419 protein-coding genes, 3 pseudogenes and 1 riboswitch (2 of these 423 cut by a window edge) are annotated in these 456,926 nt (G+C 71.2%); of the genes and pseudogenes, 221 read left to right on the top strand and 201 right to left on the bottom strand.

Annotated features, from left to right (window positions below; translation table 11 throughout):
- On the bottom strand, nt 1–366 hold the beginning of the coding sequence (locus KOI35_RS12110) for a sensor histidine kinase (protein WP_215786687.1). 825 nt of this gene lie to the left of the window's left edge; 366 of the gene's 1,191 nt are visible here — the first part of the coding sequence; it begins with the start codon at nt 364–366; the stop codon falls past the left edge of the window.
- 149 nt (nt 367–515) lie between these two features.
- Between KOI35_RS12110 and KOI35_RS12115 the strand changes: the two genes are divergently transcribed.
- The 3 genes from KOI35_RS12115 to KOI35_RS48880 all read left to right on the top strand — a co-directional run bounded on the left by KOI35_RS12115 (nt 516) and on the right by KOI35_RS48880 (nt 6,197).
- A complete protein-coding gene (locus KOI35_RS12115) occupies nt 516–1,268 on the top strand; it encodes an ABC transporter ATP-binding protein (RefSeq protein ID WP_215786689.1) in 753 nt (250 codons plus the stop codon).
- Complete coding sequence (locus KOI35_RS12120) at nt 1,265–3,799, top strand: FtsX-like permease family protein (RefSeq protein WP_215786690.1); 2,535 nt, start codon at nt 1,265–1,267, stop codon at nt 3,797–3,799. Before KOI35_RS12115 ends, KOI35_RS12120 begins: the two co-directional genes overlap by 4 nt.
- Before the next feature lie 193 nt (nt 3,800–3,992).
- Complete coding sequence (locus tag KOI35_RS48880) at nt 3,993–6,197, top strand: N-acetylmuramoyl-L-alanine amidase (RefSeq protein ID WP_215786694.1); 2,205 nt, start codon at nt 3,993–3,995, stop codon at nt 6,195–6,197.
- 5 nt (nt 6,198–6,202) lie between these two features.
- Here KOI35_RS48880 and KOI35_RS12130 read toward each other — a convergent pair whose 3' ends face one another.
- Genes KOI35_RS12130 through KOI35_RS12165 form a run of 8 tightly spaced genes read right to left on the bottom strand, consistent with a single transcriptional unit; the run spans nt 6,203 to nt 16,546 of the window.
- The gene (locus tag KOI35_RS12130) at nt 6,203–8,197 is read right to left on the bottom strand and encodes a response regulator (protein WP_215786696.1); all 1,995 of its coding nucleotides are present in this window, start codon (nt 8,195–8,197) and stop codon (nt 6,203–6,205) included.
- Nucleotides 8,194–9,258 (bottom strand): chemotaxis-specific protein-glutamate methyltransferase CheB, encoded by a 1,065-nt coding sequence (gene cheB / locus KOI35_RS12135; RefSeq protein ID WP_215786698.1) that lies wholly within the window; start codon nt 9,256–9,258, stop codon nt 8,194–8,196. The genes KOI35_RS12130 and cheB overlap by 4 nt, the downstream gene beginning before the upstream one ends.
- The gene (locus KOI35_RS12140) at nt 9,258–11,384 is read right to left on the bottom strand and encodes a hybrid sensor histidine kinase/response regulator (RefSeq protein ID WP_215786700.1); all 2,127 of its coding nucleotides are present in this window, start codon (nt 11,382–11,384) and stop codon (nt 9,258–9,260) included. The genes cheB and KOI35_RS12140 overlap by 1 nt, the downstream gene beginning before the upstream one ends.
- A 1-nt stretch (nt 11,385) precedes the next feature.
- A complete protein-coding gene (locus KOI35_RS12145; RefSeq protein ID WP_246613031.1) occupies nt 11,386–12,858 on the bottom strand; it encodes a methyl-accepting chemotaxis protein in 1,473 nt (490 codons plus the stop codon).
- Nucleotides 12,855–13,409, bottom strand: coding sequence for a chemotaxis protein CheW (locus KOI35_RS12150; RefSeq protein ID WP_215786702.1), 555 nt, complete (start codon nt 13,407–13,409; stop codon nt 12,855–12,857). The genes KOI35_RS12145 and KOI35_RS12150 overlap by 4 nt, the downstream gene beginning before the upstream one ends.
- Complete coding sequence (locus tag KOI35_RS12155) at nt 13,406–14,827, bottom strand: CheR family methyltransferase (protein ID WP_215786704.1); 1,422 nt, start codon at nt 14,825–14,827, stop codon at nt 13,406–13,408. Before KOI35_RS12155 ends, KOI35_RS12150 begins: the two co-directional genes overlap by 4 nt.
- Before the next feature lie 5 nt (nt 14,828–14,832).
- Entirely contained in the window at nt 14,833–15,327 is a 495-nt protein-coding gene (locus tag KOI35_RS12160; protein WP_215786706.1) for a chemotaxis protein CheW, read from the bottom strand.
- Between the two features lie 55 nt (nt 15,328–15,382).
- The gene (locus tag KOI35_RS12165) at nt 15,383–16,546 is read right to left on the bottom strand and encodes an acyltransferase family protein (RefSeq protein ID WP_215786708.1); all 1,164 of its coding nucleotides are present in this window, start codon (nt 16,544–16,546) and stop codon (nt 15,383–15,385) included.
- A gap of 296 nt (nt 16,547–16,842) precedes the next feature.
- On the opposite strand from KOI35_RS12165, the gene KOI35_RS12170 reads away from it, so the two are divergent.
- Both KOI35_RS12170 and KOI35_RS12175 read left to right on the top strand, forming a co-directional pair.
- On the top strand, nt 16,843–17,781 hold the full coding sequence (locus KOI35_RS12170; RefSeq protein ID WP_215786710.1) for a CAP domain-containing protein: 939 nt from the start codon (nt 16,843–16,845) through the stop codon (nt 17,779–17,781).
- 240 nt (nt 17,782–18,021) lie between these two features.
- Nucleotides 18,022–18,768 (top strand): L,D-transpeptidase family protein, encoded by a 747-nt coding sequence (locus KOI35_RS12175; protein WP_438870598.1) that lies wholly within the window; start codon nt 18,022–18,024, stop codon nt 18,766–18,768.
- Between the two features lie 28 nt (nt 18,769–18,796).
- Here the strand turns inward: KOI35_RS12175 and KOI35_RS12180 are convergent, their stop codons facing one another.
- Nucleotides 18,797–18,970, bottom strand: coding sequence for a hypothetical protein (locus tag KOI35_RS12180; RefSeq protein ID WP_215786712.1), 174 nt, complete (start codon nt 18,968–18,970; stop codon nt 18,797–18,799).
- Nucleotides 18,971–19,034: 64 nt separating this feature from the next.
- On the opposite strand from KOI35_RS12180, the gene KOI35_RS12185 reads away from it, so the two are divergent.
- From KOI35_RS12185 to KOI35_RS12205, 5 genes are all read left to right on the top strand, one after another.
- A complete protein-coding gene (locus tag KOI35_RS12185) occupies nt 19,035–20,357 on the top strand; it encodes an efflux RND transporter periplasmic adaptor subunit (protein ID WP_308120922.1) in 1,323 nt (440 codons plus the stop codon).
- The gene (locus KOI35_RS12190) at nt 20,354–21,046 is read left to right on the top strand and encodes an ABC transporter ATP-binding protein (RefSeq protein ID WP_215786716.1); all 693 of its coding nucleotides are present in this window, start codon (nt 20,354–20,356) and stop codon (nt 21,044–21,046) included. Before KOI35_RS12185 ends, KOI35_RS12190 begins: the two co-directional genes overlap by 4 nt.
- Nucleotides 21,043–22,227 (top strand): ABC transporter permease, encoded by a 1,185-nt coding sequence (locus tag KOI35_RS12195; protein ID WP_215786718.1) that lies wholly within the window; start codon nt 21,043–21,045, stop codon nt 22,225–22,227. Before KOI35_RS12190 ends, KOI35_RS12195 begins: the two co-directional genes overlap by 4 nt.
- Nucleotides 22,224–23,126 (top strand): EamA family transporter, encoded by a 903-nt coding sequence (locus KOI35_RS12200; RefSeq protein ID WP_215786719.1) that lies wholly within the window; start codon nt 22,224–22,226, stop codon nt 23,124–23,126. Before KOI35_RS12195 ends, KOI35_RS12200 begins: the two co-directional genes overlap by 4 nt.
- A 195-nt stretch (nt 23,127–23,321) precedes the next feature.
- The gene (locus KOI35_RS12205) at nt 23,322–24,353 is read left to right on the top strand and encodes a GGDEF domain-containing protein (RefSeq protein WP_215786722.1); all 1,032 of its coding nucleotides are present in this window, start codon (nt 23,322–23,324) and stop codon (nt 24,351–24,353) included.
- Here KOI35_RS12205 and KOI35_RS12210 read toward each other — a convergent pair.
- Nucleotides 24,337–30,681 carry a hypothetical protein gene (locus KOI35_RS12210; protein ID WP_215786724.1) on the bottom strand — a complete coding sequence of 2,115 codons (6,345 nt, stop codon included), beginning with the start codon at nt 30,679–30,681 and terminating at the stop codon, nt 24,337–24,339. The genes KOI35_RS12205 and KOI35_RS12210 overlap by 17 nt on opposite strands.
- A 684-nt stretch (nt 30,682–31,365) precedes the next feature.
- Between KOI35_RS12210 and KOI35_RS12215 the strand changes: the two genes are divergently transcribed.
- Both KOI35_RS12215 and KOI35_RS12220 read left to right on the top strand, forming a co-directional pair.
- The gene (locus KOI35_RS12215) at nt 31,366–32,292 is read left to right on the top strand and encodes a pirin family protein (protein ID WP_215786726.1); all 927 of its coding nucleotides are present in this window, start codon (nt 31,366–31,368) and stop codon (nt 32,290–32,292) included.
- A gap of 360 nt (nt 32,293–32,652) precedes the next feature.
- Nucleotides 32,653–33,090, top strand: coding sequence for a hypothetical protein (locus KOI35_RS12220; RefSeq protein WP_215786728.1), 438 nt, complete (start codon nt 32,653–32,655; stop codon nt 33,088–33,090).
- Nucleotides 33,091–33,215: 125 nt separating this feature from the next.
- On the opposite strand, the gene KOI35_RS12225 is transcribed toward KOI35_RS12220, so the two are convergent.
- The 4 genes from KOI35_RS12225 to KOI35_RS12240 all read right to left on the bottom strand — a co-directional run bounded on the left by KOI35_RS12225 (nt 33,216) and on the right by KOI35_RS12240 (nt 37,906).
- Nucleotides 33,216–33,620, bottom strand: a complete 405-nt coding sequence (locus KOI35_RS12225) for a pyridoxamine 5'-phosphate oxidase family protein (protein ID WP_215786730.1) — start codon at nt 33,618–33,620, stop codon at nt 33,216–33,218.
- A 23-nt stretch (nt 33,621–33,643) separates the two neighbouring features.
- Nucleotides 33,644–35,056: a DUF2252 domain-containing protein gene (locus tag KOI35_RS12230; protein WP_215786732.1), complete on the bottom strand. Its 1,413-nt coding sequence runs from the start codon at nt 35,054–35,056 to the stop codon at nt 33,644–33,646.
- 100 nt (nt 35,057–35,156) lie between these two features.
- On the bottom strand, nt 35,157–36,380 hold the full coding sequence (locus tag KOI35_RS12235; protein WP_215786734.1) for a DUF1501 domain-containing protein: 1,224 nt from the start codon (nt 36,378–36,380) through the stop codon (nt 35,157–35,159).
- A 5-nt stretch (nt 36,381–36,385) separates the two neighbouring features.
- Nucleotides 36,386–37,906, bottom strand: coding sequence for a DUF1800 domain-containing protein (locus KOI35_RS12240; protein ID WP_215786736.1), 1,521 nt, complete (start codon nt 37,904–37,906; stop codon nt 36,386–36,388).
- Nucleotides 37,907–38,021: 115 nt separating this feature from the next.
- On the opposite strand from KOI35_RS12240, the gene KOI35_RS12245 reads away from it, so the two are divergent.
- The 3 genes from KOI35_RS12245 (at nt 38,022) to KOI35_RS12255 (ending at nt 42,347) form a co-directional block, all read left to right on the top strand.
- Entirely contained in the window at nt 38,022–39,065 is a 1,044-nt protein-coding gene (locus KOI35_RS12245; protein WP_215786738.1) for an ROK family protein, read from the top strand.
- Nucleotides 39,066–39,102: 37 nt separating this feature from the next.
- Nucleotides 39,103–40,260, top strand: coding sequence for an MFS transporter (locus KOI35_RS12250; protein WP_215786740.1), 1,158 nt, complete (start codon nt 39,103–39,105; stop codon nt 40,258–40,260).
- 110 nt (nt 40,261–40,370) lie between these two features.
- On the top strand, nt 40,371–42,347 hold the full coding sequence (locus tag KOI35_RS12255) for a PPC domain-containing protein (protein ID WP_215786742.1): 1,977 nt from the start codon (nt 40,371–40,373) through the stop codon (nt 42,345–42,347).
- Between the two features lie 143 nt (nt 42,348–42,490).
- Here KOI35_RS12255 and KOI35_RS12260 read toward each other — a convergent pair whose 3' ends face one another.
- A complete protein-coding gene (locus KOI35_RS12260; RefSeq protein ID WP_215786745.1) occupies nt 42,491–42,823 on the bottom strand; it encodes an STAS domain-containing protein in 333 nt (110 codons plus the stop codon).
- Nucleotides 42,824–42,974: 151 nt separating this feature from the next.
- Between KOI35_RS12260 and KOI35_RS12265 the strand changes: the two genes are divergently transcribed.
- On the top strand, nt 42,975–43,445 hold the full coding sequence (locus KOI35_RS12265; RefSeq protein WP_215786747.1) for a peroxiredoxin: 471 nt from the start codon (nt 42,975–42,977) through the stop codon (nt 43,443–43,445).
- 3 nt (nt 43,446–43,448) lie between these two features.
- Here the strand turns inward: KOI35_RS12265 and zwf are convergent, their stop codons facing one another.
- Entirely contained in the window at nt 43,449–44,942 is a 1,494-nt protein-coding gene (gene zwf, locus KOI35_RS12270) for a glucose-6-phosphate dehydrogenase (protein WP_215786751.1), read from the bottom strand.
- A gap of 155 nt (nt 44,943–45,097) precedes the next feature.
- On the opposite strand from zwf, the gene KOI35_RS12275 reads away from it, so the two are divergent.
- On the top strand, nt 45,098–46,036 hold the full coding sequence (locus tag KOI35_RS12275; protein WP_215786753.1) for a DHH family phosphoesterase: 939 nt from the start codon (nt 45,098–45,100) through the stop codon (nt 46,034–46,036).
- A 211-nt stretch (nt 46,037–46,247) separates the two neighbouring features.
- Here the strand turns inward: KOI35_RS12275 and KOI35_RS12280 are convergent, their stop codons facing one another.
- The gene (locus tag KOI35_RS12280; protein ID WP_215786754.1) at nt 46,248–47,084 is read right to left on the bottom strand and encodes a DUF1775 domain-containing protein; all 837 of its coding nucleotides are present in this window, start codon (nt 47,082–47,084) and stop codon (nt 46,248–46,250) included.
- A 70-nt stretch (nt 47,085–47,154) separates the two neighbouring features.
- Between KOI35_RS12280 and KOI35_RS12285 the strand changes: the two genes are divergently transcribed.
- The 4 genes from KOI35_RS12285 to KOI35_RS12300 all read left to right on the top strand — a co-directional run bounded on the left by KOI35_RS12285 (nt 47,155) and on the right by KOI35_RS12300 (nt 50,706).
- Nucleotides 47,155–47,367, top strand: coding sequence for an RNA-binding S4 domain-containing protein (locus KOI35_RS12285; RefSeq protein WP_215786756.1), 213 nt, complete (start codon nt 47,155–47,157; stop codon nt 47,365–47,367).
- Between the two features lie 161 nt (nt 47,368–47,528).
- The gene (locus KOI35_RS12290; protein WP_215786758.1) at nt 47,529–48,893 is read left to right on the top strand and encodes an ABC transporter substrate-binding protein; all 1,365 of its coding nucleotides are present in this window, start codon (nt 47,529–47,531) and stop codon (nt 48,891–48,893) included.
- A gap of 2 nt (nt 48,894–48,895) precedes the next feature.
- Nucleotides 48,896–49,852, top strand: coding sequence for a carbohydrate ABC transporter permease (locus KOI35_RS12295; protein ID WP_215786760.1), 957 nt, complete (start codon nt 48,896–48,898; stop codon nt 49,850–49,852).
- The gene (locus KOI35_RS12300; protein ID WP_215786762.1) at nt 49,849–50,706 is read left to right on the top strand and encodes a carbohydrate ABC transporter permease; all 858 of its coding nucleotides are present in this window, start codon (nt 49,849–49,851) and stop codon (nt 50,704–50,706) included. Before KOI35_RS12295 ends, KOI35_RS12300 begins: the two co-directional genes overlap by 4 nt.
- Here KOI35_RS12300 and KOI35_RS12305 read toward each other — a convergent pair.
- Complete coding sequence (locus tag KOI35_RS12305) at nt 50,676–51,344, bottom strand: alpha/beta hydrolase (RefSeq protein ID WP_215786764.1); 669 nt, start codon at nt 51,342–51,344, stop codon at nt 50,676–50,678. The two genes, KOI35_RS12300 and KOI35_RS12305, sit on opposite strands and share 31 nt — an antisense overlap.
- A 118-nt stretch (nt 51,345–51,462) precedes the next feature.
- On the opposite strand from KOI35_RS12305, the gene KOI35_RS12310 reads away from it, so the two are divergent.
- From KOI35_RS12310 to KOI35_RS12330, 5 genes are read left to right on the top strand one after another with little or no spacing between them, the layout of a single operon-like run.
- Nucleotides 51,463–52,671 (top strand): NAD(P)/FAD-dependent oxidoreductase, encoded by a 1,209-nt coding sequence (locus KOI35_RS12310; RefSeq protein WP_215786766.1) that lies wholly within the window; start codon nt 51,463–51,465, stop codon nt 52,669–52,671.
- Nucleotides 52,668–53,363, top strand: a complete 696-nt coding sequence (locus KOI35_RS12315) for a DUF1365 domain-containing protein (RefSeq protein WP_215786768.1) — start codon at nt 52,668–52,670, stop codon at nt 53,361–53,363. The genes KOI35_RS12310 and KOI35_RS12315 overlap by 4 nt, the downstream gene beginning before the upstream one ends.
- The gene (locus KOI35_RS12320) at nt 53,360–54,601 is read left to right on the top strand and encodes an SAM-dependent methyltransferase (protein ID WP_246613032.1); all 1,242 of its coding nucleotides are present in this window, start codon (nt 53,360–53,362) and stop codon (nt 54,599–54,601) included. The genes KOI35_RS12315 and KOI35_RS12320 overlap by 4 nt, the downstream gene beginning before the upstream one ends.
- Complete coding sequence (locus KOI35_RS12325; protein ID WP_215786770.1) at nt 54,598–55,869, top strand: class I SAM-dependent methyltransferase; 1,272 nt, start codon at nt 54,598–54,600, stop codon at nt 55,867–55,869. Before KOI35_RS12320 ends, KOI35_RS12325 begins: the two co-directional genes overlap by 4 nt.
- Nucleotides 55,863–56,642 carry a DUF1295 domain-containing protein gene (locus KOI35_RS12330; RefSeq protein WP_215786772.1) on the top strand — a complete coding sequence of 260 codons (780 nt, stop codon included), beginning with the start codon at nt 55,863–55,865 and terminating at the stop codon, nt 56,640–56,642. Before KOI35_RS12325 ends, KOI35_RS12330 begins: the two co-directional genes overlap by 7 nt.
- Nucleotide 56,643: 1 nt before the next feature.
- Here KOI35_RS12330 and KOI35_RS12335 read toward each other — a convergent pair whose 3' ends face one another.
- Nucleotides 56,644–57,501: a UbiA prenyltransferase family protein gene (locus tag KOI35_RS12335; RefSeq protein ID WP_215786774.1), complete on the bottom strand. Its 858-nt coding sequence runs from the start codon at nt 57,499–57,501 to the stop codon at nt 56,644–56,646.
- Nucleotides 57,502–57,565: 64 nt separating this feature from the next.
- Between KOI35_RS12335 and KOI35_RS12340 the strand changes: the two genes are divergently transcribed.
- Nucleotides 57,566–58,063: a GNAT family N-acetyltransferase gene (locus KOI35_RS12340; RefSeq protein ID WP_215787920.1), complete on the top strand. Its 498-nt coding sequence runs from the start codon at nt 57,566–57,568 to the stop codon at nt 58,061–58,063.
- Here KOI35_RS12340 and KOI35_RS12345 read toward each other — a convergent pair.
- Nucleotides 58,032–58,808: a TIGR02452 family protein gene (locus KOI35_RS12345; RefSeq protein WP_215786776.1), complete on the bottom strand. Its 777-nt coding sequence runs from the start codon at nt 58,806–58,808 to the stop codon at nt 58,032–58,034. The genes KOI35_RS12340 and KOI35_RS12345 overlap by 32 nt on opposite strands.
- Nucleotides 58,805–59,713 carry an AraC family transcriptional regulator gene (locus KOI35_RS12350; protein WP_215786777.1) on the bottom strand — a complete coding sequence of 303 codons (909 nt, stop codon included), beginning with the start codon at nt 59,711–59,713 and terminating at the stop codon, nt 58,805–58,807. The genes KOI35_RS12345 and KOI35_RS12350 overlap by 4 nt, the downstream gene beginning before the upstream one ends.
- Before the next feature lie 59 nt (nt 59,714–59,772).
- Here KOI35_RS12350 and KOI35_RS12355 point away from each other — a divergent pair, with 59 nt between their 5' ends.
- Entirely contained in the window at nt 59,773–60,660 is an 888-nt protein-coding gene (locus tag KOI35_RS12355; RefSeq protein WP_215786779.1) for an SDR family NAD(P)-dependent oxidoreductase, read from the top strand.
- Here KOI35_RS12355 and KOI35_RS12360 read toward each other — a convergent pair.
- Together KOI35_RS12360 and glgA are read right to left on the bottom strand one after the other, a co-directional pair.
- Nucleotides 60,635–62,242 (bottom strand): glycoside hydrolase family 10-like protein, encoded by a 1,608-nt coding sequence (locus KOI35_RS12360; protein WP_215786781.1) that lies wholly within the window; start codon nt 62,240–62,242, stop codon nt 60,635–60,637. The two genes, KOI35_RS12355 and KOI35_RS12360, sit on opposite strands and share 26 nt — an antisense overlap.
- Before the next feature lie 11 nt (nt 62,243–62,253).
- Nucleotides 62,254–63,453, bottom strand: a complete 1,200-nt coding sequence (gene glgA, locus KOI35_RS12365) for a glycogen synthase (RefSeq protein ID WP_308120924.1) — start codon at nt 63,451–63,453, stop codon at nt 62,254–62,256.
- Nucleotides 63,454–63,589: 136 nt separating this feature from the next.
- Here glgA and glgC point away from each other — a divergent pair, with 136 nt between their 5' ends.
- Complete coding sequence (glgC, locus tag KOI35_RS12370) at nt 63,590–64,822, top strand: glucose-1-phosphate adenylyltransferase (RefSeq protein WP_215786783.1); 1,233 nt, start codon at nt 63,590–63,592, stop codon at nt 64,820–64,822.
- Between the two features lie 45 nt (nt 64,823–64,867).
- Here the strand turns inward: glgC and KOI35_RS12375 are convergent, their stop codons facing one another.
- From KOI35_RS12375 to KOI35_RS12395, 5 genes are all read right to left on the bottom strand, one after another.
- Nucleotides 64,868–65,866: an AraC family transcriptional regulator gene (locus KOI35_RS12375; protein WP_215786784.1), complete on the bottom strand. Its 999-nt coding sequence runs from the start codon at nt 65,864–65,866 to the stop codon at nt 64,868–64,870.
- A gap of 215 nt (nt 65,867–66,081) precedes the next feature.
- Nucleotides 66,082–66,423, bottom strand: coding sequence for a phospholipase (locus KOI35_RS12380; protein WP_215786786.1), 342 nt, complete (start codon nt 66,421–66,423; stop codon nt 66,082–66,084).
- The gene (locus KOI35_RS12385) at nt 66,420–67,814 is read right to left on the bottom strand and encodes a DUF4331 domain-containing protein (protein ID WP_215786788.1); all 1,395 of its coding nucleotides are present in this window, start codon (nt 67,812–67,814) and stop codon (nt 66,420–66,422) included. The genes KOI35_RS12380 and KOI35_RS12385 overlap by 4 nt, the downstream gene beginning before the upstream one ends.
- Before the next feature lie 10 nt (nt 67,815–67,824).
- On the bottom strand, nt 67,825–68,094 hold the full coding sequence (locus tag KOI35_RS12390; protein WP_215786790.1) for a hypothetical protein: 270 nt from the start codon (nt 68,092–68,094) through the stop codon (nt 67,825–67,827).
- A gap of 88 nt (nt 68,095–68,182) precedes the next feature.
- Nucleotides 68,183–69,091, bottom strand: coding sequence for a lytic polysaccharide monooxygenase (locus KOI35_RS12395; RefSeq protein ID WP_215786792.1), 909 nt, complete (start codon nt 69,089–69,091; stop codon nt 68,183–68,185).
- A gap of 109 nt (nt 69,092–69,200) precedes the next feature.
- Here KOI35_RS12395 and KOI35_RS12400 point away from each other — a divergent pair, with 109 nt between their 5' ends.
- Together KOI35_RS12400 and KOI35_RS12405 are read left to right on the top strand one after the other, a co-directional pair.
- A complete protein-coding gene (locus KOI35_RS12400) occupies nt 69,201–69,569 on the top strand; it encodes an FKBP-type peptidyl-prolyl cis-trans isomerase (RefSeq protein WP_215786793.1) in 369 nt (122 codons plus the stop codon).
- Nucleotides 69,570–69,898: 329 nt separating this feature from the next.
- A complete protein-coding gene (locus KOI35_RS12405; RefSeq protein ID WP_215786795.1) occupies nt 69,899–70,570 on the top strand; it encodes a hypothetical protein in 672 nt (223 codons plus the stop codon).
- Nucleotides 70,571–70,778: 208 nt separating this feature from the next.
- Here KOI35_RS12405 and KOI35_RS12410 read toward each other — a convergent pair whose 3' ends face one another.
- The 5 genes from KOI35_RS12410 to KOI35_RS12430 all read right to left on the bottom strand — a co-directional run bounded on the left by KOI35_RS12410 (nt 70,779) and on the right by KOI35_RS12430 (nt 73,801).
- The gene (locus KOI35_RS12410; protein WP_215786797.1) at nt 70,779–71,222 is read right to left on the bottom strand and encodes a DUF6010 family protein; all 444 of its coding nucleotides are present in this window, start codon (nt 71,220–71,222) and stop codon (nt 70,779–70,781) included.
- A gap of 140 nt (nt 71,223–71,362) precedes the next feature.
- Nucleotides 71,363–71,734: a VOC family protein gene (locus KOI35_RS12415; protein WP_215786799.1), complete on the bottom strand. Its 372-nt coding sequence runs from the start codon at nt 71,732–71,734 to the stop codon at nt 71,363–71,365.
- A 33-nt stretch (nt 71,735–71,767) separates the two neighbouring features.
- Complete coding sequence (locus KOI35_RS12420; protein WP_215786801.1) at nt 71,768–72,733, bottom strand: NAD(P)-dependent alcohol dehydrogenase; 966 nt, start codon at nt 72,731–72,733, stop codon at nt 71,768–71,770.
- 40 nt (nt 72,734–72,773) lie between these two features.
- Nucleotides 72,774–72,929, bottom strand: coding sequence for a hypothetical protein (locus tag KOI35_RS12425; RefSeq protein WP_215786803.1), 156 nt, complete (start codon nt 72,927–72,929; stop codon nt 72,774–72,776).
- Complete coding sequence (locus KOI35_RS12430) at nt 72,926–73,801, bottom strand: hypothetical protein (protein ID WP_215786804.1); 876 nt, start codon at nt 73,799–73,801, stop codon at nt 72,926–72,928. Before KOI35_RS12430 ends, KOI35_RS12425 begins: the two co-directional genes overlap by 4 nt.
- Before the next feature lie 136 nt (nt 73,802–73,937).
- Between KOI35_RS12430 and KOI35_RS12435 the strand changes: the two genes are divergently transcribed.
- Genes KOI35_RS12435 through KOI35_RS12445 form a run of 3 tightly spaced genes read left to right on the top strand, consistent with a single transcriptional unit; the run spans nt 73,938 to nt 77,299 of the window.
- Entirely contained in the window at nt 73,938–76,130 is a 2,193-nt protein-coding gene (locus tag KOI35_RS12435) for a PEP/pyruvate-binding domain-containing protein (protein ID WP_215786806.1), read from the top strand.
- Complete coding sequence (locus KOI35_RS12440; protein WP_215786808.1) at nt 76,127–76,729, top strand: hypothetical protein; 603 nt, start codon at nt 76,127–76,129, stop codon at nt 76,727–76,729. The genes KOI35_RS12435 and KOI35_RS12440 overlap by 4 nt, the downstream gene beginning before the upstream one ends.
- A gap of 3 nt (nt 76,730–76,732) precedes the next feature.
- Entirely contained in the window at nt 76,733–77,299 is a 567-nt protein-coding gene (locus tag KOI35_RS12445; protein ID WP_215786810.1) for a TetR/AcrR family transcriptional regulator, read from the top strand.
- 101 nt (nt 77,300–77,400) lie between these two features.
- Here KOI35_RS12445 and KOI35_RS12450 read toward each other — a convergent pair whose 3' ends face one another.
- Complete coding sequence (locus KOI35_RS12450) at nt 77,401–77,889, bottom strand: AAA family ATPase (RefSeq protein ID WP_215786812.1); 489 nt, start codon at nt 77,887–77,889, stop codon at nt 77,401–77,403.
- Between the two features lie 22 nt (nt 77,890–77,911).
- Here KOI35_RS12450 and KOI35_RS12455 point away from each other — a divergent pair, with 22 nt between their 5' ends.
- Complete coding sequence (locus KOI35_RS12455; RefSeq protein ID WP_215786814.1) at nt 77,912–78,610, top strand: hypothetical protein; 699 nt, start codon at nt 77,912–77,914, stop codon at nt 78,608–78,610.
- Between the two features lie 218 nt (nt 78,611–78,828).
- On the opposite strand, the gene KOI35_RS12460 is transcribed toward KOI35_RS12455, so the two are convergent.
- The gene (locus KOI35_RS12460; protein WP_215786816.1) at nt 78,829–79,704 is read right to left on the bottom strand and encodes a helix-turn-helix transcriptional regulator; all 876 of its coding nucleotides are present in this window, start codon (nt 79,702–79,704) and stop codon (nt 78,829–78,831) included.
- 221 nt (nt 79,705–79,925) lie between these two features.
- Between KOI35_RS12460 and KOI35_RS12465 the strand changes: the two genes are divergently transcribed.
- From KOI35_RS12465 to KOI35_RS12480, 4 genes are read left to right on the top strand one after another with little or no spacing between them, the layout of a single operon-like run.
- A complete protein-coding gene (locus KOI35_RS12465) occupies nt 79,926–82,703 on the top strand; it encodes a glycoside hydrolase family 78 protein (RefSeq protein ID WP_215786817.1) in 2,778 nt (925 codons plus the stop codon).
- Nucleotides 82,704–82,714: 11 nt separating this feature from the next.
- Nucleotides 82,715–84,037, top strand: a complete 1,323-nt coding sequence (locus KOI35_RS12470) for an ABC transporter substrate-binding protein (protein ID WP_215786819.1) — start codon at nt 82,715–82,717, stop codon at nt 84,035–84,037.
- Nucleotides 84,031–84,945: a carbohydrate ABC transporter permease gene (locus KOI35_RS12475; RefSeq protein ID WP_215786821.1), complete on the top strand. Its 915-nt coding sequence runs from the start codon at nt 84,031–84,033 to the stop codon at nt 84,943–84,945. Before KOI35_RS12470 ends, KOI35_RS12475 begins: the two co-directional genes overlap by 7 nt.
- Complete coding sequence (locus tag KOI35_RS12480; RefSeq protein ID WP_308120925.1) at nt 84,942–85,766, top strand: carbohydrate ABC transporter permease; 825 nt, start codon at nt 84,942–84,944, stop codon at nt 85,764–85,766. Before KOI35_RS12475 ends, KOI35_RS12480 begins: the two co-directional genes overlap by 4 nt.
- Before the next feature lie 35 nt (nt 85,767–85,801).
- Here the strand turns inward: KOI35_RS12480 and KOI35_RS12485 are convergent, their stop codons facing one another.
- Together KOI35_RS12485 and KOI35_RS12490 are read right to left on the bottom strand one after the other, a co-directional pair.
- On the bottom strand, nt 85,802–87,622 hold the full coding sequence (locus KOI35_RS12485) for a glycoside hydrolase family 5 protein (RefSeq protein WP_246613033.1): 1,821 nt from the start codon (nt 87,620–87,622) through the stop codon (nt 85,802–85,804).
- A gap of 75 nt (nt 87,623–87,697) precedes the next feature.
- A complete protein-coding gene (locus KOI35_RS12490) occupies nt 87,698–88,003 on the bottom strand; it encodes a PadR family transcriptional regulator (RefSeq protein WP_215787927.1) in 306 nt (101 codons plus the stop codon).
- 93 nt (nt 88,004–88,096) lie between these two features.
- On the opposite strand from KOI35_RS12490, the gene KOI35_RS12495 reads away from it, so the two are divergent.
- Nucleotides 88,097–88,540: an HNH endonuclease gene (locus tag KOI35_RS12495; RefSeq protein WP_215786825.1), complete on the top strand. Its 444-nt coding sequence runs from the start codon at nt 88,097–88,099 to the stop codon at nt 88,538–88,540.
- Here the strand turns inward: KOI35_RS12495 and KOI35_RS12500 are convergent, their stop codons facing one another.
- Complete coding sequence (locus KOI35_RS12500) at nt 88,541–89,401, bottom strand: GNAT family N-acetyltransferase (RefSeq protein ID WP_215786827.1); 861 nt, start codon at nt 89,399–89,401, stop codon at nt 88,541–88,543.
- A 23-nt stretch (nt 89,402–89,424) separates the two neighbouring features.
- Here KOI35_RS12500 and KOI35_RS12505 point away from each other — a divergent pair, with 23 nt between their 5' ends.
- Nucleotides 89,425–89,721, top strand: coding sequence for a DUF1905 domain-containing protein (locus tag KOI35_RS12505; protein ID WP_215787929.1), 297 nt, complete (start codon nt 89,425–89,427; stop codon nt 89,719–89,721).
- A 477-nt stretch (nt 89,722–90,198) separates the two neighbouring features.
- Here the strand turns inward: KOI35_RS12505 and KOI35_RS12510 are convergent, their stop codons facing one another.
- Both KOI35_RS12510 and KOI35_RS12515 read right to left on the bottom strand, forming a co-directional pair.
- Nucleotides 90,199–91,392, bottom strand: coding sequence for a PP2C family protein-serine/threonine phosphatase (locus KOI35_RS12510; RefSeq protein WP_246613035.1), 1,194 nt, complete (start codon nt 91,390–91,392; stop codon nt 90,199–90,201).
- A 34-nt stretch (nt 91,393–91,426) separates the two neighbouring features.
- On the bottom strand, nt 91,427–91,771 hold the full coding sequence (locus tag KOI35_RS12515) for a MerR family transcriptional regulator (protein ID WP_215786829.1): 345 nt from the start codon (nt 91,769–91,771) through the stop codon (nt 91,427–91,429).
- Nucleotides 91,772–91,832: 61 nt separating this feature from the next.
- On the opposite strand from KOI35_RS12515, the gene KOI35_RS12520 reads away from it, so the two are divergent.
- From KOI35_RS12520 to KOI35_RS12530, 3 genes are all read left to right on the top strand, one after another.
- A complete protein-coding gene (locus tag KOI35_RS12520; RefSeq protein ID WP_215786831.1) occupies nt 91,833–92,855 on the top strand; it encodes an oxidoreductase in 1,023 nt (340 codons plus the stop codon).
- Nucleotides 92,856–93,018: 163 nt separating this feature from the next.
- Complete coding sequence (locus tag KOI35_RS12525; protein ID WP_215786833.1) at nt 93,019–97,617, top strand: PDDEXK-like endonuclease domain-containing protein; 4,599 nt, start codon at nt 93,019–93,021, stop codon at nt 97,615–97,617.
- 62 nt (nt 97,618–97,679) lie between these two features.
- Nucleotides 97,680–99,065 (top strand): WD40 repeat domain-containing protein, encoded by a 1,386-nt coding sequence (locus KOI35_RS12530; RefSeq protein ID WP_215786835.1) that lies wholly within the window; start codon nt 97,680–97,682, stop codon nt 99,063–99,065.
- A 24-nt stretch (nt 99,066–99,089) separates the two neighbouring features.
- Here the strand turns inward: KOI35_RS12530 and KOI35_RS12535 are convergent, their stop codons facing one another.
- Nucleotides 99,090–99,710, bottom strand: coding sequence for an L-threonylcarbamoyladenylate synthase (locus KOI35_RS12535; protein ID WP_215786836.1), 621 nt, complete (start codon nt 99,708–99,710; stop codon nt 99,090–99,092).
- A gap of 50 nt (nt 99,711–99,760) precedes the next feature.
- Nucleotides 99,761–100,651, bottom strand: a complete 891-nt coding sequence (locus tag KOI35_RS12540; protein WP_215786839.1) for an NAD(P)-dependent oxidoreductase — start codon at nt 100,649–100,651, stop codon at nt 99,761–99,763.
- 166 nt (nt 100,652–100,817) lie between these two features.
- Here KOI35_RS12540 and KOI35_RS12545 point away from each other — a divergent pair, with 166 nt between their 5' ends.
- Nucleotides 100,818–101,060: a hypothetical protein gene (locus tag KOI35_RS12545; protein WP_215786841.1), complete on the top strand. Its 243-nt coding sequence runs from the start codon at nt 100,818–100,820 to the stop codon at nt 101,058–101,060.
- Here KOI35_RS12545 and KOI35_RS12550 read toward each other — a convergent pair.
- Nucleotides 101,057–102,271, bottom strand: a complete 1,215-nt coding sequence (locus tag KOI35_RS12550) for a hypothetical protein (protein ID WP_215786843.1) — start codon at nt 102,269–102,271, stop codon at nt 101,057–101,059. The genes KOI35_RS12545 and KOI35_RS12550 overlap by 4 nt on opposite strands.
- 114 nt (nt 102,272–102,385) lie before the next feature.
- Between KOI35_RS12550 and KOI35_RS48365 the strand changes: the two genes are divergently transcribed.
- Nucleotides 102,386–103,828: an HNH endonuclease signature motif containing protein gene (locus KOI35_RS48365; RefSeq protein ID WP_215786845.1), complete on the top strand. Its 1,443-nt coding sequence runs from the start codon at nt 102,386–102,388 to the stop codon at nt 103,826–103,828.
- Nucleotides 103,829–104,219: 391 nt separating this feature from the next.
- On the opposite strand, the gene KOI35_RS12560 is transcribed toward KOI35_RS48365, so the two are convergent.
- Nucleotides 104,220–105,272: a hypothetical protein gene (locus tag KOI35_RS12560; protein ID WP_215786847.1), complete on the bottom strand. Its 1,053-nt coding sequence runs from the start codon at nt 105,270–105,272 to the stop codon at nt 104,220–104,222.
- 33 nt (nt 105,273–105,305) lie between these two features.
- On the bottom strand, nt 105,306–105,503 hold the full coding sequence (locus tag KOI35_RS12565) for a hypothetical protein (protein WP_215786849.1): 198 nt from the start codon (nt 105,501–105,503) through the stop codon (nt 105,306–105,308).
- Between the two features lie 197 nt (nt 105,504–105,700).
- Here KOI35_RS12565 and KOI35_RS12570 point away from each other — a divergent pair, with 197 nt between their 5' ends.
- On the top strand, nt 105,701–107,128 hold the full coding sequence (locus KOI35_RS12570; RefSeq protein ID WP_215786851.1) for an NAD-dependent succinate-semialdehyde dehydrogenase: 1,428 nt from the start codon (nt 105,701–105,703) through the stop codon (nt 107,126–107,128).
- Here KOI35_RS12570 and KOI35_RS12575 read toward each other — a convergent pair.
- Together KOI35_RS12575 and KOI35_RS12580 are read right to left on the bottom strand one after the other, a co-directional pair.
- Nucleotides 107,118–107,651 (bottom strand): GNAT family N-acetyltransferase, encoded by a 534-nt coding sequence (locus KOI35_RS12575; RefSeq protein WP_215786852.1) that lies wholly within the window; start codon nt 107,649–107,651, stop codon nt 107,118–107,120. The genes KOI35_RS12570 and KOI35_RS12575 overlap by 11 nt on opposite strands.
- A 443-nt stretch (nt 107,652–108,094) precedes the next feature.
- On the bottom strand, nt 108,095–108,451 hold the full coding sequence (locus KOI35_RS12580) for a hypothetical protein (protein ID WP_215786855.1): 357 nt from the start codon (nt 108,449–108,451) through the stop codon (nt 108,095–108,097).
- A gap of 790 nt (nt 108,452–109,241) precedes the next feature.
- On the opposite strand from KOI35_RS12580, the gene KOI35_RS12585 reads away from it, so the two are divergent.
- Complete coding sequence (locus tag KOI35_RS12585) at nt 109,242–110,402, top strand: sugar ABC transporter substrate-binding protein (RefSeq protein ID WP_215786857.1); 1,161 nt, start codon at nt 109,242–109,244, stop codon at nt 110,400–110,402.
- 74 nt (nt 110,403–110,476) lie between these two features.
- On the opposite strand, the gene KOI35_RS12590 is transcribed toward KOI35_RS12585, so the two are convergent.
- The 3 genes from KOI35_RS12590 to KOI35_RS12600 are packed head-to-tail and all read right to left on the bottom strand — an operon-like array spanning nt 110,477 to nt 112,279.
- Nucleotides 110,477–111,508 (bottom strand): LLM class flavin-dependent oxidoreductase, encoded by a 1,032-nt coding sequence (locus tag KOI35_RS12590; protein WP_215786860.1) that lies wholly within the window; start codon nt 111,506–111,508, stop codon nt 110,477–110,479.
- An 8-nt stretch (nt 111,509–111,516) separates the two neighbouring features.
- The gene (smpB, locus tag KOI35_RS12595; protein WP_215786868.1) at nt 111,517–111,999 is read right to left on the bottom strand and encodes an SsrA-binding protein SmpB; all 483 of its coding nucleotides are present in this window, start codon (nt 111,997–111,999) and stop codon (nt 111,517–111,519) included.
- Nucleotides 112,000–112,015: 16 nt separating this feature from the next.
- Nucleotides 112,016–112,279 carry a hypothetical protein gene (locus KOI35_RS12600; RefSeq protein ID WP_215786871.1) on the bottom strand — a complete coding sequence of 88 codons (264 nt, stop codon included), beginning with the start codon at nt 112,277–112,279 and terminating at the stop codon, nt 112,016–112,018.
- 179 nt (nt 112,280–112,458) lie between these two features.
- On the opposite strand from KOI35_RS12600, the gene KOI35_RS12605 reads away from it, so the two are divergent.
- The 3 genes from KOI35_RS12605 to KOI35_RS12615 are packed head-to-tail and all read left to right on the top strand — an operon-like array spanning nt 112,459 to nt 116,604.
- Nucleotides 112,459–114,573 carry an MMPL family transporter gene (locus tag KOI35_RS12605; protein ID WP_215786873.1) on the top strand — a complete coding sequence of 705 codons (2,115 nt, stop codon included), beginning with the start codon at nt 112,459–112,461 and terminating at the stop codon, nt 114,571–114,573.
- A 46-nt stretch (nt 114,574–114,619) separates the two neighbouring features.
- Entirely contained in the window at nt 114,620–115,618 is a 999-nt protein-coding gene (locus KOI35_RS12610; protein ID WP_215786875.1) for an NAD(P)-dependent alcohol dehydrogenase, read from the top strand.
- The gene (locus tag KOI35_RS12615) at nt 115,618–116,604 is read left to right on the top strand and encodes an amidohydrolase family protein (RefSeq protein ID WP_215786877.1); all 987 of its coding nucleotides are present in this window, start codon (nt 115,618–115,620) and stop codon (nt 116,602–116,604) included. Before KOI35_RS12610 ends, KOI35_RS12615 begins: the two co-directional genes overlap by 1 nt.
- Before the next feature lie 115 nt (nt 116,605–116,719).
- On the opposite strand, the gene KOI35_RS12620 is transcribed toward KOI35_RS12615, so the two are convergent.
- A complete protein-coding gene (locus KOI35_RS12620; protein ID WP_215786878.1) occupies nt 116,720–117,523 on the bottom strand; it encodes an IclR family transcriptional regulator in 804 nt (267 codons plus the stop codon).
- A 71-nt stretch (nt 117,524–117,594) separates the two neighbouring features.
- Here KOI35_RS12620 and KOI35_RS12625 point away from each other — a divergent pair, with 71 nt between their 5' ends.
- The 4 genes from KOI35_RS12625 to KOI35_RS12640 all read left to right on the top strand — a co-directional run bounded on the left by KOI35_RS12625 (nt 117,595) and on the right by KOI35_RS12640 (nt 122,895).
- Complete coding sequence (locus tag KOI35_RS12625) at nt 117,595–117,918, top strand: putative quinol monooxygenase (protein ID WP_215786880.1); 324 nt, start codon at nt 117,595–117,597, stop codon at nt 117,916–117,918.
- Nucleotides 117,919–118,000: 82 nt separating this feature from the next.
- On the top strand, nt 118,001–120,154 hold the full coding sequence (locus tag KOI35_RS12630) for a hypothetical protein (protein WP_215786882.1): 2,154 nt from the start codon (nt 118,001–118,003) through the stop codon (nt 120,152–120,154).
- Nucleotides 120,155–120,203: 49 nt separating this feature from the next.
- Nucleotides 120,204–120,602, top strand: coding sequence for a DUF3592 domain-containing protein (locus KOI35_RS12635; RefSeq protein ID WP_215786884.1), 399 nt, complete (start codon nt 120,204–120,206; stop codon nt 120,600–120,602).
- Nucleotides 120,603–120,852: 250 nt separating this feature from the next.
- A complete protein-coding gene (locus KOI35_RS12640; RefSeq protein ID WP_215786886.1) occupies nt 120,853–122,895 on the top strand; it encodes an NACHT domain-containing protein in 2,043 nt (680 codons plus the stop codon).
- A gap of 39 nt (nt 122,896–122,934) precedes the next feature.
- On the opposite strand, the gene KOI35_RS12645 is transcribed toward KOI35_RS12640, so the two are convergent.
- Nucleotides 122,935–124,053, bottom strand: coding sequence for a cellulose binding domain-containing protein (locus KOI35_RS12645; protein WP_215786888.1), 1,119 nt, complete (start codon nt 124,051–124,053; stop codon nt 122,935–122,937).
- Nucleotides 124,054–124,214: 161 nt separating this feature from the next.
- Here KOI35_RS12645 and KOI35_RS12650 point away from each other — a divergent pair, with 161 nt between their 5' ends.
- Complete coding sequence (locus KOI35_RS12650) at nt 124,215–126,401, top strand: rhamnogalacturonan lyase family protein (protein WP_215786890.1); 2,187 nt, start codon at nt 124,215–124,217, stop codon at nt 126,399–126,401.
- Between the two features lie 49 nt (nt 126,402–126,450).
- On the opposite strand, the gene KOI35_RS12655 is transcribed toward KOI35_RS12650, so the two are convergent.
- Nucleotides 126,451–126,891, bottom strand: a complete 441-nt coding sequence (locus tag KOI35_RS12655; protein WP_246613037.1) for a nitroreductase family deazaflavin-dependent oxidoreductase — start codon at nt 126,889–126,891, stop codon at nt 126,451–126,453.
- A gap of 23 nt (nt 126,892–126,914) precedes the next feature.
- Between KOI35_RS12655 and KOI35_RS12660 the strand changes: the two genes are divergently transcribed.
- A complete protein-coding gene (locus KOI35_RS12660) occupies nt 126,915–127,271 on the top strand; it encodes a VOC family protein (RefSeq protein ID WP_246613038.1) in 357 nt (118 codons plus the stop codon).
- Here KOI35_RS12660 and KOI35_RS12665 read toward each other — a convergent pair.
- The 3 genes from KOI35_RS12665 to KOI35_RS12675 are packed head-to-tail and all read right to left on the bottom strand — an operon-like array spanning nt 127,268 to nt 131,174.
- On the bottom strand, nt 127,268–128,614 hold the full coding sequence (locus KOI35_RS12665; protein ID WP_215786894.1) for a (Fe-S)-binding protein: 1,347 nt from the start codon (nt 128,612–128,614) through the stop codon (nt 127,268–127,270). The genes KOI35_RS12660 and KOI35_RS12665 overlap by 4 nt on opposite strands.
- Nucleotides 128,614–129,726, bottom strand: a complete 1,113-nt coding sequence (locus tag KOI35_RS12670) for an FAD-binding oxidoreductase (RefSeq protein WP_215786896.1) — start codon at nt 129,724–129,726, stop codon at nt 128,614–128,616. Before KOI35_RS12670 ends, KOI35_RS12665 begins: the two co-directional genes overlap by 1 nt.
- Entirely contained in the window at nt 129,726–131,174 is a 1,449-nt protein-coding gene (locus KOI35_RS12675) for an FAD-linked oxidase C-terminal domain-containing protein (RefSeq protein WP_215786897.1), read from the bottom strand. The genes KOI35_RS12670 and KOI35_RS12675 overlap by 1 nt, the downstream gene beginning before the upstream one ends.
- Before the next feature lie 109 nt (nt 131,175–131,283).
- On the opposite strand from KOI35_RS12675, the gene KOI35_RS12680 reads away from it, so the two are divergent.
- A complete protein-coding gene (locus KOI35_RS12680) occupies nt 131,284–131,964 on the top strand; it encodes a hypothetical protein (protein WP_215786899.1) in 681 nt (226 codons plus the stop codon).
- Nucleotides 131,965–132,074: 110 nt separating this feature from the next.
- Here KOI35_RS12680 and KOI35_RS12685 read toward each other — a convergent pair whose 3' ends face one another.
- The gene (locus KOI35_RS12685) at nt 132,075–133,283 is read right to left on the bottom strand and encodes a cytochrome P450 (RefSeq protein ID WP_215786901.1); all 1,209 of its coding nucleotides are present in this window, start codon (nt 133,281–133,283) and stop codon (nt 132,075–132,077) included.
- Between the two features lie 218 nt (nt 133,284–133,501).
- Here KOI35_RS12685 and KOI35_RS12690 point away from each other — a divergent pair, with 218 nt between their 5' ends.
- The gene (locus KOI35_RS12690; protein WP_215786902.1) at nt 133,502–133,897 is read left to right on the top strand and encodes a helix-turn-helix domain-containing protein; all 396 of its coding nucleotides are present in this window, start codon (nt 133,502–133,504) and stop codon (nt 133,895–133,897) included.
- On the opposite strand, the gene KOI35_RS12695 is transcribed toward KOI35_RS12690, so the two are convergent.
- Together KOI35_RS12695 and KOI35_RS12700 are read right to left on the bottom strand one after the other, a co-directional pair.
- Nucleotides 133,845–135,014: an MAB_1171c family putative transporter gene (locus KOI35_RS12695; RefSeq protein ID WP_215786904.1), complete on the bottom strand. Its 1,170-nt coding sequence runs from the start codon at nt 135,012–135,014 to the stop codon at nt 133,845–133,847. The two genes, KOI35_RS12690 and KOI35_RS12695, sit on opposite strands and share 53 nt — an antisense overlap.
- Entirely contained in the window at nt 135,008–135,481 is a 474-nt protein-coding gene (locus tag KOI35_RS12700; protein WP_308120928.1) for a hypothetical protein, read from the bottom strand. The genes KOI35_RS12695 and KOI35_RS12700 overlap by 7 nt, the downstream gene beginning before the upstream one ends.
- A gap of 190 nt (nt 135,482–135,671) precedes the next feature.
- Here KOI35_RS12700 and ppdK point away from each other — a divergent pair, with 190 nt between their 5' ends.
- Nucleotides 135,672–138,353 (top strand): pyruvate, phosphate dikinase, encoded by a 2,682-nt coding sequence (gene ppdK / locus KOI35_RS12705; protein ID WP_215786906.1) that lies wholly within the window; start codon nt 135,672–135,674, stop codon nt 138,351–138,353.
- A 106-nt stretch (nt 138,354–138,459) separates the two neighbouring features.
- The gene (locus KOI35_RS12710) at nt 138,460–138,873 is read left to right on the top strand and encodes a VOC family protein (RefSeq protein ID WP_215786908.1); all 414 of its coding nucleotides are present in this window, start codon (nt 138,460–138,462) and stop codon (nt 138,871–138,873) included.
- Nucleotides 138,874–138,919: 46 nt separating this feature from the next.
- Here KOI35_RS12710 and KOI35_RS12715 read toward each other — a convergent pair whose 3' ends face one another.
- Both KOI35_RS12715 and recQ read right to left on the bottom strand, forming a co-directional pair.
- Complete coding sequence (locus tag KOI35_RS12715) at nt 138,920–139,318, bottom strand: DUF732 domain-containing protein (protein ID WP_215786909.1); 399 nt, start codon at nt 139,316–139,318, stop codon at nt 138,920–138,922.
- Between the two features lie 314 nt (nt 139,319–139,632).
- Nucleotides 139,633–141,630 (bottom strand): DNA helicase RecQ, encoded by a 1,998-nt coding sequence (gene recQ / locus KOI35_RS12720; protein ID WP_215786911.1) that lies wholly within the window; start codon nt 141,628–141,630, stop codon nt 139,633–139,635.
- 302 nt (nt 141,631–141,932) lie between these two features.
- On the opposite strand from recQ, the gene KOI35_RS12725 reads away from it, so the two are divergent.
- Complete coding sequence (locus tag KOI35_RS12725; protein ID WP_215786913.1) at nt 141,933–142,457, top strand: hypothetical protein; 525 nt, start codon at nt 141,933–141,935, stop codon at nt 142,455–142,457.
- A gap of 108 nt (nt 142,458–142,565) precedes the next feature.
- Here KOI35_RS12725 and KOI35_RS12730 read toward each other — a convergent pair whose 3' ends face one another.
- Nucleotides 142,566–144,476 (bottom strand): SpoIIE family protein phosphatase, encoded by a 1,911-nt coding sequence (locus tag KOI35_RS12730; protein WP_215786915.1) that lies wholly within the window; start codon nt 144,474–144,476, stop codon nt 142,566–142,568.
- Between the two features lie 25 nt (nt 144,477–144,501).
- Entirely contained in the window at nt 144,502–145,143 is a 642-nt protein-coding gene (locus tag KOI35_RS12735; protein ID WP_215786917.1) for a GTP cyclohydrolase II, read from the bottom strand.
- Between the two features lie 160 nt (nt 145,144–145,303).
- Between KOI35_RS12735 and KOI35_RS12740 the strand changes: the two genes are divergently transcribed.
- A complete protein-coding gene (locus tag KOI35_RS12740) occupies nt 145,304–145,996 on the top strand; it encodes a RibD family protein (protein WP_215786919.1) in 693 nt (230 codons plus the stop codon).
- 4 nt (nt 145,997–146,000) lie between these two features.
- On the opposite strand, the gene KOI35_RS12745 is transcribed toward KOI35_RS12740, so the two are convergent.
- The 5 genes from KOI35_RS12745 to KOI35_RS12765 form a co-directional block, all read right to left on the bottom strand.
- Complete coding sequence (locus tag KOI35_RS12745) at nt 146,001–147,074, bottom strand: lysylphosphatidylglycerol synthase transmembrane domain-containing protein (RefSeq protein WP_308120929.1); 1,074 nt, start codon at nt 147,072–147,074, stop codon at nt 146,001–146,003.
- Between the two features lie 61 nt (nt 147,075–147,135).
- Complete coding sequence (locus tag KOI35_RS12750; protein WP_215786922.1) at nt 147,136–147,903, bottom strand: class I SAM-dependent methyltransferase; 768 nt, start codon at nt 147,901–147,903, stop codon at nt 147,136–147,138.
- 177 nt (nt 147,904–148,080) lie between these two features.
- A complete protein-coding gene (locus tag KOI35_RS12755) occupies nt 148,081–149,097 on the bottom strand; it encodes a glycosyltransferase family 4 protein (protein ID WP_215787939.1) in 1,017 nt (338 codons plus the stop codon).
- A 66-nt stretch (nt 149,098–149,163) separates the two neighbouring features.
- Nucleotides 149,164–149,568, bottom strand: a complete 405-nt coding sequence (locus KOI35_RS12760; RefSeq protein ID WP_215786924.1) for a 6-pyruvoyl trahydropterin synthase family protein — start codon at nt 149,566–149,568, stop codon at nt 149,164–149,166.
- 4 nt (nt 149,569–149,572) lie between these two features.
- The gene (locus KOI35_RS12765; protein WP_215786926.1) at nt 149,573–150,547 is read right to left on the bottom strand and encodes a zinc-dependent alcohol dehydrogenase; all 975 of its coding nucleotides are present in this window, start codon (nt 150,545–150,547) and stop codon (nt 149,573–149,575) included.
- A 103-nt stretch (nt 150,548–150,650) separates the two neighbouring features.
- Here KOI35_RS12765 and KOI35_RS12770 point away from each other — a divergent pair, with 103 nt between their 5' ends.
- The gene (locus KOI35_RS12770) at nt 150,651–151,421 is read left to right on the top strand and encodes a CDP-alcohol phosphatidyltransferase family protein (protein ID WP_308120930.1); all 771 of its coding nucleotides are present in this window, start codon (nt 150,651–150,653) and stop codon (nt 151,419–151,421) included.
- A gap of 430 nt (nt 151,422–151,851) precedes the next feature.
- On the opposite strand, the gene KOI35_RS12775 is transcribed toward KOI35_RS12770, so the two are convergent.
- Nucleotides 151,852–152,730 carry an ABC transporter substrate-binding protein gene (locus tag KOI35_RS12775; RefSeq protein WP_215786930.1) on the bottom strand — a complete coding sequence of 293 codons (879 nt, stop codon included), beginning with the start codon at nt 152,728–152,730 and terminating at the stop codon, nt 151,852–151,854.
- A gap of 143 nt (nt 152,731–152,873) precedes the next feature.
- On the opposite strand from KOI35_RS12775, the gene KOI35_RS12780 reads away from it, so the two are divergent.
- Entirely contained in the window at nt 152,874–153,467 is a 594-nt protein-coding gene (locus tag KOI35_RS12780; RefSeq protein WP_215786932.1) for an HAAS signaling domain-containing protein, read from the top strand.
- Between the two features lie 162 nt (nt 153,468–153,629).
- Here the strand turns inward: KOI35_RS12780 and KOI35_RS12785 are convergent, their stop codons facing one another.
- Entirely contained in the window at nt 153,630–154,472 is an 843-nt protein-coding gene (locus KOI35_RS12785; RefSeq protein WP_308120932.1) for an alpha/beta fold hydrolase, read from the bottom strand.
- A gap of 74 nt (nt 154,473–154,546) precedes the next feature.
- On the opposite strand from KOI35_RS12785, the gene KOI35_RS12790 reads away from it, so the two are divergent.
- Nucleotides 154,547–154,921: a hypothetical protein gene (locus KOI35_RS12790; RefSeq protein ID WP_215786936.1), complete on the top strand. Its 375-nt coding sequence runs from the start codon at nt 154,547–154,549 to the stop codon at nt 154,919–154,921.
- 74 nt (nt 154,922–154,995) lie between these two features.
- Here KOI35_RS12790 and KOI35_RS12795 read toward each other — a convergent pair whose 3' ends face one another.
- Entirely contained in the window at nt 154,996–155,361 is a 366-nt protein-coding gene (locus KOI35_RS12795) for a hypothetical protein (protein ID WP_215786938.1), read from the bottom strand.
- A gap of 57 nt (nt 155,362–155,418) precedes the next feature.
- Nucleotides 155,419–156,081 carry an alpha/beta hydrolase-fold protein gene (locus KOI35_RS12800; RefSeq protein WP_308120933.1) on the bottom strand — a complete coding sequence of 221 codons (663 nt, stop codon included), beginning with the start codon at nt 156,079–156,081 and terminating at the stop codon, nt 155,419–155,421.
- 164 nt (nt 156,082–156,245) lie between these two features.
- On the opposite strand from KOI35_RS12800, the gene KOI35_RS12805 reads away from it, so the two are divergent.
- Complete coding sequence (locus KOI35_RS12805; RefSeq protein ID WP_215786942.1) at nt 156,246–157,016, top strand: alpha/beta hydrolase family protein; 771 nt, start codon at nt 156,246–156,248, stop codon at nt 157,014–157,016.
- 88 nt (nt 157,017–157,104) lie between these two features.
- A complete protein-coding gene (locus KOI35_RS12810) occupies nt 157,105–157,377 on the top strand; it encodes a hypothetical protein (protein ID WP_215786944.1) in 273 nt (90 codons plus the stop codon).
- Here KOI35_RS12810 and KOI35_RS12815 read toward each other — a convergent pair.
- From KOI35_RS12815 to KOI35_RS12835, 5 genes are read right to left on the bottom strand one after another with little or no spacing between them, the layout of a single operon-like run.
- The gene (locus KOI35_RS12815; protein WP_215786946.1) at nt 157,343–158,896 is read right to left on the bottom strand and encodes a vWA domain-containing protein; all 1,554 of its coding nucleotides are present in this window, start codon (nt 158,894–158,896) and stop codon (nt 157,343–157,345) included. The genes KOI35_RS12810 and KOI35_RS12815 overlap by 35 nt on opposite strands.
- Nucleotides 158,893–160,023, bottom strand: coding sequence for a hypothetical protein (locus KOI35_RS12820; RefSeq protein ID WP_215786948.1), 1,131 nt, complete (start codon nt 160,021–160,023; stop codon nt 158,893–158,895). The genes KOI35_RS12815 and KOI35_RS12820 overlap by 4 nt, the downstream gene beginning before the upstream one ends.
- Nucleotides 160,020–162,485, bottom strand: a complete 2,466-nt coding sequence (locus KOI35_RS12825) for a hypothetical protein (RefSeq protein WP_215786950.1) — start codon at nt 162,483–162,485, stop codon at nt 160,020–160,022. The genes KOI35_RS12820 and KOI35_RS12825 overlap by 4 nt, the downstream gene beginning before the upstream one ends.
- Complete coding sequence (locus KOI35_RS12830; RefSeq protein ID WP_215786952.1) at nt 162,482–163,600, bottom strand: hypothetical protein; 1,119 nt, start codon at nt 163,598–163,600, stop codon at nt 162,482–162,484. Before KOI35_RS12830 ends, KOI35_RS12825 begins: the two co-directional genes overlap by 4 nt.
- 28 nt (nt 163,601–163,628) lie before the next feature.
- On the bottom strand, nt 163,629–165,428 hold the full coding sequence (locus tag KOI35_RS12835; RefSeq protein WP_215786960.1) for a hypothetical protein: 1,800 nt from the start codon (nt 165,426–165,428) through the stop codon (nt 163,629–163,631).
- A 153-nt stretch (nt 165,429–165,581) separates the two neighbouring features.
- Between KOI35_RS12835 and KOI35_RS12840 the strand changes: the two genes are divergently transcribed.
- The 12 genes from KOI35_RS12840 (at nt 165,582) to KOI35_RS12895 (ending at nt 178,461) form a co-directional block, all read left to right on the top strand.
- A complete protein-coding gene (locus KOI35_RS12840) occupies nt 165,582–167,195 on the top strand; it encodes a protein kinase domain-containing protein (RefSeq protein ID WP_215786962.1) in 1,614 nt (537 codons plus the stop codon).
- 100 nt (nt 167,196–167,295) lie between these two features.
- Nucleotides 167,296–168,654: a nucleobase:cation symporter-2 family protein gene (locus KOI35_RS12845; RefSeq protein WP_215786964.1), complete on the top strand. Its 1,359-nt coding sequence runs from the start codon at nt 167,296–167,298 to the stop codon at nt 168,652–168,654.
- A 50-nt stretch (nt 168,655–168,704) separates the two neighbouring features.
- Nucleotides 168,705–169,022 carry an ArsR/SmtB family transcription factor gene (locus KOI35_RS12850; RefSeq protein WP_215786966.1) on the top strand — a complete coding sequence of 106 codons (318 nt, stop codon included), beginning with the start codon at nt 168,705–168,707 and terminating at the stop codon, nt 169,020–169,022.
- Nucleotides 169,019–169,534, top strand: a complete 516-nt coding sequence (locus tag KOI35_RS12855; protein WP_215786968.1) for an SRPBCC family protein — start codon at nt 169,019–169,021, stop codon at nt 169,532–169,534. The genes KOI35_RS12850 and KOI35_RS12855 overlap by 4 nt, the downstream gene beginning before the upstream one ends.
- Nucleotides 169,535–169,604: 70 nt before the next feature.
- On the top strand, nt 169,605–170,105 hold the full coding sequence (locus KOI35_RS12860; RefSeq protein ID WP_215786970.1) for a SigE family RNA polymerase sigma factor: 501 nt from the start codon (nt 169,605–169,607) through the stop codon (nt 170,103–170,105).
- On the top strand, nt 170,102–171,283 hold the full coding sequence (locus KOI35_RS12865; RefSeq protein ID WP_215786973.1) for a hypothetical protein: 1,182 nt from the start codon (nt 170,102–170,104) through the stop codon (nt 171,281–171,283). The genes KOI35_RS12860 and KOI35_RS12865 overlap by 4 nt, the downstream gene beginning before the upstream one ends.
- 16 nt (nt 171,284–171,299) lie before the next feature.
- On the top strand, nt 171,300–172,874 hold the full coding sequence (locus KOI35_RS12870) for a gluconokinase (RefSeq protein WP_215786975.1): 1,575 nt from the start codon (nt 171,300–171,302) through the stop codon (nt 172,872–172,874).
- A 94-nt stretch (nt 172,875–172,968) separates the two neighbouring features.
- Nucleotides 172,969–173,092: riboswitch (cobalamin riboswitch) on the top strand.
- Nucleotides 173,093–173,101: 9 nt separating this feature from the next.
- On the top strand, nt 173,102–175,255 hold the full coding sequence (locus KOI35_RS12875; RefSeq protein WP_438870599.1) for a magnesium chelatase subunit D family protein: 2,154 nt from the start codon (nt 173,102–173,104) through the stop codon (nt 175,253–175,255).
- A complete protein-coding gene (gene cobO, locus KOI35_RS12880) occupies nt 175,255–175,854 on the top strand; it encodes a cob(I)yrinic acid a,c-diamide adenosyltransferase (RefSeq protein ID WP_215786979.1) in 600 nt (199 codons plus the stop codon). The genes KOI35_RS12875 and cobO overlap by 1 nt, the downstream gene beginning before the upstream one ends.
- On the top strand, nt 175,848–177,197 hold the full coding sequence (locus KOI35_RS12885) for a cobyrinic acid a,c-diamide synthase CobB (protein WP_215786980.1): 1,350 nt from the start codon (nt 175,848–175,850) through the stop codon (nt 177,195–177,197). The genes cobO and KOI35_RS12885 overlap by 7 nt, the downstream gene beginning before the upstream one ends.
- A gap of 66 nt (nt 177,198–177,263) precedes the next feature.
- Nucleotides 177,264–177,671 carry a cobalamin biosynthesis protein gene (locus KOI35_RS12890; protein WP_215786981.1) on the top strand — a complete coding sequence of 136 codons (408 nt, stop codon included), beginning with the start codon at nt 177,264–177,266 and terminating at the stop codon, nt 177,669–177,671.
- 10 nt (nt 177,672–177,681) lie between these two features.
- Nucleotides 177,682–178,461, top strand: coding sequence for an alpha/beta fold hydrolase (locus tag KOI35_RS12895; protein ID WP_215786983.1), 780 nt, complete (start codon nt 177,682–177,684; stop codon nt 178,459–178,461).
- Between the two features lie 168 nt (nt 178,462–178,629).
- Here KOI35_RS12895 and KOI35_RS12900 read toward each other — a convergent pair whose 3' ends face one another.
- Nucleotides 178,630–181,026: a GH92 family glycosyl hydrolase gene (locus KOI35_RS12900; RefSeq protein WP_215786985.1), complete on the bottom strand. Its 2,397-nt coding sequence runs from the start codon at nt 181,024–181,026 to the stop codon at nt 178,630–178,632.
- 381 nt (nt 181,027–181,407) lie between these two features.
- Between KOI35_RS12900 and KOI35_RS12905 the strand changes: the two genes are divergently transcribed.
- Nucleotides 181,408–191,928 (top strand): beta strand repeat-containing protein, encoded by a 10,521-nt coding sequence (locus tag KOI35_RS12905; protein WP_215786987.1) that lies wholly within the window; start codon nt 181,408–181,410, stop codon nt 191,926–191,928.
- Here the strand turns inward: KOI35_RS12905 and KOI35_RS12910 are convergent.
- A complete protein-coding gene (locus KOI35_RS12910) occupies nt 191,925–193,403 on the bottom strand; it encodes a glutamate-cysteine ligase family protein (RefSeq protein WP_215786989.1) in 1,479 nt (492 codons plus the stop codon). The genes KOI35_RS12905 and KOI35_RS12910 overlap by 4 nt on opposite strands.
- Nucleotides 193,404–193,610: 207 nt before the next feature.
- Between KOI35_RS12910 and KOI35_RS12915 the strand changes: the two genes are divergently transcribed.
- Entirely contained in the window at nt 193,611–194,924 is a 1,314-nt protein-coding gene (locus KOI35_RS12915; protein ID WP_215786991.1) for an SGNH/GDSL hydrolase family protein, read from the top strand.
- Here KOI35_RS12915 and KOI35_RS12920 read toward each other — a convergent pair.
- Nucleotides 194,921–195,442 (bottom strand): hypothetical protein, encoded by a 522-nt coding sequence (locus KOI35_RS12920; protein WP_215786993.1) that lies wholly within the window; start codon nt 195,440–195,442, stop codon nt 194,921–194,923. The genes KOI35_RS12915 and KOI35_RS12920 overlap by 4 nt on opposite strands.
- 278 nt (nt 195,443–195,720) lie before the next feature.
- Between KOI35_RS12920 and KOI35_RS12925 the strand changes: the two genes are divergently transcribed.
- Nucleotides 195,721–198,321, top strand: a complete 2,601-nt coding sequence (locus KOI35_RS12925; protein WP_215786994.1) for a hypothetical protein — start codon at nt 195,721–195,723, stop codon at nt 198,319–198,321.
- A gap of 110 nt (nt 198,322–198,431) precedes the next feature.
- Nucleotides 198,432–199,556, top strand: coding sequence for a SigB/SigF/SigG family RNA polymerase sigma factor (locus KOI35_RS12930; protein ID WP_215786995.1), 1,125 nt, complete (start codon nt 198,432–198,434; stop codon nt 199,554–199,556).
- On the opposite strand, the gene KOI35_RS12935 is transcribed toward KOI35_RS12930, so the two are convergent.
- The 3 genes from KOI35_RS12935 to KOI35_RS48885 are packed head-to-tail and all read right to left on the bottom strand — an operon-like array spanning nt 199,525 to nt 202,939.
- Nucleotides 199,525–200,262, bottom strand: coding sequence for an STAS domain-containing protein (locus tag KOI35_RS12935; protein ID WP_215786997.1), 738 nt, complete (start codon nt 200,260–200,262; stop codon nt 199,525–199,527). The two genes, KOI35_RS12930 and KOI35_RS12935, sit on opposite strands and share 32 nt — an antisense overlap.
- Before the next feature lie 33 nt (nt 200,263–200,295).
- Nucleotides 200,296–202,146 (bottom strand): CheR family methyltransferase, encoded by a 1,851-nt coding sequence (locus tag KOI35_RS12940; RefSeq protein ID WP_215786999.1) that lies wholly within the window; start codon nt 202,144–202,146, stop codon nt 200,296–200,298.
- A 52-nt stretch (nt 202,147–202,198) separates the two neighbouring features.
- Nucleotides 202,199–202,939 (bottom strand): ATP-binding protein, encoded by a 741-nt coding sequence (locus KOI35_RS48885; protein WP_215787001.1) that lies wholly within the window; start codon nt 202,937–202,939, stop codon nt 202,199–202,201.
- 124 nt (nt 202,940–203,063) lie between these two features.
- On the opposite strand from KOI35_RS48885, the gene secA2 reads away from it, so the two are divergent.
- The 5 genes from secA2 to KOI35_RS12970 all read left to right on the top strand — a co-directional run bounded on the left by secA2 (nt 203,064) and on the right by KOI35_RS12970 (nt 208,579).
- Nucleotides 203,064–205,358: an accessory Sec system translocase SecA2 gene (gene secA2, locus KOI35_RS12950; protein WP_215787003.1), complete on the top strand. Its 2,295-nt coding sequence runs from the start codon at nt 203,064–203,066 to the stop codon at nt 205,356–205,358.
- A gap of 481 nt (nt 205,359–205,839) precedes the next feature.
- Complete coding sequence (locus tag KOI35_RS48370) at nt 205,840–206,406, top strand: winged helix-turn-helix domain-containing protein (protein ID WP_281420085.1); 567 nt, start codon at nt 205,840–205,842, stop codon at nt 206,404–206,406.
- A gap of 3 nt (nt 206,407–206,409) precedes the next feature.
- Nucleotides 206,410–207,042, top strand: a complete 633-nt coding sequence (locus KOI35_RS47310; RefSeq protein WP_308120935.1) for a nucleoside/nucleotide kinase family protein — start codon at nt 206,410–206,412, stop codon at nt 207,040–207,042.
- 165 nt (nt 207,043–207,207) lie between these two features.
- Nucleotides 207,208–207,624: a TraR/DksA family transcriptional regulator gene (locus KOI35_RS12965; protein WP_215787007.1), complete on the top strand. Its 417-nt coding sequence runs from the start codon at nt 207,208–207,210 to the stop codon at nt 207,622–207,624.
- A gap of 73 nt (nt 207,625–207,697) precedes the next feature.
- Complete coding sequence (locus KOI35_RS12970; RefSeq protein WP_215787009.1) at nt 207,698–208,579, top strand: DUF72 domain-containing protein; 882 nt, start codon at nt 207,698–207,700, stop codon at nt 208,577–208,579.
- Here the strand turns inward: KOI35_RS12970 and KOI35_RS12975 are convergent.
- Entirely contained in the window at nt 208,556–209,347 is a 792-nt protein-coding gene (locus tag KOI35_RS12975) for an aminotransferase class IV (RefSeq protein WP_215787011.1), read from the bottom strand. The genes KOI35_RS12970 and KOI35_RS12975 overlap by 24 nt on opposite strands.
- Nucleotides 209,348–209,472: 125 nt before the next feature.
- Here KOI35_RS12975 and KOI35_RS12980 point away from each other — a divergent pair, with 125 nt between their 5' ends.
- Together KOI35_RS12980 and KOI35_RS12985 are read left to right on the top strand one after the other, a co-directional pair.
- Nucleotides 209,473–209,721, top strand: a complete 249-nt coding sequence (locus KOI35_RS12980) for a hypothetical protein (protein ID WP_215787013.1) — start codon at nt 209,473–209,475, stop codon at nt 209,719–209,721.
- Nucleotides 209,722–209,723: 2 nt separating this feature from the next.
- Nucleotides 209,724–210,968 carry a cupin domain-containing protein gene (locus KOI35_RS12985; RefSeq protein ID WP_215787015.1) on the top strand — a complete coding sequence of 415 codons (1,245 nt, stop codon included), beginning with the start codon at nt 209,724–209,726 and terminating at the stop codon, nt 210,966–210,968.
- Here the strand turns inward: KOI35_RS12985 and KOI35_RS12990 are convergent.
- The 7 genes from KOI35_RS12990 to KOI35_RS13020 all read right to left on the bottom strand — a co-directional run bounded on the left by KOI35_RS12990 (nt 210,965) and on the right by KOI35_RS13020 (nt 217,617).
- The gene (locus KOI35_RS12990; protein ID WP_308120936.1) at nt 210,965–211,672 is read right to left on the bottom strand and encodes a hypothetical protein; all 708 of its coding nucleotides are present in this window, start codon (nt 211,670–211,672) and stop codon (nt 210,965–210,967) included. The two genes, KOI35_RS12985 and KOI35_RS12990, sit on opposite strands and share 4 nt — an antisense overlap.
- Nucleotides 211,669–214,302 (bottom strand): FtsK/SpoIIIE domain-containing protein, encoded by a 2,634-nt coding sequence (locus KOI35_RS12995; RefSeq protein WP_215787017.1) that lies wholly within the window; start codon nt 214,300–214,302, stop codon nt 211,669–211,671. Before KOI35_RS12995 ends, KOI35_RS12990 begins: the two co-directional genes overlap by 4 nt.
- Nucleotides 214,295–215,182 carry a hypothetical protein gene (locus tag KOI35_RS13000; RefSeq protein ID WP_215787019.1) on the bottom strand — a complete coding sequence of 296 codons (888 nt, stop codon included), beginning with the start codon at nt 215,180–215,182 and terminating at the stop codon, nt 214,295–214,297. Before KOI35_RS13000 ends, KOI35_RS12995 begins: the two co-directional genes overlap by 8 nt.
- A gap of 4 nt (nt 215,183–215,186) precedes the next feature.
- On the bottom strand, nt 215,187–215,447 hold the full coding sequence (locus KOI35_RS13005) for a hypothetical protein (RefSeq protein WP_215787021.1): 261 nt from the start codon (nt 215,445–215,447) through the stop codon (nt 215,187–215,189).
- A gap of 285 nt (nt 215,448–215,732) precedes the next feature.
- A complete protein-coding gene (locus KOI35_RS13010; RefSeq protein ID WP_215787022.1) occupies nt 215,733–216,947 on the bottom strand; it encodes an MFS transporter in 1,215 nt (404 codons plus the stop codon).
- A gap of 121 nt (nt 216,948–217,068) precedes the next feature.
- Complete coding sequence (locus KOI35_RS13015) at nt 217,069–217,227, bottom strand: hypothetical protein (protein ID WP_215787025.1); 159 nt, start codon at nt 217,225–217,227, stop codon at nt 217,069–217,071.
- Between the two features lie 9 nt (nt 217,228–217,236).
- Nucleotides 217,237–217,617, bottom strand: a complete 381-nt coding sequence (locus KOI35_RS13020) for a PIN domain-containing protein (protein ID WP_215787027.1) — start codon at nt 217,615–217,617, stop codon at nt 217,237–217,239.
- A 110-nt stretch (nt 217,618–217,727) separates the two neighbouring features.
- On the opposite strand from KOI35_RS13020, the gene KOI35_RS13025 reads away from it, so the two are divergent.
- Complete coding sequence (locus KOI35_RS13025) at nt 217,728–220,250, top strand: ATP-dependent Clp protease ATP-binding subunit (RefSeq protein ID WP_215787029.1); 2,523 nt, start codon at nt 217,728–217,730, stop codon at nt 220,248–220,250.
- Between the two features lie 39 nt (nt 220,251–220,289).
- Here KOI35_RS13025 and KOI35_RS13030 read toward each other — a convergent pair whose 3' ends face one another.
- Entirely contained in the window at nt 220,290–221,264 is a 975-nt protein-coding gene (locus tag KOI35_RS13030; protein ID WP_215787031.1) for a LysR family transcriptional regulator, read from the bottom strand.
- 100 nt (nt 221,265–221,364) lie between these two features.
- Nucleotides 221,365–221,943 carry a hemerythrin domain-containing protein gene (locus KOI35_RS13035; RefSeq protein ID WP_215787032.1) on the bottom strand — a complete coding sequence of 193 codons (579 nt, stop codon included), beginning with the start codon at nt 221,941–221,943 and terminating at the stop codon, nt 221,365–221,367.
- Between the two features lie 63 nt (nt 221,944–222,006).
- Between KOI35_RS13035 and KOI35_RS13040 the strand changes: the two genes are divergently transcribed.
- Together KOI35_RS13040 and KOI35_RS13045 are read left to right on the top strand one after the other, a co-directional pair.
- Nucleotides 222,007–223,314, top strand: a complete 1,308-nt coding sequence (locus KOI35_RS13040) for a M20/M25/M40 family metallo-hydrolase (protein WP_215787034.1) — start codon at nt 222,007–222,009, stop codon at nt 223,312–223,314.
- Nucleotides 223,315–223,335: 21 nt separating this feature from the next.
- The gene (locus KOI35_RS13045) at nt 223,336–224,016 is read left to right on the top strand and encodes a hypothetical protein (RefSeq protein ID WP_215787036.1); all 681 of its coding nucleotides are present in this window, start codon (nt 223,336–223,338) and stop codon (nt 224,014–224,016) included.
- Between the two features lie 62 nt (nt 224,017–224,078).
- Here the strand turns inward: KOI35_RS13045 and KOI35_RS13050 are convergent, their stop codons facing one another.
- From KOI35_RS13050 to KOI35_RS13070, 5 genes are all read right to left on the bottom strand, one after another.
- A complete protein-coding gene (locus KOI35_RS13050) occupies nt 224,079–224,270 on the bottom strand; it encodes a DUF5703 family protein (protein WP_215787038.1) in 192 nt (63 codons plus the stop codon).
- Between the two features lie 5 nt (nt 224,271–224,275).
- Nucleotides 224,276–225,322, bottom strand: a complete 1,047-nt coding sequence (locus KOI35_RS13055; protein WP_215787040.1) for a hypothetical protein — start codon at nt 225,320–225,322, stop codon at nt 224,276–224,278.
- A 63-nt stretch (nt 225,323–225,385) separates the two neighbouring features.
- Nucleotides 225,386–226,027, bottom strand: coding sequence for a response regulator transcription factor (locus tag KOI35_RS13060; protein WP_215787042.1), 642 nt, complete (start codon nt 226,025–226,027; stop codon nt 225,386–225,388).
- Entirely contained in the window at nt 226,024–227,244 is a 1,221-nt protein-coding gene (locus tag KOI35_RS13065) for a sensor histidine kinase (RefSeq protein WP_308120938.1), read from the bottom strand. Before KOI35_RS13065 ends, KOI35_RS13060 begins: the two co-directional genes overlap by 4 nt.
- The gene (locus KOI35_RS13070; protein WP_215787044.1) at nt 227,245–228,240 is read right to left on the bottom strand and encodes an aldo/keto reductase; all 996 of its coding nucleotides are present in this window, start codon (nt 228,238–228,240) and stop codon (nt 227,245–227,247) included.
- A gap of 114 nt (nt 228,241–228,354) precedes the next feature.
- Here KOI35_RS13070 and KOI35_RS13075 point away from each other — a divergent pair, with 114 nt between their 5' ends.
- The 9 genes and pseudogenes from KOI35_RS13075 to KOI35_RS48890 form a co-directional block, all read left to right on the top strand.
- A complete protein-coding gene (locus KOI35_RS13075) occupies nt 228,355–229,407 on the top strand; it encodes an LLM class F420-dependent oxidoreductase (protein ID WP_215787045.1) in 1,053 nt (350 codons plus the stop codon).
- A complete protein-coding gene (locus KOI35_RS13080) occupies nt 229,407–230,150 on the top strand; it encodes a histidine phosphatase family protein (protein ID WP_215787047.1) in 744 nt (247 codons plus the stop codon). Before KOI35_RS13075 ends, KOI35_RS13080 begins: the two co-directional genes overlap by 1 nt.
- A gap of 110 nt (nt 230,151–230,260) precedes the next feature.
- The gene (locus tag KOI35_RS13085) at nt 230,261–230,866 is read left to right on the top strand and encodes a DUF3090 domain-containing protein (RefSeq protein WP_215787049.1); all 606 of its coding nucleotides are present in this window, start codon (nt 230,261–230,263) and stop codon (nt 230,864–230,866) included.
- Nucleotides 230,863–231,678, top strand: a complete 816-nt coding sequence (locus KOI35_RS13090; protein ID WP_215787051.1) for an SCO1664 family protein — start codon at nt 230,863–230,865, stop codon at nt 231,676–231,678. Before KOI35_RS13085 ends, KOI35_RS13090 begins: the two co-directional genes overlap by 4 nt.
- A gap of 60 nt (nt 231,679–231,738) precedes the next feature.
- Complete coding sequence (gene mshC, locus KOI35_RS13095) at nt 231,739–232,977, top strand: cysteine--1-D-myo-inosityl 2-amino-2-deoxy-alpha-D-glucopyranoside ligase (RefSeq protein ID WP_215787053.1); 1,239 nt, start codon at nt 231,739–231,741, stop codon at nt 232,975–232,977.
- Nucleotides 232,978–233,124: 147 nt separating this feature from the next.
- Complete coding sequence (locus tag KOI35_RS13100) at nt 233,125–233,415, top strand: hypothetical protein (RefSeq protein ID WP_215787055.1); 291 nt, start codon at nt 233,125–233,127, stop codon at nt 233,413–233,415.
- A gap of 593 nt (nt 233,416–234,008) precedes the next feature.
- Nucleotides 234,009–234,389, top strand: a complete 381-nt coding sequence (locus KOI35_RS13105) for a hypothetical protein (RefSeq protein WP_215787057.1) — start codon at nt 234,009–234,011, stop codon at nt 234,387–234,389.
- Nucleotides 234,389–234,577 (top strand): helix-turn-helix transcriptional regulator, encoded by a 189-nt coding sequence (locus KOI35_RS13110; RefSeq protein WP_215787059.1) that lies wholly within the window; start codon nt 234,389–234,391, stop codon nt 234,575–234,577. Before KOI35_RS13105 ends, KOI35_RS13110 begins: the two co-directional genes overlap by 1 nt.
- A 284-nt stretch (nt 234,578–234,861) precedes the next feature.
- Nucleotides 234,862–234,951 (top strand): annotated as a pseudogene (locus KOI35_RS48890) (hypothetical protein); the annotation flags it as partial.
- Here KOI35_RS48890 and KOI35_RS13115 read toward each other — a convergent pair.
- The gene (locus KOI35_RS13115) at nt 234,942–235,139 is read right to left on the bottom strand and encodes a hypothetical protein (protein WP_215788049.1); all 198 of its coding nucleotides are present in this window, start codon (nt 235,137–235,139) and stop codon (nt 234,942–234,944) included. The pseudogene KOI35_RS48890 and the gene KOI35_RS13115 sit on opposite strands and share 10 nt — an antisense overlap.
- Between KOI35_RS13115 and KOI35_RS13120 the strand changes: the two are divergent.
- Nucleotides 235,065–235,238: pseudogene (locus tag KOI35_RS13120) on the top strand (transposase); the annotation flags it as partial. The gene KOI35_RS13115 and the pseudogene KOI35_RS13120 sit on opposite strands and share 75 nt — an antisense overlap.
- Before the next feature lie 104 nt (nt 235,239–235,342).
- On the opposite strand, the gene KOI35_RS13125 reads toward KOI35_RS13120, so the two are convergent.
- The 3 genes from KOI35_RS13125 to hpt all read right to left on the bottom strand — a co-directional run bounded on the left by KOI35_RS13125 (nt 235,343) and on the right by hpt (nt 237,881).
- A complete protein-coding gene (locus KOI35_RS13125) occupies nt 235,343–236,137 on the bottom strand; it encodes a GntR family transcriptional regulator (protein ID WP_215787061.1) in 795 nt (264 codons plus the stop codon).
- A 252-nt stretch (nt 236,138–236,389) separates the two neighbouring features.
- A complete protein-coding gene (locus KOI35_RS13130; RefSeq protein WP_215787063.1) occupies nt 236,390–237,259 on the bottom strand; it encodes a PAC2 family protein in 870 nt (289 codons plus the stop codon).
- 88 nt (nt 237,260–237,347) lie between these two features.
- Complete coding sequence (gene hpt, locus KOI35_RS13135; RefSeq protein ID WP_308120939.1) at nt 237,348–237,881, bottom strand: hypoxanthine phosphoribosyltransferase; 534 nt, start codon at nt 237,879–237,881, stop codon at nt 237,348–237,350.
- Between the two features lie 185 nt (nt 237,882–238,066).
- Here hpt and KOI35_RS13140 point away from each other — a divergent pair, with 185 nt between their 5' ends.
- A complete protein-coding gene (locus tag KOI35_RS13140; RefSeq protein WP_215787067.1) occupies nt 238,067–238,891 on the top strand; it encodes a CDP-alcohol phosphatidyltransferase family protein in 825 nt (274 codons plus the stop codon).
- A gap of 3 nt (nt 238,892–238,894) precedes the next feature.
- Here KOI35_RS13140 and KOI35_RS13145 read toward each other — a convergent pair whose 3' ends face one another.
- Nucleotides 238,895–239,353, bottom strand: a complete 459-nt coding sequence (locus KOI35_RS13145) for a GNAT family N-acetyltransferase (RefSeq protein WP_215787070.1) — start codon at nt 239,351–239,353, stop codon at nt 238,895–238,897.
- Between the two features lie 48 nt (nt 239,354–239,401).
- Between KOI35_RS13145 and KOI35_RS13150 the strand changes: the two genes are divergently transcribed.
- The 4 genes from KOI35_RS13150 (at nt 239,402) to KOI35_RS13165 (ending at nt 242,845) form a co-directional block, all read left to right on the top strand.
- Nucleotides 239,402–239,953: a hypothetical protein gene (locus tag KOI35_RS13150; protein ID WP_215787072.1), complete on the top strand. Its 552-nt coding sequence runs from the start codon at nt 239,402–239,404 to the stop codon at nt 239,951–239,953.
- 494 nt (nt 239,954–240,447) lie between these two features.
- Entirely contained in the window at nt 240,448–241,320 is an 873-nt protein-coding gene (locus KOI35_RS13155) for an AraC family transcriptional regulator (RefSeq protein WP_215787073.1), read from the top strand.
- 10 nt (nt 241,321–241,330) lie between these two features.
- A complete protein-coding gene (locus tag KOI35_RS13160) occupies nt 241,331–242,047 on the top strand; it encodes an SDR family NAD(P)-dependent oxidoreductase (protein ID WP_215787075.1) in 717 nt (238 codons plus the stop codon).
- 9 nt (nt 242,048–242,056) lie between these two features.
- A complete protein-coding gene (locus tag KOI35_RS13165; RefSeq protein ID WP_215787077.1) occupies nt 242,057–242,845 on the top strand; it encodes a hypothetical protein in 789 nt (262 codons plus the stop codon).
- Here the strand turns inward: KOI35_RS13165 and KOI35_RS13170 are convergent.
- Nucleotides 242,838–243,107, bottom strand: coding sequence for a YggT family protein (locus tag KOI35_RS13170; RefSeq protein ID WP_215787078.1), 270 nt, complete (start codon nt 243,105–243,107; stop codon nt 242,838–242,840). The two genes, KOI35_RS13165 and KOI35_RS13170, sit on opposite strands and share 8 nt — an antisense overlap.
- Nucleotides 243,108–243,156: 49 nt before the next feature.
- Nucleotides 243,157–243,615, bottom strand: a complete 459-nt coding sequence (locus KOI35_RS13175; RefSeq protein WP_215787080.1) for a MarR family winged helix-turn-helix transcriptional regulator — start codon at nt 243,613–243,615, stop codon at nt 243,157–243,159.
- Nucleotides 243,616–243,670: 55 nt separating this feature from the next.
- On the opposite strand from KOI35_RS13175, the gene KOI35_RS13180 reads away from it, so the two are divergent.
- Entirely contained in the window at nt 243,671–244,645 is a 975-nt protein-coding gene (locus KOI35_RS13180; protein ID WP_215787082.1) for an alcohol dehydrogenase catalytic domain-containing protein, read from the top strand.
- Here KOI35_RS13180 and KOI35_RS13185 read toward each other — a convergent pair.
- Together KOI35_RS13185 and KOI35_RS13190 are read right to left on the bottom strand one after the other, a co-directional pair.
- Nucleotides 244,639–245,058 carry a BLUF domain-containing protein gene (locus KOI35_RS13185; RefSeq protein ID WP_215787084.1) on the bottom strand — a complete coding sequence of 140 codons (420 nt, stop codon included), beginning with the start codon at nt 245,056–245,058 and terminating at the stop codon, nt 244,639–244,641. The two genes, KOI35_RS13180 and KOI35_RS13185, sit on opposite strands and share 7 nt — an antisense overlap.
- Nucleotides 245,059–245,067: 9 nt before the next feature.
- Nucleotides 245,068–245,763 carry a YqjF family protein gene (locus tag KOI35_RS13190; RefSeq protein ID WP_215787944.1) on the bottom strand — a complete coding sequence of 232 codons (696 nt, stop codon included), beginning with the start codon at nt 245,761–245,763 and terminating at the stop codon, nt 245,068–245,070.
- Nucleotides 245,764–245,939: 176 nt separating this feature from the next.
- On the opposite strand from KOI35_RS13190, the gene KOI35_RS13195 reads away from it, so the two are divergent.
- Entirely contained in the window at nt 245,940–246,596 is a 657-nt protein-coding gene (locus tag KOI35_RS13195) for an HAD family hydrolase (protein WP_308120941.1), read from the top strand.
- Between the two features lie 3 nt (nt 246,597–246,599).
- On the opposite strand, the gene KOI35_RS13200 is transcribed toward KOI35_RS13195, so the two are convergent.
- The 3 genes from KOI35_RS13200 to KOI35_RS13210 all read right to left on the bottom strand — a co-directional run bounded on the left by KOI35_RS13200 (nt 246,600) and on the right by KOI35_RS13210 (nt 248,110).
- Entirely contained in the window at nt 246,600–246,740 is a 141-nt protein-coding gene (locus tag KOI35_RS13200; protein ID WP_215787085.1) for a hypothetical protein, read from the bottom strand.
- 13 nt (nt 246,741–246,753) lie between these two features.
- Nucleotides 246,754–247,545 (bottom strand): DUF4097 family beta strand repeat-containing protein, encoded by a 792-nt coding sequence (locus KOI35_RS13205; RefSeq protein WP_215787087.1) that lies wholly within the window; start codon nt 247,543–247,545, stop codon nt 246,754–246,756.
- A gap of 73 nt (nt 247,546–247,618) precedes the next feature.
- On the bottom strand, nt 247,619–248,110 hold the full coding sequence (locus KOI35_RS13210; RefSeq protein ID WP_215787089.1) for a hypothetical protein: 492 nt from the start codon (nt 248,108–248,110) through the stop codon (nt 247,619–247,621).
- Between the two features lie 208 nt (nt 248,111–248,318).
- Between KOI35_RS13210 and KOI35_RS13215 the strand changes: the two genes are divergently transcribed.
- Both KOI35_RS13215 and KOI35_RS13220 read left to right on the top strand, forming a co-directional pair.
- Nucleotides 248,319–249,053: an ABC transporter ATP-binding protein gene (locus KOI35_RS13215; protein WP_215787091.1), complete on the top strand. Its 735-nt coding sequence runs from the start codon at nt 248,319–248,321 to the stop codon at nt 249,051–249,053.
- Complete coding sequence (locus KOI35_RS13220; RefSeq protein WP_215787093.1) at nt 249,053–251,581, top strand: ABC transporter permease; 2,529 nt, start codon at nt 249,053–249,055, stop codon at nt 251,579–251,581. Before KOI35_RS13215 ends, KOI35_RS13220 begins: the two co-directional genes overlap by 1 nt.
- Nucleotides 251,582–251,597: 16 nt before the next feature.
- On the opposite strand, the gene KOI35_RS13225 is transcribed toward KOI35_RS13220, so the two are convergent.
- Both KOI35_RS13225 and KOI35_RS13230 read right to left on the bottom strand, forming a co-directional pair.
- Complete coding sequence (locus KOI35_RS13225) at nt 251,598–252,284, bottom strand: LuxR C-terminal-related transcriptional regulator (RefSeq protein ID WP_215787095.1); 687 nt, start codon at nt 252,282–252,284, stop codon at nt 251,598–251,600.
- Nucleotides 252,285–252,454: 170 nt separating this feature from the next.
- Complete coding sequence (locus tag KOI35_RS13230; protein WP_215787096.1) at nt 252,455–253,453, bottom strand: RecB family exonuclease; 999 nt, start codon at nt 253,451–253,453, stop codon at nt 252,455–252,457.
- A 155-nt stretch (nt 253,454–253,608) separates the two neighbouring features.
- Between KOI35_RS13230 and KOI35_RS13235 the strand changes: the two genes are divergently transcribed.
- The 13 genes from KOI35_RS13235 (at nt 253,609) to KOI35_RS13295 (ending at nt 265,407) form a co-directional block, all read left to right on the top strand.
- Nucleotides 253,609–254,724, top strand: a complete 1,116-nt coding sequence (locus KOI35_RS13235) for a site-2 protease family protein (RefSeq protein WP_215787949.1) — start codon at nt 253,609–253,611, stop codon at nt 254,722–254,724.
- Nucleotides 254,724–255,704, top strand: coding sequence for a tRNA (adenine-N1)-methyltransferase (locus KOI35_RS13240; protein WP_308120942.1), 981 nt, complete (start codon nt 254,724–254,726; stop codon nt 255,702–255,704). Before KOI35_RS13235 ends, KOI35_RS13240 begins: the two co-directional genes overlap by 1 nt.
- A 70-nt stretch (nt 255,705–255,774) precedes the next feature.
- A complete protein-coding gene (locus KOI35_RS13245) occupies nt 255,775–256,365 on the top strand; it encodes a hypothetical protein (protein WP_215787098.1) in 591 nt (196 codons plus the stop codon).
- A gap of 431 nt (nt 256,366–256,796) precedes the next feature.
- Nucleotides 256,797–258,578, top strand: a complete 1,782-nt coding sequence (arc, locus tag KOI35_RS13250) for a proteasome ATPase (RefSeq protein ID WP_215787100.1) — start codon at nt 256,797–256,799, stop codon at nt 258,576–258,578.
- A 59-nt stretch (nt 258,579–258,637) separates the two neighbouring features.
- Nucleotides 258,638–259,885, top strand: a complete 1,248-nt coding sequence (locus KOI35_RS13255; protein WP_215787102.1) for an acyltransferase family protein — start codon at nt 258,638–258,640, stop codon at nt 259,883–259,885.
- 47 nt (nt 259,886–259,932) lie between these two features.
- Nucleotides 259,933–261,450 (top strand): depupylase/deamidase Dop, encoded by a 1,518-nt coding sequence (dop, locus tag KOI35_RS13260; RefSeq protein WP_369076852.1) that lies wholly within the window; start codon nt 259,933–259,935, stop codon nt 261,448–261,450.
- A gap of 98 nt (nt 261,451–261,548) precedes the next feature.
- The gene (locus KOI35_RS13265) at nt 261,549–261,764 is read left to right on the top strand and encodes a ubiquitin-like protein Pup (protein WP_215787104.1); all 216 of its coding nucleotides are present in this window, start codon (nt 261,549–261,551) and stop codon (nt 261,762–261,764) included.
- A gap of 232 nt (nt 261,765–261,996) precedes the next feature.
- Nucleotides 261,997–262,836 carry a proteasome subunit beta gene (prcB, locus tag KOI35_RS13270; RefSeq protein WP_215787106.1) on the top strand — a complete coding sequence of 280 codons (840 nt, stop codon included), beginning with the start codon at nt 261,997–261,999 and terminating at the stop codon, nt 262,834–262,836.
- A 54-nt stretch (nt 262,837–262,890) separates the two neighbouring features.
- Nucleotides 262,891–263,754, top strand: coding sequence for a proteasome subunit alpha (prcA, locus tag KOI35_RS13275; RefSeq protein ID WP_215787108.1), 864 nt, complete (start codon nt 262,891–262,893; stop codon nt 263,752–263,754).
- 226 nt (nt 263,755–263,980) lie between these two features.
- Nucleotides 263,981–264,241, top strand: coding sequence for a YciI family protein (locus tag KOI35_RS13280; protein WP_215787110.1), 261 nt, complete (start codon nt 263,981–263,983; stop codon nt 264,239–264,241).
- Nucleotides 264,238–264,495, top strand: a complete 258-nt coding sequence (locus KOI35_RS13285) for a hypothetical protein (RefSeq protein ID WP_215787112.1) — start codon at nt 264,238–264,240, stop codon at nt 264,493–264,495. Before KOI35_RS13280 ends, KOI35_RS13285 begins: the two co-directional genes overlap by 4 nt.
- 54 nt (nt 264,496–264,549) lie before the next feature.
- On the top strand, nt 264,550–264,792 hold the full coding sequence (locus KOI35_RS13290; protein ID WP_215787115.1) for a hypothetical protein: 243 nt from the start codon (nt 264,550–264,552) through the stop codon (nt 264,790–264,792).
- A gap of 333 nt (nt 264,793–265,125) precedes the next feature.
- Nucleotides 265,126–265,407 carry a DUF2316 family protein gene (locus tag KOI35_RS13295; RefSeq protein WP_215787117.1) on the top strand — a complete coding sequence of 94 codons (282 nt, stop codon included), beginning with the start codon at nt 265,126–265,128 and terminating at the stop codon, nt 265,405–265,407.
- A 66-nt stretch (nt 265,408–265,473) separates the two neighbouring features.
- On the opposite strand, the gene KOI35_RS13300 is transcribed toward KOI35_RS13295, so the two are convergent.
- Nucleotides 265,474–266,412 carry a dTDP-glucose 4,6-dehydratase gene (locus KOI35_RS13300; RefSeq protein ID WP_215787119.1) on the bottom strand — a complete coding sequence of 313 codons (939 nt, stop codon included), beginning with the start codon at nt 266,410–266,412 and terminating at the stop codon, nt 265,474–265,476.
- A gap of 64 nt (nt 266,413–266,476) precedes the next feature.
- Between KOI35_RS13300 and pafA the strand changes: the two genes are divergently transcribed.
- Nucleotides 266,477–267,835, top strand: coding sequence for a Pup--protein ligase (gene pafA / locus KOI35_RS13305; RefSeq protein ID WP_215787121.1), 1,359 nt, complete (start codon nt 266,477–266,479; stop codon nt 267,833–267,835).
- A gap of 21 nt (nt 267,836–267,856) precedes the next feature.
- The gene (locus KOI35_RS13310; protein ID WP_215787123.1) at nt 267,857–268,063 is read left to right on the top strand and encodes a hypothetical protein; all 207 of its coding nucleotides are present in this window, start codon (nt 267,857–267,859) and stop codon (nt 268,061–268,063) included.
- Nucleotides 268,064–268,311: 248 nt separating this feature from the next.
- On the opposite strand, the gene KOI35_RS13315 is transcribed toward KOI35_RS13310, so the two are convergent.
- Nucleotides 268,312–268,662 carry a nuclear transport factor 2 family protein gene (locus KOI35_RS13315; protein ID WP_308120943.1) on the bottom strand — a complete coding sequence of 117 codons (351 nt, stop codon included), beginning with the start codon at nt 268,660–268,662 and terminating at the stop codon, nt 268,312–268,314.
- Nucleotides 268,663–268,686: 24 nt separating this feature from the next.
- Here KOI35_RS13315 and KOI35_RS13320 point away from each other — a divergent pair, with 24 nt between their 5' ends.
- On the top strand, nt 268,687–269,670 hold the full coding sequence (locus tag KOI35_RS13320) for an RNA polymerase subunit sigma-70 (RefSeq protein WP_308120944.1): 984 nt from the start codon (nt 268,687–268,689) through the stop codon (nt 269,668–269,670).
- On the opposite strand, the gene KOI35_RS13325 is transcribed toward KOI35_RS13320, so the two are convergent.
- From KOI35_RS13325 to KOI35_RS13340, 4 genes are read right to left on the bottom strand one after another with little or no spacing between them, the layout of a single operon-like run.
- Nucleotides 269,663–270,145 carry an HIT family protein gene (locus KOI35_RS13325; protein ID WP_246613042.1) on the bottom strand — a complete coding sequence of 161 codons (483 nt, stop codon included), beginning with the start codon at nt 270,143–270,145 and terminating at the stop codon, nt 269,663–269,665. The two genes, KOI35_RS13320 and KOI35_RS13325, sit on opposite strands and share 8 nt — an antisense overlap.
- Nucleotides 270,146–270,201: 56 nt before the next feature.
- On the bottom strand, nt 270,202–270,618 hold the full coding sequence (locus tag KOI35_RS13330) for an SAM-dependent methyltransferase (RefSeq protein ID WP_215787125.1): 417 nt from the start codon (nt 270,616–270,618) through the stop codon (nt 270,202–270,204).
- On the bottom strand, nt 270,608–271,165 hold the full coding sequence (locus tag KOI35_RS13335) for a GNAT family N-acetyltransferase (RefSeq protein ID WP_308120945.1): 558 nt from the start codon (nt 271,163–271,165) through the stop codon (nt 270,608–270,610). Before KOI35_RS13335 ends, KOI35_RS13330 begins: the two co-directional genes overlap by 11 nt.
- Nucleotides 271,166–271,221: 56 nt before the next feature.
- A complete protein-coding gene (locus KOI35_RS13340) occupies nt 271,222–272,487 on the bottom strand; it encodes an MFS transporter (protein WP_308120946.1) in 1,266 nt (421 codons plus the stop codon).
- Between the two features lie 51 nt (nt 272,488–272,538).
- Here KOI35_RS13340 and KOI35_RS13345 point away from each other — a divergent pair, with 51 nt between their 5' ends.
- Nucleotides 272,539–273,162, top strand: coding sequence for an O-methyltransferase (locus KOI35_RS13345; protein ID WP_215787128.1), 624 nt, complete (start codon nt 272,539–272,541; stop codon nt 273,160–273,162).
- 59 nt (nt 273,163–273,221) lie between these two features.
- A complete protein-coding gene (locus tag KOI35_RS13350; protein WP_246613043.1) occupies nt 273,222–274,685 on the top strand; it encodes a GGDEF domain-containing protein in 1,464 nt (487 codons plus the stop codon).
- On the opposite strand, the gene KOI35_RS13355 is transcribed toward KOI35_RS13350, so the two are convergent.
- Nucleotides 274,634–275,713, bottom strand: a complete 1,080-nt coding sequence (locus KOI35_RS13355; RefSeq protein ID WP_215787129.1) for a DUF3866 family protein — start codon at nt 275,711–275,713, stop codon at nt 274,634–274,636. The genes KOI35_RS13350 and KOI35_RS13355 overlap by 52 nt on opposite strands.
- Before the next feature lie 9 nt (nt 275,714–275,722).
- Complete coding sequence (locus KOI35_RS13360) at nt 275,723–276,724, bottom strand: cation diffusion facilitator family transporter (protein WP_438870600.1); 1,002 nt, start codon at nt 276,722–276,724, stop codon at nt 275,723–275,725.
- Between the two features lie 134 nt (nt 276,725–276,858).
- Between KOI35_RS13360 and KOI35_RS13365 the strand changes: the two genes are divergently transcribed.
- The 12 genes from KOI35_RS13365 to KOI35_RS13420 all read left to right on the top strand — a co-directional run bounded on the left by KOI35_RS13365 (nt 276,859) and on the right by KOI35_RS13420 (nt 287,821).
- Complete coding sequence (locus KOI35_RS13365) at nt 276,859–277,842, top strand: helix-turn-helix transcriptional regulator (RefSeq protein WP_215787131.1); 984 nt, start codon at nt 276,859–276,861, stop codon at nt 277,840–277,842.
- Entirely contained in the window at nt 277,839–278,801 is a 963-nt protein-coding gene (locus KOI35_RS13370) for a helix-turn-helix transcriptional regulator (RefSeq protein WP_215787133.1), read from the top strand. The genes KOI35_RS13365 and KOI35_RS13370 overlap by 4 nt, the downstream gene beginning before the upstream one ends.
- Before the next feature lie 15 nt (nt 278,802–278,816).
- The gene (locus tag KOI35_RS13375; protein WP_215787969.1) at nt 278,817–279,047 is read left to right on the top strand and encodes a hypothetical protein; all 231 of its coding nucleotides are present in this window, start codon (nt 278,817–278,819) and stop codon (nt 279,045–279,047) included.
- A 135-nt stretch (nt 279,048–279,182) separates the two neighbouring features.
- Nucleotides 279,183–279,521: a Sec-independent protein translocase subunit TatA gene (gene tatA, locus KOI35_RS13380; protein WP_215787135.1), complete on the top strand. Its 339-nt coding sequence runs from the start codon at nt 279,183–279,185 to the stop codon at nt 279,519–279,521.
- A gap of 14 nt (nt 279,522–279,535) precedes the next feature.
- Nucleotides 279,536–280,498 carry a twin-arginine translocase subunit TatC gene (gene tatC, locus KOI35_RS13385; RefSeq protein WP_215787137.1) on the top strand — a complete coding sequence of 321 codons (963 nt, stop codon included), beginning with the start codon at nt 279,536–279,538 and terminating at the stop codon, nt 280,496–280,498.
- Nucleotides 280,499–280,942: 444 nt separating this feature from the next.
- On the top strand, nt 280,943–281,413 hold the full coding sequence (locus KOI35_RS13390) for a hypothetical protein (protein ID WP_215787139.1): 471 nt from the start codon (nt 280,943–280,945) through the stop codon (nt 281,411–281,413).
- Between the two features lie 194 nt (nt 281,414–281,607).
- Entirely contained in the window at nt 281,608–283,080 is a 1,473-nt protein-coding gene (locus tag KOI35_RS13395) for a hypothetical protein (protein WP_215787141.1), read from the top strand.
- A complete protein-coding gene (locus KOI35_RS13400) occupies nt 283,077–283,766 on the top strand; it encodes an ABC transporter ATP-binding protein (RefSeq protein ID WP_215787144.1) in 690 nt (229 codons plus the stop codon). The genes KOI35_RS13395 and KOI35_RS13400 overlap by 4 nt, the downstream gene beginning before the upstream one ends.
- Nucleotides 283,766–284,992 carry an FtsX-like permease family protein gene (locus tag KOI35_RS13405; RefSeq protein ID WP_215787146.1) on the top strand — a complete coding sequence of 409 codons (1,227 nt, stop codon included), beginning with the start codon at nt 283,766–283,768 and terminating at the stop codon, nt 284,990–284,992. Before KOI35_RS13400 ends, KOI35_RS13405 begins: the two co-directional genes overlap by 1 nt.
- Nucleotides 284,993–285,022: 30 nt before the next feature.
- Nucleotides 285,023–285,907 carry a YegS/Rv2252/BmrU family lipid kinase gene (locus KOI35_RS13410; RefSeq protein WP_215787148.1) on the top strand — a complete coding sequence of 295 codons (885 nt, stop codon included), beginning with the start codon at nt 285,023–285,025 and terminating at the stop codon, nt 285,905–285,907.
- A 42-nt stretch (nt 285,908–285,949) separates the two neighbouring features.
- Entirely contained in the window at nt 285,950–286,144 is a 195-nt protein-coding gene (locus KOI35_RS13415; protein WP_215787151.1) for a hypothetical protein, read from the top strand.
- Between the two features lie 51 nt (nt 286,145–286,195).
- Entirely contained in the window at nt 286,196–287,821 is a 1,626-nt protein-coding gene (locus KOI35_RS13420) for an alkaline phosphatase D family protein (protein WP_215787153.1), read from the top strand.
- On the opposite strand, the gene KOI35_RS13425 is transcribed toward KOI35_RS13420, so the two are convergent.
- Entirely contained in the window at nt 287,810–288,148 is a 339-nt protein-coding gene (locus KOI35_RS13425) for a winged helix-turn-helix transcriptional regulator (protein WP_215787155.1), read from the bottom strand. The two genes, KOI35_RS13420 and KOI35_RS13425, sit on opposite strands and share 12 nt — an antisense overlap.
- A 75-nt stretch (nt 288,149–288,223) precedes the next feature.
- Here KOI35_RS13425 and KOI35_RS13430 point away from each other — a divergent pair, with 75 nt between their 5' ends.
- Entirely contained in the window at nt 288,224–288,688 is a 465-nt protein-coding gene (locus tag KOI35_RS13430) for a group II truncated hemoglobin (RefSeq protein WP_215787157.1), read from the top strand.
- On the opposite strand, the gene KOI35_RS13435 is transcribed toward KOI35_RS13430, so the two are convergent.
- Nucleotides 288,685–289,425 carry an HAD family hydrolase gene (locus tag KOI35_RS13435; RefSeq protein ID WP_308120947.1) on the bottom strand — a complete coding sequence of 247 codons (741 nt, stop codon included), beginning with the start codon at nt 289,423–289,425 and terminating at the stop codon, nt 288,685–288,687. The two genes, KOI35_RS13430 and KOI35_RS13435, sit on opposite strands and share 4 nt — an antisense overlap.
- An 87-nt stretch (nt 289,426–289,512) precedes the next feature.
- On the opposite strand from KOI35_RS13435, the gene KOI35_RS13440 reads away from it, so the two are divergent.
- Nucleotides 289,513–292,263: a DEAD/DEAH box helicase gene (locus KOI35_RS13440; RefSeq protein WP_215787159.1), complete on the top strand. Its 2,751-nt coding sequence runs from the start codon at nt 289,513–289,515 to the stop codon at nt 292,261–292,263.
- Here the strand turns inward: KOI35_RS13440 and KOI35_RS13445 are convergent.
- Together KOI35_RS13445 and KOI35_RS13450 are read right to left on the bottom strand one after the other, a co-directional pair.
- On the bottom strand, nt 292,226–293,446 hold the full coding sequence (locus KOI35_RS13445) for an MFS transporter (RefSeq protein WP_215787161.1): 1,221 nt from the start codon (nt 293,444–293,446) through the stop codon (nt 292,226–292,228). The genes KOI35_RS13440 and KOI35_RS13445 overlap by 38 nt on opposite strands.
- Entirely contained in the window at nt 293,443–293,985 is a 543-nt protein-coding gene (locus KOI35_RS13450) for a winged helix-turn-helix domain-containing protein (RefSeq protein WP_215787163.1), read from the bottom strand. The genes KOI35_RS13445 and KOI35_RS13450 overlap by 4 nt, the downstream gene beginning before the upstream one ends.
- Nucleotides 293,986–294,065: 80 nt before the next feature.
- Between KOI35_RS13450 and KOI35_RS13455 the strand changes: the two genes are divergently transcribed.
- Together KOI35_RS13455 and KOI35_RS13460 are read left to right on the top strand one after the other, a co-directional pair.
- Complete coding sequence (locus KOI35_RS13455; RefSeq protein WP_215787165.1) at nt 294,066–295,118, top strand: zinc-dependent alcohol dehydrogenase family protein; 1,053 nt, start codon at nt 294,066–294,068, stop codon at nt 295,116–295,118.
- On the top strand, nt 295,118–295,639 hold the full coding sequence (locus KOI35_RS13460) for a nucleotidyltransferase domain-containing protein (RefSeq protein WP_215787972.1): 522 nt from the start codon (nt 295,118–295,120) through the stop codon (nt 295,637–295,639). Before KOI35_RS13455 ends, KOI35_RS13460 begins: the two co-directional genes overlap by 1 nt.
- A 58-nt stretch (nt 295,640–295,697) precedes the next feature.
- Here KOI35_RS13460 and KOI35_RS13465 read toward each other — a convergent pair whose 3' ends face one another.
- On the bottom strand, nt 295,698–296,222 hold the full coding sequence (locus KOI35_RS13465; protein WP_215787167.1) for a GNAT family N-acetyltransferase: 525 nt from the start codon (nt 296,220–296,222) through the stop codon (nt 295,698–295,700).
- An 81-nt stretch (nt 296,223–296,303) separates the two neighbouring features.
- Between KOI35_RS13465 and KOI35_RS13470 the strand changes: the two genes are divergently transcribed.
- On the top strand, nt 296,304–297,233 hold the full coding sequence (locus tag KOI35_RS13470) for an NADP-dependent oxidoreductase (protein ID WP_246613144.1): 930 nt from the start codon (nt 296,304–296,306) through the stop codon (nt 297,231–297,233).
- A gap of 10 nt (nt 297,234–297,243) precedes the next feature.
- Nucleotides 297,244–298,035, top strand: coding sequence for a class I SAM-dependent methyltransferase (locus KOI35_RS13475; protein WP_215787171.1), 792 nt, complete (start codon nt 297,244–297,246; stop codon nt 298,033–298,035).
- On the opposite strand, the gene KOI35_RS13480 is transcribed toward KOI35_RS13475, so the two are convergent.
- Nucleotides 298,032–298,826, bottom strand: coding sequence for an inositol monophosphatase family protein (locus KOI35_RS13480; RefSeq protein ID WP_308120950.1), 795 nt, complete (start codon nt 298,824–298,826; stop codon nt 298,032–298,034). The genes KOI35_RS13475 and KOI35_RS13480 overlap by 4 nt on opposite strands.
- A 739-nt stretch (nt 298,827–299,565) precedes the next feature.
- Here KOI35_RS13480 and KOI35_RS13485 point away from each other — a divergent pair.
- The 3 genes from KOI35_RS13485 (at nt 299,566) to KOI35_RS13495 (ending at nt 301,766) form a co-directional block, all read left to right on the top strand.
- Nucleotides 299,566–299,871 (top strand): nuclear transport factor 2 family protein, encoded by a 306-nt coding sequence (locus KOI35_RS13485; RefSeq protein ID WP_215787180.1) that lies wholly within the window; start codon nt 299,566–299,568, stop codon nt 299,869–299,871.
- A gap of 786 nt (nt 299,872–300,657) precedes the next feature.
- On the top strand, nt 300,658–301,248 hold the full coding sequence (locus KOI35_RS13490) for a hypothetical protein (RefSeq protein WP_215787182.1): 591 nt from the start codon (nt 300,658–300,660) through the stop codon (nt 301,246–301,248).
- Between the two features lie 323 nt (nt 301,249–301,571).
- Nucleotides 301,572–301,766, top strand: coding sequence for a hypothetical protein (locus tag KOI35_RS13495; protein WP_215787191.1), 195 nt, complete (start codon nt 301,572–301,574; stop codon nt 301,764–301,766).
- Nucleotides 301,767–302,322: 556 nt separating this feature from the next.
- On the opposite strand, the gene KOI35_RS13500 is transcribed toward KOI35_RS13495, so the two are convergent.
- From KOI35_RS13500 to KOI35_RS13545, 10 genes are all read right to left on the bottom strand, one after another.
- Nucleotides 302,323–302,775: a hypothetical protein gene (locus tag KOI35_RS13500; protein WP_215787193.1), complete on the bottom strand. Its 453-nt coding sequence runs from the start codon at nt 302,773–302,775 to the stop codon at nt 302,323–302,325.
- Between the two features lie 40 nt (nt 302,776–302,815).
- On the bottom strand, nt 302,816–303,481 hold the full coding sequence (locus tag KOI35_RS48895) for an FHA domain-containing protein (protein ID WP_215787194.1): 666 nt from the start codon (nt 303,479–303,481) through the stop codon (nt 302,816–302,818).
- Nucleotides 303,478–304,743 carry a vWA domain-containing protein gene (locus KOI35_RS13510; protein ID WP_215787196.1) on the bottom strand — a complete coding sequence of 422 codons (1,266 nt, stop codon included), beginning with the start codon at nt 304,741–304,743 and terminating at the stop codon, nt 303,478–303,480. Before KOI35_RS13510 ends, KOI35_RS48895 begins: the two co-directional genes overlap by 4 nt.
- Nucleotides 304,740–305,699 (bottom strand): protein phosphatase 2C domain-containing protein, encoded by a 960-nt coding sequence (locus KOI35_RS13515; RefSeq protein WP_215787199.1) that lies wholly within the window; start codon nt 305,697–305,699, stop codon nt 304,740–304,742. The genes KOI35_RS13510 and KOI35_RS13515 overlap by 4 nt, the downstream gene beginning before the upstream one ends.
- Nucleotides 305,700–305,760: 61 nt before the next feature.
- Complete coding sequence (locus tag KOI35_RS13520; protein ID WP_215787201.1) at nt 305,761–307,950, bottom strand: serine/threonine-protein kinase; 2,190 nt, start codon at nt 307,948–307,950, stop codon at nt 305,761–305,763.
- Nucleotides 307,947–309,125, bottom strand: a complete 1,179-nt coding sequence (locus KOI35_RS13525; protein ID WP_215787203.1) for a hypothetical protein — start codon at nt 309,123–309,125, stop codon at nt 307,947–307,949. The genes KOI35_RS13520 and KOI35_RS13525 overlap by 4 nt, the downstream gene beginning before the upstream one ends.
- The gene (locus KOI35_RS13530; protein ID WP_215787205.1) at nt 309,122–310,081 is read right to left on the bottom strand and encodes a glutamate ABC transporter substrate-binding protein; all 960 of its coding nucleotides are present in this window, start codon (nt 310,079–310,081) and stop codon (nt 309,122–309,124) included. The genes KOI35_RS13525 and KOI35_RS13530 overlap by 4 nt, the downstream gene beginning before the upstream one ends.
- Nucleotides 310,081–311,406 (bottom strand): GlnX family signal transduction membrane protein, encoded by a 1,326-nt coding sequence (locus KOI35_RS13535; RefSeq protein ID WP_215787207.1) that lies wholly within the window; start codon nt 311,404–311,406, stop codon nt 310,081–310,083. The genes KOI35_RS13530 and KOI35_RS13535 overlap by 1 nt, the downstream gene beginning before the upstream one ends.
- A 66-nt stretch (nt 311,407–311,472) precedes the next feature.
- Nucleotides 311,473–313,020 (bottom strand): long-chain-fatty-acid--CoA ligase, encoded by a 1,548-nt coding sequence (locus KOI35_RS13540; RefSeq protein WP_215787209.1) that lies wholly within the window; start codon nt 313,018–313,020, stop codon nt 311,473–311,475.
- Between the two features lie 98 nt (nt 313,021–313,118).
- Nucleotides 313,119–313,799: a hypothetical protein gene (locus tag KOI35_RS13545; protein WP_215787211.1), complete on the bottom strand. Its 681-nt coding sequence runs from the start codon at nt 313,797–313,799 to the stop codon at nt 313,119–313,121.
- 44 nt (nt 313,800–313,843) lie between these two features.
- On the opposite strand from KOI35_RS13545, the gene KOI35_RS13550 reads away from it, so the two are divergent.
- Entirely contained in the window at nt 313,844–314,650 is an 807-nt protein-coding gene (locus KOI35_RS13550) for a hypothetical protein (RefSeq protein WP_215787213.1), read from the top strand.
- A gap of 158 nt (nt 314,651–314,808) precedes the next feature.
- Nucleotides 314,809–315,231, top strand: a complete 423-nt coding sequence (locus KOI35_RS13555; protein ID WP_215787215.1) for a hypothetical protein — start codon at nt 314,809–314,811, stop codon at nt 315,229–315,231.
- A 26-nt stretch (nt 315,232–315,257) separates the two neighbouring features.
- Here the strand turns inward: KOI35_RS13555 and KOI35_RS13560 are convergent, their stop codons facing one another.
- The 3 genes from KOI35_RS13560 to KOI35_RS13570 form a co-directional block, all read right to left on the bottom strand.
- Nucleotides 315,258–315,983, bottom strand: a complete 726-nt coding sequence (locus tag KOI35_RS13560) for a methyltransferase domain-containing protein (protein ID WP_215787217.1) — start codon at nt 315,981–315,983, stop codon at nt 315,258–315,260.
- Between the two features lie 95 nt (nt 315,984–316,078).
- Entirely contained in the window at nt 316,079–317,512 is a 1,434-nt protein-coding gene (locus tag KOI35_RS13565; protein WP_308120953.1) for a polysaccharide biosynthesis protein, read from the bottom strand.
- A 35-nt stretch (nt 317,513–317,547) separates the two neighbouring features.
- Entirely contained in the window at nt 317,548–318,132 is a 585-nt protein-coding gene (locus KOI35_RS13570; protein ID WP_215787218.1) for a TetR/AcrR family transcriptional regulator, read from the bottom strand.
- A 66-nt stretch (nt 318,133–318,198) separates the two neighbouring features.
- Here KOI35_RS13570 and KOI35_RS13575 point away from each other — a divergent pair, with 66 nt between their 5' ends.
- Nucleotides 318,199–319,617, top strand: a complete 1,419-nt coding sequence (locus KOI35_RS13575) for an MDR family MFS transporter (RefSeq protein ID WP_246613045.1) — start codon at nt 318,199–318,201, stop codon at nt 319,615–319,617.
- 5 nt (nt 319,618–319,622) lie between these two features.
- Here the strand turns inward: KOI35_RS13575 and KOI35_RS13580 are convergent, their stop codons facing one another.
- The 4 genes from KOI35_RS13580 to KOI35_RS13595 form a co-directional block, all read right to left on the bottom strand.
- Nucleotides 319,623–320,105 (bottom strand): YfbM family protein, encoded by a 483-nt coding sequence (locus KOI35_RS13580; protein ID WP_215787221.1) that lies wholly within the window; start codon nt 320,103–320,105, stop codon nt 319,623–319,625.
- Between the two features lie 127 nt (nt 320,106–320,232).
- A complete protein-coding gene (locus tag KOI35_RS13585; protein WP_215787223.1) occupies nt 320,233–320,673 on the bottom strand; it encodes a hypothetical protein in 441 nt (146 codons plus the stop codon).
- Nucleotides 320,674–320,749: 76 nt separating this feature from the next.
- Nucleotides 320,750–320,995 (bottom strand): hypothetical protein, encoded by a 246-nt coding sequence (locus KOI35_RS13590; protein WP_215787224.1) that lies wholly within the window; start codon nt 320,993–320,995, stop codon nt 320,750–320,752.
- Nucleotides 320,992–321,819: a DUF1028 domain-containing protein gene (locus tag KOI35_RS13595; RefSeq protein WP_215787226.1), complete on the bottom strand. Its 828-nt coding sequence runs from the start codon at nt 321,817–321,819 to the stop codon at nt 320,992–320,994. Before KOI35_RS13595 ends, KOI35_RS13590 begins: the two co-directional genes overlap by 4 nt.
- 48 nt (nt 321,820–321,867) lie before the next feature.
- Here KOI35_RS13595 and KOI35_RS13600 point away from each other — a divergent pair, with 48 nt between their 5' ends.
- Entirely contained in the window at nt 321,868–323,031 is a 1,164-nt protein-coding gene (locus KOI35_RS13600; RefSeq protein WP_215787229.1) for a Rieske 2Fe-2S domain-containing protein, read from the top strand.
- Nucleotides 323,028–324,275: a cytosine deaminase gene (gene codA, locus KOI35_RS13605; protein WP_215787230.1), complete on the top strand. Its 1,248-nt coding sequence runs from the start codon at nt 323,028–323,030 to the stop codon at nt 324,273–324,275. The genes KOI35_RS13600 and codA overlap by 4 nt, the downstream gene beginning before the upstream one ends.
- Here codA and KOI35_RS13610 read toward each other — a convergent pair.
- From KOI35_RS13610 to KOI35_RS13635, 6 genes are all read right to left on the bottom strand, one after another.
- Nucleotides 324,256–324,852 carry a dihydrofolate reductase family protein gene (locus tag KOI35_RS13610; RefSeq protein WP_215787232.1) on the bottom strand — a complete coding sequence of 199 codons (597 nt, stop codon included), beginning with the start codon at nt 324,850–324,852 and terminating at the stop codon, nt 324,256–324,258. The two genes, codA and KOI35_RS13610, sit on opposite strands and share 20 nt — an antisense overlap.
- Nucleotides 324,849–325,340, bottom strand: coding sequence for an SRPBCC family protein (locus tag KOI35_RS13615; RefSeq protein ID WP_215787234.1), 492 nt, complete (start codon nt 325,338–325,340; stop codon nt 324,849–324,851). The genes KOI35_RS13610 and KOI35_RS13615 overlap by 4 nt, the downstream gene beginning before the upstream one ends.
- Nucleotides 325,315–325,656, bottom strand: a complete 342-nt coding sequence (locus KOI35_RS13620; RefSeq protein ID WP_215787236.1) for an ArsR/SmtB family transcription factor — start codon at nt 325,654–325,656, stop codon at nt 325,315–325,317. The genes KOI35_RS13615 and KOI35_RS13620 overlap by 26 nt, the downstream gene beginning before the upstream one ends.
- Nucleotides 325,657–325,679: 23 nt before the next feature.
- Complete coding sequence (locus tag KOI35_RS13625) at nt 325,680–326,183, bottom strand: pyridoxamine 5'-phosphate oxidase family protein (protein WP_215787237.1); 504 nt, start codon at nt 326,181–326,183, stop codon at nt 325,680–325,682.
- A gap of 10 nt (nt 326,184–326,193) precedes the next feature.
- A complete protein-coding gene (locus KOI35_RS13630) occupies nt 326,194–326,553 on the bottom strand; it encodes a hypothetical protein (protein ID WP_215787239.1) in 360 nt (119 codons plus the stop codon).
- Nucleotides 326,554–326,822: 269 nt separating this feature from the next.
- The gene (locus tag KOI35_RS13635; protein WP_215787241.1) at nt 326,823–327,293 is read right to left on the bottom strand and encodes a DUF3558 domain-containing protein; all 471 of its coding nucleotides are present in this window, start codon (nt 327,291–327,293) and stop codon (nt 326,823–326,825) included.
- A gap of 117 nt (nt 327,294–327,410) precedes the next feature.
- Here KOI35_RS13635 and KOI35_RS13640 point away from each other — a divergent pair, with 117 nt between their 5' ends.
- Complete coding sequence (locus KOI35_RS13640) at nt 327,411–328,250, top strand: aminoglycoside phosphotransferase family protein (RefSeq protein WP_215787243.1); 840 nt, start codon at nt 327,411–327,413, stop codon at nt 328,248–328,250.
- Nucleotides 328,251–328,258: 8 nt separating this feature from the next.
- On the opposite strand, the gene KOI35_RS13645 is transcribed toward KOI35_RS13640, so the two are convergent.
- From KOI35_RS13645 to KOI35_RS13655, 3 genes are all read right to left on the bottom strand, one after another.
- Entirely contained in the window at nt 328,259–328,588 is a 330-nt protein-coding gene (locus tag KOI35_RS13645) for a hypothetical protein (protein WP_215787245.1), read from the bottom strand.
- Nucleotides 328,589–328,599: 11 nt separating this feature from the next.
- Nucleotides 328,600–329,562, bottom strand: coding sequence for a hypothetical protein (locus tag KOI35_RS13650; protein ID WP_215787247.1), 963 nt, complete (start codon nt 329,560–329,562; stop codon nt 328,600–328,602).
- Nucleotides 329,563–329,929: 367 nt separating this feature from the next.
- Complete coding sequence (locus KOI35_RS13655) at nt 329,930–331,327, bottom strand: purine-cytosine permease family protein (RefSeq protein WP_215787249.1); 1,398 nt, start codon at nt 331,325–331,327, stop codon at nt 329,930–329,932.
- Nucleotides 331,328–331,454: 127 nt separating this feature from the next.
- Between KOI35_RS13655 and KOI35_RS13660 the strand changes: the two genes are divergently transcribed.
- Nucleotides 331,455–332,192 carry a pectate lyase gene (locus KOI35_RS13660; protein ID WP_215787251.1) on the top strand — a complete coding sequence of 246 codons (738 nt, stop codon included), beginning with the start codon at nt 331,455–331,457 and terminating at the stop codon, nt 332,190–332,192.
- Here the strand turns inward: KOI35_RS13660 and KOI35_RS13665 are convergent.
- Nucleotides 332,180–332,599 carry a universal stress protein gene (locus KOI35_RS13665; protein ID WP_215787253.1) on the bottom strand — a complete coding sequence of 140 codons (420 nt, stop codon included), beginning with the start codon at nt 332,597–332,599 and terminating at the stop codon, nt 332,180–332,182. The genes KOI35_RS13660 and KOI35_RS13665 overlap by 13 nt on opposite strands.
- 80 nt (nt 332,600–332,679) lie before the next feature.
- Here KOI35_RS13665 and KOI35_RS13670 point away from each other — a divergent pair, with 80 nt between their 5' ends.
- Nucleotides 332,680–334,074, top strand: coding sequence for an APC family permease (locus tag KOI35_RS13670; RefSeq protein WP_215787255.1), 1,395 nt, complete (start codon nt 332,680–332,682; stop codon nt 334,072–334,074).
- Between the two features lie 4 nt (nt 334,075–334,078).
- Here the strand turns inward: KOI35_RS13670 and KOI35_RS13675 are convergent, their stop codons facing one another.
- Nucleotides 334,079–334,444: a MerR family DNA-binding transcriptional regulator gene (locus KOI35_RS13675; RefSeq protein ID WP_246613046.1), complete on the bottom strand. Its 366-nt coding sequence runs from the start codon at nt 334,442–334,444 to the stop codon at nt 334,079–334,081.
- 41 nt (nt 334,445–334,485) lie between these two features.
- Here KOI35_RS13675 and KOI35_RS13680 point away from each other — a divergent pair, with 41 nt between their 5' ends.
- The 7 genes from KOI35_RS13680 to KOI35_RS13710 all read left to right on the top strand — a co-directional run bounded on the left by KOI35_RS13680 (nt 334,486) and on the right by KOI35_RS13710 (nt 340,329).
- Nucleotides 334,486–335,049 (top strand): NADPH-dependent FMN reductase, encoded by a 564-nt coding sequence (locus tag KOI35_RS13680; protein WP_215787256.1) that lies wholly within the window; start codon nt 334,486–334,488, stop codon nt 335,047–335,049.
- On the top strand, nt 335,046–336,641 hold the full coding sequence (locus tag KOI35_RS13685; RefSeq protein ID WP_215787258.1) for an MFS transporter: 1,596 nt from the start codon (nt 335,046–335,048) through the stop codon (nt 336,639–336,641). The genes KOI35_RS13680 and KOI35_RS13685 overlap by 4 nt, the downstream gene beginning before the upstream one ends.
- Nucleotides 336,638–337,552 carry a GntR family transcriptional regulator gene (locus KOI35_RS13690; RefSeq protein ID WP_215787260.1) on the top strand — a complete coding sequence of 305 codons (915 nt, stop codon included), beginning with the start codon at nt 336,638–336,640 and terminating at the stop codon, nt 337,550–337,552. The genes KOI35_RS13685 and KOI35_RS13690 overlap by 4 nt, the downstream gene beginning before the upstream one ends.
- Nucleotides 337,553–337,615: 63 nt before the next feature.
- Entirely contained in the window at nt 337,616–338,305 is a 690-nt protein-coding gene (locus KOI35_RS13695) for a CPBP family intramembrane glutamic endopeptidase (RefSeq protein WP_215787262.1), read from the top strand.
- A complete protein-coding gene (locus tag KOI35_RS13700) occupies nt 338,302–338,760 on the top strand; it encodes a hypothetical protein (RefSeq protein WP_215787263.1) in 459 nt (152 codons plus the stop codon). Before KOI35_RS13695 ends, KOI35_RS13700 begins: the two co-directional genes overlap by 4 nt.
- A 51-nt stretch (nt 338,761–338,811) precedes the next feature.
- The gene (locus KOI35_RS13705; protein WP_215787265.1) at nt 338,812–339,126 is read left to right on the top strand and encodes a hypothetical protein; all 315 of its coding nucleotides are present in this window, start codon (nt 338,812–338,814) and stop codon (nt 339,124–339,126) included.
- A gap of 3 nt (nt 339,127–339,129) precedes the next feature.
- Nucleotides 339,130–340,329: a glycosyltransferase gene (locus KOI35_RS13710; protein WP_215787268.1), complete on the top strand. Its 1,200-nt coding sequence runs from the start codon at nt 339,130–339,132 to the stop codon at nt 340,327–340,329.
- Between the two features lie 125 nt (nt 340,330–340,454).
- Here KOI35_RS13710 and KOI35_RS13715 read toward each other — a convergent pair whose 3' ends face one another.
- The 5 genes from KOI35_RS13715 to KOI35_RS13735 all read right to left on the bottom strand — a co-directional run bounded on the left by KOI35_RS13715 (nt 340,455) and on the right by KOI35_RS13735 (nt 347,753).
- Nucleotides 340,455–342,578, bottom strand: coding sequence for a CHAT domain-containing WD40 repeat protein (locus KOI35_RS13715; RefSeq protein WP_215787270.1), 2,124 nt, complete (start codon nt 342,576–342,578; stop codon nt 340,455–340,457).
- Between the two features lie 117 nt (nt 342,579–342,695).
- Nucleotides 342,696–343,610 carry a carbohydrate ABC transporter permease gene (locus tag KOI35_RS13720; protein WP_215787272.1) on the bottom strand — a complete coding sequence of 305 codons (915 nt, stop codon included), beginning with the start codon at nt 343,608–343,610 and terminating at the stop codon, nt 342,696–342,698.
- The gene (locus KOI35_RS13725) at nt 343,607–344,548 is read right to left on the bottom strand and encodes a carbohydrate ABC transporter permease (protein WP_215787978.1); all 942 of its coding nucleotides are present in this window, start codon (nt 344,546–344,548) and stop codon (nt 343,607–343,609) included. Before KOI35_RS13725 ends, KOI35_RS13720 begins: the two co-directional genes overlap by 4 nt.
- A gap of 130 nt (nt 344,549–344,678) precedes the next feature.
- Nucleotides 344,679–346,046 carry an ABC transporter substrate-binding protein gene (locus KOI35_RS13730; protein ID WP_215787274.1) on the bottom strand — a complete coding sequence of 456 codons (1,368 nt, stop codon included), beginning with the start codon at nt 346,044–346,046 and terminating at the stop codon, nt 344,679–344,681.
- Nucleotides 346,047–346,388: 342 nt separating this feature from the next.
- Entirely contained in the window at nt 346,389–347,753 is a 1,365-nt protein-coding gene (locus KOI35_RS13735; protein WP_215787276.1) for a UDP-glucose dehydrogenase family protein, read from the bottom strand.
- Nucleotides 347,754–348,146: 393 nt separating this feature from the next.
- Here KOI35_RS13735 and KOI35_RS13740 point away from each other — a divergent pair, with 393 nt between their 5' ends.
- The 4 genes from KOI35_RS13740 (at nt 348,147) to KOI35_RS13755 (ending at nt 356,283) form a co-directional block, all read left to right on the top strand.
- Entirely contained in the window at nt 348,147–350,816 is a 2,670-nt protein-coding gene (locus tag KOI35_RS13740; protein WP_215787277.1) for a cellulose binding domain-containing protein, read from the top strand.
- A 30-nt stretch (nt 350,817–350,846) separates the two neighbouring features.
- Nucleotides 350,847–353,750 carry a glycoside hydrolase family 48 protein gene (locus KOI35_RS13745; protein ID WP_215787278.1) on the top strand — a complete coding sequence of 968 codons (2,904 nt, stop codon included), beginning with the start codon at nt 350,847–350,849 and terminating at the stop codon, nt 353,748–353,750.
- A gap of 14 nt (nt 353,751–353,764) precedes the next feature.
- On the top strand, nt 353,765–354,892 hold the full coding sequence (locus tag KOI35_RS13750; RefSeq protein WP_215787280.1) for a lytic polysaccharide monooxygenase: 1,128 nt from the start codon (nt 353,765–353,767) through the stop codon (nt 354,890–354,892).
- A gap of 152 nt (nt 354,893–355,044) precedes the next feature.
- A complete protein-coding gene (locus KOI35_RS13755; RefSeq protein ID WP_215787283.1) occupies nt 355,045–356,283 on the top strand; it encodes a L,D-transpeptidase in 1,239 nt (412 codons plus the stop codon).
- A gap of 12 nt (nt 356,284–356,295) precedes the next feature.
- On the opposite strand, the gene KOI35_RS13760 is transcribed toward KOI35_RS13755, so the two are convergent.
- The 4 genes from KOI35_RS13760 to KOI35_RS13775 form a co-directional block, all read right to left on the bottom strand.
- The gene (locus tag KOI35_RS13760) at nt 356,296–356,865 is read right to left on the bottom strand and encodes a Uma2 family endonuclease (RefSeq protein WP_215787284.1); all 570 of its coding nucleotides are present in this window, start codon (nt 356,863–356,865) and stop codon (nt 356,296–356,298) included.
- 130 nt (nt 356,866–356,995) lie between these two features.
- Complete coding sequence (locus tag KOI35_RS13765) at nt 356,996–357,559, bottom strand: TetR/AcrR family transcriptional regulator (protein WP_215787286.1); 564 nt, start codon at nt 357,557–357,559, stop codon at nt 356,996–356,998.
- On the bottom strand, nt 357,556–358,242 hold the full coding sequence (locus KOI35_RS13770) for a DsbA family oxidoreductase (protein ID WP_215787288.1): 687 nt from the start codon (nt 358,240–358,242) through the stop codon (nt 357,556–357,558). The genes KOI35_RS13765 and KOI35_RS13770 overlap by 4 nt, the downstream gene beginning before the upstream one ends.
- A complete protein-coding gene (locus tag KOI35_RS13775) occupies nt 358,242–358,385 on the bottom strand; it encodes a hypothetical protein (RefSeq protein ID WP_215787290.1) in 144 nt (47 codons plus the stop codon). Before KOI35_RS13775 ends, KOI35_RS13770 begins: the two co-directional genes overlap by 1 nt.
- Nucleotides 358,386–358,590: 205 nt before the next feature.
- Between KOI35_RS13775 and KOI35_RS13780 the strand changes: the two genes are divergently transcribed.
- The 4 genes from KOI35_RS13780 (at nt 358,591) to KOI35_RS13795 (ending at nt 366,347) form a co-directional block, all read left to right on the top strand.
- The gene (locus tag KOI35_RS13780; protein ID WP_215787292.1) at nt 358,591–359,871 is read left to right on the top strand and encodes an SGNH/GDSL hydrolase family protein; all 1,281 of its coding nucleotides are present in this window, start codon (nt 358,591–358,593) and stop codon (nt 359,869–359,871) included.
- A complete protein-coding gene (locus KOI35_RS13785; RefSeq protein WP_215787294.1) occupies nt 359,868–362,852 on the top strand; it encodes a glycosyl hydrolase 115 family protein in 2,985 nt (994 codons plus the stop codon). The genes KOI35_RS13780 and KOI35_RS13785 overlap by 4 nt, the downstream gene beginning before the upstream one ends.
- A complete protein-coding gene (locus tag KOI35_RS13790) occupies nt 362,849–364,066 on the top strand; it encodes an SGNH/GDSL hydrolase family protein (RefSeq protein WP_215787297.1) in 1,218 nt (405 codons plus the stop codon). The genes KOI35_RS13785 and KOI35_RS13790 overlap by 4 nt, the downstream gene beginning before the upstream one ends.
- 166 nt (nt 364,067–364,232) lie before the next feature.
- A complete protein-coding gene (locus tag KOI35_RS13795; RefSeq protein WP_308120955.1) occupies nt 364,233–366,347 on the top strand; it encodes a transglycosylase domain-containing protein in 2,115 nt (704 codons plus the stop codon).
- 55 nt (nt 366,348–366,402) lie between these two features.
- On the opposite strand, the gene KOI35_RS13800 is transcribed toward KOI35_RS13795, so the two are convergent.
- The 3 genes and pseudogenes from KOI35_RS13800 to KOI35_RS13810 form a co-directional block, all read right to left on the bottom strand.
- Nucleotides 366,403–367,104 (bottom strand): ABC transporter permease, encoded by a 702-nt coding sequence (locus KOI35_RS13800; protein WP_215787299.1) that lies wholly within the window; start codon nt 367,102–367,104, stop codon nt 366,403–366,405.
- Between the two features lie 17 nt (nt 367,105–367,121).
- Nucleotides 367,122–368,585, bottom strand: a complete 1,464-nt coding sequence (locus tag KOI35_RS13805; RefSeq protein WP_215787301.1) for a DUF1349 domain-containing protein — start codon at nt 368,583–368,585, stop codon at nt 367,122–367,124.
- Between the two features lie 38 nt (nt 368,586–368,623).
- Nucleotides 368,624–369,283 (bottom strand): annotated as a pseudogene (locus KOI35_RS13810) (ABC transporter ATP-binding protein); the annotation flags it as partial.
- An 87-nt stretch (nt 369,284–369,370) separates the two neighbouring features.
- Between KOI35_RS13810 and KOI35_RS13815 the strand changes: the two are divergent.
- Both KOI35_RS13815 and KOI35_RS13820 read left to right on the top strand, forming a co-directional pair.
- On the top strand, nt 369,371–370,489 hold the full coding sequence (locus KOI35_RS13815; protein WP_215787306.1) for a sensor histidine kinase: 1,119 nt from the start codon (nt 369,371–369,373) through the stop codon (nt 370,487–370,489).
- Nucleotides 370,486–371,157 (top strand): response regulator transcription factor, encoded by a 672-nt coding sequence (locus KOI35_RS13820; protein ID WP_215787308.1) that lies wholly within the window; start codon nt 370,486–370,488, stop codon nt 371,155–371,157. The genes KOI35_RS13815 and KOI35_RS13820 overlap by 4 nt, the downstream gene beginning before the upstream one ends.
- A 42-nt stretch (nt 371,158–371,199) precedes the next feature.
- Here KOI35_RS13820 and KOI35_RS13825 read toward each other — a convergent pair whose 3' ends face one another.
- Entirely contained in the window at nt 371,200–371,820 is a 621-nt protein-coding gene (locus KOI35_RS13825; RefSeq protein ID WP_215787310.1) for a cadmium resistance transporter, read from the bottom strand.
- Between the two features lie 550 nt (nt 371,821–372,370).
- On the opposite strand from KOI35_RS13825, the gene KOI35_RS13830 reads away from it, so the two are divergent.
- Genes KOI35_RS13830 through KOI35_RS13840 form a run of 3 tightly spaced genes read left to right on the top strand, consistent with a single transcriptional unit; the run spans nt 372,371 to nt 374,650 of the window.
- Nucleotides 372,371–373,393 (top strand): chymotrypsin family serine protease, encoded by a 1,023-nt coding sequence (locus tag KOI35_RS13830; RefSeq protein ID WP_215787312.1) that lies wholly within the window; start codon nt 372,371–372,373, stop codon nt 373,391–373,393.
- A gap of 16 nt (nt 373,394–373,409) precedes the next feature.
- Nucleotides 373,410–374,036, top strand: a complete 627-nt coding sequence (locus KOI35_RS13835; protein WP_215787313.1) for a DUF2461 domain-containing protein — start codon at nt 373,410–373,412, stop codon at nt 374,034–374,036.
- A gap of 2 nt (nt 374,037–374,038) precedes the next feature.
- Nucleotides 374,039–374,650: a hypothetical protein gene (locus KOI35_RS13840; protein ID WP_215787315.1), complete on the top strand. Its 612-nt coding sequence runs from the start codon at nt 374,039–374,041 to the stop codon at nt 374,648–374,650.
- Here KOI35_RS13840 and KOI35_RS13845 read toward each other — a convergent pair.
- Entirely contained in the window at nt 374,560–375,189 is a 630-nt protein-coding gene (locus tag KOI35_RS13845) for a class I SAM-dependent methyltransferase (RefSeq protein ID WP_215787317.1), read from the bottom strand. The two genes, KOI35_RS13840 and KOI35_RS13845, sit on opposite strands and share 91 nt — an antisense overlap.
- Before the next feature lie 129 nt (nt 375,190–375,318).
- On the opposite strand from KOI35_RS13845, the gene KOI35_RS13850 reads away from it, so the two are divergent.
- From KOI35_RS13850 to KOI35_RS13870, 5 genes are all read left to right on the top strand, one after another.
- Nucleotides 375,319–376,443: a sensor histidine kinase gene (locus tag KOI35_RS13850; RefSeq protein WP_215787319.1), complete on the top strand. Its 1,125-nt coding sequence runs from the start codon at nt 375,319–375,321 to the stop codon at nt 376,441–376,443.
- Complete coding sequence (locus KOI35_RS13855; protein ID WP_215787321.1) at nt 376,440–377,108, top strand: response regulator; 669 nt, start codon at nt 376,440–376,442, stop codon at nt 377,106–377,108. Before KOI35_RS13850 ends, KOI35_RS13855 begins: the two co-directional genes overlap by 4 nt.
- 72 nt (nt 377,109–377,180) lie before the next feature.
- Entirely contained in the window at nt 377,181–378,200 is a 1,020-nt protein-coding gene (locus KOI35_RS13860) for an acyltransferase family protein (protein ID WP_215787323.1), read from the top strand.
- A 17-nt stretch (nt 378,201–378,217) separates the two neighbouring features.
- The gene (locus tag KOI35_RS13865) at nt 378,218–378,997 is read left to right on the top strand and encodes a phosphotransferase (protein WP_215787325.1); all 780 of its coding nucleotides are present in this window, start codon (nt 378,218–378,220) and stop codon (nt 378,995–378,997) included.
- A gap of 318 nt (nt 378,998–379,315) precedes the next feature.
- The gene (locus KOI35_RS13870; protein ID WP_215787327.1) at nt 379,316–380,158 is read left to right on the top strand and encodes a TauD/TfdA family dioxygenase; all 843 of its coding nucleotides are present in this window, start codon (nt 379,316–379,318) and stop codon (nt 380,156–380,158) included.
- Here the strand turns inward: KOI35_RS13870 and KOI35_RS13875 are convergent.
- The 7 genes from KOI35_RS13875 to KOI35_RS13905 are packed head-to-tail and all read right to left on the bottom strand — an operon-like array spanning nt 380,090 to nt 384,880.
- The gene (locus KOI35_RS13875; RefSeq protein WP_215787329.1) at nt 380,090–381,094 is read right to left on the bottom strand and encodes a DUF6879 family protein; all 1,005 of its coding nucleotides are present in this window, start codon (nt 381,092–381,094) and stop codon (nt 380,090–380,092) included. The two genes, KOI35_RS13870 and KOI35_RS13875, sit on opposite strands and share 69 nt — an antisense overlap.
- 53 nt (nt 381,095–381,147) lie before the next feature.
- Entirely contained in the window at nt 381,148–381,732 is a 585-nt protein-coding gene (locus KOI35_RS13880) for a DUF4291 domain-containing protein (protein WP_215787331.1), read from the bottom strand.
- A 32-nt stretch (nt 381,733–381,764) separates the two neighbouring features.
- Nucleotides 381,765–382,310, bottom strand: coding sequence for an HD domain-containing protein (locus KOI35_RS13885; protein WP_308120956.1), 546 nt, complete (start codon nt 382,308–382,310; stop codon nt 381,765–381,767).
- 26 nt (nt 382,311–382,336) lie between these two features.
- A complete protein-coding gene (locus tag KOI35_RS13890; RefSeq protein ID WP_215787335.1) occupies nt 382,337–383,095 on the bottom strand; it encodes an energy-coupling factor ABC transporter ATP-binding protein in 759 nt (252 codons plus the stop codon).
- Nucleotides 383,092–383,856 carry a cobalt ECF transporter T component CbiQ gene (gene cbiQ, locus KOI35_RS13895; protein ID WP_215787337.1) on the bottom strand — a complete coding sequence of 255 codons (765 nt, stop codon included), beginning with the start codon at nt 383,854–383,856 and terminating at the stop codon, nt 383,092–383,094. The genes KOI35_RS13890 and cbiQ overlap by 4 nt, the downstream gene beginning before the upstream one ends.
- On the bottom strand, nt 383,856–384,191 hold the full coding sequence (locus KOI35_RS13900; protein ID WP_215787339.1) for a PDGLE domain-containing protein: 336 nt from the start codon (nt 384,189–384,191) through the stop codon (nt 383,856–383,858). Before KOI35_RS13900 ends, cbiQ begins: the two co-directional genes overlap by 1 nt.
- Nucleotides 384,188–384,880, bottom strand: coding sequence for an energy-coupling factor ABC transporter permease (locus KOI35_RS13905; protein ID WP_215787341.1), 693 nt, complete (start codon nt 384,878–384,880; stop codon nt 384,188–384,190). The genes KOI35_RS13900 and KOI35_RS13905 overlap by 4 nt, the downstream gene beginning before the upstream one ends.
- A 208-nt stretch (nt 384,881–385,088) precedes the next feature.
- On the opposite strand from KOI35_RS13905, the gene KOI35_RS13910 reads away from it, so the two are divergent.
- Nucleotides 385,089–385,472: a VOC family protein gene (locus tag KOI35_RS13910; protein WP_215787343.1), complete on the top strand. Its 384-nt coding sequence runs from the start codon at nt 385,089–385,091 to the stop codon at nt 385,470–385,472.
- Here the strand turns inward: KOI35_RS13910 and KOI35_RS13915 are convergent.
- Nucleotides 385,380–386,252, bottom strand: a complete 873-nt coding sequence (locus KOI35_RS13915) for a helix-turn-helix transcriptional regulator (protein ID WP_215787345.1) — start codon at nt 386,250–386,252, stop codon at nt 385,380–385,382. The two genes, KOI35_RS13910 and KOI35_RS13915, sit on opposite strands and share 93 nt — an antisense overlap.
- Nucleotides 386,253–386,339: 87 nt before the next feature.
- Between KOI35_RS13915 and KOI35_RS13920 the strand changes: the two genes are divergently transcribed.
- On the top strand, nt 386,340–387,008 hold the full coding sequence (locus KOI35_RS13920) for an SDR family NAD(P)-dependent oxidoreductase (protein ID WP_215787347.1): 669 nt from the start codon (nt 386,340–386,342) through the stop codon (nt 387,006–387,008).
- 31 nt (nt 387,009–387,039) lie between these two features.
- A complete protein-coding gene (locus tag KOI35_RS13925) occupies nt 387,040–389,736 on the top strand; it encodes an AAA family ATPase (RefSeq protein WP_215787349.1) in 2,697 nt (898 codons plus the stop codon).
- Here the strand turns inward: KOI35_RS13925 and KOI35_RS13930 are convergent.
- The 4 genes from KOI35_RS13930 to KOI35_RS13945 form a co-directional block, all read right to left on the bottom strand.
- Entirely contained in the window at nt 389,722–390,237 is a 516-nt protein-coding gene (locus KOI35_RS13930; RefSeq protein ID WP_215787358.1) for a DUF6653 family protein, read from the bottom strand. The genes KOI35_RS13925 and KOI35_RS13930 overlap by 15 nt on opposite strands.
- A gap of 53 nt (nt 390,238–390,290) precedes the next feature.
- Nucleotides 390,291–391,292, bottom strand: coding sequence for a 5'-3' exonuclease (locus KOI35_RS13935; RefSeq protein WP_215787360.1), 1,002 nt, complete (start codon nt 391,290–391,292; stop codon nt 390,291–390,293).
- A 9-nt stretch (nt 391,293–391,301) separates the two neighbouring features.
- Entirely contained in the window at nt 391,302–392,285 is a 984-nt protein-coding gene (locus KOI35_RS13940) for a LacI family DNA-binding transcriptional regulator (protein ID WP_215787982.1), read from the bottom strand.
- A 92-nt stretch (nt 392,286–392,377) separates the two neighbouring features.
- Nucleotides 392,378–393,211 (bottom strand): alpha/beta hydrolase family protein, encoded by an 834-nt coding sequence (locus KOI35_RS13945; protein ID WP_215787984.1) that lies wholly within the window; start codon nt 393,209–393,211, stop codon nt 392,378–392,380.
- Between the two features lie 237 nt (nt 393,212–393,448).
- Here KOI35_RS13945 and KOI35_RS13950 point away from each other — a divergent pair, with 237 nt between their 5' ends.
- The gene (locus tag KOI35_RS13950; RefSeq protein ID WP_215787362.1) at nt 393,449–396,469 is read left to right on the top strand and encodes a helix-turn-helix transcriptional regulator; all 3,021 of its coding nucleotides are present in this window, start codon (nt 393,449–393,451) and stop codon (nt 396,467–396,469) included.
- Here KOI35_RS13950 and KOI35_RS13955 read toward each other — a convergent pair.
- On the bottom strand, nt 396,407–398,758 hold the full coding sequence (locus tag KOI35_RS13955; protein WP_308120957.1) for a glycoside hydrolase family 3 N-terminal domain-containing protein: 2,352 nt from the start codon (nt 398,756–398,758) through the stop codon (nt 396,407–396,409). The genes KOI35_RS13950 and KOI35_RS13955 overlap by 63 nt on opposite strands.
- A gap of 309 nt (nt 398,759–399,067) precedes the next feature.
- Here KOI35_RS13955 and KOI35_RS13960 point away from each other — a divergent pair, with 309 nt between their 5' ends.
- The 3 genes from KOI35_RS13960 to KOI35_RS13970 all read left to right on the top strand — a co-directional run bounded on the left by KOI35_RS13960 (nt 399,068) and on the right by KOI35_RS13970 (nt 402,226).
- On the top strand, nt 399,068–400,411 hold the full coding sequence (locus tag KOI35_RS13960; RefSeq protein WP_215787364.1) for an extracellular solute-binding protein: 1,344 nt from the start codon (nt 399,068–399,070) through the stop codon (nt 400,409–400,411).
- A 77-nt stretch (nt 400,412–400,488) separates the two neighbouring features.
- Nucleotides 400,489–401,331: a carbohydrate ABC transporter permease gene (locus KOI35_RS13965; protein WP_215787366.1), complete on the top strand. Its 843-nt coding sequence runs from the start codon at nt 400,489–400,491 to the stop codon at nt 401,329–401,331.
- 1 nt (nt 401,332) lies between these two features.
- Nucleotides 401,333–402,226 (top strand): carbohydrate ABC transporter permease, encoded by an 894-nt coding sequence (locus KOI35_RS13970; RefSeq protein ID WP_215787367.1) that lies wholly within the window; start codon nt 401,333–401,335, stop codon nt 402,224–402,226.
- Here KOI35_RS13970 and KOI35_RS13975 read toward each other — a convergent pair.
- Nucleotides 402,191–403,228, bottom strand: coding sequence for a LacI family DNA-binding transcriptional regulator (locus tag KOI35_RS13975; RefSeq protein ID WP_215787369.1), 1,038 nt, complete (start codon nt 403,226–403,228; stop codon nt 402,191–402,193). The genes KOI35_RS13970 and KOI35_RS13975 overlap by 36 nt on opposite strands.
- A gap of 134 nt (nt 403,229–403,362) precedes the next feature.
- Between KOI35_RS13975 and KOI35_RS47330 the strand changes: the two genes are divergently transcribed.
- From KOI35_RS47330 to KOI35_RS14005, 6 genes are all read left to right on the top strand, one after another.
- Nucleotides 403,363–405,207: a serine/threonine-protein kinase gene (locus KOI35_RS47330; RefSeq protein ID WP_246613049.1), complete on the top strand. Its 1,845-nt coding sequence runs from the start codon at nt 403,363–403,365 to the stop codon at nt 405,205–405,207.
- 102 nt (nt 405,208–405,309) lie between these two features.
- Nucleotides 405,310–405,756, top strand: a complete 447-nt coding sequence (locus tag KOI35_RS13985; RefSeq protein WP_215787371.1) for an ester cyclase — start codon at nt 405,310–405,312, stop codon at nt 405,754–405,756.
- 11 nt (nt 405,757–405,767) lie between these two features.
- The gene (locus tag KOI35_RS13990; protein WP_215787373.1) at nt 405,768–406,409 is read left to right on the top strand and encodes a TetR/AcrR family transcriptional regulator; all 642 of its coding nucleotides are present in this window, start codon (nt 405,768–405,770) and stop codon (nt 406,407–406,409) included.
- A gap of 190 nt (nt 406,410–406,599) precedes the next feature.
- Nucleotides 406,600–407,583, top strand: coding sequence for an ABC transporter substrate-binding protein (locus tag KOI35_RS13995; protein ID WP_215787375.1), 984 nt, complete (start codon nt 406,600–406,602; stop codon nt 407,581–407,583).
- Nucleotides 407,580–408,377 (top strand): methyltransferase domain-containing protein, encoded by a 798-nt coding sequence (locus KOI35_RS14000; protein WP_308120958.1) that lies wholly within the window; start codon nt 407,580–407,582, stop codon nt 408,375–408,377. The genes KOI35_RS13995 and KOI35_RS14000 overlap by 4 nt, the downstream gene beginning before the upstream one ends.
- Nucleotides 408,374–409,180, top strand: a complete 807-nt coding sequence (locus KOI35_RS14005; RefSeq protein ID WP_246613050.1) for an ABC transporter permease — start codon at nt 408,374–408,376, stop codon at nt 409,178–409,180. The genes KOI35_RS14000 and KOI35_RS14005 overlap by 4 nt, the downstream gene beginning before the upstream one ends.
- Here the strand turns inward: KOI35_RS14005 and KOI35_RS14010 are convergent.
- The 3 genes from KOI35_RS14010 to KOI35_RS14020 are packed head-to-tail and all read right to left on the bottom strand — an operon-like array spanning nt 409,170 to nt 411,642.
- Nucleotides 409,170–409,715 carry a Uma2 family endonuclease gene (locus tag KOI35_RS14010; RefSeq protein WP_215787377.1) on the bottom strand — a complete coding sequence of 182 codons (546 nt, stop codon included), beginning with the start codon at nt 409,713–409,715 and terminating at the stop codon, nt 409,170–409,172. The genes KOI35_RS14005 and KOI35_RS14010 overlap by 11 nt on opposite strands.
- Nucleotides 409,715–410,278 carry a Uma2 family endonuclease gene (locus KOI35_RS14015; protein WP_215787379.1) on the bottom strand — a complete coding sequence of 188 codons (564 nt, stop codon included), beginning with the start codon at nt 410,276–410,278 and terminating at the stop codon, nt 409,715–409,717. Before KOI35_RS14015 ends, KOI35_RS14010 begins: the two co-directional genes overlap by 1 nt.
- A gap of 41 nt (nt 410,279–410,319) precedes the next feature.
- Nucleotides 410,320–411,642: a GntR family transcriptional regulator gene (locus tag KOI35_RS14020; RefSeq protein WP_308120959.1), complete on the bottom strand. Its 1,323-nt coding sequence runs from the start codon at nt 411,640–411,642 to the stop codon at nt 410,320–410,322.
- A 58-nt stretch (nt 411,643–411,700) separates the two neighbouring features.
- On the opposite strand from KOI35_RS14020, the gene KOI35_RS14025 reads away from it, so the two are divergent.
- From KOI35_RS14025 to KOI35_RS14080, 12 genes are all read left to right on the top strand, one after another.
- Nucleotides 411,701–413,188, top strand: a complete 1,488-nt coding sequence (locus KOI35_RS14025) for a CoA-acylating methylmalonate-semialdehyde dehydrogenase (protein WP_215787384.1) — start codon at nt 411,701–411,703, stop codon at nt 413,186–413,188.
- Nucleotides 413,185–414,522: an aspartate aminotransferase family protein gene (locus KOI35_RS14030; protein WP_215787386.1), complete on the top strand. Its 1,338-nt coding sequence runs from the start codon at nt 413,185–413,187 to the stop codon at nt 414,520–414,522. The genes KOI35_RS14025 and KOI35_RS14030 overlap by 4 nt, the downstream gene beginning before the upstream one ends.
- Before the next feature lie 160 nt (nt 414,523–414,682).
- Nucleotides 414,683–416,119: an aminobutyraldehyde dehydrogenase gene (locus KOI35_RS14035; RefSeq protein WP_308120961.1), complete on the top strand. Its 1,437-nt coding sequence runs from the start codon at nt 414,683–414,685 to the stop codon at nt 416,117–416,119.
- A gap of 43 nt (nt 416,120–416,162) precedes the next feature.
- Complete coding sequence (locus KOI35_RS14040; protein WP_215787388.1) at nt 416,163–417,290, top strand: ABC transporter ATP-binding protein; 1,128 nt, start codon at nt 416,163–416,165, stop codon at nt 417,288–417,290.
- Entirely contained in the window at nt 417,291–418,541 is a 1,251-nt protein-coding gene (locus tag KOI35_RS14045) for a polyamine ABC transporter substrate-binding protein (RefSeq protein WP_215787389.1), read from the top strand.
- A gap of 1 nt (nt 418,542) precedes the next feature.
- Nucleotides 418,543–419,406: an ABC transporter permease gene (locus KOI35_RS14050; protein WP_215787391.1), complete on the top strand. Its 864-nt coding sequence runs from the start codon at nt 418,543–418,545 to the stop codon at nt 419,404–419,406.
- A complete protein-coding gene (locus tag KOI35_RS14055) occupies nt 419,403–420,257 on the top strand; it encodes an ABC transporter permease (RefSeq protein ID WP_215787393.1) in 855 nt (284 codons plus the stop codon). The genes KOI35_RS14050 and KOI35_RS14055 overlap by 4 nt, the downstream gene beginning before the upstream one ends.
- A 6-nt stretch (nt 420,258–420,263) precedes the next feature.
- A complete protein-coding gene (locus KOI35_RS14060) occupies nt 420,264–421,634 on the top strand; it encodes an NAD(P)/FAD-dependent oxidoreductase (protein WP_215787395.1) in 1,371 nt (456 codons plus the stop codon).
- An 81-nt stretch (nt 421,635–421,715) separates the two neighbouring features.
- Nucleotides 421,716–421,898, top strand: coding sequence for a hypothetical protein (locus tag KOI35_RS14065; RefSeq protein WP_215787397.1), 183 nt, complete (start codon nt 421,716–421,718; stop codon nt 421,896–421,898).
- Between the two features lie 20 nt (nt 421,899–421,918).
- Nucleotides 421,919–422,308, top strand: coding sequence for a hypothetical protein (locus KOI35_RS14070; RefSeq protein ID WP_308120962.1), 390 nt, complete (start codon nt 421,919–421,921; stop codon nt 422,306–422,308).
- Nucleotides 422,309–422,516: 208 nt separating this feature from the next.
- The gene (gene gabT / locus KOI35_RS14075; RefSeq protein WP_215787401.1) at nt 422,517–423,806 is read left to right on the top strand and encodes a 4-aminobutyrate--2-oxoglutarate transaminase; all 1,290 of its coding nucleotides are present in this window, start codon (nt 422,517–422,519) and stop codon (nt 423,804–423,806) included.
- Between the two features lie 18 nt (nt 423,807–423,824).
- Nucleotides 423,825–425,207 carry an aspartate aminotransferase family protein gene (locus tag KOI35_RS14080; protein ID WP_215787403.1) on the top strand — a complete coding sequence of 461 codons (1,383 nt, stop codon included), beginning with the start codon at nt 423,825–423,827 and terminating at the stop codon, nt 425,205–425,207.
- Nucleotides 425,208–425,283: 76 nt separating this feature from the next.
- On the opposite strand, the gene KOI35_RS14085 is transcribed toward KOI35_RS14080, so the two are convergent.
- Both KOI35_RS14085 and KOI35_RS14090 read right to left on the bottom strand, forming a co-directional pair.
- Nucleotides 425,284–426,468 (bottom strand): low temperature requirement protein A, encoded by a 1,185-nt coding sequence (locus tag KOI35_RS14085; RefSeq protein WP_215787405.1) that lies wholly within the window; start codon nt 426,466–426,468, stop codon nt 425,284–425,286.
- Between the two features lie 29 nt (nt 426,469–426,497).
- Entirely contained in the window at nt 426,498–427,754 is a 1,257-nt protein-coding gene (locus KOI35_RS14090) for a prolyl oligopeptidase family serine peptidase (RefSeq protein WP_215787407.1), read from the bottom strand.
- Nucleotides 427,755–427,850: 96 nt separating this feature from the next.
- On the opposite strand from KOI35_RS14090, the gene KOI35_RS14095 reads away from it, so the two are divergent.
- Entirely contained in the window at nt 427,851–428,663 is an 813-nt protein-coding gene (locus KOI35_RS14095) for a DUF72 domain-containing protein (RefSeq protein WP_215787409.1), read from the top strand.
- Here the strand turns inward: KOI35_RS14095 and KOI35_RS48900 are convergent.
- On the bottom strand, nt 428,660–429,205 hold the full coding sequence (locus tag KOI35_RS48900) for a TetR/AcrR family transcriptional regulator (RefSeq protein ID WP_215787411.1): 546 nt from the start codon (nt 429,203–429,205) through the stop codon (nt 428,660–428,662). The two genes, KOI35_RS14095 and KOI35_RS48900, sit on opposite strands and share 4 nt — an antisense overlap.
- A gap of 46 nt (nt 429,206–429,251) precedes the next feature.
- Between KOI35_RS48900 and KOI35_RS14105 the strand changes: the two genes are divergently transcribed.
- Both KOI35_RS14105 and KOI35_RS49305 read left to right on the top strand, forming a co-directional pair.
- A complete protein-coding gene (locus KOI35_RS14105) occupies nt 429,252–429,896 on the top strand; it encodes an O-methyltransferase (protein ID WP_246613052.1) in 645 nt (214 codons plus the stop codon).
- Between the two features lie 55 nt (nt 429,897–429,951).
- On the top strand, nt 429,952–430,461 hold the full coding sequence (locus tag KOI35_RS49305) for a transglycosylase SLT domain-containing protein (protein WP_215787413.1): 510 nt from the start codon (nt 429,952–429,954) through the stop codon (nt 430,459–430,461).
- A 6-nt stretch (nt 430,462–430,467) separates the two neighbouring features.
- Here the strand turns inward: KOI35_RS49305 and KOI35_RS14115 are convergent, their stop codons facing one another.
- Entirely contained in the window at nt 430,468–431,016 is a 549-nt protein-coding gene (locus KOI35_RS14115) for a hypothetical protein (RefSeq protein WP_215787415.1), read from the bottom strand.
- Between the two features lie 139 nt (nt 431,017–431,155).
- Between KOI35_RS14115 and KOI35_RS14120 the strand changes: the two genes are divergently transcribed.
- Entirely contained in the window at nt 431,156–431,821 is a 666-nt protein-coding gene (locus tag KOI35_RS14120; RefSeq protein WP_215787417.1) for a response regulator transcription factor, read from the top strand.
- The gene (locus tag KOI35_RS47340; protein WP_215787418.1) at nt 431,818–433,341 is read left to right on the top strand and encodes a sensor histidine kinase; all 1,524 of its coding nucleotides are present in this window, start codon (nt 431,818–431,820) and stop codon (nt 433,339–433,341) included. The genes KOI35_RS14120 and KOI35_RS47340 overlap by 4 nt, the downstream gene beginning before the upstream one ends.
- Here KOI35_RS47340 and KOI35_RS14130 read toward each other — a convergent pair.
- On the bottom strand, nt 433,303–435,999 hold the full coding sequence (locus KOI35_RS14130; RefSeq protein WP_215787420.1) for a helix-turn-helix transcriptional regulator: 2,697 nt from the start codon (nt 435,997–435,999) through the stop codon (nt 433,303–433,305). The two genes, KOI35_RS47340 and KOI35_RS14130, sit on opposite strands and share 39 nt — an antisense overlap.
- A 48-nt stretch (nt 436,000–436,047) precedes the next feature.
- Complete coding sequence (locus tag KOI35_RS14135; protein WP_215787422.1) at nt 436,048–438,807, bottom strand: ATP-binding protein; 2,760 nt, start codon at nt 438,805–438,807, stop codon at nt 436,048–436,050.
- A 91-nt stretch (nt 438,808–438,898) separates the two neighbouring features.
- Between KOI35_RS14135 and KOI35_RS14140 the strand changes: the two genes are divergently transcribed.
- Nucleotides 438,899–439,690 (top strand): alpha/beta hydrolase, encoded by a 792-nt coding sequence (locus KOI35_RS14140; protein ID WP_215787425.1) that lies wholly within the window; start codon nt 438,899–438,901, stop codon nt 439,688–439,690.
- A complete protein-coding gene (locus KOI35_RS14145) occupies nt 439,690–440,466 on the top strand; it encodes an SDR family NAD(P)-dependent oxidoreductase (protein ID WP_215787427.1) in 777 nt (258 codons plus the stop codon). Before KOI35_RS14140 ends, KOI35_RS14145 begins: the two co-directional genes overlap by 1 nt.
- A gap of 1 nt (nt 440,467) precedes the next feature.
- Here KOI35_RS14145 and KOI35_RS14150 read toward each other — a convergent pair whose 3' ends face one another.
- Nucleotides 440,468–442,504 (bottom strand): serine/threonine protein kinase, encoded by a 2,037-nt coding sequence (locus tag KOI35_RS14150; protein WP_215787429.1) that lies wholly within the window; start codon nt 442,502–442,504, stop codon nt 440,468–440,470.
- A gap of 73 nt (nt 442,505–442,577) precedes the next feature.
- Between KOI35_RS14150 and KOI35_RS14155 the strand changes: the two genes are divergently transcribed.
- Entirely contained in the window at nt 442,578–443,192 is a 615-nt protein-coding gene (locus KOI35_RS14155; protein WP_308120964.1) for a class I SAM-dependent methyltransferase, read from the top strand.
- Here the strand turns inward: KOI35_RS14155 and KOI35_RS14160 are convergent.
- The 4 genes from KOI35_RS14160 to pdxY all read right to left on the bottom strand — a co-directional run bounded on the left by KOI35_RS14160 (nt 443,179) and on the right by pdxY (nt 447,933).
- Nucleotides 443,179–444,687: a ricin-type beta-trefoil lectin domain protein gene (locus KOI35_RS14160; protein WP_215787430.1), complete on the bottom strand. Its 1,509-nt coding sequence runs from the start codon at nt 444,685–444,687 to the stop codon at nt 443,179–443,181. The two genes, KOI35_RS14155 and KOI35_RS14160, sit on opposite strands and share 14 nt — an antisense overlap.
- Entirely contained in the window at nt 444,684–445,331 is a 648-nt protein-coding gene (locus KOI35_RS14165; protein WP_215787432.1) for a PulJ/GspJ family protein, read from the bottom strand. The genes KOI35_RS14160 and KOI35_RS14165 overlap by 4 nt, the downstream gene beginning before the upstream one ends.
- Nucleotides 445,328–447,019 (bottom strand): putative Ig domain-containing protein, encoded by a 1,692-nt coding sequence (locus tag KOI35_RS14170; RefSeq protein ID WP_215787434.1) that lies wholly within the window; start codon nt 447,017–447,019, stop codon nt 445,328–445,330. Before KOI35_RS14170 ends, KOI35_RS14165 begins: the two co-directional genes overlap by 4 nt.
- Before the next feature lie 62 nt (nt 447,020–447,081).
- Complete coding sequence (gene pdxY / locus KOI35_RS14175) at nt 447,082–447,933, bottom strand: pyridoxal kinase PdxY (protein WP_215787436.1); 852 nt, start codon at nt 447,931–447,933, stop codon at nt 447,082–447,084.
- Nucleotides 447,934–447,985: 52 nt separating this feature from the next.
- On the opposite strand from pdxY, the gene KOI35_RS14180 reads away from it, so the two are divergent.
- Nucleotides 447,986–448,186: a hypothetical protein gene (locus KOI35_RS14180; protein ID WP_215787437.1), complete on the top strand. Its 201-nt coding sequence runs from the start codon at nt 447,986–447,988 to the stop codon at nt 448,184–448,186.
- A 186-nt stretch (nt 448,187–448,372) separates the two neighbouring features.
- Nucleotides 448,373–448,963, top strand: coding sequence for a pentapeptide repeat-containing protein (locus KOI35_RS14185; protein WP_308120965.1), 591 nt, complete (start codon nt 448,373–448,375; stop codon nt 448,961–448,963).
- On the opposite strand, the gene KOI35_RS14190 is transcribed toward KOI35_RS14185, so the two are convergent.
- Genes KOI35_RS14190 through KOI35_RS14200 form a run of 3 tightly spaced genes read right to left on the bottom strand, consistent with a single transcriptional unit; the run spans nt 448,950 to nt 454,239 of the window.
- The gene (locus tag KOI35_RS14190) at nt 448,950–449,513 is read right to left on the bottom strand and encodes a hypothetical protein (RefSeq protein ID WP_215787441.1); all 564 of its coding nucleotides are present in this window, start codon (nt 449,511–449,513) and stop codon (nt 448,950–448,952) included. The genes KOI35_RS14185 and KOI35_RS14190 overlap by 14 nt on opposite strands.
- 34 nt (nt 449,514–449,547) lie before the next feature.
- On the bottom strand, nt 449,548–451,758 hold the full coding sequence (locus tag KOI35_RS14195; protein ID WP_215787442.1) for a putative bifunctional diguanylate cyclase/phosphodiesterase: 2,211 nt from the start codon (nt 451,756–451,758) through the stop codon (nt 449,548–449,550).
- 39 nt (nt 451,759–451,797) lie between these two features.
- Nucleotides 451,798–454,239 (bottom strand): PAS domain-containing sensor histidine kinase, encoded by a 2,442-nt coding sequence (locus KOI35_RS14200; protein WP_215787444.1) that lies wholly within the window; start codon nt 454,237–454,239, stop codon nt 451,798–451,800.
- Between the two features lie 127 nt (nt 454,240–454,366).
- Between KOI35_RS14200 and KOI35_RS14205 the strand changes: the two genes are divergently transcribed.
- Nucleotides 454,367–455,797 carry a gamma-aminobutyraldehyde dehydrogenase gene (locus tag KOI35_RS14205; protein ID WP_215787446.1) on the top strand — a complete coding sequence of 477 codons (1,431 nt, stop codon included), beginning with the start codon at nt 454,367–454,369 and terminating at the stop codon, nt 455,795–455,797.
- A gap of 173 nt (nt 455,798–455,970) precedes the next feature.
- Here the strand turns inward: KOI35_RS14205 and KOI35_RS14210 are convergent, their stop codons facing one another.
- Nucleotides 455,971–456,926: the 3' portion of a saccharopine dehydrogenase family protein gene (locus KOI35_RS14210; protein ID WP_215787448.1), read on the bottom strand. Its footprint extends 250 nt past the window's final position; only the last 956 of its 1,206 coding nucleotides appear in the window; its start codon lies beyond the right edge, outside the window; the stop codon is at nt 455,971–455,973.

The raw sequence follows: 456,926 nt of genomic DNA on the forward strand, positions 1-456,926 counted from the left end.
GAACCCGAGACCGGCCGTGGAGTGACGCGCGACCACGTAACAGACACCGAGGAGCGCGGCCGACTCGGCGAGACCCCACGAGGGCCCGTACGAGGTATCGGCCTGAACCGACGACGCCAGGGTGACCAGCAGCGAGAAGGCGCCGAGGGCCATCGCCACCTTGGGCAGGCGGGTCGATCCGGGCCGGTGCACGGGCAGCCAGACGGCGGCCGCGGCGATCGCCAGCAGCACCTTGATCAGGCCCAGCGGCTCGGAGCCCTGGAACAGGCCCTGGGCGACGTCGAAGATGCCCAGCAGCGCCATGGCACCCAACGCGGCGAGCTGGGCCAGGCGTCGCAGGATCATCCGGTTCGGGTTGTTCGGCATCGTCACCCAGCGTATGCGCTGGTGCCGGGTGTCCCATCGGCCGAAAGTCAGATCCATCGCCCTCGCTGAGCCTGGCCCGCGACCGATGTGCCGCCCGACCGGCTGCCCCCATGATCTGCCACGACGAAAACAACGGAGTGGGAGACATAATGCTGACGCAGAGCGTGGACACGCTGGCCGCGGTCGCCGCCGTGGACCTGGTCAAGGTCTACGGCAGTGGCGACACCGCGGTGCGGGCGCTGGACGGGGTGACCGTGGGGTTCGCCCGGGCCCAGTTCACCGCGATCATGGGTCCGTCCGGGTCCGGCAAGTCCACCCTGATGCATTGCCTGGCCGGTCTGGACACGGCCACCAGCGGGCAGGCGCTGCTGGGCGGCACCGACCTGACCAAGCAGAGCGACAAGGTGCTGACCAAGGTGCGCCGGGAGCGGATCGGGTTCGTCTTCCAGGCGTTCAACCTGCTGCCCCAGCTGACCGCGGCGCAGAACATCACGCTGCCGCTCGAGCTGGCCGGCCGCCGTCCCGACGCGCACCTGTACGGGCATCTGACCGAGTCGCTGGGCATCGTGGGCCGGCTCGGCCACCGCCCGGGTGAGCTCTCCGGCGGCCAGCAGCAGCGGGTGGCCCTGGCCCGGGCGCTGATGTCGCGTCCCGAGGTGGTGTTCGCCGACGAGCCGACCGGCAACCTGGACTCCCGTTCGGGGGCCGAGGTGTTGTTGTTCCTCCGTAATTCCGTACGGGAACTGGGTCAGACGATCGTCATGGTCACCCACGATCCGGGTGCCGCCGCCTACGCGGACCGGGTCGTGCTGCTGGCCGACGGGCGGGTGGCGGGCGAGATCGACCGCCCCGACATCGCCTCGGTCACCGACGCCCTGCAGAGCCTGGCGGTCGCCCGATGAGTGTGCTCCGCACCCAGTTGCGCGGCGTCGCCCGCCGCCCGTCCCGCCTGCTGCTGACCGGTCTGGCCGTGCTGGTCGTCTCGTTCGTCGTCTACGCCACGGTGCTGGCCCAGCAGATCACCGAGCGCAGCGTGCTCAACGGCCTCAGCGGCACCCCCGAGGCGGCCGGCGTGGTGGTGCGCAACGGCACGGTCACCTCGGCCGAGCTCGCCGCCGTACGGAAGATCCCCGGTGTCGCCGAGGCGGTCGGCCGGGCCGAGAACGGCGGTCAGGTCGGCGGCGAGTATTTATCGTTGGTCGGCGACCCCGGCACCGGCCCGCTCGCGCTGGCCACGGTCAGCCAGGGGCGCTACCCCGGCAAGGCGGGCGAGATCGCGGTCACCCCGCGTACGGTCGAACGGATGGGCCTGCAACTCGGCTCGACGGTGTCGGCGCAGGTCCGCTACGACGAACAGGGCAAGCCGCTCGCGCCGACGAAGCTGACCGTGGTCGGCGTGGTGAACGTCCGGGACGACTACGGCTTCCAGGCGTACGCCCCCACCGATGCGATCCTGAAGCTGGGCGGCTACGACTACCTCAACCAGATCGATGTGCGCCTGGCCCCCGGCGCCGACGCGGCCGCCGTGATGAACCAGGTCAACGCCGTCGTCGCCGCGGTCAAGCTCAAGCCCGAGGAGCAGCGCGCGCAGGTTCAGGACGGCGCTTCCGTACGCCTCGAGGAGGCCGAGGCCGCCGCCGAGGAGATCAACGCGATCTTCGCCGTCATCGCCATGTTCATCGCCATCGCCGTCGTCGCCGCGGGCCTGGTCGCCACGTCGACGTTCCGCATCGTGTTCGCCCAGCGGATGCGCCAGCTGGCCCTGCTGCGCGCGGTCGGCGCCGGCCGCGGCTCGATCATCCGGGCCCTGGCCGTCGAGGGCGCCCTGACCGGCCTGGCCACGGGTCTGACCGGCGTGCTGCTCGCGCTCGGCGCGGGTCACCTGGTCCCGGTCGTGGCCGGCTGGTCCGGCGCGGACATCTCCTCGCCCGGGTTCCCGATCCCGGCCGCGCTGCTCACCGTCCTGCTGGCGGTCGTGCTGACCACGGTGGCCGTGCTCGCCCCGGCCGTCTCGGCCGCGCGGGTGTCGCCGCTGGAGGCGCTGCGCGGCGCGGGCACGACCGGCGCCCGCCGCGACATCGGCAAGCTGCGCTGGGCCGCCGGCATCGTGCTGCTCGTCGGCGCGGGGCTGACCGCGGCCTACCTCGTGGCCAACCTGCCGAGCCGCGACGCCACCGACTACAGCCCCCAGCGGAACCTGTTCGCGCTGGTCGCCTCGGGTGCCTTCGCCTTCTTCGCCCTGGTCGCGCTGGGCCCGGTGCTGGTCCGGCCGGTGCTCGGGCTGATCGGCTGGCCGCTGCGCCGCTCGGGCCCGGTCGGCCGGTTGGCCGCCGGGGGAGTAGGTGCGGCGCCACGCCGGGCCGCTGCCGTCTCGGTCGTGGTCGCGCTCGGTGTCACGCTGATCGCCGGCACGCTGGTCGGCGGGGCGTCGCTGCGGGTGCTGGCCGACCGCGAGCTGGCCGCGTCGGTGCCTTCCGACTACGAGATGCGGGGCGTCGACGACGCCCCGGTGCCGGCGTCGCTGGCCGAGCAGTTGAAGCAGCGCGAGGAGCTCACCGACGTCACCCCGTACCGGCGGATGAACATCAATCTGGGCACGTTCGAGGGCCTGGCCGCGACCGACCTGTCGATGACGGCGCTGCCCGAGCTCAAGAAGCTCGATGTCGTGGCGGGCTCGGTGGCCGACCTCGGCCCGGGCAAGGTCGTGCTCTCCGGGTTCGGGGCCGACACCAGCGGCAAGAAGGTCGGCGATCAGGTGCGGCTGGCGGCGGGCGACCGTACGGTCGACCTCACGGTGGTGGCCCAGTTCGCCGGGGACGCGCCGCTGCACGCCTCGGCCGTGCTCGACCCGGCCGACCTCACCAGGCTGGGCGCCCCCGCGGCCACGTTCTCGGGTGTGCTGGCCAATGCCAAGGTGGCGGGCGAGACCGGCCGGACGAACGGCAACCGGGCGATCCAGGACACGCAGGTCGCCGCGGGCGGCAAGTGGCGGGTCGACGTGCTGGCCGACCAGCGCGACCAGCTCAACGACAACGTCAACACGCTGCTGCTGATCGCGATCGGCCTGGTCGGGCTGACGGTGATCATCGCGGTGGTCGGCGTCGGCACCACCACCGCGCTGTCGGTGGTCGAGCGGGTCCGTGAGTCCGGGGTGCTGCGCGCCGTCGGCCTCTCCAAGAGCGGGCTGCGGGCGATGCTGACGACGGAGTCGGCCCTGTACGGGGCGATCGGCGCCGCCGTCGGGCTGGTGCTGGGCATCCCGTACGCCTGGCTGGCGGTCAAGGGGCTCGGCCTGAACGCGCCCTTCGCCGTGCCGTACGGCCAGCTCGCGATCGTGTTCCTGGTGCTCGTCGCGATGACCGCCCTGGCCGGGGTGCTGCCGGCCCGGCGCGCGGCCAAGGTGAGCCCGGTCGCGGCGCTCGGAACGGAGTAGTGAACCGCGTGCGGAAGGCCGGCCTTCCGCACGCGGTCCATCTCCGGCATTTCCGGCTGAACGCCGCCGATCGGCCGGGGCCGGCGTGACAGTGGACGGTTTCGATCCCGGTCGGGCCTGGTTCGGGATAGCCGACTGATCACCCGTTCGATACCCTCACGCGCGGTTCGTATCTGATCAACGGGGGAGCAGCGTGGGACGTCGACTGGTGATAGGGGTGGGTGCCGCCGTCGCGGTGCTCGCCGCGGGCGGCGGTCTCGCCGTCCTCAACTGGCCCTCGGCGGGCGGTTCGGCGATCTTCGACGCCGGGATCGCCCCGGTGGCGGCGGCGCCGGGTGCCTCGGCCCCGCCCGTACGCACGAGCCTGGACGCGATCGACCTGTCCGCGCTCGGCCGGTCGTTCTCGCTGCCGCAGCGGTCCACCAAGCGGTTCAGCCTGGTCAGCGTGAACTGGACGAACCCCAAGGACGAGCCGGACGGCACCATCCAGGTGCGCACCCGCAGCGCGGCCACCGGCCGCTGGACCGGCTGGCAGTCGCTGGACATCGCCGAGGCCGCGGTCGACCAGCCGGGCGAGCTCAAGACGGTGCGCGGGCGCACCGAGCCGATCTGGGCCGGGGCGTCGGACGGCGTGGCCGCCCGCATCGTGGGCGACGGGACCAAACCGCTCCCGGCCGGGCTGCGGCTCAAACTGATCGACCCCGACGCCACCACCGGCGGCACCGGCGGGATGGCCACGACTCCGCCGCCCGCTCCGCCGGTCAGTGAGGGCCCGCCGGCCGACTCCGGCGCCACGACCAGTCCGACCACTCCGGCCCCGGAAGCCACCACGCCCGCTCCCGAGGCCACCACGGTCGCGCCGAGGCCGACCACCACCGCCCCGACAAAAGCTCTGGTGAAGCCGCCGGCGATGCCCGCGGTGGTCTCCCGGGCCGGCTGGCGCGCCGACGAGAAGCTCGTGAAGGCGCCCCCGGCCATCGCCAAGGACGGCGTCAAGATGGTCTTCGTGCACCACACCGGGGTGAAGGCGGTGCCCTGCGCCCAGTCGGCGTCGCAGATCCGCAGCATCATGGCCAACGACATCGACGACGGCTTCGACGACCTGGGCTACAACTTCGTCGTCGACTCCTGCGGCACGGTGTTCGAGGGCCGCGCGGGCGGCACCACCACCGCGGTCGTCGGCGCGCATGTGGCCGGTTTCAACACCGGCTCGGTCGGGATCGCGCTGCTCGGCGACTACACGAGCATCCGGCCGACGCAGGCCGCCCTCACGAAGATCGCCCAGCTCGCGGCGGCACGGCTGGGGGCGTACGGGAACGATGCCTCGACGTCGGTGGAGATGACCGCCGGTGTGGCCGGCAAGTTTCCGCTCGGCACCAAGGTGATGTTGCCGCGTCTGTCGGGGCACCGCGACGCCGCGCTGACCGCCTGCCCGGGCACCAGCATGTACCCGCTGATGAATGTGATCCGGGCCCGTGCCCTGCTGCCCGGCCTGGCCATCACCGGCCTCACCGGCGGGCCGCTGGTCAGCGCGACCGGCAGCTACTACGTGAAGAACACGGCCCGGCTGTCCTGGACCGTCGGCGGCGACCCGGAGCAGGTCGGCCGCTACGACGTCCTGCTCGACGACAAGGTGGTCCAGACGCTCACCGACGCCGCGGTGCGGACGGCCGACGTCGCGATCCCGGTCGGCGCGCATCGGCTGGCCGTCCGTGTCGTCACCAGGTCGGGCGCCTCCGACACGGTCACCTCGATCAAGGTGTTCGGTGACATGACCGCCCCGACCTTCCCGGCCGCGCCGTCGGTCACGCTGCGCACCGGCACCTATTCGACGACGGCGGTGCCGGTCACGGCGACGTTCCGCTCGGCCGACAACGTGCAGGTGTTCAGCCAGCGGGCCACCTCGCCGTCCGCGGTCGCGCTCAGCGCCGGCTCGACGGTGTGGAACCCCACGGTCAAGCCCGGGACCGCGCTCAAGTACACGGTGGAGGCGCGCGACTGGGCCGGCAACGTCGGCACCGTCTCGGCCACCCGCACCGTCGTCCAGATGCCGGAGAGCTCGGCCAAGAAGTTCGGCACCTGGTCGCCCCGGGTCGCCTCGACCTATCTGGGCGGCAAGGCCCTCGCCGCGTCGACGGCGAACGCCAAGCTGGCCTACACCTTCAACGGGCGCTCGGCCGCGCTGACCTTCACCCGGACGCCGGCCACCGGGGTCGCGTACGTGCTGCTCGACGGGGTCAAGGTGGCCACCGTCGACACGAAGGCGAGCACGACCACGCACCGCCAGACGATCTGGGTCAAGGCGCTGACCGCCAAGACCCACACCGTCTCGGTCGTGGTGGCCGCGACCAAGGGCCGCCCGACGGTCATCTCGGACGGGCTGACCTACATCCCGTAACCCGGTCAGCCGTTCCGGCGGGCCTGTCCCCGCCGGTCCGGCCCGCCGCCGTTGCCGGGGGCGGGTGGCAGCGTGAACCAGAAGGTCGCGCCGCGCCCGTCCTCGCCCTCGGCCCAGATCTCGCCGCCGTGCCGCTCGACGGCCCGGTGCACGGTGGTCAGGCCGATGCCGGTGCCGGGGAAGTCCTCGGCGCTGTGCAGGCGGGCGAACGGGCGGAACAGTTCGCCCGCCTTGCCGGCCGGGAAGCCGGCCCCGTTGTCGCGCACGTAGTAGCCCTGGGCGGCGACGCCGATCTCGACCGCCGGGTGCTCGACCTTGCGGGTGAACTTGACCGCGTTGTTGATCAGGTTCTCCAGGATGACGGCGACCAGCCCCTCGTCGGCGTCGGCGGCCATGCCCTCGTGCACGGTGAAGGCCACCTTGTGGGCCGGGTCGCGGGCCTCGACCTCGCCGATCACCTGCCACGTGGTGGCGGTCAGGTCGAACTCGTTGCGGCGCAGGTCACCGCGGCTGGCCCGGGCCAGGATCAGCAGCGACTCGACCAGGTCGGCCATCCGGTGGGCGGCGGCCTGGATGCGGCTCAGCCGCCGCCGCTGCTCGTCGCTGAGCAGGTCCTCGTCGTCGTCCAGCATGTGCTCGGCGAAGCTGCTGATCACCTGCAGCGGGCCGCGCAGGTCGTGCGACACCGAGCCGGAGAACGCCTCCAGCTCGCGGTTGCGCCACTCCAGCTCCTCGACCAGGGCGGCCCGGGTCTCGGCGAGCTGCCGGGCCGACCGCTCCTCGGCCGCGTCGAGCTCGCGGCGCATCAGCTCCTCGCGGATCCGCCGGCTCTCGTCGTGCGACTGCTTGCGGCGGATCTGCGTACGGACGTGGGCGTGCAGGGCCTCGGCGGCGGAATCGGCCCGGACGTAGTCGTCGGCTCCCGCCGCCAGACAGGCCAGCATGTCGTCGTCGGATGCACCGGTCATCACGATCGGCGTCTCCCCGATCCGCGGCACCTCCTTGATCTGCCGGCACGCCTCGCGGCCCAGATCGCCGTCCAGGCCGAGGCCGAGCACGATGCAGTCGACCGGCTGCGCGGTCAGCAGGTCGAGCGCGTCCGTCGTGCCGGTCACCTGGATCACGTCGAAGCCCTCGCCGTGCAGGGCCGTGGCCAGCTCGGCCAGCCGCTGCCGGTCCGGGGTCAGCGCCAGCACCTTGCTCGGGCCGTGCGAGCTGCCGGTGGCCTCGATCGGCAGCTGCTCGGCGCTCTGCCGCAGCACGGCGTTGAGCTTGGCCGGCACGACCGCCAGGTTCTGCTGCTTGCGGAGGAACGCGTCGGCCCCGGCGTCGAGCATCTGCAGCTCGGTCGCGTAGTCGTCGGCCGCCGTCATCAGGATGCACGGGGTGTCGCGCAGGGCCGGGTCGAGCCGGATCCGCCTGATCACCGTGGCCCCGTCGATGCCGGGCATGAAACCGTCCACGATGACCGCCTGCGGGCGCCGGTCGGCCGCCATCCGCAGGCCCTCCTCGCCGCTGGGCGCGGTCAGCACGGCGTACCCCTCGCCCTCGAGCAGCTCGCGCAGCTGTTCGCGGAAGGTCATGCTGTCGTCCACGATCAGCACCGTGGTGCGGTCGTCGGAGCGGCTCGGACCGTCGCCGAGCAGCTGGCGCACCCGGGCCACGACGTAGCCGGCGTCGTACGGCTTCCCGACGTACTCGTCGGCCCCGATGCGCAGCCCGGCGAGCCGGTCGGCCACCTCGTCCACGCTGCTCAGCAGCACGGTCACCACGTCCGCCCCACTGGGCTGCCCGCGCAGTTCGGTGAGCAGCTCGAGGCCGTCGGCGTCGGGCAGCAGCACGTCGAGCACGGCAGCGTCGAACTCGCCGGTGGCGAACGCCGCCCGCGCCTCGGCGCCGGTCGCGCACAGGATGGTGCCGAAGCCGTCGCCCTCGAAGGCCTCGTGCAGGTCCATCCGTACGGTGAGACTGTCGTCGACGATCAGCACACGGTGGGTCATCGCCGGCTCCCCGCGAGCTGGAGCTCGGTCAGCCGGGCGGCCATCTTGCCCGGCGGCAGCACGTGCATGGCCGCGCCGAGCAGGGCCGCCTCGCGGGGCATGCCGTAGACCACGCAGCTCGCCTCGTCCTGGGCGAACGTGACCGCCCCGCGACCGCGCATGGCCAGCAGCCCCTCGGCGCCGTCCCGGCCCATCCCGGTGAGCAGGCAACCGGCCGCCGACGGGCCGTACTCGGTGGCGACCGACTCGAACAGCACGTCGACCGACGGCCGGCAGGAGTGCCGGGGCGGGGCGTCGCTGAGCCGCACCATGCCCTCCCGCACCAGCATGTGCCGGTCGGGCGGGGCCAGCACGACCCGGCCGGCCAGCGCGGACAGCGGCGTCCGGTCGCGGGCGTAGCTGACGTCGCGGCCGGTCTGCCCGGCCAGCCAGTCGGAGAACGCCACCGCGAACGGCTCGCTGGCCGCGATGTGCTGCACGCACAGGACCGGCGGCCGGAACCCGGCCGGCAGCCCCCGCATCAGCTCGGTCAGCGCGCCCGGACCACCGGTGGACGAGCCCAGGGCCACCACGCGCAGCGAATCGTGCGGCAGAGCGGGTGCGGCCGGTGGTGTCTCCGGGGGACTGGGCTTGCCGCGACCGTCGAGCCGGGCCCGCGGGTGCGTGATCACCCGGATCCGGGAGACCAGGCGTACGGCCGCGCACAGCCGCCGCCCCCAGTCGGCGTCGGTGGCGTCGCCGCGCGGCTTCTCCAGCACGTCCACCGCGCCCGCGGCGAGCGCGTTGTACGTGCTGAACAGCTCCCGCCGATCGGCCGAGGAGACGACCAGGATCGGCGTCGGGTGCTCGGCCATGATGTGCTCGGTGGCGACCAGGCCGCTCATCGTGGGCAGCATCATGTCCATCGTCACCACGTCGGGACGCAAGCGGGCCACCATGCTGACCGCCTCGCCGCCGTCGGCCGCCTCACCCACGACCTGGAGTTCCGGGTCGGTGGCCATCGACTCGCGCAGGTGGTGGCGCATGGTCGCGGAATCCTCCACGAGCAGGACACGGATCATCAGAGGATCAGCCTCCGGATGTGCGCCAGCAGCTCCTCCTGGTTGAACTCGCCCTTGATCACGTACGCGGACGCGCCCACCTCGGTGCCCTTGCGCTTGTCCTCGGCGCTGGCCCGCGAGCTGACCAGGATGGCCGGCACGTGGGCGAGCTGGGGGTCGGCCTTCGTCCGGGCGACGAAGGTGAAGCCGTCGATACCCGGCATGTCGATATCGGACAGATAGAGGCCGTACTCGCGGCTGCGGGCCCGCTCCAGGCCCTCCTCGCCGGAGGCGGCCAGGTCGACCTCGTACCCGGCCGACTCGAGGATGCTGCGCTCGAGCATCCGGGTGGTCAGCGAGTCGTCGACGACCAGGATCGGCATCCGCGGCCGGGTCGAGACGGTGTCGCTGCGGGCGGTGGTGCTCTCCTGCCGGGCCTCGGCGACCAGCCCGTGCGCGTCGAGCACCAGCCGCGGGTTGCCGTCCAGGTCGATCGAGACGCTGGCGATGACCGGGGCGGCCGGGGCCAGGTCGGGCAGCGGGCGCGCGACCAGCGTGGTGATGCCGGCCAGCCGGTCGACGCCGATGGCCACGGTGTCCCGGTCGGCCGCGAGCACCACCGCGACCCCCGACCGCGGCTCGGCGTCCTCGTCGACGGCGGCCTGCAGGGCGCCCGCGAGCGGCAGGAACGGCAGCACCTCACCCTCGTGCGCGAGCCGGGCGGTGGCGGTGGCGGCGGCCATCTCGTCGGCGGCCAGGCGTACGCAGCGGCGTACGGCGTCCAGCGGCATGGTGGCGGTCGTGTGGCCCGCCTCGACGATCAGGCCGTTCATGCTGAGCAGGGTCAAGGGCACGATCAGCCGTACGGTGGCGCCGTGGCCGGGCCGGTTGGCGATGGCCACCTCGCCGCCCAGTTGCAGGGCGACGTCGCGGGCCACGTCCATGCCGATGCCGCGGCCGGCCACCTCGGTCACCCCGGGGGCGGTGCTGATCCCGCCGTGCAGCACCAGGTCGATCAGGGCCTGCGGACCGGCGTCGGCCCCGGGCGTCAGCAGGCCGCGCTCCTCGGCGGTGCGGCGCAGGGCGGCCAGGTCGAAGCCGCGCCCGTCGTCGGTGCAGCGGAACTCGGCGTACCGTCCCCGCCGTTCCACGTGCACGCTGACCGTGCCCTCGGCCGGTTTGCCCGCGGCCAGTCGCCGCGGCTCGGGCTCGATGCCGTGCACGACCGCGTTCCGGACGACGTGCAGGAACGCGCCGCTGATCAGGTTGAGCAGGTGCGGGCCCATCCGTACGTCGGCCCCGGTGGCCTGGAACCGGACCCGTTTGCCCTCGGCGTCGGCCGCGTCCCGCACGGCCCGGCGCAGCGCGGTGAAGATCGAACCGGCCGGCACCAGGCGCAGCCCCTCGGCCCGGCCGCGCACCTCGTCGAGCTCGCGTTCAACCTGGTCGATGGCGTCGGTCAGGCGCCGGCCGAGCGCGCCGAGATCCCCCGACAGGCGCCGGACGGCCGTCCGGGCGCTGGCGTCGGAGACCGTGGTGCGGCCCACCCGCAGGCGGTCGGCCAGCGTCTCCACGTTGCGGTGCAGGCGGGCCAGCGTGCGGCCGCCGTCGCGCAGCGGGGCGATACGCGAGCTGGCCTCGCCGATCGCGTCGAGCAGCTCGTCCAGGTCGGCCGTGGCGGCCCGCTCCGGCGCGCGTTCCCCGCCCGGATCCGGAGCCGGAGCGGCCGGTTCGGGCGGGGGAGCGGCCGGTGCGGCGGGCTCCGGGGCCGGTTCGGGCGGCGGCGGCTCAGTCGCGACCGGCGGCGGCTCAGTCGCGACCGGCGGCGCCGGAGCGGACAGCGCGGCGACGAAACCCGAGATCTCGTCGTTCAGCCGCAGCAGCTCGCGCATCTGGTCGGCCGGCACCGCCGGCGTGGTCTCGTCGCGGTGCGGGACCAGCACCTCCTCGAACTCGTGGGCCCGGTCGGCGATGTCGGTCTGCTTGACCACCCGGGCCGCGCCCTTGAGGGTGTGCGCGAACCGCAGCAGCCGGGACACCTGGTCGGGGCCGGGCTGCTGGTCCAGGTCGAGCACACCCGCGCTGATCTGGTCGACCAGCTCGCGTGCCTCGATCCGGAAGTACCGGAGCGGATCGCGATCTCCCATCTCAGTGGCGTCCGGTGCCGACCAGGTCGAGCAGCTCGCCCGAGAGCGTGCTGAGGTGCGACGCCGTCTGCTTGGTCTGCACGGCGCTGGCCTCGGTCTCGCGGGTGACCCGGGCGGTGTCCGAGGCGGCCACGTTGACCTGCTCGACCGCGGTGGTCTGCTGCTTGGTCGACAGCTCGATCTCGCGGGTGGCGTCGCTGGTGGTGGAGACCAGGTCGGCGATGCGGCGGAACGAACTGGTGGCCTCGTCGAACTTGCGGGAACCGGAGTCCACCGCCTTGGCCCCGATCTCGGTCGCCATCACCGTCGTGTTCACCGCGCCGCGTACGTCCTCGATGAGCGCGCGGATCTCCTTGGCCGATCCCGCCGTACGGTCGGCGAGCTTGCGGATCTCCTCGGCCACCACGGCGAACCGGCGTCCCCACTCGCCCGCCCCGCTGGCCTCGATGGTCGCGTTGATGGCCAGGATGTTGGTCTGCTCGGCCAGCTCGGACACCAGCTCGACGACCCCGCCGATCTGCTGCGACTTCTCGCCCAGGGCCAGCATGTGCTGCACGATCTGGTCGACCTGGGTGCGGATGGCGGCGATCGAGGCGCGGGTCTGGTCGATGGTGGCGTCGCCGTTGCGGGCCGCGTCGGCCGTCTCCTCGGCGATCTTGGAGACCCGCTGGGCGCTGTCCGAGATCTGCCGCGAGGTGATCAGCAGCTCGCTGATCGTCGTGGTGATCTCGTTCATCGCGCTGGCCTGGTCGCGCCCGCCCGAGGCCTGCTGGGCGGCCGCCGCCTCGAGCTGGGCCGACGAGCTCTGGATGTGCCCGACCGCGGCGCCCACCTCGCGGCGCAGGTCGCGGCTGAGCTTCCAGGCCACCCCGGCCGCGGCCAGGATCAGCAGCAACCCGATCCCGATGATGAAGATCATCGCCTCGACGGCCCGTTTCGACGACGCGTCGCTGCGGCTGTCGACCACGGCCGTCTGCCGGGCGATCAGCTCGGCGATCGCCTTCTGCACGGCGATCCGGGCCGTCTTGACCTGCTCGTTGCCCTTGAGCTGGGTGACGCTGACCAGGCTGGTCAGGCTCGCGCGGAGCTGCATCACCGGGGCCAGGATGGCGGCGTGCTTGGCCTCGGCGTCCGAGACCGCGTCGAGCAGGATCTTCGACTGCGGATCGGTGATCGACTCGCGCAGCTTGGTCACCTGGTCGAGGAACACGGTGCGGTCGGCCGCGGTGGCGTTCAGATATTCATCGGTGCCGTTGAGCAGGTAGCCGCGGTAGTCGGCGATCCGCGACTCCATGGCCGCGCTGAGCGCCTCGGTGCCGACCAGGTTGACCCGGGCCGACTGGATCACCTGGTCCTTGGTGCTCAGCACGTAGCGCAGCGCCAGCACCGAGGTCGCGGTCATCACGAGGGTCAGCGCCAGGGTCAGCCCGAAACCGGCCGCCAGCTTGGCTCCGAACGTGCGGTTGGCCATCATGATGGCTCCTCGTCTCCTGCTTGGGCGTGGCCGGCCAGGGCGTGCACCATGGCCCGGGTGGCCGGGATGTCGATGATCGGGCGGCTGCCGCCGGGCAGGTCGACCAGGCCGCGCAGGCTGCCGCGGCGCCGGTCGCCGGCCTCGTCGCCCGACTCGCGGATGATGTCCGAGGTGGCCGAGCGGACGTGCCCGTCCAGGTCGTGGAAGGCGAGGCCGAGCGGCGGCGTGCCGGCCGCCAGCACCAGCCAGCGGGGCACCTCGGCGACCGGGTGGCCGAGCAGCGCGGCCAGGTCGTAGACGGGCACCACGGCGCCGGCGAACCCGGCCAGCCCGAGCAGGGCCGGCTGCGGTCCGGGCAGCGGGGTCACCGGCCGGTCCGGGTGCACGCCCGAGGTCTGGGAGAGGCGGATCGCGTACGGGCGCCCCCCGGCCCGGATCGTGAGCAGCTCGAGATGCTCCTCGTCGTGGCTGCGGGCGGGCTCGGCGAAGGACTGGTCGAAATCGGTGCGCAGCCGCCGCAGCCGGCTCCCGACCGTCCCGGCCCGGGTCACGGGCGCACCCCGCAGGCGTCGAGCTCGGACCGGCACAGCACGGTGAGGGCGATCCGGCCGAACCCGCCGCCGAACAGCGTGATCCGCTGCTCGTCCTCCTGGGCCAGCAGGTCGAGGGCGCGCTCCAGCTCGCCGGCCGCGGTGCGCTCGTCGCCCTGACGCCGGGCGATCTGGCCCAGCCGCATCCGGGGCAGGGCGAAACCCGGGTCCAGGTACGCGGCCAGCCGGTACTGCCCGATCGCCTCGACCACGGCCGACCCGTCCTCCAGGCACAACCCGAGCAGCTGGTGCGCGTCCGGGTTGAGCCCGTTCTCGTCGCTGAGCTTGCGGGCGAGCAGCACCGCCTCGTCGAGCCGGCCGGTCTGGGCCAGCAGCACCCCGTGCAGCAGCCGTTCCCGTGGGCGGGGCGGGGTGTCGCGGGGCGCGCTGATCAGTTCGAGGGCGGCCGTGAAGCTCTCGTGCCGGAGCAGGTCGAGGGCCCGATCGTAGGCGCCGTCGTCATGGGCCGGCGCCGGGGCGCGGGCGGGCGCCGGGGCGCGCGGGGCGGCGTACGGGGAAACCGGGTTTGATCTTGTCTCGGGCTGGGACACCGTCCGCTGCGGGGGAGTCGGGCCGCCCAGCCGGCGGTAGTAGAACGTGCGGTGGCTGTGCTGCAGCTCGAGACCGGCCGGGTTGCTGCCGAGCGAGTCGGTGTGGCCGAGGAACAGGAAACCGCCCGGCACCAGCACCCGGGTCATCCGCTCGACCAGCGACGACACCACGTCCGGGGTGAGATACATCAGCAGGTTGCGGCAGAACACGATGTCGTACTGCTCGGGCCGCCACAGGGCCTCGTCGGGCTCGGCCACGTTGGTGCGCTGGAACCGGACCAGCCGCCGGATGTCGTCGACCACGTAGTAGCCGCTGTCGCCCTGCCGGAACCAGCGGCGGCGGATGTCGTCCGGCGTCTCGCGCAGCGACCACGTCGAGTACCAGGCCTTCTCGGCCTTGCGCAGCTGCGCCGGGTTGGCGTCGACGCCGGTCACGCTGATCAGCCAGTCCGGGTCGGGGCGGATCATCCGGCCCGCGATGGCCAGCGAATAGGCCTCCTCGCCGGACGAGCACGCCACCGACAGCATCCGCAGCGTGCGCTGGGCCAACCGGGCCGACGCGCGCTCGGGCAGGGCGGCCTCGCGCAGCGCCGCGAACTGCTCGCCGTGCCGGAAGAAGTACGTCTCGGTGATGCTCAGGCGCTCGACCAGCTCGGTGAACTCGGCGTCCCAGGGCCGGGCGGCGAGCCGGGCCAGGTAGTCCTCGCGGCTCATCCCGTGCTGGGCCGCCCGGTCGCGCAGCAGGTCGCCGATCTGCCGTGCGTCGTTGTCGGCGAATGTCCAGCCCAGCCGCTGGGCCAGCACGGCCCGGAAGCGGTCGACCTGCATCGCGCTCACGATCCGACGCCCGCGGCGGCGGCCGCTTCCCAGACCTCGTCCGGCACCGCGCGCATGCTCTGCAGCAGCAGGAGCGGCTCGGTGCCGAGCGTGCCGACCCCGGCCACCAGGCGGGTGCTGCGCCCGCCGAGCAGCGCAGGGTGGCCGCCGGTGGCATCGGCCTCGACGTCGCGGATGCCGAGGATCTCGCCGGTGGCCAGGGCGATGGCACCGCGCTCGGTGCGGACGGCCAGGTAGCGCTCGGGTTCGTCGGCCGTGCCCCCGCCGAGGAGCCGGGACACGTCGATCACGGGGGTGGGCACGCCACGCAGCACGGTGATGCCCCGGACGAAGGCGGGCGTGCCGGCCAGGGCCCGCGTCTCCAACGGCCGCATGGTCTCGACGACCTCGTCGAGCGCGAGCGCGCAGAGCAGCGGCCCGGCTCGGAAGACGAGCGAGATCACCCCGGTGCCGTCGCCGGGGTGATCCGACGCCTGTCCGTACTGCCGCATTCGCTCAGGTTAGCGAGACTTCATCCCGGATAGCCGAGATTCCTTCACAACGGTGTCATTCCCGGTGGCGCGGCTCGGCCCGGCGGCCCGCCACCGGCATCCCCGGGTCGTCCGGCGGCCAGTTCGCGGGGATCCCGCTCATCGTCGGAGCCGGCTCGGTGACCGGGGCCGGTTGGCGCGGCGTGGGCACCTTGGTGGACGGCCACAGCCGCGGACGCCGCTTGGCGCCCAGATCCTCGGCCCAGCCGAACGCGACCATGGCCACCAGCGTGAGCGCGAACGCGGCGACCAGGTCGGTCACGGCGCCCAGTTCGCCGGCGAGGTCGTCCAGCGCGACCACGGTCAGCACCGGCCACACTGCGGCGATGGCGATGTTGTGCCACAGATAGATGGTCACGGCCCGCGCGTTGACCAGGGTGACCGCCTTGTCCAGCGGTTTGACCCGGGCCAGCCAGGTCATCGGCGGCTGCCAGCGCAGCACGATCACCACGAACGCGAGCGACCACAGCGCCTGAGCCTCGGAGATGTCGTTGAGGTCCCAGCTGCCCTGGTCGTGGGCGTACCACAGGCCACCGGCGGCCATCACCAGCGCGATCGGATAGGCCAGCCAGGCCCGGGCCTCCTGCAGCCGGTTGTCGTGGTGCGCGAACCCGGCGATCCAGCACGCGCCGTACGTGACGAAGTCCCACATCGCGGCGTCGGCCGTATCGGGCAGCGTGATCCCGGTGACGTCGAGCACGGCCAGCATGAGCAGCGGGAGGGCCACGGCAGCCCAGCCGATCCGCCGCCACAACCAGAACATGACCGGGGAGAGCAGCACGAACCACACGTACGCCCGGATGTACCAGAGCGGCTCCCAGGCGTCGACGGCCTTGTCGCTGCCCGGCGGGTCGCCGATCGGGAACAGCCAGAACAGCAGCTTGGGCAGGCTGAACGGGTGCTCGCCGTCGGTCTCGCGGGCCCAGCCGGCCACCAGCATCACCGGCACCACGATCAGGCCGAGCAGCCACAGCGGCGGCAGCAGGCGGCGCAACCGGGACGTGACGACCTGGCCCGCGCCTCGTCGGTCGAGCGAGGCGGCGGTCAGCGAGCCGGCCAGGGCGAACATGATGCCCATGGCCGGGAGCACGATGGACAGCCAGGGCCATCCGAAGAGGTGGTAGACGATCACCCGGACGATCGCGGCGGCACGGAGCAGATCCAGGTAGCGATTGCGCACCGCGACGACAGTGCCAGTCCCGAACCGGCTCCGGGACCTCCGAGCGGACCGGTAAATGCGCCCGCCGGGCTTACCCCGTACAGGTGAACTGTCCGGATTGTCTGTGCGGTTGTGCGACATCCGTGCCCCCGTTCCTGGCGGTGAAACCCCAGCTCTCGTGGCCTTTGCCCGGTCGTTGCGCCGATCCGCCGACGGTGACGGGCGACGTGACCTTGACCGGCCTCTGCCGTTGACCCCCGACGTAGGCGGCCCGGATCGGCCGGGACGCCACGGGGATCGATGGGGTTAACGGGGATATGCGGAAACCACTCGTGGTGGTCGGGGTGGCGGCGTCGGCGCTCCTGCTCGGGGGCGGCATGGTGGCGACGTCGGCCGACGCCGACGAGCGGCCGGACTCGGGCTGGAGCAACTTCTGGTGGCCGAGCCTGTTCGGCGGCGGCTCGTCCTCGTCCTCCGACGACGCGCCTTTTGCGGACCGGGGGATCAACGAGCGGCCCGACGCCTATGACGACGACTCGGCGGACGACGACTCGACGGTAGGCGACGACGACAACACCGATTCCCGCGTACGCGACCAGGCCGCCGACGGCCGGGCCGCGCAGCCCGGTTTCGCGGCGGACACTCAGCCGCACCACGCTGCCCCGCAGAAGCCGGCCGCGGCCGAGCGTCCCGCAGCTGCTGAGCGTCCGGCCGCCGCTGAGCGTCCCGCAGCTGCTGAGCGTCCGGCCGCCGCTGAGCGCCCCGCCGTGGCGCGGCAGCAGCCCGCCGCGCAGCGCCCCGCCGCCGACGTGATGGCCGGCGCCCGCCAGGCCGTGACCGCGCGCGACGTCTCGGCCAGTCCGGCCGCCCCGGTGCAGCAGCGGGTGCTCCGGCTGATCAACCAGAACCGGCACCGCGGCGGTTGCGGCTCGCTCTCGCTGGACCGCCGGCTCATCGACGCGGCCAACGATCACGCGGCTGACATGGCCCGCCGCGACTACTTCGCGCACGAGTCGCGCAACGGGGACAGCGCGGGCGACCGGGTGAGCGAGGCCGGCTACCGCTGGAAGCGGTACGGCGAGAACATCGCCCGCGGCGCCGACAGTCCCTATGAGGTGGTCAACGGCTGGATGAACAGCCCGGCCCACCGCGAGAACATCATGGACTGCCGCCTGCACCAGATGGGCATCGGCCTGGCGCTGAGCCGCGACCACACCCCCTACTGGGTGCAGGACTTCGCCACCCCGCAGTCGTAACCAGCCCTACCCCGCCCACCCAGGGGGCTGGCCAGAAAGTACACGCCGCGGAGTGGGCCAACGGGGTTATCCACAGGTGACGTGACTGACAATTCGCGCGCAAGCGTGATCAATAAGCCTCAAGTGCCAGTGGCGCGAGCCGATTCGGTCTACCGGTTTCGCGCCACGGTCCCTTCGCAGGAGCTGTGTGCGGCTTCGTTGTGTTTCTATGTCCGCACACGTTTCCTGGGGAGGAACCAAGTGATTGTGAGACGGGTGGGCGCCCGCCTCGCCGGGGTCGTCATGGCGACCCTGGTCGGCGGCGGACTCGGTGCCGTGGTGCTGTCGCCGGCCGGTGCCAGCGCGGCGGTCGGCACGCCGGTGACCACGACGGTCACCAAGGCCGCGGCCGCGGGGTGCGCGACGGGTAAGTATCAGAAGAACGTCGAGTGGTGGCTGAACCAGATCGGCGGCTTCGGCAAGCTGTCGTACGACGGCAAGCAGTCGCCGTCCGACTGTGCCGCGATCAAGAAGTTCCAGCAGCGTTTCGGCATCCAGCCGGCGCAGGGTCTGGCCGGTCCGACCACCTATGACGTGGCTCGCCGGCTCGGCCGCACCAAGGTCGCGGCGTGTAACGCGAAGAAGACCGGGATCACGTTCTGCGTCAACCTGACCGAGCAGACGTCCTGGATCATGAAGAACGGCAAGAAGCTCACGAACCCGACCGTGGTTCGTACGGGCATGAAGAACTACCGGACGCCGTCCGGCACCTACAAGATCAACAAGCGGACGAAGAAGGAATGGTCCGACCCGTACGAGGTGTGGCTGCCCTACTGGCAGCGCTTCCAGGGCGGTAAGGGCTTCCACCAGACGACGACCTACATCCACGACAAGTGGCGGGGCTCGCACGGCTGCGTCAACCTGCTGCCGTCGGACGCGAAGTACTACTACTCGGTCGGCAAGATCGGGATGACGGTCAAGCTGATCGGGCGTCGTCCGGGCACCTGATCTTCCGTACGAACGTGAGGCGGGCTGCTCAGGCGGCCCGCCTTTTCGCGTGGGTGTGCAGGATCTCGTGCGGCGGGAAGTGCCGCTCGCCGCTCTCGGTGACCACCCGCAGACCGTCGCGGCCCAGCGTGTAGCGCACATCGAGGAACCGGCTGACCGTGTCGTCGTGGTGCACGACCGTGAGCTCGTGGGCTTCCAGCATGACCAGTCATACGGATCCGGAGGCCGAACCGGTTCATTCCGCTGGTCGGCATAGAGTGGCGTGCGTGTCCCGCTCCCTCAAGCTCGCCGCGGCCGGGCTGGTCCTGATCGCCTCGACCGCCGCCTCCTGCGACGAGAAGCAGATCGGCGTACGCCTCGGCGAGGCCGCCCGGGGCACGGTGTCCGAGATCGTCGAGGCGCCCGGCTCGGTGACCGCCCGGGCCGCCGCCACGGTCAGCGCGCCCGCCGCCGGCACCCTCGACGACCTGCGCGTCGAGGCCGGCCAGCGGGTCAGCAAGGGGCAGGTCCTCGCCGTGATCGACGCGCCTGAGCTGGAGGCACGGCGCCGCTCGGCCCAGCGGGCCCTCGACGAGGCGTCCCGCGGCGGCGGCGTGGCGGTCGGCGGCACGTCCGCGTTCACGGCCGTCCGGCGGAAGACCGACAAGCAGGCGGCCGACGCGTTCCAGTTGGCCCGCGACGCGGCCGGCAAGATCACCGACCCGCAGCTGCGCGAGGTGCTGCTCAAGCAGGTCGACGCGGCCCGCTCGCAGTACGACGCCGCCTCGGCCGCGGCCGGCGCGGCTCTGCGCTCGGTACAGCGTGGCGTGGCCTCGCTCGGGCAGGCGGTCAGCTCGCTCTCGGCCGCGCAGCGGCTCCAGGCCCAGCAGGCGTACGAGCTGGCCGACGCCGCCGTCGAAGCCCTCACCCTGCGCTCCCCGTCGGCCGGGGTCGTGCAGCTCGGCGGCACCTCGAGCGCTCCCAGCGCGTCGTCGCTGACCGACCTGCTCTCCTCGGGCGGTGGTCCCGCGGCCCCGGCGGCGGCGCTGCCCGGTGTCGACGTCGCGGTGCCCAAGGGTGCGTACGTGGCGGCCGGCACCCCGCTGTTCACGGTGGTCGACGTGAGCCGGCTCGGGCTGACCGCCGAGGTCGACGAGACGGACGTGCTGCTGGTCAAGGCCGGTGTCAAGGCGACGGTCGAGCTGGACGCGGCTACGGGGTCGAGCTACCAGGCCACCGTACGGGCGATCGACCTGCTCCCGACCACGTCGAGTCGTGGTGGGGTGTCGTACAAGGTGCGCCTTGATCTGGGAAGCGGCAAGGACGCGATCGGGGCCACGGCGCCCACCCCGCGGCCCGGCATGAGCGCCGTCGTGCGGCTGCAGGTGCGCGAGGCCGACGATGCCGTCACCGTGCCCGCTTCGGCGATCATCAACGTCGACGGCAAGGACACGGTGTGGGCCGTGCAGGGAGAGCGCTACGAGCGGGTGCCGGTCACCCTCGGCGTGCAGGGTGAGGACGTCGTCCAGGTCACCGACGGCCTGAACGCCGGCCAGCGGATCGCGGTCACGGGCGCCGACGAGATCCAGCCCGGCGACCGGCCCTCATGACCGCGCCCGCCATCGTCGCCACCGATATCAGCCGCACGTACGAGCTCGACGGCGTCTCGGTGCCCGCGCTGCGGGGCGTGTCGCTGACCATCGAGCCGACCGACTACGTGGCGATCGTCGGCACCTCGGGCTCGGGCAAGTCGACGCTGATGCATCTGCTCGGCGGGCTCGACCGGCCCTCCGGCGGCACCCTGCTGATCGGCGGCCGCGACGTCGCCGGTCTGGGCCCGGCCGAGATGGCGAAGCTGCGCAACGAGACGATCGGGTTCGTCTTCCAGTCGTTCCACCTGCTTGCCCGCACCACCGCCCGCGACAACGTGGCCCTCCCGCTGGTCTATCGCGGCGTCGGCCGCAGGGAACGGCGGGCCCGGGCCGCCGAGATGCTCGAACGGGTCGGCCTCGCACACCGCCTCGACCACCGGCCCAACCAGATGTCCGGTGGCGAGCAGCAGCGTGTCGCCATCGCCCGGGCCCTGGTCACCGAGCCCGCGGTGCTGCTGGCCGACGAGCCCACCGGCAACCTCGACTCGGCCACCGGGCAGTCCGTGCTGGCCCTGCTCGAGTCGCTCAACGACGACGGTGTAGCCGTGGTGCTGGTGACCCACGACCGTGACGTGGCGGCCCGGGCTCGCCGCCGGATCGTCATGAAGGACGGCGCGATCGTCCCGCTCGCCGGGGAAGACGCGTGAGACTTGCGGAGGCCTGGCGGGTCGCCATCGACGCTCTGCGCGCCAACCGGCTGCGCAGCGTGCTGACCATGCTCGGCGTGGTCATCGGGGTCGCCGCGGTGGTGGCCCTGGTCGGCATCGGCACCGGCACCAAGGGCCAGATCGAGCAGCAGGTCGAGGGCCTCGGCTCGAACTTGCTGCTGGTCGTGCCCGGGCGGCTCGAGGCGGGTTCGGCCCCGGCCGCCTCGACCATGGACCTGGACGACGTGGAGGCGGTCGCGCGCGTCGTCGGCGATCGGGACCGGGTCGCGGCGACCATCGCGTCGGGCGAGACCGTGCGGGCCGGGTCGCGGTCGGCGTTCGCGAGCATGCAGGGCGTCCTCGAGAACACGCCCGACGTCTTCGTCCGCAAGCTCGATCGAGGAACCTACCTTTCCCGTACGGATGTGACGACCGGCCGCCGCGTCGCTGTGCTGGGCGCCGGGACGGCGACGACCCTGTTCGGCGATCGCGATCCGATCGGGCGTCAGATCACCATCGGGGGCGTCCGATTCCGGGTGATCGGCACGTTCGAACGGCTCGGCCAGAGCCTCGGCGTCGACCGGGACAGCGAGGTGCACGTGCCGGTGACCGCGGCCCAGCGGCTGCTCGGCACCGACCGCATCGACGGCCTGGCCATCCGCGCCCCCGACCGCGAACGCATCGGCCAGTTGTCGACCGCCGTGGTCAAGGTGCTGACCGATCGGCATCCGGACACCGACTTCAGCGCCGTCACCCAGGAACAGATCCTCGGCGTGCTCGGCGACATCCTCGGTGTGCTGACCGGGGTGCTGGCCGCGATCGCCGGGATCAGCCTGCTCGTCGGCGGGGTCGGCGTCTCCAACATCATGCTGGTCTCGGTCCGCGAACGCACCAAGGAGATCGGTCTGCGCAAGGCCGTGGGCGCCCGGCCCCGCGACATCGGGGTGCAGTTCCTGCTCGAGGCGGTGCTGCTGACCACGATCGGCGGCGTGCTCGGCATGGCCCTCGGCGTCACCGCGGCGCTGCTGGTCGACCGGTTCTCGCCGGTGCCGGCCGCGGTCACCTGGTGGTCGCTGGCGCTGGCCTTCGGGGTGTCGGCTGTTGTCGGCATCATCTTCGGTGTCGTGCCCGCTCAGCGTGCGGGCCGGCTCGACCCGGTCGTCGCGCTGCGCACCGAATGAGCCGCCGCCCGGGCTCCGGCCGCGCTGACCTGATCGACCGCGTTCCGGCGCCGCTGCTCGTCCTGACGGCGATCGCGTCGGTGCAGGTGGGCAGCTCCATCGCCCGCGGCCTGTTCGACGAGCTCGGTGCGGCCGGGGTGACGTTCCTGCGGCTGGCCTTCGCCGCGCTGATCCTGGCCGCGGTGACCCGTCCCGACGTACGGCGCTGGTCCGCCCGAGCCTGGCTCGCCGCGGGCCTGCTCGGCGTGGCGATGGCCGGCATGAACCTGATCTTCTACCTGTCCCTGCGGACGGTCCCGCTCGGCACGGCGGTCACGGTCGAGTTCCTCGGCCCGCTGCTCCTGGCGCTCGTGCAGACCAGGCGCCTGCTCGACCTGCTGTGGTGCGGCCTCGCCCTGGGCGGCGTGCTCCTGCTCGGCTTCGACACCGGCGGCACGGCCCCGCTGAGCGGTCTGGTGCTGGCCTTCGTGGCCGGGCTGTTCTGGGCCTCCTACATCGTGCTGAGCGCACGCCTGGGCCGCCTCGTCCCCGGCACCGGCGGCCTGGCCGTGTCACTGGCGGTGGCCGCCGTGCTGGTACTGCCGTTCGGCCACGAGGGCGTCACCGGTGTCATCGACCGTCCCGCGCTGCTGATCGGTGTCGTCGCGGTGGCCGTGCTGTCGTCGGTTCTCTCCTACGGGCTCGAGATGCACGCGCTCCGCCGCATCCCGACCCGGGTCTTCGGCATCCTGATGAGCCTCGAACCGGCCGCGGCCGCCCTGGCCGGGCTGCTCATCCTGCGCCAGCGCCTGGGCCCGGCCGAGATCGTCGCGCTGATCCTGGTCACGCTGGCCAGCGCCGGCGTCACCCTGGCCCGCCGCGACCGGACCCGCCGCGAGGCCGGGGCCGCCGCGGCCTGACCGTGCCACACCCGGTCCGTGCTGATCGACGACGTGGGCCGGCTTGCCGAGGCGCTGCCCGGCGTGCGCCGCACCACCGTCGACCGGCTCACGGACCCTGGCGGCGGCCTGAGACCTTCAGCGCGACGACCGCTCCTGAGTTCTGCTCGCGCTCGCCGCGCTTAGGTTCCGCTCGCGCTCGCCGAATGGTCTGACGTGCGATATCAGCTCCGTGACGAGGACGGGGCGTACCGGAGCGTCGCCTACCTGATGCTGGCCGCCGTGCCGGTCGTGTTCGTCACCGGGATCGTGCTGCCGGACGAACACCCGATCGGATGGGTCGTGGCCATCTCGCTCACCGTGGCCGTCATGGCCGCCGGGGGAGCGCTCGCCCGATGGCGCCCACGCCGGTTGCCGAGAACGTTCTGGCTGGTGGTGCCGTTCGTGGCGGTCACGCTGATCGCCGGGCTCAACGTGGCCTCGCACGACGCCAGCGCGGGGTCGCAGCTGTTCTATCTGTGGCCGGTGATCTACACGGCCAACTTCCTCAGCCACCGGAACACCGCGGTCGTGCTCGTAATGGTGTCGGGCGGGCACGCGGCGGTGGCGTTCGCAGCGCTGGGACTCGCTCGCGGGCTGATGGACTGGATCTCGCTGACGGTCGCGCTCACCCTCACCGCGGTCGTGATCGCCTCGCTGCGCAACCGCAACGAGCGGCTGCGCGCGGTGCTCTCGTCGCAGGCGCTGGCCGACCCGCTGACCGGCGTGGCCAACCGGCGGTCGTTCGACTCGTCGCTCGTCCGTGCGGTCGCCCGGGACGAGCCGCTCGCCCTGATGACGGTCGACATCGACCACTTCAAGAGCATCAACGACACGTGGGGGCACGGCGTCGGGGACCAGGCTCTGCAGGCGGTGGCGTCATGCCTGCGTACGGTCGCCGCCCGCGCGGACGACGTGGTGGCCCGGCTCGGCGGGGACGAGTTCGCGGTGCTGATGCACGCCGACCGGATGGGCGCGCGGCGGGCGGCCGACGAGGTGCGCTCAGCCCTGGCCGCGGTCGACGGCCTGGCGTGCGGAGCTCCCGGGCTGAGCATCGGGATCGCCCTGTTCCCCGACCACGCCGGCACGGCCGAGGAACTGCGGGCGGCGTCGGACGCGGCGCTGTACGAGGCCAAGGAAGCCGGACGCGGCCGTACGGCGATGGCCCACCCGCCGTCGCCCCGCCGGACGATCAGCGCGGCGGGATGATCGGCTGCTCGGCGGTCGACTCGTCCAACGCCTCGTTCGCCTTCGGGACGCCCAGGATGTCCTCGCGGGTGCGCGGGTAGGGACCCCAGCCGTCGCGCAGCACGTGGATGTAGACGGCCTCGAGGCACACCCCGACCCGCGCCGCCAGATCGGTGTCGTCCGGGCTGCCCAGGCGTACGGCCCGGGCGAAGTGGTCGAGCGCCTCCATGTTGCGGCCCTGGTCGAAGCAGCATCGGCCGGCGTTCTCGTGCACGACGCTGCGCAGCGTCTCGGGCACGTTCGCGCCGGTGGCCTTGGCGAACAGGCGGTCGGCCTCCTTGAAGTCGCCGCGCAGCCGCAGGATGTGGGCCAGTTCGGCCTGGGCGATCACCTCGGCCTGCAGGTCCCGCTCCGACTCGGCGTGGGCGAGCGCGAGCCGGCTGGCCGCGGCGGCCATGCCCAGCTCCCCGAGCAGCCGGTAGACCTCGGCCCGGACGCTGAGCAGGCCTGCCTTGGCCACGTTGTCGACCTCGTCGGCCAGCGGGCCGTCGAGGCGTTCGCCCAGCTCCCGCAGCGCCTGACGATCGTCGACGACCTCGCGCAGGGTGCCGCCGTCGAGTCGCCAACGGATCGCCTCGAGGTCGGCCGCCGACAGCGCCGTCTCCTTGACCGTGGCCTGCGGTTTCGGCTCGCTCGGCGGCTGGTGGGCCGCCATGTGCTTGTCGATCTTGGCCCGGACCGAGGCGGCGTCGGGCTTGATCGACGGCTGCTCGCCGGTGAGCGTCATGCCCTGGAAGAGCCCCGTGACATCGAGGTCGATGACGTTGCCGGAGGGCTCGCTCGTCTGCGGTTCCGGGGTGGTCGCGGGCCGGGCCGAGTCGTCGGCGCGCGTCGCTTCCGTGGGCGTGCCGTTCGCGGCCGCGCCTTCGGGTGCTGCCCCGCTGGGCGCCGTGTTTCCGGGCGTGCCGGCTCGGGACGTGTCGTTCTCGGGCGCAGCGTTTCCGGGTGTGTTGCCCTCAGGCGTGGCAGCATCCGGTGTCGCGGCCGGTGGTGCGTCGTCAGGCTTCGCCCCGAACCACATGCCGCCGAACTCGGTGTCCGCAATCCGCTTCGGGGCGTCCGGGCCGGAGACCGCGAGCCGTCCTATCGGCCGGATGTTGTGCAGCGCACCGTCGGGATCCATGTACGGAGCCGCGTGCGCCCCGAGCCGGGTGGGATCGGCGGGCGCGGCCGGCCCGGAACCGTCGGCCTCCTCGGGACCGGCATGCCGCGATCCGCGCCCAGCCGGCTCGTCACCGGACTGCTCGGCCGACGGTGCGGCACCCTCACGGCCGGACGGGTCGTCCGGCCGGGGCGGGACGCCGGACGGAGTGCGCTGAGCCGGCACGCCCGGACCGCCGGCCGCCGGCCGCTGAAGCGGGAAGCTGATCCGTGCCGCCGGCTGGGCCTCGGAGCCAGCCGCATCCGGCCCGGCGTCGGCCCCGGCATTCGGCGCGGCCGATTCGGCGGGACGGGCGTACTGCGCGGGTGCGGCTTGTTCCGCAGGGCGGCCGTGCTGCGCGGGTGTGGTTTGCTCCGCGCGATCGGCGTATTGCGCGTGGCCGGCTTGCTCTGCGGGGTGGCTGTGTTGCACGGGTGCGGCTTGCTCCACGGGGCGGCTGTGCTGCGTGGGCGCGGCTTGTTCCGTGCGGTGGGTGTGTTGCGCCGGTTCGGCGGGGTGGGCGTTTTGCGCGTGGCTGGCTTGTTCCGTGTGGTGGGTGTGCTGCGTCGGCGCGGCCGGTTCGGCGGGGCGGGCGTATTGCGCGTGGCTGGCCTGTTCCGCGGGGGTCGCCGGTTCCGCGGGGCGGGTGTATCGCGCGTGGGTGGCCTGCTCCGTGTTGTGCGGGTGCTGCGCGGGTCCGGGTTCGTTCCGTCCAGGACCCAGCGGCTGAGTCGGCAGGGCAGCCATCTGCTGGTCGGCGGTCCACGTGCCCGGCGCGTTCTGGCCGGCGTCGCCCGCGAACCGCTCGGGGGCGACTGGCCGTTCCGCGCCTGCGGACTGCTCCGCACCCGTGGACCGGTCGGGGGTAGCGGCGTGCGGCTCGGGCGCGGTGGGGTGCGCGGGCGCAGACCGTTGCGGTGCGACCGGCTGAGTGGGGAGGCCGGTCACGCCCTGCTCGGCGCCCGGGCTCACCTGCCGTGGGATCGCCGGAACGGCCGGATCACCACCGGCGGCCGGAGCACTGACCGGAGCGGAGGCGAGCGAAGTGGGCCGCTGAGCGTTGTCCTGCTGCGGCGGCGCCCACGGCGACGGATCCGCCTCGAACCCACGAGGCGCGGCCGACCCCGACCGATCCGAGGTGGACGGACGGTGCCCAGCGGCCTGCGCCCCGGGAGTGAATTGCCCGGGAGCCGACCGGTCCGCACCCGGTTGCTCAGCTGCTTGGCCGCGTTGGCCGGGTGCGAATTGGCCTGCGCTGTGCTGGTCGGGCGCTTGGCTGCGCTGGCCGGGTGCGAATTGGCCTGCGCTGTGCTGGTCGGGCGCTTGGCCGCGCTGGCCGGGTGCGAATTGGCCTGCGCTGTGCTGGTCGGGCGCTTGGCCGCGCTGGCCGGGAGCGAACTGGCCTGTGCCGTGCTGGTCGGGTCCTTGGCTGCGCTGGCCGGGAGCGAACTGGCCTGTGCCGTGCTGCCCGAGGTCCTGTTGCGCTTGACCCTGCTGGCCGGGTGCCTGCTGGCCGGGTGCCTGCTGGCCTGCGGCCTGCTGGCCGCCCGCGAGTTGCTGGCCCTCGGCGTGCTGCCCTTGGCCTGCCTGACCGGGGGCGAACCGGCCAGGTGCCTGCTGGTCTGAGGTCGGCTGTGCGGCGGCGTGTTGTTCCTGCCCGCGCTGGGTGGGAGCGAACTGACCCGGAGCATGGGGACCGGAGATGTGCCGGCCTCGATCGTCCTGACCCGAGGCGGGCTGGCCCGGACGCTGCTGTCCACGTGCGAACTGGTCGGGCGTTCGGTGGTCCGCAGCCGGCTGTGCGGGAGCGTGCTGTTCCTGCCTCCGCTGGCCGGGGGTGAACTGGCCTGGAACGCTGCGGTCCTGGGTGTGCTGGTCCTGGCGTTCCCGGCCCGGTTCGTGCTGGCCCGGTGTGTGCTGGCCTGGTGCCTGCTGGCCCGGCGTGTGCTGGCCTTGATGTTCGTGGCCGGGGGCGAACTGGCCCGGCGCCTGCGGACCGGCGTACTGGCCGGGCACTGGGCCGGGTGCGGGCTGGGCCGGAGTGGGGCGTTCCGGGGTGAAGCCGGGGCCGGCCTGCGCGCGCTGTCCGGTGCCGGCTCGGTCGGCGATCGGGCCGAACGGGTCGTGTTCCGGCTGGTGGGCTTGCGGGTGTTCGGGGAACGGCGGGCGGGTCTCGGGCGTGACGGGGGCGGCCTGGGGGTTCCGGTCGGGGGACTGACCGTCCGTGGGCCGGCCGGCGGCCGTGTCGTGCTTGTCCGAGCCGTGGCCGAACAGCTTGTCCTTGGCGCGGCGGAAGACGTTGCCGGACTTGTGCTGGTTCGGTGCGCGTTCCTCGGGGGCCGGGCGCTCGGGGGCCGGCTGGGTGGCTCCCCGCTGGGTGGGCACGGAGAACTCGCTGCCGTCCCGCGGGTCTTGACCCGGTGCGGGTGAGCGGTCGGGGCCCGGCATCGGCTGGTCGCCGCGCGGGGCGAAGGCGGCCGCACCGGTGTGCGAGCCGCGGGTGGGGAACGGCTGGGGCGCGGGTGGCTCCGAACCGTCGACGGGCTGGCCGGGCTGCGGTGCCGTCCGGCCGTGCGGGGTGTTCGGTGCGTGGCCGGGGAACCGCCCAGGATCGGAACCCGGGGGGATCGGCATCGCCGCGGGCTGAACGGGGCGCTGCTCGGCCGTCGGGGAAACCCGCGGGTCGGCCGGAGAGACGGGTGTCTGCGAAGGTCGACCGTGGTCGGGGCTCTGCGACGCCGGCGGCTGTTCCGAGGATCCAGGGCGGGCCTGGCTGTCCGGCCGCGGTGCTTCCGGGCCGGGGACCGGACCGTGCGAGGGCGCTCCCGGGGCTTGCGCGCGGGAAACCGGACCCTGGACTCCGGGAACCGGGGGCGTGCCGGGCTGAGGTGCGCCCGGGCCCTGGGCCGCGGGCGGCATGGCGGCCGGCGGGTGCGGTCCGGCCGGGCGCGGGGTGTTGACCGGCTGTTGTCCCGCCGGGGCCGGGCCCGGAACGGCCGCTGGTGGCATGGCGCCGGGCTGACCGCCGGTGGGCGCGCCCGGCGACACCGGACGGCCGAAACCGCTGCTCGGCACGGCCGCGGGAGGCGCCTCGTCGGCCACCATCGACCACGGGTCGTCGCCCTCGGACAGGTAGACGTGCGCGGTGCGCGGGCTACGCCGGGAACGCGGCATCTCCAGCCGGGGGTCGGTCTCGAGGAGCGACGGGTCGCCGGGACCACGCGTGGCCTGGGGCGGGACCGGACCGCGGGCCTGGCGCGGATCCGGTTCCGGCGCACGTCGCGGGTCTTGACCGTAGCCGGACACCTGGCGTGGATCTTGGCCCGGCGAGGGCGTCGGCGAGGGCGTGGCCTGCCGCGGATCCGGCGCCGAGGAAGGTGGCGTGGCAGGTGGTGTAGCGGGGCGAGCGGCCGGCGGGACCGAACCGGGCAGCGGCACGAGCCCGGGCGGCGGCGCGGCGGCCCGGGCCGCGGGTGGCTGGTCGGGCGTCTTCGGTGGCACCGAGGCGCGCGCCGCGGGCGCGCGCGCCGGCGTGACCGGTGCCGGAGTGGCCGGCGCCGGTGTGACGGGGGTGGCCGGAGCCGGGGGAGGGCTGACCACGCGGGCGGCCGGCGTCGGGGCGTGCGTGCCGACGACGCGCGGGGCGGCGGGCGGCTCGGCCTTCTTGATGACGCGCGGCGCGGGCGGGGGCTCCTCCTTGCCGACGACCCGGGGCGCGGCGGGCGGCGTGGCCGTGCCGACGACACGCGGAGCGTCCTCGGTGCGGTCGGGTTCCGGGGCGGCGGCAGCGGGCGTGCTCTCCTCGACCCAGCCCTGCTCGTCGGCGTCCTCGGTCCAGCCCTGACCACCGGCCGGGACAATCTCGTGCCAGCGCTGGTCGTCCCACGTCGAGCGGGCGGCCGGCGCCTGGTGGCGGCGGTCGTCGACGATCTCGCCCTCGATCGTGCGCGGCGGGCGTTCCTCGAGGATCTCGCCCTCGATGGTGAGCGGCGCCTCCTCGCGACGGGACCAGCCGCGCCGGTCGTCGGCCTCGACCGGCCACGAACGACGATCGTCGGCCTCGGCCGGCCGGGAACGCCGGTCGTCATAGTCGTAGTCGCGCCGCAGGTCGTCGGTGCGCCGCTCGCCGACACCGGGCCGCCGGGCCTCGGACCGGCGGCGGTCGCGCGGGTCGAAGGCCGGATCGCGCGGGTCGGCGGAGGGCTCGTCCCAGATCATCGCCGCGCGTTCGCCCGAGCGGCGGACACCCTCGTCGGGATAGGGGCGACGACGACGCTCGTCGTAGTCGTACGCCTCGTCGCGCGCGGCGGGCCGCCGGGACCGCTCGTCGTCGGGGCGGCGGCGGTACATGTCGTCCTGCGGGCGCGTGTCGGGCACCGACGCCCGCCCGGCCGACCGGGCCGCGGGCCGCTCGTCCTCGCGCCGACGACGATCGGGAGCCGACCGGCGGTCGGGAGAGGGCGGGGGAGCCTGGCGACGGTCGGGAGAGGGCGGGGGAGCCTGGCGACGGTCGGGAGAAGGCGGGGGAGCCTGGCGACGGTCGGGAGAAGGCGGGGGAGCCTGGCGACGGTCGGGGGCGGGGGGAGCCGAGCGCCGGTCGGACGAGGGGGGACCGGGCCGACGGCGTACGGGGGAAGGCTCTTCCTCCTCGCTGCGGCTCACCGTCTTCACGCCGGGATTCGGCCCGTGACCGTACGCCACCAGGTCGCGATGGTCGTAGGGCTCGTCGATGTCGTCGTGCGGGTCGTAGCGGTCGTCGCGACGCGAGTAGGTCGTGTCGGGCGCGTCGAAGTCGGCGCCCAGCTCGGGCCGGTTGTAGTCGACCTCGTCGAAGTCGTCGCCGGCCAGGTTGGGCTGGGACGTGTCGACCGGCGCGAAGTCGGGGTCGTCGAGCCAGCTCGGCCGCTGCGAGTCGAACGCGGCCTGCGGCTTGTGCGGGGTGCCACCGGAGTTGCCGGTCGCGCGGCGCCGGCGACGGGCCGCGAGTTCGTCGACCTGGTCGTCGGGGTGATCGCCGCGCCGGGTCGGCATGATCGGGTCGGGCGTGTCCCGGCGCCGGTATTCCCGCTCCTGCACGACGGCCGCATTGGGCATGATCGAGTACTCGGAGTACTCGTCTTCCCAATACTCGTCGTCCTCGAAGCTCATGCCGCCGCTCCCGGACCGTGCGGCCGGAGAATGCGCGTACGGCGGAAGGAGGAGTGCTCCTCACCCCAGCGCCGCATGCCTTGCCCCCCGTTCGTCACGCGTGCCCGGATCGTCCCCTCCCACGCGGTGGATGTGGAAGGTTAACCACGGATTTGCGGGCCGCGCCACCACCCCCCGGAGCGCTTCCCGCAGCACGGCACCCGACCCGGGACCGGCATGCGGTCCCGGACGACTGCCCCGCCGGGCCTGTTACGTCGGCGAAGAGTACGCGTGGCTTCGGCGAACAGTTCAAACGCTGTCGGCTGACGGACAGATCGCCTGGCCGGCGTCACGCGATGTCACCGTCCGTCGCGGACCGAAGTTAAGCAATTCTTAAACTCGTTCCAGGGATACGGACGGGTAACCCGTCACCCGGCAGTGGCGAAGCACACGCTCCCGATTAACGGATCAAGGTGCTAGCGGGTGTCACGGTGGATGAGTGCCCGAGACATCCCGGCCGGCGGCCGACGCCCCCCGTCTCTAGAGGCCGCCACCGAGCACACCTAACGCGAACGCTCACACCGTCCTGCCCCCCATGCCGGTGTGAGGTCGTGCCTGCGCGGCGGTGCCGGGACGGAACGGCGGCGGGGTCACCACCCCGTCGCCGTTCTGCTTTTTGTCGTACGGGGGCGGTAGCTTCTCCTCATGAGCAGCTTCGAAGCGGATCGCATGGAGCTGCTCGAGGGCGCTCCCGTCGCGCTCGGCGGTCCCCGGGGCTTCGCGGTCACCCGCACCCTGCCCAACCGCGGGCGCCGCATGGTGGGGGCGTGGTGCTTCCTCGACGCGTACGGTCCGCATGATCTCGCCGAATCAGACGGCATGCGGGTCGGCCCGCATCCGCACACCGGTCTGCAGACGGTCACCTGGCTGCTCGCCGGCGAGGTGCTGCACCGCGACAGTCTCGGCAGCCTGCAGTTGATCCGCCCCGGCCAGCTCAACCTCATGACGGCCGGGCGCGGCATCTCCCACTCCGAAGAGACGCCGGCCGAGCACACCCCGGTCCTGCACGGCGTCCAGCTCTGGGTCGCGCTGCCGCATGCCGCCCGCGACCAGGCGCCGGCCTTCGCCCACCACGCCGACCTGCCCGTGGTCACCGAGGCCGGCCTCACCACCACGGTGCTGATGGGCTCGTTCGCCGGGGTCACGTCGCCCGCGCGCTGCTACACGCCGCTGGTCGGCGCCGAGCTCACCCTCACCGCCGGCGCCGAGTCGACATTGTCCTTGAGACCCGATTTCGAGTACGCGTTACTCACGCTCGACGGTGCCCCCACGGTCGGCGACGCCACGCTCAAGCCCGGGCCGCTGCTCTATCTGGGCGCCGGCCGCGAATCGGTTCGGGTGGCCACCGGGTCGCCGTCGCGGTTGCTGCTCCTGGGCGGCGAGCCGTTCGACGAGCGCCTGGTCATGTGGTGGAACTTCGTCGCTCGAGACCACGACGAGATCGTCCAGATGCGAGCCGACTGGTCCGACCGCACGCCCCGCTTCGGCGAGGTCCACGGCTACGACGGCCCGCCCCTGCCCGCCCCGCCGATGCCGATCAGCCGACTGGTTCCGCGCGGCCGCGTCCGCTGACTGCGCGCCGCCCGCCTGTCCTGGCACCGCCACGCAACGCGGCCGCTCTGCGTGGCGGTGCCGTGCGGCTGCGCTGCGTGGCTTCGTGGTGTGGTGCGGCGCGGCCGGTCTGCGTGGCGGTGGCGTGCGGCCGAGCTGCGCGGCTTCGTGATGCGGCGCGGCGCGGCCGGTCTGGCGCCGACGCCGGTGTGGGCGAGCCCGGCCCCGCGGGAGAACGGGCGGGGGAGCGGGGGACGAAGGTCGGGTTTTGCGGACGGCGCACGTCGTGTGCGTTGAGCGGCGCATCCGGGTTGACGGTGGTGCGGGGTGAGCGGATCGTCGAACGGGTACGGCCGTGTCTGCCGTTCGCGAGGAGCGTCAGTGGACTTCTGGGATGTGGCGAAGCTTGCCCTGATCGTGGCCACGCCGACCCTGTTCGGTGCGGCCGTGGTCTTCGCGCCCAAGTGGTGTGCCGTGATCGCGGCTCGCTGGGAGGCGTCGCGCCCGAAACCGCCGCAACCGGTCGGGCCGCCGATCGAGCAGCTCGCCGCCGACCTGCGCCGCCTGCTGCGGTTGCACGGCGAGCTGACCGCCTCGGCCCACCTCGCCATGCGGGCTCATCGTTTGTGGGCGGTCGAGGGGGCCATCAGCACCCGTGCGATCGAGGCCGCCCGCGCGCTCGGCCTGCCGCACCCCGAACTGACCGGGCACGACACCCTCACCCGCAGTCAGCTGCACGACCTGCTGATGCGCCTGGCCGCGGCCGGCCTGGTGCTCCCGGCCAAGGTCGGCCCGTTCACCAGCGACGGCCGCATCTGAGGCCCGCCGAAGCGCCGAGCCCGCCCTCCACCGGGGGCCCCCGTCCACAGCCATTATCGTGATTTCGGGCGATCTTCGTGGACGCCCTGTGGACAGCCGCCGATTGTGGACAACCCGACGCCGGGTCAGGCGACGAAGCGGCTCGACCCCAGGATCCGGGTGATGGTGACCTCGATGGCCACGCGCGCGGGATTGGGGCGCGGCGTCCGGTAGCGCGCCGCATAGAGTTTCTCCGCCTCGGCGACCGACGAAGGGTCGTCGCGGACGACCGCCACGCCCTCGACCGTCGTCCAGCGGGGGCCCTCGAACTGGCAGATCGCCACCCGCGTCTGACCGGCCCGCACGTGCCGTACGTGGGCCGACGTCGACGACGAGATCACCCGGGCCAGGCCGCCGGCCACGTCGAGCGTCGCGCCGACCGCGACCACGTGCGGCGAACCGTCGGCCCGCAACGTGGTCAGCGTGCACAGGTGCCGCTCGGTCCAGAAGTCGGCCAGCTCGCTGTTGGTGATCTCGACGCGCCCGCTCACGCCGTGATCATCCCAGGCGCGGGTCAGGCGACCTCGGCCGGGAGGATGCCCTGGCGTACGGCCGCGACCAGGGCCGCGTGGTCGCTCTCGACCTGGTCGGCGTAGGTGCGCGCGAACCGGCACAACGCGTCGGCCATCTTGTCGCTGCCGCCGATGTAACCGGCGATCATCGACGCGCCGCTGGTGCGCGCGTGTGATTTGGCCAGCAGGTAGCCGCAGATGCCGGCGTAGTCGGCCAGCGCGGGCGCGTCGATGCCCTCGACGACGATCGCGCCTTTCATGTCGCGGAACTGGCGTACGTAGAACTGGGTGTCGCCGACCGTGGCCCAGCCGAGCAGCGGGTCGGACACCGTCTGCAGCGCCTGCTGGTATTCGACCACCCGCTGGCCCTGGTGCCGGTGCCAGGCCGCGTCGCCGTGCTGGTGGTGCGCGATGACCGAGCGGCGGGCCTGCTTGAGCTGCAGGAACACCACGTCGGAGGGGCTGCTGCCCTCGCACAGGGCGACGTACGCCCGAAGTCCCACCGACCCCACGCCGACCACCTTGTGCGCGATGTCGACGATGCGGTAGCCGGCCAGGATGCGGGCCCAGTGCGGCGGCAGGGTGTTGAGGTAGCCGTCCAGGGCCTCGGCCAGCTGATCGACCTCGACGTCGCTGGGGCGGGTGATCAGCGGCGGTTCCTCGACCAGGCGGACCGTGCCGTCGCGGTTTTCGGTGAAGCGGGGCAGCGCGCGGTCGCTGGTGCGGCGGCGGGCCCGACGGGCGGCGCGGTCGATCTCGGAGCGGAAGCTGGCCCGGGACGCCGCCGAGCGCAGCCGGTCGACGTCCATCTGGTCGAACGAGCGGGCCAGCAGCGGCAGGTCGGCCAGGTGCCCGATCTGTTCCTGGTATTCCTCGACGCAGTGCTGGACGGCGTCGGAGCAGGCGCTCTCCTTGAACCCGTTCTGCCGCCCGGCCACATACACGCTGACCACGAGCCGGCGCAGGTCCCACTCCCAGGCGCCGGGGTGGGCCTCGTCGAAGTCGTTGAGGTCGAACACCAGCTCGCGCTCGGGGGAGGCGTAGAAGCCGAAGTTGCCGAGGTGGGCGTCGCCGCAGATGACCGGGGTGATGCCGGTGGCCGGCAGGTGCGCGAAGTCGTCGGCCATGACGTTGGCCGAGCCGCGCAGGTACGCGTACGGGGAAGAGATCATGCGCCCGACCCGGACCGGCACCAGCCAGGCCTGGCGGCCCACGTTGGCGTTCATGACCTGGGTGACCGGGTCGACGCGCCCGTGCGGCACCGCCCAGAACGCCATGTCGGAGCGGTGCGAGCGCTCGCGCAGCGACCGGCCCAGTTCGTAGCGCTCGGCGCGCGGCCGGGCCGACATCCGCAGGGAGGCGAAGCCCTCGTCGCTGGCGCTGTCGAGGACGACGTGCCCTGTTGCAGGTTCCATCACGGCCACCATAAGGGCTGATCGGTAAGATCAACTAGAGGCGGCTGCCCCTGAAATCAACTACCACGCGCCCGGGTTAACAATTTTGAAACAAAGGGTTTCACCGTGCGGTCGCGAGGCCGAACGTCGATGGACTGACCCCCGGGAACACCTGGGACAGCGATCCGAAGCCGCATCTCTTCTGCAGGATCTCGCCGATGACGGACCGGTAGTCGGTGGTCACCGCGAGGTCGCCGGCCACGAGCGCGCCGGGCGCCAGGCCGGGCCACTTGGCGTACACCTTGCCGCCCTTGACGCCGCCACCCATCAGCAGCATCGCGTTGCCGTGGCCGTGGTCGGCGCCGCGGGAGCCGTTCTCCTGCACCCGCCGCCCGAACTCGCTGATCGTCAGCAGGGTCACCGACTTCATCGCCTCGGGGCCCAGGTCGGCCGCGAACGCCGCCAGGGCCAGGGCGAGCTCGGTCAGGTTGTCGTACATGCGCTGGCCCTTGACCGCCGCGCCCAGGCCCTCGTGCATGTCCCAGTCACCGCAGTCGACCGACACCGCGGCCAGGCCGGCCTTGGCCTTGATCAGCCGGGCCACGTCCTTCAGCGCGTTGCCCAGGTCGGTCGCCGGGTATGACGAGCCACCCACAACCGCGCGCACCACACCGGAAGCGGTCAGCGCCCGATCGGCGGCGAGGGCCGGCCCGGCCTGGAGCGGCGGCGCGTCGGCGTACAGGGAACGCAGGGCCGCCGCCATGGGGCGCTTGGCCGAGTCGCCGGCCAGCGTGAACTTGTCGATCGCGGACATCGAGACCGACGGCGTCGGACCGGCGAACAGGCGGTCGGGCATGGCGTGGCCGACCGAGACCCCGGCCAGGGCGCCGGTCGCCCCGGTGACACCGAGCATGCGTTCGAGCCAGCCGCTGCGGATCGAGGTGCCGGGGGCGGCGTTCTCCATCGCCTCCATGGCCGCGAAGTGCGAGCGGGTCGGGTTGGACTGGCCGACCGCGTGCACCCCGGCGAGCCGGCCGCTCTGCCACAGCGGCAGCAGCGGGGCCAGCGCCGGGTGCAGGCCGAACATGCCATCACCCGCGATGACCTGCGCTTTCGGTACGCCGATGGTCGGGCGAGCCTTGTAGTAGTCGGGGTCGCCGATCGGGGCCAGCGCGGACAGCCCGTCGAAGCCGCCGTGCAGCGACACCACGACCAGCGTGTCGCCCGTGTAGCCGGCGTCCGCGTACGCGAGCTGGGTCGACACCCCCGCCCCGGCCAGCCCGGCCAGGGTCGCGGCCCCGAGCAGGCCCCGTCGCGAGAGTGTCGCCTCACCGCAGTCGAACATCGAAATCACCTCAGCTGGAACGCCGGTGCGTCGAGGACCAGTGCGATCAGGTACGGCGCGTGGCCGGCGAGCGACTTGTCGGATGCGGTCAGAGGACTGGTCGGCAGCTTGCCCGCGACACTGAGCACGGCGGCCGTGTGCTGCGGCGGAAGAGCCTTCCCGATCAGCCGTACGGCGAGGGCGTCGACAAGCGCACCGTAGGTGCCCGGCAGCGTCGGGACCAGCGACTTCAGCATGTCGGCGGGCCGCGTGAACCAGCTCGGGTACCAGCCCGCGGCCAGGTTGAGGTGGTTGTTGCAGCGCAGCAGGAAACCGGACGGCGAGGCCCAGGCGGCGGCCACGTCGGGGTAGCCGTTCGGCGGGGCCCACCGGAACGGCGCGTTGCCCGCGTAGACCAGCCCGTTGTAGAGCGCGTCGAGCAGCTGCAGGCCCGACTTCTCCGGTCCCAGCCCGAGCGTCCGGATCGTCGCCGTCAGGTCCTCGAGCGGCGTACGCGTCTTCTGCCCGATCGCGGCCGCGAACTCCGGCGACAGGAACAGAGCCTTCAGGACGGGCTTGATCGCGGTGTCGTTGTCCAGGTAGACCTTGGCCAGCTTGGCCACCAGCGAGGCGGGCGCCTCGTCGGAGACGAACCGCTGGCACAGCTTGGTCGCCAGCCGGGCCGCGGTGGCCGGGTGCTTGGCCAGGTGGTCGGCGAACGCCAGAGCGGCCGACTCGCCCCCGGCGGCGGTGGCGTTGGTGTGCTGGAACCCGAGGATCGACACGGCACCGGTGATGTGCTGCGTGGAGTCGTACAGGAAAACGCCGTTGGTCTTGTTGACGGTGAGACCGGTGAGCAGACGGGCGCCGGCCAGGACGTCCGCCTCCGAGTAGACGAGACCGACGGTGTGCAGCTCCATCAGCTCACGCGCGTAGTTCTCGTTCGGGTGCGCCTTGGTCGACGAGCGGTTGTCCAGGTAGCTGAGCATGGCCGGGTGCTTCATCGAGGCCTTGAGCATGTCGGCGAAACGGCCGAACGCGTGCTTGCGGATCACCTGGGCGTCGTAGTCGGCCCGGCTGTCCCAGGTCTGGCTGGACGGCGCGGCGACGTGCAGGTGGTTGGCCCAGAAGGCGGCGGTCATCTCGAACAGCTGCCGGTTGCTCCACGCGGCGCGGGCGACGGCGGCCCGGCCGAGCTGCTTGAAACCGTCGTACGAGTTCTTGGTGATCGTGGCCCGGGTGGTCGCGATCGAGGCGCCGGCGAGGGGGAGGCGGGCCATCAGCTCGTCGCACAGCGGGTCGCTGATCTTGGCGGGGTCGAGCTGACGGTCGAGCCAGCCCTCGATACCGAGCGCCTTCACCTCGGCGAGCACCGCCGGCGTGGGGCCGAAGGTGGCCCGGCGGACCAGGTGAGCGATCGGGTCGGCGGAGGCCAGGGCGGCGGGGGCGAGCGAGGCGGCGGCGGGGGCGGCCTCGGCCGGAGCCGCGACAGCCGTGGCGATAGCAGCGGCGGCACCGGCGGCGAGAAGCGTGCGTCGGGTCGTCATGCCCGACCCTTCGGCCCGTACGGACTCGTCCGTCGCCCCTGCAACCATGACTAACGGACCCGCAATCCGCCCGCACCCGTACCGCGGGGACGAAGTCGGACGTACGCTCAAACCTGTGGATCAGGCTGAAACCGTACGCACCCCCGCCTCCTGGGTCGTCGTAGGTCTTGACAACGGCGGCACCTGCAACAACGCCACTGTGCTGGACGCGACCGGTCGATATCTGGTCGACCATCTCGTCGAGAACCCGAGCCTGGTCACCGACGGGCCGGAACCGGCGATCGAGCAGCTGGCCGAGGCCTTCCACAACATCCTCGAACTGACCAGCACGCCGCTGACCCTGGTCCGCGCGGTCGGCCTCGACACCCCCGGCCCGGCCAGCGCGGCCGGCGTGATCTCGTCGAAGGGCGCGACCAACTTCAGCATGGTCTCGTGGCACGGCTTCGACATCCGCAGCGCCCTCGAGGCCCGGATCGGCCTGCCGGTCTTCTACCTCAACGATGCCAACGCGGCCGCCCTCTACGCCCACCACCGGCTCTTCGGGGCCGAGGCGATGACCAAATCGTCGGTCGCGGCGATCGTCGGCACCGGCCTCGGCGGCGGGGTCGTCGTGAACGGCAGCGTGGTCAGCGGTGCCGCGGGCATGGCGGGCGAACTCGGCCACGTGCAGATCCCGCTGCACGGCGTGCTCGAGGTGGGCCAGCCGATCCCCGAGTGCAACTGCGGCTTCCAGGGCGACGTCGAGAGCATCGCCTCGCTCACCGGCATCAAGAAGAACCTGCTGCCCTACTGGCTGACCCGGTTCCCCGACCACCCCCTCGCGGCCGAGCCGCTGCCGCAGGCCGCCAAGAAGCTGCGCGGGCTCGCCGAGCAGGACGACCCGCTGGCCCTGGCCGTGTTCGAGCAGCAGGCCAAGGCGATCGGCAAGATGTTCACCATCGCCGCCAACTTCACCGACCCCGACGCCTACCTGCTGGGCGGCGGCGTCGTCGAGGCGGCCCCGAAGTTCCGGCAGTGGTTCCTCGACACGGTCCGCGAGAACACCCAGCTGCGTGACGAACAGCGGGCGGCGGCGACCTTCGCGCTGGTGGCCGACCTCGACATGGCGGGCGCCCGGGGCGCTGCGGTCGCGGCGCTGGAGACAGTACAGCCCGCCTGACCTATATTGACTCCCTCGCTGACCGAGGGAGGCGCAGATGTCCGGTGGCCGGCGCGCGGCGTGGATCGCGGGCGGCTACGCGGCGCAGGGCCTGGGCTACGCCGCCCTGGTGACGGCGCTGCCGCAGCTCAAGGACAGGCAGGGCATCGACGACACGTACGTCTCGATCGTCCTGCTTCTGGTCTGTGTGGCCGCGGCCGGTGGCTCGGTGGTCGCCGACCGGGTGGCGGCCCGCTGGGGGAGCCGCTTCGCGCTGGCCGGCGGTCTGCTCACGGTGGCGGTGGGTCTGGGTGCTTCCACCGTACGGACCCCGACCGTCGCCTTCACCGCAATCCTGATCCTGTACGGGGTCGGCCTCGGCGCGGTCGACGCCAGCCTCAACATGCAGGGCGTCCTGGTGCAGGCCCGGCTCGGCCGCAGCGTCATGAACCGGCTGTTCGCCGCCTACACCGCCGCCGCGATCGCCGCCGCCCTGCTGATGTCGGCGTTCGCGGCCGGCGGCGGGGGAGCCTCGGTCGCCGTCGGCCTGGCCGCCCTGTTCGCGTTCACCTATGTGGTCGCGGCCTGGCCCGCCCTGGAACCGGCCCGCACGCTCGCGGCGCCCACGACCACGGCGGCCACCGGCACCCGTCCCATCATCCTGATCTGCGGCGCCTTCGTGTTCACCGGCTTCCTGGCCGACTCGGCGGTCAGCACGTGGAGCTCGGTCTATCTGAACGACTCGCTGGCGGCCACGGCCGCCGTCGCCCCGCTCGGCTACGCCGCCTATCAAGGCGCCGTCCTGCTCTCCCGCCTGACCGGCGACCACCTGGTGCCGCGGGTGGGCCGCACCGCCGCGGTGATCGGTGCCCTGCTGATCTGCGCGGTGGGCTGCGGCCTGGTCGTCGCCGTGCCGTCGATCCCGGTCGCCATCGCCGGGTTCGCCCTGGCCGGCCTGGGCGTGGGGGTGCTGATCCCGCTCGCCTTCAGCGCCGCCGGCGAGGCCGCCGCGGGCCGGTCGGACGAGGTGATCGCCCGGGTCAACCTCTTCAACTACGGCGGCGCGCTGGTCGGCGCGGTGCTGATCGGGGCCCTCTCCGAGCCGATCGGCCTGCGGCTGGCGTTCCTCATCCCGGTGCTGGCGCTTGTGCTGACCGTGCCGGTCGTCCGCGCGCTGCGCCACCTGCCGGTGGGCGAGTCGGCTGCGGCCCGGTAAGACGAACCCGTTAAGCCTCATCGACTCCCATAGATATTGACGATCTTCTTCAGTAGGTTCGGTGGTGCCGTCCGCGGCCGGGGGGTCGCTGATGGGCTGAAGGGGGAAAGATGCGAAGAAGCATCGCTGCCGTCTCCGCGGCCGTCCTGGGGCTCGCGTTGATCACGCCGGGCGCCGCCAACGCCGAACCGAAACCGGCCGCCGGTGACGGTTTGAGCCCGGCCGACCGGGCCTCGCTGGCCGCCGGCGTCGGGATCGCGCCCAAGGCTCCGTACGGGGCCAAACCGAAGGGCCCGAACCCGTTCCTGGCCGAGGTCGCCGACCCGTCCAAGGTCGACTACTCGGGCTGGGCCAACTACATGAAGACCCAGGCCAAGTCGAAGGCGGCGGCCCGCCTGAACGCGGCCAAGGCCGGAAAGTCGGCGAAGGCGGCGGCCACGCCCGCGGTCGTCGTGGACGAGGACGAGCTGCCGGGCACGTTCGGCGGCAACGACACCCCGGTCAACGCGCAGCGCATCACCGGCTACGGCACCGGCTCGGGACAGTTCTCCAAGATCCGCGTCCTGGGCAACCTGAACAACGAGGCGACGAGCACGCCCACCGTGGCGCCGGCGCCCGAGGACGACGGCTCGATCACCCTCGCCGGGGCCACCGGGATCGGGGTCGGCACGCAGAACGGCGCCTCGATCAGCGCGCAGATCGGCGACGGCCCGCACGGCCGGCAGACCGGTGACGGCAGCAACGACTTCGACTTCTTCAAGATCACGGCGAGCGCCGGGGACGTGCTGACGGTCGCGACCGCCACGCCGACCGGGCCGCTCGACACGGTGCTCCAGCTGTTCGCGCCGGACGGCACCCTGCTCGCGGTCAACGACGACTTCGGGGGCCTGGACAGCCGGATCAGCTACCCGGTTCCGGCCGGCGGCGACTTCTACGCCGCGGTCGCGGCCTACGGCGGCCTGCCCGCCGACCCGTTCGACTCGGGCAGCGGCGGCGGCATCGGTGACACGTCCCCGCCGACCGAAGGCCCGTACACGCTGACCGCCACCGCGGGCGGCGTCGACCAGGACTTCTTCGCGGTCAAGCTCCGGGCCGGCGACGTGCTCGGCGGATCGGTCAAGGGCTCGGCCACCTATCTGACCGTCTACGACACCGTGCCGCGCGAGGTGCACGGCTCCGACCAGGACGCGTCGTTCATCTACCCGATGGACTCGCCGCTGCCGGGTGGCGGTAACGCCGTGACCGACTACGTGGCGACCAAGGCCGGCTGGCACTACGTCGGGGTGACCGGCGGTTCCGGGGCGTACGACATCACGGTCGAGGGCTACCGCCCGGTGCTGCAGGGGGCCAAGCCGGTGCAGACGCTGTACCTGGACTTCGACGGCGCCCGGGTCAACACCGGCGTGTTCGGCGGCTCGGGCCAGCGCGATCTCAGCCCGCTGGCCGCGTTCCTGACCAGCTGGGGCCTGACCCGCGCCGACGAGGACGCGCTGATCGACGCCGTCACGGCCGGGGTCACCGAGAACATCAAGGCCGACCTCGAGGCGAGCGGCCTGAACAGCAAGTTCAAGCTCAAGATCGCCAACAGCAAGGACAACGCCGACCAGTGGGGCAAGGCGAACGTCAGCCGGATCGTGGTCGGCGGCACGATCGACGAGTCGGGTGTCGACACGATCGGCATCGCCCAGAGCATCGACCCGGGCAACTTCGAGACCGAGGAGACCGCCCTGGTGCTGCTCGACGTGCTGAGCTCGCCGGCCGGATCCACGCCGGCGTCGCTCAACACCTACATCGGGCCGGCCAGTGACCGCCTCGCCTTCGTCGCCCAGGGCCTGAGCAACGTGATCGCGCACGAGGCCGGGCACTTCTTCGGCAACTTCCACACCGACAACCAGGACGCGCTGCCCAACCTGATGGACGCGGGCGGCACCGGCTTCGGCACCCTCTTCGGCGTCGGGCCGGACAACGTCGGCGGCACGGCTGATGACATCGACGTCGACTTCGGCGACAGCACGTTCCTGCCGGCCGAGGGCTTCTCCGGCACCGAGGACACGCTCGGACGCATCGTGTTCGGCGTGACCAGCTAAAGCGAGGAGCGCGTTGCCGCGCGGGCGAGTTCGGCCTTCGGGCGGTGTCGGCGAAGCCGCCATCGCCTGCAGGCCGAACTCGTTCGCTCTTAGCGGCGCACGCGCGATCGAGCGAATCAGCACAGCGACCGCTCTTGAGGCTCTTAATCCTTGAGGGCGGTTTCCACGTCGGGAAAGAGAGCCAGGTAGTCGGTCAGGCCGAGTGTGTCGAAAAGGCGGCGCAGGAAGCCGGACGGTGCGGCCAGGCGCACCCAGCCGTCACGCTCCTGGGCCCGGCCGTGCGCGGTGACCAGGACACCCACCCCCATCGAGTCGCAGAAGTCCAGCCCCGAGACGTCGACCACGACCCGGGGCGCGGGACGGTCGACGAGGCGGGCCAGGTTGGCCTTGAGCACGGGCACGGTGTCGATATCGAGGGAACCGCGCAGCACCAGCACGGCCGTGTTCGGCGGGTGGTGCGCGACCGAGACCTGCATGGTGTGTCGCTTTCGGTGGAGACGTGCGGGGGGCTGATTGCTGAATCGGTCGAGCGGACGGGAGTTTCTCTCACCCTAGGGGAGGCGAGGCCCGATGACCGAATGGGGAGGCCCGATGGCCGCGTCCGCTACCCGGGAGTAGGTTTCTGGTGTGAGCCTCAACAAGGGTGATGTCGTCGACGATTTCCAGCTGGATGACCAGGACGGCAAGCCGCGCCGGCTGAGCGAGTTGCTCGCCGCCGGGCCGGTTGTCCTGTTCTTCTATCCGGCCGCCATGACCTCGGGTTGCACCGCCGAGGCGTGCAACTTCCGCGATCTGGCCGCCGAGTTCCGCGAGGCTGGCGCGCAGCGGGTCGGGATCAGCCGCGACAAGATCGCGAAGCAGAAGGAGTTCTCCGACCTCCACGGCTTCGACTACCCGCTGCTCAGCGACCCCGACGGCGCCGTCGCGTCGAAGATGGGCGTCAAGCGCAAGCTGCCGCTGGGCCCGCTCAGCACGAAGCGGATGACCTTCGTGATCGACACCGACCGCTCGGTGCTCGAGGTCATCCACTCCGAGACCAACATGCAGGATCATGCGGCGAAGGCCCTGGAGACCCTCGCCGCACGAAAGAGCGCGTAGCTGCTAGATGCTGTTCTTCCAGGCCCGGCCCGAGCGCCCGATCAGGCGTTCGGCGTCGGCCGGTCCCCACGAGGCGGCCTCGTAGGTCGGGATCGGCGACATGTCCGAGGCCCAGTGCTCGATGATCGGGTCGACGATCCGCCACGAGTGCTCGACCTCGTCGCTGCGGATGAACAGCGTCGGGTCGCCCAGCAGCGCGTCGAGGAGCAGTCGCTCGTACGCCTCGGGGCTCTCCTCGGCGAACGTCTGCTCGTACGAGAAGTCCATCGACGCCGTCCGCACCCGGAACGAGTGGCCCGGCACCTTGGCCCCGAACCGCAGCGAGATGCCCTCGTTGGGCTGGATGCGCAGGATCAGCGCGTCGGCCTCGAGCCCGGTCAGCTGGTCCTGCGGGATGGGCAGGTGCGGCGGCCGCTGGAACTGCAGGGCCACCTCGGTCACGCGGGCGGGCAACCTTTTTCCCGTACGGACGTAGAACGGCACCCCGGCCCACCGCCAGTTGTCGACGTTGAGCCGCATGGCCGCGTACGTCTCCGTGCGGGAGAGCGGGTCGACCCCGACCTCTTCGCGGTAGCCGGCCATCAGGTCGCTGCGGGTGCCGCCGCGCGTGTACTGCCCGCGGACGGCCAGGTCGGCGATGTCGCGGTTGGTGGGCAGCCGGATCGCCTGGAGCAGCTTCACCTTCTCGTTGCGCAGGCCCTCGGCCTCGAACGACGCCGGCGGCTCCATCAGGGCGAGCGCGAGCACCTGGAGCACGTGGTTCTGCACGATGTCGCGCATGGCGCCCGCGTGCTCGTAGAAGCCGCCGCGGGTGCCGACGCCGAGCGTCTCGGCCACCGTGATCTGCACGTGGTCGACCCAGGAGCGGTCCCAGATCGGCTGGAAGATCGAGTTGGCGAAGCGCAGCGCCAGCACGTTCTGCACCGTGTCTTTGCCCAGGTAGTGGTCGATGCGGAAGACCTGGGGCTCGTCGAACGAGCCGTGCACCACGGCGTCGAGTTCGCGGGCGCTGGGCAGGTCGCGGCCGTAGGGCTTCTCGATCACCAGGCGGGCGAAGGAGCCCTCGCGGGCGTGGTTGAGCCCGGCCCCGGCCAGCCCGTGGATCACCGGCTCGAACGCCTCGGCCGGGGTGGACAGGTAGAACAGGCGGTTGCCGGACGTGCCGCGCTGGGCGTCGAGCTCGTCGAGCGTCTCGGCCAGCCGCTTGTACGTGTCGGGGTCGTCGTAGCCGCCCGATACGTACCGGATTCCGCCCTGAAGCTGGGCTTTGTCGGTCAGGCTGCGGTCGCCGAGCGCGCTGGAGGCGAACTGCTCGTCCGCCATCGGCGTGCGGGCGACGCCGACCAGGGCGAACTGGCTGGGCAGGCGATTGTGCCGGGCCAGGCTCTCCACGGCCGGGAGCAGCTTGCGCCGGGTCAGGTCGCCCGAGGCGCCGAAGATCACCAGCGTGGCGGGCGGGGCGCTGCGCTCCTGGATGAGCTGAGGGGCGTTGTCCATGGTTATTACGTGTCCTCCGACCGTTGGGACCGTCCAGCAAAACTCTACGCAGCGTGGAGCCGGAAAGGTTCACATCCATCCCCGGATGCGACCTGAGATACACGACAAAAGTGGCAAACTGGGTTGTACCCGCGTGGCGTTCTTGAGGGGGACTCGTGAAGTACCGGCTCGTGACCCGAAGCGACTTCGACGGCCTGGTCTGCGCTGTGCTGCTGCGGCACCTCGACATGATCGGCGACATCAAGTTCGTGCACCCCAAGGACGTGCAGGACGGGGAGGTCGAGGTCACCGAGAACGACATCCTGACCAACCTGCCGTACGCTCCGGGCGCCTACATGGTGTTCGACCACCACCACTCGGAGACCCTGCGCAACGAGGGCAACCTGAGTAACCACATCATCGACGCCGACGCGCCGTCGGCGGCCCGGGTGATCTACGACTACTACGGCGGGCGGGAGCGCTTCCCCGACGTCTCCAACGGCCTCATGTACGCCGTCGACCAGGCCGACTCGGCCGACTACGCGCTCGAGGACATCCTCGATCCGCAGGGCTGGTCGCTGCTGAACTTCCTGATGGACAGCCGGACCGGGCTCGGCCGGTTCCGCGAGTTCCGGATCTCCAACTACCAGCTGATGATGCAGCTCATCGAGGCCTGCATCCAGCACAACGACGTGCGGGAGATCCTCGCCCAGCCCGACGTGGCCGAGCGCGCGGACCTCTACCGGGCGCAGCACGACCTGTTCGTCGAGCAGCTCAAGCGGGTCAGCCACGTCGAGGGGGACGTGGTCGTGGTCGATCTGCGCGAGGAAGAGGTGATCCACGCCGGGAACCGGTTCATGGTGTACGCGCTCTTCCCCGAGGCGCGGGTGTCGGTGCATGTGATCTGGGGCCGGCAGAAGCTCAACACCGTGTTCGCGTGCGGCAAGTCGATCCTCGACCGCACCTCGCCGGTGGACGTGGGCGAGGTGATGCTGCGCTACGGCGGCGGAGGGCACATCGCAGCCGGCACGTGCCAGGTGCCGCACGAGGACTCGGAGCGGGTCGAGCGCGAGATCGTGGCCGCCCTCAACAGTCCACGCACCGTGTCCGTCTAGCCGGGGAACTTTAACTTTCCGCGCACCGTCGCGCACCACCTGGGATGGTGGGCGGGAGGAATGAGCACAGTACTCGAGGGGCGGGAGTAATACCCCCGCCCCTCGTCCGCGGATCGCGGGCCATGCCCATTGGCCCCATCCGCAGGTCGTGCTCCGCGCCCCACGCGCGTCATCACGACATTTCCCGCGTCCACCAGCGCGGGAGCCTTCGTCAGCCCTTGTAGGCCCACTTGCTGTTGCCGCCGCCGGCCGTGACCGGTTCCTTGTCCTCCGCGGGCTCTTCCTCGGCCGACTCGTCGATCGGGGTCTCGTCGGAGTCAGCGTCGGGGTCGGCCCGGTGCCGGCCACGCAGCATCATCACCGCGCCGCCGAGCAGGGCCAGACCGGCCACCACCCAGCCACCGATCGACCACACCGACGGGCCGCGGTCGGCCTCGGCGATGGCCTGCTGGAAGAGTTCGGCCTCCTGCGCCGCGGCGTCACCGGCCGTGGTGCCGCCGGCCGCCGCGCCGTGGTGCCCGGCGGCGGGGGCCCCGGCCGGGGCGGGCGTCAGGGTCAGCTTGGCCGCCGGGTCGGCCGGTCCGGCCTTGCCGTCCGCGTACGCCGTGACGATCTTGAAGTCCATCGAGCTCAGCGTCGGCAGCGGACCGATGGCGATCCGCACCTCCGTGCTGGCGCCGGGAGCCAGATTCTTGCCGGGCATCGCGATCCACTCTATCGCCGAGGCGGTCTCCGTGGTCGGCGTGTCACCGTGCAGGGTCGGCAGGGCGGTCGAGAGTGTGCGCTGCTGGATCCGCGGGGCCCAGTCGTCGACCGAGAGCGGATAGACCTCGGCCACCGGGGTGTCGGCGGGCAGGTCGAGCTTGATCGTGTGCACCGGTTTGTCGCCGCGGTTGGTGACCTTGAAAGTCAGGTTGTCTCCGCTGCCCTGGACGGCGGTCGACGGCGACACCGTCACGTCGGCGAAGGCCGGGGTGGCGGCGAACAGGCCGAGAGCGGCGGCAGCGATGGGGACGCCCGCGCGGCGGGCCAGCTGAGAGTGCCTCACGAGGGGTAGTTCGGATCACAGGCGGCAAAGGTTCAACGCTGCCGGAAAAGTTTTGCCGGATGATGTCGGGATGCGTGACGTGCCGATCGACGGAGACATGATCAGACTCGGACAGTTCCTCAAGCTGGCCGACCTCATCGACACCGGGGGCGAGGGCAAGGTCCTGATCGCCTCGGGCGACGTCTCGGTCAACGGCGAGGTGGACACCCGCCGGGGCCGCCAGCTGCATCCGGGCGACGTTGTCGAGGTGTTCGGCAAGCAGGCCCGGGTGGCCTCTACATAGGACGTTCAGGGGAACCCGGCCTGCCCGTTCGCCCCAACGCAGGGTGACGAATGGTTGACATCCTGTCGATCTCAGGCATGTACTGATGCCGGTGTGTTACTGGCGTCACACCTTTGGGTAGGTGACGTCGAAACCCGATCAAGCCTCGCCGGGGAGGCCGGATGTCACGCACGCGCAAACGCGCCCTGCTCGCCGCCACCGCCACTGTCGTGCTCACCCTCACCGGGTGCGCCGGATGGGGCGGTGGGCCGGGCGGTGAAGGGCCCAACAGCATCAACGTCCTGATGGTGAACAACCCGCAGATGATCGATCTGCAGCGGCTCACCGCGGACAACTTCACCAAGCAGACCGGCATCAACGTGAACTTCACGGTGCTGCCCGAGAACGACGTCCGCGACAAGATCAGTCAGGAGTTCTCCAGTCAGGCCGGTCAGTACGACGTCGCCTCGCTGAGCAACTTCGAGATCCCGATCTACGCCAAGTCGAAGTGGATCGCCCCGCTGGACGACTACGTCGCCGCGGACACCCAGTTCAACCAGGACGACATCCTCAAGCCGATGACGCAGTCACTGACCGCGGACGACGGCAAGCTCTACGGCGAGCCGTTCTACGGCGAGTCGTCGTTCCTGATGTACCGCAAGGACGTGCTCGAGTCGAACAACGTCCAGATGCCGGAGAAGCCGACCTGGCAGCAGGTGGCCGACATCGCGGCCCAGGTCGACAACAAGCAACCGGGCATGCGGGGCATCTGCCTGCGCGGCCAGCCCGGCTGGGGCCAGATCTTCGCGCCGCTCACCACCGTGGTCAACACGTTCGGCGGCACCTGGTTCGAGAAGGACTGGACACCCAAGGTCGACGCACCCGAGTTCACCGAGGCCACCAAGTTCTATGTCGACCTGGTCCGGGCCCACGGCGAGAACGGCGCACCGCAGGCCGGCTTCACCGAATGCCTGAACAACCTGATCCAGGGCAACGTGGCTATGTGGTACGACGCCACCAGCGCCGCCGGATCCCTCGAGGCCGACGACTCGCCGGTCAAGGGCAAGATCGGCTACGCGCCGGCGCCGGTCGTCAAGACCGACAGCTCGGGCTGGCTGTACGCCTGGTCGTGGAGCATCCAGCAGGCCAGCAAGAAGAAGGACAACGCCTGGAAGTTCATCTCGTGGGCGTCCAGCAAGCAGTACGAGGAACTGGTCGGCCAGCAGGTCGGCTGGTCCAGCGTCCCGGCCGGCAAGCGCGCCTCGACGTACGAGAACCAGGACTACCTCAAGGTCGCCTCGTCGTTCGCCGAGCCGACCAAGGCCGCCATCGAGGGCGCCGACCCGCGTAACCCCGGGGTGCAGCCCCGGCCCGCGATCGGCATCCAGTTCGTCGACATCCCCGAGTTCACCGACCTCGGCACCCAGGCGTCGCAGTACGTCAGCTCGGCGATCGCCGGTCAGATGAGCGTCGACGACGCGCTGAAACGCGGCCAGCGACTGGCCGAAGACGTCGCCGAACGCTACAAGTCACGTGAGGAGGGCTAGGCATGACATCGGTCGCTGAGAAATCATCGGTCGGCACCGCGGAGACCCCGCCTCCGGGCGTGGCCCGCCGGGCCTCGGCCTGGGCCCGCCGCGCGCCGCTGCTGCCCGCGCTCATCTTCATGATCATCGTGACCCAGCTGCCGTTCGTGGCCACGCTGGTCATCTCCTTCATGGACTGGAACGCGTACTACCCCGAGGAACGCGGGTTCGCCGGGTTCGACAACTTCGTCCGGGTCTTCACCGACGTCAACATGCGCGACGCGGTGTGGACCACGATCCTGCTCACCGCCGGCGTCGTGCTGATCAGCCTGGTGCTCGGCCTGGGCATCGCGCTGCTGCTCGACCGCAAGTTCCGGGGCCGGGGCGCGGTCCGCACCATGATGATCGCGCCGTTCCTGGTCGTCCCGGTGGCCGCCGCGCTGATCTGGAAGCACGCCCTCTACAACCCCGAGTACGGCCTGTTCAACGGCGCGCTCACCTGGATCTGGGGCATCTTCGGCTCGGACAACCCGCCGCAGCCGGACTGGATCAGCAACATGCCGCTGTGGGCGGTCATCTTCTCGCTGGTCTGGCAGTGGACCCCGTTCATGATGCTGATCCTGCTGGCCGGGCTGCAGGGCCGTCCGCTCGACGTGATCGAGGCGGCCCGCATCGACGGCGCCAACAACTGGCAGATCTTCCGCAGCATGACGCTCCCGCACCTGCGCCAGTACCTGGAGCTGGGCGGCCTGCTCGGCTCGATCTACATCGTGCAGAACTTCGACGCGGTCTTCACGATCACGTCGGGCGGTCTGGGCACGGCCAACCTGCCGTACACCATTTACCAGATCTTCTACCAGGCCCACGACTACGGCCGGGCCTCCGCGGCGGCGGTCGTGGTCGTCATCGGCACCATCATCATCGCGACGTTCGCCCTGCGTACGGTCTCGTCGCTCTTCAAGGAGGAGGGTCGCCGATGACCGCCACGACTGTGCAAGCCGCTCCTCCGGGCAAGAAGGAGGGCCGCGGCGGCGCCTGGCTGTCGCTGCTGGCCTGGGTGGTCGGCATCCTGTTCGTCCTGCCGGTCGTGTGGATGGTCCTGACGAGCTTCCACTCCGAGGCCAACGCCGCCCAGAACCCGCCCGCCGTCTTCGCGCCGCTCACGCTCGAGGGCTACCGCGAGTTCTTCTCCGGCGGCGCGTCACCGTGGCCGCCGCTGCTCAACTCGCTGACCGCCAGCGTGCTGTCGACGGCCCTGGTGCTGTTGCTGGCGATCCCCGCCGCGTACGCGCTCAGCATCAAGCCCGTGAAGAAGTGGAGCGACGTGCTCTTCTTCTTCCTGTCGACCAAGATGCTGCCGGTGGTGGCGGGCCTGCTGCCGCTGTACCTGTTCGCGCAGAACGCGGGCCTGCTCGACAACGTCTGGCTGCTGATTCTCTTCTACACCTCGATGAACCTGCCGATCGCCGTCTGGATGATGCGCTCGTTCCTGTCCGAGGTGCCGGTCGAGATGCTCGAGGCGGCCCAGATGGACGGGGCCAACCTGACCAAGACGCTGCGCTCGGTGATCGCCCCCGTGGTGACCCCCGGCATCGCGGCCACCGCGCTGATCTGCTTCATCTTCAGCTGGAACGAGCTGCTGTTCGCCCGCGTGCTCACGGCCACCGTGGCCGAGACCGCGCCGGTGTTCCTGACCTCGTTCGTCACCAGCCAGGGCCTGTTCCTGGCCCAGCTGTGCGCGGCCGCGTTCGTGGTCTCGCTGCCCGTGCTGGTCGCGGGTTTCGCCGCCCAGGACAAGCTCGTTCAGGGTCTGTCGCTGGGCTCCGTGAAGTAGGGCGTCCACTCCGCCCCGGGTAATGGTGGCCGGTCCGTATGCCGCGGGCCGGCCACCGCCGTGTCTGCGACGAAGCCGGTGACCAGCCGCTGCCAGAGCAGTGGCCGCCGCAGCATCGCGTGGCCGTCGTGCGCGATCGGCACGTAGGTGGCGCCGATGCGGGCCGCGTACGCCGCTGACGCCGCCGGGTCGGTGATCCGGTCCCGCTGCCCGTGCGCGATCAGCACCGCCTTTCCCCGTACGGCCGGGTCGCCGTTCTCGATCCACGGCGCCAGCGCGCACACCCCGGCCACGTCCGGGTCGGCCGCCAGGCGCAGCGCCACCCGGCCCCCCATCGAGTGGCCGACCAGCACGACCGGCGCGCCCGGGTGCCGCCGCCGCGCCTCCGCCAGGGCCCACCGCGCGTCGCGTACCGGATCCTCGGCAGCCCCGTTCCACCCCCGCACCCGGTTCCGCAGCAGCCAGCCGGCCACGCCGTCGCCGTAGCCGGCCCGCGCGAACGGCAGCATCCGCGCCCAGGCCAGCCCCCGTGGGGCGGCCCCGGTGCCGGTCACGCGACCACCGTGCAGCACCAGCACGACGGCCCGGGCAGCCGAGGCCGGGCCGAAGACCGTGAGCGAAGGCTGAGAAGACGTCACGAAGGATCTTCGGAGCCGTCACCCTGACGGATGGGTGGTGATTTGTCAGCAATCTGCGGGCTGGGGGGCCTCGAATGACGCAGCAGAGATCGTTTTCGAGCCCCGGGAGTGACTGAGGATGAGATCCGTAGCCGTCATCGGCGCCGGTGTGTCCGGCCTTACCGCGGCCTATCTGCTGCGGCACGAATGGGACGTGACGCTCTTCGAGGCGGAGACCCGGCTCGGCGGCCATGCGCACACCCACGACCTGCCGGACGGCGGCTCGACCGTCGCCGTCGACTCCGGCTTCATCGTGCACAACGACCGCACCTACCCGCTGCTGCGCCGGCTCTTCGCCGAACTGGGCGTGCCGACCCGGGCCACCGAGATGAGCATGTCGGTGCGCTGCGACGGCTGCGGCCTCGAGTACGCCGGCGCGAAGGGCCCGAGCGGCCTGTTCGCGCGCCGCCCGACCGGCGCCCACCTGGCGATGCTGGCCCAGGTGCCGCTCTTCCACCGGCGGGCCCGGGCGCTGCTCGCGACCGCGGACAACCCGACGCTCGGCGAGTTCCTGGCCCGCGGCCGGTTCTCGGCCCACTTCGTCCGGCACTTCGTCGTGCCTCTGGTGTCGGCGGTCTGGTCCTGCGGTCCCGAGGTCGTCGCCGACTATCCGGCCCGCTACCTGTTCACCTTCCTGTCGCACCACGGGATGCTGTCGGTGACCGGGTCGCCGACCTGGCGGACCGTCACCGGCGGCTCCCGCACCTATGTCGACCTGCTCGCCAAGCACCTGCCGAGGGTGCGGGCGGGTGATCCGGTCACTGCGGTCTCCCGTACGCGGGAAGGGGTCGTGGTCGACGGCTCGAGATTCGATGCCGTCGTCGTCGCCACCCACGCCGACCAGGCGTTGCGGCTTCTCACCGACGCGACCGAGGCGGAGCGGCGGGTGCTCGGGGCGTTCGGCTACTCGCGCAACGAGACAGTGCTGCACACCGATGCGACGATTCTTCCCGTACGGGAGAAGGCCCGCGCCAGCTGGAACTACCGGTTGCCGGGGTGCGCCCCGAGCGCCGGGCCCCCCGTCGTCACGTACGACATGAACCGCCTGCAGGGTCTCGACGCGCGGCGGCACTACCTGGTCACGCTCAACTCGGACCGGGACGGCCTGGCCCGGATGACCTACGAGCACCCGATCTACACCCCGGCGTCGGTCGCCGCCCAGGCCGGCCTGCCCGGGCTCAACGACGGGCGGACGGCGTTCGCCGGGGCGTACCACGGCTGGGGTTTCCACGAGGACGGCTGCCGCAGCGGGGTCGAGGCCGCACGGTCGCTCGGGGTCGTCTGGTGACCGCCCTCTACGAGTGCACGGTCCGGCACACCCGCACCGCGCCGCTGCGGCATGCCTTCGCCTACCGCACCTACCAGTGGCTGGTCGACCTGGACGACCTGCCCCGCGACCGGTGGCTCGCCTCGTTCCGGGCCCGCGACCACTTCGGTGACCCGGACGTGAGCATCCGCCGCAACGTCGAGACCTACCTGGCCGGGCACGGCATCGACCTCGGCGGCGGGCCGGTGCGGATGCTCACCAACGCCCGGGTGTTCGGGCACGTGTTCAATCCGCTGAGCGTCTACTGGTGTCACCGGGCCGACGGCAGTCTCGCCGCCGTGATCGCCGAGGTGCACAACACGTACGGCGGAAGGCACTGCTATCTGCTGCGCACCGATGAGCGGGGCCGGGCCGAGACCGCGAAGACGTTCTACGTCTCACCGTTCAACGACGTGTCCGGCGCCTACCGGCTGACCCTGCCCGAACCCGGAGAGCGGCTGTCGCTGACTGTCGCCCTCGACCGGGACGGCGGCCGTCCCTTCGTCGCGTCGCTGCGCGGACGGCGGCGCCCGGCGACCCGCGCCGGCCTGGTCCGCGCCGCGCTGAAGTACCCCCTCGTCACCGTCGCGGTGTCGATGCGGATCCGGCTCCAGGGCATCCGGCTCTATCTGCGCGGCCTGCCCGTCGTGCCCCGAACGGAAGGTGCCCGATGACCACCGCTCTCGAACCGGCGTTCCCGGTCGTCGACCCGGCCCGCTGGCCCGACGTGGCCGTGCGCCCCCGTGCGACAGTGCGCTCGCAGATGGCCGGGGTGCTGTTCCGCCGGGCCATGGCCCGCTCGGCGGTCCGGGTGCGCTACCCCGACGGCCGGGTGACCGGCACGACCGGCCCGATCCTGGACGTGCGCCGGCCCGAGGCGCTGCTGGCCCGGCTCGGTGCGGCCGGGCTGATCGGCTTCGGCGAGGCCTACCAGGCCGGTGACTGGGACGCCGACGACCTGGTCGGGCTGCTGACCGTGCTGGCCGGCTCGATGGGCACGCTGATCCCGCCGTCGCTGCAGTGGATGCGGCACGTGCACGGGGCGCGGGCGCCACGGGCCGAGCGGAACACGCCGGACGGCTCGCGCCGCAACATCCACCGGCACTACGACCTGTCCAACGACCTGTTCGCGCTGTTCCTGGACGAGTCGATGAGCTATTCGAGCGCGTTGTTCGACCACCCGGGCGAGGACTTCACCACCGCGCAGCACCGCAAGATCGACCGGCTGCTGGACCGCACCGGGGTCACGCTCGGGACCAGGCTGCTGGAGATCGGCACCGGCTGGGGCGAGCTGTCCATCCGGGCGGCCCGGCGCGGTGCCCGGGTGGTGAGCGTGACGCTCTCGGCCGAGCAGCGGGACCTGGCCCTGCGACGGGCCGCCGAGGCCGGCGTGGCCAGCCGGGTCGAGGTGCGGCTGCAGGACTACCGCGAGATCCCGCCGATCGCCGGGGGCTTCGACGCGATCGTCTCGGTCGAGATGGTCGAGGCGGTGGGCGCCGCCTACTGGCCGGTCTACGCCGAAGCGGTCGCCCGTCGTCTCGCGCCCGGCGGCCGGGTCGGCCTGCAGATGATCACCATGGCGCACGACCGGATGCGCACCACCCGCAGCACGTACACCTGGATTCACAAGTACGTGTTCCCCGGCGGCCTGGTCCCGTCGGTGCCGGCCATGGAGGCGGTGTTCGGCCGGGCCGGACTGCGGGTGCACGACCGGCTCGACTTCGGGCTCGACTACGCCGAGACGCTGCGGCGCTGGCGGGCCACCTTCACCGGGCGCTCGGCCGAGGTGGCCGCGCTCGGGTTCGACGCCACGTTCGCCCGGACGTGGAACTTCTACCTGGCCTACTGCGAGGCGGGCTTCGCGGCCCGCTACCTCGACGTCAGCCAGCTCACCCTGGGGCGTGCCGCATGACCGCAACCCTCGCGCTCGGACCCGGCATCGCCGACCGGCTCGCGTCGATCGTCTCGGGCGTGGCCGGAGGCGCTCTTCCCGTACGCATCCGCGCCTGGGACGGCAGCGAGAGCGGCCCGGCCGGCGGCCCGGTGCTGGTGATCCGCGACCGGACCGCGCTGCGCCGCCTGCTGTGGAGCCCGAACGAGCTCGGGCTGGCCCAGGCCTACATCGTCGGCGAGATCGACGTGGAGGGCGACCTCGCCGACGGCCTGCGTCAGGTGTGGCGGCACGCCCGGGCCACCGGGCTGACCGGCGGCGGCGTGAAGGTGGGTCTGGCCGACCGGCTCCGGGCCGCCCGGTCCGTGCTGCGGCTCGGCGTGCTCGGCCCGAAACCGCCCGCGCCCGAGGTGCAGGCGAAACTCGACGGCCGGGTGCACACCCGGGAGCGGGACCGGGCCGCGATCAGCTACCACTACGACCTGTCCAACGACTTCTACCGGATGCTTCTGGACTCGCGGATGGCGTACTCATGCGCCTACTACACCGATCCGGCGATGACGCTGGAGGAGGCCCAGCACGCCAAGCTGGACCTGATCTGCCGCAAGCTCGGGCTGCGGCCGGGCATGCGGATGCTCGACGTCGGCTGCGGCTGGGGCGCGCTGGCCATCCACGCGGCCCGGCACTACGACGTGACGGTCACCGGCGTCACCCTGTCCAAGGAGCAGCGGGCGTACGCCGTCGAGGCGGCCGGCGACCTGCCGGTCGAGTTCCGTCTGCAGGACTACCGCGACGTCGCCGACGGCCCGTACGACGCGATCTCCACCATCGAGATGGGCGAGCACGTCGGCGCGGGCAACTACCCGGTTTTCGCGGCCACCCTGCACCGCCTGCTCGCCCCGCAGGGCCGGTTGCTCGTGCAGCAGATGTCGCGCGGCGCCCACGCGCCCGGCGGCGGAGCGTTCATCGAGTCCTACGTCGCACCCGACATGCACATGCGGCCGGTCGGCGACACCGTCGCCCTGCTCGAACGGGCCGGGCTCGAGGTGCGCGACGTGCACGGGATGCGCGAGCACTACGTTCGTACGGTGGAGGACTGGCTCGACACGCTGGAGCGGCGCTGGGACGAGGTGGTCGCCCTGGTCGGCGAACCCACCGCCCGGGTGTGGCGGCTCTACCTGGTCGGCGGTGCCCTCACCTTCGAGGAGGGGCGGATGGGCGTCGACCAGATCCTGGCCGTACGGCGTACTCCCGAGGGTGTCAGCGGCATGCCGGCGGTCCGATGCTGACGTTGCTGCTCGCGACGGCCGCGGCCGCCCTCGCGGTGCTGGCCGGGGCGTTCGCCGTCGGCGTGGCCCGGGGCATGCACAAGGGCGTGGACGTCGCCTGGGGCCTCGGCTTCGCGGCGGTCGCGGTCACCGCCGCCGCCCTGAACGCCGACCGGCCGATGGCCTGGCTGGTCGCCGCGCTGACCGCGATCTGGGGGGTACGGCTGGCCGTGCACATCGGCCGCAGCGCCCGGCTGCACCCCGGTGAGGACCCGCGCTACGACGAGATGCTCCGCCGCGCGAAGGGCAGCCGCAACGCGTACGCCTTCCGCTCCGTCTACCTGTTGCAGTGGATCACGCTCTGGTTCGTGTCGCTGCCGGTGCAGATCGCCGCCCGCTACGCGCCGCTGACCGCTCTCGCCGCCGTCGGCGTCGTGATCTGGGCCGTCGGCCTGTTCTTCGAGGCGGTCGGCGACCAGCAGCTGGCCCGGTTCCGCGCCGACCCGGCCTCGAAGGGCAAGGTGCTCGACACCGGCCTGTGGCGCTGGACCCGGCATCCCAACTACTTCGGCGACGCCTGCGTCTGGTGGGGACTGTTCGCGCTGGCCGCCCTGCACTGGACCGGCTGGCTGACGGTGCTCTCGCCGTTGCTGATGACGTGGTTCCTGGCCCGCAAGACGGGCAAGCCCCTGATGGAGAAGCATCTCGCCGAGACACGCCCCGGCTATGCCGACTACGTCGCCCGCACCAGCGGCTTCTTCCCGCGTCCGCCGCGCCGCTCCGCCCGGTCGTGACTCAGGTGAGGGCGAGCGCGAACCCCGCGGTCGGGATGGCGAAGAAGATCGACAGGACGGCCAGGCGGGGGATGCTCGGGCGACGGGTCAGGATCGCGTACGCCGTGAACAGCACCGGCACGGTCACAAGCTGGGGCACGAGCGTGCTCCGGGGCACCACCACGTCGGCCGCCGCGCAAGCCACGGCGACGGCCAGCGCTCCGGCCCAGAGGGTCAGCCCGGCCAGATAGGCGGTGCGGGCGCCGAAGCGTACGGCGAAGGTCCGGTCTCCGGCCTGGATGTCGGCGGGCAGATCGGTCACCGTGGTCGGCACGTAGAGCGCGGCCGCGAACAGGAACCCGATCAGCCCGAACTGCCACGGGAAGTCGCCCGGGTCGCGGGTGATGGCCCAGCCCGCGGCCGGGGACGCCACGCCGACGACCAGGGCGTTGACCGTCACGTCCCAGCCGGGGCGGGTCTTGAGGCGCAGCGGGGGAGCGCTGTAGGCCCAGCCCAGCAGCAGCACCGCGGCCACGCCGAGCACGAACAGCGGGCCGACCAGCAGCGCGGTGAGCAGGGCCGCGGCCGCGATCCAGCGGTACCAGCGACCTAACGTGCGGAGATCGACCGTGCCCGTGACCAGGGGTGACGTGGCGCGCCGCGGGTTGAGGCGGTCGCTGGCCAGGTCGTGCCGATCGTTCTGGGCGAGCACCGCGCCCCACACCAGCGGGCCCAGGATCAGCAGCGCGAGCAGGGCCCGGGGCAGGTCGGCGGGGGTGAGCCGGTGGCCGGCCAGGACCATGCCCAGGTACGCCGGCACCCACGAGACGGGCCAGAACCAGGGCCGCGACACGGCGACCATCAGGGTGGCGGTTGTCATGACCGGATCGTCCACCCGGTGTGCTGTCAGCCCGCTGAGGAGAACACTATGTAGCGTGCGCATCGTGCTGATCCGGCAGTTCACCGAGTCCGACTGGCCGCAGGTGTGGGAGATCGTGCGGTCGGTGGTCCGTGCCGCCGACACGTTCACCTACGACCCCGCGATGACCGAGCGCGACGCCCGGGCGATCTGGCTCGAGGCGCCGCCGGGTGAGACGGTGGTGGCGGTCGACGGGGACGAGGTGCTCGGCACGGCGAAGGTCGGTCCCAACCGGGCCGGTCCGGGCGCGCACGTGGCGACCGCCAGCTTCATGGTCGCGCCGCTCAGCCGGGGCCAGGGCGTGGGGACGGCGCTGTGCCGGTTCGCGCTGGAGTGGGCCCGGCAGCACGCGTACGCGGGAATGCAGTTCAATGCCGTGGCCGAGTCGAACCGGGGCGCGGTGGCCGTCTACGAGCGGCTCGGGTTCACCATCGTCGGCACGGTGCCCGGCGCCTTCGCCCACCCGGTGCAGGGGCGGGTCGGGCTGCACATCATGTACGCGGACCTGCGAACGCCCGGCTGAAGGCGCCCCGGATCGGCGCGTCGCCCCGATCGAGAACGGCGAACACCACCTCGTCGAACCACGGCGCCGCCCGCAGCGCCCGCGCGAACACGTCGGCCACCAGCGCCGGGTCGTTGCCGAAGACCCCGCAGCCCCACGCGCCGAGCACCAGCCGCCGGTGACCGTGGGCGGCGGCCACGGCCAGGATCCGGGCGGCTCGCCGTTCGAGGACGGCCGGAACCTGGGGGAGCAGCGCGGGCTGCTCACGGGCGAGGGCGGCCCGGTTGGGGGCGGCCGCGGTGAGGAACGTGACGGCGTACGGGAAATCAAGAAGTTGATCGTTGTCGTCGCGGAACACCGGGACGGCGGGGGAGTAGATGATCCGGTCGGTGTAGAGCAGCTCGGGATGGGCGCGGTGGTAGGCGTAGAACTCGCCGGCCGCGCGCTGGCACGGGTAGAGCGCCGAACTGCGGGCCAGGCTCTCCTCCTGCGCCTGGGCGCCCTTGAGGAACCCGCCGCCCGGACTGCGGGCCGACGCGAAGTTGAGGGCCGCCACATCGCCGCCGAGACGCCGCGCCGCGGCCAGCGTGGTCTCCCCGGTCACCTCGACCCTCGCTGGTGCATCGGCGGTCGAAGGCGTGGGCAGCGCCTCGTCCGGAAGGTAGAGCCGGGTGCCGTCCACGGCTCGCCGGATCTGTTCGCCGAAGTCACCACGCTCGATGACGGCCATCGTCTCCTCGGCGATCGCCCTCAGCCTGTCCCTCATCGGTCCAGACTAGATCGATACGCGCGCGGCGAGTGGCCCGTGATCCGCTTGAAGGCGTTGCTCAGCGCGCTCTCCGAGCCGTAGCCGACCTCGCGCGCGATCAGCGCCACGGTGTCGTCGCCGCGGCGCAGACGGGCCGCGGCCAGCTCGATGCGCCAGCGGGTCAGGTAGTCGAGCGGGGCCTGGCCGACCACCCGCTTGAATCGGGCCGCCAGGGCCGAGCGTGACACCGTGGCCAGCACCGCGAGGTCGGCCACGGTCCAGGCTCGCGCGGGCTCGGCGTGCATGGCGCGCAACGCCGGCCCGGCGATCGGGTCGGCCAGGCCGGCCATCCAGCCGCTCTCCGGCGGGGCGGCCGACAGATGCAGGCGCAGCGCGTGGATCAGCATGACCAGGGCCAGGTGTTCGGTGACCAGGGCCGACCCGAGCGGATGGCCGCGGAGCTCGGCCTCGATCTGCTCGAGCGCCCACCGCATGGCGCTCGCGGCGTCGCTGGCCCCGGGCACGTGGACCACCGCCGGCAGCGCGTCGAGCAGCAGGGCGCCGGCCCGCTCGCCGAAGTCGAACCGGCCGCCGATCAGATAGACGTCGTCGCCCGTTCCGGCCCGCGCGACGTCGGCGCCCGCGAAGACGACCCCGGCCGGGACGGTCGGGAGGGTCAGGTCGCTGGCCAGCACGAACTCGATCGGCCGGGTCAGCAGAAAACAGTCGCCCGGTGCCAGCGCGTAGACGACGTCGCCGGCCAGCAGCAGGCAGTTCCCCCGCCGTACGGCGTTGAACTTCACGGCCGGCGCCGCCGCGAACGCGACCGCCCAGTCACCACCGGCCACGAGCCCGGCCGACAGGCTACTGGCCGTGCCGACGAGGGCCAGGACGTCTTCGAGCGGATCTCCGTGGACGTTCACGCAACTATCGTGGACCCTGAGCCATTCATCGTCCAGTCATCCGCGCGCAGTATGAGCGTATGACAGCGATCCACACCCCGTACGACATGCACACCACCGCCGCCGAGATCCTCACCGGGCTCGACCTGTCCGGCCGGCGCATCCTGATCACCGGTGGCGCATCCGGACTCGGGCGCGCGGCCGCCGACGCCCTGCGCGGAGCCGGGGCCGAGGTCATCGCCCCGACCCGTACGGACCTCGACCTCGCTGACCTGGCGAGCGTCGCCGCCTGCACCGCCGCCCTGGACGGCCCGCTCGACGCGATCATCGCCAACGCCGGCATCATGGCCGTCCCCGAGCGTCGCCTCGCGCCCGGCAGCGGCTGGGAGCTGCAGCTGGCGACCAACTTCCTCGGCCACTTCGCGCTGATCACCGGCCTGCGCGCGCACCTGACCGATGACGCTCGCGTCGTGATGGTGAGCTCGGGCGCCCAGCTGCGGGCCGGCGTCGACCTCGACGACCCGCACTTCACCGCGCGCCCGTACGACCCGTGGGTCGCCTACGCCCAGTCCAAGGCGGCCGAGGTGCTGCTGGCCGTGGCGATCTCCCGCCGCTGGGACGGGATCGCGGCCAACGCCGTCGCTCCCGGCCGCATCCACACCGGACTGCAGCGCCACCTCGACCCCGCGACCATGCGGGCACTGGGCGCGATGGACGCCGATGGCGCGCTGATCCATCCCGACGGCTACAAGACGCCCGGGCAGGGCGCCGCCGGTGAGGTGCTGCTGGCCGTGTCCCCGCTGCTCGCCGGGGTGACGGGGCGCTACTTCGACGAGGACAACCAGGAGGCGGAGGTCGTCGCGGGCGGCCCGGAGCCGACGGCCGGAGTGGCGCAGTGGTCGGTCGACCCGGTGATCGCCGACCGGCTCTGGGATCTGGCCCTCACCGCAGTGTCAGTGGCGCGCTGATCGGTCCCTCGTTGCCGGAACGGTCGAGACCGCTGAGACAGTAGGTCGCCGGGCCCGCGGGCGCCGCCGGGTCGGTCACCTCGGTGCCGGCCCGTCCGGTGGCCACGAGCGCGGCCGCGTCCCCCACGACCCGGTAGAGCGCCCAGCTGGTCGCCTCCGGCGCCTCGGCCTGGAAGCGCACCCCCTTGTCGAAGCGCTCGGCCGACACCAGCCGGGCCGCGGCCGGCGCCTGGTTGGGCAGCCGGGCCATGCGGGGGAGCAGCGCCGGGGTCGCGTAGTGCTTGTCGCGATAGCGGGTGACCGCGCCCAGCCGGTCGGCCCGGATCTGCTTCGCGCTGAAGTGCACCTGACCCTGCACGCCGGCCTGTTCGTTCAGCGTCATCTGGCGGTCGAGCTGGGCCGGGTCGCTCCACGCGCCCGGCTCGCCCACCCGGTAGTCGGCCATCCCGATGTAGAGCTGCACGTCAGTGCCCTTGGTGAGCGCCGTCCACCAGGGCAGCAGCTTGGCGTAGTCGGCCTTGTCGAACCCGATCGTCCAGTACAGCTGGGGCACGATGTAGTCGAGCCAGCCCTGCTGCACCCACTTGCGGGTGTCGGCGTAGATGGCGTCGTACGACTCGAGGCCCTTGCTCCGACTGCCGGCGGGGTCGTTGGCGGAGTTGCGCCAGATGCCGAACGGGCTGATCCCGAACTTCACCCACGGCTTGAGTGCTTTGATCCGCTCGTCCATCTCGCGCACGAGAGTGTCCACATTGTCGCGCCGCCACTGGGCCCGTGATTTTCCTTTCCCGTACGCCGCAAAGCTCGCATCGTCGGGAAAGTCCTGACCGGCCTGGGGATACGGGTAGAAGAAGTCGTCGAAGTGCACGCCGTCGACGTCGTACTTCTGCACCGCCTCGAGCATCGAGTCCTCGACGAACTTGCGGGCGGCCGGGATGCCCGGGTCGAAGTAGAGCCGCGCGGTGTCGCCCTTGGGGTACGAGACGGCCCACTCGCGGTGCTTGATCAGCGGGTGGTTCGGCGCCAGTTTCGTGAAGTCGGCGCCGGGGCCGGCCGGGCCGGGCTGGGTGCCCCGGTAGGGGTTGAACCAGGCGTGGAACTCCAGATTGCGGGCGTGCGCCTCCTTGACCATGTAGTCCATCGGGTCCCACCCGGGCGACTTGCCGTCCCGCTTGCCGGTCAGCCACTCCGACCACGGCGCGTAGGCCGAGGGCCAGAACGCGTCCCCGCTCGGCCGCACGTGCACGAAGATCGCGTTGTGGTTCTGCGCCACGGCCAGGTCGAGCCAGCGCTGGTACTCCGCCTTGACCTGGGCCTCGGGCAGCCCGCGCCGACTCGGGAAGTCGATGTTGGTGACCGTGGTCAGCCACATGCCCCGCAGTTGTCTCGGTGCCTTGACCGGGAGCGTCCCGCAGACTCCCGGTCTGCCCTCAGCAGGGGCCGATGGCCACGGCGCGCCGGCCGCGGGTGCGGGCCGGAAGTTGGCCGCCCGCACCAGCCCGATGCCGAGGACCGCGGTCGCGAACAGGATCGAGGCGAGGGCCAGGGTCAGCCGTACGGGCGGACGGGGAATGCGGGACATCGGCGGCGCTCTCAGAGGACCGTCCGATAGACCGCGAGGGTCTCCTCGGCGATGCGGGCCCAGCTGAACTTGTCGACCGCCCGGCGCCGCCCGGCCAGCCCCATCTCGCGGGCCCGGGCCGGGTCGCTGAGCAGCTCGGTCATGGTGGCCGCGAGGTCGGCGACGAACTTGTCCGGGTCGACCGGCGTGCCCGTGCCGTCCTGCACCTGTTCGATCGGCACCAGCAGCCCGGTCTCGCCGTCGGCCACCACCTCGGGGATGCCGCCGGTCGCCGTCGCGACCACGGCCGTCTCGCAGGCCATGGCCTCGAGGTTGACGATGCCCATGGGCTCGTAGATCGACGGGCAGACGAACACCGTGGCGTGCGTGAGCACCTGGATGACCTGCTGCTTGGGCAGCATCTCCTGCACCCAGATCACGCCCTGGGCGTCGCGGGCGGCGCGCAGCTCGTCGGCCAGCGCCTCGACCTCGGCCGCGATCTCCTTGGTGTCGGGGGCGCCGGCCAGCAGCACGATCTGCGCCTCGGGCGGCAGCGAGCGGCACGCCTTGAGCAGGTAGGGCAGGCCCTTCTGGCGGGTGATCCGGCCGACGAAGACCACGCTGGGGCGGTTGCGGTCGATGCCCAGCCGCTCGATCACGTCGGTGCCCTGGTCGGGCTGGTAGAGCGACGTGTCGATGCCGTTGTAGACGACCTGGATCTTGTCGGGGTCGACCGAGGGGTACGCCGTCAGCACGTCCCGCTTCATGCCACCGGAGACGGCGATGACCGCGTCGGCGCTCTCGATCGCGACCCGCTCGCAGAACGAGGACAGCGCGTAGCCGCCGCCCAGCTGCTCGGCCTTCCACGGCCGCAGCGGCTCGAGGCTGTGCGTGGTGACCACGTGCGGGACGCCGTGCAGCAGCTTGGCCGTGTGCCCGGCGAAGTTCGCGTACCAGGTGTGGCTGTGCACGATGTCGGTGCCCTCGGCGCCCGCGGCGATCTCGAGGTCGACCCCCATGGTGCGCAGTGCCGCGTTGGCCCCGGCCAGCTCGGCCGGCTCCGGATAGGCGGTCACGCCCGGCTCGTCGCGCGGGGCGCCGAAGCAGTGCACCCGCACGTCGGCCAGATCGCGCAGGTCGCGGGTCAGGTATTCCAGATGCACCCCCGCCCCTCCGTACACCTCCGGCGGGTATTCGCGGGAAATCAGGTCTACGCGCAATCTCTCGGCCACGCCCGCAGCCTAATGCCTGATCAGAAGTCTCGCCCCCAGGGACCAAGATCAGTTACCCTGTGCGTCCTCGGGAAGACCATCGCGAGTTTCCCTTCTTCGGCTGGCGCTCCGGCTGGCGGAAAGTTAGCGTCCTTTCATGGCTGTCAAGGTGCTTGCGATCGTTCTGGCCGGTGGTGAAGGTAAGCGCCTGATGCCCCTGACGGCGGACCGGGCCAAGCCCGGCGTCCCGTTCGGCGGCATCTATCGCATGATCGACTTTGTGCTGTCGAATCTTGCCAACGGCGGTTACCTCAAAATGGTCGTCCTGACCCAGTACAAATCCCATTCGCTCGACCGGCACATCTCCAAGACGTGGCGCATGTCGACGCTGCTCGGCAATTACGTCACGCCGGTGCCGGCCCAGCAGCGGCTCGGCCCCCGATGGTTCGCCGGTTCGGCCGACGCCATCTATCAGAGCCTCAACCTGATCAACGACGAGTCGCCCGACTACGTGATCGTGTTCGGCGCCGACCACATCTACCGCATGGACCCGAAGCAGATGGTCAACGACCACATCGCCTCGGGCGCCGCGGTCACCGTCGCCGGCATCCGGCAGCCCAAGTCGATGTCCGACCAGTTCGGCGTCATCGACGTGGCCGAGGACGGCAAGCGCATCAAGGCCTTCCGCGAGAAGCCGAAAGAGGTCGACGGCCTGCCCGACGCCCCCGACGAGATCTACGCGTCGATGGGCAACTACATCTTCACCACGCGCGCCCTGATCGACGCCGTGAAAGAGGACGCGCAGAACCCGGACAGCAAGCACGACATGGGCGGAAACATCATTCCCATGCTGGTCGAGCGTAACGAGGCCAACGTCTACGACTTCCGCGACAACCAGGTGCCCGGCAGCAGCGAACGCGACCGCGGATACTGGCGCGACGTGGGGACGCTCGACTCGTTCTACGAGGCCCACATGGACCTGATCGCGACCGAGCCGATCTTCAACCTCTACAACCATGACTGGCCGATCTTCACCAATTACGGGTCGTGGCCGCCGGCGAAATTCGTGCACGGTTACGACGACCGTCAGGGCCGCGCGATCGAGTCGATGATCTCGCCCGGTGTGGTGGTCTCGGGTGCCCTGGTCGAGCGTTCGGTGATCTCGCCCAACGTCCGGGTCAACTCATGGGCCCACGTCGAGGGTTCGGTGCTGATGGAGGGCGTGTCGGTCGGCCGGCGCGCGATCATCCGCAACGCGATCATCGACAAGAACGTGGCCATCCCCGAGGGCGCGCAGATCGGCGTCGACCTCGACCGTGACCGCAAGCTATACACGGTCTCGGACAACGGAGTGGTGGTCATCGGTAAGGGCCAGAGAGTGGAGCTTTGATTCCGGTTTAAGGGGCGGCTGGCTGGGGTGGTTGGACGGGGAGCTTTAACGGCGCTCTCGTAACGTCTGCGACGGCGTCACTCCGTAGCGGTCGCGGTAGGCCCCGGCGAACCGTCCGAGGTGCGTGAATCCCCAGCGGAACGCCACCTCGGACACGTTCACCTGCCACGGGTCGGAGCGCGACAACTCACCGTGCACGCCGTCGAGGCGTAATCGGCGCAGGTAGGTCAGCGGCGACATGCCGACGTGCTGCCGGAACGACTCCTGCAGGACGCGGACGCCCACGCCGGCGATGGTGGCCAGATCGGCCGCGGTGAACTGGCGCGACGGCTCGGCGTGCATAGCGTCGAGGGTCCTTTTCACCGTACGCGGGCGGTTGGGTCCCCGCATACCGGCCGGCTCCTCGCCGTACGGATGCTCGACCGTCATGGCCAGTCCACTGACCACCATGTCGCGCCACCGGGACGCCATCCGCGGCTGGCCGGACAGACCGTTGCCGCTCAGCACCTCGCCGAAGAGCAGCCGGACCAGTGACACCCAGGTCCGGCCGGGGGCATCGATCACGTTGAAGCTGTCGCCGAGCAGCAGCGGCGTGACGATCTGCTGGTCGAGGGCCGCGTCCAGCTCGCGTTCGAGGGCACCCCGCTCGACCTTGATGCTGAGCAGCCGGCACGACCCGGGCCAGTCGAGCTCGATGTCGCCGATCGGGCGGTAGACGGCGGCCCGCGTCGGGTCGGCCAGCACCACCGTGCCCCGGTGCCGCGAGTGCAGCATGCCGGTCAGCGGGGCGAGCACGTGATAGGACGTCTCGAGGTCGGGGATCGCCACGTGGATGTCGCTGCCGTAGCTGATCTCGCCGACCGTGATCGAGCCGAGGGACACCACGTCGGCCCGGAAGGCGAAGGCGGACCGGTCGCCGACCGGGTCGACCCGCAGGGGTCCGTAGAACATGCGTCGGCAGAACGCCCGGGCCTCGTCCACATCGGTCGTGGCGAGAGAGAACAGTGCGGGCGCGTCCGGTCGGATCTCCAGGCCGCCAACCATGGCGTTCACCCTAGACCCGATCGGACGCGCCCACCCGGTACGCGACCCCTTTGTGTAACCGCCGCGCAGCTCTCTGCAACGAGTCGCCGCTCTCTGCAAGCTAACGCGGTTTTGTGCCGCCCTTCAGGCGGATTGCCGTGCTGTTTTAACGCGGTCTGCCGTGCGGCTTTCCCGCGATCTCCCGCGCGGCTTTCCCGCGATCTCCCGCGCGGGTTTCACGCCGCGGCGACCGTCGCCGGCCAGTGGAACTCGGCGACGCCGCCGCTGGGCACCTCGACCTCGCCGAGCGGCGTGACCGGGTTGTCCCAGACGGTGTAGCGGCCCTCGGGCAGGCTGTCGAGCACCACGCTGAAGCAGACCCCGCCGCGTACGTAGCGGGCGCGGACGGCCGCGTGCGTGCGCCGGGCCGGGTCGTCCACCGGGCTGACCTCGATCTCCCGTCCGTGCATCCGGCCCGGGGTGTTGATGATCAGCGCGCCGATCCCGTTGCCGATGTTGAGCATCACCGTGCCCTGACCGGACGGGGTCATGCTGTGCCAGGAGTGGTCGTGCGTCATGAGGGGTTACCGAATCCGTCGAAGGGCGTGCCCAGGTAGGGGAACTTCTTGAGCAGGCCGGCGCTCGCGTCCTTGATGCTCAGGCCCTGCTCGACCAGCGCGGCCGCGGCGTCCGGCTCGAAGTCCTTCTCGACCAGCGGCAGCGTCACACCCGCGATGGCCCGGATCGAGATCGAGACCACGTCGTCGGCGATCCGCCGCCCGTTCGGGAAGCCGGCCAGGTCGCCGCCGAGCAGGCCGAACTTGCTCGGCTCCTTCGACGGCGGTACCGCGGTGTTGAGCCGCAGCATGTCGGCCTGCACCTCGCCGGTGTTGTTCTGGAAGTTGTCGATCACGCCGTCCGGGATGCCGGTGAGCAGGATCGCGACCAGGTCGGCCCGGGGGTCGCCCTTCTTGTCGCGCGCGGCCAGCTTGTCGAACAGGCCCGGGTAGAGCACCGGCAGCAGCGTCTGCAGTTCGGGCTTCTCGACGAACTGGGCGAACCGCTTGTCCTCGGTCGGGGGCAGACTGTTCCACTTGTCCTTCTCGGCCATCGGCACGATGACCTCGTTGAACAGCGGGTTGCCGAGCCGCGACACCTGCACCTGGGGGCCGACCACGACGTCGTCGTTCTTCTTGTCGCCGTTGCGCACCTGCACCTGGCGCCGGCTGGCCGACGTCCACACGCCGATGACCGCCTCGGGGTCGCGCCCGCGCACCTTCTTCTTCCCGTCCCGGCGTACGGCGGACAGGGGCACCTGGATCGCGATGCTGTGCACGTTCAGCTTGTCGGTGGCGTTGACCGCCTTGCCCGCGTAGTTGAACAGCGTCTGGCCGACGAGGTGCTTGTCCTGGAACGGGCGCAGCGTGCCCAGATCGAAGATCGAACCCAGGTCGACGAAGAACGCGTCGGCGCGCTGACCGGCGAAGACCTTCTCGCCCGACTTCAGCTTGGCCACGGCGTCGGCGGCCAGCCCGTCGTAGTCCGGGATCGACAGCTTGCCGACGTTGCACGGCGGGCAGGGCAGCTTCTTGGCCAGGACCGAGCTTTTCCCGTACGAGTCCACCTTGGTCACCGAGTAGAACTGGCGGCGGTTCCAGTTCTCGCTGTCCAGCGCCTCGATCGGCCCGGTGTTGTACAGGAACGTCTTGTCGTTGCGCAGCTCGGTGCGGAACCGGAACTGGTACGTCAGGTCGGGCCGGGCGTCCCCGTTCGAGTCGATGTGGATCTCGTAGAGCACGTCGTCGCCGAACTCGAAGAAGTTCGGGCCACTGGCCGGGAGCTGCAGCGGGACGTAGTTCGCGATGATCGTCACGGTGTCCGGATCGTCCGGGCTGACGAACGCGTACAGGTCGGAGCTGTCGGCCACCGGGTCCTTGCTGATCTCGGGAGCCTCACGATGCGATGACATGGATTCCCCCTCAGGCCTTGGCCGACTTGAGCAGCTTGGCGGCGAGCTTCTTGTCGGTGAGCGTGCTCTTGGAGCCGCCGACGAACACGTCGAACGTGCCCTTCTCGGCGTCGCGCAGCGACAGGACCAGCGGACCGGCGCCCTTCGGCGTCTCCTCGTTCTCGCCGGCCAGGCTCAGCCCGGCCACACCGGCCACGGAGACACCCACGCCGGCGGTGGCGGCGATCGCCAGAACCCGGCGACGGTTGACGCCTCGCTGACCGTAACGAACTCGGCTCATCTCGGCCTTTCCTCATTCCTTGGGGGGAGGCTGGGAAATTCCTGTGCAATGTCGACGACCATCAGTACGGGGCTTCAACCGTTGTGGTTCAACGGTTTTCGCGTCGTCTGCGAAGAAATGTGCCGGCGCCGGCCCACGCAATAGCCCCGAAACCGAGCAGCAGCGCTCCGGCGACGATCCAGTGACCGAGAGTGACGCGACTGGTGTCGGCCGGCTTGGCTGCGGCCTTCTCCGCGCTGACCGGGTCCAGGGCCGGAGCCGCGGGTGCCGCGCTTGTCGCCGTCACGGCCGGTGCCTTGGTGGGCGACTTGGTGGCCTTTGTCGCCGCAGGCCGGGTGGTGGCCGGAGTCGTCGGCGCGGGTTGCGCGGGCGCGGCGGCCGGGAACACCAGATCCGAGCAGGAGTAGTACGTGTCCGGGGTGCTCGACGTCTCCCACACGATATAGAGGATCTGGCGGCCGGTCCGCTCGGGCAGCTTCGCCTTCATCAGGTACGCCCCGTCGTTCAGATCCGGGTCGGTGACCGCGGCGATCGGCTTGCTGCCCAGGTCGTCCCAGGTCAGGCGCTGCGACGGGTCGTACGAGGAACCGGTCAGGAAGACCCGGAACTCGCCCGCGTGCGGAATCGTCGCCCGGTAGCGGATCGTCAGGGTCTTGCCCGGGGTCACCTTGGTGGCCGGGAAGTCGTCGCGCGGCAGATCGAGCCCCTGGAACGCGTCGAGCCCGCCGCTGCACAGCTTCCCGTCCGGCACGACCTGGCGGTCCTTGCCGTTCACGCCGGCGATGCGCAGGTTGTCGAACTTGCCGAACCCGCCGCCGTTCGCCTTGCGGGCGGCCTTGCAGGCGGCGGTGCCGGTGTCCTCGCCGCCGTCGGCGCAGGCCGCGGTGCGGCTGATCGGCGTCGTCGGTGACCCGTGGGCCTCGGCCCGGTGCGCGCCGCCGATCAGGGCGGCTACGGTCACCGCGAGTGCCGCGGCGGCCAGGCGATCGATTCTCACGTCACAGCAGTACGGAGAATTGGCCTGAGTCGTTCAGCACGTCCGCCGACGGTCGTGACCGAGCGTGTGATTGCATGGCGGGGCTCGATTGTCAACGAATGGAGTTCCCATGGACAAGCCCGACGTCGGCCCGATCGAGGGCGCGCCTCCGGCCGACCTCGTGATCGAGGACATCACCGTCGGCGAGGGGCCCGAGGCTGCGCCCGGCCAGTACGTGAACGTCCACTACGTGGGCGTGGCGCACTCGACCGGCCGCGAGTTCGACGCCTCGTACAACCGTGGCGAGCCCTTCGCCTTCCCGCTCGGCGGCGGCCAGGTCATCGCCGGCTGGGACCAGGGCGTGGCCGGCATGAAGGTCGGCGGCCGTCGCAAGCTGACGATCCCGCCCCACCTGGGCTACGGCGCCCGCGGCGCCGGCGGCGTCATCAAGCCGAACGAGACCCTCGTCTTCGTGGTGGACCTGCTCGGCGTGCAGTGACCCGGACGCGGCGCCGCCGGTACACGGCGGCGCCGCTGTTCTCCGATCAAGCCGCGGTCGCGCCGACGTGTCCGGCCGCGCCGCTGTTGTGCGATCGAGCCGCGGTCGCGCCGATGTGTCCGGCCGCGTCGCTGTTCTGCGATCGAGCCGCGGTCGCGCCGATGTGTCCGGCCGCGTCGCTGTTCTACGATCGAGCCGCGGTCGCGCCGATGTGTCCGGCCGCGTCGCTGTTCTACGATCGAGCCGCGGTCGCGCCGATGTGTCCGGCCGCGCTACGGCGCCCTCCGTCCGGTGAGCTAGATCACTAAGCGCATCTATGCTTGGTCCTCGTGACTCAGGGCGCGCAGCAACCTCCCGGCCCGCGCTGGCACTCGAAGGGCTGGTGGCAGGCCGTCGGCGGCATCGCGGGCGTCATCGCGGCCGTCGTGGCGATCGGCGCCTGGTTGCTGCCCCGCTCGGCCGATGGTGACGACGACCAGGTCCAGCCCCCGCCGCCCACGTCCACGGGTCGGGTCTCCACACCCCCGTCCACCCCACCGCCGTCCACCCCACCGCCGTCGACACCGCCGCCCACGTCGGGGCCGCCCTCGACGCCGCCGGCCACGGACGAACCGACCTCAGGTCCGGAGGGGACGGTCAAGGTCCGCTGGTCCGGCGATTTCCTGATGCACAACGTCACCGGCGTCGACCTCGACCAGCCCCGCCCGACCACGGCGACCGGCCCGAAGGGCAACTGGGACGACGGCGACCTGCAATATTGGAACCCGGAAGCCCGCGACTATGCGCTCTACGCTCAGCCGATGGCCGAGTGGGACGGTCGCTCGGCTCCGAGCTGGGCCGACTGCGACAACGCGCTGGAAACCCTGGCGATCGGCGGAATCGTCCCCGCCGGCGGCGACAAACTCTGCGTGCGTACCACGGGCGGCCGCACCGCTTTCGTGACGATCAAGAGCGCCGAGTACGACAACCTCCGCCTCTCGATCACGGTCTGGGAGACGTAGCCTCGAGCCGCCGCTCCCGGGCCGCGCGGGCGCAGGGTCGTCAGCCTCGCGTCGCCGGCGTTCAGGGGCGGGCGCGCTGTCGTCGTTGTCAGCGGGTGCGTCGCGGACGATCAGGCTCGGGCGGGCGTGCTGTCGTTGTTCAGCGGTGCGTCGCCGGCGTTCAGGGGCGGGCGCGCTGTCGTTGTTGTCGGCGGCGCGTTGCCGGCGTTCAGGCTCGGGCGGGCGCGCTGTCGTTGTTGTCAGCGGCGGCGGTGCGGCGGGCGCGCCGATAGGCGAGCAGCTCGCGGGGTAAGCGGCCGCCGGTGAAGGCCCACAAAGCGATCACCGGATCGCAGATCGCGCAGCCGAACGACGAGTCGTGCAGGGACGGGATCAGCGGGGTGCCGCGCCGGTGGTGCAGGATGTCCCAGGCGGTGTGCAGCAGCCAGCCGATGCCGATGAAGCTCCACGACCGCAGCCCGGCGTAGGCGACCGCGACCATCACGGCGGCGAACGCCAGCTCCCAGAGACCGAAACCTCCTCCGCTGATGTAGGTGCCGCCGGCACCCGCGATGAGCAGCGCGTTGAACCGCTGCCGGTGCGGCTCGGGAACGAAGCTGACGACGGCGATGAAGACCAGCGCGATGACCACCGGCATGACGTAGCGAAGCATGCGCAGAAGCGTAGAAAGGCCCTGACCGGCGCAGAAGCGCCCCGCCTGCCAACTGTCAACGGGATCCCGCCATCGGCCGGCCCCCGACGCCGGAGCTCGCGGACCTCAGCGACCGCCGGCGCCGCAGCTCGCGGGGCGGATCAGCCGTTGGGGCGTTTCTCGATGGCCTGCAGCGACCAGCTGTTGCCGTCGGGATCGCGGAAGTAGACGAAGTCGCCCCAGGCCTGCTGGTCGACCTCGCTGACCTCGATGCCGGCCTCGATCAGCTGGTCGCGCGCCCGGCCGGCGTCGGCCACCACGCACTGGATCTCCTGCGTGCCGGGGGTCTTGTCGGTGATGCCCTCGCCGAGCACGATCGAGCAGGCCGACCCGGGCGGCGTCAGCTGGACGAACCGTAAGCCCTCCTGCACGCGATGGTCGTGGTCGGCGTTGAAGCCCGCCTTTTCGTAGAAGGCCTTGGCCCGGTCGACATCGGTCACCGGCACGGGAATGAGCTCAATCTTCATGTCCATGCCCGACACCGTAGGCCGCGGGTACGACAATTCCTACGGCGTCACCGTGATCACCACGTTGCCGGTCTTGTGGCCACTGTCGACGTGCCGGTGGGCCGCCACCAGGTCGGCCAGGGGATAGGTGCGGTCGATGACCACCTGGAGGCTGCCGTCACCGAGGCGGGCGCTCAGTTCGGCCAGGGCGGCGTGCTTGCGCACCGACATGCCGGTGCGAACCCGGGGCCCGCGGCCGGCCGCCGTGCCCACCGCGAGGGCGCTGTTCACGAGCCCGGTGGTCGGCAGATAACAACCGCGCGGGGTCAGCACCGGGCGGCACCGCGCGAACGAGCTGCGCCCGACCGTGTCGAAGACGACGTCGTAGCGTTCCCCGGCGGCGGTGAAATCCTCGGTGGCGTAGTCGAACACGCGCTCCGCGCCGAGCGACCCGACCAGTTCGGCGTTCCGGGCGCCGCACACCCCGTGCACGACCGTGCCGGCCCGGTGGGCGATTTGCACGGCGTACGTGCCGAGGCTGCCCGAGGCCCCGATCACCAGCACCTTCTGCCCGGCCCGGATCCGCGCCAGGTCGTGCAGGAAGTACCAGGACGTGGTGAACCCGTCGACGGCCGCGGCGGCGCGCGCATAGGTCACCCCGTCCGGGACGGTGGTCATCGAGGCCCGCGCGGACAGGCACTTGAACTCGGCGTTGGCCCCGACCCCGAAGCCGGTGAAGCCGAACACCCGCTCGCCCGGCTGGAATCCGTCCGCCCGCGGGCCGAGCTCGGTCACCTCGCCGGCGAATTCGAGACCCAGCACCCGTACGCCCGCCCGGGGCCGCCGCGGTCCGAGAACGACCCGCCCCCAGCGCGGCTCACCACGGCGCATCCCGCACTCGGCCGAGGTCACCGTGGTCGCGTGGACACGGACGAGAATCTCGTCCCCGCGCGGCCGCGGACGGGGCAGATCGACGGCGCGGAGCACCTCGGGCGGCCCGTACGCGTCGAACATCATGGCTCGCATGCGCCGATGGTCGGGCACCCCCGCTGTGACCCAGCTGAGACTAGGGCGTGTCCCGGGGACCGCGCGGTGCGGTCTGGGCCGGACGGCAGCCCTGGCGGGCCGGAACGGACCCGGTCCGCTCCGGCCCGCGATCGATCCCGTCGTCCCCCGCGACGTCGTCGCGGCCGGAATCGAACGGCTCTCCGAGAGGAGTCATCGGTTCCCCTTGAACTCCGCGCAACCCTTCTCGTCGGGCAGCAGCGGGCGGAAGTTGATGAGGTATTTCTGGCCGTCGGCGGTCCACGGCGTCATCTGGTTGGCCTTCTGGGCCGCGGTCATCACCTTGTCGGCGTCGGCTCCGCTCACCACCACGCAGCCGATCTTGATGCTGGGGTTCAGGTAGTCGCCGGGCAGTGCCGGGCCGGTCCAGGCCATCTCGGTCTGTGCGGGCTCGCCGCCGGCCGGCTTGGTCCACGGGCGGGCGAGCACGGCGAGCGACTCCGGCTCGTAGGCCGCCGAGGCCGACGCACTGTCGCCCGACGAGACCTGCTGCAGCTTCTTGACGTAGGCGGCGAGCTTGGCCCGGGCGCTCTTCTGCGCGTCGCTGAGCATCGGGTCGCCGGCCTGGGCCTCGTTGAGCGCGACGACCGACACCGACTGCCGGCCGACGGTCACGCGGGTGGTCGGGGCGTCGGCGACGTTGGGCTGGCCGAAGTCGGTGCCCGCCGTCACGCCGGCGTCGGCCGCTTCCTTGGTCAGCTGCTGGATCTGCTCGGGGCTGAGCATCAGCACCTGCAGGTTGGGCAGGGCGGGCCCGGGATAGATGGCCGGGACCGGTCCCTCGGTGATGACGCGGCCGTCGGCGTAGATGCTGAGCGCCGGCAGGGTGCCGACCGTGCGGTCCGGCGGGACGAAACCGCCGAAGGACTCGACGCGCGCCACGAGCTCGTCACCGCTCTGGGGGGAGGCGGAGGAGCTCTCGGGCGTGGCCGGACCGGGCGCGCCCGCGCTGGTGCCGGGCTGCGCGCACGCGGCGAGCAGGAACAGGGGAACGGCGGCGGCGATCAGGGAGCCGCGGAGACGAGTCATGTCCGTTCAGACGATGCGGATCCGTCCGTGGTTCCGGCTCTGTCACGAATTGGCCGGGCGATTTTTGCATTGCAGTTGTATTGGGAAGCGGCTACCGTTGGCAATACGATCGCATTGCGAAACCCGGGGAGGGGTCATGCCAGTCGTGGGTCTGCGGGACGTCGGGCCGGGCCTGCGGGCGGTCGCCGGCGGCAAGGCGGCCGGGCTCGGTGCGCTGCTCAGGGCGGGCGAGCGGGTGCCCGACGGGTTCTGTGTGACGGTCGAGGGGGCCGAGCCGAGCGAGATCATTTCCGCGTACGAGGCCCTGGGCGCCCCCGCCGTGGCCGTGCGCTCGAGCGCGACCGTGGAGGACGGGCCCGATGCGAGCTTCGCCGGGATGTTCGACACCGTGCTCGACGTGCGCGGCGTCGACGACCTGTTCGCGGCGATCCGGCGATGCCGGGACTCGGCCGGCGGTGCGCGCGTCACGGCGTACGGGAAAGAAATTGATGTCGGTATGGCCGTCGTGGTGCAGCCGATGGTGGACGTGGTGACCGCCGGTGTGCTGTTCACCGCCGACCCGGTGCGGGGCACGCGCGGCCGGATGGTCGTGGAGGCGGCCGCCGGGACCGGGGTGGTCGACGGCACCGTGAACGTCGAGCGGCGGGTGCTCGACCGTGACGATCCGCTGTGGGTGGTGGGGGAGCGGCTCGAAGCGCTGTTCGGCGGGCCGCAGGACGTGGAATGGGCCGTGGACCGCCACGGTGAGCTGTGGATTCTGCAGTCGCGGCCGATCACCACGCTGTTCCCGGCGCCACCGGTCACCGGCGGGCCGCCGCGGGTCTACCTCGAGTTCGGACATGTGCAGGGCATGCTGCAACCGGTCACGCCGAGGGGGATGGACACGCTCAAGGAGCTGGTCCGGGACATGCTGGTGCCGCTCGGGCTCCGGGTGGAGATCATCGACGTCGGCGGCCGGATGTACGGGGACATGACCGACCTGGTCCGCGATCCGGTCGCCCGCCGCCGGCTGATTCCGCTGCTGGCGGTCGATTTCGGGCCGCGCGCCCAGGCCGTGATGCGGCATGTGCTGGACGACCCGCGGTTCGCGCCCGGGCCACGCCGCAAGCGCCCCCGCGGTGCCCTGCCGCCGATCGGCCGGGCCGTGCGGGGCGTCGCCGGCGCCCTGCTACGCCCGGAACAGGCCCGACGGCGTCTCGACCGGGAGATCGACCGAATCCGGGTCGCCGCGGAAAAGCCGGCCGACGAGACTCCGGACGCGATTCTCTGGCCGATCGTCGCGGGCATGATGGCCGCCGCCCTCCCGGCCAAGCTGCTGGGCGATGTCGCACGCCCCGGCGAGATCCACACGGTGCTGGGCGGCATGCCGCACAACGTGACGATCGAGATGGACCTGGCGTTGTGGGAGCTGGCCGGGGGCGCCGACGACCCGGCCGACGTCGATCTCACCGAGTTCCTGCGCGCGTACGGCCATCGCGCTGCCGCCGAGGTCGATCTGGGCGTGCCGCGGTGGTCGGAGGATCCGGCGCCGGTGCGGGCCGCGCTCGCCGCGATGGTTCGCGTCACCGACCCCGAGCAGGCGCCCGACGTGCGGTTCGCCCGGGCCGCCGAACGGGCCGAGACCACGCTGCGTGACTTGAGCGTGCGCGTGCGGCGGCGCCGGCCCGTACGGGGAACGCTTGCGGTCTGGCTTCTGCGTCGTGCCCGGGAGCTGGCCGGTCTGCGCGAGTCCGGCAAGTTCGCGGGCCTCTACCGTCTGGCCGCGATGCGCCGTGAGCTGCTGGCTCAGGGTGCCGAGATGGCCGCGGCCGGGGTGCTCGAGCAGGCCGGGGACATCATGTTCCTGACCCGGGAGGAGACAGATCAACCCCTTCCCGCCGTACGCGACCTGGTCGCGAGCCGCCGCGCCACCCACGAACGCGAGTGCCGCCGCCGATCCGTACCGGTGGCCCTGTTCTCCGACGGCACCGACGTCGAGGCGACCATGCCGGTGACCGCCCCGGCCGATGCCCTGCGCGGCGTGGGGGCGTCGGCGGGGCGGGCGACCGGTCCCGTACGCGTCGTCCTCGACCCGGCCACCGCCCACTTCGAACCGGGAGAGGTCCTGGTCACCGCCACCACCGACCCCGGCTGGACGCCCCTGTTCCTGACCGCGGCCGCGCTCGTCACCGAGACGGGCGCGGTGATGGCCCACGGCCCGACGGTCGCCCGCGAATACGGGCTGCCCGCGGTCATCTGCGTGCCCGGCGCCACCCGTCACCTGCGGACCGGCCAGATCGTCACGGTCGATGCGGCCGCCGGAACTGTCGTTTTGGAAGGAGCACGATGAGCGTTCTCCGGCGCGCTGCCGCGGCCGAGGCGGCCACCTGGCGAAACCTGGCGTCGTGGGTCTGCCGGCGTCCGGTGCCGCTGCACGGCGGACAGGCGTACGGGTATCTCGGCGTGGTCAAGCCGATCCTCGGCGTCTTCCTGGGGTTGTCGATCGTCGAGATCCCGGTGCTCGACCTGATCGTCAAGCACGTCGTGCCGTGGGGTCCGGCCCGCCTGATCATGCTGGTCATCAGCGTGTGGGGTCTGCTGTGGATGCTCGGCTTCCTGGCCGGGATGATCCGGCACCCGCACCTCGTGCTCGCCGACGGCCTGCGGGTGCGGATGAGCTCGAGTGTCGACGTCACGGTGCCCTGGCCGGACGTCGAGTCGGTCCGGAAGCGCTATCGTTCGATGCCGTCGAGCCGCGCGGTGCAGCTCGAGGACGGAGCCCTGCACATCGTGGTCGGCAGTCAGACCAGCATCGACGTCCGGCTGCGGCGCCCGATCGTCTTCGACGTCCCCCGGGGCGGCGAGCCGGTGCAGGAGCTGCGCCTGTACGCCGATGACGCCGACGGTCTGGTCCGGGCCGCCCGGGTGTTCGACGCGTACGCGGCCTGACCCATGCCCAAGATCGTCGACCACGAGGCACGCCGCCGCCTGATCGCCGACGCACTCATGCGGGTGGCGGCCGAGCAGGGCCTCGAGGCGGTGAGCCTGCGTCACGTGGCCACCGCGGCCGGGGTGTCGGCCGGGATGGTGCAGCACTACTTCCGCACCAAGGACGAGATGATGGCGTTCGCGATCGCCGTCGTCAGCGAGCGCGGCGAGGCCCGGGTCGGCGCCGCCGTGGCCGCCCTCGGCGACAACCCGCCGCCCCGGCTGATGCTCCGCACGATGATCGCCGCGCTGCTGCCGCTGGACGAGCCGTCCCGGGCCGACGGGCGGGTGGCGCTGGCCTTCTTCGCGTACGCCACGGTCCGCCCCGAGGCCGCTGCCGCCCTCCGCCCGTCGACGTCACAGCTGGTCGACTTCGTCGCGAGCCTGCTCCCCGGTCCGGGGGCGGCCGACGGGGCCGCTTCGCTGCTGGCCCTGATGGAGGGGCTGGGCCTCTACCTGCTGGGCGGCCAGTTCACTCCCGTGCAGGCCCTGGCCGTGCTCGACGCCCAGCTCGACCACCTGTTCAGCTGATCCGCCGCTGCTTCCCTGATCCGGCTGCTCCCCTTCCGGCTGCTTCGCGAATCCGGCTGCTTCCCTGCTCCGGCGCGACCGGCGTCGCGTGCCCGGCAACGTCATGTCAGCGCATCGAGTACGTCCTGGTAGGCACCTTCCACATCGCCGTCGCGCAGGCGGATCAGCCGGGCGCGCGGCCGGGCCGGGAGCAGTGCCATCAGCCGGTGATAGAGCTCGGTGATCTCACCCGGATCGTTGCCGTCACCCCGGACGGCGTCGCGGCGCAGCACGTTCTCGAGGTCGTCGACGAGCACGATCTCGTGGAACTCGGCGTCCAGCGTCTCCAGCTGCTCGATGAACTGCGGCCGCGCCAGCAACTGCGGAACCACCACGTCGTGCCCGGCGGCCAGATGCTCGCGGGCCGCCGCCAGCGCGATGGCCCGCGCGAGCAGCCCGGCCGGTCCACGATGGTCCCGCCACCCGCCGATCAGATCCCGCACCCGGTCGACATCGAGCGCCAGGGCGAGAGGGTGCCGCTCCACATACATGCGGGCGAGCGTCGATTTTCCGCACGCGGCCGGCCCGTTGAGCAGGATCAGTCGGGGCATCGAGCAAGCCTATGCTGCGTGCGTGCTGACGCCCGTCTTCTACGCCCGGCCCGACGCGGTGCCGATGCCGCTCGCCGGTGTGCCCGCCCTGGCCAGCTGGGACAAGGCCGGCTCGCCCGGTCAGGTGCAGTCCACCGCCTTCACCAGCCATGTCACCTCGCTGGTGGCCGGACCGCTGGCCGGGCTGGCCGGCCCGGTCGCGCTGAGCCTGCACGTCGCGACGGACAACACCACATCCCACGACCTCGACAACTACCTGTTCCCGCTCGTCCCGAGGATCACCGCGAGCACCGGACGGCAGTTCGCGTCGGTGTGGGGGAGCAAGGGGCGCGAGCCGGCTTCGTCGATCACCGTCGGCCCGGCTCGTCCGGTGGACGATCCCGGTGGCGTTTACGCGTTCAGCGTCCGGACCACGGCGTCCGCGGAGAGCGTCGCCTACAAACAACAGATCCGCGATCAGGTCGCCGCGGCCCGGCCGTTGCCCGGCGGCGGCGTCGCGTTGCAGCTCGCGTTTGTCGTCGGGTCGCGGCGCGCCTGGCCCAACCTGTGGAAGTCCACGATCGACGCCCTGGGTCCCGTCCTCGGCCGCGACTCCGGCGCCGCCGAGTGGAACGCCCGCGACGGCCGCATCGTCGACCTCGGTCTGCATTGCGTGGTCGACCCGGCCGCGGGCAACGACGTGGCGATCGCGATCCGCGCGAACACCGCGGAACCCGGCTGACCGGCCGCCTGCCGTGGTCATGCCCGGTGCCGGCACCGCGAAGCCGTTGACGCCGAGTGGCGATCGCGATCCGCGCGACCACCGTGGAACCCGGCTGACCGGCCGCCTGCCGCGTGGTCATGCCCGGTGCCGGCACCGCGAAGCCGTTGACGCCGAGCATTCGCCGCACTGTGATCGAGCGGCCGGGCTGAACCGCACGACGACGGCCCGGCGCGGGGTCAGTGGGCTCGGGCGAAGCGGGCCCGATAGGTCGAGGCGCTCAGGCCGTAGTGGGATTTGAACCGGCGGGCGAAGTAGTTCTGGTCGGGCCAGCCCACCGATTCGCCGATGCGGTTGATCGGCTGGTCGGTGTGCAGCAGGCGGGCCGCGGCCAGTTCGACGCGGTGGCGGGACAGGTAGGCCATCGGGGGCAGGCCGGTGGCCGCCTTGAACAGGCGGACCAGGTAGCCGGGGGCCAGGTGCAGCTCGGCGGCCAGGTCGGTCAGGGTCCACTGGTGGGCGGGACGGTCTTCCATCATGCGCATGGCGTCGAGCACCGCCGTGTGGGTGCTCATCGACTCCTCCGAGGAGGTGCCGGCCACGGCGCGGGCCAGCGCGCTCAGGAACAGGGTCAGCCGGCCCACCAGGTCGCCGCGGTATTCGGGGGCCGGTAACGCGCGCAGGCCGTCCAGGTGTTCGAGGCACGTGGCCAGGGCTTCGCCGGGCAGGTGGGTGGCCAGGACGCCGCGGCGCTGCCCGGAGTACGGGCCGGTCCACAGCAGGTGGCCGAGGTGCGGGTCCTGCCTGGTCCAGGCCAGTTCGCGCTGCAGCAGCTCGGTCGAGAAGCAGCAGTTGTAGAGGTCGAGCCGTTCACAATTCTCGTAACCGTGCCAGACCCCGGGCCGCAGCAGGAGGGCGTCGCCGGCGTGCAGGTCCTGCCGGCCGGCCAGGCTGTGGTGCACGCCCGTGCCGGCCGTCACGACGGCGATCTCGACGAAGCTGTGCGTGTGCACCGGATGCGCGCCTTCGTGCAGGTAGTGGCCCGCGTAGGCGTGCGAGCCGTCGATGAAGTGCAGCAACGTCCGGGTGTTCTCGACCGGGGGTTCGTCGGTCATGCCCCACCGTAGGCCCTGCCCGAGGAGCGCAGACAGGGCAGGACGCGGGTGAATTTTGTGCTACCTCCGGTTCATCACGGGCTATGTCGTGGGCCACACCGAAACGCAGGATCGGGGGCACGGCGAAACTTTCCCGCCACCAAGCCGAAACAAAAATTCTTGCCCTCCGATGCGACGCCGGTTCTTGAATCGTTTCACGGATAAACCCCAGCAGGAGTGACATGCCGGACATCTCAGCCCCTCAGGATCTCCGCTTCGAGCACCACCATCACGGCAGTACCGCAGGCATCGGCACGCCCGCTCCACGGATCTCCTGGCAGATCGCGGACGCCCCGGCCGGCTGGGTCCAGACCGCCTACCGCGTCGAGATCACCCGCGGCGGCGACACCGAGGTGTTCGAGGTCCAGAGCCCCGACCAGGTGCTCGTGCCCTGGCCGGCCGCCCCGCTGACGAGCCGCGAGATCGCCACGGTCCGCGTGCAGGCCGGCGACAGCGACTGGAGCGAACCGGCCACCGTCGAGGCCGGCCTGCTCGACCCGCGCGACTGGACCGCTCGCTTCGTCAGCCCGCGCGACATCGGCGCCTTCGGGAGCCCGGCCCCGATCCTGACCGGCACGCTCAGCACCACCGGCGAGATCATCAAGGCCCGCCTGTACGTCACCGCGCACGGTGTCTACGAAGCGAGCATCAACGGCACCCCGGTCGGCGACGAGGTGCTCGCCCCCGGGTGGACGGCCTACCAGCACCGGCTGCGCTACCAGACGCACGACGTCACCGGCCTGATCACGCCGGGCGAGAACCGCGTCGAGGTGCGGCTCGGCAACGGCTGGTACCGCGGCTACCTGGGCTTCCGCGACCAGCACAGCCTCTACGGCGACCGGCTGGCGCTGCTGGCCCAGCTCGAGGTCGAGACCGCCGACGGGCAGGTGCACACCCTCGCGACCGACGGCACGTGGACCGCCCGCGAGGGCACGATCGTCGACGACGACCTCTACAACGGCCAGCGCACCGACCTGACCCGCGCGCCCGGCCCGGAGTCGCCGGTCGACCTCATCGACGCCGACCTGAGCCTGCTGGTGGCGCCGGACGGCCCGCCCGTACGCGTCACCGACGTCCTGCCTGCGGTTGCGGTCACGACGTCGCCGTCCGGGAAGACCCTGGTCGACTTCGGGCAGAACCTGGTCGGCCGGGTCCGCCTCACCGTGCGGGGCGTTGCCGGGACGGTCGTGGTCCGGCACGCCGAGGTGGTCGAGGACGGCGAACTGGGCGTGCGGCCGCTGCGCACCGCCCGCGCCACCGACGAGTGGATCGTCGACGGCCCGGACGAGGTCGTGCTCGAACCCACCCTCACGTTCCACGGCTTCCGCTACGCCGAGGTGACCGGTGTCGAAGCGCTCCAACCCGAAGACATCCAGGCCGTCGTCATCGGGTCGGACCTCCGCCGTACGGGCTGGTTCGAAAGCTCCCACGACCTGCTCGACCGCTTCCACGAGAACGTCGTCTGGGGTATGCGCGGCAACTTCGTCGACGTCCCGACCGACTGCCCGCAACGCGACGAGCGCCTCGGCTGGACCGGCGACATCCAGGTCTTCTCGCCGACCGCGTCGTTCCTGTTCGACAGCGCCGGCTTCCTCACCAACTGGCTGGCCGACCTGAGCGCCGAGCAGCAGAAGGACGGATCGGTCCCGTACGTGGTCCCGGACGTCCTGCGTCAGCCCGGTCCCGCCACCGCGGCCTGGGGTGACGCCGCCACGATCGTGCCATGGGTGATCTATCAGCGGACCGGCGACCGTGGCCTGCTCGAACGGCAGCTGCCCAGCATGCGGGCCTGGGTCGACCGGATGGCGGCGCTGGCCGGTCCGAGCCTGCTGTGGGCGGGCGGTTTCCAGTTCGGTGACTGGCTCGACCCGACCGCCCCGCCCGCCGACCCGTTCCGGGCCAAGGCCGACCCCGACGTCATCGCGACCGCCCATCTGGCCCGGTCGGCCGAGGTGGTGGCCCAGGCGGCCCGGGTCGTGGGCGCCGGCGACGTGGCCCGCGAGTACGGCGAACTGGCCGAGCGGGTGCGGGCCGCGTTCGCCCGCGAGTACGTGACCGACGGTGGCCGGGTGCTCAGCGACGCCGCCACCACCTATGCCCTCGCCCTGCAGTGGGCGCTGCTGCCCACCGCCGAGCAGCGCCGGAACGCCGGGGAGCGGCTGGCCGACCTGGTCCGGACGGCGGGCTACCGGATCAGCACCGGGTTCGTCGGCACCCCGCTGATGACCGACGCGCTGACCGACGCCGGGCGGCCCGACGTGGCGTACCGGCTGCTGCTGCAGACCGGCGTGCCGAGCTGGCTCTACCCGGTGACGATGGGCGCCACCACGGTGTGGGAGCGGTGGGACAGCATGCTCCCGGACGGCTCGATCAACCCGGGCGAGATGACGTCGTTCAACCACTACGCGCTCGGGGCGGTGGCCGACTGGCTGCACCGGCGGGTGGCCGGACTGGCCCCGGCCGAGCCCGGTTACCGGCACATCGAGGTGCGGCCGGAGCCGGGCGGCGGGCTCACGCACGCTGCGGCGCGCCACCTCACCCCGTACGGGGAAACCTCGGTCTCTTGGCAGCGTGACAACGGCGAACTGACGCTCGATGTGGTGGTGCCAGTGGGTGCGACCGCCACCGTGCACGTGCCGGGTGGCGGGGAGCCGATCACCGTCGGGCACGGCCGTCATCACTGGAGCGTCGAGGACGCGTACGCGGGAACGGCGGAACTGCCGGCCGAGCCCAGCATCCGGCAGTTGATGGACCACGCACCCAGCTGGGACGGGGTTGTCGCCGCGGCGGTCCAGGCGGGTGTCGCGAGTGACGAGGCCGACCTGGCCGGACGGCTCGAACGCTACCTCGACGCGCCCGCCACCGAACTCGCCGGCGCCGCCACCGCGCACGGCTTCATCCCGGGTGGCGCCCAGCTCGCCGCCCGCCTGCAGACGATCCTCTCCGGTAGAAACGAATAAAGGGAGTAACCATGAAGCGACGTCAGATAGGCCTCGCCGTACTCTCGGCGGCCACCGCGATGGCGCTCGGCGCGTGCAGTGCCGGCAGCCTCGGCAGCAGCGACGACAGCAGCAGCGGCGGCGGCGGCAAGGTCACGCTCTCGTTCCTGACCGACAACCAGCCGGAGACGGTGAAGATCGCGGAGGGGCTGGCCAAGGACTTCAACGCCAAGAACCCCGACATCACGATCACCGTCGAGACCCGGCCGCAGGGCACCGAGGGCGACAACGTCGTCAAGACCCGGCTCTCGACCGGGGACATGACCGACGTCTTCATGTACAACTCGGGCTCGCTCATGCAGGCCCTGGCCCCGCAGAAGAACCTCACCCCGGTCGACGAGTTCGCCGGGCAGCTCGACGACAACTTCAAGAAATCGGTCGGCTCGGACGGCAAGATCTACGGGGTGCCCTTCGGGAACTACATGGCCGGCGCGATCCTCTACAACAAGGACGTCTACGACAAGAACGGGCTGAAGGTCCCGACGTCGTGGGCCGAGTTCGAGGCCAACAACGCCAAGCTCAAGGCGGCCGGCGTCGACCCGGTCATCCAGACGTACGGCGAGACCTGGACGTCGCAGCTGTTCATCCTGGGCGACTACTTCAACGTCGAGGCGACCACCCCGGGCTGGGCCGACCAGTACACCAAGAACCAGGCCAAGTACGCGACCACGCCCGCCGCCCGGGCCGGCTTCGACCACCTGCAGGAGGTGCACGACAAGGGGTACGTGAACAAGGACTTCGCGTCGGCCAAGCTCACCGACGGCCTGAACAAGCTGGCCAAGGGTGAGGGCGCGCAGTACCCGATCCTGTCCGCGATGCTCAGCCAGCTGATCGCCGACAACCCGGGCACCGAGAACAAGATCGGCCTGTTCGCCATCCCGGGCGCCGACGCCGCCAAGAACGGCCTGACCGTGTGGGCGCCGAACGGCCTCTACATCCCGACCAGCACCACCGGTGCCAAGCTGGACGCGGCCAAGAAGTTCCTCGGCTTCGTGGCCAGCCCCGAGGGGTGCGAGTCGCTCGGCAAGGCGTCCCAGCCGACCGGCCCGTACGCGGTCACGGGGTGCAAGCTGCCCGACTCGGTGCCGCAGGCGGTCAAGGACATGCAGACCTACATCGACAAGCCGGGCGCGTCCGGCCTCGCCCTGGAGTTCCTGTCCCCGGTCAAGGGCCCGGCCCTCGAGCAGATCTGCGTCGAGGTCGGCTCCGGCATCCGCAAGGCCGACGCCGCCGCCAAGCTGTACGACGAGGACGTGAAAAAGCAGGCCCAGCAGCTTGGACTGGAAGGTTGGTAGCCCTGGAGGCCCGGTCGCGTGTGAGCGCGACCGGGCCCGCCCCGGCCGGGCGGAAACGCAGCCCGTACCCGATCTGGTTCTACCTGCCGGCCGCCATCGTCTACGCGGTGCTGTTCCTGGTGCCGACGGTGACGTCGTTCTACTTCAGCCTGACCCGGTGGAGCATCTTCGACTCGCAGTTCATCGGGTTCGACAACTACGTCACGTTCTTCCAGGAGCCGGCCCTGGTCTCCGGCCTCTGGCACACCGTGGTTTACGCGGTGGTCACCTCGGGTCTCAAGGTGGTGCTCGGGCTGGGCCTGGCCGTCCTGCTCACCTCGCAGATCATCGGCCGCGGCTACCTGCGCTCGGTGGTGTTCTTCCCGGTGCTGGTCAGCACGATCGGGGTCGGCCTGACCTTCACCATCCTGATGGACCCCGAGGACGGCCTGATCAACGAGTCGCTGGCCCTGCTCGGCATCCAGGGCCCGGGCTGGCTGACCGACCCCAGCTATGCGCTGCTGTCGGTGGCGCTGGTCGACGTCTGGAAGGGCGTCGGCCTGGCCACCCTCATCTACATCGCCGGCATCGTGTCCATCCCGCAGGAGTACTTCGAGGCGGCCCGCGTCGACGGCGCCTCGGCCTGGCAGAACTTCCGGAGCATCGTGCTGCCGCTGGCCCGCCCGGCCACGTTCACGGTGATCCTGCTGTCGCTGATCGGCGGGCTGCGCTCGTTCGACCTGATCTGGGCGATGACCCGCGGCGGTCCCGGCTTCACCTCCGACGTCATCGCGTCGGTGATCTACAAGCAGTACCAGGCGGGCTTCTACGGCCTGTCCACGGCCGGCAACGTGGTGCTGTTCCTGCTGGTGACGGCGATCATCTTCCCGCTGTCGCGCTTCCTGAACTCGCGGGAGGTGGACCTGTGAAGTCGCGCAACCCGCTGCTCAGCATCGTGGCGATCCTGCTGTCCGTCGTGGTGTTCCTGGTGCCGTTCGCGTTCATCCTGCTGACCGCGGGTAAGAGCCGCCAGGAGGCGTCCCGGCTGGACTTCACCTGGCCCACCCAGTTCCAGTTCGTGCAGAACTTCGTCGACGTGGTCCAGGCCCGCGACTACATGCTGATCATCGCCTTCATCAACAGCACGATCCTGACCGTCGCCTCGGTGACCATCATGGTGGTGCTGGCGGCGATGGTGGCCTTCGTGCTGCAACGCCGGCGCACCCGCTGGACCGGTTTCGTCAACTTCCTGGTCCTGTCCGGCCTGATCATCCCGCCCGCCGTGGTGCCGACGATCTGGGTGCTTCAGAAACTGGGACTGTTCCGGACGATGCCCGGCCTGATCCTGGTCGAGGTGGCGTTCGGCCTGTCCTTCTGCATCCTGCTGTTCCGCGCGTTCATCGCCACCGTCCCGCGCGAGCTGGACGAGGCCGCGATCATCGACGGCGCCGGCCCGGTACGGCTGTTCTTCCGGGTCATCCTGCCGTTGCTCAAGTCGGTGATCATCACCTGCGTGGTGGTCCAGTCGGTGACGGTCTTCAACGACTTCGTCAACCCGCTGTACTTCCTGCCCGGCGACCAGAACGCCACCGTGCAGCTGACGCTGTACAACTTCTCGAGCTCGTACTCCACCCAGTACAACCTGCTCTTCATGGACATCCTGCTGATCACGATCCCGCCGCTGATCATGTTCCTGTTCTTCAACAAGCGCATCGTGGCGGGTATGACCGCGGGCGCCATCAAGGGATAGGGCCGGGGTCGCGCTGTTGCCTCAGCGCGGCCCCTCTATCCCGACTTGCGGCAGAACAGGGCGTCGGGCGTACGGGAAGAGAAGACCCGGCCGGTGTAGGCGACGCCGGCGGCGTATTCGTCGGTCGCGCACTGGCCCTTGTAGTTGCCGGTCGCGAACTCGCCGCCCGGGTTGCCCTCGGGACGGTTGTCGCCGCGGTCGAACCAGAGCGTGCGGCCGGTGGACGCGGCCGCCGTGGGGGAGGCGCCGCAGAGCACGCTCGACATCGCCGCCCCGCGAACGGCGTAGCCCACGAGAAGGGACCCGGCCGGGCACTGCAGCTTCGTGTAGCCACCGGCCCAGTCGGTCGTCACGTACTGCTCGTTCCGCACCACCTGATAGGACGTCCAGTCGCTCCCGGTGCACAGCGCGCGGTTGCCGGTGTGGGCCAGGCCCGCCAGGCGCTGGCCGTCGGGGCAGGTAGCCTTGCGGGCGCCCGAGTCCCAGTCCGGCTCGCCGCGCATCCACAGCGACGCGATGAAATCCCCGTTGTCGGGGCTCAGCATCGACCAGGGGGTCACGGGGTCGATTTTTCCCGTACGACCGGAGCCCGTGAGCCGGTTCCAGATCGGTGCCCGCCAGTCGTCGAACCCGGTCAGCGTGCCCGCCCGGTCCCAGAACAGCAGGCCCCAGTTGTTGCCGCTCTCGCTGAAGCCGACGGCCGGCCAGTACGCGAAGTCGGCGTCGGTCTGCACCAGGAAGTCGGTGAAGTTGACGAACCAGTTCCGCTGCGACGAGCCGGCCGCGGCGTTGCGGTCGACGCCGAACTCGCTGATCCACACCGGCGCGGTGAAGTGCTGCCCGGACTCGGTGGCCACGTACATCGCGTCGCGCTGCAGCACCCGGAACAGCTCGTCACGGCTCAGGTCACGGTAGCGCGGGTCGGTCGTCTCGCCGGTGCCGGTCGCGCCGCTGTGGTTGGCGCCGGTGTAGTCGTAGAAGTGCGCCGCGTAGACCAGCTTGCCCGACTTCACGAGCGTGTGCGACAGCGTCCGTACGGGCTTGAGGGTGGGCCGCTCGTGCGCGAAGCCGTCGATCGGGATGCCGGTCCAGTTGATGCCCTCGACGATGATCAGCAGGTTCGGGTTGGCCTCGCGCAGGATCCGGTCGCCCAGCCGTTGCGAGGCGGCGAACCAGTCGTGGTCGTTGCCCCAGCCCCAGTTCGGGTCGTCCAGCACCGTACGGCGTACCTCGTTGTAGAGGTCGGCGCCGACCACCCGGGGGTTGTCGCGGTAGCGGCGCACCATGGTGAGCCAGGTGTCCTCCCACTGCTGGGCGCTCTGCGAGGTGTTCCACCGCTCGTTGCCGTCGACCCCGCAGCACCAGCGCGTCGTATTGGTGTGGTTGTTGAGGACCACGGCGAGTCCGGCGCCGGTCAGGGCCGCGACCACGGCGTCGTACACCGCAAGCGGGGTCTTGCCCTTCAGTTGCGGGTTGGCGGCCAGATAGCGGTCGCCCACCGGCTGCGAGTCGGTGACCATGGCGCTGGAGAACGGCAGGCGCACGCTGTTGATGCCGATCGCCTGGAAGTTGGCGACGATGGTGGCCAGCGGCGCCCGGTCGAGGCCCATCGGCACGCGGCCCGAGTTCTCGCCGGCGTGGTGGTTGGCGTCGGTGTCAGCGTCGCCGGAACCGTTGTAGGTGCCGCTCGCGCCGTGCCAGTTGGCCGACTTGAGCTTGAAGCGGTTGCCGTCGGCGTCCACGATGTAGCGCCCGCGCGTGCTCAGCGGCGCGGCCCAGGTCGCCTCGGCCGCCTGGGCGGCGGTGGGCACGGACAGGACGGTGGCGACGAGAGCCAGGACGAGCAAGGCGCGCATGGGCATCTATATATCGGATCCGCGGGCCGATGGCGATCGTTGCGGCGAAAGTCTGCCCTATCCGGCCGCGTACGGTCAGGCCGGCCGGAGTCTCAGCTCGGCCGCGTCGGCGTGCCGCCGCATGCGTGCGACCTGCTGGGCCAGCGCGGCCGTGCCCGAACTGGTGAGCCGGTAGTAGCGCCGGAGCCGGCCGTCGACCGCCTCTTCGCGGTCGACCTCGACGAGGCCCTGCTCGGTCAGCCGGTCGAGTGCGCCGTAGAGAGTGCCGGGCCGCAGCCGGACGTCTCCCTCGGACAGTGCCTCGACGGCCTGGATCACGCCGTAGCCGTGACACGGCTCCGCCGCCAGCGCGGTGAGGATCAAGAACGTGGGCTCCTGCATGACCCCGTACGCTACGCCCGTCGACATATATCGTCAACCGTAGTATATCGATAATGCGTTGTCCGTGATCGATGCGGTCCTTACCGTGAAACCGTGACTGACGTGCTCGTTCTCAACGCCGACCTCGGCCCTCTGCACCGGGTCAGCCTGCGGCATGCCGTGCGCATGCTCGTGCGGCAGGTGGCCGAGGTGCACGAGTCGCGCCCCGACGGTGTGATCGGTGTCTGGCCGGTCCCGACCGTGGTGCGCCTGGTGTCCTACGTGGTCACCCGCTGGCGGCACAGCCGTGGCCCGGGCTGGTCGCGGGCCGGTGTGATGGCCCGCGACGGCAAGCGCTGCGCCTACTGCGGCCGCGCCGCCACCACCATCGACCACGTGCTGCCCCGTTCGCGCGGCGGCGCCAACAGCTGGCTCAACACGGTCGCCTGCTGCTACGCGTGCAACCAGCGCAAGGGCGACCGCACCCCGGCCGAGGCCCGCATGCCCCTGCGCGTCACGCCGGCCGCCCCGACCTGGGCCACCTACGCTCGCGCGTAACTACAGGTCGCGCTGGTAGAGCAGGCTCTGGTGGGTCGGCGCATAGCCGAGCGACTCGTTGGCGCGGCGCATCGCGACGTTGGCGTCCGCGGTGTCGGCGAGCAGACCTTCTAGAGCGGCAAACCTTTCCCGTACGCGGGAAATCTGCGCCGCCTTCATCCAACGCGCCAGCCCCCGGCCCCGATGGGCGGGCAGCACTCCGGTTCCGTAGTGCTGCCCGTCCCCGGTCGCCGACGCCGGCACCACCAGTTCGGTGAAGCCGGCCATCTCGCCGTCCGGGCCGATCGCCGCCGTCGTGCACAGCGTCTCGCCGCGGCGGGCCACCGCGTCGGCGACCGAGTGCAGGCGGGCCACGTCCCACGTCTGCGGCACGTAGGCGGCCTCGCCCATCGGCATGTCGTCCATCGCCGACCGGGCCCGCACGAACGTCTCGGCCAGCTCGGCGGCGACCGTGCCCTCCCAGTGCACGAGCCGATAGCCGGGCACCGCCTCGACGGCCGGTGTGGTCGTGCTCCGCAGGTCGAGCCGGGTGTAGATCAGGACGAGCACCCGGCGCAGTCCGTTCGCCACGCAGAACCGGTCGCCGTCGTCGTCGCTGCGCACCGGCTCGGACAACAGAGCCGTCATCCCGTGCCCGCGGGCCGCGCCGCTCATCGTGCGCAGCAGCTCGGCGCCGACACCGTGCCGCCGCTCGGCCGGGTGCACATGGATCTGGGCATCGGCCGACGTGCCGGCCAGCGGAAGCCACAGGAACGCGGTGCCGAGCGGGCGCCCGTCGTCACCCGCGGCGAGCCAGGCGAAGCGGTCGCGGTGCGCGGGATCGACCAGCGGGGTGACATGCATGGCGGTCATCTTTGTCATACCCGGATGCCATGCTCAACCCCGTGCTGGTCGACTTCGAGGCGAAACTGTGGATCTGGGATGCGCGCAAGGGCGAGAGCTGGACCTTCGTGACCCTGCCGGCCGAGGAGTCCGAGGTGATCCGGGAGCTCACGGCGGGCACCCGCCGCGGGTTCGGCGCGGTGCGGGTCAAGGTCTCGGTCGGCACCAGCCACTGGCAGACCTCGATCTTCCCGGGCGGCGAGGGCTATGTGCTGCCGGTCAAGCGGGCGGTGCGCGTCGCGCAGAAGCTCGAGGCGGGCGACGTGGCGAGCGTGTCGGTGGAAGTTTTGGGGCTCTAGACAGCGAAACCCCGGTGCGCGCTGGCGCTGCGCACCGGGGAGTTTGTCAGGGCACGCCCGTCCGACGCCGGGGGACACCGGACGGACGGCCCCTGCTTTATCGGCAGCTGTTACCAGCGACGGCGGCGGTAGTGGCCGTGGTGCCGGTAATGGCCGTGATGGCGATAGTGACCGTGGTGCCGATAGTGGCCGTGATGGCCGTAAGCGCCGGGGTGACCGTAGGCACCGGGCGGACCGTAGGGGCCGGGCTGACCGTAGGGGCCGGGCTGACCGTAAGGGCCGGGCTGACCGTAAGGGCCGGGCTGGCCGTAGTGTCCGTGACCGCCGTGATGCGCCCGCTTGTTCAGTTTCGACGCGAGCATCGACAGCAGGAACCTCTTGACGGAACCGCTCAACATAGCCTCCTCGACTGGTCCTCACCACGGTAGGTGGCGAAGTCCAGCACAGCCTGTGATGCGCCTGGCTGTTTCCTGAGTGTCAGGCCCGCCAGCGGAGCATCGCGGCCGTCGCGTCGTCGCGGAGTTCGCCCTGCTCATAGCTCACGATCGTGTGGATCAGGCGGCGCATCACCTCGGGCGCGGTGAGGCCCAGCCCGAGCTGCTCGACCACGAAGGAACTCAGCCGATCGAGACCGAAAAGCGCCCCCGACCGGTCCCGCGCCTCGGTGATCCCGTCGGTGTAGAGCACCAGCGTGTCGCCCGGCGCCAGCTGCTCGGTGGTGACGCCGGGGCCGCGCTTCAGCATGTGCCCGAGCCCGAGCGGCAGCGCGGTCGGCGACGCCGGCCCGGCCCGCAGGCGCCCGTCGCGCAGCAGCAGCTCGGCCGGGTGCCCGGCGCTGATCCGCCGGTACTGCCCCGTCGCGGTGTCCAGCTCGGCCAGGATCGCGGTGACGAAACTGCCCGGGTACTGCGCCTGGATCCACTTGTCGATCGACCGGTAGGTGTCGGCCAGGTCGAGACCGGACCGGCGGGCGTTGCGATACGTGTTCAGGGTGAGCGTGGTCAGGGCGCTGGCCGCGATGCCGTGCCCGACCGTGTCGAACAGCCCGAGGTGCAGGATGTCGCCGTTGGCCGCATAGTCGAACGAGTCGCCGCCCACGTCGTAGCAGGGCTCCAGGACGGCGGTGACCACCGTGCCGTCGATCGCGTAGGTCAGCGGCGGCAGCTGACTCCAGATGATCTCGGCGGCCAGCTGCATCGGCTCGCGGCGCCGGGTGTGCTCGACCGCGTCGCCATAGCCGCGGCGGCTCACGATCAGCTCGGCCACCAGCGCGGCGATCGTCTCGAGGACGTCGACGTCGGCGGCCCGGGTGTGCACCTCGAGCACACCGAGACGCTCGGCGCCGTGCAGCAGCGGCAGCCACACCGCGTCGTCCGACGTGGTCACCTGGGCGGTCGTGAACGCGGCCCCGGCCGGGGTGCCGTCGACGACCACCGGCTCACCGCCGCCCGCCGATCCGCCGCCCGCCGATCCGGTGCCCGCCGATCCGGTGCCCCGCAACGGAAACAGCTGCAACTGCGCGTAGTCGACCAGCAGCACCCGGGCCGTCGTCGCCTGCAGCAGCGGGGCCACCTCGTGCAGCAGGGCGGGCAGGTCTTCGGCCCGGCCGCGATGCCGCAGGCCCAGCAGCCTGCGCACGGCTTCCATCGGCTCGGGCACGAGCACCATCATGCCCCTCCCGGCCGGTGCTCAATCGACCCGGTACTCAATCGACCCGGTACTCCTCCACGAGCCCGGCCAGGATCTCGCGGGTCCGGTTCAGGTCGTCGATCTGCCGCGTGACCCGGTCGAGCTCGGAGGTCAGGCGTTCGGCCAGCCACGGCGTACGGATGGCCTCGTTGCTGATGCAGGGCAGCACGTCCTGGATCGCGGCGCTGTTCAGCCCGGCCGACAGCAGCGACTGGATCAGCGACACCCGCTCGACCGCCGTCTCCGGATAGTGCCGCTGCCCGCCACCGCTGCGCGCGCTGACCAGCAGGCCCTGCTCCTCGTAGTAGCGCAGGCTCCGGGCACTCGCCCCGGTCGCCGCCGACAGGTCGCCGATCCGCATCGGAAGTTCCTCCCCGAAAAGCCTTGACCCTGACATGGATGTCAAGTTTTAGCGTAGATCCATGACCGCCGCCACCACCCCCGCCGCCACCGCCCTGATCCAGCCGGCCACCCTGGCCGGACTCCCGCTGAGCAGCCAGTTCGTCATGGCCCCGATGACCCGCGAACACTCCCCGGGCGGCGTGCCGACCGCCGCGAACGCCGCCTACTACCGGCGCCGCGCCGAGAACGGCGTCGGCCTCATCATCACCGAGGGCGTCCTGATCGACCACCCGAGCGCCGGTCACCAGGCCGGCGTGCCGCGCCTGACCGAGGGGGCCGCCGAGGCCGGTTGGCGGCACGTGACCAGCGAGGTGCACGCCGCCGGAGGTCGCATCGCCGCCCAGCTGTGGCACCTCGGCAGCCGGCGTGAGCCGGTCGACGGCTACCCGTCATGGACGCCGCAGACGATGACCGGGCGTGACTTCGACACGATCATTTCCTCGTACGCCGCGAGCGCGCGTACCGCCGTACGGGCCGGATTTGATGCTCTTGAAGTGCACGCCGCCCACGGGTATCTGCTCGACGAGTTCCTCTGGCCGGTGTCCAACCCGACGCGCCGGCACCGCGACTTCCCGGCCGAGGTCGTGCGGGCGATCCGCGCCGAGATCCCGTCGTGCATGCCGCTGATCGTACGGTTCTCCCAGTTCAAGGAGCGCGACTACAGCGCCCGGATCGCCGAGACCCCGCACGAGCTGGCCACGATCCTGGAAGGGCTGCGCGCGGCCGGGGCCGACGTCCTGCACGCGTCGCAGCGCCGGTTCTGGGAGCCGGTCTTCGACGGCAGCGACCGCAACCTGGCCGGCTGGGCCAAGCACCTCACCGGCCTGCCCTCGATCACCGTCGGCTCGATCGGTCTGACCCGCGACTTCGCCTCCTCGCCCCGCATGCGTGAGCTGCTCGAGCGCCGGGCCCGGGGCGAGTACGACCTGATCGCGCTGGGCCGGGTGCTGCTCGGCAACCCGGCCTGGGTGACCCTGGCCGGCGCCGGTCGGCTCGACGAGATCCGCGACTACGACAAAACCGACGAGGACCAGTACCGGTGACCCTGGCCGGCGCCCGACTACGACAAACAGGCGACGATCAGTGCCGGTGACCCCGGTCGGCGCCGGTCGGCTCGACGAGATCCCCGACTGCGACAAAACAGGCGAGGACCAGTACCTCTGATTATCCTGCGCAACACCGGTCTCACTTGGTCAAATCGTCACCATGGCCGCCGAAACGCCCCGATCAGCCGTACGCGCATGGCGTGACGGCCTGGTCAACCTCGACGCCCGGAACCGGCTGCTGAACTTCCGCCCGTCCGCGGCCGGCACCCTCGAGATCGCCGGTCCGGCCGCCCCCGACATCGTGTCCGCGCTGCGCGGCGACCGCGACTACGGGTTCCTGCCGGCCGGCGCCAAACCCGAACCCGGCGGCCTGTTCCGCACCTCGATGCCCGCGGTCGCGCTCGGCGCCCAGCTGCGGCGGCTGCTGCGCAAGTCCCGCCAGGACTTCCTCGACCGCGGCGTGGCCGCCCTGCACCTGGCGATCGGGCTGCTGCACTGGCGCGACGAGGAGGACGCCGCCTTCACCAGCCCGATCCTGCTGGTGCCGGCCGAGCTGACCGCGCTGGGCCCGGGGGACGTGCCGCGGCTGCGGGTGCGCGGCGAGGACCCGATCGTGAACCCGGCCCTGGTGCTGCGGCTGCGCCAACTCGGGATCACGGTGCCCGGGGTGGACGGGCTGGCCGGCCTGGACGTACGGGCGTACCTTGAAGATCTGCGCTCGACGGTCAGCAACCGGGAGTGGACGGCCGACGAGAGCGTGCTGTTGTCGCGGTTCACGTTCCACAAGGAGGCGATGTACCGGGATCTGCTCGACAACGAGTCGCGGATCGCCTCTCATCCGCTCGTCGAGGCGCTGGCGGGCAAAGTTGGCACGGCGGCACCCTGTGGACAAGTCGATTTGCCCGATTCCGAGCAGGTAGCTTTCCAGCTGCCCCCGGGCGGGTGGAAAGGGGGCGGGTCAAACTACGAGCCGTATACAGCCGAAGCCCCCGAAGACCTGCCGCTCGTGCTCGACGCCGACGCCACCCAGCGCGCCTGCATCGACGCCGCCTTGAGAGGCGACAGCTTCGTCCTCGACGGCCCACCCGGCACCGGCAAATCCCAGACCATCGCCAACCTGATCGCCTGCCTGCTCCACGCCGGCCGCCGCGTCCTCTTCGTCTCCGAGAAGGCCGCCGCCCTCGAGGTCGTCCGCAACCGCCTGGCCGGCGCCTCCCTGGACCCCTACCTCCTCGAACTCCACAGCCACAAGGCCACCCGCAAAGAGGTCGCCCGTACGCTCGCAGCCGCCCTCGACCGCCCGGCACCGGCTCCCGCCGACCGGCCCGGCCACGACCGCCTGCGGGAGCTTCGCACCGGCCTCGACGGCTACGCGACCGCCATGAACGAGCGCCGCGAACCTCTCGGCCGTACGTTGCACGAGGTCCTCGCCGAGTGTGCCCGGCTGCCCGATCTGGGTGCCCCGAGCCCCTATCCCGGTGTGCTCACCGCGCAGACGATGCGTGAGGTCGGCGACGCGGCCGACGCGCTGTCCCGGTGCCGCCGGGCGGCCGCTCAGCCGGAGACGTTCCCGTGGCGTGACGTGACCGAGCGTGCGCCTCTCGAGGAAGCCCTGCGGCGGGTGCAGCTGGCTTTGCGTGCGCTCGAGGACGAGACGGAACCCCACCGCCGTACGAGCGACGCCTTCGGGTTGACCAGGCCGTCGGGGGCCGGGAATCTCGCCCTGCTCGTCACGCACGCCGCGCGGCGGCCCGCTTCGGTTGCCGACGAGTGGCTGACCGCGCCGATCCTCGACCCGTACGCCCGGGTCGCCGAGCGCCGGTCCCGTCAGCTGGCGGCCGCGCGGCGGGCGGGTGCGGCGGTGCGGGAGGCGGCCGGCGTCGCGTGGCACGAGCTTCCGGACGTCGAGGTGCCGGACCTCGGGGTGGCGCACACGGCGCTGACCGCGGACGAGGAGGCGCGTCACCTGAGCGCCGAGGCCGACGACCTGGACGCGTTGCGCGAGGTGTCGGGCTCGGTCACGTTCGCCGATCTGGGGCGGTTCGGGGCGCTGGCCGAGCTGGCCGGGCGGGTGCACCGGCCGGAGCCGTACTGGTTCGGGCCGGGGATCCTGACCGCGGTGGCCGCCGCCGCGGACGAGCTGCGCCGCTGCCACCAGGCGGTGGCGGGGGCCGAGGCCGAGGCCCGCCGCTGGTTCTCGCCGTCGATCGTGGACCAGCCGGTCGAGCGGCTGGCCGAGCGCCTCACCCACGAGCACCGGGGGCTGCGCAAGCTGCTCGGCGCGTACCGGCGGGACTGGGACGCCGTGGCCGCGTACGCGCTGCTCGCGGTGCCGGCCGGGGACGCCGTGGCGCACGTCGGGGCGGCCGTCGCCTGGCAGCGGGCGCGGCGCGAGCGGGCCGCGGCCGAGCAGCGGTACGCGCCGCTGCTGGGCCGGTACTGGCAGGGCGGCCCGGCCCTGGACGAGGCGCTGCGCCACGCCGGTGAGCTGGTGCGGCTGAGCCCGACCGAGTCGCTGCCGATCGTGGCCGACCAGATCTGCCGTCCCGAGCCGGCCCCGCACCTGACCCGCTGGGCCGGGCGGGCGCGGGCTCTGGCCGCCCTGCATCCGGCGACCAGGCGGCTGCACGAGGTGGCAGCGTCGGACCGGGCGGCGGCCGCGGTGAGGTTCGCGGCGGCGACGGCGCTGCGGGCGTACGGGAAGGAAATTGATCTTCATGAGGCCCGCCGGCTGAGTCGTCTGCGCCGGGAGGCCGCCGACGCCGAGGCGGCGATCGAGCCGGGGCCGGACGAGCCGGACGAGGCGATCGCCTGGACGCGGGCGGCCCGCAAGCTCGTCGCCGGGGTGGACCGGCCGTTGACCGCGGGCCAGGCCGAGGTCCTGCGCTCGGAGGGTGGCGCGGCGGGTCTGGCCGAACGGTTCGGGGCCTGGGAGGACGCCCGCGACGTGGTGGTGGCCGCGTTCGCGCCGGGCCGCCGGGACGAGATCGGGGCCGCGCTCGACGACTACGACGGTGACCTGGTGGCCGCCCTGCTCGACGATCCCGAGGGGCAGGCCGAGTGGCTCGACTACGACCGGGTCCGCCGGGTGCTGACCCCGGCCGCGATCGACTTCGGCGTCGAGAACGGCGAGCAGATCCGGGCCGCTCTGGAACGCGCGCTGCTCACCACCTGGGCCGAGGGCGTGATCCGGGACGACGAACGGCTGCACCCGTACGGGGGAATCGATCGTGACCGTCTCGTCGAGGAGTTCCGCCGGCTCGACGCCGCGCTGGCCGGTCAGGCCCCGGCCACCGTCGTCGAGGCCCTCGAGCAGCGCCGGACCGAGGCCCGCGTGCCCGCCGAGGCGACCCTGCTGCGCCGCGAGGGGATGAAAGAGACACGGCATTTGTCCGTACGGGATCTGCTCGGCCGGACGCGGCAGACCGTGCAGGCCGCGACCCCGTGTTTCCTGATGTCGCCGCTCGCGGTCAGCCAGTTCCTGCCGCCCGACCTCACGTTCGACGTCGTGATCTTCGACGAGGCGTCCCAGCTGGCCCCGGCCGACGCGATCAACTGCCTGTACCGGGCCGACGCGATGATCGTGGCCGGCGACGAGCGGCAGCTGCCGCCGACGTCGTTCTTCACCCGGACCGAGACCGACAGCGACACCGACGTCAACGACTTCCAGTCCATCCTGGAGCTGGCCAAGGGCTGCGGCGCGTTCGCCGGGCACGGCCTGGGCTGGCACTACCGCAGCCGGCACGAGGCGCTGATCGCCTTCGCCAACAACCGGTTCTACGGCGGCCGGCTGCGCACCTTCCCGGGCGCGAACGCCGACCCCGAGACCGGCGTCGAGCTGATCGGCGTGCACGGCACCTACCGGCGCGGCGGCTCCCGCGACAACCCGGTCGAGGCCGAGAAGGCGGCCGAGCGGATCGTGGCCTGCCTCACCACCCGGCCCGAGCTCTCCCTGGGCGTGGTCACCTTCTCGGTGGCGCAGGCCGAGGCGATCGAGGCCGCCCTGGAACGCGCGACGGCGGTCCACCCCGGCCTGGAACGGCTGCTGGCCGGCGACCGCCTCTCCGGGTTCTTCATCAAGAGTCTCGAGTCGGTGCAGGGCGACGAGCGCGACGTGATGATCTTCTCGGTCGGCTACGGGCGGGACGAGCAGGGCCGGATCAGCACCCACTTCGGCGCGCTCAACCAGCCCGACGGGTGGCGCCGGCTCAACGTGGCCATCACCCGGGCCCGGCGCCGGGTCGAGATCATCTCGTCGATCCGGGCCCGCGACCTCGATTCGGCCAACGAGGGGGTCCGGCATCTGGCGGCCTACCTGGACTACGCCGAACGCGGCGCGGCCGCCCTGCCCGGCCCGGTCCCGGCCACCGACCCGCTGGTCGAGTCGGTGCTCGAGACGGTGCGCTCGTGGGGCTACCGGGTGAAGCCGGGGGTCGGCCTGGACGGCTACCGGATCGACGTCGGCGTACGGCACCTGACACCGGGCGGCGGCTACGTGCTCGGCATCGAGTGCGACGGCCCGCGCTACGGGGCGATCGGTTCGGCCCGCGACCGTGACCGGCTCTGCGCCGAGGTCCTCACCGGACTCGGCTGGCGGCTGCACCGGGTGTGGAGCGCGGCCTGGCACCACGACCGGGCGGGGGAGGAGGCCCGGCTGCGCGCGGCGATCGAACAGGCGACCGGCGGGTTACCGGCCGCGCGTCCGTACCGGCGGGCCGACCTGCTAGGTTTGCGCCTCGTGTCCGCCACGGACGTCTGAACCACCGCTTCGGACCGATTACGGTATTGACTCGTTGCCCTCAGATGTCCAGCATATGTCGCGTGACATCCGGGAACGTGTCGGCGCCCGCGGCGCCGGTCAGCTGCGTTGCGTTCCGCGCTGACGGTCGCCGGCTGGCCAGCGGGACGCAGGCGGGCAGCGTGACGGTCCTGGAGACCAGTGACCCCTCGCGCCCGGTGACGCTGACCGAATTTGCCCATCGCTCCGCGGTGCTGGCCGCGTCCTGGAACCCGGGCGCGTCCGATCTGCTGGCCACCGGCTCGGCCGACGGCACGGCCGCGGTGTGGCGCGTCGTCGACGACCGTCCACCCCATCTGATGAAGGTGCTCGGCGGTCACCCGGCCGCCGTCACCGGCGTCTCGTGGATGCCCGACGGTCAGCATCTGCTGTGCCAGCTGGCCGACGGCCGGGCCGCCGTGTGGCAGGCCTTCGGTGAGACCTATCTGGGTGAACTCGATGATTGCGTACGCCTCGACGTGAGCTCGACCGGCCTGGTCGCCACGGTCGGCGCCAACGGTTTCGTGGCCGTCCGCGACCTGGCTCAGGACAGGGCGCCGCTGGCCGGCCGGGCCGCTCCCGCGATCGAGGACTGCGCCTGGTCACCCGATGCCGCGACGCTCGCCCTGGCCCGGCGCGACGGCTCGATCGAGCTGCGCAACGCCCACCTCGACCCGATCCGTACCGTGCACGCCGGGGACGCCCCCCTCCGCTACGTCACCTGGTCGGCCGACGGACGGCATGTGCTGGCCGGGGCGTACGACGGAACGCTCTGCGCCATCGACTCGGCGGGCCGGCCGATCTGGCGGCTGACCGACCCGACAATCCGCACCCGCTCGCTCGCGATCGGCGGCCCGGTGCTGGCCACGGCCACCTTCGCCACCCGGCCCTACCTGATCGACGCCACCTCGGGCACGCCGCTCACCCCCGGCCTGTCGCTGCCCGCGCTGCCCGCGCCGAGCCGCCCGTTCCGCGACGGCGTGCTCACCGCCGACGGCCGCGTCGTGACCGCGGGACCGCCCGAGCAGCGCACCGTCGTGGTCGAGCACGACCTGCGGGTCGGTGCGATCGACTCGCTGGCCGACCGGGTCGTCGTGTCGGCCGCCCACCAGGCCGTGCGGGTGGCCCGGCTCGACGACGCGTACGAGGTGGAACGGGGTATCACCCTGCGTGCCCCCGAGCCGGTCCGCACGGTCGCGCTGCTCGGCACGGCCGAGACGACCGTGGTGGTCGCCGCCTCGTACGAGTTCCGGCTCTACTCGTGGACCATCGACTGGACCGGCCCGCCCGTCGGGCCCACCGTGGCCGGCGAGTTCGGCGCGGGCATCGCCGCCCTGCAGCGCCTCGACGAGCAGCGCCTCACCGCCACCGACCATCGCGGCCAGCTGGTCATCCTCGCGCTGGGCGCCGATGGAGCGCTCTCGTCCTGACTCTTCCTACTCGAACCGGGACTTCTACTCGAACCGGGACGGATCGCCGGCCCCGACGCGCAGGATCTCCGGCTCGCCCTCGGACAGGTCGACCACGGTCGTCGGCTCGACGCTGCCCTCACCCGAGTCGATCACCGCGTCGACCACGTGGTCGAGGGCTTCCTTGATCTCCCAGCCCATCGTCATCGGCTCGTCCTGGCCGGGCAGCAGCAGCGTGCTCGACACCAGCGGCTCGCCCAGCTCCTCGAGGATCGCCTGCGCCACCACGTGGTCGGGGATGCGCGCACCGACCGTCTTCTTCTTCGGGTGCAGCAGCCGGCGCGGCACCTCGCGGGTGGCCGGCAGGATGAACGTGTACGGGCCCGGCGTCGACGCCTTCACCAGCCGGAACGAGGCGTTGCTGATCTGCACGAACTGGCCCAGCTGGGCGAAGTCGCGGCACATCAGCGTGAAGTGGTGCCGGTCGTCGAGGTGCCGGATCTCGCGGATGCGGTCGAGGCCCTCCTTGTTGCCCATCCGGCAGCCCAGCGCGAAGCACGAGTCCGTCGGATAGGCGATCAGCCCGTCACCCCGGACGATGTCGACCACCTGCCGGATCGACCGGGCCTGCGGGTTGTCCGGGTGCACGTCGAAATACTTCGCCACCGGCAAAGCCTAGTGAGTCACGGTCGCGCTCGTGATCTCGGTCCGGCTTTTCAAGACCCTTTCCCCGTACGGGTGAAAGCCCCGTTCACGGTTCTTCCGTTCTCCAGCCCGTGTCTCTCCAGCCCGTGGATCACGGCAGCCATGTCCGACTCGGCGTGGCCCAGCGCGGCCGTTTCGGCGTACAGGTCGCGGCAGACGTCGAGCAGCGGTGACGCGATCTCCCGTTTCCGCGCGGCGGCCACGATCAGTTCGTTGTTCATCAGCACGTCCCGGATCGACGCCTGCACCGCGAAATCCTCGCTGACCAGCTTGCCCGCCTTGACCCGGGACACGGTGCTGGCCATCGGCCCGGCGTCCAGCACCTGCCGCAGCAGGTCCCGATCGAGCCCGTACGCGTCGGCGAAGTGGAACGCCTCGGCCAACCCGGTCACCATGCTGATCAGGAACGTGTTGACCGCCAGCTTCATCAGCAGCGCCGACCCCGGTTCCGCCCCGCAGTCGACGACCTGCCGGCACATGACCCCCAGGTGCGGCGCCAATGCGGCCTTTCCGTCCTCGTCACCCGCGACCATCGCGACGAGTTCACCCGCCTCAGCCGGCCCGCGCGACCCCGACACCGGCGCCTCGACGTAGCGGCCGCCCTGGTTCTCCACCCGCGTGGCCAGCCGTGCCGAGAACTCCGGGCTCGTCGTCCCCATGTGCACGATCAGCCGCCCGCGCGGGTCGACCCGGGGCATCACCTCGTCGATCGCGCTCTCGCCGGCCAACATCAGAATCAGGAGTTCCGCCCGTACGTCTCCAGGCGTCGCCACCCGCAGAGCGCCCGGGGGCGTGTTCCCGCGATCGGTGCGGCTCCACACGATCAGGTCGGTCCCGGCCTTCGCCAGGTTGGTGGCCATCGGCGTGCCCATGACGCCCAGCCCGAGAAACCCCACGGTCATGCCGCTCACCGTAGGTTTCCCCAGCTGTCAGCGGCGGTGGCCAATTTCCCGTTCGTGGCCGTACCGGTTCGTGGCTGTGCCGGTTCGTGGCTGTGCCGGTTCGTGGCTGTACCACAGTGGACTGTGCGATGCTGCTGTTCAGTTTCTTATCTGGGAGGCATAGCGCATGCCTGTTTCCGTCAACCTCGACGCCCTGCTCGACGAACCCTTCCGCGACCTACCCCTGACCGACCTGGTCAACGCCCCCGTCGCCGCCCTGTCCGGCGTCAGCGACGAGGAGGCCGAGGGCCTGAGCCTGGCCTTCGGCATCAACACGATCGCCGACCTGGCCGCCAACCCGTTCATCCGCGCCGCCGTCGCCATCACCCGCATGGCCGAGGCCGCCGCTCCGCCCCCGCCCCCGGCTTAGATCAGCGGCGGCGGCTCGCCCAGCCCGGCCCGGCGCCGGATCGCGTCCAGCAGTTCCACCACGTCCCGCCGGGCCACCGCGGCCGGGTCCGGCTCGTCCCGCAGCGTCGCCGGGGATCGCCGGAGCGTCGCCACCACGGCGTTCCGGCCCCGGCGCACGGAAGAGCGGGCCGGGCCGTCCGGAAACTCGTAGAAGATCTCCAGCAGGTCCCGGTCGGCGCCCGACCACCAGTCCCGCCACGCCGGCGCGCGCAACTGGACGAGCAGGCCGGACAGCGTCTGCTGGTACGCCGCCGGTATCGCCTTCCGTGAGCCGCCGCCGACGATCTCGATCCGCGGCCCGAGGTCGGCCGGAGTCCGCACCACGATCGCCGGCAGGCCGTCCACATCCGGGACCGGGCCCGCGGTGTCCGCCGACAGGCCGTCCACATCCGGGACCGGGCCCGTGGTGTCCGCCGGCTCCACCCCGAACGTGCCCGGATCGTTCAGGTCGAGCGTGATCGGCCAGTACGGCGAACCGGCGACCGAGGACCCGTCCGCCCCGATCACCACCCCGTCCTCCGGCCCGAAGTTCACCAGCGACGACCCGTTCCACCGCACCGTGCGCGCATAGTCCGCGAACGCCCTCGACGAGCCCCACACGGCCGCCACCGGTGAGACACAGACCGTCGATCCGTCCTCGCGCCGCCGGACCCGTACGACCACCCGGCCGAGCCCGTCGTCCCCGAGCACGAACGACGGCTGCGCCGTGTGCCGCCGATCCGGGCTGGACTTGGCCGGCCCGTCCCACCGGAACCGCAGACCTGCGGCCAGCACATGCGCGTGCGCCCCGGCCAGTCCGGCCGGATCCCATCCCCGCGCCTGCCCCAGCCGTACGGCCGCCCCGTGCATGACCTCCAGCACGAGCCGGGCCCGCTTGGCGGCCGGGAGCCGGTCGACACCCTTCGGCAGTTCCGCCACCGCCATCTCGAAGCCCTCGTTCTCCTCCGGATGCACCATGACCAGCACGTCCTCGCGGTCCCCGCCGTCCCGGGTGAACAGGCGCAACTCCGAGTGCCGGTTCGTGATGCCGGCCGGCCGGACCCCTTGCGAATACAGCTCGCTCACACTGTTGGCGCTGCGGGCGAACGCATCCTCGCCCGGCGCCTCGACCCAGGGGCGATCGGCCCACCCCGTCCCCGGCCAGAACCACACCGTCCGCAACGTAGCCACCCCGGTAGTGGATCACGTTGCTGGTGGCGTCCGGTCTTCGGAGGCTTTTCAGATGGTGAATGTGGATCTCGTGGGCACCCGAAGTTGTCGTACAGGTGTTCGAATATGGTCCGCATGTTGGCGGAGATACAGCTTCTCGGCAAGGACACCACGGCACTCGCCGCGGCGCCGCTGTGGTCGCTGTCCGACGACCAAGTCACCGACAGTCTGAAAGCCGCCCACCGCCTCGAGCAGGCCGCCACCGCCCTGAAGGTCCAGCTCGTACGTCAGGCCTGCTCCCGCGCTCTGCCCGCGGCGCACGGGTTCCGCACCCCCGCGCGGTGGCTGCGCGAGCTGCTGCTCGTCGACCCCCAGCCGGCCCGGGAACTCGTCGAACAGGCCACCGCCCTGTCCCGCCACACCATCGTCGAACAGGCGGTCCTCGACGGCGCCATCGACCTGCGCCAGGCCGCCGAGATCGCCACGACGATGGCCGCACTCCCGACCGACCTCGCCGCCATCGACACCGACGCTGACCCGGACATGGCCGTCGATCCCGCCACCGTCGATCCCGCCGCTGCCGATCCCGCCGCTGCCGATCCCGCCGCTGCCGATCCCGCCGCTGCCGATCCCGCCGCTGCCGATCCCGCCGCTGCCGATCCCGCCGCCGCCGATCCCGCTGTCGCCGATCCCGTGGCGCCCGGCACTCCCGAGCTGGTCCGGCAGGCCGCCCACACCATGATCGACATGGCCGGCCGGCTCAGCGCCTTCCAGCTGCGCCACATCGGCGAACGGATCCTCGCCCACGTCGCCCCATACCTCGCCGACCAGGCCGAAGCCGCCGCCCTGGCCCGCCAGGAAGCCCGTGCCCACCGCCGCCGCGGGTTCACGCTGTCCCTGCCGGTCGACGGCCTGGTCCGGCTCTCCGGCCAGCTCGGCGCCGAAGACGCTGCCACCCTCAAGGCCGCCCTGCACCCGCTCTGCCGCCCCACCCCCGACGACGACCGCACCCCACCGCAACGCCGTGCCGACGCCCTGATCGAGATCTGCCGCCTCGCCCTGCGCACCGGCGACCTCCCCGACGACGGCGGCCAGCCCGCCCAGCTCGCCGTCACCGTCGCCTACGACCCGCTCACCCGAACGCTGGGCACCGCCACCACCGACACCGGCGAACGCCTAAGCCCCGCCAGCGCCCGTCGCCTGGCCTGCGACGCCCAGCTCCTGCCCATCCTGCTCGGCGGCGCCGGCCAGATCCTCGACGCCGGCCGCACCCGCCGCACCGCCACCGGCCCCCTGCGCCGAGCCCTGCACGTCCGCGACCAGGGTTGCGCCTTCCCCGACTGCGACCGCCCACCCCGCTGGACAGACGCCCACCACATCACCGCCTGGACCACCGGCGCCGCAACCGACCTCGACAACCTCGTCCTGCTGTGCCGCGCCCACCACCGCCTGATCCACCACCCCACGGCCGGCTGGCACCTCCGCCTCGGCCCCGACCGCCAGGTGGAATTCCTCCCACCACCCCACATCGACCCGAGCCAGGGCCCCCGCCGCAACCTCTACCGCCTGCGCCAGTAGCACGTCGCAGCGGCTCTCGTCGCGGCCATCGCGAGCATCTCGTTGGGCCTGCTCACTGCCCTGCCACGTTGACGCACCCCGATCTCGCCGTAGTGATGGCCGTGTGCCCTGTCGCCACGTCGAGCCGCCGCCACGTCGAGCCGCCGCCACGTCGAGCCGCCGCCACGCCGAGCTGCCGCTACGCTGAGCTGTCGCCACGTCGAGCTGCCGTCATGTCGAGCTGCCGTGATGTCGAGCTGCCGTCATGTCGAGCTGCCGTCATGTCGAGCTGCCGCTACGCCGAGCCGCCGTCATGTCGAGCTGCCGTCATGTCGAGCCACCGAGATGACCGGCGCTTGGTCAGGCGTGCAGCCGGGGTAGATGAATCCGCCTGAGGAAGCCCGTCCCGTTGCTATCGTCCGACGCGACGATCAGCGTTCAATCGCTTCCATTCGTTCCATTTCTGGCCAATCTCCGGGTTCGCATCAGGAACGGGAGAGATGATTTCGGGCTGGGAGTCCTGCGTGGGTTCGTACCATGTGGCGACACCCTTGAGTGTGCGTCTTCGGATTTCCCCGCGGCGTTTCCCGGTGACAAACTCGACCACCTTCACGAGCCGGATCAGTAGCTCGAGCAGGGCAGCTCCGGCGAGGCCGAGAAGCGCACCGGAGCTGAACAAAGCGCCGTCCCGCTGCCGCGACGAATGATTGTCGCCGAGGCGTATGTGCGCTCCGGGGAGATCGAGCTTGATTCCATCGCCAGGGGTAAATTTCCAACTGAGCCTGGAGGTTTCTGCCAGGCGCGGCCATGCGTAGGAAAGCGTCTCTCCAGCCTCGATGTCACCGCCGTCGACCGAGCATGACCGCACGCTGCTATCGGCAAAGCAGGCCGGGAACTTCACGTCAGCCAGACCGCCCCGGACGACGCCGAGCGGGCGCCGCATTTCGCCGGAGACTACGACGTCGACCGGGTAGAAAACGCCTCTTGGCAGGCGGAGCGCAATCTCCTGCCGTGCGTTGACAGAGCGCGCGTCAAAGGTGTTGGAGCGTGCGATCGGGGCGCTTGCGGCCGACTCTGCATGTGTATAGGTGGATGCCCGCGCATCGGTGATCACTGTATCGCCGTAAAGCGTGATGACAATCTCGCGCCCGGCGAGCGATGAGCTCCCGGAGTGAATTCGCACCTGAAGAAAATTCTGCGCGGCAAGCTGATCAACGCTGTCCCGGACTATTCCGTCGAAGCCGATCTCGACATCGAGGCGTTGCGGTCCGGGCAAGGTCTCATCTGAATCAACCGGCAAGCGGACGTCGATTGCACCGTCGTACGATGAAGAGGCGGAACTACTTGCCATCCAGTACTGATAGCCGGCACCGACCGAGGCGGCAACCGTGACGAAAAGTAGCATCGCGATTTCGACAGTCAGTCCAAATTTCCCAGTAAATTCGGAGTCAACCTCCGTTCGCATGTCGACATTGTACTTTGCGGGGCAAGATTCATTCTAGAAGAGCAATACGGCCAGATTTTTCCGGCGAGTGCCGAGGGGTGAGGAATCCGATAGCCAGCCATATCCGCAGAGTATTGATACCGACACCTTGAATGCGCGCACGTTGAACGCGCGCACGTTGAACGCGCGCACGTTGAACGCGCGCACGTTGAACGCGCGCACCTCGAACGCGCGCACCTTGAACGCGCGCAACGACGGCTTCGCACCGCAGGACGGCGCACACCATCGATCGAGCTGAAAGCAGGCGACCTGCCGTAGAACGAGAACCGTTCCCACAACTCGACACCGAACAGGTTGGCGACGGGACGCGGTTGCCCGAAGAAGGTCATACCGCCGCGCTTAGCCCGCGAAGCGTGGCGGTAACAGGGCGGCTGGACCATGCTGGGGGCGTGGAAACTGAACTCTTCATCGGCGGTAAGTGGGTTCCCGCGTCGTCCGGGAACCGTTTCGACGTGCTCGACCCGGCGACCGGCGACGTGATCGCCACGGTTGCCGACGGCGGCGAGAGCGATGCCGTCGCGGCGGTCGACGCGGCCGCGGCGGCGGGACCGGCGTGGGCGGCAACCCCTCCGCGCGTACGCGGTGAGACCCTCCGCAAGGCGTGGGAGCTGATGACCGAGCGGGCCGGCGAGCTCGCCAAGCTGATCAGCCTGGAGAACGGCAAGGCCCTGGTCGACGCCAAGGGCGAGGTCACGTACGCGGCGGAGTTCTTCCGATGGTTCGCCGAGGAGGCCGTCCGCGGCGAGGGCCAGTTCGCGACCGCGCCGTCCGGCGCCAACCGGATCCTGGTCACGCGCCAGCCGGTCGGGGTGTGTGTGCTGGTGACGCCATGGAACTTCCCGGCCGCGATGGCTACCCGCAAGATCGGTCCGGCGCTGGCGGCCGGGTGCACGGTGGTGCTCAAGCCGGCCAGCGACACGCCCCTGACCGCGCTGGCCATGGCAGCGATCCTCGCTGAGGCCGGGGTGCCCGAGGGCGTGGTCAACGTGCTGCCGTCGCGGAGCTCGGGCAAGGTCGTTTCGCGGATGCTGCACGATTCCCGCGTACGGAAACTGTCCTTCACCGGCTCGACCGAGGTGGGCCGGATTCTGCTGGCCCAGGCGGCTGACAACGTGGTGAACACGTCGATGGAGCTCGGCGGTAACGCGCCGTTCGTGGTGTTCGGCGACGCCGATCTGGATGCGGCGATCGAGGGCGCGATGATCGCGAAGATGCGCAACGGGGGAGAGGCCTGTACGGCCGCGAACCGTTTCTACGTCGAGGCGTCGGTGGCGTCCGAGTTCGCTTCTCGGCTCGCCGCTCGCATGTCGGCGCTGCGGGTCGGGCCCGGCACGGCTGAGGACACGCAGGTCGGCCCGCTGGTCAACGAGGACACGGTGGCCAAGGTCGACGAACTCGTGAGGGGTGCGCTCGATGCCGGGGCCAAGGCCGAGACCGGCGGCAGCCGTCCGGAAGGTCCCGGTTTCTACTATCCGCCGACGGTGCTGACCGGGGTCGCGCCCGACTCGCCGATCCTGCGCGAGGAGATCTTCGGGCCGGTCGCGCCGATCGTCACGTTCACCAGCGAGGATGAGGCGGTCCGGCTGGCCAACGACACCGAGTACGGGCTGGTCGCCTACGTCTACACCACCGACCTGGCCCGCGGCCTGCGGATCAGCGAGGCGATCGAGGCGGGCATGGTCGGCCTCAACCGGGGCCTGGTCAGCGACCCGGCGGCGCCGTTCGGCGGGGTCAAGCAGAGCGGCATCGGCCGTGAGGGCGGGCACGAGGGCCTGCTGGAGTACCTCGAGTCGAAGTACATCGCCGTCAGCTGGTGATGTCCCGCCGCATTCGCACGATCGGGACGGGGGCGCCCCCGCGGGCGTCCTCGGTCCGTTCCACCTCGGCGAAGCCGTAGCTGCGGTAGAGCGGCTCGCCGGCCAGGGTCGCCATCAGCTCGAGCCGGGTGAAGCCCTCGTCCGCCGCGGCCCGCTCACAGAGTTCCAGGATCATCCGCCCGACCCCGCGCCGCTTGTACGCCGGGTCGGTGTACATCGCCCGCACGCGAGCCGGGTCGTGCGCCGGATCGAGCAGTGCGCTGTCGCGCGAGGCCGCGTGGTCACCGCCGTAGAGCGTCGCCCGTCGGCTCCACCCGCCGCACCCGGCCGGCACCCCGTCCGACTCGATGACGAAGTAGGTGCCGTCGTCGATGAGCTGCGTGTCCAGCCCCATGATGGCGGCACTGGCGCGAACCTGCTCGTCCGACAGGAACCCGGGCAGCAGTTCCGCGATCGCCCGATCCATCAGCGCCCGCAGCACATCCACGTCGGCCCGCGTCGCGAGGCGGCTGGTCAAAGTCATAAGACCATCTTCCCGTACGCGGGGAGGCCGCCCCGGGACGACCAAGGGAACCCGGTGCTGGAGGTCAGCGTGTCGGTCGGTTTGGTCGGCGGTGATCGGTTCTGGCGGGGGTCGACGCGGTGCTGGAGGTCAGCGTGTCGGTCGGTTTGGTCGGCGGTGATCGGTTCTGGCGGGGGTCGACGCGGTGCTGGAGGTCAGCGTGTCGGTCGGTTTGGTCGGCGGTGATCGGTTCTGGCGGGGGTCGACGCGGTGCTGGAGGTCAGCGTGTCGGTCGGTTTGGTCGGCGGTGATCGGCCCTGGCGGGGGTCGACGCGGTGCTGGAGGTCAGCGCGCCGGCGGTCAGGTCGGCGGTGACCGGGCCTGGAGGGGTCGACGCGGAGCTGGAGGACGAGCGTGCCGGCGGTCAGGTCGACTGCGAACGGCCCTGGAAGGGGTCGGCGCGCCTACAGGACGAGCGCGCCCGCGATCAGGCCGACGGCGACCAGCGCGTAGCCGGCGATCACGGCGCGGGTGCGCAGCGGGCGCCCGATCAGGAGGCCGGCGAGGGCGACGCCCAGGCCCAGGAAGATCGCGTTGCCCGGCCATGGCCGCACCCAGTCCGGGCCGTCGATCGGGCACACCGTCTGGCCTGCGGCATCGGTGCAGGCGTTCGACATGAGCGGCGCGGTCGCGATCAGCGCCATGCCGGCCAGGATGAAAAGCGCGAGGAACGCCCCGGCGAACCCGGCCACGGTGCTCGGCGGGCCGTACCGCTCCCGGCTGAACCACCTGCGACGCTCCGCGCCCGCCTCCGCTGTCATCGCGGCAGACTAGCGCCGATCCGCGGGCCGCCCCGGTCCCAGCACCAAACCTCCACACAACCCGGCCAAGTCTCCTCGCCACCGGTCCAGGACTCCGCACAACCCGGGCCGCGTGCGGCGCCCAGGTCGAGCGAGAGCTCGTAGAAGCCCGTTCCCGCATCCCGATCAGCCCGAACCCGGTCCCGTCGCCTCCTCACCGCCGGTCCAGGACTCGGCACAGCCCGGCCGCGTCGACTCACCATCGGTCCGGGACTCCGCGCAGCCCGGCCGCGTCGACTCACCATCGGTCCGGGACTCCGCGCAGCCCGGCCGCGTCGACTCACCACCGGTCCAGGACTCCGCACAACCCGGCCGCGTCGACTCACCACCAGTCCACGACTCCGCGCAGCCTCGCCGCGTCTCCTCCGACCAGTCCACATCTCTGTGCCGACCTGCAACCGGCCCCGAAGTGTGAATATGACTCGCGAATAGCTTTCGGTAATGGTGGCAATGCTCTGCGTGCTGCGGCCGAATGGGCCTTTTTGATCATCCTGATGACCGGGGTTGACGGCATCCGGGCAGGACAAGGCGCCTGATGGACGATTTTCCCTAGAAGTCACCGGCGCTGAGCAGGAAAAGATCACGACTGTCGATACCGTACGTAACTCAAGGGTGCTTACGGACGGGAAATGAACTATTTTTCTCTCCGGCGCCGTACCCACTGTCGGGCGTGTCGGGCTCTGCCTGATACTTGGTCGGCCCGACCGTAGCCCCCACAGGTCGAGTTCCACCGGAGAGGACGACTCACCAGATGCGCAAGAAGCTGTTGGCCTTCGCCGCCGTCGGCCTGATGGCGACGGCCACCATGACTGCGTGTGACGACTCCTCCAACGCGGACAGCTCGAGTAGCGGCACCAGCACCATCGGCGGCGGTGGCAGCGGGGCCCGCGTCGGCGTGATCCTGCCCGACGAGGAGAGCTCGAACCGCTGGCGCGACGAGGACCCGAAGTATCTCGAGGCGGCGTTCAAGCAGCAGAACGTCGCCGTCGAGATCCGGAACGCCAAGGGTGACCGCGCCGCGTTCCAGCAGATCGCCGACCAGATGCTCAACAGCGGCGTCAAGGTGCTGGTGATCGCGAACCTCGACTCCGCCAGCGGCAAGGCGGTACTGGCCAAGGCCCGCGAGAAGAAGGTCCCGACGATCGACTACGACCGTCTGACCCTGAACGGCGGCGCCGACTACTACGTGAGTTTCGACAACGTGAAGGTCGGCGAGCTGCAGGCGTACGGGCTGTCCAAGTGCCTCGAGAGCAAGGGCGCCGGCAACCCGATCGTCGCTCAGCTCAACGGCTCGCCCTCGGACAACAACGCGACCCTGTTCAAGGACGGCTACGACCGGATCCTCGACCAGCAGTACGACACGGCGACCTTCACCAAGGGCCCCGAGCAGTGGGTGCCGGACTGGGACAACGACGAGGCCGGCAAGATCTTCGAGCAGATGCTGAAGCAGACGCCGCAGATCGGTGGCGTCCTCGCGGCCAACGACGGCATCGGCAACGCGGTCATCAAGGTGCTCCGCAAGTACAAGCGGGCCGGCTCGGTCCCGGTGACCGGCCAGGACGCGACGGTCGAGGGCCTGCAGAACATCCTGACCGGCGAGCAGTGCATGACGGTGTACAAGGCCGTGAAGCTCGAGGCGGAGAACGCGGCCCGGGTCGCCATCACGCTCTTCAAGGGCGAGAAGCCGGTGGTCAAGGACAACCTGAAGGACCCCGAGTCGGGCGCCTACGTGCCGTTCATCAGCCTGCCGCCGGCCTCGATCACCGCCGAGAACATCAACGACGTGGTCGTCGTCGACAAGTACATCTCGCAGGACACCCTCTGCAAGGGCAAGTACCTGCAGCTCTGCAAGGACAACGGCGTCGGCACATTCGCCGACGACAAGGCGAAGAACGACGACAACAACCAGTAACCCCCGCGCGTCGAGAAGGGCGCCGGACCTTTTTCCCGTACGGGATGGTCCGGCGCCCTTCGTGCATGACGGGGTCAGGCCGCGAGCAGTTCCTTGACCCGCGGGACGACCTGGGATCCGTACAGGGAAATCGCCTTCATCATGTGCTCGTGGGGCAGCGTGCCGGCCGAGTACTTGAGGTCGAAGCGCTGGATGCCGAGATGCTGGATGGTGCGGGCGATCTTCTGCGCGACCGTCTCGGGGGAGCCGGCGTGCCAGGCACCGTCGCGGATGTCGTTCTCGAAGCGGTCGCGGCTCAGCGGCGGCCAGCCCCGCTCCCGGCCGATCCGGTTGAGCATGTTGCGGGCGTGCGGCCAGAGGATCTCGGCCGCCTCCTCGTCGGTCTCGGCCACGAACCCGGGGCAGTGCACGGCCACGGGCAGTTCGGGCTGCTCGAACTCCTTGAGCGCCCGCTGGTAGAGCTCGACGTAGGGGGCGAACCGCACCGGCTCGCCACCGATGATGGCCAGCACCAGGGGCAGCCCGTGCTGGGCGGCCCGGACCACCGACTCGGGGGAACCGCCCACCCCGATCCACGTACGGATGTGGCCGCTCTCGGTCTTGGGGTAGACCTGCTGGTCGGTCAGCGGCGGCCGGACCGTGCCGGACCAGGTGACCGGACCCTCGGCGAGGAGCTTGACCATCAGGTCGGCCTTCTCCTCGAACAGCTTCTCGTAGTCGGTCAGGTCGTAGCCGAACAGCGGGAACGACTCGGTGAAGGAGCCGCGGCCCAGGATGATCTCGGCGCGCCCGTGGGAGACCGCGTCGAGCGTGGCGAAGCGCTCGTAGACGCGTACGGGATCGTCGGAACTGAGGACGGTGACCGCGGTGCCCAGTTTGATCCGCTCGGTGCGCGCGGCGATCGCGGCCAGCACGATCTCGGGCGAGGAGACCGCGAAGTCGTCGCGGTGGTGCTCGCCGAGGCCGAAACCGTCGACCCCGAGACTGTCGGCGAGCACCGCCTGCTCGACGACGTTGCGGATCACCTGTGCGTACGGGAGCTTCTGGCCGTGCTCGTCGACGGTGACGTCGCCGAAGGTATCCAATCCAAATTCCACGATGATCACACTAAGTGTTACCGGGAACGGCCCTTCAGGCGGCGGCCCATCTCGCGCTGGATCTCCTTCTGAGCGTCGCGCGCGGCCAGCACCTGGCGTTTGTCGTACGACTTGAGGCCGCGCGCCATCCCGAGCTCGACCTTGGCCCAGCCCTCGTTGAAGTACATCGAGAGCGGCACCAGGGTGAGCCCGTTGCCGTCGCGCAGCTGGGCCAGGATCTTGACGATCTCGGACTTGTGCAGCAGCAGCTTGCGGGTGCGGCGCGGGGCGTGGTTGGTCCAGCTGCCGTAGCCGTACTCCGCGATGTGCAGCCCGTAGAGCATGATCTCGCCCTCGTGCTCCTGCGCGAACGCGTCGACCAGCGACGCCCGGCCCTCCCGGAGCGATTTGACCTCGGTGCCGGCCAGCACGAGACCCGCCTCGTACGTCTTCAGAATCGCGTAGTCGTGCCGCGCCTTCTTGTTCGAGGCGATCAGTTTGCGTCCGGTCTCCCTGCTCACGGGGGAGACGATAGCTTTACGGCACGGGCCGCCGCATGGAATAAGTCACGACACTGAGCCGGTGAGGCTCGTTGTGCACGTGCTGGGCGGCGCGGTCGTAGGCCTGCCAGCCGGCCGCCCCGGCCCGGTTGAGGTGGCGCAGGTCGTCGAAGCGCTCGTCGGTGCCCCAGCGCAGCACGCCGCCGGGATGGTGGAAGGTCGCCGTCCAGTCCATGAAACGGTCGGCGCCGAGCGTGCCGGCGGCGCGGTACTCGAGCCGCGCGTATTCCCAATTGGTCACCTCGACGATTATGCCGAAATGACCTTGGTGGGGGCGACCCAGGGGCATTTCGTTCACCGCGGAACACAGTGGACGGCGAAGCCTGAAATTACCCTGAGTTCACCCTGAGAACGCTTTGGCGCGAAACAAACGCAGGCATACGCTCCCACGGTCTTACACCAGGTCTCGGGGGGAACGAGATGACTACGGGTGGGGTAGCTCGGCTGGTCGCGGGCCGGTGGACGAAATGGATCGTCCTGGCCTTCTGGGTCGTCGTCCTGGTGCTCGCGGCACCGATGGCGGGCAAGCTGACCGACGTCGAGAAAAACGACAATTCCGCGTGGCTGCCCGGCGGGGCCGAGGCCACCCAGGTCGCCGACCTGCAGAAGCAGTTCCAGCCGGACGACATCGCTCCGGCCATCGTGGTCTACGAGCGGACGGGCGGGGTCACCCCGGCTGACCTCGCGAAGGTCAACGCCGACGTCGCCCGGATGCGCACGATCACCGGCGTCACCGGCGACGTGACCGGGCCGATCCCGTCTCCGGACAAGGCCGCGATCGAGGTCATCGTCCCGGTCAAGATCACCGACGACGGCTGGGACGCGCTGCCCGACATCGCCGACCAGATCACCGCCGCGGCCAGGTCGGGCGCGGGGCCGGGGCTGGATGTCTATCTGGCGGGGCCGGTCGCCTCCGCCGCCGACTCGGCCGGTGCCTTCGCGGGCATCGACGGCACCCTGCTCTACACCACGCTCGCGGTGGTGGCGATCATCCTGCTCATCACCTATCGCAGCCCGGTGCTGTGGCTGCTGCCGATCATCACCGCGGGCGTGGCCCTGACCAGCGCCCAGGCCGTCATCTATCTGCTGGCCAAGTACGCCGACCTGGCGGTCAACGCGCAGAGCGCGGGCATCCTGACCGTGCTCGTCTTCGGCGCCGGCACCGACTACGCGCTGCTGCTCGTCGCCCGCTATCGCGAGGAGCTGAGACGGCACGAGGACCGGCACGAGGCGATGCAGTTCGCCCTGCACCGGGCTGGCCCGGCGATCATCGCCAGCGCGGCCACCGTGGCCGTCGGCATGCTGTGCCTGACGCTGGCCGAACTGAACTCGACCAGCGGCCTCGGCCCGGTCGCCGCCATCGGCATCGTGATCGGCCTGGCCGCGATGATGTCGCTGCTGCCCGGCCTGCTGGTGATCTGCGGCCGCTGGCTGTTCTGGCCGGTCCGCCCGCGGTTCGGCACCCCCGAGCCGACGGCGACCGGTGTCTGGGCCCGGCTCGGCGGCCGGATCGCCCGCCGCCCGCGCACGGTCTGGATCAGCACCGCCGTCGTGCTCGGGGCGATGGCCCTCGGCCTGCTGCAGTCCAACGCCGTCGGCCTCACGTCGGCCGAGCAGTTCACCACCAAGCAGCCGTCCACGATCGCCGAGGAGGCCCTGGCCCGGCACTTCCCGGCCGGCGGGGGCCAGCCGGTCACGGTGATCGCCAACCAGGCCGCGGCCGGCCCGGTGAGTCAGGCGCTGGGCACCGTGTTCGGCATCAGCGAGGTCGCCGAGCCCGTGGTCAAAGGCGATCTCGTGATGATCGACGCCACCCTGGCCGCCCCACCGGACAGTCAGGCCGCGCAGAAGACGGTGGAAGTGGCCCGCGAGGTGGTGCACGCCATCCCGGGCGCGGACGCCAAGGTCGGCGGCTACACGGCGGTGGTGGTCGACATCAACGACGCCAACAACCACGACAACCGGCTGATCATCCCGTTGGTGCTGCTCGTCGTGCTGGTCATCCTCGGGCTGCTGCTGCGGGCGATCGTCGCGCCGCTCATCCTGATGGCGACCGTCGTGCTGTCGTTCGCGGCCGCGCTGGGCGTGAGCATCCTGGCCTTCCGCTACATCTTCGACTTCCCGGCCGAAGACACGTCGTTCCCGCTGTTCGTCTTCGTGTTCCTGGTCGCCCTGGGCATCGACTACAACATCTTCCTGATGACCCGGGTCCGCGAGGAGGCGCTGCAGCACGGCACCCGTCGCGGGGCGCTGATCGGGCTCGGTGCCACCGGCGGCGTGATCACCTCGGCCGGCATCGTGCTCGCGGGCACGTTCGCCGCGCTGGCCAGCCTGCCACTGGTGGCCTTCGTCGAGATCGGGTTCGCGGTGGCCTTCGGCGTGCTGCTCGACACGCTGATCGTGCGGTCGGTGCTGGTGACCGCGCTCAACCTCGACGTCGGCCGCTGGATGTGGTGGCCCAGCCGGCTCGCCCACGAGACCGGTGAGAAAGACGAAACACCGTTGTCATCATCTGAACCCGAACTTACGCACTGAGCCTCCCACTGCGCAGTCTCGAAGGCCTGGAGACTAGGAGGCGCAGATGAAGGCTGTCCGAGTTCACTCTTATGGCAAGCGACCGTCGATCGACGAGGTGCCGGAACCAAAGCTGAGCGGTCCGCTCGACGTGATCGTGCAGGTCGGCGCGGCCGGACTCTGCCGCACCGACCTGCACATCATCGAAGGCCAGTGGGCCGAGAAGTCCGGCGTGCAACTCCCGTACGTGATCGGCCACGAGAACGCCGGCTGGGTGCGGGAGGTCGGCAGCGCGGTCACCAACGTCGCCCCCGGCGATGCGGTCATCCTGCACCCGCTGGTGACCTGCGGACTGTGCCGGCCGTGCCGTTCGGGCGACGACGTGCACTGCGAGAACTCCAAGTTCCCAGGCATCGACACCGACGGCGGCATGGCCGAACTGCTGCTGACCAGTGCGCGTTCGGTGGTCAAGCTGGCCGACGGCCTGGAACCGGCGGCCGTTGCGGCGCTCGCTGATGCCGGACTGACCGCCTACCACGCCGTACGGAAAGCTGTGCCTTTGCTCTATCCGGGCCAGACGTGTGTGGTCATCGGTGCCGGTGGACTCGGCCACATCGGCATCCAGTGCCTGCTGGCCATGACCGCGGCCAAGGTCGTCGTGATCGACCCCAACGAGAAGGCGCGCCAACTGGCCCGCGAACTCGGCGCGCACGAGGTGGTGGCCAACGGCGACGACCTGACCGACAGCGCCAACGTGGTGCTCGACTTCGTCGGGGAGCAGGGCGCCGAGGCGCTCGGGCTGACCATGACCCGGCGGGCCGGCAGCTACTACGTGATCGGGTACGGCGGCTCGGTGAACATCCCGACCATCGACCTGATCTCGACCGAACGCAACATCATCGGCAACCTGGTCGGCTCCTACAACGACCTCGACGAGCTGATGACGCTGGCCGCCCAGGGCAAGGTAAAGCTGCACACCAGGACGTATCCACTGACCGCGGTCAACGAGGCGATGGACGATCTGGAGGCCGGACGGCTCCAGGGCCGGGGAATCCTCGTCCCCTGATGTACAGCCGGGACGGGCAGAGCTACTTCGTCGTCGACGGGCACACCCGGTTCTGGGACGGCAGCCCGGCCAACCAGATCAACCGGTACGGCGAGGGGTACATCAAGTGCCTGCACGACTACCACGTGAACCTCTCGCCGCCCGGGGAACGGTGGGCGCTGCCCGAGTTCGAGCGCTACCCCGAGGAGCGGATGATCCACGACCTGTTCGAGGTGGGGCACGCCGACCTGGCGATCCTCCAGTCGGCCGACCTGACCGACTGGTTCGTCAACGGGTTCACCACCACCGAGCAGAACGGCGAACTGGCCGAACGGCACCAGGGCCGGTTCCTGATCAACGGGCGGTGGGACCCGCGCGACGGGGAGGCCGGGCTGGATCGGCTGGAGGCGCTGCACGAGCGGTGGCATCTGCCGGGCGTGATGCTCTGCACGGCCGAATGGAAGGGGGACAGCAAAGGCTGGAAACTCAGTGACCCGTGGGCCTACCGGTATCTCGAGAAGTGCGAACAACTGGGGATCCGCAACATTCACGTACACAAAGGACCGACGGTTTATCCGATGAACCGGGACAGTTTCGACGTGGCCGATGTGGACGACGCGGCGACGGTGTTCCCGGGACTCCGGTTCATCGTCGAGCATGTGGGGCTGCCCCGGTTGGAGGACTTCTGCTGGATCGCGACGCAGGAACCGAATGTGTACGGCGGGCTGGCGATGGCGATGCCGTTCCTGTACGGGCGGCCCCGGTACTTCGCGCAGATCATCGGGGAGTTGCTGTATTGGCTCGGTGAGGACCGGATCCTGTTCGGCAGCGACTATGCGGTGTGGCCGCCGGGGTGGCTGGTCGAGCGGTTCGCCGACTTTCAGATGCCGGAGGACATGCAGGGCGAGTACGGGGTGCTCACGCGTACGGCGAAGAAAAAGATCCTGGGTCTCAACGCGGCCCGCCTCTACGACATCAAAGTGCCCGGCGAACTCGATCTTGTATGAGGCGAGCTTGATCTTGTCCAACCAGCCCAACCCCGCCGCACCCAGGGGGCTGGCCAAGAAAGTAGCGCGCGCAAAAACGGCGAAACGACTTATCCACAGGGCGATTTCTGTGACTTCACTGACTCAGACGACCCGTACGGGCGGCGGTGCTCAGGGCCACGGCCCGGGTGGCGCGGACGGCACCGAGGCGTACGGCTCGCTCGACCGACCATCGATCGGAGCGCAACCGGGTCGTCGGCATCGACACCGCCACGGATCCGACGAAACGGCCGGCCGCGTCGGTGACCGGAGCGGCCATGCAGCTCAGGCCGTCCTGGAACTCGTCCACCTCGATCGCCAGGCCGGTGCCGCGCACCTGGCGCAACTGCCGGGTGAGCAGCCCGCGGTCGGTGACCGTGCCCGCGGTCACGGCCGGGGTGCCGGTGTGCTCGAGCAGCGTCTCGCGGTCGTCGACCGGCAACGTGGCCAGCATCAGCTTGCCGAACGCGGTCGCGTGCGGCACCTGGTGGAAGCCGACCGCGAGGATCCGGATGCGGGGGTGGGCCGGGCATTCGGCCACGTGGGCGACGACCATCTCGGCGTCGCGCAGCGTGGCGTAGTAGGAGGCGGCCTGCGCCTCCTGGTGGACCACGGACGCCACCCGCTGCACCTCGGGCGGGGCCGCGATCTGCCGGTGCAGGCCGCGGGCCAGATCGTCGACGCGGTGGCCCAGCGCGTACGCCCGCTCGTCGGCCAGATGCACCAGATAGCCCCCGGTGACCAGGGTGGTGAGCAGGTGGTACGTGGTCGGCAGGGTCAGCCCGAGATCGCGGGCGATCTGCTTGGCCTGCACCGGACCGGGGGCCGAGGCGATGTGGTCGAGCACGCGCATGGCCCGCTCGACGGATTGCAGGACGCCGGTGCCCTTGCCGCCAGTCATCTGCTCAGACTGCTTGGCGACAATGGCCCGGGGAAGACCGTTCACTGATCGCGCGAAAGGGAGACGGAGACATGATCTTCATTACCGCCAAGTTCCCGGTCAAACCGGAGCACGCCGACCGCTGGCCGGAGATCGCCAAGGCGTTCACCGAGGCGACCCGGTCCGAGGCCGGCTGCATGTGGTTCGACTGGTCCCGCAGCCTGGACGACCCGAACGAATACGTGTTGGTCGAGGCGTTCCGGGACGGCGAGGCGGGCGCGGCGCACGTCGGGTCGGCCCACTTCAAACAGGCACAGCTCGATCTGCCACAGTATTTGTCGCAGACCCCCAAGATCGTCAGTCAGACTGTTGATCAGGACGGCTGGTCCGAACTGGGGGAGCTCGCCGTCGAATAGCGCACGGTCGTGCCCGACCGGAGGTTCACCGCACTTGAGCACGCTTCCTACCGTGGGTCCCCCGGGACCCAGGAGGAGATTCGTGCGCGTGGCCCTGGCCGTCGTCGTGGCGGCCGTGCTGCTGGCGGCCGGCGGCGTCGTCGCCTGGTCGCTGCGGTCCCCGGCGACCGTCGCGCACATCGTGGCGGCCACCGGCGGCACGATCGCCACCGACGACGGCGTGTCGATCCGGTTCCCGGCCGGCGCGCTGAGCGCGGACACCGACGTACGGATCGCGCCGCGCCCCAGCATCGACGCCCCCGACGGGCTCACCTGGCTCGCCGAGCCGGTCGGGGTCTCGCTCGGCGACGCGACCCTGAAGGCCCCGGCCACCGTCACCCTGCCGTTGCGCGAGGACGAGCGGGGCGGGCTGATCGCGGTGGTGTCGCGCGACGTCAACCGGGTGTGGAGCACCGAGGGCGGGATGGTCGACCGCGCCGCCCGGACGATCACCACCACAACGGCGAACCTCGCGATCCTCTCGGCCGGACGAGCGGTCGTCTCGGCCCCCGATCTGATCGCGGGGGCCGGGGCGAACGATGCCCCCGCGGCCGACTGCGGCACCCTGCGGTCGCAGCGCTGGAGCGTCCGGGTCGAGGGCGCTTCCGTCCGTACGTGCGTGGCCGCGGGCGCCGCCGACCGGCCGGCCCTCATGCGGGTGGTCAGCGACCGCACCAGCGGCCTGTTCGCCGAGCTCGGCCGCTATCCGCCGATCACGGTCAGCCAGCCCAACCGGTCGAGCCTGGCCGACACCGTGTGGCGCAAACTGGCCGAGGCCGACCGCAACCGCACCTATCTGCCCGGGCAGGGGACACTCGACGTGTCGCTGCCGGGCAATCTGACGACCGTCGACTTCCGTACGCGTACGGGCCCGGACGTGTCCACGGCCGAGTACCTCGTCGCGGTCATGAGCTCGGCGTTCGTGCCGGCCGACGTGACGGTCCAGGCCGTACGGTGCGCTCTGGCTCTGCCCCCGGGTCAGCCGGTGCCGCCCTGTGTGAGCGAGGCGTTCGCGGCCACCGAACCGGCGATGGGCACCCAGGGCTGGGCCGACCGGGCCGACGTACGCGGATCCGTGCTCGCGGCCCTGCCCGGCCTGCCCGGCGTCGTCGCGGCGGTCCCGGCCGAACCCGGCGGCTGGCGGGTGTTCGCCCAGCGCAGCCCGGTGATCCCGGTCAAGGCCCTGAACGAGCCGGGCGGAGCGATCCCGGCGGTCGTCGTGGCGACCCAGCAGCGCCTGTACGCGGCGGCCACCCGCGACGCCCTCCCCGACCTGGTGCCGCCGTCCGGCCTGATCTACGCGAACACGCCCCTGACCGGCCCCCGGGTCACGAGCGCGGTGGCCGCCCTGGTCACCACCCCGCCCCTGCGGTGGCCGTGCGACGAGACCTCCCGCGACGGCTACGTCTACGGGATGGCCGACCCTGACCTGCTGACCTACCCGGCCCGGCTGACCGACCTGGGCCTGACACCCGAGGACGTCGGCGTCGTGCGGCAGACGGCCGCACAGGGCAAGAACTACCGGCTGTGCATCGCCCTCGACGGCACCTGGACGGTGCTGACCGCGAACCGGCCGCCGGGCGAGTTCCCGGCCGGGGACGCGGCCGACGTGGCCACCCGGGGCTGCCGGGCCGGCGCGTTCGTGCCGCCGGACGCGTTCTGCCGCAGCCTGACCCGGGCCGACCTGGACGGCGACGGGCGGACCGACTCGCTGCTGCTCCTGCGGCGCGGCGAGCAGTGGACGGCCCGGGCGATCCTGGCCGCGGGCCGGGTCTCCGACCTGGCGCTGCCGGTGGACGATCCGATGGTGGTGGAGAGCCTCGACCTGGACGGCGAACCGGGTGAGGAGATCGTCGTGCAGTCCGGCTCGACGGTCCGGCTGCTCTCCTCGACGTCGGCCGGGCTGGTGCGGATCGCGGTCGACTTCGAGACCGCCACGTCGCTCGAGCGTACGGCCGGCATCGGGTGCTCCGACGTCGACGGCGACGGGCGGCCCGAGCTGATCGCGGGCAGCGCGGCCTTCGACCGTGACCCGGCGACCGGGGCCATCGTGGCCGCGACCACCCTCGAGACCCGCTGGACGTGGAGCGGCAAGACACTGCAACGCGGCGACTCGATCCAGCGGCACCTGACCGGCGCGCAGGCCATCGCGGCGGCCGCCCCGCCCTATCGTGACGTCACCTGCGTGTGGCGCTGACGGCCCCTGACCGTCCGGACGATCGACGGTGTTGCGTGGCTGCTTCACGATGACGGACATGGTTCTGGCCGTGATCCTGGTGCTCATCGGTGCGGGTGTGCTCTACAAGGGCGTACGGGAAATCATGCATCTGAAGAAGCTGCGCACCGAGGGCCGGCAGGCGTGGGGGCGGGTCACCGGGCATCAGCGGCGCGAGGGCGGCGGCCGGGCCGTGATCGTCAACTGGACCGACGACTACGGCGCGACGCACGAGATCGTCAGTACGCTCTCGGCGGGCCGGCCGACCTTCGGCATCGGCGAGGCGGTTTCCGTACGCTACCTGGCCGGCGACCCGCGCAGCGCCACCATCGACGAGCGCCGCGAGAATGTCCGCAGCAACATCCTGGTGGTGGTGATCGGCTTCGGCTTCGCGGCGGCCGGCATCGCCCTCGCGGTCCAGGAAGTTTGACCCGCTCCAGCATCTGGTGCATCGCGCGCGGCTGACGGCGGCGCGCCGGGTCGTCCTTTCGGGTCTCCACGGTGGACGTCGCCGGCCTGGATACTGGGAGTCTCAGGCGAAGGGACGGATCGCCGATGACGTCAACAGCTCGCGGATCCGGTGAGCCGGGCTGTCGGGCCGCGCGCCGCCGGGCCGGATCACCGACGAACCGTGACCTGATCATGACGTGGACCCGCGACCCGGAGGCAGCTGGTTCTCGATGACGCGGAAGGCCCAGCTCTGGGTCATGATCACCGGGCTCGTGACGGTCGTCGGCGGGGTGGCGATCAACCAGGTTCTCTCGCCGGACGGCAAGGTCCAATGGATGTGGCTCGCCGGTGCGGTGCTGGTGACCGCGGGCGGCGGCTGGCTGGTGTTCCGGATGAGCGCGCCGCCCACGACCCTGCCGGTTGCGACCGCCGAGGTCGTCGAGCAGACCCTGGCCGCCCTGGCCGCGCGCGTCGAGGCGGTGTGGAAGCCCGAGCAGAGCGCCCGCCGGCTGCTCAACCCGCGGCCGCTTCCGACCGCCTGGACCATCGTCGGCCCGCCCGGCTCCGACCACTGGGGCAACATCCGGTCGGACGGGATCAACCAACCGCTCGACCTGCCCAGGGCGGTCGAGACGGCCCGGCCCGACGCGTTCGAGCGACTCGTGACCGATCCCCGGCTGCGGGGCCGGGTGGTGCTGCTCGGCGAGCCCGGCGCGGGCAAGACGGCACTCCTGCTCCGGCTGACCCTCGTGCTGCTCGCCGACCGGAAGCGAACCGGCACGGCCGGCGCGCCGGTGCCGGTGCTGCTTCGGCTGTCGACGTGGAACCCCCAGGAGAAGACGCTCGAGCAGTGGATCGCCTGGCGTCTCATGGTCGACTACGGCTTCGGCCGGGCAGTGCCCACCGACCACCTGATCCCGCTGCTGGACGGACTCGACGAGGTGCCGGACGACCGGCGGCGCCAGGCGCTGCTGGCGATCGGCGACACGTTCACCGAGACGAGCCTGGTCGTCAGCTGCCGGACGGCGGAGTACCACGATTCGCTGGCCGCGCTCGCCGGTAATGTGCTGGCGGCGGCGGTCGTGGCCGAGCTGACCGCGCTGCGCCCGGACGCCGCCCGCGACTACCTGGAGCTGACGACGTCGCGCCCGGAGGACTGGCGCCGGGTGTTCGACCAGGACGACGGACGGGTGACGGCCGCCCTGTCGGCGCCGTTGTGGGTCGACCTGGCCCGCACCACGTACACCGATCCGGATCAGCCGGACAACGATCCGGGTGAGCTGCTCGATCTGGCCGACGCCGATTCCGTACGGGCGAGGCTGCTCGATCGTCTGATTCCGTCGGCCTATCCGGAGCCGGCCCGCGTGGGGCCGGACGGGCACACGTGGCGGCGGGACGAGGCCACGCGATGGCTGCGCTTCCTCGCCGCCACCATGCGGGCCGACGACACACAGGACATCACCTGGTGGGACTTCGCCTTCATCGTTCCGCGATGGGTCAGGTTCGCCTACGGGCTCACCGCCGGCGCGCTGATGGGCTTGTCGTGCGGGCTGGCCGGCGGGACCAACTACGGAGGCCTCGCCGGACTGCTCATCGGGGTCCTGGCCGGCCTCGCGTTCGGGACCGCCGTCGGACTCGAACCGCCCTCGCTGCCCTCACGCCGTATCCGGTGGCGGATGCGTACCGGGGAGAAGGCCTCTCGGCGGGCCCGGCACGTCGTATCCACCAGTCTGAGCGTGACACTGACCTACGGACTGGTCCTGGGAGCGATCATTTGGCTCCTGCTGGACCGGCCGTTCGAGGCGGTGGTCACCGTCGTCGTATGGTTCGTCTTCGGTCTCCTGGCCGGGGTGGTACGCGAGTTCACGACGTACTTCGCCGAGGGTGACGCCGATGTCTCAGGTGCCACTGATCCGGTCGGACTCATGCGCGACGACCGCCGCCGGGCCGTCGCCATGGCGATCGCGGGCGGCACCGTGATCTTCGGGTCGACCTCCTTCTTCGTCGGGGTGCCCACGGCGACCGTCATGGCCTTGCTGTCGACCGTCGGCATCGGTCTCGGCTTCGGTGCCTTCGGGAAGTTCGAGTTGGCGCGGCTGTGGTGCGGGAGCCACGGCTGGCTGCCGTGGCGCACGACTGCGTTTCTGGTTGACGCCCACCGGCGCGGTGTCCTGCGGCAGGCGGGCGGAGTCTGGCAGTTCCGCCACGCTGTGCTGCGGGACCGGCTGGCCGCCGCGTCCGGCGAGCATCAATCAGAGGTCGAGCCGGCTTGATCGTCAGGAAGACGATCCCGGCGCCAAGCGGGTCAGGGGTCAGGGGATCAGGGCGCTCAGAGCCGGGTACCAGCGGTTGGCGATCTTGACATTGCCGTTGTCGTTGGGGTGGACGCCGTCGTAGGTGTCGGTGGCGGGGACGAAACCGGTCCACTGGTCGACGACCGTCACGGGGGACGCGGCGGTCGAGATGCCGGACGCCCAGGCCGGGATCGCGGCGTTGAAGTTGACCACCCGCTGGCCGCAGTCGGCGCAGTTGGACGGGGCCATCGGGATGATCTGGGCGACCAGGATCTTCATTCTCGGGTTGGACGCGCGCATCTGGCCGACCAGCTTGGTGAAGGCGGCCAGGATCGTGTCGGGGGAGAAGTTGCTCCAGACGTCGTTCGTGCCGAAGTGCATCATCACCACGTCCGGCTTGGTGGCGGACAGCCAGCCGACCAGCTGGTCCTGGGCGGCGACCGAGGTGGCCAGGAAACCGCCGTGGCCCTCGTTCTCGCCGTCGTAGGGGAAGCCGCAGCCCTGGCCGGGCAGGGTGCCGACGAAGTCGACCTTGGTGGCCGGGAGCTTCTGCCAGAGCAGGGCGCGCCAGCAGCCGGGCGAGCCGGTGATCGAGTCACCGAGCGCCATGATCTTGACGGGCGAACCGGCGGGCGGCGTGGTGGGCGGGGTCGTCGGGGGAGTGGTGGGCGGGGTCGTAGGCGGGGTGGTCGTCGGCGGGGTGGTCGGTGGCGTGGTGGTGGAACCGGTGCAGGCGACGCCGTTCAGGGCGAACGAGGTCGGTACCGGATTGGTGCCGGTCCAGGAACCGTTGAAGCCGAGGCTCGCGGTGCCGTTGGTGGCGAGGGCGCCGTTCCAGGCGGCGTTGCGTACCGACACCTGGGCGCCGGTCTGGGTGGCGGTGCCGTTCCATAGCTGGGTGATCGTCTGGCCGGCCGGGAACGCGAACGTCAGCGTCCACGAGCTGACCGGGTCGCCGAGGTTGGTGATGTCGACGGCGGCGCCGAAGCCGCCCGGCCACGAGCTCGCCACGGTGTAGCGGACCTGGCATCCGGCGGCCGCGTCGGCCCGGCCGGCGACCGTGACCGCGGTGGTGGAGAGCAGGGCGGTCGCCGCGGCGAGGAGGGCGAGCCGGCGGCGGCGCTGGGGGAGGGGCATGGGAACCTCTCAGGGGGCTGATTGATAACGGTGGATTTCCGCATGATGTCATGGGAGCGCTCCCAATCCAACCTTGACCACGGCGCCGTAACACGCCAGCATGGGAACGCTCCCATCCAAGCCCTTCGATCAAAGGGCCCCTCGATCAAAGGACCTCTCACGTGGCCAGAAGAGGCACCATCGCGGCCGTCCTCGCCGTTGCCACCGCCGGCGCCGGGATCCTGGTCGCGACCCGCGCCGATGCGGCCGCCGGGTGCCAGGTGCGCTACTCGGTGGCCAGCTCGTGGCCCGGCGGGTTCGGCGCGACCGTGGACGTCGTCAACCTCGGTGATCCGGTCACCGGCTGGACGCTCGCGTTCACGTTCCCAGGTGGACAGACGATCACCCAGCTGTGGAACGGCGCGGTGACCCAGTCGGGCGCCCAGGTATCCGTACGGGATGCCGGTTGGAACGCTTCAATCCCGACCAGTGGCACCGCGAGCTTCGGCTTCAACGCCAACGGCGACGCGGTCACCCCGGCCGCGTTCACCCTCAACGGCGTCGCGTGCACCGGAGCCACGACACCGCCGACGACAAGCCCATCAACGACGCCACCGACAACGCCACCGACAACGCCACCGACAACGCCACCGACCACTCCGCCGACAACGAACGCGCCGACCGACGGCAAGCAGCGGGAACGCCTCGACCGCGGCGTGATCAGCGTCCGCTCCGGCTCGGGCAACCTGGTCAGCTGGCGCTGGCTGGCCACCGACCCGGCCGGCATCGGCTTCAACGTCTACCGCGGCACGACCAGACTCAACGCGTCACCGATCACCGGCTCGACCAACTACCTGGACGCGGGCGCCGCCGCGAACTCGTCCTACACCGTCCGGGCCGTCACCAGCGGGACCGAGCAGGCCGCCGAGGGCCCGTCGCTGACCTTCGCCAACGGCTACCTCGACGTGCCGATCCAGAACCCGAACAGTTCCCTGTACGCCGCCAACGACGCCAGCACCGGCGACCTCGACGGCGACGGCAAGCTCGATCTGGTGCTCAAGTGGGATCCGCTCAACTCCAAGGACAACTCGCAGTCGGGCGTCACCGATCCGGTCTACGTCGACGCGTACAAGCTCGACGGGACCCGGCTGTGGCGCATCAACCTGGGCCGCAACATCCGGGCCGGGGCGCATTACACCCAGTTCCAGGTGTACGACTACGACGGCGACGGCCGGGCCGAGGTGGCCATGAAGACGGCCGACGCCACCGTCTCCGGCACCGGACAGGTGATCGGCAGTTCGACCGCCGACTACCGCAACTCGTCCGGCTATGTGCTGAGCGGCCCCGAGTACCTGACGATGTTCGACGGCCGGACCGGTGCGGCCCTGTCCACGGTGAACTACGAGCCTCCGCGCGGCACGGTGTCGAGCTGGGGTGACTCGTACGGGAACCGGGTCGATCGGTTCCTGGCCGGTACGGCCTACCTCGACGGCAGCCGGCCCAGCCTGATCATGGCGCGCGGCTACTACACCCGCAGCGTGATCGTGGCCTGGGACTTCCGCAACGGCGCCCTGACCCGCCGCTGGACGTTCGACAGCAACGCGTCGACCAACAGCGGCACGGCCGGCCAGGGCAACCATCAGCTCGCGGTGGCCGACGTCGACCGCGACGGCCGGGACGAGATCGTCTACGGCTCGCTGGCCATCGACGACAACGGCGCCAAGCTCTGGAACACCGGCCTCGGCCACGGCGACACGCTGCACGTGGGAGACCTTGATCCGTCCCGTACGGGACTGGAGGTGTTCAAGGTCGACGAGGACGCGAGCAAACCGTCGTCGTGGTTCGCGGACGCCCGTACGGGACAGATCCTGTGGAGCACGCCCGCCAACGGTGACAACGGCCGGGGCGTGTCGGCCGACATCTGGGCCGGGAGCCCGGGCGCCGAGTCGTGGTCGTCCGCGGTCGACGGCGTACGCGGGCCGTCCGGCACGGTGGTGGCCAGCCGCAAGCCGTCGTCGACGAACTTCGTGATCTGGTGGGACGGCGACGCGCAGCGCGAGTTGCTCGACCAGACGCGGATCGACAAGTACGGCACGTCGGGCGACACGCGCCTGCTCACAGCGTCGGGTGTGCACTCGAACAACGGCACCAAGGCCACCCCGTCCCTGAGCGGCGACCTGCTCGGCGACTGGCGCGAGGAGGTCATCTGGCCGACGAGCGACAACACGGCCCTGCGGATCTACGCGACGCCGATCCAGACCGACCGCCGGGTGGTCACGCTGCTGCACGACATCCAGTACCGCGAGGCGATCGCGTGGCAGAACACCGCCTACAACCAGCCGCCGCACCCCAGTTTCGCCATCCAGTAGGGGGAACGCCCCGGTCCCGCAGCAGCCCGCGGGACCGGGGCGGGCCGTCTCATCGAGAACGCAGGCGGATGACGGGGATCTCGCGGTCGGTTTTCTTCGTGTACTGGTCGAATCGTGGCGCCTCGGCGAGGATCACCTGCCAGGCTCGATCGCGCTCCTCGCCGTGCAACTGCTCGGCGGTGACGTCGGAGGTCTCGCCGCCGACCTCGATGTGGGCGTCCGGGTGGGCCGCCAGGTTGTAGTACCAGGCCGGGTTGTCGGCGGCGCCGTTGGCCGAGGCGACGATCAGGCGGCCGCCGTCGGGGTCGGTGAACCAGGCGACCGGGTTCGTGCGCTCGACGCCGCTCCGCCGGCCCACCGTCGTCAGCAGCAGGAGCCGGTTCGCGTTGTTGCCGCGTACCCGGCCGGCCATGATGCGGTTGCCGAGGCGCAGGAGGAAGCCCCGGGGCTGCCGGGCGCCGTACGTGCCGCGCTTCGAGTCGAACGTCATCGAAATCCCCTAAGGTCGTGCCCATGATTCTGCGTCACGTGACTGTCGACAGCGCTGAACCGTACGAGATCGCCCGCTTCTGGAGCGAGGTGACCGGCTGGCCGCTCGGTGAGGGTGACGTCCCCGGTGACGACGAGGTGCTGGTCGACGCGCCCGATCCGGTGCCGGGGCTGCTGTTCATCCGGGTGCCCGAGGCCAAGGCGGTCAAGAACCGCGTCCACATCGACTGGCAGCCCGACGAGCGCACCCGCGACGAGGAGGTCGACCGGCTGATCGGGCTCGGGGCCAAACTCTTCGAGGATCACCGTACGCCGGAGGGCCGCGGCTGGGTCACCATGCACGACCCGGAAGGCAACGAGTTCTGCGTCGAGGGCCGTTAGCGAGACAGGGACGAGGGGCCCAGGTTGCGGATCGACGCGTCCAGGACCTGGGCGGTGTGGGCCATCGCCAGTGACGCGCCCTGGCGCTCCAGCGCCGCGGCCACCTGCATCATGCAACCCGGATTCGCCGTGACCAGCAGTGCGGCGCCGGTGGCGAGGATGTTCGCGGCCTTGCGGTCGCCCAGTTCGGCGGCGGGCTCCGGGTTGAGGATGTTCCAGATGCCGGCCGAACCGCAGCACAACTCCGGGTCGGCGATCTCGCGTAGGGTCAGTTCGGGGATGCCGCGCAGCAGCGCCCGCGGTTGGGTGCGCACCCCCTGAGCGTGGCCCAGGTGGCAGGCGTCGTGGTAGGCCACCGTCATCGGCAGCGGATGCCGTGGCGCGACCGGGCCGAGTTCGTCCAGCAGCTCGGACAGGTCACGCACCTTGGCCGAGAAGGCCGCCGCCCGCTCGGCATAGGCCGGGTCGTCGGCCAGCAGCGAGCCGTACTCCTTCAGCGACGACCCGCACCCGGCCGCGTTGACCACGAAGTAGTCCCACTCGAACCGCGAGAACGTGTCGATCAACCGTCGGGCAAAGGAGGCCGCCTCGAGACGGCGGCCGTTGTGGACACTCAGCGCCCCGCAACAACCCTGACCGGGCGGGATCACCACGTCGCAGCCTTCCGCGGCCAGGATGCGTACGGTGGCCGAATTGACCTCGGGAAAGAATGCCCCCTGCACGCACCCGGTCAGCATGCCGACCACGGCTCGCCGGGTGCCGCGCGCCGCCACCCGGCGCGGCGGCGGCGGAACCCGACGCAGCCGCGGCGCCAGCGAGTTGAGCGTCGAGAGCAACGGCGGAAGCAGGCCGCTCCGCGTGACCAGGCGTTGCAGACCCGTTTTCTGGTACGCCGCCAGAGGTCCCCGCAGCAGCCGTAGTCGCCGCGGATACGGGAACAGCGCGAAGATCGCCGCCCGCAGTGCCCGATCGGCCGGCCGGCGTTCGAAGCGCCGCTCGACCTGCGCCCGCGTGTCCTCGATCAGCTTGTCGTACTGCACGCCGGACGGGCACGCGGTCACGCACGACATGCAACCGAGGCACTTGTCGAAGTGGGAGACCATCGAGTCGCTCAGCGGCTCCCCGGTCAGACCCTGGTTCATCAGGTAGATCCGGCCGCGCGGCGAGTCGGCCTCGTTGCCCCACAGCGTGTAGGTCGGGCACGTGGTCAGGCAGAAGCCGCAGTGCACGCAGTCGGCGATCAGGTCGGCCCGCGGCGGATGCGACGCATCGAAGGCCGATGATCCGGACAGTGAGAGCACATCGCGCGGCGGCTCCCCGGTTCCCCACGTCGCGTCCACCATCACAGGCCTCCCACGAATCGTCCCGGTGCGAAGCGGTGCCCCGGATCGAACTGGTCCTTGATCCGCCGCATCAGCGCCAGCCCCGGCACCGGACCCCACATGTCCACAATGTCGCGGGTGGAGGACGGCGCGGTCAGCACCACCGCATGCCCGCCGGCCCGCACACACAGTGCCCGTAGCCGCTCCACATCCGAAATGTCCGAAGCGCCCGCGTACAGCACCCCGGTCCCGGCCGACCCGCGCACCGCCGCACCGGACCCGAGCAGCTCCGGCACCTGCGACAACGGCACCGACAGCTTCATCCCGATCCCGTCCGCCGCCCACGGCGCCTGCCCCCACCATGGGGGCGGTTCATCCGAAATGTCGCCACCGAGCACCTTCGACAGCAGGCCAGCCCTTTCCCGTACGCCCGCAGGAGTGCCCTCGATCAGCACGGCGAGCTCGTCCGAGGCGGAATCCACCTCGATCGCGGTCGGCGCCACCCGGGCCTCGAGGATCGCCGTCACCGGCTGAGCCCGGGACTGGACGTAGACCTGGGCCGCCGGACGAGGATGCAACCGGAACACGCACTCGGTGATCAACCCCAGGCTCCCGTACGACCCGGTGTAGAGCTTCCCGAGGTCGTAGCCGGCGACGTTCTTGACCACCTTGCCGCCCGACCGCGTGACCGTGCCGTCGGGCCGGACCACGGTGATGCCGATCAGCAGATCGCGGGCCGTGCCGTAGTGCAGCCGCCGCGGCCCGCTCGCCCCGGTCGCCACGACCCCGCCCACGGTCGCGCCCGGCGCCGCGTCGAGGGCCAGCTGCTGGTCGCCGAGGGAGAGGTCGTCGAGCGGTGTGCCCGCGCGCAGCACGGTGATCAGATCGCCCGCCGCGTGCTCGACCATCCCGGCCAGGCGGCCGGTGTCGATGATCAGGTCGAGCGAGCGCGGGGGAGGACCCCAGTGCAGTTTCGTGCCGCCGCCACGCACCACCACGGTCAGGTCGTGGGCCGCGGCGACGAGAGCGGCCGCCTCGGCCGTCGACGCCGGCGCGGCCACCAGGCGGGCCGGCACGCCCCCGACGTGGTCGTCGTCGGTCGCCGGCCGGGTCAGTTCCTCGAGCGCACCCATCAGAAGATCTCCACGCCCGGGAACGGCGACTCGGCGCCGCGGCCGGGCCTCTCGCCGCACAGCCGGGGCGTCGGGAAGATCTTGCCGGGATTCGACAGCATCAACGGATCGAACGCGCACCGCACGAGCTGCATCGTGTCGAGGTCGTCGTCGCCGAACATCCGCGGCATGTACTTGGCCTTGTCCATGCCGACGCCGTGCTCGCCGGTGATCGACCCGCCGTACTCGATGCAGAGGTCGATGATCGCCCCCGACACCGTCTCGGCCCGCTCGGCCTCGCCCTCGATGCCGTCGTCGAACAGCACCAGCGGATGCAGGTTGCCGTCTCCGGCGTGGAAGACGTTGGCCACCCGTACGCCGTGCTCGTTCGCCACCTCGGAGATGCGCCGCAGCACCTCGGGCAGGGCGGTCCGCGGGATCACCCCGTCCTGCACGATGTAGTCGGGGCTGATCCGGCCGACCGCCGCGAACGCCGACTTGCGGCCTTTCCAGAACAGCGCCCGCTCGAGATCGTCGGCCGCGATCCGGATCTCGAAGGCGCCGTTCTTCTCACACAGCGCGGTGACCTGCTCGAACTGGGCCTCGACCTCGGCCGACGGCCCGTCCAGCTCGACGATCAGCACCGCCGCCGCGCCCGCCGGATAGCCGCAGGCGACCGCCGCCTCGGCCGCCTCGATGGCCAGGGCGTCCATCATCTCGATCGCGGCCGGCACCACCCCGGCCCCGATGATCGCCGACGTGGCGGCGCCGGCCTGGTCGATGCTCGGAAAGGCGGCCAGCAGCGTCCGTACGGTCTCGGGCAGCCGGGTCAGCTTGACGGTGACCTCGGTGGCGATCCCGAGCGTGCCCTCCGACCCGACGAACGCCCCGATCAGGTCGTAACCGGGCGGGTCGAGCGCCCGCCCGCCGAGCCGCAGCAGCTCGCCGTCGGGCGCCACGATCTGCAGCCCGGTCACGTGGTTGGTGGTGAACCCGTATTTCAGGCAGTGCGCTCCGCCCGAGTTCTCGGCCACGTTGCCGCCGATCGAGCAGATCTGCTGACTCGACGGGTCGGGCGCGTAGTAGTAGCCGTGCGGGGTCGCCGCCTTGGTGACCTGCAGGTTGATCACGCCGGGCTCGACCACGGCCCGCTCGTCGGCCGGCGCGATCTCGACGATCCGCCGCATCTGGGCGGTGACGATCAGCACCCCGTCGGCATGCGGGAGCGCCCCGCCGGACAGCCCGGTGCCCGAGCCCCGGGCCACGAACGGCACCCCGGCCGCGACGCAGGCCCGCACCACGGCGGCGACCTGCTCGGCGGTGTGCGGCAGGACGACCAGGGCCGGGACGACCTTGTAGTGCGCGAGGCCGTCACACTCGTACGTCCGCAGCTCCGCCCGGTCCGTGATGACCTGCCCGGAGCCCAGCTCAGCTCGCAGCAACCGGGCCAGCGCGTCGATGTCGGCCATGCCAGACAACCTAACCCCGGAACGTCACTGAGCGCGATGCTCCCGGTGAGTCCCGTAGTAGTTCCGGAGCGGCCCTGGATCCCGCCGGCCGGTCTGGGATTATGGCCCGATGTTCGCTCGAGCTGTCGTGACCGGGACCTGCGCCCTTCTGCTCCTCGCCGGCTGCTCCGGCGACGACGACCCGGCCCCCGAGCCGACCGGGCTGCTCACCGTCACCACCATGCGCGGCGCGCTGCTGCAGGCGAACGAGATCGGGCCGACCTGGGCCGCGCCGCAGACCAGCGCCGACCCCAACCAGTTGGTCAGCCTGTGCGGCGGCACCACCACCGCCCCCAGCGTGCCGCCCGGCGCCGAGACGGTGGCCGCGTCCTTCGTGGACGAGGGTGACAAGGGTGCGCAGACGCTCGACCAGACGGCACTCGTCTACGGCGACCCGACCCAGGCCACGGCGGCCCAGACGGCGCTGCGCGCGGTGGCCGACGGGTGCCAGGCCAACGTGTCGGTGCCGGCCACCGTCAACGACGAGAAGTCCGAACCGGCCTACACCGAAACCGTCGCGATCAAGACACTCGACGAATCCGGCTGGACCGGGTTCGTCGTCGTCCGGCACAAGAAGTACGACCCGGCCCACCCGGGCACGGCGGACACCGCGGTGGCCGTGCTGACCAGCCGGAACGTCACGCTCGTGGACACGTACGCGATCTATCGGATCAACAACTCGAGCCCGTCGGCCAACTTCGACGCCGACTGGCAGCGGCTTGTCGGCAGCGTCGTCCAGCGCGTCGGATAGCCGGTTCGCGAGTCGGATAGCCAGGCGGGATAGACACGAACCCCTACTGTCGTCTAATGTTCCGAGTGCGCCGTTGAGAGTTCTTCCCCCGTGGAATTCTCAGCGGCGTCTTAATTTTGTACGGGTAGTGCGTCGTAGCCGCGGATGGTGAGACTGTCCCGCCGCGCCGCCCCGGGGGCGAGCCGCAGGCCGGGCAGCCGCTCGAACAGGCGCGGAAAAGCGATCTCCGCTTCGAGCCGGGCCATCGGCGCCCCCAGGCAGTAGTGCATGCCCCCGCCGAACGCCAGCGACGCGTTGTCGGCCCGCTTCAGATCCAGCCGGTCCGGCTCGCTGAACCGCCGCGGATCCCGGTTGGCCGAGCCCGTATAGGCCACGATCCGGTCACCCGGCTGGAAAGTCACCCCGGCGATCGTGGTCGCCTCGAGGGCCGTCCGGTCGATGTTCTGCACCGGCGAGTCGTAGCGCAGCAGTTCCTGCACGGCGGCGGCCGGATCGGCGAACAACGCCGGCCGCTGCTCCGGATGCTCCAGCAACGCGACCAACCCGTTCGACAGCAGGTTGGTGGTCGTCTCGAACCCGGCCGCGAACAACAACCCGGCCATGGTGAGCAACTCGTCCTCGGTGAGCCGGTCACCCGCCTCCTCATGACCGACGAGGGCGCTCATCAGATCCTCGCGCGGCTGCCGGCGCCGTTCGGTGGCCAGAGCGGCGAGATATTCCCGTACGGCCTTGGCCGCTGGATTGGCTTTCGACAGCACCTCGGGCGTGATGTCGTCGAGCACGGCCGACCAGTCCGACACCAGATGCTGGAACTGGGCCCGATCGGCGGCCGGGATGCCCAGCAGCTCGCTGATCACGTTGCACGGCAACGGAAACGCGAACGCCTCGACGAAGTCGGAGGAGGACCGGCCGGCCATCACGTCGATCAGGTCGTCGATCATCCGCTCGGTCGCGGGGCGCAGCGCCTGCACCCGGCGAGCGGTGAAACTCGAGCTGACCAGGCGTCGCAGCCGCGTGTGGTCGGGCGGATTGATGCCGAGCAGGCTAGTGAAATATCCGTACAAAGCCGGATGTTCGGCCCAGTCGGCCAGCCCGGCGTGGGCCAGCAGTTCGACCGGCATCTTGCCCAGGCGGTGATCGCGGGCGACCGCCGCGCACTCGGTCCAGCGGGTGACGATCAGGGTGCCGTCATCGGCCCGGACGACCGCGCCGATCTCGCGGAGACGCGCGTAGTGACCGTACGGCTCTTCGCGCCCGACGACGGTGGAGAGCTCGGCGATCAGTGCCGAGACCTCGCGACTTTCCACAATGTCCGCCACAACGTGACCATACAAGCCGCGAGCACGCGCTGACTGTGACAGATCTGGCGTTCGGTACCGAACGGGGTTGAGCGACGAGCGCGCGTGTTCTAGGCTTCAGCTCGTTCCATCAACCACAGTTTATGGACGCCAGCATCGGGGGATGTGCATGGACGCGGTTCGTGTCCCTGCTCATGGCAACCGGCGGCTGTGGTTTCCAACGGGGGAGGGGGGCGTGGGTGGGCGCCTTCTCCATCGCGGCAAAGCTTGATCGCCTGTTCCGGCAGCATCGGCCGGAGCCCAGCTACATGGCGGTCGCCGAGGCGGTCCGGGCCGGCCAGGGTGTGTCGATCTCGCACACGTACATCTGGCAGCTGCGGACCGGCAAGCGCGACAACCCCACGGTCACCCACCTGACCGCGCTGGCCGCCTACTTCGGCGTCCCGGTCTCCTACTTCCTCGACGACGAGCAGACCCGTCGCATCGACGACCAGTTCGAGCTGCTGCAGAGCATCCGCGACGCCGGGGTGACCGAGATCGCGCTCCGGGCGGCCGACGTCTCGCCCCGAGGCCGCGACAAGATCAGCGAGATGATCCGGATGGTCTGGGAGTCGGAGCGGCAGGCGGACAGCTGACCGGCTGTTCCGAGATTTTCCGGTACGCCGTACTCACCGCGCTCAGCCACGCCACCTCGTCGGTCATCTCCGGTCCGACTGTGGCCCAGCTGCCCGGTTCTCCGACCGGCTCGTCGCCGCGGGCCCGCCGGTGCAGCGCCTCGGCGATCCGCCGCGCCTCGTCCTCCGGGCCGTTCTGATCCGCCGTTCCCGGCTCGATGCCCGGCCGTGGCCTCGTGGCGCCACTGTCTCCCGCGGCCGGGCCGGGCGGCAGGTGCACACGCAGGGCCAGCAGGCCGTCCCGGATCTCGATGACCCGCCGATAGACGCGCAGGTGCACGTCGTCGACCCCGGCCAGCTCGACGATCGCCCGCCGCGGGGAGAACAGGATGACCTGGGGGAACGTGTCACGCATGGCCTTCCACAACGGCCGCAGAGCCAGGAGCGACCGGTACGCCGCCAGGGCCGACAACCCGCGCGGCACTGACACCGCCGCCCCGCCGGCCACCATCAGCAGCGCACCGACCGCCTGCGCGAACTCGGCCGGCGGGGTGAGCCGTGCGGGATCCACGCCGGCCCCGGCGCCGATCATGGTGGTGACCACCGCGCGGAAGAGGGTGTCGAGCGCGAGCAGCCCCGCCCCGGCCGCGACTCCCCGCAGCGCCGCCCGCGACCAGCGCGCCGGCACCCCCGCGGCGGTCCGCCCGAACAGCACCGCCCCGGCCGAGAGGGCGGTGCCGACGTAAAGGTCGAGAGCCAGCCAGAACGTGACGACGCCCGGGGTCAGGGGGCCGTCCACCACGCCCGGGCTGACCGCGAACGTGACCGCCGCCGTCGCGAGCAGCGTCAGCATGACCGCGGCCGACGCCCGGTGCCAGGCCGCGGCCCGCCCGTCGGCCAGCAGCACGAACCGCAGGAACCAGTACGAGGCGACCATCGCGGCCAGGTGCTGGGCGGCCCCCAGATGAGCCCGGCTGAGCTCGTCGACCAGTGGCGGGAAGCCGGCCGTGCGGGATACGGCCAGGGCGATGATGCTCGCGCTGAGGGCGCGCTGCCGGCTGTCGCGCCAGAGCCCGGGCAGGCGGGACACCGCCAGGCCCCAGAGGAAGATCATCAGGGCGGCGGCGAGGATCACCACCGGTCGAGGCCGAGGGCGTCGGTGACCCGGCCCAGGGCGTTGCGGGGCGTGCGCACCGAGCGGCCGCGGATCAGCGAGGCCATCATCTCGGCCTCGCGTTCCTGCACGTCGGAGTAGGCGGCGCGGCCCAGCATCCGCCGCACGACGGCCGGGTCGAGGTCGGGGAAGAGCCGGGCGATCGCCGCGTCGGCCCCCGAGTGTCCGCAGAGGATGTGCGAGAGCTCGTGCAGCACGATGTGCTCGGCGTGCAGCGGTGACGTGCCCGGATCGAAGAAGATGTGATCGGCCCGCTCGGTGCCGATCCACATGCCGCACGGCGCCTCGGCGCTCAGCCCCGGGACGGGCCGGCGGATCAGCGGGCGGCCCCGGCGCGCGGCCACCTCGTCGCAGAACTCGTCGAGGTCGAACGGGTCGGGCACCCGGACGCCGCGCAGCATCGCCTCGCATCGCCGCCGCAGACCCTCCACCGCGGACACGCTACCCGCCCGTTTCGCTGCGCGGAACTGCGCGGAGAAAGCGCTTACCGAACACGGGGTGTCCAAGGCCTGTGGAATACCCCACCGGACTGTTAACTATTCGGCCATCCCGTGCTTAGCCTTACGAACCTTGGGGCAGAAACCAGTTCGGCCGAGGAATCAAAACCGGAGGTGGCTGGCGATGGAGAAGTTCGTCTACGACTTCGCCGAGGGAAACAAGGATCTCAAAGACCTTCTCGGGGGCAAGGGCGCCAATCTCGCGGAGATGACCAATCTCGGCCTGCCGGTTCCGGCCGGCTTCACGATCACCACCGAGGCGTGCCAGCGGTTCCTGGCCGAGGGCGCGCACGTCGACGGCCTCGACACCGAGATCGACCGCCACCTGGCCGCGCTCGAGGCCACCATGGGCAAGAAGCTGGGCGATCCGGGTGACCCGCTGCTGGTCTCCGTACGGTCGGGGGCGAAGTTCTCGATGCCCGGCATGATGGAGACCGTCCTCAACGTCGGGCTCAACGACGAGTCGGTGACCGGGCTGTCCCGCCAGGCCGGGGGCAATGACCGGTTCGCCTGGGACTCCTATCGCCGGCTGATCCAGATGTTCGGCAAAACGGTGTGTGACGTGCCGGGCGAGGAATTCGAAGAGGCGCTGCACGACGCGAAGGTGGCCAAGGGCGTCAAGGACGATGTGCAACTGGACGCCGGCGATCTCCAAGAGCTCGTGACGGCGTACAAGAAGGTCTTCGCCAAACACGTCGGGCACGAATTCCCGCAGGAGCCCCGCCAGCAGCTCGACCTGGCCATCGAGGCCGTCTTCCGGTCGTGGAACGCGGACCGGGCGGTGCTCTACCGCCGCCAGGAACGCATCCCGGCCGACCTCGGCACGGCGGTCAACGTGGTGGCCATGGTGTTCGGCAACCTCGGACCCGATTCCGGTACGGGCGTGGCGTTCACCCGCGACCCGGCCACCGGCGAGAGCGGCATCTACGGCGACTACCTGCAGAACGCGCAGGGCGAGGACGTCGTCGCCGGCATCCGCAACACGCTGCCGCTGGCCGACCTCGAGAAGATCGACAAGAAGTCGTACGACGAACTGCTGCAGATCATGGCGACGCTCGAGGGGCACTACCACGACCTGTGCGACATCGAGTTCACCATCGAGCGCGGCAAGCTCTGGATGCTGCAGACCCGGGTCGGCAAGCGGACGGCGGCGGCCGCCTTCACGATCGCTCACCAGCTCGTCGACGAGGGCATGATCGACCTCGACGAGGCGGTCACCCGGGTGTCCGGGGCGCAGCTGGCTCAGCTGATGTTCCCCCGGTTCGACCTGTCGGGCGACCCGGCCCCGCTCACTCGTGGCGTCGGCGCCTCGCCCGGGGCGGCGTACGGTTCCGTGGTCTTCACCTCGGAGGCGGCGGTGGCCCAGGCTGCGGCCGGCGAGTCGGTCATCCTGGTCCGGCGCGAGACGAACCCCGACGACCTGCCCGGCATGATCGCGGCGCAGGGCATCCTCACCGCCCGCGGCGGCAAGACCTCGCACGCGGCGGTGGTGGCCCGCGGCATGGGCAAGACGTGTGTCTGCGGGGCCGACGAGCTCGAGGTCGGCCGCGACCAGTTCACCGTGCACGGGCAGGTCGTCCGCGAGGGCGACGTGATCTCGATCGACGGCACGACCGGGCGGGTCTACCGCGGCGAGGTTCCGGTGCGCCCGTCCGAGGTCGTGCAGTATTTCGAGGGCGACCTCGACCCCGCCCTGGCCAACGAACCGCTGGTCGCCGCGGTGCACCAGATCATGACGCACGCCGACGAGCGGGCCCGGCTCAAGGTGCGTACGAATGCCGACACCGGTCCCGACTCGGCCCGCGCCCGCCGCTTCGGCGCCCAGGGCATCGGGCTCTGCCGCACCGAGCACATGTTCCTCGGCGACCGCCGCGAGCTGGTCGAGCGCCTGATCCTGGCGCACACCAAGACCGAACGCGACGATGCCCTGGCCGCCCTGCGCCCGCTGCAGCGGGCCGACTTCCTCGACATCTTCCGCGAGATGAACGGGCTGCCGGTCACCGTGCGGCTGATCGACCCGCCGCTGCACGAGTTCCTGCCCTCCCTGGAGGAGCTGGCGGTGCAGGTCGCGGTGGCCCGGGAACGTGGCGAGGAGGCCGAGCGGGACACCCGGATGCTGGCCGCCGTGCGGCGCATGCACGAGTCCAACCCGATGCTCGGCCTGCGCGGCGTCCGGCTCGGCCTGGTCATCCCCGGCCTGTTCGCCATGCAGGTGCGGGCGATCGCCGAGGCCGCGGTGGCCCTGGCCGCCGAGGGCGGCACCCCGCGTCCCGAGATCATGGTGCCGCTGGTCGGCGCGGTGCAGGAGCTCGAGACGGTCCGCGGCGAGGCCGAGAAGATCATCGCCGAGGTGGTCGGCGACTCCGGCGTCCAGGTGCTGATCGGCACGATGATCGAGGTGCCGCGGGCGGCGCTGACCGCCGGGCAGATCGCCGAGGCGGCCGAGTTCTTCTCGTTCGGCACCAACGACCTGACCCAGATGGCGTGGGGCTTCTCCCGCGACGACGTCGAGGGCGCGTTCTTCTGGCGCTACCTGGAACTGGGCATCTTCGGCATCTCGCCGTTCGAGTCGATCGACCGCGACGGGGTCGGCCGGCTGGTGCGGATCGCCGCCGAGGAGGGCCGGTCGGCGCGGCCCGGCCTCAAGCTCGGCGTCTGCGGCGAGCACGGCGGCGACCCGGAGTCGGTGCACTTCTTCCACGAGGTCGGGCTCGACTACGTGTCGTGCTCGCCGTTCCGGGTGCCGATCGCGCGGCTCGAAGCCGGCCGGGCCGCCGTGGAGTCCGCCGGTTCCGACCACCGCTGACCGATTTTTCCCTCCGCCGTCCGGGTGCGATCACCTGGGCGGCGGATTTTTGTCGGCGGGGAGGTCTAGCGTCGGCCGTGACAAGTTTCAGCCAAGGGAGTCTGTGATGGCGTCTCAGCTCAACCCCTACCTGACGTTCAACGGCAACGCCCGCGAGGCGATGGAGTTCTACCACTCCGTCTTCGGCGGTGAGCTCAAGGTCAACACGTTCGGCGAGTTCGGCGCGCCCGACCCGGCGATCGCCGACAAGGTCATGCACGCGATGCTGACCACCGAGCGGGGCTACGTCCTGATGGCGTCCGACGCGGCGCCCGGCATGGGCGAGGCCAAGGCCGGCGACACGATGACGGTCAGCCTCAGCGGCGACCCCGGCGAGGGCCTCGAAGAGGCGTGGGACAAGCTCGCCGACGGCGGCAACGTGACGATGCCGTTCGAGAAGCAGATGTGGGGCGACGTCTACGGTCAGCTCGTCGACAAGTTCGGCACCCCGTGGATGGTCGACGTGGTCGCGCCGCAGTGACCCGTGCTCGTCCCGGCCCCGATGCAGGGCCGGGACGGGTCTCCCGTCAGCTGCCGGCCGAGGCGGCCGGCTTGCACAGGTTGGTCGTCGCGATCGCCACGATGCGCTGACCGTTCTTCGCGTTCGTCGAGAACAGGTTGGTCGCGTCGGTGACCTGCTCGCTGACGGTCATGCCGTTCTTCGCGTCCTGACACAGGTTGTACCCGTTGTCGATGGCGGTCTGCTCGTCCTTCACCAGCGCGGGGTCCAGGGCCCGGAGCGCCTTGATGAAAGTCGCCTCGTCGCCCTTGGGCAGGCTGCCCGCGACGTCCTTGACGGCTGCCGCGCTCGGGTTCCCGCCGCTGGTGTCGCTCTTGGTGTCGTCGCCGCCGGAACAGGCGCTCAACGACCCCAGCCCGAACACGGCCACCAGAACGGTGCCGGCCACGGCAAGACGTGCCCCCACGTTGCGTCCCCCTCGTTTCGATGAAGCGATCTTTACCGCCACGTACCGCAGGCACGGTACGGGGCCCCCGCCACACCCGAAACAGCCCCCCAGCCAACAATTCCACCCAACCGGTCGGCCGCCCTCGCCGCCGGGCGGGCCAGTTCGGCGGTCGGGCGGTGCGCTGAGTTCTGCGGCCGGGCGGTGCGCTGAGTTCTGCGGCCGGGCGGTGCGCTGAGTTCTGCGGCCGGGCGGTGCGCTGAGTTCTGCGGCCGGGCGGTGGGTTCAGTTCTGCGGCCGGGCGGTGCGTTCAGTTCCGCGGCCGGGCGGTGTGCTCAGGTGTAGTCGGGCGGCGGGGGCTCGTGGTCGTAGTCGAAGTCGGGCGGCTCCTCGTCGAAGGTGAAGGCCGGCTCGGGCTCGGGCTCGCCGAAGCGCGACGAGGCCGCGGGCCGGGCCGCGACAGGCGGCGGCGGTGGGGCCGCGTCGCTGGCCGATTCGTGGAGCGTGTCGAGCACCTGCTGCCCGAACTTGGTCAGCTTGCTCTGCCCGACCCCGCTCACCGTGCCCAGTTCGCCCAGCGTCTTCGGGTTCAGCGCCGCGATCGCCCGCAGCGTGGCGTCGTGGAAGATCACGTATGCGGGCATGCCCTGCTCCTTGGCCACCGACGCCCGCCACGCCCGCAGCCGCTCGAAGGTCGACGCGTCGGCCGGGGACAGGTCGGCCGCCGGGGCCGCCGCCGCCCGCTGCTTGGGCGCGCGCACCTTGGCCGGCGCCTCCCGCCGCATCATGACCTTGGTCTCGCCGCGTAGCACCCCGGCGCTGGCATCGGTCAGCACCAGCGTGCTGTATTCGCCCTCGACCGCCAGCAGCCCGCCGGCCAGCAGCTTGCGCACGACCCCACGCCACTCCGCCTCACGCAGTTCGGCCCCGATGCCGAAGACCGACAGCTCGTTGTGCCGGAACCGCTGGACCTTGTCGGTCTCCTTGCCGAGCAGGATGTCGATCGACTGCCCGGCGCCGAACTTCTGCCCCCGCTCGCGCTGCAGCCGCAGCACGGTCGAGAGCAGCTTCTGCGCGGGGACCGTGCCGTCCCACGACTCCGGCGGCGTCAGGCACGTGTCGCAGTTGCCGCAGTTGTCGGTCGTGGCGGTCTGTCCGAAGTAGTTCAGCAGCTGCGACCGGCGGCACGTGACGGTCTCGCACAGGGCCAGCATCGCGTCGAGGTGCTGGGCGGCGTTGCGGCGGTGGGCCAGGTCGCCGTCCGAGCTGTCGATCATCTTGCGCTGCTGCACGACGTCTTGCAGACCGTAGGCCAGCCAGGCCGTCGACGGCTGCCCGTCGCGCCCGGCCCGGCCCGTCTCCTGGTAGTAGCCCTCGACCGACTTGGGCAGGTCGAGGTGGGCCACGAAGCGTACGTCGGGCTTGTCGATGCCCATGCCGAAGGCGATGGTCGCCACCATGACCATGCCCTCTTCGCGCAGGAAGCGGGACTGGTTGGCCGCGCGCACCCGGTTGTCGAGCCCGGCGTGGTAGGGCAGCGCCTTGACGCCGTTCTGCACCAGGAACTCGGCCGTCTTCTCGACCGACGCCCGCGACAGGCAGTAGATGATGCCGGCCTCGCCCGGATGCTCGGTGCGGAGCAGATCGAGCAGCTGCTTGCGGGGCTCGTTCTTCGGCACGATCCGGTACTGGATGTTGGGCCGGTCGAAGCTGGCCGTGAAATGCCGCGCGTCGGCCAGCTGCAGCCGGTGCGCGATCTCGTCGCGGGTCGCCGTCGTCGCGGTAGCCGTCAGCGCGATGCGCGGCACGTCGGGCCAGCGCTCGTGCAACATTGACAGCCCCAGATAGTCGGGCCGGAAGTCGTGCCCCCACTGCGACACACAGTGCGCCTCGTCGATCGCGAAGAGCGAGATCTTGCCCCGATCGAGCAGCCGCTGGGTGGCCGCCACGCCCAGCCCCTCGGGCGCGACGTAGAGCAGGTCGAGGTCACCGTTGACGAACTCGGCCTCGACCAGGCGCCGCTCGTCGTAGTCCTGAGCCGAGTTGAGGAAGCCGGCCCGCACCCCGACCGTACGCAACGCGTCGACCTGATCCTGCATCAGCGCGATCAGCGGCGAGATCACCACGCCCGTGCCCGGCCGGACGAGGGCCGGAATCTGATAGCACAGCGACTTGCCGCCACCGGTCGGCATGAGCACGAGCGCGTCGCCGCCGCCGGCCACGTGCTCGATGATGTCGTGCTGCTGCCCCCGGAACGAGGGATAGCCGAACACCCGGTTGAGCACATCAACGGCCGCCGAGCCGCCCGCGGAAACCTGGTCTGCCGAAGTCACCCCGCGACAGTACAGAGATTCGCCCCTCAGGCGCGAAGCCCTGTGGACAACCCCGAATTGTGGATAACCCCGATCGTGTGTCACCTCACCGTGTCCCAGGCCCGGCCTCCGCCGGGCCCCGGAATCGGAACCTCACCCGGCCCGCATCCTGCTGCTATCGCCTAGCTCACCGACTGAATACGTCACGCCACTGACAGCGCGCGCAGGCGCTGGTTGCGTACACTTCGTCGCGCGGGCGGGCAGATTGACGCTGGTCTCGGGCCCGCTGTGCAATCGGTGCCGGCTGTGGATCGGAGTAGTAGGTGGAGCACGAGGGCGAGAAGGAAGCCAAGGTGACGGAAATCGGCACTGACGCCGACGTGTTCGAGGGCAACCAGCTGCTGCACATCGCCTCGACGATGACTGACTCCGACATCGATCAGGTGCGCAGGCAGGTGGGGGAGCTCGGCAATTTCAAGCAGCTCGCCACCGACGCGCTTTCCATCCTCGAACGGCTCCACCGTACGACTCTCGACGCCAACGGTCAGAGTGCCGATCATTTCTTCCGTTCATGCCAGGAGACCCGCGCCGCCTTCGCCATGGTGCTCGCGCGGGAGGACCTCCAGTGGGAGCAGCAGAAGTACGTCCTCGACAAGCTGATGGAACTCATGCACCTGGAAAGCGCCAAGGACACCGAGACCAAGAAGCTGATCCAGACGCTGGCGCAGAAGATGTCCAACCGGATGCTTCTGCTCACCGGAACTGCCATCGCGGCCGGTGCCGTGGCCGTCGCTGTCGCCGCTCCCAGAGCAGCCCGAGAGATCGCGAAAGTGCTGACCAAAGAGTGACTGTCCCGGTCGGCGGGTTACGTGCGCCCAGGCGGTGCGGAACACCGGCGCCGTAACCATGGACCCGCGCGTTGCCGCCGCCATTTGGCATGGCGAGCGGTAGCGCCGTCAGCGGGGTGGCAGGAGCGACACCAGGGCCAGGATCACCTGGGCGGGGGAACCGTCGGCGGCGTCCAGGGCTAGCGGCGCGTCTTGGGCGGCGTGCTGGCCGGCGACGCGGTGCAGGGCTGATACGCCGGCGCTGGACAGGTGCGTCACGGCGGTCAGGTCGACTGTCATCGGCACCGTGCCGCCCCGGCTGCGGCGCAGCAGTTCGCGGCGGGCCAGGTCGGCCGTGGTGATGTCGAGCGGGCCCTCGATCAGCACGTGGGTCTCGCCGGCGCCGTCGCGCTCGATGATGCGGAACTCGGGCTCCGAGGTGGGGGTGGGTGCGGGCGCGGGAACGGGAATGGGAGACGGGACGGCCGAGGTGTGCGGGTCGTCGAGCAGGCGCGCGGGGTGGCTCAGCGGCTTGGAGATGCGGGCCACGGTTCCGGTCTCGTCGTGGTCGACTGTCAGCACCGAGACCAGCTGGGCCGCCAGGGCCAGGCCGCGGCCGCGGTTGGCCTGTTCGCGGGGTTCCATCCAGCGGCCCTCGTCGGTGACCGAGGCCTCGACCACGCCGGCCGGAGTCAGCGTCGCGCGCACCGTCACCGTGGCCGAGGGGGCCGCGCCGGCGTGTTCGACCGCGTTGGCCAGCAGTTCGCCCAGGGCGTGCTGGAACGCGAACACGTCCTCCGTGGTCGCGCCCAGGCGGCCCAGCCACTCGCCCACGCGGCGGCGAGTGCTGCGCAGCTCGGTGGGGGAAGCGGGCAGGGTGAGGAGCAGGTCTTCGACGACTGGTACGCGCTGGACGGCCAGCAGCGTGATGTCGTCGGTGTGGCCGGTGGCGCGGACCAGCAGTTCGACGGTCTGGGCGCAGACCCGTTCGGCGGGCGTGGCCGCCGGGTCGTGCAGGGCCCGGCCGGCGGCGCTGTCGGCCGCCACGTGGGCCAACTCGGCGGCGCTCGAGGCGTGGTCGCGGCCGGGGCGCTCGAGGATGCCGTCGCTGAACAGGAGCAGCAGGTCACCCTCGTCGAGGTGCTCACGGCGTACGGGAAAATCTCCTCCCGTGCCCAGCGGCGCGCCCCCGGTCAGCGGCAGGTAGCGGGTCGTGCCGGCGGGAGCCACCACCAGCGGCGCGGGATGGCCGGCGGTGCAGTAGGTCATGTCGCCGCTCGACGTGTCGAGCACCGCCAGCACCACCGTGGTCGCGTGGGCGGCCGGCACCCGGGCCGCGAACCGGTCGGCCGCCGCGAGCGCGTCGGCGATCGGTGCGCCCTCCTCCAGGCGGTCCTGCAGCACCGCCCGCAGCTGGCCCATCACGCCCGACGCGGTCACGCCGTGGCCGACCACGTCACCGACGATCAGCGCGATCCGGCCGTCGCGTTGCACCACGGCGTCGAACCAGTCGCCGCCGGCCGCCGTGTCCGCCTCGGCGAGCAGGTAGCTGGCCGCTATTCGGGCCCCGGGCAGCACCGGCAACCCGGGCGGCAGCAGCTCGCGCTGCAGGGCGGTCACCACGGTGCGCGAAGCCTCGTAGCGTTCGGCCACCACCTGCCGCTGGCGCACCATCTCGGTGACGTCGAAGCCGACGCCGATCACGCCCCGCCGTTCGCCGTCGACCGTCCACGGTGTGATGGTGAAGTTGGCGAACATCTCGTGGACCGAGCCGTCCGGGCCCTTGATGTGGGCCCGCCACTCGCGGCCCATGATCGGTTCGCCGGTGCGGTAGACGTCGTGGTAGGCGTCGACGAACTGCTGCCCGGCCAGGTCGCTGAGGACCTCGCTGATCGGCCGGCCCAGATATTCGCGCCCGGCCAGCACCGAGCGGGTGGCCGCGCTCAGGCTGAGCACGCGCAGGTCCGGCCCCTCGCACACGGCCAGGATGAAGGGCACCTGGTCGACCGCGGTGAGCAGCAGCGACGGGTCTTCGGCCATCAGCTAATACTGCCGTCGGGTGGTGTCACTCGGCGAGGGGTAGCTCGATCGTGTGAGCCGTGTGCGACGCCTTGGTGGCCAGATAGCGCACGTTGGCGGCGGACATGTGCACACCGGTCGGCACCCGCTGGGCCACGTCGATGCCGCACTTGGCGAGCTGGATCTCCTTGTCGGGGTTGTTGCTGAGCAGCCGGATCCGCCCGGCGCCGAGCGCGAACAGCATCTGCGCCGCGGCCGAATAGTCCCGTTCGTCCTCACCGCGGCCGAGCGCGACGTTCGCCTCGTACGTGTCCAGGCCGGCATCCTGCAGAGCATAGGCGTCGAGTTTGGCGTAGAGGCCGATACCGCGGCCCTCCTGGCGCAGGTAGAGCAGGAAGCCGCCCTGGTCGGCGATCCGCTCGGCGGCCTCGCGCAGCTGCGGCCCGCAGTCGCAGCGCTGACTGCCGAACACGTCGCCGGTCAGGCACTCGCTGTGCGGCCGCACCAGCGGGGCCCGGCCCCCGGCGGCCGACTTCTTCAGCGCCCGCTGCCAGTCACCCAGGCCGAGGGCCAGATGTTCCTTGCCGTCGACCAGGCCGTCGAAGGTCATCACCTGAGCCGTGGTCGCGTACCCGTCCCCGAATCGGAGCGGTACGGTCACCTGCTGCCGCACCGTGGCTTCTAACATCGGTCCTCCTCGTTGGTTCCCCGTTGATCCGCTATACCCGCCGTGGGAGTCACCGCACCGCAACAGACCGCGAATGTGCCTGTAATCGTGGCGCGGATTATCTTGGACGCAACTGTTCGGCCGGGGTGACGATCGTCGCTCTCTGTGGGAGGCGTCATCGGTGGTTGAGCGTCCTTACGTCCTGCTGAGCTGTGGCATGTCCATCGACGGTTACCTCGACGACGCCACGCGTGACCGGCTGCTGCTGTCCAACGAGGCCGATTTCGACCGGGTCGACGAGGTCCGGGCCGGGTGCGACGCGATCCTGGTCGGGGCGGCGACGATCCGGCAGGACGATCCGCGCCTGCTGGTCCGCTCGGCCGAGCGCCGGGCGGCCCGGGTGGCCCGGGGCGAGCCGGCCAACCCGCTGAAGGTGACCGTCACGGGCCGGTGCGACCTCGATCCGGGGGCCAGGTTCTTCGCGGTGGGCGACGTGGGCAAAGTGGTCTACTGCTCGTCCGAAACGCACGAATCGGCGGCGAGAAAGCTCAAGGAAGTCGCCACGGTCGTCGACGGCGGCGACCCGGTCGACCTGCACCGGGTCACGGCCGACCTGGCCCGCCGGGGCGTCCGCCGGCTGATGGTCGAGGGCGGCGGCTCGATGCACACGCAGTTCCTGACCGCGGGTCTGGCCGACGAGCTCCAGCTGGTGGTGGCGCCCTTCTTCGTCGGCGACTCGCGGGCGCCGCGCTTCGTCGGCGACGGCGACTTTCCGTGGGGGCCGGGCCGCCGGGCGACGCTGGCCGAGGTCCGCCAGATCGGCGACGTTGTCCTGCTGCGATACGCGCTGTCCGACCGATTCGTGCCGAACTAAAGGCTCAGGCACCGACGCGGGCCAGTTCTCGCCCGAGAAGCATCTCCGGCGAAACAGGCGCGGCGGAAGCGGCGGAGGCAAGGGGAGCAGCGGGAGCGAGGGGAGCGGCGAGACCGTAGGGAGCCGGCGAGACCGGCACGACGGCAGCCGGACGCAGCCGGGCCGCGGCCCGCACCAGCAGCACCGCGGCGCCGGGCAGGGCGGCGGCGAAGGCGAACACCCCGTACACGACAGCGGTCGTCAGGCCCTGGGTCGCGCTCAGCCCGGCCGCCCCGAACGCCCACGCGGTAACGGCCTCACGCGGCCCCCAGCCACCGATGTTGAGCGGCAACGACATGGCCAGCAGGGCGAGCAGCATCAGCGGCACGAGCCGGGTCAGCGAAGCCACCGAGCCGGCCGCCCGCGCCGCCACCACGAAGGTCGCCAGGTGCCCGACCAGCACCACCACCGAGGCCAGGGTCACGCCCGGCCAGTTGCGGCGGGCCAGCAGCCCGGTGCGGATCTCGGCCAGCCCGGTCCGGACGCCCGCGGCGAGACGAGAGCCGCCCTGACGAAGTGACCGGCACGCCATCAGCACCAGCGCGAAAGCCACAAATACCGCAGCAGCGACGACCGCCACCACAAAGCCATGATCACGCAAGGCCGTCAGTACGGGGGAGGGGACAGTCAGCAGCACGGTCAGACCGACGAAGATCAGGACGAGCTGCCCGGCCGTACGCTCCAGCACCACGGCCCGCACACTCTTGGCGACGTCGCCCTCGTCCCGGCCGTGCTGCACCGCGCGGTCCACGTCGCCGAGCACCCCGCCCGGAAGCGCGGCGTTGAGGAACAGCGCCTTGTAGTAGTCGGCCACCGCCGTACGGAAGGAAAGCCTCAAGCCCAGGCCCCGCGCGACCAGGCACCAGCGCCAGGCACTGAACACCGTGGTGGCGACGCCGATCGCGAACGCCAGGGCCAGCGCCGGCACCGAGATCACCCGCAGGCCGTCGAGGAAAGCGCCGGTGCCGAGCCGCCACAGCAGGAAGACCAGGATCCCGGCCCCACCCAGGATCCTCGCCCAAGCCCAGATACGCCCCACGTCGCCGTCCCCTTCGTCTAGCCCGTCTTTCTCCTAGTACGCCGGGGCGGGCACAAAGGGTTCAGTCGAAGGTCGCCAAAAGATCGACATGTCCGACCGAGGCACTCGGCAGCCGGGTCAGCCGCCCCTGCAGATAGCCGTCCAGATCGAGCGAGGGCCGCTGCTCACGGGCCGCGCCGACCCAGCCACGCAGCCATTCGGCGGTCAGATCCGGATGCCCGGTGCCCAGCTTCCACGGGCTCGGCCGGGTGACCACTGTCGCGCCGGCCAGTTCAAAGGCTTTCCCCGCGTACGCCGGTGCGTCCGGCCCAAGAAGCTGACGACCAGCGGAAACGCGTCGCTGGTGCTCGTCGAAGGCCCCGGCCACCGTGACGTCCTCGGGCAGCGCCGGATCGAGCGTCACCTGCCCGGCCACCGAAAGCGTGAACAGGGCCGGCACCCGGGCCGCGGCCAGCGTCGCCACCAGCGCGTCGATCTCCTCCTCGGTCAGCAGGTCGAGCAGCGCCGAACAGGTGACCAGGTCGGTGCCGGCCAGGTCGTCCGGAGTGAGCGCGGTCACGTCGCCGAGCGCGCCCTCGACGGTGACGCCGGGCACGCCGACGTGCGCGGTCGCGTAGTGCAGCAGGGCCGGGTCGCGGTCGTTGAGGATCCAGTGCTGCGGCGTGGGCAGGCGGGGAGCCAGCCAGCGGGCCATCGAGCCGGTGCCGCAGCCCAGGTCGCGGATCACGTGCACGTCCGGCGGCAGCAGCGCGATCAGATCGGCCGCCCGCGCCTCGGCGTCGGCGGGTTCGCGCAGGCCGAGCCAGCTCTCACTGAACTCTCCGGTCATCGGATCTCCTCTGGTGACGGCGGCTCAGGCACGCCGGTCGGGGCCTCTGAGCAGCGGCGGTCCGGGCGCCGGTCGGACGCGCGGGCGGTGGCGGTTCGGGCGCCGGGTGTGGCGCGTGGGCGGTGGCGGTTCAGGCGCCGGGTGCGGCGCGGTCAGCTGGCCGGCGGCAAGCGAGGGTCAAGCTGGGCGACAGGCGGTGTCGAGCCGGCGGGCGGTCTCGTCCCAGCCGGGCAGGGTGTCGCGGCGGGCGTGGGCGGCGGTGCGCAGTCGGTCGCGCAGCGCGGCGCCGGTGAGCCACGAGCGTAGGGCGGCGGCCAGTGCGGTGCGGTCGCCGGGCGGGACGAGCAAGCCGGGCCGGGTGCCATCCGGAGCCGTGCCGAGTGCCTCGGAGACACCGCCGACATCGCTGGCCAGCACCGGGATGCCGCGAGCGAGAGCCTCGGTGACGACCATCCCATAGGTCTCGGCCCGCGACGGCAAGATCAAGAGATCGGTTTCCCCGTACGCCTTCGCGAGCGCCCCGTCGCCCAACGGCCCGGCGAAGTGCAGGCGTGGATCGGTGTGCGGGACGGGCCGGACCAGCGCCCCGGCGAACGTGCAGGTCCAGTCGAGCCCGGCCAGATCCTCTTCGAGGGCCCCGACCAGCAGGTCCTGTCCCTTGCGGGGAGTGACCGCGGCGACGCAGAGCAGCCGCCGCCCGGCCGGGTCGGGCTCGGCGAGCGGCGCCGGCTCGACCCCGGGCGGGGCGATCGCGACGTGGGCCAGGCCGTGCATGCCGGCCACCCGGTCGGCCGCGGCCGAACTGGTCGCGATCACGGTGGTGGCCAGGTGCAGGGCCCGGCGCTCGCGTTCGCGCAGGTCGTCCGCCTCGCCGGGGGAGAGGCCGGTCTCGTCGCTGAGCGGCAGGTGCACCAGCATGATCAGGCGCAGCCGGGTCGCGTGCGGGGCCAGGGCCTCCGGCACTCCACACCCGACCAGCCCGTCCACCAGCACATCGGACATGTCGGGAATTTCGGAGAGGGCGTGACCCAGCGTCGCGCGGGTCGCGTCCGAGGGGGTCGGCCACGAGCCCGGCACGGCGATCTCGTGCACGTCGGGGAGCAGCGACAGCACCGTACGGTCGTAGCGATTGCCGCCGCTCGGTGCCGCCGGGTCGTCGATGTCGCCCGGCAGCACAGCCCAAAGTGTCACGATGCAGTTCCCGACTGTTCGGTGATCAGAGGCATGAGTCGATGCGGCCCGGCCGTCCGGCCCACCGGATCATGACGTGAGATCTCGCTCGTACGAAGCCCACGCGATGTGCGACTCGTGCAGCGTCACCGACAGGCCGGTCAGCCCGGCCGCCCCGGACCCGAGCTCGCCGGCCGCGATCGAGCCGGCCAGCCGGTCGGCGATCACCTTGGCCAGGAACTCGGTCGACGTGTTGATGCCCAGGAAGTCGGGCTCGTCGTCCAGGTTGCGGTAGCTGAGCGTGCCGCAGATGGCGTGCAGCTTCTCGCTCGCGGCGCCGATGTCCACCACGATGTTGTCGTCGTCCAGCTCGGGCCGCTTGAAGGTGGCGTCGACCACGAACGTCGCGCCGTGCAGCTTCTGGGCCGGGCCGTAGACCTCACCGGTGAAGCTGTGCGCGATCATGATGTGGTCGCGGACGGTGACGCTGAACAAGGGGCTACTCCTCGGGGTAGTCGATCACGTGGCAGAGGGCCGGAAGGCTACCGTCCGCGAGACGGGGCAGCACCTCGGGCAGTTCGGCGAAATCGGAGTGCCCGGTGAGGAACGCGTCGAACCGGTCGTCCTTCAGCAGTTCCAGCGCGAGCGCCAGCCGGTCGGCGTAGGAGCGGTCGCGACCGGGAATGATGCCGCCGACCTGGCTGCCGCGGATGGTCAGCCGGCGCGAGTGGAAGAACTCACCCAGCGGCACGTCGACCGGCCGGTCGCCGTACCAGCTGAGCTCGACGACCGTGCCCTCGTAGCGGGCGAGCTCGAGCGACCGGGTCAGCCCGGCCGGGTTCGCGCTGGCGTGGATCACCAGATCGCATTCGCCGAGCGCGTCGGCCGGGGTGGCGAAGTCGACACCCAGTCGCGCGGCCAGTTCCGAGCGCCGTTCGTCGATGTCGACGAGCTGGAGGCGTACGCCGGGAAACCGCGCGAGAATCGCCGCCGCGCAACCACCCACCATGCCCCCGCCGACCACCGCGATCCGGTCGCCGATCAGCGGGCGCGCGTCCCACAGGGCGTTGACCGCGGTCTCCACCGTGCCGGCGAGCACGGCCCGACGGGCGGGCACTTCGTCCGGAACCACCGAAACCATGGTGATTGGAGCGATAAATCGGGTTTGGTGGGTATAGAGGGAGAAGACGGTGCGTCCGAGCAGCTCGGAGGGTCCCCGCTCGACGACGCCGACATTGAGATAGCCGTACTTGACCGGCGCCGGGAAATCGCCCTCCTGAAAGGGGGAACGCATCGACGGCCATTGGCTCTCGGGCACCCCGCCGGAGAACACCAGTGTCTCGGTGCCCCGGCTCACACCCGTGTGGAGCGTGCGCACGAGCACCTCGTCCGGGCCCGGCTCACCCACGGTCGCCGGACGGATCTCACCCCGGCCCGGCTCGGCGATCCAGAACGCGTACGCCTCACTCGTCATGGGTTTCTTCCTCCGCCCGCTGAACCGAATGCCGTCCGGGCGCGTGTTAAGCGCTGACGACGGCAACCATACGCGGCGGCCGATCTTGCACATGGAGGCCTCGGTGACTTCAGTAACCGCACCCACCAGCGACTCCTCGCGGGCGCCGGTGGTCGGCCTGGCCGCCCAGCTCGCACTGCTGGCCCTGCTCGGCAGCACCCTCGGTCTCACCGCGACCGGCCTGATCGCCGGCGCCGCCTACGGGCTCGGGCTGTGCGGCCTGCTCGGCGCCGGGCTGGCCAAGGCGGGCATGAGCACGATCGGCCCGGCCAACGCGGTCACCCTGGCCCGCGCCATCCTGGTCGGCGGCGTGACGGCGATGGTGGTCACCTCGTTCACGCACCCGGTCAGCACACCCGCCCTGGTCGCGATCGCCGGCGTGGCGCTCGCCCTCGACGGGGTGGACGGCCAGGTGGCCCGGCGCACCGGCAACACGACGGCCCTCGGCGCCCGCTTCGACATGGAGATCGACGCCTTCCTGATCCTGGTCCTGAGCGTCTACGCGGGCGACCGGTTCGGCTGGTGGTGGGTGGCGATCGGTGCCTTCCGCTACGTGTTCGTGGCCGCGGCCTGGGCCTACCCGTGGCTCAACGCCGCGCTGCCGCCGCTGTTCTCGCGCAAGGTGGTGGCCGCGCTGCAGGGCATCGTGCTCGCCCTGGTGACGGCCAACCTCATGCCCGCGTACGCCGCGATGGCCGCCCTGGCGATCGCGCTGGGCTCGCTGACCTGGTCGTTCGGCCGGGACACGCTCTGGCTGTACCGGGCGTCCCGCATCCGTGCGGCGGCTCGCGAGCGCTGGGCGGCACCGCACCGCAGCCCGGCGCTCGCTCACTGAGCCGCCGTCCCCCGCGCCCGCCGCGCCTGGTTCCCGCGCGGCGGGCGCACTCTATTTTCTGCTGGCCGCTGCGCGGCAACCCCGGAAGCCGGTTGTCTCCCCAGGTCGCTGCTCTCCCCGGGCCGCTGCTCTCCAGGGTCGCTGCGCGGAAACCCGGAACCCGCTCGGCTCCGGCCAGTTCCGCGGCGCTCAGGAGCCAGGCGCTACCGCACGCGGGCGGTTCCCGCGTGTGGGCCGAACACGCGGGATGCAGGATCGTGGCGCTCCGGAGCCGCGCGCTACTGCACGCGGGCGGTTGCCGCGTGTGGGCCGAACATGTCGGGATGCAGGATCGTGGCGATCGGGAGCCGGGCGCTACTGCACGCGGGCGGTTGCCGCGTGTGGGCCGAATACGTCGGGATGCAGGATCGTGGCGATCGGGAGCCGGGCGCTACTGCACGCGGGCGGTTGCCGCGTGTGGGCCGAACACGTCGGGATGCAGGATCGCGGCGATCGCCTCCACGCCGTCGACCAGGCGCGGGCCGGGGCGCACGATCAGCCCGTCGGCGTCGAGCGCCCACACCGGCGTGCCGGAAAAATGGGGTGCGACCAGGCGGGCCTGCTCGATCGCGCCCTCGAGGTGGAAGCCGCACGGGGTGACCAGCACGATCTCGGGGTCGGCGGCGGCCAGGGACTCGTAAGTCGTCTCGACCGAGCGCTTGCCGCCGTTGGCCGCCACCGGCTCGCCGCCCGCCGCCGTGACCAGGTCGGGCACCCAGTGGCCGGCTGAGAACGGCGGATCGACCCACTCGACCACGGCCACGCGTTTCCGGGGCCGGCCCGCGACCGCCTCCGACACCGTGGCCAGCCGGCCGGTCAATGACGTGATCAACTTCTCGGCGCGGCCGGGGACGCCGGCCGCCGCGCCGACCTCGCGAATCGTGCCGAGCACCTCGTCCAGCCGGTACGGGTCGAGCGACAGCACGTCGGCCCGGCAGCCCAGGTGGTCGAGGGCCTCGGTGACGTGCCCCGACGGCAGCGCGCAGACCCGGCACAGGTCCTGGGTGAGGATCAGTTCGGGGTCGAGGCCGGCGAGAGCGTCGGCGTGCAGGGTGTAAAGGTCACCGCCGTCGGCGAGCCGCCCCCGCACGTACGCGTCGATCTCGCCCGGCTCCATGCCCCGCGTGTCCTTGCCGCCGACCACCACCGTCTTGGTCTTCCGGGCTTCGGCGGGCTCGTCGCACTCGAACGTCACCCCGACCAGATCGTCACCCAGCCCGAGCGCATAGACGATCTCGGTCGCGGACGGCAGCAGAGAGACGAGTCGCATGCCCCCAGTGTCTCCCCGACCTGCTCGCCAGGCTGGATCGGCCGAAAGTCGTAGCGGCCCGGCGTGATCCGGTCCGGGGGCGGATGTGACGCAGGGCGTGCCCGTCGATGCTGTTCGTACCTAACTCGGCAGGGGGACGAACGATGACGACGGCACCGCTCGAACACACGGACGTGATCGTCCTGGACTATCTGGCGGCCCTCTGGGCGCAGAGCGACGACCTCGCGCCCGAGCTGCGTGACGAGCTGATGTCGACGGTGGCCGACTACATCGCGATGCGCCGCACCTCGCCGTCGTCGCCGATCCAGGACCCGGCCGAGATCGTCCGCCGGTTAGGGCCGCCCGAGGCCCTGGTGGCGGCCGCCCGGCGCGGGCACGTGCCGCCGCACCTGCGGTTGCCCGCCCTGATCCCGCCTCCCCCGCCGGCCGCCACCGGTGGGGGAGCGGCCGAATACACGGCGATCGGCCTGATGACCGCGGGGGCGTTCGTGCTCCCCGGCGCCGGTCCGGTGGCCGGCATGCTGATGGCGAGCGCCTCCCCGCACTGGACCGCCCCCGAGAAGGCGACCGGCTGGTTCCTGACGATCGGCTCGGGCACGGCCGCGGTGGCGGCGGCATTCTTCTTCGCCGTCGTGGGCGCGGGCAGCCCGGTCGCCCTGCTGTTTTGCTACATGCTCGTGGTGGGCGGCTCCCTGTTCGCCGGCATGCGCATGCTGGACGCCCTGCGCCGCCGCTGAGCCGGGTCAGGCCTGCGCCACCGGTGAGCCGGGTCAGGCAGGCTGGGTGCCCTGCGCCACCGGTGAGCCGGGTCAGGCAGGCTGGGTGCCCTGCGCCACCGGTGAGCCGGGTTAGGCGGGCTGGACCGCCCAGCGACGCCCTGCCGACGCCGCTGAGCTGGGTCAGGCGGGCTGGGTGCGGCGGCCCGCCTGGTCGATGATCTCGTCGATCACCTGGGTCCAGACGGCGGTGGGCGGGAACTCGTGGCCGACGCCGTCGAGCCAGACCAGGCGCGCGCCGGGGATCTCGGCGCGCAGCGTCTCGGCGTGCGGGGGCGGGAACAGCGGGTCGAGCGTGCCGTGCAGGATCAGCGTCGGCGCGGTGATCTCGCCCAGCCGCTCGCGCAGCGGCGGCCCGCCCGCGCACCGGAAGTGGTTGGTCTGCGAGGCGGCCATGTCGTGGGTGCGGTCGAAGACCCGCTCGGCCAGGCGGCGCAGGTGCGGCTCGTCGGCCGTGAACGGGCCGCCCAGGCCGCGGACCCCGGCCACGATCCGGTCGACCGCGGACCGCCGATCCGACCACTGCGGCTCCGAGGCGGGAGTGGCCGGGGGCGAAACCGAATACGCGGGCGGAACGGTGCTCGTCGCCATCAGGGTCAGGGAAAGCACGCGGTGCGGGCGCTCGACGGCGATCCGCTGGGCCAGCCCGCCGCCCATCGACAGGCCGACCAGATGGGCCTGGTGGACGCCGAGCGCGTCGAGCACGCCGAGCGCGTCATGGGCCAGATCCACATCGGAGTAGGGCGGGTCGCCGGCCGGGAAGCAGGTCGAGCGGCCGGTGTCCCGATGGTCGTAGCGGATCACGAAGCGTCCGCCGGCGGCCAGGCGCCGGCAGAACTCGTCGTCCCACCAGTCCATCGAGCCGGACGCTCCCGCGATCAGCAACAGGGCCGGATCGCCGGGCTCGCCGAACGTCGCCACGCACAGCTCGATGCCGTTGACCGGCACCATCGTCTCGGTCGCCACTCTGTCATTGTCCGGCATCACACTTGACGAACAGGTTAAAACTGGATCACTCAACCGTGCCGGTCCGTTGTGAAATGACCGGACGTGCCATCCCGATGTGCTGCGATGTGCGGGTGCTTCCGGACCTGAGCGAATTCACCCCGCACCGTACGGTGCTCGACGCCCCGTTCGAGGGCGAGCCCGTCCCGGGGCTGCGGGCCGACTTCTTCCGCCGGCCCGAGGGCGACCGGATCGCCACTGTCGGGTGCTACTCGATGGACGGCCGTGACCTGCTGATGGCCTGGGGCTATGTGGACGAGGAGCACTGCCGGCACAACGCCGTCCGCGATCCCGGAGGCGGATGGGGTGCGCCGGCCGACGGCTGCCCCGACGTCCTGCTGGTGCGCGACGGCCAGGCCGTGGTCGGCCTGGCCGTGCGGGCGCCGGGCGGCGAGTGGGTCAGGGCGTAGGCAAGGAAAGAGCGCGCAGTGAGACGGCGGTCAGGGCGTAGGCAAGGAAAGAGCGTGCAGCGAGACGGCGGTCGTCAGGGCGTAGGCGAGGAAAGAGCAGCCGCGCGGGCCTGCTGCCGGACCACGCGCAGCGAGACGGCGGTCAGCGCGATGGCGATCACGAACAGGGCAAGGTGCAGCCAGGGGTTGGCGATCGGCACGAACCCGATGATCGCGACCGGGATCTGCACGACCGCGATCAGCCCGGCCAGCCACCAGCGCCGCCCGCCGCTCCACAGCAGGGCGGTCCAGATCGGCGCCGACACCACGACCAGGGTGAGCGCGTCGAGCACGGCGTGCAGGGCGGGACTGTGGACGTTGTTGTGGGCGAACGCCTGCGCGGGCGAGGCGATCCACAGGACGGCGAGGACGGGAACGAGTACGGCGGCGGCACGACGCATGGGATCCTCCAGCGTGATGGGACCGTTGCTCTGTGTCATCACGGTACGGAACCGGGCTCAGCGCCGTAAAGCTTCACTCACGAAGTCCATCCCGGCGGGGAGACACCGCGACCAGTAGGCGAAGGTGTGCCGCCCGTCTTCGAACGAGCCTGCCGCGGGTGGCTCGGGCAGCGCCTTTCCGAGGGCCTGCACGTCGTCGATCAGCCCGTCCTGGCGACCGCACCACAGCCCGACCTCGGTGCCCCTGAGCTGCGCCGCCGAGGCAAAAACCTCATCCCCTTCCCGTACGGCGGGAGACAGCGCGACAACCGCACGCGCGAAGCCGGGGAAGGCCTCGGCCAGCAGGAGTGAACCGTAGCCACCCATGGACCAGCCGAGCAGCGCCATTCGCGAAATGTCGAAGCCACGCTGGGCGCACCACCGCGGGATCTCCTCGTGCACCATCCGCTGCGGATCGTCGCCGCCGTGCGGGCGCCACTGCAGACGGTCCCCGGTCGCGCCGGCCAGCACGAACGGGGGCCGGCCCCGGCGTACGGCATCGGTCAGGAACCGCCCCAGCCCGAGCGCCGGGAAGTCGGCCGCCGTTTTCGACGCGCCGTGCAGCACCAGGCAGACGGGCAGGCCCCGGCCCGACCCGTGCCCCGCCGGCACGGCCGTGTAGAAATCGACCAGCTTGCCCCGGGTCGCCGAATCGCGCCTTTCGAGTCGCTCGTCACCCACTGGGGCGTACGGAATGATCGGATCCGATTCACCCGATCGGCTGCGATATCCCGCCCATCCGGCAACGGCGGCGGCGGATGCGCCGAGGGCCAGGAGTGTTCGTCGTCTCATCGTCACCCACAACGGCGATCGCCCGGATTGCGTGACGTTCCTACGCTCACGGCGTGCGGAGACTGGGCGTGGTGCTGGTGCTGGTGGCGCTGCTGCTCGACGGCGTCGGGCCGACCCGGGCGGCGGTCGCGCGCGAAACCATCGTGTCGCGGGTGCTCGTGCTCGCCCGGGGTGCCGACCGGCCGCTGCCGACCACGCTCTGGTATCCCGATCACCTCACCGGCCGGCATCCGATCGTCCTGTTCAGTCACGGGCTCGGCGGGCTGCCCCGGCAGTTCGCGCCGCTCGCGGCGAGCTGGGCCGACGCCGGCTACGTGGTCGCCGCGCCCGCCTATCCGCACACCAACGGCCGGGTCCGGGTCGACCGCCGCGACATCGCCCACCAGCCGGCCGACGCCGCGTACGTGATCGGTGCCGTCCGGGCCCTCGACCGCACGGCGGGGGACGTCCTGGCCGGGCATCTCGACGTGAACCGGGTCGCGGCCGTCGGGTTCTCGGCCGGCGGCACCACGACGCTCGGCCTGTTCTCCCCCGGGCACGCCGCGTTCCTGCGGGCCGGGGTCTCGATCAGCGGCCGCCGTCCGCCCGCGGGCTTCGGCGGACCCGCGGCGCCGCTGCTCTTCGTGCACGGCGACCGCGACCGGGTGGTGCCGATCGGGGCCGGGCGGGACGCGTACGGGCGGGCGCCGTTCCCCAAGCAGTTCGTGACCGTCGAGGGCGCCGGGCACGGCGAGTTCCTCAACCCCGGTGACCCCCGGTATCCGCGGGAGTCGGGCCGGATTCTCGCCTTCCTCGCCGCGAACGTCCCGGTCGCGCGACTTTAGGACGTATACCCAGAGTGATACTCACGGTCGGTTAACTCGTCCGATCGGCCAGGTCAGCACTCTTAGTAATGTTGCCTAGGCTGCTCACGTGCATGCTTCCCATATCTCCGTGGCCGCAGCGGTGACGCTGAGTATTGCCGCCGTTTGTTACTCACAGTTCGATCCGAAGGCCTCCGAGAAGCAGGCGCGGGTCGTCGCCGACAAGGCCACCTGCCACACGGTCGACTCCGCGATCGTCGCCTACGTGGGCATCCACGGGACCGCCCCCAAGGCGATCTCCGAGATCACCGGCTACGTCAAGGGCGACATCACGGCGTACCGGATCGTCAACGGCCAGGCGGCGGGACCGGGCTGCTCCTGACCGGGTCGTCCTTGCGCTCCCGGTGCGTGACGGTCACCGAGTTGAAGATGACCTTGCCACCGCGCGGGAGCGTCTTGTCGGGCACCCGGTTGCCGGTGGCCGGCGTCCACCCGACGCGCAGCTTCACCTCGCCGCCGGCCGCCCGGACGCCCTCGACCTCGAGCACGCCGGGGCCCAGATCGCGGCGGACCTTCATCCGGTTCTGCAGGCGCACGTCGACGCCGTCGCTCCCGCGCGCGGTCACCCGCAGGTAGCCGGTCATCACCGGCCGGGACCGCAGGTAGCGGACCGCGAAGAAGACGATCGCGGCGACCACGAGGATCAGCACCACGAGCCAGATGATGCTGGGCACGCCGCGCTGGCCGGTCCCGGAGATCTCGGCCTGGGCCGGGGTGAGGGCCGAGGAGAACCGCGACGGGAGGTCGCCCCCGGCCAGATCGAGCCAGGGCGAGGTGATCCGGGCCGTCATGGCCAGTGACCCGGAGGCGGTGACGGTCTCGGCGATCAGGTGGATCCCTCCCGGCTGAGGCATGGTGGCGGTCAGATCGACCTCGGTCGTGGTGCCCGGCGCGACCGTGACCGTGGCCGGGGACTGGCGGGCGGTGAGCTGCACCGGGCGGGTGCCGTCGCCGTCGGTCACGGTCAGCGTCATCGCGCCGGTCAGATCGGCGACCACCACCGGGGCGACGCCGGAGGTGCTCAGTTGCACCGGCACGCGCAGGTCCTTCTCGGACGGGTCGAAGCTCGCCTCGCCGCTCGGCCACGTGACGGTCACGGTCTTCTTCAGCTCGCCGGCCGACACCAGCTTGAGGCGGGCCGTCGAAGCGCGGGCGCTCTGCTTGGCCTGGGCCAGATAGTCGGCCAGGCCGGCGTCGGCGGGCAGGCTCTCGGCGTCCGGGACGACCTTGCGCAGGATCGACAGCGAGGTGGTGGCCGGGCACGACTTGCCGGCGATCGCGAGCGGGACGGCATAGCCGTTGAGCTGGCGTGAGGTGCCCAGCCGCTGCGCCAGTGTGCGCACCGGGGCCCACTGGCGGTCCGGCGGCAACGCGCACTCGGCCGCGCCCGGTGCCCACGGGTCGCCGTCGCTGAGCAGCACCATCGTCGCGACCCGGCCGGCCCCGGTGGCGTCGTTGGCGAGGTAGTTCATGCCCCAGGACAGGGCCCGATGGAAGTCCGTCCGGGCCGGGGCCGGCGCGGGCAGGCTCCTGATCTCGCGCGCGGCGGCCGGCGACCGGGCCGCCACCCAGGCCCGGGGCCGGACGTCGTCGCGGAACGTCACGAAGCTGACCCGGTCGCCGGCCTGCAGCGAGGCCGAGAACTTCGTCAGCTCGGCCCGCAGCGAGGCGAAGACCGGTTTCATCGAGCCGGACACGTCGATCAGGAACAGGTAGTCGGCGCCGACCGCGTCCACGCCGAGCCGCTTGTACATGTCGTCGCGGTCGTCGGCGGCGGCCGGGCCGGCCGTCCCGGCCGCGAGCAGGACGGCGCACGCCGCCAGGAGCAGGCGACGGATCACGAGGGAGCCTTTCGGAGCGGGATCGGGAAGAGCAGCGGGTCGTGACCGGGCCGGGTGAACGCCAGAGCCGGGCCACCGGCTTCGAGCACGACGCCGACCTGGTAGCGGCCGGGCGGCGGGGGCGGGTCGAGCGGCACGCCGACGATCTCGCCGTCGGTGACCGTGCCGTCCGGCCACGGTTCGAGCAGCCGCACCTGGGCCGTCGTGTCGCCGCCGGCCACGTCGACGGTCACCTCGGCCGGCGACGGGCCGGGCGTCAGCTCGTCCGGGCCGGCCAGCCGCGGCCACACGTCCTCGAGCCGCCCGCTGTTGATCACGTGGGACGACAGGCGGACGCCGAACCGGAACAGCTCGCCGACCTCGACCCGGCCCGCCGCGATGGCGGCCGCCCCGTGCGCGGCCGCGGTGGCCGGGTCGATCGAGGCCAGCACGGCCACGTCGTAGCGGTGCGCGTACTGGGCGGCCGAGGCGACCTCGCCGCCCAGGCCGGCGTTGCCCAGCATCAGCAGGCGCAGCGGCCCGCCGGTCAGGCCGGCGTCGGCCGCGGCGGCGGCCACCGCGCGCCCGATGATCCCGCCGCGGTCGGGCGTGCCGGACGGGCAGTCGACCGGCGTGGTGAACGTCGGCCGCAGCCGCCCGGCCGAGCCGTGCGTCATCGTGACCGTCGCGCCGTCGTCGTCGACGTCGACCACGATCACCGGGGCCGAGACCGGGGCCTGCTCGAGCGCGCCACTGAGGAACGCGTGCGCGGCGGCGGCGATCGGGGCCGTCACGACCCGTGTCACCGGCAGCCGGACCTCGCCGGTCAGCACCTCGTGGAGGCGGTGGGCGGTGTCGGCGGCGGTCCGGGCGGGCACCGCGACCACCACGGGACCGTCCAGGCCCCGGCCACCGAGCTGCTCGGCGAGCAGGGCGAAATAGCGTACGGCGTGATCGGTCTGCCCCCGCTGCAGGTTCTCCAGCATGGTGGCCGGGGGTACGACGACCTCGCCCGGGCCGGCCCGGCCCAGCCGCACCTCGGCCGGGCCACGGTAGGTCAGCTCGGCGCCGACCTGGACGATGTCGGTCCACCCGGGCCAGGCGGCCGTGGTCATGGCCGAACCCCAGTGCAGGCCGGTGCCGCTCATCGGGGCTCCCGCCGGGTGAACCGGGCCGGGATGAACTGCCGCCACCACGACGGTGCCGTCGGCTCGGTCACCGCTTCGTCCGGTTCCGGGCCGCCGCCGTGGTTCTCCGGCAGATAGGCCGTCACGGCGTCGAGCTGCTGCCGGGCCCGCCGCCACCGCTCGGCCAGTTCCTCGACCCGGTCCTCCTCCTCGTCCGTCCAGCGGCGCAGCCGCGCGTAGAGGACGGCCCGTTCCCGGCCGGGCAGCAGCGGGCCGACCACGTCGAGCCCGGGCCACAGGTAGGGCTCGCCGGCGTCCGGACCGTGCAGGTGACCGGCGTGCCGGATCAGCTCCCACCAGCGGTCGTCGCCCGCCCCGGCCCAGTGGGCCAGCGAGGCGCGCAGTCGTTTCTGATCGCTTTCGTTCCCGTACGCGTCCACGAGCACCGGAGCCAGCTCGGCGGCCGGGGCGGCGGCCCGGCAGAGCTTGTCCACGGCCCGCTCGATGGCGACCCGCCGCAGACCCGGGTCGATCGCCAGCACGTGTTCCCGGAGCCGTTCCGCGCCCGGCCGTTCCAGCAGCTCGGGGCGGGCCCGGGCGACCTCGACGGCGACCGTCCGCCACCGGTCGGGGTGATCCTGGTCGACCTCGCCCAGATGGTCGAGCAGGACGAGCGCGTCGGCCGTCGCGTCCTCGTCGCGCAGGGCGGCGGCCAGGTCGGTGCGCACGCGCTGGGCCGCGGCGGCGTACCGGTTGTGGAGCAGCACCAGGTGCAGCGCGTAGCCGCCGTCGCGCGGGAAGGAGCTGCCCGCCCGGACGCCCGGCGGCTGCCGGTGCCCGGCCGCGAGCAGCACGAAGTCGGCGCCCGCGCGCTCGGCCGGGCCGGCCGGGGCCAGCTCCTCGAGCCACCGCCCGATCGGATCCCCGGTCCGCACGGCGCCGGCCGTGGCCGCGGCGATCAGATCGGGCATCAGCGTGCTCAGCACCTGCGCGGCCGGGTAGCGGCCGACCGCGATCCGCAGCGCGGCCTCGACCCAGTGGGCGTCGGCCACCGGCCCGCCGGTGTGTGCCAGGCCCGCGCCCGCGCCGACCAGCAGATGGGTCCACGCGGGAGCGTGCGGGCCGGACGCCAGCCACTGCACGGCCGGGTCGGCGCCCTGGGTGACGAGCTCGGACGCCGCCCGCTGATGGTCGGGGCGCAGCAGCCAGGCCCGGGTCCGGTCCAGCGGCACCCGCCGGGCGACCAGGTCGATGATCAGACCGGTCACCGCCTCCGGGCCGGCGCCGCCGTCGAGCAGGCCGAGCACCAGGTCGTCGGCCCCGGCCCGCTCGGCCAGCCCGGCGAACCCGCTCACCCAGTCGCCGCTCAGGGCCTGCCGCCGGGCCCGGTCACGGAACGCCTCGGTCGCGTCCGGGGCGGCGGCGGGCAGCCAGTTGCGGGCGACCGGGTCGAGGTCGGCCGCGGTGCCGTGCCGCAGCAGGTGGGCCAGGAAGGCCCGGTGCGCGTCGCCACCGACCCGTCCGGCCAGGGTGTGCCCGAGCACCAGGGCCCGCACCTCGTCGGTGTCCACCGAGCGGCGGCGTACCAGGTCGTCGCCGACCTGGGCGAGCCGGTCGATCGAGGCCAGATGCCCGGTCGCGCCGGCCGCGGCCTCGGCGCCGAGCTTGGCCGGGGGCGGATAGCCGGCCGAGCCCAGATGGGCCAGCAGCTCCGGCAGCGAGTGGTGGGTGAGCACCCGGTCGACGGCGTCGCGATAGACCGCCGCGGCCGAGCCGGGCTCGAGACCGGGCGCGCCGTCCGGGTCGATCTGGTTGGCCACCTCGCCCGAGTCCCAGCCGACGGCGACGTGGAAGAAGCCGTTGTCCGGCCGGTTGGTGCCGGTGCACAGCTTGAGCAGCGACCGGATCGGGGCCGGCACCAGCGCGGTCATCGCGTCGAAGGTGGCCGCGATCCGCTCCGGGTCGGTCCACCCGGGCCGGCTCGACGCGGTGATCCGCAGGTGTGCGTTCATCGACAGCGCGGCCGCGGTGACCAGCCACCGCCGGCGCTCCGGGTCCTTGAGCAGGGCCTCGGCGCCGCCGCCGACCACGGCGCCCGGCTCCGGCACGCCGTGGCCGTCCTGATAGGTCTCCCAGGCCCCGCGCGCGTAGCGGGCCAGCCCCTCGTAGCTGAGCGGCTTGTCGGCGGCCACCCGCAGATAGAGCACCCCGATGACGGGCCGGCCGCCGGTGTCCCGGGCGGTCGTCCAGTCCCACCAGCAGACGTAGTAGCGGTACGCGTCCTTGTGCTCGGGCACGAACGACGCCCAGGGCAGCCCGCCCGCCCGCTCGTCACCGGTCGGGTTGCCGAGCCGCATCCGGCTGATCTGCTCGTCGGCCGTGCGCATCCCGTCCGCGGACAGGCTCGAGTCGATGATCGCGTAGTCGTGGGTGGAACCCGGACGTTTCCCCCACCAGGCCCATGCCTCGAGCCGCGCGGTCACGCCCGCGTCTCCTTGATCGACGTCCACAGGTCGAGCAGCGTCTCCCACACCTGATTGGGCTGCGCCCGCCGTACGGTCCGCACGTCGTCGCTGGTGGTGACGTTGACGAAGTCCTCCGGGTCGAACGTGCCGGACGGGTCGAGGTAGAAGCCGATCGACGACGCCGCGTGGTAGCTCACGTTGTCGAACCAGGCGGTCAGCTTGCCCGGCAGGTCGGCGTCGTTCGGGTTGACGCTGTAGCGGCACAGGTTCTCGAACAGCGCCCGCGCCGCCGGCCCGCTCGGCACGGTCGGCTGCTTGCCGTGGTCGAGGTCGATCAGACCCAGCTGGTCGGCTCGCCGGTACACCTCGGGATGGTCGAGCTTGCCGACGCAGACCGACAGGAACTGCGGCATCCCGCCCGTGCCGGACTCGGCCAGTTCGTAGTCCATCGCCCGCATCAGCGAGTCCACGAAGGCGAAGGTCGGGTGGATCTCCTCGTCGTCCCGCAGCAGCGCCTTCATCTCGTCGCGGGTCTCGGCCATCATCCGCACCGGGTCGATCAGCAGGATGAGGCCGTCCGCCTTGACCAGCTGATCGGTCAGCCCCTTGGCGGTCGGGTCGAGGAACTCACCGCCCGGCGGATCGAGGATGGCCAGCTTGAACTCGACCGGGCCGCCCGGCACCTCGATCGTCCGGCCCCACTTCGACCGCGTCCAGGTGGTCGCGGTGGCGCCCCGGATCCGCCAGATCTCCGTCGACGGTTCGGTGGTCGGCACCGGGAACCGGTTGGCGTGCGACTGCGTGATCAGGTGCGAGACCAGGGGCGACTTGGGCGGCGCGATCGCCCGCCAGGTGCCGTACGCGTCCCGGTCCGGCTCGCCCTTGAGGATGGCCTGCAGGAACGTCGTCTTGCCGCCCGAGGTCGGGCCGACCAGCGAGATCGCCACCTGATCGGGGTTCTCGTCCAGGCCGGAGAACTTCGAGGGCGGCTTGGCCGGGGCGGTTCTCGGTCGCGGGGCCGAGGTGGGCAGAGCGGGCTGCTGCGGGCGTACGGGATCCGGCTCGTTCCGCTTGACGATCATCGGCTGCTCGGCCGAGTCGAAGTCGCTGGTGCCGTCGAACGGGTCGGACATGTGCGTGTTCACTCCTAGCGGGTCTCTCCTAGCGGGGCAGGGGGTCGGCCAGGGCCAGCCGCAGACGTCGGCCGGGCCCGGCGGGGAGCAGCAGCGAGCTCAGCAGGGCGATCCCGGCCGGGCCGGAGTCGGCCGGGCGGTGCCGCGACAGCTGGGTCCAGGCCTGCTCGGCCCAGCTGCCGGGGGCCGGGCCGGCGCCGATCACCAACGGGGCCACCTGGGCACCGGCGGGCAAGGACGCGACCACGTCGGACAGTCGGAGCCGGGCCGGGCAGCGGGGCAGCATCGACTGCTGCTGCGGCGGGTACGGCGGCCGGGACGCGACCGTGACCACAACCTTGCGGGCTTCCGTACGCCACGGCTGGCGGGCCACCGCGACCAGCGCGTCCTCGAGGGGCGCGGCCGCGTCGAGCTGGGCCGGTTCGCCCCGGAGCTCGGCGATCGCGGCGTCGGCCCGGTCGGGGTCGCCCAGCTCGTGCTCGTCGAGCCGGGGCTCCGGTCCCAGGTGGGTGTGCTCGCCGTAGCCGACCACACCGACGCGCAGCGACCAGCGGCCCCGGGCGTGGGCCCGCAGCCAGCCGGTCAGTTCGCGGGCGGCGGCGACGCGGGTGGCGGTCGACCCGGGATCGCTGCGCCGGCCGCCGAGCTCGATCGCCAGGACCACGTCGACCGGGTCGGCCGTGTCGGTGGCGAGCAGGGCGGGCAGGTCGGCGGCGAGCTCGCCCCAGGCCGGCGCCGCGGGCAGTGCCGTGGGGTGGGACAGTTCGACGACGCCGGGACCGGGCTGCCGCACCGTGATCGTGGCCCGCTGCCCGGTGGTCAGCGGCAGGACCAGCACGGCGGCGGCCTCCCCGGGATCGGCGCCGTGGCGCAGGACGGGCACGACCGTCTCGCCGGCCGCGGTGCCGTGCACGACCAGCGTCGTCTCGCGGGTCCGGCCGGGCTCGACGACCTCGACCGGGAGCACCGGACGGGGCCGGGCCACCAACGTGCGCCCGTGCGGGTCGTACTGGGCGAGCAGCACGTCGTACCCCTCGGGCCGGGGGACGAGCGTCATCAGCCGGTGCACGAGGGCGGCCAGCTCCGTCTCGCCGGGCTGGGCCGGCACCACCGCGGCCGGGGCCAGCTGTTCCCGGGCCGCGCGGGCGACGTGCTCGAGCAGCACCCACCCGGGCGGGGGCTCGACCAGCAGCAGCGGGTGCCGGACCAGTCCGGCCACATGGGTGACGGCCCGCTGGACGGCGGCGTGCCAGACCGCCCGGTCGACCGGGATCTCACCCACCCCGCCGGCCAGCTGGAACATCTGCTTGCCGGGGTATTTCGGCACCTGGTCGCACAGGCCCGGCCAATCGGCCGACCACGTGAAATCGAGCACGTCCGGATCGCGTCGGGCGGTCCACAGAGTCAGACCCCGGACGTTGATTTCGAGCACCGACAGGCGCGAGTGCGCCTCGGTTTCGCGCAATTTCGCGGCGACATCCGGAATGGCCACAGTGGCCGGTTCCGGCGCCACTGAATCGACCGTCATTTCTGTTTCCGGGTCCGGTCCGGCCGGACGGGCGTTGACCGCGAGCCGGCCGTAACCGGCGGTGGCGTCGGCGTCCAGATGCCCGGCCGCGCGGGCCGCGGCGGCCAGGTCGTAGGCGCGTTGCCGCTGGCCGAGGGCCGTTTCGAAGGTGGACCGGGCGGATGCCCCGGCCGGTCCGAGACGCAGCACCCCGCTGACCGTCCACCCGCACCAGCGGCAGTCGGCGGGACGGATCGTGTCGCCCGGTTGCGGTTCCGCGCAGATCGGGCAGGAACGTCGATCGACCGACGTATCACCCATGCCCGTACCCCCGTGACTGCCCCGCGAAAATGTTCCTGCGGCGATCCTGACGGCAGTTCGTGCATCCGCGCGCTCACCCGAACGGCCGGAAAAAACGGAAGGAAAACCCGACCGTTCCGTGTGCGATTCTCGACCGGCGGAAAGGGGTGCGGGTTGTCTTATCCGATCGCGCTGTGTGGTGCGGCGCCGGACGACCCGGCGTCGCTGTACTACTTGGACGAGGTGGTCGGCGAGGGCGGGCAGGCGAAGGTGTGGCGCGGGCACGGTCCCGGCCCGGACGGCCCGGTCGTGGCGGTGCGGGTGTGGCGACCGACCGAGGGTGACGGCCGTGACGTCGCCACCCAGCAGGAGTCGTGGCTCACCGGCGCCCAGCTGCTCGGCGACCTGGCCGGCGAGCCCGGCCTCAACCGCAGCATTGGCTGTTTCCGCAGCCCCCGGCCGTGGGCGCCGGACGAGCAGCCGTCCGGACCGCCGGTGCCGGTGCAGGTGCTGGAGTGGATCGACGGCGCCAACCTGGTGACCGCCCTGGCCCGTGAACAAGAGCTGGACGGCGTCCGGGTCCTGCACGGACTGGCCCGGGCCCTGGTCTCGCTCAGCCGCCGCGGGCCGATCGTCCACCAGGACGTGGAACCGTCCAACGTGATGGTCACGACCGGCGGCGAGGTGGTGCTGATCGACTTCACCAGTGCCCGCTACGAGCGGCACATCACCCACGTCGTCCTCACCGACGGTTACGCCGCGCCCGGCCTGTCGATGGACCGCACCAGCGCGGACGACGTGCACGGGTTCGGCGGTGTCGCGTTCTACCTGCTCACCGGCGAGGCGCCGGGCTCCGGCATCATTCCGCTGGTCGACGGCACCCGGGTGCCGGCCGTGATTCTCGAGCACCTCGGGCAGCTGTGGGCCGAGAACCCGGCCGACCGCTTGACCGCCGCCCGGCTGCGGGGCTGGACCGACCGGCTGGCCGACCTGGTGCGCGCGACCGGGCACCCGACACCCGGCGTGACCTGGGCGCCCGCGGTGCCGCGGCAGTTCGGGCCGGTCCGCGAGCAGACGGCCCCGCTCAACGGCACGGCGGCGCACGTCCTGATGCCCGGGGTCGACCCGTGGGCCGATCCGTCGACCGTGCCGATCATTCCGGACGGGCATGCGGAGACGGTCGCTCACCGGCGGGTGACGGAGGATTCCCCGTACGGAGACCTGGAAGCTCTTCGTCGCTCGATCGAGGCTCGCCCCGAGGTGGAACCGCCCGCCCCGCCCGCCGCCGGAACCACCCCGGTGCTGCTGCTCCCCGGCTACGCACCGAATCCGCCGGCGCCCCGGCCCGCCCCGGTCTTCCCCGCGGTGCCCGTGCCGGTGCCGGCACCCGCACCCGCGCCGGCGCCGACGCGGGTTGCTCCGCCTCCGCACCTGCCCGAGACCCGGGCCATCGTCGACTCGCCCGAACCCGTGCTCACCATGGCGCAGGAGTATCTGCAGGGCATCGAGTACGCGGCCGTCCCCGCGGCCTCGGTGGTCGGGGCGTGGGCGGTGTGGATCCTCGGGTCGCGCGAGCTCGGTTCCGTGGGGGCGTACGGGGGACTGGTCGTCGTCCTGCTGGCCGGGCTCGTGCTCGATCTGGCGGTGCAGTTCCTGGGCGTACGGGTGCTGCTGCCGCGCCGGACCGCCTGGCGCGACCACATCCTGTTCTGGCGGTTGCTGCACGTGCCGGCCGGCCTGTTGTGGACCGCCATGGTGCTGACCTACGCGTTCCTGCTGCGCACCTGAGCGGTCGTTCATCTCGCGGCAACATATCGACGCCGGACGAAAACAATCGGCGCGAAGAATCGCCTTCCACCGCCCCCGGACGCGGGAAGGACCGATTCGGATGACCGACGCCGTACACCCGGTCGATCAGCGGCTGCCCCTGGGCCGCCTGGCGATCCTCGGCCTGCAGCACGTCCTGGTCATGTACGCCGGCTGCGTGGCCGTGCCGCTGATCGTCGGCGGCGCCCTCGGGCTGGACACCCGCACGATCGCCATCCTGGTCAACGCCGACCTGTTCGTGGCCGGCGTCATCACGATCATCCAGAGCCTGGGCGTCGGCCGGATCCTCGGCGTCCGGCTACCGATCGTGGCCGGCGCGACGTTCACCGCGCTCAACCCGATGATCCTGATCGGCGCCAAGTACGGCATGCCCGCGGTCTACGGCGCGATCCTCTGCTCCGGCGTCTTCGGCCTGCTCCTGGCCAAGCCGTTCGCGAAGATCATCCACCTGTTCCCGCCGCTGGTCACCGGCACGGTCATCACGATCATCGGGCTGTCCCTGATCGACGCGGGCGCGGGCCTGATCGCCGGCAACGACGAGAGCGCTCCCTCGTACGGGCAGCTCAGTCACCTGGCCCTGGCCGGCTCGATCATCCTGCTCATCGTGCTGATCAACCGGTTCGCCCGCGGCTTCCTGGTCTCGCTGGCGGTGCTGATCGGCCTGATCTTCGGCGTGATCGTGGCCGCGCTGATGGGCCTGGTCGACTTCAGCAACGTGGCCTCGGCCGGCTGGTTCGGCCTGGCCCGGCCGTTCTACTTCGGACCGCCCGAGTTCCAGGCGGCCGCCATCATCTCGATGTGCATCGTCATGCTGGTCATCTATGTCGAGTCGACGGCCGACATGCTGGCCGTGGCCAACCTGGTCGGCAAGGACGTCTCGGAGAACGACATCGCCCGGGGCCTGGCCGCCGACGGCCTGTCCGGCATCCTGGCCGGCACGTTCAACTCGTTCCTGGACACGGCGTTCGCCCAGAACGTCGGCCTGGTGCAGGTGACCAGGGTGAAGAGCCGCTACGTGGTGACGGCGGCCGGGGTCATCCTGGTGCTGCTCGGCCTGGTCCCCAAGCTGGGCGAGGTGATCGCGGCCATCCCCGGCCCGGTCATCGGCGGGGCGGCGCTGGTCATGTTCGCCACGGTGACCGCGGTCGGCATCCGCAGCCTGCGCCGGGTGAACTTCGACGGCAACCACAACCTGCTGATCGTCGCCATCTCGCTGGGCGCCGGCATGGTCCCGGTGGTGGCGCCGGCCTTCTACTCACGGATGCCGGACGAGCTCGAAATCATCTTCGGCAGCTCGATCACCACCACGGTCATCATCGTCTTCCTGCTGAACCTCCTCTTCAACGTCTTCGCCCGCCGCTCCGGCGAGGATGAGCCGTCCGGCGAGCCTGTGCCGGAGTCGGCGCCGCCCGCCACCTGACCGGCCCTCATGCCTTGACGGTTATATAACTCGCCTGGCATGTTGGGGGCATGGATGCTCTAGCCGCCATCGCGGAGCCGACCCGCAGGCGCATCGTCGACGCGTTGCGCCTGCGGGCATGCACGGTCACCGAGCTCGTCTCGATGCTCGGGATGAGCCAGCCCGCGGTCTCCAAACACCTCCGGGTGCTGCGCGAGGCCGGCGTGGTCACCGCGCAGACCCGGGCCCAGCAGCGGGTCTACCGGCTCGAGCCGGGCCCGTTCCGCGAGCTCGACGCGTGGCTCGCGCCCTACCGGCGCATGTGGACACACCACCTGGCCGAGCTGGAGCGTCACCTCGATCGCACGACGACCCTGGAGGAATCGTGAGTTTTGACGTCGGCGAGGCCCGGGACGCGCAGCTGGCCGGGACCGGCGAGCCCTGGACGCTGGTCTTCATCCGGGACCTGCGGCAGCCTCCGCCGGTCGTCTGGGCGGCGCTGACCGATCCGGCCGAGCTGGATCAGTGGGCGCCGTTCCGGGCGCCGCGCGATCTGGGCGAGACCGGGCCGCTCACCCTGACCATGGTGGACGGGGACACCGAGGAGGAAACCCCGGCTCACGTACGCGTCGTCGAGCCGCCCACGCTGCTCGAGTACTCGTGGGGGCAGGACCGGCTGCGCTGGGAACTCGAGCCGCACGGCGGGGGCACCCGGCTCACGTTGCGCCACACCCTGGTCGAACCGACCGATCCGGCCTCGGTCGCGACCGGCTGGCACGTCTGCGTCGTCGTTCTGCAGCATCTGCTCGACGGCGATCCGCACGGGGTCATCCGCGGTCAGGCGGCCAAGGACTACGGGTTCGACGAGCTGCGGGACGCGTACCGGAAAATGTTCGTCTGATCGATGCAACCTGGTGTCTGTCGCGGGTGTCCTGACAGGGTGAGGGGACGACCGGGGGAGACGACGGGGCATGGCCGGAGAGGGGTTCGACGACTTCGTGCGGAGCCGATCGACCGGGCTCCTGCGGGTCGCCTTCCTGCTGACCGGGGATCGGCACGCCGCCGAGGATCTGCTGCAGGAGGTGCTGGAGCAGATGTACGTGCGGTGGCGCCGGATCGAGGGCGCACCGGAGGCGTACGCGCGCAAGGCCCTGGTCAACCGGGCCACGAACCGGTGGCGGTGGCGGTCCCGGCGGCCCGAGACGCCGCTGGGGAGCGAGCACGAACGTCCGGCCCGCGATCACGGCGACGACGTGGCCGTGCGGGCGGCGGTGCTCGACGCGCTGCGCGATCTGCCGCCCCGGCAGCGTGCGGTCGTGGTGCTGCGCTATCTCGACGACCTGCCGGTCTACGAGGTGGCGGCGGCGCTGGGGTGCACGGAGGGGACGGTCAAGAGCAACGCCTCCCGCGGGCTCGACCGGCTGCGGCGGGTGCTCGGACCGGAACTGGTCACGGACGGGGGAGAGCGATGACCGAGACGGACGTCCGGGACGTTCTCGGCCGGGCCACCGAGCACCTCAGCCCGGCGCCCGACCTGCTCGACCGGGTGCGGGCCGGGGGCCGGCGACGGGTGGTCCGGCGGCGGGCGGTGCTGGGCGCGGCGGTGGCGGCCGTCGTGGTCGGCGGGGGAGCGGCATCGTTGCGGCGGACCACACCCGCACCGCGGGGTGACCTGGCCGGCGATCACGACCTGCTGGAGCGGATGCGGGAGGCGTGGCTGACGGCGGTCCCGGACGGTGTCGGCGAGATCGTCGTGCACTGGGCCGGGACCACCCCGATGGGCCCGGTCGGCGTGCTCAGCCAGCGCTCGGCCCGGACCGGGTACGACCTGCAGGGCTTCGTCGAGACCCTGGACGAGGGGCTACGCGGACTGGCCGGGCCGCTGCTGGTCGAGCCGGGCACGATCGCGCCGATCGCGCTGGCCGGGCGTGCGGGCGGGCTGACGGTGCTGGTCATCGTCACCGGCGGGCGGGACGTGAACCTGTCGGAGAACTTCACCATCGACGACCACGGCCGGGTCGACCGCCGCTTCGTCACGCTGCACGGCGATCTCGTCTTCCAGCGTCCGGAGCACAGCGAGCGGTACGCGCTGCGCGTCGGCGCGGATCCCGTGCCGATCAAGTACTCCCGCCGGTTCGTCCTCCCGGAGGAACCCCGCGACGTGCCGCAGAACGTGGTGCGGGTGATGGCCGGCGTCCCGGACGAGGTCATCGACGTCGGGCAGTGGGACGTCTCGGCTCGGCCCGGGTACCTCGACAGGTACGGCTACGGGCGGTGGGAAGGCCCGACCCAGTGGCACGTGCGCGGCCGTCTCGCCGATGGCCGCCGCCTGGTCGTCCAGACGCTCGCCCTCGACGGGGCCGCGCGTGCGTTCTGGATGGCCGCGCCCGACGCCGAGTATCCGACCGTCGGCTATCTGGGCACACCGCCGGGGGTGGACGTGCGCCTGGGCAACGTGCCCGTCCTCTATCTGCGACTGCCCGACCGGCTCGGTGTGGTGGTGGCGGCGCAGAACAGTGAACTGCTCTACCGCGTACGGGAAGGAACGTGGTTGCCGATCGCGGGGGACGCGGCTCTGATCCCGGACGCCGCGACCGAACTGGAGGTGCGGACCGCCTCCGGTCGTCCGGCGCGCTACCCGCTGCCCTGACGGCTAGGTTGGGAGCATGGACGTTGTCATCGGGATCGACACCGGAACGACCGCGACCAAGGGCATCGCCGCCGGCCCGGACGGCTCCCTGCGGGCGCTGACCAGCGTGCACTATCCGCTGAGCGTTCCTGGTCCCGGCCGCGCCGAGCTCGACCCGGTCGCGCTGCGCAACGCCGCGGTCAAAGCCCTGATCGACGTCGCCGCCGCCTGCCGCGAGAACGGCGACCACGTCGTGGCGATCGGGCTCAGCGCGTTCCTGCACGCCGTGGTGCCGATGGACGCGGCCGGTGGTCCGCTCGGGGCGCTCGTCACCTGGGCCGACGGGCGGGCGGGGGAGCAGAGCGAGCGGATCGGGGCCGACGGGCGGAACAAGAAGCTCCAGGCCCGTACGGGCACCCCGGTGCACCCGATGTCGCCCCTGACCAAGCTCGCCTGGTGGCACGACAACGACCCGGACACGCTGCGCAAGACCCCGCGCTGGGGCGGCGTCAAGGAACTGGTGCTGGCCGGGCTGGCCGACGCCCCCTTCGTGGTCGACCTGTCCCTGGCCAGCGGCACCGGGCTCTACGACATCCACGAGCGGCGCTGGGATCCGGAGGCGCTCGATCTGGCCGGGGTCAGCGCCGAGCAACTGGCCGAGGTGCTGCCCACGACCACCCGGTTGCGGCTGCGGCGCGACGTGGCCCAGGCGGCCGGGCTCGACCCCGAGACACCACTGATCATCGGGGCGGCCGACGGACCGCTGGCCAACCTGGGCGTGGGCGCCACCCCGGCCGGGGTCGCGGCGATCTCGCTGGGCACGAGCGGCGCCCTCCGGACGGTGGTCGACCGGCCCACGGCCGACGAGGCGGGACGGCTGTTCTGCTACGCGCTGACCGAGGACCGCTGGGTGATCGGCGGCGCGGTCAACAACGCCGGGTCGGTCGTGCGCTGGGCCGGGCAGAGCTTCGCGGCCGGGTTCGAACGCCCGGGTGCCGAGGGGGAGGACGCCGACGAACGTGACGCCGCCCTGCTGGTCGAGGCCCAGGGTGTCGGCGCGGGCAGTGACGGCCTGCTGTGCCTGCCCTACCTGCTCGGCGAGCGCGCGCCCTGGTGGCGTCCGGGCCTGCGCGGTGCCTACCTGGGGTTGCGCCGCGAGCACGGCCGGGCCCACCTGGTGCGATCGGCCGTCGAGGGCGTCTGCCAGCAGTTGGCGCTGGTCAAAGACTCGTTCACGGCGGAGGGTCACAACCTTTCCGCCGTACGGGCGACAGGCGGGGCGGTCGCCTCGGAGCTCTGGGTCGGCGTGCTGGCGGCCACCCTCGACCTGCCCGTCTCGGTGGCCGACACGCCCGAGGGCACCGCGCTCGGGGCGTGTCTGCTGGCCCGGCACGCCATCGGGGAGCTGCCCGACCTCGACCACGCGGCCGCGCTCGTCCCGATCGGTGAACCGACCCGGCCCGACCCGGCGAACGCGGCGCTCTACGCCCGGCTGCGGCCGCTGGTCGAGACGTCGGCGCTGGCCGTGCAGGACGTGGTGAAGGAACTCGACCGGCTCGCCCCGCAGCCGCTGCCGACGACCGAGAAGGCGGTCGGCGTCACCCGGCCTTGATGCGGTGGCCACCGGCCACCGGGAAGGCGGTCAAAGTCACCCCGCGTTGACGATTCGCTCGACGGTGAGAAAGAGTGGCGGGCGAGCGGTCGCGGAGGAACCCGGTGCGAATCCGGGACGGTCCCGCCACTGTGACCGGGGAGCGACCCTCGTGAGATGCCACGGCCGATCCGGCCGGAAGGCGCGCGGCGAACGACGATCCGGGAGTCAGGAGACTCCGGCCGCTCGTGCCACTCGCCGCGCGGGCGTGGACACCCGCGCAGAAGGGGATCCACGTGACGCCGTACCCGTTCCCGGCCGTGGTCGGTCTTGCCGACCTGCGCCTCGCCCTGCTGCTGACCGCCGTCTCGCCCGCCGTGGGTGGCGTGCTGGTGCGCGGCGAGAAGGGCACCGCCAAGAGCACCGTCGTACGGGCCCTGGCCGCTTTGCTGCCTTCCGTTGCCGTCGTACGCGGGTGCCGGTTCGCCTGTGATCCCGCGGAACCCGACCCGCTCTGCCCGGACGGACCGCACTCTTCGGGGAGTCCCGCGCTGGACCGGCCGGCCACGCTGGTGGAGCTGCCCGTCGGCGCGACCGAGGACCGGGTCGTGGGCACGCTCGACATTCAGCGTGCGCTCGCCGACGGGGTGAAGGCGTACGAGCCGGGGCTGCTCGCGGCGGCGCACCGCGGGGTGCTCTACGTCGACGAGGTGAACCTGCTGCCCGACCACCTGGTCGACCTGCTGCTGGACGCGGCCGCGATGGGCCGGGCCCACGTCGAGCGGGACGGGGTGTCGGTCAAGCACGCGGCCCGGTTCCTGCTGGTCGGCACGATGAACCCGGAGGAGGGCGAGCCCCGGCCCCAGCTGGTGGACCGGTTCGGGCTGGTGGTCAACGTGACCGCGCCGCGCGAGGCGGGGGAGCGGGCCGAGGTGGTGCGGCGGCGGCTGGCCTACGAGGCGTCGCCGGACGAGTTCGCGGCCCGGTTCGCGGCCGACGAGCGGGAACTGGCGGCCCGGATCGTGGCCGCCCGGGATCTGCTGCCGAGCGTGGTGCTGCCCGACTCCGAGCTCGACCGGATCGCGCTGATCAGCCTGGCCTACGGGGTGGACGGGATGCGGGCCGACATCGTGGTGGCGCGGTGTGCGGTGGCCCTCGCGGCCTGGCACGGGCGGAAGCGGGTCACGGCCGACGACGTGCGGGCGGCGGCCCGGCTGGCGTTGCCGCACCGGCGTCGCAAGGATCCGCTCGACCCGCCGGGCAGCGACGAGCAGAAGCTGGAGGACGCCCTGGCCGAGGCCGACGCCCAGCACGGCCCGGACGACGACGACCCGGACGACGGGGGAGCCGGCCCCTCCGGCGGCGACGGCGGGCCGGACGGCGGGCCGGACCACAGTGGTCCGCGCGGTCGGGGCTCGGCGGCGCCTACCGATGGCGGCAACCCGGGTAGCCCTGCGCCGGACGGCACGACCTCGACTGCTCCGCAGGACCCCACGCCCCCCACCTCCTCGACCGACATTTCCGATAAATCGGATAGTGGCGGTGAGGCCGAGGCGGAAGCGCGGGGCGGGGCGGCCGCGGTGGCACCGGGCGCGGCCTATCGCACCAAAACGCTGAGCATCGCCCGCCGCGGCGAGGGCGGCCACGCCGGTCGCCGGTCGCCGTCGCTGTCCCGGCGCGGGCGGGTGATCGGCTCGCGGGTGCCGCGCGGCAAACTGACCGGCGCACCGCATCTGCCCGCCACCCTGCGCGCGGCCCTGCACCGCGCCCACACGACCGACCTCGGTGGCGTCGGCTCCGAGCCGGGCACCGCCGGGCGTGGCGCGGGCTACGGCCTGGTGCGGCCGGCCGATCTGCGGGAGGCCGTCCATGTGGGACGTGAGTCCAACCTGGTGCTGTTCGTGGTCGACGCGTCCGGCTCGATGGCCGCGCGCAAGCGGATGACCGTGGTCAAGACGGCCGTACTGTCGCTGCTGCGTGATGCCTACCAGCGGCGCGACCGGATCGGGATGATCACCTTCCGCGGGCACACGGCCGAGCAGGTGCTGCCGCCGACCTCCAGTCACGAGGTGGGGGTGCTGCGGCTGGCCGCGTTGCGCACGGGCGGGCGTACCCCGCTGGCCGAAGGCTTGAAACGGGCGGCCGCGACCATCGCCACCGAACGACGGCGGGATCCGCGACGACGTCCCCTGCTCATCGTGGTCACCGACGGACGGGCGACCAGCGGGCCCGATCCCGTCCAGGTGGCTCCGGCCCTCGCCGGGGTGTCCACAGTGGTGGTCGACTGTGAGTCCGGCCCGATCCGGCTGGGCCTCGCGTCGCGCCTCGCCACCGCGTTGAACGCCGACATCATGCCGCTCGAGGGGCTGGGCACCGGCCGTACGATGGGAAGGGTTGCCTGATGCCGCAGGGCAAAGTCACCACGGTGCCGGCCGACGGGCTCACCACCCGGCAGCGTCGCCGCCAGGCCGTGCTGGCCGTGCACACCGGACACGGCAAGGGCAAGTCGACCGCCGCCTTCGGGATGGCGCTGCGCGCGTGGAGTGCGGGCTGGCCGATCGGCGTGTTCCAGTTCGTGAAGTCGGAGAAGTGGCGGGTCGGCGAGGAATCCGCGCTCAAGGCGCTCGGGTCGGCCGGGGGCGCGCCGGTGACCTGGCACAAGATGGGCGAGGGCTGGTCGTGGATCCAGCGCGCGGGCACCGAACGCGACCACGCAGCCGAGGCGGCCGAGGGCTGGGAGCAGATCAAACGGGACCTGTCCGCCGAGACCTACAAGTTCCTGGTGCTCGACGAGTTCACCTACCCGATGAAGTGGGGCTGGGTCGACGTCGACGACGTGGTGGCGACCCTGGCCGACCGGCCCGGCACCCAGCACGTGGTGATCACCGGCCGGGATGCCGCGCCGGCCCTGCTCGAGGCGGCCGACCTGGTCACCGAGATGACGAAGGTGAAGCACCCGATGGACGCCGGTCGCAAGGGACAGCAGGGCATCGAATGGTGACCATGCCCCGGATCGTGATCGGCGCCCCCGCGTCCGGGCACGGCAAGACCACGGTGGCGACCGGGCTGCTGGCCGCGTTCGCGCGCCGGGGACTGCCGGTGGCGCCGTTCAAGGTCGGGCCCGACTACATCGACCCCGGCTACCACGCGCTCGCCGCCGGGCGGCCCGGCCGCAACCTCGACCCGGTGCTGGTGGGCGAGGAGCTGATCGGGCCGCTCTTCGCGCACGGCTCGCAGGGCGCGTCGCTCGCGGTCGTCGAGGGCGTGATGGGCCTGTACGACGGGCGCACCGGCGCGGGCGAGACCGGATCGACGGCCCAGGTCGCGGGCCTGCTCGACGCGCCGGTGATCCTGGTCGTGGACGCCGCGGCCCAGGGCCGCTCGATCGCCGCGCTGGTCCACGGTTTCCGCAGTTTCGGCACCGTACGGATGGCCGGCGTGATCCTGAACCGGGTCGGCTCGGACCGCCACGAGTCGATCCTGCGCGAGGCCTGCGAGGAGGTCGGCACGCCGGTGCTGGGCGCGCTGCGCCGGGCCGGCGCGGTGGCCGCGCCCTCGCGTCATCTCGGGCTGGTGCCGGCGGCCGAACGCCGGGCCGAGGCCCAGGAGTCGGTGGACGCGCTCGCCTCGCTCATCGAGAGCGCGGTCGATCTGGCCGAGGTGATGGCGATCGCCCGCTCGGCCCCGCCGCTGGACGCTTCGCCGTGGTCGCCGCTCTCCGACGAGCCGGTGCCCGGGCGGCCGGTGGTCGCGCTGGCCGGCGGTCCGGCATTTTCCTTCGCGTACGCCGAGACGGCCGAGCTTCTCGAAGGCGCGGGCGCCGACGTGGTGACGGTCGACCCGCTGCGCGACGAGAAACTGCCCGACGGCACGCGGGGCCTGGTGGTCGGCGGCGGTTTCCCCGAGGTCTACGCGAAGGAACTGTCGGCCAACGAGCCCCTGCGCCGCGCGGTGGCCGGCCTGGCCTCGTCCGGCGGCAAGATCGTGGCCGAGTGCGCGGGCCTGCTGTGGCTGGGCCGCACCCTCGACGACGCCCCGATGTGCGGCGTCCTCGACATCGAGGCGGCCATGACGCCCACACTGACCCTCGGCTACCGCGACGCGGTGGCGCTGACCGACAGCCCCCTGGCCCCGGCCGGCACCCGCGTGACCGGTCACGAGTTCCATCGGACGACGGTGCATCCGCGCTCGGGCCTGCTGCTGTCCCCGGCCGGCGGCGCCGCCTGGGCCTGGCGCGGCGACGACCCCGAGGGCTTCGCCACACCCACGGTCCACGCCTCCTACCTGCATCTGCACTGGGCCGGCAACCCCGGCTTCGCGTCCCGCTTCGTCAGCGCGCTGTGAGGGCGGCGGTTTGTGAGGGCGGCGGGCGGTCAACGCGCTGGTGGTGAAGGCATCGGACGGCGTTCGGTGACGGCGGCCGTCGGGATCGGGGCGCGTCGGTCGGCTTCGGCGGACGATGTCCGGGCCGCTGTCGAGGCGACCTTGCGGGCGGCGGGCCTCACCGACGCGGACGTGAGTGCCGTGGGCACGATCGATCGGCGGGGCGATGCTCCCGGCGTACGGGAAACCGCTCTTGATCGTGGTTGGTCTTTGCGGCTCTTCACCGCGGCCGAACTCGCCGCCCGCGAAGTGCCCACACCGAGCGCTGCGGTGGCACAGGCGGTCGGCACGCCCAGTGTCGCCGAGGCGGCCGCGCTCTGTGCCGCCGGACCGGACGCCGAACTGATCGTGGCCAAGCGGATCTTCCCGGGAGTGACCGTCGCGATAGCCGCGACCCCGATATTGGACCGATCGGCCGCGCCGCCCGCGCCCTAGCGTCGAGCGTATGAGCAGAGCGACGGTCAACGGCATCACGATCGACTACGACGACCGCGGCGAGGGCCCGGTGCTGGTGCTGGTGCACGGGCACCCGTTCGACCGCTCGATGTGGCGGCCGCAGGCGTCGTGGCCCGGGTGGCGCGTGATCACGGCCGACCTGCGCGGCTACGGCGCGACGACCGTGGTGGCGGGCCGGACGCCGCTCGACGTGTTCGCCGCCGACGTCGCCGCCTTGGCCGATCATCTGGGGATCGACGAGTTCGTGCTGGGCGGCCTGTCGATGGGCGGGCAGATCGTCATGGAGTGCTACCGGCAGTTCCCGGCCCGGATCCGCGGCCTGATCCTGGCCGACACGTTCCCGCGCGCCGACACGCCGGCCGCGGCCGACTACCGCCGCGCGACGGCCGACCGGCTCGAGACCGAGGGCATGGGCGGCTACGCCAAGGAGAATCTGGGCAAGATGATGGCCGCCTACAACGTCGAGGCGATGCCGTCGGTGGCGGACCACGTGCTGACCATGATGACCAGCGCTCCACCGTCGGGCGCGGCCGCCGCGCTGCGTGGCCGGGCCGACCGTCCCGACTACCGCGACCTGCTCACCACCGTCAGCGTGCCCACCCTGGTCGTGGTGGGCCGCGACGACGAATTCACGCCGGTGGCCGACGCCGAGGAAATGCATTCTCTGCTCCCAGACTCGACTCTGGTCGTGATCGAGAACGCCGGCCACCTGCCCAATCTCGAGCAGCCGGACGCTTTCCACCAGGCACTCGCCGACTTCCTGGCCTGATCCGCCGCCGAACAGAGCCGCCGAGCAGTACCGCCGGGCAGGGTCGCCGAGCTGGGTCGCCGAACAGAGCCCACCCACCACCGGGGGCCCCCGTCCACCGGCCAGGATAGTCAAATCTGCGGATCTTGGGCGGGGGCCCTGTGGACAACTCGGAACTGTGGAAAACCGCTACTGGTCGCGTGGCAGGTCGGCCGGGGCGGTCGCCCAGGTCGTGTTGGCTGACGTGCCGAGCGTGAAGTCGAGCGTGCCGCCGCGCAGGACGTACGACTCCGGGAGCCACGAGCGGGTCAGGCGGGAACCGTTCAGGCGGGTGCTCTGCACGTACGTGCCGGTGGTGTTGCTGGTGACGGTGAGGCGTACGCCGTTGCTGCGGTTCAGCTCGACCCGGGTGAACACCGGGCTGCCCAGCAGCATCTCGGCCCGCCCGGGCACCTGCGGGAACATCCCGATCGCGGCGAACACGTACCAGGCGCTCATCGTGCCCAGGTCGTCGTTGCCGGGCAGGCCGCCGGGCCCGATCCCGTACGCGGTGTCGACGATCTGCCGTACGGTCTCCTGGGTCTTCCACGGCTGCCCGAGCCCGTTGTACAGCCAGGGTGCGTGGATGCCGGGCTCGTTGGTCGGGTCGTAGCGCAGCGCGTTGCCACCCAGCACGGCCCAGTTGCCGTTCTCGTCGTGGAACAGGGTGTCGAGGCGCGCCGCCGCTGCGGGCCGGCCGCCCATCAGCGTGGCCAGCCCGGACACGTCCTGCGGCACCATCCAGGTGTAGGTCGCGCTCGAGCCCTGGGCGAAGCCGACATCCGTGGAGGGGGTGAAGCCGGCCTGCCACGATCCGTCGGCCCGCCGTGCCGCCTGGTAGCCCACGGCCGGGTTGTACGTGTTCTTCCAGTAGTCGCCCCGCGAGAGGAAGGGGTTTTCAACGCCGAGCCGGGAGGCCCACATGGCCAGCGAGAAGTCCGCGAGGGAGTTCTCCAGGGTCTCGGCCGCCCCACCCCAGCAGTGGCAGATGTCGTTGGCCGCGTAGCGCAGGGCCAGGTAGGTGTTCAGGGTCGGCCGCTGCCCCTTGCACTGCCCGGGGCAGCCCGCGTCCGACAGCGCGTCCGGGTTCTGCACGGTGGCCTGCCGGGCCAGGGAGTCGTAGGCGGCCCGGGCGTCGAAGTTGCGGACGCCCATCGCGTGCCAGGTGGCCAGGGTCGGCGCGGCCGGGTCACCGGTCATCACGTGGGTGGGTGCGCCCAGGTGCAGCCATCGATCCCAGACCCCGCCGTTCTGGGCCGCGAAATCGAGCATCGACGTTGCCATGTCGCCCGCGACGTCGGGCCGGAGCAGCCCGAGCAGCTGGATCTGGGCCCGGTACTGGTCCCACCCGGAGAAGGTTCCGTACACCGCTTTCTGCCCCGCGCGGAGCCGGTGCGCGACCATGTCGGCCCCGAGATACTGCCCGTCGAGATCGTTCATCGTCTGTGGCTGCATCAGGGCGTGGTAGACCGCCGTATAGAAGGCCTTCGTCCGCTCCTCGGTGCCACCGGCGACCCCGATGCGCTTCAGTTCGGTGTTCCAGGCGGCCCGGGTGGCATCTCCGACGGTCGATGGCGTCGACCCCTCGGGAACCTCCGCGTCCCGGTTCGCGGCGGCCCCGGAGAGGCTCACGTAGGAGATCCCGACCCGCATGCGGACATCACTGTCCGTAGCCGTATCGAATCCGACCCAGCCGCCCGAGCCCTTTCCGGCCCGATCGGCCCCGGTCAGATATCCCTCGCCACCATTCGCCGTCGTCGATCCGGGCTGAAGGGTTCCATTGACCCAGGTGCCCGTCGAAGCGAAGTCGCGATCGAACGAGGCGCTGAAATAGACCTTGTAATAGGACCGCCGATTCGGGTTGGTGGCGCCCCCGCCGTTGCCCCGCCGGCCGCAGAATCCACCGGTCAATACCCAGCCTTCCACCGTACGGCGTCCGGGGCTGATCACGATCGACGCGTCCTCGCTGCCATTGAGCGAGTTCGACGTGCGGAACAGCAGTTGGGCGGCCGATCCGGCGGGGAAGGTGAAGTCGCCGACCCCGGCCCGGACGTTCACCGCGAGGTCGGCCCGGGCCCCCGAATCGAGGGTCACCGCATACCGCCCGGGGGTAGCCGACTCATTGGCGTGGCTGAATGACGAGGCGTACTTGGCGTCCCGGGTGTCGGCGGTCGGGGAGGAGTCGACCGCACCCACGTACGGCATGATCGGGATGTCTCCGGCGGCCCCCGGCGAGCACCCCGCGCCATTGACGTGCGTCAGGCTGAGGCCCCGCATCCGGGTGACGTTCCAGTCGTATCCGTTCGATGCCGGCGAGGTGGTCTGATCGCCCGTGGTGGCGGTCGGGCTCCAGGCCATCATGCCGAACGGGCGGGTCGCGCCGGGCCAGGTATTGCCCCCTCGGGTCGTTCCCACGAAGGGGTCGACGTAAGCGGCCGGATCCGCCACAAGGCTTACCGGAGCGGCCTCGGCGGGTGCCGCCGCGCCGACTGTTCCGCCGATCAGCACGGCGGTGGCGGCGATTAATGTCCGACGAATTCTCGGCATCGACATGCGTCATCCTCTCGGGTTCTGCGCGAAACGTACGTCAGAACGCCCTTTTTCGCCCCTCCGGGAGGGTGAACGTGGCATGACCGTCCCGCATCACGGGTGATCGATCAGTTACCCAGGGAGGTCGGAAACCGTTGCGGGGCAACGCCCGGAGGCGTTTTTCCGGGTGCCCGCGCAGTGCCCGCGCGATTTCCGCCGTCTGGTCGCGCGTTCCGGTGTGGACTGATCACGGGTCCTGCTCGAAAGGGTTATGGAAGTGACCGGTGGGACGGGCGGGAGAATTGAGGAAACGCATTTCGCGAAGAATGCATCGGAAGAAATGCGAGGACATCGCAGAAACGAAGGACTTATCAACCGGGACGGCAGGAAAATCGACCCGTGCTCTCCCAACGGCCTATTCCGGTCAAGCGGCTCGCTCTCCTCGTCGCCGCTGCCGTGGTCCTCGCGCTCCTCGTCCGTCCGGGTGCCGCCTTCGCGGCGACCTCCGTCTCCTCCACGGGTAATGCGATCCGTGTGAACCTGACGGTGCTCGGTCAGAACGTCGGTCTCACGCTGCCGGCGACCGCGAACTGGAGCGACGGCCAAGCCACCGCGTCCAATACCGCGGTCAATGCCAACGTGCCCAGCGTGCTCACCACGGGCACGGTCGCCGACTCGGCGTCGGCGGCCACCGGCGGCGGCAAGGCGTCGGGCAACGTCACCGGGCTGAACGTGCTGGGGAGCACCCTCGGCGCCGACGCGGTCGGGGCCCAATGCCAGATGACCGCGACCGATATCTCGGGGTCGGCCAACATCGCCAACCTGAAGCTGCTCGGGGCGCCGGCCAGCGTCCAGGCCGACGGCACGATCAGCCTCCCCGGGGTGCTCACCGCGAAGATCAAGCCGGAGACGGCGAGCTGGAATACGAGCACCGGCCTGCTGACCTACACGGTGCAGGCCATCAATCTGAATCTGCTCGCCGTGACCGGCGCGGTCGCCAGCGGCAACATCGTCATCGGCGAGGCGATCTGCAAGGGCAACGTCAAGCTGGGCACGATCAGCACCACGACCGCCGCGTTGACGCCCGGTCAGTCCGGAACGCCGGTCGTCACGGTGAGTAACACCGGGGACGTGGCCGCCCCGAACACGACGGTCACCATCCCCAAGCCCGACGCGACCTACTACACCCTCGGTGCGCCGACCGTGGTGGGCGGCGTCGGCACCTGTGACACATCGGGAACGGCCATTGTCTGCAGCGGCATCACGGTGCCCGGCGGCGGCAACGCGAAGATCAACCTGCCGGTCACCCTGAAGTCTTCGGCCACCGCCTCGACGCCGTCCTGGCTGCCCGCCGCGGGCACGGTCAAGGCGGTCAGCACGCCGATCGCCGCCGATACCAGTGCATCGATGACGATCACCGGGGGCGGCACCGCCCTGGCCACCGCCCAGCCCCGGTCGACGACCGGCGGCACGATCACGGTGAACGCGGGCAACCTGACCGCGGGCAAGACCGCGGCCCCGACGATCACGGTCGCCAACGCCGGCCCGTCCGACGCGTCCAATGCCACCGTCACCGTCCCGATCGGCAACATCCCGGCCGGCGTGTCGGTCACCTCGGTCAGCTCGTCGAGCGGCACCTGCACCTTCGACTCGAACAACGCGACCTGTACGAACGTCAGCATCCCGGCCGGCGGCACCGCCACGATCACCCTGAACACGGCCGCGACCAACAGCACGAAACCCGGGACGACCTGGGACCTGGCCAATGTCACCACGACCCTCAACGGGAAGGTCGTCAACGGGTTCGGCCGGCTGCTCACCGTCACCGACCCCGACATCAACCTGGACAACGGCGTCAGCATCACCCCGGCCGCGGCCAACCCGGGCGGGGCGAAGGTCAACGCGACCGTCAACCTGGCCAACCTCGGTGCCCTGGCCTCGCCGAACACCACCGTCACGTTCCCCCCGGTGCCGTCCGGCTATACCATCGACACCGCGAACATCAGCGCCGGCGGCGGCACCTGTGCCGTCAGCGGCGGCGTGCTCACCTGCACCGGTGTCAACGTCCCGGCGATGAGCGGCGGGAACGCGGGCAGCGCGACCCTGACCGTCCCGGTCAGCCTGAGCTCGGGCACCACCGCCAACTGGAGCGGGACGGTGACCGCCACGGCGCCCGGCACGACCGGTACCGCCACCGGCACCCTGGTCACGGCCGTGCCGCGGTACACGCTCAGCGCCGGCGCGACCGGTCCGGCGGCCCGGACGGTCAGCCCCGGCCAGAACACGACCATGACGATCAACGTGTCGAACCAGGGCCCGTCGAATGCGGTGTCCGCGCCGTTCGTCGTCGTCGCGCCCCAGGGCACCACGTTCGGCTCGCTCACCGGGGCGGTCGGCAGCGCCTGTCAGTCGCTCACCCCGACCACGATCCGATGCACCGTGACCGCGTCGCCCACCGATCCGGCCATCTCGCTCGACCTGCCGCTGCAGGTCTCGGCCAGTGCCGACCCGTCCACCCCGCTGACCGGCGGCTGCGTGAGCCTGGACAACGACTCCAGCTGCGGCGGGCCGACCGACTCGGCCCTGCCCGGCATCACCCTGCGCCAGACCCTGGCCAACCGGCTCACCGTGACCGCCACGCCGGCCACCATCACCCCGGGCAGCAGCGGCGTCGGCAAGATCGCCCTCACCTCGGCCCAGGCCGAGACCGGCATGCAGATCACCGTGCCCAAGTCGGCCCTGCCGGCCGGGTTCACGGTCGGCGGCGCGACCGTCGACGGCGGCACCTGTGACACCTCCGGGGCGTCGATCGTCTGTACGGGCGTCGACCTGGTCGCCTCGACGACCAAGAACCTGCAGATCACCGTGCAGGTCGCCGCCACCGCGGCCGGCTCGCAGACCTGGACCGCCAACGGCATCACCGTGCAGTCCGGCAACGAGCAGGTCACCACGAACGGCGCGCTGGCCACGACCACCGCCCCCTCGTACACGCTGACCGCGAGCGTCTCGGTCCCGCCGGCCGGCACCGTCCTGCCCGGTGGCACCGCCAACGTCCCGCTGACGGTCACCAACACCGGGCCGTCGGCCGCCTCGCCCGCGTCCTTCTCGGTGACCGCGCCCAACGGCACGACCATCGGCCCGCTCGACGCCAACACGTCCGCCGTGTGCCAGGTCAGCGCGAACAACACCCAGCTCACCTGTTCCACCGGCCTCGGCGTGAACGCCACCACCCAGCAGCTCACCCTGCCGCTGGTGGTCGCCGCGAACGCCGACCCGGACAAGCCGATCAGCGGCAGCTGCGTCGAGCTGGACGGCTACCCGGGCTGCGGCGCGGGCGACACCACCATCCCGCCGATCACCCTCAAGGTGCCGGCCGCCTCCCAGGTCGGGTTCGCCTCGACCACCGCCACCGTGACCCCGGGCGACACCGCCACGGCCAAGGTGAGCATCTCGGCCACCCGGGCCACCCTGACCAACACGGTCGTCACCATCCCGGTCAGCCCGGTTCCGGCCGGCCTGACCGTCGGCACGGTGAGCCTGGCCGGCGGGGCCACCTGCCCGGTCACCGGCAACACGGCCACCTGCACGATCCCGTCGATCGCGCCGGGCACCCCGCAGGTGATCAACGTGGCGGTCGGCGCGGGGGCCGGTGCGACCACCGGCACCTGGACCGCCCAGGGCATCACGGCCACCATCCCGGCCGGCACGGTCACCGCGGCCGACCAGACACTGGCCACGATCGGCGCGCCCCGCAACGTCGTCACCGCGACCGTCGCCGTGCCGAACACGCCGATCCTGCCCGGCGGCACCGGCTCGATCACCGTCAACGTGAACAACACCGGCCCGTCCGACGCGACCGGCGCCTCGTTCACCGTGATCGCCCCGAACGGCGCCACCTTCGCCCCGCCCGCACCGTCCGGGTGCACCATCGCGGCCGGTGGCCGGAGCGCCAGCTGTACGTTCAACCAGACCGCGGCCGCCCCGCCGACCGCCTTCCCGTTCACCGTGCAGACCAGCTCCAACGTGCAGCCCGGTACCGGGCTGACCGGTGGCTGCGTCGACGTCGACAACAACGGCGTCTGCACCTCGGCCGACACCGCCATGCCGGCCATCCCGATCGGCACGCCGCTGCAGAACCAGCTCACCGTCACCTCGAGCCCGGCCACGGTGACCCCGGGGTCCGCCACACCGAGCACCGCGACGCTGACCATCAGCGCACCGTCGAACCTCAACGACCTCGTCGTGTCGACCTCGACCGCCGCCCCGACCGGGCTGTCGGTGCTCACCGCCGCCGGTCCCAACGGCACCTGCAACCCGCAGGCCAACGGCTCCTTCAACTGTGGTGACGTCGACCTGAGCGGCGCCAACCACAGCGCCAACATCACGCTGACGATGACCGCGGTCGCCGCGGCCACCCCGGCGACCTGGGCCCCGTCGTTCACGATCACCTCGACCGACGGGCAGACCGCCACCGACACCGCCACCATGGCCGTGATCGGATCGGCCCAGACCAACCTGACCGTGAGCAGCAGCGGCCCGGCCGCCGGCACGACCGACCCGGGCACCACGGCCAACGTGACCGTGACCGTGGCCAACACCGGCCCGTCGGACGCCGTGAACCAGGTCGTCGTCCTCACCGCGCCGTCCGGCACCACGTTCGGCACGCCGCCGGCCGGCTGCCAGACGGTGACCTCGACCCGGATGCTGTGCCGGGTCAACGCCCTGGCCAACGGCAACGCGAGCGTGACCGTGCCGGTGGTCATCCCGGCCAGCGCCGACGTCTTCACGCCGATCACCGGCGGCTGCGTCGACGTCGGCGGCGACGGCACCTGCGAGGGCACGCTGCCGACGATCACCTTCCGCCAGCCGGTCGACCGGCGCGCCACCGTGACCGTCACCCCGGTCACCGTGACCCCGGGCAGCAGCGGCAACTCGGTCGTCCGGGTGACCGCGGCCAACGGCGACCTGACCAACTTCACCATCACCGTGCCGGTGACCCTGCAGACCTCGGACCTGCAGCTCGGCTCGATCACGCCGAGCGGCGCCTGCGCGGCCAGCTCCGGCACCACGGTGACCTGCACATGGGCGAGCATCACCAAGGGCAACTCGCAGGACATCACCATCCCGGTGCAGGCCACGGCGGGCGCGGCGGCCGGTCTCACGGCCACCACGACGGGCATCACCATCGCGGACAACGTCGGTTCGGCCAACCTGGCCGCCCGCCAGCTGGCCGTGACCGGCACCGCCCAGGCCGCGGTCAACCCGACCTTCGGCACCGTCACCGCGACCGAGCCCGGCACCACCGGCACGATCCCGCTGATCCTGACCAACGCCGGCCCGTCCGACGCCACCGGCACCCAGGTCAGCGTCGTCGCCCCGAACGGCACCACGTTCGGCACCCCGCTGCCCGCGGGCTGTGTCGCCGACAGCACGCAGACCAACCTGACCTGTACGGTCTCGATTGCCAACGGCGGCACCCGGACGCTGGCGCTCCCGGTGGCCGTGCCGGCCTCGGCCGACCCGACCGGCACCATCAGCGGGGGTTGCGTCGACGCCAACAACAACGGCGTCTGCACCTCGCCGCCGGACACCGCACTGCCGTCGATGCCGCTCACCTCGCGCCTCGACCAGGAAGTCACCGTCCGGGCCGACCGGGCCGCGCTCAGCCTCGGCGGGGACACCAAGCAGGCCAAGGTGACGATCACCTCGACCAAGGCGCAGAACGTGGACGTCGCGATCCCGCTGACCGACGTGCCGTCCGGCTGGACCGTCACCGCGGCCTCGCCCGCGGGCTGCACCACCGGCGCGAGCGCGATCACCTGCACCGGCCTGGCCCTGTCGACCGGCAACAACGTGATCACCCTGAGCGTGACCTCGCCGGCCGGGGCGGCCACCGGCGACAACTGGTACGCGTCGGGGATCACGGTCACCGGTCACACCAACGAGACGGTCACGAGCGGCGCCCTGATGGCCGTCGTCGGCACGGTGCCCTACATCCTGGGCGCCGCGGTCAGCGGCGTCCCGGCCGACGACACGGTGCTGCCCGGCGCCACCGTCCCGCTGACCGTGACCATCAGCAACAGCGGCACGCCCTCGGCCTCGCTGAAGGCCCCGGTGCAGATCACCGCTCCGACCGGCACCACGTTCGGCACGACGATGCCGGCCGACTGTGTCCGCAACACCGCCACGACGGTGAACTGCCAGGTCGGCGTCAACGCCACGGGCCAGGTCGCGTCGTACGCGCTGCCGATCCTGATCCCCGGCAACGCGGCCGGCGGCACCGTCATCAAGGACGGCTGCGTCGACCTCGACGCCAGCGGCAGCTGTGACGTCACGGTCAACCAGTTCACGCTGCGCGCACCGCTGTCCGATGTGGTCACGGCCGGCTCCACCACGCAGGCCACGCCCGCGCCGGGTCAGACCGGCACGGCCACCGTAAACCTGGCCGCCTCCGCGGTCCGGCCCGGCCTCGGGGTCAGCGTCAGCCTGGCCGGCCTGCCCACCGGGGTGACCGTCACCGCCGTGCGGCTCGGCGGCCAGACCTGCACCGTCGCCAACGGCACGGCGACCTGCCCGGCGACCGACTTCCCGGCCACCGGCAGCACCCCGCTGGCCATCGACTTCGCGGCGAACTCGGCCACCACGCCCGGCGCGACCTGGCGGCCGGCGATCACGGTGGCCGACCCGGGTCAGGACTCGGTCGTGCTGCGCCCGGTGGCCCTGACCGTCGGCGCGGCGGACACCGACGTCGCGGTCAGCCTCGTCCTGCCGGACAACGGCACGGTGCTGCCCGGTGGCACCGCCGACGCCGAGGTCACCATGACCAACAACGGCGACTCGGACGACCCGGCGGCCACGGCGACGTTCACCGCGCCGGCCGGCACCACGTTCGATCTGACCAACTCGAGCGCGGCCAACTTCTGCACGGCCGACTCGGCCACCCAGGTCACCTGCTCGACCAGCCTGGCGGCGGGCGCCAACGCCCAGTTCCGCCTGCTCATGAAGGTGGCCGGCACCGCCGCGGCGGGCTCCACGGTCGCCGGCGGCTGCGTGAACGTGACCGGCGGGAACAGCTGTGACACCGCCATCGCGTTCACCCTGGGCAAGCCGTTCAGCGACCAGGCCAAGCTGACCTACACCCGGGCCACGGTCGTGCCCGGCGACACCGGCACCGGCTACATCAAGGTCACCACCGACCGCGCCCTGACCGGGCTCACCGTGACCGTGCCCCTGAGTGCCCTGCCGGCCGGCGTCGACATCGCCGGCGCGAGCGGGCCGACCGGGGCGTCCTGCACGGTGAACAGCGCCGACATCGTCTGCAGCGGTGTCGATCTGGCCCAGGGCAGCGCCCTGAACCTGGTCTCGGTCCGCATCCACCCGGCGTCGAACCTGGGGGCGAACGTCATCTGGGCGCCGGTGGCCGCGCTGACCAACGGCTCGGGCGGCACCAGCGAGGGGGCCGGCGTGCTGCTGCAGACCTCGGCCCCGCAGCCGGACGTCAAGTACACGATGAGCGCGCCGGACAGCCCGGTCGCGCCGGGCAGCGTCGCCACCATCACCGGCACCCTGATCAACCAGGGCTACTCCGACCTGACCAACGTCTCGGTGCGGGTCAAGGCGCCGACCGGCACCACGTTCGGCAGCCCGCTGCCGGCCGGCTGCACGGCCGTCGGCACCGCCGCGATGGACTGCGTGGTCAACCTGCCGGCCGGTGCGGCCGCCCCGGTCTCGTGGTCGCTGCCGGTCCAGATCCCGGCCAACGCCGACCCGAGCCAGCAGGTCACCGGCGGGTGCGTCGACTACAACCGGGACGGCGTCTGCGGCACCGGTGAGCTGGCCCTGCCGGCCATCACACTGACCGCCACGCTGGCCCAGGCCCTGACGATCGGCACCCCGGTCAACGGCGGCGCGAACCTGACGCCGGGCGTCACCGACACGGTCACGATCGCCGTGAGCTCGACCCAGGCCCGTACGGGAATGACCGTCACCATCCCGATCGACAACCTGCCCACCGGCATGCAGCTCGTGCAGGCCCGCACCGACAACGGGTCCTGCTCGGTCGGCCAGCGCGCCGTCACCTGCACCGGCGTTTCGGTCGCGGCCAACGGCACGACCAACATCGTGCTCACCTCGGTGGTCTCCGGCACCGCTCCGATCGGCACCTGGTCGCCGCAGGTCACCGTCTCGCAGGGCTCGCAGGCGGCGGAGCAGACGGTCACCGCGGCCGCGACGATCACCGCCCCGCAGACCAGCGTCGCCGTCACCGTCGGCGTCCCGGCGTCGCAGACCGTGCTGCCCGGCGGCACCGGCACCCTGACGCTGACCGCCACCAACACCGGGCCGTCGCAGGCCACCGGCGTCACCTACAGCACGATCGCGCCGGTCGGCACCACGTTCGGGACGCTGACCGGCGCCGCCGCCAGCCAGTGCACCCGGATCACCTCGACCCAGGTGACCTGCCAGATGACCGTGGCCGGCAACGGCCGGGCCCAGGTCGCCCTGCCGATCACGGTGGACGCCACGGCCAGCCCGTCCACGCCGATCACCGGCGGCTGCGTCAAGTCCGGAACGGGCTCGACCTGCTCCGGCTCGGACTACAAGATCCCGGACATCGCGCTGGCCACCCCGCTGAGCGGCAAGGTCCAGCTGGCGGGCGTCCCGGCCACGGTCGTTCCCGGCCGTACGGGCTCCGGCGTCCTCAAGATCACCGCGACCGGCCCGGTCAGCGGCGCGACGATCAGCATCCCGCTCGCCGCCAAGCCGACCTGGCTGACCGTCACCGGAGCGAGCGGCCCGACCGGGTCGACCTGCGCGATCGGCGCGACCGCGATCACCTGCACCGGCGTCAACCTGACGACCGGGGCCAGCACCGCCGTGACCGTGACCGGAACCGTCGCCCCGACCGCGACGGCCGGCACGACCTGGCGGGCCACCGGCATCACGGTCACCGCGGGCGGCGAGACCGCGACCGGCCTGGCCGATCTGGTCACCACCGGCACCCCGGTCGCGGCGGTCTCGTTCCGCACGACCAACGCCGCCGCCACGGTCACGCCGGGCCAGACCACCTCGCTCACCCTGACCGCGACCAATGCCGGCCCGTCCTCGGCCACCCGCCGCACGGCGGTCCTGGTGGCGCCGGGCAACACCCAGTTCGGCCCGCTCACCGGCACCGCCGCCACCGACTGCACGCTCACCAGCTCCACCGTGGTGACCTGCACCTACGACCTCGGCGTGTCGGACACGAAGTCGTGGACGGTGCCGGTGGTCGTGTCCAGCGGCGTCAAGAACGGCGACAAGCTGACCGCCGCCTGCGTCACGGCCGACGGCAGCAAGACCTGCGGCACCGACCTCGACGTGTCGGTCACCACGACGCCGGCCAACCCGATCAGCAAGGTCGGCACCCTGACGCTGGACAGCACGACGGTCGCGGCCGGTGCCTCCGGCAACGCGGTGTTGCGGCTCTCGTCGACGGTCGCGAAGACCGGACTGACGCTCACCGTGCCGCTGAGCACCGTGCCCGCCGGGTTCACCGTCAAGTCGGCCACGCTGGCCGGCGCCACCTGCACCATCGGCACCAGCACGATCAAGTGCACCGGCGTCGACCTGGCCGCCGGCGTGGCCAAGCCGCTCTCCATCGGCATCGACGTCGCGTCGAGCGCCGCGAGCACGGCCGCCTGGTGGGCCACCGGCATCACCCTGGCCGACGGGACCGACGCCACCGACAAGCTGACCGCCTCGGGTCTGCTCGTGAGCACCTCGAAGCCGGCCTACGCGGTGTCGGTGGTCGTCGGCAGCCCGTCGCTGTCGGCGCCACTGCCCGGTCAGACCGTCACCATCCCGATCACGCTCAGCAACGCGGGACCGGGCGAGGCCGGCCCGTACGTGACGACGATCCGCATCCCGGACAACACCACCGCCGGCACCCTGCCCAGCGGCTGTGTGGCGTCGGGGCAGATCGTGACCTGCACGCTCACGATCCCGGCGGGCACCACCACGCAGATCCAGATCCCGTTCGTGGTCAGCCCCGACCTCAAGGGCGGCGAGGAGCTCACCGGCGGTTGCATCGACGGCGCCCTGGCCGCCACCCCGGACCCGGACGGCGTCTGCGGCGGCGACAGCGACGTGGTGATCCCGGGGATCACCTCGGGCCGCTTCAAGGTCAACCTGGCCGTCACGTACGACAAGCCGGCCGTCACCGTGGGCCCGAACGCCACCGGCGTTGTGATCCGCATCCCGTACACCAACGAGGGCACCGACACGGCCGACAACGTGAAGTTCACGGTCGAGCCGCCGGCCGGCGTGGTGGTTCGCTCCGCCTCGATCCTGCTCGAGGACACCACGGTGGCCGAGGGCATGGTGCTGGCGGCCGCGTCCACCACCGCCGCGGCCGAGTGCTCGCCGGCCGGTGACGGCAAGGCGTCGAACGCGGTGGTGTGCAGCGCACCGAACGCGGCCGGTCTCTACGGCAGCCAGCTGATCCTCACCATCGACGGGTCGAACAGCAAGAAGTCGGGCACCCAGAACATGAAGGTGACCATCAGCACGACCAGCGCCGAGGGACTCTCCACCGACAACACCGTCGACGTCCCGCTCACGCTGACGGCCAAGGCGACCACCGGCGGCGACGACGACAACGGGAACAACGGCGGTGGCGACGACAACAACGGTGGTGGCGGCGACAACGGCGGCGACAACGGCGGCGGCAGCGACCTGCCCAGGACCGGTGCCCAGATCGCCGGGACCGCGCTCATCTCGCTGCTGCTGATGGTCGCCGGCGCCACCCTGCTGCTGGCGATGCGCGAGCCGCGGCCCGCCGGGACGCCGGGTTCCGTCCGGATTCCGGTACGGATCCCCGGCTACACGCCGCGCCACGAGCGCCCGCGCAGCGCGGCCCGGCAGTGGTTCGGCCGGCGGAACTAGTCGGGGTAGGGCCACTCGTGCACGGGGAGGTTCTCGTGCATGAGTGGCAGGTAGCGGCGCAGCATCTCGTGCAGGGCGGCCTGGCGGTCGTTGCCGTCGGCCTCCAGCGCGTGCAGGGTCTGTGCCTGCCACGCGGCGCCGTTGCGGTGGGTCAGGCAGCGCTGCTCGATGATGCCGAGCAACCGGTCGCGTTCGCCCGGCGAGACGCCCCACCGCTCGAGACCCTGGTGGGCCATCGGCAGCAGCCGCCGCAGCACCAGCTCGGTGACCTGGATGTAGCCCAGCCCGGGCCAGAACACGGTGGCGTCGATGCCGTGCCGGGCGCAGGCGTGGAAGTTCTCCTCGGCCGCGCTGAAACTCATCTGCGTCCACAACGGACGCTCGGCCTCGGCCAGCGTGCGGATCAGCCCGTAGTAGAAGGCGGCGTTGGCCATCGTGTCGACCACGGTCGGACCGGCCGGCAGCACCCGGTTCTCCACCCGCAGGTGCGGCCGGCCCTTGACCACGTCGTAGATCGGCCGGTTCCACCGGTACACCGTGCCGTTGTGCAGCCGCAGCTCGCTCAGCTGCGGGATCTCGCCCCGCTCGAGCATCTCGGCCGGGTCGGCGTCGTCGCAGATCGGCAGCAGCGCCGGGAAGTAGCGCACATTCTCCTCGAACAGATCGAAGACGCTCGTGATCCAGCGTTCCCCGAACCACACCCGCGGCCGTACGCCCTGGGCCCGGATCTCTTCCGAGCGGGTGTCGGTGGCCTGCTCGAACAGCGGGATCCGGGTCTCCCGCCACAACTCACGGCCGAACAGCAGCGGCGAGTTCGCGCCCAGGGCGACCTGGATGCCCGCGATGACCTGGGCCGCGTTCCAGTACGCGGCGAACTGGGCCGGGCTCACCTGCAGGTGCAGCTGGGTGCTGGTGCAGGCCGACTCGGGCGCGATGGTGTCGGTGGTGACGGACAGCCGGTCGATGCCGTCGATCCGGATGTCGAGATCCTCGCCGCGGGCCGCGAAGATCTGCTCGTTCAGCAGCTTGTACCGCGGGTTGGCCGACAGCGCCTCGTCGGTCATGTGCTCCTTGCGCAGCGTCGGCAGGATGCCGATCATGACCGTGTGCGCGCCGACCGTACGGGAATGCTTCTCGGCGTTGTTCAGGCTCGCCCGCAGGCTGTGCTCGAGGTCGGCGTTCTCGTCGCCGGCCAGGCGCCGCGGCGGCACATTGATCTCGATGTTGAACTGACCCAGCTCGGTCTGGAAATCGGGGTCGGCGATCGCGCCCAGCACCTCGGCGTTGCGCATCGCCGGGTCGCAGTTCTCGTCGACCAGATTGAGCTCGATCTCCATGCCGGTCAGCGGCCGTTCGAAGTCGAACCGCGACTCGCGCAGCATCGCCGCGAACACGTCCAGACTCCGGCGGATCTTGTGCCGGTATCTGGCCCGGTCCTCCCGGCTGAAGTTGGCCTGCTCGACGTCCTCGCCCACGGCACACCACCTTTTTCGCAGCTGGTCCCAACCTCGCACACGCCACGGTGTCGCGCCAGGTGACACCAAAGCATGAGATCGCACCCCGTGTCCTTCTCATCCGCGTCGATGTCGGGCACGGTCACGGCAACGACTTGCATCGCAGCGGTACCCGGACGTCACGGATTTCATCCGGATCGGCACCCTGGGGAGGGCAAAATCGTGAATGTGCGGCGCTTGCTGACCGGTGTCGTGGTGGCCGCGAGCCTCTCCACGACCGTGACGGTTACCTGGATGGCGCTCGGCCCGGTGCCGCCGAGCGCACCCGCTGTGCAAGCGGTGGCCGCCGTCCCCGGTCCCGCTGTTCCCGGTCCCGACTGGTCGACCGCGTGGGCGGCCGCGCCGGTGGCGGGCAACCTGAAGCGGCCGCTCGGCCACACGATCCGCAACGTCGTGCACACCACGATCGGCGGGCCCGAGGTGCGCGTACGGCTGAGCAACCGCTTCGGCACCGGCCCGGTGCGCCTCGGTCACGTCACGGTCGCGCTCTCGGCCCACACCGGCGGCCGCCGCGACGGCGGCAACGACCCCAGCGACGGTACGGCCGTGCCCGGCACCCTGCGCGACGCCACGTTCGGCGGTCGCGGCGACGTGACCGTGCCGGCCGGCGGCGACATCCTCAGCGACGCGCTGCCGATCGGCGTCCCGGCCGACACCGACCTGCTGGTGTCGGTGTGGACCCCGGTCAAGCCCGAGGCGGCGACCTACCACGCCGACCCCAAGCAGCTCTCGTTCGTCAGCCCCGGCAGCCTCGACCGCGCGGGTGACCTGGCCGCCACCGCGTTCACCGCGGGTGCCTCGGCCTGGTTCTATCTCACCGCGGTCGAGGTGGCCGGCGGGCCCGGCACGATCGTGGCGCTGGGCGACTCGATCACCAACGGGGCCGCGTCGACGGCCGGGCGCAACCAGCGCTGGCCCGACCTGCTGGCCGCCCGACTGGCGGCCGGCCCGGCCCCCGACTACGGCGTGGCCAACGAGGGCATCGCCGGGAACCGCATCCTGCTCGACGCGCAGTACCCGCGCTACCGCATCAACTCGTCGGCCGGCCGCTCGGCCCGGGCCCGCTTCGACGACGACGTCCTGGACCGGGCCGGCGCCCGCACACTGATCCTCTTCGCCGGGATCAACGACATCATGCAGCCGCCCCGGCAGACCGACGCCGGCCGGATCACCGCCGGGCTGGCCGGGCTGGCCGCCCGGGCCCGGGCCCACGGCCTGCGCGTTGTCGGGTGCACGATCACCCCGTGGAAGGGGTGGTTCGCCTACACGCCGGAGCGCGATCTGGTGCGGCTGCGGGTCAACACGTGGATCCGGTCCGGAGGCGACGGTGCCTTCGACGCGGTGGCCGACTTCGACGCGGCCCTGCGCGACCCGATCGACCCGTCCCGGATCAACCCGATGCTCGACGGGGGCGACCACCTGCACCCGAACGACGCCGGCATGCGGGCGCTCGCCGACGCCGTTCCGCTCGCTGCCCTCTAACGCATCACGCCGGCCGCTACGGCGGCGACCAGGATGAGCCCGAGGACGGCCTGGAGCAGCAGTGCGGGACCCAGGTGCGACCACATCGTCGGGATCCGCGGGGTCAGCGGCTGCATGGTGGTGAGGTTGACCAGCCGGACGAGGCGTACGGGAAGATGGGGGTCCTTCTGCGGAGACGTGGTCAGCTGCACCAGGTCGCCGCGGTGCAGGGCCGACTGGGGTAACTGGCCGTGCATCTCGACCTCGTAGGTCTGGCCCAGGTCGTCGCGCACCCGCACCGGCGTCACCAGGAACTCGGGTCCCTTCTTGAGCTCCTTGAAGCTGCGGCGGCCCGGCTTCATCCGCAGCAGCCCGCCGATCAGCTGGATCAGGCCGGCCGCCAGGAAGACGCCCATGAGCAGGGGCTGCCCGATCCGGACATCCCGGGTGTACGAGGTCTGGTAGCCGGCGAACCGGCCGGTGATGACGGGTCCGACGTGCCGGAGGATCTGCTCGCGGTGCAGGTCGACGTCATCCATGCGAATCACCTCCTGAGGGGTTCTCGTATGGTACGGAGAGTTAACTTAAGAACACCGTGAGTGAACACGTGAGCACCGTACGCACCCCGGCTGGCCTGGGGAGACGGATTTGTCCGTTCTTCGACCCGTGCGTTTCGGGCCCGTTGTTCACCCGTACGTCGCTGCTTGTTGCTCGTTTGCCACCCCTGTCGCCGAAATGCTGAAAAGCGCGCGAATCGCCCCCGATCGGCGGTGAACTTGATCCGAGTTCTCTGCACTGCGGAATGGGGGCGGCTGAGGTGGCACCGATCAAGGCGTTCGTGGACCCGGACAGCGTCCTGGCACGCACCGCCCGCGAGATGCTGCAGGCCCACGCGAGCCCGGACGGCGCGACCGTCTGCCCGGTCTGCGGCGAGCGGCCGCCCTGCGACGCTGCCCGCTCGGCGGCCGAGGTGGTCGAGGCGGCGGGCCTGGCCGAGGAGTCCGGGCTGGTGGCCGCGGCCCGGCGGGGGCTGGGGGAGCCGTACGGGGAACCGGGGTCGGGTTTCGACTTCAGCCGGCCCGACCTGAACCGCCCGTGGTCGTCCGAGCCGGCGGCCCCGTCGCCGCTGGCCTTCGGATCCCCGATGGAGATGGCGGCCGAGTACGAACCCCGCCGCGCCTACCGGGGCGACGACGAGCCCGCGACCGGATCCGGCTACCGCGACGCCCTGAACCTGGGCCCGGTCGGCCTGTCCTTCACCGGTGCCCTCGACGACCTGGCGTCCGACGCCTCCGATCGGGCCGGCGCGGCGCCCCCGCCGAGTGGCCTGTCCTTCACCGACGGCGATTCCCTGTCGTCTCGGCCCGGCCCGGCAAGTGTGTCCTCTTCGGACAGCCCGCCCCTCGTCGTCGGCGAATCCCTCAGCGACCTGCTGCGCCGGGACGACACCAGCCGTCCATCCTCTTCGGAGGAGTCGGGTGGCCTGCCCGTCGACGACGTCCCGAGTGGCTTGTCGTTCGCGGATGAGCACAGTGGTCTGTCGTCCGTCAGCGGTCTGTCGTCGCCCGGCGGGCTTTCGTCGCCGGGAGGTCTGTCGTCCCCGGGCGGGCTTTCGTTCGCGGATGGGCCGAGTGGGCTGTCGTTCGCGGATGGGGCGAGTGGTCCGGGGGAGCGGCCGCTCGCCGGGCTGGACGCGCCGGGGCGCGACGAGACCGGCGACGAGCCGAGCGGTCCGCGCCTCGATCTGAGCTTCCGCGGCGGCGACGAGCCCCGCCTCGATCTGAACCCGGGTGCAGCCGGCGCCGCGCCCGAGGGGCCGGGCGGCCTCCCAGGCGCCGGCCCTGTCCCGGACGATCAGGCGGCGGGCCACCCCCGCATCGAGTCCCCGAAACTTCAGGAGGCGCCCGCGGTTCTCCGGCCGCCGCTGCCGCCCGACTGGCACCAGAACCGTCCCCTGGACGCCCCGAAGTTCGTTCCCTCGGCGCCACGCCCCACCCCGCGTCCCAACGGCGCGAACGGCCACGGCCCGACCGGCTCACCGTCCGTCCCCTACACCCCGTCCGGCGACAACCGTCCCCACCCGGCGGCCCCGGCTCAGCCCGGCCCGGCCGAGTCCCCGAACCCGACCGGCCCGTCGCCCGCGACGAACCCGCCCGGCGCGTCGCCCCAGGGTGTGAATCCGGCCGCCGCACCGCCGTACGCTCTCAACCAGCCGCCGCAGGCACCGGCCGCACTCAACGAGCCGCCCCGCTCGCCGCATGCGCTCAACCAGCCGCCGCAGGCTCCGGCCGCGATGAATCCGCCGCACCCGCCGACCGCGGACGGCCCGTCCGGCCTTGCCGGTCCGTCGGGTGCGCCCGGTCTCGCGGGTCCGTCCGGTTTGGCTGGTCCGTCGGGTGCGCCTGGTCTCGCGGGTCCGTCCGGCTTGGCTGGTCCGTCGGGTGCGTCCAGCCTGTCCGGCTTGGCTGGTCCGGCGGGTGCGGGCCCGTCCGGCCCCGCCGCGCCGCCGGCTCAGTCGCCGCCTGACCCGGCGGCCACGTCCGGCCACGAACCGTCGGGCCTCCCCGGCACACCGACCGGCAACGAGCCGTCCGGGCTCCTGGGCCGTTCCGCCGCTACGCCGGTTGCTCCGCAGGCGCCGACCGCCCCGTCGAACTCCGAGCCGTCCGGTCTGGGCATGTCCACCGGCCACGAACCGTCCGGCCTGGGCCGTTCCGCCGCTACGCCGGTTGCTCCGCAGGCGCCGACCGCCCCGTCGAACACCGAGCCGTCCGGTCTGGGCATGTCCACCGGCCACGAACCGTCGGGCCTGGGTCAGGCACCCGCCTACTCCGGCCAGGCACCCGCCGCCCCGGCCGCTCCCGCGACGGTGCCCACCGGCGACGAACCGTCCGGCCTGCCCGGCCGCCCGGCCGCCACCGCGGGACCGGGCCCGCAGCAGCCCGTCCTTCAGCCGCACAACCCGCAGCCGAGCCAGAGCCCCGACCAGCAGGGCGTGGCCCCGCAGGGCCCGAGCGGCCTCCCCGGCCTGGCCAACAGCCCCGACCGTTTCGCCGCCCCCGACCAGCTCGGCACACCCCGCCCCGCCATGAACCGGGCCCCGCTCGAGGCGCCGAACATGGGCCAGGTCAACCGCCCACCCGCCGCCGGCCTGCCCGGCGCCCCGGGAACGGGCGCACCGTCGAGCCACAACATGCCGTCAGGCCCAGGCATGGGACCAGGCACGGCGCCGTCCGGCCTGGGAGTGGCACCAGGCACTGCGCCGTCCGGCCCAGGCATGGGACCAGGCGCGGCCGAGCAAGCCCCGAACGGCCCCACCGGCCTGGGCCCGCGCCCACCCCGCCCCAAGCTCGAGGCGCCCAACATGGGCCAGCTCAACAAGCCATTGACCGACCGCGAGCAGCCGCCCGGGCACTGACCCCCAGGGCCGGACGTTTGGTCGCGGATGTGACCGGGCAGTACGCTCCGAAGTGGGCGACGAGGGCCCGGCCGCGAACGGTGCGGGCAGGGCCGCCGAGGGGAGCGGCGATGTCCGAGACCGACCCGGCGCGGGACGTTCTCGAGGATCTCGATGCCGCGGCCCTGATCTACGCCGAGCGCAGCGCTCCCGCGCCGGCCGCCGAGCGCACCGCCCTGCGCGACGATCTCACCCGGCTGTGCCTGCCGTTCGCGCGCCGGATGGCTCGGCGCTACCGTGGCCGGGGCGAGTCCTTCGAAGACATCGAGCAGGTCGCCCGGCTCGGCCTGGTCAAGGCGATCGACCGCTACGACCCGGGGCGGGGCTCCTTCACCGCGTACGCGGTGATCACCATCTCGGGCGAGATCAAGCGACATTTCCGGGACAAGACGTGGGGTGTGCACGTGCCCCGGCGGATGCAGGATCTGAGCCTCGAGGTCGGGCACACCACGATGAGCCTGACGAGCGATCTTTCCCGTACGCCGACTCCGGCCGAGATCGCCCAGCGGCTCGAGCTGCCGGTCGCCGCCGTTCTCCGGGCTCAGGAGTCGACGGCCGGCTACTCCCCGTCCTCGCTGAACGCCCCGGTCGGCGACGGCACCGGCGCTGAGGTGGGTGACCTGCTGGGCGATTGGGACGCCGACCTCGATCTGGTCGACGACAAGGTCACCGTGGCCGGGCTGTTGATGCGGTTGCCGGCCCGCGAGCGCCGGATGCTCGCGTTGCGGTTCTACGGCAACCGCACCCAGGCCGAGATCGCGGCCGAGCTCGGCATCTCGCAGATGCACGTGTCGCGGCTGCTGACCCGGTCGCTGACCTGGCTGCGCGAGGCGATGCTGTGCGACGTCCCGCCGCGCTGGGAGGGGGCCGAGGTGCGCACCGACCGGCACGAGGTGCGGGTCGAGACGGTTCGCGGGGCCACCGCGGTGATCGCCCGGGTGCGGGGCGAGGTCGATCGGGACAGCGCCGAGCGGCTGCGGCTGGGCCTGCGCCACGCGATCACGCTGGCCGGGGGCGACCCGGTGACGATCGACCTGTCGGGGGTGCCGTTGCTGGACGCCGCGGGGGTGGCCGTGCTGGCCGACGCGGCCACCGCCGCCGCGGTCGCCGACGTCCGCCTGACACTGACCGGAGCGCGTCCGTACGTGTCCGGCATCCTGGCCGTCACCGGCCTCTCGCGGCTCCTGGCGAACTGACGCGCAGGGACGCCCACACCACTTTTCCCCCGGCCGACGGGACGCAGCCCCACGCGTGGGCGGTCGCCTCGATCAGCAGCAGGCCGCGGCCGCCGCCGACCGGGCGCCGCACCTCCACCGGCGAACCGTCCCGGACCGCGAGGAGCAGATATCGGGGCACCAGCGTCAAGTGGACCGTCATCATCGTGCCGGCGTGATCGATCACGTTGCCGACCATCTCGGTGAGGATGAGCGCGGCCGGGCCGGCCAGGTGCGGCAGATCCCAGCGCCCGCACGCGTCGGTGGCGAGGTCGCGGGCGTGCCGGGCGGCCCCGGACACCGGCAGCAGGTCGTCGGAGATCGACCGGACCTCGGCCGTCCGGCCGGCGGCCAGCCCGGCCCGGGCCGCGTCGAGGCCGGCGTGGACGCGGAGGAGCCGGAAGGCGGGACCGTCGAGGATCAGCCGGACGGCCGGTGGGGGAGCACAGATGAGCAGCGGCGTCCCCGGCCACCGGGCCGCCTGCTGGGCGACCGCGCGGAAGACGTTGAGGGCGACCGGATCGGCCACGGTCAGGTCCGAGACGTCGACGAACAGGGCGGCCGGCTGCTCGGCGAGCGCCTTGAGCAGGTCGCGGTGCAGTCCGGCGACGTCGGGGCGGGCGAGCACGCCGGAGACCGTGGCGACCAGATCGCGGCCGTCAGCGGTGGTCGCGAACGCGATGACCATCGGGCTCGGATACCCCGGTGACGAACGGGCGAATCACGCCGGGCCGGAGGATGCGGTCTCCATCACGATGATCGCTCCCTCGGGCGGCGTCCCGGCCTCCCGGCGGCGCAGCGATGCGCACGCCACCCGCACCGCGATGGACCGGCCGCGCCGGTTGACCGCGTCGACCATCATCTCGGCGCTGGCCGCCTCGGCGCCGAGGGCGTCGCGCAGCATCGGCTGCAGTCGTTCGATGGGCAGGCCGATGTCGAGGTTGAGGAAGTGCCGGCCGATCACCTCGTCCGGGCGCAGGCCCCACAGGTCTTCGGCGCGGCGGTTCCACATCCGGATCCGCAGGTCGGGGTCGACCACCGCGACCCCTGCCTCCATGCTGGTCAGCACCGTCTCGAGGAAGTCGTTGGCCTCGTCCAGCTGGGTGCTCGAGATGCGCAGCTGGTCGTTGATGCTCTGCAGCTCGTCGTTGGTGGACTGGAGCTCCTCGTTCATCGTCTCCAGTTCCTCGTTGGTCGACTGGAGCTCCTCGTTGGTGGTCTCCAGCTCCTCGACCGTCGACTGCAGTTCCTCGTTGGTCGTCTCGAGTTCCTCGTTGGTCGACTGCAGTTCCTCGTACGCGGCCTCGAGCTGCTGGTTGGCGTGCTCCAGTTCCTCCTTGAGGCGCCGGGACGCGGTCACGTCGTGGAAGACGATGTTGACGCCGAGCAGGCTCCCGTCGGCCCCGGTGAGCGGACTGACCTGCACCTCGAGGTGGAGCTGCTCGCCCGCGCGCTGGTATTCGACGTCGGCGATCCGCAGCGTGCGCCGTTCCAGCTGGGCCTGCTCGACGTAGCGGCGCAGCTCGACCGGGCGGTAGGACAGGTCGAGATCGCGGAACGGCCGGCCGATGTCGCGGGCCGACACGCCGAACAGCGTCTCGAGCGGGCTGTTGGACAGCGCGATGGTGCCGTCGGCGGTCAGCGACAGCTGGGCCACCGGGCTCGCGGCGAAGACCTCGTTGCGCAGCTCGTCGAGCCCCATGACGGTCGGCTCTTCGCTCGGGGGCGGGTCGGCGAAGGCGACGCCGGGCCGGGCGTAGAGCCGCGGGACCCGGCGGAACACCCGGCGCTTGAGGTCGATCGGGGTGAACAGGCTGGCGTGGCTGAGCAGCATCTCGGCCTTGCCGAGGAAGAGCACGCCGTCGTCGCGGAGCGCGAAGTGCATCCGTCCGAGGATCTTGGCCTGGGTCTCGGCATTGAAGTACATCAGCGTGTTGCGGCAGGTCAGCAGGTCGATCCGGGAGATCGGGGCGTCCTGCACCAGATCGTTGCGCCCGAAGATCACCGACCGGCGCAGGTCTTTGCGGAACGCGTGCCGGCCGTTGGCGGCCTCGAAGTAGCGCCCGACCAGTTCGGCCGGGACGCTTTCCATCTGACGGTCCGAGTACGTCGCCTGGCGTGCCTCGTTGAGCTGCTCCTCGTCCACATCGGTGGCATAGATCTTGACCCGGCTCTTGAACGCCTCGATGCCGAGCACCTCGGCCATCGCGATCGCCAGCGTGTACGCCTCCTCGCCGGACGCGCACCCGGCGCACCAGATGCGGATCGGCGAGTCGGCCGGCTTGGCCGCGACCAGCGGGCCGAGCACCTCGTCGCTCAGGTACTCCCATGCCTCGGGGTCGCGGAAGAAGCCGGTCACGTTGATCAGGATGGTGTTGAACAGCGCGGTGAACTCGTCCGGGTGGACCTGCAGATAGTCCACGTAGTCCGGATAGGCGGACGCGCCGACCTGACTCATCCGGCGATCGACCCGGCGGGTCAGACTGGACCGTTTGTAGCCGGTGAAGTCGAAGCCGCGCGCCTCCTTCAGATAGACCAGGAGCGCTTCGAAGGTCGGGTCGGCCGATTCCACGCGACGACGCTACCGCAAGTGATCGCGGCCGTGCCGTTGTGCCGGGCGACTGTCAGGGGGTGTCCGCGCGCATCCGGGTCCAGACAACCTTTCCGTCGCTCACCGGCAGCACACCCCAGGCGTCGGTCAGGTCCCGGACCAGCCGCAGGCCGCGCCCGCCGGCGTCGGAGAGCCCGGACTCGGCCGGTTTCGGCATCCGCCGGCTGCGGTCGCGCACGGTCATCCCGATCCGGTCGCCGTGCAGCGGCCGCACCGTGAACTCCATCGTCGTACGGGCGTGCCGCACCACGTTCGCGACCAGCTCGGTGGCGATCAGCGTGGCCGTCGCGGTCACGTCGGCCCGGTTCCACGCCGTGCACGCCTGAGTCACCAGATGGCGCACCTGCCGGCAGGCGTCGGGCACCGGCCGCATCCGGACGCGGATCCGGGGCGGGACGGTCTCGGCCCGGGCCTCGGCCAGCGCCGCCTCGAAGTCGTCGGCGAAACCCAGGCCCGCGCAGTCCGGTGCTGCGGAGATCATCTCGACGGTGCGGGAGTCGGCCCCGCAGAGCATCACCGGCACGTCGGGCCATTCATGGGCCTCGCAGACGCTCGCGCTCAGCGCCGAGAGGCCGAACGGGTCGCCGATCCGCAGCCCGGCCACGTCGAGCAGCAGCAGCGTCGGCTGGTCGGCCAGGCGCAGCCGGACCGCCTGCTGGAGCGCGTCGCCCGTGACCTGATCGAGGGTGCCGCTGACGCGTAGCGCGGCGACCGGAAACCCCCGTTCCGGCCGGCACACGAGCTGACTCGGCACCCTGCCTCCCCTTTCCGCTGACCTGCGCCCGACAACGTGCCCGGCCGGGGCCCGGCACAAACGCGGAGTGACCCGCGGAGGTCGTGCCCCAAGCTCTCAGGAAAATGAAGTACCGTTGCCCGCCATGGGTGTGTCGCAGCGGTTCAAGAGCCGTTTCCGTAAGTTCCTGCAGCGTCCGGGCACAACAGTCGACCTCGCGCCGTTCTCCAAGCGGCTGCCGGCCATCGACGCTCGTGAAGAGGCGCTGAAGGAGCTGGACGACGAGGCGCTGACCGCCGCCGCCCAGGAGGCGAGCGACTTCACCGAGCTGTGCGCGGTCGGCCGCGAGGCCGCCTTCCGGGCGATCGAGCAGCGGCCGTACGACGTCCAGCTGCTCGGCGCGATGGCGCTGCTCTCCGGCAAGGTCGCCGAGATGGCCACCGGTGAGGGTAAGACCCTGACCGCCACCATCGCCGCCTACGGGCACGTCCGCCTCGGCCACGGCCCGGTGCACATCCTCACCGTCAACGACTACCTGGCCCGCCGCGACGCCGAGTGGATGGAGCCGATCTACCAGCGGCTCGGCCTCACCGTCGGCTGGGTCACCGAGGCGTCGACCCACGCCGAGCGCCGCGAGGCCTACCTGGCCGACGTCACCTACGTCTCGGTCAGCGAGGCCGGCTTCGACTACCTGCGCGACCAGCTGGTCACCGACGTAGAGGACCGGGTGCAGCGCGAGCTGGCCACGGCGATCGTCGACGAGGCCGACTCGATCCTGATCGACGAGGCCCGCGTGCCGATGGTGCTGGCCGGCAGCCTGTCCACCGAGAGCGACCCGGTGCTCGAGGCGGCCGGGCTGATGCACGACCTCAAACCGGGCAAGGACTACGAGGTGGCCGAGGACGGCCGCAGCGTGGCCTTCACCGACGACGGGCTCAAGAAGCTCGAGGAGAAGCTCGAGATCGACCTGTACGCCGAAGACCAGGTGCAGGCCCTCTCCGCGGTCAACGTCGCCCTGCACGCCCACGCGCTGCTGCGCCGCGACGTCGACTACATCGTGCGCAACGGCTCGGTCGAGCTGATCGACGAGATGCGTGGCCGGGTCGCCCAGCGCCGGCGCTGGCCCGACGGCCTGCAGGCCGCGGTCGAGGCCAAGGAGGGGCTGAGCGCGACGGCCGAGGGCGAGGTCCTCGACACGATCACCGTGCAGGCCTACATCGCGCTCTACAAGACGGTCTGCGGCATGACGGCCACCGCCGTGCACGTCGGCGAGCAGCTCCGCGAGTATTTCAAGCTCGAGGTCGCGGTCATCCCGTCGAACACCGAGAACATCCGCGAGGACGAGCCCGACCGCATCTACTCGGCCCACGAGACCCGCGACGAGGCCCTGGTCGAGGAGATCAAGCTGGCCCACGAGAAGGGCCGCCCGGTGCTCATCGGCACCATCGACGTGAAGGCCTCCGAGCTGCTGGCCAAGCAGCTGGCCGCGGCCGGCGTGCCGTCGAACGTGCTGAACGCCAAGAACGACGCCGAAGAGGCCCGGATCATCGCCGAGGCGGGCGCCAAGGGCGCGGTCACCGTCTCGACCCAGATGGCCGGTCGCGGCGTCGACATCCGCCTCGGCGGCAGCGACGAGTCCGACCGCGACGAGGTGGTCGAGCTCGGCGGCCTCTATGTCATCGGCGCCGGCCGGCACGACAGCCGCCGCGTCGACGACCAGCTGCGCGGCCGCGCCGGCCGCCAGGGCGACCCGGGCGGCTCGGTGTTCTTCGTCAGCCTCGAGGACGAACTGGTCACCCGGCACGCGGGCGACATCCTGCCCGCCTCGCCGCGGATGGACATGGACGGCGTCGTCCACGACGAGCAGGTCGACTACGCGGTCGAGCACGCCCAGCGGGTGGCCGAGGGCGTGAACCACGAGATCCACCGCAACACCTGGCGCTACAGCGTCGTGATCGAGCAGCAGCGGGTGGCCCTGGCCGAGCGCCGCGAGCGGCTGCTCACCTCCGAGGTCGCCGCGATCATGCTGCTCGAGCGCTCGCCCGAGAAGGCCAAGGAGATCGACGAGGACGTGCTCTCCGACGCGGCCCGGGCGATCGCCCTGTTCCACCTCGACCGCCTGTGGGTCGACCACCTGGCCGAGCTGTCCGAGGTGCGCGAGGGCGTGCACCTGCGGGCGCTGGGCAAGCTCGACCCGCTCGACGAGTTCCACCGGGCCGCGGTGCCGGCGTTCCAGTCGCTGCTGCTCAACGTCGAGTCCCGCACGATCGAGGCGTTCGAAGAGGTCGACCTCACCGACGGCTGGGAGCCGGAGCGGGCCGAGATCGTCCGGCCCAGCGCGACCTGGACCTACCTCGTGCACGACAACCCGTTCGGCTCCGAACTCGACCGGCTCATCGCCGCCGTCGGCCGGCGCCTGATCTCGGGCGGCAGCAACTAAATACAGCAGCTCAGCCTTCAGTCCGCTTTTGGGTGGCGGGCGGGGCGGTTGGATGGCCGGGCGTTCCCCTTGTCGGGGGCGCCCGGGTTCTTTTTGCACCGGCAACGCACACACAGAGAGAAGCGCATCACATCTGCTGTTGCCGGCGAGACTATTGCTGTGTCTCTCGTCTCACGCTTTTGCCCGAACGGCCTTCCCGGGGCGGGCGTCCGCGCATGCTTTGGCCAGCGCAAACAGCCGAGTCAACCGATCGCGCCGAGTATCCGCAGCCCAGATGCGTGTTCGGCAATGCTTAATCAGTCTGACAGAATCCGTTTGGGGAATGCATTTTCTCCGGTCCAGGCAGACGTGGAACGATTTTCCCACAGTGTGGTTGAAGGGTTGACCCGGCGACTGCGCTGGCGGAAATATCGTCCGCGGCTTTACGGAGGGTGATCGGTCGTATTCGGTTGCCGAAACGTATTTCAGGGGGATCAACTAAATGCCGGCCAGTGCGCTTTCACCCAGGCTCGCCCGACACGCCACCGGCCCGGGCCGCGGCTCCACCGCCGTTCGCCGCCCGTCGGAACCCGCCCTGACCGTCACGGTCGCCATCCCGCTGACCGGTGACACCATCTCTCCGCAGGCGCACAAGCTCATCGAGGCCGTCCGCGAGCTCGTCGAGGTCAGCCAGGGCACGGTGCAGCTCGAGCCGGCCACGGCCGCCCTGCCCGAGCCGGATCGCGACGCCGAGGCCGCCGCCGGCCCCGAGGTGCGCCTGCTGACCGGCACCCGTCAGGTCATCGTCGACGGGAGCCCGCTGCCGCTCACCCGGCTCGAGTTCGACCTGCTGCTGTTCCTGGCCGAGCGGCCGCGCCGGGTGTTCACGCGGGCCCAGCTGCTCACCGGCGTCTGGGGCTACGACCACACCGGTGAGCGCACGGTCGACGTGCACGTCCGCCGGCTGCGTCTGAAGCTCGGTGGCGCGGCCCCGCTGATCACGACGGTGTACGGCGTGGGCTACCGCCTCTCCGACGAGGCCCAGGTGCTGATCCGGCCGAACGAGTAGCGCGTGCGGGTCCGCCCCATCTCCGGCGAGTTGCTCGTCGACGAACTCGTCGAACTCCTGATATGTCGGGAACCCGACAATCACCTCCGGGTCGCCCTCGATGGCGCCCCGGCGGCCGCCCCCGGCGCCCTGGCCGACGCGCTGGTCGACCCGCTGCGGGCGCGCGGGCGTCCCACCGTACGGATCGATACCGCCGACTTCCTGCGACCCGCGTCACTGCGTCTCGAGTTCGGCCGGGACAACCCCGACTCGTACTACCTCGGCTGGTTCGACGAGGCCGGTCTGGCCCGTGAGGCCCTCGACCCGGCGGGCCCGTCCGGCTCCGGCCGGGTGCTCACCCGGCTCTGGGACGCCGCCGCCGACCGGGCCGCCCGGGAGCCCTACCGCGAGCTCCCGCCGGGTGCGATTTTGCTGGTCAGCGGCCCGCTGCTGCTCGGCGGCGGTCTGGCCTTCGACGTCACGGTCCACCTCGAGATGTCGGCCGCGGCGCTCGCCCGCCGCACCCCGCCCGAGGCCGCCTGGACCCTGCCCGCGTTCGAGCGCTACGCCACCGAGGTGGTGCCGGCCTCGTTCGCCGATGTGGTCGTCCGGGTCGACGATCCCCGGCGCCCGGCGCTGGTCGTCGAACGTTCATGAAGCGAGTCTGTAGCGCAACCCACCACTGACAGTTATGCTCCGGTTACTTTTTCAGCGGAGGCCCCGTTTGGGATCTCCGGCGGCGGGTATCAGCCCGGCTCCACGGTGCGATGGGGTCAGGCCTCGGGGGAACGCCGGTTGGCAGAGGAAGGCAGGGGGAGCGTCATGCTCGTCAATGGAGCGGTTATCACGGGCAAGGGTGCCTCGAAGGGCCGGACGGCGGAGGAGATCGACCAGATCCGCGCGGTTCTGCGGGGCCGGTTCGACGACCTCAGCGCCGAGTACGAGGAGGCACTGGCCGAGAACCACGCGCTCCGGCTGGCCGAGATGGGCGACTCCGCCGGCGACGACCAGGCCGACAGCGGGTCCAAGACGGCCGAGCGCGACGCGGCGTCGTCGCTGCTGCGGACCCTGAGCGACCGGCGTACGCAGGCCGAGCACGCGATGCAGCGGCTCGAGGACGGCACCTACGGCAACTGCGAGGGTTGCTCGAACCCGATCCCCTGGGAGCGGCTCGAGATCTTCCCGTCGGCCACCACGTGCGTCCACTGCAAGAGCAACCGCGAGCGCCGGGCCGGCTGAGCGCGCGCGAGGAGCATCCCGGGTCCGCCGCCGTCCGCGGCGGACCCGCCGTATACGGGCTAGTTTGACGTTCATGGGGACGCTGCAGATCGGGACGGCCTCGTGGACCGACCGGACGCTGCTCGCCTCCGGCTGGTATCCGGCGAGCGCCGACACCCCCGAGAAACGACTGGCCTACTACGCCACGAAGTTCCCGGTGGTCGAGGTCGACTCGACCTACTACGGGCCACCGGCCGAGCAGACGAGCCGGCTGTGGGCGCAGCGGACCCCCGACTCGTTCACCTTCAACATCAAGGCGTTCAGCCTGCTGACCGGCCACCCGACCAAGGTGTCGGCCATCTACAAGGATCTGCGTCCCGAGACGGACAAGAAGAACGTCTATCCGGACGACGTGCCTCCACCGGCGTACGAGGAGATCTGGTCCCGTTTCCTCTCGGCGCTCGATCCGCTGGCCCAGGCCGGGAAGCTCGGCGCGGTGCTCTTCCAGTTCCCGCCGTGGTTCGGCATCCGCAGATCCAACAAGGAATATCTGCTCGAGGTGGCCGCGCGGTGCAAGCCGATCCGGCCGGTGTTCGAGTTCCGCAACGCGTCGTGGTTCGACGGCGCCAACCAGAACGAGACGCTCGACTTCCTGCGGGCCCACAAGCTGCCCTTCGTCGGCGTCGACATGCCGCAGGGCCACAAGACGTCGGTGCCGCCGGTGCTGGCCGCGACCGCCGACCTGGCCGTGGTGCGGTTCCACGGCCACAGCGACAAATGGACCAGCAAGGACATCCACGAGAAGTTCGGCTACGACTACTCGCACGACGAGCTGTCCGAGTGGGCGCCGCGCCTGCGGCAGCTGGCGAACGAGGCCGACCGCACGCAGGTGTTCTTCAATAATTGCTACTCGGACTACGCCCAGCGCAACGCGTCGGACATGCTCGGGCTGCTAGAGGGCGTCGAAGGGGACTGACTCCCACGTCTCGGCGAGGATGGCGGCCAGCCGGTCGCTGGCCGGGTACTTCAGGTCGTCGATCGAGCCGATCTCCTGGCGGCAGGTCCGCGAGTTGACGGCCACCGCGCCGGTGAAGTCGGGCAGCTCGGACGCCGGCACCGGCCGGATCGTCCACGGCACCTCGCCCATCGACATCGCGATCTGCAGCAGCACCATCGTGACGCCCTTGAGCATCGGTGCCTGCGGCCACACCACCTGCTCGCCGTTGTAGAAGGCCACGTTCCACGTCGTGCCCTCGCGGACCATGCCGTCGGGGCCGACCGACAGCGCGTCGTCGAAGCCGGCCGCCTCGGCCAGCCGCCGGGCCCGGACCAGGCCCATCGTGGCCGAGTGCTTCTGCTCGGGCCACGGCCGCCGGAACGCAGGGTCGACGCGTACCCGCTGCGGCGCCGCCGGCTCGTCGGGCGCGGGGTCGCTCACCGACACCACCACGTCGGGCGGGCCGGCCGGGTCGAGCCCGGGCACGTAGGCCACCCGCACCGAGGCGTCCCGCTCGGTGCCCATCGCGTGCACGATGAGCTGCCGCAGCCGGTGCTCGTCGTCGACGTCCGGCCGCCACCCGAAGAACTCCTGGTTGCCGTCGTCGAGCCGGGCGAAGTGCAGGGCCAGTCCGCGTACGGCGGAATCCCGCACCTGCATCGAGGTGAAGTGCCCGTAGTTGACCGCGGCCAGCCGCTGGGTCTCGGCGAGGTCGGGGACCCGCCCGTTCAACTCGATGTTCCGCACCCGTTCACCCTACGGCCGGGCCCGTACCCCGCGGAACGCGTGTCACCCCGGCCACAGCAGGTTAGACGCGGCGATCACCGGGTACCTCGGCGTGGCTGCACCTCCACCGAAGAAGGAGCTTTCCCATGTCTCTCAGCGACGACGACATCACTTCGGCCTCCGGCTCGGCGGGCGAGGGCCCGGCCGACGGTGGCGCCAACCCGGCCGGTCACGACGGTGGCGCCGACGGCAGCGCGGGCGAGGGCCCGGCCGACGGTGGCGCCAACCCGGGCGGACACGACGGTGGCGCGGACGGCGGTGCGGGCGAGGGTCCGGCCGACGGCGGCGCGAACCCGGCCGGCCACGACGGCGGCGCCGACGGCTCCGCGTCCTGACCATGCCGTTCGACGAAGCGCCGGGCGGCTCCCGCCCGGCGCTCTCCCGGGCCGTGGCCGTCGAGCCGGGCAAGTTCGCCGCCGCCTACTGGGGCCGGGCGCCGCTGCTGTCCCGGGCCGGTGAGCTGGCCGGACCCGAAGGGTTCACCGATCTGCTCTCGCCGGCCGCGGTCGACGAACTGCTGAGCCGCCGCGGCCTGCGCACCCCGTTCCTGCGCGTCGCCCGGCAGGGCAAGGTGCTCCCGGCCGCGAGCTTCACCGGCTCGGGCGGTGCCGGCGCCGAGATCGGCGACCAGGTCGTCGACGAGCAGGTCATGCGCCTGTACGCCGACGGCGCCACCCTGGTTCTGCAGGGCCTGCACCGGCTGTGGCCGCCGCTGATCGACTACGCCCGCCGGCTGGGCGCCGAACTGCGCCGCCCGCTGCAGGTCAACGCCTATCTGACCCCGCCCGGCAGCCAGGGCTTCAGCACCCACTACGACACCCACGACGTGTTCGTGCTGCAGGTCGACGGCACCAAACGCTGGCGCCTGCACGAGCCGGTGCTGGCCGACCCGCTCGAGAAGCAGGCCTGGGGCGGGCACGCCGACGAGGTGGGCGCGACCGCGCAGGGCGAACCCGCGATGGACGTCGTGCTGGCTCCGGGCGACGCCCTCTACCTGCCCCGCGGCTGGCTGCACTCGGCCGAGGCGCTCGGGCAGCGCTCGCTGCACCTGACCTTCGGCGTCCGGGCGCTTACCCGCTACGCCGTCGTCGAGGAACTGCTCGCGCTGGCCGCCGACGACGCCCGGCTGCGGGCCACCCTGCCCTACGCGGTGGACGTCTCCGACCCGGACGCGATCGAGCCCGAACTCACCGAGACCGTCGAGGCCCTGCGGGACTGGCTCACCTCGGTCGATCCGGCCGACGTCGCGGCCCGCCTGCAGGCCCGGGACTGGCCGTCCGCGCGTCCCGAGCCGGTGAGCCCGCTGGCTCAGCTCGACTTCGCGGCCGGTCTGGGGGCACAAGACCGTTTCCGCGTACGCGAGGGACTGCGCTGGAGGCTGGCCGAGGACGGTCCCGACCATGTCGTGCTACGGCTGTCCGGGCGCACGATCCGGTTCCCGGCCTTCTGCGCCCCGGCCTTGCGGTTGGCGCTGGGCCCGGAGCCCGTACGGGTGGGGGACCTGCCCCTCGACGACGACGCCGACCGGCTCGTGCTGGCCCGCCGGCTGCTCACCGAGGCGCTGATCGTGCCAACCGGCTAGGTCGTCCGGAGCAGGGCGACCAGTGCGCCGGCCGTGACCAGACCGGTGATCAGCACGGTGGCTACCGTCGCGGCGTCCAGACCGACGCCGCGCCGGTCGGCCACCCGCTTGGCCGCCACCACCGCCAGCACCGGGCAGGCCAGCAGCACCAGCAGCGCGACCACCGGCAGCGCGTCCTGCCAGGTGCCGTCGGCCGCCCCGCCGCCGTTCGTCCGCAGCACCTGGTTGCCGATCGCCCCGGCGACGCCGCCGAGGAACCCGAACACCACGAACAGGAGCTTCACCCCGCCGTTGATCGGCCGGGCCGGGGCCGTGTACTTGACCTTGGTGGCCACCTCGTCGAGGTAGTCGCCGGCGTCCCGGTCGCTGCGCTGCCGGGGGATCGCGGCCGGGGGCACCGTCCGGCCGTAGCGCTCGGCCACCGGCCCGACCTTGTGCACGTATTCCGACCACAGGCCGGCGGCTCGCGCGTCCACCGTCTCGAGGGTGCGCTGCGCCTCCCGGACGGCGTGTTTCGCCTCGTCGACTGCTTCCTCGGCTCCGTGCACCGCGTCGTCGGCCGCCGCGACCCGGGAGTCGTACCAGTGCACGGCCTCGGCCCGGGCGCTCGCCGCCTCGTCGTCCAGAGTGGTCAGCCGGCGCAGCACACTGCGGTAGTCGGCCGTCGCGAAGTCGGCCGGCTGCAAACCTCCGTGCGTGGTCACGAGCCGACACCGTACGGGATGATGACCTCCGCTCCGCGATGCACCGACCGGTCGAAGTGCAGGGCGCGCCAGGGTCTCGGATACCAGGCGGGCGCGCCGGTTCCGGGGTAGAACGGCGCGAGCTCGCTGCCGTGCACATCGAGGGCCACCCAGGCGCCGATCGGGTCGGTGCGCGACCCCGGACCGCCCAGCGCGTCGCGCAGCAGCCCCGCGCCCCGCCACCAGCCGAGCACGTGGATGCGCCGCTCCGGGCCCTGCCGCAGGATCGTGCGCAGCTGCTCGGCCGCGCCCTTGCCGCCGGGCAGCGCGTCGGCCGCGTAGACCAGCAGAAAGTGGTGCCGGTCGGCGGGCCAGGACGCGGCCGCCTCGGACGCCGCCTCCTCGAGCACCCAGTCGGCGTTGTCCTGCTCGTACCAGCCGCAGTCGGGCAACGCCTCGCACAGCGCCCGGGCCGCCGGGCGGGCGTCCTGGTCGAGGCACAGGATCGAGAACCGGGCCCCCTCGGGCGGGAACTGCGCGGCCAGCGACAGCGCGGCCGTGGCCAGCACCGAGCACGCCTCTTCGAGCCGTGTGCCCAGTACGGCAAGGTTGCGCCCGGGGGCGCGGCGCAACACCGTACGGGCGGACCTCGCCTCGACGTCGATCGTCTCGCCCAGCAGCACCACCGGCGCCGGCAGCGACTCGGCCGGCGCCAGACGGCGGAAGTCGGGGCTCTCGGAGAGCCGGGGGACGGCGTCACCGTCGAACAGCCGGGGCGGGCCCTGCTCGAGCGGGCGGCGGCGCCACAGCCGGTGCTGCAACGCGTTCCAGCGTTCCCGGTCACCGGCGGCCGGCACCCGGACGACCCGGTTGGCCTCGACCGCACCCGAGTCGGCGTTGACCACGGCGTGATAGCGGGGCAGCGACTCGGCCGCCGTGTTCTGCTCGGCCAGCACCCTCCGGGCCCGGGGCAGCGCGATCCGCAGCGAGAACTGCGCGACCAGTGCCGGACGCCCCCACAGCGCCTCGATGCCGGACACGTCCTGGCTGGCCAGGATCAGGTGGATGCCCTGCGAGCGGCCCCGGCGGGCCAGGTCTTCGAGCAGGTCGACGGCTTCCTTCTCGACCGCGTCGCGCCCGGACAGCAGCACCTGGAACTCGTCGATCACGGCCACGATCCGCGGCCACGAGCCCTCCGGGTCCTCGGTCCGCAGCTCGGCCAGGTTGGTCACCTCGTGCCGTTTCGCCGCGTCGGCCCGGCGGCGCAGCTCGTCGCCCAGGAAGCGGAGCAGGGCCAGCCCGAACTCGCGGTCGGTGTTCACGTTGACCCCGACCAGGCGTACGTGCGGCAGCCAGGTCTGGTCGCGGCGGCCCGGGGCGAACCGTGCGAACGACACGCCCTCCTTGAAGTCGAGCAGGTAGAAAGCCAGCTCGGCCGGGGAGTAGCGGGCGGCCAGGGCGCCCATCCAGGCGTAGATGAGGTTGGTCTTGCCGGTGCCGGACGGGCCGGCGATCAGCGCGTGCGGCGGATAGTCGGACAGCGTCACCGGCACCGGGACGCCCTGCGGGCTGTCGCCGAGCGGCGCGGTCAGCCCCCGGGCCGCGCTCTCCTGCCATTCCACCTGCGGCAACAGGCTGTCCAGGGCGACCGGGGCGGGGCCGGCGGCGACCGCCTCGGCGATCCGGCGGCACGTCGCGGCCACCACCGCCTGCGGCGGGCCCCCGTCCAGGCGTACGGGAAGAGCCCCCGCACTGCTCATCCGGGCATGGTCACCCGGCTGGGCCGTGATGAACTCGACGCCCTCACCGACCGGCACCGGCATGCCCTGGATCACCAGGTGCACCCCGCAGGCCGCGCCCGTGCGCAGCAGCCGTTGCAACTGGGCCTGCTCGGCCCGGCTCAGCTCGCCCGCGCCGAGCAGCACGGCGATCCGCCACGGCTCGGGCCGCCGGTGGGTCGCCCGGTTGAGCTCGCGGAGCGACGTGTATTCGCCCGCCAGCACCGTCTCGTTGATCCGGCGCACCTGGTCGGTCAGGTCGTCGAGCAGCCCGCCCAGCCCGCCCGGCCCGACGAAGGTGAGCACGTTGGCCGGGGCCAGCGGCGCGAACCGGGCCAGCCCGCCACCCAGGTGCTCCGGGTCGTAGCCGATGATCTGCACCGCCCCCGGCGCCGCCGTGCCCAGCGCCCGCAGCAGCAGCCCGGCCACCACCTCGTCGCCCAGCGCCCGGTCGCCCCGCACCACCACGTGACCGCGGTCGAGCAGCGGCACCAGCGCCGGCACGTCCTCGGGGTGGGGGAGCAGCAGCCGGCCCACCCGCAGTTCGGCCGCCGCGTCGAGCGGGGTGGGCTGCCAGTCGTCCCACGGGTCACCGGCGGCCCCGGGCGCGGCCCGGTCGGCCGCGGACGCGGCCGCCTCCACATAGGCCGACAGGTCGGCCCGGTGCTGCTCGGCGATCTCGGCCAGCCGCCCGTCCCGCGCGGCCGCCAGCTTGTGCCGCCGCGCGTCGGCCGCCTCGGCCACCCGGCGCCGGCGCTCGACCGCCCGGGAGTATTCGGCGCGGGCCGCGTCGAGGGCGTTCGAGGCCGCCCCGAGCGCGTGCGACAGCCCGGCCCGGATGCCCATCACCTGCTGCGCGGTCGACTCAGCCATCGCTGCCGCCGCTGCTGTCGTCGGCGGACCCGGGCACCGGGTCGGGCGCGGCCGGGTCGAGCGAGCCGGCGTCGCGACCCAGCCGGGCCAGCAGCACTCCGGTCAGGACGCTCGCGGTCACCGCGCTGTCGGCCGGATGGTTCTGCGGGCCGCCCTGATTGCTGACCGGGACCCGGCAGATGCGGTCGATCAAGGTTTCGAGCACGGCCGGTGACGTACCCGGAAGCAGCGACTTGACCCGCCCCTCGGCGGCCGCGCGCAACCGCGGCACATCCTCGGGCCGGGGCTCGTGGCCGAGCAGGTCACCGGCCAGGCGGTGCAGGACGGGAGAGCTGACCGCCGACAGGCCCAGGCCGGTCGAGGCGCTCACGCCGTGCAGTTCGCGGCCGAGGCGGGCGCGGTCACCCGCCCGCACGCCGCTGGCCACTCGACGGAGCAGCTCGGCGGTGTCGGTCTGTCGGGTCTCGTTCTTGTCCGGCGCGGGCTCCCCGGTCAGCTGGGTGACCCGTTTCTGCCACCACGGCCCGAGCTGCTCGGTCGTCTCCTCCTGAGCCTCTGTCTTTTCTGACACCGGTCGTTCCAGGCCGGCCTTCCAATCCCGGTCGACCGGCGCCGGCCCCGACCCGCCGCCCAGGCCGATGCTCGCCAGATAGCGCTCGATCGAATCCTGGGCCAGGCGCAGCGCGGCCGCGGCCTGCTCGGCGTGCTCGGTGGCGTTGCCCAGCTGCGGCACGCCCAGCGGATTCTGCGACGTCTCACGCACCCAGGTCAGCAGCTCGGTGGCGCTGCGCAGCTTTTCCAGCGCGACGGTGACCTGGCCGGTCGGCAGCTCGTCCGAGATCGCGCGGAGCTGAGCGCCGAGGTCCTGAATCAGTGACATCTCGTCAGAGGGTCGCCGTGTACTGCTGCGCCTGCTCGACCGCCACGAGGGTCGCGCCCAGGCACTCCTCGAGGGACTGATCGGCCTGCGACAGCTGGGCGTGGGCCGCCCCCACCGCGTCGTTGCCGCTGCCGTCGAGCGCCGCGGCCAGGCTCTGCTGCGCCTCGCCCAGCTTCTCGCGGGCCGCCGCTATCGCCTGCTGCCCCTCGGTGACCTGCTGAAGTGCAGCGTCCACAGCCGCTTTGACCTCGGCGACACTGGCCACCCGTGGAGCCTCCTGCTGTAAGGAACCCTGCTGACGACCCCAGACTACTGCCCTCTTCCTGCCCCGCCGTCCGGGCCGCCCCCTTTGCGCGGTGCGGATGAGTCCCTGTTGGACAGCGTTACCGAGAGCAGTGATCGGGCGCTGCCGGAGCGTCCGAGATCCGACCCTGAATGAACAGGAATGAATCCAGAGGGTGACAGCCCGGCGGCCGTCGCGGGAAGAGTACGCCCGTCCCGCGAACGACCACATTCACCCCCGGGCGTGGATCTCACCACCCGGCAGTGATCAGTCGCCCGCGCTTTCGCCCTGGTTCGGGCGGGCATCGAGGCCGTCCCGTCCGGGGCGCAGCACCAGCGCCATGGCGGCGACCGCCACGACGGCGGCCACCGGGGCGAACGCGAAGCCGGCCCGCACCCCGAGATCGGTCAGCGGTCCGGCCACTGCCGCACCGAGTGCGCTGCCGACGCTGAACGCGGTCATGATCCAGGCGAACGCCTCGACAACCGTCCCGGTGGGGGCGAGCCGGTCGGCGGCCAGGAACACGGCGGTCAGCACCGGCGGGAGCATCAGGCCACTGAGGATCAGCAACACCGTCATGGCCGCGGTGCCCGGGGCGATCAGCAGCGGCAGGTAACCCACGGCGAACACCGCGGTCAGCACCGGCAGCCGACGCGGGCCGCCGGGGGAGGCGCGGGTGTAGAGGAGTCCGCCGATCAGCGCGCCGCCAGCCTGGGCGGCCAGCAGCCAGCCGGTCAACGAGCGGTCGCCCGCCGCCTCGGCATAGCCGGTCAGCACGACCGGGATGCTGCCCACCGCCGCACCCACGAAGGCGACCCCGGCCACCATCACGGCCAGGCGGGGCTCGCGCAAGGGTCCGGCCCAGTGCCGCCGGGCCGGGGTTCCGCGCCATTCCCGTACGGCCGGCGCCGCCACGAACGCGATCACCCCGATCAGCTGGAGCAGCGCGGCCGCGTAGAGGCCCGCGGCCGGTCCGCCCAGCGCGACCGCGCCCAGGGTGACGAGCGGGCCGGTGACGAAGATGACCTCCTGCACGGCGATGTCCAGCGCGTACGCGGCGTGCACGGCGTCCGGCGGCACCAGCATGGGCCACAGCGCCCGCAGGCACGCCTCGAGCGGCGGGGTGCCCAGCCCGGCCAGCGCGGCGCCGAGGCCGATGACGAGCGGGCGGCCGGGCGCGTACGCGGCGATCAGGTAGCCGACCGTGGAGAGGGCGGCCGAGCCGTACAGGACGGGTGGTTGCCGCCACCGGTCGACGGCTCGGGCCAGCACCGGGGCGCCGACGGCCATGCCGGCGGTGAAGACGGCGACCAGTGCGCCGGCGACGACCAGGCTGAGCGTCTCCCGGGCGAACAGCAGGATGGCCAGCGGCGAGGCGGCGAGCGGGAGCCGGCCGACCTGGGCGGCGGTGAGGACGAGCGGGACGTACGGCTGGCGCAGCACCACGCGGGCGCCGGCTCGTTCAGCCGGGGTAGCGGACATGAGGGGACTCCGTTTTCCAGCAGCGCGACGAAACGGCGAGGCGCCACCGCTGGATCAGCGATGCGGGACGGCTCGCGGCGAGTCCGGGGCGCACGGGAAGGTGCGGCCTCGCGAAGAGATGTCAGGCGCGCTGGAGGTGCCACGGAGGGAAGAGCGGCGGCGGCGTCCAGAGCGGCATCGTGCGACCCGATGCCGACGGCGCGAAGTCGCGGCGCTCGTGATCGTTGCCGTAGAGCGGCAACGGCGGAGTGACCCAGCAGGCGAAGCGAGCGGCGGTCACCCCCGCACCCTACCGCCGCGGGACGCTCGTGGGACCCCTCACTTCGGCCCCGGCGGCGATCACCCGATCGCGCAGCCCGCGGTCGGCCGTGACGACCACCACGCGCCGCGAACCGGCCTCGGCTCGGGCCAGATCGGCGATCGTGTCGTCGCCCGAGCCGGCCGCCGGGACCACGTCGACCCCACCCGGAACGCCCGGAATATCGCGAGCGCGCCCCTCGACGACCAGCGCCACGGACACTGGACCGGGGAGGTCGGTCAAGCCCGTGACCAGCACCGGAGCCAGCGCGTCGCGTAGCCGGACGGCCGCCGCGGCCCGATCGCGCCACCACCCGTCGGGTACGGAACCGACGACGTTGGCCCCGTCGACGATCACGAGAGGTACGGTCATGAAGTTGAGCCTACCCGAGTCAACTTTCTCGGATTTTCGGGAATGGTCACGTCGCCCATGACGCTGACAGAGGGCGTGACCAACACGGACACGTGGAAGAAGGAAGACGAATGAGCATCGGACCGATGGGACCGACCGGTCCCGGCCAGTGGGACGACTTCTTCGCGCGCTTCTTCGGTGCGGCGGACCCGCGCCGTTCGGCGCGCATCGATATCACGAAGTACATGAGCGGCGACGCCCGTGAGGTCCTCTCCGGTGCCGCCCGCCGCGCGGCCGAGCTCGCCGACCCGGATCGTCCGGTCGCCGACCTGGACACCGACCACCTGCTGTGGTCCGTGCTGCAGCTCGAGCCGATGAAACAGACCGTGCGCCGCGCCGGCGCCGACCCCGAGTCGCTGCTCTCCGCCCTGGGCCGTCCGGCCGGGGTGCGTGAGGAGCTGCCGACCCAGGTGGCGCTGACCCCGGCCGCGAAGCGGGCGCTGCTCGACAGCCTGCAGCTGTCCCGGGCGCTGGGTTCGTCCTATGTGGGCCCCGAGCACATCCTGATGGCGCTCGGCCTCAACGCCGATTCGGCGGCGGGCCGCCTGCTGGGCGGCAAGCTCGACCCCCAGGCCCTGCAGCAGTCGGGGAGTGTGACGCCGGAGCCGGGCCGCAGCAGCGCGAAGACCCCGGGAAACACCCCCACGCTGGAGCAGTACGGCGTGGACCTGACCGAGATGGCCCGGCGCGGCGAGATCGACCCGGTGATCGGCCGGGCCGACGAGATCGAGCAGGCCGTCGAGATCCTCTCCCGGCGCACCAAGAACAACCCGGTGCTGATCGGCGAGGCCGGCGTCGGCAAGACCGCGATCGTCGAGGGCCTGGCCCAGCGCATCGTGGACGGCGACGTGCCGCTGACCCTGGAGAACAAGCGGGTCATGCAGCTCGACCTGGCCGGCCTGGTGGCGGGTACCCGCTACCGGGGCGACTTCGAGGAGCGCCTGCGCAAGGTCATCGACGAGATCCAGAGCGAGGGCGACAGCCTGATCGTCTTCCTCGACGAGATCCACACGCTGGTCGGCGCCGGTGGCGGCGGCGAGGGCGGCGGCATGGACGCGAGCAACATGCTCAAGCCGGCCCTGGCCCGCGGGCAGCTGCGGGTGGTCGGCGCGACCACGCTGGACGAGTACCGCAAGCACATCGAGAAGGACGCGGCGCTGGCCCGGCGGTTCCAGCCGGTGCTGGTCGGCGAGCCCTCGGTCGAGGACACGGTGGCGATCCTGCGCGGCCTGCGCGACAACTACGAGGCGCACCACCAGGTGCGGATCACCGACGAGGCTCTCGATGCCGCGGCCGAGCTGTCCGACCGCTACATCACCGACCGGTTCCTGCCGGACAAGGCGATCGACCTGATCGACCAGGCCGGCGCGCGGGTGCGGCTGCGGGTGAAGACCCCGGACGCGGGCGTACGGGAACGGGAGCGCCGTCTCGACGAGCTGTCCCGCGACCGTGACCAGGCGGTGGCGGCCGAGAACTACGAGAAGGCGTCGTCGCTGCGTGACGAGATCAACCAGCTCAAGTCCGAGATCACCCAGGGTGTCACCGGCGGCAACAGCGTGCCCCAGGTGACCGAGGCCGACATCGCCGAGGTCGTGTCGCGTGCGACGGGCATCCCGGTCGCGCAGCTCACCGAGGAGGAGCGGGCCCGCCTGCTCAAGCTCGAGGGGCACCTGCACGAGCGGGTGGTCGGCCAGGACGACGCCGTCGTGGCGGTGGCCGAGGCGGTCCGCCGCTCGCGGGCCGGACTGGGCGACCCGGACCGGCCGGTGGGCAGCTTCCTGTTCCTCGGCCCGACCGGCGTCGGCAAGACCGAGCTGGCCCGTTCGCTGGCCGGGGCGCTGTTCGGCGACTCGGACCGGATGGTCCGGCTCGACATGAGCGAGTTCCAGGAGCGGCACACCGTGTCGCGGCTGGTCGGGGCGCCTCCCGGCTACGTCGGCTACGACGAGGCCGGGCAGCTGACCGAGGCGGTGCGCCGCCGCCCGTACAGCGTGGTGCTGCTCGACGAGATCGAGAAGGCCCACCCGGACGTGTTCAACGTGCTGCTGCAGGTGCTCGACGACGGGCGCCTGACCGACAGCCAGGGCCGCACGGTGAGCTTCAAGAACACCGTGCTGATCATGACCAGCAACCTGGGCTCCGACCTGATCAACGGCTCGCGCCGGAGCGTCGGGTTCGGCGCGGTGGGCGGTGCCTCGCCCGACCAGGAGCTGCGCGAGCGGCTCGACCGGCGGCTCAAGGAGCAGCTGCGGCCCGAGTTCATCAACCGGATCGACGAGATCATCATCTTCCGGCAGCTCGAGCAGGAGCAGGTCCGCCAGATCACCGAGCTGATGCTCGACGAGACGCGGCGCCGGCTGCACAACCAGGACGTCACCCTGGAGATCACCACCGCGGCGATCGACTGGCTGGCCGAGAAGGGCTTCCAGCCCGAGTTCGGCGCCCGCCCGCTGCGCCGGGTGATCCAGCGCGAGCTGGACAACCGGCTGTCGTCGATGCTTCTCGCGGCCGACCTGGCCCCGGGCCAGACGATCAAGGTGGACGCCGTGGACGGCGCGCTGGCCTTCACGGCCGACTCGCCCGCCAAGGTCTGACAATTCTGGGGGCTCGGCGACGCCGGGCCCCCAGGAAACTCAGACGAGACTGCCGGTCACCCCCAGCTGCGGGTAGTCGGCCATCCATTCGACGAAGTCGGGATTGCGCTCGACGACCTCCTGGTACGCCTCCTGGGCCATCACCATGAGCTTGTCCGAGCTGTGCGCCGCCGGCGACTCGGGGTGCCAGCCGAGCACCAGCCGCCACCGCAGCGGCGCCCCGCGCAACGGCCGCGAGGTCAGCCCGGGCGGGGGCCGGAACGTGCCCTGGCAGAGCGCCAGCGCCAGGCCCGACTCGACCATGTCGACGCAGCCGCGCACGTCGCTCTCCAGCATCCGCCGCGGCGTGAAGCCGGCCCGGGCGCAGGCGGCCGCGAAGCAGTCGCCGAAACAACCGTCGCCGGTCGCCGCCACCCACGACTCCGAGGCCAGTTCGGCCAGGTCGACGTCGGCGCCCTTGCTGCCCGGATGGTCGTCGGGCATCAGCACGCAGATGCCGTCGATCGCGATCGTCTGCCAGATCAGCCCGTAGTCGGCCGACGGGAACGCGTCACCGCACACGCCCACCTGGGCGTAGTCGAGCTTGCCGGCCAGCACCATGTTGGCCAGGTCGTCGACGTAGTAGGAGGCGTGGGTGGTGATCTGCGCCTCGGGCTGGGCCTGGGCGAGCCGGGACACCATGCCGCCGATGATCGGGCCGCCCAGGGCCCCGATCCGGTAGCGGCTCATCGTGTCGACCCCGGTCGCGCCGGCCAGCCGGGCCGCCTCGTCCTGCAGCCCCTTCATCGCCGGCAGCAGCACCCGGGCGCGGGCGAGCACCAGCTCACCCAGTGCCGTGGGCCGGGCGCCGCGACGGTCCCGCTCGAACAAGGGTCCGCCCAGAGTGCGTTCGATGCGCTGCAGCTGCGCGGTCAGGGCCGGCTGAGCCAGCCCCAGTTGCGATGCCGCCTTGGTCACGCTGCCTGTCTCGGCGATGGCGCAGACCACCTTGAGATGACGCAGCTCCAGGTTCATATCGTGACGTTAGGACCCGGAGGACATCGAACGCTAGACCTATCGACGATTGAAAGATCCCCCACATGTGACAAATGGGTTAACGAATCCGGTGATTTACCTACAAATCCTTTGCGTACGTCGTTCGGCCCGTCACCGCATCGCGAAGTTTGTCGACGACCGCGACCGCCGGATCCACCACCTTGTTCCAGGGCGGCGTCGACGGAGTGCCGGGGTGCGGACGGGTCGGCGCGGCCTCCTCGGCGGTCTCGAAGCGGTTTCCGACCCGGATCAGATCCTCGATCGGCACCATCTGCACAAGAACCGGAAGCAACTCCTCGGCGTCGGCGTCCACGTGCCGCCGGACGGACGCCGCGACCTCGGCCACGCGCTCGGCCGACAGCTGCTTCTGGAGTTGTTGCAGACTGATCAACAGCTGCCGGTCCTCGGCCAGCTCCCGGTCGGCCAGCTCGTCGCCGCCCGGCACGGTACGGCGTACGGCCGGATAGAGATATTGCTCCTCGGCGCTGAGATGCCGGGACAGTTCGGCCACCAGGGCACTGGCCAGGCGCTTGTCGGCCGGGTCGGCGGCCAGGCGATCGCAGAGTTTCAGCAGCCTGCGGTGCTCGCCGGTGACCACGTCGACGACGTTGCGGCCGGTGGTCTCGCCGCCCACGGGCGGCAGCGGGGGAAGATTCAAGGACGACACGGCGCGGCAATACCCCCAGCTGTCGTGGTGACAAACCCCTGATAGGAAGGGGGGATGGAGAATACCTCCGCGGACGAGGTCGTCGGCATCTGCCGCGACCTGCTGCGTATCGATACCACGAACACCGGCGACCCGCGTACGACGGTCGGTGAGCGTGTCGCCGCCGAATACGTCGCCGCGAAGCTGGGCGAGGCCGGCATCGACGTCGAGCTCCACGAGTCGGCGCCGAAACGGGCCAACCTGGTCGCCCGCATCCCGGGGGCCGACCGCAGCCGGGGCGCGCTGCTCGTGCACGGGCATCTCGACGTGGTGCCGGCCGACGCGAGCGAGTGGTCGGTCGATCCCTTCTCGGGCGAGGAGAAGGACGGCTACCTGTGGGGCCGGGGCGCGATCGACATGAAGGACTTCGACGCGATGATGCTCGCCGTGGTCCGGGACTGGTCCCGTACGGGCTACGTGCCCCCGCGCGACATCGTGCTCGCCTACACGGCCGACGAAGAGGCCGGCATGGAGTACGGCTCGCAGTGGCTGGTGCACAACCACCGGGACCTGTTCGAGGGCTGCACCGAGGCGATCGGCGAGGTCGGCGGCTACTCCTACACGGTGAACGACGACCTGCGCCTCTATCTGGTGCAGACCGCCGAGAAGGGGCTCGACTGGCTGCGCATCCACGCCAGTGGCCGCCCCGGGCACGGCTCGTTCATCCACGACGACAACGCCGTGACCCACCTGGCCGAGGCCGTCGCGCGGGTCGGCCACCACCGGTTCCCGATCGTCGTCACGCCCACCGTCCGGGAGTTCCTGGCCCAGGTCGGCGACGCGCTGCAGATCGACATCGACCCGGACAACCCGGAGGTGGCGATCGCCAAGCTGGGCCCGATCGCCAACCTGATCGGCGCCACCATCCGCAACACCGCCAACCCCACCCGTCTCGAGGCCGGCTACAAGGACAACGTGATCCCCGGGCGGGCGTCGGCCACCATCGACTGCCGCACGCTGCCCGGCGAGGCCGACCGGTTCCTGTCCGAGCTGCGCGAGCTGATCGGGCCGGACATCGAGATCGAGCACGTCCACCAGCAGCCGGCCGTCGAGACGGAGTTCGGCGGCGATCTGGTCGAGGCGATGGGGGCCGCGCTGCGCGCCGAGGATCCGGGGGCGCGTACTGTGCCGTACCTGATGTCCGGGGGCACCGATGCGAAGGCCTTCTCGACGCTCGGCATCCGTTGCTTCGGGTTCGCCCCGTTGCGGCTTCCCGCCGACCTGAACTTCGCCTCCTTGTTCCACGGCATCGACGAGCGCGTGCCGGTCGACGGGCTAAAGTTCGGCGTGCGTGTGCTCGACCGTCTTCTCCGGAACAGCTGACCTGCGGAAGGACCCAAACCGATGACCGACCAGTACGCGGATCTCGACGCCGCCCTCGAGCGGGTGATCGAGGCCTCCCGGGCGCATCTCGCGGCGGTCAAGGCGGCCGAGGGCCGTCCCGATGACGACGGTGTCTGGCAGGCCTACGTCGACCTCAACAACGCCTCTTTCGCGTACGACGAGAAGCTGCTCGACGGCTTCGGCGAGGTGACGCCGTGGGACGTCGAGTCGATCGACCCGAACGAGGCCGACGCCCGCTTCGGCCTGGGCGTGGACGGCTTCGACGCGTCCGCCGGCGCCGACCCGTACCCGCAGGTCCTCTCGGTGCGGCAGCGGCGTGACTACCGCGTGCCGAGCGTGTCGGCGCTGCTGCGCCGGGCCGAGGAGGCCCGCCGCCAGTCGGTGCCCGAGGACGAGGACGCCGGCGCGGTCGAGTCGGTCGGCGAGGCCGTGCTCGAGCTGCTGCAGGCGGGCGACGGGTCGCTGTCGTCGCTCGACGTGCCCGAGCTGGAGCCGCTCGACGGCCTGCTCACGGTCACCGAGATCTCCCAGCCGCTCGACCTCGACGAGTTCGAAGACTCGGACGGTGACGGCCCGTTCGCGCCCAAGGAGGGCGACCTGCTGGTCGGCCGGCTCGACGAGCACCCGTTCCTGCCCGACGAGGACGAGCACGACCACGACCACGCCGGCCACCAGCACTGAGCTTGACCGGCGTCGTCGCATGAAGTTGTGAAGAAGGGCCCGTCCGTGCGGACGGGCCCTTCTCAGTAGCTCAGCCCCGGCTGCGGGGTGGGCTGGATCCGGCGGCGGAGCATCACCTTGCGGGTGCCGTCCCGATAGAGCTGCACCCGGGCCAGCTCCCAGCCCGAGAACTCCGCCTGGATCGCGAGCTGCGCCGCGGCCGTCAGCCGATCGACATTCGAGGGCAACCGCAGCGGCGCGTATTCGTAGTTCATGCGATCTAATATGCGCCCGCCTGCGGCCGTGACACCAGCCCCGGCGTGGTGTCGCCCGGACCGCACTTCCGGCAGGCCGGACGGCGCCGGAGGTAGTAGCCGAGGGTCGCCGTGCCCAGCGCCACCGACCAGATCGGCCAGGCCAGCATGGGGGCGACGGCCACCGTGTCGCTGGTGAGCGTGTCGAAGAAGACCGGGTCGGCGTAGAAGGCCACCGAGGCGGACATCACAAAGATCGCCACCAGGGTCGCGGGCACGGTGGCCAGCCGGATCGGCACCCGCTTGCCGGCCAGGCCGGGCATCCAGCTTGGGAAGACCTCGCCCCAGCGCTGCACCAGGCCGAGCGTCAGGATCGCGCCGACGACCGCGAAGGCGCCCAGCCCGGAGCCGGCCCACACCGCGCCGCTCTCCCGCAGCTCGCGCAGGGTGTCCTCGGTGAGACCGACCGGGATGCCGAGGAGCCAGGCGAACCGGGTGGCGGCGTAGAGCAGCGGGATCACGGCGGCCACGTACGTCGCCCACCGGGCCCACGACCCCGTGCCGCGCAGCGCCGGGCGCCCGCAGTCCTCGCACGCCCCGGACGTGGCGAACTGCCATCGGAGCACGGCCCGGGCCAGCAGCACCCCGCCGATGACGGCGAACGCCTGGTTGGCCAGCGTCCAGGTGAAAACGGTCGAGTAGTCGATGTCGGGCGGCCAGCCGAACGGTAGCCCGATGATCAGGATCGGCAGGTAGCCGGTGAGCGTCAGCAGGCTGGTATCCGGGATCACCACCAGCAGCGCCGTGACGACCACCCCCAGGTAGGTGAGCATCGCGATGCGCGCGGGCCGGGGGACCGGGCGGCCGCCGCTCATGATCAGCAGGAGCACCGCGGCCAGGAGCAGGACCCCGGCGAACAGCGGCGCGCCGACCTCGGCCGGCAGGGCGCGCAGCGGGCTGGTCTCGGAGCGGGTGCCGCCGGGACCGTAGGGAAAGCCGTGGCCGGTCACGGACCAGACCAGCGCGAGGGTTCCGTAGAGGGCGGCCCATCCGGCCGCGAGCTTCTGTGCCATGCGTCGACGGTCCCAACTGACCGGCGCGGGGAGATCCCGGCCGCGGGGGATCCGTCTCCCTCGTCAGGGGGAGATGAACCCCGAGCGGTACGCGGTGACGACGGCCTGGGTGCGGTCGCGGACCCCGAGCTTGGCCAGCACGCTGCCGACGTGCGTCTTGATCGTCTCGACGCCGAGCACCAGCCGCGCGGCGATCTCGGCGTTGGACAGGCCCTCTGCCATCAGCTCGAGCACCTCGGCCTCGCGGTCGGTCAGCGGTGCACCCGGCAACCGCCCGGGCGACGGACGCTGGTGGGTGGCGGCCAGACGGCGTACGGCCTCGGGAAACAGCAGGGAATCACCGCGCGCGACCATCCGCACCGCCTCGGTGATCCGTTCCGGTCGCGCCCGCTTGAGCAGGAAACCGCTCGCCCCGGCCGCGAGCGCCTCGTACACGTACTCGTCGTTCTCGAAGGTGGTCAGCACCAGCACCCGGGGCGGGTCGTCGAGCCGGTCGAGCAGCAGCCGGGTGGCCTGGATGCCGTCGATCCGGGGCATCCGCACGTCCATCAGCACGACGTCCGGGCGCAGCCGGCGGGCCTCCGGAACGGCCTGATCACCATCGGTCGCCTCGCCGGCCACGGTGATGTCACCGGCCGCACCTAGCACCGCGCTCAGCCCGGCCCGGATCAGGTCGTCGTCGTCCACGATCAGCACTGTGATCACGTCTCGTCCCCCCGTGGCAGCCGTGCCTCGACCTTCCAGATCCCGTCGGTCGCCCCGGCCGTCAGATGACCCCCGAGCAGCCGTACGCGTTCCCGCATGCCCGCCAGCCCCCGGCCCCCGCTCGTCCCGGTCGGGGCGCCGACCTCGATGGCGATCCTGTTGGCGACCTCGATGACGAGAGCGTCGGGCGCGGTGACCCGCAGTCTGACCCGCCCCGTCCCGTGTTTGGCCGCGTTGGTCAGGCTCTCCTGCACGATCCGGAACGCCTCCCGGGAGACGGCCGGCGGCACCTCCACCATGTCCACCTGCGCGTCGACGTCGTCGGTCAGCAGACGGTCGAGGTCGGCCAGGGTCGGCGCGTCGGTCTCGCCGTCCGTAGGACCAGGCGTCGGCGGGGGCACAGCGTCGCGCAGCAGGCCGAGGACGGCGTCCAGTTCCTCCAGCGCGGTCCGGCCGAGATCCTCGATGGACCCCAGGGCGCGCCGGGCGAAATCGGGGTCGCGGTCGAAGACGGTGCGGGCCGCACCCGCCTGCAGCGTGACCGCGGTCAGCGCGTGGCCGACCGAGTCGTGCAGTTCGCGGGCGAGCCGGTTGCGTTCGGCCAGCCTGCGCTCCTGCGCTTCCAGCACGGCGACCCGCTCGGCCGCCGAGGGGCCCAGCAGCACCGGGGCCATGGTCGCGGCCAGCGCGCCCAGCCCGGCGGTGGCGTAGACCGAGCCGATCAGCAGTGCGACCCCGGCCGCCGTCCAGCCCCAGCGGTTGTCGGCCCGCAGCGGACCCAGGTCGGCGCCGACCAGCGCACCCTCGGTCAGGCCGGCCCGCTCGGTGAAGGCCAGCAGCGCCAGCGGCACCGCGATGAGCAGGATCGTGCCGACCACCGCGCCGCTGATCAGGTGCAGTCCGAACCAGACGGCCGAGCGCAGCCGGGTCTCGAGGGGCATCGGGCGGCGGCGGTCGTGCTCGGGCAGTGGCACGCCGAGCAGGGCCCGCACCGCGGTGATCTCCAGCTCGCGGGTGCCGCCCAGAAACGGGGGGACGACGGCCACGGCGAACGCCACCGCCGCCGTGGCCAGCACACCGGCCAGGTTGCCGTCGCCGGACGTGAGCATCTGGGCCAGCAGGCCCGCCGTCATCGCGTACGGGAGAAGGATGACCCCGCCCAGCAGCAGGAAGACCCCGCGGCGATAGGTGATCGCGCGCAGCAGAGGGCGGAACACTCAGCCCTCGCCGTCCGGGTATCCGACCCCTTCGCGCTCGGGATAGCCGACGTCGATCGCGGACACGTCGTCGAGCGCGCCGGCGATCTCGGCCGGCAGGGTCAGGTCCTCGCTGGCCAGGGCACCCTGCAACTGGGCGGCGGTCCGCGCGCCGAGGATCGGGGCGGCCACCCCGGGCCGGTCGCGGATCCAGGCCAGCGCCACCTCGACCGGCGAGGCGCCCAGCCCGGAGGCCGCGGTGACGACCGCCTGCACGATGCTGGAGCTGCGCGGCTCGAGATAGGTCTGCACGAACGGGGCCAGATGCTCGGTGGCGGCCCGCGAGTCGAGCGGCCGGCCGTTGCGGTATTTGCCGGTGAGCACCCCGCGGCCCAGTGGCGACCAGGCCAGCACCCCGAAGCCGAGGGCCTGCGAGGCGGGCAGCAGCTCGCGCTCGATGCCCCGCTCGAGCAGCGAGTACTCCATCTGGGCGGCCACGATCGGGGCCCGCCCCGGATAGGCCGACTGCCAGGTCGCGGCGCGGGCGGTCTGCCAGGCGGCGAAGTTCGAGACCCCCACGTAACGCACCCGGCCGCTGTTCACCGCGTGGTCGAGGGCGGCCAGGGTCTCTTCGAGCGGGGTCATCGGGTCGTTGCCGTGCACCTGCCACAGGTCGACGTAGTCGGTGCCGAGCCGGCGCAGCGACGCGTCGAGCGAGCGCAGCAGGTTGCCCCGGGAGCCGTCGCGGCGCCGGTAGCCGTGCGGGGTGAGCCCGGCCTTGGTGGCGATCACCACCTCGTCGCGCGGCACGAGGTGGTCGAGCAGCGAGCCGATCACCGACTCGGCATCGCCGTCGCCGTAGACGTCGGCCGTGTCGAGCAGCGTGCCGCCGGCCTCGAGGAACAGCTTGAGCTGGGCCGCCGCGTCGTCCGGGTCGGTGTCGCGGCCCCAGGTCATGGTGCCGAGCGCGAGCCGCGAGACCGCGAGCCCGCTACGGCCGAGCGGTCGTTGCAGCATGAGTGAACCTTATTCAGTAGTTGTCAAGAGCGAAATCCTCCCGGCGCCCGCCTCTTGAGTCGAGAGCGGGTCAGTAGGCTTCGGGGGGACGACGGCGTCAGTGGGAGGAAGATCGTGCGGCTCGGACTCAACCTCGGCTATCAGGCGGCGTGGACCACGCCCGCCGACCACCTGGCGATGGCACAGGAGGCAGACCGGCTCGGCTATGCGGTCGTGTGGTCGGCCGAGGCCTACGGCTCCGACACGGTCAGCATGCTGGCCTGGATCGCCGGCCAGACCCAGCGGATCGACCTGGGCGCCGCGGTGATGCAGATCCCGGCCCGCACCCCGGCCATGACGGCGATGACCGCGGCCACGATCGACACCCTCTCCGGCGGCCGGTTCCGGCTCGGCCTGGGCGTCTCGGGTCCCCAGGTCTCCGAGGGCTGGCACGGTGTGCGTTTCGCCAAACCTCTTTCCCGTACGCGGGAATACGTCGAGATCGTCAAGATGGCGATCGCCCGGCAGCCCGTCTCGTTCTCGGGCGAGCACTACACGCTGCCGTTGCCCGACGGCCCGGGCAAGGCGCTGCGCCTCGGCTTCCACCCGCCCCGCGAGGCGGTGCCGATCTACCTCGCCGCCGTCGGCCCCAAGAACCTCGAGCTCGCGGGCGAGATCGCCGACGGCTGGCTGGCCATCTTCTTCGCGCCCGACGCGGCCGGCGAATATCTGCAGCACATCGAGCGTGGCCGGTCCAAGCACGGACTGGGCCTGACCGGCTTCGACGTGGCGCCCAGCGTGCCGGTCGTGCTCGGCGACAACGTGGCCTGGTGCGCCGACGTGCTGCGCGGCTACGCGTCGCTCTACGTCGGTGGCATGGGCAGCCGCGAGCAGAACTTCTACAACCAGCTGGCCGTGCGGATGGGCTACGCCGAGGCCGCGGCCAAGGTGCAGGACCTCTACCTGAGCGGCAAGAAGGCGGAGGCGGCCGAGGCCGTGCCGCAGGAGTTCATCGAGCGCACCTCGATCCTCGGCAACAAGATCCAGGTCAAGGAACGCCTGCGTCAGTACGCCGAGGCGGGTGTCGGCACGCTGTCGATCAGCCCCTACGTCGGCGACCTCAAGAGCGGCCTGGACACCCTGCGGATCGTCGCCGAGGCGTTCGAAGAGCTCGGCATGGCCGAATAGTGGCCACCGTTCTGCTGCTCCGGCACGGGCGCACGACGGCCAACGCGAGCGGCGAGCTGGCCGGTCGGCGCCCGGTCGAGCTCGACGACACCGGCCGCACCCAGGCCGGCCGGGCCGGCGAGCGGCTGCGCGTGCTGCCGCTGGCCGGGGTCGTGACCAGCCCGCTGATCCGCTGCCGCACCACCGTCGAGCTGGCCCTGCCCGGCACGACGGCGGTGGTCGACGAGGGCCTGACCGAGTGCGGTTACGGCGACTGGGAGGGCCGCCCGCTCAAGGAACTGGCCAAGGAACCGCTCTGGCCGGTCGTGCAGGCCCACCCGAGTGCCGCCGTCTTTCCGAACGGCGAGGCCATGGCCGCGATGTCGGCCCGCGCGGTGGCCACGGTCCGGCGCTGGGACGCGGCCTTCACCGAGAGCCACGGGCCCGACGCGCTGTGGGTGGCGTGCAGCCACGGCGATGTGATCAAAGCCATCATCGCCGACGCCATGGGTCTGCACCTCGACCAGTTCCAGCGGATCGTGGCCGACCCGGCCTCGGTCAGCGTCATCCGATACACACCGACCAGGTCTTTCGTCGTACGCGTGAACGACTGCGCCGACCTCACCGGTCTGATCCCGCCGCCCGCCAAGGACGGCGACCGCTCGGATGCGGTGGTCGGGGGAGGCGCCCCCTTGGACGCCGCAGTCGGTGGTGACGCTCGTTCCGACGCCGTGGTCGGCGGCGGCGCCGGCGGCGGTGTGTGACTGCTCTGTGTGACAAATGTGTTACCGCAGGTGGGTGAGCGTTGCGCCCTCGGCGAACCCGGACCGGTCGGGATGCGCGGGGGCGCGCGGTCGTGGATAGGGTTGTCGGCATGACCCACCAGGTGCACTCGTTCGAGCCGCCGGAGCGGTTCGTCGCCGGGACGGTGGGCGAGCCGGGCGACCGCACGTTCTTCCTCCAGGCCCGTGGCGGCGGCCGGGTGGTCAGCGTCGCGCTGGAGAAGGTCCAGGTGTCGCTGCTCGCCGAAAAGCTCGAGGAGTTGCTCGTCGAGGCCAACAAACGGTTCGGCGTCGACCTGCCCGAGCTGCCCGTGCTGGCCACCCACGACAACGAGCCGCTCGACACCCCGGTCGACGAGGAGTTCCGGGTCGGCACCCTCGGCCTGGCCTTCGACGTCGACACCAGCACCGTGGTGATCGAGGCGATCGAGGCCGGCGAGGCCGAGGTCGAGATCGAGCTGACCGACGGCGACGACGACGCGCCCGTGGTCGAGGAGGATGCCGACGACGAGGACGCCGACGAGCCCGACGACGACCTCGACCGCCTCCGGGTGCGGCTGACCCCCGAGGCGACCCGCGCGTTCATCGACCGCGCGCGCCGGGTGGTGGCCGCCGGCCGGCCCCCGTGCCCGCTCTGCGGCCAGCCGCTCGACCCGGCCGGTCACCTCTGCCCCCGGCACAACGGCTACCACCGGTGAAGAGCGAGCCCGCCGCGGCGCTGGCCGAGGCCGATGCCCTCGACCTGCTGGCCCGCGGCCGGCTCGAGATCGAGGGCCGGCTGGTCGACGCGTCCAACACCACGCTGCGGGCCGAGATCACGCTCGACGGTCTGACCCGCCGCTGCGTCTACAAGCCGGTGCAGGGCGAGCGCCCGCTGTGGGACTTCCCCGACGGCACGCTGGCCGGCCGCGAGGTGTCGGCCTATCTGGTCTCCAAGGCGACCGGCTGGGATCTGGTGCCCCCGACGATCCTGCGCGAGGGCCCGCTCGGCGTGGGCGCGCTGCAGCTCTGGATCGACGAACCCGAGACGGCCGAATCCCTGATCGGCTTCGTGCCCGCGTGGGACGTGCCCGAGGGCTGGCTGCCGGTCGCCAACGCGCGCGACGACGACGGCGAGGCCTACGCGTTGGCCCACGCCGACGACCCCCGGCTGGCCCGGCTCGCGGTGTTCGATGCGGTGATCAACAACGCCGACCGCAAGGGTGGCCACGTGCTCTACCCGGCCACCGGCTCGGTCCACGGCGTCGACCACGGTGTCAGCTTCCACGTCGAGAACAAGCTGCGTACGGTCCTGTGGGGCTGGACCGGCAAGCCCCTGGTCCCCGAGGCCAACGAGGTTCTCCCGGCCCTGCTCGCGTCGCTGGGCGGCCCGCTGGGCGAGGAGCTCGAGGAACACCTGACGATCACCGAGGTCGAGACCGTACGCCGCCGGATCAAGCGCCTGCTGCGCCGGGGCCGCTATCCCGACCCGCCCCAGGACTGGCCCGCCATCCCGTGGCCGCCCGTCTGAGTTGTTGCTTTCTTCACGCCCCCGGGTGTGTTCTCAGGAGCGCTGGATAGGCTCCTGACCATGGATGCTTGGACCGGGCACGACGTGCCGACCCTGCCCGGAGAGGCCCTGCCGCCGCTCCTGTTCGATTCGGCCCGCCGCGAGATCGCCCCGACCTCGCCCGGTTCCACCGCGACGATGTACGTCTGCGGCATCACGCCCTACGACGCCACCCACCTCGGGCACGCGGCCACGATGATCGCGTTCGATCTGGTGAACCGGCTCTGGCGCGACGCCGGCCACGACGTCAACTACGTGCAGAACGTGACCGACATCGACGACCCGCTGCTCGAGCGGGCCGAGCGCGACGGCGAGGACTGGATCGTGCTCGCCATGCGCGAGACCGCCCTGTTCCGCGAAGACATGGAGGCGCTGCGGATCATCCCGCCGGCGCACTACGTGGGCGCGGTCGAGTCGATCCCGGCCATCGTCGAGCACGTGCGCGAGCTGATCGCGGCCGGCGCCGCCTACACCCTCGACGACGGCACCGGCGACGTGTACTACTCGATCGCCGTCGCCCCGCGGTTCGGCTACGAGTCCAACCTGAGCCGCGACGAGATGACCGTCCTCTCGGCCGAGCGCGGCGGCGACCCCGAGCGGTCCGGCAAGCGAGACCCGCTCGACCCCCTGCTGTGGCGCGGCGCCCGCGACGGCGAGCCGGCCTGGGACGGCGGCGACCTCGGCCCCGGCCGCCCCGGCTGGCACATCGAGTGCGCGACGATCGCGCTCGGCCGGCTCGGCGACACCATCGACGTGCAGGGCGGCGGAAGCGACCTGCTCTACCCGCACCACGAGTGCTCGGCCGCGCACGCCGAGACGCTGACCGGGAAGGCGCCGTTCGCCGCGCACTACGTGCACGCGGGCATGATCGGCCTGGACGGCGAGAAGATGTCGAAGTCGAAGGGCAACCTGGTCTTCGTGTCCCGGCTGCGCGGCGACGGCGTCGACCCGATGGCCGTCCGGCTGGGCCTGCTCTCGGGGCACTACCGCGCCGACCGCGAGTGGACCGACGACGTGCTCAAGGCGGGGGAGGAGCGGCTGGCCCGGTGGCGTTCGGCGGCCGTCGCGCCGGCCGGGCCGTCGGGCGAGGGCCTGCTTTCGGCCGTACGGGAAACTCTGCACTCTGATCTTGATGCGCCCGCGGCGCTGGCCGTGGTGGACGCGTGGGCCGAGGCCGCGCTCTCGGGTGCCGGTGATGACGACCAGGCGCCGGCCCTGATGGCGCGGACGGTGGACGCATTGCTGGGCGTGCGTCTGTGAACGGCGCACCCTAATGGCCCGGAACGATGTGTGGAGCATTTTGGCTAATTCGCACCGGATTAGTTGTAGTTGGCCGTAAAGACGCACATTTCGTCGGCGAGAAGTCCAGACTTTCGGAGGTCCTACTTTCGTCCGAAAGGAAATATCATGCGTCGTCGTCCGATGATGTACCTCGCCGGCCTGCTGCTGGCTTCCGGCGCGAGCCTCGCCCTTGCGGGTCCCGCCCAGGCTGCCGTGTCGCACGAGGGTGCCTCGTCGAAGTCCTCGCACTACTGGTGCGACGAGGACGACTACTACGGCTACAACCACCACCACCGTCGTCACCACCACCGTCACGGTGGCGGCTACGACTTCTACAACAACGGTGGCAGCTTCTACAGCTACACCTCGAACAACGGCATCCTGAACGGCAACAGCATCGATGTCGACCTTTTCTGAGTTTGTCGTAGCGGGAGGGCTGTTCCCCAGCCCTCCCTCGTGAACAGTCGACCCGAGGAGCCACCGGCCCCTCGGGTCTTCCGTTTTCCTGCGCCGGGAACCATGAATGGTGGTGCCCGCGTTCGTGCCCGTTCCGCGGACATCCAGGCAGGCAGTTCCTCTCCAGGGGCGCGAAGGTTCGGAACGCGTAGCGGCCGTCGCCGCGGGTCAGTCGCTCCCCGCTCTGCGCGGCGCCGCCGTTGCATGCCCTCAGCGGCACGGCCGCCCCGGAACAGTTCCGTCCTCTTGAACGCGTTGAAGCTGGCCGGCCAGTAGGGGCCGAACGGATAGTCCGCCGGGCAGTCCGGATTGGACGACGCCGACTCCGCGCCCGCCGTCGCCTCTGGTGCCACAGACTGCCGCGGTGTGGCTGACGCCGCGGTTGCCGGCGCCCCCGTGAGTCTCGTTTCTCTCGCATGGTTCCCCGTTTCTCGCCGGTTGAGCGGGAACGGGGCGAGATCGTCCCCGGTGGACCTTGCGCTGGTCTTCCGCTTGCTGTGACAAGCACGCTTGACATAATGGCAAGGGAGCTTGACGATTGGGGTATGGCTGACATGACGAGAAAGGAATCGACGGCGGTCTGGGCGGGCAGCGGAGTCTGGCTGGCCGGGATGATCGCGGCGATCGTGCTGACCGTCGCGGTCGAGCGCCCGTACGGCTGGCTGGTCACCGTTGTGGCCGTGCTGGCGGTGATCGGGCTGATGGCGTCCGCGTTCGTGATCGGACGGTCCGCGATGCGCCGCGAGGGCGTCGAGCGGACGGCCGGCCTGGAAGCATCGGCCCTGGCCTTCTGGGCCACGATCGGGGCCACGCTGACCTGGACCATGGTGGACGCGTTCGCCGACGTGCCGGCCCTACGCGGGCCGTGGGTGCTGATGTTCGCGCTGTTCGCGTGGACCGTGGCGTGGGCGAGCCGGATGGAGAGGTATCGCTGATGCGCAACCGCCTGCGCGTCCTGCGGGCCGAGCGGCGCTGGACCCAGGAAACCCTGGCATCGCGGCTGGGCGTCTCCCGTCAGACGATCAACTCGATCGAGAACGGCAAGTACGACCCGAGCCTGACCGTCGCGTTCGCCTTGGCCGCTGCGTTCGAATGCCACATCGAGGACATTTTCACGCCGTGATCTTCGGAGCAGCCGCCGCCTCCCCGCCTACCTCAGGTTCACGGGATCGTCGCAACACCTGAGTTCAACAAGGGGTTGACAGGGCGTTCGAGGGTTCCGATCAGAGCTGGATCAACGGGTTGAGCAAGGCCGAGCAGCGGTAAGCATATTTAGATCTTGTGGCGCGAGGAGTAGGGACGGCGGCGTGCCGTCAGGTCGGGGTGGATCGCCGGACCGGTTATGAGTGGCGGCATCCGGACTCGCGGGCGGCGCGTAACGCCAAGCAGCGGGCCCAGGAGAACGCTGTGCGGGCGAGTGTCTCGGCCCGGTTCCTGTCACTCGACGAGCGGATCCTGATCGCGGACCGGTTGCTGGCCAAACATTCTCAGACCGCGATCGCGGCGGAGCTGGGCCGGTCGAAGTCCACGATCAGCCGCGAGATCCGCCGCAACGCGCATCCGGTGGCTACCGGCCGCATGCGGCGCAGCACCGCGCCGAGGCCCGCCGGCAACGCGGAACAAACGAAAACACGAACGGCCTGCTGCGCCAGTACTTCCCGAAAGGCACCGACCTCGCCGCCCACGACCCCGACCATCTGGCCGCGGTCGCCGCTGAACTCAACGGACGGCCCCGGATGACCCTCGGCTGGGACAGCCCCGCGGAACGTCTGGCTAAGCTCCTGGGACACCGACCGTGTTGCAACGACCCCCTGAAACCACCCACCCAGGGAAATGCGGGAAGACTACGCGCCTGTCAAGCCGGAGCAGCGCCGTCGTCCACAGGCTTCTATGCGAGGGCGAGGCCCGGGTCGGAGTCGGGGGTCTGCGGGGTGGGGGCCGGGATCTTGTACTCCTCGGTCAGCGTCGTCATCGGGCCGGGCCAGGTGGCCTGGGCCACCTCGATCGGCTTGCGGCTCTCGTCGAACGCTACGTGCAGCAGGTGCAGCACCGGGGTGTCCGGGCGGATCTGCAGGATCTCGGCCTCATCCCGGCTCGGCTGGCGGGCGCTGATGGTGTCGGTGGCCGACGCGTAGCGTTTGCCGAGCACCTCCTCGGCCTCCTGGTAGAGCGGCCGGCCGAACGCCTCGGCCCGCTCCAGGGTGGTGCCGCTCGCGTCGGTGACCCGGAACCATGATGCGCCCAGCTCGACGGTGGCGTCGTCGGCCTTGACCAGGTGGCGGCGGACCAGCATCTCGGTGCCGTCGCGCACGCCGAACGCGTCGGCGACCTCGGGCGGGGCGGGTTCCCGGCGGACCGCGACCAGCTGCTGGCGATAGCGGGCGGCGAGGTCGGCGTGGTAGCCGCGGTGGGCGCCGTAGCGGCCGCGGGACAGTCGGTTGAGGCGACGGCGGGTGCCGCGGACGTACGTACCGGAGCCGGGTTTGGTGATCAGGATCCCCTCGACCCGGAGCTGGTCGACGGTGCGCTGGACGGTCTGCTTGGCCACCCCGAACATCTCGGCCATGGCGGGGATCGACGGCAGGCGCTCGCCGGGCTGCCAGTCGCCCCGGCGGATCCGCTCGCGCAGCTGGGCGGCGATCTGGCGGTGCGGGAACTCGGCCGCCCCAGGATTGATCGTCATCACGACCTCCTCAAGACTAGGTTCCTAGGATGCCGTACGCGGTGTGGGGCGGGCCGCCGACACGCCGGAGCACAGCCACGCCGGAGCACAGCCGCGCCGACACGCAGCCACGCCGGAGCGCCGGCACGCGGCACAGTGCGGCGACACGCGGCGCGGCGGGTGCCGACACGGGCAGGCGGCGCACGGCGGGGGCTGGGCAGCAGAAAGCCCGGCCTCACCGCGTACGGGAAACCGGGCCTTTGACTGCGGGTCTTACCAGGAGCCCGCGGTGGGGCCGGCCGAACCGCCGCGACGGCGCAGGTACTTCTCGAACTCGCTGGCGATCTCGTCGCCGGTGAGCGGCTGGATGCCCTCGTCGCCCACCCGTTCCTCCAGTTCGCGCACGTATTCGCCCAGCTCGGCGTCCTGCTCGGCGGCGGCCCGGACCCGCTTCTCCCACTCGTCGGCCTCCTCCGCCAGGTCGGCGAGGGGTACCGGCAGGTCGAGCACATCTTCCAGGCGGCTCAGCAGGGCCAGCGTCGCCTTGGGGCAGGGCGGGTTGTTGGCGTAGTGCGGCACGTGCACCCAGAACGACAGCGCGTCGAGGTCGGCCCGGCCGGCCGCCTCGTGCAGCACCCCGACGATGCCGGTGGGGCCGTCGTAGCGGGTGGGGACCACGTTGTATTTCTCGCTCGCCTCGCGGTCGCTGGCCGAGCCGCTGATCGGCAGGGGCCGGGTGTAGGGCACGTCGGCCAGCAGCGCGCCCAGCAGCACGATCCGGGTCACCTCGAGGCTGTGGCAGACCTCGAGGACCTGCTCGCAGAAGGTGCGCCAGCGCATGCTGGGCTCGATGCCGCGGATCAGCACGACGTCGCGGTCGGCGCCGGGCGGGCTGGCCACGGTGAACCGGGTGGTCGGCCACTCGATCTTGCGGGTCTCGCCCTCGGCCATCGTCACCGTAGGCCGGCTGACCTGGAAGTCGTAGAAGTCCTCCGGGTCGATGGTCGAGATCTCGCGGGCCTGCCACACCTGCTCGAGATGCTCCACGGCCGCGGTCGATGCGTCCGCTGCGTCGTTCCAGCCCTCGAATGCCGCAATGGCCACGGGGGATCGGAGCAGCGGGAGGCCGTCGAACTCAGTCATGCTGACAGCCTACGTGCGCCCCGCGCACACCACCGGGCGGCCGCGCCGCGCCTGGCTTCGCGTCGCCATCAATGCCCCGCAAACCGGGTCAAAAGTGGCTGGGCGACAGGACGGCGGCGCATCGGAGATTGCGGTAGCGGCCGAGGTGGTCCAGGCCGTAGCCGACGATCAGGCCGGATCCGACCTCGAAACCGACGTACGTGGGGGTGTCGGCGAACCGGGCCGTCTCGGGTTTGCGCAGCAGGGCGCACACGGCGATCGAGGCCGGTTCGCGCTGGGCCAGGTTGGCGATCAGCCACGACATGGTGAGCCCGGTGTCGATGACGCCGTCGACGATCAGCACGTCGCGTCCGGCGATGTCGATATCGAGATCCTTGAGCAGGCGGACGGAGCCGGAGGCGCGGTTGCGGGTGCTGTAGGACTTGACGGCCATCCAGCCGATTTCGAGCATTCCCGCGTACGCGCGAGCCAGGTCGACGGTGAACGTAGCCGCCCCGCCGAGCACGCCGACCAGCACAGGTGTCCGGTCTCCGTAGACCTCGTGCAGTTCGGCGGCGAGCGTGCCGACCCGGGTCAGGATCTGCTCCTCGGTCAGGAGCACCTGTTCGAGATCGTCCGCCACGTCGGCAGCGTCCACTGTGCTTCCCCTCGGTCTCTTTCGGCTGGATCTCCGGAAAGTTAACGGCAGGTGACGGAAAAAGCCCCCGATTTCCGACACGCCCCGGGTCCTCTTTCCGCGTCGTTCAAGTTCTAGTAAGGTCCGCGCGGTCGATCGTTCATGTTTCGGGTTTCCCAGGAGTCACGGCTATGGCGCAGCGGTATCCCCTCGCAGAGATCCGCGAACGCACGTACAAGAGCAAGGATGCCTGGTGGACGGTGGGTCTGGTCGACCCGCTGGCGTCCCGCCTGGTCCAGCTCGTGTCGCCGTGGCGTTCCGTGACTCCCAACCGGCTGACCCTCCTGGCGTTCGTGGTCGGTCTCGGCAGCGCCTACAGCTTCTGGCGGGCCGGCTATCCGTGGCTGCTGCTCGGGGCCCTGCTGTTCCACCTCAGCTTCGTCCTGGACTGCATGGACGGCAAGATCGCCCGGCTGAACGGGACGGGCTCGGCCTTCGGGTCGTGGCTCGACTACGTGCTCGACCGGCTGCGGGTGGCGGTGTGCGCGGTCGGCCTGTTCGGCGGTCAGTACGTCGCGACCGGCAACCTGGCCTACATCTGGCTCGGCGCGGTGGTCGTCTTCCTCGACATGTTCCGCTACCTGAACGCGCTGCAGATGGGCAAGGTCCGGGCCGACCTCGGTCAGGGCGGCCCGATCATGACGGACGAGGACTCGGACACCGGCCCGGTCGTGGTCACCAGCCCGCCGCCCGGGGCGAGCGTGTCGCCGGTGTGGCGGCTGCGCGACTTCCTGGTGCGCCACCGGATCCGGCCGCACCTGTTCAGCGGCATCGAGTTCATGATGTTCGTGTTCATCATCGGGCCGGTCAGTGCGCTCATCATCCCGGTCGGTGTGGCGTCGTCGGTGCTGATGGTCGCGTTCGAGTTGCTGCTGATCCTGCGGCTCTACGCGTACGCGAAGCGCAAGTCGGCCGCCGTCGCCGCGGTCCCGGCGCAGGTGCCCGCCGTCGTCTGAGTATCAGAGCGTGCTGTCCATCACGGTGACCTCGGGGAGCGCGGTGAACCCGCCGCGCGCGTAGAGCTCGATGGCCCGGACGTTGGCCGACTCGGTCTGCAGTGAGAGCCGGTGGGCGCCGTTGGCCCGGGCGTCGTCGGCCACCACCTCGAGCATCTCGCGTGCCACCCCGCGGCGGCGGGCGGCCGGGCGGACGTAGAGGTCGCGGACCAGCCACACCGTGCGGAGGGTGAGGGCGGCCGGGACCACCGCGACCGTACAGACGCCGTCGGTGACTCCGTCCTGCGCGCCGCAGGCCAGGTAGACGCGGGCCCGGGCGGCGTCGATCTGCTCGCGCAGCCACGTCGCGACCGCCTCCGGAGCCGGGTTGGCGCCGTAGTGCTGGCGATAGTCGTCGAGGAGCCGGGCCGCAGCGTCCCAGTTCCCAGGCTCGGCGTCGTCCCCCAACCGCGTCACGGTCACCCGCCCATAATCCTCCTATCTGCTGATAAAAAGGGCATAATTGGAGCTGTGGCGCACATCGATGAGGTCCTCGGACCGGATGACGACACGATCACCTTCCGGCAGTCCCGGGCGAACGTCTACGTCACGATGCTCTGGGTGATCGCCGCCGTCTGGATCACCACCCTGGCCCTGTTCACGGCACTGCGGGTCGCCCTCGGCGACACCCCGTCGGCCGGCGACCTGGTGCTCTACCTCGAGCTGGGCCTGATCGTCCCGGTCGTGACGGCCGCGGTGATCCTGCTCGCGGCCTGGAACCGCCTGGGCTGGCTGCACAGCTCGATGCGCGGCCTCGACTTCGCGGCCACCGGGAGGCGCCCGGTGCACGTGCCGTGGGCGGGCATCCACGAGGTGGCGTTGCGCTACCGGGGCCCGTTCACCGAACTCATCATCACCCCGGTCGACGCCGACTTCGCCGAGCCCGGCGACGGACCGGGCCGGGCCCCACGGATGCGCCGCCGTTCCGGCCGGACGGCCTACCTGGTCGATGTGGGCCTGATGTCCCCGGCCCCCGAGGTCCTGCTGGCCGAGCTGCACCGCCGCCTGCCCACCAAGGTCTGACCGAGCCCGGCACTGGACCGGCCGATTTCGCGGGGGTCCGACCGGCGGTCTGACCCCAAGGCCCACGCCCGCGCCGACTGCCGGGGCCGTTCGCCGGCCACGCTCATCACGCGCGGTCCGCGACGCGCGGCCTGGCGGGGTCGGTCGGCCGCGCAGCCGGCCCGCGTCGGCGACAAGGAGCACTCCTCACGCACGAACCGCCGGGCCCGGCGCAGAAGACGGATCTTCGCGACGATCCCCGAACCTGGCGACCAGATCACCGACCGGAAACGCCGCGGCCCGCGCGGCGAACGACCCTGATACCTACTGGCATCGCCACCAGGAGGCAGAGACACCGTCCCGAACCGGCAACCACAGACGTTGGACCGGCTACACCGTGCTCAACGAGAACCGGACCTGCTCGAGCGTCAGTCGGTCCGGCCGCGGTCTCCGATGGCGGTGTCCGGTCGGGTGGCGCTTGACCGGGGCCGATGTGGGCGGTGACCCTGGCGGGCATGGGGGCGCAGATTCACTCCGTGCCGGCGGTGATCTCGGCCGCGCCGTGTGAGGTGGCGGTGCGGGCGGCGCGGCCCGGGCTGAGGCCGTACGTCGTCGGGTATTCGGGGTTCCGGGCCTGGGGTGGGCGGCCGATCGCGCATCTGGTGCTGCCGCTGGCGTACACGACCGTCGTGATCGACTTCGGGTTCTCGTCGGGGCTGGTCAATGGGCCCCGGGGCGTTGCGACCTCCGCGGGGGAGACGGTGTGGGGGCACGGGGTGAGCGTCGGGCTCACGCCGTGGGGGACGGCTGCTCTGTTCGGCGTTCCGGCGGGGGAGCTCGGGCCCGATCCCGTACGGATGGAGGCTCTGCTCGGGTCCGTTGCCACCGAACTCCCGGGGCGGCTCGAAGCTGCGGGCGACTGGTCCCGGCGGTTCGACCTCGTCGAGGACACGCTGGTGGGCTGGCTCGACCCGGCCCGCGTCGTTCCGGACCGGGCTGTGATGCGGGCGTGGCAGCGGCTGCAGGGGGCGGACCAGCCCCGGGTCGGGGTCCTCGCGGCCGAGTTGGGGGTGTCGCGGCGCCGGTTGGAGCGGGGGTTCCGGCAGCATCTCGGGCTGTCGCCGGCGACTGTGGGGCGGATCGCGCGCTTTCAGCGGGCGGTCGGGCGGCTGGCGTCGGGAGCGGGCCTGTCCGAGGCGGCGGCCGGGAGTGGCTACGTCGATCAGGCGCACCTGGCCCATGACACTCGCGCGATGGCGGGGCTGACGCCCACCGGGCTCGCGGGCCACCTGCGGACGCCGCCGATCATGGCCCAACCGCCGACGCCGATTGTGGCTCCGCCGGCGGCGTCGCATCGGTACAAGACGGGGGCCGCGCGGCGCGCCTAGCGTGCCGCGCATGACGTTGACGGGGAAGACCGCGCTGGTGACCGGCGGGTCGAAAGGGATCGGGCGGGCCGTCGTCGAGCTGCTGGCCGGGCAGGGGGCGACCGTCGTCTTCACCTACCGGCAGGACAAGACCGCGGCCGACGAGGTGTCACGTGCCTCGGGGGCGGTCGCGGTGCCGGCCGATCAGGCCGATCTGGACAGTCTGGATGCGATGTTCGAGCCGGTCCGGGACGGGCTCGACATTCTGGTCAACAACGTGGGCGCGGTGACGTCGGGGCCGATCGAGGGGCTGACACCGGACGAGTTCGACCGGGTGTTCGCGATCAACACGAAGTTTCCGCTGTTCGCCGTCCAGCGGGCGCTGCCGCTGCTGCGCGACGGCGGCCGGATCGTGAACATCTCGACGTTGAACACGTTGCTGCCGGCCGCCGGGCTGAGCCTCTACTGTGCCAGCAAGGGGGCGCTCGAGCAGCTCACCGTGGTGGCGTCGCGGGAGCTGGGCCCGCGTGGCATCACGGTGAACACCGTCTCGCCGGGCGCCACCGACACCGGCACGCTGCGGGCCGTGAACCCGCCCGAGGCGCTCGAGGGGGCCGCGCGGGCGACCGCTCTCGGGCGGCTCGGACAGCCCGCCGACGTAGCAGCGGTCGTCGGCTTCCTCGTCTCGGCGCAGGGCCGCTGGGTGACCGGGCAGAACGTCCGTGCGACCGGCGGCCTGTACGTGTAGAAAGCTCACGTGCAGATCGTCACGCGGGGGGACCGGCCGGATCTCGAGGCCGAGGCGTCGGAGACGTTCCGGGAGCGCTGGCCCGAGTTCATCTTCCACGACGCGGTGTCCAGGAAGTACATCGAGCGCGTCGGGCAGTACTTCGGGCGCTTCGACATCATGGCGCTGGACGACGACGGCCGGGTGATGGCCGGGGGCTGGGGCGTGCCGTTCGCGTGGGACGGCACCGTCGAGGATCTGCCCACCGGCTACGACGACGCTCTCACCCGGGCGGTCGAGGGTCACGAGGCCGGCGTCACGCCGACGACCCTGAGCTTCATGGCCGCCGCGGTCGGGTCCGCCTTTGACCGGCGGGGGCTGGCTACCGAGGTGCTGCGGGAGCTTTCCCTGCGGGCGTACGGGGAAGGCCTCTCGCATGTCATCGCTCCGCTGCGGCCCACCTGGAAGCACCGGTATCCGGACGTTCCGATGGCCGAGTACGCGACGTGGGCCCGCGCCGACGGCTTGTCGATCGACCCGTGGGTCCGGACCCACCAGCGGATGGGGGCGCGGATCCTCGGCCCGGCCCCGGCGTCGATGGTGATCGCCGGAACCGTGGCCGAGTGGCAGGAGTGGACCGGGATGGTGTTTCCGGTGACGCGCGACTACATCGTGCCGGAGGCCCTGAACCTGGTGCACGTCGACGTGCACCAGGACCGGGGTGTCTATGTCGAGGAGAACCTCTGGGTGCTCCACGCTCCTTGGACGAAGGCTGCTCCACGTTCCTTGGACGAAGGCTGCTCCACGCTCCTTAGATGAAGGCGCGGATGATCACGATGCCGAAGAAGACGATCAGGAAGGCGATGTCGATGCCGACGCCGCCGGCGCGCAGGGGCGGGATGACCCGGCGGACGGGGGCGAGGATGGGCTCGGTCACGGCGAAGACGCCGGACATCAGGCGGGCGCGGAAACCGCCGGCCGCCGCCGGGCCGGCCAGGACCGTGCTCCAGTCGAGCAGGGCCCGCGCCACGAGCAGCAGCTGCACCAGCAGCAGCAGAAAGTCGATGAGCGCGAGGACCACGAATACCTCCAGGTGACCGGGGTGGGACGACTCCTCTACTGTGCGTCGGTCAGCTGTGCGATTGCTGTACGCCCCCTGTGCTCAGGATGCGGGTCACGAGGTCGTGCATCTGCTGTTGCTCGGCGTCGGTCAGCACGCCGTCGAGCCGCTCGGCCACGGCCGCCTCATAGGTCACGGTGGCCGCGGTCCACACGGCTCGCCCGGCCGCGGTCAGCGCGATCAGGCTGGCCCGCCGGTCGCCGGGGTCGGGCGCGCGCTCGATCAGACCGGCCGCGCGGACCCGCTCGGCGAGCTTGCTGGCCCCGCCGACCGTGATGCGCATCTCCCGGGCCAGGTCGCCGACACGAAAAGCGACAGGAAAGGCGACGCCCCGGGCCAGCACGTCGAGCGCCTCGTACGACGCCAGCGGAAGGCCGTGCACGCGCTTGAGGCGGGCGTCGACGTGCTCCCAGAGCTCGATCTCGAGGCGTACGAGGTCGGTCAGCCAGCGCACCCGGCGGTCATCCATGCACCAAGATTACCTTCCGCGGAATTATATTCCATGGAATGTTGTTGGCCGGGGCATGAGAGCCATCGTGTTGAGTGAGCCCGGACCCGTCGAGAACCTGGAGATCCGGGAGCTGCCCCGGCCGGTGCCCGGACCGGGTCAGGTGCGCATCCGGATCGAGGCGTTCGGGATCAACCGGTCCGAGCTGCATCTGCGTCTCGGGTACGCCGAGGGGGCGAAGCTCCCGGTCGTGCCGGGGATCGAGGCGGTCGGTACGGTCGACGCCGCACCGGGCACCGACCTCGAACCCGGGCAGCAGGTGGCGACGCTGATGGGCGGGATGGGCCGCACCTTCGACGGCGGGTACGCCGAGTACACGGTCGTGCCGCGGGCCCAGGTGATCCCGTTCCGGTCGGCGCTGCCGTGGGCCACGATCGGCAGTGTTCCGGAGACCTTGCAGACCGCGTACGGGTCCCTGACCATCGGCCTCGACCTGAGAGCCGGGCAGACCCTGTTGATCCGCGGCGGCACCTCGGCCCTCGGCTACGCCACCGCCGCGCTGGCCCGCGAGACGGGCGCGACGGTGCTGGCCACCACCCGGCGACCGGAGCGGCTCGACGACCTCGCCCGGCACGGGGTCGACCATCCGATCCTCGACGACGGTGCGATCGCCGCGCGGGTGCGCGAGCTGGCCGGTGGCGGGGTGGACGCCGCCCTGGAGCTGGTCGGCACGCCGACGCTGCCGGACACGCTGGCCGCGACCCGGGTGCACGGCACGGTGTGCTTCGCCGGGATGCTGTCCAACCAGTGGACGATCCCGGACTTCTACCCGACCGGCTACCTGCCCAGCGGGGTGCGGCTGACCGGGTACAGCGGAGACGCCGGGTCGCTGCCTGCGGGCGTACTGCAGAACGCTCTGGACCGGATCGAGGCCGGCGAGCTCAGCCTGGGCCCGGTCACCGTCTATCCGTTCGACCGCATCCGAGACGTGCACCGGGACATCGAGGAGAACCGGGTCAGCGGCAAAGTGGTGGTGCTGACCGGTCAGTAGGCGTGGTGCAGGGTGCGCATCCGGTTCATGAGCCGGGTGGCCGTGTCGGCGTCCAGGGTCTCGGGCGTGAACTCGTAACCCGGCAGCACGTCGCGCAACGCCACCCGCAGATCCGGCGACGTGCTGTCGACCAGGCCCATCGACCAGTCCGGGAAGCCGCGCTCGGGGACCTCGCCGATTGAGATCAGGGCCACCTCGCAATGCCGCGGATCGTCGCTGATCGTGCGGAAGGTCCGGTTCACCTCGTCGGCGTCCCCCTCCAGGCACTGCAGGAAGTAGTCGCGGTTGAACAGCAGCACCCCGGTGATGTCGTGCTCCGCGTTGTTGCGCCGCGCCTGGTCCCGGATCTCGAAGATCCCGTTCGGCGGCAGGCTGTTCTTGCGGCTCCGGTAGATCAGCTGGGTGACGCTCATTTCCTCAGGCTAGGGCGCCCGCGGCGGCTCCGGGTGCGGCTTGCCGAAGGTGACCGGCACGCCCGGCGAATACAGGACGCTCACCGGCGGGGTGGTGGGCTGGGGAAGCCCGGCGGCGCCGATCAGGGTGTCGGAGAGCGAGAGCAGCTCGGCCCGGTGCAGGGCCCACGGGGGATGCTCGTTGGCCAGGTGGACGGTGCGGTCCCAGGCGCTGGTGTGCAGGCCCCAGCGGGCGGTGAGGAACTGCTCGAGCGGGGTCGGCTCGGCGATCGCGGCCCCGACCCGTACGGAAAAATCGCTCGTCGCCCCGCGCGGGCCGGGCCAACGGCGGCGGGACGTGTAGGTCAGCACGTCGCCGGTCCGGGTCAGGCGCATGCGGGCCCACATGTAGGGCAGGCGCAGCGAGAGCCGGGCGGTGAGAACCGGGATGAGCCGTTCGGCCTCGAGCGAGCGGAACACCACGCCGCGCCGGCCCGCGCCGTCGACGCTGTAGAGCCGCACGTTGGTCTCGCAGAAGTCGCCCAGGTAGGGCACGCCGGGCCCGCTCAGGAAGCCGACCCCCTCCATCCGGAAGCCGATCAGGCCGACGTAGGTGACGCCGTCGAGCGTGTCGGGGACGGTGCCCGGCGGCAGCAGCGGAGCGACGTCGGCCGGGTCGGCCGCCCAGTGCAGGAAGGCCAGGTCGGTCCAGCGTTGCACGAGCATCGACCGCCGTACGGGCCGTGGCGTGCGGAAGGTGACGGCCTCGGGTTTCACGGGGCCGAGCGTACGGGCCCGGGACAGTGATGGAGTTAACGGCCGTGCGAGACCGGTTCCGCGGGGGACAATGGGAGTCACGACTAGCTTGGAGGCTCATCCTGAACGCGCGACAACCCGCCGCGGTGCTCTTCGACATGGACGGCACGCTGGTCGACAGCGAGAAGGTCTGGGAGATCGCCCTGCACGAGCTGGCCGCGCGGGCGGGCGGCACGCTGTCCCCGGCGGCCCGGCACGCGATGATCGGCAGCAGCATGGCCACCAGCATGCGGATCCTGCGCGACGATCTCGGTCAGCCCGACCGGCCCGAGGAGCCCGATGTCGAGTGGCTCACCGACCGGGTGTTCGAGCTGTTCGGCGGGGGACTGGTGTGGCGTCCGGGGGCGCTCGAGCTGCTGCACGCCGTGCGGTTCGCCGGGCTGCCGACGGCCCTGGTCACGTCGACCGGCCGCAAGCTGGTCGAGGTCGCCCTCGACACCCTGGGCCGGGACAACTTCGACGTGGTGGTGTGCGGCGACGAGGTCAGCATGCCCAAGCCCGACCCGGAGCCCTACCGCACGGCGGCGGCCCTGCTGGGCGTGCCGATCGAGGACTGCGTCGCGATCGAGGACTCGCCGACCGGCGTCTCCAGCGCGCTCGCCTCGGGGGCGGCCGTGCTGGCCGTGCCGGCCGAGCTGGAACTGCCCGCGACCGACGGGGTCCACCTGCGCACCTCGCTGGTGGGTGTGGACCCCGCCTATCTGGCCGACCTGCTCATTCATCGCGGGCTGCTGCAGCCGTAGGCCCTAGCCCTCGCGGCGGCGCGGGTTGGGGGTCGGGCCGCGGCTCACCGGCCACTCCGGCGGGGTGAACCGGCCCGCACGCTTGCGCAGGGCGAGGCGGCGGCGGACGGACTTCTCGATACCGAAACCGTTGTCGGGCAGCATGTCAGTTGTCCTTTCAGGACGCGCGGTGGATGTGGATGTCGCCGCTGGCCGTACGGACCCGCAGCTCGATGTTCTCGCCCGTGGCGGCCGGGCTGTCGGGCGCCGGGTTGAGGTCGCTCGTGGTCCGGCCCGACGCGGTGTTCAGATCGAGCCAGATCCCGGTGCCGGCGGTGATGCCGACCTGGACGTCACCCGACGCCGTGCCGATCTCGCTGCGGCCCGACGTGAGGCGCCCGACGATGACGTCGCCCGACGCGGTGGAGGCCTGGATCGACCCGCCGACGGTGCCGACGGTCAGGTTGCCGCTGGCTGACTTCACCTTGGCGTCACCCTTGACGTCATCCAGGCGCACCTGACCCGAGGCGGTGTCGAGCTTCACCGAACCGCCGATCCGGCCGACGGTCAGGTCGCCGCTCGAGGAGTCGAGCGAGACGTTGCCGGTGGCCTCGCCGAGCTCGATGTCGGACGACGCGGCGTCGACCTTGACGTCGGACCAGACGCCGGCCGCCTGGATGTCGGCCGAGGCGGTCCGGGCGTGCAGCGCGCTCCCGATCGGCACGCGGGCGCTGATCGCCAGCTTGGCCGAGCGGCGCCAGATCCTCGAGTCGTGCGGCACCTCGATCAGCAGGCTGTCGCCCTCGAGGACGACCCGGGTCTTGTCGGCGGCTTCCCGGGAACTGTCCCGGTCGTCCATGGCGTCGATCGTGACCTGCACGTCGTCGCGTTCCTCGGCGTGGAGGGCCACGTTGCCGGAGTGGGTGCGCAGGGCGACGGTCACGGGGGTGGGGTGCTGGAACTCGTACATGGCAGGTCTCCTCGTAAATGGGCATGCGGATACGCTCGGCCCTCACGTAGGGGGAAGGTCAAGCCCGGGCCGGTCAGGCTTGGAAGAAGCCGCTGATCCGCTTGGAGCTGCGGCCGCCGGTCGGGAACGGGGGAGGGGCCGGCACGTTGACGGCCTGGGTCACCGCGCGGACCAGCCAGGCGTTGACCGAGATCCCCTCGGCGGCCGCGGTCTGCTCGACGTGGGTCTTGAGCGACTCGGGCATCCGCAGGGTGAGCCGGGTCAGGTCGCCGTCGGGGGCCGGCGGCGGCACGGGCGGGGCGGGCGGAACCGGCGGCTCGGCCGTGTGCTGGTTGACCACCAGGTCGGCGTCGCGGCCGCGCAGGCGCACCTCGACGCTCGCCCCGGGCAGCCGCGTGGTGATCTCGGCCGCCGCGTCGGACAGCGCCTCGAGCAGCGCCAGCCGGGCCGACGCCTCGAGCGAGTGCCCGAGCAGTTCGGCCGCGCGGACGGTCTCCGGGCCGGCCGGGGCCGCGGCGGCGGCGAGGTCGGCGCGGAGGCTTTCGAGGTACGGCGTCAGGTCCATGGCACAACTATGACGTCATTAGTGACGTCAGTCAAGCGTCACGGTGACATCTCAGGGTCCACCCTGAGAGTCCCCTGGGTGCTCCCCGTATGAAAATCTCCGCGTTCCCATACGTCGCTGGGCTGACGTCGCGCCCCCACGGCACCGGAACACTGAGCGTCACGGGCCGGCCGACGGGGGCGGCCCGCACGACTCAGGGGGCTATCTCATGACCGGGACGGCGGCACGCGCCGACGACGTGTGGAAGGTGTACGGCACCGAGGAGGCGCGCGTGGTCGCCCTCCGCGGAGTGAGCGCGGACTTCGCGCGCGGCAAGTTCACGGCCATCATGGGGCCGTCCGGCAGCGGCAAGTCGACCCTCATGCACTGCCTCGCGGGCCTCGACACGGTGACCCGCGGCAGCGTGCACATCGGCGGCACCGAGGTCACGGGTCTGAGCGACAAGGCGCTGACGCGGCTGCGCCGCGACCGGGTCGGCTTCATCTTCCAGCAGTTCAACCTGCTGCCGACGCTGACCGCGGCCGAGAACATCCGGCTGCCGCTCGACATCGCCGGCAAGAAGCCGGACCCGCAGTGGTGGGACACCGTGATCGGCACCGTCGGCCTCGGCGACCGGCTCGACCACCGGCCCAGCCAGCTCTCCGGCGGCCAGCAGCAGCGGGTGGCGTGCGCGCGGGCCCTGATGAGCCGGCCCGACGTCATCTTCGCCGACGAGCCGACCGGCAACCTCGACTCCAAGGCCGGCGCCGAGATCCTGTCGTTCCTGCGCAGCAGCGTGATGGAGCACGGGCAGACGATCGTCATGGTCACCCACGACCCGGTGGCCGCCAGCTACACCGACCGGGTCGTGTTCCTGGCCGACGGCAGCATCGTCTCCGAGCTCGAGAACCCGACGCCCGAGACGGTGCTCGAGGCGATGAAGGCCGGGGAGGTGCTGGTCTGATGCTGCGCGCGACGCTGAAGAGCCTGCTCAGCCGCAAACTGCGCCTGGTGCTCTCCGGTCTGGCCGTCGTGCTCGGCGTCATGTTCGTCGCCGGGGCGTTCGTCACGACGGACACGCTGGGCCGGACGTTCGACAAGCTGTTCGCCGAGGGCTACTCGCAGACCGACGTGGCCGTGATGGCCAAGCCCAAGGTGGCGGTGTCCGAGATGGAGGGTGAGCAGGTTCTCACCCCGCTGCCCGCCTCGCTGGTCGACCAGGTCGCCGCGGTGCCCGGGGTCGCGAAGGCCACCGGCGTGATCTCCGACGACGGGGCCCGGGTGATCGGCTCCGACGGCAAGGTGGTCACCAGCTACGGCCCGCCCCGGATCGGCATGAACTGGGTCGGCACCGACGACCTGATGCAGATGCGCCAGGGCCGCGGCCCGACCGCGGACAACGAGATCGCCGTCAACGAGGCGGTGGCCAAAGCGGCCGGCATCAAGGTCGGCGACCGGGTGGGCGTGCTCACCCAGCTTCCCAAGCAGACGTTCACGCTGGTCGGCGTGTGGGGCTACACCAACGACCGGGACAGCATCGGCGGCGTCCAGGAGGTCGCCTTCACGACCGCCCAGGCGCAGAAGTCGATGCTCAAGCAGCCGGGCGTGTTCACCCAGATCACCGTGCAGACCTCTTCAGGTCAAGAGCCTTCCCTCGTACGGGACCAGATCGCCGCTCGCCTCGGCACCGGTTACGACGTCAAGACCGGCGAACAGCTCGCCGCCGACAGTTCGGCCCAGTTCAAGGACGCGCTCGGCTTCTTCAACAACATCCTGCTCGGGTTTGCCGGCGTGGCCCTGTTCGTGGGCACCTTCCTGATCCTCAACACGTTCTCGATCATCGTCGCCCAGCGGACCCGGGAACTGGCCCTGATGCGGGCGCTCGGCGCCGGCCGCCGCCAGGTGATCGGCTCGGTGCTGGTCGAGGCGCTGGTGATCGGCGTGATCGCGGCCGTGCTCGGCCTCGGCGCGGGCGTCGGGGTGGGCGCGCTGCTGGTCACCCTGTTCGGCTCGATGAGCGGCGGTCTCGACCCGGCCCCGGTCGGTGTGCCCCTTGCGGCGATCCTGAGCTCGCTGATCGTCGGCATCCTGGTCACGGTCGTGGCGGCGGTGCTTCCGGCCGTACGGGCGTCGCGCATCTCGCCGATCGCCGCGATGCAGGACGTCGCCACCCCCGACCGGCCGCTCACCAAGGTGACCGTCACCGGCGGCGTCATCGGCGCGGCGGGCGCGGCCCTGCTCGGCGTGGGCCTCTACGGCTCCGGTTCGCTGTGGCTGATCCTGGCCGGCGTGCTCGTCGCGTTCGTCGGGGTCGCCCTGCTCACGCCGCTGATCAGCAAGCCGGTGGTGGCCGGGCTGGGCCGGCTGTTCTCGTGGTCGGTGCCCGGCCGGCTGGGCCGGCTCAACTCGGGCCGCAACCCGCGCCGCACCGCGATCACCGCGGCCGCCCTGATGGTCGGCATCGCGCTGGTCACCGGGGTCACGGTCGTGATCGGCTCGGTGAAGCAGAGCGTGGCCGCGACGGCCGAGGACACGGTCAAGGCCGAGATCGTCATCGGTGGCGACCAGAACGGCCCGCGGCCGCCGGTCTTCGACGACGCCGTCCTGGCCGGGACCGCCAGGATTCCCGGCGTACGGGCGGTGGCCGGCATCTGGAACGAACAGGTGCTCATCGACGGCGAGCGGTCGTACGTCACCGCCACCGACGACCTGGCCAAGCTGACCGAGGCGTTCGGCGGGACCAGCCTGCCGGCCCTCGAGGACGACCAGATCGCGGTCAGCACCGAACAGGCCACCGACCACGGCTGGGCCACCGGCACGGTCGTCAAGGTGCAGATGCCTCGCGGCGGCGAGCACAGCTACACGATCGTCACCACCTACGACGAGGAGAAGGTGCCCGGCAGCATCATGCTGCCGATGGCCGCGACCAGGGAGTTCGGCATCACCCAGCCGAGCTTCGGCTTCGTCCGGCTCGCCGACGGCGCCACCGTGGCCCAGGTGCTGCCGCAGGTGAAGGCGCTGGTGGCGGACAGCCCCGAGGTCAACGCGACCGACCGCAGCAGCTTCATCAACCAGCAGGTCGGCACCTTCGACACCGTCATCACGATGGTGCAGGTCCTGCTCGGCCTGGCCATCCTGATCGCCGTCCTCGGCGTGATCAACACGCTGGCCCTGTCGGTGCTGGAACGGACCCGCGAACTGGGCCTGCTGCGCGCCGTCGGCCTGGGCCGGGCCCAGACGATGCGGATGATCACCGTCGAGGCGGTGGTGATCTCGGTCTTCGGCGCGTTGCTGGGTGTCGTCGTGGGCTCCGGCCTGGGCGCGGCCGTGGTGCGGGCGCTGAAGGGCGAGGGCATCACCCAGCTGGTGCTGCCGTGGAGTCAGATGGGGCTCTATCTGGTGCTGGCCGCCATCGTCGGGGTGCTGGCGGCGGTGCTGCCGTCGATCAAGGCGGCCCGCCTGAACGTGCTGGCCGCGATCGCCCACGACTGACGGCCCGCCGGCCTGGTCAGGCTCCCGGCTTGACCAGGCCGGTCTCGTAGGCCAGGACCACGGCCTGGGTGCGGTCGCGCAGGCGCAGCTTGGTCAGCACGTGGCCCACGTGGGTCTTGATCGTCGTCTCGCTGACCTGCAGCGCGGCGGCGATCTCGGCGTTGGAGTGGCCGCGCGCCACGTGCACGAGAACCTCACGCTCGCGCTCGGTGAGAGCGTCGAGTTCGCCCTTCGTCTCCGGGGCGGGCAGGGCGTCGGCCACGCGGGCCAGAATGCGAGCGAGCACCAGGGGAGTGATGACCGCGCCGCCGGCCGCCACCGTCCGTACGGCCGTGGTCAGCTCCTCGGCCGGCGCGTTCTTGAGCAGGAACCCGGACGCCCCGGCGGCGATCGCGGCCAGCGCGTCCTCGTCGGTGCCGTGGTCGGTGATCAGCAGCACCCGCACCGGCAGGCCCGCGCCGGTGACCGCCCGGGCCACCCCCAGCCCGTCGACGCGGGGGAGCGCGAAGTCGGCGATCAGCACATCGGGCAGCAGCCGCCGGGCCAGGTCGGCGGCCTCGCCGCCGTCACCGGTCTCACCCGCCACCACGATCTCGGCCGCGCCCGCCGGGGGAGCCGCGGCGGTCAGGATCGCGCGCAGGCCGGAGCGTTGCATCGGCGCGGCGTCGGCGAGCAGCACACGGATCGGCCGCTGGTTGATCATCGAGTTCTCCGGAGCAGCCGCCGCCTCCCCCGCCCACCCAGGGACGGGGCGGACAGTAGCGGACTGTCAAGCGGGAAGCGGGCGTCGTCCACAGGAACGTTCAAGCGTCGCGTGTCGTCCACAGGGCCGCCAAGGTGCATGGCGTCACCCTAGGGGGTCATGTCAGTGGGTCACGCCAGGCGGTCGTCGTCGGCCGGGCCCACCGGGAACGGGACCTCGGTCGCGGCCGGGTAGGGCGGCGGGGTGCCGCCCTTGGCCGGGCACAGCGCCTGATGGCTGCACCAGCCGCACAGCCGGCTCGGCTTGGGCGGGAAGTTCTGCTCCCGCTTGGCCCGCTCGATCGCCTCGGACAGGGCGACCAGGGTGCGCTCGAAGCGCTCCAGCTCCTCGGCGTCGGGGCTGTAGTCGCAGACCTCGGCGTCTTTGAGATAGACCAGGCGCAGCACCCGGGGAACGACGCCACGGGTGCGCCACAGCACCAGCGCGTAGAACTTCAGCTGGAACAGCGCCCGGCCCTCGAACGCCTCGCGCGGGGCGCCGCCGGTCTTGTAGTCGACCACCCGCAGGTCGCCGCCGGGGGCCACGTCGAGGCGGTCGATGTAGCCGCGGATCATCAGCTCGTCGTCGACCAGGGTGGAGACCAGCGTCTCGCGCTCGGCGGGCTCGAGCCGACGTGGATCCTCGACCGCGAAATATCCGGGGAGCAGCGCCTGGGCGCTCGCGAGAAAAGCAGCGAGCCGGTCGGTCGAGACGGACAGATCGCCCCTCGCGTCAGCGTCGGCCGCCAGCGCCGCAGGATCTGGAACACCGCCCGCAGGATCTAGAACACCGCCCGAAGGTTCTAGAAGACTGGGCTGATCGGGGCTGGAAGTGGCGGCGGCGAAGATCTCGGCCAGCTCGGGCTCCTCGTCGAGCAGCCGCTGCCACGACGGGGCGACCAGGGCGGCCGCGGCCTCGGGCGTGCGCCCGGCGGCGGGCAGGTCGAACAGCGACTCGAGCACCGCGTGGACCAGGGTGCCCCGCACCTGGTCGGCCGTCGGCTGCTCGGGCAGGCGGTCGACCGTGCGGAAGCGGAACAGCAGCGGGCACGTCTTGAAGTCGGCCGCCCGCGACGGTGACAGCGAAGGCCCGGTGTGGGGCGCCTGGACTTCAGCGGGGGAGGCCGTCATGAGAAGAAGGCTAGGGCAGAGGTACGACAAACTGCTGAGAGGTCCTCTCAGGTCGCTTCCGTAGCATCGGGGCCGTGGATGACAGCGCGACGAGCAGCAACGGCGCCCGGCAACGACCGCCCCGCACCCGGCGGGCCGCGCGGCCGGTCGGGCGCGTGCTCGGCATCCCGGTCTTCGTCAACGGGTCCATGGTGCTGCTGGCCGCCCTGGTCACCCTGGTCTACGGCAACTACGTGCGGGGCCAGCTCGACCTGCCCGGCCCGGTGGCCTACGTGGTCGGCTTCGGCTTCGTCGTCTGCCTGCTCGGCTCGGTGCTGCTGCACGAGCTGGGCCACGCGCTGACCGCCCGCCGGTTCAAGATCGGAGTTCGCGGCATCACCCTGGAACTGCTCGGCGGCTGGACCGAGATGGACCGTGACGCCCCCACCCCGCGGGTCGACGCCCTGGTCAGCCTGGCCGGCCCGGCCGTCAGCCTGATCCTCGGCGCCCTGGCCAGCGCCGCCTTCGTGGCCCTGCCCGACCGCACGATGGCCGGTCAGATCGCGTTCCAGCTGGCCGCCAGCAACATCCTGGTGGCGATCTTCAACGTGCTGCCGGGGCTGCCGCTGGACGGCGGCCGGGCACTGCGGGCCGGCCTGTGGGCGATCTTCAAGGACCGCAACCGCGCCACCGAACTGGCCGGCTGGGCGGGCCGGTTCATCGCGTTCGGCACCGGCATGACCGCGTTCTGGTTCTACCGGCTCGGCACCCTGACCCTGCTCGGGCTGCTCTTCATCCTGCTGGTCGTCTTCACCCTGTGGCAGGGCGCGGGCCAGTCCATCCGGCTGGCCCGGATGACCCGCCGGTTCCCGCTGGTCGACCTCAACCAGCTGGCCCGCCCGCTGCTCACGGTGCCCGCCGGCACCCCGCTCGGCGAGGCCCAGCGGCGCCGCTCGGAAGACCCGCGGCCGGGCGTGGTGCTGGCCGTGTCGGACTCGGCCGGTAATCTCACCGCACTGGTCGACCCGGTCGCCGCCGAGCGCGTCCCGGTCGACCGGCGCCCGTGGGTGGCGGTCGACACTGTGTCGCGCTCGCGTGACGCGGTGCCCGCGCTCCCGCTCGGGCTCAGCGGTGAGCAGGTGGTGCGCGCCCTCCAGGCGCATCCCGCCCCGCTGTACGTCGTCACCTCGGGCGACGATGTGGTGGGAGTGCTGCGCGTCGGTGACGTCGCTCAGGTGCTCGAGCCGCGCCGTCCGGCCCCACGAAACGAAGCGAAGCAGAAAGAGAAGTAGTGACCATTTCGCCTGCCACCGCCGTCGACGAGTCGCAGCCCGCGCACCGCGGTCCGTTCCGGGTGGGCGACCGCGTCCAGCTCACCGATCCGAAGAACCGGATGCACACGATCGTCCTCGAGCCGGGCAAGTCGTTCCACACCCACCGCGGCGCCCTCGAGCACGACGCCCTGATCGGCCTGCCCGACGGCAGCGTCGTCACCTCGTCCGGCGGCACGGCCTATCTGGCGCTGCGCCCGCTGCTGAGCGACTTCGTGCTGTCCATGCCGCGCGGCGCCCAGGTGATCTACCCGAAGGACGCGGCCCAGATCGTCGCCATGGGTGACATCTTCCCCGGGGCCAAGGTGCTCGAGGCGGGCGTCGGGTCGGGCGCGCTCACCTGTTCGCTGCTGCGGGCGGTGGGCACGAGCGGCGAGCTTCACTCGTACGAGTTGCGCGACGACTTCGCGGCGATCGCGCGCAAGAACGTCGAGGCGTTCTTCGGCGGCCCGCACCCGGCCTGGCATCTGCACTCCGGTGACGTGGCCGGCAACCCGGAGACCGGTTTCGACCGGATCGTCCTGGACATGCTGACCCCGTGGGAGGCCCTCGACATGGTCGAGAAGGCGCTCGTGCCGGGCGGGGTGTTCGTCGGTTACGTGGCCACCACGCCGCAGCTGTCCGAGCTGGTCGAGGCCCTGCGCGAGCGCGGCGGCTGGACCGAGCCGCGGGCCTGGGAGTCGCTGGTGCGCGACTGGCACGCCGAGGGCCTGGCCGTCCGCCCCGACCACCGGATGATCGCGCACACCGCGTTCCTGGTGTCGGCCCGCAAGCTCGCGCCCGGGGTCACCGCACCGCCGCGCCGCCGCAAGCCGAGCAAGGGCGCCGAGGCGTACGCGCTCAAGCGGGCCGCTCAGGCGGCACTGGCCGCGGCGGCCGCCGCCGAGATCGCAGAGATCGACGAAACGCCGGACGAACCGGCTCCCTCTTCGGAGATGTGACGCGGCGAGCCGCCGTCGGGTAGCTTCCATTTCGGCAGTGGCACGGCTCGGGGAGGATCGGGTGGGCGCGATGAGTTCTCCGCCGTTCGGCGGCAGCAGCGAGATGCCGGCGGTCTTCCCCGACTGGTCGCCCTACCAGGATCTCGACTCCGCCGCCCGCGCCTATCTGCGCGACCCCGAGGTGGCCCTCGACGCGCTGTTCGGCGTGCTCCGCGGCGCGTCGGTGCTCAGCTTCACCCTCGAGCGTTTCGTCAACGAGGTCAACGGCGTCTGGCAAGAGGTCGTCATCTGCGACGGCAGCCGTCTCGTGCTGTGGCACGGGGAGGATGTGGCGCCCGGCGACGGCCCGGTCGGCTCGATGACCTCGTCGCTGCGCGTCGTGCCGCTCTCCACGGTCACCGAGGTCGGCTGCCGGCGCCGCCTGACCCGCACGTCCAACGGCCAGGCCCGGGTCGACAGCATCGACGTCTACCTGCTGCTGAGCTCGGTCGACGACGCGGTGCCGCCGCCCGGCATGGATGAAGGTGAATCACGCGCCACCATCCGGCACGACGCGCTGCGCTTCGGCAAGACCCTGGACGACGGCGGACCCGGACAAATCGCCCGGCTGGAAGACTTCTCGCGCGTCGTGGCCTCGCTCGTCGGCCGCCCGACGCTGTAATAAGCGGCCGGAAACCGCGTCCCAGCCCCCGTTTTCCGGCCATCGATCGTTTCCGGCGTGTGACTTTTTTCCGGTCCCCGCCGAGCGCCGGCGCGGGCGTCCGCGGGTGGCTTCCAGGGCTTTTCCCGTACGCCGTTCGGGTGGTCCCGCCGCCTCGGGCCCGAGCCGGCGCGACGCCGCCGTAACCGCCCCCGACGTGCACAGATCCGCCGGCCGGCCCGTCCTGCGGCTGGTCGGCGCGGGTCTGTGGGAAGAATCGGTACGTCCTGCGCAATAAACCCGGCCGACGGTACCGGACGACCCCGACATTCACCTTGCGGGCACCGGCCGAATGGATCAAGACTCGGTGACGAGGGTGTTGCATGGGTCGAAATCCGGCCCGCAGCGGCTAGTGTTATCCCAAGACGTTCGAGCCCCCGGGGAGGTGGGACGTGGCACGCAGCGACGAGGCGGACAACCGCGCCGCACGTTGGGAAAAAGAGGCCAACGATCTCTCCAGTCAGGTCGCGTTCCTGCAAGAGGAACTCGCCCTCGTCAGGCGGAAGTTGACCGAGAGCCCACGACACGTCCGGCAGCTCGAGGAACGGCTCGCGGCAACGCAGGCGCAGCTGGCCCGACTGACCGAGAACAACGACCGGCTCGTGGCGACCCTCAAGGAAGCCCGAGCTCAGATCGTCACTCTCAAGGAAGAGATTGACCGGCTCGCCCAGCCGCCGAGCGGCTACGGCGTATTCCTGCAGGCCCACGAGGACGGCACGGTGGATGTCTTCACCGGCGGCCGTAAGCTCCGCGTGGCGGTCTCCCCGTCCCTCGAGGTCGAGGAGCTCCAGCGCGGGCAGGAGGTGCTGCTCAACGACGCGCTGAACGTGGTCGACGCGTTCGGCTTCGAGCGCACCGGTGAGGTGGTCACGCTCAAGGAGGTCCTCGCGGGCCCCGACGGGCAGCGTGGCGACCGGGCCCTGGTCGTGTCGCACGCCGACGAGGAACGCATCGTCTCGCTGGCCGACTCGCTCGACATCGTGAAGCTCCGTGCGGGCGACTCGCTGATGATCGAGCCGCGTTCGGCGTACGCGTACGAGCGGATCCCCAAGAGCGAGGTCGAGGAGCTCGTCCTCGAGGAGGTCCCCGACGTCGACTACACCGACATCGGTGGTCTGCACTCGCAGATCGAGCAGATCCGCGACGCGGTGGAGCTGCCGTTCCTGCACGCCGACCTGTTCCGGGAGCACCAGCTGCGCCCGCCCAAGGGCATCCTGCTCTACGGCCCGCCCGGCTGCGGCAAGACCCTGATCGCCAAGGCGGTGGCCAACTCGCTGGCCAAGAAGATCGCCGAGCGCCGGGGCGAGGAGAAGCACACCAGCTACTTCCTCAACATCAAGGGCCCGGAGCTGCTCAACAAATACGTCGGTGAGACCGAGCGGCACATCCGCCTGGTCTTCCAGCGGGCTCGTGAGAAGGCCGGCGAGGGCACCCCGGTGATCGTGTTCTTCGACGAGATGGACTCGATCTTCCGGACCCGTGGTTCGGGTGTCTCCAGCGACGTGGAGAACACGATCGTTCCCCAGCTCCTCAGCGAGATCGACGGCGTCGAGGGCCTGGAAAACGTGATCGTGATCGGTGCCTCCAACCGTGAGGACATGATCGACCCGGCCATCCTGCGCCCCGGCCGGCTCGACGTGAAGATCAAGATCGAGCGTCCGGATGCCGAGGCGGCCAAGGACATCTTCGCCAAGTACATCCTGCCCGGCCTGCCGCTCAGCACGGACGACCTGTCCGAGCACGGCAACGACGCCGACATCACGGTCTCCGCGATGATCGACGCCGTGGTCATGCGGATGTACACGGAGTCCGAGGAAAACAGGTTCCTCGAGGTCACCTACGCCAACGGTGACAAGGAAGTCCTCTACTTCAAGGACTTCAACTCCGGCGCCATGATCCAGAACATCGTGGACCGCGGCAAGAAGATGGCCATCAAGGAGTTCCTCACCTCCGGCAAGAAGGGGCTGCGCCTGCAGCACCTGCTCGACAGTTGCGTCGACGAGTTCCGCGAGAACGAGGACCTGCCCAACACGACCAACCCCGACGACTGGGCCCGCATCTCCGGCAAGAAGGGCGAGCGGATCGTCTACATCCGCACGCTCGTCTCCGGCGGCAAGGGCGCCGAGGCCGGCCGCTCGATCGAGACGGCCAGCAACACCGGTCAGTACCTGTAGGTTTTGCACACGGCGCGGGCTGGGGGTTTCCCCCGGCCCGCGCCGTCGTTCTACCACGCATGAGACGCCTGGACTGGCTCGATGCCCTGCGTGGCCTGGCGGCGATCACGGTTGTCTGGTTTCACCTGAGCCCACAGATCATCGGGTTGCCGGCGCACCTCGCGATCATGCGGCACGTTGACCTCGGCAAGACCGCCGTGCTGCTGTTCTTCCTGGTCAGCGGCTACGTGATCCCGATGTCGCTGGAACGCCACGGCGACCTGCGCCGGTTCTGGATCGGGCGGCTCACCCGCATCTATCCGGCCTACCTGGCCACGATCGCCCTGTTCGCGGTGCTCGCCGCGGCCGGGCTGTTGCACTGGCAGGCGTCGCTGCGGGCCGAGACCGGCGCCGGCCTGCTCGCGCACCTGACGATGATGCCCGACCTGGTCGGCGTGCGCGGCGTGGTCCGGGTGTTCTGGACCCTCACGTACGAGATGGTGTTCTACCTCGTCGTCACCGGGCTGTTCGCGTGGCGGATCCACCGGCACAGCACCTGGTACGCGGCGGGACTGGCCCTCGTCGCGTGGCTGCCGCTGCCCGACGCGCTGCTCGCGAACTCGATGGCCGGTAGGCGCGCGCTCGGAGGCGTACTGGCGCTGGGAATGCTCTTGATCCTGATGTTGATCTGGCGCGGCCGGCCGAAGCTCGCCGGCCTCATCGGGCTCGGCTTCCTGCTCGTGCCCCTGCTGAACGGGCATCCGACCGCGGCCGCCACCGTGCGGTCGTCGCAACAGGCCCTGCTGCTGCTCGCCGTCATGTTCGCCGGGACCGTCGTCTATCGATGGCAGCACGCCCAGAGCGGCCCGGTGGCGAGCCTGACCGCCCTCACGGTGGTCGCGGTCAGCCTCGTCGGTGCGCAGTGGACACAACGCGTGTGGCTCGCCAACATGATCGCAGTTGCGACGATTTTCCTCATCGCGTACGCATTTCGCCGCCGATCGATGCCCCGCGTGCTCACCGGACTCGGCCGGATCAGCTACTCGCTCTACCTGCTGCACGTGATCGTGCTGTTCCTGCTGCCGCGCCTCGTCCCGGATCTCGGGACACAGCCGTTCCTGATCAGGCTGATGACCGGCCTGGCGTACCTCCTCACGGTCATCGGGCTGGCCGCCCTGGCGTACCGCATCGTGGAACTCCCCGGGCTCCGCCTCGGCCGGTGGGTCACCCGCAAGATCGACAGCGATCACCCTCCGCGCACCGGACCGGCCACCGAGCGTGCCGCGCCGCGCACGGGGCGGGGCGAGAACGCGCGCCAGAGCGTCTAGGCTCGATACATGAGCAGCAGGGGCAGCATGGCGGGCGGAGTGGTCGCATGAGCGTTCGACGGATTATGGGCACCGAAGTCGAGTACGGCATCTCCGTTCCCGGGCAGCCCGGCGCCAACCCCATGGTGACCTCGTCCCAGGTGGTCAACGCGTACGGGGCACGGCCCGAACTCAACCGCAACGGCCGCGCCCGGTGGGACTACGAAGAGGAATCCCCACTGCGCGACGCGCGCGGCTTCACCTACTCCGGTGCCGCCTACGATCCCGCCGACGCCCTCGCCGACGAAGACCTCGGCCTGGCCAACGTGATACTGACCAACGGCGCCCGCCTCTACGTCGACCACGCCCACCCCGAATACAGCACGCCCGAGTGCACCAACCCGCTCGACGTCGTCAAGTGGGACAAGGCCGGCGAACGCGTGATGGCCGAGGCCTCCCGCCGCGCCGCGACCATCCCCGGCACCCACCGCATCCAGCTCTACAAGAACAACACCGACAACAAGGGCGCCTCGTACGGGTCCCACGAGAACTACCTGATGAAGCGGCAGACCCCGTTCGCCGACATCGTCGCCCACCTCACCCCGTTCTTCGTCACCCGCCAGATCTTCACCGGCGTCGGCCGGGTCGGCATCGGGCAGGACGGCTCCGGCGACGGCTTCCAGATCAGCTCCCGGGCCGACTTCTTCGAGGTCGAGGTCGGTCTCGAGACCACGCTGAAGCGGCCGATCATCAACACCCGCGACGAGCCCCACGCCGACGCCGACAAGTACCGCCGCCTGCACGTCATCATCGGCGACGCCAACCTGTCGGAGATCGCCAGCTACCTCAAGATGGGCACCACCGCACTGGTGCTCAACATGATCGAGGAGAAGGTGTTCAGCGGCGACCTCGGCATCGCCGACCCGGTCAGCGAGCTCAAGGCGGTCAGCCACGACCCGTCGCTGCAGCACCTCATCCGGCTGCGCGACGGCCGCAAGCTGACCGCGCTCGACCTGCAGTGGGCGTACTACGAGCGGGCCCGCGCCTTCGTCGACGAACGCGCCGGCGACGACGCCGACGACCAGACGCAGGACGTGCTCGCCCGCTGGGAAGACACCCTCGACAAGCTCGGCCGCGACCCGATGGAGTGCGCCGACACCCTCGACTGGGTGGCCAAACTGCGGCTGCTCGAGGGCTACCGCGAGCGTGAGAGCCTGAGCTGGGGCTCGTCGAAGCTGGAACTGGTCGACCTGCAGTACTCCGACGTCCGCCCGGAAAAGGGCCTCTACCACCGCCTGGTCGCCCGCGGCTCGATGAAGACGCTGCTCGACCCGGCCGACACGCAGCTCGCCATGTCCGAGCCGCCGGAGGACACCCGCGCCTACTTCCGGGGCCGGTGCCTGGCGCAGTACGCGTCCGAAGTGGTCGCCGCGAGCTGGGACTCGGTCATCTTCGACGTCGGCCGCGAGTCGCTGGTGCGGGTGCCGATGATGGAGCCCGAGCGTGGCACCAAGAAGCACGTGGGTGCGCTTTTCGACAAGTGCGAGAGCGCGAAGGACCTCCTCGAAGTGATCACCAGCCGCTGAGAAACACCCCGTCCGGCGGGGCGTTTTGTCACAGGGGCGAGGTAGATTTTTATCGACCCGATGTCACAGGCTTCGGGTGGCGCAGAAGGGGGACACCGATGGCAACTCGGGACACCGGCGGGCAGTCGCAGTCGGGCAAGGGCCGGCAGGACGAGCAGATCGACGAGACCACTACTGAAGCCAACCCTGAGGTAGCCGAGCGGCACGCGGAGATCACCGAGGACGTCGACGACCTCCTGGACGAAATCGACTCGGTTCTCGAGGAGAACGCAGAAGAGTTTGTCCGCGGATACGTACAGAAAGGCGGAGAGTGAGCCCTATGTCCGATCCGGGCATGAGGTAAGCCCTCAGCGAAATACCGCCGCGGTAGCCCCGCGGGGATCTTGCACGGCCGCCAGGTGGCTTCACGCCTGGCGGCCGTTGCCTTTCGGGTCAACACGTCGATCGCGATCATCGCCCCGGTCGTGCGCAGCGGGATAAGGTTCTTCAACTGCACCGGCAACGCTGGGGGAAGGCCGGAGCGAACACGTATCTGAAAGGAACCACGTGGCAAAGGACTTTGATCCATCCGGGCGCATGCCGGATTACTTCACCAACGCGGGGACGTCCTCCTTCACGCAGTTCCTGAGTCACACGTCTCCCGAGCTGCTGCCGGGGCGCCGGCCGCTGCCGCCCGGCCTGTCGGCCGACATCGCGCCGCATGCGACGACGATCGTGGCCATCGCGACCGCCGAGGGTGTCGTGATGGGTGGCGACCGGCGGGCGACGATGGGCAACCTGATCGCCAGCCGCGACATCGAGAAGGTGCACCCCGCCGATTCGTACTCGCTGATCGGCATCGCGGGCACGGCCGGCATCGGCATCGAGCTGATGCGGCTGTTCCAGGTCGAGCTGGAGCACTACGAAAAGATCGAGGGCACCATGCTCTCGCTCGACGGCAAGGCCAACCGGCTGGCCGGCATGGTGCGCGGCAATCTCGGCGCGGCGATGCAGGGCCTGGCCGTGGTGCCGCTGTTCGCGGGCTTCGACTTCTCGCCGGCCGACCCGGCGAAGATCGGCCGGATCTTCAGCTTCGACGTGGCGGGCGGGCTCTACGAGGAGACCGGCTACGACGCGATCGGCTCGGGTTCGCTGTTCGCCAAGTCGGCGCTGAAGAAGAAGTACCGGGCCGGTCTGAGCAGCGACGAGGCGGTCCGGCTGGCGGTCGAGGCGCTCTACGACGCGGCCGACGACGACACCGCGACCGGTGGCCCCGACCTGACCCGCAAGATCTTCCCGGTGGTGATGACGGCGACGGCCAACGGCACCCACCGTCTGAGCGAGGCCGAGATCACCGCGGTGGCCGAGCAGGTCGTCGCCGGGCGCATGGAAAATCCGGGCGGCTGAGTCCGGTTGTTCACCGCAGCCGAATTCACCAGGGACGAGAGGGAGTAGCCACCCGTGGCCATGCAGTTCTATGCATCACCCGAGCAGGTCCAGCGGGACCGCTCCGAATACGCTCGCAAGGGCATCGCCCGCGGCCGTTCCGCCGTGGTGCTGACGTACGAGGGCGGAATCCTCCTCGTCGCCGAGAACATCACCACCCTGCGCAAGATCAGCGAGATCTACGACAAGATCGGGTTCGCCGCGGTCGGGCGGTACAACGAGTTCGAGTCGCTGCGCCGGGCCGGCATCCGGATGGCCGACGTCAACGGCTACAGCTACGACCGCCGCGACGTGACCGGGCGGTTCCTGGCCAACGCGTACACGCAGACGCTGGGTGCGATCTTCACCGAGACGCAGAAGCCGTACGAGGTCGAGATCTGCATCGCGCAGGTCGGGTCCTCGCCCGAGACCGACGAGCTCTACCGGATCACCTATGACGGCTCGGTGATGGACGAGCCGGGCTTCATGGCGATGGGCGGTCAGGCCGAGGCGATCTCGACCGTGCTGCGCGAGGGCCACGACTCGGCGGCCGAGCTGCCGGCGGCGCTGGCCCTGGCGGCCAAGGCGCTGGGCAGTGTGGGCGGCGAGAACGGCGCGACCCGCACCCTCGACTCCAAGCAGCTCGAGGTGGCGGTGCTGGACCGTCGGCGCAAGGGCCGCGCGTTCCGGCGCATCCACGGCGCGGCGCTGGTCGCGTTGCTGGAAAACACCGAGAGCGTGCCCGAGACCGACCTGGGCGACGTGGACGCGGCTCCGCCGCCGCCCGCGACGACCGACAAGCCGACCGTGTCGGCGGCGTCCGAGGAAGACACGGCCGACAAGCCCGGCACGCCCGACCCGTCCGAGCCCGCCGACGGCGTCAACGGCGACGGTTCCTGACGCGAGCGCCCCGGGGCGCGTCCCGGTCGGTTCATGACATGAGCCGGCGGGGGCGCGTCCCGGTCCGTTCTGATGTGAGCCAGCCGGGGCGTGTTTCGCCCGGCTTCCGATGTGAGCCGGCCGTGGCGGGTCTCGGTCCGTGTCTGATGTGTGCCGGCCGGTCTTATGTGCCGGCCGGGGTGCGCGGTCGCGCCCCCCGTTGACGTCCGGGCCTACGGTGCTGGGCATGTGGATCGTGGAGTTGGCCTTCACCCCCGACCCGGCGCGGCTGGCCGCCCGGCCCGCCCACCGCGCCGTGCTGACCGCGCTGCACGAGGACGGCCGGCTGCGGATGGCCGGTCCGTTCGCCGACGACAGCGGGGCGTTGATCGTCCTCGACGTGGCCGGCCGTGACGAGCTGGACGCGCTACTGGCCGCCGACCCGTATTTCGCGACGCCGGGCGTGACAGTCGTGCGTACGCAGGAATGGGCGCCGTTCCTGACATGAGCATCGTGCTGCTGCTCTCGCCGGCGGGGCTGGCGATCGTCGACAGCACGAGCGTCGGCACCCTGTTCATCCCGGTGTGGCTGCTGCTCGCCCCCGAACGGATCGGCGCGCGGCGGTTCCTCGGCTATCTGGGCCCGATCGGGGGCTTCTATCCGGCTGCCGGCGTGCTGCTGCTGCTCGTGGGCGCCCGCATCCCTCGTCGCGTCCGTTCCTCATCGCCCAGCTCGTCGTGGGCGTCGCCCTGTTCGCGCTGAGTTTCTGGGTCGAGCGTCGCAAGAGCCGTGCCGCGGCGGCCGTGGTGCGGTGGCGTGACCGGGCGATCAGCGGGGCGGCCGGTGGCCGTGCTGGCGGCGTCGGCCGAGGTCGCGACGATGCTGCCCTATCTGGGGGCGATCGGTCTGCTGGTGACGGCCGCCGAGCCGCTCGGGGCGACGATCCTGGTGCTGGCCGGCTACTACGTCGTGATGGTGCTGCCGGCGGTGGCGCTGGGGGCGGTGCGCGCCTTCGGGCCGGCCCGGATCGATCGGGTGCTCGAGCGGATGAGCGCTTAGACGCTGGCCAAGGGCGGCGGGATGCTGAGCTGGATCCTGGGCATCGCCGGCTTCCTGGTGGCGCGCGACGCCGCGGCCCGGTTGTGGTGGCCTGAGCTGATGGGAGTCTGACGCCGATCGATCGGTTCGCGTTGACCCCGGTGCTGCTGCCGGACGCGGGCGTCTGCGGCCCGGAACCGCCGCGGTGCGGTGCTGTTCGCGTCGACGGCCGCCTGGGGTCTGGCCACCATCGCGCTGAGTCGAGAGCGGGCCGACGAGTTCGTCGCGTCGGTCGGGCCGCGTGCGGTGGGGACTTCGCGTGGGCGGGCGTCAACAGCGGCCTATCGTCGGGGGATGTCGTTGAACGAAGCCGAGAGGCAGCGGACCAAGGACGAGCTGGCCCGCAACCTGGAGCTGTCGGGGCTGAGTGAAGTGGCGGCGGCGGCCGCTCTGGGATACGCGCCCGACCGGCTCAGAGACGCTCTGAGCGTCGACGGGGCCGATCCGGTGGATGTGTGGGAGGTGCGGGACTTCGTGGAGCGGGCGGTGCGGGAGAGCGGGCGGGAGCCGGTTGCCTTCACGGTGCTCACCGAGGATGCCCGGGTGCGGGCCGAGGGCTGGTTCCCGCTCCGGTGAAGCTGGGTGGGTGACCACCGGGAACATCCCGGTCGGGCCGGTGGTGGTGCGGTTGCTTCGCGGGGACTAGGCGTACGGGAGCAGGGGTTCCCACCAGGCTCGATGCTCGCGATACCAGCGGACGGTGGCGTGCAGGCCCGCGTCGAACTCCACCCGCGGACGCCAGCCCAGCTCGTGGCGGATGCGGTCGTCGTCGAGGGCGTGGCGGGCGTCGTGGCCGGGCGGTTCGGGCTCGGGGGCGACGCGATCCCAGCCGGCGCCGCATTGTTCGAGCAGCAGGGCGGTCAGGTCGCGGTGGCTCAGCTCGACGCTGCCGCCGACGTGGTAGATCTCGCCGGGGCGGCCGTCGGAGAGCACCATGGCCAGGGCGCGGGCCAGGTCGTAGACGTGCAGCCAGTCGCGGACCTGGGAGCCGTCGCCGGGCAGCGGGGCGGAACGGCCGTCGAGCAGGCGGGTCACGACGCGGGGGATCGGGTTCGCGGGATGCTGGTGCGAGCCGTAGGTGCTGGTCGGGCGCACGATGGTGACCGGCAGGCCGTGGGTGCGGTGATGGGCCAGGGCCAGCAGATCGGCGCTCGCCTTGCCGGCGGCGTCGGGACTGGTCGGGTTCAGGGGAGTGCGCTCGGAGCTCGAACCGGACGAGACCGACCCATACACCTCCGCACCTGAAACCACGATAAATCGGCCTATGTTGCTTTGAAGGGCGGCGGACAGCAGCACGTGGGCGCCGACCACGTCGGTGATGCCGGGCTCGGTGGCCAGGTGGACGATCGTGTCGTGCCTGGCGACCAGCATGGTGACCAGCGCGGCGTCGGACACGTCGCCGGGCAGGAAGTCGAGGCGCTTGTCGTGGGCGACCTCGCCGAGATTGTCGAACGTGCCGCCGGTCAGCTTGTCGAGCACCGTCACGTGCGCGCCCTCGAGACCCGGCAACCGGTCGGCCAGAGCAGCCCGCACGAAGTGCGAGCCGACGAACCCGGCGCCACCGGTGACGAGAACCTTCATCGGTAACGACTCTACCGGCGCCGGGTGACTGCCAATGGGTGGCTTATGCGGCTAGTGTTTCGTCATGGAACGGCGAATTTTCGGCCTCGAGACCGAGTACGGAGTCACGTGTACTTACCGGGGGCAGCGGCGGCTGTCACCGGACGAGGTGGCCCGCTACCTGTTCCGCCGAGTGGTGTCCTGGGGACGCAGCAGCAACGTCTTTCTCCGTAACGGCGCCCGCCTCTACCTCGACGTCGGTTCACACCCCGAATATGCGACCCCGGAGTGCGACTCCGTCACCGACCTGGTCGCCCACGACCGGGCCGGCGAGCGCATCCTCGAGGGCCTGCTCGTCGACGCCGAGAAACGGCTGCACGACGAGGGCATCGCGGGCGAGATCTACCTGTTCAAGAACAACACCGACTCGGCCGGCAACTCCTACGGCTGCCACGAGAACTACCTCGTGTCCCGCCACGGCGAGTTCGGCCGGCTCGCCGACGTCCTCATCCCGTTCCTGGTCACCCGCCAGCTGATCTGCGGCGCGGGCAAGGTGCTGCAGACGCCGCGCGGTGCGGTGTTCTGCCTGTCGCAGCGCGCCGAGCACATCTGGGAGGGCGTCTCCAGCGCGACGACGCGGTCCCGCCCGATCATCAACACGCGCGACGAGCCGCACGCCGACGCCGAGCGCTACCGCCGACTGCACGTCATCGTCGGCGACTCGAACATGAACGAGGTGACGACGCTGCTCAAGGTGGGCAGCGCCGACATCGTCCTGCGCATGATCGAGGCCGGCGTGGTGATGCGCGACCTCTCCCTGGAAAACCCGATCCGGGCCATCCGCGAGGTCAGCCACGACGTCACCGGCCGCCGCAAGATCCGCCTGGCCAACAACAAAGAGGTCAGCGCCCTCGAGATCCAGCAGGAGTACCTGGCCAAGGCGACCGAGTTCGTCGAGCGCCGCGGCGGCGACCAGACCGCCAAGCGCGTCGTCGAACTGTGGGGCCGGGTGCTCAACGCGATCGAGAGCGGCGACCTCGACCCGGTCTCCCGCGAGATCGACTGGGTGTCCAAGTACAAGCTGATCGAGCGCTACCAGGCCAAGCACGACATCCCGATGTCGCACCCGCGAATCGCCCAGCTCGACCTGGCCTACCACGACGTGCGCCGGGGCCGCGGCCTCTACGCGCTGATGGAGAAGCGCAAGCAGGTCGACCGCATCTCCAACGACCTGCAGATCTTCGAGGCCAAAGAGACGCCGCCGCAGACCACGCGGGCCCGGCTGCGCGGCGAGTTCATCCGCCACGCGCAGGAGAAGCGCCGCGACTTCACCGTCGACTGGGTGCACCTCAAGCTCAACGACCAGGCGCAGCGGACCGTGCTCTGCAAGGATCCGTTCCGCGCCTACGACGAGCGGGTGGAGCGCCTGATCGCCAGCATGTGACGGCGCTAGGCTGGTCGGGCCATGAGCAGGCCCGACCAGCAGCATCCGTTGCCGTCCGAGCGTTCCGAGGCCGACGTGCGGCGCGGGCGGATCGACCGGCGACGTGAACGCATCCGCGACGAGGTGCGGCGCAATCGCGCGGGCGGGCACCGCGTGCCGACGTGGGTGCTGGCCGCGCTGCTGGGACTGATCCTGGCGGGCTGGCTTCTGCTGATCATCACTTCCTAGGATCTTTTGTCCCGGCGGGGTGGTGGGTGACGGACCGTCGCTCCCGCGGGGACCACGACGCATCGAGCTGGCCGCTGACGCGTCCAAAACACTCGATGCGCCGCGGCGACCTGCGTAAATGGGCGCGCTCGAAAGGCCTGTCCACAGCCTCGCCGCCCCGATCATCAGATTTCGCCAGGCTCGGCCGGCGGGCGAGGGAGGCGGCGGCTGGTCCGGCGATCATGGACGCGGGCCGACGGCCATTGCGGCTAGTGCCGGGCGCGTTCGAAGGGGAGGCGGTCGAAAAGGAACCGGCTGTGCGTGATGCGGCCGCCGGCGACCGTTACGTGTTCGGCGCCCGGAGCCGACGGCACCAGCGCGGTCTCGGTGTCGTACATGATCAGGGCGGTTGTCTCGTCGCCGAACGCGGCCAGCAGCGACGTGCCGCGCAGCATCCCCACGAACGGTGCCATGAAGCCCCGGAACGCGGCAGCTCCCTCGATGCGGCCCGCGGGCGCGTCACAGACGATGTCGTCGGCGATGTAGGCCATCGCCCGGTCGAGGTCGCCGCTCGCCCAGGCCCGGTGATAGGCCAGCGCGGTCTCCAGAGGTGTGGTCACGGGTGTCTCCTTCTTAGTTGGTTCGTGAGGGCAGACACCGGCGACCTCCCGGACGGAACGGTGCCGTGGCACGATTTCCGGGTGGACCGGAGCGTGCTCGACCGGGCGCGGCGGGGCGACCCCGAGGCGTTCCGTGACCTGGCGCGACCCCACGAGCGGGAACTCCTGGTGCACTGCTACCGCTTGCTCGGATCGCTGACCGACGCTGAGGACGTGCTGCAGGAGACGCTGCTGGCGGCCTGGCGGGGGCTGGACGGATTCGAGGAGCGGGCGTCCGTCCGGACGTGGCTCTACCGGATCGCCACCAACCGCTGCCTCAACGCGCGGCGTGACCAGGCCCGGCGCCGGCCGGTGGAGCCGGTGCCGCCATTCGCACCGCCGGCCCCGACCCGGCACGGCGAGATCACCTGGTTGCAGCCCCTGCCGGACGCACTGCTCGACGGGATGCCGGGGCCGGAGGCTCGCTACGAACTTCAGGAATCGGTGGCGCTGGCGTTCGTCGTGGCCCTGCAACGGATGCCGGCCCGGCAGGCCGCGACACTGATCCTGCGCGACGTGCTCGGCTACCCGGCCGGCGAGGTGGCCGCGATGCTCGGTACGACGGAGACCGCGGTGAAGGGCGTGCTGCAACGGGCCCGGGCGGCGGTCCCGGCCGAACGCTGCGAGCCGCCGGCGACGGCCGAGCCGGTGGCGCGCCGGTTCGCGGAGGCGTTCACCCGCGGCGACGTGGACGCGGTGGTTGCCCTGCTCACCGACGACGTGTGGCTGAGCATGCCGCCGGCGCCGCACGAATACGTGGGCCGGGCCGCCGTGCGGTCCTTCCTGGCCGTCAGCCTGGCCCACGCCGCGGGACGGCTCACCCTGGTGCCGGTCGGGGCGAACGGTCAGCCCGCGTTCGCCGCCGATCTGGGTGGGCCGGCCGGTGTCATCGTGCTGACGGTCCGCGGGGGCGGGATCTCCGCGATCGCCCGGTTCCACGACCCGTCGGTGCCGGCCCGCTTCAGCTGACCACGCCCGCCAGATCGAAGTAGGCGCGCAGCTTACGGGCGTAGGGCAGGCGGGCGGCGGGAGAGGCGAACCCGGGCAGGGACGGTGACTTGTACAGCTCGTCGCCGGGATATCGCGGGAAGACGTGCACGTGATAGTGCCAGGCGGTCTGGTGGCCGGCCGGCTCGTTGTGCTGGCGGGTCGAGACGCCGGCGCAGTCGTAGGTGTGCCGGATCGCCACGGCCACCTCACGGACCAGGTCGTGGACGGCGTGCCCGGCCTCCGCGGGCAGGTCGTAGAGGTTCTCGTGGTGGGCGTCCGACACCACCAGCACGTGGCCCTGGTTGTTGGGCCACCACCCGGGCGCGACGAACGCGGTGGCCAGCGGGTTCCGCCGCACGATGTCCGCGGTCAGGTTGACGCCCGCCGGGTCGTCCACACCCGCGACCAGCCGGCAGAACGGGCATTCGTATCCATCGGGCTCGTGATTGAACATGTCGATCATTCAACGAACCGCCCGCAACCCACGCCGGCCGGCGGAGGAGCAGTCGTTCAGCGCGGGACCGGCAGTTCGACGCCGTCGTCGATGAACAGTCGGGCCCCGCAAGTGGTTGCGGCGGCCACGCGCTGCAGCACCCGTCGACCGAGGGCGGGGTGGCGACCGTCCAGGGCGCCGACCCGCAGCGCGAACACCAGGTCGAACGGCGCCTCGGCGGGGTCCAGCACGAAATCCTCGGCGGCCGTCCGGCGCACACTCATCCGCCCCGCCTCGATCTCGGCCGCCGAGCCCGCCACGGCCTGCGAGACGGCCGCCGACGACCGGTCGATCGCCACGATGTGCCCGGTGGTGAGCCGGGCCGCGACCAGCCGGGCCGCCACTCCCGGACCGCACCCGATCTCGAGCACCCGCTGGTGCGGTTCGATCGGCAGCGCGTCGACGGCCGCCCGGATCCGCGCGCTAACGGTCATCGGCCCACTCCTCGGCCAGGATCGCGAAGTCGAGCTCGGTCGTCCACTCACCCTTGAAGAACTCGTTGCGCACGAGCCGGGCCTCCAACCGCATCCCGAGTCGCCGCGCCACCCCGGCCGAGGCCTCGTTCCGCTCGTCGAGCCGCGCCACGATCCGATGCAGCTTCAGAACTTCGAACCCGATACCGAGGACGGCGGTGGCCGCCTCGGTCGCGTAACCCCGGCCCGCGAACTCCGGGTTGAACACGTATCCGATCTCCCCGCCACGGTGCAGCTCGCTGTGCCAGAACAGGGTCACGTCACCGACCAGCTGCCCGGTGCCGGTCAGCTCGACTCCCACGGTGAGCGCCTGCCCCTCCCCGGTTAGCTCGGTGCGGACCCACGGGCCAGCCAGCCGCTCGGCGATCAGTTCCCGGGTCATCGGCTCGAACGGCACATAGCGGCTGACGTCCTGCCGGCCGCGGTAGGCCACCAGGGCCTCGACGTCACCGGGCCCGAGCGGGCGCAACAGAAGGCGTTCGGTGCGGAGAGGGAAGTCAGGCTGCACGCGACCAGGATCGCCGTCTCCGCGCCGTTCCCGCCACCGGTTTCCGCCGGGTCCGGTCAGGGGCGGGCGGCCCGCTCGTGCTGGAGTTCGGTGTCGATGGCGTCGGGGGCGCCGCCGAACTCGTCGGCCACCTCGCCGCTGACGTCGTGCGGTGCGGACAGCTGGGCGTCGGCCCGGGTCAGCATGCGGTGGCCGGTCGAGAGCACCAGCACGCCCAGCAGCACAGCGCCCGCGCCGACGACGAACGGCACGTGGATGTTCCACCGGTCGACCATCTTGCCGGCCACGAAGGGGGCCAGCCCGCCGCCGATGAAGCGCACGAACCCGTAGGTGGCCGACGCGATCGGCCGTTCGACCGGGGAGACCAGCATGACCGCCTGCGTGGTCAGCGTGTTGTTGATGCCGACCATGATGCCGCTCAGGATCACGCAGGTGATCAGGAGCCAGCGCACGTCGGTGAACAGGCCGATCAGCAGCAGGAGGACGGCGAAGGCGCCGAGCGCGCCGTACAGGGAACGGGCGGTGCCGAAGCGGGACTGCAGCCACGGTGCGCCGGTGATGGAGAAGACGGCGACGAGCAGGCCCCAGCCGAAGAAGACGAAGCCGAGCTGGATCGCGGACAGTTCCATCGGATACGGCGCGTAGCCCAGCATCGTGAAGAAGCCCCAGTTGTAGAGCAGCGCCGTGATGCACATGGTCAGCAGGGGGCGGTGGCGCAGCGCCAGCAGCGGCTCGGAGAGGGCGATCTTGCGCGGCGGTGGGGGAGTCTTGTCGAGCAGGGTCACGGTGGCGATCAGGGCGATGGCCATCAGGGCGGCGACGCCGAAGAACGGGCCGCGCCAGCTGATGTCGCCGAGCAGGCCGCCGATCAGCGGGCCGGCCGCGATGCCCAGGCCGAGCGCGGCCTCGTAGAGCACGATCGCCCCGGCGAAGCCACCGCTGGCCGAGGCCACGATGACGGCCAGCGAGGTGGCGATGAACATGGCGTTGCCGAGTCCCCAGCCGGCCCGGAAGCCGACGATGCCGCCGATCGTGTCGGTCAGACCGGCCAGGGCGCTGAACACGACGATGACGGCCAGGCCGGTGATCAGGGTGCGTTTGGGGCCGATCCGGCTGGACACCCAGTTGACGCCGAGCATGGCCACCGCGGTGACCACGAGATAGCTGGTGAACAGCAGGCTGACCTGGCTGGGGGAGGCGTGCAGCTGGGACGACAGGGCGGGCAGGATCGGGTCGACCAGGCCGATGCCCATGAAGCTCACGACGCACGCGAAGGCGACGGCGAAGACCGCCTTGGGTTGCTTCAGCAGAGTTGATCGCACAGTCGAATCATAAGTCCGTTATATAAAAACCGCGAGACTAGTGTGGCGGGCATGACGATCAGTGACTATCTGCTCGACCACTGCACGCCCGCCGACGACGTGCTGCGCGACCTGGCCGCCGAGACCCGGCAGAGCCTTCCCGCGTACGCCGGCATGCAGATCTCGCACGACGAGGGTGAGCTGCTGACCATGCTGGTCCGGCTGGTCGCGCCGGCCACCGCGGTCGAGATCGGCGTCTTCACCGGGTACTCGTCGATCTGCATCGCCCGGGGTCTGCCCAAGGGTGGCCGTCTGCTCGCGTTCGACGTGTCCGAGGAGTTCACCGCGGTGGCGCGGCGCTACTGGGCCCGGGCCGGGGTGGACGACCGCATCGAGCTCACCCTCGGTCCCGCGCTCGAGTCGGTGCGCGCCCTGACCGGGGAGATCGACTTCGCCTTCGTCGACGCCGACAAGACCGGTTATCCCGACTACTACGAGGAACTCGTCCCACGGATGCGCCCGGGCGGCCTGATCGTGATCGACAACGTGCTGCGCGACGGCCGGGTGCTCGACCCGGTGAACGACGGCGACGTGGCGGTCAGCCGTCTCAACGACCGGATCGTCACCGATGACCGGGTCGAGTCGGTGATGCTTCCCGTACGCGACGGCGTGACGCTGGTCCGCAAGCGGGCGTAGCAACCGAACCGCAACCGCGGACGCCCCGGAATCTCACCGCCGCCGGGTGTTCTGGACGAATGTCGAAGGTCTACGCGGTGGCGGCTGCTCTGGCGATCGCCGCTTTCCAGGTGCTGCCCGCAAACCTTTGGCTCACGACCGGCTGGCAGATGGCGATCGGCTACGCCGGTGTCGCGGCGGTTCTGGTCGGCGCCCGCCGGCTCCCGCGCCGCGAACGGCTGCCCTGGCTGCTGTTCGCGGCCGGCCTGGGCGCCAACGTCACCGGCATCGGCGTCGGTTTCGTCAGCAGCCACTTCTGGCACCTGGAGGACCTGCCGACCCCGGCCGACCCGTTCTTCCTGCTGCTCTTCCCGTTCTGCGCGGCCGCGCTGGCGATCCTGATCCGGCGCCGCGAGACCGCCCGCCGTAACTGGACCGCGATGGTCGACGCGACCACCATCACGACCGGGTTCGGGCTGCTGGCCTGGGTCTTCGTGATCGCGCCGTCGGCACAGGGCGGTCACATGACCATGCTCGGCGAGACCGTCCAGGCGGCCTACCCGATCGGCGACCTCATCATGATCGCGATGATGGCCCGGCTGGTGCGGGGCGGCGGCCGGCGGGGCCCGACGTTCTGGTGGGTCGTCTCGGCCCTGGGTGCGTTTCTGGCCGCCGACATCGGCTGGGTGGTGATGGGCAACCTGATCGACCAGGGCTACGTCCTGCGCGACATGAGCTGGCTCTACCGCGGCATCCAGTCGATCTCGCTGCTCGCCTTCACCATGTTCGGCATCGCCGCGCTGCAGGCGGACTCCCGCTCGCTGTCGGCGCCCTCGGGTCCCGGCATCGCCCGGCTCGGCCGCGCCCACCTGTTCCTGCTGACCGGTGCCTCGCTGGTGGCCCCCGGACTGCTGGCCGTCGAGCTGGCCCACGGCGAGGTCAAGGACGGCATGGCCATCGTGATCGGCTCGGCCACCCTGTTCCTGCTCGTCGTGACCCGGATGACGCAGCTCGTCCGGGAGGTCGAGCGGCAGGCCCAGCAGGTACGCGACCTGGCCCGCCGCGACGAGCTGACCGGGCTGCCGAACCGGCGCGCCTGGAACGACGAACTGCCCCGCGCCCTCGAGATGGCCCGCCGCGACGGCCGCCCGGTCAGCGTGGCGCTGGTCGACCTCGACCGGTTCAAGCAGTTCAACGACACGTACGGGCACCCCGCGGGGGACCGCCTGCTCAAGTCGGCCGCCGCGGCCTGGCACGGCGCGCTGCGCCCGAGTGACACGCTGGCCCGCTGGGGCGGCGAGGAGTTCGTGGTGCTGCTGCCGGGCGCCGAGGTGTCCGAGGCCCGCGAGATCCTGGAGCGGGCCCTGGGCGCCACGCCGCTGGGCCAGACCTTCTCGGCCGGCGTGGCCGTGTGGGACGGCGAGGAGACCTCGTACGAGCTGATCGAGCGGGCCGACGCCGCGCTCTACCGGGCCAAGGCGGCCGGTCGCCGTCAGATCAGCGAGGCGGCGAACCGGCCCGAGGCGGCCGCGGCCACGAAGTAGGCGTAGTCCTCGTCGAGCTTGCGGCCCATCGTCGACAGCGGCACCGGGCTCGCCCGCAACGCCGCGTCCAGCCCGTCCACGCTGACGCGAGGCAGGCGGTGCCGTGCGCTCAGCGGGGCGAGCGCGGCGTCGATCTCGGCGGCCAGGGCGGGCTCGAGACCGTCCGGCACCGGCAGGTCGGCCGGGACCAGAGCGACCTTCCCGTACGCCGTCAGGCTGTGATGCGACACGCCGCGGTGCCGGGGCCGCCCGTCGCCGGTGGAGATCCGCAACGAGCCGACCGGCCGCCCGCCCAGGGTGCCGATCGCGTTGACCGCCTCGCCCAGCGCGACGCCCGAGAACCCCCAGGTCGTGCCGGTGCCCAGGTTGCCCGGGCCCTGGGTGAGGACCGTGATGTCGGCGCCCAGCACGTGGCGTGCGGCCAGCAGCCCGGTGTGCACCGTGCTCGCCTCCAGGTCACCCCCGTACGCCTGACCGGTCGTGACCGTCCCCGCTAGGTGCTCGCGCAGGCCGTCGAGGGTGCGGGAGAACCAGGCGGGGAGCGCTCCGCCGTCAGTCATGACGTACGCGACTTTTACGTGTGATTTGTCGGCTCTCACCCCGGCCAGGATCGCCGGGAGCGCCGAGTGCAGGTCGGCCGTGACCACCGGCATGCCGTCGAGCGACTCGGCCGCCGCCATCACCTCGCGGTGCGGCGAGGCCTCCTCGTCGACGCCGAGCCGGATCACCTGCAGCGGCGTGTAACGGGCCTTGACCAGGTGACCGGCGTCACGGGTCGACCCGTCGTCGGGCGGGTCGGCCGGCAGCCGGTCGGGTAGCGCGACGACCAGGGCGTATCCGCCGGTACCGAGGCCCATGACCAGGGCGCCGACATTGAGCAGCACTCGATCGTGCAACTCGGGTGAGCCGACGAGGTCGGTATAGGCCAGGGCCCGCAGCGGCCCGTCCCCGGTCAGCACGTCGAGCTCGACCGCGCCGTGCCACTGCCGCCGAACCGCCTGAACCGTCCCGGAACGCCACCGAATCATGGCGAGACCCTACAAGTCGACCCCGCCGTTGACGTGGTTGCGGCCCGCCGTGCCGCGGGTCGGGTCGAGGAAGACGTACCGGATGCTCGGGAACCGGGCCCGCAGCCGGCGCTCGGCCTCGTCCGACGCGGCCTCGATCTCGCCGCCGCTGACGTCGTCGTCGAAGTCGACCTTGGCCGCGACCAGCACGTCGCCCGGGCCGAGCTGCATGGTCAGCAGCGTCGGCACGGCCACCACGATCGGGATGGACTGGATGTCGGCCGCGATCAGGTTGTGCACCCGGCGCGGCACCGCCCGCCCGACCAGCAGCGACGCGTTGGTGTGGGCGAGGATCGCGGCCACCCCGAAGAGCAGCAGGCCGATGGCGATGGAGGCGACCCCGTCCCACACCGTGTTGCCGGTCAGCTCGGTCAGCAGCAGGCCGGCCCCGGCCAGCACGAGGCCGATCAGCGCGGCCGAGTCCTCGAAGTAGACCGCCTTGACCGTGGTGTCGGGGGTCAGCCGCAGGAACCGTGACGGGCTGACGCCCCAGCGCCGGGACTCGCCCGCGACCTGGCGCCGGGCCCGCAGGAACGACGCGCCCTCGGCGACGAACGAGACCGCCAGGACGACGTACGACCAGACGAACGCGCCCATCTCCTCGCCGTGCACGATCGTCTCGATGCCGTGGTAGATCGAGAAGCCGGCGCCGCCGACGAAGGTGAACACGGCGGCGATGAACGCCCAGACGAAGCTCTCCTTGCCGTACCCGAACGGGTGTTCCTCGTCGGCCGGTTGCGCGCCCCGGCGCAGCGCGACGAACAGGAACACCTCGGTGATGGTGTCGGCCAGCGAGTGCGCCGACTCGGACACCATGGCCGCCGAACCGGAGACCAGACCGGCGAACAGCTTGGCCACCGCGATCACCAGGTTGGCCAGCCCGGCGATGACGACGGTGCCGACACTCTCGTTCTCCGGGTTTTCGGACTTCTGCGGCGAACCGGACGGCTCCAGCGGCTCGGCGCCGGCCAGCCCGACCGGGAGCTGCTCATCGGGGGTCTCTGCGGTGGTCACCCGGGCCTACCTTTCCGCTGAGAGGTGCCTGGAAACCGCCGGGGTGTAGCTCGTACGTCACTTCCGCGTTCATCCTGCTAGCGTTGCCACTCGTGTCGCGGACCCGCACCGAGCGCCTGGTGAACCTGGTGATCTGCCTGCTCTCCACGCGGCGGTTCCTGACCGCCGCGCAGATCGCCGCGACGGTGCCCGGTTACGAGCACGATCCGGAGGACCCACGCGACCACGAGGCCTTCCAGCGCAAGTTCGAGCGCGACAAGGCCGAGCTGCGCGAGCTGGGGGTTCCGCTCGAGACCGGCACGGCCAGCGTCTTCGACCAGGAACCGGGCTACCGCATCGCCCACCGCGAGTACGCCCTGCCGGCCATCCTGCTCGAACCCGACGAGGCGGCCGCGGTCGGCATCGCGGCCCGGCTGTGGCAGCACGCCGGCCTGGCCGCGGCGGCGTCGTCCGGGCTGGCCAAGCTGCGTGCGGCCGGGGTCGAGGTCGACCCGCAGGCCACCCTCGGGGTCGAGCCGGTGGTCACCGTCGACCCGGCGTTCGGGCCGCTGACCAGCGCCGCCCGCGACCGCCGGGCGGTCAGTTTCACCTACCGGGTGCCCGAAGTGGACGATCCGGCGGTGCGCAGGCTCGAGCCGTGGGGCGTCGTCTGCTGGCAGGGCCGGTGGTACGTGGTCGGGCACGACCGCGACCGCGCCGCGACCCGCTGCTTCCGGCTGTCGCGGATCGTCGGCGCGGTGAAGCCGCTGGGCCGGCCGGGCGCGTTCACCCCGCCCGAGAACGAGGATCTGATCAGCCACGTCGCCCAGTGGTCGGGGCCGGTCGCGCACACCGGCCGGGCCACCGTCACGGTCAAGCCGGGCAAGGCCGCGGGACTGCGCCGCTGGGCCACCGAGACCGTGCCGGGGCCGGCGGGCGACTGCCTGACCATCCCGTACGCGGACGCGGAACGGCTGGCCGCCACGATCGTCGGGTACGGGCCGGATGTCCGGGCCGACGGGCCGCCCGAGGTCCGCGACGCCGTGATCCAGCTGCTCAAAGAGGTCGTCGTGCGGCACCAGGTCGTGGCCGCGTGACCGGGCCGAGGCCGAGTGGCGACCGGCTCGGGCGGCTGCTGCTGCTCGTGCCCTACCTGCTGGCCCGGCCCGGCATCCTGGTCGCCGAGGCCGCGGCCGACCTCGGGGTGAGCGAGCGCCAGCTGCGGGAAGACCTGGAACTGCTGTGGGTGTGCGGGCTGCCCGGCTACGGCCCGGGCGACCTGATCGACATGGCGCTCGACGGTGACCGGGTCACGATCAGCCACGACGCCGGCATCAACCGTCCGCTGCGCCTGACCCAGGACGAGGCGCTCGCCCTGGTGGTGGCGCTGCGGATGCTGGCCGAGACGCCAGGCACGGGCCACCGCGACGTGATCGAGCGGGCCCTGGCCAAGATCGAGAACGCGGCCGGCGACCTGGCCGGCGCGCCCGTCGCGGTGCGGCTGCCGGCCAACTCGAAGCGGGTCGACAAGGTGCGGGCCGCGGTCGAGAGCGGCCACGCACTGCGGATGACCTATTACACGGCGGCCCGCGACGAGACCACCGAACGCGTCGTCGACCCGATGCGGGTGCTGATGGTCAGCGGCAAGGCCTACCTGGAGGCGTGGTGCCGCCGGGCCGAGGCGACCCGGATGTTCCGGATCGACCGCATCGACGACTTCACCGAACTGGCCGAGCCGTCCCGCCCGCCCGCGGAAGCGGTGCCGCACGACGTCACCGACGGCGTCTTCCACCCCACGCCCGACCTGCAGCTGGTCACGCTGCGGGTGGGCCGGGGGAGCCGCTGGATCACCGAGTACTACCCGGTCGAAGAGGTGCGGCGGGAGACCGGCGACGAGTGGATCGTGACCATGCGGGTCACCGACCTCGGCTGGGCCCAGCGCCTGCTGCTCGGCCTCGGGCCCGACGTGACCGTGGTCGGGCCGCCCGAGCTGCTCACCCGCATCCGCGAACAGGCGACGGCCGCGCTCGACCAGTACAGCACCCCCGGCCGGTAGGGTGGCCCGGTGCTGATGTGGATCTGGATCGCCGTGGTCGTGGTCGCCGTGATCATCCTGGGTGCGGCCGGTTTCCGGCTGCTCGGCCGGCTCGACGGGCTGCGCCGTGCGGCCCTGCGGCTGCAGAAGCGCCAGGCCGACGCGGCCGTGCTCCAGCAGAGTGCGGCCGAGCTGCAGGAGAAGCTGCTCGATGTGCAACAGCGGGCCGAGTCGATGCAGGAGCACGCGGTCTTCGCCAAGAAGTAGTGGTTGCGCTGTTCCTTCCCCGTTGTCCAAGACTTCGGGGAACGTAGCGAAACCGGGGCCGTCCGGTGGGATGCATCACCAGTTTCGACACGTACGATGGACCCGCAACTGATCCGACCGACTGGAGTTCTCCTCATGAACGTGCTCAAGCCATGGCACATCATCGTTTTTGTGGTGGTCCTCGTGCTGCTCTTCGGCGCGAAGCGACTTCCGGACGCCGCTCGGTCGCTGGGCCGGTCGCTGCGGATCATCAAGGCCGAGACCAAGGGCCTGGTCGATGACAACAACGACGTCGCCGAGAAGGCCGAGCCGCAGTACTCGCGCCAGCCGATCAACGGTGAGGTCCAGCAGCCCGGTCAGCCCGGCTATCAGCAGCAGCAACCGCCGCAGGGCTACCAGCAGCCGCAGGGCTACCAGGCGCCCCCGGCGCAGCCCTACGTCGACCCGGTCCAGCAGCGCACCAACGACCGCTGAGCTGACCGCCGGTCATGAAGCTAGCCCTTCGCCGTCAGGGGCCCAGCAAGTTCGAGCAGGCCTCTGACGGCTCGATGACGCTGATCGACCACATCCGGGAACTGCGCAACCGCCTCTTCATCGCGTCTCTCGGCCTGGTCGCCGGCCTGATCGTCGGCTTCATCCTGTCGCAGTGGGTGTTCCATCTGCTGGAACAGCCGTACTGCCGGCTTCCGTCCTCGATCGCCACCCGTGCCGACGGCACGACCTACTGCGACTGGATCGTCCTCGGGGTCGGCGACACCCTGATCCTGCGCCTCAAGATCGCGTTGTGGGTCGGCATCATCGTCGGCGCCCCGGTCTGGCTCTTTCAGTTGTGGGCGTTCATCGCCCCGGGCCTGCACCGGCACGAACGCAAGTGGGCCTACGTCTTCGTCGCGATCGCGGCGCCGCTGTTCACCGGTGGTGCCGTGCTGGCCTACTTCGTGGTCGGCCACAGCCTCGCCTTCATCATGGAGGCCGGCGTCCTCGGGGAGTCCACGAAACTCGAGGTCTCGTCGTACATCGGGTTCGTCACCAGCATGATCCTGATCTTCGGCGCGGCCTTCGAGTTCCCGTTGATCCTGCTGATGCTCAACTTCACCGGCGTCGTCTCGGCCCGCAAGCTGATGGGCTGGTGGCGGATCGTCGTCTTCCTGTCGTTCGCCTTCGCCGCGATCGCCACCCCCGACCCGGGCCCGTTCGGCATGACGCTGCTGGCGGCCTGCATGATCGTGCTCTATCTGATCGCGGTCGGTGTGGCGTTCCTCAACGACAAGCGCAAGGGCCGCGGCAAGGAGCTCTACGCCGAACTCGACGACGACCAGCTGTCCCCGCTCGAAGACGAGCGGGTGCCGGTCGGCGCGTCCGACCCGATCGAGGCCCCGACCCCGATCGAGTCGCCCACCCCGGTCGCGAAGCCCCGTCCGCTGGAAGGACGCTGGGACGACATGACGTAGCGCGGCGGCGTGTGACGCAGCGTGACGCGGGGAGTTGCCGATTCCGGCAACTCCCCGCGTTTTTCTGTGTCTGCGGTCGCCCGCCGGCCGCGACCGGCTCCTGGCCCGTCCGGCGGCCGGACCAGGAGGATAAGCGCATTATTTCTCGCTCAGCTGCGCAGACTCTCCGAATAGAGAATCGTCGAAACATCATTCCGGCGACGAACATGACGGTTGCATCTCGGCAAGTATGACGGTTGTATGACGCATAACAAGATCATCGGCGAATGGCTAGTGATCGCGGTTCCGGAACCGCGATCAGGTGTTTCGGGGAAATACGCTCTGTTGATTGCCCGTCATCAATGGGTATGGCAATCTTCTCGGCACACGGGGGTTTACGGTTACGCCGAAACAAAAAGAAATAGCAATGGCGTCACCATGCCTCCCCTTTCCGAGGGAGCATCGTTGAGTATTCGCTCTGCCCTGGCCAAGGCGGCCGTCGCGCTGCCGCTGGCCGCGGCCCTGATCGCCGGCTCCGCCCAGGCGGCGTCCGCGACATCGGCCTACAGCCCGAAGTCCAGCTTCACCAACGGCGCGGCTCTGCAGTCGTACGTCTACGTCGCGACGTGGGCCTCCGGCAACTGTGCCGCCTTCGACAGCTGGTCCCAGATCAGCGGGGGTTCCGCGCCGGTCTCGGGCCGCGACTGGGTCAAGGTGGCCACCACCTTCGACCCGTGGGGCGTGCAGGCCTCGGTCACCGCGTTCGGCCGCAGCGGTGACCCGGTCACCGGCACCTGGCAGAACAACAACGGTTCCCGGGGTGCCTTCCTCTCGGGCAACCTGTGCACCAACATCTTCACCGTCGGTGTCTCGGCCCGGGCCACCGGCACCGCGTTCTACAACGGCCAGACCAAGAGTGTGACGGCGTCGTTCTAGTAATGAGCCGAGCATTTAATGCTGGGGGAGACCGCGGCCGTGCGCCGCGGTCCCTTCCGCTCCGCCGAAAGCTTTTTCTCCTGTCCGTTCCGCTGTTCGCATTAATTGTTCTCGCGGCTGTAATAATTGTCATCGGGTCGCGCCGGCCCGCTCCGCCGGCCCGTTATGGCGCGCAGGCCGCCCTGGTCGCGCAATTGCGCGGCCTGCTCGCCGGGAACGGCTTGTTCATGGCGCCCGGGCTCGAGGAGGACGGCAAGCCGCAGATGGCGCCGAGCGCGTACGGCCTCGCCGCCCTGGCCCGGATCGACGGCCCGACCCCGGCCCCGGCCGATCCGGACCGGCTGGCCCGCACGGTCGCCGCCGAGCAGCCGGACGAGCCGCTCTGGACGGCCTGGTATGCGACCCGGGTCGAACAGAGCAGCGGCCGCAGCATCGCCGGGAACTGGGCGTCCGCCGCGCTGACGGCCCCGCTGCCCGACGACCCGGACGCCCGGATCGCGGCCATCGCGGCCGTGACCGACGTCGTCGCCGACAAGAAGGTCGGCCTGCCGGACGACCGGCGCCGTGAACTCGGAGCGGCCCTGACCACGGCCGTGCCCGCCGCTACCGGCGACTACGGCCGGTGCCGGGCCGCCGAGGCGGCCGACCGGCTGAACCTCGACCCCGGCTCGTGGCGGCTGACGCCGGCCAAGCCGGCGCTGACCGGGAAGTTCTCGGCCGACTCGGTGATGCGGGTCTGGGGCGCGGTCTGCCTGGCCGACCGGCTCGGCACGCCGCTGTCCGCGCCGGACCGCCAGGACGTGCTCGCCTGGCTGCGCCCGAACCTCGGCCTGGACGTGGCCGGCAACGAGTTCGAGACCTACTTCCTGACCCTGGCCTGGCTGGCCGCGGGCGGACCACGGGCCGACCTGGAGCCGCTCGGCGATCGTCTGCGCAAACGGATGGACGGTGCGACCGGTCTGCTGCTCACCCGGACGCAACGGATGGGCACGCTGGAGAACACGTACGACGCCGCGCTGCTGGCCGGCTCGGTCGACGCGTTCGGTGACATCGCCGGACGGCCGACCACCGACGCCGTCCGGGCACTGCTGCCCCGGCTGCGCGCGAACAGGAGCATCAGCGATCTGCTGATGGCCGCCGTGGTGCTGCGCGGGCTCGACGCCCGCGATCAGGCCCTCGAACGGGAGGCCACCGGGCTCGCCCGCGACTTCCTGGCCCGGCCGTTGACCCGCGCGACGCTGCTCCCGGCGGCCCAGCTCGTCCTGCTGCTGCAGCAGGTCGGCAGCGAGGTGCCGAAGTTCCGCGGCGTCACCTTCCCGGTCGGGAGCCGGGAGGACCGCTACCTCGCCTGGACGATGCTCGGCCTGGGCCCGTTCCTGTCCAACTCCGGCGAGATCCGGCGGGCCTTCGCCGACCCGCTCGCGCAGATCGGCCCTTCCCTGGACCGGCCCGGCGACCTGACGACGATGGAGGTGGCCGCGGCGATGAACGTGCCGGACCAGGGCATCGACCGCAACAACCTGCCGCCCGCCCTCACCGCCTGGACGACCGGGCAGCGCGGCTGCACCGGGTTCAGCGCGCTCTACCGGGCCGTCCCGTCCATCGACAAGTGCACCCTGCGGGCGACCGTGGAGATGCAGCGGACCGGCCTCGAGGAGCCCGCATGAGCGCGCCCGCCCTCGACCTCGACGGCGTGACCAAGGCCTTCGACCGGGGCGGCCGGACGGTGCTGCGCGGCGTGCGGCTCGAGGTGCGGCCGGGCGAGATCGTCTGGCTCCGCGGCCGGTCCGGGACGGGCAAGTCGACCCTGCTCACCATCGCGGGTCTGCTCACCCGGCCGGACGGCGGGACCGTGCGCATCGGCGGCACCGACACGCGTGGGCTGGGGGAACGGGAACTGGCGATGACCCGGGCGACCCGGCTCGGGTTCGTGTTCCAGCAGCACAACCTGTTCGGCCACCTCACGGCCATCGAGAACGTGGTGCTGCCCGCCGTCGGCCCGCGCGCCGGGGCCCGGCGCCGTGCCGCCGACATGCTGGCCGGCCTCGGTCTGGCCGGGCGCACCAATGCCGCGGCCCGCAACCTGTCCGGCGGCGAGCGGCAGCGCATCGCGGTCGCCCGCGCGCTGATCAACGACCCGGCCCTGCTGATCGCCGACGAACCGGTCTCCGGCCTCGACCTCGAGTCGGCCGGGCAGGTGCTGGAGCAGTTCCGCGGGGCCGCGGCCCAGGGCCGGGCCGTGCTGATCGCCTCGCACGACGACGTGGCGGGGCGGATCGCCGACCGGGTCGTCGTGCTGTCCGACGGGCGGCTGACCGCGGACACGCCGGTCGCGACGCCGGAGGGAGCCTGATGAACGACCTGAGATTCAGCCTGCGCAACGCCCGGGTGCTGGGCGCCCGCAACCGCTCCTACGGCTTCTTCATCGCGGTCACGATGGCCGTCGCCCTGCTGAGCGCCGGCATCGTCGGCAACGCCACCACCTCGGCCGGAACCGCGACCCGGGAGAGCTCGATGATGCGGACGGTCGAGGTCGACTCGACCGGGGCCACCACCACCGTCGTCCTCAACCAGGCCAAGATCGACGAGATCCGGGCGATGCCCGGCGTGGTCTCGGTGCTGCCGTGGATGCAGTCCGGCACGTCGCTCGAGACCGAGACCGGTGAGCAGGTCGCCGGGGCCCTGTGGGCGACCCCGCGGATGCCGGTCGGCCAGCCGCCGGTGGTCGCGGTGCTGCCCGGACGGGACGCGGACGCCGCGCTGGCGGACGACGAGGTGCTGCTGCCCGGCCGTCTCGCCGGGGCCGACCTGAGCGGTCTGCTCGGCCGGCGGATCCGCGTCGAGTACACGCGCGCGCTCACGGCCGAGAGCGGCGAGGCCGCGTACCGGAAAGCACTGGTCGTCGGTCTTTATGACGAGGCGATCGGGGGCCGGGACGGACCGTCGGCCATGTATGTGAGCGAGCGGGCCGCGGTGGCCATGGCCGCCGCCGGTCGCCAGGTCACCCCGGACGCCCTCGCCGCCCGCGTCGGCTTCCCCAAGGTGATCGTCGAGGTCGCCGACGCCGGCCAGGTCGAGCCGGTGCAGCGGCGCCTGGCCGCCGAGGGGTACAACGCGTCGAGCGTCCAGTCCCAGCTCACCGCGCTGCCGCCGCTGCTCGGCCTGCTCCGGCTGGTCGGCCAGGTGATGACCGGTCTGGTCGTCCTGCTCTGTGCCGGCGCCGGGCTGTCCATCGGCGCCGGGCTGGTGCGCAGCCGCCGCCGCGACATCGGCCTGCTCAAGGCCCTCGGGTTCGCGAACGGCCGGATCACCCGGCTGCTCGCCCTGGAACTGGGCCTGTTCGGGATCGGGGCCGGGCTGGCCGGCGGCCTGCTCGGGGTGATCGCCCTGGTGGCGGTGCGGATGGCCGTTCAGGGCCGGCCGCTGCTCGGGTTCGAGCTGCCGGACGGCCTTCTGCTGCCGCCCGCCGCGCGATTCGCCGTGCTGGTGCTGATTCCGGCAGTGGCGATGCTGGCCGGCGGCGTGTGGCCGATGCTCCGGGCGGCGCGGCTGGCTCCGGACGAAGCTCTGCGCGACTGAGGAGCCCGGGCAGCGGTAAGGTGCCCGACTGTGACGCGCGACATAGCGGTGCTGGCCAACCCCTCGGCGGGGCGTGGCCGGCACCGCGATCTGCTGTCCGGGGTTCTGCAGCGGCTGGGCCCGGGCGCGCGGCTGCTCGAGGCCCATAGCGGCGCGTCGGCCGAAGAGGCCTGCCACGCGGCCGTCGCCGACGGGGTCGCGGCCGTGGTCGCGGTGGGCGGGGACGGGACGATCCACCGGGCGCTGCAGGCCGTGGCCGGGCACGACGTCGGCTTCGGGGTCGTGCCGGCCGGCACCGGCAACGACTTCGCGGCCGGGGTCGGCATGCCCACGGATCCGCTGGCCGCCGCCGGCGCGGTGGCGGCGGCGCTGAGGGAGGGCCGGTACACGCCGGTCGACCTGGCCCGCGTGGACGGGCCGGGCCCGGTGCGCTGGTTCGGGGCGGTGCTCGCCGGGGGCTTCGACGCGCTGGTCAACGAGCGGGCCAACCGGATGCGCTGGCCGCGCGGGCCCCGGCGCTACGACCTGGCGATCCTGCTCGAACTGGCCCGCCTGCAGCCGCGCCACTACCGGCTCGAGCTGGACGGGACCGACCACAGCTTCACCGGGATGCTGGTGGCCGTGGGCAACTGCGCCAGCTACGGCGGCGGCATGCGGATCCTGCCCGATGCCGACCCGGCCGACGGGCTGCTCGACGTGGTGATCGCGGCGCCGTTCGGGCGGGTCGCGCTGGCCCGGCTCAAACCCCGGCTCGACCGCGGCACCCACGTCACCGACCCCAGGGTCACCGTCTTTCGCGCCCGTCACGTCCGGCTGTGCTCCGAGGGCATCGTCGCCTACGCCGACGGGGAGCGCCTCGGCCCCCTCGACCTCGACATGACGTGTGCGCCGGGTGCGGTTCGGTTGCTCCGCTGAGTTCGTCATCAGATCGCCGCGGACCGGCCGATCGGGGAGGTCATGCAGATCAACTCGCTCAGCTCGCTCGTCTCGTCGGCCTACGACAGCGCCCGCTCGAACCTGAAGAGCATGGCCGACGCCGCGTCCCAGCCCGCCCCGGCTCCCGCGGCCCGGGAAAGCAAGGCCGAGGCCGCCGAGGCCCCCAAGCCCGCCCTCGGGCAGCGCCAGGGTGTCAACCTCGACTCGTACGCCTGACCTTAAGACTCAGGTCAATTCAAGGCCATCTATGCCCGCCAGGCTGCGGGCATGGTCCTCTCGAGAAGAACACTGCTGCTCAGCTCGGCTGCCGCCGCCGGTGCGACCACCTGGCCGCTCGCCGCCATGGCGGCTCCTCAGACCGGTCCGCTGCGCACCGACCCGTTCACGCTGGGCGTCGCCTCGGGTGATCCCGACCCGGACGGCTTCGTGCTCTGGACACGCCTCGCCCCGGCCCCGCTGGCCGAGGACGGCCTCGGTGGCATGCCGTCGCGCGTCGTCCCCGTCGAGTGGGAGGTCGCCGCCGACGAACGCTTCCGGCGCGTCGTGCGCCGTGGCGTGACCGCCGCCCGGCCCGAGTCGGCCCACACCGTGCACGTCGAGCTCGGCGGCCTGCTGCCCGGCCGTGAATACTTCTACCGGTTCAAGGCCGAGGGCTTCCTTTCCCCGTACGGGCGAACTCGCACCACCCCGCCCCTCTGGGCCGCCGGTGGCACCCTGGCGATGGCGTTCGCCTCCTGCTCCCAGTACGAGCACGGCTACTTCACCGCGTACCGCCACCTCGCCGAGGACGAGCCCGAGCTGATCCTGCACCTGGGCGATTACCAGTACGAGTACCAGGCCGGCGTGTACACCATCCCCGGCGGCAACCCGCGCGACCACGCCGGGCCCGAGACCGTCACGCTGGCCAACTACCGGCAGCGCCACGCTCAGTACAAGACCGACCCCGACCTGCAGGCCGCGCACGCCGTCGCGCCGTGGGCGGTGGTGTTCGACGACCACGAGGTCGAGAACAACTGGGCCGACGAGGTGCCCGAGCAGCCCGACCCGGACTTCCCCGCCCGGCGAGCGGCCGCGTTCCAGGCCTACTACGAGAACATGCCGCTGCGCCGCACCTCGATCCCGCGTGGCATCGACATGCAGCTCTACCGGCGGCTGCACTGGGGCCGGCTGGCCACGTTCCACATGCTCGACACGCGCCAGTTCCGCGACGACCAGGCGTGCGGCGACGGCTACAAGGAATGCGCCGACGCGTACGACCCGGCCCGCTCGATCACCGGCGACCGGCAGGAGAAGTGGCTGCTCGACGGGTTCCGCCGCTCGTCGGCCCGCTGGGACGTCCTGGGCCAGCAGGTCTTCTTCGGGCAGCGCGACAACAACTCGGGCCCGCAGGTGGTGACCAGCATGGACTCGTGGGACGGCTACGCGGCCTCCCGTGACCGGATCACCCGGGGCTGGGTCGACGCCGGCGTACGCAACCCGGTCGTGCTCACCGGTGACGTGCACGCCCACTGGGCCGACGAGCTCAAACTGGACTACGCCGACCCCACCGGTCGTACGGTGGGGACCGAACTTGTCTGTTCCTCCATCACGTCGACCGGCAACGGCACCGACGTGGCTTCGGGTCAGCACCCGTGGGCGGCCTGGAACCCGCACCTGCGCTTCTACAACAACCAGCGCGGCTACGTCCGTACGCGCATCACGCCGGACGGCCTCACGGCGGACTTCCGCGTCGTGCCCTACGTGACCACACCCGGCGCCCCGATCCACACCCGCGCCACGTTCGTCATCGAGGACCGCGTGCCCGGCCTGCACCAGACCGCCGACAACCCGACCCCGTCCCTGATGTCCGCCGCCCCCATCGACACCGTCGAGCAGGAGACGTCACGCCCCTGAGCCGACCCGGGCCCCGGTGCGGGCGGCGCGCTCGACGCCCCAGTCGTAGAGCGCCTGCAGCACCGGCGCCAGGCTCCGCCCCTCCTCGGTGAGCGAGTACTCCACATGAGGCGGCACGGTTTCATGGTCCTTGCGGGTCACGAGACCGTCCGCCTCGAGCTCGCGCAACCGCTGGGTGAGCATCTTCTCGCTGATGCCGGGCGTCAGGCGGCGCAGCTCGCCGTAGCGGTGCGCGCCCTCCTTGAGCCGGGCCAGGATGACCACCCGCCACCGGCCGCCGATCACGTCGACGGCCAGCTCGACCGGGCAGCCGTACTGCTTGATCATCGTCGTCTCCCCTCCCGGCACGAACCGGAAAGTGCGTACTTGCCGGGGCCGGCGCCGCGGTGATGGGCTCGTCCCGTGACTGACGACGATGCCACGTTGTACGACTGGGCGGGCGGGGCCGGCGCCCTGCAACGGTTGTGCGAGGCGTTCTACCGGCTGGTACTGAAGGACGAGCTGCTGGTGCCCCTGTTCGCCCACATGGACCCCGGCCATCCCCGCTACGTGGCGATGTGGCTGGGTGAGGTGTTCGGCGGGCCGGCCGGCTACACCGCGGAGCGCGGCGGCTATCCGGCCATGCTGGGTCACCACCTGGGCCGGGCGATCACCGAACCTCAGCGCCGCCGGTGGGTGAACCTGATGCTGGACGCGGCCGACGAGGTCGGGCTGCCGGACGACCCGGAGTTCCGGTCGGCGTTCGTCGCCTACCTGGAGTGGGGCACCCGGCTCGCGGTGGCGAACTCGCAGCCCGGCGCCGAGCCGCCCCGCGAGGCGCCGGTGCCGCGCTGGGGCTGGGGTGAGGCGCCGCCCTACGCCGGCTAGGCCGCGCAGCCGGCCAGGGCCAGGGTCGCGCCCAGACCGTTGGGGCGGCCCGGTTCGGCGGCGGGAAGCACCAGCGCGGCGCAGCCGGCCGCCACGGCACCGGCGTCGGCCGGGGTGTCGCCGACCATCAGGGTGCGTTCGGGGTCGGCGCCGAGCATGCCGCATGCCCGCAGGAAGATGGCCGGGTCGGGCTTGATGCGGCCGACCTCGAAGCTCAGCGCGTACGCGTCGATCAGCGAGCTCAGGCCCCACGCCTCGAACAGTGGCCGGATGTCGAAGGCGATGTTGCTGACCACGGCGACCTTGATGCCGGCCTCGTGCAGCGTGCGCAGCGTCGACTCGGTGTCGGCGTAGGGGAGCCAGCCGTCCGGCTCCAGCAGACGGTCGTACAGGGCGTCGGCCAGCCCCTCCACATCGGTGGCGACCGTGGCGGCCAGGCCGGTGAACGCCGCGCGGTGGCTCTGCGCGTACAGATCGCGGTCGGCCCAGTGTTCGGCCAGGTGGGGCGGCACCCGGTAGGGCAGTGGGCCACCGGCCCGGCCCGCGGTGACCAGGCGGTCGGCCAGCACCGTCGCCTTGCCCCGGTCGAGCTCGCGCCCGCACGCCGCCGCGGCCGCGACGACCCAGGTCACCGGGTCTTCCACCTGCGCCAACGTGCCATGGAAATCGAACAGCACGGCGTCCACCTGACGGTGCGGCCGATGGGGAGGGTGATCGGTCGATGCGACATCCGGCACGGGAGCACCATACCCACCACGCGTCACGGACCGGGACGCAACCGCCCGTGCTCGTTCTTGTCACATGCACGAACTAGCCTGGTGTTCATGACGAGTCCCGCCGAACGGTACGCGGAATCCCAGAGGCGGGCGGCCCGGGTGGCCGAGTTCCCCGCGCTCACGGATTTCATGCTCGACGTCGGCTTCGACCTCGACGATTTCCAGCGCGCCGCCTGCGGATCGCTCGAACGGGGGAGCGGCGTGCTGGTGTGCGCGCCCACCGGCGCCGGTAAGACGGTGGTGGGCGAGTTCGCCGTGCACCTGGCGTTGCGCGACGGGCAGCGCAAGTGCTTCTACACCACCCCGATCAAGGCGCTGTCCAACCAGAAGTACCACGATCTCGTCGAGCGTTACGGCGCCGACCAGGTCGGCCTGCTGACCGGTGACAACGCCATCAACGGCGACGCCCCGGTGGTCGTGATGACCACCGAGGTGCTGCGCAACATGCTCTACTCGGGCTCGGCGGCGCTGAAAAACCTGGCCTACGTGGTCATGGATGAGGTGCACTACCTGGCCGACCGGTTCCGCGGCGCGGTGTGGGAAGAGGTGATCATCCACCTCCCGTCCTCGGTCACCCTGGTGTCGCTGTCGGCCACGGTCAGCAACTACGAAGAGTTCGCCGACTGGCTGGTCACCGTGCGCGGCAAGACCGAGGTCGTGGTCAGCGAGCACCGGCCGGTCCCGCTGTGGCAGCACATGCTGGTCGGCCGGCGCATGTTCGACCTGTTCCACGACGCCGACGCCGCCAAGAAGCACGACGTGCACCCCGAGCTGCTGCGCTACTCCCGCGAGATGGAACGCCGGCTCGAGATGACCGACCGCAGCTACGGCCCGGGCCGGGGCGGGCGGGGCCGCCGCTGGCAGCCGCCGCCGCGGGCCGAGGTGGTCGACCGGCTCGAGCGGGCCGACCTGCTGCCGGCGATCCTGTTCATCTTCAGCCGGGCCGGCTGCGACGCCGCCGTGCAGCAGTGTCTGTCGGCCGGGCTACGGCTCACCGACAGTGACGAGCGGGCCGAGATCCGGCGGATCGCCGAGGCCAAGGTGGCGACGATCCCGCGGGAAGATCTGTCCGTGCTGGGCTACTGGGAGTGGCTCGACGGCCTCGAGCGGGGCGTGGCCGCGCACCACGCCGGCATGCTGCCCGCCTTCAAGGAGGCGGTCGAGGAGTGCTTCGTCCAGGGGCTGGTCAAGGCGGTCTTCGCCACCGAGACGCTGGCGCTCGGCATCAACATGCCCGCCCGCTGCGTTGTGCTGGAACGGCTGGTCAAGTTCAACGGCGAGGCCCACGTCGACCTCACCCCGGGGGAATACACGCAGCTCACCGGCCGGGCCGGGCGCCGCGGCATCGACGTCGAGGGCCACGCCCTGGTGCTCTGGAGCCCCGAGGTCGACCCGCGGCACGTGGCCGGTCTGGCGTCGACCCGCACCTATCCGCTGCGGTCGTCGTTCCGCCCGTCCTACAACATGGCGGTCAACCTGGTCGGCAGCGTCGGCGCCGACAAGGCCCGCGAGCTGCTCGAGTCGTCGTTCGCCCAGTTCCAGGCCGACCGTTCGGTGGTGGGCCTGGCGCGCCAGGTGCAGCGCAACGTCGACACGATGCAGACGTACGGGAACGACGCCGCCTGTCATCACGGCGACTTCGACGAATACTTCGGCCTCCGGGTCGCGATCGCCGACCGGGAACGCGCCCTGGCCCGGCAGGGGCAGACGCAGCGCCGCGCTGCCGTGGTGACCTCGCTGGAACGGCTGCGGGTCGGTGACGTGATCCGGGTTGCCCAGGGCCGCCGGGCCGGCTTGGCCGTGGTGCTGGAAACGCCCACCGGCGGGTTCGGCGAGCCGCGCCCGATGGTGCTGACGCAGGATCGCTGGGCCGGGCGGGTCAGCCCGGCCGACTTCGCGGGCGAGGCCGAGGTGCTCGACCGCATCCGCGTGCCCAAGCACTTCAACCCGCGGTCGCCCGCGGCCCGCCGCGACCTGGCGGCCCAGGTCAGCGCGACCGGGCACGAGCGGCACGGCAGCCGGCGGCGCAACCGCGGCGGCGGCCAGGGCGAGGACGCCGAGATCGCCCTGCTCAAGGTCAAGATGCGGCAGCACCCGTGCCACGCCTGCCCCGAGCGGGAAGATCATGCCCGCTGGGCCGAGCGGCGGCACCGGCTCGAGCGCGACACCCAGGCGCTGCGCGACAAGGTCGCCGGGCGTACGGGATCGCTGGCCCGCACGTTCGACCAGGTGTGTGCGGTGCTGGCCGAACGCGGCTACCTGAGCGCGGAAGGTGAGGTGACCGAGCCGGGCCGCATGCTGGGCCGCATCTGGTCCGAGGCCGACCTGCTGATCGCCGAGTGCCTGCGTCAGGGGGTGTGGGACCGTCTGGCCCCCGAGGAACTGGCCGCGGCGGTGTCGATGGTGCTCTACGAGTCGCGCCGCGAGGGTGACGACCGCGCGTCGGTGCCCAAGGGCGCGATCACCGAGGCGGTCGACGCCTGCGGCAAGCTGTGGGGCGACATCGCGGCCGACGAGTCCGATCACGGGCTGACGCTGACCCGCGAGCCCGACCCGGGGTTCGTCTGGCCGATGTACCGCTGGGCCCGGGGCGAACCGCTGGCCAAGGTGCTGGCCAGCGGCCACAACTACGACGCCGACATGCCCGCGGGCGACTTCGTGCGCTGGGCCCGGCAGGTGCTCGACCTGCTCGGCCAGCTCCGCGAGGCGTCGGCCGCGTCGCAAGACCTGCGTGACACCGCACGCCAGGCGATCGCCGCGGTCAACCGAGGGGTGCTGGCATACCAGGCCGGTCTGTGACTCGGATTCCCCGCCCGAGCGTCGCGACGAGGGCCGAGCCACCGACGGCGGCGGCGAAGACCAGGATCGCCACGCCGGGGCCCTGCCACTGCAGCAGGACACCGGCCACGAAGGGGGCCGTGGCGGCCATCGACGTCGCGGCCACCATGATCACGCTGATCACCCGGCCCTGCAGGCGGTCGGGCGTGATCGCGGCCTGATAGCCGAACAGGGCGGCGTTGGCGGCCGGGCCGAGAAAGACGGTGAGGCCGAGCGGGACGGCGGCGACGATGCTGATCGGCAGCAACGCGGCGGTGGCCAGCAGCGCGGTGGCGGCCCAGCAGATCGAGCGGACCAGGGCGACCAGCCCGAGCCGGCGCTGGATCGCGGGCGCCGCGAAGGCACCGAGCAGCCCGCCGGCGGCCACGATCGTCTCGGTCAGGCCGATCACGGCGGGCGGGGTGCCGTGGCGTTGCAGGGCGACGATGAGCGCGAAGATCACTCCGGTGATCGCGAAGTTGAGCGGCGCGGCGATCAGCATCAGCGCCCGGAGGAACGGGTGGGTGAGTACGAACCGCACGCCCTCGGCGAGCGCGACCCCGTACGGCTGCGGCTTGTCCTCTCGTGCGGACTGCAGGGGCTTGCGGATGAAGAGCACGGCGACGATCGACACCAGTGACGACACGGCGTTGGCGGCGAACGGGACGGCGTGCCCCAGGCTGAACAGGACCCCACCCAGCGGCGGGCCGGCCAGCGACGTGCCGTAGGAGCGGGCCTCGTTGCGGGCCACGGCGTCCGGCAGTTGCTCGACGGGAACGATGCTGCGCAGCGAGGCGTCCTCGGCCGTGCCGAAGATCGCGCCGGCCGATGCGTCGACGACGGCCACGACCAGGATCAGCCACAGGCCGGCGCGGTCGGTGAGCACTGCCGTGGTGAGGGTGGCGAAGGCCAGCAGGCGTACGGCGTCGCTGGTCACGAGCGTACGGCGGCGGTCGAAACGATCCACCAGGACGCCCGCGGGCAGGCGCAGCAGCAGCCGGGCCGCCTCGGTCGTCGTGCCGACGACGCCCGCACTGACCGGGGAACCGGTCTTGACCAGCACCAGCAGCGAGAGCGCCAGGGTGGCGATGCCGTCGCCCAGGTCGGACAGTGACTGCGAACTCCAGAGCAGGTTGAACTCGCGGTTGCGCCACAGGCTGATCACGGCTGTCTCCGGCGCGGGTAGGCCTGCGTCACGACGACCACCGTCTCGGCGCCGGGGCCGGGCGCGTCGGCCTCGGTGATGAGCTGGTCGATCCGGTCGTGGAGCCGGGCCAGACCCTCCGGTGTCGTCCGGATGACCCGGTCGGAACTCGCGGCGGCGTCGAACCACTCCGGGCTCCACCGGCCGTGCACCACCTCCTGGTGGAACTGCTCGGCCATCAGGTCCCACAGTTGGCGGGCGGCCCGCTCCAGGGCGGCCCCGCCCTCCGCGCCCGCCCACGTCGTCGAGTCGTGCGCGGCCTTCCACCAGCGTTCCCGCCCACGGCTGCCCCGGCCCCGCTCGGGTGCCTCGGCGACGAAGCCGTGCCGGGCCAGCATCCGCAGGTGGTGGCTGGTCTGGCCGGAGTCGGTGCCGAGCCGGCGGGCCAGGATCGCCGAGGTGGCGGGGCCGTCCAGGCGCAGCGAACCCACGATGCGCATCCGCATCGGATGGGCCATGACCCGCATCATCGCGGCGTCCGTCAGGGTCACCTCTACCATGGCGGTGACGCTATTCGTGCCTCTCAGACGGGTGCAAGCGTCCTATGCATAGAACCTCTGCATTACGTCGGGAGAAGCACGTGCGCGCTGCCACCATCTATGGGGAACGGGACGTCCGGGTCGAGGAGGCGCCGGAGCCGGTGATCTCGACCGGGCGCGACGCCGTCGTCCGGGTCGTCGCCTCCTGCGTCTGCGGGTCCGACCTGTGGCCGTACCGGGGTGTGCGGGCGATCGCCGAGCCGCGGCGGATGGGCCACGAGTTCGTCGGCGTGGTCGACGAGGTCGGCGACGACGTGCAGACGGTCCAGGTGGGCGACTTCGTGATCGCGCCGTTCTACGTCTGCGACGGCGTGTGCGTCAACTGCCGTAATGGGTTCAGCACGTCCTGCCTGGCCGGCGGGGCGTGGGGCGCGCAGGTGCGGGACGAGGGCTTCGCCGACGGCGGGCAGGGCGAGCGGGTCCGGGTTCCGTACGCCGACGGCACGCTGTTCGTGGTCCCGGGCGGCCGGCCGGACGACGCGTTGATCCCGGGTCTGCTGACACTCTCGGACGTGATGTGCACGGGCCACCACGCCGCAGTGTCGGGTGCTGTGCGCGCGGGCTCGACGGTCGCGGTCGTGGGCGACGGTGCGGTCGGGCTGTGCGCGATCATCGCGGCCGAGCGGCTGGGCGCGCAGCGCATCGTCGCGATGTCCCGGCACGAGTCACGGCAGGCGCTGGCCCGCTCGTTCGGGGCGACCGACATCGTGCCCGAGCGGGGCGAGGAGGGCATCGCCGTGCTGAAGAAGATGTTCGACGGGATCGGGCCGGACGTGGTGCTCGAATGTGTCGGGACGAAAGAGTCGATGGACCAGGCGCTGCGGTCGGCCCGGCCGGGCGGGCAGGTCGGCTTCGTGGGGGTGCCCGCGGGTGGGCCCGAACTGCCGGTGCCGGTGATGTTCGGGACCAACGTGGGCGTACGGGGTGGGGTGGCGCCCGTTCGCGACTACATGGCCGAACTGCTGCCCGAGGTGCTGGACGGGCGGATCGAACCGGGCCGGGTGTTCGACCTGACGTTGCCCCTGAGCGAGACGGCGGCGGCGTACGCGGCGATGGACGAGCGGCGTGCCGTGAAGGTGCTGCTGCGGCCGTGATGACCGGGGAGGACGTCCGGACGATCGTGACGGCGCTGACCGGGCGCGGCGTCGACGTCTGCCTGAGCGGGGGCTGGGCGGTCGACGCGCTGCTCGGGGAACAGACCCGGGAACACTCCGATCTGGACGTCTGGATCCCGGCCGCGCAAACGGCCGAGGCGTTCGAGGGGCTGGTGGCGATCGGGCTCGACCGCATCTTTCCGTGGCCGGGGGACCGGCCGTGGAACTTCGTGCTGCACGACGGTTCGCGGCTTCGCCTGGACCTGCACCTGTACGAGGTGAGGGCGGACGGACAGGTGCACTACGGGTCGGCGCTCGACGGGTTCGTGTTCCCGGCCTCGGCGCTCGCGGGGGCCGGGACAGTCGACGGGATGGCGGTGCGCTGCGAGGCTCCGGAGTGGTCAGTGCGGTGGCACAGCGACTATCCGGCGCGGGACAAGGACCGCCACGACGTGCCGAGGATCTGCTCGCGTTTCGGGATTCCGCTGCCGCCCCAGTTCCGCCGGCCGGGCGTTGACTGACTGACTGCGCCTGTCGACTGGCTCACGGCGTACGGGGAAAGGGTCTTGCGCGGCGGTTTTACCAGACGTCGCCGTTGCGCCAATCGCAGGCCAGGACGCCGTCGAGGTCGATGCCGGCCGGGGCGCGGACGAACGTGCTGTCGTCATCGTCGGGCGTGTAGGTGAGGCCCGACGGGGACAGCACGGCGGTGCGGCCGCGCCACTGCTGCCAGCCGCGGGACACGTAGAGCCCACGGCCGGCATCGGAGGCCGACAGCGCACCGAAATCGTAGGCGCGGGCTATGACATTTTCGGCCTCGCCCATGACGGCGCCGGCCAGGCCCTGCCCGCGCCATGGCGGTGAGACGGCGACGGCCTCGACGTAACCGCAGCGCCAGGACCGGCCCGCGTGGAAGAAGCCGCGCTGCACGACCGAGGCGTGCGCGGCGATCCGGCCGTCCCGTTCGACGACGAAATGCAGGCCGCCGAGCGAATGGTCCCAGTCGTCGTCGGAGAAGGCACCCTCGAACGCGTCGTCGAGCAGCCGGCGGATCTCCACCCGCATGTCGCCGGTGAGATCGGCGGTGGGGAGCACGCTGACCATGCCGCACCGTACCGTAGGCGGGTGAGAGAGATCCGGCTCGCCGCCCGGCCGCAGGGGTGGCCCACCGCCGAGACGTTCGAGATGGCCGACGTGCCGATGCCCGAGCCCGGGCCGGGGCAGCTGCTCGTCCGCAACCTTGTGATGTCGGTCGACCCCTACATGCGCGGGCGGATGAACGACGTCAAGTCGTACACGCCGCCCTTCGCGCTGGGCGAGCCGCTCGACGGCGCGGCGATCGGCGAAGTGGTGTCCTCGCCGGCCGGGAACGTGCCGGTCGGGTCGTTCGTGGTGCACGGCCTCGGATGGCGCGAATACGCGGTGGTCGACGCCGGCCGCGCCCGCGTCGTCGACGCGGCCGACTCGAGCTACCTCGGGGTGCTGGGAATGACCGGGCTGACCGCGTACGTGGGACTGGTCGACATCGCCCAGTTCCGCGAGGGCGACACGGTGTTCGTCTCGGGCGCGGCGGGCGCGGTCGGCAGTGTGGCCGGGCAGATCGCCCGGCTGCGGGGCGCGAAACGGGTCATCGGCAGCGCCGGCTCCGACGAGAAGGTCCGTCACCTGATCGACGACCTCGGTTTCGACGCCGCTTTCAACTACCGGGAGGCTCCCGTACGCAAGCAGTTGCGCGCCGCCGCACCCGACGGCATCGACGTCTACTTCGACAACGTCGGCGGCGAACACCTCGAGGCGGCGATCGGGTCGCTGACCAAATACGGTCGCGTGGCCATGTGCGGGGCGATCGCCGGCTACAACGAGACGTCGGCGCCGGCCGGGCCGCGCAATCTGGCCCTGGCCATCGGCAAGGAACTCAACCTGCGCGGCTTCATCGTGAGCAACCACAACCGGCGGATGCCCGACTTCCTGGCCGACGTCGGCCCGTGGGTGCGTGACGGCCGGCTGCGGGCCCGCGAGACGATCGTTGACGGCCTCGAGAACGCGCCGGCCGCCTTCATCGGGCTGCTCAAGGGCGAGAACACCGGCAAGATGCTCGTACGCCTGGCCTCGTAGCGTTGCGCACATGAATACACCTGCCGCGCGCGCCCGGGAGCAGTATTTCGCCACCGATGGCAACCTCGCCGCGCGGATCGCGATCTACGACTACCGCACCAATCCGCAGGACTGGTATTCGTGGCTGGGGGAGCGGCTACCCCTGCGCGGCGATGTGCTCGAGGTCGGGGCGGGCACGGGTGCACTGTGGAGCCGGGTCGATCCGCGCGGGCACGACATGCGGCTGACGCTGGCCGACTTCTCGCCGGCCATGTGCGCGCGGCTCCGCGAGGTGCCCGGGGCCGCGGTGGTGCGTGGCGACGCCACCCGGTTGCCGTTCCCGGAGGCGAGCTTCGACCTGCTCATCGCCAACCACATGCTCTACCACCTGGACGATCCGGTGGCCGGGCTGAGCGAGTTCGCGCGGGTGCTGCGGCCGGGCGGGCGGCTGGCCATGGGACTCAACGGGGACGACCACCTGGCCGAGCTGGCCGAGATCGGGCCGGCGGTGGGCCGCGACGATCTGGGGCTGCGACCCGGGCACAACGACATCACGGCGGGGACGGCCACGGCGTACGTGGGAAGGCTCTTTCATGATGTCTCGGCGGAGCGCTATCCGAGTTCGCTGGAGGTACCGGATCCGGAGCCGGTGCTCCGCTATTTCGGCAGCCAGGGACGGGTGCCGCTGACCTCTTCGGAACAGGTCGCGGCGCGCTCGTTCATCGCCGGACGGATCGCGGCCGACGGGTCGTTCCGGATCCGCCAGCACGCCGAGCTGATCACCGCGACTCGCTTTCCCTCGCCGCCGCCGCCGGCCCGCTAGGCGACGCCGCCGCTGACCACTGCTACCAACTCGAGTGCGGCCAGGCGCAGGGCGTCGCTGCGGGCGTACACGGACGCGCCCGGACCCGGCTCGAGGCGGCCGTTGACGCCGCTGTAGCTGCCGCCCGCCTCGCGGACGATCAGCGACGTGCTGGCGAAGTCCCAGATCTGGCCGCCGGTCTGCACGGCGAGGTCGAGGTCGCCGCGGGCGATCAGCAGCGCCGGGTGGATCGGCCACGGCAGGGCGGGCGTGTGATCCTTGAGCGGCGCCACCAGGTCGCGGCCCCACTCCTCGGGCACCACGCTGAGCCGGCACCCGGCCACGGTGTCGTCCCCGTCGGCGGCGACGTGCACCCGCGTCTCGGCCACGATCCGGCCGCCGACGATGCGGCCCTCGAACGTGCCGCCACCCTTCGTCGCCCACCACACACTGCCCTGAGCCGGATGCGCGGCGACCGCCGTGGTGACCTCACCGTCCTCCTCGAGGGCGATCAGAATCAGCCACCGGTTGTCACCGGCCACGAACAGGGCGGTGCCGTCGATCGGGTCGATGATCCAGCGGCGCCCGGCCGAACCGGTCTGGCCCTGCTCCTCACCGAGCACGGCGTCGGACGGCCGGACCTCGGCCAGCACCTCCCGGATCGCCGCCTCGACGGCCCGGTCGGCTGCGGTCACGATCGAGCCGTCCGACTTGAGTTCGCGGGGCAGTTCGGCCAGCGCCTCGAAGTGTGGCAGCGCCACCGCCGCCCCGGTCATCGCGGCCCGCTGTGCGAGCTGAAGATCCGTCTCCACGTCCCTCATCCTGCCTCCGATCGGCGGGCACCCGCGGCGACTCGCGGGGGATGTCACCCGGCTCACTCCCAGCAGAGCGCACGCCGTTGAACTGCAAGCCAAGCCCGACGGAATTTCCGCGACCGCCATTCCGACGGTGCCTCTCGCCGTCCGGATTCAGCACACCGGCCGGCCCGAGCCCGATCCGATCGCCGCGAGTACCCGTGACATCGGCTCTCGCGAACCCGGCGGCGGCGCAGCTCGTTGTACCGGTTCTGCCATGCGTACGCCTTTTCGCGCGGCATCATGTTCTGCGCGGGCAGCAGGAGCAGTTGTGTGTTCGGCCGGGCCACCGCGGCGGCAGCATGCGGATACTGCGCGGACGCCGGCCACCTCGAACACCGCACAGGCGTCGCCACCCGCTGTTCGCCGCGGGTCAGAAACGTTTTCCGGTACGCCCGGGCAACCCACCCGCCGCGCACCACCGCGGCCGTGTTGAACAGCGTTCCGTCGCGTGACTCGACCATTCCCAGCACAACGGCCGGCGCTACGTCGAGGCACAGTTCCGTGAGGGTTCGGCCGCGCGGTTCACGCAGTTCGTAGCCCTGCCGAAAGCACTCGGGAACGACCAGCAGATCGACACCGTCCGCCTGCCGGTCTCCACTGCGGCAACCTCATCACCGACGATCTCAGGTGTCTGACCCGCATGCTCCCCGTCGGCGCTGGCTGATCCTTTTCGGCCACCGCTAGAATGCGACGGATGGATGTCGTCACGCACGTCGATCGCTTCAACGCCGCCGTGCTCAGCGGCGACTGGGCCACTTTCGTCGACGCGCTGCATCCCGACGCGGTCATGACGTTCACCGGAGTGCCGTTCGGCCCGTACGAGGGCCGCGAGGCGATCGCGGCCGCCTACACCTCGAACCCACCCACCGACACCATGCGCATAGTCGCCAACCACGGAAACGGCCGCATCGACTTCGTCTGGTCGAGAGGCGGAACGGGCACGCTCGCCCTCGACTACGCAGACGACCAGGTCATCGGCATGCAGATCACCTTCCCATGACAAGCGTGTGGCGACAGGCAGCCTCCGCGGGTTGGCTGTCGTCCACGCGTGACGCGTGTGTCGGTGGGTGGGCTGCGGCAGGTGGGCTGTCGGCATGGAGATGGCGTTCCGTGGCATGCGTGCTCTCGGGCTCGGGTGTGTTGGCTGTCGTGTTCGCGTGACGCGCGTGGCGACGGGCTCGGGCGCGGTGGCTGAGGTGTTCGCGTGACGCGCGTGGCGACGGGCTCGGGCGCGGTGGCTGAGGTGTTCGCGTGACGCGCCTGTCGGTGGGTTGGCTGTGGCGGGTTGGTTGTCGAGGTCGCGGGTGGGCTGTTGGCATGCGGACAGCGTTTCCGTGGCGCGCTTGCTCTGCGGCGGGTTCGGGTGCGTTGGCTCTGGTGTCCGCGGGCAACCGGGGAAATGGCGTGCGGATCGCTTACCCGTGAGGCGCGAGTCGAGGGGCAGGATGACCCCTGCGTTCGCGGGCAGCCGGGGCATCGGCATGCGGATGGCCTCGCCGTGATGCGCGTGTGGTTCGGCGGTTCGCTGTGACGCGGGTGTGGATCGGGGGCTCGCCGTGATGCGCGTGTGGTTCGGCGGTTCGCTGTGACGCGTGTGGATCGGCGGTTCGCCGTGATGCGCGTGTGGTTCGGTGGCTCGTTGTGACGCGGGTGTGGATCGGCGGTTCGCCGTGATGCGCGTGTGGTTCGGTGGTTCGCTGTGACGCGGGTGTGGATCGGCGGTTCGCCGTGATGCGCGTGTGGTTCGGTGGCTCGTTGTGACGCGCGTGTGGTTCGGTGGCTCGTTGTGACGCGCGTGTGGATCGGGGGCTCGCCGTGTGCCGGCAAGAGCACGGTCGCGGGCCTGGTCGCCGAGGCGCTCGGTTTGCCGCTCTATTCGTGCGACGACGCGTTCGACCGGCACGTCGCCGAGGGCGGCGGCCCGACCATGCGCAAAGTGACGACGATGCCGGTCGGTGACCGCCTGTCGCAACCCATCGAGGTGCAGGTCGCGGACGTGCTGCGGCTGGGCGTCGAGGAGTTCCCGATGATCGTCCGCGACCTGCCGGCCTCTGTCGTCGTCGAGGGTGCCGCCCTGCTCCCGTCACTACTCGCCGCGGCCGGGGTGACCCATGCGGAAGCCGTATGGATCGTTCCGACCGATGCGTTCCAGCGCCGCCACTACGGCGACCGGCCCTGGGCGCACGAGTTGCTGGCCGGTCTGCCCGCACCGGACGAGGCTTTCGACCGCTGGATGCGCCGCGACGCGACCTTCGCGACCCGGATCGCCGCGTCGGCGCGTGACCTGGGCTACCACGTCATCACCATCGACGGCACCACCTCGCCCGCCGAGACAGCCGCAGAGGTGCTGCGGCGCCACTCGCCGACGCGGCAGTAACCGACGCAGCCGACCCCAACAGCATCGCGTCCGACGCCTGCAGCACCATCGCGCCCGACGCCTGCAGCACCATCGCGGCCGACCCAGCAGCAGCGTCGCGTCCGACGCCTGCAGCACCATCGCGGCTGACTCCAGCAGCGGCGTTGCGGTTGACCCCAGCAGTGGCGTTGCGGTTGACCCCAGCAGTGGCGTTGCGGTCGACTCCAGCAGCAGCGACGCGGCCGATCCCAGCGGCAGCCGACTGCAGCAGCAGCGACGCAGTCGACTGCGGCAGCAGCTACGCAGAGCCGCATGACTCACCGCAACGCGGGTAACCGCCAGCTATGACTCATACGCCGAACGCGGGAGCCGGCTCGGACCAGTGGATCACCGGCGCCCCGGAAACCGACGAGTTCCCCACTGATGCGCCGCCCACCGCCGATACGCCCGCCGCCGGCAGCAGCAACAAGGGCATCAACGAGCATCGCGCGAACCGCAACGAGGGCGACGACGAATCCGAGCAGGAACCCCCGGACTAGCTGCGGGGCGGGGCAATCGGAACCGGAAAACTGTCGGAGCCTCGCGCGGCGTCGCCGTGCTGGCGTAAGCGGGAGCCGAGAGTATCCCCCTTGCTGAGCGTGAGCGGGGAGTGTCCCCCTTGCTCAGCGTGAGCGGGAGCGGGAGCGTCCCCCTTGCTGAGCGGGAGCGGGGAGTGTCTCCCTTGCCGAGTGGGAGCCGGGAGCCGGGAGCGTCGTCCCGTGCCGGTGCCAGCGCAGCAATGCGCGTCGTCTCCGGATGGTGCCGGCGGTGCCGTCCCCGCGTCGGCGTGAGCGAGCATCGTCGCCGTGGCTGGAGTGAGCGGGAGTGGCGTCCCTGCGCCGTCATGAGCGAGCATCGTCGCCGTGGCGGGCGTGAGTGAGTGAGCGGGAGTGTCGTCGTTTCGCCGGGCGTGAGCGGGAGTGTCGTCGCGTTGCCGGGCGTGAGCGAGAGTGTCGTCGCCTTGCCGGCGTGGGCGGGAATGGCGTTCCCTTGCCGCGTCGAGCGGCGCCAGAGTGTCGTCCCCGTGCCTGTGTCAGCGGAGCGATGCGCGTCGTCTCAGCGGGAACCGGGAGCGTCGTCCCCGTAGCGGAACCAGCCGTGCCCCGGCGTGTCCTCGGGCTCGCGCCGATATCGCGGCTCGGCGAACGGCAGCACCACCTGCTGCCCGGCGATGTGTACGGTCGCGGGCTGAGCGACCGCGTGCCACTCACACGCCCACACCTGGCCGAGCACTAGAACCGGTGGTTGCGCGGCGTCCTGCAGTTCCACCCGGGGAGCGGTTCCGTCAGCAGGAAGTTCCCCGTACAACAGCCACCAAGCCGCACCACCCCAGTCGCCGCCACGTGACTGGGGTTGCCGCGAACCGGTCCAGGCCACCCACTCGTCCTCGCCGGGCACGTGTCTTCCCGCGGCCTCGTCGTGGCGCTGCGCGTCGTTGATCTCGCGCCAGAAACCGTCCTCACGCCACTGGAGCCACCAGCCCGAGCCCGGCAGCTCGAGCTCCCGCACGACCGGGTTCACGAGGCCGGGCCCATAAGGTGTGAAACGCTCAAGAGGCCGGAGCGTGCAACGTCAGCGTGGTCCAAGCGCCCACGTGAACCCGGTCCCCGTCGGTGAGCGCCCGCGACTGCCCAGCAGTCAGAGGTGACTCCTCCTCGTTGACGTAGGTCCCGTTGGTCGAGCCCACGTCGGAGACCAACCACACCCCGTCGACGCTCAGGGTCAGCAACGCGTGCGAGTGCGACACCCCGGGGTCGTCGTCGGACAGGTCGATCTCCGGGTTGGTGCCCTTCGAGTTGCTCTTGCGGCCGATCCGGACCTGCGGCGGGGGCAGCGGGACCGTACGGCCCAAGGCTCCCTCGGGGAACTCGATGCCGTCGATCGCGTTCTCCTCGAAGTACGCGCGATCCGGCGCGATCGACACCGTCCAGCCCGCCGCGGGCGAAGCCTCGGCCGGCGGCACCAGGGCCGGCACCCGGCCGGTGCTGTGGTCGTAGCCGCAGTCCTCGCAGAAGCGACTGGTCCCGGCCCGGGGCGTACCGCAATTAGGGCACGGTTCGGCGGCGGAGGTGGGGGCCGCGGCGGTCGGGGCGGGGGCCGGCGTGGGGGAGACGAGGGTAACGGCCTCGGTCACCCCGTCGATCTTGGCGCCGCACGTGTCGCAGAAGTCGCTCTCCTCCGACACATGACCCTTGGGGCAGGCGTACGTCGTCACTGGCCGCGCCCCACCCGCACGGTCTTCGTCGACCGGGTGTCCAGCGCCATCTCGTCCGCCGCCGCCACCTTGCGCCGCAGCCGCACCGTGCCGGTCGCCGCGTCCTCGATGTCGACCACCGTGGCCAGCAGTTCGGACGTCGCCTTGTTGCCGCTCTCGTGGGCCAGCTTGGCCGCCCGCCCGAACTTCATCGTCGCCGTGTGGTCGTCGCCCGCCTTGCGCGCCTCGATGCCCGCCTGGATCGCCTCGGCCAGCTCGGCCTGCCCGGTGTAGTGGGCCACCTGCCGGTTGATCCGGGTCGACAGCGCCGCGTCGTCCGTCCACACCGCTCGCACTAGGGACTGCGCGTGCACCGTGTCGCCCTCCACGATCGACACTCGCGCCGCCAGCATCTCGTCGCCGGACGCGCCCGGCGGCACGTCGATGCAGACGTGGTAGTCGCGGCTCTCCGCACCCCACGCGCCCAGGGGGTAGCGCCCGGCCCGGGCCCCGTCGGCCACCCGCTTGCCGGTCAGGTCGGCCACCTGCGGTTCCACCTGCTTGACGAAGCGCACCGTCGCGTTGACCGGTGTCCACACCTTGAGCTGCACGTCGGCCGTCGTCTTGCCCATCGCGGCCGTCATCATCTGCTCGAACGCCGCGGTCAGGTCGGCCGGGCTGGCCACGATGTCGACCGTGCCCAGCATCGCGTCGGCGATCTTGCGGAGCTCGGACACCTTCCAGTTGGTGCCCACGCCGCGGCTGTCGACCGTGAACCGGCCGGCGATCGAGTCGAGGACGCTTTCGAGGTAGCCCTGCCGCTCGCCGTTGTCGCCGTCGGTCAGCATGATCGCGTGGGCGATGTCGCCCGGCCGCTGCGCGAACAGCTGGGCCGCCAGCAGCAGCCACGCGCCCATGGCGGTGCCGCCGCTGGCGTGCAGCCGGTCGATCGCCCAGGTGGCCTCGGCCCGGGTCTGCGCCGTGGCCACCGCGAGCTCGCCGGGGGCCGGATAGAGCTGCTGGGCCGTGCCGACGCCGGCGATCAGCGCGAAGTGCACGCCGTCGTCGATGCAGGCGACCGCGGCCTTCGCGGCCTGCCGGGCGGCGGCGATGCGCCCCTCGGCCTGCATCGAGCCGGACGCGTCGACGATGATGACCTCGGTGGCGCCCCCGGTGCGCACGCCCGTGGCGCTGCCCGACGACGTGACGGTGACGATCGCGTTGACCTCGGTCGCCCCGAGGGCGAGGTACTCGTTCTGGAAGGCCTCGGCGGTGTACGTCATTCCTGTGCTCCCCCAAGCGGCGTGATCGGTACAAGAGCCACGGTGATGTTGTCGGCGCCCCCGGCGGTGTTCGCGTAGTCGGCGAGCCACCGGGCCGCGGAGATCAGAGTGCCCTGCTCGCGCAACCCCTCGCGGACCGCCGCGGCGAACGCGCCCGGGTCGGTCAGGTAGTTCCACAGCCCGTCGCTGCACAGCACGAGATGGCCGGGGTCGCCGACGACGAATTCCGCCGTACGCGGTGTGACCGTCCCCGCGTCGGCCCCGAGCCAGGCCGTGATCGCGTGGGCCTTCGGGTCGCGCATCGCCGTCTCCGGGTCGGCGCCCAGGGCGATCACGTGGGTCGCCCACGAGTCGTCCTCGGTGAGCTGCTCGGCCACGCCCTCCTCGGGCACCCAGTAGGCCCGGCTGTCCCCGATCCAGCCGACCGTCACCGCGTCGCCGCGGACGGTCGCCGAGACGATCGTGCACGCCGGGTTGGAGGCCTGGCGGCGCGGGTCGCCCTCGGCGGCCAGCTTGGCCACCGCGACCTGCGCCGAGCCGATGGCCGCGGCCAGGTCACCGCCCTCGCCGAGCAGGGCGCCGGCCGCCGTCACCGCGGTCAGCGAGGCCACGTCGGGGTCGAACGACGACGACACCCCGTCACTGATGATCACGTCGACGTCGGGGCCGCGGGTGGCCAGCCACATCGCGTCCTCGTTGCGATGGTGCCGCAGCCCGCGGTCGGTCACCGCGGCGGCCACCTCGCCGCAGTCGGTCTCCAGGTGGTCGCGTTCCCGTCCGGCCAGCATCCCGCAATTCTCGCAGTACCCGTCCTCGCCGATGCTCCCCGGTGTCCCGCAGTGCGGACAGGCGGGCCCGGCGTCGGCCGACGGGTTCAGCGACCGTCCGCAGCTCTCGCAGAAGGCCGCTCCGGCGGCGCGCTCATCGGCGCACGCGGCGCAGTCGGTGGTGGTCATCGAGCCTCGCTGTCACAGGTGGTGCCGGTGTCGGGGGACCAAGTATGGGCCTCGCGGGCCGTCATGTCCTGGTCCGGGGTCGCGACGCGTTCGCCTGATCGACGAGCCGGATCTTCTCGGCCCCGTGGGCGGCATGAGCCATTTCCCGGTACGCCTGCTCCAGCGCGAACCGGATGTCGCGTTCCCGGATGCTCCCGCTGCGGGCCGAGCCGAGCACGGCCGCGGGCAGCGTGGTCCCACCCGCGACGTTGCGCAGCGCCTGCTCGAGCAGCTCGGCCCGGAGCGCCGCGAGCTGGGCCGCCTCCACCTCGAGCCGCTCGATCAGGGCCGCCGCGGCCGCCAGCGAGTCGACGTCGGGGGCGGCCGACGGGTGCGCCTGCACCAGGGCCCGCACCGCCCCGACCTGCGAGCTGCGGAAGGCCGACGAGGTGCCGGGCACCCGGTTGTACGCCTCCACGGCCCCGTTGCGGTCGCCGGAGCGCAGCCGGCAGCGGGCCAGCCCGGCCGCCGCCGCCGTGTAGGCCGGGTCGGTGCGCGACACCACGTCGTAGTAGCCGCCGGCCGCCGGGTCACCGGCCAGTTCGAGGGTGAGGCCCAGGGCCAGCTGGGGCGCCAGTTCACCCGGCAGCGCCGAGTAGACCGCGTCGAAGCGCTGCAGGGCCGTCGGGTGGTCGCCCTGGGCCAGCCGCAGGAGACCGTCGTACCAGGCCACCCGCCAGTCGGCGCCCTCGGTGGCGAACAGCCGGTCGCACGCCTCGCGGGCCTCGCCGAACTCGCTGGTGCGGGCGGCCATGTCGATCCGGGCCCGCACCGCGCGCAGCCGCACCTCGATCGTGTCGGCCGGCGCCGAGCGCAGCAGTGTCAGCACCTCGGACGGCTCGGTCACGGTCACCGAGGCCAGGAACGCGGCCGCCGGGTCGGTCAGGTCGATCAGCGGGGTCGGCAGGTCCTGCCAGCGGGGTGTCTCGGCCCGCGGATCGGTGCGCATCTCGCCGGTGAACAGCCGGGACGTGGCCGGGCGGGGCGTGCCGTCGGTGGCCAGCACCTGCCGCAGCACGCCCATCATCTGCTCGGCCATCTCGGCCGAGTCGACGAACCGTTCCACCGGGTTCTTGCGGGTGGCCCGGTCGAGCAGGCGGTAGAACGACTCGAACCGCTGATAGACCTCGAACTCGCCGCGATCGGGCAGGCTGTCGGCGAACGTGCTCTGGTAACCGCGGAAATCGGTGGTGAGCACTGCCAGCGTACGGCCGATGGTGAAAAGGTCGGAGGCGATGGACGGGCCCAGCGTGGCCATCTCGGGCGCCTGGTAGCCGACCGTGCCGTAGAGCGCGGCGTCGTGGTCGTCGATGTGCACGACGCCACCGAGGTCGATCAGCTTCATCTGGTCGGCGACCTGGATGACGTTGTCCGGCTTGAAGTCGCAGTAGATCAGTCCGCGGTCGTGCAGGTAGCCGAACGCGGGCATGATCTCGAGGACGTACGCCAGGGCCAGGTCGACCGGCAGCGGGTCGGTCACGTCGCCCGCCGCCGCGCGCCGCTTCTTGAGGATGTCCTTGAGCGACTCGCCGCCGACGTACTCCATGACGATGTAGCCGGCGCCGTCGTGCTCGACGAAGTTGTAGATCTTGACGATGTTCGGGTGCTCGACCTCGGCCAGGAACCGCCGCTCGGCCACGGCCGCGGCCAGCGCGTCCTCGTCGCCCGAGTTGAGCAGGCCCTTGAGCACCACCCAGCGGTCCGAGACGTTCTTGTCGACGGCCAGATAGATCCAGCCCAGACCGCCGTGGGCGAGCGCCCCGACCACCTCGTACTGCCCGCCGATCAGGTCGCCCTTGACCAGCTTGGGGGTGAAGTTGAAGGCCTCGCCGCAGGCCGGGCAGAAGCCGGAGGTGCGACCCTCGCGGTCACCCCGGGACCGGCCGACCTGGTTGCCGCACTTGGCGCAGTACCGCTTCGACTCGGGCACCTCGGCCCGGGTCATCACGGCGGTCGACGGGTCGGCCTGGGTGATCGGCGCGATGTCGACCAGGCCCCCGCCGAACCGCCGGCGCGACGATCCGGTGCGTGAGCTGCCGGTGCGAGCCGATCCGGCCGTACGGGTGGAGAGCGCGCTCGTCCGGGTCGAGGGCCCGGTGGGGGTGGTGACCTCACGCGGCCGGGGGGCGGCGGCACCCGCTCGCGGCGCCAGACCGCAGGTGTCGCAGTACCCGTCCTCGATCGTCCCCGGGCAGTTACGTTCGCACTTCATCGGCCGTCCTTCGGAAGAGTGGCGGTCAGCGCATCCTGATAGGCGTTGACGGCCCGGCGGGCGACGGTCAGATCGCACGGCGCGACGTAGAGCGCCTCGCGCGCGGCCGCCGCCAGGGGGGAGAGCTGGGCGTTCTCGGCCTGTCCGCGGCGCAGCGCCTTGGCCTGGTAGGCGTCCAACCGGCCGCGCAGCTCGTTGCGGGCGGCCAGCAGTCCGGCGTTGTGGGCGGCGCCCTCGCGCAGCGTCCGCAGCCGCTCGCGGGCCCGCCGGGTCCAGTCCGACAGCCGGGCGCTGATCAGCGGCCAGTGCCCGGCCGCGGCCAGCGCGTCGATCGCGGCCAGGTCGGGCCGCAGGTCGCCCGGCGGCACCGGCACGATCTCGTGCGGCGGGAACCGGTCGTACGCCTTCTCGGCCGCCGCGCCCGCCTCGTCGGTGGCCGCGACCAGCTCGGCGACCAGTCGGTGGGCGTCGGCCAGCCGCTGGGTCAGCGCCTCACGCAGCTCGCCGGCCGAGGTGCGTTCGGCGTCGGCGCGCTGGATCAGGGTCCGTACGGCAGCCAGGTCTCTCTCCTCGACACCGAGGGGATCACCGGCCAGCGTCGCGGTGAACTGGCCCAGCCGCCGATCCGCCTCGTCGATGGTGGCCGTGCTGCCGCCCGCCGCGCGCGTCAACCGCCGTACGGTCTCCAACGCACTCGCCGCCTCGGCCGCGGCCGGCAGCAGCCGGTCCCACGCCGCACCGGCCTTGGTGGCCACCCCGACCGCGGTGCCGAACGCGGCTTCCATGGCCGACAGCAACCGCCCCGGTGAGCAGGTCGTCTGCACCTGGCCCGGCCCGAGCAGCCCGCGCTGGGCCAGCGGCACGACCTGGGTCGACAGCGTGATCGACTCGCCCAGCACCTCGTGCCGGAACCGGGCCCGGTCGGCGTCGCTGGGCCGCTTCAGGTCGCGGAGTTCCTGCCCGCGGGCGATCACCTCGGTGAGCAGCCGGTAGCCGTCCCACAGCTCGGTCAGCGCCGCCGTCGCGTCGGCCCAGGCCGCGGCGGTCTTCCCGGTCAGCGGCGAGCGGTCCAGCTCCTTGCGGGCCGGGTTGTCGTCGAGGTCGACCAGGTTCGCCGCGATCGCCGTCACCGCGGTCTCGAGCCGAAGCAGCTCGGCCGCTGCCGGATCCGTCATTGGTACTGGGCCTTCGGCGGTTCGGGGGCGGCCCCGAAGTCGCCCAGCCACTTGTCGTACGTCTTCTTCCAGGTGCCGTCGGCCCGGTTGCGCGCGAGCACGGCGTTGACGAACCGGGCGAACTCGGGGTGCGCCTGCGACATCGCCATCGCGTACGGCTCCTCGGTGAAGCGCGGCCCGATCACCTTGGCGTACGGGTCCTGGCTGGCCATCCCGGCCAGGATGGTGTCGTCGGTCGAGATGCCCTGGACCTCGTTGCGCTGGAACGCGACCAGGCAGTCGCCGAAGGCCGGCTTGGCCACCCCGATCACCGGCTTGCTGCTCTTGACCTTGCCGATGTTCTCGTACGAGGTCGACCCGGCGGCCGAGCACACCTTCTGACCGCCGAGGTCCTCGATGCGTTTCGCCTTCGAGCTCGACGAGACGAGCACTTTCTGCCCGGCTTCGTAGTAGATGCTGGAGAAGTTCACGTCCTGCCAGCGATCGCAGTTGGCCGTCATGGTGTCCGCGACGATATCCACACTGCCGTCCGCGGCGGAACTGACCCGCTTGTCGTACGCGATGACTTTGATCTGAATTTTGTCCGCGTCGCCGAAGATGGCCTCGGCGATCTGGCGGCCCATGTCGACGTCGAAGCCCTCGATCTTGCCCGTGAACGGGTTGCGCGAGCTGAACAGCAGGGTGTCCTGGCTCGTGCCGAGCACCAGCCGGCCCCGCTTGCGGATCGTCTCCATGTAGCTGCCCGCGGGCATGTCACCGGGCGCGGGCAGGGAACCGGCCGGGCGCAGGCTGGCCCGCGGGTTGCAGTTGGGCGCGGGCGCCGTCTCGGCCGGGGGAGCGGTCTGGGTGACGGCCGGCTGGTCGGGCAGCACGTCGGTGGACAGCGGGCCGGTGTCGCCCGAGCACGCGGCCAGCGAGAGGACGGCCACCAACGCGACCACGGAACGGATTCGCATCAGCGGTACTCCTCCAGTCGCGCCCGCAGCCCGGCGAACCCGAGCGCGCAGATCACCAGCGCGAGCAGCGGCCCGAGCACGGTGAGCAGCCCCAGCCCGTTGCCGGCGGCGTCGATCTCGTCGGTGAAGAACGCCTTGCGGTTGTCCAGGGCCTGCTCGAGCGACTTGCGGGCCCCGTCGAACTGCTCCGTCGTGCCGGGCCCGATGGCCAGGTCGACCGCGTCGTCGTACTCGCCGCCGTCGTCGAGCCGGCGCACCTCCTTGTGCGTCGTGACGTACGCCTGGAGCTCCGTGGCGGCGCTGTCCATGTACCGGCCGAGGGCGGGGTCGAGGGAGCCGTACGCGTTCAGCAGCGGCCCCCGCTCCAGCATCAGCCGCTCGACGGTCTGGTCGAAGTTCACCTCGTACGGCCCCGAACCGGCCCGCCCGGCCAGGGTGAGCGCCTCGTCGCCGCGCGCGGTCAGGGCCAGGATGCGGCTCTCGGCGATCGACGTGAGCGGCCCCGAGCCCTGGTTGGCCGCGCGGTCGAGCCGGGACTGCTGGCTGATCAGCAGCGCCAGCCCGCCCACGGTGAAGAGCAGCGTGACCACGGTCGCGGCCAGCAGCGGCAGATTGAACGTGCGCTGCGTGCGGCGGCTCAGGTAGCGCTGGGTGAGGATCAGCGCGATCAGCAGGGCCAGCAGCGAGAGCAGCAGCAGCGACATCCAGCCGGCCGCGCCCGCCTTGCCGTACCCGTCCTCGACCTCGGTCTGGGCGCTGTCGAAGAGCGCCCGTGCCTGCGGCTGGAGGGCCTCCCGGTTGAGCCGCGAGGCCTCGGACAGATAGGAGGAGCCGACCGGCTTGCCCTGCCGGTTGTTGGCCCGGGCCGTCGCCACCAGCGCGTTGTAGGTGGCGATACCCGAGGAGAGTTCCCGTACGGCGTCGGCCGCGCGCCCGTTCTCCTGGGTGCGGCGGGCCGCTGAGGTCAGAGCGGTGGTGGCCGTCCGGAGGTCCTCGTCGTAGCGTTCGGTCAGCTGCTGCGGTTCCAGCCCACCGGCCAGGAAGGCCTGGGCGGCAGTGGTGTCGGCGTCGGCGATCGCCGAATAGATCGCCTCGGCCTCCACGAGCAGCGGCTGGGCCCGGTCACCGAGATCGTCGGTGCCGGCCCGGGCCGACGACCCGGCGACGCCGGCCAGCAGGCCGCTGAGCAGCCCGAGGGCGACCAGGACGGCGATCAGCAGCTGTAAGCGCCCGGGCGACGTGTGCCGGAGCCCGCCGACCCGGCGCAGCACGCCGGGCCTCTGCTCGATGGTCTTCGCGGGCCGTGCCGCCAGGGCCGTAGTCAATCTTTGCCTCCCCGCGTTTTGTGGCCCCTACTGTGCGCTATCGATGCAACCGCGCAGTAAGCGGGGTCAGCTCAACTCGCGCTTGAGCAGCTTGCCCGTAGCGGTCATCGGAAGCGACTCCACCACGGCCACGACACGCGGGTATTTGTACGCCGCCATCTGCTCCTTGCCCCACTCGACGAGTTCCTCCCCGGTGGCGGTCGCGCCCGGCTTGAGGATCACGAACGCCTTGACCTCCTCGCCGTGGCTCGGGTGCGGCACGCCGATCACCGCGGCCAGCGAGACCGCCTCGTGGGTCATCAGCACTTCTTCGATCTCCCGCGGATACACGTTGAAGCCACCGCGGATGATCATGTCTTTGGCCCGGTCGACGATGTAGTAGTAGCCGTCCTTGTCGCGCCGGCCCAGGTCGCCGCTGCGGAACCAGCCGTCGCGCATCACCTCGGCCGTGGCCTCGGGGCGGTTGTAGTAGCCGCGCATGATGTTGTGGCCGCGGATCGCGATCTCGCCGATCTCGTCGGTGTTCTCCACGGTGTTCCACTCGGCGTCGATCAGCTTCACCTCGACGCCCCAGATCGGGACGCCGATCGAACCGGGGCGCGGCTCGGCCCCCGGCTTGCTGAAGGTGGCCACCGGCGAGGTCTCGGACAACCCGTACCCCTCGAGGATCGTCACCCCGAACCGCTCCTTGACCGCCTTGATGATCTCGACCGGCAGGCTGGACCCGCCGGCCACGGCGACCCGCATGTTCCGGGCGATGCGCTCGACGTCGACGTCGTCGGTCAGCGCGTTGAGCAGCCCCCAGTACATGGTCGGCACGCCCGCGAAGAACGTCACGTCCTCGCTCTCGAGCAGCTTGACCGCGGCCGCCGCGTCGAACCGGGGGAGCAGCACCAGTGTGGCGCCGGTGGCGAAGCCCGCGTTCATGTTCACCGACGAGCCGAACGAGTGGAACAGCGGCAGCACCAGCAGGTGCGTGTCGGTGCCGGGCACGCTGCCGAACAGCCGGTTGCAGGTGAGCGCGTTGAGCAGCAGGTTGGAGTGCGACAGCTCGGCGCCCTTGGCCTGCCCCGTGGTCCCGCTGGTGTAGAGGATGACGGCCGGGTCGGTCTCGGGCAGCAGCACCGCCTCGAAGGTCGGCGCCTTCCCGGCCAGCCCACTGCCCAGCGTCTCGGCCCCCTCGATCGGCGACGGCGCCGCCGGATCGGCCGTGATCAGGAAGAACGTCTCGCAGCCGTCGGTCTGCTGGAACCCGGCGAAGCCCTCGGTGCCCATCGGCAGTTCCGGGGTGCCCTGGAAGCACAGGTAGGCCTTGGCCTCCGAGTCGGCCAGGTGGTAGGCGATCTCGCGCCCCTTGAGCAGCACGTTCAACGGCACCACGACCGCGCCCGTCTTCAGGATGCCGTAGTAGGCGATCGGGAAGAACGGCAGGTTGGGGCAGGACAGGGCGACCTTGTCACCGGGCCGGATACCGCGCTCGACGAGCAGGTTGGCCACCTGGTTGGCGGCCGCGTCGACCTGGGCGTAGGTCAGGCGCCGGTCACCGAGGACGACAGCCGCCCGATCCGGGAAGTTGCGGGCGCTGTCCTCGAGCAGGATCGAGAGGTTGAGCATGCGGTCGGTCCCCTTCGGGTCGGTTCTGTGACTGCGGTCTCATCCCAACATGCACCCCGAAGCTGAGAAACCCTCCGTTTCGCTTTTGTTTCCCCTTCTCAACGACCCGTTATCAACTGCCACGCCGACCGCCGCAGCCCGCGCGGCATCTTCCGGGCATATCGCTGAGCCGGGTCGATCTCGGAGAGCCGCGCCTGCAACTTCTCGTCCACCCAGGGCCCGTTCCGGTACGACGTGCCCCCGGCGAGCCGCGCATAGTCCTTCCCGAACAGGGCCCAGGCCGGCGGCGACGGCGGCAACCCGAGCCAGTCACCCATCGGCGCCAGGTAGGCCTCCTCGGGCTGCTCGGCCGGCCCCCACAGCGCGTTGCGGTCGAGCGTCATCCCACCGGCCACCGACGCCGACACGTAAAAGGTGTCCTCACTCATCAGAGCCAGGGCAAATTCCTTTACCCGTACGTCGTCAGGTTCGGCCACGATGTTCAATGACTGCACCGCGGTCGGCCCGTGCTTCACGGGCCAGCCGCTCCCGCCACCCGCCATCGACATGTGGTAGACCGGCTTCTTCCCGACCAGGAACAGCAGCGGCGACGCGTCGTCCCAGGCCGCCTGGATCTCGGCCGGCCCGCCCCGCCCGCGCAGCGGCTCGGTGTCACCGAACCGCACCGGCACCGCTTCCGGCAGATGCTCCCGGGCCGCGTCCAGCCACCGCCCGACGATCGTCGCGTTGCGGCGCTCGTACCAGCGCACCACGAGGACATCGATCTTGCGCTCACTCACCGGCCCGAGCTTACGACGGGCGAGCTTGTGGTGAACTGGTCGGCATGCAGATGCGCCCCGCGGAACTGGCGGCGATCCGGGCCGGTGCGGTCGACCTGGCGTTCCGCCGCTGGGAGCAACCGCGGCTCCGGGTCGGCACGCAGATGCGTTCGGCGGTCGGACTGATCGAGATCACCTCCGTCGACCGTGTGCCGGTCAGCCGGCTGACCGCCGCGGAGGCGCGCCGGGCCGGTGCAGCGTCGCTGGCGGCGCTGCGACAGGGGCTCGACCGTGTGCACCCCGAGCGGCCGGTCTATCGAATCGGGCTGCGTTACGCCGGCGCCGACCCCCGCGCGGCGCTGCGCGAGGCGGTGCCCGACGCCGCGGAGCTCGACGCGCTCGTCGCCTGGCTCGACCGGCTGGACCGCTCGTCGTCGACCGGCCCGTGGACCCGGGCGACCCTGACGCTGATCGACGAGCTGCCCGCCACCCGGGCCCCCGACCTGGCCGAACGGATGGGCCGCGACACGCTCTCGTTCAAACAGAACGTGCGCAAGCTGAAGGAACGCGGCCTCACCGAGTCGCTCGACATCGGCTACCGGCTCTCGGCCCGCGGCGGCGCCGTCCTCGACCACGAGGGCCTTCCCCGGTCCGACGCCAGTCGCTCCGCCCCGGAACCCGGCACCCCGCTGCCGCACCTGGGCGCGCCCGCGACCCGCGCGCTCACCGCACACGGCGTGGTCCGGCTCGAGCAGGCGGCCACCCTCACCGCCGCCGAGGTGGGGGCGTTGCACGGCGTCGGCCCGTTCGCCCTCGGCCGCCTGCGCACGGCCCTGGCCGAGGCCGGCCTGTCCTTCCGCGACGAGACCTAGCCCGCGGTGCGCGCGTGGCTGGAGACTTACGCCGGGCTTCTCGATCGGACCGTCGAGGAGATCAACGCCTCGGCCTCGGACGCGCGCGGCTTCACCCTTCCGCCTGACGGCGGCCGGCGTGAGCTGGATCGTGGCCAGGCCCGCCGAGAATGACTGACATGGTCGCCGACATTCACACCGCGGTCGAGGTTCGCCGGGACGGCCGTTGGACGAGGGTCGAACCGCAGCCGGAAATCTTCGAGCACCCGAACTACGCGATCTTCGGCTTCCTGGCCGGCATGCGGAACTATTCGCAGTCGCCCGTGATCGCCGCGCCGCGCGGCCTGCCCGCCGACCTGGACGCAGTCGGCGACGACTTCGACTCCTGGCTGCCCGACCTCTCGTCGACCTCCTGGCTGACTTTGGCCGAGCTACTGGCCTACGACTACGACCAGACGTTCCGCAATCGGCGCCCCCCAAACGACGGCGAACTCGTCCGGCTGCGCGACTTCCTGACCCCGTACTTCTTCGAACGACTGACCCCGCTGACACAGTTGGGCGCCCCGCCGGACATCCGAATCGTCCTGGGCTTCGACGAGTAGACCGAAGCCGGCCGCAGTTGGAGGCGTCAGCGGCCGAGTATGAGATATGCGAAGCCGAATACGCCGCGATAGACGCCGACGTATTCGCGTAGCCGGATATCGAGTTCGTCTCGGAGCTCGGTTGCGCGGGGATCATCGGGATGACGCAGCAGCCACGCCTGCCGGCCGGCGAGCCACGTCGACTCGAAATCGTCCCATTCGCGCTGATCGGCAACGCTCATGTGCAGCACTCGCCAGCCCAGCTCTCGGGCCTGCTCGACGAGACCTGCGAGCGGCATGATTCCGGGGCCGATGATCTCGGTCGCCTCCGGTGAGGGCGGACGCTCCCAGAACCCGTCGCCGAACAGCAGACGGCCGCCTGGCCGGACGAGGCCAGCGAGCGACTCGAGAGCTGTGGCTGTTCCTCCGAACGCGTGGGAAGCGCCGATACACAAGACCCGGTCCGCGGGTTCCCGCCATGCCGACGCTTCCTGATTCAGGAACGTCACCCGCTTGTCGAGGGACCGATCGGCGGCGAGCTTACGGCCGCGCGCCAAGGCCGCATCATCGATGTCTACGCCGATACCCGTGGTCGAGCCGGCGCCGACTGCCTGCAACAACAATTCGCCCCAGCCGCATCCGAGGTCCACCACGCCGGCGCCGGCGGAAATGCCCAGTCGTTGAAGGAGGAGGTCGGCGTGGGTCTGCGACAGCGGCGTATTCCAGCGCATCCGCTCGTAGCGTACGGAGGTGACATCGTCGACTGTAGACATTGTGGCAGTGTGCCAGGCAGTGGCCCGTAGCACGGCGTATTTACTGCTGATCCGAGTGCCTCAGGTCGGCACGGCGACGGTGGTGCCGCTCCCGGTCAGGCGGCGGTCCGGTCCTCCCACGGCGCGCACAGATCGGCCAACGCGTTCGCGACCGCCGGGGGAGGACCGTCGGCGGCCAGGTGGCGTACGCGGGACGGGTCCAAGGGCGGCACCGGAACGTGGGCGATCATCGAATGGCGCGGCCGGGACGGTATTTCGCCGGCGCCGAAAAGGACGTCGGACAATTTCTCGCCGGGGCGCAGGCCGGTGAAGACGACGTCGATCGGGCGGCCTTCGAGAGCGATCATCTGGCGGGCCAGTTCGGCGATGCGCACCGGTTCGCCGAGTTCCAGCACCAGTGCCTCGCCCTCGCGGGAAATGGCCGCCGCCAGCAGAGTGAGGCTGACCGCTTCCTGCGTGGTCGCCAGATAGCGGGTCACGTCGGGATGGGTCACCGTGATCGGCCCGCCGTCGGCGATCTGGGCGGCGAATTTGGTCACCACCGAGTTCCGCGCGCCCAGCACGTTGCCGAATCGCACGCTCACGCCGCCGAAATGCGCGGTCAACTGTTCGGTGATGCGCTTGGTGTGACCGAGCACGCTCACCGGGTCGGCCGCCTTGTCGGTGGAGATGTTCACGACCATTCCGGACGCCGCCTCGAGCACATTCAGCGTGCCGAGAACATTGGTCTTGACGGCCTCGGACGGGTGGCGTTCGAGCAGGGGCTGGTGTTTCAGGGCAGCCGCGTGAAAGACAACTTCGGGTTCCCGCGTACGGAAAATATCCCGTACGCGAAAAGCATCTCGCACATCCGCGAGCAGGACCGAAGGGTCGTGTGATTCGGCCCGCGGGTCGACGCTCAGTTGCACGTCGAGCAGGGCCGCCTCGTCGTGGTCGAGCATCATCAGCTCGGCCGGGTCGTAGCGGTGGATCTGCCGGCACAGCTCCGACCCGATCTCGCCGCCGGCCCCGGTCACCAGCACGCGGCGCCCGGTCAGCAGCCCGCCGATCGCCGCGTGGTCGACGTAGAGGCGGTGCCGGCCGAGCAGATCGGTCACCTGCACGTCGCGGATGTCGCGGGCGTCCAGGTCGCTGGTCTCGCTGGTCTCGGGCACGATCATCAGCCGCGCGCCGGCCGCGACCGTACGTTCCCGGATGTTGCGGATCAGCCCCGCCCCGGCGTTGCCCACGGCGAAGATGACCACTTCGGCCCCGGTGCTCGCGACCACCCGATCGAGGTCGACCCGGGTGCCCAGCACCGAGATGCCGGCCACGCGTTGCCGCTGCTTGGCCGGGTCGTCGTCGATGATGCCGACCGCCTCGAACGGGCTCTCCGGGTCGAACACCATGTTGTGCAGCAGCGTGTCCGCCGCCCGGCCGGCCCCGAAGACGATCGCCCGGGGACGCCCGGCGCCGCCACCTCGCCGCCGGGCCCACCGCTCGTAGCCCACGGTGAGCGTGTAGAGCAGACTCTGGCCCCGGGTGTCCACTCATTCAGGGTAATTGCGGCGATATCGCCCCGCGTTCAGATTGCCCGTAACAGCGGCAGCCAGACCTCGTCGACGGTCTCGGCGATCCACTCCTCCGAGACCGAGCGCATGGTCATCAGCATCTCGTTGCGCAGCAGGTCGAACGGCAGATCGACGACCCGGGGCGAGCGCGGCTGGTCGGGCAGGTCGCCGCGCGCGACGGCCTGGGCGACGATGCGGTGGAAGCCGGTCGGTGCGCCGGGCGGGCGCAGCGAGTCGCGCAGGTCGCGGAAGTTGGTGCCGGTGGCCCGGAAGTAGTCGATGAGCTGGGCGCTGATCATCGTCATGAGGCCGGTGCGCCCGTAGTCGACGTTGCGCAGATAGGTGATCGCGTCGTCGCGCAGGCTTCCGGTGTCGGGGACCGGGATCGGCTTCGAGCCCCAGTTCCGGCGCAGGGTGGCCATCAGCAGGTCGTCCCGCTGGGGCCAGCGGCGGTAGAGCACCGGCCGGCTGGTGCCCGCGCGGGCGGCGATCGCCTCGAAGGTGAAGCCCGAGTAGCCCTGCTCGATCAGCACGGTCCAGGCCGCGTCGAGGATCGCGTCCTCGAGCTCGGCGCCGCGCCGACGGGTATTAAGACTCACTTGCGTATCTTAACGCGCCGGTCTACCGTCGAGTCGTTAGATACAGCTGCGTATCTTAAGGCGGCCATGATGGCTATCGAACGGCAAACCCTCCGGACGTCTCTCGCCGTGCTCACCGGCGGCGTCGCGGTCATCCTCGACTCGACGATCGTGAGCGTGGCCCTGCATGAACTGGCCATCGACCTGGGCACCGGCGTCGACACGATCCAGTGGGTCTCCACGGCCTACCTGCTCGCGCTCGGCGTCGTCATCCCGACCGTCGGCTGGCTGCAGAGCCGCCTCGGCGCGAAACGGCTGTGGATGGCCGCGCTGACCCTGTTCCTGCTCGGTTCGGTGCTTTGCTCGTTCGCCTGGGACGCACCCAGCCTGATCGCGTTCCGCGTCGTCCAAGGTCTCGGCGGCGGCGTCATGATGCCGCTGATGACCACGATGATCGTCCAGGCCGCGAGCGCCGCCGACCGCACCCGCCTCATGACGATCGTCGCGCTCCCGACCGCCATCGGCCCGATCCTGGGACCGGTCATCGGCGGCCTGATCCTCGGCGCCGGCGACTGGCGCTGGCTCTTCCTGATCAACGTGCCGATCTGCCTGGCTGCTCTGCTGCTGGCATGGCGCTGGCTCCCCACCGGCAACGCACCGTCACGTGTCCGGCTCGACGTCGTCGGCCTTCTGCTCATGTCACCCGCGCTGGTCCTGCTCCTGTGGGGGCTGTCCAACGTCAACAACGGCTTTTCCCGTACGGACGTAGTGGTCCCCCTGATCACCGGCGCCCTGCTGCTGGCCGCTTTCGTCCTGTGGTCCCTGCGCCGCCGGGGCAGCGCCCTGGTCGACCTGGAGGTGCTGCGCTCCCGCCCGACCTGGGCCGCCTCGGTGCTGATGTTCCTGTCCGGCGCTTCCCTGTACGGCGCGATGCTGCTCCTGCCCCTCTACTGGCAACAGTTGCGGGGTTCCGACGCGCTGGCCGCCGGTCTGCTGCTGATCCCGCAGGGCGTCGGTTCGCTGCTGAGCCGTACGGCCGCCGCCCGCCTGGTCGACCGGGTGGGCCCCCGCGGCGTCTCGATCCTCGGCTTCGTGCTGGTCGGCCTGGCCACGGTCCCGTTCGCCTTCGCCGGCGCCGAAACCCCGGTCTGGCCCCTGATGGCAGCCCTGTTCCTCCGCGGCCTCGGCCTGGGCATGGTCATCATCCCGCTGATGACGGTCGCGTTCACCGGCCTGGCCCACGAGAAGATCCCGCACGCCAGCATCGTCACCCGCATAGCCCAGCAGATCGGCGGCTCCGCCGGCGTCGCCGTGCTCGCCGTCATCCTCTCCAGTGCCGCTTCCCGTACGGGCGATCTCGCGCACGCTTTCGACGTCGCGTTCTGGTGGACCGTCGCCTTCACCGGCGTCGCCGTCCTGGTCTCGTTCGTCCTCCCGAGCCACACCCCGGACGAACCGCCCCGGCCCGGGCAGCCCCAGCGAACCGGCGTCCCGGCCGCCGCGTGAGACACCTACATCGCGGTGAAGATCACGGCTCGTCCGGCGGCCGCCGCCCGCTCGTAGAAGGCCCGGACATCGAGCAGGTTGTCCCAGGTGTACTCGAAGTCGGCATCGTCGCGGGCGCCCGCATAGCCGGGGTCGTCGATGGCGTCGAAGCGGCGACGCAGAAAGTCACGGTCGACATTGCTGAGCGCCGTGGCGACCTCTCTGGTCTCGGCCGCGCTGACGTAGACGACGTAGTACTCCTCGTTGAGGTGCCGTCCACCGAGCACAGCGTGCGACAGCGGGTAGCCGGCCCCGTCCGGGTCGAGGGAGCCGTCGCCCAGGCTGCGGTGGATGGCGTCCCACGCCTTGTCGGTGTCGACCTTCAGCGTGTCGTCCGACCACGACTCCTCGAGATCCTCGATGAGCTCACCCACCGCGTCGTCGTCGCCGTCCGCGGCGAGCAGCGCGTGTTCCTGATCCGCCGTGACGGCGTAGTGGACGCCCAGCATCCCAAGATCCTATGCCCGTGCCGCTTGTCATCGTGCCGATAGAGGAGATCCTGCGCGCGGCCGGGCTCAAGTCGCTTCCGGTGCCGCCCTCGGTTATGGGTCGAGGGCGGCACCCGTCGTCACCGCGTCACGGCTTCCATGCGCCGTCGAGAGTGAGAAAGTGGTCGTTCACGTCGAAAAGCGAGACGTAGGTCAGATCGGCGCCACCGCGTACCGGCGCCGTCGCGGTCAGGCTGACCGGGTAATTCTTGTAGGTGGTCGAGCCGCCGCATTTCAAGCTCGAGGAGACCTCCGGGAACTCCGTGCTGGTTCCGGCGATTTTGGCGTACGCCTTGACCCGCATGCACGCTCCAGCGGCCACCTTGAGGGTGCCGCTCACGCCGACACTCTGGTTGTAGAAGGTCGCCGTCCCGGTGAAGTTGCTCGAACCGTAGGAGACCAGAACCGAATCCGTCGGATAGGCAGCCTGTGCCGGGGTGGAACCGCCGAAAATGGCGGTCGCGGCAACCGCCGCGGATACTGCGGTGGCGCGGACAGCGGACGTGACACGTCCCATCAAGACCTCCATGCATGTGAATGTGTCGCTGACCGGAAGGCTGGCACACCATGCTTGTGGAATCCTTGCGGGGGACGAAAGCGGCTGCTCAGGCCGTTCTGAGCCAGGGCAGCACGCCGCCGCCGTCGTCGTAGACGTTTCCGTACTCCCAGCCGCTGTCGTGGTCGGCGGCCCACGAACCCACGGCGGCCTCGACGGCGGGAAAACCGGCCCGGACCGGCACCGTGATGACGATGAACCTCCGGTCGGCGGGCATCTCGACCACGCCGCCGAGCCGGTCGAACGCGGCCCGAACGGACGAGCCGGGGTCGGCCCGGACCTGGATGTGGGTCATGCCGCCCGCAACTGCCGCAGCACCAGCGGATCGATGTGGCCGTCGACGATGCGCATCTCCAGGTTCTCGATGCCCGCCCACGACGCCAGCGTCTCGGCGAGGGACGGTCCGACGTGGCCGAGTGCGGCCAACCGCGACGCCACCTCGTCGGCCAGGGCGCCGGTCAGGGGCAGCAGCGTCGCCGGGTCGGGGAACTCGAAGTACAGGCTGTGCATCTCGAGCAGCCGGGCCAGCTCTCCGACCGGGTCCGCGTGGTCGTCGACGCGCAGGTCGACCCACACGTCGCTGGTGCCGCCGTAGCCCAGGCCCTTCGCCACGACGTACAGGGCCGCGCTCTGCCGTCCTCGCCGGTCGCCGCCGGCCCGGTCGCCGGCGGTCAGCGCGGCCAGCAGACGGTAGGCCAGGCGCGGTTCGGTGCCGTTCAGCCACGCCTTCTCCATGTCGCCGACGACCGCCGGGCCGGCCAGCATGTTGCCCTGGATCGCGTAGCCGTCGCCGGACACCCCACCGGCCCAGTCGTGGCACTGGTCGCCGGTGAACGAGGCGCCCGGGCCGGACACTCCGACCACGCCGACCTGGCGCTGCTCGACCGGGCCCTCGTCGCCCGCGAGGAGGGCCGCCACCGTGGCGGTCGCCGAGGAGCCGGTGCCGAGCAGGGCGAGCGCCTGCGGACGGTAGGCCAGGTTCGCGTACGACTGGGTGGCGACCGCGCCGACGTCGGCCAGCCCGGCCGGCACGGCCGCCCCCACGCCCAGGAACTTGCTGGCCACGGCCACTCCGAGGGCCTTGCCGTCGGCGGATCGCGCCACGATCGAGAAGGTCATGCCGACAGATTAAGGTGCCCGTAACACCGAAGGCGCAGACTGACCCACATGCAGTGGTTGGCGATCGCCGCCGAGCCGGACGTCGGGACTCGTCCGCTGGCGGTCACGGCGGACGGCATTCCCCTGGTCGTGTGGCGGCCCGAGCCCGGCGCCGACCCGGTGGTGTTCGCCGACCGGTGCCCGCATCGGCTGGTTCCGCTTTCGGCGGCGACACCTGAGGGCGGCCGGCTGCGCTGCGCGTACCACGGCTGGGAGTTCGACTCGACCGGCGCGTGCAAAACGCTGCCCTCTCAGGAGGGCAGGCCGCCGCCCCGGGCCGCGCTGGACAAAGGACCGCGCGTCCGCGTCCAAGACGGCGTGGTCGAGATCGCCGCCGAGGATCTGCCCGCCCCCGACCCGGACGACCTGTTCACCAACGAGGACCCGTCGTTGCTGCACGCCTGGCACCCGATCGGACTCGCCGACGACCCACCGACGACCGCCATGCTGGTGGGCCGCGAGTTCGAGGTCGCTCGGGAAAGAACCAGGGAACGCTGGGGTCTGCTCTGGCTCGCCCCGGAGGAGCCGCTCACCGATCTGTTCGACGATCCCGATGACGACCCCTACACCGGAGCCTGGCTTCCTCCCGTACGCACCCCGGCCGCGGCCGGCGTCGCGGCGGACAACTTTCTCGACGTGGCGCATTTCCCGTTCGTGCACGCGGGCACGTTCGGGGCCGAGGAGGCCAAGCTGGTCGACCGCTACGAGGTGGTCACCGAGCTGTGGGGCTGTCGCAGCATTCAGGAGCAGTGGTTCGACAATCCGGGAGATCCGGGTGTGGCTCAGGGCGTTCGTCCCGTACGGCAGCGACGCCGCGCCACCTACGTCTACCGCGCGCCGTTCCAGCTGATGCTGCGCCTGGAGGAGCTCGACGCGGGCGCGGTCAAGACGATCCTGTTCTTCAGCCAGCCGGAGTCGCTGACCAGCACCCGCCTCTACACGAAGATGCTGCTGCACGGCATCGGCGGCGTCCCTGACCCGTCGCCCGACGTGGTGCGGGCCGAGGTCGAGTTCGAGGAGCGGGTGCTCGCCGAGGATCTCGAGCTGCAACGCCGGATGCGCCTGCCGGGCCTTCCGCTGAAAGGGCGCGACGAGTTGCACGTACGGGCGGATCTGCTCGGTGTCCATCTGCGCCGGACCCTGGCCGCGTTCCGGAAGGGCACCGCCGAGTGATCGATCTGCTGCTCACCAACACGTCGGCCGGCGACCTCGGGATCGACGGGGGAGTGTTCGTCGCGCCGGCGGAGGCCCGCGAAACCCGCGACCTGGGTGGCCGGCTGGTCACGCCGCCGCTGGTCGAACCGCACATCCACCTGGACGCGGTGCTCACCGTCGGGCAGCCGCGGCCCAACGTGTCGGGCTCGCTGTTCGAGGGCATCGCGATCTGGGCCGAACGGGTCGAGTCGCTGACCGTCGACGACGTCAAGAATCGCGCCCGTCAGGTGCTGCGCTGGCAGCTGGCCTGCGGGGTGCAGCACGTCCGCAGTCACGTCGACGTCTGCGACCCGTCGCTGCGGGCGTTGCGCGCGCTGGCCGAGCTGCGCGAGGAGGTACGCGGGCTGATCGATCTGCAGCTGGTCGCGTTCCCGCAGCAGGGCATCCTCGGCTATCCGGACGGGCGGGAGCTGATGCGCCGCGCGATCGAGGTGGGCGCCGACGTGGTGGGGGCGATCCCGCACTACGAGCTGACCCGCGAGGACGGCGTCGAGTCGGTGCGGTTCGCCATGGCGCTGGCCGAGGAGCACGGGCTGCGCGTCGACATCCACTGCGACGAGACCGACGACGAGCACTCCCGGTTCGTCGAGACCATGGTGGCCGAGACGATCCGGCGCGGCATGTCCGGCCGGGTCACGGCCAGTCACACCACGGCCATGCATTCCTACAATTCCGCGTACGCGGGCAGGTTGATCGCGAACATCGCCCGCGCCGGCCTGCACATGGTGACCAACCCGCTCGACAACGCCGTGTTGCAGGGCCGCTTCGACACCGGGCCGGTGCGCCGCGGTCACACCCGCGTCAAGGAACTGCTCGCGGCCGGCGTGAACGTCGCCATCGGCCACGACTCGGTGATGGACCCCTGGTATCCGCTCGGCTTCGGTGACCCGCTGCAGGCCGCGTTCGTGCTCGCGCACCTGGGCCACATGAGCGGCGACGACGAACTGCGCACGCTCCTCGACATGATCACAGTCGCGCCCGCCGCCGCCCTCGGCGTGGCCGGCTACGGGCTGCACCTCGGAGCGCCGGCCAGCCTGGTCGTCTTCGATGCCCGGTCCCCGGCCGAGGCACTGCGCCTGCAGCGACCCCGGCACCTGGTGCTGCGGGAGGGCCACATCGTTGCCGCGACCGAGCCGTCCCGCAGCACCGTGGTCTGGCACGGCAAGGAGGAAGAGATCGACTTCAGAGCATCGACCCCGTGACGACCGGGCCGGCCGGCTCGTAGGTGGCCAGCGTGACGCCCTTGCTCGTGGTGCCGCTGGAGACCAGTCGCAATGTGCCCGGCTCGCGGAACAGCCGCTTGCCCGTCCCGAGCACGACCGGGGTGATGACCAGGTGCAGCCGGTCGATCAGGCCCGCCTGCCAGAGCGTGCCGACCAGGTCGGGGCTGCCGTGGACCTGCAGCTCGGGACCGTCGGTCTGCTTGAGCGCGGCCACCTGCGCCGGCACGTCGCCGTCGAGCAGCACGGATCGCTGCCACGGCAGGTCGGGCGTGCCGCGGGAGGCGACATACTTGGTGGCCTCGTTCAGCGGCTTCGACCCGGCCTCTTCGGGCGCGGTGGGCCAGTAGGCGGCGAGGATGTCGTACGTCCCGCGCCCGAGCAACAGGTCGAACGGCTTGCTCATGAACCCGGCCAGGAACGCGCCGACCTCCTCGTCGGAGAAGGGCGCGAGCCATCCCCCGTACGGGAAACTCCGGCTCGGATCTTCGGTCGGTGAGGCGGGGGACTGCAGCACCCCATCGAGGCTGACCGACTCGACGACAACGAGTTCTCTCACGGCTGCTCCTTCAGAATGGCGTCGATCTGGCCGGCCGCCAGGCGCAGACCGTCCTCCATGCCCATGCGGGCCTGCTGGTGGAGGGCATCGAGGCTGGTGAACGCCGACCTGACCGTCATCCGGGTGCGGTCGCCGTCGGCCGCGAACGTGACCACGGCGTGGGTCGGTTGCGGCTCCGGCACGGGAGTGCCCTGCTGGTCGGCGAAACCGTCGTCGAACTCGAGGCTGCGCGGCTCGTCGATCGCGGTGAACTGCCACCAGCCGTGGGCGCGGGTGCCGTCGGGGCCGGTCATGTAATAGGTCGCCCGGCCGCCCACCCGGAAGTCGTGCTCGTCGAAGGTGGCCGGCCAGTCCGGTGGCCCCCACCATCGTTCCAGCTGTCGTGGGTCGGCGAAGACCTGCCACACCCGTACGGGCGGTGCCTCGAACTCGGCGGTGAGCGCCACGGTCAGCGCTTCCTCGTCACGGTGCACGTCCAGCACTGGCATCGCTGTCTCCTCGGATGATGTCGTCGATGCCGCGGACCCGGTGCCGCCAGAGCCCCTCGAGCTCGGTCAGCACGCCACCCGCCCGCCGCAGCGCCGCGACGTCACCGTGCACGACCTGCTCACGGCCGCGACGTTCCTTGGTGACGAGCCCGGCCGACGCCAGCACGGCCACGTGTTTCTGCACGGCGGCGAAGCTCATCGGATAGAGCCGCGCCAGCGCCGAGACCGACTGGCCCTCGTGCAGGACCCGGGCGAGGATGTCGCGTCGGGTCGCATCGGCGAGCGCCTGGAACACGCGATCGGCATCTACAACCATTTGGTTGTACGTTATCAGGCCGCTCAGCCCAGCCGGAAGCGCGTCTGGCTGTACGGCTCGCCCTTGCCGAACGCGAGCACCTTGGCCGGGGCGACCCCGAAGACGTACGCGGTGTGCTCCTCGTCCTGCCGGAAGCCGCCTTCGACCACCTCGTAGTCCCAGTTCAGGCGCTCTTTCCAGAGCCGCGCGAGCTCCGTCAGCAGGGCGGCGCCGGTCACCTTCACCGCCTTGCCCTCGACCATCACGTCGAGGCCCTCGTCCTGCTTGTCGGTGCCGGTCGTGAGCACCACGTTGGGGTTGGCGCGCAGATTGACGGCCTTCTGCTCGGCCGGCCCGGTGCAGAAATGCAGACTGCCCGCCGTCCAGACGGCGGGCAGAGGCGTGACATGGGGGCGTCCGTCGGTGCGGACGGTGGACAGCCAGAAGATCTTTGCGCTGGTCAGCGTGTCGTCCACATCGGACCACGGACGCGCCGTGGCGCCGGGGGAGCTGAATCCGGGATGGAGTTCGCCGAGAGGTTCGCTCATCCCGGCGATTCTAGTAGCGGTAGTGGCGCGCCGCGGCCGGCTCGGTCTTCGGCGTCGGCGTGCCCGACCAGCGGTTCCGTGCCGAGTTGGAACCCGCCTTGCGGCGCGACGACGGCTTCGGCGCGACCTCGACGCCGGGCCGGGGCTCGATCTGCTCGACCGAGGACACGACGACCACGGAGGCCGACCCCTCGCCGAGCATGCGCATCGCCGCTTCCCAGTCGCCGGGGATCACACCGACGACGTTGTAACGGCGGGCGGAGCAGTAGTCCAGGCACCGGGCGGCGCTGGCACTGTAGTTCTCCGGGCGGACGTAAATCACCGCGTTGACCACCGGGTCGTTCCCCTCACCCTGCTGCGCAGCTGTCATGACGTAGTTCGATATCCGAACGAGATCCACCTAAACACTTCCGTCACCATGTGCGCATCCGCTGTTATGGATAAGTGATCGGACGATTCACTCGCATCGACCGCGATCGGTCTTCTCGGACCGGCCGACCGGTCAATTTCCCGGTTTGGTGTTGCTTTCAACTATTGAGTCGGGAAGACTGCGAACCCACGAACATGACGTGGATTCACTTTCCGCGGTGAACTGTCCCCTCACGACTCTCTACTGACGGACAGCTATGCCGCCGGCGGTCAGACGCGGGTGAGCAACACGGTCGCGACCTGCTTGGACACCTCGAGATTGGTGTCCTCGTCGTCGCCGTGGGAATAGACGTCGATCTGGGTTGTGCCGGCGAGCACGTAGAGGTGATTGTCGTTCCAGTACGCGTCCTCGCCCAGCCCGGAGATCTCGCGTGCGTCGGTGGTGACGACCTCGAAATCGGCGCGCGTGGTGCGGGTCAGGAACACGGCGAGCTGGCCGTCGGCCTGGTTCCACTGGCAGTACGCCGGATCCTCGTCGACCCCGGTCACCTCGCGGCCGGTCAGCTGGGTGACCTCGGCGCGGCTGAGGAGCGTACAGGGAAACGGAATGTGATCTTCTGCTGGTCCGAGGCCACTGCGGGCGGCCGGGGTGCGGGCCGGGGGCGACGCCGAGGCGAGGATCCCGCAGCCGCCGGTGAGGGCGAGCGCGAGGACGGAGGCGACGACGCGCGGGCTTCGCATGCGGATCAGGTTCCAGGCTGCGGATGTCCCGCGTCGAGGGGCGACGGCGACATTCAGCCGTCAGGGCGACGGCCCAACTCGGTCGACAGGGGCGGCCAGTTCGGCTGTGATGGCCGGGTGGAGATCACGACATCGCTGGTGCGGACGCTGGTCGACCGGCAGTTCCCGCAGTGGACCGACCGTCCGTTGACGCTGGTCGACCCGGCCGGCTCCGACCACGTGATCCACCGCCTGGGTGACGATTTCTCCGTACGCCTGCCACGCCACGCCGGAGCGGTCGACCAGGCGAAACTCGAGTTCGAGTGGTTGCCGCGGCTGGCCCCGCACCTGCCCCTGGCCATCCCGTCGCCGGTCGCGGTCGGCGAACCCGATCTCGGCTATCCGTGGCACTGGTCGGTCTCGCGCTGGCTCGAGGGCTCGGTCGCGACGGTCGACGACGACTCGCCCGCGGTCGCCGTGGCGCTGGCCGATTTTCTGCTGGCGTTGCAGTCGCGGCCGACCGGGTCGCTCGGTTCGGGGCGCCCGCTGGGCGATCGCGACGCGGCCGTCCGGGAAGCCATCACCCAGGTGGCCGGCGTCTTCGATGCCGGCGCGCTGACCGAGGTGTGGGAGGCGGCTCTGGCCGCGCCCGCGTGGGACCGCCCGCCGGTGTGCTTCCACGGCGACTTCCACAGCGGCAACCTGCTCACTGCGGGCGGCCGGGTGACCGCGGTCATCGACTTCGGCGGCCTGGGCGCGGGCGACCCGGCGCGCGACCTGATGATGCCGTTCACCCTGATGTCCGCGGCCAACCGGACCATCTTCCGCGACCGCCTCGGCGTCGACGACGCCACGTGGGCGCGCGGCCGGGGCTGGAACCTGGCCGGCGGGCTCAACGCGTACTGCTCCTACGCCGCCGTCAGCCCACGCGTGGCCGCCGCGACGACGCGCCAGATCACCGCGGCCCTGGCCGGCTGACCCGGACGTCAGCTGAAGTAGTTCGTCTGATCCCCGTCGCCGGTATGCACACCCTGACTATCGATGATCGTGACCTGGGCGGGCGGCCGCCGGGTCGCTTTGAGGAGAGCGTGAGCCTGGCGGACGATCTCGGGGTCAGCGAGCGCGCCGGACTCCTCGAGCGCCTGCTCCAACTCGTGGGCAGACAGGATCGGTTTTTCGGCACGACTTCCCAACCGCTTCGCCACCAGGCTCTTCAACGTGTTGTAAGCGTCCGTGACGGCGGCGGTCGCCGTGTTGGAGGCACCGGCGGCCGCACCCGCGGCCAGCGCCGCGACAATGACATCGAGTTCGGACAATTTCTCCTCCGTCACTTGACCCGCGGCTTGCCGACCCGCGTCCGTGTCTCGCTGGTGATGACCGAGTCCCATCCGACGCACACGCCGGCCCCGTGTCGAATGGTCAATGCCGGACCCCGCCCGCGCAGCTCAGGAGTGTCCTGTTGTGCAGCCGCCAGCCCGGCGACCAGTCTGTCCGGGACCAGCGCGCTGACGTCGGTGGCATCCACGGCCTGCCGCACCGCACGGCGCAGGGCACGCATGGTCTCGGGCGTGCCACCGGACTCGTGGCACAGGTGAATGGCGTGCTGCACCCTCGGCGCCGAGGCCAGGGGGCCCAGGGTGACCGAGCACGAACCGATCCGATGCTGGAAGACGTTGCGCTGGTGATTTCCGACGCCGACGACCACTCCGCTCGAGTGCGTGATGGTTGTTCGCATGTCTTCGGCACCGGCCGCCCGTACGGGATCAAGCGGCTGATTCCACGTCTCCTCATTCGTGCTCGGGTTGTAGCGGAGCAGTTCCGCGATCTCGACGACCGGGCGTTCGACGGCACAGTCGTGCACCACGTGCACGGTGTTGCCGACCCCGTACGTCACGCCGCGGCTCCGCCGGACGGTGAGCTCTTCGACGGGCCGGCGCCCCGGTCGCCCGTCAACGCTGCCGTCCGGGGCCGGGAGCACGCTGATCTCCGGTGCGCCCCGTCGTTCGAGCTCTCCGATGGCGCGGTCGAGCCGGGCGATGAACCGGCTCGCATCGTCGTCCTCGCGGAGGTCCCGGGCGCCGAGGTCGCGACAGACGCCGGCGATGTCGCCGAGACAAGCGTCGACATCGGTGCGGAGCAGTTCGGTCTGCTTCTCGAACACCCGGTCCGGGTTCTCGACCAGGGGCAGCTCGCGGACCCGCTCGATGAGGCCGCCGATCGACTCGATCTGGGCCTCGACGGTCGGCAATCGCTGCGCGAACCGCTCCGCCTCGGCCGAGAGCTCCTGCACGGATTCCCACCGCGGGACGGGATCAGGCGCTGGCCGGACCTCGCGTTCGCGGTGAGTCGCCAGTTCTTTGAACAATGAAGCCAGCGGGGAGTCTGCCTTCGATGGCAGGACCTCATCGAACTCACGTGACCCGGCCCAAGGCGGCGCCACGATGCCGGAGATCTCACGCAAACCGGCAACCCGTGGCGGCCTGGGGTCGGACTCCGGTGGCGGTGGAGGTGGTGGCTGAACGGGGATCGGAGGCATCCCTGGTTGATGGACCTGCTTCGGGCCATAGATCTCTTTCAAACGGACCCCCGGGACGTTGGACGCTCCACCGAGCATCGCAACGCTTTCCGGGGAATGGTGCGACTTACGTGTGCCAGTCCTACTGCGCGGAGCGGTCGCGGCCCCTCTGCAATGAGAAGAACAGCAGGTAAAGCAGGGCCGCCACGACGAAGCCGACCTCGAACGTGATGTCGCCCAGTGCGGGCCAGGCCGACGGCGCCGGGCCGACATATTCGCTCTGGTTGGAGAACAGCCAGATCGAGACGACCATGCCGGCGGCCATCGCGACCGCGCCCGACCACGGGTTGTGCGACTTGTCGTACAGGTAGGAATCGACCTGCTCGCCGCGGCGCAGGAACCAGTCGGTCAGGTAGACGGCCAGCCACGGGCCGATCCAGTAGGCGATGATCAGCAGGAAGCTCTCGTACTTGTGCCCGGCGTCCTTCAGGCCCGACCAGGCGAGCAGGAAACCGAGCACGCCGAACGCGCCCGACACGATGGCCCGGCGCAGCCCGGACGGCACGTTGATGCCCAGGGCCAGGAACGACATCGAGCCCGAATAGATGTTGATCGCGTTCGCGCTGATCGCGCCGAGCGTGATGGCCAGCAGGGTCAGGTCGGCCATCAGGGACGGCAGGTGGCTGGTGAACGCCTCGGTCGGGTTCTCGATGCCGGGCGTGGCGATCGTCGCCGACGCGGCACCGACCACCTCGAGGAACACGCAGGAGACGAAGATGCCCAGGCCGGCCCACAGTCCGGTCGCCTTCTTCGAGGTGGTCGCGGGCAGATAGCGGGTGTAGTCGGTGGCGTACGGGTTCCAGCCCGCCGCGTAGCCGAACGACGCGCCGACCGTGAGCAGGAAGCCGCCGACCCCACCGGTCTGCGCGCTGACCGTGCCCGGCGTGGCCTTGGACAGCGTGATGATCGCGGTGATCAGGAAGATGACGGCGAGCACGGGAAACGCGTACCGCTCGAACGCCTGCACCAGGTTGTGGCCGAAGAACGCGATCGCCACCTGCGCCACCACCACGATGACCAGGCACAGCACGTTGGGCAGATCGGTCAGGGTGGCCAGGGCGAGGGCGCCGCTCACGCTGTTCACGGCGAACCAGCCGATTCCGGCCACGACCGCGTTCAACCCGGCCGGGAGGATGTTGCCGCGATAGCCGAAGCCGATCCGGGACAACACCATTTGCGGTACGCCCGTGGAGGGCCCCCGCGCCGACAACACGCCGTGCGTCAGCGCGCCGAGGCCGGTGCCGACCACGATCGCCGCGACGGCCTGCCCGAACGTCTGGCCGAAGTAGAGCACCGAGATGACGCCGACGAAGATGGTCGCGAACTCGAGGTTCGGCGACATCCACGTCCAGAACAGGTTGAGCGGCCGGCCGTGCCGTTCGTCGAGGGGGATGAATCCGGCGCCGCCGGGCTCGACCGCGGTGACCCGGGCACCGTACGAGCCCTCCCGCACCTCGGCGGGTATCTCCACGACTGTCATTTCCGCAGTAGACGCCCGGCACGTTCCGTGAATATTGCGGGCGCATTGCGTGAACGCTTTCGCGGGCCGGCCCGTACCTCTCGCCGACAACTGTCGGCTGTGGGGGCTTGATAGTGGAAGGCACGTCATGAGAGGACGAATACTGGCCGGGGCGGTCGCGCTCACGGCAACGGCAGCGGCGGTGATCTTTGCGAACTTCGCCGACGCGGCGGTCCCACCGGCCGCCGGAGAGCAGGTCGTGACCGAGACCATCCAGGTCAGCGGCGTGTTCGACGGCGGCAACCAGCGTTTCATCGGCGGGGGCGACCTGGGCGACGGCGGCCAGGACGAGGGTCAGGACCCGCTGTTCGACCTGGCTCCCGGAGCGACCCTGCGCAACGTCATCCTGGGCAGCCCGGCCGCCGACGGCGTGCACTGCGCCGGCAGCTGCACCCTGAGTGGCGTGCACTGGGAGGACGTCGGCGAGGACGCGGCGACCTTCCGCGGCACCAACGCGACCGTGGTGATCGAGGGTGGCAGTGCCACCTCCGCGTCGGACAAGGTGTTCCAGGACAACCGCGGCGCCGGCGGATCGGTGACCATCCGCGACTTCGAGGTCAGCGACTTCGGCAAGCTCTACCGCTCGTGCGGCAACTGCTCGACCCAGGCCGCCCGCACCGTACGGATCGAGAACGTCACCGCGACGGCACCGGGCGGCACCCTGGCCGGCATCAACGTCAACCTGGGCGACCGGCTGACCCTCGCCGGGGTGAGGGCGGACGACGGCATCTCGCTGTGCGACCTGTTCGAGGGCAACGACACCGGCGACGAACCCACCAGGATCGGCGAGGGGCCCGACGGGGTGAGCTGCGTTCAGGCGGGGTGACCCGGATGGGTGATCACCAGCACCGGCTTCGGTGACTGTTTGATCAGGTCGAGCGGCACGCTTCCGAGCAGCCGCTCGGCCACCTTGGGCCGGGTGCTCGAACCGGCCACGATGAGGTCGGCGTGGTGCTGCTTGGCGAAGTCGAGGATGGCCGGAACCGGCCGGCCCGGCAGCACCGCGACGGTCGCCTCGACCCCGGCCTCGGCCAGCCGGCGCGCGATCGAGGTGGCCGCGGCGTACGCGGAATCGCTGAACACACTGCGGGGAGCGGGAGCCAGCCGCTCGAGCTCGACCGAGTCGGCGGCCACGACCGAGACCGCGGCGCCGGTCTGTTTCGCGAGGCCGATCACCGCATCGGCGAGCCACGGCTGATCGGCATCGGGCTTGGCGGCTACGACGATTCTCATTACCAGACGTTAGCGGGTGATCGCGACGCGTCGATACCTCTGACTCGACAGATCTCGAATTGTGTACCAGCCTCAAGGCTATGGCGGACGACGCGGTGGTGAAGGAAACTCAACGCGAACCCGAACTCAAGCGGGTCATGGGCCCCGGCCTGCTGCTGCTCTTCGTGGTCGGCGACATCCTCGGCACCGGCGTCTATGCGCTCACCGGCCGGGTCGCCAACGAGGTGGGTGGGGCCGTCTGGCTGCCCTTTCTCATCGCTTTCCTGGTCGCGCTGCTGACCGCGTTCAGCTATCTCGAGCTGGTCACCAAATATCCGCGGGCGGCCGGCGCGGCGCTCTACACGCACAAGGCGTTCGGGATCCACTTCCTGACGTTCATCATCGCGTTCGCCGTGATGTGCTCCGGGCTCACCAGTGCGTCCAGCGCGTCCAAGGCGTTCGCGTCCAACTTCGTCGAGGCCTTCGACCTGTCGCTGGCCGACGGGTTCGCGCTGACCGCCATCGCCCTCGGCTTCATGCTGCTGGTCGGCCTGATCAACTTCCGCGGCGTGGGCGAGAGCGTGAAGCTCAACGTGCTGCTCACCTGCGTCGAGCTGACCGGCCTGCTGATCGTCATCTGCATCGGCGCGTGGGCGTTGGGCGGCGGCAACGGCGACCTGTCGCGGCTCACCGACTTCCAGGCGGCCGAGGGTGAGAACGCGTTCTTCTCGGTCACCGCGGCCACCGCGCTGGCGTTCTTCGCGATGGTCGGCTTCGAAGACTCGGTCAACATGGCCGAGGAGACCAAGGACCCGGTCCGCATCTTCCCCAAGGTGATGCTGACCGGCCTCTGCATCACCGGCGTGATCTACGTGCTGGTCTCGATCTCGTCGGTCGCCCTCGTCTCGCCGGAGGAACTCGGCGAGGGCGACGCGCCGCTGCTCAAGGTGGTGCAGGCCGGCGCCTCGGCCTTCCCGCTGTGGATCTTCGCCTTCATCACCATGTTCGCCGTGGCCAACTCGGCCCTGATCAACATGCTGATGGCGTCGCGGCTGCTCTACGGCATGGCCAACGAGCGCGTGCTTCCCAAGGTCCTGGGCAAGGTCCACCCCGGCCGCCGTACGCCGTGGGTCGGCATCGTCTTCACCACAGTGATCGCCTTCGGCCTGATCTGGTTCGCCGACCTGACGGCGCTCGGCGGCACCACGTCGCTGCTGCTCCTGTGCGTCTTCACCGTGGTCAACATCGCCGTCCTGGTGCTGCGCCGCGACCCGGTCGAGCACAAGCACTTCAAGGCCCCCACCGCGATCCCGGTGATCGGCGCGGTGGCCTGCGCCTACCTGGCCAGCCCGCTGTCCGGCCGCGCCGCCGCCGACTACAAGATCGCCGGCATCCTGATCGTCATCGGCATCGTGCTGTGGCTGGCCACCTGGCTCTACAACCGCAACGTCCGCCACGCGGACACGACTCTGGACCCGACCAACCTCCGCGACTGATCGCTCAGAGGTCGATCTCGCACAGCCGGCCCGCGGACTGCATGTCGTTCAGATAGGACTTGAGGGCCGCCGTCCGGGACTCGGCCTCGGCGATCAACGTGTCGGCCACCTGGCCCCAGTCCGCGGGCTGCGGGTCGTCCGGCAGGCCGGCGAAGATCTCGGCGATCTCCCGGACGGTCAGGCCGACCCGCTGCGCGACCTTGGCCACCCGGATGCGGCACGCGGCGCCCTCGTCGAAGCGGCGCTGGTCACCCGCCGTGCGGACGGCCGTGATGACGCCGTGCTGCTCGTAGAACCGGACCGCCGACGACGCGACCCCGCTCGCCGCCGCCACATCACCGACCGAAAGCGTGAACATCGTGGTTGCCATTGCTTGACTTAAACATATGTTGAACGCTCAGCCTAGGGCGCATGACTTCGCCATCGCACATCGTCGTCCTGGCCGCCAGCCTCCACGGGGAGCGGATGGGCCGGGTGCTGGCCGACTGGGCCGGCGCCCGGGTCACCGACCGGTTCGCCACGCACGACCTCGTCGACCTGGCCGAATGCCCGCTGCCCGACGACGAGTTGCTGCAACCCGGCGGCAGCGGCGAGACCGTCATCGCCGAGCGCCTCGACCGGGCCGACGGCTTCGTGTTCGTCACGCCCGAGTACAACCACTCCTACCCGGCCGGCCTGAAGCGGGCGATCGACTGGCACTACCGCGAGTGGATGTTCAAGCCGGCCACGGTGTTGTCGTACGGGGTCCAGGGCGGCCTGCTCGCCACCGAACACCTGCGCGGGGTCCTCGCCGAGCTCCACATGGTCACCACCCGGCGCGTGGTCGGCCTGCACGCCCCCTGGTACGACCTCGGCCCGAGTGGATACATCGCGCCCGAACCGGTGGCCAAGGCCTTCGACATGGCCCTGGGCGAGCTCGACTGGTGGTCCGACACGCTGCGGGCCGCCCGCCGCGACCGCCCGTACGCGCAGTGACTCCCGAACGCCGCCTCGGCGCGGTCCTTGCCGTCGGCGGCCTGATGGTGGTGGTCGACACGACGGTCACCGTGGTCGCCGTGCCCGCCATGGTCGCCGGCCTGCACACCACGCTCGCCGCCGTCCAGTGGGTGACCACGGCCTACCTGCTCGGCATCGTCGCGGTGATCCCGCTGGCCGGCTGGTCGGCCGAGCGGTTCGGCGCCCGCCGGGTCTATCTCGGCGCACTCGCCGTCTTCACCGTCTTCTCGGTGGCGGCCGGGCTGGCCGGCGACGCGGCGACCCTGGCCGTCCTCCGCGCCCTGCAGGGACTGGGCGGCGGCCTGCTCCTCCCGCTCGCCCAGACGATCGGCATGCGCGCCGTCCCGCGCGAGCGCCGCGGCCGCCTGATGGCCATGCTCGGACTCCCGCTGATCATCGGCCCGGTGCTGGGCCCGCCCCTGTCCGGCTGGCTCGTCGACACCGCCTCCTGGCGCTGGATCTTCCTGATCAACCTGCCCCTCGGCCTGCTCGCGATCGCCCTCTGCGCCCGTCACCTACCTCAAGATCAAACTTCCGATTCCCCCGTACGCCGTATCGACTGGCCCGGTCTGACCCTGCTCCCCACCGGTGGCACCGCGATCGTGCTCGGCTCCACGCTGCTGCCCAGCGCGACCGGCGGCGCCGTCCTGGTGGCGGGCCTGCTGCTGGTGGCCGGTTTCGTGGTCCGCACGCTGCGGATCGCCTCTGGTGTGCGGTCGGCTGACGTCGGGCAGGCGGCTGACGTCGGGCGGGCGGCTGACGTCGGGCGGGCGGCTGACGCCGGGCGGGCGGCTGACGTCGGGCGGTCGGGAGATGTCGGGCGGTCGGCTGACGTCGGGCGGTCGGGTGACGTCGGGCGGTCGGTTGTGGCCGGGCAGGCGGCCGCGCCGCCGCTCGTCGATTTGCGGCTGCTGCACGACCGGGTGCTGGCGACCGGCCTGATCGTGCTGGCCGCGTTCGGAGCGGCGTACTTCGGCGCGATCACCGTGCTGCCGCTGTTCGTCCAGGGTGTCCGCGGCGACCCGGCCGCCCTCGCCGGAACGCTGGGCATCCCGCAGGCCGTCGCGGTGGGCGTCACCGTCCAGATAGCCACCCGCCTGGTCGACCGCGTCGCGCCCCGCCGCGTCATCCGCGCCGGCGTGACCCTGGGCCTGGTCTCGACCGCGGCCCTGCTGCTGGCGACGACGACCGATTCCCCGTACGGCGTGATCGTCGCGGCCTCGGTGCTGCTGGGCATCGGCTCGGGCGCCACCCTGATGCCGACGATGACCGTGGCCCTGCGCGACCTGACCCCGGAACAGCTCCCGGCCGGCACCACGCTCATGGCCCTGACCCAGCAGCTGGCGGCCGCGATCGGCGTCGCCGTGGTGGCCGCCGTGCTGGGCGCGGCGCTCGACGTCCCGACCGATGGCGGGGGAGTGGCCGCGATGATCGAGCTGACACCGGCCGCCCGCTCGGCCGTGGCGGGTGATCTGGCCGTCGCGGTCGGTTCCGCGTACGGGATGGGAACGCTCTTGATGGTGATCGCCGTGATCGCCGCCGGCCGTCTGCGCCGTAGGGTTGGCGGATGAGCGAGCTGACCGTTGACTCGGCGTCGGCCACGCCGGTCTACCGGCAGATCGTCGAGCAGGTGCGTTATCTGGTCGAGGGCGGCGGTCTGCGCCCCGGCGACCGTCTTCCGCCGGTGCGGCAGCTGGCCGACAACCTGGGCGTCAACCGGAACACGGTCGCCAAGGCGTACGCGATGCTGCGGGAAGCCCGTCTGATCGAGACGAGGGGCGCGTCGGGGACGGCGATCGCGCTCCAGCTGCCGCGGCCGCGGGCCGATCTGCGCGAGGCGGTGCTCGAAGCGGTGCGCGGCGGGATGACGGCCGAAGAGGTGCGCGACACCGCGTACGCGATCGCGCAGCGGGCCGGATCGGACGTGCGGGCGGTCTTCGCCGAGTGCAACGAGGAGCGGGCGTCCGCCTTCGCCAAGGAGCTGTCCGACCGGCTGCGCGCCGACGTCCGCCCGAGCCTGCTCACCGAGCTCGACACCGGCACCACCGACGCCGAACTGGTGATCACGACGTTTTTCCACCTGGCCGAGGTGCGGCGCTGGGCGCAGACGGCGGGCCGCGAGATCGAGACGGTGGCGGTCGTGGTGGCGCCGCACATCCGCACGCTGATGAAGGTCGCCGAGCTGCCCGCCGGGGCCCGGGCCGGCGTCCGCTACTCGACCGCGCACCAGGCCGAGCAGGTGCGGGACTGGCTCGCCGCGGCAGGGCGGGCCGAGGTGGTCGTCGTCGCCTACGACACCGCGGAACCCCGGCCCGACCTGGCGATGCTCGTCGTGCCGAGCGAGGAGCCCGCGCTCGGGGCGGTCGCCGGGCCGGACACCGAGGTGGTGCTGTTCGGCAACGAGCTCGACGAGGGATCGATCAAGATGGTGGGCGCCGTCCTCGACGACATCCGTACTCGTTCTTCCTCCCCCGCTGTTTGACCTAGGACAACCCGGGGCAGGAGTCGCTTTGACATAGGACAAAGCGATGCGGAGGTTCGTCCGATGCTTCTCGACACCCGGACCACGACGACTCATCGACCCGGCTGGCCGGAGATCGTCGTCGGCGTGGTGGTCATGGCCCTGCTCGGCTACGGCCTGCCGACCATCCTCGACGGATGGGGCAGCCCAGTCGCCGAGGGCCTGTTCCTGGCCGCACTCTCCGGGCTGGCCGGGCTGGCCGCTTTCTTCGCCGCCTGGAGCATCCGGGTCCGGTCGCTGCCCGCCTTCGGGGTACGCCGCACGACCGGCCGCTGGCTCCTGATCGGACTCGCGGGCGGGGTGGCGGCGGTCATCCTGTCCCGCGTCGGTGCCGTGCTCTACCTGCTCGTCTTCGGCCCCGAGGAGAACATCCAGCAGCCGTACGCGGACGCGGCCACCGGCGGCATCGTCACCGTCATCCTGTCGCTGCTGTTCCTGGCCGTGCTGACCCCGATCGGCGAGGAGTTCCTGTTCCGCGGCGTCGTCACGACCGCCCTGCTGCGCTACGGCGCGCTCGTCGGCGTCATCGGCAGCGCGGTGATCTTCGCCCTGATGCACGGCCTCAACGGCGTGTTCGTGACCGCCCTGGTCGTCGGCCTGATCGCGGCCGAACTGCGCCGCCGCAGCGGCTCGGTCTGGCCCGGCGTGGTCGTTCATGTCACCAACAACCTGCTCGCCCAGGCCCTCGTCCTGATCCTGGCGGCCGCGGCATGACCGCGCTCAAGGCGGTCAGGACGGGCCGCTGGAAGAACGACTACGAGCTCACCCTCGACGAGCGCCCACCCATCGAGTGGAACTCCAGGACCTGGAGCCCAGGCGGGGAGTTCGACCTCGACGGACGCACCTACTCCGTACGCTCCAACGCGCCGGCCACCCGCTACGAGCTGGTCGACCAGCTCACCGGGGCCGAGGTCGCGGCGGCCGGCCGGGTCGGCCGCAAGAACTGGTCGATCTCGTCGGAAGGCCGCACCTATGACTTCCAGCGAGCGTCCCTCTGGCGGCTCGACGAGCAGCTGATCGTCGACGGTCGTCCCGCGGGTGGCATCCGCCGGAGCGCCCTGCACCGCGACGACGCCGAGGCCGACCTGCCCGGGCTGCCCCCGCACGTCCAGGTGTTCGCCCTCATGGTCGTCCTGGCCGGCTGGGACCAGGCCGCCGCGGCGGGGTAGCTCTCGCCGGGGCTCAGCGATCTGACAGAGAGCATGTGCGTCAATGGAGGCATGCGAGCGGACAGCGTGGCGGGGGCGCCGGGACGGTTCTGGTTCGGTGGGGCGGCGATCTACTCGCTCGCCGTGAGCGTGGTCCTGCTGATCAGCCTGATCCCGGCCGAGGGTGCGGGCGTCGGGCTCGTGCTGGCCGTGCCGGTGGTGCTGAGCGCGCTGCCGGTGCTGCTCGGTCCGCAGCGGATCGTGGTGTGGGGGTGCATCGGCCTGCTGACCGGGTTCGTGCTCATCGGCGCGGCCTCGATCGGGTTGTTCTACCTGCCGGCCCTGGTCATGCTGGCCATCGGTGCCCGGCAGATGGCGCGGGCCTGAGCCATGCGCATCACGATCCTGGCTGTGGGCAGCCGTGGCGATGTCGTGCCGTACGTGGGGCTGGGCATGCGGCTCGAGCAGGCCGGCCACGAGGTCACGATCGCCACCCACACGCTGTTCGAAAAGATGGTGGTCGAGCCGGGCCTGCGCTACGCACCCCTGCCGCTCGACACCCGCGAGGAGTTGAGCGCCGCCGCCGGCCGCGGCGGGATCGTCGCCGTGAACCGCTCGGTGGCCGCGCAAGCCTTGCCCCTGGGCCGCGCGATGGCCGAGGCCGCACGCGGCGCCGACGTGCTGCTGCTGACCCCGGCCGGCTGGATCGGCGGCCATGTGGCCGAGGGCCTCGGCTTGCCCAGCATCGGCGTCTACCTGCAGCCCATGACCCCGACCCGTGAGTTCCCACCGTCCACGGTCACCACCCGCTCGCTGGGCCCGTGGGGAAACCGGGCGGCGGCCACGGCCGTGCTGGAACTGGGACAGCTGCCCTACCGCACCGCCGTCCGCGCGCTGCGGGCCGAGCTGGGCCTGCCACCGATCAGCCACCACAAGTGGCTGCGGCACCTGGAGGGCTGGCCGATCTGCTACGGCTACAGCCCGCAGGTGGTGCCACAGCCCGCGGACTGGCCGGCCTCCTGCTCGACGGTCGGCTACTGGTGGCCGGCCCCCACGCCCGGCTACACGCCGCCGACCGACCTGGCCGCCTTCCTGTCGTCCGGTCCGCCTCCGGTCTACATCGGTTTCGGCAGCATGCCCGCCGGCGGCCTGAACGAGCTGGTGGTGGACGCCGTCCGCCGGGCCGGGGTGCGCGCGGTGGTCAGTGAGGGCTGGGCCGGCCTGCACGCCGAGGGCGACGACATCCTGACGGTGTCGGAGGTGCCGCACGAGTGGCTGTTCCCCCGCATGGCCGCGGTCGTCCATCACGCCGGCGCCGGCACGACGGCGGCCGGCCTGCGCGCCGGCATCCCGGCCGTGCCCGTCCCGCTGATGGTCGACCAGCCGTTCTGGGCCGAGCGCCTCGTTTCCCTGGGTGTCGCACCGGGGGCGATCCCGTTCCGCCGCTTGACCGCCGAGCGTCTGGCCACGGCGATCGGCGAGGCGGTGCAGAACTCCAGGTATCGCCGACGGGGCGAGGAGTTGTCTCGTGCACTGGCGGAGGAGGACGGTGCTGTGGGCGTCATGCGGGCATTGGAGCAGCTTTCCTGAACCCGCGCTCCGCCCCCTGTGGACAACCGCGAATTGTGGATAACCGCCGGCGGCGCCTCACCGAGGTGTATTTTTTGGCCAGCCCCCTGGGTGGGCGGGGTGGGTGTGGTGGCGCCTGCTGGCTACTATGCCGGGCCCCAGATGCGAATGATGCGGTCCGGGCTGCTGCTGGCGAGAAGGCGTCCGTCGGGACTGAACGCCAGCGAACCGACCAGGTAAAGGTGACCGGTCAAGGGCTCACCAGCAGGTCGACCCGTGCTGACATTCCATAGCTGTACGGAGCCGTCGTTGCCGCCGCTGGCGAGCAGTCGCCCATCGGGGCTGAATGTCACCGACCACAGTTCTCCGGCGTTACCGGAGAGCGGCTCTCCAACGGGTTGGCCGGTGTGCGGATCCCAGAGCCTTATTGTCTTGTCGGCGCTGCTGCTGGCGAGGACTGCGCCGTCGGGGCTGAACGCCAGTGCGCGCACCATCCTGGTGTGTCCGGTGAGGGGTTCGCCGATGAGTTCGCCGGTGCTGATGTTCCACAATCGGATGGTGCCGTCGTTGCCGGCACTGGCCAGTATCTCGTTGTCCACACCGAACGCCACTGTCCGCACCCAGTTGCGGTGGCCCTTGATGGGTTCTCCGACAGGTTGGCCGGTCGCGGGGTCCCACAGCCGGACGGTCTGATCGGCGCTACCGCTGGCCAGCACTGCACCGTCCGGGCTGAACGCCACCGACTGCACCCAGTCGGTGTGGCCGATCAGGGGAGTTCGAACGGCTTGGCCGGAGGTGGGGTTCCACAGCCGGATGGTCTTGTCGGCGCTGCCACTGGCGAGCAGCTCACCCCCGGGGCTGAACGCCAGCGATCGCACGGGCTTGGTGTGACCCGACAGCGCGGCGAGCTCTTGGCCGGTAGTGGGATCCCACAGGCGCACTACTCGATCCGTACTCCCCGTTGCGAGGATGCTCCCATCCGGACTGAACACCACCTGCCCGGAACCGATCGTGAAGTTGCTCCCCCACCAACCGGCCGCCGCGCCGGAGAACCTCCTCAGCTCTCGCCACGTGCCCGCGCTCGGTGCCGAAGCGGCCGAAGCGGCCGAAGCGGCCGAGTGCGACGGATCCCGGTCGACCGACTCCTCATTCGTTGCCGTTTGCGTGGGCGGGAGCACGGTGAAGAGATGAGCGTCGTCGCCACGAAGATAGAGGACGGGGGTCAGCCACTCCAGGGTGGATCCGCCTGTGCCGAGAACGCCGATCCGGCCGCTGAGCACCGCCTGGTCGACCCCGCGGCCGGCGGCGAGCGCAGTGTAGAAGGCGCGAGAGAACGCGACGGCGGCGCGATCGGTGACGGAGAACTGCATGGCCGCCACCGCACGGATGCCGCCTCGTGCGAGTGCCGCTGCAGTGCCCGAGAACAAGTCGTCGGCACCGGACGTCGCGGATGAGCACGAGTTGAGCACGACCACGCGAGGCATCGGCTCGGCCTGGCCGAGCAGGTCGGCGAAGCGGCCGGCGGTGACGCGGTTGACCCGGCCGCCGTCGCCGGTCAGCGCCAGCACACCCGCACTGTCATGGGCGTCGAAGTCGCCATGCCCGATGAAATGGATGATGTGCCACTGCTCGGTGAGCAGCATCTCCTGCAGAGTCTCCCAGGTGGCGTCGGGCGCCCAGACCAGCTCGACCGCGCCCGAGCTGATCGGGCGGCGCAACGCCGTGGCCAGTTGCTCGCGTTCACGTTCCGCGTCGAGAGGCGGTAGCCCACGCGGCGCCGAGACGATCCCCATGATGCGCAGCGGGGCGGTGACCTGCAGGGGATTCAGGGTGGCGGCGACTGGTACGCGGCGGACCAGCGGTTCCCGATGGCAGACATAGCCGCCGGCACCGGCGTCGTACATCGCCTCCCACGGCAGTGCCGCCAGCTCGGCCGGATCGATCCGCAGGATCACCCGCAGAGGTTCGCCGCCGTTGTGGGCGATGGCGAGGCTGGCCTGATAGCGGCCGGCTACGGCGGGGGTGGCGAAGAGCGCCTCGAAGAGAGCCGCCCCCAGGTCCCGAACTGGCTGCTCCAGCCGGGAGATGCGGCCTCGCACGTTCGCCGAGGAGGCCAGCAGCGCGGTCTGGATCGGGCCACGCTGGGCCAGCAGCGCATCGACGTCCAGGGTGAACTCCGCCGACGCCTCACCGGCCGGCGAATTCACCACCTGCACACCGTAGAGCTTTGAGCCGGCACCCCGGCTGATGCTCAGTTCGAAGATCTGCACCGACACGAGACGGTATTGCTCGCGGCCACGACTGGCCAGCCCCCGTCGGGAGGACGACGGACAAAGGGGGAGGGGCCGCGTCCGGACGTGGACGCGGCCCCTCGGGTGAGAGCGGGCTCAGCCCTTGACGCTGCCGGCCAGCAGGCCGCGCACGAAGAAGCGCTGCAGCAGCAGGAATACCGTCACCGGCACGATGATCGACACGAACGCACCGGCCGACAGCAACTGCCAGGCCGTTCCGCGCGTGCCGCTCAGATTGGCCAGCTGCAAGGTGATCGGCGCGACCTCGTCGCCGCCGCCGGCGAAGACCAGGGCCACCAGCAGGTCGTTCCAGACCCACAGGAACTGGAAGATGCCGAACGCCGCCAGGGCGGGGGTGAGCAGCGGCAGCATCACCTTGAAGAAGATCGACACGTGCCCGGCGCCGTCGACGCGGGCCGCCTCGATCAGGCCGGCCGGGATCTCCCGCATGAAGTTGTGCAGCAGGTAGATCGCCAGCGGCAGGGCGAACGTCGCGTGCGACAGCCACAACGTCCAGAAGGTGCCGGTGATCTTGATGTTCACGTAGATCTCGAGCAGCGGGATCAGCGTGACCTGCAGGGGCACGATCTGCAGCGCGAACACCATGAGGAACAGGATGTTCTTGCCGGGGAAGTTGATCCACGCGAACGCGTACGCCGCCAGGGCGGCCAGCGACAGCGGGATCAGCACCGACGGGATGCAGATGATCAGCGAGTTGATGAAGAAGTTGGCGAGGTTGACGCCACCGTCACCACCGAAGACGCCCTTGTAGTTGTCCATCGTCAGCGTCGGGTTGCTGAAGAACGTCCACCAGCCGGTCGTCTTGATCGCCCGTTCCGGACGGAACGAGGAGACCAGCAGGCCGAACGTGGGCAGCGTCCACAGCACCGCCAGCACGATCGCGGCCAGCGAGGCCCAGGGGGAGCTGAGCCGCTTCTTGGCGACCTTGGCGGCGGACGGCTTCTCGGCCACGAGCGGAGGCGTCGTCGTCACCGGAGTAGTGGTGCTCATCGTGCCTCCGACTGACGCAGCGAACGGATGTTGTACCAGACGATCGGGATGACCAGGACGAACAGCAGCGTCGCGAGCGCGGCGCCCAGGCCCTGGTTGTCGGCGTTGAAGGTCTGCCGGTAGAACTCGTTGGCCACCACGCTGGTGCCGAAGTTACCGCCGGTCATGGTCCGGACGATGTCGAAGACCTTCAGGGTGGCGATACCGATCGTGGTCAGCACGACGACGACCGTCGGCTGCACGCTCGGCAGCGTGATCTTGCGGAACATCTGCCACGCGTTCACGCCGTCGAGCCGGGCCGCCTCGATGATGTCGTCCGGGATGGCCTTGATGGCCGCGGACAGGATCGTCATGGCGAAGCCCGCCTGGACCCAGATCATCACGACGATGAGTAGGAACGTGTTGAGCGGCGACTCGATCAGCAGCTGCACCGGCTTGCCGCCCAGCCACACGATGAGCTGGTTGATCAGGCCGATCTGCTTCACGTTGCCCTGGTCGGGGCGGTACTCGTAGACGAACTTCCAGATCACGCCGGCCGCCACGAAGGAGATCGACATGGGCAGGAAGATCAGCGTCTTGGCGAACGACTCGAACCGCGACTTGTCGACCAGGATCGCGTAGACCAGGCCGATCGCGGTGGCCACGAACGGGGTGACGACGACCCAGAACACCGTGTTCCGCAGCACGGTCAGCTGGTCGGCGTCGCTGAAGATGGTGCCGTAGTTGTCGAATCCGATGAACGCCTTGCCGGCGGCGTCGAAGAACGACTGATAGATGGTCCGGAGGCCGGGATAGACGAGGCCGATGCCCAACATGAGGACGACCGGCAGCAGATAGAGGTAGGCGACGATTCGGTCGCCCCGTTTACCGCCGAAACGTCCGGCGATGAACAGGATCAGGCCCATGACTGCCGCGAAAAGCAGCAGTGCCGCGAGCATCTGCAGGATTTTTTCGGGGGTGGTGGAGGCGGTGTTGAACACGCGTCCCGGACCTCCTTAGACGCTGGGATGGAGAGAGGTTTGGGGCCGGCCGGGAAAGATCCCGACCGGCCCCGAAAATGCTATGTGCTTACTTCGGCCACGCCTTTTCAATGTTGTTCAGCGTGGTCGGCGTGTCCTGACCGGTGATCCAGGCCGTGGTCTGCTTCCAGAACGCGTCCGAGCCCACCGCGGCCGGCATCATGTCGGAACCGTCGAAGCGGAAGGTCGCCTTCGGGTCGAGCAGGATGCCGCCGGCCAGCTTGTCGATCGGGTTCGTCAGGTTGGCCTGGTCGAGACCCTTGTTGGCGCTGACCCAGCCCGACGACAGCTTGGCCTTGGTGTTGGCCCAGACGTCGGAGGACAGGTAGGTCTGGAACGCCTTGACCTCGGGACGGTCGGCGAAGGCCACCACGAACTCACCCGCGCCGAGAACCGGCTTGGTGGTGGCGTCCTTGCCCGGCAGGTAGAACGCGAAGATGTCGCCGTCCTCGGCCACCTTGGTGCCCTTGGGGAAGTTGGCCGCGTAGAAGCTGGCCTGACGGTGCAGCGAGCAGGTGCCGTCCAGGATGGGGAGACCCGCGTCCTGGAAGGTGGTGGTGGCGATGCTCTTGACGTCGCCGAGACCGCCGTTGACGTACTTGTCGTTCTTCAGGTACGCACCGACCGCGTCCAGCGCCGCCGTCGGCTCCGCGCTGTTGAACGGGATCTCGTGGTTGACCCACTTGTCGTACTCCTCCGGACCGGCGGTCCGGAGCATGAAGTCCTCCATCCAGTCGGTGAGCGGCCAGCCGGTCGCGTCACCACTGGAGATGCCGGCGCACCACGGCTTCTTGCCGTCGGCCACCATCTTGTCGCTGAGAGCCTTGAGCTCGTCCAGCGTGGTCGGCACGGTGTAGCCGGAGTCCTTGAACTCGCTCGGCGAGTACCAGACCAGCGACTTCACGCTGGCGCCGAGCGGGGCGCCGTAGAACTTGCCGTCGATCGTGGTGTAGGCCTTCCAGGCCTTGTCCCAGAACTTGTCGACGTTGTCCGAGACCTCCTGCGGGGCGGCGACGGCCTTGCCCGTCGACACCAGCTGCTTCACCAGGCCCGGCTGGGGCACGATGGCGAGGTCCGGCGGGTTGCCGGCGCGGGCGCGCACCAGCACCTGGGTCTCGAACGACTTGTCGCCCTCGTACTTGATCGTGGCGCCCGTGCACGCCTCGAAAGGCTTGTAGCTCTCGATGTGCGGGGTGTCCTCGGGGGTCACGATGCCCGTGTAGATCGTGACCGTCTTACCCTTGATGTCACCGAATTTGGTGTAAGGCGCGCAGTCGATGGCGGCCGCCGAAGCGTCCGTGCCACTGCTGCTGTCAGAATCGCTGTCACCGCACGCCGCGAGGCCGAGAACCAGCCCCGCACTGAGCGTGCCGGCGAGCGCGGCCCGGAATCGCGGGCTCGTAGGTTGACCGAACATACCGCTCCCTATGTCAAATCGCGCTTCCGACGTCCGGAGACGTCGCCGTCCGAAGCGCTACTTGGATCACAGTCAAGAGGTAACCGGCACGTTGCGCAATGATTTCCGCTTGATCGACTCGGTAACGATACGGCGTCGCTGCTCCGGGCGCCTTAACCGGTTAAGGTAGAGCCCCTGGTCAGGCCGCGAAAAAGCGTCTGACATAGACCCTAGCCAAAAACAGACCACCCCGCGTCGGATATCGGCGAACATCCGAGGCGGGGTGGTCTGATCGGTCGATAGCGGGAGCGCAGCCGGAGGTCTAAAGCCCCAGGATCAACAGCGTTTCCCCGTACGGGCGTGTCAGTCGGCCATCGACAGATACCGGAACCCGAGGCGGGCCATCCGGTCGCCGTCGAGCACGTTGCGGCCGTCGAGCACGATCGGCGTCCGCATCAGGCCGACGAACTTGGCCCAGTCGAGCTCGAGGTACTGCGCCCACTTGGTGACCAGGACGACGGCGTCGCAGTCGTCGAAGACGCCGTCGAGGGTCTCGCTCAGGTGCGGCGCCATCTCGGGGTACTCCCGGCGGAAGCGCTCGCCGGCGATCGGGTCGTGCAGCTTGACCCGGGCACCGCGGGCGAGCAGCAGGCCCGCGATGTCGAGGGCGGGCGAGTCGCGCAGGTCGTCGGTGTTCGGCTTGAACGCGATGCCGAGCAGGCCGATCTTGCGGCCCTTGAGGATACGCAGCTCGCTCTGCAGCCGCTCGACCGCGATCTCGCGCTGGCGCTGGTTGACGTCGCGCGCCGCCTTCACGATCGGCATGTCGTAGTTGTACTCGGACGCGGTGGCGATCAGCGCCTTGGTGTCCTTGCCGAAGCAGGAGCCGCCCCAGCCCACGCCGGGCTCGAGGAACCGCGAACCGATGCGCTGGTCGAGGCCGATGCCCCGGGCCACCTCGGTGATGTCGGCGCCGACCTTGCCGGCCAGCTGGCCGATCTCGTTCACGTAGCTGATCTTGAGGGCCAGGAACGCGTTGGCCGCATATTTGATCAGCTCGGCCGAGGCCAGGTCGGTGGAGACCAGCGGGACGGCGGTGGTGTCGTCCGGCCGCGGCTGGAAGGCCGGCGGGGTGAAGGTCTGGTTGATCAGTGGGCGGTAGAGGTGGTTGAGCACCTCGAGCGCGCGCGGGTTGTCCGAGCCGATCACGATGCGGTCGGGGAACAGCGTGTCGTGGATCGCGTTGCCCTCGCGCAGGAACTCCGGATTCGACGCCACCGAGAATTCGCACTGTTCCGGCTTGTCGGCGCGCACCGCGAAGGAATCGCGCAGAATCGCGTCGACCCAGTTGCCGCTGCCGATCGGAACGGTCGACTTGTTGACCACGACGGTGAACTCGTTGTCGAGGTTCTTGGCCACGCTCTCGGCCGCTGAGCGCAGGTAGCGCAGGTCGGGGCTGCCGTCGGCGGCGGACGGGGTCTGCACCGCTACGAAGACGACGTCGGCGCCCGGCACGCCGTCGGCGTAGCTGGTGGTGAACGTCAGGTTGGGGGAGGCCTCGGCGAGCAGCTCCTCCATGCCGGGCTCGTAGATCGGGCACTTGCCGCCGCGCAGCATGTCGACCTTTTCCTGGTCGAGGTCGATGCAGGTGACCTCGTGCCCCAGGAAGGCCAGGCTCACCCCGGTGGTCAGCCCGACGTAGCCCGTGCCGACAACGCAAACCCTCATCAAACGCTCCTCCACCACGGGTGGCCCGCCGTCACTGCCACCCCTTCGGTAATCACGGCCAGATGATACACAGCGTAGAAAAACCACGCGCAAATCCTTGACGTACGGTTATCGGTTCATTCCTTAGAGTCGCCGCTCCGATTTCTCTCATTGACACATTTGAAAGCGACCGGACGATTTCCGGGCGGCCAAGAATTGACGACCACCGGGTGTCACCGGCGGTCGCCGCCCTCGCGCGGAGCGTGCTCGCGCGGGGGCCCGCGCGCGTCCAGCAGATTTCCCGGGATATGCACGATTGTCAACTCCTCGTTTCCAGGCCTTGACAGCGGTATGACAGGACTTCACGCTCTTGGGAGCGCTCCCATGTAGAAGTTCGTCAATGGAAGGTCGAGGATGCGAAGGTCCACCATCGCGGCGGTCGTCACCGCCGCCCTGCTCAGCGCGGCGGCCGTGGTGCTGGCCCGGCCCCTGACGGCCACCGCGGCGGCCGCCGATCCGTACGTCTGGAAGAACGTGCGCATCGACGGCGGCGGCTTCGTGCCCGGCATCGTCTTCAATCCGGGCGAACGAAATCTGATCTACGCGCGCACCGACATCGGCGGCGCCTATCGCTGGAACGAGAGCGGCCAGAGCTGGACGCCGCTTCTCGACTGGGTCGGCCAGGAGAACTGGGGCTACAACGGCGTGCTGAGCATCGCGCCCGACCCGGTCGACACCAACCGGGTCTACGCGGCGGCCGGCATGTACACCAACAGCTGGGACCCGAACAACGGCGCGATCCTGCGCTCCTCCGACAAGGGCGACACCTGGCAGGTCACCAAGCTCCCGTTCAAGAACGGCGGGAACATGCCGGGCCGGGGCATGGGGGAGCGGCTCGCCGTCGACCCGCGCAACAACCGGAACGTCTATTTCGCGGCCGAGGGCGGCAACGGGCTCTGGCGCAGCACCGACTACGGCGTGACCTGGGCCAAGGTCGCCAACTTCCCGAACGCCGGCAACTATGTGCAGGACCCGAACGACACCAACGGCTATCTGAACCAGAACCAGGGGCTGACCTGGGTCACCTTCGGTGCCGCGAACCAGATCTACGTGGGCGTGGCCGACAAGGCGAACCCCGTCTACCGATCGCTGGACGGGGGCGCGACGTGGGAGCGGATCGCCGGCCAGCCGACCGGATACATCGCGCACAAGGGCGTCGTACAGGGAAATTATCTCTTCATCGCGACGAGTGACACCGGCGGCCCGTACGACGGTGGGGCCGGCCAGGTGCAACGGCTCGACACGACGACCGGCGTCTGGACCGACATCTCGCCGACCCCGGCCTCGGGAAGCCCCTACTACGGCTATTCGGGGCTGACCGTCGACCGGCAGAAGCCGGGCACGCTGATGGTCGCCACGCAGATCTCCTGGTGGCCCGACGCGATCTTCTTCCGCAGCACCGACAACGGCGCCACCTGGACCCGGATCTGGGACTTCACCAGTTATCCGTCGGTGTCGAAGCGCTACACCATGGACATCTCGGCCAACCCGTGGCTCGACTTCAACACCAACCCGCAGCCGCCCGAGTCGACCCCCAAGCTCGGCTGGATGAACGAGTCGCTCGAGATCGACCCGTTCAACTCGGCCCGGATGATGTACGGCACCGGCGCCACGATCTACGGCACCACGCAGCTGACCAATTGGGACAGCAACACCACCTTCACGATCAAGCCGATGGCCAAGGGGATCGAGGAGACGGCCGTCCTCGACCTGGCCAGCCCGCCCTCGGGCGCACCGCTGGTCAGCGCGCTGGGCGACATCGGCGGCTTCCACCACGCCTCGCTCGACGCGGTGCAGCCCAACTTCCACGACACGCCCGCGCTGGGCAGCAACACGTCGCTGGACTTCGCCGAGCTCAGCCCGCTGGTCTTCGCCCGGGTCGGCAACGCGGACGCGGCCCCGCACATCGGCATCTCGAGCGACGGCGGCAAGAACTGGTACCAGGGCCAGGAACCGGGCGGGGTGACCGGTGGCGGCACGATCGCGGTCGGCGCCGACGCCAACGCCATGGTCTGGTCGCCCGCGGGCACCGGGGTCCACTTCTCGACCACGCGGGGCAGTTCGTGGACCGCGTCGACCGGGATTCCGGCCGGCGCGATTGTCGAGTCGGACCGGGTCAACCCCAAGACCTTTTACGCGTACGCCGGAGGAAAGTTCTACACCAGCAAGGACGGGGGCGCCTCCTTCACGGCGTCGGCGGCCACCCTGCCGACGACCGGTCGCCTGCACCTCAAGGCGGTGCCGGGGATCGCGGGCGAGGTCTGGTTCGCGGGGGAGAGCGGGCTGCTGCGCTCGACCGACTCGGGCGCGACCTTCACCAAGGTGTCGTCGGTGACCTCGGGCATCAACGTCGCGTTCGGCAAGGCGGCGCCGGGCGCCACCCACCCGGCGGTGTTCCTGGTCGGCACGGTCGACGGGGTGACCGGCGTGTTCCGGTCGGACGACACCGGCGGCTCGTGGCTGCGGATCAACGACGACAAGCACCAGTACGGCAACGCCGGTGACGCCCTGGCCGGCGATCCGCGCATCTACGGCCGGGTCTATCTGGGCACCAACGGCCGCGGCATCCTCTACGCCGACCGGGCCGGGGGCACCACGCCCACGACCCCGCCGACCACGCCACCCACGACTCCGCCGACGACGCCACCCACGACTCCGCCGACCACGCCGCCGACGACCCCGCCGACGACGCCACCCACCACTCCGCCGACGACCGGTGGCTGCGTGGCGGCGTACAAGATAACTGGGTCCTGGGGTGGGGGTTTCCAGGGCGAGGTCACCGTGACGAACACCGGGACCGCGCCGACCACGGCCTGGACCGTCGGCTGGACCTATACCGGCGGACAGACCGTGACCCAGCTGTGGGGCGGCACGCACACCCAGACCGGCACCGCGGTCACCGTGCGCAACGCCTCCTACAACGGCGCCCTGGCCGCGGGCGCGAGCACCACCTTCGGCTTCCTCGGAAGCCTCAGCGGCAGCACCAACCCCGTCCCCGCCCCGGTCACCTGCGCCCCGGCGTAGCGCGCCCTCCCCACCGAAAGGACATCCCCCGTGCAAGTCAGATCGAAGGCCAGACGCGTGCTGGCCGTCACCGGCGCCGCCGTCCTCGGCGCCGGCGCGGCCCTCGCGGCCGGTGCCCCCGCCCTCGCCGCCCCCGGCTGCACCGTCGTCTACAAGGTGCAGAGCCAGTGGACCGGCGGGTTCACCGGCGACATCGCCATCACCAACACCGGCGACCCGGTGACGTCGTGGAAGCTCGAGTACGACTTCCCGGACGCGTCGCAGAAGGTCACCCAGGGCTGGAGCGGCGTCTATTCGCAGAGCGGCCAGCACGTCACCGTGAACAACGCGGCCTGGAACGGCAACCTGGGCACCAACGGGTCGGTGAGCACCGGCTTCAACGGCACGTTCGGCTCGGCCAACCCGGTGCCGACCGCGTTCACGCTCAACGGCACCCGCTGCAACGGCGCGGCCAACGCCCCCACCGTCGAGATCACCAGCCCGGCCGCGAACACCCGGTTCACCGCCCCGGCCTCGATCCCGATCACCGCCGTCCCCGGCGGCACGGTGGCCAAGGTCGAGTTCTACCACGACGGGCTGCTGCTCAACACCGACACCACCGCGCCCTACACGTACACCTGGACCGGCGTTCCGGCCCAGACCGCGGCCTACCAGCTGCAGGCGATCGCGTACGACGCGGCGGGCACCAAGAGCAACACCGCGGCCGTGCCGGTCTTCGTCGACGCGGCCACCACGCCGGCGATCGTCACCGACGCCACCTCGGTCAGCGTCTCGCCCGGCGGGTCGGCCACGTTCAAGCTGGCCCTGAGCAAGGCGCCGACGGCGAACGTGTCCGTGGCCATCGCCCGCACCGCCGGTTCCACGGCGGTCACGGCGACCCCGACCCCGCTCACCTTCACCCCGTCGAACTGGAACACCGGCCAGACCGTCACGGTCGCGGCCACCAGCGCGGCGGCGATCGGCGCGACGGCCTCGTTCTCGGCCACCGCGAGCGGGCACACCGCGGCGACGATCAACGCGACCGTCGTCCGGGAAGGGGCCGCCGACGCCCGGTTCACCCAGATGTACAACGACATCAAGAACCCGGCCAACGGCTACTTCAGCCCGGACGGCGTGCCCTACCACTCGATCGAGACGCTGATCGACGAGGCGCCCGACCACGGCCACGAGACCACCTCCGAGGCGTTCAGCTACTGGCTGTGGCTCGAGGCGGAGTACGGGCACACGTCGCAGAACTGGGCGCCGTTCAACAGCGCGTGGTCGACGATGGAGAAGTACATCATCCCGTCGCACGCCGACCAGCCGACCAACGACAAGTACGACGCGTCCAAGCCGGCCACCTACGCGGCCGAGTACCCGCTGCCGTCGCAGTACCCGTCGCAGCTCGACAACAGCGTCTCGGTCGGCAGCGACCCGCTGGCCGCGGAGCTGAAGAGCGCGTACGGGACCTCCGACATCTACGGCATGCACTGGCTGCTCGACGTCGACAACACGTACGGCTTCGGCCGGTGCGGTGACGGCACCTCGAAGAACGTCTACATCAACACCTTCCAGCGCGGCCCGCAGGAGTCGACGTTCGAGACCGTGCCGCAGCCCTCCTGCGACACGTTCAAGTACGGCGGCCCCAACGGTTACCTCGACCTGTTCACCAAGGACTCGAGCTACGCCAAGCAGTGGAAGTACACCAACGCCCCGGACGCGGACTCGCGCGCGGTGCAGGCGGCGTACTGGGCCTACACCTGGGCCACCGAGCAGGGTAAGCAGTCGCAGCTGACCTCGGCCGTGACCAACGCGGCCAAGATGGGCGACTACCTGCGCTACTCCTTCTACGACAAGTACTTCAAGCAGCCGGGCTGTGCCTCGACGTCGTGCGCGGCGGGCACCGGCAAGAACGCCTCCAACAACCTGATGTCCTGGTACTACGCCTGGGGCGGCGCGACCGACACCAACGCCGGCTGGGCGTGGCGGATCGGCTCGTCGACCAGCCACTTCGGCTACCAGAACCCGATGGCGGCCTACGTGCTGTCCAACGTGAGCGCCTTCGCCCCGAAGTCGCCCACGGCCAAGGCCGACTGGCAGGCCAGCCTCAACCGGCAGCTCGAGTTCTACCAGTGGCTGCAGTCGTCCGAGGGCGCGATCGCCGGCGGCGCGACGAACAGCTGGAACGGCAGCTACCAGGCGCGTCCGGCCGGGGTGCCGACGTTCTACGGCCTCTCGTACGTGGAAGCCCCGGTTTATGAGGACCCGCCGTCGAACCGGTGGTTCGGCATGCAGACGTGGTCGCTCGAGCGGCTGGCCGAGTACTACTACCTGACCAATGACGCCAAGGCCAAGTCGGTCCTGGACAAGTGGGTCCCGTGGGCGCTGGCCAACAGCACCATCAGCGCCACCGACTTCTCGATCCCGTCGGACATGGCGTGGACCGGTGCGCCGGCCACCTGGAACCCGTCGTCCCCGGCGGCCAACACCAACCTGCACGTCACGGTGACCAGCAAGGGCCAGGACCTCGGCGTGGCGGGCTCGTACGCCAAGCTGCTGACCTACTACGCCGCGAAGTCGGGCAACACGGCCGCCAAGACCGCAGCCAAGAACCTGCTCGACGCCATCTGGACCAAGAAGGACTCGAAGGGCGTGTCGGTCACCGAGACGCGCGCCGACTACAACCGGATGGACGACACCTACAACGCGTCGACCGGCCAGGGCATCTACATCCCGCCGGGCTGGACCGGCAAGATGCCGAACGGCGACGTCATCAAGCCGGGCGTGTCCTTCCTGGACATCCGTTCCTTCTACAAGAACGACCCGGACTACCCGAAGGTCGAGGCCTACCTCAACGGCGGACCGGCCCCGACGTTCAACTACCACCGCTTCTGGGCGCAGGTCGATGTGGCCACCGGCTACGCCGACTTCGCGCGCCTGTTCCCCAACGGATAGGAGGTCTGTTTCTGATGCGCAAAAGGCTTTTGATGTACGCCATGGCAGGGCTGCTCGCGGCCGGTGTCGGTGCGGTGATCACCCCGGTCGCCGCCCAGGCCCACGGGGCGATGATGGTGCCCGGCAGCCGGACGTGGCTCTGCTACAAGGACGGCCGCAACCCGAACACCGGGGCGATCGAGCCCAAGAACGCCGCCTGCGCCGCCGCGGTGGCGCAGAGCGGGCCGACCTCGCTCTACAACTGGTTCGCCGTGCTGCGCTCCGACGGGGCGGGCCGGATGGACGGGTTCATCCCGAACGGGCAGCTCTGCTCGGGCGGCACCGGTGGACCGTACGACTTCACCGGCTACAACCTGCCCCGCAACGACTGGCCGGTGACCCACCTGACCTCGGGCGCGTCGCTGGGCATCCAGTACAACAACTGGGCCAAGCACCCGGGCACGTTCCGGCTCTACATCACCAAGGACTCGTGGAGCCCGACCCGCGCACTCGCGTGGAGCGACCTCGAGTCGACGCCGTTCGACACCGTGACCAACCCGCCGGACCAGGGCGGGCCGGGCTCGGACGACGGCCACTACTACTGGAACGCGACGCTGCCGTCGGGCAAGAGCGGACGCCACCTGATCTATTCGGTGTGGCAGCGCTCGGACAGCAACGAGACGTTCTACGGCTGCTCCGACGTCGTCTTCGACGGCGGCAAGGGTGAGGTCACCGGCGTCGGTGGCGGTGGCACGACGACACCGCCGACCACTCCGCCGGTCACGACGCCGCCCGTCACCACCCCGCCGGTCACGCCCCCGGTGACCACGCCGCCGGTGACCACGCCGCCGCCTGCGGGTGGCTCGGCGTGCTACGCGATGTTCAACATCTCGAGCGCGTGGAACGGCGGCTTCCAGGCCGAGGTGATGGTGCACGCCGACACCGCGGCGATCAGCAAATGGTCGGTGTCGTGGACCTGGCCCGGCTCGCAGACCTTGCAACAGGTCTGGAACGGCACCGGGACCAGCAGCGGTTCCCTGGTGACGGTGAAGAACGCGGCCTACAACGGCACGGTCGGAGCCGGTAAGTACGTCACGTTCGGCATGCTCGGCACCGGAACGGCACCACCCTCGGTGAACAACCTGGCCTGCACCACGGCCTGAGTGAACCCGGCGGCGGTGCTACCACAGCACCGCCGCCGGGCTACCGCGTGGCATCCAAATCTGTCAAGATGACCACTCCTTCGATGAAGGTGCAACATTTTCGGGTCCGGCTACGTCTCTCTCGCAGGGCCCATTTCTCGAATGTGAGAGTCATGATTCAGCGACGCAAAGTAATTTTCGGTGCGGTAACTGTGGCCGCGGGGGCCACAATTGCCGGTTGCTCCTCGTCCGGCAAAGGCGGGGCCGGCTCGAGCTGGGTCGGGACGCCCGCCGAAGCCGCCGGGGCCGAGCCGGTGGCGGCCGTGATGCCGGTGAAGCTGACCGTGACGCCGGCGAACGGGGGCACGGGTGTCTCGCCGGTCAAGCCGATCGTCGTCAGCGCTACCGATGGCAAGCTGCAGACGGTGACGGTGACAGCCGGTAAGGACAAGATCGCCGGAGAGATGCAGGACGACGGCACCTGGCAGTCGACCGGCGACCTCGCGTACGGGAAGAAATACAAGGTGACCGTCACCGCGGCCGACAACGCGGGCGCGACGACAACCAAGGACCACACGTTCACCACCCTCAAGCCGGCCAAGACGGCCACGGTGTCCTTCCAGGCCAACGGCATGCTGGCGATGAAGGAGGGGCGCACCTACGGCGCCGGGCAGCCGGTGATCGTGCGGTTCAGCCGGGCCGTCAACAAGAACGCGGCCGAGAAGGCGATCGAGATCAAGACGTCGCCCTCGGTGCCGGGCAAGTTCTACTGGCGCGACGACCGCACGGTGCACTGGCGGCCGGCGAAGTACTGGGCGGCCGGGACGTCGATCGAGGTCAAGGTGAACGCGTTCGGCGTCAAGCTGGGCGACACCACGTACGGGGGGAAGAATGCCTCGACGAAGTTCCGGATCGGCCGTCAGCTGATCGCGATCTGCGACAACCGGACCCACCTGACCAAGGTCTACATCGACGGCAAACTCGTCCGCACGATGAAGAGCAGCCTGGGCAAGGGCGGCGGCACGACCGGGGCCAACGGCGAGCGGATCAGCTACTGGACGGCGGGCGGGCCGCACGTCGTCCTGGGCAAGAAGCGCAAGCACACGATGAGCTCGGCCAGCTACGGCGTGACCGACCCGAAGGACCCGAACTACTACGTGTCCGAGAACATCGAATACTGCACGCGGATCAGCTACTCCGGCGAATACCTGCACGCCGCCCCGTGGAACAAGTCGCTGGGCCGGGCCAACCTGTCGCACGGCTGCGTCAACCTGAGCACGGCCGATGCCAAGTGGGTCTACAACACGTTCCTGCCCGGCGACATCGTCGACGTCAAGAACAGCCCGCGCGAGCTCCCGATCTGGAACGGCCTGGGCGACTGGACCGTCCCCTACGACAAGTACGGCCGCTGAGCCTGGCCGGGTTCAGTCACGGCGCCGGCTCTGGAGCAGGGGCGCCAGGTCGAGCTTGAACGGGAACGGCTCTTCCGTGGTGAGTGGCTGCCCCGGAGCAGCGACCAGGAACGGGACGTAGTGGTCGCCGTCCAGCTTCTGCAGGTGCAGCTCGACCGAGTCGTCGGGCTGCTCGACCCGGAGGTACCAGCCGATACCGGCCGCAGCGTACAGCTGCGGTTTGAGCAGTCGGTCCGCGCCCGCGTTACTCGGCGAGACGATCTCGACGACCAGTTTCGCCTCGGCCGCTTCGACGGTGGATCCAGTGTCCTCGGTGTCCGCCACTACCAAGTCGGGCTCGACAATGCGGCCGGTGGCCAGCCGGAGATTGACGTCCTGCAGCATCAGAAGTCCAGCTTGCTCGGCCGGGCCATCGAGTCCCACCGCGAGTAGGTATGCGATGCGCTGATGGCGCTTGCTCGGTGCAGGACTCACCAGCAAGCTCCCATCAACAAGTTCGATCCGGTTCGCCGTCTCGCCCAGTGCGAAGTACTCGTCTTCGCTCCACGGTTCCGGGTGCTGTTCCAGGACTCCCACGCTCATCGGATCGCCTCACCTCTCGGGGGTGCCGCCCTAAGCGTGCCATGCCGCATGCGACCTGACCGGCCGCCTCGCGTGTCTTTGTGCTCGACATCTAGTCGTGAGCAAGCTTGGCATGCGACCAGATGTTGCGTCAAGGCTGGGCGGGGTTGGTGCGCAAGCCCCGAAGGATGAAGTCGAGACGGCGGTGGTAGTCGTCGCGGGGTTGCTGGTCGCAGGCGCGGACGATGACGCCCCGCTCGAGGATCAGGTAGGCCAGGTCGTCGGGGGTGATGTCGGCGCGCACCACGCCGGCCGCCTGGGCGTCGGCCAGCAGGCGGCTGCCGAAGTGGCACGCACGGTCGAAGAGCCGGGTCAACGGCTCGGAATCGGGCAGCGTGCGCATCAGCACGTCGTTGGCGGCGGGCTCGTCGAACTGCAGCAGCCAGGTGCGCAGCAGGTACTGCTCGAAGCGCTCGAGCGGTCCCTCGAGCTCGTCGACGGCGTCGATGATCGCGCCCAGGCGGGCCGCCACCAGCTCGTCGACCACCGCGTCGATCAGGCCGCAGCGGCTGCCGAAACGGTGGTAGATCGTGCCCTTGCTGACGCCGGCGGCCCGGGCCACCTCGTCGAGCGGGGTGGCCAGGCCGCCGGCGCGGAACACGTCGAGGGCAGCCCGGCGGATGCCCTCGACGTTGCGGCGCGCGTCAGCTCTCATGCGGGGGAGGCTGCCCTGTCCTGCCAGGTCACGTCCAGCGCCTTGCGGAACATCTCGACCGGCTGGGCGCCCGAGACGGCCCGCTTGTTGTCGAAGACGAAGAACGGCACGCCGCTGATCCCGAGCTGACGGGCCTGCGCGATGTCGGCCTGGATGTCCTTCTCGTAGGCCTTGGCCGACAGCGCCTCGAGCGCCTCGGCCCGGTCGAGACCGAGCTCGGCCGCGAGGTCGGCCAGCACGCCGTGGTCGGCCAGGTTGAGCCCGTCGGTGAACTCGGCCCGGAACAGGCGGTCGACCATCGGCAGTTCCTGGTCGTGCGCCTTGGCCAGGTGGATCATCCGGTGCGCGTCCAGTGTGTTGATCATCATGGACTTCTCGAACTGGTAGTCGAGACCGGCCTGGGCGCCGCGGGCCGCCAGTTGGGCGTGCGACGCCTCGACCTGGGCCTGGGGCATGCCGTAGTTCTTGGCCAGGTATTCGTCGGCCAGCACCGACTCACCCACCGGGAAGGCCGGGTTGAGCTGGAAGCTGTGATAGCGGACCTGCACCGACGAACCGTGCGGGAACTGCTCGACGGCCTCCTTGAGCACGGCGTTGCCGAGGTAGCAGAACGGGCAGACGACGTCGCTCCAGACGTCGATCACGATCGGCTCGGCGGCCCGCCCGAAGACACTGGCGCTCATCAGTCGCACCACCCGTCCACGGCGCAGACACCGGAGTCGCCCTCGAGCGGCTCCAGCATGATCAGGGGCGCGGGGGCCGGCTCGACCGGCTCGACCTGGGGATCGGGCTCGATGAGCTCGGCCACGGCGTTACTTGACTCCATGGTCAAGAAAGCTAACACCAACTTGACCGCACCGACAAGATACTCCGGCACTTTCCGGCGCGACGGCTGAAAGTTTCGGTCTCACTCAGAGTGCAGATAGTCGAGATCCAGCAGCTTGAATCTTGACGACATAGATGAACGCCTTTACGTTACGGATGTTCGTCCGAAGAGTTACCGAAACTTCCGACCCACCGCGGAGGTCTCAATGCCCACCCGTCGCGAGCTTCTCGCCCTCACATCCGGCGCCGCCGCCGGCCTGGCCCTCCCGAACGAAACCCAGGCCGCGGAAACTCAAGCCGCCTCGAAAGACGATTCCCACTGGGTCGCCACCTGGGCCGCCGCCCCGACGACGATCCCGCCCACCACCCCCACCGTCCTGGCCAACCAGACCGTCCGCCACGTCGTGCACTGCAGCGCGGGCGGCGACGAGATCCGGGTCCGGGTCACCAACGAGTTCGGCTCGGGGCCACTGCGGATCGGCGCGGTCCGTGTCGCCCTGCGCTCGGGCACCGGGGCGAGCACGGCCACCGTGCCCGGCACCGACCGGCGGGTGACCTTCAGCAACCACGCCGCGGTGACCATCCCGGCCGGGTCGCCGCTGGTCAGCGACCCGGTACGGCTGCGCGTGCCACCCGGCGGCGACCTGGCCGTCAGCCTCTATCTGCCGGCCCGCACCCCGGCGACGACCCTGGCCGCGTTCGCGTTCCAGGACAACGTCATCGCGGACGGCGACGTCACCGCCGCACGCACGGTCACACCGGTCGCCACGATCGGGCAATACCTGTTCCTCTCCGGTGTCTCGGTGCGTGACCGGGGTGCCGCCGTCGTCACGCTCGGCGACTCGATCACCAACGGCGCCAACACCCCGAACAACCTCAACCACCGCTGGCCCGACCTGCTGGCCGCCCGGCTGCGCGCGGCGGGGGCCGACCTCGGGATCGCCAACGTCGGCATCTCGGGCAACCGCCTGCTGCACGACCCGAACCCGGCTCCCGGCAGCGACGCCGAGGGCTTCGCGGCCTATTTCGGCCACAGTGGACTTCGACGGTTCGACCGCGACGTCGTGGCCCAGCCCGGCGCGCGGTTCGTGATCGTGCTGCTCGGCGTGAACGACCTCGGCCACCCGGGCACGGTAGCGCCGGCCTCCGAGACGGTGTCCGCCGACGACCTGATCGCCGGTCACCGCCAGTTGATCGCCCGCGCCCACGCGGCCGGGCTGGTCGCGATCGGCGGCACGGTCCTGCCCTTCAAGGGCGACACGCTCGGCTTCTTCACCGAGGCCAACGAGCGCAAACGCGACGTGCTCAACCGCTGGATCCGGGCCGGCGGCGAGTACGACGGCGTGATCGACTTCGACCGCGCGATGGGCGACCCGGCCGATCCGCTGCGCCTCAACCCGGCCTACGACAGCGGTGATCACCTGCACCCGAACGACGCCGGCATGGCCGCGATGGCCGAGGCCGTACCGCTGAGGCTGCTCAAATGAGGGCGCTCACCAGGGGCATCGCGGCCGGCGCGGCGCTGCTCCTTCTGATCGCCGCGCCCCTGCCGACCACCGCCTCGGCTGCTTCCGGCGCGCCGTCACTCGCGGAGCGCTTGGAGCAAAAAGGGCATAAACCGCTTTCCCCGTACGTCGTCACGGAGCGCGGCGCCAACCGCTTTCCCTTGGTGGCCGACGGGAAAGCGGCGCCCCTGATCGTGAGCAAGGACGACTACGCGGGTGTCATTCGCGTGGTCGACGATCTGCAGACCGACATCAAGAAGGTCACCGGTGTCGAGCCGGTCGTCAGCCACGACACGATCCCGGCCGGATCGGCGCCGGTCATCGTCGGCACGCTCGGTAAAAGCCCGCTCGTCGACCGGATCGTCGCGCGCGGCAAGCTCGACGTGAGCGGCCTGCGGGGCAAGTGGGAGACGACGATCGAACAGGTGGTGCGCGATCCGCTGCCCGGCGTACGGGAAGCCCTGTTGGTTGTCGGAAGCGACCAGCGGGGAAGCATTTACGGCGCTTACGACCTGTCGAAGAGCATCGGTGTTTCGCCGTGGTCGTTCTGGGACGACGTGCCAGTTGCGCAGCACGACGAGCTTTACGTGCTGCCCGGCCGGCATACCCAGGGCACGCCCAAGGTGAAATACCGCGGGTTCTTCATCAACGACGAGAACCCGGCCACCGGCACCTGGGCGCCCGGCTATTTCGGGCCGGGTAAGGCGCCCGGTTATCCGGGTGGGCTGAACGCGGCCTATTACGCCAAGGTGTTCGAGACCATGCTGCGGCTCAAGGCCAACTATCTGTGGCCGGCCGTGTGGGGGCGCGCGTTCGCCGAGGACGATCCGGCCAACCATGCGACCGCGAGCTTCTACGGCGTCGTCATGGGCACCTCGCACGAGGCGCCGATGATGCGTGGCATCGAGGAATGGAACCGGCATCCGACCGGCACCGGGGAATGGAGTTTCCGCCGTAATCCCGACGCGATCAAGGCCTATTGGCGGGACGGCGCCGAACGGATGCGCGAGCAGAACATCGAGGGCGTCATCACGCTGGGAATGCGCGGCAACGGTGACGTCAGCCTGCCCGACGGCGACGGGATCGATCTGATGTCGTCCATCATCGACAGTCAGCGGCAGATTCTGCGGGACACCGGGCTGATCGACCGGCCCCAGGTGCAGACCCTCTACAAGGAGGTGCAGCGCTACTGGGACGAGGGATACCGGCCGCCGGACGACGTGACGGTTGTGTTCTGCGACGACAACTGGGGGAATCTGCGTAAGCTGCCCGACGCGTCGCAGCCGGCTCGCAGCGGGGGCTACGGCATGTACTACCACTTCGATTACGTGGGCGACGGCCGGAACTACAAATGGGCCGACACGATCAATCTCACCAATACGTGGGAGCAGCTGAATCTCGCGTACGGGAAAGGGGTTGATCGGCTCTGGGTGGTGAACGTGGGCGATCTGAAGAACGAGGAGGTGCCCACCCAGTTCTTCCTCGACTACGCGTGGAATCCGGACGCGTGGCCGATCGAGCGGCTGGGGGAGTGGACCGGGCAGTTCGCGGCGCAGAACTTCGGGCGGGCGCTGGCCCCGGCGATCGCGGAACTGCTCGACACGTACGGATTCCTGCAGTCGCGCCGCAAGCCCGAGCTGCTCAACCGGCGGATCACGCTCGACCCGGTGACCGGCGAGGTCGTCTACAACGATCAGGCCAGTCCGTTCAGCCTGACCGAATACGGCGAGATGGATCGGGTCACCCAGGACTGGATCGCTCTGGCCCGCCGCGCTTCCGCCGTTCGCGAAAAGGTGCCGGCGCAATGGCAGGACGCGTTCTATCAACTCGTCTACTACCAGATCAAGGACACGGCGGTCGTCTATGAGCTGCGGCGGGCGCAGTTCCGCAACATCGCGTACGCGGCTCAGGGCCGGGCGGCCACCAACCGGCTCGCCGATACCGCCGAGCGGCTGTTCGCCGAGGACCAGGCCATGAGCGACTACTACAACAACACGCTCGCCGGTGGGAAGTGGAAGAACTGGCAGCTGCAGCCGAAGATCGGCTACGGGAACGTCGAGCGCTACGGCCCGAACGCGGGCTGGCAGCAACCGGAACTGAACAATGTGGCGCTGCCCGACGAGATCTATCCGCATCTCAAACGCATCGAGGTGCCGTCCGAGGCGTCGATGGGCGTCGCGGACACCCGGATCCCGCAGTTGAGCCCGTGGCAGAACCAGGAGCCGGCTTTCGAGATATTCAACAAGGGCACCACGCCGTTCCGCTACCGGATCACCACGGGCGCATCGTGGGTGCACGTGACACCGGCCTCGGGCGTCGTGAACGACCAGACGCGGGTCGTCGTGACCGCCGACTGGAAGCGGGCGCCGTCGGGCACCTCAGTCGTGCCGCTGACCGTGACCGGGGCCGGTCGTTCGGTGGTGGTTCAGGTGCCGGTCTCGAATCCGGCCGGGAAACCGGCCGGATTCCTCGAGGCCGACGGATACGTGGCGATGGAGGCCGATCACCATTCGCGAAAGACCGGCAAATGGCGGCTGCTGCCGGGGATCGGCAAGACCGGGAACGGGCTCACGCCGCTCAGTGAATCGGCGTCGCTGGAATACACGATGACGCTCACCAGCAGCGGGCCGGTGAAGGTGACGGCCTATCTGTCCCCGCGCAACAATGTGCTGCCGGGGGACGGGCTCAAATACGCGGTCTCGATCGACGGGCAGACGCCGCAGGTCGTCAACATCACCACGGCGACCGGGGCGAACGACACCACGATGAACCGGCCGTGGGCCCGCAACACGTCCGACAACATCAACCGGACCACGACCACCCACGTGATCGACTCGCCCAGGCGGCACACGCTGAAGTTCACGGCGGTCGACCCGACGGTGATCGTGCAGCGGCTGATCGTCGACACCGGCGGCGTCCAGGACAGCTACTTCGGGCCGCCGGAGAGCCGGTGGGTGCGATGAAACGGCGGACCTTGCTGGGCGCCGGTGGCGTGGCGCTGCTGCCGGGACTACCCACCCCGGACCGGAAGCGCTGGATTCACACATGGACCGCGATGCCGCAGCTCACCGAGCCGTCCAACCTGCCGCCGGCCCCCTTCACCGGGGAGTCGTCGGTGCTGGTCGACACGACGCTGCGCCAGACCGTGCGGGTGACGACCCCGGGTTCCCGCGTGCGGGTGCGCTTCTCCAACGCCTTCGGCGGAGCCGCCCTGCCGATAACGTCGGCCGCCGTGGCGCTGCCGCTGGACGGCCGGGCCGGGGTGCCGGGCATCGTGCCGGGGTCGAGCCGGCGGCTCACGTTCGGTGGCCGGTCGTCGGTGACGGTGCCGGTCGGAGCACAGATCGTGTCCGATCCGGTGCCACTGCCGGTGACCCGCGGCGCGAACCTGTCACTCAGCGTCTACCTGGCGTCGGGACAGGCCACGCTGAGTGTCACCTCGCATCCCGGGTCGCGGACCACGTCGTACCTGGGAAGGGGTGATCATGTTTTTGACCCTGATCAGCCCGGGTCGATCGGCGTGGCGCACTGGTATCTGATCAGCGGGGTCGAGGTCGAGTCGGACGGGGCCGCGATGGCGATCGTCGGCGACTCGCTGACCGACGGGCGCGGATCGACGACCGACGGCAACGACCGCTGGCCCGATCAACTGCCCGCGCCCCGGATCGCCGTCCTCAACCAGGCGGCCGGCGGCAACCGGGTGCTCAACGACGGGCTCGGACCCAGCGTGCTGGCCCGGCTCGACCGGGACGTGCTCGCGACCAGCGGCGTCGACCGGATGCTGTTGTTCGAAGGGGTCAACGACATCGGCACCGCACCGGCCACGATCGCCGACCAGAAGGCGTTGCTGGCCGACCTTCTCGGCGCGTACCAGCAGGTCGTGACGCGGGCCCACGCGGTGGACATCCGGGTCTACGGCGCCACCATCACGCCATTCGGGGGCAATACCGGATACGACGATCCGGACGGTTACCGCGAGGCCACCCGAACGGCGGTGAACAGTGCGATCCGTCACAACCGGCTCTTCGACGGGGTGGTGGACTTCGATGCCGCCGTACGGGATCCGGCCGCGCCCCGGCAGTTGTTGCCGTCCTATGACACCGGCGACCACCTGCACCTGAACCCCGCCGGATATCGAACGATCGCTCAGTCGGTGCCATCCCGATGGCTCCGCTGACCCGCGACCGGGCTCCCAGTTAACTCTGGACCTGATCGGGTACCTTCCTCGGCGTCCCGTCGGCATCCCGTCGGCGGCCCGTCGGCACCCCGTCGGCGGCCGGTCGGCGTCACGCCGGCGTCCTGTCGGCGTCCCGCCGGCGCCGAGGAAGGTGGTCCGGCGACCCGTGCTCCGCTCGATCCCGAAAAAAGCCCTGCTGCTGGTGCTGTGCGGTCTGCTCACCGCCGTGGTGGTCTCCGCCGCCTCGTTCCCGGCGGTCGCGCTGGGCGGGCTGGTCGCCAAGACGGGCGCCGAGAAGTTCGCGGCCATGCCCAGCACCATCGTCGAACAGTCGGCGCCGCAGGTGACCCGCGTCTACGCCAGTGACGGCAAGACGCAGCTGGCCGTGCTCTACGACGAGTTCCGCAGCGACGTGCCGAACAACCAGATCTCGCAGAACATGCAGGACGCGATCGTCGCGGCCGAGGACCACAAGTTCTACGAGCACAACGGTGTCGACGTGAAGGGCATCGCCCGCGCCTTCGTCAACAACAGCCAGGGCGGCTCGCAGCAGGGCGCATCCACGCTGACCATGCAGTACGTCCGGATGGCCCAGGCCTACGGCGCGAAGACGGCCCAGGAGGCCATCGACGCGACCAAGGACAGCCCCGAACGCAAGATCGCCGAGATGAAGTACGCGCTGCAGATCGAGAAGGATCTCAACAAGAAGGAGATCCTGACCCGCTATCTGAACCTGGCGCCGTTCGGCAACGGCGCCTACGGCATCTACGCCGGTGCGCAGGTCTACTTCAAGAAGTCGCCCAAGAACCTGACGATCGCCGAGTCGGCGCTGCTGGCCGGCATGGTGAAGGCGCCGACCGCGTTCGACCCGACCACCAAGACCGGCTACCCGCAGGCCCTCGAGCGGCGCAACTACATCATCGACAACATGGTCAGCCTGGGCCAGATCACCAAGGCCGAGGGCGAAGCGGCCAAGAAGACCAAGCTGAAGCGCACGACGAACCGGCCCGGCAACGGCTGCACGTCGGTGGCGACCAACAGCTGGGGCTTCTTCTGCGACTACTTCTACCGCTGGTGGATGCAGCAGGAGGAGTTCGGCGCGAACGCGTACGACCGGGAACGCCAGCTCAAGAGCGGCGGCTACACGATCGTCACGTCGATGGACGTCAAGGCGCAGAACGCGGCCCGCCACGAGATCAACCGCAAGATCAAGGACGACAACAAGAACGCCGTGGTGATCGCCGGGGTCGAACCGGGCACCGGCCACGTCAAGACGCTGGCCACCAACCGCAAGTTCAAGCTGGACGACGGCAGCAACCCGCTGAGCTCGAACCCGGCCTCGCGCAAAGCGGGGGCCAAGGCGTCCTACCCGAACACGACGAACCCGATCATCACCGGCGGCGGCGACATCAACGGCTACCAGGCCGGCTCGGTGTTCAAGATGTTCACGATGGTCGCCGCGCTCGAGAACGGCTTCGAGCTCAACCACGAGATCACCTCCGACTCGACCTACAAGTCGAGCTATCCGGTGGCCTACAACTCGCCCGCGGCCTGCCCCAACACGTCGTTCTACTGCCCGTCGAACTCGTCGCCCAACACCAAGGGCACGTTCAACATGTGGTCGGGCTTCGGCAAGTCGGTCAACACGTACTTCGTGCCACTGCAGGAACAGGTCGGCGCCGAGAAGGTCATCGACGTCTCGAAGCGGTTCGGCATGCAGTACCGCGCGTCCACCGACCGTGACCTGATGGCGACCGAGCAGGCGGCGCACAACTTCGGGGCGTTCACGCTGGGCGTGACCCTGTCGACGCCGCTGGACATCGCGAACGCGTACGCCACCCTGGCCGGCGACGGCATGTACTGCGTGCCGACGCCGATCAAGCAGATCACCGCGTCCGACGGCACCAAGGTGAAAGCCGGCCAGCCGTCGTGCAAGCAGGCAACCTCGGCCGACGTGGCACGCAAGACGATCGACGCGGCCCGCTGCCCGGTCGGCGACCGCGCCCAGCTCGGCAACTGCGCCGGCGCCACCGAGGCCAACGCCCACCGCACCATCCGGCACCCGATCTTCGGCAAGACCGGCACCACCGACAGCGACCGTACGGCGTCCCTGGTGGTCGGCTCGAGCAGCCTGGTGGTGGCCGGCTACATGGTCAACCCCGACTGGGCCAACCACACCGACCGAATGCGCCACGACATCGTCAACCCGGTCACCTACCGCACCCTGGCCGACTACCTGGACGGCACCGACCCGGTGGAGTTCAAGAAGCCCGGCGAGTAGCCCACCCGTGATCGCGGCGCTGCAGGGTGGGCGCTCCCACCGCCCGGGCCGCAGGTCACCCGTGATCGCGGCGCTGCAAGGTGAGCGCGCCCAGCAGCAGCGCGCCTACCGCCCAGGCCGCAGTCACGGCCAGCCCGCGCCACGGGGTGTCGACGTCCACGGTGGACTGGATGCGCGTGCCGGCCGTGGCCGGGCCGGCCCGATAGACGAAGTCGGCCCAGTCGGGATCGGGCAGCCAGCGCAACATCGACGGCACGAGGAACAGCAGTCCCAGCACGACGCCGGCTGATGCGGTGGCGCTGCGGAGAGTCGCGGCCGCGCCCAGCGCGAGCAGGGCGACGAGACCGAGGTAGACGACCGACCCGACCGCCGGGCGGACCGGGAAGCCGGGGCGCCCGTCGAGAAGCACGCAGCCGGCCACCGACACGACGGCGGTCGCGGTGGTGGCGGCCGTCAGGATCAGGGCCTTGGCCGCGAGAACGGGCCAGCGCCGTGGGACGGCGAGCAGGCTCGAGCGGATCAGCCCGGTGCCGTACTCGCCGGCCACGAGCTGAACAGCCGCTACCGCGATGATCGCTTGACCGAGTTGCAGGCCGAGCAGCCCCACCCGTACGGGATCGGGGGTGTCGGCGGTCGTCGCTTTGACCAGGGCCGCGACGGTGAGCGTGGCGACGACGGTCAGCGCCATGGCCAGCGGGAGGTCGGGGGTGGTTCGTGCTTTCGTCCACTCAGCGCGGACAACCGCGGGAATTGGCACGCTCGCTCCTGTGGAGGTCAGATGTCGGCTCGGTTCAGGCGGACGGTGGCCAAGGTCAGCAGCCCCGCCGCCCACAAGCACGTCACGGCCAGGCCCGCCGCCGGAGCCAGGGGGAAATAGCCGTCGGCCGGGGTGTACGGGTGGAACACCTGCTCGTACGCGGGAAACGCCTGTTGCACTGCGAAGCCTGCGGCGGGTGTCAGCCGCAGCAACCACTCGCCCGCGGCAACCGGCAGGACCGACGCGGTGGCCAGCAGGTAGGGCACGACCGTGAGGGCCACGGCCAGCACGATGGCGAGCAGGCCGCGGCGCAAAAGGGCGCCCAGGGCGTACGCGCAAACGGCCGTCGCCGCCAGCAGCGCCGCCGTGCCCAGGCTCAGCCGCAGATCGGTGAGCAGGCCGGTCGGCGCCGCGAAGTTGCCGTTGGCTCGGAAGACATGGCTCACCAGCGGCCGGGCCACGACGACGGCGATCAGCGCGGCCGCGAACGTGACACCGCCGATCACCGCGGCCTTGGCGGCCAGCATGCGGGCGCGGTGCGGGGAGGCGAGCAGCGTCGTCCGGATCAGGCCCCGGCGGAACTCGCTCGTGATGAAGAGGACCGCCACCACCAGGATCGCGAGCAGCGCGGGCAGGGCTCCGGCCAGGTACGGCGCCACTCTCATGTCGGTCGCGGGAGCGATGTCGCCGCTGCCGGTGAGGGTCAGGGTGTCGCTGCCGGTCGTCATCCCGGGCGCACGGTGGAGTTTCTCCCAGTCCGTACGCAGTCCGTCGGCACCGACCTCGTCGTAGCGCCACGCGCCGCCGGCCGTGCTGGTGATCTGGTCGAAGACGGCGCTGGCCTGGGTGAACCGGGCCTGCACGATGCTGCCGCCCATCGGGTTGCCCTTGGCGGTGATGTCGGGAGGCGAGGCGATGGCGAAGCCGATTCGCACCGGCCCCGACCAGCCGGACATCGTGCCCACCGTGGTCCAGTTTCGCCCGTCGGCCGAGGCGTAGGCGGTGACGTCGGCGCCCGATCGGGAGATGCGCAGCCAGCGGGCATCGACCGGACCTGCCGCATCGTGCACGTAATTGTGCTGGAAGCGGACGCCGTGGTCGGCCGTGAGCATGATCGCCGCGTACGGGGAACCGGGGTTGATGTCGCTCTTGACGATGAGCCCGGCCTTGGCCCAGGGCACGAGACCGTCGACGATCTCGTCGTGGTTCGGCGGCGGATAGGTGATGATCCCGCTGAAGTCGCGGACCCGTGCGGTGAGGCTGCCGTCGCCGGTGAGCGTCCGGTGGGCGAAGCCGAAATGGTCCTCGACCGCCTGCCCCTCGGGCCCGACCGGCGGCGACGGGCAAGCCTGGTCGTCGCACGACGTGAAGCTGCCCGCCGCGGTCAGCCAGCCCATCCCGACGAACAGCGCGACGGCCGTGGCCAGGCCCAGCACCCAGCCGCGCACACTCCGGAACTTGGTGAACTCGGCGCGGATCATCGGGTCAGCTCCAGGTAGGCCGATTCGAGTGAGCCGTACCGCTCCCGCATGGCCCGGGTCGGCGCGTCCGCGACCACCCGCCCCCGGTCGACGACGATCACGTGGCCGGCCAGGTCCTGCAGCTCGCCCATCAGATGGCTGGAGATCAAGACCGCACGACCTTCCCGGGCCCGCGTCCGCAGGAGGTCGCGCATCCACACGAAACCGGCCGGGTCGAGACCGTTGAACGGCTCGTCCAGGATCAGGACCGGTGGGTCGCCGAGCAGGGCCGCCGCGACGCCCAGCCGCTGACGCATGCCGAGCGAGTAGCCGCCCGCCCGTCGCCGCGCGACCCCGGCCAGACCGACCTCGTCGAGCAGCTCGTCGACCCGGCTCGCGGGCAGACCCTGGGACTGGGCCAGCCAGAGCAGATGGTTGCGGCCGCTCCGGCTCGGCTGCAGGGCAGTGCCGTCGAGCAGGGCGCCGACGGCCTCCAGCGGCTTCGTCAGATCGCGGTAGCGGCGACCGCCGATCAGGGCGGTGCCGCCGTCGGGGTGGTCGAGGCCCAGCAGGATCCGCATGGTCGTGGACTTGCCGGCGCCGTTGGGGCCGACGAAACCGGTGACCTGGCCCGGCCGAACAGTGAAAGTCATCTCGCGCAGGGCGGCGGTCGGACCGTAGCTCTTCCGCAAGCCGGTGATGTCGATGGTGGCGTCCATGGCGAGAGTTCTACGGATCGGGGCCTAACCCGGTCCGCACAGCAGCTGTCACGCCGCTGTTAGGTCCGGCCGGGCATGCTGTGTCCCATGGGCGTCCGCATGCGATACACGTTTCTCTACGGGGCGATGTTCTTCTTCTCCGCTCTGGGTCTGCTGGCCATCACGGCCGGCCTGGGGCTGCGTGACACCCGGCAGTCGGTGCCGGTCGGCAGTGGGCCGATTCAGGAGCAGCTCGCCTCGGCCGACGCGGCGGCGACCCGCCAGTTCGTCGTGGGTGCCGTGGTCGCCCTGGCCGCCATGCTGCTGGTCTCGCTGGTGATGGGCCGGGCCGTGGCCGACCGGGTGCTGCGCCCGCTGCGGACGATCACCGCCGCCACCCGTCGCATCACCGCCGACAACCTGCACTCCCGGCTGGCCGTCAAAGGGCCGTCCGACGAGGTGAAGGATCTGGCCGACACCATCGACGAGTTGCTCGGGCGGCTCGAGGAGTCGTTCGCCGCTCAGCGCCGGTTCGTGGCCGACGCCTCCCACGAGCTGCGTACGCCCCTGGCCACCATGCGGGCCTCGCTCGACGTGGCGCTGGCCAAACCCGACCCGGTCCCGGCTCCGCTCGCCGAGCGTCTGCGCGGCTCCCTCGACGACATGGATTCCCTGCTCGACGGTCTCCTTCTGCTCGCGCGGGCGCAGCACGGCGCGCTCGACGACCGTGAGGTGATCGACCTCGCCGCGCTGGCGGGCGAATCCCTGTCTTCCCGCTCCGCGGCCCTCCAAGCCCTCGCCCCGCGCGTCGCCCTGCCCGCCGAACTGCTCACTCTGGGGAACCCGGTGCTGGTCGCCCGGCTGGTCGACAACATCATCAACAACGCGGTGACCCACAACGTGCCCGGCGGCGGCATCTGGATCTCGGGGGCCGCCTCCGAGTCGTCGGTAGTGCTGATCGTCGAGTCCGACGGGCCGGTGCTCTCGGCGTCATCGCTGGCCCGGCTGGGGCGTCCGTTCCAGCGCATCGCCGCCGCCCGCACCGGCCCCGGCACGGGACTGGGACTGGCCATCGTCGCCGCCGTCACGTCGGCCCACGGCGGCGTTCTCGACCTGACCCCGCGTCCGGCCGGCGGGTTGCGCCTGAGCGTGTCCCTGCCCGCAGCGGTGGCGACCGGATCGGTTGGGCCCGGCATCCGGCGGCCGGCTGCCGAGGCGCGGTCGTGAGGGTGCTCGTGGTGGAGGACGCGCCGGCTCTGGCCGAGGTCGTCGCCGAGGGACTGCGTGATCAGGGAATGGCCGTCGACGTTGCGCTCGACGGGCTCGACGCGGCGGCCAAGCTCGACCACACCGCCTACGAGGTGATCGTCCTCGACCGCGACCTGCCCGGCCTGCACGGCGACACGCTCTGCCAGATGGTCACGGCTCGCCCGGCCGAGCGGGCGATGGTCCTCATGCTCACGGCCTCCGGTTCGGCCGACGACCGGGTGCGGGGCCTCACGCTGGGCGCCGACGACTACCTGGCCAAGCCGTTCCACTTTCCCGAGCTCGTGCTGCGGATCCGGGCGCTGGCCCGTCGCCGGCCGTCGGCACGTCCGCGCGTGCTGACGGCCGGCGACCTGTCGCTCGACCCGGTGCTGCGGGCGGTCACCCGGGGCGGGGTGCCGCTGGCGCAGCCGCTTTCGGTGAAGGAGTTCGCGCTGCTGGAGGCGCTGTTGCGGGCGGTGCCCGGCTATCTGAGCGCCGAGGCCCTGCTCGAACAGGTCTGGGACGAGAACGCCGACCCCTTCACCAACACGGTCGCGGTCACCGTCGGTCGGCTGCGCCGCAAGCTCGGTAATCCCGCGGTCATCACGACGGTTCCGGGGGTGGGATATCGCATCGGGCTGCCTTGAATGACGCTTCCGGGATGAGTGCCGTCGCGGGCCGGGGCCGGATCAGAGGCCGAAGGCGCCGCCCTCGATGAGGATCAGCAGGCCGATGCCGATCAGGACCACGGGTAGCAGGATGTGGCCCCAGCGGCTGAGTGCCTTGGCGATGATCGGGCGGGTGGCGAAGTAGCGGCCGGCGGCGACCCACACCGCGACCAGGACCAGGAAGACGAGCACGTAGACGCTCATCCCGGCGGCGCCGGCGGTGGCTTCCGCGGTGGCTTCTGCGGCGGCGAAGACGGGGACGTAGACGCCGATGTTGTCGCCGCCGTTGGCGAACGTCACCGCGGCCACGGCGAGGATTCCGGGGGCTCCGTCGCTCGTCTCGGTCTCGTCATCGTCGTCGTTGCGGTGCCGCCAGGACTGGATGGCGGCTCTGATGCCCAGGGCCAGCGGGAGCAGGCCGAGATAGGGCACGGCGGCGTCGGGCAGGAACGTCGCGCCCAGGGCGGCCGCCACCGCGACGGCGAGGATGCCGGCGAAACCCAGGTATTGCCCGAGCAGGACGTTGCGGGTGGTGTGGTGGTGGCCGGCGCCCTGCGCGAAGAACAGGGCGAGGATCAGGATGTCGTCGATGTTGGTGACGGCGAACAGGGCTGCGGCCTGGCCGATGATGCCCAGGCTCATGAACGGGCCGCCTTCACGGTGCGACCGGAGAGGGCCGCGGCTCTGCCCCGGACAGGGGGAATCGGCGGAGAAATCTGCATGATCAACCTTCTGGTTCCGTTGATGAGGGCGCCGTTGCGAGTTCGGCGCGTGCTTGGCCAGGTGCTTGCGAGGCGCTGGCGAGGGCGGTGACGGAGCCGCTGATCGCTCGATGTCCAGGTGGCGGATCAAGGCGGCGCAAGGGCTGAGGGTGGCGCGAACCGCGCTGGAAGGTTACTTTCCATTTACATCGATCGATGTAATCCCCGGTTCCTCCCTCTTCCCCCCAGGAGGCTGATCCCCGATGACAACGATGTCAAAGCGTCGCCGATGGCTGGCAGCGGCAGTGACGGCGGCAACCGTGACGGCTCTAGGCGCAACCCCCGCCGAGGCGTCCATCCCCTCCCAGGCGTCCATCCCCGCCCAATCCCTCAACTCCAGCCAGGCGTCCATCCCCGCACGAGCGTCCGACTCCAGCCGGGCGTCCGGTCCCGCTGAAGCGCGGGCCCGGGAGCAGGTGTCCGCGCGGAACGTGGCCGATCTGCTTGCGCCGGCTGATCTGCGCCGGATGGAGAAGCAACGACCCCTCGTGGCGGCGGCCTCGGCCGTGCGGTGGGAGGTGGAGAAGCGGTCGTACCCGGGCTACGCCGGCATCGTGCTGGGTGAGTCGGACGTTGCGCTGTGGTGGAAGGGTGCGCTGCCGGCCACGATGCGTGCGGTGGTTGCCCGGGCCTCGCGTAACGCTCCGGTCCGTGTGCACGCCGCCGACTATTCGATGGCCGAGCTTCGCACCGCGGCGGCGCGGGTGCCGGCTGCGGGCGTACAGGGAATCAAGTTTGCGCCTGACGGCAGTGGGCTGATCGTGTCGGCCGCCAAGGCGAGTCTGAGCAGGCTGGATGTCGGTGTGCCGGTGTCCGTTGTCGCCGAGGCGAAGCTCGAACCGACCAGCCGGGACGATGACTGGGCGCCGTGGAAGGGTGGCGCGACGATCGTGAACACCGATCAGGGCACGGCCTGCACCTCCGGGTTCGGGGTGCGGAACGGGTCGGCCAGTTACATTCTCACGGCGGCGCACTGCGGGCAGGCCGGGCAGCGGTTCACCGACGGGCGGGGCGAGTTCATCGGCACGGTCGGGCCGCGGCACCAGGACCACGACGTCGAGCTCGTGCCCACGTCCAGCGTCGACGGCTATGTGTATGTGGGTACGCCGACCGACAGTGTGGCCGCCCCGGTCGAGGGTTGGGGCTGGACGTTCGTCGGTGAGTATCTGTGCCAGTCCGGCATGACCAGCGCCCGCGAGCTGGGCCGGCCGGTCTGCAACCTGAAGGTGCTGTTCTACTACGCCGACCGTGAGGATCTGGTCGAGGCCGAGCAGACCGAGGGTCAGGCGGCGGCCCGGCCGGGGGACAGCGGAGGCCCGATCTACTCGGTCGCCGCCAGCGGCAAGATCCTGGCCAAGGGCACGACGACCCGTACGGCGGGAGCCCGGATCGGTTTTCAGGATTACGGCACGGCGTGGCGTGACTTCGGGGGAATCGTGCCGGCCACGCGGTGAGTCCTAATATCGGGACGTGACGTTCCGTGGCTGGCCGAGCGAGGCCCTCGAGTTCTACGAGGGTCTCGCCGCCGACAACTCCAAGACCTACTGGACCGCGCATCAGAGCTTCTACGAGGAGCAGGTGCGGGCGCCGATGCAGGAGCTTCTGGCCGCGCTCGAACCCGAGTTCGGGGCCGGGAAGATCTTCCGGCCGTATCGGGACGTGCGGTTCAGCAAGGACAAGTCGCCCTACAAGACGCATCTGGCGGCCTGGCTCGACGAGGGCAACTACATCCAGTTGTCGGCCGACGGGCTGGCCGCCGGGTGCGGCATCTATCAGCTGGAGGGCGATCAGCTCGAGCGCTATCGGCGGGCCGTCGACGACGAGAAGTCGGGGGCGGCGCTGACCGGGGTCATCGAGCGGATCGAGGGCGACCGGATCGTCGTACACGGGCATGGGTCTCTGAAGACGGCACCACGGGGCTATGCCAAGGACCATCCGCGCGTGGACCTGTTGCGGCACAAGGGAATCACCACGTGGAAGGAGTGGCAGCCGGCCGCGTGGCTGGGGACGAAGGCGGCGCAGACGCGCATCGTCGAGTTCTTCCGGAAGAGCCGGCCGCTCCAGGAATGGCTCGATGTCCACGTGGGACGATCCTGAGCATGGCGTTGACACCGGACGAGTTCTATCGGCACGCGCTGGCCGCGGCGGACGACGAGCAGCGGCTGCCGCCGCCGGCGATGGTCGAGTGGGAGATCAGCGCGCTCGAACGGGACGGGTTGAAGGTGTCGCGGCTGTGGCCGCCGGTGCTGCCCGAGGCGCCGCGGCAGGGCGACGATCCCGCGGAGTGCTCGTCGTGCGCCCAGCGGGACACCGGCCTCTGGCTGGACGAACACTGGCGGCTGAGCCGCATCCCGGAGGCGGGCGTCCCCCTGATCCTGATGCTGCACCCGCGCGACCACCACGACCTGGAGGATCTGCCGGACGAGCGGGCGGCCGAGCTCGGGGTGCTGACCCGGCACCTGTCGCGGCACATCCAGGCCCTGCCGGGGGTCACCCGCTCGCACGTCTACCGGTTCGGCGACGGGGCCTCCCACCTGCACTTCTGGTTCGTGGCCAAACCCCAGGGGCAGTCCCAGGTACGCGGCTCGTGGCTGATGATGTGGGACGACGTGCTGCCCACCTATCCGGAGGACGTGGCCGACGCCGACGCCGCTCTTGTGGTTGACGCGCTCGTGGAGTCGTACGGGGGAAGCAAAGGTGTGCGGCAGTGATAAACGAGGGCCGGCGGCAGATTGGCCCAGACGGTGCGGCCGACGACCACCTCGTCGAAGTGTGATCGCAGCGAGCGCAGCAGTCGCCGGGCGGGCGGCGCCCAGCGTGCGTGCACGTACGCGAACGTGGTGAAGGCCCCGCCGGGCTTCAGTGATCGCGCGATCGCCGACAGGGCGTCGCCCTGCATCGTCGGGGAGAACGCGGCCCACGGCAGTCCGCTGACGACAACGTCAGCGGGCCTCTCGACGAGCGAAGAGAGATCGCGGGCATCGGCCGCCACGACCTCGACCCCGGGGTGAGCACGTGACAGCCGGGCCGCGAAACGCGGGTTGATCTCGACGGCGACGTGCCGCCCCCGGCCGGCCAGACGCCGCTGGATCGCCGCGGTGAACGAGCCGGTGCCCGGGCCGAGTTCGACCACGAGCGGATCGCCGGTCCGGGGCACGGGCGCGGTCACCACCTCGGCGAGCGAACGACCGCTCGGCGCCACCGCTCCGACGATCAGGGGGCTGCGGGCGAACTCGACCAGAAAAGTCATGATCACGACGCTAGGGGCGGCACCACCGGCCGGACCTCGTGCGGCCAGGCGCTCCGGCGGCCAGAAGGAGGAGACGGGGCGACCGGTGGCAGGGGCGGACGGCTGCCGCGCCGGACGTATCGTGATCTCGTGAGAGCCGACCTCGGGATCGCCGTCGTGGCCGCCCTGATCGGCGCGGTCACGATCTATCTCGGGGTGCCCAGCGACCGGCCGGTCGAGCAGTGGGTGCTGGTCATGGCGTCGGCACTGGCGCTGGTGCTGGTGCGACGGGCCGCTCTGCTGCTGCTCGGCATCGAGGTCGTGCTGGTGGTGGCGACCGACTTCCTGCTCCCGTACGGGATGCACATCGCCCCCTTGGCGGCCGGGATCGCGCTCGGCGCCGTCGCCTACCGGCACGGTCGCGCCGTGATCACGATCGGTTTCCTGGTCACGTTCGCGGCCGTGCTCCTCACCGTCATCCGCAACGACGCCGAGCTGCTCTCCGGCGCCAACGGCGTGATCCGCCTGCTGTCGCTCACCGCGGCCGTCGGGGCGCCGGTCGCGTTCGGCCGCTACCTGGCCGGTCTGGTCCGGTCGAAGGCCGAGGCCGAGGAACGGGCCAAGGCCGAACGCGAGTCCAGTCGCCTGGCCGAGCGGGCGCGGATCAGCAACGACGTGCACGACCTGGTCGCCCATCACGTGTCGGCGATCGCCATGCGGGCGGGCTCGGCCCGGTACGCCGCCCGTCAGGGAACCGCCCCCGAGACGCAACGGCTGGACGAGGCGGCCGTCGCGCTCGACGCCATCCACACCAGCGCCGGCCAGGCCCTGGTCGACCTGCGCGGCATGCTGCACGTGCTGCGCGACCCGGTCGGCAGCGAGCTTCTGATGAACCCGGAGAAGATGATCAGCGACGCCGTCGACCGTAGCCGCGAGGCCGGCCTGGTCGTCGCGGCCGGCACCGAGCTGCCCGCCGAGGCCCCGCTCGCGCTGCGGGTCACCGCGGCCCGGGTGGTGCAGGAGGCGCTGACCAACGCGCTGAAACACGCTGGTCCGGGGGCCGACGTGACGGTGGCTGTCCGTCGCCACGACGGTGACCTGCGGATCGACGTGGCCAACACGCTGCCGGTCCGCTCCGGGGCCGGGCTGCCCGCGTCGGGGCACGGACTGGCGGGGATGCGGCACCGGGTCGAGATCCTGGGCGGCACGCTCACCGCCGGACCGGTTGCGGACGGATGGCAGGTCGCCGTCACCCTGCCGCTGGTGGCGTCATGATCCGGGTGCTGGTGGTCGACGACCAGGAACTCGTCCGGGCCGGGGTGACCCTGCTGCTGCGGACGGCCGGCGAGGACGTGGTCGGCGAGGCGGCCGACGGGCACGAGGCGGTCCGGCTGGCCGAACGTCTGCAGCCCGACGTGATCCTGATGGACCTGCGCATGCCCCGGGTCGACGGCATCGAGGCGACCCGCCGCATCCTGGCCGGCCGGCCAGGCACCCGGGTCGTCATGCTGACCACGTTCGGTGAGGACGACGAGGTCTACGGGGCGTTACGGGCGGGTGCCGTGGGCTACCTGCTCAAGGACGGCGCGCCCGAAGCCATGATCGATGCCGTACGTCGCGCCGCCCGCGGTGAACCCCTGCTCGCCCCGGCCGTGCTGGCCCGGGTGGTGGCCCGCGCGCTGAGCGCGCACCGCGAGGACGCCCAGCCCGCGGAACTCAACTCCCTGACGCCGCGCGAGCGGGAGGTGCTGGCCCTGGTCGGGGCGGGCCGGTCCAACGCCGAGATCGGCGAGGCGCTGCACCTCGGCGTGACCACGGTGAAGTCGCACGTCGCGGCGGTCACCGACAAGCTCGGCCTGCGCAACCGCGTGCAGGCGGCGGTGATGGCCCACCGGCTCGGCCTGATCGACGACGACTTCCAGCCCGTACGCCCGCACTGACAGCCGTCCCACAGCCGCGGAACAGGGTCGCTACCTAGCGTTACGCGCCTGTCCGCTGTCACAGGAGGTGTCGTGGCCGAGCCGCGCGTCCGGGACCGGTACTTCGATCTGCTGCGTGTGCTGGCGATCGTCCGGGTCTCCGTGTTCCACATGTTCCCGTACGCGCTGCTCGAGCTTGCGTTCCCCTCCATGGGCGTGATGTTCGCGCTGGCCGGCTCGCTCATGGCCGGCTCACTGGCCCGATCGGGCATTCCCCAGGTCCTGTACGGCCGGATCCGTCGCCTCCTACCCGCCTACTGGGTGCTGGCCGTCCTGGTCGTGCCGGTCATGTTTCTCGAGGGCTGGGACGAGCGGCCACCCCTGTGGCACCTGCTGACCTGGATCGTCCCGTTCGCCGACCCACCGTCGAGCGGCCTGGGCGAGCAGGCCGCCGAGGTGTTGTGGTACCTGGTCACGTACCTGTGGCTGGTCCTGCTCTCACCGGTGCTGCTGTGGCTGTACCGCCGGGCCCGACTGGTCACGATCCTGGTTCCCCTCGTGCTGCTGGCGATGTCGGCCCGCTTCACGATCCCGTCCGAGGCAACCGACGTTCTCATGTACGCGTCCTGCTGGCTGGTCGGCTTCGCCCACCGCGACGGTTCGCTCCGGCGCGTGCCGGCCTGGCTGGTCACGTTGGCGGCCGTGACCGCCGCCGGTGGGGCTCTCGCTTACGCCCACGTCACCCCCGGGACCCTGCAGGACCTTCCTTTCCCGTACGCCGTATATCAGCTCGCCTTCGTCCTGGTGCTGCTCCGCTGGAGCCCGCGCATCACCTGGTCCCCGGCCCTGTTCTCGCTGATCAACGCCCGCGCCGTGACGGTCTACCTGTGGAACAACGTGGCGATCGCGCTCTGCTTCCCGGTCGGCGACGTGTTCGAGGCGTGGCGGCTGGGCCAGGCCGGCTACGCCGTGATCGCCCTGGTCCTGCTGGCCAACGCGGTGCTGCTCCTCGGCTGGGTCGAGGACCTGTCCGCCCGGCGGCGCCCCCGCTTCCTGCCCTGGCCGGTCCCGCCCCGAGGCTCCACCAAATTGAGTGTCGTCGTGGCCGGGTAGCGGGCTATAAACCAGCGATGAGCGAGGAGACGCTGGCCGGCGGCAACACGGTGGGTGCGGTGCGGATCGGGGAGGTGGTCCACAAGCGGGCCTCGCCGTGGACGCCGACGGTGCATGCGGTGCTGCGGCATCTCGAGGAGGCCGGCTTCGACGGGGCGCCGCGGGCCCTGGGCTTCGACGAGCAGGGCCGCGAGATGCTCACCTACCTGCCCGGCGAGACCGCGGGCGGCCGGTTCCCGTGGCCGGCGTGGGCGTTCACCGACCCGATGCTGGTCCAGGTCGGGCAGTGGCTGCGGCGGGTCCACGACGTGACGGCCGGGTTCGTGCCGCCGCCGGGGGAGCGCTGGTTCGCCGCGGGCAGTCCGGCGATGGGGCCCGGTCTGATCGTCGGGCATCAGGACGCGGCGCCCTACAACGCCGCCGTGGTCGACGGCGAGCGGCTGGCCGGGTTCTTCGACTGGGACACTGCCGGGCCGTCGACCCGCGAGTTCGACCTGGCGTTCGCGGCACTGTGGTGGGTGCCGCTGGTGACGCCGGAGGTGGCCGAGGGGCTGGGCTTCCACGACCCGGACGACCGGTCGCGCCGGCTGCACCTGCTGCTCGACGCGTACGGGTGGGAGGGTGACCGGCACGCGTTCGGCGAGACGATCGTGCGGCGGGCGCGCCGGCAGGCCGCGGGCATGCGGGAGATGGCTGACGCGGGCGATCCGGCCGCGCTCGCGCTGTTGCCGGTGGCCGGCTACATCGAGGACGCCGCCGACGACGTCGAGACGTTCCCGGCCGAGTTCTGGGGCTGACCGCACCCGGACCGTCGTCAGATCTGACACGTAGCGCCAGAGCGGCACTCTGGAGTAACGCTCAGCCTTCCTGGGCGTATCGTTTGCCATATCGCGACCAGACCGGTTTGTCCGTTTTGTGGGAGGTCTGGTCAGCCTTGGACAAATCGATCAGCGGAGGTTTGCGTGTCCGACATTGTGGCGCGTCCCATCACCAGGGTGCCACTCTCGCCGGCGGACGGGGTGGCCGTCCGGGGGCTGGCCGGCCGAGTGGCGTCCGAGCTGTCCGACCTCGAGCCGCGGAGTCGGCTCCACCGCATCGCCCTGCTGTCCCAGGAGTTGCCGGTCACGCTCCGGCGGACGCTGGTCGACTTCCGCCTCGGCGGCGACGGCGGCCTCGTGCTGTCGGGTCTGCCGATCGTGGACGCCGACCTCGGTTCCAGCCCGCCGGTGACGTCGGCGCCGCCGCGCGGCGGCGAGCTCGCGCGCATCGACGCCATGCTGCTCCTGCTCGCGTCGTTTCTCGGCTACCCGGTATCGCAGGCCGGTGTGGACGGCGGGCGCCTGATCCGAGACGTCAGCCCGCTTCCGGGCGATGAGACCACTCAGCTCGGATCCAGTTCGGCCGGGGAACTGATGTGGCACAACGAAGATGCCTACCATCCGCTGCGTCCGGATTGGATCATCCTGTTCTGCCTGCGCAATCCGGACCGCACAGCGACGAGCTTCGCGCGCATCGAGGACATTCCGATCGACGAGTCCACCCGCTCGCTGCTCGGTCAACCCCTGTTCCGGATCGAACCGGACTCTTCGAACACCGCCAGTTTGCCCGCGGCGGAGCCGCCGGCGGTGGCCGTGCTCACCGGGGACCCGCAGCGTCCTCAGGTCCGGCTGGATCCCGCGTTCATGGCACGATCCGCCGGTGGTGACGAGGCCGGCGACGCCCTCGAGACCGTGATCAAAGCCGTGGACCGGCGTCTGCAGGACGTGTCGCTCGCGCCGGGGGAGATCATGATCATCGACAATCTCCACACGGTGCACGGGCGACGTCCCTTCAGTGCGCGATACGACGGCCGCGACCGATGGCTGCGGGTGGTGCACGCGGCGGCCGACCTACGCCGGTCCGAGGGGCTCCGGAGCGGTGATCACGGCCGGGCCATTCTCGCGGAGGTCGGCCGGTGACGCGTTGAGCCAGAGCTCCTCGAACCGTTCGACGCGATGCCGCGCCGTCTCCTCGTTCAGGACCATCCGTGTGGTGAGCCGCCAGGGTGCGCCGGGTGTTCCCTGCCGGGTCACCGGCGTGGTGTCGTAGCAGATCTGTTCGTCGAAGATGACGAAGTCGAACAGTCCACCGTCCTGCGCGGCCGCACTGCCGTCGCTCAGTCGCACATCGACCCCGGCGCTGCGTTGCATCTGCAGAATCCGGCGCAGCTCCGGATCAGTCATGAGCGTCGGCGACTCGATGATGAAGATGCGCCGGATGGTCACGCCGCGCCGGACGGCCGCCTTCTGGAGTTCGAGATAGCGGGCCCCGAGATCACTGAACCAGAAGCCGGCCTCGAAACCGACGTCGTTCGCGTTCACGGTCGCCCAGCTGGTGGCCAGCAGGGACGTGTTCGTGCCGCGGGTCAGCGCCAGCAGATACTCCCGGTCCTCGCCGTCGTAGAAGAGCTCGTGACCGTCGGAGAGCGCCTGGAGCGTCTCGGCCAAGCGCCGTGTCTCGCTGCCGGCCAGGAACTGAACGAGCGGTGGAGCCGCCGGCGTGATGTGCCCCGACCGGCGGATCACCTGCTTGAGCAGCTCACGCCGGACCGCGGACTGGTCGATCTCGGCCAGCAGTTCGGTCGCTTCGTCGACACTCTCGAAACCCTGCGCGACCAGACCGCGGAGTTCCCGGATCTCGTCGCGCCGGACCCGGTCGGCCTCGTCGTTACGGCGTTCGAGTTCGGCCAGATACTGCACGAGCAGGGTGACGCCGCCGATCAGGACGGTCACGATCACCTGCTCGGCCAGGCTGATGTCCAGCGCCTTCTCGAACAGCCCGGTGATGCTGAAGCTGAGCAGTCCGGCCAGCAGGGTCCAGCTGATCTTTCCCACGAGATTCGTGCCGCGACTCATCGGTATCCTCTCCGACCCGATGGTATCGACGGACACGAAATGTTGCCGGACGACTACCTTCCGCGATATTCGATCGCAGGATACGGCGTCTCCGGCGGGAGCAGGCTTGCGGCGGTGGCCAGGTCGCCCGCCTTCACGTGGGTGTGGATGGTGCGGGCCAGTTCGGTCACGTCGGTGATGCTCGTCGTCCACTCGTCGGCGTAGCGGTCGGCGGCCTCGCCGGACAGGCCCAGCTGCAGCGAACGGTGGGGGAGCGGCCGCAGGTGCAGGTCGCGCTCCGGGTCCCACTGCACGCGTACGGGGGAAGCCTTGGACTCTTTCTGCCAAGCGGCCCGCGACTCGTGCACGTCGCGGCTGTAGTGACTCAGCACGGCTCGGGACAGGGCCCACTCGAAACCGTCGCGGCGGATCGTGATGGCCAGCACGTGTTCCTGGCCGGGCTTGGTGGCCCAGCCGCAGCGGTACATCATCCAGCGGAACGACGGCTTCACCCAGGTCATCCGGCCCCGCTTGAACGGGGGCACGAAGCGGCCGGCGGCGAGCGCGGGAAGGGCGATCGCCGGGGAGTAGGCCTGGTAGACGGTGACGGTGGAATCGTCGTACGTGGCGCGGATCTGGTGGTAGGGAACGTCTTGCATAATCGCCATGATCCCGTGCCCGGCAAGCGAATTCAGCGCAGCTCGTGGCCGTAGCGGGTGGCCAGGCCGGCGAGAGCAGGCTCGCCGTAGCGGGCGACAAGGGCGGCGAACCGGGCCGCCGGGGCCGGGCCGAAGCGGGCCACGGAGACCGCGTACGACGAGGCCGTCACGAAGCGCGGCGGGGTCGTCTTGCTGTGGAACTTGTCGGCGTACATGACGATCTCCTCCTCGGGCGTCTCGGCCAGATAGTCGCCGGGTGGGAGCGGCAGGCCCTGGGTCTCGATGTCGGCGCGGGTCAGGCCGGCGCCGGTGTGGTGCGAGCAGAAGCGGGCCAGCTCCTCGGGCACCCCGGCCTCGGTCAGCAGCTCGTGACCGAGGATGCCGTGGCGCAGATACGACTCGCCGGGGGCCAGACGGTAGACGCCGATGTCGTGCAGGAGAGCCCCGGCCTGCACCAGGGAGTCGCCCGGCGCGAACTGCCCGGCGATCTCGGCCACGATGCGGCAGTGGGTCCACACCAGATCGAGGGCGGCTTCACTGGGGGCGTGACGCTCGTGGAGGTCGCGGATCCACTTCACGCGAGGCGGGCGACCGGGTTGAAACTTCACGCGGGGCGGGCGACCGGGTTGAAACCGAACGGCAGCTCGAGCCGGTGCGCGTGCAGCAGCTCCTCGTCGGCCAGCACGTCGCGGGTGGGGGCGTCGGCGACGATGCGACCGGCGTCCAGGATGACCGAGCGGGGGCACAGCTGCAGGGCGTACGGGAGATCGTGGGTCACCATCAGAACCGTGACCGGCAGCGGTTCGAGGATCTGGGCGAGCTCGCGGCGGCTGGCCGGGTCGAGGTTGGACGACGGCTCGTCCAGCACCAGGATCTCCGGGCGCATGGCGAGCACGGTGGCCACCGCGACCCGGCGGCGCTGACCGAACGACAGGTGGTGCGGCACCTGGTCGCGATGCTCGCTCATGCCGACGGCGGCGAGGGCCTCGTCGACGCGTACGCGAAGCTCGTCACCGCGGACGCCCAGATTCTGCGGCCCGAAGGCGACATCCTCGGCCACGGTCGGCATGAACAGCTGGTCGTCCGGATCTTGGAAGACGATGCCGACGCGGCGGCGGATCTCGGCCAGGGCGGCCCGGTCGGCCGGATTCACCCGGGCGCCGGCCACCTCGATCGTGCCCGGACCGCCGTGCAGGATGCCGTTGAGGTGCAGCACCAGCGTGGTCTTGCCGGCGCCGTTCGGGCCGAGCAGCGCGACCCGCTCGCCCGCGGCCAGGGTCAGGTCGATGCCGTGCAGCACCCCGGTGCCGTCCGGGTAGTCGAAGTGCAGCCCCGCGATGCGTAAGGCCGGCGTCTCGGTCATGATCCGATTGTGGCAGCCAGCGCGATTCCCGCCGTAGCCACGGGCAGCGCCGCCGCCGTGATCCACTGCCGGGCCGGGGCGCGGCCCTCGTCGGCGTGCGGGAGCCGCCCCGCGTAACCGCGCGAGACCATGGCGAGATAAACCCTTTCCCCCCGCTCGTACGCCCGCAGGAACAGCGCCCCGATACTGACGGCGAACGCCTTGACCTGCCACAGGAAGCGCGGGTCGTAGCCGCGGGACAACCGGGCGATCCGCATCCGGCGGGCGTCGTCGGCCAGCACGTCGAGGTAGCGCAGCATGAACGTGGCGATCTGGGTGAACACGGTCGGGCAGCGCAGCCGGTCAAGGCCCAGGATCAGGTCACGCATCGTGGTCGTGGCCGCCAGCAGCAGCGACGCCAGCACGCCGAGGGTGCCCTTGGCGAAGATGTTCCACGCGCCGTGCAGGCCGTCGAGCGACAGCGACAGGCCGAGCCAGTCGATGCGTTCGCCCTGGCCGGCGAACGGGAGCGCGACAGCCAGGAGCACGAAGGGGAGCTCGATGGTGGCCCGCTTGGCCAGCCACAGGGCGGGGACGCGGGCGGCGATCGCCACCACGGCCAGCAACACGGCGTAGCCGGCGAAGGCCCAGAATTCCGTACGGGGGGTGACCACCACGATGATCGTGAACAGCAGGACGGCCGAGATCTTGACCTCGGGGGCGAGGCGGTGGATCGGGCTCTGCTTGTCCAGGTGCAGCGGGTGGGCGTGGCCGGCGCCCATTACGCGTCCGTCCTGGTGCGTCGGCGCGTTACCCAGAACAGTCCCGCGCCGAGTCCGAATGTGATCAGCACCCCGGTCGTGCCGGCCACGAACTTCGAGAGGAAACCGTCGCCGCCGTAGTCGGCCAGCGGCGAGCCGCCCAGCTGATGTGCGCTCTCCTGCTGGGCGATGCAGTGCCCACCGGTGATCTCACCCTCGGCATTGAAGGTGCACCCCTCGCGGGCGGTGGCGTCCAGCCCGTCCGGGCTCGACGACGCGAAGTTGCTCACCACGCCGGCCAGCAGCAGGGCCACCAGCAGCCCACCGGCCAGGAACCAGCCGAGCTTCCGGTTCATGCGTTCACCTCGACCGACGCCTGCTTCCGGAACCGCCGCAACGCGTACACCAAATCAGGTCTGACCCGGGCCACCGTGGCGACTGTGGTGGCCGCGATCAGCCCCTCACCGATGCCGATCAGCACGTGGACGCCGGCCATCGTGCCCGACACCCAGGGCAGCGACAGCTCGGTGGTGCCACCCAGTGCGTACTCGAGAACGAACCCCTGCGACGCCACCACGACGCTGACCACGCTGGCGATGAAGGCGGTCGCGGCCAGCCCCCGGGCGTTGCGCGGCAGGACCCGCAGCAGGCCCGCCACCAGCAGATATCCGGCCGCCGTGCCGAGCAGCGCCATGTTCGTGATGTTGAGGCCGAGCGCGGTGAGCCCGCCGTCGGCGAAGAGCAGGCACTGCACGATCAGCACCGTCGCCACGCAGAGCGCACCGACCCACGGCCCGACCAGGATCACCGCCAGCGTGCCGCCGAGCAGGTGTCCCGAGACGCCCGGCAGCACCTGGAAGTTCAGCATCTGCACGGCGAAGATGAACGCCGCCACCAGGCCGGCCATCGGGGCCAGCCGCTCGTCGAGGTCGTTGCGGGCCTTGCGCACGCAGAACGCCAGGGCGGCCACCGCGAGCACCGCGAACACCGCCGACACCGGACCGTCCACGATCCCGTTGGCGATGTGCATCGCCGTCGTCTCCATGCCACGCAGCATATGAGTATCGAGTGCTGTTGCAAAGTGTTGGCAATTGAACATCAAGATCGGGATGTCCCGGCGGGGCGGTGGGTGACGGACCGCCGCTCCCGCGGGGACCGCGCCGTGCCCCGCTGGCCGCTGGCGCGTCCAGAACGCGGGGCGCGTCACGGCGACGTGCGTGAGTGGTTGCGCCCCAAGGCGGGATCATCGGCGCATGACCTCATACGTGTCGCACACCACGATCGACTGCTCCGACGCCTACACGCTCTCGCGCTGGTGGGAGGGCGTGCTCGGCTACCGCGAGGACCCGGACGACCCGAACGAGCCCGGCCACGAGGAGTGCATGATCTTTTCGGCCGACCGGTCGCACCGGCTGCTGTTCATCGAGGTGCCCGACGTCAAGCAGGTCAAGAACCGGGTCCACCTCGATCTGCGCCCGGTCGAGGGCACCCGCGACGAGGAGCTGGCCCGGCTGCTCGAGCACGGCGCGACCGTGGTCGGCGACCTAAGAAATTCCGACGGTACGGGCTGGGTCGTGCTCGCCGATCCCGAGGGCAACGAGTTCTGCATCCTGCGCAGTCAGGGCGAGCTGCAGTAGCTTCCCGGCGTCGGCCGACCCCGGATCGGCGTGGAAGACGACCAGCATCAGCGCCTCGGTCCCGGCGACGGCGAGCCGCTCGCGGTTGAGCGTCAGCTCGCCGAGCCGGGGGTGGACCATGCGGATCGGCGTGCCGCGCTGGCTGCGGATCTCGTGCCGGGCCCACAACTGCCGGAAATGGTCGCTGGCCAGGGACAGCTCGCCGGTCAGCTCGATGAACCGCGGATCGTCGACGTCGGTGCCGATGGCCTGGCGGAGGTTGGCCACGAAGCATTCGGTGACGTTCTTCCAGTCCGGGTGCACGGCCTGCACCGCCGGGTCGAGGAACAGGTCACGTAACTGGTTGCCGCCCGGGGTCAGGCCGGGGGTGAGCGCCCGGGCCAGGCGGTTCGAGGCCAGCACGTCGAAGTACCGGTCCTCGATGAAGGCGGGCTGGCTCAGGGAGTCGAGGAGCTTGAGGACGCCGGCCGGGGGCTTCTCCGTACGCGGCCGGCGCCGCCGCCGGGGCTGGTCGGCGACCAGGCTCAGCAGGTGGGCCAGGTGATCGTCGTCGAGCCGGAGCACCCGGGCGATCGACTCGAGCACCTGCACCGACGGGTGCCGGTCGCGCCCCCGCTCCAGGCGCAGGTAGTAGTCGGGGCTGATGCCGGCCAGCATCGCGACCTCTTCGCGGCGCAGGCCCGGAACCCGTCGTACCCCGATCTCGGGAATGCCCGCCTGCTGAGGGGTCACCAGCTCGCGCCGGGCCCGCAGGTAGGCACCGAGGGCGTTCGCAGTCACCTGTCCAGCCTAGGTCGCGCCCGCCGGACAGAGGGGGTCCTGTCAGGGCTCCGGCTACCCGCCCCGGTCGTGCCTAGCGTCCGAGGCATGACCATTTCCCTGATCACCGGCGCCAACAAGGGCATCGGGTACGAGACCGCCCGCCAGCTCGTCGACCTCGGCCACACCGTCTACGTCGGCGCCCGTGACATCGAACGCGGCCGGGAAGCCGCCGCCGGCCTCGGTGCCCGTTTTGTCCAGCTGGACGTGACCGACGACGACTCGGTGAGCGCGGCCCTGAAGACGATCGAGGCCGAGCAGGGCCACCTCGACGTGCTCGTGCACAACGCCGGCATCCTGACCGGCCCGGCTCTGCAGATGTTCGACGTCAACGCGGTCGGCATCGTGCGCGTCACCGAGGCGGCGCTGCCCCTGCTCCACAAGTCCGGCAACCCGACCGTGGTGACCATCTCGAGCAGCGCCGGCTCGTTCTGGGCCGTGAACAACCCCGACCGCCCCGAGTACCACCTGCCGGTGGCCCTCTACTCCGCGTCCAAGGCCGCCGCCACCATGCTGACCGTCCAGTACGCGAAGGCGCAGCCGGGGATCAAGTTCAACGCGCTCGAGCCCGGCTTCACCGCGACCGACATGACGGCCGGCTTCGACGGCGGGCGCACCCCGGCGGAGAGTGCCCGCACCGTCGTCCGTCTGGCCACGCTGCCGGCCGGCGGCCCGACCGGCACGTTCACCGACGAGTCGGGCGTCCTGCCCTGGTGAAACCCGGTCCGGACGGGCAGCATCAGTGTCGATGCTGTACGGCCGGGATGCGGCGTGCGCCGCGATCGCAGGGCTGGTGACAGCCGCCGCGGAGGGGCGCGGCGGCTCCCTGGTCGTGCGCGGCGAACCCGGCGCGGGCAAGACGGCTCTGCTCGAGCACGCCGCGGCCACGGCCGGGAGCGGCTGGACGGTGCTGCCCGCGGCCGGGGTGCAGTCCGAGGCCGAGCTGGCCTTCGCGACGCTGCATCAGCTGCTGCTCCCGCTGCTGGACCGGAGCGCGAGCCTGGAGCCGGCGCAGGCGGCCGCCCTGCGCGGAGCGTTCGAGCTCGGCACGGCGGTGGTCGGCGACCGGTTCCTGGTGTCGGTCGCGGTCCTCAACCTGCTGTCCGACGCGTCGGCCGACCGCCCCGTGCTGTGCCTGGTCGACGACGCGCAGTGGATCGATCAGCCGTCGGCCGACGTGCTGGGCTTCGTGGCCCGGCGCTTGGGCGCGGAGCGGATCGCCCTGGTGGTCGGCCGGCGCGACACGGCGACCGGGTTCGCGGAGGGGCTGCCCGAACTCGAGCTGCCTCCGCTCGATGCCGAGGCGTCGGCCGCCCTGCTGCCCCGGCTCCCGCCCGCGGTGGTGAGCGGCCTGGTCCGGCTGGCCGGCGGCAACCCGCTCGCGCTGCGGGAGCTGCCGTCGTCGCTCACCCCGGATCAGGTGGCGGGCCGGCAGCCGCTCGACGACCGGGTGCCGTTGCCCGCCCGCCTCGACCGGCTGTTCGGGGACCGGCTGCGCGCCCTGCCCGGCCCGGTCCGCGCGCTGTTGCTGATCGCCGCGGCCGAGGAGACCGGCAACGTCACCCTGGTGCTGGCCGCGGCGGCCGCGGGGGCGGACGCGCTCGACGTCGCCGAGCGCTCCGGGCTGGTCCGGGTCGCGGCGGACGGCATCGTCTTCCGGCACCCGCTGATCCGGGCGGCCGCCTATCAGATCGCCGAGCCCGCCGACCGCCGCGCCGCCCACCGGGCCCTGGCCGCCGCCGACCCCGACAACGACCGGGTGGCCTGGCACCGCGCGGCCGCCGCCGTCGGAACCGACGAGGAGGTGGCGACCGCGCTGGAGGACTCCGCCCAGCGGGCCGTGCGGCGGGGCGGGCACGCGGCCGCGGCCACGGCCCTGCTCCGGGCGGCCGAGCTGAGTGACCGGCCCGCCGCCCGGGCGCGGCGACTGGTGGCGGCGGCCGACGCGGCCCGGCGCAGCGGCCGGCATCCGCAGGCGATCGACCTGCTGGCCCGGGCCGCCCGCGCGGACGAGGGCGGTGATCCCGTCATCCAGGGAGCTGCCGATCACGTGCGGGCGACGATCGAGGCGGACGCCGGCAACGTGCTGGCCGCGGCCGGGCAACTCGCCGCGGTGTCCGAGCGGGCCGCGGCGGCCGACCCCACGCGCGCTCTGCACCTGCTGGTCGAGTCGGCCGAGGCGGCGGCGTACGCGGGCGACTCGTTGCGCTCGGCCGGGCTGGGCCGGCTGGCGGCCGCGCTGCCGGTGACCGACAAGCCGGCCGCGTTCCTGAGCGACCTGCTGCAGGGCATGGGCCGGGTCGCGGAGGGAGACAGCGCCGCCGGGGTGCTCCGGTTGCGCCGCGCGATCGGGGCCGCCGCGACGCTGACCGAGCCCCGGCACCACATCTGGGCCGGGGTCGCCGCGTCGTTCGTCGGTGACGAGCCGGGCGCCCGGCTGTGGTTCACCCGCGCCGTCGACCGCGCCCGCGCGACCGGGGCCCTGGGCGAGCTGCCCCACGCCCTCGAATACCTGGCCGAGCTGGACCTGCGTTCCGGCCGGTACGCCGATGCGGCCGGGCACGCCACCGAGGGCCGGCGCCTGGCCGCGGAGCTCGGACAGGACACCAGCATCAGCCGGCACCTGGGCACTCTCGCCTGTCTGGCCGCTCTGCGCGGCGCCGACGAGGAGTGCCGCGACCTGGCCCACGAGGCCCTGACCCGGGCCGGGCGGCGCGGTCTCGGCATCGTCGCCACGGTGGCCCGGCACGCGCTGGCGCTGGCCGACCTGGTGCGGGGACGCCCGGCCGACGCGCTGACCCATCTGCGCGCGATGCTCGACGCGCGGCCCGGCGCCGGCAGCCCGTTCCTCGCCGTCGCCTGCGTGCCCGACCTGGTCGAGGCGGCGGCGCGGGCCGACCGGTGGGAGGGGGTCGGGGAACCGCTGGCCGCGTTCGAGCGGCTGACCGGGCCGTCCGGCGCCCCGGCCGCGCGTTCGCTGCTGTGCCGGGCCCGCGCCCTGCTCCCCGGGGCCGACGCGGACCGGCTCTTCGCCGAGGCGGTACGTCTGGGCCAGGACTGTGACCGGCCGTTCGAGCTGGCCCGTACCCGGCTGCTGCACGGCGAGTTCCTGCGCCGCGGCAAGCGCCGGGCCGAGGCCCGGGTGCAGCTGCGCGAGGCCGCCGACGTCTTCGACCGGCTGGGTGCGGTGCCGTGGGCCGAGCGGGCCGGCGCCGAACTGCGGGCGACCGGCGAGACCGCCCGCAAACGGCAACCGGACACGCTGACCCGGCTCACCCCGCAGGAGCGGCAGATCGTCCGGCTGGTCGCCGACGGCGCGACCAACCAGCAGGTCGCGGCCCAGCTGTTCCTGAGCCGCCGGACCGTCGAGTACCACCTGCACAACGTCTTCACCAAGCTGGGCGTCTCGTCCCGGACCGCGCTGGCCCGGTCAGAAATCCCATGACGCGTACTCGGGGCGGCCCTTGACCTCGGCGAACAGCAGCGCCATGCGGTCCAGGTACCAGAGCTTGCTCACGTTCACGATCAGCACGCCGGCGACTGTCGTGAGGACGTCGAGGCGGACCAGCCCGTACGCGAGAAGGATCAGCCCGGCGACACCGATCACGTTGGTGAGGTTCGGGACGGGCGAGCGGAACTGGGCCGGTATGTCGGCCGTGCCGCGCTCGGACCAGACCCGTTCGCCGAGGACGCTGGCGGAGGCCCAGTTGCGGGTCGACCGCGGCGGCGGGAAGAGCAGCGGATTGACCATCATCCAGAGCACCGCCAGAGCGATCGGGATCAGGCAGTACCAGCCGATCCAGTCACGGCTCCAGATCGCCAGGGCGAGCAGCGAGAGCACGGTGAACCGGGTCCAGACGCTGGCCGCGTTCGCGTGTCGCATCCACTTGTCGCCCTGCAGACCGAAGACCCGGGCGATGCGCTGTTCCATGGTGGGGGTTGTCATGCCCACCACGTTCGCGGGAACGGGGCGGCGTCGTATCCGTAGTAACCCCAGTGTCAGAACAGGGCCATCTGGCCCGGCGTCGGCTCGCGGCGGGCGGTCAGGCTGCCCCGGAACACCCACGGCCGGAACTCGGGTGCCGGGTCGGCCTCGGGCTCGGCCGGGGGAGCGCCGCCGGTCAGCGCCCACAACGACGGCCCCAGGTTGATGCCGCGGGCCCGCAGCGCCTGACGCATCACGAACCGGCTCAGCGGCAGCCGGGCCGTGGCCAGGTCGGGGATCTCCAGGTCGTGGCGCATGCTCATCAGGCGGCGGTTGCGCTCGACGATCTCCCGGGCGCCGGGAGCGGTCAGCGAGGTGGCGGCGTGGGCCCCGACGGCGTCGCGGACCAGGGTGACGCCCGCGTCCCAGGCCGCCTCGATCGTGCCGAACGCGGCCAGCAGCTTGGCCGCGGTGGCCGCCCCGAAACGGCGTACGCCATGCAGGTTGTCGGACGGGTCGCCGCGCAGGGCGGCGAAGTCCCGGTACTGCCAGGGGTGCACCCCGTAAAGCGAAGGGAGGGCCGCCGCGTCGACCAGGACGGCCTCGTCGAAGCCGCCGTTGCGCACCCGCAGCACCGAGGTGGCGTCGTCGATCAGGGCGAACGCGTCGCGGTCGCTGGTCATCAGCACCGACTGCCAGCCGCCGGCCCGGGCCGTGGCGGCCGCGCTGGCCAGCACGTCGTCGGCCTCGTAGGCGCGCGGGACGACGGTGCACACGCCGGCGTCACGCAGCAGGGCGGGGGCGGCCAGCAGCTGCGCGGTCAGGTCTTCGGCCTTGTCGGGGCGGTGCGCCTTGTAGGCCGGGTAGTCGGTGCGGCGGGCCGACTCGTCGGGGCAGTCGAAGCCGACCACCACCGCGTCGGGGCGCAGGTGGGCGGCGGCGCGGGCCATGTAACCGAAGAAGCCGCGCAGCGCCCAGATCGGGTTGCCGTCGTCGTCGACCCAGCCGTCGCCCGCGCCGGCGTGGTAGGCGCGGTGCAACAGGCTGTTGCCGTCGAGGACGAGCAGGAGGGGCACGCGAAGAGACTACGCCGGGGGTGCGACGCTCTGCCTCACCACGAGTGCGGGGGCGATGGTACGGCGTACGGAATCGGTGGTCCCGGAATCGATCTGGGCCAGCAGCAACTCGAGCGAAGCGGTGGCCACGGCGTCGAAATCGGGGCGAATCGTCGTCAAGGGAGGGTTGTAGAACGCCGCCTCCGGCACGTCGTCGAAGCCCACGATGCTGATGTCACCCGGCACCCGCCGGCCGTGCTCGTTGAGGGCCCGCAGCAGCCCGAGCGCGATGTGGTCGTTGGCCGCGAAGACCGCCGTCGCCTCGGGCAGCCGGGCCAGCAACTGGCCGTTGCGGTAGCCCGAGGCGGCACTCCAGTCCCCGGTGAGCAGCGGCGGGATCTCGCGTCCGGCCTCGCGCAGGGCCGACTCCCAGCCCTGGACGCGCCCGGCCGCGTCGAACCAGTCGGCCGGCCCGGAGATGTGCCACACGGTCTGATGGCCCTGGCCGAGCAGATGTTCGGTGGCGGCCCGGGCGCCGGCCACCTGGTCGACCGTGACCAGGGTGGACGACCGTTCCGGATCGCCGTCGATGGTCACCACCGGGACGTCGTCGGGCAGCTTGGCCAGGGCCGGACCGGCCCCGGCGACCGGGGCGATCACGACCAGCCCGGCCACACGCTGGTCGAGGTGCCGTTCGACGGCGTCGGCGATCGAGCGTTCGTCGAGATTACGGACGCTGCCCACGTTGACCGCGAACCCGGTGGCCTGGGCCGCCTCCTCGAACGCGGTCAGCATCGACGCCGGCCCGTAGAGCGAGGAGTTCTGCGCGACCACCCCGATCACCTTGGACGTGCCGGTGACCAGCGCCCGGGCCGCCCGGTCGGGCCGGTAGCCGAGCTCGGCGATCGCCGCCTGCACCTTGAGGCGGGTCTGCTCGCTGACGTTGGGGTGCTCGTTGAGCACGCGCGACACCGTCTGATGCGACACCCCGGCCAGCCGGGCGACGTCCATCATCCCGGGCGGCCGCCCTCGTTTGACGCTCATCCGCGGCAGGATAACCGCAACGACCCGGCCGGCGTTGTCCGCCGACCGGGCCGCTTTCCCGGTCAGGACAGCGGACAGGTGTTGCGGTAGTCCGAGATGGAGGTGCTGGACGGGCCCGGGCAGATGAACTGGTCGTAGCGCGTGTCGTTGTCGACGAAGCGCTTCAGCCAGGCCACGCCGAGGCGGGCGGTGAAGGTGTTGACGGACTGCGGGAAGAAGTGCGAGGCGTTGTTGAGCTCCAGGTACGCCTTCTCCGACGACGCCGGGATGCTGTTGTAGAACGGGATCGAGTGCGACGAGACGGGCGCGACGGTGTCGCTCTCGCCGCCGACGATCAGGGTCGGCACCCGCAGCGTCGACCAGCTCTTGGTCGTGTTCCACGGGGCCAGCGGCACCGCGGCCTGCAGTGACGGACGCGAGCGGGCGGCCTCGAGGCTGCCGCCGCCACCCATCGAGTGACCGGCCACGGCGAGTCGCGTCGCGTCGATCCGGGTCCGCACCGAGCTGCGCTGGGTGAGGTAGTCGAGCGCGGCCAGCAGCTGGTCGCCGCGCGAACCGGGCTGGTCGTAGATGGTGTTGGTCTCGATGCCGATCACCACGAAGCCGTGCGACGCGATGCGCGGGCCCAGCCACGACAGGCTGGACCAGCGGGCGGTGAAGCCGGGGGAGATGGCGACCGCGCCGAATGTGCCGTCGGACGTGCTCGTCGGGTAGTAGATGGTGCCGCCGCCGAAGCCGCTGACCGTCGAGGGCACACTGGCGGTGGACACGCTGTAGGGCCCGCGGCTGGCGTCGAGCGAGCTGGTGGTCGGGTTGGGGCCGCGCTCGTACGGGTTGTCCGCGGCCTGGGCCGGAGCCGCGCCGAGTCCGACGGCCAGTGCGGCGGCCGCGGCCATCGCGAGGACGAACCGGCGTGGTTTGCGAAGGTGCTGCACCTGACACGCTCCCGATGGTTGGGGATTGATGGCGGTCAGTGTTTGTTCGGTTTCGCGGCGTGCGCATCGGCGAAACCACCAGCCTTGCGCAACGGCCTGTTAACACCCCCGAAATTTCATCAGCCGAAAAGTCCCGGTCAAACTCTTTCCGGCCGTGGCCTGCGACGACAGACTCCCTTCATGGTTAGTGCACTTCAAGTGCAAGATTCTTTCCCGTACGGGCGGCAGGCGGAACGGTCGGCGATCCGTACCCTGCTCGACACGCCCGCCGGCGGGTCTCTCGTGCTGGTCGGCGGACCCGGCGAGGGCCGCACCACGCTGCTCGGCACGGCCGCCGGGATGGCCGGGCCCGGGTGGACCGTGCTGACCGCCCCCGGCCGCGATCCGTCGGTCGGCTACGCGGGACTGCAGCAGCTGATCGAGCCCCTGGAGGCACTGGCCGGTCATCTCCCGGCGCACCAGCGCGACCCTCTGACCAGGGTGATCGCCGGCCGGGAACCCGGGGCGAGCCCGCTGCTGCTCGGCGTGGCCCTGCTCGCCCTGATGCGCCGCGCCGCCGCCCGGGGCCCGGTGCTGTGCCTGCTCGACGACGCCGACCGCCTCGACCCGCCGTCCTGGCAGTTGATCCAGATGCTGGCCGCACGCCTGCCGGTCGCGATCCTGGCCACCGCCGCAGCGGAACTGCCCGGCCTGCGCTGCGTCCACCTGACCCCGCTGGACGACGAGGCTGGGCACGCGCTGGTACACCGGCGTGCACCCGAGACGACCGACGAAGTCGCCGCCGCCCTGGTCGAGCTGGCCGCCGGCCATGCCGGGGCGCTGGCCGAGCTAGCCGACTCCCTGACCCCGGCCCAGCGGCGCGGCCTGGCCCCGCTGCCCGGCGGTCTGCCCCACGGGAGCTCCCTGCGTCGCCGTTTCCAGACGCGGTTGGCCGCATTGCCGCCGTCAACGCGGCGCTTGCTGCTGCTCGCGGCGGCCGCCCCCGGCACCCCGCCGGCCGAGTTGCTGGCCGCCGCCGATCCCGCGCTCTGGCCCGGCACACCGTCCCACGAGTGCGCGGACAGCGCGCTGGTCGAGGGTGTGGACGCGGCGCTGGTTGAGGGTGTGGACGCGGCGCCGGTTGAGGGCGTGGACGCGGCGCCGGTTGAGGGCGTGGACGCGCCGTCGGATGAGGACGCGGACAGGGCAGCGTGTGGGGGACCGGGCGGTGCGGCGGGTGAATGCGCGTGCGGTGCGCTGCGTGAAGGCGCGTGCGGGGCGGTCACGGCGGCGCACCTGGCGCCGGCTGAACGGGCGGGGCTGATCACGGTGACGGCGGACGGCGTGAGCTTCCGGCCGCCCGTGGCCGGGCTGGTCGCGTACGGGGAAGAACCGCTTTTCCGTCGTCACGCCGCCCACCTCGCGCTGGCCGTCGTCTTCGCGAAGCGGGGCCGCGAACTGGCCGCGCTCGTGCAACGGGCCGAGGTGACCAGCGCGCCGGATGGCGAGCTGGCCCAGGATCTGATGCGAGCGGCCGCCTCGGTCCCGCCGGCCGACGCCTGGCGGGCGCAGCGGCATGCCGCCCGGCTCGGCGACGACCCGTCGGCTCTCCTGGCGGCGGCCCGTTCGGCGGTGGCGGCGGGTCGTCCGCGCGATGCCCGGCCGCTGCTGCGCCAGGCGAGCCGGCTGCGGGCCGGCGTCGAGGTGCGTGCCCGGGCTCGCGGGGCGATCGCTGAGATCAAGCTGCGGGGAGCGCCGGCCGAGTCCCGTGACGTGCTCCTCGACGTGGCCGCCGATCTGCTGCCCACCGACCCCACCGGAGCGCTCGATGCCCTGCTGCTGGCCGCCGACGCCTGCGGCCGGGCCGGCGACCCGTCTCGATACCCGGCACTGGCGCGTCAGGCGGCGGCCCACTATCGCGACCCGTCCGCGACTCCTTTCGGAAGGCCCGGCGACCCGTCCCTGACTCCTTTCAGAAGGCCTGGTGACCCGTCCGCGACGTCCCTCGGGAAGTCCGGCGACCCGGGCTGGGAGATCGAGATGGCGTTGCACCAGGTGATCGGTCTCGCCGACCTCATGACGGGTGACGAGACCAGCGCGTTCCGGCACCTGCGCGCGGTGATGCTCCTGGCCGCGCGAACCACCGACCCGGTCGCCCTGACACGGGCCGCGAACACCGGCATCCTGCTGGGCCAGGACCGCCGGGCCGCCCACCTGGCGAACCAGGCCGTCACCCAGGCCCAGCGGCGCGGTCACGCCGCGCTCGTCCCCGAGGCCCTGGAGGTCGCAGCGTTCGCCGAGCTGGCCGCCGGCCGCTACGACGCTGCGACCGAAAACGCCCTCGATGGCGCGGCCGTCGCCCGGGGAGCGGGCCGCCCCGACCTGGCCGTCTCGCATCAGGCCTTGCTCGGGCTGCTGGCCGCATTCATGGGCGACGCCGAGACAGCCCGGCAGCGCGGCGACGCGGGAACGGTCCGCCGGCACGACACCGCGACGGCCCGGGAGCGCGGGGGCGCCGGCGACGGCCTGGGGGATTGGACCGAGGCACTGCTCGATCTGGCCGCCGGGCACCCTGACCGGGCGGCCGAACGGCTGGCCCGCGTCGCCCGGACCGGCTCGATGATCCTGCGCGTGGCGATCGCCCCGCACCTGGCCGAGACCACCGGCAAGAGCGTCGACGTCTTCGACCGATGGGCCGCCCGCACCGCTCAACCCGGCTGGCTGGCCCTGCGCAGCCGCTGCCGGGCGCTGACCGAGGCTGAGGGTGCCGACGACTACTTCCGTGAGGCCCTCGGCTGGCACGACCGCGACGCCGACGGCGGCTTCGCCCGCGCCCACACCCAGCTCCTCTACGGCCGCCACCTGCGCCGTCACCGGCGCCCGGCCGAGGCCCGCGATCACCTGCGCCGCGCCGCCGAGACGTTCCGGCGCTACGACGCGCGTCCGTGGACCGACCAGGCCGCCCGCGAGCTGCGCGCGGCCGGGGAACGGGTCACGACCGTCGACCAGGCGCCGCTGACCGCGCAGCAGGAGCGGATCGCCGGCCTGGTGGCCGAAGGCGCGACCAACCGTGAGGTGGCCCGGCAGTTGCACCTGAGCCCCCGCACGATCGATCACCACCTGCGCAACGTGTTCGCCCGCCTGGGCGTCCGCTCGCGCACCGAACTGGCCCGCCGGCTAGACCTTTTCGACCGTGACCGGCGTGACCAGGCGGCGGTCCCGGTCGCCCACGACGCGTAGCGCCCCGGTCAGGCGGACCCGGCCGGTCAGCGGCAGGTCCGCCGCCGACGTCCCGACCAGCACGTCCAGGTCGCCCGGCTCGACGATCCGGGAGAAGTCGCGCCCGGTGAAGGCGGTCCGGTCGGCGTGCACCGTGAACGTCACGTCACGAGCCTCGCCCGCCTCGAGCCCGACCCGGACGAAGCCGGTGAGCTGCTTGACCGGCCGGGTCACCTGGGCCACCAGATCCTTCAGATAGAGCTGCACCACCTCGTCGCCCGCGCGCCCGCCGGTGTTGCGCACCCGCACGGTCACCGTGAACTCGCCGTCGGTCGGCACCTCGGTCGCGCTGATCCGCAGGTCGTCGACGGCGAACGTGGTGTACGAGCGGCCGTGCCCGAAGGCGTACAGCGGCGTCGGGTCCAGGTTGCTGACCCCGGTGTTCTCGGCGCCGAGCGACGGCAGCAGGTAGGTGCCGGGCTGTCCGCCGGGGTGCCGCGGGATCTGCACCGGGAGCTTGCCGCCGGGGTTGACGCTGCCGGTCAGCACGCCCGCGATCGCGGCGCCGCCCTCCTCGCCCGGCATGAACGCCTGCACCAGGCCGGCCACGCGGGAGGAGAGGCTTCCCAGCGCGTACGGGCGTCCGGAGACCACAACCACAACGATCGGCTTACCCGTGGCCAGGAGCGCCTCGATCAGCTCGGCCTGCACGCCGGGCAGCGTGAGGTCTTCGGCGTCGCAGCCCTCGCCCGAGGTGCCGTGCCCGAACAGCCCGGCCAGGTCGCCGACCATCGCCACGGTGACGTCGGCGCTTTCTGTCAAGGCGACGGCGGCGGCGAAACCGGAAGTGTCGTCGCCGATCACCGGGCAACCCTGTTCGTACACGACCTCGGTGCCGGAAAGGGCAGACTTCAGCGCGTCGACCGCGGTTGGCACGTCGATGCCCAGCCCGGCCTGCGGATAGCGGGGCAGCACGTGGTTGGGGAAGGCGTAGCAGCCCATGAACGTACGCGGGTCGGCCGCGGCCGGTCCGACCACGGCGACCCGGCCCAGGCCCGCGGCCAGCGGCAACGCCGACCCGGCCTCGAGCAGCACGATCGACTTCTCGGCCATCTCGCGGGCGAGGGCCCGGTTGGCGGCCGAGTCGAGATCCGTGCCCGCGGCGGCGGCGACGGACTTCTCCGGCGTCCAGCCGGCGTCCAGCAGGCCGAGGGACACCTTCTGGGTGAGCAGGCGCCGGACGGCCCGGTCGATCAGCTCCTCAGGCACCCGGCCGGCCAGTTCCTGGCCGAAACCGAGCGTGTCGGGCAGCTCGACGTCGATGCCGGCGGTCAGCGACTGGATCCCGGCGTCGACCATGTCCTCGGCCACGTGGTGGGTGGTGGCCAGGAACGGCACGGCCCAGTAGTCGGAGACGACCGTGCCGGTGAAGCCCCAGCGGTCGCGCAGCAGCTCGGTGAACAGCCACGGGTCGGCCACCGCGGGCAGCCCGTCGATGTCGGAGTAGGAGTTCATCACCGATTCGGCCCCGGCCTCGCGGATCGCCGTCTCGAAGGTCGGCAGGATGATGTCGAGCAGCTCGCGGCGGCCCATCGGGACGGGACCGTGGTTGCGGGCACCACGCGACGCCGAGTAGCCCGCGAAGTGCTTGAGGGTCGCGATCACGCCGGCGCTCTGCAGACCCCGTACGTATCCGGCGCCGAGCAGGCCGACCAGGTACGGATCTTCGCCGATGGTCTCCTCGACCCGGCCCCAGCGGTAGTCGCGCACCACGTCGAGCACGGGGGACAGGCCCTGGTGCACGCCGACCGCGGCCATGTCCCGGCCGATCGCGGCGGCCATCCGCTCGACCAGGTCCGGGTCGAAGGTGGCGCCCCAGGCGATGGCGGCCGGATAGACCGTGGCGCCGAAGGTGGTGAACCCGGTCAGGCACTCCTCGTGGACGACGGCCGGAATGCTCAGACGGGAGTTGGCCAGGACGATGTGCTGCTGACGTACGACCTCGGCGGCGCCTTCGACGGCAGTGAGGGGGTGACTCCCGTAGACCCGGGTGAGGTGGCCGAGTCCGTGCCGACTGGCCTCGTCCAGGGGTATCGTCCCGGAAGCGGCGAAAACATCCTGCATGGGAGCGACGTTGAGCGTCTCCTCGGGGTCGACCTCCTCTTCGTCCTGCATGTCGTTGCCGACCCAACGACTGCCGAGCTGGCCGATCTTCTCTTCGAGGGTCATCTCGGCGAGCAGGGCGTCGACGCGCTCCGCCACGCCCAGCGCCGGGTCCTGCCATGGCTTGCGTACCGGTTCTACGGTCACGGCGCAGCTCCTCAGTGGTTCCACAGATTTGGTTCCGAAACTTTCAGTGTTTGCACAGCACAATTTTCGGTGTCGAGATGATCTTAGGCAGGCGGTCGTGACCAGGTCGGAATCCCGTCCACTCTCGCCGTGGGAGCGCGACCAATGCAAGACTCTTGACATGATCAAGCCGAAACCCTACGTTAACGAAACCTCGTGTTAATTTGCGGTTGACGAGCGAAAGTTGCAGCCGCTGTGACGCGGACGACCACTTCCACGGCGATCCTCTCGCCGCCACCGCGGCGGCATCAAAAAAAGACGGAGATCAGCGTGTCCAATAACCCGATTTCCCGGCGGAACTTCCTCGGCCTGGCCGCGGGTGCGGCCGGTGCCGCGGCCCTGGCGGCCTGTGGCAGCTCCGGTCCGAGCAACAGCGGTGGCAGCAGCAGCGGGGGCAGCGGCGGCGGCGCGGCCAGCTACTGGTCCCTCAGCGGCCCGCCCGGCGAGCCGTACCGTCAGGCCGCGATCGACCGGTTCAACAAGGCGAACCCGGACAGCAAGATCACCGGGACGTTCTTCCAGAACGACGCCTACAAGCAGAAGATCAAGACGGCGCTCGGCGCCAACCAGGGCCCGACGATGATCTGGGGCTGGGGCGGTGGCGGCCTCAAGGAGTACGTGACCTCGGGCCAGGTCGAAGATCTGACCAGCTGGCTGGGTGAGAACGCGGCGGTCAAGAGCAAGATCCTCCCGTCCTCGTTCGGCGCCGGCACGGTCGACGGCAAGATCTACGCGCTGCCGGTCGAGACGGTCCAGCCGATCGTGCTCTTCTACAACAAGAAGGTCTTCGAGTCGGCCGGCCTGCAGCCCCCGAAGTCGTGGGGCGAGATCATGGCCCTGGTGCCGCAGTTCAACGCGAAGAAGATCGCGCCGTTCTCGCTCGGTGGCCAGTCCCGCTGGACGAACATGATGTGGCTCGAGTTCCTGCTCGACCGCACCGCGGGCTCCGAGGTCTTCGACAAGGTGTTCGCCGGCGAGAAGGGCGCCTGGTCCGACCCGGCGGTGCTCGACATGCTCACCAAGATCCAAGACCTGGTGAAGGCGAACGGCTTCCAGAAGGGCTTCTCGTCGACCACGGCCGACTCGAACGCCGACCAGGCGCTGCTCTACACCGGCAAGGCCGCGATGATGCTGCACGGCTCGTGGTCCTACGGCATCCAGAAGGAGCAGGGCGGCAACTTCGTCAAGGACGGCGGCCTGGGCTGGATGAACTTCCCGGCGGTCGAGGGCGGCAAGGGCGACCCGAGCAACACGGTCGGCAACCCGGGTCAATACCTCTCGATCTCCTCCAAGGCCACGACCGAGGCCAAGGACATCGCCAAGAAGTTCTTCTCGACCACGCTGGTCGACGACGAGGAGAAGGCGGGCTGGGTCAAGTCCGGCGGCGTCCCGGTGCTGACCGGCAGCGAGAGCCTCTTCACCGGCGACGACGCGGGCTTCCTGAAGGACATGGCCACCATCGCCAACGGTGCCAAGGTCTTCGCCCAGTCGTGGGACCAGGCGCTCAGCCCGACCGCGGCCGAGACGCTGCTCGACAACATCGCCAAGCTGTTCCAGCTGCAGGTCAGCCCGCAGCAGTGGGTTGACGCCATGAACGGAGTCATCGGCAAGTGACGACGATCGCTCCGCCCGTCGTACGGACGAAGGAGCCCTCCAGGTCCACCGGCGGGCGGAGCGGTCCCGTCCTCTGGATGGCTCTGCCGGCGTTCGTCTGGTTCGTGTTCTTCGGGATCATCCCGCTGCTCGGCGTTCTCGCCCTGAGCTTCACGACCTGGAACGGCATCGGCGAGATCGTGCCCTCCGGACTGGACAGCTGGAAGGCCACGCTCAGCGACCCCGGGCTGCCGCACGCCCTCTGGGTCACCTTCCTGATCATGGCGTTGTCGTGGGCCGTCCAGACCCCGATGTCGATCCTGATCGGGGTCTTCCTGGCCACCAGCAAGCGCTACCGCGAGTTCCTGGCCGTGCTGTTCTTCATCCCCCTGCTGCTCAGCTCGGCCGCCATCGCGATCACCTACAAGGCGCTGCTCGACCCGAGCTTCGGGCTCGGCAGCGGCCTGGGCATCGATCTGCTCAACCAGGACTGGCTCGGCAACTCGACGCTGGCCATGGCCACGTTGATCTTCATCGTGTCCTGGCAGTTCATCCCGTTCCACTCGCTGATCTACCAGGGCGCGGTCCGGCAGATCCCGACGAGCATGTACGAGGCGTCCCAGATCGACGGCGCCGGCCGCGTCCGGCAGTTCATCAGCATCACCCTGCCCCAGTTGAAATACACGATCATCACGTCGTCGACGCTGATGGTGGTCGGGTCGCTGACCTTCTTCGACCTGATCTACGTGCTCACCGCCGGCGGTCCCGGCGACGCCACCCGCGCGCTGGCCCTGGCGATGTACCAGCAGGGCTTCCAGGCCAACCTGATGGGCCCGGCCAGCGCCATCGCTGTCATCCTGGTCCTGGTCGGTCTCGTGCTGTCCCTGGTGCTGCGGCGGCTCGGGGGCCGGGCCGACGACAGCCAGCTGGAAGGGGCCTGACATGGCGACCGTGACCAAGCACCGCCCGTCGCCGTCCGTCTCGGGCACCCCCGGCGGCACCCGCCGGCGCAACAAGGCGATGGCCTACAACTGGCTCGGCGGTGGCCTGAGCTGGGTCTGGCTCTTCGTCGTGATGCTGCCGATCTACTGGATCGTCATCACCAGCTTCAAGACCCAGTCGAACTACTTCATCACCAACCCCCTGGTCCCGGCGTCCGACCTGACCTTCGAGAACTACAAGACGGTCATCGAGTCCGACATCGTCCGGTACTTCTTCAACAGCGTCATCGTCACCCTCGGCGCGACGGTGCCGGCCGTCCTGGTCAGCTTCATGGCGGCGTACGCGATCGTCCGGGGCAGCGGCAGCCGGATCCTCAAGGGCATGAACTGGGTGTTCCTGATGGGTCTGGCGATCCCGCTGCAGGCGGTGATCATCCCGGTCTACCTGATCATCATCCGGCTCAAGATGTACGACACCCTGGCCGCGATCATCCTGCCCTCGATCGCGTTCGCCATCCCGCTGTCGGTGCTGGTGCTGTCGAACTTCATCCGTGACGTCCCGAAGGAGCTCTTCGAGTCGATGCGGATGGACGGCGCGACCGAGTGGGGCACGCTGTGGCGCCTGGCGTTCCCGCTCACCCGGCCCGCCCTGGTGACGGTGGCGATCTACAACGGACTCGGCATCTGGAACGGCTTCCTGCTGCCGCTGGTGCTGACCCAGAGCCCCGACCAGCGCACGGTTCCGCTCGCGCTGGCCAGCCTGTCGGGTCAGTTCGGCGTCAACGTGCCGGCCATCGCCGCGTCGGTCACCCTGACCACGCTGCCGATCGTCATCCTCTACGCCATCGGCCGCCGCCAGCTACTGAGCGGCTTGACGGCGGGTTTCAGCAAGTAGGCGGGTGCTCTCGCGCACGACCAGCTCGGTCGCGAGTTCGACCCGGGGAGTCTCGATGGGCTCGCCGCGTGACAGTCTCAGGACGGTCCGCGCGGCGAGCCCGCCCATGTCGGCCAGGGGCTGGCGCACGGTGGTCAGCGGCGGCGACGACCAGCGGGCCTCGGGCAGGTCGTCGAAGCCGACCACGCTCAGATCGTCGGGCACCCGGAAGCCGCGCAGCCGGGCCGCCTCATAGGCCCCCAGCGCCATCTGGTCGCTCGACGCGAAGATTGCCGTCGGCGGGTCGTCCCGGTCGAGCAGCCGCTGGGCCGCCGCGAAGCCGCCCTCGTGCCGGAAGTCGCCCGGCTCGATCAGCCGCCGGTCGACCCGCATGCCGGCCGACTCGAGCGCGGCCCGATAGCCGTCGAGCCGGGCCCGGCTGCACAGCAGATTGCGCGGGCCCTCGATCAGGCCGATCCGCTGATGTCCGAGAGAGATCAGATGTTCGGTGGCGCTGCGGCCGCCCGACCAGTTCGTCGCCCCGATCGTCGGGACGTCGGCCGCGGCCCCACCGGCCGGGTCGATGATCACCATCGGAACGTTGAGCCGGTGCAGTTCGGTGTAGACCGGGCCGGCCCCGTCCGAGATCACCAGGACCACGCCGTCGGACTGCCGCGACCGCAGATTCTGCAACCACTGGCGGGTCGATGCGGTACGCCGGTGCACAGCCGAGATGACCGTGCCGACACCTGCCGCGTGCGTGACCTCCTCGACGCCGCGGATCAGCTCGACCGCCCACGGACTGTCCAGATCGTGGAAGACCAGGTCGATCAGGCCCGCGCGCAGCGGCTGCCGAGAGTTACGAGGGCGGTAGTCGTGCTCTCGCAGAAGATGCTCGATGCGGTCACGCGTCTCGGGCGACACATCGGTACGCCCGTTGAGCACCCGTGACACCGTGGGCACGGAAACCCCGGCCGCCTCGGCGATGGTCGCGATAGTGACACGCCGTCCGGTCGCGGCCATACGACTCTCCTTGCTCGCCCCAATGCGCTCAGCGAAACTTTCGTCGCGGAGTTCCGGAAGTATTGCACATTCCGCGACCGATAAGGGCACGTGCACAGGTCTGATCTCGGGGCAGCCGGGGTAAGGCGCTTTCCATGCCTCTCGTCGCCGGTCGCTACCGCCTCGGCCAGACCCTGGGCGAGGGCGGCATGGGCAAGGTCTGGCAGGCCCGCGACGAGGTGCTCGAACGCGACGTCGCCATCAAGGAAGTGCTGCTCCCGGCCGATCTGGTCGCCGCCGAACGCGACTCGGCCCACCGCCGCACGCTGCGCGAGGCCCGCGCCGCGGCCCGGCTCGGTCACCCCAACGTGGTGCAGGTCTTCGACGTGTTCGACGTGGACGGACGGGTGTGGATCGTGATGGCCTACGTGCCGTCCCGCTCGCTGCACGAGGAGATGCGCGCCGACGGCCCGCTCGACCCCCGCCGGACCGCCCGCATCGGCCTCGACCTGCTGGCCGCCCTGCGCGCCGCCCACGCGGCCGGCGTCGACCACCGCGACGTGAAGCCCGCCAACGTCCTGCTGGCCGACGACGGCCGCGTGCTGCTGACCGATTTCGGCATCGCCACCATCGAAGGTGACAGCCTGATCAGCAGCTCCGACATGCTGCTGGGCTCACCCGAATACATGTCGCCCGAACGCGCGAAGTACGGCACCGCCGGCTTGGCCTCCGACCTGTGGTCCCTGGGCGCGACCCTCTACGCGGCGGTCGAGGGCCGCTCGCCCTTCCACCGCGCCAACGCCCTGGCCACACTGACCGCGCTGGCCGCCGACGAACCCGATCCGCCCCGGCAGGCCGGTCCGCTCGAGCCGGTGCTGCTCGGCCTGCTGCGCAAGGATCCGGCCGAACGCATAGACGCGGCCGAGGCGGAACACCTGCTGCGCGCGGCGGTCACCGAGGCCTACGGTCACGCCCTTGTTCCCGTACGCGATCAGGCCTCCACAACCGCAGACCTGGCCCTACCTCCGCCGCTCCCTCTCCCCGTACCCGAGGACCCCGCCCCCGCCGACCCCGCGCCCGGCTCCGATTCCCCGCCGTCCGCCGCCTCCGCCGGTCCCTCGATCCCCACCCAGCGAGCGCCGTCGTCATCGCGTGACCCGTCACGTGACCCGTCATCGCGTGACCCGTCGGGTGACTCGCTATCGCCTGACCCGTCACAGCTTGGCCCGTCGCCCCTGCGCGACCCGTTACGGCTTGACCCGTCGCGTGACCCGTCACCGCATGACTCGTCGCCCTCGCGTGACCCGTTGCGGCGATGGCTTGTTGTCGCGGGGAGTGTGGTCCTGGTCCTGGTGGCGGTGGGAGTCGTCTGGGCCATGAACCGCTCCGATTCGGAAGCGCCGACCGGGGCCGCACCGCAGGCTGTCTCGGCGCCCGCCACGCCAGGCTCGGCCGCGCCGTCGTCCCCGGCGGCGACCTCCGCGGCCCCGTCATCCTCATCCTCATCCTCGTCGTCGTCCGGGGCGGGGACCTCGTCGGCGCCGGCCGGGGCGGGGCTGCCCGCGCTGCCCGGCGGGTGGCGGGACTACCGCGACAGCACCGGGTTCGCGGTCTACGTGCCGGACGGGTGGACGCGGTCGCGGGAGGGCACGATGGTCTACTTCCGCAGCGGCTCGCGGGTGCTCGGCATCGACCAGACGAAGACGCCGGCCAAGGACCCGGTCGCCGACTGGGAGGGCAAGTCGCGCTATCGCGTTGATCGCGGCGACTTCCCGTCCTACCGGGAGATCGGCATCGACGCGGTCGACTACTTCGAGAAGGCCGCCGACTGGGAGTTCACCTTCACCCGGGGCGGCGTCCGGCAGCACGTCAACAACCGGGGCGTGGTCACCTCGGACACCCAGGCCTACGGCTTCTACTGGCAGACCCGGGACGCCGACTGGGACCGTTACCGCGGCGAGCTCGACCTGGTCTTCGACAGCTTCCGACCGGCCGGCTGACGATTGGCTGGAACGCACGGGCGAATCTCTCCACCGAGTTTGCCCGCGCCCGCGAGCCGGGTCGAACGTGGTTCCACCGAATCCGATTCACCGGAGGAAACCATGAACCACGCCGAGAAACTGGCCCGCGACGTGCTCGAAGCCTTGAACACCGGCCACATCGCCGCCGTCGGGCCGCTCGTGGCCGAGGACTTCACCGACCACGGTGCGCCGCCGTGGGCGCCTCCGGGCCGGGCCGGCTACCTGCAGATCCTGGGCTTCCTGCACACCGTGCTCGAACTGCGCTACGAACTGCACGACGTCGTCGCCGACGGGGACCGGGTCGCCGTCCGGGCCACCGCCCACGGCCGGCACAACAGTGACCACCTGGGCTTCCCGGCGACCGGACGTCCGTACGCGATGCCCACCATGCACCTCTACCGGGCCGAGCGCGGAGTCCTGGCCGAGCACTGGGGTGTGCGGGACGAGCTGGCGGTGCTGTGGCAGGTGGGATCCCTGCCGGTCCCGCAGCCGGTCACACTGGGCGGGGGTGGCGTTTCCGTCGGCTGAGGAGGGTGGCGGTGCCGGAGCGACGGTATTCGAGTGACGTGCGGGCGGAGCAGCGGCGGGCCAGCCGGGAGCGGGTGCTCGAGGCGGCGCGGGTGTTGCTGGTACGACGCGGATTCGGCGGAACGACGGTGGAAGCGATCGCCGGACGCGCGGGGGTCAGCGTGCAGACCGTCTACAACGTCGTGGGTGGCAAGGCCGCCGTGCTCAAGGCCGTCTACGACACCGCATTGGCGGGAGACGACGAACCGGTGCCGATGATCGAGCGGCCCACCGCCCGGGCCATGCGTGGCGCGGCCGACGGGCGCGAGTTCCTGCGCCTCTACGCCCGGATGGGGCGGGAGATGTACGAGCGGGCCGGACCGCTGCTGCCGATCCTGGCCGAGGGGGCGGCGGGGGACCGGGAGGTACGGGCCTTCACCGGCACCATCGAGGACGAGCGCGCCGCCGGTACGGCGGGGGTCGCGGGACTGGTCCGCGAGCGGTTCGGTCTCCGGGGCGACCTGACCGTCGGTGAGGCGGGCGACATCCTCTGGACGCTCACCTCGCCCGACACGGCCCTGCGCCTGATCCACCGCCGGGGCTGGTCCCTCGACCGTTACGAGGCGTGGCTGGGCCGGACGATGGCGGACGCCCTGCTGATCGAGGGCGACTGACACTGCGGGCCCCGCTTACTGACACCGCGCGTGGTGCGGAGGTTGCACGCCTGCCCGCGTACGGGCAATGGGGTGATGTTTGCACTGGTGGGAGGGCATGTCGGAAATCGGCAGGTCCACTCTGTACCGATCATCGAAGCGGATCGATAGCCTGTGGTTCCGACTCTTTCGACTCACGGGGAGGCCCACGATGGGCCGAGCGAAGAAGGTTCTGGGCATTCTGATCGTGTCTGTGCTGGCGCTGGCCGGCTGTGGCACCGATGACGACAGCAGCAGCGGTGGCAGTGGCGATCCGCAGCTGCGCAAGATCACCTATCTGACCGCCTTCGGTGCGGCCGGGCGCGACGCCTTCGTGTGGACGGCGCGTGAGAAGGGCTACTTCCGCGACGCCGGGTTCGACGTCGACATCAAGCTCGGCGCCGCGACCAGCGAGAACCTCAAGGCGCTGGCCGCCGGGCAGACCGATTTCGCCATGCTCGACCTGACCGGCGGGATCATCCTGGCCGGGCAGGGCAAGTTCAAGGACTTCCGGGCCGTCGCCGCGGTGCAGCAGCAGACCGTGGTCTCGATCGTCGCCCCCGCCGACGGGCCGGTGAAGAAACCCACCGATCTCAAGGGCAAGACGCTGGGAGCGGCGACCGGTTCGGTGAATCAGTCACTGTTCCCGGCGTACGCGAAAAAGGCGGGACTGGACCCGGCCTCGGTGAAATGGGTCAACACCACTCCGCAGCAGGTGCCGGCGCTGCTCGCGGCCGGGCGGGTCGACGCGTTGAGCACGTTCCTGATCGGGCGGCCGGGCATCGAGAAGGCGGCGGGCAAGCCGATGATCGTGCTGCCGTACTCCGACTATCTGCCCGACCTGTACGGCAACGCGCTGGTCACCAGCGCCGACCTGGCCGGCCGCGACCCCGATCTGGTCAAACGGTTCAAGGAGGCGGCGCTCAAGGGGCTGGCCGACGCGATCGCCGACCCCAAAGCGGCGGGCGAACTGCTGCACAAGGAGAACCCGGCGAGTGCGGCCGCTGCCGCGGAGGCGGAGATCCGGCTGATGACGCCCTACACGCAACCGCTCGGTGGGCTCGACTCCGGGAAGGTCACCCGGGCCATCAAGCTGCTCTCCGACACGGGCCTGTTCCCGGCCGGGCTGACCGCCGAACAGGTGATGGCCCGGTGACCACCAACGGGACGGCTGCCGCCTACGCGTTCAACAACGACGACCCGGCCGCGGTCAACCGGATGAGCAGCCTGTCGGCCATGCTCGACGGGCTGACCACTCGGCGCCTGGCGAGCATCGGGCCGCTGCCGGGGCGACGCTGCCTCGAACTGGGCGCGGGTGGTGGCAGCGTCGCGGGCTGGCTCGCCGCCCAGGGCGCCGACGTGACGGCGACCGACATCAACGTGCGGCACCTGCCCGGCGACGCGCCCTACCGGGTGCTGCGGCACGACCTCGTGAACGAGCCGCTGCCGCCGGGGGAGTGGGATCTGATCCACTCGCGGCTGCTGCTCCTGCACCTGCCGCAGCGGGAGGAGATCGTGCGGCGGCTCGTCGCGGCGCTCGCTCCCGGGGGCGTGCTGCTGCTCGAGGACTTCGAGACCACGTACGGGAAAGGGGTCTTGCGCGCCGCGACCGGGAAGGACGCCGAGGCGTACGAGCAATATCACCGCGCCCTGATCGGCACGGTGCTGCCGGCCCTGGGCAACGACCCGGCGTGGGCCGGACGGATGCACGCCTACCTGGTCGACCTGGGTCTGACCGATGTGGACACCGAGGTGCACGCGCGTTCGTGGCCGGGCGGCTCGCCGGGCGCCGGCCTGATCGTCGCCAACATCGTGCAGCAGCGCCGGGCCCTGGTCGAGGCCGGTGTGCCCGACGCGGTGCTCGACCGGGTGCTCGAGATGATGGCCGATCCCGGCGTGGTGGTGCGCGGCCACCTGGTCTATTCCACGCTGGGCCGCCGTCGGCGATGAGAACCGTGGAGGGCGCGGCGCCCGAGGCGCCGCGGCGGATGGTGCTGCGGACGGTGTCTCATCTCGTCGCGCCACTGGTGGCCGTGGTGGTGGCGATCGCGCTCTGGTGGGGTGCGACGGTGGCGTGGGGCATCAAGCCGTTCTTCGTGCCGTCGCCGCCCGACATCGTCGAGGCGTTCCGGCGCGAGCCCGCCTATCTGCTGCGCGAACTGGTCGCGACCATGGCCGCCACCGCGGCCGGCTTCGCGCTGGCCGCGGTCGGTGGCGTGCTGCTCGCCGTCGTGCTGACCACATCGCGCACGCTCGAGCGGGCAGTCCTGCCGCTGCTCATCGCCGTCAACGCCATCCCCAAGGTCGCGGTCGCGCCGCTGCTGGTGGTGTGGCTGGGTTTCGGACCGCAGCCGAAGATCGTGCTGGTCGTGCTGATCGCGTTCTTCCCGATCGTGCTGGCGTCGGCCGCCGGGCTGACGTCGACCCCGGTCGAGCTGACCGAGTTCGCGCGGTCGCTGGACGCCTCGTTCCTGCAGACCTACCTGCGGTTGCGACTGCCGTGGGCGCTGCCGCAGATCTTCGTCGGCCTCAAGGTGGCGGTGTCGCTGGCCGTGATCGGCGCGGTGGTCGCCGAGATCAGCAACCCGGATGCCGGCCTGGGCTCGGTTGTCGTCCTGTCGAGCACGTCGGCCGATACGCCGATGGCCTTCGCCGCGATCACGTTGCTGGCCGCGCTGAGCGTGACCCTGTTCTACGTGGTGACCGCCCTCGAGCGCGTCCTGATCCCGTGGGCCCGGGAGATCAGCGGCTGAGCGGCCGCGGATGGATTTCGACCGCGAACGGCTGCTCAAAGACCAGTGGCTCGTCGCCCTTGGCGGTCGCGGCCTCGACGTAGCTGTCACCGTTGCGCCGGCACAGCGTCAGCTTGACCTCCTGATAGTCGGGCAGGCCGGGGTCGACAAGCAGGTACCAGTCGATCCTCGCGGCCGCGTAAATGTGGCGCTTCGTGACCCGGTCCATCGTCGTGCTGCTCGGCGACAGAATCTCGGCGACAAGAGCCGTGTCCCCAGCCTCCGCGCAGATGCTGGGCGGCACGCGGTCGTCCACCACGACGACGTCGGGGATCAGGATGGTGTCCGCCTGGATGCGCAGGTTGATCGCCCGGTAGACCATCAGGCCGGCCGCGCCGGCCGCCTCCTCCATCAGCCGGTGCAGTCGATAGGCGATTGCCTGATGGCTCATGTGCGGACCCGGACTGACCCAGAGTCCTCCGTCGAGCAGTTCGACACGATTGATGCACTCGCCGAGCGCGAAGAATTCATCCTCGGTCCACGGGCCCGGATGCATCAGAAGTCGAGCAGGTCGGTCGTGTGCATCTCGAACGGGAACGGCTCGGCCGACACCAGGGTCTCGCCGGGCTGGGCGACCGCCGCCTCGACGTATTGGTCGCCCTCGCGGTGGAGGAGGCGGACGGTGACGGTGGCCCAGTCGGGCAGCGCGGGCTCGACGAGCAGGTACCAGTCGATGCCGGCCGCGGCGTAGAGATGTCGTTTCAGCAGCCGGTCGACGCAGGTCGTGTGGGGCGAGCCGACCTCGGCGACCAGGGCGATCCCGCTCGCCTCGGCGAACAGCCCGAGACGGTCCCACTGGCCGACGACCACGTCCGGGTTGAGGACGCGCTCGGGGCCGAGTCTGAGGTTGATCGTCATCACGCCGCGGAGGCCGGCCGCTCGGGCGCCGGGAAGCAGGGCCGTCAGCACCTGCCAGCAGATGCCCTGGTGCGGCATTCCCGGCGACGGGCTCGACCACAGGCTGCCGTCGATCAGTTCGATCCGGGCGTCCGTCACGCCGAGAGCGAAGTATTCCGCCTCGGTATAGGGCGCAGGGTGATCCAGCTTGGCGTCGGTCATGACCGCGACCGTCTCACGCCTAGTTGGCGTGCGTCAAGATGTCAGCGCGCCACCGACAGGGCCGGGGCGCGCGCGGCGTCGGCCAGGTGGGCGGCCACGGCCGCGTGGTCGGTGGCGATCAGGCCCACGGTGACGCGCAGGTGCGGGGTGGTGGGGCCGGCCGCGAAGGCGGTGCCCGCGGCCGCCGCGATGCCGTTACTGGCCAGGGAGATCAGGGCCGCCTGCTCGTCGGCGACCGGCAGCCACAGGTTGAGGCCGTCGCCCGCCGGTAGGTCCAGGCCGAGACCGGCCAGCGCCGTCACGACCAGGTGGCGGCGGCGGGCGTATTCGTCGCGGGCCGCCGCCACGGCCGCCACCGAGGACGGGTCGGTCAGCAGGGCCAGCAGCAGGTGCTGGAGGAGGCGGCTGGTCCAGCCCTGGCCGAGCAGGCGCCGTTCCAGCACCGGGTCGAGCACGGCCGCGGGGGCGGTGACGGCGGCCAGGCGCAGGTCGGGGCCGTGCGACTTGGAGAAGCTGCGGACGTGCACGGTCTGGCGAGGCAGGTGCGACCCCAGCGACTGCGCGGGGGCCGAGGACACGTCGCCGGCCGAGTCGTCCTCGACGGCGTAGACGGACGGTGCGGTCGCCAGCACCGTGGCCAGCGCGGCCGTCCGGGCCGGCGACCACGACGCGCCGGTGGGGTTGAGGGCCCGGGGCTGCAGGAACACGGCCGAGGGGCGCTGGGCGAGGCCGGCCGCCAGCGCGGACGGCAGCATCCCGGAATCGTCGGTCTCGGCCCCGATCACCTGCACGCCGAGCGATTCGAGTAGGTCGAGCAGCGGCGGGAAGCACGGATTCTCCACCACCGCGCGGTCGCCGATCCGCAGCAGCGACGACGCCACGTGGTCGATGGCGTCCATCGCGCCGTCGAAGATCGCGATGCGTTCGCACGGGAACGGCCAGGAGCTGCGGAGAACCGCCGAAAGCGAGGGCAGGACCGGTTCGTCGAGATAGCTGGTCGGCGCGGGGGAGAGGCCGGCCAGGGCGGGCAGCGGGGGCAACAACTGCGGATCCGGTACGCCGGTGGAGAGGTCGAGCGCGAAGCCACTCCGTCCGCGCAGCGCCGCCCGGTAACGCCCCGGACCGTCGGCCCGGGAGGTGGCGACGACCGTGCCGCGGCGCCCGTCGGTCTGGATCGTGCCCGCGCGGCGCAGCAGCTGCCAGGCGGCGTTGACCGTGGTCGGAGACATGTGAAGAGCAGCGGCGACCGTCCGTACGGGAGGAAGCTTGCTCCCAGGCGCAAGCACCCCGTCGCCCACCGCGCGTCCGACCGCCTCGGCCAGTCCCCGCGCCGACAGGTCGGTCACACGAAGCTCAGAAAACACTTTGTTACCGTACGTTTCAAGCATTGTTCGGTCCAGAGGTGTTACGTAATCTCGGTTCATGAATCGGATTACGCACTGGATCGGCGGCGCCGCGCGCCCCGGCACGTCGGGCCGGGTCGGCCCCGTCTTCAATCCGGCCACCGGCGAGCAGACCTCCGAGGTCGACCTCGCCTCCGCCGCCGAGGTCAGCGAGGCGGTCGCCGTCGCCCGGCAGGCCGCGCAGGAGTGGCGCTCGGCGTCGCTGGCCAAGCGGAGCACGGTGCTGTTCAAGTTCCGCGAGCTGCTCGCCGCGCAGACCCAGGAGCTGGCCGCGATCATCACCAGCGAGCACGGCAAGGTGCTCTCGGACGCGGCCGGCGAGGTGGCCCGCGGTCTGGAGAATGCCGAGTTCGCGACCGGCATCCCGCACCTGATGAAGGGTTCGTTCTCGGAGCAGGCGGCGACCGGCGTCGACGTCTATTCGATCAAGCAGCCGCTCGGGGTGGTCGCGGGCATCACGCCGTTCAACTTCCCGGCCATGGTGCCGCTGTGGATGTGCACCACGGCGATCGCGGCCGGCAACGCGTTCGTGCTCAAGCCCAGTGAGAAGGACCCGTCGTCGGCCCTGTTCCTGGCTCGGTTGTGGAAGGAGGCCGGCCTGCCCGAGGGCGTCTTCACCGTCGTCAACGGCGACAAGGAGGCGGTCGACGCCATCCTGACCCACCCCGACATCGCCGCGGTCAGCTTCGTCGGCTCGACCCCGATCGCGAAGTACATCTACGAGACCGGCACCGCGCACGGCAAGCGCGTGCAGGCCCTCGGCGGCGCCAAGAACCACATGGTCGTGCTGCCCGACGCCGAGCTCGACGCGGCCGCCGACGCCGCGGTCAACGCCGCCTACGGTTCGGCCGGCGAGCGCTGCATGGCCGTCTCGGTCGTGGTGGCCGTCGGCGACGTGGCCGGCCCGCTGGTCGACGCGATCGCGGCCCGCCTGCCCAAGCTGAAGATCGGCGCCGGCACCGACCCGGAGTCGCAGATGGGCCCGCTGATCACCGCGCAGCACCGCGAGAAGGTGGCCGGCTACATCGCCCGGGGTGCCGCCGAGGGTGCCACCGTGGTCGCCGACGGGCGCGAGGCCGAGGTGCCGGGCGACGGCTACTTCCTCGGGGTCACGCTGCTCGACAACGTGAAGCCCAGCATGGACGTCTACGTCGACGAGATCTTCGGGCCGGTGCTGGCCGTGGTGCGCGCCGAGACGTACGCGGAAGCCGTGGCTCTGATCAACGACAACGAGTACGGCAACGGAACCGCGATCTTCACCCGCGACGGCGGGGCCGCCCGGCAGTTCCAGTTCGACGTGAACGCGGGCATGGTCGGCGTCAACGTGCCGATCCCGGTGCCGGTGGCCTACTACTCGTTCGGCGGGTGGAAGGCGTCGCTGTTCGGCGACACCCACATGTACGGGCCGGACGGCATCCACTTCTTCACCCGCAGCAAGGTCGTCACGTCGCGCTGGCCCGACCCGGGCACGTCCGCGATCGACCTCGGCTTCCCGACGAACCGATGAGCGCCGCCGAGGTCAGGGCGAACGATCGCGCCCACGTCTTCCACAGCTGGTCGGCCCAGGGCCTGATCGACCCGCTCCCGATCGAGGGCGCGCTGGGCAGCTACTTCTGGGACTACGAGGGCAACAAGTTCCTCGACTTCTCGTCGCAGCTGGTCAACGTGAACATCGGGCACCAGCACCCGCGCCTGGTGGCAGCGATCCAGGAGCAGGCGGCCAAGCTGTGCACGATCCAGCCGGCGTTCGCCAACGACAAGCGCGGTGAGGCGGCCCGCCTGATCACCGAGCTGGCGCCCGAGAAGCTGAACAAGGTGTTCTTCACCAACGGCGGCGCCGAGGCCAACGAAAATGCGATCCGGCTGGCCCGCGGGCACACCGGCCGGCAGAAGATCCTGTCGACCTACCGCAGCTATCACGGCGGCACGACGACGGCGATCGCCGCCACCGGCGACCCGCGCCGCTGGGCCAACGAGGGCACCGCGGTCGGGCTGGTGCACTTCTGGGGCCCGTACCCGTACCGGTCGCCGTTCTATTCGGACAGCGCCGAGCAGGAGACCGAGCGCGCGCTCAAGCACCTCCGCGACACGATCGTCTTCGAGGGCGCCGGCACGGTCGCGGCCGTGCTGCTCGAGACGGTGGTCGGCACCAACGGCATCCTGGTGCCGCCGCCCGGCTATCTGCAGGGCGTCCGGGCGATCTGCGACGAGTTCGGCATCGTGTTCATCGCCGACGAGGTGATGGCCGGCTTCGGGCGCTGCGGCGAGTGGTTCGCGGTCGACCGCTGGGGCGTCGCGCCCGACGTGATCACCTTTGCCAAGGGGGTCAACTCCGGTTATCTCCCGCTCGGCGGCGTGATCATTTCGGACGACATCGCCGAGACGTTCCGGGAGCGGCCGTTCCCCGGAGGTCTGACGTATTCGGGCCATCCGCTCGCTTGCGCGTCGGCCGTCGCCTCCATTGAGATCTTCAAGGAGGAGGGGATCGTCGAGCACGCCCGCGCGATCGGCGACGACGTCATCGCGCCGGGGCTGGCCGAGCTGGCCGACAGGCATCCGAGTGTGGGGGAGGTACGCGGGCTGGGCGTCTTCTGGGCGATCGAGCTGGTGCGCGACCGGGCCACCCGCGAGCCGCTGGTGCCGTTCAACGCCTCCGGCGCGGCCGCCGGGCCGATGAACGAACTGGCCGCGGCCTGCAAGAAGGAGGGGCTCTGGCCGTTCACCCACTTCAACCGGGTGCACGTCGCGCCGCCCTGCACGGTCACCGCCGACGAGGTGCGCGAGGGTCTGTCGATCCTCGACCGCGCACTGTCGGTGGCCGACAAGTATTACCGGGGCTGACGCGGGATTGCGTAGCTGTGAACGGCGCTGAACGCCGATTCCGTTTCAGGTTTGGAAAATAGTTTCGGATTCCCTTGTCTTCCGTCCTTCGCATGTGTCAAGGTCTCGCAGTCGATTTGTGTGGGAGCTGTCACAGGCCCGCTACTGGAGGTCCTATTCCGTGAGCGCCGCGCTGCCCGTTCTGCGTAACTTTGTCGGTGGCGAATACGTCGAAACCGCAGACCAGGCCACCTCGCAGGTGATCGACCCGAGCACCGGGGAGGCGTACGCGCTCGCGCCGGTCTCGACCGGGGCCGACGTGGACGCGGCGATGACGGCGGCGGGGGCCGGCTTCGAGATCTGGCGCGACGCCACCCCGGCCGAGCGCCAGCGGGCCCTGCTCCGGATGGCCGACGCGGTCGAGGCCCGGGCCGACGAGATCATCGCGGCCGAGTGCCGGAACACCGGCAAGCCGGTCGAGGCGACCCGGGCCGAAGAGATGGGACCGCTGCTGGACGAGCTCCGCTTCTTCGCCGGGGCGGCGCGGGTCCTGGAAGGCAAGTCCGCGGGGGAGTATCTGCGCGACCACACGTCCTACGTACGGCGTGAGCCGATCGGCGTGTGCGCGCAGATCACCCCGTGGAACTATCCGATGGTGATGGCGGTGTGGAAGTTCGCCCCGGCCATCGCGGCGGGCAACGCCGTGGTGCTCAAGCCGTCGGACACCACCCCGGTCAGCACGCTGCTGCTGGCCGAGATCGCCGCCGAGTTCCTGCCGCCGGGCGTGCTCAACGTGGTCTGCGGCGAGCGGGACACCGGCCGGGCGCTGGTCGCCCACCCGGCGCCGCAGCTCGTCTCGATCACCGGCTCGACCCGGGCCGGCATGGAGGTCGCGGTCTCGGCCGCCGCCGATCTCAAGCGGGCCCACCTCGAACTGGGCGGCAAGGCGCCGGTCATCGTGTTCGACGACGCCGACATCGCCGCCACCGCGCAGGCCATCGCCGGAGCGGGCTATTTCAACGCCGGTCAGGACTGCACCGCCGCCACCCGCGTGCTGGTGCACGGCCGGGTCGCCGCCGACTTCACCGACGCGCTGGCCGAGGCCGCGCGTAACACCCGGGTCGGTGCGCCGGACGACACCGAGGCCTACTTCGGCCCGGTCAACAACGCCGGCCAGCTCTCCCGCGTGCAGGGCTTCCTCGACCGCACGCCCGACCACGCCAGCATCGTGGCCGGCGGCAAGCGGATCGGCGAGCGCGGCTACTTCCTCGAGCCGACCGTCGTCGCCGGTCTGCGGCAGCGCGACGAGATGGTGCAGGACGAGGTCTTCGGCCCGGTCATCACCGTCCAGTCGTTCGACGACGAGGACGCCGCGGTCCGCTGGGCCAACGACGTCCGGTTCGGTCTGAGCGCCAGTGTCTGGACCCAGAATCACGGCCGCGCGATGCGCGTGTCGCGCCGCCTCGACTTCGGTGCGGTGTGGATCAATACTCATCTGCCGTTCGTGTCCGAGATGCCGCATGGCGGATTCGGCCACTCCGGGTACGGCAAGGACCTTTCGATGTACGGGTTCGAGGAGTACACCCGGATCAAGCACGTAATGAGCTACCTCGGCTGACCGCCCCCCGTCCTGCGCGAAGCGCTGATAACAGAGGAACGCCATGACCACCCCCCAGCACAGCCGCGACACCCCGGCGATCGAGTTCGTCGGGGTCAACAAGAACTACCTGTCGCACGGCGAGACGGTGCCCGCCGTCAAGCGGACCGACCTGGCCATCGGGCAGGGTGAGTTCTTCTCGCTGCTGGGCCCGTCGGGCTGCGGCAAGACGACGACCATGCGCATGATCGCCGGGTTCGAGGAGCCGACCGCGGGCCAGGTGATGCTCGACGGCCAGGACGTCACCGGCGTGGCCGCCAACAAGCGTGACGTCAACATGGTGTTCCAGTCCTATGCGCTCTTCCCGCACCTGAACACGTACCAGAACGTGGCTTTCGGTCTGGAACGCAAGAAGGTCGCCAAGAGCGAGATCAGCCGCCGGGTCGGCGAGATCCTCGAGATCGTGTCGCTGACCGGCATGGAGAAGCGCGCGCCCAAGGAGATGTCGGGCGGCCAGCAGCAGCGGGTCGCGCTGGCCCGGGCCCTGGTCAACCGGCCGCGGGCGCTGCTGCTGGACGAGCCGCTGGGCGCCCTCGACCTCAAGCTGCGCCAGCAGATGCAGATCGAGCTCAAGCGCATCCAGCGCGAGGTCGGCATCACGTTCGTCTACGTCACCCACGACCAGGGCGAGGCGCTGACGATGTCGGACCGGATCGCGGTCATGAACGCCGGCGTGATCGAGCAGCTCGGCACGCCGCGCGAGATCTACGAGAAGCCGGCGACCCGGTTCGTGGCCGGCTTCATCGGCACGTCGAACATCGTCGACGGGCACGTCGACCGGGTCGAGGGCGGGCTGGCCCTGCTCAGCTACACGACGCAGGACCGGGTGGTCGTACCGGCGTCACAGTCCGTACGCACCGGCGACAAGCTCGAGGTGTCGATCCGTCCGGAAAAGATCGACTTGCACCGGGGCGTGCCCCCGGTGACTGCTACGGGGGGCAGTGTTCTTTCGGGGACAGTGACCGAGGTCGTTTATCACGGAACCTCAACGAATTACACGGTATCCACGGCCGCAGGCGCAGATTTCACAGTCTTCGATCAAAATGCATCGAGCGCCGACGACCTTGCCGATCGCGGCGACCGTGTCTATCTCACCTGGGCCCCCCAGCACTCATACATGATCGGAGTCTGAATGTCCGCGTCGAACTTTTCCGACCCCTCCCTGGTTCGCGGCCTGACCCAGCGTCGCTTCGGCCGTCGGGACGCACTTCGGCTCTCCGGACTCGGCGCCCTGGGCGCCGCCCTCGCCGCCTGTGGCGTGCAGGGACAGGGCACGCAGGCGCCGCCGAGCGCCGAGCCCGACGCCGTCGCCAAGTTCTGGGACGGCAAGGTCAAGAACGGTTCGCTCGACTTCGCGAACTGGCCGCTCTACATGGACCCTTCGAAGCCCGAGCTCAAGAAGTTCACCGCGGCGACCGGCATCAAAGTCAATTACCAGGAAGTCATCCAGGAGATGGGTCCCTGGTTCGCCAAGGTGCAGCCGCAGCTGTCGGCGGGCCAGTCCATCGGCTACGACCTGATGGTCATCACCAACAGCTTCCAGTTCACCCAGTTCCGCGACTCGGGCTTCCTGGCCCCGCTCGACCACTCGAAGCTGCCGAACTACGCCAAGAACGCCGGCGCCGCGTACAAGAAGGAAGCCTTCGACCCGGGCAACGCCTACTCGATCCCGTGGGCCTCGGGCATGACCGGCATCGCCTACGACGAGAGCAAGACCGGCCCGATCAAGGGTCTGGCCGACCTGTGGGACAAGCGTCTCAAGGGCAAGGTCGGCATGTTCTCCGACATCCAGGAGCTCGGCAACTTCGGCCTCATGAAGATCGGCGTCGACCCGGCCAAGTCGACCGAGGACGACTGGAAGAAGGCGGCCGACGAGCTCAAGAAGCAGAAGGACGACGGCATCGTCCGCAACTACTACGACCAGAGCTACATCGACGCGCTCGGCAGCGGCGAGGTGTGGGCGACCCAGGCCTGGTCGGGCGACATCTTCCAGAAGAACATCTCGGACGGGACGAACTTCAAGTTCATCATCCCGGAAGAGGGCGGCACGATCTGGACCGACAACATGACGATCCCGATCACCGCCAAGAACCCGGTCGACGCGATCATGATGATGGACTTCTTCTACGAGGTCGAGAACGCCGCGACGATCGCCGAGTACATCAACTACGTCTGCCCGGTGCCCGCGGCGCAGCCGGTGATCCGCCAGCACGCGGCCAAGCTGAGCGGCGACGACAAGAGCGCCCTGCTCGACGTGGCCGACTCCAAGCTGGTGTTCCCGACCGCCGAGGAGTACGCCAAGCTGCACTACTACGTCGCGTTCGAGGCGACCAGCGAGCAGCAGAAGTTCCAGAAGACGTTCGAACCTATCGTGCTGGGATGATATGAACCGCGTAAAGAACAAGATCGCGCCCTACCTGCTGGTTCTGCCCGGCGGGCTCTGGTTGCTGATCTTCTTCGCGGTGCCGATGGTCGCGATGTTGTCGCTCTCCCTCCAGGAGGGCGACATCGTGAACGGTTACCGCTTCACCGGGCACTGGCAGACGTACACGGAGGCCATCTCCAACTACGACACGCAGATCATCCGGTCGCTCATCTACGGCGCCGTCGCCACGCTGATCCTGATCGTGCTGGCGTTCCCGGTGGCGTACTGGATCGCCTTCTACGGCGGCAAGCGCAAGGCGACGTACCTCTTCCTGGTCCTGCTGCCGTTCTTCGTGTCGTTCGTGCTGCGGACGATCTCGTGGCGGCAGATCCTGACCGACGAGGGCCCGCTGCTGCATCCGCTGCGCGAGGCCGGCCTGATCTCGCAGTCGTTCCACATCCTCGGCACGCCGACCGCGGTGATCCTGGGGCTGGTCTACAACTTCCTGCCGTTCATGGTGCTGCCGATCTATGTGGCCCTCGAGCGCATCGACCCGCGCGTGGTCGAGGCGGCGCGGGACCTGTACGCCAACCCGGCCACCACGTTCCGCAAGGTGATCTTCCCGCTCGCCCTGCCCGGCGTGTTCGCCGGCGTGCTCATGACGTTCGTGCCGGCCAGTTCGGACTACGTCAACTCCGAGGTGCTGGGCAGCTCCGAGACCACCATGATCGGCCAGGTCATCCAGGCCCAGTTCCTCGAGAACTCCGATTACCCGACGGCCTCGGCACTCTCCTTCGTGCTGATGCTCGTGCTGCTGATCGGCGTGTTCACGTACGCCCGCATCCTCGGCACCGAGGACGTCATGAAGGTGGCCGCACGATGACGACGACCACGGAACGGCCACCGGCCGCGGAGGTCGAGAAGGCCGCCCGGATCAAGCCCAAGCGGCGGATCACCGGCGGCGGGATCCTGCACGCCTGGACCTGGGTGATCATCGCCTGGCTGGTCCTGCCGATCCTCGTGATGATCCTGTTCGGCTTCAACGACACCCCGGGCCGCTACAACCAGACCTGGGTCGGGTTCACGTTCAAGTGGTACGGGCGCCTCTTCGAATACCCCGACCTCACCAGCGCCCTGGTCACGTCGCTGGTCATCGCGGTGGTGGCCAGCCTGCTCTCCGGCGCCCTGGGCACCGGCATCGGCTACGCCCTGGGCCGCTACCGCTTCCGCGGCTCCGGCTCGCTCAACCTGATCATGTTCGCGACGATGTCCTCGCCCGAACTGATCATGGGCGCGTCGCTGCTCAGCCTGTTCGTCTCGGCCGGCGCCGGCCTCGGCCCGGTGACGATCACGATCGCGCACGTCATGTTCTCGATCTCGTTCGTCGCCGTCGTCGTGCGGGCCCGGGTGATGACGCTCGACCGCTCGATCGAGGAAGCCGCGGCCGACCTGGGCGCGAGCCCGTGGACCACGTTCTGGAAGGTCACCTTCCCGATCATCCTGCCCGCCGTCTTCTCCGGTGTGCTGCTGGCGTTCGCGCTCTCCATCGACGACTTCATCGTCACCGCCTTCACGGCGGGCACCACCAAGACGTTCCCGCTGTGGATCTGGGGTGCGACTCGCGTCGGCCTCCCGCCGCAGGTCAACGTCATGGGCACGCTCATCTTCGCGGTCGGTGTGTTCTTCGCCCTGGCCGCCAACATCCGATCGTCGAGCAAGAGTAAGCGGGACTGATAACTCGTGCCTTCATCGTTGAAGGACGCGCTCTCCGAGCCCTACTGGCTCACCCAGGCGGGGGCCCCGGCCCCCGCCGCCCCGTTGGACGGCACCGACACCGCCGATCTGGTGGTCGTCGGGGCCGGCTACAGCGGCCTGTGGACCGCGCTGATGGCCAAGGAACGCGACCCCGGCCGCGACGTCGTGGTGATCGAGGCCGGGACGGCCGGTTGGGCGGCCTCGGGTCGCAACGGCGGGTTCTGCTCGGCGTCGCTCACCCACGGTTACGCCAACGGGGTGTCGCGCTTTCCCTCCGAGATGCCGGTGCTGGAGCGTCTCGGCCGCGAGAACCTCGACGAGATCGCCTCGACGGTCGACCGCTATGGCATCGAGTGCGATTTTTCCCGTACGGGGGAACTGAGCGTAGCGACCGCAGAATGGCAGTTGCGCGAGATGCGGGCGGAGCTGCGACCCGGTTTCGAGCTGCTCGACCGCGAGCAGGTCAGGGCCGAGGTCAACTCACCGACGTACGTGGGCGGGGTCTGGGACCGCGACGGCTGCGCCATGATCGACCCGGCGCGCCTGGTCTGGGGCCTGCGCGAGGCGTGCCTGTCGCTGGGCGTGCGCTTCTACGAGCAGTCGCCGGTCGAGCGCCTGGCTGTCCATGGGGCCGGGATGCGTCTGCACACCTGGCGTGGCCGGCTCTCCGCGGAAAAGGTGGCGCTCGCGACCGGCGCGCACGGCAAGCTGCTGCGCCGGCTCGGCCACTTCGTGGTTCCCGTGTACGACTACGCGCTGATGACGGCGCCGCTCACGCCCGCCCAGCTCGCCTCGATCGGCTGGTGTAACCGGCAGGGCATCGGCGACTCGGCCAACCAGTTCCACTACTACCGCCTGTCGGCCGACAACCGGATCCTGTGGGGCGGCTACGACGCGGTCTACTACAACGGCGGCCGCATCGACCCGTCCCACGACCAGCGCGAGGCCACGTTCGCCACTCTGGCTTCGCATTTCTACGAGACGTTCCCGCAGCTGGCCGAGGTGCCGTTCACGCACAAGTGGGGTGGCGTGATCGACACGTGCAGCCGGTTCAGCAGCTTCTTCGGCACGTCGCACGGCGGTCGCGTCGCCTACGCGGTGGGCTACACCGGTCTGGGCGTGGGCGCGACCCGCTTCGGCGCCAACGTGATGCTCGACCTGCTGACCGGCGCGCCCACCGAGCGCACCTCGCTCAAGATGGTCCGAAGCAAGCCGATCCCGTTTCCGCCGGAGCCGGTGCGCTCGGGCGTGATTCAGTTGACGCGCTGGTCGATCGCTCAGGCCGACCGCAACGCCGGCCGCCGCAACGTGTGGCTGCGAACCCTCGACAAGGTGGGCTTGGGCTTCGACTCCTGACGGGCTTCGGGGTCTGAGGTTCGATTCCTGAATCCGAAATGGGGGTTGGGGTTCGGATCCTGACGGGTTTATCGTGACTAGATGGCACACGACAACCCCGCCACGGAGCGGATCCCGAGAGACCTCGCGTCGATCGCCCAGATGCTCGGTGTTCCCACACCGGACTGGACTGAACAGGATGAAGCCGACTATCAGACATGGTTGCGAGAGGACGACGAGAAGCTTGCCGAAGTGATTGCCAGGCGAGCTGCGCGCGCCGGATGACCACCCGCCACCCTCCGCGAGTGCTCGACGCTTCTGCCGTTGTCGAGCTCCTTCAGGGTCACCCGATGATGATGACTATGCTCGCCGACGCGCTGGCGGGCTGGATCAACATGCTTCTGCCGGCCAGCGCGATCGCGGAAGCGCAGGCCGCGGTCAGGCTGCCGGCCTCGACGTGGGATCACATCCTGCGTCTGCACGGCACTGTCGTTCTGGATCTCACCGGGCGCAACGCCTTGGAGGTCGGAATTTTCGCAAGTCCCCGACTCGAGCATCATCCTGTACAGCCGCTCCTGACCGGTCCGCTGATGGCCGGGCACGTCCTTCAGGAAGCCGTCGAGACCAAAGCCGTGATCTTCACCCGAATTCCCGAGTTGTACGGCGGTCATGACGTAGCGGTGAGAGCAATCTGATCAATCTGACTGGCGGAGGGGGTTCGGGCCGTGTGTCCGGGCCCTCCGTCGTTCCCGTGGGCGTGTTGTACCGACTACGCACAGTCAGTTTCGGCGTTCGGCAAGGCTGGTGCGGGTCGTTGAGGTAACGCGGAAATAGTTGTTCCGACTCTTGCGTGCGACGGAATCAGTGAAATGATCGGGGCCACAAGCTTGAAGGAGTTGAGCCATGGCCTCGTCGGCCGAGTTGCACAAGCGCCGCGCCGCGGTTGTCGCCCGCGGGGTCAGCAGCATGATCCCGTCGTATGTGAGCGAGGCCGCCGGCGGCACGATGACCGATGTGGACGGGCGCGAGTGGATCGACTTCGCGGCCGGCATCGCGGTCACCAACGTCGGCAACGCCGCGCCCAAGGTCGTCGCGGCGGTGCAGGCTCAGGTCGAGCGGTTCACGCACACGTGCTTCATGATCGCGCCGTACGAGCAGTATGTCGCGGTCTGCGAGGAGCTGGCGGCGCTCACCCCGGGTGACTTCGAGAAGCGGTCGGCCCTGTTCAACTCGGGCGCCGAGGCGGTCGAAAATGCCGTGAAGATCGCCCGGCACGCCACCGGGCGGCAGGCCGTCGTCGTGTTCGACCACGCCTACCACGGGCGCACGAACCTCACGATGGCGCTGACGGCCAAGGTCATGCCGTACAAGCAGGGGTTCGGGCCGTTCGCGGGGGAGATCTACCGCGTCGCCATGTCCTATCCGCTGCGTGACGGGCGGAACGGGGCCGAGGCGGCCGCCTTCGCGATCGGGCAGATCGAGAAGACGGTGGGCGCGAGCAATGTCGCCGCCGTGCTGATCGAGCCGATCCAGGGCGAGGGCGGCTTCATCGTGCCGGCCGAGGGCTTCCTGCCGGCCATCGCGGCGTGGAGCAAAGCGGCCGGTGCCGTGTACATCGCCGACGAGATCCAGACGGGCTTCTGCCGTACGGGGGAATGGTTCGCCTCCACCCACGACGGCGTCGAGCCGGACCTGATCACCACGGCCAAGGGCATCGCGGGCGGATTGCCGCTGGCGGCGGTCACCGGCCGGGCCGAGATCATGGATGCCGTGCACCCGGGGGGACTCGGCGGCACGTACGGGGGAAACCCGATCGCCTGCGCCGCCGCGCTCGCCTCGATCGAGACGATGCGTGAGCTCGACCTGGCCGCGGCCGCCCGCCGCATCGAGTCGATCGCCCGGCCCCGGCTGGAGGCCCTGGCCGCCAAGCACCCCTCGATCGCCGAGGTGCGCGGACGCGGCGCGATGCTCGCCCTCGAGGTCGTGATACCCGGCGAGGACGGCCCGGCAGGCCCGGCGCCGGACGCCGCAGCCACCGCCGCGGTCGCCAAGGCCGCGCACGAGCTGGGCCTGCTCCTGCTGACCTGCGGCACCTACGGCAACGTGATCAGGCTGCTGCCGCCGCTGATCATCTCCGACGAGGAGCTCGATCGCGGACTCACGCTGCTCGAACAAGCTTTCGCCACCATTTAGGAAATCAGGAGCCCCCCGTTGACCGACCTTCAGTCACCTGACTACGAGAAGCTGGCCGGCGCCGCCCGCGACCACCTGTGGATGCACTTCACCCGGCTGTCGTCCTACCAGAAGGCCGACGTCCCGATGATCGTGCGCGGCGACGGCTGCTACGTCTGGGACTCCCACGGCCGGCGCTACCTCGACGGCCTGTCCGCCCTGTTCGTCGTGCAGACCGGCCACGGCCGCCAGGAACTGGCCGAGGCCGCCGCCAAGCAGGCCGGCGAGCTGGCCTACTTCCCGATCTGGTCGTACGCGCACCCCAAGGCGGTCGAGCTCGCCGCCCGCCTGGCCGACCTGACCCCGGGCGACCTCAACCGCGTCTTCTTCACCACCGGCGGCTCCGAGGCCGTCGAGTCGGCCTGGAAGCTGGCCCGCTCCTACTTCAAGCGGACCGGCAAGCCGACCAAGACCAAGGTGCTGTCCCGCAACATCGCCTACCACGGCACCTCGATGGGCGCCCTGTCGATCACCGGCATCCCGGCCCTCAAGCAGGACTTCGAGCCGCTCGTGCCGTCGACGTTCCGGGTGCCGAACACCAACTACTACCGTCGCCCCGACGAGCGCATGTCGCTCGAGGAGTTCGGCGTGTGGGCGGCCGACCGGATCGCCGAGGCGATCGAGTTCGAGGGCCCCGACACGGTCGCCGCCGTGTTCCTCGAGCCGGTGCAGAACGCGGGCGGCTGCTTCCCGCCGCCGCCCGGCTACTTCCAGCGGGTCCGCGAGATCTGCGACCGGTACGACGTCCTCATGGTCTCGGACGACGTGATCAGCGGCTTCGGCCGGCTCGGCGAGTACTTCGGTGGTCACCGCTACGGCTACACCCCCGACATCATCACCGTGGCCAAGGGTCTGACCAGTGGTTACGTGCCGCTCGGGGCGATGATCGCGTCGGAGCGTCTGGCCGAGCCGTTCCTCGAGGGCACCAACTGGTTCGCGCACGGCATCACCTACGGCGGACACCCGGTCGGCTCGGCGGTGGCGCTCGCGAACCTCGACATCATGGAACGCGAGAACCTCAACCAGCACGTACGGGAGAACAGCGACCTGTTCCGCTCCTACCTCGACCGGCTGAGCGACCTGCCGATCGTGGGCGACGTCCGCGGTGACGGCTACTTCTTCGGCATCGAGCTGGTGAAGGACAAGGCCACCAAGGAGACGTTCAACGAGGAGGAGTCGGAGCGGCTGCTGCGCGGCTTCCTGTCGTCGGCGCTGTTCGAGGCCGGCCTGTACTGCCGCGCCGACGACCGCGGCGACCCGGTGATCCAGCTGGCGCCGCCGCTGATCGCGGGGGAGGCCCAGTTCGCCGAGATCGAGCAGATCCTGCGTTCCGTTCTGACCGAGGCGTCGAACCGGCTTTAAACGCACCAAGGGGCATCGGGCCGCCACGGGTTTCCTGTGGCGGCCCGAGCACGTCTACGGCCATCGGCAATCAGGTTCAGGCCTCGGCGGCCCGCAAAGCGCCCCGGTGCTTCTGCCACATGCCGGCCAGCACGGTGGCCACCAGCAGCACAGTCACGGCGATCACGGACAGGATCGGCTCCAGGGACTCGGCGAAACCGAGCGCGGCGATCAACGGGATCACGGCGGTCGGCCACGGCCACGCCGCGTGCCAGTCGCCTGAAGTGCCCCACATGACCACGGCCACGCCGGCCAGGAACAGGGCGACGCCGCCGTGCAAGGCCCAGCGGCCGGAGTCGTCGAGGGCGCCCGCCGGGTGCACGATGAACTGCTCGATGCCGACGGCGGCGATGGCCAGGCCCACGATCAGCGGCAGATGCCCGTACAGGTAGGCGTCGGCCACCCCGTTCTCCTGGTCGTCGCCGTCCTCGACCAGTTCCTTCTTGCCGGCCGCGCCGCCCAGGTCGAAGTAGATCCACCACAGGGTGGCGACGGCGGCGAACGCGACCACGGCCGAGATCACCGAGTTTGCCACCCAGTGCTGCTCGTGCACGCCGACCGCGATCGAGCGGACCGACTCGCCCAGCACGAGGATGACGAACAGCGCGAACCGCTCCGGCAGGTGATCCAGGTGCAGCGGGGTGTTGTCGCCGAGCCGGGTGGCGACCAGCGGGGCGAGCGCTTCGACGAGGATGCCGGCGCCCCACAGGACGTACCGGGGAAGGCCCTGCAGGGGTAGAGACGCGGTCCACAGCACGGTGGCTGCGGCGGCGCCGGTGAGGTAGACGGCGATGGTGTGGCGCGCGTCGGGGACGTGGCGCCACGCACGGGCGTACAGGAGAAGCAGGATGACCCGGGTGGCCAGGTAACACAGCGCGAACTGGGTGCCCTCACTGCCGGTGGCGGCCTGCGCCGAGGCGGCCATGCCGATCACCGCGCCCGCCGCGCCGAGTTTGGCCAGGCGGTAGATGACGTCGTTGGTGTCGAAGCGGTTGGCGTACAACGTGGTGGTCACCCACGACCACCACGTGACGACCAGCAGCGCGGCGAAGACCGAGGCGCCGCCGAGGCTGAGGTTGCCCGCGAACGAGCGCGCCAGCTGATCGACGACCAGCACGTAGGCGAGGTCGAAGAACAGCTCGAGACGGGAGGCGCCGCGTTCCTTCTCCGTACGCAAGCGCGGCGGTCTGATCAGCGGTGCGGGCCGCTCCTCGGTGGTCACGGGGCCGGTTTTCCCCGGCGGCGGTTCTTCTATGCCCGCTGCCGGGCCATCCACTGCCATACGTGCAGGCCGTTCTGCGCCGGGTCGTTGCGGGCCACGTAGATCCACGACCAGTGGCCCGGGAACTGGTGACCGTTCCAGATCACGTGGTCGTACAGGCTCAGCAGTGAACCCGGGATCAGGTCGTGGGCGTGGATCGTGTTCGGCTCGGGCGCCACCGTGTCGTCGTCACGCGAGGCGACCAGCCAGGTCGGCGTGTCGATCGCGGCCAGCTCGGCGTCGGTGATCAGCCGCGGGCCGCCGGCCTGCAACGACTGCACCACCCCGCAGATCGGCACCGAAGCGGCGAACAGATCCGGATAGGCGACCGTCATCTCCATGCTCATGTAGCCACCGTTGCTGCAGCCCACGACATAGATCCGATCAGGATCAACGTCTTTCCGGCGTACGACGTCACGAATGATCTCGCGGATCTGGGGTGCGAAGCGGGGCCCGTCCTCCATCCAGAAGGACTGGCTCTGCGGCGCCACCACGTAGGCCCCGCCGAAGATGCGCTGCGCCTCCGGGGTGGCGAAGCCGAGCGCCCCGCGGTTGGCCCGCAGCTGCGACTCGTTGTCGTAGTAGTTGTCGGGCAGCGACGCGCCCTCGCCACCGCCGTGCAGCCACACGACGAGCGGGCGGCGACCGCGGCGGGCATGCGGCTCGAACAGGCGGTACTTCATGCCTGACCGCGACACGCCGTAGCCGAACGCGTCGACCTCGGGATCGGACAGCCCGCCCTGCACGAACCTGCTCACCGTGACCGCCCGGCCGTCACGCAGCACCAGCGGGGAGTTCTGCGTGATCGTGTAGACCAGATCGAGCCGGACGTTGCGCCCCTTGCTCGCGATGTAACCGAGCGTGCCCCCGCCGACCTGGCCCTCGGCGTAGCTGAGCTCGAGCACGACATTGCCGTGCCGGTCGAGCCGGGCCGCGGTGACCGGGCGGTCGAGGTCGTACTCGCTGAAGATCTGATCACCCGGGGCGATCGGAATCGGGCTGGTGGCCTTGGCGTGCACGGTGAACATGCCGGTGGTGAGGCGGGCCGGATCGATGCGCCCGAGCCGGGCCGTGCGCAGGGTGACCGAGGTGACCTGCTCACCGCCGTCGAGCACCTGGGCGTCCAGCTCGAACTCGACATGCTTGCGGTCACCGCCGGCCTGGGCTGCGGAAACGGGGAGAGCAAGCCCGGCCGCGGCGCCCGCTCCCACGGCCAGAACGGATCGGCGGCTGATCGTCGTGGCCATCGGAACTCCTTTGTTTCGCCCTCGTTACAGTGATGCTGGTCTATCACGGATGCATCGCCCGGCGGAAGGTGGCGGGCCGCAAGGTAGGTTGGGTGGGTGAGGCTGCATGTCGGGTGCGCGCAGTGGACGCACAAGGCGTGGCCGGTGGCGGCCGGCGAGAAGCTGCGGTCCTACGCCGAACGGTGCAATGCGGTCGAGGGCAACACGACGTTCTATGCCACCCCGTCGCGGGCGGTGGCGGCCGACTGGGCCGATCAGACGCCGCCCGACTTTCGGTTCGTGCTCAAGTTTCCGCGCCTCGTCACCCATGAGTCGCGCCTCGCCGGTGGTGGGGAGGCGTTGCGCGGCTTTCTCGACGCGATCGAGCCGCTCGGGCCGCGCGTGCACGCGCTGTGGATCCAGCTGCCGGCCTCGTTCGGGCCGGCCGATCTGCCCGCGCTCGAGACTTTCCTGCAGCGGGCGCCGGCCGCCTACCGTTACGCGGTCGAGGTCCGGCACCCCGATTTCGCCGCGCACCCGGGCGCTCTCGAGCGGGTGCTGACCGCCGCCGGCGCCGAGTGGGTCCCCTTCGACACCAGCGTGATGTTCGCGAGCCCGCCGACCAGCGATGCCGAGCGTGACGCCTGGCAGAAGAAACCCCGTCTTCCCGTACGCCCGCAAGCGCTCACCGACCGGCCGATCATCCGCTATCTGGGGCGGGACGACCCTTCCCGTACGGTCGAGGGCTGGCAACGCTGGCTCCCCGTCGTCGTGGGATGGCTGCGGGAAGGCCGCTCGCCGACGGTCTTTGTGCACACCCCCGACAACGCCGAGGCGCCGGCCCTGGCTCGTCGCTTCCACGCCGAGGTGGCCGCCCTGGTGCCGGGCCTCGAGCCGCTGCCCGAACCGGTGCCGACGACCCTGTTCTAAGCGTCTAGCAGCGCCGCGGTGACCGGCGCGCCGGTGACCAGCACCCGGTAGTGGATCGGGCCGACCGCGCGGTCGACCAGCAGGTCGATGTCGGCGTCGGCCGGCAGCTCACCTCGCGTCACCGCTCGCTCGAACGGCACCCGGTCACGCGCCCGCAGCAACGGCAGGATCTCGGACCGCAGCCGGAGGGCCAGGCCCGGGTCGTGCTGCGCCTGGCCGACCAGCGCCCGGAACACCGCCCCGGCGTCCGACACCTCGAGAAACCGGACGAGTTCCTCCAGGTGGGCCCGCAGATCGGTGCCGAAGCTCCCGGTGTCGGGCAACGTCAACTCCTGCACGGCGTCGGCCACGAACGCGTCGACCAGGATGTCCGTCTTCGAGCGCCACCACCGGTAGATCGTCTGCTTGGCCACGCCGGCCCGGCCGGCGATGCCCTCGATGGTGACCCGGGCGTAGCCGATCTCGGCCACCAGGTCGTCCGCCGCCTGGAGCACGGCCTCGCGGGCCGCCTCGCTCCGGCCGTGCCGGTTGCCGTGGTGCACGGGCCACCTCTTCCCTAGACGCTACGTTGCGTCTACTCTACCCGGCATGACGACGACATTGCACGACCCGGCCGTACGCGATCTGCTCGACCGGCTTTTCGCCGAGGCCGAGCGGGACGACGAGCGCTCACCCGGCCGCCCCGCGCCCACGGTCACCGCCCAGGAGCGCTCGAACCTGCTCGAAGACATCTACATGCCGATCTCGGCGCGCGGCGGCGACCTGCTCTACTCGCTGGTCCGGGGGATCCGGCCGGAGACCGTGGTCGAGTTCGGGACCTCGTACGGGATCTCCACGCTCTATCTCGCCGCGGCCGTGCGCGACAACGGCACCGGGCACGTCACCACCACCGAGCTCAGCGCGACCAAAGTGGACGCGGCCCGGGCCAACCTCACCGCGGCCGGGTTCCGTGACCTCGTGACCGTGCTCCCGGGCGACGCGCTGACCACGCTCACCGCCGTCGCCGGCCCGATCGGGCTGGTGCTGCTCGACGGCTGGAAGGACCTGTGCCTGCCCGTCCTGCGCGCGCTCGAGGACCGGCTGGCCCCGGGCGCGATGGTGGTCGCCGACGATTCCACCTTCGAGTCGATGAGCGACTATCTCGCGTACGTGCGGGATCCGGCGAACGGCTACGTCAGCGTCGGCTTCCCGGTCGAGGACGGCATGGAACTCAGTTGCTGGACGGGCCGTTGATCTCGATCAATCGGCTGATGTGGAGGCCCGCGGCCGGCCGGTAGCGTTCGCCGTCGTGCGTGCCTTGTTCGTGATCGCCGTCGCCGCGCTGGCCGGCTTCATTCTCAGCCCGTTGCTCCGTGCGGAAGCCGACTGCACACCCACCCCCGCGGGCGCCCCCAAGGGCTTCAGCAAGGAGCAGGTCGCCAACGCGCGCCTGATCGTCGACCTCGGCACCGAGCGCCACGTGCCCGACGCGGGCCTGGTCATCGCGGTCGCCACCGCCATGCAGGAATCCAGCCTGCGCAACCTGCGGGGTGGCGACCGCGACTCGATCGGCCTGTTCCAGCAGCGGCCCAGCCAGGGCTGGGGCACGCCGAAGCAACTGTCCGATCCGGCCTATCAGACGCAGAAGTTCTACGACAAACTGCTGCGGGTGGACGGCTGGCAGAAGATGCGGGTCACCGAGGCCGCCCAGGCCGTGCAGGTCTCGGCGTTCCCCGAGGCCTACCAGAAGCACGTCCCGGCGGCCAAGCGTCTCGTCGAGTCGGTGGGCGGCGGCTCGGCGTCCTGCGCGGCCGTCTAGCGCCCGTCAGGAGGTCGCCGACGGCGCGGGCGCGCCACTTTCCGAAGGCGCGGCCGGGGCGCCGCTCTCCGAGGGTGCCGGCGGCGCGCTGCCGTCGGGACCGGGGCGTCCGCCGTGACCGCCGGGCCCACCGCGGCCCGGGCCGCCGGGGCCGCGCTTGCCCTCGGGGCGGTCCGGGGCAAGGGTCACCGAGGTGGCGTCCAGCGAGACCCCGTCGGCGTTCACCGTGCCCTCGGCGTGGACGCGCACGCCCACCTTCACGTCCGACGGCACGGTGGCGATGTTGATCTGGCGGGTGAAGCCGTCCCGGTCGGTGATCAGGATCTTGCCGCCGTCGATCGACTTGACCGTGCCGCTCAGGTGCGGCTTGTGCTCCCGGGGAGCCGGCGCCGCGCCTTCGGAGGGCGACGACGACGAGGACGACGGCGCGGGGGAGGGGTCGGCGTGGGCCAGCCCGGCGATACCGAGGGCCAGCCCGCCCCCGGCGACGACGGCGATCGTGACCCGGCTGAACCGGCCGGCGTTCGTGGTGGAGTCAGGCAGAGAGAACTTCAACGTCAACATCTCCTAGTCCGGTTGCTTGGTCACCCACGCTGACCGGCGCTCCTGAAGACGACCTGAAGCGGACGGCTTCTTCAGCTCCTCTTCAGCTTCTCGAGGGGCCGTCCATAGCCACCCGGCCCAGACTGGAGCGATGGTCGCTCGGGTGCTGGTGGTGGAGGACGAGGAGGCGATCCGCGACCCGCTCACGGCGGCGTTGCGGGCGGCCGGCCACGAGGTCCGCGCGTGCGCCGACGGCACCGGCTTCGAAGAGGTGGTCGACGCGTTCCGGCCCGACCTGGCCCTGCTCGACGTGCACCTGCCGGGCGGGCGGGACGGCTTCGACCTGGCCCGGGCGCTGGGCGGCCGCAGCGACTGCGCGGTGCTGATGGTGACCGCCCGCGACACCGTGGCCGACCGGCTCACCGGGTTCGACGCGGGCGCCGACGACTACGTGGTCAAGCCGTTCGCCACGGTCGAGGTGCTGGCCCGGGTCGCCGCCATCCTGCGCCGGCTCGGCCGGGTGCCCTCCACCGTGCAGGTCGCCGACCTGATCGTCGACGAGGGGGCGCAGATCGCCACCCGGGCCGGTCAGGCGCTGACCCTGACCGGCACCGAGTTCAAGCTGCTGGCCTATCTGAGCGGGCACCGCGGCCGGATCCTCTCCAAGACCCAGCTGCTGACCCAGGTCTGGGGCTACGACGAGTACGACCCCAACCTGGTCGAGGTGCACGTCAGCGCCCTGCGCCGCAAGCTCGAGCAGCACGGCCCGCGCCTGATCCACACGGCCCGCGGCCTCGGCTACGTGTTACGCCCGTGAGGACTCTCCGTGGCCGGCTGACCCTCGGCGTGCTGGTGCTGCTCGCGGTGATCCTGGCCGGGCTGTTCACGGCGGTCGACCTGGCCCTCTCGGCTCGCCTCCACGCCGATGCCCGCACCCGGCTCACCGACCGGGTCGCCCTGGCCCAGCAGTTGCAGGGCAGCCTGAGCCGGCAGCAGCTGGCCGACCGGCTGCGCGGCGACGGCGTGGTGGTGCGGTTGTGTCAGGCCGACGGTTCGACCTGTGCCACCGCCGCCTCCGATCCGCCGCCGCCCGGTGCGGGCCGTCCCCGCGGCGAGCGCCCCCGGCGGCCGGACATCGCCGAGACCGCCACCGTGCCGGTCGAGACCGCGGGCAGCGTGATCTTCGTACGGTCGGCGCTGCCCGGCAACCAGATGCTGACCCTGAGCCTGGACACCACCCAGATCACCGACGCGGTCAACCGGCTCATCGTGTTCGAGGTCGCCGGCGGCATTCTCGCCCTGCTTCTGGCCGGCGTCGCTTCGGCCCGCATTTCCCGTACGGCGTTACGCCCGCTCGAAGACATGACCACCGTGGCCCGGCAGATCGCCGCCGGAGACCGGGGTCAACGGCTCGAGGTGCCGCGCTCCGATTCCGAGCTGGGCCGCACGGCCGCCGCCTTCGACGCCATGCTCGACGAGCTGGAGGCGGCCGAGATCCGGATGCGCGCGTTCCTCAGCGACGCGTCGCACGAGCTGCGCACCCCGCTGGCCGGCCTGCAGGCCAACGCCGAGCTGCTGCTGCGCGAAAATCCGGACCGCGCCGAGCGGGAGCGGATGGCGGTGGCGATGGTCCGCGAGTCCCGCCGGGCCGCCCGCCTGGTCGACGACCTGCTCACCATGGCCCGGCTCGGTCAGGGCATGCCCCTGGTGGTCGAGCCGGTCGACCTGCTCGCCCTGGCCGGCGCCGAGGTGGAGCGGGCCCGCTCGCTGTCCCCGGCCCTGCGTTTCGAGGTGCGAGGCGAGAGCGGGGCACCCGGCGAGGGGATCAGCGGGCCCGGCCCGCACGTCGACGGCGATCCGGGGCGGCTGGGTCAGGTCATCACCAATCTGCTCGACAACGCCCGCCACGCAACGCCGCCCGGCGGCACGATCTCGGTGTCCGTCCGCCGCCACGGCTCGCGGGTGCTGCTCGATGTGAGCGACACCGGTCCGGGCGTCCCACCGGGTGAGCGGGTCGTCATCTTCGAGCGCTTCGGACGGGGCGACACGTCCCGTTCCCGGCACACCGGCGGCGCCGGGCTGGGCCTGCCGATCGCCCGCGGCCTGGCCGAGGCCCACCACGGCACGCTGTCCTATGTCGACGGCGGGCCGGGCGCGACCTTCCGGCTCGACCTGCCCACATCCGGAACCGGCCCCCGCCCCCGCCTCGCGCTCACGTCAGTCCCGGCCCGCGCCGACGGCGAGCCGACCCAGGGACCGGGCGGCGGCGAGCGGGTCGCGGACCCGGCGGGCGGCGGGTCAGCTGCGGACCAGGGCGGCGGCCAGCTTCCGGCGTGAGGTGATGGCCAGCTTCCGGAAGATCCGGGTCAGGTGGTATTCGACCGTGGACGTGCTCAGGAACAGCCGCGCCGCGATCTCGGCGTTGGTCGCCCCGGCCGCGGCCAGGCTCGCGACCTGCCGCTCCTGCGGAGTCAGCTCGCCGCCCGGCGAGGACGCGACCGAGGGCCGCGGCCGATCCCCGGTGGCGGCCAGCTCGGTCCGGGCCCGCTCGGCGAAGGCGACCGCCCCCATGCGCGAGAACATGTCGTGGGCGGTCCGCAGCGCGACCCGGGCATCGGCCCGGCGCCGGCGCCGGCGCAACCACTCGCCGTGGACCAGGTGGCTCCGGGCCAGCTCGGTCCGGACACTGGTGCGTCCGAGCAACGTCACCGATTCGCGGTAGAGCTCCTCGGCCTGCTCGTCGTCGGCCATCAGGGCCCGGCACCGGGCCAGCAGGCCCAGCCCCCACGGGGTGCCGCTGACCGGGGCGCGTTCCTCCATCCGGACGAGAGCCGCCTTGGCCGCCCGATGGTCCCCGCTCCGCACGCCGGCCTCGACGATCTCGTGGAGCGCCCGGGTCGCCGCGCCCGGCTTGTCGCGCTCGAGCGAGGGCCGCAGCCACTCCAGGGCCTCCGGATACCGGCCGAGGCTGATCTCCAGGACGGCCATCGAGGTGCGGACGAAATGGTGGGCCACGGTGGCGCGGGCAGCCACGGACCGGGCCTCGGTCTCGCGGCCGCTCCAGGCCAGCAGCTCGATCCGCTGCGAGTGCTCGCCGTGGGTCGCTCCGAGCATGTTCACCAGATCGGCCAGTTCGTCCTGCATCGCCCCGGCCGCTTCGAAGCGGCCCGCCCGCAACTCCCAGGTGCTCCCGACCGCGAGCGTGGCCCGCAGAGTGCCCAGGGCGCCGCTGCGCCGGTCGTACGCTTCGATCCGGTCCCACGCGCGCCGCCCGGCTTCGTCGTCCCACAGATCGTCGGCCGCGAGGATGCTGATGACGGCCAGCGGGGGACCGTCCTCGCACAGGTTCTCATCCGTCTCGAGGGCGGCCAGGGCACCGCGCATGATCGGCACGGCGGCCTGGTAGTCACCCGCGATCCGGGTGGCACAACCGATCAGGAACTGGTTCGCGTACGTCGGTGGCGCCGACCGGATCGCCGGGGAGGCCAGCACCGCGCGGGCCAGGTCCCGCATGGTCTCCTGGTCATCGGTGGCCAGGACGGCCTGCATCGCCTCGAACATCATCTTGCGGGCCAGCGCGTCGTCCCGGCCGGTGATCGACTCGGCCGCCCCCAGCAGGAGCCCCGGTGCGGCGCCGTAGGCCCCAGAGTACATCGCGGTGGTGGCCCGGGCCTGCCGGGCCAGGGCCCGCGCGACGGGCTGGTCGAGGCCGGGTTCGGCCCGGTCGAGCATCCGGCCCGCGGCGGCCGGATCGCCGAGCACGAGCTGGGCCCGGGCCGCCGCGACCAGCCGGGCCGCCTGCGCGCGCGGGTCGGGGGAGAGCTCGGCCGCACGGGCCAGGAAGGCCGCCTGCTCGGCGTGGCCGCCGCGGGACCGGGCGCGTTCGGAGGCCCGTTCCAGCTGCGCGGCGACCTGCTCGTCGAGCCCGATGGTGGCCTGCGCGCGATGCCAGGCCTGCCGGTCGGCCTCGGCCTCGGGGTCGTGCACGTCGGCCAGGGCGGCGTGGACCCGGCGCCGGTCGGCCGGGGCGGCGCCGCGGTAGACGGCCGAGCGGATCAGCGGATGCCGGAACTCGAGGGTGGAGGTCAGCAGGCCGGCCGACAACGCGGGGTCGGCCCGGTGGGCGGCGATGCCCAGCTCGGCCGCGGCCCGCCAGAGCAGCGCCGGGTTCTGCGGCGGCGCCGCCGAGACCAGCAGCAGGAACCGGCGGGTGTCCTCGGGGAGCGGCCGGATCTGCTGCTGGAAGTGGGTCTCCAGAAGTTCGCCGACCGGCAGCGGCGCGGGCAGCGGGACGACGCCGGCCAACTGTCCGGGCCGGAGGGTGCGGGCCAGTTCGATCAGGGCGAGCGGGTTGCCCTCGGTGCCGGCGATGACGGTCGCGGCGACGGTCCGGTCGAGATGTCCGGTGACGCTGGCCGACAGCAGGCTGAGCGCGTCGTCGCCGGGCAGCCCGCCCAGCGCCAGCGTGGGCAGCCCGGCGACCGGCGACTGCGGCTCCGGGCGGGTGGCGAACAGCAACCCGGCCGCCTCGGCGTAGAGGCGGCGGGCGACGAAGGCGAGCGCGTCGGCCGACTCCCGGTCCAGCCAGTGCGCGTCGTCGATGACGCAGAGCACGGGCTCGGGGGCGGAGGCGTCGGCGAGCAGGGTGAGTGTGGCCATCCCGACCAGGTAGCGGTCGGCCGGGCCGTCCGCGGTGTGCCCGAACGCCGCGCGCAGGGCGTCGCGCTGCGGGCCGGGCAGGGCGTCGAGCCCGGACAGCCAGGGGCGCAGCAGGCGGTGCAGGGCGGCGTAGCCTAGGCAGCTCTCCGGCTCGACCCCGGCGATGGCGACCACCCGGAGGTCCGGGCTGCCCGCCGCCACGTGGTCGAGCAGGCTGGTCTTGCCGGTGCCGGGCTCACCGGCGAGCACGAGCGTGCCGCTGCGCCCGTCGCGGACCCCGGCCACCAGCTCGGCCAGGACGCGCCGTTCGTCGTGACGGCCGATGAGCGGGACCATGCCGTCAGCAGACCACCCGGGGGACACCCGGGGCGCCAGGGAACGACCCTAAACCGCGGACCCAGGGTGGGAGCGCAGCGCGTCGGCGAGCCGGCGCCGCGACGAGATCCCCAGCTTGGCGTAGATGCGCGACAGGTGATATTCGACGGTCTTCTGGCTGACGTAGAGCTCGGCCGCGGCCTCGGAGTTGGTCCGCCCGTTGGCGATGACGTGGGCCACCGACAGTTCCCGCTCGGTCAGGGTGAGCGGGGCGCCGGGGTCGCTCTCGGCGGTGCTCAGGCCGGCCGCGGTCAGGTCGAGCCGGCAGCGCTGCTGGAACGGCGCCGCCCGCAGCGTGCCGAACCGGCCGTGGGCCCGGGTGAGCCAGGTCGACGCGTCGCGCCGGGACGCCGAGCCGGTGGCCAGCAGGAGCCGGCCGTACGCGTGCTCCAGCATCGCCCGGTAGAGCGGTGCGACGTCGGCGTCGACCTCGGTGGTGGCGGCCCGGCCGTAGATCTCCACCGCATCGCGGGGGCGACCCCGGGCCTCGGCGAGCTGACCGGCGAGCCGCGCGACGACGTCCCGCACGTAGCCACCGTCGTGCTCGTCCCGCAGCTCGTGCAGCACGGCCTCGGCCGCGTCGAGCTCGCCGACCCCGGTCAGCGCCTCGACCAGCAGCGACTGCTGCCACTGCCGGAACGGCTGATACCGCGGACGTAGCCCGTCGAGCAGCGGCAGCAGTGCCCGGTGCTGGCCGGGGAAGTCGGCCCGGGCCTGAGCGACGGTCGCCGCCGCCAGTGACGAGTAGACGATGTCGGGCGGTGACCCGAAGGACTGCACGATGTGCGAGAGCTCGTCGAGCCGGCGGCCGGCGCGGTCCCAGCGGCCGCGGCCGGCGTCGACGCAGACCGCCGCGAACCGGCCGGCCGCGTCGAAGGCCAGCTGATCCTGCGAGGCGGCGACCGCCCGGGCCCGGTCGGCGGCGGACTCGCTCTCGTCCCACTCGCCGGCCAGATAGTGGACGACCGACTGCAGGGCCAGGGTGGCCGGGCCGAGCCGGGAACTCGCCCCCTGCTGGTCGCGCAGCGCCACGGTCCGCAGATCGTCGCGGGCGGCCGGCAGCCGGCCCAGGAACAGCCGCATCACGCCGCGGGTGGCCAGCGTGTCGAGGTTGTCGTCGCGGACCTCGGTGCTCGCCGCGGGCAGGTGGGTGAGCTCGGCCAGGGCCGCCCGGGGGCCCCGGTCCCACATCCGGCCGGTCGCCAGCAGCGCCCGGGTCAGGTCGGTGGTGGCCGGGTCGAGATCGCCGGTGGCCAGGGTGCGGCGGGCGATCTCGACGGTCTCGGCGCCCCGGCCGCTCGCGATGGTGATCTGGGCCAGGAACAGCCCGGCCAGCGCGGTCACCCAGCCGGTGCCGTCCTCGGCCGCCTGATTCAGGTGGGCCTCGGCGGTGGGGATCCGGCCCGCCATCATGTCCATGATGCCGAGGATGCAGCTGCGCTCGGGTCCGGGCGCGCACTCCTCGACCTGCGGGCGCAGCGGCAGGACGCTGTCGGCCCGCAACGTCAGCAATGACTGGGCGCAGGCCGTCAGCAGCCGCCGTTCCCGGTCGTCGCGGCCGGCCGACAACGCCGAGGCCCAGCGCAGCCGGGTGGCGGCCACGGCGTTGCGCCCGGCCGCGGCCTCCAGCAACCCGGCCTGCTCCAGACCGGTCGCGAGGTCTTCGTCGGTGGTGGTCGCGGCGGCCACCCGGTGACCCCAGCTCGCGGCGGTGCTCACCAGGCCGGCCGCGCCGGCGTGCAGGTTCCGGCGTCGTTCCGGGCCGAGTGCGTCGTAGATCGCGTCGCGGTGCAGGGCGTGCACCAGGCCGACCGGGCTCTCCGGCTCGTTCGGCCACCACCGGGCCAGGCCGGCCGTCAGCGCCGGGCCGAGCGCTTGGGCCGGATCGTCCAGACCGGCGAGCCGGCCCGCCACCGACAGTGGCGTCCGGGCGTCGAGCACGGCCATCGCCTCGAGCAGGGCGCGGGAGTCGCCGGGCAGCCGGTCGAGCTGCCCGGTGATGGTGGCCAGCAGCGAGCGCGGCACCGGCCAGCGGTCGAGGGCGTCGTCGCGCAGCACGTCGGCCGGCACCTCGGCCAGCACCGTACGGACGTGCAGGGGGTGGCCGCCGGTGTAGTCGTGCAGCCGTTCGCCCAGTCCGGGTGTCATCGGGCCGTCGATCGTCCCGCGCGCCAGCCGGGTCACGTCGCCGGTGCCCAGGCCGGTCAGCTCGACCCGGGTCGTCCGCTCCGACGAGCGCAGCAGCTTGTCCAGCGACTCGTCGGCCGAGCCAGGTGACGGGCGGGTGGCCAGGACGGTGAGCACCCGGTCGGACCAGAGCCGCCGCAGCACGAACCCGAGAGCCTGGGTGGACGACCGGTCGGCCCACTGCAGATCGTCGACCAGCACCGCCACCGGGCGGCCGGCCTCCTGCAGTTCGCCCAGCAGGAGCAGCAACTGGCCGCCGATCACGTGCGGGCCCGACCCGGCGGCCGGATCGGCGAGCAGGGGGAACGCGTCCAGCGCGGTCCGTCCGGCGTGCCGCGTCAACTGCCCGATCACCCCGTACGGGAAATCGGTCTCGGTGTTGTCGGCCGTCGCCCGCAGCACGGTGAAGTCGGTGATCGAGCCGGAGAAGTGGCTCAGCAGGGCGCTCTTGCCGATGCCGGCCTCGCCCTCGACGACGGCCAGCCGGGACTCCCCCGAACGGACCTCGTCGGCGCAGGCCCGCAGGCGCTCGGACTCCCTCGACCGGCCGACGAACAGCGGCGTGGCCTCACCGCTGGTCACATGGTGACCTTATGAATCCGGGGTTGCCCGGCGCAAGACTGTGGGGTTTCCCTGATTCGGCGACGCGCGCCACAGTGGTGTCCTGACGAGCATGACGACACCGGTGATCTTCATCCACGGCCTGTGGCTGCACGCGACCTCGTGGGAGCCCTGGATCGACATGTTCCGCGCCGAGGGCTACGCGCCCGTCGCCCCCGGCTGGCCCGGCGACCCGGACACCGTGGCCGAGGCCCGCGAGACCCCCGAGAGCATCGCCGACCACGGCATCGACGACGTGGTCGAGCACTTCGCCGGCATCATCCGCACCCTCGACGCGGCCCCGATCCTGATCGGCCACTCGTTCGGCGGCATGATCGCGCAGAAGCTGCTCGGTCAGGACCTGGCCCGCGCCGCCGTGGCCATCGACGCCGCCCAGATCAAGGGCGTGCTGCCCCTGCCGCTGTCCGCGCTGCGGGCCACCCTGCCGGTCTTCAAGAACCCGGCCAACAAGCACCGCGCGGTGTCGCTGACGGCCGAGCAGTTCCGGTTCGCCTTCGGCAACGCGGTCCCGGCGGAGGAGTCGGACGCCCTCTTCGAGAAGTGGACGATCCCCGCACCGGGCAAGCCGCTGTTCGAGGCGGCCGCGGCCAACTTCGACCCGCACTCGCCGGCCAAGGTCGACACGGACAACCAGAACCGCGGCCCGCTGCTGCTGATGACCGGCGGCAAGGACCACACCGTGCCCGAGGCGGTCACCCGGGCCACGCTCAAGCAGTACCGGCACTCCGAGGCCGTCACCGACATCACCGAGTTCCCGGACAAGGGCCACTCGCTGACCATCGACAGCGGCTGGCGCGAGGTCGCCGACACCGCGCTGGCCTGGCTGCGCAAGCAGGGCCTCTGATGGACGCGGGGCTGACCGGAAAGAACGTGATCGTCACCGGCGCGAGCCGCGGCATCGGCCTGGCCGTCGCGAGTGCGCTGGCCGGCGAGGGCGCGTCGGTGGCGGCGGTCTCGAAGGGCGGCTCGGCCGAGCTCAAGGCGCTCGAGGAAACCGGCCGGGTGACGTCGGTCGCGGCCGACCTCACCGACCCGAACGCGCCGGACGCGATCGTGGCCGGCACCGGGCCGGTCGACGTGCTCGTCAACAACGTCGGCGCGACCCACCCCCGTACGGGCGGATTCCTCTCGGTCTCCGACGCCGACTGGGAAGCGATGCTGGCCATCAACCTGCTCTCCGCCGTCCGGATGAGCCGCGCCGTCCTGCCCGGCATGGTCGCGCGCGGGTCGGGCAGCATCGTGACGGTGTGCTCGGTCAACGCCGTCCTGCCCGATCCGCTGGTCATCGACTACAGCGCGGCCAAGGCGGCGCTGCTCAACCTGAGCAAGTCGCTGTCCAAGGAGTTCGGGCCGGCCGGCATCCGGGTCAACACGGTCAGCCCGGGCCCGGTCGAGACCGCGCTGTGGCTGGGCGACGGCGGCGTCGCCGCGACGGTCGCGTCGGCCACCGGCGGAGACCCGAAGGCGATCGCGGCCGGAGCCGCGAGCCAGTCGGTCACCGGTCGCTTCACCCGGCCCGAGGAGGTCGCCGACGTCATCGTGTTCCTGGCCGGCGCCCGGGCCGCCAACATCACCGGCGCCGACATCACCATCGACGGCGGCCTGATCACGACGCTGTGACTCAGGGCGTGTAGACGTCGGCCATGCCGGTGACGACGCCGTCGGTGGTGGTCAGCTCGACCAGGCCGTTGGTGCCGAGCCGCTCGGCCAGCTCGGCCGGCCTGATCGCGCACGTGCCGACGGTGACCGGATCGCCGGCGCAGCGCCCCGGGTCGTCGAAGGTGCTGAACAGGCGCGGCGTGGCCGAGGTCGGCAGGGTGACCACCATCTTGCTGTCCTCGGTCAGCCACGCCTGTTCGCACGGGTTGCTGGACGAGGGCGTCAGCTTGAACGTCCGGCAGTACTCGTCGCCGGTCATGAACAGCACCGGCTCCACCACGACCGATCTCGACTTCGGGTAGTACCCGCGGACGGCGACGATCGACTTGGTCGTGCCGCGCCGCACGTCGGTGAAGGCGAGCCCGGCCGGCCCGGTGCCGTTCCCGGTCGGGCGGATCTCGGCGTGCGCGACGACCGCGCCCGCCACGACCTCCTCGTCACCGGCCGGCCCGACCCCGAAGGCCACCTTGCCGGTGGGCAGGGACGGGTCGGTCAGCTTCGCGTCCAGGACGCTGTTCCCGTCGACGGACACCGAGGCCACCTCGTCCCGCAGGTTCAGCACGACCTTGTGCCGCTGTCCGGGAGTGAACCCGGCGTCGTCCGCGGAGGCGAGCGTGGTGGTGCGCAGGGTGCCCTCGTGCCGGATCCGGACGATCCGTGGGCAGAGGTCGAGCCAGTACGAGCTCTCGGCCGCCGCCCGGAACTGCACCTCGGCACAGGACCGCTCGTTGGTGACGGTGATGTCGGCCGAGATCGACTGGTCACCGGCGAACGACGCAGCCGGGCCCGGGCACACCATCGCGAAGCTCGGCGTCGTCATGGCCAGGCCGTTCTTGAACGAGCACTTTCCCCCGTACGCGTCGGTCGTGCTCTTCCACTGGCCCGGCCGGTCGAGCGCGTCGACCACCCACGGCCCCCGCACCGCGCCCGGCACCGGCATCACGGCCAGCGGCGTCGACCGTTTGACCTGCACATTGACGTCGACCTCGGCCGGCCAGCGGGCGTAGAACCCGGCCCCGGCCAGCAGCACGGTGGCCGCCGCGGTGGCGGCGATCAGTCTCCCGCGCCGCTTCTTCTTCGGCCGCGGCACCGGACGATCGCCACCGCCCGAGACGTGCCGGCCGGAGAGCTGCGCCGCCTCGGCCGCCTCACGCAGGGGCCGCCCGATCGACTGGCCGCCGGTGTTCTGCGCCAGCAGCATCTGGAGCAGCTCGTGGGCGGCGGGCCGGTCCTCGGGTTCCTTGGAGAGCGCCAGCGCCACCAGCTCGGCCAGCGACCCGTGCAGACCGGTCAGGTCGGGCGGCTGGGTGAGGATGCGGGCCGCGGTGGCCACCGGCGAGTCGGCCCGGAACGGCGTCCGGCCCGTGCCCGCGTACGCGATGACCGCACCCCACGCGAAGATGTCGGCGGCCGGCGTGATGTCGCGGTGCGCGTCGTCGAACCGTTCCGGCGCCATGTACGCCACCGTCCCGACCATCTGATCGGGGCGCGTGTGCCGGCTGGTCACCTCGAGCGGCCGGGCGATCCCGAAGTCGATGACCTTGGGCGTGCCCAGCGCGAACAGCACGTTCTGGGGCTTGAGATCGCGGTGGATGACGCCGGCGCCGTGGATCGCGGTCAGCGCGGTGGCCACCCCGACGGCCACGCCGTGCAGGCGGCTGTCGGCCAGCGGGCCCTCGCGCGCGACCACCTCGTCCAGGCTCGGGCCGTCGACGTATTCGACCACCAGGTACGGCGTCCGGTGCTCGGGATCGGCGTCGAGCACCGCGGCGGTGCAGAACGGCGGCACCTGCCACGCGCGCTTGACCTCGCTGCGGAACCGGGCCCGGAACTCCTCGTCGTAGGCGTACTCCGGCTTGATCATCTTGATGGCGACGAGCGGGCCGTCGTCGTCGCGCCGGGCCAGGAACACCGAGCCCATGCCGCCCTCGCCCAGGCGAGCCAGCAGTCGGTAGCCACCCAGCGACGGAGGGTCGCCGGGGCGCAGCGGGCTCTTCATCGCCTCAACCCATCGAAGTACGCCGTCCTGTCCGGGACACCATACGCAGCCGGGGCACGCCTAGAGTGGCGTGGTGACTTCGGAGCCGGTGCGGGACGCGTATTCGACCATGTCCGAGCAGTACATCGGCCTGTTCGGCGGCGACTGGAAGGCTCTCGACGACGACACCGCCCTGATCCGCGGTCATCTGGCCGGATTGGACGGTCCGGTGCTCGATCTCGGGTGCGGGCCGGGCTACTGGACCGCCGATCTGCACGCGCAGGGTGCCGACGTGACCGGCGTCGACATGGTGCCCGAGTTCATCACCCACGCCCGGGCGACCTTTCCGGAGGCGCGGTTCCGGCTCGGCTCGATGACCGGGCTCGGCCTCGACGACCGTACGGTGGCGGGAATTCTCTCCTGGTACTCGACGATCCACCTGCCGCCGGCCGAGCTGGACCGGGTGCTGGGGGAGTTCCGGCGCATGCTGGTGCCGGGCGGCAAGCTGGTGATCGGCTTCTTCGACAGCGACGACGAGGTGGCCCCGTTCGACCACAAGGTCATCACGGCGTACCGCTGGCCGGTCGACGAGTTCTCGGCCCGCCTGGCCCGGTCCGGATTCACCGAGGTGCAGCGTCAGCGGCAGCAGTTCCCGGATCGGCCCGACCGGAGGTACGCGGCCATCGCGGCCGAGGTCACTTCTCGATGAGGTCGACCAGCGGGGTCGGATTGCTGATGTTGGCCGGCGCGTTCCACTTCTGCAGCTCGGACGTGTTGCACACGGAGACCTTGACCTTGCTGGTGCCATCGCTGTGGAAGTCGTTGGCGACGCCGCTGTTCTGATCGGTCGGCTGCAGGCAGTAGCCCATGTAGTCCTTGATCCGGTAGCTGGTGCCGTAGTCGCCGGTGTCGTGATAGACGGTCCACGTCAGGTTCTGCGTGGCCTGCACCGTAGCGGTGGGGCACGACACGACCGTCACCCATGACGTCGCGCTGACCACGCCGGGCGACTTCAGGCAGTAGTTGTTGGTGGCCAGACCGTTCTTGCTGTTGCTGTTCGCGGTCGTGTTGTTGACGATGATCGGCCCGGTCGCGGTGACCGCCGGAACGACCGGCGTCGGGTGCACCCACTGCTGGTTGAAGTCGACCAGGGCGCCCGGGTCCTGCTTGCAGAACCACGCGATCATGTACGACGCGCCCATGTTCCGGCTGGTGACGTCGAGGCAGCGGCTGAACTGGGCGTAGTTGACGAGCTGGTTGGTGCTGTCGCCGGCCATGCCCGCGCCGACACCGGTCGCCGAGCGCCAGATCGTGGTGGTCGCGCCCTGAGGGCAGCTGCCGAGCGTGACCGCCCGGTTCGTCGTCGAGCCCGGCGACGCCACATTGACGCAGGACGCGCTGTCGGACTTGCTGGCCGTCGTCGTCGAGTGGTACTGGGAGGCGCCGTCGAGCGCCCACTGGAAACCCGTGGTGCGCACGGCCGGGCAGGGCCGGAAGACCAGGGCCGTGCCCGAGGTGCGGGCACCGGACCACAGGCACATGCCGGACGACGCGGCGGACGACTCCGAGTTGATCCGCTTGAGGTAGAGGTCGGCGGTGTAGCCGAACTGCTGGCGGCTGCTGCCGTCGCACGGCGCCATCAGCACCGGGGCGTCCGAGGCCGGGGCGCTGGCCGTCCCGGAGTCGAAGCACTGGTTGCCCAGGGTGGAGCTGGAGATCCGGATCTGGCCGCCCGGGATGTTCGTGTTGCTGGTGGAGAAGACGTAGGTCGCGGTCAGGGTCCGCCGGACCGGGCCCTGGGCGCCGGTCGAGCTGACGATCGCGGTGGTGGGCACGTCGGTGACCGGGCAGGCCATGGTCACGCCGTCCTGGTCCTTGTAGGTCAGGGTGACCGAGTACGCCAGCTTGTCCCCGGTCGAGCTCACGCCCGCGTCCCCGGTGAGCGTGCAGGCCGGCAGGTTCTCCAGGAAACCGGTCTGGTTGTCCTGGTCGGCCGCGGCGCGCACGCGGGCCATCATCACGTCCATGCCGGCCATCGAGGCGTTCAGGGCGGTGTTGCGCTCGGTCAGTCCCTGCGTGGTCCGGATCTGGCGGATGACCAGCGGGACGAGCAGCGCCGACAGCGACATCACGACCGTCACGACGAGCAGCGCCATCAGGATCGAGCCGGCGTCGTCGCGGCGGGGTGCCCGTACGCGCATCATGAGGTCGGCCTCCCCTTGCTGCAGTCGTTGTCGGCCAGCTTGCCGTTGTCGGTGAAGACGTTGGTGCCATTGGTGTTCTGGGCCGTGAAGAGCACGTCCAGGGGCAGGGCGGTGACACCCACCTTGCCGGTGAGCCGGAGCCGGACCTGGCTGTGGTCGAGCCGGTAGTTGCGGCCCACACCGGAGACGCCGGGGCTGGCCGACAGGTAGGGCTGGGAGTTGGGCAGATAGACCGTGAACGGCGCCGTGGTGCCGGTCAGGGCCAGGTTGGTGCCGATCGTCGTCGGCGTTCCCGGCGTGGTGCTGGGCAGGGTCCAGCTCGCCGTGGTGAGAACGCCGTTCTTCAGCGCGAGCTGCCGGCAGCCGGCCGACGTGGCGTACTCGAGGTACCAGTTGCCGTTCACCGCTCCGGGGGTGGCGACCCAGTTGGCGTAGCGGATCTCCTTGTCGAGCCGGCGGAAGCTGGTGGTGAGCTGGTCGCGGGCGACGGTGACCGAGTCGACCCGGTTCGTGCTCGAGTAGACCTCGAGCAGCCCGCCCATGACGATGACCAGGATGACCGACATCAGTCCCATGCCGACCAGCAGCTCGATCAGGGTCATGCCGCTGTCGCCGCGCTCCTCCTCCTGCTTCTCCTCGATCATGTGACGGTCCAGATCAGAGTCAGCACGCTGGTCGCGGACACCGTGGTGGCCGTCGCCGTCACCGTGTAGGCGCCCGCGGTTGTCGGCGTACCGGAAATGGTGCTGCTCAGGGCGTTGAACGTCAGTCCCGGCGGGAGGCCGGTGACCGTGATGACCGGCGTCAGGCCCAGGGCGGCCCCGGTGGTGGCCAGCGTCATCGTCGCCGCCGTGCCCCGGGCGGTCGTCCGGTCGGCCGCGGTCAGCGGCGGAGCGGTGAAGATCAGCGAACTGCTGGTGGTGACCAGCAGGACGAAGCGCTGACTGGCCGTCCCGGCGCTGCCGCCGATGCCGTCGGTCACGGTGATCGTGGGCAGGAACCGGCCGGAGATCGAGACCTTGGAGTTGATCTTTCCGTTGTTGCTGTTGATCGTCACGCCGGTCGGCAGTCCGGTGGCCGAATAGGTGTAGTTGCCGTCGCCGCCCGCCCCGGCCGCGGTCAGCGTGAGGTTGGAGTTCAGGGCGATCGACTGGTCGGCCAGCGTGCCGAGGGTGACGGCCGGGTAGACCGTGTGGGTGTAGGTGCCCGAGCCCGCGACGCCGTTCTGGTCGGTGGCGGTGATCGTCGAGGCGTAGGTGCCGGCCGTGGTCACGGTGCCGGTGATCGCTCCGGACGCGGGATCGACGGTCAGCCCGGGGGCCAGGGTGGGGACGGTGGCGTCGCTGTAGACGTACGGGCTGACCCCGTTCGCGGCCGTGGCCTGCAGGCTGACCGCCTCGCCGATGTGGTTGGCGCTGTTGGCCGGCATCGTCACGGTGGGCGGCAGCACGACCGTGAACGTGATCGCCTGGGTGTCGCTGCGGTTCAGCTTGTCGGTGACGGTCGCCGTGGCCGGGGTGATCCCGGCCGTGGTCGGCGTGCCGGTGATCAGCCCGCCCGTGGTCATGGTCAGCCCGGCCGGCAGCTTGCTGACGGTCCACGTGTTGGGCAGCTGCCCGCCGCGCGCCTCGAGCTGGGTGGCCGTCGCGACCCCGCGATAGAAGGTGACCGCCGTGGTCAGCACGGTCGGGGACGGCCGCTTGAGGTCGAACTGCGGCTCCGGGGCCCGCGACACCAGCGTCGAGGTCAGGTAGGCGCACGTGTTGGCCGGGATCCCGGTGGTGTTCGAGCACGAGTTGTCCGGCCAGGTGATCAGCACGACGGCCCGGAAGAACTTCAGGATCTTGGTCTTGTCGGCCGGCTCCGAGGTGCCCAGCGGATAGACGCACGCACCGCTGGAGTTGGTCAGATAGACCTCGCACGCCCCGACATAGATCATCCGGGTGTACGGGGTGTTCTCCACCGTCGTCACCTGGGCCGCGGTCGAGATCGGGGCGTCGGCGCCGTCGGTGGCGGCCACCGCGCTGTCCGAGTCGGCCATCACCTGCATCGTCTGCAGGTACGGCTTGACGATGCCCGGGGCGGCGTTGAACTGGTTCTGCCCGGCCTGCAGCCCGTGCCCGCTCACCAGCGAGCTGCCCTTGACCCCGCGCACCTGTTCCATCGCGGTGTCGGCGAGCTGGATGGCGGCCTGCTTGGTCCGTTGCTTGGTCACGCTCTGCAGGCTGCCGACGAAGAGCGGGGTGCTGGAGAGCAGCACGATGCTCAGGATGGCCAGGGCGACGAGGATTTCGACGAGGGTGAACCCCTCGTCCCCGGCACCGTCCCGCATGTCGTCCCTCCTCAGAGGGATGTTCGACCGCAGGAGGGCGGCACTTAGCTTAATCCGGACATTCAGCGCAGCCTTCGGCTCGCCAGTCCGGCGGGCGGGTTCGCGATCAGCTCCTGGGCCGTGATCAGCTCCAGTTCGCGCGATCCGGACGCCAGGGTGGCCTCCAGGACGCCGAAGACGGACGCGATCGTGCGCTCGAGGGCCGTCGCGGGCTCGCGGGTCGTCCACAGATGGGCCAGATAGAGCGCCGCGGTCATGTCGCCGCCGCCGTTCGGGTTGATCGGCAGCAGCGGCGTGGTCACCGCCCAGGCACCCTCGTCGGAGACGGCCACGACATCCACCGTCCCGGCCTCCGCCTCGCCGTGCACGACGCTGGTCACCAGCACGTGCCGCGGCCCGGTCGCGCGGACCACGTCGACCGCGGCCAGCACCTCGTCCAGCGTGGTGGTCGCCCGGCCGGCCAGGAAGTCCAGCTCGAAGTGGTTCGGCGTGATGATGTCGGCCCGCGGAACGACGACGTCCCGCATGTACTCCGGGATGCCCGCGCGCACGAAGAGCCCCCGGCCGACATCGCCCATCACCGGGTCGCAGCAGTACAGCGCGTCCGGGTTGGCCGCCTTGACCTGAGCCACGGCGTCGAGAATGACCGCGCCGACGGCCGGGTCACCCTGATAGCCGGACAGCACGGCGTCGGCCTGCCCGAGCACACCCCGGTCGGCGATGCCGGCGATCACCTCGGCCACGTCGGCCGGGTCGAGCAGCGGACCGCGCCAGGCGCCGTAGCCGGTGTGGTTGGAGAAGTGCACGGTGAACACCGGCCACACCTCGTGGCCGAGGCGCTGCAGGGTGAACGCCGCGGCCGAGTTGCCGACATACCCGTACGCGACCGACGACTGAACGGAGAGGATCTTCACCCGCTCATCATGCCGCCCACCGCACTGCCGGTCCGACGCTGCCGCCTACGACGTGGCCATCGGCATCACCTCGCCCGGCTCGCCGGCGATCGCCGTGCCGGTGCTGGCATGGCCGCTCTCGGCGGCCGGGTGGCTCGCCGCACCGGCCGTCTTCGGCGCCGTCGCGGGGGCGGTCGTCAGCGTGTCGATCGGCGGGCGGCGGCAGCGCCCGATCGCGGAAGCACTGAGCCGGGACGGCGGCCCGCGTGGCTGAGCGGCAGACCTCCCGCCCGATCATTCCGCTGCTCAGCGACCTGCGCCTGGAAGCTTCTCCGCACTTGCGCAGGAGCTCCTCCATACCGCCTTTCCCAGCTGGAGCGGCACCGAGGCGCGACGCTACGTCGAGCGTGCCCTGACCCGCGTCGGCCGCACCGCGGGCACAGGACCGGCGCCGCCCGGGGTGAGCGTCGGTAGCCGCGGAACACTGGAGTCGGCCGACTTGACCGGCGCCGACCTCACCGGAGTGGACCTGTACGGGGTGGACCTCTGCCACGCGCATCTGTCCGGGGCAACGCTCAGCCGAGCCGACCTGTCCGAGGCCGACCTGAGCTATTTGGACCTCTCCGGGTCCAATCTCGCTGCGGCGGTCCTGCTGCGCGCGGACCTGTCGGAGGCCGACTTCACCGGCGCCAACCTGGCCGGGGCGAACCTCTCGCAGGCCTTCCTCATCAAGGCCAACCTCACCGGAGCCGACCTGACCGGCGCGGTCATGACCAAGCGGACAGTGCTGTTCGGGGCCCGGCTGGTCGGCGCTCGCCTGACCAACGCCCAGCTCGCCGGGGCCAACCTGGCCCAGGCCGACCTGGCCGACGCCGACCTGACCCGCGCCGACCTGACCAAGGCCAACCTGGCCGAGGCGAGCTGGAACAAGGCGACGACGTGGCCCGAAGCCGACGCCGGGTGGATCGCGCAGCGCTCGGAACAGATCGGGGCCGGGCACTACCGCATCCGGCGCGACGGTGGCGCTGTGCTCGCCGCTATGGGGTCTTGACCGCGGGCTTGGTCTCCGCCTTGGTGGCCAGCGCCTTGCTCACCTCGCCCGACGCGGCATCCAGGCCCCAGCCGGTGGTGGTCGAGACCAGCTTGACGCTGGTGATCTTCGCCTTGGCGTCCTGCGGGCACGGCTGACCGACCATCGGGCCGACCGACGTGCCGGAGATGCCGAAGCGCGGCCCGGTCAGCCAGAAGCCGAGGACCGTCTTGCCGCCGTAACCCGCGGCGCCGCGGCCCTTCTCGGTCACGGTGACGTCGAACAGCTCGTAGCGGCCGAACTCGAGCGGATGCACGATCGGGAACGTGCGCTTGCCGCAGCTGACCGTGTAGTTGTCGTTCGTCCAGAAGTCGTGGTTGAAGACCAGCCCGGACGCCTTGGCCGCGAGCGTCGCGTCGTTCCACCCGAACGCCTTGAGCAGATCGGCGCGGCTGACATAGCCCTTCTTGGTCTCAGGATCGTAGGTCACCGCCGCCTGCGCCGGTCCGCCCACCACGAACCCGGCGGCGCAAACCGCTCCGACGACAACGACCCGCACCAGCGCGCGCATGTTTCCGACCCCCTCGTTGACCTGTTCAGGACTCCTAACGATCATTCCCGGAGGACGACCCTGTTCGTTGCGAAACAAGCAGGTCGACGGTCGTGCGGACCAGGTCGAAGTCGGGGTCGGCGACCGGGCGCCCGAAGTGGTAGCCCTGCAGCAGCCGGTAGCCCCGGGCCCGCAGCGCCGCCGCCTGCTCGGCCGTCTCGACGCCCTCGGCGACCGCGCTCAGGCCCAGCCCGGTGCTCACGTGCATCAGCGATTCGGCGATGACCGCCTGCCGGCCCGCCTCGGTGATGCCGTCGACGAACGACTTGTCGACCTTGAGGGTGTCGACCGGGACGGTCTGGAGCAGGCCCAGCGACGAGTGACCGGTTCCGAAGTCGTCCAGGGCGATCCCGACGCCGAGCGCGCGCAGCTCGTGCAGGGCGATCACGGCCTGCCCGCCTTCGAATACGGCGGTCTCGGTGACCTCGGCGGTCAGGTGACGTGCAGGCAGCCCGGAATCGGCCAGTGCGGCGGCGACGGTGGCCGCGAAGCCGGGCCGGTTGAGCTGGCGGGCCGACACGTTGACGCTGACCCGGCCCGGACCGGCGTCGCCCAGTTCGGCGCGCCAGCGGGCCATCTGCTCGACCGACGTCCGCAGGATCCACTCGCCGAGCTCGACGATCAGGCCGTTCTGCTCGGCCGCGGGCACGAACTGGACCGGGCTGACCAGGCCGCGTTCCGGGTGCTCCCAGCGCACCAGGGCCTCGACCGCGGCCACCGAGCCGGTCTCGAGGTCGACGATCGGCTGGTAGACGACACGGAACTGGCCGGTGTCGAGCGCGGTCCGCATCTCGGCGCCGAGCTGGGCGTGGGAGCTGGCGTGCTCGTCGAGTTCGGGGCTCCACACCCGTACGGGCTCACCGGTCTGTTTGGCCGCGTACATGGCCGCCTCGGCCCGGCGCAGCACCTCGACCGGCTCGCACCCGCCCGTCGCGCTGATGCCGATCGCGACGCCCACCAGCATCTGGTGCCCACCGGCCTCGACCGGCTCGCGCAGAGCCCCGACCAGGCCGGCCGCGACCTCCTCGGCCGGCCCGGCGACCAGCACCGAGAACTCGTCGCCGCCCATCCGGGCCACCAGCGAGCCGGCCGGCGTGGCCTGCTCGAGCCGCCGGGCCAGGATGTCGAGCACGCGGTCGCCGACCGGGCGGCCGAGCTCGTCGTTCACGTTCTTGAAGCCGTTGAGGCCTAGATAGACGACCTGCCGGTCGGCGCCGGCGACGGCCAGCTCGCTGGAGAACCGGCGGCGGTTGGCCAGTCCGGTCAGCTCGTCCCGCAGCGTGACGCCGCGCAGTTCGGTGGCCTGCCGCTGGAACCGCCCGGCGATCCCGGCCATGCGGACGATCACCAGGAGGGTCAGCACGATGCTGCCGGCCAGGACGGCCTTGCGGTCGGTCAGGCCGACCACGACCTCGGGAAAGAACAGGAGGGCGGGCGGAATCAGCGCGCACGCGGCGAACAACGCCACCCGGCGGCGGCCCACGGCGGTGCCCTCGACCGGGCCGTCGACCCGGGTCAGGCCGGCCATCGAGGGATGCAGGGCGCCGGCCGCCCAGGCGGCGTAGGCGAGCAGGAAGATCGCGTCGAGGCCGTGTGTGCCCGTGCCGAAGCGGTTGGCCAGCGCGTAGCCGGCGTCGGCGAGGAAGGTGAAGCCGGTCAGCGACGCGAGGATCCGGAGGCTGGTGGTGCGGCTCGACGAGTCGGCGAGCACCCGGATGAGGATGGCCAGGAAGGTCAGATCACACCCGATGTAGGTCGCCGCGAACATCGAGTCGATGAACTGGCCGGTGCCGCTGGGGTTCGGGTGCAGCAGGAAGACCCAGGTGACGATGGTGAGCGCGGTGGCCACGGCCGACGCGTCGGCCGCCTCCCCGAGCGAGCCGCGGCGCAGGCGCACCAGCAGAAGCAGGCCGAGGCCGCTGAACACGTACGAGCCCAGGAACAGCGCGTCGGCGAAGGGCCGGCCGGTGTCGAGGGCCAGATCTCCGAGCAGCCAGACGGCCCGTCCGGCCGCGAGCAGATACCACATGGCCGGCCGCGCGGGCCGGTGGATCCGGATGCCGAGGACGATGCCGCCCAGACCGCCCAGCGCCACCGCGTAGTAGATCACCTTGGCGACGGCGCTCCCGGCGGGGACGACGGCGTAGGCGGCCGCGGCGATCAGGCCGATCGCCAGCCACCAGCGCCAGAGCAGGGCGGTACGCATGCCCTGACGCATCGGCGGGCCCGGCCCCGACCTGAGCGATCACGCGGTCGGCAGCGTCACCGTGAACAGGCTGCCGCCGCTGGGGGCGGGTGTGGCGGTGACCGCGCCCCCGTGGGCGTCGACGATCGCCTTGGTGATGGCCAGGCCCAGACCGGTGCCCTTGGTGCCGTTGCGGACGGCGTTGCTGGCCCGGAAGAAGCGGTCGAACAGGCGCTCGTACTCGTCCTCGGGCACCCCGATGCCGGTGTCGGCCACCGAGATCATCGCCTCGCCGGTGGAGGAGACGTCCAGGGAGGCGGTGACGGTCACCGTGCCGCCCGACGGGGTGTACTTCACCGCGTTGCTCACCAGATTGTCGAGGACCTGACGCAGGCGTACGGGATCGGCGTGCACCGGCAGGTGGCGCGGCACGTCCAGGGTGACCGTCAGGCCCTTGGCGTCCGCGGCCGGCTGCTGGGCCTGCACCGCCTCACGGACCAGGCGGGCGGCCGAGATCGGTTGCGGGTCGATGTGCATCTGGCCGGCCTCGAGCCGGGCCAGGTCGAGCAGGTCGTCGACCAGGTGCTGCATGTGGCCGGAGCGCCGGTCGATCACCTCGGCCAGGTGGCGCTGCTCGTCGGTCAGGCCGGGGTCGTCGAGCAGGGTCTCGCTGTAGCTGCGGATCGCCCCGAGCGGGTTGCGCAGCTCGTGGCTGACCATGCCGACCATCTCCTCCTGGGCCGCCGCCAGCCGGGCCTGGGTCGCGGCCAGCGAGAGGGCCAGTTCCTCGGCCCGGCGGCGTTCCATGTGCCGGCCGAGGTGGGCGCACACGCCGTCGAGCAGGTCGAGCACCTCGGGGTCGGGCTCGATCGGGACGGCGGTGAAGAACAGCAGCACCCCGAGCACCTTCTCGTCCGAGCGCACCGGCACCCCGATCGCGCTGTGCAGCCCGGCCGCGCGTACCTGCTCCGCCTTGAGGACGGTCCGGGGATCGTCCAGCACCTCGGTGATCCAGACCTCGGTGTCGTTGGCCCAGGCGTTCCCGGCGATCCCCACGCCCTTGCGCACGAGCGGGGGCCGGTCGGGGATGCCGTGGCCCGGCGCGGCCCAGCTGCCGACCCGGATGATCGTTCCGGACAGGTCGTCCACCTGCCAGAACTCGCCGAGCGCCCAGCCCAGACCGGCGCCCACGGCGGCCACCGTACGATCCGCCGCCTCCCCGGCACTGTGCGCGTCGGCCAGCCCGCGGGCGACGTCGAGCCGCAACTCCCGGAACGTCTCGGCGCGCCGCTGCTCGGTGATGTCGTGCATCGCCACCACCGCACCGAGCCGGCGACCGTCCGGTGTCTCGAGCGGGCGCGCGTTCACGTGGAAGCGGCGCGGGCCCTCGCCGTCGCGGGCGATCACCATTTCCGCGCGGTCAACCCGCTTTCCCCCGTACGCCTGCACGAGCGGGATCTCGTCGACGGCGAGCGGGGTGTGACCGTCGGGGCCGAACATGTCGTACGCGCGGGACCAGTCCCCGGCCGGCAGGTCCCCGCTCACCCCGCGCCCGTGGATGTCGCGCAGCGCCTGGTTGAACAGGGTGAGCCGGCCGTCCTCGTCGCAGGCCCCGACCCCGGTGTCCAGGCTGTCCAGCAGCGCCTGCAGGAACGCCCGCTCGTGCTCGAGCTGGCTCCGCTCGGCCTGCCGGTCGGTGATGTCGTGCAGGAAAGCGTGGAACCCGCTCTCGGCCTGCAGCAGGCTCATCTCGACCGGGAACTCGCTGCCGTCGCGCCGCCGGGCGGTCAGCTCGACGCGCCGCCCGACCAGCGTCGACGGTCCGCCGCTGTGCAGCCGGGCCAGCCCGGCCGAGTGGGCCGCGATGTACCGGTCCGGGATGATCAGATCGGACACCGGCCGGCCCAGGGTCTCGGCCGCGCGGTAGCCGAAGATGCGCTCGGCGGCCGCGTTCCAGCCGATCACGATGCCCCACGCGTCGATCGACACGTGCGCGTCGGGCGCGGTGTCGAGCATGCCGCGCAGGCGCTGGGCGGCCAGGGCCTCCTCGCGCTCGGCCGATCGCAGCGCGATCTCGGTCTCGGCCGCGGCGGCCAGGTCCTCGACCAGCAGCAGTTCGCGGGGTTCCCAGTCGCGGGCCCGGTCGTCGAGCACCCCGAACGCACCCAGCGGATAGCCGTCGGGGCTGCGGATCGGGAAGCCCGCGTACGCGACCACACCGTCCCCGATCGCCGGATGCCCCGCGACCCGGTCGTCGGCGCGAGCGTCGCTGATCATCAGGGGCGCGTCGGTGTCCACCACGATCAGGCAGAACGTGCGGTCGGGCGCGGTGCCGTAGTGCCCGGCCACGTAGCGCCGGTCGGCTCCGACCAGCGACACCAGTGCCTGCGACGCGCGCAGCTGGTGGGCCGCGGCCCGGGCCAGGCGGTCGAGCGACGGGTACGCGGGACCGCCGAGCATCCCGGTGCCGCGCAGCCGCAGCAACCGGGCCGCGTCGGTCAACCGGCCGTCCGCCCCCACGTCATGCGGTTCGGCCGCGCGGGCCGGGAGCTGAGGCCGAACTCTTGTCTGCTGCGGAATCAGTGGCAGGATGGCTCCCAAACACTCCGATCCTCCGTCTGGAGACCGCGTGACCGCGAAGACCGTGCTGCACAACTTCATCGGCGGCGAGTCGGCCGCGCCCGCCGAGGGACGTTACGAAGACCTGATCGACCCGGCCACCGGCGAGGTGTTCGCCTCGGCCCCGGTGTCCGGCCGGCCCGACGTCGACCGCGCGATGAAGGCCGCCTCGACCGCGTTCGAGTCGTGGCGCAACACCACCCCCAGCGAGCGCCAGCAGGCCCTGCTCAAGTTCGCCGACGCCGTCGAGGCCAAGGCCGGCGAGCTGGTCAAGGCGGAGTCGCAGAACACCGGCAAGCCGCTCGGCCTGACCGCCAGCGAGGAACTGCCCCCGGCGATCGACCAGATCCGCTTCTTCGCGGGCGCGGCCCGGGTGCTCGAGGGCCGCTCCGCCGGGCAGTACATGGCGGGCTTCGAGAGTTACGTGCGGCGCGAGCCGATCGGTGTGTGCGCGCAGGTCACGCCGTGGAACTACCCGCTGATGATGGCCGTCTGGAAGCTGGCCCCGGCGCTCGCGGCGGGCAACACGGTCGTGCTCAAGCCGTCGGACACCACCCCGGTCACCACGGTGATGCTGGCCGAGATCGCCGCCGAGTTCCTGCCCGCGGGCGTGCTCAACGTGGTGGTCGGCGACCGCGACACCGGCCGTGAGCTGGTCACCCACCGGACGCCGCAGATGGTGTCGATCACCGGCTCGGTCCGGGCCGGCATGGAGGTCGCCTCGGCCGCCTCCGCCGACCTCAAGCGCACCCACCTCGAGCTGGGCGGCAAGGCCCCGGTCGTGGTGTTCGACGACGCCGACATCGCGGCCGCGGCCGAGGCCATCGCCGTGGGCGGCTACTTCAACGCCGGCCAGGACTGCACCGCCGCCACCCGCGTGCTGGTGTCGCCCGGCGCCTACTCCGACTTCGTGGCCGCGCTGTCCGAACAGGCCAAGGGCACGAAGACGGGCGCCGCCGACGACGAGGACGTGCTCTACGGCCCGCTCAACAACGCCCGCCAGTACGAGCGGGTGGCCGGCTTCGTCGACCGCCTGCCCGACCACGCCGTACTCAACGCAGGTGGCGCGCGCGTCGGCGACCGCGGCTTCTTCTACTCACCGACGGTCGTCTCGGGTCTGAAGCAGACCGACGAGGTGATCCAGGACGAGATCTTCGGCCCGGTCATCACCGTCCAGCAGTTCACCGACGAGGACGAGGCGGTCGCCTGGGCCAACGGCGTCGAATACGGCCTGGCGTCGTCGGTCTGGACCAAGGACCACGGCCGCGCGATGCGGATGACGCAGCGCCTCGACTTCGGCTGCGTGTGGGTCAACTGCCACATCCCGCTGGTCGCCGAGATGCCGCACGGCGGGTTCAAGCACTCCGGCCACGGCAAAGACCTTTCCGTGTACGGCCTGGAGGACTACACCCGCATCAAGCACGTGATGCACGCTGTTTAATGGCGTCGCTCCGCTCCGCGTGGCAATCGCCTTGTAACCGGTGAGGAGGCACGCGATTTCCCGCCGTCAGCAAACCCCGCTGCCGTCGGAAAATCGAGTGCCTCCTCACCGGCGGCGATTGCCGGTCGTCACAGTCCCCAAGCGCATAACCCCGGGGGCGGAACTCTGAGCGGTCAGCGCTCCTGGAGCTCCCACGGGGAGCCGTACTCGACGAGCTTGTCGAGGAACGGGACCGGGTCGAACGCCTCCGGGCCGAGGACGCCGGCGCCGGACCAGGTGCCCGCGGCCAGCAGCTCGAGGGCCACGATCGGGTTCACGGCGGTCTGCCAGACGACGGCCTGGGCTCCGTACTCGCGCATCGACCACTCGTTGTCGACCAGGTGGTACAGGTAGACCTCGCGCGGGTTGCCGTCCTTGCCGGTGCCGGTCACCCACGTACCGGCGCAGGTCTTGCCGGTCATCCGGTCACCCAGCGTGGCCGGGTCGGGCAGCGCGGCCGCCACCACGTCACGCGGGGAGACCTCGACACCCTTCACGCGGACCGGCTCGGTCTTGTCCAGGCCCAGTTTGCGCAGCGTCTTCAGCACGTCGATGAACTCGGTGCCCAGCCCGTACTTGAAGGTCACCTTGCGGGCCTCGACCCAGCGCGGGATCAGCAGCACCTCCTCGTGCTCGACGTGCACGCACTCGACCGGGCCGATGCCGCCCGGGAAGTCGAACACCTCGGGCTCGGCGAACGGCTCGGTGGTGTACCAGCCGCGGCCCTTCTCCCAGATCACCGGCGGGTTCAGGCACTCCTCGATGGTCGTCCACACCGAGAACGACGGCGCGAAATCGAAACCCTCGACGACCAGATTCGACCCGTCCCGTACGCCGATCTCGTCGATCTCGCCGAACAGATGGTCGGCCGCATATCGGGCGAAGATGTCGGAGAGCCCGGGCTCCACGCCGATGCCGACGAGCGCGAGCCGGCCGTCCGACTCCCACGATTCCGCCACGGCGAACTGCTCGTCACCCAACTTCACACCGGTTTCCTCGTACGGGGAAACGGGGTGGGGTTTCGACAAGGACATCGCCATGTCGAGGTAGTGAGCGCCGGCCGCCGCGGCCCCCTCGAAGACGGGCATGA

The sequence above is a fragment of the Paractinoplanes bogorensis genome, assembly GCF_018829635.1.
GTDB classification, from domain to species: domain Bacteria; phylum Actinomycetota; class Actinomycetes; order Mycobacteriales; family Micromonosporaceae; genus Actinoplanes; species Actinoplanes bogorensis.

Bases quoted from the DNA above. Each gene is read 5' to 3' on its own strand.
- KOI35_RS12115 (WP_215786689.1), top strand. From the start codon at position 516: ATGCTGACGCAGAGCGTGGACACGCTGGCCGCGGTCGCCGCCGTGGAC.
- KOI35_RS12120 (WP_215786690.1), top strand. From the start codon at position 1,265: ATGAGTGTGCTCCGCACCCAGTTGCGCGGCGTCGCCCGCCGCCCGTCC.
- KOI35_RS12130 (WP_215786696.1), bottom strand. From the start codon at position 8,197: ATGACCCACCGTGTGCTGATCGTCGACGACAGTCTCACCGTACGGATG.
- cheB (WP_215786698.1), bottom strand. From the start codon at position 9,258: ATGATCCGTGTCCTGCTCGTGGAGGATTCCGCGACCATGCGCCACCAC.
- KOI35_RS12140 (WP_215786700.1), bottom strand. From the start codon at position 11,384: ATGGGAGATCGCGATCCGCTCCGGTACTTCCGGATCGAGGCACGCGAG.
- KOI35_RS12145 (WP_246613031.1), bottom strand. From the start codon at position 12,858: ATGATGGCCAACCGCACGTTCGGAGCCAAGCTGGCGGCCGGTTTCGGG.
- KOI35_RS12155 (WP_215786704.1), bottom strand. From the start codon at position 14,827: ATGCAGGTCGACCGCTTCCGGGCCGTGCTGGCCCAGCGGCTGGGCTGG.
- KOI35_RS12160 (WP_215786706.1), bottom strand. From the start codon at position 15,327: ATGCGGCAGTACGGACAGGCGTCGGATCACCCCGGCGACGGCACCGGG.
- KOI35_RS12170 (WP_215786710.1), top strand. From the start codon at position 16,843: ATGCGGAAACCACTCGTGGTGGTCGGGGTGGCGGCGTCGGCGCTCCTG.
- KOI35_RS12180 (WP_215786712.1), bottom strand. From the start codon at position 18,970: ATGCTGGAAGCCCACGAGCTCACGGTCGTGCACCACGACGACACGGTC.
- KOI35_RS12190 (WP_215786716.1), top strand. From the start codon at position 20,354: ATGACCGCGCCCGCCATCGTCGCCACCGATATCAGCCGCACGTACGAG.
- KOI35_RS12200 (WP_215786719.1), top strand. From the start codon at position 22,224: ATGAGCCGCCGCCCGGGCTCCGGCCGCGCTGACCTGATCGACCGCGTT.
- KOI35_RS12210 (WP_215786724.1), bottom strand. From the start codon at position 30,681: ATGAGCTTCGAGGACGACGAGTATTGGGAAGACGAGTACTCCGAGTAC.
- KOI35_RS12215 (WP_215786726.1), top strand. From the start codon at position 31,366: ATGAGCAGCTTCGAAGCGGATCGCATGGAGCTGCTCGAGGGCGCTCCC.
- KOI35_RS12230 (WP_215786732.1), bottom strand. From the start codon at position 35,056: ATGGAACCTGCAACAGGGCACGTCGTCCTCGACAGCGCCAGCGACGAG.
- KOI35_RS12235 (WP_215786734.1), bottom strand. From the start codon at position 36,380: ATGTTCGACTGCGGTGAGGCGACACTCTCGCGACGGGGCCTGCTCGGG.
- KOI35_RS12240 (WP_215786736.1), bottom strand. From the start codon at position 37,906: ATGACGACCCGACGCACGCTTCTCGCCGCCGGTGCCGCCGCTGCTATC.
- KOI35_RS12250 (WP_215786740.1), top strand. From the start codon at position 39,103: ATGTCCGGTGGCCGGCGCGCGGCGTGGATCGCGGGCGGCTACGCGGCG.
- KOI35_RS12255 (WP_215786742.1), top strand. From the start codon at position 40,371: ATGCGAAGAAGCATCGCTGCCGTCTCCGCGGCCGTCCTGGGGCTCGCG.
- KOI35_RS12260 (WP_215786745.1), bottom strand. From the start codon at position 42,823: ATGCAGGTCTCGGTCGCGCACCACCCGCCGAACACGGCCGTGCTGGTG.
- zwf (WP_215786751.1), bottom strand. From the start codon at position 44,942: ATGGACAACGCCCCTCAGCTCATCCAGGAGCGCAGCGCCCCGCCCGCC.
- KOI35_RS12285 (WP_215786756.1), top strand. From the start codon at position 47,155: ATGCGTGACGTGCCGATCGACGGAGACATGATCAGACTCGGACAGTTC.
- KOI35_RS12290 (WP_215786758.1), top strand. From the start codon at position 47,529: ATGTCACGCACGCGCAAACGCGCCCTGCTCGCCGCCACCGCCACTGTC.
- KOI35_RS12295 (WP_215786760.1), top strand. From the start codon at position 48,896: ATGACATCGGTCGCTGAGAAATCATCGGTCGGCACCGCGGAGACCCCG.
- KOI35_RS12300 (WP_215786762.1), top strand. From the start codon at position 49,849: ATGACCGCCACGACTGTGCAAGCCGCTCCTCCGGGCAAGAAGGAGGGC.
- KOI35_RS12310 (WP_215786766.1), top strand. From the start codon at position 51,463: ATGAGATCCGTAGCCGTCATCGGCGCCGGTGTGTCCGGCCTTACCGCG.
- KOI35_RS12320 (WP_246613032.1), top strand. From the start codon at position 53,360: ATGACCACCGCTCTCGAACCGGCGTTCCCGGTCGTCGACCCGGCCCGC.
- KOI35_RS12325 (WP_215786770.1), top strand. From the start codon at position 54,598: ATGACCGCAACCCTCGCGCTCGGACCCGGCATCGCCGACCGGCTCGCG.
- KOI35_RS12330 (WP_215786772.1), top strand. From the start codon at position 55,863: ATGCTGACGTTGCTGCTCGCGACGGCCGCGGCCGCCCTCGCGGTGCTG.
- KOI35_RS12335 (WP_215786774.1), bottom strand. From the start codon at position 57,501: ATGACAACCGCCACCCTGATGGTCGCCGTGTCGCGGCCCTGGTTCTGG.
- KOI35_RS12345 (WP_215786776.1), bottom strand. From the start codon at position 58,808: ATGAGGGACAGGCTGAGGGCGATCGCCGAGGAGACGATGGCCGTCATC.
- KOI35_RS12355 (WP_215786779.1), top strand. From the start codon at position 59,773: ATGACAGCGATCCACACCCCGTACGACATGCACACCACCGCCGCCGAG.
- KOI35_RS12360 (WP_215786781.1), bottom strand. From the start codon at position 62,242: ATGTCCCGCATTCCCCGTCCGCCCGTACGGCTGACCCTGGCCCTCGCC.
- glgC (WP_215786783.1), top strand. From the start codon at position 63,590: ATGGCTGTCAAGGTGCTTGCGATCGTTCTGGCCGGTGGTGAAGGTAAG.
- KOI35_RS12375 (WP_215786784.1), bottom strand. From the start codon at position 65,866: ATGGTTGGCGGCCTGGAGATCCGACCGGACGCGCCCGCACTGTTCTCT.
- KOI35_RS12380 (WP_215786786.1), bottom strand. From the start codon at position 66,423: ATGACGCACGACCACTCCTGGCACAGCATGACCCCGTCCGGTCAGGGC.
- KOI35_RS12385 (WP_215786788.1), bottom strand. From the start codon at position 67,814: ATGTCATCGCATCGTGAGGCTCCCGAGATCAGCAAGGACCCGGTGGCC.
- KOI35_RS12390 (WP_215786790.1), bottom strand. From the start codon at position 68,094: ATGAGCCGAGTTCGTTACGGTCAGCGAGGCGTCAACCGTCGCCGGGTT.
- KOI35_RS12400 (WP_215786793.1), top strand. From the start codon at position 69,201: ATGGACAAGCCCGACGTCGGCCCGATCGAGGGCGCGCCTCCGGCCGAC.
- KOI35_RS12410 (WP_215786797.1), bottom strand. From the start codon at position 71,222: ATGCTTCGCTACGTCATGCCGGTGGTCATCGCGCTGGTCTTCATCGCC.
- KOI35_RS12415 (WP_215786799.1), bottom strand. From the start codon at position 71,734: ATGGACATGAAGATTGAGCTCATTCCCGTGCCGGTGACCGATGTCGAC.
- KOI35_RS12420 (WP_215786801.1), bottom strand. From the start codon at position 72,733: ATGCGAGCCATGATGTTCGACGCGTACGGGCCGCCCGAGGTGCTCCGC.
- KOI35_RS12425 (WP_215786803.1), bottom strand. From the start codon at position 72,929: ATGACTCCTCTCGGAGAGCCGTTCGATTCCGGCCGCGACGACGTCGCG.
- KOI35_RS12430 (WP_215786804.1), bottom strand. From the start codon at position 73,801: ATGACTCGTCTCCGCGGCTCCCTGATCGCCGCCGCCGTTCCCCTGTTC.
- KOI35_RS12435 (WP_215786806.1), top strand. From the start codon at position 73,938: ATGCCAGTCGTGGGTCTGCGGGACGTCGGGCCGGGCCTGCGGGCGGTC.
- KOI35_RS12440 (WP_215786808.1), top strand. From the start codon at position 76,127: ATGAGCGTTCTCCGGCGCGCTGCCGCGGCCGAGGCGGCCACCTGGCGA.
- KOI35_RS12445 (WP_215786810.1), top strand. From the start codon at position 76,733: ATGCCCAAGATCGTCGACCACGAGGCACGCCGCCGCCTGATCGCCGAC.
- KOI35_RS12450 (WP_215786812.1), bottom strand. From the start codon at position 77,889: ATGCCCCGACTGATCCTGCTCAACGGGCCGGCCGCGTGCGGAAAATCG.
- KOI35_RS12460 (WP_215786816.1), bottom strand. From the start codon at position 79,704: ATGACCGACGAACCCCCGGTCGAGAACACCCGGACGTTGCTGCACTTC.
- KOI35_RS12465 (WP_215786817.1), top strand. From the start codon at position 79,926: ATGCCGGACATCTCAGCCCCTCAGGATCTCCGCTTCGAGCACCACCAT.
- KOI35_RS12470 (WP_215786819.1), top strand. From the start codon at position 82,715: ATGAAGCGACGTCAGATAGGCCTCGCCGTACTCTCGGCGGCCACCGCG.
- KOI35_RS12485 (WP_246613033.1), bottom strand. From the start codon at position 87,622: ATGCGCGCCTTGCTCGTCCTGGCTCTCGTCGCCACCGTCCTGTCCGTG.
- KOI35_RS12490 (WP_215787927.1), bottom strand. From the start codon at position 88,003: ATGCAGGAGCCCACGTTCTTGATCCTCACCGCGCTGGCGGCGGAGCCG.
- KOI35_RS12500 (WP_215786827.1), bottom strand. From the start codon at position 89,401: ATGACAAAGATGACCGCCATGCATGTCACCCCGCTGGTCGATCCCGCG.
- KOI35_RS12510 (WP_246613035.1), bottom strand. From the start codon at position 91,392: ATGATGGTGCTCGTGCCCGAGCCGATGGAAGCCGTGCGCAGGCTGCTG.
- KOI35_RS12515 (WP_215786829.1), bottom strand. From the start codon at position 91,771: ATGCGGATCGGCGACCTGTCGGCGGCGACCGGGGCGAGTGCCCGGAGC.
- KOI35_RS12520 (WP_215786831.1), top strand. From the start codon at position 91,833: ATGACCGCCGCCACCACCCCCGCCGCCACCGCCCTGATCCAGCCGGCC.
- KOI35_RS12525 (WP_215786833.1), top strand. From the start codon at position 93,019: ATGGCCGCCGAAACGCCCCGATCAGCCGTACGCGCATGGCGTGACGGC.
- KOI35_RS12540 (WP_215786839.1), bottom strand. From the start codon at position 100,651: ATGACCGTGGGGTTTCTCGGGCTGGGCGTCATGGGCACGCCGATGGCC.
- KOI35_RS12545 (WP_215786841.1), top strand. From the start codon at position 100,818: ATGCCTGTTTCCGTCAACCTCGACGCCCTGCTCGACGAACCCTTCCGC.
- KOI35_RS48365 (WP_215786845.1), top strand. From the start codon at position 102,386: ATGTTGGCGGAGATACAGCTTCTCGGCAAGGACACCACGGCACTCGCC.
- KOI35_RS12560 (WP_215786847.1), bottom strand. From the start codon at position 105,272: ATGCGAACGGAGGTTGACTCCGAATTTACTGGGAAATTTGGACTGACT.
- KOI35_RS12575 (WP_215786852.1), bottom strand. From the start codon at position 107,651: ATGACTTTGACCAGCCGCCTCGCGACGCGGGCCGACGTGGATGTGCTG.
- KOI35_RS12580 (WP_215786855.1), bottom strand. From the start codon at position 108,451: ATGACAGCGGAGGCGGGCGCGGAGCGTCGCAGGTGGTTCAGCCGGGAG.
- KOI35_RS12585 (WP_215786857.1), top strand. From the start codon at position 109,242: ATGCGCAAGAAGCTGTTGGCCTTCGCCGCCGTCGGCCTGATGGCGACG.
- KOI35_RS12605 (WP_215786873.1), top strand. From the start codon at position 112,459: ATGACTACGGGTGGGGTAGCTCGGCTGGTCGCGGGCCGGTGGACGAAA.
- KOI35_RS12610 (WP_215786875.1), top strand. From the start codon at position 114,620: ATGAAGGCTGTCCGAGTTCACTCTTATGGCAAGCGACCGTCGATCGAC.
- KOI35_RS12615 (WP_215786877.1), top strand. From the start codon at position 115,618: ATGTACAGCCGGGACGGGCAGAGCTACTTCGTCGTCGACGGGCACACC.
- KOI35_RS12620 (WP_215786878.1), bottom strand. From the start codon at position 117,523: ATGACTGGCGGCAAGGGCACCGGCGTCCTGCAATCCGTCGAGCGGGCC.
- KOI35_RS12625 (WP_215786880.1), top strand. From the start codon at position 117,595: ATGATCTTCATTACCGCCAAGTTCCCGGTCAAACCGGAGCACGCCGAC.
- KOI35_RS12635 (WP_215786884.1), top strand. From the start codon at position 120,204: ATGACGGACATGGTTCTGGCCGTGATCCTGGTGCTCATCGGTGCGGGT.
- KOI35_RS12640 (WP_215786886.1), top strand. From the start codon at position 120,853: ATGACGCGGAAGGCCCAGCTCTGGGTCATGATCACCGGGCTCGTGACG.
- KOI35_RS12645 (WP_215786888.1), bottom strand. From the start codon at position 124,053: ATGCCCCTCCCCCAGCGCCGCCGCCGGCTCGCCCTCCTCGCCGCGGCG.
- KOI35_RS12655 (WP_246613037.1), bottom strand. From the start codon at position 126,891: ATGACGTTCGACTCGAAGCGCGGCACGTACGGCGCCCGGCAGCCCCGG.
- KOI35_RS12660 (WP_246613038.1), top strand. From the start codon at position 126,915: ATGATTCTGCGTCACGTGACTGTCGACAGCGCTGAACCGTACGAGATC.
- KOI35_RS12665 (WP_215786894.1), bottom strand. From the start codon at position 128,614: ATGGTGGACGCGACGTGGGGAACCGGGGAGCCGCCGCGCGATGTGCTC.
- KOI35_RS12670 (WP_215786896.1), bottom strand. From the start codon at position 129,726: ATGGGTGCGCTCGAGGAACTGACCCGGCCGGCGACCGACGACGACCAC.
- KOI35_RS12675 (WP_215786897.1), bottom strand. From the start codon at position 131,174: ATGGCCGACATCGACGCGCTGGCCCGGTTGCTGCGAGCTGAGCTGGGC.
- KOI35_RS12680 (WP_215786899.1), top strand. From the start codon at position 131,284: ATGTTCGCTCGAGCTGTCGTGACCGGGACCTGCGCCCTTCTGCTCCTC.
- ppdK (WP_215786906.1), top strand. From the start codon at position 135,672: ATGGAGAAGTTCGTCTACGACTTCGCCGAGGGAAACAAGGATCTCAAA.
- KOI35_RS12710 (WP_215786908.1), top strand. From the start codon at position 138,460: ATGGCGTCTCAGCTCAACCCCTACCTGACGTTCAACGGCAACGCCCGC.
- KOI35_RS12730 (WP_215786915.1), bottom strand. From the start codon at position 144,476: ATGGCCGAAGACCCGTCGCTGCTGCTCACCGCGGTCGACCAGGTGCCC.
- KOI35_RS12735 (WP_215786917.1), bottom strand. From the start codon at position 145,143: ATGTTAGAAGCCACGGTGCGGCAGCAGGTGACCGTACCGCTCCGATTC.
- KOI35_RS12750 (WP_215786922.1), bottom strand. From the start codon at position 147,903: ATGACCGGAGAGTTCAGTGAGAGCTGGCTCGGCCTGCGCGAACCCGCC.
- KOI35_RS12765 (WP_215786926.1), bottom strand. From the start codon at position 150,547: ATGACGAGTGAGGCGTACGCGTTCTGGATCGCCGAGCCGGGCCGGGGT.
- KOI35_RS12775 (WP_215786930.1), bottom strand. From the start codon at position 152,730: ATGCGACTCGTCTCTCTGCTGCCGTCCGCGACCGAGATCGTCTATGCG.
- KOI35_RS12780 (WP_215786932.1), top strand. From the start codon at position 152,874: ATGACGACGGCACCGCTCGAACACACGGACGTGATCGTCCTGGACTAT.
- KOI35_RS12790 (WP_215786936.1), top strand. From the start codon at position 154,547: ATGACCGGACGTGCCATCCCGATGTGCTGCGATGTGCGGGTGCTTCCG.
- KOI35_RS12795 (WP_215786938.1), bottom strand. From the start codon at position 155,361: ATGCGTCGTGCCGCCGCCGTACTCGTTCCCGTCCTCGCCGTCCTGTGG.
- KOI35_RS12820 (WP_215786948.1), bottom strand. From the start codon at position 160,023: ATGAGCGGCACCGGCCTGCACTGGGGTTCGGCCATGACCACGGCCGCC.
- KOI35_RS12830 (WP_215786952.1), bottom strand. From the start codon at position 163,600: ATGTCCGACCCGTTCGACGGCACCAGCGACTTCGACTCGGCCGAGCAG.
- KOI35_RS12835 (WP_215786960.1), bottom strand. From the start codon at position 165,428: ATGGGTGATACGTCGGTCGATCGACGTTCCTGCCCGATCTGCGCGGAA.
- KOI35_RS12845 (WP_215786964.1), top strand. From the start codon at position 167,296: ATGACCGACGCCGTACACCCGGTCGATCAGCGGCTGCCCCTGGGCCGC.
- KOI35_RS12850 (WP_215786966.1), top strand. From the start codon at position 168,705: ATGGATGCTCTAGCCGCCATCGCGGAGCCGACCCGCAGGCGCATCGTC.
- KOI35_RS12860 (WP_215786970.1), top strand. From the start codon at position 169,605: ATGGCCGGAGAGGGGTTCGACGACTTCGTGCGGAGCCGATCGACCGGG.
- KOI35_RS12865 (WP_215786973.1), top strand. From the start codon at position 170,102: ATGACCGAGACGGACGTCCGGGACGTTCTCGGCCGGGCCACCGAGCAC.
- KOI35_RS12870 (WP_215786975.1), top strand. From the start codon at position 171,300: ATGGACGTTGTCATCGGGATCGACACCGGAACGACCGCGACCAAGGGC.
- cobO (WP_215786979.1), top strand. From the start codon at position 175,255: ATGCCGCAGGGCAAAGTCACCACGGTGCCGGCCGACGGGCTCACCACC.
- KOI35_RS12885 (WP_215786980.1), top strand. From the start codon at position 175,848: ATGGTGACCATGCCCCGGATCGTGATCGGCGCCCCCGCGTCCGGGCAC.
- KOI35_RS12895 (WP_215786983.1), top strand. From the start codon at position 177,682: ATGAGCAGAGCGACGGTCAACGGCATCACGATCGACTACGACGACCGC.
- KOI35_RS12900 (WP_215786985.1), bottom strand. From the start codon at position 181,026: ATGCCGAGAATTCGTCGGACATTAATCGCCGCCACCGCCGTGCTGATC.
- KOI35_RS12920 (WP_215786993.1), bottom strand. From the start codon at position 195,442: ATGGATGACGTCGACCTGCACCGCGAGCAGATCCTCCGGCACGTCGGA.
- KOI35_RS12930 (WP_215786995.1), top strand. From the start codon at position 198,432: ATGTCCGAGACCGACCCGGCGCGGGACGTTCTCGAGGATCTCGATGCC.
- KOI35_RS12935 (WP_215786997.1), bottom strand. From the start codon at position 200,262: ATGGTCATCGCGTTCGCGACCACCGCTGACGGCCGCGATCTGGTCGCC.
- secA2 (WP_215787003.1), top strand. From the start codon at position 203,064: ATGGGTGTGTCGCAGCGGTTCAAGAGCCGTTTCCGTAAGTTCCTGCAG.
- KOI35_RS48370 (WP_281420085.1), top strand. From the start codon at position 205,840: ATGCCGGCCAGTGCGCTTTCACCCAGGCTCGCCCGACACGCCACCGGC.
- KOI35_RS12965 (WP_215787007.1), top strand. From the start codon at position 207,208: ATGCTCGTCAATGGAGCGGTTATCACGGGCAAGGGTGCCTCGAAGGGC.
- KOI35_RS12970 (WP_215787009.1), top strand. From the start codon at position 207,698: ATGGGGACGCTGCAGATCGGGACGGCCTCGTGGACCGACCGGACGCTG.
- KOI35_RS12980 (WP_215787013.1), top strand. From the start codon at position 209,473: ATGTCTCTCAGCGACGACGACATCACTTCGGCCTCCGGCTCGGCGGGC.
- KOI35_RS12985 (WP_215787015.1), top strand. From the start codon at position 209,724: ATGCCGTTCGACGAAGCGCCGGGCGGCTCCCGCCCGGCGCTCTCCCGG.
- KOI35_RS12995 (WP_215787017.1), bottom strand. From the start codon at position 214,302: ATGGCTGAGTCGACCGCGCAGCAGGTGATGGGCATCCGGGCCGGGCTG.
- KOI35_RS13000 (WP_215787019.1), bottom strand. From the start codon at position 215,182: ATGTCACTGATTCAGGACCTCGGCGCTCAGCTCCGCGCGATCTCGGAC.
- KOI35_RS13010 (WP_215787022.1), bottom strand. From the start codon at position 216,947: ATGTCCGCTACCCCGGCTGAACGAGCCGGCGCCCGCGTGGTGCTGCGC.
- KOI35_RS13020 (WP_215787027.1), bottom strand. From the start codon at position 217,617: ATGACCGTACCTCTCGTGATCGTCGACGGGGCCAACGTCGTCGGTTCC.
- KOI35_RS13025 (WP_215787029.1), top strand. From the start codon at position 217,728: ATGAGCATCGGACCGATGGGACCGACCGGTCCCGGCCAGTGGGACGAC.
- KOI35_RS13030 (WP_215787031.1), bottom strand. From the start codon at position 221,264: ATGAACCTGGAGCTGCGTCATCTCAAGGTGGTCTGCGCCATCGCCGAG.
- KOI35_RS13040 (WP_215787034.1), top strand. From the start codon at position 222,007: ATGGAGAATACCTCCGCGGACGAGGTCGTCGGCATCTGCCGCGACCTG.
- KOI35_RS13045 (WP_215787036.1), top strand. From the start codon at position 223,336: ATGACCGACCAGTACGCGGATCTCGACGCCGCCCTCGAGCGGGTGATC.
- KOI35_RS13050 (WP_215787038.1), bottom strand. From the start codon at position 224,270: ATGAACTACGAATACGCGCCGCTGCGGTTGCCCTCGAATGTCGATCGG.
- KOI35_RS13055 (WP_215787040.1), bottom strand. From the start codon at position 225,322: ATGGCACAGAAGCTCGCGGCCGGATGGGCCGCCCTCTACGGAACCCTC.
- KOI35_RS13070 (WP_215787044.1), bottom strand. From the start codon at position 228,240: ATGCTGCAACGACCGCTCGGCCGTAGCGGGCTCGCGGTCTCGCGGCTC.
- KOI35_RS13085 (WP_215787049.1), top strand. From the start codon at position 230,261: ATGACCCACCAGGTGCACTCGTTCGAGCCGCCGGAGCGGTTCGTCGCC.
- mshC (WP_215787053.1), top strand. From the start codon at position 231,739: ATGGATGCTTGGACCGGGCACGACGTGCCGACCCTGCCCGGAGAGGCC.
- KOI35_RS13100 (WP_215787055.1), top strand. From the start codon at position 233,125: ATGCGTCGTCGTCCGATGATGTACCTCGCCGGCCTGCTGCTGGCTTCC.
- KOI35_RS13105 (WP_215787057.1), top strand. From the start codon at position 234,009: ATGACGAGAAAGGAATCGACGGCGGTCTGGGCGGGCAGCGGAGTCTGG.
- KOI35_RS13110 (WP_215787059.1), top strand. From the start codon at position 234,389: ATGCGCAACCGCCTGCGCGTCCTGCGGGCCGAGCGGCGCTGGACCCAG.
- KOI35_RS13125 (WP_215787061.1), bottom strand. From the start codon at position 236,137: ATGACGATCAATCCTGGGGCGGCCGAGTTCCCGCACCGCCAGATCGCC.
- KOI35_RS13130 (WP_215787063.1), bottom strand. From the start codon at position 237,259: ATGACTGAGTTCGACGGCCTCCCGCTGCTCCGATCCCCCGTGGCCATT.
- KOI35_RS13140 (WP_215787067.1), top strand. From the start codon at position 238,067: ATGGCGCAGCGGTATCCCCTCGCAGAGATCCGCGAACGCACGTACAAG.
- KOI35_RS13155 (WP_215787073.1), top strand. From the start codon at position 240,448: ATGGGGGCGCAGATTCACTCCGTGCCGGCGGTGATCTCGGCCGCGCCG.
- KOI35_RS13160 (WP_215787075.1), top strand. From the start codon at position 241,331: ATGACGTTGACGGGGAAGACCGCGCTGGTGACCGGCGGGTCGAAAGGG.
- KOI35_RS13175 (WP_215787080.1), bottom strand. From the start codon at position 243,615: ATGGATGACCGCCGGGTGCGCTGGCTGACCGACCTCGTACGCCTCGAG.
- KOI35_RS13180 (WP_215787082.1), top strand. From the start codon at position 243,671: ATGAGAGCCATCGTGTTGAGTGAGCCCGGACCCGTCGAGAACCTGGAG.
- KOI35_RS13185 (WP_215787084.1), bottom strand. From the start codon at position 245,058: ATGAGCGTCACCCAGCTGATCTACCGGAGCCGCAAGAACAGCCTGCCG.
- KOI35_RS13190 (WP_215787944.1), bottom strand. From the start codon at position 245,763: ATGCTCGTGCAACGCTGGACCGACCTGGCCTTCCTGCACTGGGCGGCC.
- KOI35_RS13200 (WP_215787085.1), bottom strand. From the start codon at position 246,740: ATGCTGCCCGACAACGGTTTCGGTATCGAGAAGTCCGTCCGCCGCCGC.
- KOI35_RS13205 (WP_215787087.1), bottom strand. From the start codon at position 247,545: ATGTACGAGTTCCAGCACCCCACCCCCGTGACCGTCGCCCTGCGCACC.
- KOI35_RS13210 (WP_215787089.1), bottom strand. From the start codon at position 248,110: ATGGACCTGACGCCGTACCTCGAAAGCCTCCGCGCCGACCTCGCCGCC.
- KOI35_RS13215 (WP_215787091.1), top strand. From the start codon at position 248,319: ATGACCGGGACGGCGGCACGCGCCGACGACGTGTGGAAGGTGTACGGC.
- KOI35_RS13220 (WP_215787093.1), top strand. From the start codon at position 249,053: ATGCTGCGCGCGACGCTGAAGAGCCTGCTCAGCCGCAAACTGCGCCTG.
- KOI35_RS13225 (WP_215787095.1), bottom strand. From the start codon at position 252,284: ATGATCAACCAGCGGCCGATCCGTGTGCTGCTCGCCGACGCCGCGCCG.
- KOI35_RS13230 (WP_215787096.1), bottom strand. From the start codon at position 253,453: ATGACGGCCTCCCCCGCTGAAGTCCAGGCGCCCCACACCGGGCCTTCG.
- KOI35_RS13245 (WP_215787098.1), top strand. From the start codon at position 255,775: ATGAGTTCTCCGCCGTTCGGCGGCAGCAGCGAGATGCCGGCGGTCTTC.
- KOI35_RS13255 (WP_215787102.1), top strand. From the start codon at position 258,638: ATGAGACGCCTGGACTGGCTCGATGCCCTGCGTGGCCTGGCGGCGATC.
- dop (WP_369076852.1), top strand. From the start codon at position 259,933: ATGAGCGTTCGACGGATTATGGGCACCGAAGTCGAGTACGGCATCTCC.
- KOI35_RS13265 (WP_215787104.1), top strand. From the start codon at position 261,549: ATGGCAACTCGGGACACCGGCGGGCAGTCGCAGTCGGGCAAGGGCCGG.
- KOI35_RS13280 (WP_215787110.1), top strand. From the start codon at position 263,981: ATGTGGATCGTGGAGTTGGCCTTCACCCCCGACCCGGCGCGGCTGGCC.
- KOI35_RS13285 (WP_215787112.1), top strand. From the start codon at position 264,238: ATGAGCATCGTGCTGCTGCTCTCGCCGGCGGGGCTGGCGATCGTCGAC.
- KOI35_RS13295 (WP_215787117.1), top strand. From the start codon at position 265,126: ATGTCGTTGAACGAAGCCGAGAGGCAGCGGACCAAGGACGAGCTGGCC.
- KOI35_RS13300 (WP_215787119.1), bottom strand. From the start codon at position 266,412: ATGAAGGTTCTCGTCACCGGTGGCGCCGGGTTCGTCGGCTCGCACTTC.
- pafA (WP_215787121.1), top strand. From the start codon at position 266,477: ATGGAACGGCGAATTTTCGGCCTCGAGACCGAGTACGGAGTCACGTGT.
- KOI35_RS13310 (WP_215787123.1), top strand. From the start codon at position 267,857: ATGAGCAGGCCCGACCAGCAGCATCCGTTGCCGTCCGAGCGTTCCGAG.
- KOI35_RS13325 (WP_246613042.1), bottom strand. From the start codon at position 270,145: ATGTTCAATCACGAGCCCGATGGATACGAATGCCCGTTCTGCCGGCTG.
- KOI35_RS13330 (WP_215787125.1), bottom strand. From the start codon at position 270,618: ATGACCGTTAGCGCGCGGATCCGGGCGGCCGTCGACGCGCTGCCGATC.
- KOI35_RS13345 (WP_215787128.1), top strand. From the start codon at position 272,539: ATGACGATCAGTGACTATCTGCTCGACCACTGCACGCCCGCCGACGAC.
- KOI35_RS13350 (WP_246613043.1), top strand. From the start codon at position 273,222: ATGTCGAAGGTCTACGCGGTGGCGGCTGCTCTGGCGATCGCCGCTTTC.
- KOI35_RS13355 (WP_215787129.1), bottom strand. From the start codon at position 275,713: ATGATTCGGTGGCGTTCCGGGACGGTTCAGGCGGTTCGGCGGCAGTGG.
- KOI35_RS13375 (WP_215787969.1), top strand. From the start codon at position 278,817: ATGTGGATCTGGATCGCCGTGGTCGTGGTCGCCGTGATCATCCTGGGT.
- tatA (WP_215787135.1), top strand. From the start codon at position 279,183: ATGAACGTGCTCAAGCCATGGCACATCATCGTTTTTGTGGTGGTCCTC.
- tatC (WP_215787137.1), top strand. From the start codon at position 279,536: ATGAAGCTAGCCCTTCGCCGTCAGGGGCCCAGCAAGTTCGAGCAGGCC.
- KOI35_RS13400 (WP_215787144.1), top strand. From the start codon at position 283,077: ATGAGCGCGCCCGCCCTCGACCTCGACGGCGTGACCAAGGCCTTCGAC.
- KOI35_RS13405 (WP_215787146.1), top strand. From the start codon at position 283,766: ATGAACGACCTGAGATTCAGCCTGCGCAACGCCCGGGTGCTGGGCGCC.
- KOI35_RS13415 (WP_215787151.1), top strand. From the start codon at position 285,950: ATGCAGATCAACTCGCTCAGCTCGCTCGTCTCGTCGGCCTACGACAGC.
- KOI35_RS13420 (WP_215787153.1), top strand. From the start codon at position 286,196: ATGGTCCTCTCGAGAAGAACACTGCTGCTCAGCTCGGCTGCCGCCGCC.
- KOI35_RS13425 (WP_215787155.1), bottom strand. From the start codon at position 288,148: ATGATCAAGCAGTACGGCTGCCCGGTCGAGCTGGCCGTCGACGTGATC.
- KOI35_RS13440 (WP_215787159.1), top strand. From the start codon at position 289,513: ATGACGAGTCCCGCCGAACGGTACGCGGAATCCCAGAGGCGGGCGGCC.
- KOI35_RS13450 (WP_215787163.1), bottom strand. From the start codon at position 293,985: ATGGTAGAGGTGACCCTGACGGACGCCGCGATGATGCGGGTCATGGCC.
- KOI35_RS13460 (WP_215787972.1), top strand. From the start codon at position 295,118: ATGACCGGGGAGGACGTCCGGACGATCGTGACGGCGCTGACCGGGCGC.
- KOI35_RS13465 (WP_215787167.1), bottom strand. From the start codon at position 296,222: ATGGTCAGCGTGCTCCCCACCGCCGATCTCACCGGCGACATGCGGGTG.
- KOI35_RS13470 (WP_246613144.1), top strand. From the start codon at position 296,304: ATGGCCGACGTGCCGATGCCCGAGCCCGGGCCGGGGCAGCTGCTCGTC.
- KOI35_RS13475 (WP_215787171.1), top strand. From the start codon at position 297,244: ATGAATACACCTGCCGCGCGCGCCCGGGAGCAGTATTTCGCCACCGAT.
- KOI35_RS13485 (WP_215787180.1), top strand. From the start codon at position 299,566: ATGGATGTCGTCACGCACGTCGATCGCTTCAACGCCGCCGTGCTCAGC.
- KOI35_RS13495 (WP_215787191.1), top strand. From the start codon at position 301,572: ATGACTCATACGCCGAACGCGGGAGCCGGCTCGGACCAGTGGATCACC.
- KOI35_RS13510 (WP_215787196.1), bottom strand. From the start codon at position 304,743: ATGACGTACACCGCCGAGGCCTTCCAGAACGAGTACCTCGCCCTCGGG.
- KOI35_RS13515 (WP_215787199.1), bottom strand. From the start codon at position 305,699: ATGACCACCACCGACTGCGCCGCGTGCGCCGATGAGCGCGCCGCCGGA.
- KOI35_RS13520 (WP_215787201.1), bottom strand. From the start codon at position 307,950: ATGAAGTGCGAACGTAACTGCCCGGGGACGATCGAGGACGGGTACTGC.
- KOI35_RS13525 (WP_215787203.1), bottom strand. From the start codon at position 309,125: ATGACGGATCCGGCAGCGGCCGAGCTGCTTCGGCTCGAGACCGCGGTG.
- KOI35_RS13530 (WP_215787205.1), bottom strand. From the start codon at position 310,081: ATGCGAATCCGTTCCGTGGTCGCGTTGGTGGCCGTCCTCTCGCTGGCC.
- KOI35_RS13540 (WP_215787209.1), bottom strand. From the start codon at position 313,020: ATGCTCAACCTCTCGATCCTGCTCGAGGACAGCGCCCGCAACTTCCCG.
- KOI35_RS13550 (WP_215787213.1), top strand. From the start codon at position 313,844: ATGCAGATGCGCCCCGCGGAACTGGCGGCGATCCGGGCCGGTGCGGTC.
- KOI35_RS13555 (WP_215787215.1), top strand. From the start codon at position 314,809: ATGGTCGCCGACATTCACACCGCGGTCGAGGTTCGCCGGGACGGCCGT.
- KOI35_RS13560 (WP_215787217.1), bottom strand. From the start codon at position 315,983: ATGTCTACAGTCGACGATGTCACCTCCGTACGCTACGAGCGGATGCGC.
- KOI35_RS13575 (WP_246613045.1), top strand. From the start codon at position 318,199: ATGATGGCTATCGAACGGCAAACCCTCCGGACGTCTCTCGCCGTGCTC.
- KOI35_RS13580 (WP_215787221.1), bottom strand. From the start codon at position 320,105: ATGCTGGGCGTCCACTACGCCGTCACGGCGGATCAGGAACACGCGCTG.
- KOI35_RS13585 (WP_215787223.1), bottom strand. From the start codon at position 320,673: ATGGAGGTCTTGATGGGACGTGTCACGTCCGCTGTCCGCGCCACCGCA.
- KOI35_RS13590 (WP_215787224.1), bottom strand. From the start codon at position 320,995: ATGACCCACATCCAGGTCCGGGCCGACCCCGGCTCGTCCGTTCGGGCC.
- KOI35_RS13595 (WP_215787226.1), bottom strand. From the start codon at position 321,819: ATGACCTTCTCGATCGTGGCGCGATCCGCCGACGGCAAGGCCCTCGGA.
- KOI35_RS13600 (WP_215787229.1), top strand. From the start codon at position 321,868: ATGCAGTGGTTGGCGATCGCCGCCGAGCCGGACGTCGGGACTCGTCCG.
- KOI35_RS13615 (WP_215787234.1), bottom strand. From the start codon at position 325,340: ATGCCAGTGCTGGACGTGCACCGTGACGAGGAAGCGCTGACCGTGGCG.
- KOI35_RS13620 (WP_215787236.1), bottom strand. From the start codon at position 325,656: ATGGTTGTAGATGCCGATCGCGTGTTCCAGGCGCTCGCCGATGCGACC.
- KOI35_RS13625 (WP_215787237.1), bottom strand. From the start codon at position 326,183: ATGAGCGAACCTCTCGGCGAACTCCATCCCGGATTCAGCTCCCCCGGC.
- KOI35_RS13630 (WP_215787239.1), bottom strand. From the start codon at position 326,553: ATGACAGCTGCGCAGCAGGGTGAGGGGAACGACCCGGTGGTCAACGCG.
- KOI35_RS13635 (WP_215787241.1), bottom strand. From the start codon at position 327,293: ATGCGAAGCCCGCGCGTCGTCGCCTCCGTCCTCGCGCTCGCCCTCACC.
- KOI35_RS13655 (WP_215787249.1), bottom strand. From the start codon at position 331,327: ATGACAGTCGTGGAGATACCCGCCGAGGTGCGGGAGGGCTCGTACGGT.
- KOI35_RS13660 (WP_215787251.1), top strand. From the start codon at position 331,455: ATGAGAGGACGAATACTGGCCGGGGCGGTCGCGCTCACGGCAACGGCA.
- KOI35_RS13665 (WP_215787253.1), bottom strand. From the start codon at position 332,599: ATGAGAATCGTCGTAGCCGCCAAGCCCGATGCCGATCAGCCGTGGCTC.
- KOI35_RS13670 (WP_215787255.1), top strand. From the start codon at position 332,680: ATGGCGGACGACGCGGTGGTGAAGGAAACTCAACGCGAACCCGAACTC.
- KOI35_RS13675 (WP_246613046.1), bottom strand. From the start codon at position 334,444: ATGGCAACCACGATGTTCACGCTTTCGGTCGGTGATGTGGCGGCGGCG.
- KOI35_RS13680 (WP_215787256.1), top strand. From the start codon at position 334,486: ATGACTTCGCCATCGCACATCGTCGTCCTGGCCGCCAGCCTCCACGGG.
- KOI35_RS13690 (WP_215787260.1), top strand. From the start codon at position 336,638: ATGAGCGAGCTGACCGTTGACTCGGCGTCGGCCACGCCGGTCTACCGG.
- KOI35_RS13695 (WP_215787262.1), top strand. From the start codon at position 337,616: ATGCTTCTCGACACCCGGACCACGACGACTCATCGACCCGGCTGGCCG.
- KOI35_RS13700 (WP_215787263.1), top strand. From the start codon at position 338,302: ATGACCGCGCTCAAGGCGGTCAGGACGGGCCGCTGGAAGAACGACTAC.
- KOI35_RS13705 (WP_215787265.1), top strand. From the start codon at position 338,812: ATGCGAGCGGACAGCGTGGCGGGGGCGCCGGGACGGTTCTGGTTCGGT.
- KOI35_RS13710 (WP_215787268.1), top strand. From the start codon at position 339,130: ATGCGCATCACGATCCTGGCTGTGGGCAGCCGTGGCGATGTCGTGCCG.
- KOI35_RS13720 (WP_215787272.1), bottom strand. From the start codon at position 343,610: ATGAGCACCACTACTCCGGTGACGACGACGCCTCCGCTCGTGGCCGAG.
- KOI35_RS13725 (WP_215787978.1), bottom strand. From the start codon at position 344,548: ATGCTCGCGGCACTGCTGCTTTTCGCGGCAGTCATGGGCCTGATCCTG.
- KOI35_RS13730 (WP_215787274.1), bottom strand. From the start codon at position 346,046: ATGTTCGGTCAACCTACGAGCCCGCGATTCCGGGCCGCGCTCGCCGGC.
- KOI35_RS13735 (WP_215787276.1), bottom strand. From the start codon at position 347,753: ATGAGGGTTTGCGTTGTCGGCACGGGCTACGTCGGGCTGACCACCGGG.
- KOI35_RS13740 (WP_215787277.1), top strand. From the start codon at position 348,147: ATGCGAAGGTCCACCATCGCGGCGGTCGTCACCGCCGCCCTGCTCAGC.
- KOI35_RS13750 (WP_215787280.1), top strand. From the start codon at position 353,765: ATGCGCAAAAGGCTTTTGATGTACGCCATGGCAGGGCTGCTCGCGGCC.
- KOI35_RS13755 (WP_215787283.1), top strand. From the start codon at position 355,045: ATGATTCAGCGACGCAAAGTAATTTTCGGTGCGGTAACTGTGGCCGCG.
- KOI35_RS13760 (WP_215787284.1), bottom strand. From the start codon at position 356,865: ATGAGCGTGGGAGTCCTGGAACAGCACCCGGAACCGTGGAGCGAAGAC.
- KOI35_RS13765 (WP_215787286.1), bottom strand. From the start codon at position 357,559: ATGAGAGCTGACGCGCGCCGCAACGTCGAGGGCATCCGCCGGGCTGCC.
- KOI35_RS13770 (WP_215787288.1), bottom strand. From the start codon at position 358,242: ATGAGCGCCAGTGTCTTCGGGCGGGCCGCCGAGCCGATCGTGATCGAC.
- KOI35_RS13775 (WP_215787290.1), bottom strand. From the start codon at position 358,385: ATGGAGTCAAGTAACGCCGTGGCCGAGCTCATCGAGCCCGATCCCCAG.
- KOI35_RS13780 (WP_215787292.1), top strand. From the start codon at position 358,591: ATGCCCACCCGTCGCGAGCTTCTCGCCCTCACATCCGGCGCCGCCGCC.
- KOI35_RS13785 (WP_215787294.1), top strand. From the start codon at position 359,868: ATGAGGGCGCTCACCAGGGGCATCGCGGCCGGCGCGGCGCTGCTCCTT.
- KOI35_RS13790 (WP_215787297.1), top strand. From the start codon at position 362,849: ATGAAACGGCGGACCTTGCTGGGCGCCGGTGGCGTGGCGCTGCTGCCG.
- KOI35_RS13805 (WP_215787301.1), bottom strand. From the start codon at position 368,585: ATGATCCGCGCCGAGTTCACCAAGTTCCGGAGTGTGCGCGGCTGGGTG.
- KOI35_RS13815 (WP_215787306.1), top strand. From the start codon at position 369,371: ATGGGCGTCCGCATGCGATACACGTTTCTCTACGGGGCGATGTTCTTC.
- KOI35_RS13825 (WP_215787310.1), bottom strand. From the start codon at position 371,820: ATGAGCCTGGGCATCATCGGCCAGGCCGCAGCCCTGTTCGCCGTCACC.
- KOI35_RS13840 (WP_215787315.1), top strand. From the start codon at position 374,039: ATGGCGTTGACACCGGACGAGTTCTATCGGCACGCGCTGGCCGCGGCG.
- KOI35_RS13845 (WP_215787317.1), bottom strand. From the start codon at position 375,189: ATGACTTTTCTGGTCGAGTTCGCCCGCAGCCCCCTGATCGTCGGAGCG.
- KOI35_RS13855 (WP_215787321.1), top strand. From the start codon at position 376,440: ATGATCCGGGTGCTGGTGGTCGACGACCAGGAACTCGTCCGGGCCGGG.
- KOI35_RS13865 (WP_215787325.1), top strand. From the start codon at position 378,218: ATGAGCGAGGAGACGCTGGCCGGCGGCAACACGGTGGGTGCGGTGCGG.
- KOI35_RS13875 (WP_215787329.1), bottom strand. From the start codon at position 381,094: ATGAGTCGCGGCACGAATCTCGTGGGAAAGATCAGCTGGACCCTGCTG.
- KOI35_RS13880 (WP_215787331.1), bottom strand. From the start codon at position 381,732: ATGCAAGACGTTCCCTACCACCAGATCCGCGCCACGTACGACGATTCC.
- KOI35_RS13890 (WP_215787335.1), bottom strand. From the start codon at position 383,095: ATGACCGAGACGCCGGCCTTACGCATCGCGGGGCTGCACTTCGACTAC.
- cbiQ (WP_215787337.1), bottom strand. From the start codon at position 383,856: ATGGGCGCCGGCCACGCCCACCCGCTGCACCTGGACAAGCAGAGCCCG.
- KOI35_RS13900 (WP_215787339.1), bottom strand. From the start codon at position 384,191: ATGAACCGGAAGCTCGGCTGGTTCCTGGCCGGTGGGCTGCTGGTGGCC.
- KOI35_RS13905 (WP_215787341.1), bottom strand. From the start codon at position 384,880: ATGGAGACGACGGCGATGCACATCGCCAACGGGATCGTGGACGGTCCG.
- KOI35_RS13910 (WP_215787343.1), top strand. From the start codon at position 385,089: ATGACCTCATACGTGTCGCACACCACGATCGACTGCTCCGACGCCTAC.
- KOI35_RS13920 (WP_215787347.1), top strand. From the start codon at position 386,340: ATGACCATTTCCCTGATCACCGGCGCCAACAAGGGCATCGGGTACGAG.
- KOI35_RS13925 (WP_215787349.1), top strand. From the start codon at position 387,040: ATGCTGTACGGCCGGGATGCGGCGTGCGCCGCGATCGCAGGGCTGGTG.
- KOI35_RS13930 (WP_215787358.1), bottom strand. From the start codon at position 390,237: ATGACAACCCCCACCATGGAACAGCGCATCGCCCGGGTCTTCGGTCTG.
- KOI35_RS13940 (WP_215787982.1), bottom strand. From the start codon at position 392,285: ATGATGGACGTCGCCCGGCTGGCCGGGGTGTCGCATCAGACGGTGTCG.
- KOI35_RS13945 (WP_215787984.1), bottom strand. From the start codon at position 393,211: ATGGCCGCGGCCGCCGCACTGGCCGTCGGACTCGGCGCGGCTCCGGCC.
- KOI35_RS13965 (WP_215787366.1), top strand. From the start codon at position 400,489: ATGGCTCTGCCGGCGTTCGTCTGGTTCGTGTTCTTCGGGATCATCCCG.
- KOI35_RS13970 (WP_215787367.1), top strand. From the start codon at position 401,333: ATGGCGACCGTGACCAAGCACCGCCCGTCGCCGTCCGTCTCGGGCACC.
- KOI35_RS13975 (WP_215787369.1), bottom strand. From the start codon at position 403,228: ATGGCCGCGACCGGACGGCGTGTCACTATCGCGACCATCGCCGAGGCG.
- KOI35_RS47330 (WP_246613049.1), top strand. From the start codon at position 403,363: ATGCCTCTCGTCGCCGGTCGCTACCGCCTCGGCCAGACCCTGGGCGAG.
- KOI35_RS13985 (WP_215787371.1), top strand. From the start codon at position 405,310: ATGAACCACGCCGAGAAACTGGCCCGCGACGTGCTCGAAGCCTTGAAC.
- KOI35_RS13995 (WP_215787375.1), top strand. From the start codon at position 406,600: ATGGGCCGAGCGAAGAAGGTTCTGGGCATTCTGATCGTGTCTGTGCTG.
- KOI35_RS14005 (WP_246613050.1), top strand. From the start codon at position 408,374: ATGAGAACCGTGGAGGGCGCGGCGCCCGAGGCGCCGCGGCGGATGGTG.
- KOI35_RS14010 (WP_215787377.1), bottom strand. From the start codon at position 409,715: ATGCATCCGGGCCCGTGGACCGAGGATGAATTCTTCGCGCTCGGCGAG.
- KOI35_RS14015 (WP_215787379.1), bottom strand. From the start codon at position 410,278: ATGACCGACGCCAAGCTGGATCACCCTGCGCCCTATACCGAGGCGGAA.
- KOI35_RS14025 (WP_215787384.1), top strand. From the start codon at position 411,701: ATGAATCGGATTACGCACTGGATCGGCGGCGCCGCGCGCCCCGGCACG.
- KOI35_RS14030 (WP_215787386.1), top strand. From the start codon at position 413,185: ATGAGCGCCGCCGAGGTCAGGGCGAACGATCGCGCCCACGTCTTCCAC.
- KOI35_RS14040 (WP_215787388.1), top strand. From the start codon at position 416,163: ATGACCACCCCCCAGCACAGCCGCGACACCCCGGCGATCGAGTTCGTC.
- KOI35_RS14045 (WP_215787389.1), top strand. From the start codon at position 417,291: ATGTCCGCGTCGAACTTTTCCGACCCCTCCCTGGTTCGCGGCCTGACC.
- KOI35_RS14050 (WP_215787391.1), top strand. From the start codon at position 418,543: ATGAACCGCGTAAAGAACAAGATCGCGCCCTACCTGCTGGTTCTGCCC.
- KOI35_RS14055 (WP_215787393.1), top strand. From the start codon at position 419,403: ATGACGACGACCACGGAACGGCCACCGGCCGCGGAGGTCGAGAAGGCC.
- KOI35_RS14065 (WP_215787397.1), top strand. From the start codon at position 421,716: ATGGCACACGACAACCCCGCCACGGAGCGGATCCCGAGAGACCTCGCG.
- gabT (WP_215787401.1), top strand. From the start codon at position 422,517: ATGGCCTCGTCGGCCGAGTTGCACAAGCGCCGCGCCGCGGTTGTCGCC.
- KOI35_RS14090 (WP_215787407.1), bottom strand. From the start codon at position 427,754: ATGGCCACGACGATCAGCCGCCGATCCGTTCTGGCCGTGGGAGCGGGC.
- KOI35_RS14105 (WP_246613052.1), top strand. From the start codon at position 429,252: ATGACGACGACATTGCACGACCCGGCCGTACGCGATCTGCTCGACCGG.
- KOI35_RS14120 (WP_215787417.1), top strand. From the start codon at position 431,156: ATGGTCGCTCGGGTGCTGGTGGTGGAGGACGAGGAGGCGATCCGCGAC.
- KOI35_RS14130 (WP_215787420.1), bottom strand. From the start codon at position 435,999: ATGGTCCCGCTCATCGGCCGTCACGACGAACGGCGCGTCCTGGCCGAG.
- KOI35_RS14140 (WP_215787425.1), top strand. From the start codon at position 438,899: ATGACGACACCGGTGATCTTCATCCACGGCCTGTGGCTGCACGCGACC.
- KOI35_RS14145 (WP_215787427.1), top strand. From the start codon at position 439,690: ATGGACGCGGGGCTGACCGGAAAGAACGTGATCGTCACCGGCGCGAGC.
- KOI35_RS14150 (WP_215787429.1), bottom strand. From the start codon at position 442,504: ATGAAGAGCCCGCTGCGCCCCGGCGACCCTCCGTCGCTGGGTGGCTAC.
- KOI35_RS14160 (WP_215787430.1), bottom strand. From the start codon at position 444,687: ATGATGCGCGTACGGGCACCCCGCCGCGACGACGCCGGCTCGATCCTG.
- KOI35_RS14165 (WP_215787432.1), bottom strand. From the start codon at position 445,331: ATGATCGAGGAGAAGCAGGAGGAGGAGCGCGGCGACAGCGGCATGACC.
- KOI35_RS14170 (WP_215787434.1), bottom strand. From the start codon at position 447,019: ATGCGGGACGGTGCCGGGGACGAGGGGTTCACCCTCGTCGAAATCCTC.
- KOI35_RS14190 (WP_215787441.1), bottom strand. From the start codon at position 449,513: ATGCGCGCGCTGGTGCGGGTCGTTGTCGTCGGAGCGGTTTGCGCCGCC.
- KOI35_RS14195 (WP_215787442.1), bottom strand. From the start codon at position 451,758: ATGCGTACCGCCCTGCTCTGGCGCTGGTGGCTGGCGATCGGCCTGATC.